Source organism: Desulfosediminicola flagellatus, assembly GCF_005116655.2.
Lineage (GTDB): Bacteria > Desulfobacterota > Desulfobulbia > Desulfobulbales > Desulfocapsaceae > Desulfopila > Desulfopila flagellata.
On the sequence record NZ_CP050698.1, the window covers coordinates 680,687 to 1,142,059 of the forward strand.

The 461,373-nt window shown below is 44.6% G+C and carries 360 protein-coding genes, 3 tRNA genes, 1 other RNA gene and 2 pseudogenes (2 of these 366 only partly in view); 217 read left to right on the top strand and 149 right to left on the bottom strand.

The genetic code is table 11. The features are described from left to right. Positions 1–1,106: the 5' end (the start) of a penicillin-binding protein 1B gene (mrcB, locus tag FCL46_RS02915; protein ID WP_136810209.1), read on the bottom strand. Its footprint begins 1,195 nt before the window's first position; 1,106 of the gene's 2,301 nt are visible here — the first part of the coding sequence; it begins with the start codon at positions 1,104–1,106; its stop codon lies beyond the left edge, outside the window. A gap of 613 nt (positions 1,107–1,719) precedes the next feature. On the opposite strand from mrcB, the gene pgl reads away from it, so the two are divergent. The 11 genes from pgl (at position 1,720) to FCL46_RS02970 (ending at position 12,385) form a co-directional block, all read left to right on the top strand. Next, positions 1,720–2,403 carry a 6-phosphogluconolactonase gene (gene pgl / locus FCL46_RS02920; protein WP_136810210.1) on the top strand — a complete coding sequence of 228 codons (684 nt, stop codon included), beginning with the start codon at positions 1,720–1,722 and terminating at the stop codon, positions 2,401–2,403. Next, positions 2,400–3,863 (top strand): glucose-6-phosphate dehydrogenase, encoded by a 1,464-nt coding sequence (gene zwf, locus FCL46_RS02925; protein ID WP_136810211.1) that lies wholly within the window; start codon positions 2,400–2,402, stop codon positions 3,861–3,863. The genes pgl and zwf overlap by 4 nt, the downstream gene beginning before the upstream one ends. An 889-nt stretch (positions 3,864–4,752) precedes the next feature. Continuing rightward, a complete protein-coding gene (gene nrfD, locus FCL46_RS02930; RefSeq protein WP_136810212.1) occupies positions 4,753–5,946 on the top strand; it encodes an NrfD/PsrC family molybdoenzyme membrane anchor subunit in 1,194 nt (397 codons plus the stop codon). Positions 5,947–6,050: 104 nt separating this feature from the next. Beyond that, on the top strand, positions 6,051–6,806 hold the full coding sequence (locus tag FCL46_RS02935) for a 4Fe-4S dicluster domain-containing protein (RefSeq protein WP_136810213.1): 756 nt from the start codon (positions 6,051–6,053) through the stop codon (positions 6,804–6,806). A 76-nt stretch (positions 6,807–6,882) separates the two neighbouring features. Further along, the gene (locus FCL46_RS02940; protein WP_136810214.1) at positions 6,883–7,308 is read left to right on the top strand and encodes a c(7)-type cytochrome triheme domain-containing protein; all 426 of its coding nucleotides are present in this window, start codon (positions 6,883–6,885) and stop codon (positions 7,306–7,308) included. Positions 7,309–7,833: 525 nt separating this feature from the next. Then, the gene (locus FCL46_RS02945; protein WP_136810215.1) at positions 7,834–8,055 is read left to right on the top strand and encodes a hypothetical protein; all 222 of its coding nucleotides are present in this window, start codon (positions 7,834–7,836) and stop codon (positions 8,053–8,055) included. Between the two features lie 75 nt (positions 8,056–8,130). Further along, positions 8,131–9,318, top strand: a complete 1,188-nt coding sequence (gene nrfD, locus FCL46_RS02950) for an NrfD/PsrC family molybdoenzyme membrane anchor subunit (RefSeq protein ID WP_167506060.1) — start codon at positions 8,131–8,133, stop codon at positions 9,316–9,318. A 2-nt stretch (positions 9,319–9,320) separates the two neighbouring features. Then, entirely contained in the window at positions 9,321–9,680 is a 360-nt protein-coding gene (locus FCL46_RS02955) for a MerR family transcriptional regulator (protein ID WP_136810217.1), read from the top strand. A 783-nt stretch (positions 9,681–10,463) separates the two neighbouring features. Then, complete coding sequence (locus tag FCL46_RS02960) at positions 10,464–10,631, top strand: hypothetical protein (protein ID WP_153307149.1); 168 nt, start codon at positions 10,464–10,466, stop codon at positions 10,629–10,631. Then, positions 10,624–11,817: an NrfD/PsrC family molybdoenzyme membrane anchor subunit gene (gene nrfD / locus FCL46_RS02965; RefSeq protein WP_136810218.1), complete on the top strand. Its 1,194-nt coding sequence runs from the start codon at positions 10,624–10,626 to the stop codon at positions 11,815–11,817. The genes FCL46_RS02960 and nrfD (FCL46_RS02965) overlap by 8 nt, the downstream gene beginning before the upstream one ends. An 88-nt stretch (positions 11,818–11,905) precedes the next feature. Further along, complete coding sequence (locus FCL46_RS02970) at positions 11,906–12,385, top strand: MerR family transcriptional regulator (protein WP_217909555.1); 480 nt, start codon at positions 11,906–11,908, stop codon at positions 12,383–12,385. A 112-nt stretch (positions 12,386–12,497) separates the two neighbouring features. Here the strand turns inward: FCL46_RS02970 and FCL46_RS02975 are convergent, their stop codons facing one another. The 5 genes from FCL46_RS02975 to FCL46_RS02995 all read right to left on the bottom strand — a co-directional run bounded on the left by FCL46_RS02975 (position 12,498) and on the right by FCL46_RS02995 (position 14,666). Beyond that, complete coding sequence (locus FCL46_RS02975) at positions 12,498–12,968, bottom strand: GNAT family N-acetyltransferase (RefSeq protein WP_136810219.1); 471 nt, start codon at positions 12,966–12,968, stop codon at positions 12,498–12,500. A 137-nt stretch (positions 12,969–13,105) separates the two neighbouring features. Continuing rightward, the gene (locus FCL46_RS02980; protein ID WP_136810220.1) at positions 13,106–13,303 is read right to left on the bottom strand and encodes a YwbE family protein; all 198 of its coding nucleotides are present in this window, start codon (positions 13,301–13,303) and stop codon (positions 13,106–13,108) included. Between the two features lie 61 nt (positions 13,304–13,364). Beyond that, the gene (locus tag FCL46_RS02985; RefSeq protein WP_136810221.1) at positions 13,365–13,970 is read right to left on the bottom strand and encodes a hypothetical protein; all 606 of its coding nucleotides are present in this window, start codon (positions 13,968–13,970) and stop codon (positions 13,365–13,367) included. A gap of 2 nt (positions 13,971–13,972) precedes the next feature. Continuing rightward, positions 13,973–14,452, bottom strand: a complete 480-nt coding sequence (locus FCL46_RS02990) for a YbjQ family protein (protein ID WP_136810222.1) — start codon at positions 14,450–14,452, stop codon at positions 13,973–13,975. A 10-nt stretch (positions 14,453–14,462) separates the two neighbouring features. After that, a complete protein-coding gene (locus FCL46_RS02995; protein ID WP_136810223.1) occupies positions 14,463–14,666 on the bottom strand; it encodes a DUF2614 family zinc ribbon-containing protein in 204 nt (67 codons plus the stop codon). Between the two features lie 1,087 nt (positions 14,667–15,753). Between FCL46_RS02995 and FCL46_RS03000 the strand changes: the two genes are divergently transcribed. From FCL46_RS03000 to FCL46_RS28685, 5 genes are all read left to right on the top strand, one after another. After that, entirely contained in the window at positions 15,754–15,960 is a 207-nt protein-coding gene (locus FCL46_RS03000) for a hypothetical protein (RefSeq protein WP_136810224.1), read from the top strand. A 512-nt stretch (positions 15,961–16,472) separates the two neighbouring features. Further along, on the top strand, positions 16,473–18,107 hold the full coding sequence (locus tag FCL46_RS03005; protein ID WP_136810225.1) for an L-lactate permease: 1,635 nt from the start codon (positions 16,473–16,475) through the stop codon (positions 18,105–18,107). Positions 18,108–18,271: 164 nt separating this feature from the next. Beyond that, positions 18,272–19,663 (top strand): FAD-binding oxidoreductase, encoded by a 1,392-nt coding sequence (locus tag FCL46_RS03010; protein ID WP_136810226.1) that lies wholly within the window; start codon positions 18,272–18,274, stop codon positions 19,661–19,663. A gap of 17 nt (positions 19,664–19,680) precedes the next feature. Further along, positions 19,681–20,985, top strand: a complete 1,305-nt coding sequence (locus FCL46_RS03015; RefSeq protein WP_136810227.1) for a (Fe-S)-binding protein — start codon at positions 19,681–19,683, stop codon at positions 20,983–20,985. Between the two features lie 197 nt (positions 20,986–21,182). Further along, positions 21,183–21,506, top strand: a complete 324-nt coding sequence (locus FCL46_RS28685; RefSeq protein ID WP_420811260.1) for an ATP-binding cassette domain-containing protein — start codon at positions 21,183–21,185, stop codon at positions 21,504–21,506. Between the two features lie 201 nt (positions 21,507–21,707). Here the strand turns inward: FCL46_RS28685 and FCL46_RS03025 are convergent, their stop codons facing one another. Both FCL46_RS03025 and FCL46_RS03030 read right to left on the bottom strand, forming a co-directional pair. Continuing rightward, positions 21,708–22,511 (bottom strand): substrate-binding periplasmic protein, encoded by an 804-nt coding sequence (locus FCL46_RS03025; RefSeq protein WP_136810228.1) that lies wholly within the window; start codon positions 22,509–22,511, stop codon positions 21,708–21,710. A 272-nt stretch (positions 22,512–22,783) separates the two neighbouring features. Continuing rightward, positions 22,784–23,170: a helix-turn-helix domain-containing protein gene (locus FCL46_RS03030; RefSeq protein WP_167506061.1), complete on the bottom strand. Its 387-nt coding sequence runs from the start codon at positions 23,168–23,170 to the stop codon at positions 22,784–22,786. Between the two features lie 555 nt (positions 23,171–23,725). On the opposite strand from FCL46_RS03030, the gene FCL46_RS03035 reads away from it, so the two are divergent. Further along, positions 23,726–24,622, top strand: a complete 897-nt coding sequence (locus tag FCL46_RS03035) for an SGNH/GDSL hydrolase family protein (RefSeq protein ID WP_167506062.1) — start codon at positions 23,726–23,728, stop codon at positions 24,620–24,622. 933 nt (positions 24,623–25,555) lie between these two features. After that, positions 25,556–27,484, top strand: coding sequence for a putative bifunctional diguanylate cyclase/phosphodiesterase (locus tag FCL46_RS03040; RefSeq protein WP_167506063.1), 1,929 nt, complete (start codon positions 25,556–25,558; stop codon positions 27,482–27,484). Between the two features lie 170 nt (positions 27,485–27,654). On the opposite strand, the gene katG is transcribed toward FCL46_RS03040, so the two are convergent. Then, positions 27,655–29,850, bottom strand: a complete 2,196-nt coding sequence (katG, locus tag FCL46_RS03045; protein WP_136810232.1) for a catalase/peroxidase HPI — start codon at positions 29,848–29,850, stop codon at positions 27,655–27,657. A 1,197-nt stretch (positions 29,851–31,047) separates the two neighbouring features. Between katG and FCL46_RS03050 the strand changes: the two genes are divergently transcribed. Beyond that, positions 31,048–31,677: a DUF2799 domain-containing protein gene (locus FCL46_RS03050; protein ID WP_136810233.1), complete on the top strand. Its 630-nt coding sequence runs from the start codon at positions 31,048–31,050 to the stop codon at positions 31,675–31,677. A gap of 248 nt (positions 31,678–31,925) precedes the next feature. On the opposite strand, the gene FCL46_RS03055 is transcribed toward FCL46_RS03050, so the two are convergent. Both FCL46_RS03055 and FCL46_RS03060 read right to left on the bottom strand, forming a co-directional pair. Beyond that, entirely contained in the window at positions 31,926–34,622 is a 2,697-nt protein-coding gene (locus FCL46_RS03055) for a hybrid sensor histidine kinase/response regulator (RefSeq protein WP_136810234.1), read from the bottom strand. A gap of 4 nt (positions 34,623–34,626) precedes the next feature. Then, positions 34,627–35,445: a substrate-binding domain-containing protein gene (locus tag FCL46_RS03060; RefSeq protein ID WP_167506064.1), complete on the bottom strand. Its 819-nt coding sequence runs from the start codon at positions 35,443–35,445 to the stop codon at positions 34,627–34,629. A 675-nt stretch (positions 35,446–36,120) separates the two neighbouring features. On the opposite strand from FCL46_RS03060, the gene FCL46_RS03065 reads away from it, so the two are divergent. Together FCL46_RS03065 and FCL46_RS03070 are read left to right on the top strand one after the other, a co-directional pair. After that, positions 36,121–36,492: a helix-turn-helix domain-containing protein gene (locus FCL46_RS03065; protein ID WP_136810236.1), complete on the top strand. Its 372-nt coding sequence runs from the start codon at positions 36,121–36,123 to the stop codon at positions 36,490–36,492. Between the two features lie 527 nt (positions 36,493–37,019). Then, on the top strand, positions 37,020–37,376 hold the full coding sequence (locus tag FCL46_RS03070) for a YkgJ family cysteine cluster protein (RefSeq protein ID WP_167506065.1): 357 nt from the start codon (positions 37,020–37,022) through the stop codon (positions 37,374–37,376). Positions 37,377–37,667: 291 nt separating this feature from the next. On the opposite strand, the gene FCL46_RS03075 is transcribed toward FCL46_RS03070, so the two are convergent. From FCL46_RS03075 to FCL46_RS03085, 3 genes are all read right to left on the bottom strand, one after another. Continuing rightward, positions 37,668–38,003, bottom strand: a complete 336-nt coding sequence (locus FCL46_RS03075) for a YajD family HNH nuclease (protein ID WP_136810238.1) — start codon at positions 38,001–38,003, stop codon at positions 37,668–37,670. Between the two features lie 55 nt (positions 38,004–38,058). Beyond that, the gene (gene truA / locus FCL46_RS03080) at positions 38,059–38,919 is read right to left on the bottom strand and encodes a tRNA pseudouridine(38-40) synthase TruA (RefSeq protein WP_228723317.1); all 861 of its coding nucleotides are present in this window, start codon (positions 38,917–38,919) and stop codon (positions 38,059–38,061) included. Positions 38,920–39,285: 366 nt separating this feature from the next. After that, positions 39,286–40,701 carry a radical SAM protein gene (locus FCL46_RS03085; RefSeq protein WP_136810239.1) on the bottom strand — a complete coding sequence of 472 codons (1,416 nt, stop codon included), beginning with the start codon at positions 40,699–40,701 and terminating at the stop codon, positions 39,286–39,288. Between the two features lie 612 nt (positions 40,702–41,313). On the opposite strand from FCL46_RS03085, the gene FCL46_RS03090 reads away from it, so the two are divergent. Next, entirely contained in the window at positions 41,314–43,122 is a 1,809-nt protein-coding gene (locus FCL46_RS03090) for a hybrid sensor histidine kinase/response regulator (protein WP_136810240.1), read from the top strand. Between the two features lie 59 nt (positions 43,123–43,181). On the opposite strand, the gene FCL46_RS03095 is transcribed toward FCL46_RS03090, so the two are convergent. Next, the gene (locus FCL46_RS03095; protein ID WP_167506066.1) at positions 43,182–45,563 is read right to left on the bottom strand and encodes a sigma 54-interacting transcriptional regulator; all 2,382 of its coding nucleotides are present in this window, start codon (positions 45,561–45,563) and stop codon (positions 43,182–43,184) included. A 294-nt stretch (positions 45,564–45,857) separates the two neighbouring features. Between FCL46_RS03095 and FCL46_RS03100 the strand changes: the two genes are divergently transcribed. From FCL46_RS03100 to FCL46_RS03135, 8 genes are all read left to right on the top strand, one after another. After that, the gene (locus FCL46_RS03100; protein ID WP_136810242.1) at positions 45,858–47,012 is read left to right on the top strand and encodes a PAS domain-containing sensor histidine kinase; all 1,155 of its coding nucleotides are present in this window, start codon (positions 45,858–45,860) and stop codon (positions 47,010–47,012) included. Beyond that, complete coding sequence (locus FCL46_RS03105; protein ID WP_136810243.1) at positions 47,012–48,802, top strand: sigma-54 dependent transcriptional regulator; 1,791 nt, start codon at positions 47,012–47,014, stop codon at positions 48,800–48,802. The genes FCL46_RS03100 and FCL46_RS03105 overlap by 1 nt, the downstream gene beginning before the upstream one ends. Before the next feature lie 152 nt (positions 48,803–48,954). Continuing rightward, on the top strand, positions 48,955–49,956 hold the full coding sequence (locus FCL46_RS03110) for an RDD family protein (protein ID WP_136810244.1): 1,002 nt from the start codon (positions 48,955–48,957) through the stop codon (positions 49,954–49,956). A 206-nt stretch (positions 49,957–50,162) separates the two neighbouring features. After that, on the top strand, positions 50,163–51,068 hold the full coding sequence (locus FCL46_RS03115; protein ID WP_176371634.1) for a PhzF family isomerase: 906 nt from the start codon (positions 50,163–50,165) through the stop codon (positions 51,066–51,068). A gap of 245 nt (positions 51,069–51,313) precedes the next feature. Next, positions 51,314–51,892, top strand: coding sequence for a TetR/AcrR family transcriptional regulator (locus FCL46_RS03120; RefSeq protein WP_136810246.1), 579 nt, complete (start codon positions 51,314–51,316; stop codon positions 51,890–51,892). Positions 51,893–51,944: 52 nt separating this feature from the next. Continuing rightward, positions 51,945–52,448 carry a DsrE family protein gene (locus FCL46_RS03125; protein ID WP_136810247.1) on the top strand — a complete coding sequence of 168 codons (504 nt, stop codon included), beginning with the start codon at positions 51,945–51,947 and terminating at the stop codon, positions 52,446–52,448. 93 nt (positions 52,449–52,541) lie between these two features. Beyond that, complete coding sequence (locus FCL46_RS03130; protein ID WP_136810248.1) at positions 52,542–53,003, top strand: Lcl domain-containing protein; 462 nt, start codon at positions 52,542–52,544, stop codon at positions 53,001–53,003. A 294-nt stretch (positions 53,004–53,297) separates the two neighbouring features. Then, positions 53,298–53,786, top strand: coding sequence for a GNAT family N-acetyltransferase (locus FCL46_RS03135; protein WP_136810249.1), 489 nt, complete (start codon positions 53,298–53,300; stop codon positions 53,784–53,786). A 52-nt stretch (positions 53,787–53,838) separates the two neighbouring features. On the opposite strand, the gene FCL46_RS03140 is transcribed toward FCL46_RS03135, so the two are convergent. From FCL46_RS03140 to FCL46_RS03155, 4 genes are all read right to left on the bottom strand, one after another. Beyond that, positions 53,839–54,933, bottom strand: a complete 1,095-nt coding sequence (locus tag FCL46_RS03140) for a response regulator (RefSeq protein WP_136810250.1) — start codon at positions 54,931–54,933, stop codon at positions 53,839–53,841. Then, positions 54,930–57,500 (bottom strand): PAS domain S-box protein, encoded by a 2,571-nt coding sequence (locus FCL46_RS03145; protein ID WP_136810251.1) that lies wholly within the window; start codon positions 57,498–57,500, stop codon positions 54,930–54,932. The genes FCL46_RS03140 and FCL46_RS03145 overlap by 4 nt, the downstream gene beginning before the upstream one ends. Next, complete coding sequence (locus FCL46_RS03150; RefSeq protein WP_136810252.1) at positions 57,501–58,358, bottom strand: phosphate/phosphite/phosphonate ABC transporter substrate-binding protein; 858 nt, start codon at positions 58,356–58,358, stop codon at positions 57,501–57,503. A gap of 449 nt (positions 58,359–58,807) precedes the next feature. Next, positions 58,808–59,701, bottom strand: coding sequence for a DUF808 domain-containing protein (locus FCL46_RS03155; RefSeq protein WP_136810253.1), 894 nt, complete (start codon positions 59,699–59,701; stop codon positions 58,808–58,810). 630 nt (positions 59,702–60,331) lie between these two features. Here FCL46_RS03155 and FCL46_RS03160 point away from each other — a divergent pair. From FCL46_RS03160 to FCL46_RS03175, 4 genes are all read left to right on the top strand, one after another. Continuing rightward, a complete protein-coding gene (locus FCL46_RS03160) occupies positions 60,332–60,547 on the top strand; it encodes a hypothetical protein (protein WP_136810254.1) in 216 nt (71 codons plus the stop codon). Positions 60,548–60,583: 36 nt separating this feature from the next. Continuing rightward, positions 60,584–60,802 carry a hypothetical protein gene (locus FCL46_RS03165; RefSeq protein ID WP_136810255.1) on the top strand — a complete coding sequence of 73 codons (219 nt, stop codon included), beginning with the start codon at positions 60,584–60,586 and terminating at the stop codon, positions 60,800–60,802. Between the two features lie 546 nt (positions 60,803–61,348). After that, entirely contained in the window at positions 61,349–63,205 is a 1,857-nt protein-coding gene (ftsH, locus tag FCL46_RS03170; protein WP_136810256.1) for an ATP-dependent zinc metalloprotease FtsH, read from the top strand. 267 nt (positions 63,206–63,472) lie between these two features. Further along, on the top strand, positions 63,473–64,384 hold the full coding sequence (locus FCL46_RS03175) for a hypothetical protein (RefSeq protein WP_136810257.1): 912 nt from the start codon (positions 63,473–63,475) through the stop codon (positions 64,382–64,384). A 65-nt stretch (positions 64,385–64,449) separates the two neighbouring features. Here the strand turns inward: FCL46_RS03175 and FCL46_RS03180 are convergent, their stop codons facing one another. The 7 genes from FCL46_RS03180 to FCL46_RS03210 form a co-directional block, all read right to left on the bottom strand. Continuing rightward, complete coding sequence (locus FCL46_RS03180; protein WP_136810258.1) at positions 64,450–65,124, bottom strand: sensor histidine kinase; 675 nt, start codon at positions 65,122–65,124, stop codon at positions 64,450–64,452. 85 nt (positions 65,125–65,209) lie between these two features. Continuing rightward, positions 65,210–65,593, bottom strand: coding sequence for a response regulator (locus FCL46_RS03185; protein ID WP_217909556.1), 384 nt, complete (start codon positions 65,591–65,593; stop codon positions 65,210–65,212). Then, positions 65,580–67,307, bottom strand: a complete 1,728-nt coding sequence (locus FCL46_RS03190) for a sensor histidine kinase (RefSeq protein WP_136810259.1) — start codon at positions 67,305–67,307, stop codon at positions 65,580–65,582. The genes FCL46_RS03185 and FCL46_RS03190 overlap by 14 nt, the downstream gene beginning before the upstream one ends. Then, on the bottom strand, positions 67,304–67,660 hold the full coding sequence (locus FCL46_RS03195; protein ID WP_136810260.1) for a NifB/NifX family molybdenum-iron cluster-binding protein: 357 nt from the start codon (positions 67,658–67,660) through the stop codon (positions 67,304–67,306). The genes FCL46_RS03190 and FCL46_RS03195 overlap by 4 nt, the downstream gene beginning before the upstream one ends. A gap of 13 nt (positions 67,661–67,673) precedes the next feature. Further along, the gene (locus FCL46_RS03200) at positions 67,674–69,068 is read right to left on the bottom strand and encodes a sigma-54 interaction domain-containing protein (protein ID WP_136810261.1); all 1,395 of its coding nucleotides are present in this window, start codon (positions 69,066–69,068) and stop codon (positions 67,674–67,676) included. 127 nt (positions 69,069–69,195) lie between these two features. Next, the gene (locus FCL46_RS03205) at positions 69,196–69,636 is read right to left on the bottom strand and encodes a response regulator (protein WP_136810262.1); all 441 of its coding nucleotides are present in this window, start codon (positions 69,634–69,636) and stop codon (positions 69,196–69,198) included. 27 nt (positions 69,637–69,663) lie between these two features. Next, positions 69,664–70,881 (bottom strand): response regulator, encoded by a 1,218-nt coding sequence (locus FCL46_RS03210; RefSeq protein WP_167506067.1) that lies wholly within the window; start codon positions 70,879–70,881, stop codon positions 69,664–69,666. Positions 70,882–71,586: 705 nt separating this feature from the next. On the opposite strand from FCL46_RS03210, the gene FCL46_RS03215 reads away from it, so the two are divergent. From FCL46_RS03215 to FCL46_RS03235, 5 genes are all read left to right on the top strand, one after another. After that, on the top strand, positions 71,587–72,027 hold the full coding sequence (locus FCL46_RS03215; protein WP_136810264.1) for a response regulator: 441 nt from the start codon (positions 71,587–71,589) through the stop codon (positions 72,025–72,027). Between the two features lie 289 nt (positions 72,028–72,316). Then, the gene (locus FCL46_RS03220; protein WP_136810265.1) at positions 72,317–73,804 is read left to right on the top strand and encodes an SLC13 family permease; all 1,488 of its coding nucleotides are present in this window, start codon (positions 72,317–72,319) and stop codon (positions 73,802–73,804) included. Between the two features lie 77 nt (positions 73,805–73,881). Next, positions 73,882–75,312, top strand: a complete 1,431-nt coding sequence (gene nhaD, locus FCL46_RS03225) for a sodium:proton antiporter NhaD (protein WP_136810266.1) — start codon at positions 73,882–73,884, stop codon at positions 75,310–75,312. 175 nt (positions 75,313–75,487) lie between these two features. Then, a complete protein-coding gene (gene htpX / locus FCL46_RS03230; RefSeq protein ID WP_136810267.1) occupies positions 75,488–76,348 on the top strand; it encodes a protease HtpX in 861 nt (286 codons plus the stop codon). Between the two features lie 394 nt (positions 76,349–76,742). Further along, a complete protein-coding gene (locus FCL46_RS03235; protein ID WP_136810268.1) occupies positions 76,743–78,548 on the top strand; it encodes a methyl-accepting chemotaxis protein in 1,806 nt (601 codons plus the stop codon). 191 nt (positions 78,549–78,739) lie between these two features. Here FCL46_RS03235 and FCL46_RS03240 read toward each other — a convergent pair whose 3' ends face one another. After that, on the bottom strand, positions 78,740–79,000 hold the full coding sequence (locus tag FCL46_RS03240) for a hypothetical protein (RefSeq protein WP_136810269.1): 261 nt from the start codon (positions 78,998–79,000) through the stop codon (positions 78,740–78,742). Positions 79,001–79,493: 493 nt separating this feature from the next. Between FCL46_RS03240 and FCL46_RS03245 the strand changes: the two genes are divergently transcribed. Then, positions 79,494–80,210: a DUF4388 domain-containing protein gene (locus FCL46_RS03245; RefSeq protein WP_136810270.1), complete on the top strand. Its 717-nt coding sequence runs from the start codon at positions 79,494–79,496 to the stop codon at positions 80,208–80,210. Next, positions 80,211–80,570, top strand: a complete 360-nt coding sequence (locus FCL46_RS03250) for a hypothetical protein (protein WP_136810271.1) — start codon at positions 80,211–80,213, stop codon at positions 80,568–80,570. A 192-nt stretch (positions 80,571–80,762) separates the two neighbouring features. Here the strand turns inward: FCL46_RS03250 and FCL46_RS03255 are convergent, their stop codons facing one another. Then, positions 80,763–83,633 carry a putative bifunctional diguanylate cyclase/phosphodiesterase gene (locus FCL46_RS03255; RefSeq protein WP_136810272.1) on the bottom strand — a complete coding sequence of 957 codons (2,871 nt, stop codon included), beginning with the start codon at positions 83,631–83,633 and terminating at the stop codon, positions 80,763–80,765. A gap of 495 nt (positions 83,634–84,128) precedes the next feature. Between FCL46_RS03255 and FCL46_RS03260 the strand changes: the two genes are divergently transcribed. Then, positions 84,129–84,503, top strand: coding sequence for a diacylglycerol kinase (locus tag FCL46_RS03260; protein WP_136810273.1), 375 nt, complete (start codon positions 84,129–84,131; stop codon positions 84,501–84,503). A gap of 1,883 nt (positions 84,504–86,386) precedes the next feature. After that, complete coding sequence (locus tag FCL46_RS03265; RefSeq protein ID WP_176371582.1) at positions 86,387–87,157, top strand: DUF2279 domain-containing protein; 771 nt, start codon at positions 86,387–86,389, stop codon at positions 87,155–87,157. Between the two features lie 135 nt (positions 87,158–87,292). Here FCL46_RS03265 and FCL46_RS03270 read toward each other — a convergent pair whose 3' ends face one another. The 3 genes from FCL46_RS03270 to FCL46_RS03280 all read right to left on the bottom strand — a co-directional run bounded on the left by FCL46_RS03270 (position 87,293) and on the right by FCL46_RS03280 (position 91,722). Then, entirely contained in the window at positions 87,293–87,847 is a 555-nt protein-coding gene (locus FCL46_RS03270) for an acyloxyacyl hydrolase (protein WP_136810275.1), read from the bottom strand. A 230-nt stretch (positions 87,848–88,077) separates the two neighbouring features. Continuing rightward, a complete protein-coding gene (locus FCL46_RS03275; RefSeq protein ID WP_136810276.1) occupies positions 88,078–88,482 on the bottom strand; it encodes an IS3 family transposase in 405 nt (134 codons plus the stop codon). Positions 88,483–89,355: 873 nt separating this feature from the next. Then, positions 89,356–91,722, bottom strand: a complete 2,367-nt coding sequence (locus FCL46_RS03280; RefSeq protein WP_136810277.1) for a hypothetical protein — start codon at positions 91,720–91,722, stop codon at positions 89,356–89,358. Between the two features lie 279 nt (positions 91,723–92,001). On the opposite strand from FCL46_RS03280, the gene FCL46_RS03285 reads away from it, so the two are divergent. Further along, positions 92,002–93,051, top strand: a complete 1,050-nt coding sequence (locus FCL46_RS03285; protein ID WP_136810871.1) for an IS630 family transposase — start codon at positions 92,002–92,004, stop codon at positions 93,049–93,051. Positions 93,052–93,478: 427 nt separating this feature from the next. On the opposite strand, the gene FCL46_RS03290 is transcribed toward FCL46_RS03285, so the two are convergent. The 7 genes from FCL46_RS03290 to FCL46_RS03320 all read right to left on the bottom strand — a co-directional run bounded on the left by FCL46_RS03290 (position 93,479) and on the right by FCL46_RS03320 (position 102,254). Beyond that, positions 93,479–95,341: a Clp1/GlmU family protein gene (locus tag FCL46_RS03290; RefSeq protein WP_136810128.1), complete on the bottom strand. Its 1,863-nt coding sequence runs from the start codon at positions 95,339–95,341 to the stop codon at positions 93,479–93,481. A gap of 130 nt (positions 95,342–95,471) precedes the next feature. Next, the gene (locus tag FCL46_RS03295) at positions 95,472–96,242 is read right to left on the bottom strand and encodes a hypothetical protein (protein ID WP_136810127.1); all 771 of its coding nucleotides are present in this window, start codon (positions 96,240–96,242) and stop codon (positions 95,472–95,474) included. 62 nt (positions 96,243–96,304) lie between these two features. Continuing rightward, the gene (locus tag FCL46_RS03300; RefSeq protein WP_136810126.1) at positions 96,305–96,754 is read right to left on the bottom strand and encodes a CBS domain-containing protein; all 450 of its coding nucleotides are present in this window, start codon (positions 96,752–96,754) and stop codon (positions 96,305–96,307) included. Between the two features lie 341 nt (positions 96,755–97,095). Continuing rightward, positions 97,096–98,127: a M28 family peptidase gene (locus FCL46_RS03305; protein WP_217909557.1), complete on the bottom strand. Its 1,032-nt coding sequence runs from the start codon at positions 98,125–98,127 to the stop codon at positions 97,096–97,098. Positions 98,128–98,377: 250 nt separating this feature from the next. Beyond that, a complete protein-coding gene (locus FCL46_RS03310; RefSeq protein WP_136810125.1) occupies positions 98,378–100,777 on the bottom strand; it encodes a spermidine synthase family protein in 2,400 nt (799 codons plus the stop codon). Next, entirely contained in the window at positions 100,774–101,532 is a 759-nt protein-coding gene (locus tag FCL46_RS03315; protein ID WP_136810124.1) for a protein-L-isoaspartate(D-aspartate) O-methyltransferase, read from the bottom strand. The genes FCL46_RS03310 and FCL46_RS03315 overlap by 4 nt, the downstream gene beginning before the upstream one ends. Before the next feature lie 290 nt (positions 101,533–101,822). After that, positions 101,823–102,254, bottom strand: coding sequence for a universal stress protein (locus FCL46_RS03320; protein ID WP_167506055.1), 432 nt, complete (start codon positions 102,252–102,254; stop codon positions 101,823–101,825). A gap of 412 nt (positions 102,255–102,666) precedes the next feature. Between FCL46_RS03320 and FCL46_RS03325 the strand changes: the two genes are divergently transcribed. Beyond that, complete coding sequence (locus tag FCL46_RS03325) at positions 102,667–103,791, top strand: succinylglutamate desuccinylase/aspartoacylase family protein (protein WP_136810122.1); 1,125 nt, start codon at positions 102,667–102,669, stop codon at positions 103,789–103,791. 39 nt (positions 103,792–103,830) lie between these two features. Here the strand turns inward: FCL46_RS03325 and FCL46_RS03330 are convergent, their stop codons facing one another. The 3 genes from FCL46_RS03330 to FCL46_RS03340 are packed head-to-tail and all read right to left on the bottom strand — an operon-like array spanning position 103,831 to position 107,259. Beyond that, positions 103,831–105,063, bottom strand: a complete 1,233-nt coding sequence (locus FCL46_RS03330; RefSeq protein ID WP_136810121.1) for a carboxylate-amine ligase — start codon at positions 105,061–105,063, stop codon at positions 103,831–103,833. Continuing rightward, entirely contained in the window at positions 105,056–106,528 is a 1,473-nt protein-coding gene (locus FCL46_RS03335) for a RimK family protein (protein WP_136810120.1), read from the bottom strand. The genes FCL46_RS03330 and FCL46_RS03335 overlap by 8 nt, the downstream gene beginning before the upstream one ends. 11 nt (positions 106,529–106,539) lie before the next feature. Then, positions 106,540–107,259 carry a cysteine peptidase family C39 domain-containing protein gene (locus FCL46_RS03340; protein ID WP_136810119.1) on the bottom strand — a complete coding sequence of 240 codons (720 nt, stop codon included), beginning with the start codon at positions 107,257–107,259 and terminating at the stop codon, positions 106,540–106,542. 667 nt (positions 107,260–107,926) lie between these two features. On the opposite strand from FCL46_RS03340, the gene trhA reads away from it, so the two are divergent. From trhA to FCL46_RS03460, 25 genes are all read left to right on the top strand, one after another. Further along, positions 107,927–108,607 carry a PAQR family membrane homeostasis protein TrhA gene (gene trhA, locus FCL46_RS03345; RefSeq protein ID WP_136810118.1) on the top strand — a complete coding sequence of 227 codons (681 nt, stop codon included), beginning with the start codon at positions 107,927–107,929 and terminating at the stop codon, positions 108,605–108,607. A gap of 550 nt (positions 108,608–109,157) precedes the next feature. Continuing rightward, entirely contained in the window at positions 109,158–109,283 is a 126-nt protein-coding gene (locus FCL46_RS28410; RefSeq protein ID WP_267313673.1) for a hypothetical protein, read from the top strand. 125 nt (positions 109,284–109,408) lie between these two features. After that, positions 109,409–109,987, top strand: coding sequence for an HD domain-containing protein (locus FCL46_RS03350; RefSeq protein ID WP_136810117.1), 579 nt, complete (start codon positions 109,409–109,411; stop codon positions 109,985–109,987). A gap of 834 nt (positions 109,988–110,821) precedes the next feature. After that, on the top strand, positions 110,822–112,849 hold the full coding sequence (locus FCL46_RS03355) for a COG1470 family protein (protein ID WP_136810116.1): 2,028 nt from the start codon (positions 110,822–110,824) through the stop codon (positions 112,847–112,849). A 111-nt stretch (positions 112,850–112,960) separates the two neighbouring features. Next, a complete protein-coding gene (locus tag FCL46_RS03360; protein WP_136810115.1) occupies positions 112,961–114,160 on the top strand; it encodes an ankyrin repeat domain-containing protein in 1,200 nt (399 codons plus the stop codon). A gap of 430 nt (positions 114,161–114,590) precedes the next feature. Continuing rightward, positions 114,591–115,277, top strand: a complete 687-nt coding sequence (locus FCL46_RS03365) for a cytochrome c3 family protein (protein ID WP_136810114.1) — start codon at positions 114,591–114,593, stop codon at positions 115,275–115,277. A 279-nt stretch (positions 115,278–115,556) separates the two neighbouring features. Further along, a complete protein-coding gene (locus FCL46_RS03370) occupies positions 115,557–116,771 on the top strand; it encodes a cytochrome c3 family protein (protein ID WP_136810113.1) in 1,215 nt (404 codons plus the stop codon). A 360-nt stretch (positions 116,772–117,131) separates the two neighbouring features. Then, positions 117,132–117,755: a cytochrome c3 family protein gene (locus tag FCL46_RS03375; protein ID WP_228723318.1), complete on the top strand. Its 624-nt coding sequence runs from the start codon at positions 117,132–117,134 to the stop codon at positions 117,753–117,755. After that, positions 117,745–118,878: a 6-bladed beta-propeller gene (locus tag FCL46_RS03380; RefSeq protein WP_136810112.1), complete on the top strand. Its 1,134-nt coding sequence runs from the start codon at positions 117,745–117,747 to the stop codon at positions 118,876–118,878. Before FCL46_RS03375 ends, FCL46_RS03380 begins: the two co-directional genes overlap by 11 nt. Before the next feature lie 162 nt (positions 118,879–119,040). After that, the gene (locus FCL46_RS03385; RefSeq protein WP_136810111.1) at positions 119,041–120,243 is read left to right on the top strand and encodes a cytochrome C; all 1,203 of its coding nucleotides are present in this window, start codon (positions 119,041–119,043) and stop codon (positions 120,241–120,243) included. Continuing rightward, entirely contained in the window at positions 120,240–121,814 is a 1,575-nt protein-coding gene (locus FCL46_RS03390; protein ID WP_136810110.1) for a formate dehydrogenase subunit gamma, read from the top strand. Before FCL46_RS03385 ends, FCL46_RS03390 begins: the two co-directional genes overlap by 4 nt. Positions 121,815–121,820: 6 nt before the next feature. Next, positions 121,821–122,852, top strand: coding sequence for an NHL repeat-containing protein (locus tag FCL46_RS03395; RefSeq protein ID WP_136810109.1), 1,032 nt, complete (start codon positions 121,821–121,823; stop codon positions 122,850–122,852). A gap of 1 nt (position 122,853) precedes the next feature. Further along, positions 122,854–125,553, top strand: a complete 2,700-nt coding sequence (locus FCL46_RS03400) for a cytochrome c3 family protein (RefSeq protein ID WP_136810108.1) — start codon at positions 122,854–122,856, stop codon at positions 125,551–125,553. A gap of 61 nt (positions 125,554–125,614) precedes the next feature. Continuing rightward, positions 125,615–126,754 carry a hypothetical protein gene (locus tag FCL46_RS03405; protein WP_217909558.1) on the top strand — a complete coding sequence of 380 codons (1,140 nt, stop codon included), beginning with the start codon at positions 125,615–125,617 and terminating at the stop codon, positions 126,752–126,754. Positions 126,755–127,046: 292 nt separating this feature from the next. Then, a complete protein-coding gene (locus tag FCL46_RS03410; RefSeq protein WP_136810106.1) occupies positions 127,047–127,766 on the top strand; it encodes a cytochrome c3 family protein in 720 nt (239 codons plus the stop codon). Between the two features lie 351 nt (positions 127,767–128,117). After that, a complete protein-coding gene (locus FCL46_RS03415; RefSeq protein ID WP_136810105.1) occupies positions 128,118–130,232 on the top strand; it encodes a hypothetical protein in 2,115 nt (704 codons plus the stop codon). A gap of 37 nt (positions 130,233–130,269) precedes the next feature. Next, on the top strand, positions 130,270–131,328 hold the full coding sequence (locus FCL46_RS03420; protein ID WP_136810104.1) for a 6-bladed beta-propeller: 1,059 nt from the start codon (positions 130,270–130,272) through the stop codon (positions 131,326–131,328). Further along, entirely contained in the window at positions 131,325–133,031 is a 1,707-nt protein-coding gene (locus FCL46_RS03425; RefSeq protein WP_136810103.1) for a cytochrome c3 family protein, read from the top strand. Before FCL46_RS03420 ends, FCL46_RS03425 begins: the two co-directional genes overlap by 4 nt. Before the next feature lie 348 nt (positions 133,032–133,379). Continuing rightward, complete coding sequence (locus FCL46_RS03430; protein ID WP_136810102.1) at positions 133,380–134,759, top strand: cytochrome c3 family protein; 1,380 nt, start codon at positions 133,380–133,382, stop codon at positions 134,757–134,759. Continuing rightward, the gene (locus tag FCL46_RS03435) at positions 134,756–135,244 is read left to right on the top strand and encodes a tetratricopeptide repeat protein (RefSeq protein WP_136810101.1); all 489 of its coding nucleotides are present in this window, start codon (positions 134,756–134,758) and stop codon (positions 135,242–135,244) included. Before FCL46_RS03430 ends, FCL46_RS03435 begins: the two co-directional genes overlap by 4 nt. A 6-nt stretch (positions 135,245–135,250) precedes the next feature. After that, positions 135,251–136,378: a tetratricopeptide repeat protein gene (locus FCL46_RS03440; RefSeq protein ID WP_136810100.1), complete on the top strand. Its 1,128-nt coding sequence runs from the start codon at positions 135,251–135,253 to the stop codon at positions 136,376–136,378. Beyond that, on the top strand, positions 136,375–137,358 hold the full coding sequence (locus FCL46_RS03445; RefSeq protein WP_136810099.1) for a cytochrome c3 family protein: 984 nt from the start codon (positions 136,375–136,377) through the stop codon (positions 137,356–137,358). Before FCL46_RS03440 ends, FCL46_RS03445 begins: the two co-directional genes overlap by 4 nt. 262 nt (positions 137,359–137,620) lie before the next feature. Beyond that, positions 137,621–139,249, top strand: a complete 1,629-nt coding sequence (locus FCL46_RS03450; RefSeq protein ID WP_167506054.1) for an autotransporter outer membrane beta-barrel domain-containing protein — start codon at positions 137,621–137,623, stop codon at positions 139,247–139,249. Between the two features lie 483 nt (positions 139,250–139,732). Further along, complete coding sequence (locus FCL46_RS03455) at positions 139,733–141,121, top strand: FAD-binding oxidoreductase (RefSeq protein WP_136810097.1); 1,389 nt, start codon at positions 139,733–139,735, stop codon at positions 141,119–141,121. A gap of 7 nt (positions 141,122–141,128) precedes the next feature. Then, positions 141,129–142,367: a PP2C family protein-serine/threonine phosphatase gene (locus tag FCL46_RS03460; protein WP_136810096.1), complete on the top strand. Its 1,239-nt coding sequence runs from the start codon at positions 141,129–141,131 to the stop codon at positions 142,365–142,367. A 333-nt stretch (positions 142,368–142,700) separates the two neighbouring features. Here the strand turns inward: FCL46_RS03460 and FCL46_RS03465 are convergent, their stop codons facing one another. After that, positions 142,701–144,611 carry a hypothetical protein gene (locus FCL46_RS03465; protein ID WP_167506053.1) on the bottom strand — a complete coding sequence of 637 codons (1,911 nt, stop codon included), beginning with the start codon at positions 144,609–144,611 and terminating at the stop codon, positions 142,701–142,703. A gap of 353 nt (positions 144,612–144,964) precedes the next feature. Here FCL46_RS03465 and FCL46_RS03470 point away from each other — a divergent pair, with 353 nt between their 5' ends. Further along, positions 144,965–145,189 (top strand): hypothetical protein, encoded by a 225-nt coding sequence (locus tag FCL46_RS03470; protein WP_136810094.1) that lies wholly within the window; start codon positions 144,965–144,967, stop codon positions 145,187–145,189. Between the two features lie 237 nt (positions 145,190–145,426). On the opposite strand, the gene FCL46_RS03475 is transcribed toward FCL46_RS03470, so the two are convergent. Then, positions 145,427–147,475 (bottom strand): methyl-accepting chemotaxis protein, encoded by a 2,049-nt coding sequence (locus FCL46_RS03475; RefSeq protein WP_136810093.1) that lies wholly within the window; start codon positions 147,473–147,475, stop codon positions 145,427–145,429. A 418-nt stretch (positions 147,476–147,893) separates the two neighbouring features. Here FCL46_RS03475 and FCL46_RS03480 point away from each other — a divergent pair, with 418 nt between their 5' ends. Beyond that, complete coding sequence (locus FCL46_RS03480; RefSeq protein ID WP_136810139.1) at positions 147,894–149,381, top strand: sigma-54 interaction domain-containing protein; 1,488 nt, start codon at positions 147,894–147,896, stop codon at positions 149,379–149,381. Between the two features lie 238 nt (positions 149,382–149,619). Here the strand turns inward: FCL46_RS03480 and FCL46_RS03485 are convergent, their stop codons facing one another. Beyond that, positions 149,620–149,910: a sll1863 family stress response protein gene (locus FCL46_RS03485; protein WP_136810092.1), complete on the bottom strand. Its 291-nt coding sequence runs from the start codon at positions 149,908–149,910 to the stop codon at positions 149,620–149,622. Positions 149,911–149,998: 88 nt separating this feature from the next. On the opposite strand from FCL46_RS03485, the gene FCL46_RS03490 reads away from it, so the two are divergent. Next, positions 149,999–150,151 carry a hypothetical protein gene (locus tag FCL46_RS03490; RefSeq protein WP_153307148.1) on the top strand — a complete coding sequence of 51 codons (153 nt, stop codon included), beginning with the start codon at positions 149,999–150,001 and terminating at the stop codon, positions 150,149–150,151. Positions 150,152–150,315: 164 nt separating this feature from the next. Here the strand turns inward: FCL46_RS03490 and FCL46_RS03495 are convergent, their stop codons facing one another. The 5 genes from FCL46_RS03495 to clsB form a co-directional block, all read right to left on the bottom strand. Then, entirely contained in the window at positions 150,316–150,465 is a 150-nt protein-coding gene (locus tag FCL46_RS03495) for a lmo0937 family membrane protein (RefSeq protein WP_136810091.1), read from the bottom strand. A 214-nt stretch (positions 150,466–150,679) separates the two neighbouring features. Further along, the gene (locus FCL46_RS03500; protein WP_136810090.1) at positions 150,680–151,087 is read right to left on the bottom strand and encodes a sll1863 family stress response protein; all 408 of its coding nucleotides are present in this window, start codon (positions 151,085–151,087) and stop codon (positions 150,680–150,682) included. A 398-nt stretch (positions 151,088–151,485) separates the two neighbouring features. Next, positions 151,486–151,764 carry a hypothetical protein gene (locus tag FCL46_RS03505; protein ID WP_136810089.1) on the bottom strand — a complete coding sequence of 93 codons (279 nt, stop codon included), beginning with the start codon at positions 151,762–151,764 and terminating at the stop codon, positions 151,486–151,488. 123 nt (positions 151,765–151,887) lie between these two features. After that, the gene (locus FCL46_RS03510; protein WP_153307147.1) at positions 151,888–152,040 is read right to left on the bottom strand and encodes a hypothetical protein; all 153 of its coding nucleotides are present in this window, start codon (positions 152,038–152,040) and stop codon (positions 151,888–151,890) included. Between the two features lie 321 nt (positions 152,041–152,361). Further along, positions 152,362–153,531 carry a cardiolipin synthase ClsB gene (gene clsB, locus FCL46_RS03515; protein WP_228723319.1) on the bottom strand — a complete coding sequence of 390 codons (1,170 nt, stop codon included), beginning with the start codon at positions 153,529–153,531 and terminating at the stop codon, positions 152,362–152,364. 526 nt (positions 153,532–154,057) lie between these two features. Here clsB and FCL46_RS03520 point away from each other — a divergent pair. Both FCL46_RS03520 and FCL46_RS03525 read left to right on the top strand, forming a co-directional pair. Further along, a complete protein-coding gene (locus FCL46_RS03520) occupies positions 154,058–154,366 on the top strand; it encodes a hypothetical protein (protein WP_136810087.1) in 309 nt (102 codons plus the stop codon). Positions 154,367–154,422: 56 nt separating this feature from the next. Next, positions 154,423–154,746 (top strand): putative quinol monooxygenase, encoded by a 324-nt coding sequence (locus FCL46_RS03525; RefSeq protein ID WP_136810086.1) that lies wholly within the window; start codon positions 154,423–154,425, stop codon positions 154,744–154,746. 280 nt (positions 154,747–155,026) lie between these two features. Here FCL46_RS03525 and FCL46_RS03530 read toward each other — a convergent pair whose 3' ends face one another. Further along, the gene (locus FCL46_RS03530; RefSeq protein ID WP_136810085.1) at positions 155,027–155,344 is read right to left on the bottom strand and encodes a hypothetical protein; all 318 of its coding nucleotides are present in this window, start codon (positions 155,342–155,344) and stop codon (positions 155,027–155,029) included. A 516-nt stretch (positions 155,345–155,860) separates the two neighbouring features. Between FCL46_RS03530 and FCL46_RS03535 the strand changes: the two genes are divergently transcribed. After that, positions 155,861–158,104: a PAS domain-containing hybrid sensor histidine kinase/response regulator gene (locus FCL46_RS03535; RefSeq protein ID WP_176371583.1), complete on the top strand. Its 2,244-nt coding sequence runs from the start codon at positions 155,861–155,863 to the stop codon at positions 158,102–158,104. A gap of 112 nt (positions 158,105–158,216) precedes the next feature. Here the strand turns inward: FCL46_RS03535 and FCL46_RS28415 are convergent, their stop codons facing one another. After that, a complete protein-coding gene (locus FCL46_RS28415; protein WP_267313674.1) occupies positions 158,217–158,345 on the bottom strand; it encodes a hypothetical protein in 129 nt (42 codons plus the stop codon). A 248-nt stretch (positions 158,346–158,593) separates the two neighbouring features. Between FCL46_RS28415 and FCL46_RS03540 the strand changes: the two genes are divergently transcribed. The 10 genes from FCL46_RS03540 to FCL46_RS03585 all read left to right on the top strand — a co-directional run bounded on the left by FCL46_RS03540 (position 158,594) and on the right by FCL46_RS03585 (position 169,371). After that, positions 158,594–160,948 carry an arylsulfatase gene (locus FCL46_RS03540; RefSeq protein ID WP_136810083.1) on the top strand — a complete coding sequence of 785 codons (2,355 nt, stop codon included), beginning with the start codon at positions 158,594–158,596 and terminating at the stop codon, positions 160,946–160,948. Positions 160,949–161,451: 503 nt separating this feature from the next. Further along, positions 161,452–162,018 (top strand): PAS domain-containing protein, encoded by a 567-nt coding sequence (locus tag FCL46_RS03545; protein ID WP_136810082.1) that lies wholly within the window; start codon positions 161,452–161,454, stop codon positions 162,016–162,018. Between the two features lie 195 nt (positions 162,019–162,213). Beyond that, positions 162,214–162,954 carry a hypothetical protein gene (locus FCL46_RS03550; protein WP_136810081.1) on the top strand — a complete coding sequence of 247 codons (741 nt, stop codon included), beginning with the start codon at positions 162,214–162,216 and terminating at the stop codon, positions 162,952–162,954. Positions 162,955–163,086: 132 nt separating this feature from the next. Next, positions 163,087–164,088 carry a class I SAM-dependent methyltransferase gene (locus FCL46_RS03555; RefSeq protein WP_136810080.1) on the top strand — a complete coding sequence of 334 codons (1,002 nt, stop codon included), beginning with the start codon at positions 163,087–163,089 and terminating at the stop codon, positions 164,086–164,088. 113 nt (positions 164,089–164,201) lie between these two features. Then, complete coding sequence (locus tag FCL46_RS03560; protein ID WP_136810079.1) at positions 164,202–164,606, top strand: GFA family protein; 405 nt, start codon at positions 164,202–164,204, stop codon at positions 164,604–164,606. A gap of 111 nt (positions 164,607–164,717) precedes the next feature. Further along, positions 164,718–166,268: an arylsulfatase gene (locus FCL46_RS03565; protein ID WP_136810078.1), complete on the top strand. Its 1,551-nt coding sequence runs from the start codon at positions 164,718–164,720 to the stop codon at positions 166,266–166,268. Between the two features lie 744 nt (positions 166,269–167,012). Then, the gene (locus FCL46_RS03570; protein WP_136810077.1) at positions 167,013–167,519 is read left to right on the top strand and encodes an OsmC family protein; all 507 of its coding nucleotides are present in this window, start codon (positions 167,013–167,015) and stop codon (positions 167,517–167,519) included. Positions 167,520–167,677: 158 nt separating this feature from the next. After that, positions 167,678–168,130 carry a hypothetical protein gene (locus FCL46_RS03575; RefSeq protein WP_136810076.1) on the top strand — a complete coding sequence of 151 codons (453 nt, stop codon included), beginning with the start codon at positions 167,678–167,680 and terminating at the stop codon, positions 168,128–168,130. Between the two features lie 200 nt (positions 168,131–168,330). Then, complete coding sequence (locus FCL46_RS03580; protein WP_167506051.1) at positions 168,331–168,957, top strand: substrate-binding periplasmic protein; 627 nt, start codon at positions 168,331–168,333, stop codon at positions 168,955–168,957. Between the two features lie 102 nt (positions 168,958–169,059). Further along, positions 169,060–169,371, top strand: a complete 312-nt coding sequence (locus tag FCL46_RS03585; protein WP_217909559.1) for a DUF6678 family protein — start codon at positions 169,060–169,062, stop codon at positions 169,369–169,371. Positions 169,372–169,467: 96 nt separating this feature from the next. On the opposite strand, the gene FCL46_RS03590 is transcribed toward FCL46_RS03585, so the two are convergent. The 8 genes from FCL46_RS03590 to FCL46_RS03625 form a co-directional block, all read right to left on the bottom strand. Further along, positions 169,468–170,121 (bottom strand): DUF2459 domain-containing protein, encoded by a 654-nt coding sequence (locus tag FCL46_RS03590; RefSeq protein WP_136810074.1) that lies wholly within the window; start codon positions 170,119–170,121, stop codon positions 169,468–169,470. A gap of 199 nt (positions 170,122–170,320) precedes the next feature. After that, positions 170,321–172,030, bottom strand: a complete 1,710-nt coding sequence (locus tag FCL46_RS03595; protein ID WP_136810073.1) for an ATP-binding protein — start codon at positions 172,028–172,030, stop codon at positions 170,321–170,323. Positions 172,031–172,136: 106 nt separating this feature from the next. Next, positions 172,137–175,265 carry a hypothetical protein gene (locus FCL46_RS03600; protein WP_136810072.1) on the bottom strand — a complete coding sequence of 1,043 codons (3,129 nt, stop codon included), beginning with the start codon at positions 175,263–175,265 and terminating at the stop codon, positions 172,137–172,139. 305 nt (positions 175,266–175,570) lie between these two features. Continuing rightward, complete coding sequence (locus tag FCL46_RS03605) at positions 175,571–176,503, bottom strand: glycerophosphodiester phosphodiesterase (protein ID WP_136810071.1); 933 nt, start codon at positions 176,501–176,503, stop codon at positions 175,571–175,573. Positions 176,504–176,517: 14 nt separating this feature from the next. Then, complete coding sequence (locus FCL46_RS03610; protein WP_136810070.1) at positions 176,518–177,798, bottom strand: TRAP transporter large permease; 1,281 nt, start codon at positions 177,796–177,798, stop codon at positions 176,518–176,520. A gap of 114 nt (positions 177,799–177,912) precedes the next feature. After that, a complete protein-coding gene (locus FCL46_RS03615) occupies positions 177,913–178,398 on the bottom strand; it encodes a TRAP transporter small permease (protein ID WP_136810069.1) in 486 nt (161 codons plus the stop codon). A gap of 103 nt (positions 178,399–178,501) precedes the next feature. Then, on the bottom strand, positions 178,502–179,500 hold the full coding sequence (locus FCL46_RS03620; protein WP_136810068.1) for a C4-dicarboxylate TRAP transporter substrate-binding protein: 999 nt from the start codon (positions 179,498–179,500) through the stop codon (positions 178,502–178,504). A gap of 104 nt (positions 179,501–179,604) precedes the next feature. After that, a complete protein-coding gene (locus FCL46_RS03625) occupies positions 179,605–180,609 on the bottom strand; it encodes a LacI family DNA-binding transcriptional regulator (protein ID WP_136810067.1) in 1,005 nt (334 codons plus the stop codon). Between the two features lie 205 nt (positions 180,610–180,814). Between FCL46_RS03625 and FCL46_RS03630 the strand changes: the two genes are divergently transcribed. Next, positions 180,815–182,122, top strand: a complete 1,308-nt coding sequence (locus FCL46_RS03630) for an MBL fold metallo-hydrolase (RefSeq protein ID WP_136810066.1) — start codon at positions 180,815–180,817, stop codon at positions 182,120–182,122. A 448-nt stretch (positions 182,123–182,570) separates the two neighbouring features. Next, a complete protein-coding gene (locus tag FCL46_RS03635; protein ID WP_136810065.1) occupies positions 182,571–183,740 on the top strand; it encodes a GNAT family N-acetyltransferase in 1,170 nt (389 codons plus the stop codon). A 286-nt stretch (positions 183,741–184,026) separates the two neighbouring features. Here FCL46_RS03635 and FCL46_RS03640 read toward each other — a convergent pair whose 3' ends face one another. From FCL46_RS03640 to phoU, 8 genes are all read right to left on the bottom strand, one after another. Then, positions 184,027–184,260, bottom strand: coding sequence for a hypothetical protein (locus FCL46_RS03640; protein WP_136810064.1), 234 nt, complete (start codon positions 184,258–184,260; stop codon positions 184,027–184,029). A 353-nt stretch (positions 184,261–184,613) separates the two neighbouring features. Then, positions 184,614–186,362: a sigma 54-interacting transcriptional regulator gene (locus tag FCL46_RS03645; RefSeq protein ID WP_167506050.1), complete on the bottom strand. Its 1,749-nt coding sequence runs from the start codon at positions 186,360–186,362 to the stop codon at positions 184,614–184,616. Positions 186,363–186,764: 402 nt separating this feature from the next. Next, positions 186,765–187,181, bottom strand: coding sequence for a rhodanese-like domain-containing protein (locus FCL46_RS03650; protein ID WP_228723320.1), 417 nt, complete (start codon positions 187,179–187,181; stop codon positions 186,765–186,767). 409 nt (positions 187,182–187,590) lie between these two features. Beyond that, a complete protein-coding gene (gene pstB, locus FCL46_RS03655) occupies positions 187,591–188,472 on the bottom strand; it encodes a phosphate ABC transporter ATP-binding protein PstB (RefSeq protein WP_176371584.1) in 882 nt (293 codons plus the stop codon). A gap of 101 nt (positions 188,473–188,573) precedes the next feature. Further along, on the bottom strand, positions 188,574–189,620 hold the full coding sequence (locus tag FCL46_RS03660; protein WP_136810062.1) for a substrate-binding domain-containing protein: 1,047 nt from the start codon (positions 189,618–189,620) through the stop codon (positions 188,574–188,576). 98 nt (positions 189,621–189,718) lie between these two features. Continuing rightward, the gene (gene pstA / locus FCL46_RS03665) at positions 189,719–190,996 is read right to left on the bottom strand and encodes a phosphate ABC transporter permease PstA (RefSeq protein ID WP_136810061.1); all 1,278 of its coding nucleotides are present in this window, start codon (positions 190,994–190,996) and stop codon (positions 189,719–189,721) included. A 90-nt stretch (positions 190,997–191,086) separates the two neighbouring features. Further along, positions 191,087–192,475, bottom strand: coding sequence for a phosphate ABC transporter permease subunit PstC (pstC, locus tag FCL46_RS03670; protein WP_136810060.1), 1,389 nt, complete (start codon positions 192,473–192,475; stop codon positions 191,087–191,089). Positions 192,476–192,544: 69 nt separating this feature from the next. Continuing rightward, complete coding sequence (gene phoU / locus FCL46_RS03675; protein WP_136810059.1) at positions 192,545–193,219, bottom strand: phosphate signaling complex protein PhoU; 675 nt, start codon at positions 193,217–193,219, stop codon at positions 192,545–192,547. A 291-nt stretch (positions 193,220–193,510) separates the two neighbouring features. On the opposite strand from phoU, the gene FCL46_RS03680 reads away from it, so the two are divergent. After that, complete coding sequence (locus FCL46_RS03680; protein ID WP_136810058.1) at positions 193,511–194,245, top strand: response regulator transcription factor; 735 nt, start codon at positions 193,511–193,513, stop codon at positions 194,243–194,245. Further along, positions 194,242–196,077: an ATP-binding protein gene (locus FCL46_RS03685; protein WP_136810057.1), complete on the top strand. Its 1,836-nt coding sequence runs from the start codon at positions 194,242–194,244 to the stop codon at positions 196,075–196,077. The genes FCL46_RS03680 and FCL46_RS03685 overlap by 4 nt, the downstream gene beginning before the upstream one ends. A gap of 153 nt (positions 196,078–196,230) precedes the next feature. On the opposite strand, the pseudogene FCL46_RS28690 reads toward FCL46_RS03685, so the two are convergent. Then, positions 196,231–196,338 (bottom strand): annotated as a pseudogene (locus FCL46_RS28690) (helix-turn-helix domain-containing protein); the annotation flags it as partial. Positions 196,339–196,680: 342 nt separating this feature from the next. Between FCL46_RS28690 and FCL46_RS03690 the strand changes: the two are divergent. Beyond that, complete coding sequence (locus tag FCL46_RS03690; RefSeq protein WP_136810056.1) at positions 196,681–197,871, top strand: sensor histidine kinase; 1,191 nt, start codon at positions 196,681–196,683, stop codon at positions 197,869–197,871. Here the strand turns inward: FCL46_RS03690 and FCL46_RS03695 are convergent. The 4 genes from FCL46_RS03695 to FCL46_RS03710 form a co-directional block, all read right to left on the bottom strand. After that, positions 197,793–199,223, bottom strand: a complete 1,431-nt coding sequence (locus FCL46_RS03695; protein ID WP_136810055.1) for a YihY/virulence factor BrkB family protein — start codon at positions 199,221–199,223, stop codon at positions 197,793–197,795. The genes FCL46_RS03690 and FCL46_RS03695 overlap by 79 nt on opposite strands. 18 nt (positions 199,224–199,241) lie before the next feature. Then, the gene (locus FCL46_RS03700) at positions 199,242–201,386 is read right to left on the bottom strand and encodes a response regulator (protein ID WP_228723321.1); all 2,145 of its coding nucleotides are present in this window, start codon (positions 201,384–201,386) and stop codon (positions 199,242–199,244) included. After that, positions 201,383–202,234 (bottom strand): HDOD domain-containing protein, encoded by an 852-nt coding sequence (locus tag FCL46_RS03705; RefSeq protein ID WP_136810054.1) that lies wholly within the window; start codon positions 202,232–202,234, stop codon positions 201,383–201,385. The genes FCL46_RS03700 and FCL46_RS03705 overlap by 4 nt, the downstream gene beginning before the upstream one ends. A 608-nt stretch (positions 202,235–202,842) precedes the next feature. Then, entirely contained in the window at positions 202,843–204,783 is a 1,941-nt protein-coding gene (locus FCL46_RS03710; protein ID WP_136810053.1) for a LysM peptidoglycan-binding domain-containing protein, read from the bottom strand. A 110-nt stretch (positions 204,784–204,893) separates the two neighbouring features. Here FCL46_RS03710 and FCL46_RS03715 point away from each other — a divergent pair, with 110 nt between their 5' ends. The 6 genes from FCL46_RS03715 to tyrS all read left to right on the top strand — a co-directional run bounded on the left by FCL46_RS03715 (position 204,894) and on the right by tyrS (position 209,976). After that, complete coding sequence (locus FCL46_RS03715) at positions 204,894–205,379, top strand: NUDIX hydrolase (protein ID WP_136810052.1); 486 nt, start codon at positions 204,894–204,896, stop codon at positions 205,377–205,379. Between the two features lie 107 nt (positions 205,380–205,486). Next, a complete protein-coding gene (locus FCL46_RS03720; protein WP_136810051.1) occupies positions 205,487–205,855 on the top strand; it encodes a hypothetical protein in 369 nt (122 codons plus the stop codon). A 30-nt stretch (positions 205,856–205,885) separates the two neighbouring features. Next, positions 205,886–206,194 (top strand): cell division protein ZapA, encoded by a 309-nt coding sequence (locus FCL46_RS03725; protein ID WP_136810050.1) that lies wholly within the window; start codon positions 205,886–205,888, stop codon positions 206,192–206,194. Positions 206,195–206,316: 122 nt separating this feature from the next. Continuing rightward, a non-coding RNA gene (gene ssrS, locus FCL46_RS03730) (6S RNA) lies at positions 206,317–206,491 on the top strand. A gap of 668 nt (positions 206,492–207,159) precedes the next feature. Next, entirely contained in the window at positions 207,160–208,725 is a 1,566-nt protein-coding gene (gene rny / locus FCL46_RS03735; RefSeq protein ID WP_136810049.1) for a ribonuclease Y, read from the top strand. 39 nt (positions 208,726–208,764) lie between these two features. Beyond that, the gene (gene tyrS / locus FCL46_RS03740) at positions 208,765–209,976 is read left to right on the top strand and encodes a tyrosine--tRNA ligase (protein WP_176371585.1); all 1,212 of its coding nucleotides are present in this window, start codon (positions 208,765–208,767) and stop codon (positions 209,974–209,976) included. A gap of 129 nt (positions 209,977–210,105) precedes the next feature. On the opposite strand, the gene FCL46_RS03745 is transcribed toward tyrS, so the two are convergent. The 4 genes from FCL46_RS03745 to glgP all read right to left on the bottom strand — a co-directional run bounded on the left by FCL46_RS03745 (position 210,106) and on the right by glgP (position 214,670). Further along, positions 210,106–210,510 carry a Fur family transcriptional regulator gene (locus FCL46_RS03745; protein ID WP_136810048.1) on the bottom strand — a complete coding sequence of 135 codons (405 nt, stop codon included), beginning with the start codon at positions 210,508–210,510 and terminating at the stop codon, positions 210,106–210,108. A 136-nt stretch (positions 210,511–210,646) separates the two neighbouring features. Continuing rightward, positions 210,647–211,963: a radical SAM family protein gene (locus FCL46_RS03750; protein WP_136810047.1), complete on the bottom strand. Its 1,317-nt coding sequence runs from the start codon at positions 211,961–211,963 to the stop codon at positions 210,647–210,649. Continuing rightward, the gene (locus tag FCL46_RS03755; RefSeq protein ID WP_136810046.1) at positions 211,960–212,385 is read right to left on the bottom strand and encodes a hypothetical protein; all 426 of its coding nucleotides are present in this window, start codon (positions 212,383–212,385) and stop codon (positions 211,960–211,962) included. The genes FCL46_RS03750 and FCL46_RS03755 overlap by 4 nt, the downstream gene beginning before the upstream one ends. 95 nt (positions 212,386–212,480) lie before the next feature. Further along, positions 212,481–214,670, bottom strand: coding sequence for an alpha-glucan family phosphorylase (glgP, locus tag FCL46_RS03760; protein ID WP_136810045.1), 2,190 nt, complete (start codon positions 214,668–214,670; stop codon positions 212,481–212,483). A gap of 319 nt (positions 214,671–214,989) precedes the next feature. On the opposite strand from glgP, the gene pal reads away from it, so the two are divergent. From pal to rlmB, 6 genes are all read left to right on the top strand, one after another. Further along, positions 214,990–215,505 carry a peptidoglycan-associated lipoprotein Pal gene (gene pal / locus FCL46_RS03765; RefSeq protein ID WP_136810044.1) on the top strand — a complete coding sequence of 172 codons (516 nt, stop codon included), beginning with the start codon at positions 214,990–214,992 and terminating at the stop codon, positions 215,503–215,505. 62 nt (positions 215,506–215,567) lie between these two features. Then, on the top strand, positions 215,568–216,098 hold the full coding sequence (locus tag FCL46_RS03770; protein ID WP_136810043.1) for an OmpH/Skp family outer membrane protein: 531 nt from the start codon (positions 215,568–215,570) through the stop codon (positions 216,096–216,098). Between the two features lie 108 nt (positions 216,099–216,206). Further along, positions 216,207–217,088: a YicC/YloC family endoribonuclease gene (locus FCL46_RS03775; protein ID WP_136810042.1), complete on the top strand. Its 882-nt coding sequence runs from the start codon at positions 216,207–216,209 to the stop codon at positions 217,086–217,088. 200 nt (positions 217,089–217,288) lie between these two features. Then, a complete protein-coding gene (locus FCL46_RS03780) occupies positions 217,289–217,567 on the top strand; it encodes a DUF370 domain-containing protein (protein ID WP_136810041.1) in 279 nt (92 codons plus the stop codon). 17 nt (positions 217,568–217,584) lie between these two features. Beyond that, positions 217,585–218,199 carry a guanylate kinase gene (gmk, locus tag FCL46_RS03785; RefSeq protein WP_136810040.1) on the top strand — a complete coding sequence of 205 codons (615 nt, stop codon included), beginning with the start codon at positions 217,585–217,587 and terminating at the stop codon, positions 218,197–218,199. Continuing rightward, positions 218,196–219,002: a 23S rRNA (guanosine(2251)-2'-O)-methyltransferase RlmB gene (rlmB, locus tag FCL46_RS03790; RefSeq protein WP_136810039.1), complete on the top strand. Its 807-nt coding sequence runs from the start codon at positions 218,196–218,198 to the stop codon at positions 219,000–219,002. Before gmk ends, rlmB begins: the two co-directional genes overlap by 4 nt. A gap of 87 nt (positions 219,003–219,089) precedes the next feature. On the opposite strand, the gene rpsA is transcribed toward rlmB, so the two are convergent. The 5 genes from rpsA to murI are packed head-to-tail and all read right to left on the bottom strand — an operon-like array spanning position 219,090 to position 224,195. Then, positions 219,090–220,289: a 30S ribosomal protein S1 gene (gene rpsA, locus FCL46_RS03795; protein WP_136810038.1), complete on the bottom strand. Its 1,200-nt coding sequence runs from the start codon at positions 220,287–220,289 to the stop codon at positions 219,090–219,092. Between the two features lie 37 nt (positions 220,290–220,326). Further along, on the bottom strand, positions 220,327–220,899 hold the full coding sequence (locus FCL46_RS03800) for a YfcE family phosphodiesterase (protein WP_136810037.1): 573 nt from the start codon (positions 220,897–220,899) through the stop codon (positions 220,327–220,329). A gap of 30 nt (positions 220,900–220,929) precedes the next feature. Next, the gene (locus FCL46_RS03805; protein WP_167506049.1) at positions 220,930–222,732 is read right to left on the bottom strand and encodes a RiPP maturation radical SAM C-methyltransferase; all 1,803 of its coding nucleotides are present in this window, start codon (positions 222,730–222,732) and stop codon (positions 220,930–220,932) included. 3 nt (positions 222,733–222,735) lie between these two features. Beyond that, positions 222,736–223,452: a LolA family protein gene (locus tag FCL46_RS03810; protein WP_136810035.1), complete on the bottom strand. Its 717-nt coding sequence runs from the start codon at positions 223,450–223,452 to the stop codon at positions 222,736–222,738. Further along, the gene (murI, locus tag FCL46_RS03815) at positions 223,449–224,195 is read right to left on the bottom strand and encodes a glutamate racemase (protein WP_267313677.1); all 747 of its coding nucleotides are present in this window, start codon (positions 224,193–224,195) and stop codon (positions 223,449–223,451) included. The genes FCL46_RS03810 and murI overlap by 4 nt, the downstream gene beginning before the upstream one ends. A 683-nt stretch (positions 224,196–224,878) precedes the next feature. Here murI and FCL46_RS03820 point away from each other — a divergent pair. Beyond that, positions 224,879–225,151 (top strand): FmdB family zinc ribbon protein, encoded by a 273-nt coding sequence (locus FCL46_RS03820; protein WP_136810033.1) that lies wholly within the window; start codon positions 224,879–224,881, stop codon positions 225,149–225,151. A 25-nt stretch (positions 225,152–225,176) separates the two neighbouring features. On the opposite strand, the gene queA is transcribed toward FCL46_RS03820, so the two are convergent. Continuing rightward, on the bottom strand, positions 225,177–226,265 hold the full coding sequence (queA, locus tag FCL46_RS03825) for a tRNA preQ1(34) S-adenosylmethionine ribosyltransferase-isomerase QueA (protein ID WP_136810032.1): 1,089 nt from the start codon (positions 226,263–226,265) through the stop codon (positions 225,177–225,179). A gap of 141 nt (positions 226,266–226,406) precedes the next feature. Here queA and mqnB point away from each other — a divergent pair, with 141 nt between their 5' ends. The 5 genes from mqnB (at position 226,407) to FCL46_RS03850 (ending at position 231,894) form a co-directional block, all read left to right on the top strand. After that, a complete protein-coding gene (gene mqnB, locus FCL46_RS03830; RefSeq protein ID WP_136810031.1) occupies positions 226,407–227,066 on the top strand; it encodes a futalosine hydrolase in 660 nt (219 codons plus the stop codon). 1 nt (position 227,067) lies between these two features. Further along, the gene (locus tag FCL46_RS03835; protein WP_136810030.1) at positions 227,068–227,904 is read left to right on the top strand and encodes a 1,4-dihydroxy-6-naphtoate synthase; all 837 of its coding nucleotides are present in this window, start codon (positions 227,068–227,070) and stop codon (positions 227,902–227,904) included. Between the two features lie 370 nt (positions 227,905–228,274). Next, the gene (locus FCL46_RS03840) at positions 228,275–228,877 is read left to right on the top strand and encodes a molybdenum cofactor guanylyltransferase (protein ID WP_136810029.1); all 603 of its coding nucleotides are present in this window, start codon (positions 228,275–228,277) and stop codon (positions 228,875–228,877) included. A gap of 56 nt (positions 228,878–228,933) precedes the next feature. Continuing rightward, entirely contained in the window at positions 228,934–231,522 is a 2,589-nt protein-coding gene (locus tag FCL46_RS03845) for a histidine kinase dimerization/phosphoacceptor domain -containing protein (RefSeq protein WP_136810028.1), read from the top strand. A gap of 6 nt (positions 231,523–231,528) precedes the next feature. Next, positions 231,529–231,894 carry a response regulator gene (locus FCL46_RS03850; protein WP_136810027.1) on the top strand — a complete coding sequence of 122 codons (366 nt, stop codon included), beginning with the start codon at positions 231,529–231,531 and terminating at the stop codon, positions 231,892–231,894. 119 nt (positions 231,895–232,013) lie between these two features. Here the strand turns inward: FCL46_RS03850 and FCL46_RS03855 are convergent, their stop codons facing one another. Further along, complete coding sequence (locus tag FCL46_RS03855; RefSeq protein WP_136810026.1) at positions 232,014–232,388, bottom strand: helix-turn-helix domain-containing protein; 375 nt, start codon at positions 232,386–232,388, stop codon at positions 232,014–232,016. Between the two features lie 445 nt (positions 232,389–232,833). On the opposite strand from FCL46_RS03855, the gene FCL46_RS03860 reads away from it, so the two are divergent. The 11 genes from FCL46_RS03860 to amrS all read left to right on the top strand — a co-directional run bounded on the left by FCL46_RS03860 (position 232,834) and on the right by amrS (position 244,390). Beyond that, a complete protein-coding gene (locus FCL46_RS03860; protein ID WP_167506048.1) occupies positions 232,834–233,376 on the top strand; it encodes a peroxiredoxin family protein in 543 nt (180 codons plus the stop codon). Positions 233,377–233,424: 48 nt separating this feature from the next. Continuing rightward, the gene (locus tag FCL46_RS03865) at positions 233,425–233,937 is read left to right on the top strand and encodes a nitrous oxide reductase accessory protein NosL (RefSeq protein ID WP_136810024.1); all 513 of its coding nucleotides are present in this window, start codon (positions 233,425–233,427) and stop codon (positions 233,935–233,937) included. Between the two features lie 3 nt (positions 233,938–233,940). After that, positions 233,941–234,219, top strand: a complete 279-nt coding sequence (locus tag FCL46_RS03870; RefSeq protein WP_136810023.1) for a hypothetical protein — start codon at positions 233,941–233,943, stop codon at positions 234,217–234,219. A gap of 12 nt (positions 234,220–234,231) precedes the next feature. Then, positions 234,232–235,419, top strand: a complete 1,188-nt coding sequence (locus tag FCL46_RS03875) for an ABC transporter permease (RefSeq protein WP_136810022.1) — start codon at positions 234,232–234,234, stop codon at positions 235,417–235,419. Position 235,420: 1 nt separating this feature from the next. After that, positions 235,421–236,110 (top strand): ABC transporter ATP-binding protein, encoded by a 690-nt coding sequence (locus FCL46_RS03880; RefSeq protein ID WP_176371586.1) that lies wholly within the window; start codon positions 235,421–235,423, stop codon positions 236,108–236,110. 5 nt (positions 236,111–236,115) lie between these two features. After that, positions 236,116–237,141, top strand: a complete 1,026-nt coding sequence (locus FCL46_RS03885; RefSeq protein ID WP_136810021.1) for a hypothetical protein — start codon at positions 236,116–236,118, stop codon at positions 237,139–237,141. 320 nt (positions 237,142–237,461) lie between these two features. Beyond that, positions 237,462–240,491, top strand: a complete 3,030-nt coding sequence (locus tag FCL46_RS03890) for a PEP/pyruvate-binding domain-containing protein (RefSeq protein WP_136810020.1) — start codon at positions 237,462–237,464, stop codon at positions 240,489–240,491. Positions 240,492–240,679: 188 nt separating this feature from the next. Further along, positions 240,680–242,029, top strand: coding sequence for an NADP-specific glutamate dehydrogenase (gene gdhA, locus FCL46_RS03895; protein ID WP_136810019.1), 1,350 nt, complete (start codon positions 240,680–240,682; stop codon positions 242,027–242,029). A gap of 8 nt (positions 242,030–242,037) precedes the next feature. Beyond that, positions 242,038–242,820, top strand: coding sequence for an arginyltransferase (locus FCL46_RS03900; protein ID WP_228723322.1), 783 nt, complete (start codon positions 242,038–242,040; stop codon positions 242,818–242,820). A 269-nt stretch (positions 242,821–243,089) separates the two neighbouring features. Next, the gene (locus FCL46_RS03905) at positions 243,090–243,272 is read left to right on the top strand and encodes a hypothetical protein (protein ID WP_136810018.1); all 183 of its coding nucleotides are present in this window, start codon (positions 243,090–243,092) and stop codon (positions 243,270–243,272) included. Between the two features lie 107 nt (positions 243,273–243,379). Continuing rightward, positions 243,380–244,390 carry an AmmeMemoRadiSam system radical SAM enzyme gene (amrS, locus tag FCL46_RS03910; protein WP_136810017.1) on the top strand — a complete coding sequence of 337 codons (1,011 nt, stop codon included), beginning with the start codon at positions 243,380–243,382 and terminating at the stop codon, positions 244,388–244,390. Positions 244,391–244,705: 315 nt separating this feature from the next. Here the strand turns inward: amrS and FCL46_RS03915 are convergent, their stop codons facing one another. Next, positions 244,706–245,488 carry a hypothetical protein gene (locus tag FCL46_RS03915; protein WP_228723323.1) on the bottom strand — a complete coding sequence of 261 codons (783 nt, stop codon included), beginning with the start codon at positions 245,486–245,488 and terminating at the stop codon, positions 244,706–244,708. A 345-nt stretch (positions 245,489–245,833) separates the two neighbouring features. Next, entirely contained in the window at positions 245,834–246,187 is a 354-nt protein-coding gene (locus FCL46_RS03920) for a PilZ domain-containing protein (RefSeq protein ID WP_136810015.1), read from the bottom strand. Between the two features lie 715 nt (positions 246,188–246,902). Between FCL46_RS03920 and FCL46_RS03925 the strand changes: the two genes are divergently transcribed. From FCL46_RS03925 to FCL46_RS03935, 3 genes are all read left to right on the top strand, one after another. Further along, positions 246,903–247,535, top strand: coding sequence for a LysE family translocator (locus FCL46_RS03925; RefSeq protein WP_228723324.1), 633 nt, complete (start codon positions 246,903–246,905; stop codon positions 247,533–247,535). A 283-nt stretch (positions 247,536–247,818) separates the two neighbouring features. After that, on the top strand, positions 247,819–250,668 hold the full coding sequence (locus FCL46_RS03930) for an FAD-binding and (Fe-S)-binding domain-containing protein (RefSeq protein ID WP_136810014.1): 2,850 nt from the start codon (positions 247,819–247,821) through the stop codon (positions 250,666–250,668). Between the two features lie 619 nt (positions 250,669–251,287). Beyond that, positions 251,288–254,005, top strand: coding sequence for a hybrid sensor histidine kinase/response regulator (locus FCL46_RS03935; protein ID WP_136810013.1), 2,718 nt, complete (start codon positions 251,288–251,290; stop codon positions 254,003–254,005). A 264-nt stretch (positions 254,006–254,269) separates the two neighbouring features. Here FCL46_RS03935 and FCL46_RS03940 read toward each other — a convergent pair whose 3' ends face one another. Further along, entirely contained in the window at positions 254,270–255,607 is a 1,338-nt protein-coding gene (locus FCL46_RS03940; protein WP_136810012.1) for a replication-associated recombination protein A, read from the bottom strand. Between the two features lie 780 nt (positions 255,608–256,387). Here FCL46_RS03940 and FCL46_RS28695 point away from each other — a divergent pair. After that, positions 256,388–256,576 carry a transposase gene (locus tag FCL46_RS28695; protein WP_420811261.1) on the top strand — a complete coding sequence of 63 codons (189 nt, stop codon included), beginning with the start codon at positions 256,388–256,390 and terminating at the stop codon, positions 256,574–256,576. 592 nt (positions 256,577–257,168) lie between these two features. Further along, positions 257,169–257,969: a hypothetical protein gene (locus tag FCL46_RS03950; RefSeq protein ID WP_136810011.1), complete on the top strand. Its 801-nt coding sequence runs from the start codon at positions 257,169–257,171 to the stop codon at positions 257,967–257,969. Positions 257,970–258,446: 477 nt separating this feature from the next. Here the strand turns inward: FCL46_RS03950 and FCL46_RS03955 are convergent. Beyond that, positions 258,447–258,528, bottom strand: a tRNA-OTHER gene (locus tag FCL46_RS03955). Positions 258,529–258,663: 135 nt separating this feature from the next. On the opposite strand from FCL46_RS03955, the gene FCL46_RS03960 reads away from it, so the two are divergent. Next, a complete protein-coding gene (locus FCL46_RS03960; protein ID WP_136810010.1) occupies positions 258,664–259,905 on the top strand; it encodes a tyrosine-type recombinase/integrase in 1,242 nt (413 codons plus the stop codon). A 314-nt stretch (positions 259,906–260,219) separates the two neighbouring features. On the opposite strand, the gene FCL46_RS03965 is transcribed toward FCL46_RS03960, so the two are convergent. The 17 genes from FCL46_RS03965 to FCL46_RS04045 form a co-directional block, all read right to left on the bottom strand. Then, positions 260,220–263,324, bottom strand: a complete 3,105-nt coding sequence (locus tag FCL46_RS03965) for an HsdR family type I site-specific deoxyribonuclease (RefSeq protein WP_136810009.1) — start codon at positions 263,322–263,324, stop codon at positions 260,220–260,222. 6 nt (positions 263,325–263,330) lie between these two features. Further along, entirely contained in the window at positions 263,331–264,482 is a 1,152-nt protein-coding gene (locus FCL46_RS03970) for an AAA family ATPase (RefSeq protein WP_136810008.1), read from the bottom strand. A gap of 1 nt (position 264,483) precedes the next feature. Next, complete coding sequence (locus tag FCL46_RS03975; RefSeq protein WP_136810007.1) at positions 264,484–265,770, bottom strand: restriction endonuclease subunit S; 1,287 nt, start codon at positions 265,768–265,770, stop codon at positions 264,484–264,486. Beyond that, entirely contained in the window at positions 265,767–267,323 is a 1,557-nt protein-coding gene (locus FCL46_RS03980) for a type I restriction-modification system subunit M (protein ID WP_136810006.1), read from the bottom strand. The genes FCL46_RS03975 and FCL46_RS03980 overlap by 4 nt, the downstream gene beginning before the upstream one ends. Before the next feature lie 599 nt (positions 267,324–267,922). Then, a complete protein-coding gene (locus FCL46_RS03985; protein WP_228723325.1) occupies positions 267,923–268,306 on the bottom strand; it encodes a helix-turn-helix transcriptional regulator in 384 nt (127 codons plus the stop codon). A gap of 1,976 nt (positions 268,307–270,282) precedes the next feature. Continuing rightward, positions 270,283–271,230, bottom strand: a complete 948-nt coding sequence (locus FCL46_RS03990) for a hypothetical protein (protein ID WP_136810005.1) — start codon at positions 271,228–271,230, stop codon at positions 270,283–270,285. Positions 271,231–271,825: 595 nt separating this feature from the next. Then, on the bottom strand, positions 271,826–272,548 hold the full coding sequence (locus FCL46_RS03995; RefSeq protein WP_136810004.1) for a hypothetical protein: 723 nt from the start codon (positions 272,546–272,548) through the stop codon (positions 271,826–271,828). 106 nt (positions 272,549–272,654) lie between these two features. Next, complete coding sequence (locus tag FCL46_RS04000) at positions 272,655–273,266, bottom strand: hypothetical protein (protein WP_136810003.1); 612 nt, start codon at positions 273,264–273,266, stop codon at positions 272,655–272,657. Positions 273,267–273,270: 4 nt separating this feature from the next. Further along, positions 273,271–273,468 carry a hypothetical protein gene (locus tag FCL46_RS04005; RefSeq protein ID WP_136810002.1) on the bottom strand — a complete coding sequence of 66 codons (198 nt, stop codon included), beginning with the start codon at positions 273,466–273,468 and terminating at the stop codon, positions 273,271–273,273. Positions 273,469–273,479: 11 nt separating this feature from the next. Then, entirely contained in the window at positions 273,480–274,805 is a 1,326-nt protein-coding gene (dnaB, locus tag FCL46_RS04010) for a replicative DNA helicase (RefSeq protein WP_136810001.1), read from the bottom strand. 453 nt (positions 274,806–275,258) lie between these two features. After that, a complete protein-coding gene (locus tag FCL46_RS04015) occupies positions 275,259–275,468 on the bottom strand; it encodes a hypothetical protein (protein WP_136810867.1) in 210 nt (69 codons plus the stop codon). Positions 275,469–275,528: 60 nt separating this feature from the next. Continuing rightward, positions 275,529–276,290 (bottom strand): IS21-like element helper ATPase IstB, encoded by a 762-nt coding sequence (gene istB / locus FCL46_RS04020; RefSeq protein WP_136810868.1) that lies wholly within the window; start codon positions 276,288–276,290, stop codon positions 275,529–275,531. Then, positions 276,287–277,771, bottom strand: a complete 1,485-nt coding sequence (gene istA / locus FCL46_RS04025) for an IS21 family transposase (RefSeq protein WP_136810869.1) — start codon at positions 277,769–277,771, stop codon at positions 276,287–276,289. Before istA ends, istB begins: the two co-directional genes overlap by 4 nt. Positions 277,772–277,846: 75 nt before the next feature. Then, entirely contained in the window at positions 277,847–278,350 is a 504-nt protein-coding gene (locus tag FCL46_RS04030) for a hypothetical protein (protein ID WP_136805056.1), read from the bottom strand. Next, complete coding sequence (locus tag FCL46_RS04035; RefSeq protein ID WP_136805058.1) at positions 278,347–278,685, bottom strand: hypothetical protein; 339 nt, start codon at positions 278,683–278,685, stop codon at positions 278,347–278,349. Before FCL46_RS04035 ends, FCL46_RS04030 begins: the two co-directional genes overlap by 4 nt. A gap of 12 nt (positions 278,686–278,697) precedes the next feature. Next, positions 278,698–279,369, bottom strand: coding sequence for a KilA-N domain-containing protein (locus FCL46_RS04040; protein WP_136805060.1), 672 nt, complete (start codon positions 279,367–279,369; stop codon positions 278,698–278,700). A gap of 854 nt (positions 279,370–280,223) precedes the next feature. Further along, positions 280,224–280,300, bottom strand: a tRNA-Arg gene (locus FCL46_RS04045). Between the two features lie 665 nt (positions 280,301–280,965). On the opposite strand from FCL46_RS04045, the gene FCL46_RS04050 reads away from it, so the two are divergent. Next, positions 280,966–282,117, top strand: a complete 1,152-nt coding sequence (locus FCL46_RS04050; RefSeq protein WP_136805061.1) for a TRAP transporter substrate-binding protein — start codon at positions 280,966–280,968, stop codon at positions 282,115–282,117. Positions 282,118–282,446: 329 nt separating this feature from the next. On the opposite strand, the gene FCL46_RS04055 is transcribed toward FCL46_RS04050, so the two are convergent. Further along, a complete protein-coding gene (locus FCL46_RS04055; RefSeq protein ID WP_136805063.1) occupies positions 282,447–284,228 on the bottom strand; it encodes a chloride channel protein in 1,782 nt (593 codons plus the stop codon). Continuing rightward, the gene (locus tag FCL46_RS04060; RefSeq protein ID WP_136805065.1) at positions 284,225–285,427 is read right to left on the bottom strand and encodes a deoxyguanosinetriphosphate triphosphohydrolase family protein; all 1,203 of its coding nucleotides are present in this window, start codon (positions 285,425–285,427) and stop codon (positions 284,225–284,227) included. Before FCL46_RS04060 ends, FCL46_RS04055 begins: the two co-directional genes overlap by 4 nt. A gap of 241 nt (positions 285,428–285,668) precedes the next feature. On the opposite strand from FCL46_RS04060, the gene FCL46_RS28420 reads away from it, so the two are divergent. Further along, positions 285,669–285,887, top strand: coding sequence for a SelT/SelW/SelH family (seleno)protein (locus FCL46_RS28420; protein WP_275942846.1), 219 nt, complete (start codon positions 285,669–285,671; stop codon positions 285,885–285,887). A gap of 8 nt (positions 285,888–285,895) precedes the next feature. On the opposite strand, the gene FCL46_RS04070 is transcribed toward FCL46_RS28420, so the two are convergent. Then, the gene (locus tag FCL46_RS04070; protein ID WP_136805066.1) at positions 285,896–286,402 is read right to left on the bottom strand and encodes a metal-dependent transcriptional regulator; all 507 of its coding nucleotides are present in this window, start codon (positions 286,400–286,402) and stop codon (positions 285,896–285,898) included. Between the two features lie 159 nt (positions 286,403–286,561). Here FCL46_RS04070 and recN point away from each other — a divergent pair, with 159 nt between their 5' ends. The 4 genes from recN to FCL46_RS04090 all read left to right on the top strand — a co-directional run bounded on the left by recN (position 286,562) and on the right by FCL46_RS04090 (position 291,493). Then, positions 286,562–288,256: a DNA repair protein RecN gene (recN, locus tag FCL46_RS04075; RefSeq protein WP_136805067.1), complete on the top strand. Its 1,695-nt coding sequence runs from the start codon at positions 286,562–286,564 to the stop codon at positions 288,254–288,256. A gap of 1 nt (position 288,257) precedes the next feature. After that, positions 288,258–289,304 carry a thiamine biosynthesis protein gene (locus FCL46_RS04080; RefSeq protein ID WP_136805069.1) on the top strand — a complete coding sequence of 349 codons (1,047 nt, stop codon included), beginning with the start codon at positions 288,258–288,260 and terminating at the stop codon, positions 289,302–289,304. Positions 289,305–289,404: 100 nt separating this feature from the next. Further along, positions 289,405–290,190 (top strand): nitroreductase family protein, encoded by a 786-nt coding sequence (locus tag FCL46_RS04085; RefSeq protein ID WP_136805071.1) that lies wholly within the window; start codon positions 289,405–289,407, stop codon positions 290,188–290,190. 175 nt (positions 290,191–290,365) lie between these two features. Beyond that, the gene (locus FCL46_RS04090; protein ID WP_136805073.1) at positions 290,366–291,493 is read left to right on the top strand and encodes a glycosyltransferase family 4 protein; all 1,128 of its coding nucleotides are present in this window, start codon (positions 290,366–290,368) and stop codon (positions 291,491–291,493) included. A gap of 99 nt (positions 291,494–291,592) precedes the next feature. On the opposite strand, the gene FCL46_RS04095 is transcribed toward FCL46_RS04090, so the two are convergent. Together FCL46_RS04095 and FCL46_RS04100 are read right to left on the bottom strand one after the other, a co-directional pair. Beyond that, the gene (locus FCL46_RS04095; protein WP_136805074.1) at positions 291,593–292,537 is read right to left on the bottom strand and encodes a tRNA dihydrouridine synthase; all 945 of its coding nucleotides are present in this window, start codon (positions 292,535–292,537) and stop codon (positions 291,593–291,595) included. Between the two features lie 46 nt (positions 292,538–292,583). After that, entirely contained in the window at positions 292,584–293,834 is a 1,251-nt protein-coding gene (locus FCL46_RS04100; protein ID WP_136805076.1) for a mechanosensitive ion channel family protein, read from the bottom strand. 171 nt (positions 293,835–294,005) lie between these two features. Here FCL46_RS04100 and FCL46_RS04105 point away from each other — a divergent pair, with 171 nt between their 5' ends. The 25 genes from FCL46_RS04105 (at position 294,006) to FCL46_RS04225 (ending at position 324,875) form a co-directional block, all read left to right on the top strand. Continuing rightward, positions 294,006–295,502 (top strand): CCA tRNA nucleotidyltransferase, encoded by a 1,497-nt coding sequence (locus tag FCL46_RS04105; protein WP_167505717.1) that lies wholly within the window; start codon positions 294,006–294,008, stop codon positions 295,500–295,502. Positions 295,503–295,572: 70 nt separating this feature from the next. Further along, entirely contained in the window at positions 295,573–296,196 is a 624-nt protein-coding gene (locus tag FCL46_RS04110; RefSeq protein ID WP_136805080.1) for an SAM-dependent methyltransferase, read from the top strand. An 86-nt stretch (positions 296,197–296,282) separates the two neighbouring features. After that, complete coding sequence (locus tag FCL46_RS04115; protein WP_136805082.1) at positions 296,283–297,032, top strand: YebC/PmpR family DNA-binding transcriptional regulator; 750 nt, start codon at positions 296,283–296,285, stop codon at positions 297,030–297,032. Between the two features lie 66 nt (positions 297,033–297,098). Further along, positions 297,099–297,572, top strand: coding sequence for a crossover junction endodeoxyribonuclease RuvC (ruvC, locus tag FCL46_RS04120; protein WP_136805084.1), 474 nt, complete (start codon positions 297,099–297,101; stop codon positions 297,570–297,572). A 6-nt stretch (positions 297,573–297,578) separates the two neighbouring features. After that, a complete protein-coding gene (ruvA, locus tag FCL46_RS04125) occupies positions 297,579–298,199 on the top strand; it encodes a Holliday junction branch migration protein RuvA (protein ID WP_136805085.1) in 621 nt (206 codons plus the stop codon). Further along, positions 298,196–299,260 carry a Holliday junction branch migration DNA helicase RuvB gene (gene ruvB / locus FCL46_RS04130; RefSeq protein ID WP_136805087.1) on the top strand — a complete coding sequence of 355 codons (1,065 nt, stop codon included), beginning with the start codon at positions 298,196–298,198 and terminating at the stop codon, positions 299,258–299,260. Before ruvA ends, ruvB begins: the two co-directional genes overlap by 4 nt. Positions 299,261–299,305: 45 nt before the next feature. Further along, positions 299,306–300,136, top strand: a complete 831-nt coding sequence (gene panB, locus FCL46_RS04135; RefSeq protein ID WP_136805089.1) for a 3-methyl-2-oxobutanoate hydroxymethyltransferase — start codon at positions 299,306–299,308, stop codon at positions 300,134–300,136. 592 nt (positions 300,137–300,728) lie between these two features. Beyond that, on the top strand, positions 300,729–301,184 hold the full coding sequence (gene mraZ, locus FCL46_RS04140; protein ID WP_228723404.1) for a division/cell wall cluster transcriptional repressor MraZ: 456 nt from the start codon (positions 300,729–300,731) through the stop codon (positions 301,182–301,184). Continuing rightward, positions 301,184–302,083, top strand: coding sequence for a 16S rRNA (cytosine(1402)-N(4))-methyltransferase RsmH (gene rsmH / locus FCL46_RS04145; RefSeq protein WP_136805093.1), 900 nt, complete (start codon positions 301,184–301,186; stop codon positions 302,081–302,083). Before mraZ ends, rsmH begins: the two co-directional genes overlap by 1 nt. A gap of 23 nt (positions 302,084–302,106) precedes the next feature. Further along, positions 302,107–302,529: a hypothetical protein gene (locus FCL46_RS04150; protein ID WP_136805094.1), complete on the top strand. Its 423-nt coding sequence runs from the start codon at positions 302,107–302,109 to the stop codon at positions 302,527–302,529. 8 nt (positions 302,530–302,537) lie between these two features. Then, complete coding sequence (locus FCL46_RS04155; RefSeq protein ID WP_136805096.1) at positions 302,538–304,430, top strand: PASTA domain-containing protein; 1,893 nt, start codon at positions 302,538–302,540, stop codon at positions 304,428–304,430. Further along, positions 304,430–307,507, top strand: coding sequence for a UDP-N-acetylmuramoyl-L-alanyl-D-glutamate--2,6-diaminopimelate ligase (locus FCL46_RS04160; protein WP_136805098.1), 3,078 nt, complete (start codon positions 304,430–304,432; stop codon positions 307,505–307,507). Before FCL46_RS04155 ends, FCL46_RS04160 begins: the two co-directional genes overlap by 1 nt. Positions 307,508–307,586: 79 nt before the next feature. Then, entirely contained in the window at positions 307,587–308,666 is a 1,080-nt protein-coding gene (mraY, locus tag FCL46_RS04165) for a phospho-N-acetylmuramoyl-pentapeptide-transferase (RefSeq protein WP_136805100.1), read from the top strand. Next, on the top strand, positions 308,666–310,057 hold the full coding sequence (gene murD, locus FCL46_RS04170) for a UDP-N-acetylmuramoyl-L-alanine--D-glutamate ligase (protein ID WP_136805102.1): 1,392 nt from the start codon (positions 308,666–308,668) through the stop codon (positions 310,055–310,057). The genes mraY and murD overlap by 1 nt, the downstream gene beginning before the upstream one ends. Next, on the top strand, positions 310,057–311,205 hold the full coding sequence (gene murG, locus FCL46_RS04175; protein WP_136805104.1) for an undecaprenyldiphospho-muramoylpentapeptide beta-N-acetylglucosaminyltransferase: 1,149 nt from the start codon (positions 310,057–310,059) through the stop codon (positions 311,203–311,205). The genes murD and murG overlap by 1 nt, the downstream gene beginning before the upstream one ends. Positions 311,206–311,209: 4 nt before the next feature. Next, a complete protein-coding gene (murC, locus tag FCL46_RS04180; protein WP_136805617.1) occupies positions 311,210–312,586 on the top strand; it encodes a UDP-N-acetylmuramate--L-alanine ligase in 1,377 nt (458 codons plus the stop codon). Positions 312,587–312,677: 91 nt separating this feature from the next. After that, positions 312,678–313,745, top strand: a complete 1,068-nt coding sequence (locus FCL46_RS04185; protein ID WP_136805106.1) for a cell division protein FtsQ/DivIB — start codon at positions 312,678–312,680, stop codon at positions 313,743–313,745. 5 nt (positions 313,746–313,750) lie between these two features. Further along, positions 313,751–315,013: a cell division protein FtsA gene (ftsA, locus tag FCL46_RS04190; RefSeq protein ID WP_136805108.1), complete on the top strand. Its 1,263-nt coding sequence runs from the start codon at positions 313,751–313,753 to the stop codon at positions 315,011–315,013. 114 nt (positions 315,014–315,127) lie between these two features. Then, positions 315,128–316,378, top strand: a complete 1,251-nt coding sequence (ftsZ, locus tag FCL46_RS04195) for a cell division protein FtsZ (protein ID WP_136805110.1) — start codon at positions 315,128–315,130, stop codon at positions 316,376–316,378. A 156-nt stretch (positions 316,379–316,534) separates the two neighbouring features. Further along, positions 316,535–318,190, top strand: coding sequence for a radical SAM protein (locus tag FCL46_RS04200; protein WP_228723326.1), 1,656 nt, complete (start codon positions 316,535–316,537; stop codon positions 318,188–318,190). After that, positions 318,183–319,649 (top strand): two-component system sensor histidine kinase NtrB, encoded by a 1,467-nt coding sequence (locus FCL46_RS04205; RefSeq protein ID WP_136805114.1) that lies wholly within the window; start codon positions 318,183–318,185, stop codon positions 319,647–319,649. Before FCL46_RS04200 ends, FCL46_RS04205 begins: the two co-directional genes overlap by 8 nt. Further along, complete coding sequence (locus tag FCL46_RS04210; RefSeq protein WP_136805116.1) at positions 319,606–320,265, top strand: ABC transporter ATP-binding protein; 660 nt, start codon at positions 319,606–319,608, stop codon at positions 320,263–320,265. The genes FCL46_RS04205 and FCL46_RS04210 overlap by 44 nt, the downstream gene beginning before the upstream one ends. 29 nt (positions 320,266–320,294) lie before the next feature. Next, entirely contained in the window at positions 320,295–321,098 is an 804-nt protein-coding gene (locus tag FCL46_RS04215) for an ABC transporter permease (protein WP_136805118.1), read from the top strand. 232 nt (positions 321,099–321,330) lie between these two features. Then, a complete protein-coding gene (locus FCL46_RS04220; RefSeq protein ID WP_136805120.1) occupies positions 321,331–323,052 on the top strand; it encodes an FAD-dependent oxidoreductase in 1,722 nt (573 codons plus the stop codon). A 197-nt stretch (positions 323,053–323,249) separates the two neighbouring features. Next, positions 323,250–324,875, top strand: coding sequence for a HEAT repeat domain-containing protein (locus tag FCL46_RS04225; protein ID WP_136805122.1), 1,626 nt, complete (start codon positions 323,250–323,252; stop codon positions 324,873–324,875). Here FCL46_RS04225 and FCL46_RS04230 read toward each other — a convergent pair. After that, positions 324,847–325,650, bottom strand: coding sequence for a histidinol-phosphatase (locus FCL46_RS04230; protein WP_228723327.1), 804 nt, complete (start codon positions 325,648–325,650; stop codon positions 324,847–324,849). The two genes, FCL46_RS04225 and FCL46_RS04230, sit on opposite strands and share 29 nt — an antisense overlap. A gap of 99 nt (positions 325,651–325,749) precedes the next feature. Beyond that, a complete protein-coding gene (locus FCL46_RS04235; RefSeq protein ID WP_136805124.1) occupies positions 325,750–325,944 on the bottom strand; it encodes a hypothetical protein in 195 nt (64 codons plus the stop codon). Positions 325,945–326,250: 306 nt separating this feature from the next. Here FCL46_RS04235 and FCL46_RS04240 point away from each other — a divergent pair, with 306 nt between their 5' ends. Continuing rightward, positions 326,251–327,216, top strand: a complete 966-nt coding sequence (locus FCL46_RS04240; protein ID WP_136805126.1) for a YkgJ family cysteine cluster protein — start codon at positions 326,251–326,253, stop codon at positions 327,214–327,216. A gap of 191 nt (positions 327,217–327,407) precedes the next feature. On the opposite strand, the gene nifJ is transcribed toward FCL46_RS04240, so the two are convergent. Next, positions 327,408–330,944 (bottom strand): pyruvate:ferredoxin (flavodoxin) oxidoreductase, encoded by a 3,537-nt coding sequence (nifJ, locus tag FCL46_RS04245; protein WP_136805128.1) that lies wholly within the window; start codon positions 330,942–330,944, stop codon positions 327,408–327,410. A gap of 628 nt (positions 330,945–331,572) precedes the next feature. On the opposite strand from nifJ, the gene pabB reads away from it, so the two are divergent. After that, on the top strand, positions 331,573–333,480 hold the full coding sequence (gene pabB, locus FCL46_RS04250) for an aminodeoxychorismate synthase component I (RefSeq protein ID WP_136805130.1): 1,908 nt from the start codon (positions 331,573–331,575) through the stop codon (positions 333,478–333,480). 181 nt (positions 333,481–333,661) lie between these two features. Here pabB and FCL46_RS04255 read toward each other — a convergent pair whose 3' ends face one another. Both FCL46_RS04255 and FCL46_RS04260 read right to left on the bottom strand, forming a co-directional pair. Continuing rightward, positions 333,662–334,108, bottom strand: a complete 447-nt coding sequence (locus tag FCL46_RS04255; protein ID WP_136805132.1) for a hypothetical protein — start codon at positions 334,106–334,108, stop codon at positions 333,662–333,664. Positions 334,109–334,184: 76 nt separating this feature from the next. Beyond that, entirely contained in the window at positions 334,185–334,505 is a 321-nt protein-coding gene (locus FCL46_RS04260; RefSeq protein WP_136805134.1) for an HP0495 family protein, read from the bottom strand. Between the two features lie 177 nt (positions 334,506–334,682). Between FCL46_RS04260 and FCL46_RS04265 the strand changes: the two genes are divergently transcribed. Next, entirely contained in the window at positions 334,683–336,623 is a 1,941-nt protein-coding gene (locus tag FCL46_RS04265; RefSeq protein ID WP_167505718.1) for a PAS domain-containing sensor histidine kinase, read from the top strand. 40 nt (positions 336,624–336,663) lie between these two features. On the opposite strand, the gene FCL46_RS04270 is transcribed toward FCL46_RS04265, so the two are convergent. Next, on the bottom strand, positions 336,664–337,071 hold the full coding sequence (locus tag FCL46_RS04270) for an NINE protein (RefSeq protein ID WP_136805138.1): 408 nt from the start codon (positions 337,069–337,071) through the stop codon (positions 336,664–336,666). Continuing rightward, complete coding sequence (locus tag FCL46_RS04275) at positions 337,068–338,111, bottom strand: glycoside hydrolase family 3 N-terminal domain-containing protein (RefSeq protein WP_136805140.1); 1,044 nt, start codon at positions 338,109–338,111, stop codon at positions 337,068–337,070. Before FCL46_RS04275 ends, FCL46_RS04270 begins: the two co-directional genes overlap by 4 nt. Positions 338,112–338,743: 632 nt before the next feature. Between FCL46_RS04275 and FCL46_RS04280 the strand changes: the two genes are divergently transcribed. Continuing rightward, positions 338,744–339,760: a GGDEF domain-containing protein gene (locus FCL46_RS04280; protein ID WP_136805142.1), complete on the top strand. Its 1,017-nt coding sequence runs from the start codon at positions 338,744–338,746 to the stop codon at positions 339,758–339,760. Between the two features lie 115 nt (positions 339,761–339,875). Here the strand turns inward: FCL46_RS04280 and FCL46_RS04285 are convergent, their stop codons facing one another. Next, the gene (locus FCL46_RS04285) at positions 339,876–340,274 is read right to left on the bottom strand and encodes a pancreas/duodenum homeobox protein 1 (RefSeq protein WP_136805144.1); all 399 of its coding nucleotides are present in this window, start codon (positions 340,272–340,274) and stop codon (positions 339,876–339,878) included. 142 nt (positions 340,275–340,416) lie between these two features. On the opposite strand from FCL46_RS04285, the gene FCL46_RS04290 reads away from it, so the two are divergent. The 4 genes from FCL46_RS04290 to FCL46_RS04305 all read left to right on the top strand — a co-directional run bounded on the left by FCL46_RS04290 (position 340,417) and on the right by FCL46_RS04305 (position 344,866). Further along, a complete protein-coding gene (locus FCL46_RS04290) occupies positions 340,417–342,603 on the top strand; it encodes an ATP-dependent helicase (protein ID WP_136805146.1) in 2,187 nt (728 codons plus the stop codon). Positions 342,604–343,001: 398 nt separating this feature from the next. After that, complete coding sequence (locus FCL46_RS04295) at positions 343,002–344,351, top strand: bifunctional folylpolyglutamate synthase/dihydrofolate synthase (protein WP_136805148.1); 1,350 nt, start codon at positions 343,002–343,004, stop codon at positions 344,349–344,351. 7 nt (positions 344,352–344,358) lie between these two features. Beyond that, positions 344,359–344,664 (top strand): HNH endonuclease, encoded by a 306-nt coding sequence (locus FCL46_RS04300; protein WP_136805149.1) that lies wholly within the window; start codon positions 344,359–344,361, stop codon positions 344,662–344,664. Positions 344,665–344,789: 125 nt separating this feature from the next. After that, positions 344,790–344,866 (top strand) — tRNA-Arg (locus tag FCL46_RS04305). A gap of 172 nt (positions 344,867–345,038) precedes the next feature. Here the strand turns inward: FCL46_RS04305 and FCL46_RS28700 are convergent. Next, positions 345,039–345,104, bottom strand: a pseudogene (locus FCL46_RS28700) (hypothetical protein); the annotation flags it as partial. Between the two features lie 586 nt (positions 345,105–345,690). Here FCL46_RS28700 and FCL46_RS04315 point away from each other — a divergent pair. From FCL46_RS04315 to FCL46_RS04325, 3 genes are read left to right on the top strand one after another with little or no spacing between them, the layout of a single operon-like run. Then, the gene (locus FCL46_RS04315; RefSeq protein WP_136805150.1) at positions 345,691–346,488 is read left to right on the top strand and encodes a hypothetical protein; all 798 of its coding nucleotides are present in this window, start codon (positions 345,691–345,693) and stop codon (positions 346,486–346,488) included. After that, positions 346,485–347,180, top strand: a complete 696-nt coding sequence (locus FCL46_RS04320; protein WP_136805151.1) for a hypothetical protein — start codon at positions 346,485–346,487, stop codon at positions 347,178–347,180. The genes FCL46_RS04315 and FCL46_RS04320 overlap by 4 nt, the downstream gene beginning before the upstream one ends. 8 nt (positions 347,181–347,188) lie before the next feature. Beyond that, a complete protein-coding gene (locus FCL46_RS04325) occupies positions 347,189–347,929 on the top strand; it encodes a PP2C family protein-serine/threonine phosphatase (RefSeq protein WP_136805152.1) in 741 nt (246 codons plus the stop codon). A 670-nt stretch (positions 347,930–348,599) separates the two neighbouring features. On the opposite strand, the gene FCL46_RS04330 is transcribed toward FCL46_RS04325, so the two are convergent. Beyond that, entirely contained in the window at positions 348,600–348,866 is a 267-nt protein-coding gene (locus FCL46_RS04330; protein WP_136805153.1) for a hypothetical protein, read from the bottom strand. A gap of 422 nt (positions 348,867–349,288) precedes the next feature. Here FCL46_RS04330 and FCL46_RS04335 point away from each other — a divergent pair, with 422 nt between their 5' ends. After that, positions 349,289–351,274, top strand: a complete 1,986-nt coding sequence (locus FCL46_RS04335; protein ID WP_136805154.1) for a methyl-accepting chemotaxis protein — start codon at positions 349,289–349,291, stop codon at positions 351,272–351,274. A gap of 329 nt (positions 351,275–351,603) precedes the next feature. Here FCL46_RS04335 and FCL46_RS04340 read toward each other — a convergent pair whose 3' ends face one another. Together FCL46_RS04340 and FCL46_RS04345 are read right to left on the bottom strand one after the other, a co-directional pair. Next, positions 351,604–351,954, bottom strand: a complete 351-nt coding sequence (locus FCL46_RS04340) for a hypothetical protein (protein ID WP_136805155.1) — start codon at positions 351,952–351,954, stop codon at positions 351,604–351,606. Positions 351,955–352,460: 506 nt separating this feature from the next. Continuing rightward, positions 352,461–353,204, bottom strand: a complete 744-nt coding sequence (locus tag FCL46_RS04345; RefSeq protein WP_136805156.1) for a PilZ domain-containing protein — start codon at positions 353,202–353,204, stop codon at positions 352,461–352,463. 431 nt (positions 353,205–353,635) lie between these two features. On the opposite strand from FCL46_RS04345, the gene FCL46_RS04350 reads away from it, so the two are divergent. Continuing rightward, positions 353,636–353,926, top strand: coding sequence for a hypothetical protein (locus FCL46_RS04350; RefSeq protein WP_136805157.1), 291 nt, complete (start codon positions 353,636–353,638; stop codon positions 353,924–353,926). 58 nt (positions 353,927–353,984) lie between these two features. Here FCL46_RS04350 and FCL46_RS04355 read toward each other — a convergent pair whose 3' ends face one another. Both FCL46_RS04355 and FCL46_RS04360 read right to left on the bottom strand, forming a co-directional pair. Further along, positions 353,985–355,166, bottom strand: coding sequence for an amidohydrolase family protein (locus tag FCL46_RS04355; protein ID WP_136805158.1), 1,182 nt, complete (start codon positions 355,164–355,166; stop codon positions 353,985–353,987). Between the two features lie 171 nt (positions 355,167–355,337). Next, positions 355,338–355,886, bottom strand: a complete 549-nt coding sequence (locus tag FCL46_RS04360) for a hypothetical protein (RefSeq protein WP_136805159.1) — start codon at positions 355,884–355,886, stop codon at positions 355,338–355,340. A 434-nt stretch (positions 355,887–356,320) separates the two neighbouring features. Here FCL46_RS04360 and FCL46_RS04365 point away from each other — a divergent pair, with 434 nt between their 5' ends. Beyond that, positions 356,321–356,998, top strand: coding sequence for a PEP-CTERM sorting domain-containing protein (locus tag FCL46_RS04365; protein WP_136805160.1), 678 nt, complete (start codon positions 356,321–356,323; stop codon positions 356,996–356,998). 551 nt (positions 356,999–357,549) lie between these two features. Further along, positions 357,550–358,104 (top strand): hypothetical protein, encoded by a 555-nt coding sequence (locus FCL46_RS04370; RefSeq protein WP_136805161.1) that lies wholly within the window; start codon positions 357,550–357,552, stop codon positions 358,102–358,104. A gap of 147 nt (positions 358,105–358,251) precedes the next feature. On the opposite strand, the gene leuD is transcribed toward FCL46_RS04370, so the two are convergent. Together leuD and leuC are read right to left on the bottom strand one after the other, a co-directional pair. After that, a complete protein-coding gene (leuD, locus tag FCL46_RS04375; protein WP_136805162.1) occupies positions 358,252–358,887 on the bottom strand; it encodes a 3-isopropylmalate dehydratase small subunit in 636 nt (211 codons plus the stop codon). Positions 358,888–358,955: 68 nt separating this feature from the next. Then, positions 358,956–360,359, bottom strand: a complete 1,404-nt coding sequence (leuC, locus tag FCL46_RS04380; protein WP_136805163.1) for a 3-isopropylmalate dehydratase large subunit — start codon at positions 360,357–360,359, stop codon at positions 358,956–358,958. 97 nt (positions 360,360–360,456) lie between these two features. On the opposite strand from leuC, the gene FCL46_RS04385 reads away from it, so the two are divergent. The 5 genes from FCL46_RS04385 to FCL46_RS04405 all read left to right on the top strand — a co-directional run bounded on the left by FCL46_RS04385 (position 360,457) and on the right by FCL46_RS04405 (position 365,876). Then, positions 360,457–361,359: a LysR family transcriptional regulator gene (locus tag FCL46_RS04385; protein ID WP_136805164.1), complete on the top strand. Its 903-nt coding sequence runs from the start codon at positions 360,457–360,459 to the stop codon at positions 361,357–361,359. A 510-nt stretch (positions 361,360–361,869) separates the two neighbouring features. Beyond that, positions 361,870–362,337: a flavodoxin family protein gene (locus FCL46_RS04390; RefSeq protein ID WP_217909560.1), complete on the top strand. Its 468-nt coding sequence runs from the start codon at positions 361,870–361,872 to the stop codon at positions 362,335–362,337. A 47-nt stretch (positions 362,338–362,384) separates the two neighbouring features. Beyond that, positions 362,385–363,005, top strand: a complete 621-nt coding sequence (locus FCL46_RS04395) for an alpha/beta hydrolase (protein WP_136805165.1) — start codon at positions 362,385–362,387, stop codon at positions 363,003–363,005. A gap of 255 nt (positions 363,006–363,260) precedes the next feature. Then, positions 363,261–364,799 (top strand): NAD(P)/FAD-dependent oxidoreductase, encoded by a 1,539-nt coding sequence (locus FCL46_RS04400; protein WP_136805166.1) that lies wholly within the window; start codon positions 363,261–363,263, stop codon positions 364,797–364,799. A gap of 399 nt (positions 364,800–365,198) precedes the next feature. Beyond that, the gene (locus FCL46_RS04405) at positions 365,199–365,876 is read left to right on the top strand and encodes a hypothetical protein (RefSeq protein ID WP_136805167.1); all 678 of its coding nucleotides are present in this window, start codon (positions 365,199–365,201) and stop codon (positions 365,874–365,876) included. Between the two features lie 114 nt (positions 365,877–365,990). On the opposite strand, the gene FCL46_RS04410 is transcribed toward FCL46_RS04405, so the two are convergent. Further along, positions 365,991–368,675, bottom strand: a complete 2,685-nt coding sequence (locus FCL46_RS04410) for a hybrid sensor histidine kinase/response regulator (protein ID WP_136805168.1) — start codon at positions 368,673–368,675, stop codon at positions 365,991–365,993. Positions 368,676–369,258: 583 nt separating this feature from the next. On the opposite strand from FCL46_RS04410, the gene FCL46_RS04415 reads away from it, so the two are divergent. Beyond that, on the top strand, positions 369,259–370,269 hold the full coding sequence (locus FCL46_RS04415) for a DctP family TRAP transporter solute-binding subunit (protein WP_136805169.1): 1,011 nt from the start codon (positions 369,259–369,261) through the stop codon (positions 370,267–370,269). 59 nt (positions 370,270–370,328) lie between these two features. On the opposite strand, the gene FCL46_RS04420 is transcribed toward FCL46_RS04415, so the two are convergent. Then, entirely contained in the window at positions 370,329–371,210 is an 882-nt protein-coding gene (locus FCL46_RS04420) for a DMT family transporter (protein ID WP_217909561.1), read from the bottom strand. Positions 371,211–372,019: 809 nt separating this feature from the next. Between FCL46_RS04420 and FCL46_RS04425 the strand changes: the two genes are divergently transcribed. The 4 genes from FCL46_RS04425 to FCL46_RS04440 all read left to right on the top strand — a co-directional run bounded on the left by FCL46_RS04425 (position 372,020) and on the right by FCL46_RS04440 (position 375,458). After that, on the top strand, positions 372,020–372,523 hold the full coding sequence (locus FCL46_RS04425) for a hypothetical protein (RefSeq protein ID WP_176371587.1): 504 nt from the start codon (positions 372,020–372,022) through the stop codon (positions 372,521–372,523). Between the two features lie 173 nt (positions 372,524–372,696). Further along, on the top strand, positions 372,697–373,221 hold the full coding sequence (locus FCL46_RS04430; protein WP_136805171.1) for a (Fe-S)-binding protein: 525 nt from the start codon (positions 372,697–372,699) through the stop codon (positions 373,219–373,221). Between the two features lie 523 nt (positions 373,222–373,744). After that, positions 373,745–374,275: a hypothetical protein gene (locus tag FCL46_RS04435; RefSeq protein ID WP_136805172.1), complete on the top strand. Its 531-nt coding sequence runs from the start codon at positions 373,745–373,747 to the stop codon at positions 374,273–374,275. A gap of 94 nt (positions 374,276–374,369) precedes the next feature. Next, the gene (locus FCL46_RS04440) at positions 374,370–375,458 is read left to right on the top strand and encodes a lytic transglycosylase domain-containing protein (protein WP_136805173.1); all 1,089 of its coding nucleotides are present in this window, start codon (positions 374,370–374,372) and stop codon (positions 375,456–375,458) included. A gap of 1 nt (position 375,459) precedes the next feature. Here FCL46_RS04440 and FCL46_RS04445 read toward each other — a convergent pair whose 3' ends face one another. Together FCL46_RS04445 and FCL46_RS04450 are read right to left on the bottom strand one after the other, a co-directional pair. Beyond that, positions 375,460–379,467: a translocation/assembly module TamB domain-containing protein gene (locus FCL46_RS04445; protein ID WP_136805174.1), complete on the bottom strand. Its 4,008-nt coding sequence runs from the start codon at positions 379,465–379,467 to the stop codon at positions 375,460–375,462. Beyond that, positions 379,464–381,275: an autotransporter assembly complex protein TamA gene (locus FCL46_RS04450; protein ID WP_136805175.1), complete on the bottom strand. Its 1,812-nt coding sequence runs from the start codon at positions 381,273–381,275 to the stop codon at positions 379,464–379,466. The genes FCL46_RS04445 and FCL46_RS04450 overlap by 4 nt, the downstream gene beginning before the upstream one ends. A 425-nt stretch (positions 381,276–381,700) precedes the next feature. Here FCL46_RS04450 and FCL46_RS04455 point away from each other — a divergent pair, with 425 nt between their 5' ends. The 3 genes from FCL46_RS04455 (at position 381,701) to FCL46_RS04465 (ending at position 384,869) form a co-directional block, all read left to right on the top strand. After that, positions 381,701–382,825 (top strand): substrate-binding domain-containing protein, encoded by a 1,125-nt coding sequence (locus tag FCL46_RS04455; RefSeq protein WP_136805176.1) that lies wholly within the window; start codon positions 381,701–381,703, stop codon positions 382,823–382,825. Then, positions 382,822–384,480: a diguanylate cyclase gene (locus FCL46_RS04460; protein WP_136805177.1), complete on the top strand. Its 1,659-nt coding sequence runs from the start codon at positions 382,822–382,824 to the stop codon at positions 384,478–384,480. Before FCL46_RS04455 ends, FCL46_RS04460 begins: the two co-directional genes overlap by 4 nt. A 146-nt stretch (positions 384,481–384,626) precedes the next feature. Further along, positions 384,627–384,869 carry an acyl carrier protein gene (locus tag FCL46_RS04465; RefSeq protein ID WP_136805178.1) on the top strand — a complete coding sequence of 81 codons (243 nt, stop codon included), beginning with the start codon at positions 384,627–384,629 and terminating at the stop codon, positions 384,867–384,869. Here FCL46_RS04465 and FCL46_RS04470 read toward each other — a convergent pair. The 3 genes from FCL46_RS04470 to FCL46_RS04480 form a co-directional block, all read right to left on the bottom strand. Beyond that, entirely contained in the window at positions 384,866–387,559 is a 2,694-nt protein-coding gene (locus tag FCL46_RS04470) for a bifunctional acetate--CoA ligase family protein/GNAT family N-acetyltransferase (RefSeq protein WP_136805179.1), read from the bottom strand. The genes FCL46_RS04465 and FCL46_RS04470 overlap by 4 nt on opposite strands. Before the next feature lie 49 nt (positions 387,560–387,608). Beyond that, positions 387,609–389,363: an acetate--CoA ligase gene (gene acsA, locus FCL46_RS04475; protein ID WP_136805180.1), complete on the bottom strand. Its 1,755-nt coding sequence runs from the start codon at positions 389,361–389,363 to the stop codon at positions 387,609–387,611. Positions 389,364–389,615: 252 nt separating this feature from the next. Further along, complete coding sequence (locus FCL46_RS04480; protein ID WP_176371588.1) at positions 389,616–390,125, bottom strand: hypothetical protein; 510 nt, start codon at positions 390,123–390,125, stop codon at positions 389,616–389,618. Between the two features lie 556 nt (positions 390,126–390,681). On the opposite strand from FCL46_RS04480, the gene FCL46_RS04485 reads away from it, so the two are divergent. Then, positions 390,682–391,203 carry a hypothetical protein gene (locus tag FCL46_RS04485; RefSeq protein WP_136805181.1) on the top strand — a complete coding sequence of 174 codons (522 nt, stop codon included), beginning with the start codon at positions 390,682–390,684 and terminating at the stop codon, positions 391,201–391,203. Between the two features lie 173 nt (positions 391,204–391,376). Here FCL46_RS04485 and FCL46_RS04490 read toward each other — a convergent pair whose 3' ends face one another. The 6 genes from FCL46_RS04490 to FCL46_RS04515 form a co-directional block, all read right to left on the bottom strand. Next, on the bottom strand, positions 391,377–392,489 hold the full coding sequence (locus FCL46_RS04490; RefSeq protein ID WP_136805182.1) for a mechanosensitive ion channel family protein: 1,113 nt from the start codon (positions 392,487–392,489) through the stop codon (positions 391,377–391,379). Between the two features lie 737 nt (positions 392,490–393,226). Then, positions 393,227–394,549 (bottom strand): TRAP transporter large permease, encoded by a 1,323-nt coding sequence (locus FCL46_RS04495; RefSeq protein ID WP_136805183.1) that lies wholly within the window; start codon positions 394,547–394,549, stop codon positions 393,227–393,229. Beyond that, a complete protein-coding gene (locus FCL46_RS04500; protein ID WP_136805184.1) occupies positions 394,549–395,082 on the bottom strand; it encodes a TRAP transporter small permease subunit in 534 nt (177 codons plus the stop codon). The genes FCL46_RS04495 and FCL46_RS04500 overlap by 1 nt, the downstream gene beginning before the upstream one ends. An 82-nt stretch (positions 395,083–395,164) precedes the next feature. Continuing rightward, the gene (locus FCL46_RS04505; protein WP_136805185.1) at positions 395,165–396,190 is read right to left on the bottom strand and encodes a TRAP transporter substrate-binding protein; all 1,026 of its coding nucleotides are present in this window, start codon (positions 396,188–396,190) and stop codon (positions 395,165–395,167) included. 736 nt (positions 396,191–396,926) lie between these two features. After that, on the bottom strand, positions 396,927–398,357 hold the full coding sequence (locus tag FCL46_RS04510; RefSeq protein ID WP_136805186.1) for a sigma-54-dependent transcriptional regulator: 1,431 nt from the start codon (positions 398,355–398,357) through the stop codon (positions 396,927–396,929). Next, positions 398,354–400,486 (bottom strand): cache domain-containing protein, encoded by a 2,133-nt coding sequence (locus tag FCL46_RS04515; protein WP_167505719.1) that lies wholly within the window; start codon positions 400,484–400,486, stop codon positions 398,354–398,356. The genes FCL46_RS04510 and FCL46_RS04515 overlap by 4 nt, the downstream gene beginning before the upstream one ends. Before the next feature lie 231 nt (positions 400,487–400,717). Here FCL46_RS04515 and FCL46_RS04520 point away from each other — a divergent pair, with 231 nt between their 5' ends. From FCL46_RS04520 to FCL46_RS04535, 4 genes are all read left to right on the top strand, one after another. Then, entirely contained in the window at positions 400,718–402,457 is a 1,740-nt protein-coding gene (locus FCL46_RS04520; RefSeq protein ID WP_167505720.1) for a sigma 54-interacting transcriptional regulator, read from the top strand. A gap of 441 nt (positions 402,458–402,898) precedes the next feature. Further along, positions 402,899–404,206 (top strand): 4-aminobutyrate--2-oxoglutarate transaminase, encoded by a 1,308-nt coding sequence (gene gabT / locus FCL46_RS04525; protein ID WP_136805189.1) that lies wholly within the window; start codon positions 402,899–402,901, stop codon positions 404,204–404,206. A 182-nt stretch (positions 404,207–404,388) separates the two neighbouring features. Next, positions 404,389–406,146 carry an aldehyde ferredoxin oxidoreductase family protein gene (locus tag FCL46_RS04530; protein ID WP_136805190.1) on the top strand — a complete coding sequence of 586 codons (1,758 nt, stop codon included), beginning with the start codon at positions 404,389–404,391 and terminating at the stop codon, positions 406,144–406,146. A gap of 91 nt (positions 406,147–406,237) precedes the next feature. Further along, positions 406,238–406,495 carry a hypothetical protein gene (locus FCL46_RS04535; protein ID WP_136805191.1) on the top strand — a complete coding sequence of 86 codons (258 nt, stop codon included), beginning with the start codon at positions 406,238–406,240 and terminating at the stop codon, positions 406,493–406,495. A 142-nt stretch (positions 406,496–406,637) separates the two neighbouring features. Here FCL46_RS04535 and FCL46_RS04540 read toward each other — a convergent pair whose 3' ends face one another. The 7 genes from FCL46_RS04540 to FCL46_RS04570 all read right to left on the bottom strand — a co-directional run bounded on the left by FCL46_RS04540 (position 406,638) and on the right by FCL46_RS04570 (position 420,458). Then, complete coding sequence (locus FCL46_RS04540) at positions 406,638–409,091, bottom strand: hypothetical protein (protein ID WP_136805192.1); 2,454 nt, start codon at positions 409,089–409,091, stop codon at positions 406,638–406,640. A 26-nt stretch (positions 409,092–409,117) separates the two neighbouring features. Continuing rightward, entirely contained in the window at positions 409,118–409,465 is a 348-nt protein-coding gene (locus FCL46_RS04545; RefSeq protein ID WP_176371589.1) for a hypothetical protein, read from the bottom strand. Between the two features lie 1,022 nt (positions 409,466–410,487). Next, on the bottom strand, positions 410,488–413,169 hold the full coding sequence (locus tag FCL46_RS04550; RefSeq protein ID WP_167505721.1) for a hybrid sensor histidine kinase/response regulator: 2,682 nt from the start codon (positions 413,167–413,169) through the stop codon (positions 410,488–410,490). A gap of 484 nt (positions 413,170–413,653) precedes the next feature. After that, positions 413,654–414,307, bottom strand: coding sequence for a CBS domain-containing protein (locus FCL46_RS04555; RefSeq protein WP_136805195.1), 654 nt, complete (start codon positions 414,305–414,307; stop codon positions 413,654–413,656). After that, complete coding sequence (locus FCL46_RS04560; protein WP_136805196.1) at positions 414,307–415,956, bottom strand: DUF342 domain-containing protein; 1,650 nt, start codon at positions 415,954–415,956, stop codon at positions 414,307–414,309. Before FCL46_RS04560 ends, FCL46_RS04555 begins: the two co-directional genes overlap by 1 nt. A gap of 285 nt (positions 415,957–416,241) precedes the next feature. Beyond that, on the bottom strand, positions 416,242–418,542 hold the full coding sequence (locus tag FCL46_RS04565) for an ATP-binding protein (RefSeq protein WP_136805197.1): 2,301 nt from the start codon (positions 418,540–418,542) through the stop codon (positions 416,242–416,244). A 5-nt stretch (positions 418,543–418,547) separates the two neighbouring features. Continuing rightward, on the bottom strand, positions 418,548–420,458 hold the full coding sequence (locus tag FCL46_RS04570; protein WP_136805198.1) for an ABC transporter substrate-binding protein: 1,911 nt from the start codon (positions 420,456–420,458) through the stop codon (positions 418,548–418,550). Between the two features lie 423 nt (positions 420,459–420,881). Between FCL46_RS04570 and FCL46_RS04575 the strand changes: the two genes are divergently transcribed. The 8 genes from FCL46_RS04575 (at position 420,882) to FCL46_RS04610 (ending at position 432,645) form a co-directional block, all read left to right on the top strand. Continuing rightward, the gene (locus tag FCL46_RS04575; protein WP_136805199.1) at positions 420,882–423,551 is read left to right on the top strand and encodes a PAS domain-containing hybrid sensor histidine kinase/response regulator; all 2,670 of its coding nucleotides are present in this window, start codon (positions 420,882–420,884) and stop codon (positions 423,549–423,551) included. 437 nt (positions 423,552–423,988) lie between these two features. After that, positions 423,989–424,870: an epoxyqueuosine reductase gene (locus tag FCL46_RS04580; RefSeq protein ID WP_136805200.1), complete on the top strand. Its 882-nt coding sequence runs from the start codon at positions 423,989–423,991 to the stop codon at positions 424,868–424,870. Positions 424,871–425,005: 135 nt separating this feature from the next. Then, entirely contained in the window at positions 425,006–426,460 is a 1,455-nt protein-coding gene (locus tag FCL46_RS04585; protein WP_136805201.1) for a sigma-54 interaction domain-containing protein, read from the top strand. A 301-nt stretch (positions 426,461–426,761) separates the two neighbouring features. After that, positions 426,762–428,327: a sulfatase family protein gene (locus FCL46_RS04590; protein ID WP_217909562.1), complete on the top strand. Its 1,566-nt coding sequence runs from the start codon at positions 426,762–426,764 to the stop codon at positions 428,325–428,327. Positions 428,328–428,388: 61 nt separating this feature from the next. Then, the gene (locus FCL46_RS04595; protein WP_136805203.1) at positions 428,389–428,700 is read left to right on the top strand and encodes a thioredoxin family protein; all 312 of its coding nucleotides are present in this window, start codon (positions 428,389–428,391) and stop codon (positions 428,698–428,700) included. Positions 428,701–428,714: 14 nt separating this feature from the next. Next, positions 428,715–429,629 carry an NAD(P)/FAD-dependent oxidoreductase gene (locus tag FCL46_RS04600; RefSeq protein WP_136805204.1) on the top strand — a complete coding sequence of 305 codons (915 nt, stop codon included), beginning with the start codon at positions 428,715–428,717 and terminating at the stop codon, positions 429,627–429,629. Between the two features lie 123 nt (positions 429,630–429,752). Then, on the top strand, positions 429,753–431,312 hold the full coding sequence (locus tag FCL46_RS04605; protein WP_136805205.1) for a BCCT family transporter: 1,560 nt from the start codon (positions 429,753–429,755) through the stop codon (positions 431,310–431,312). 73 nt (positions 431,313–431,385) lie between these two features. Beyond that, positions 431,386–432,645: a trimethylamine methyltransferase family protein gene (locus FCL46_RS04610; RefSeq protein WP_167505722.1), complete on the top strand. Its 1,260-nt coding sequence runs from the start codon at positions 431,386–431,388 to the stop codon at positions 432,643–432,645. An 89-nt stretch (positions 432,646–432,734) separates the two neighbouring features. Here the strand turns inward: FCL46_RS04610 and FCL46_RS04615 are convergent, their stop codons facing one another. From FCL46_RS04615 to FCL46_RS04625, 3 genes are all read right to left on the bottom strand, one after another. Beyond that, complete coding sequence (locus tag FCL46_RS04615) at positions 432,735–435,179, bottom strand: PocR ligand-binding domain-containing protein (RefSeq protein ID WP_167505723.1); 2,445 nt, start codon at positions 435,177–435,179, stop codon at positions 432,735–432,737. 392 nt (positions 435,180–435,571) lie between these two features. After that, positions 435,572–436,831 (bottom strand): hypothetical protein, encoded by a 1,260-nt coding sequence (locus FCL46_RS04620; RefSeq protein WP_136805208.1) that lies wholly within the window; start codon positions 436,829–436,831, stop codon positions 435,572–435,574. Between the two features lie 182 nt (positions 436,832–437,013). After that, complete coding sequence (locus FCL46_RS04625; protein ID WP_136805209.1) at positions 437,014–437,487, bottom strand: methylglyoxal synthase; 474 nt, start codon at positions 437,485–437,487, stop codon at positions 437,014–437,016. A 443-nt stretch (positions 437,488–437,930) separates the two neighbouring features. On the opposite strand from FCL46_RS04625, the gene FCL46_RS04630 reads away from it, so the two are divergent. The 16 genes from FCL46_RS04630 to FCL46_RS04705 all read left to right on the top strand — a co-directional run bounded on the left by FCL46_RS04630 (position 437,931) and on the right by FCL46_RS04705 (position 454,961). After that, positions 437,931–438,623, top strand: a complete 693-nt coding sequence (locus FCL46_RS04630) for a TIGR04283 family arsenosugar biosynthesis glycosyltransferase (protein WP_136805210.1) — start codon at positions 437,931–437,933, stop codon at positions 438,621–438,623. Beyond that, positions 438,620–440,743, top strand: a complete 2,124-nt coding sequence (gene arsS, locus FCL46_RS04635; protein ID WP_136805211.1) for an arsenosugar biosynthesis radical SAM (seleno)protein ArsS — start codon at positions 438,620–438,622, stop codon at positions 440,741–440,743. Before FCL46_RS04630 ends, arsS begins: the two co-directional genes overlap by 4 nt. After that, positions 440,709–441,461, top strand: coding sequence for a TIGR04282 family arsenosugar biosynthesis glycosyltransferase (locus tag FCL46_RS04640; RefSeq protein WP_167505724.1), 753 nt, complete (start codon positions 440,709–440,711; stop codon positions 441,459–441,461). The genes arsS and FCL46_RS04640 overlap by 35 nt, the downstream gene beginning before the upstream one ends. Before the next feature lie 387 nt (positions 441,462–441,848). Further along, positions 441,849–443,246, top strand: coding sequence for a F0F1 ATP synthase subunit beta (gene atpD / locus FCL46_RS04645; protein WP_136805621.1), 1,398 nt, complete (start codon positions 441,849–441,851; stop codon positions 443,244–443,246). Then, entirely contained in the window at positions 443,243–443,653 is a 411-nt protein-coding gene (locus tag FCL46_RS04650) for a F0F1 ATP synthase subunit delta/epsilon (RefSeq protein ID WP_136805213.1), read from the top strand. The genes atpD and FCL46_RS04650 overlap by 4 nt, the downstream gene beginning before the upstream one ends. Beyond that, a complete protein-coding gene (locus FCL46_RS04655; RefSeq protein ID WP_136805214.1) occupies positions 443,650–443,922 on the top strand; it encodes an AtpZ/AtpI family protein in 273 nt (90 codons plus the stop codon). Before FCL46_RS04650 ends, FCL46_RS04655 begins: the two co-directional genes overlap by 4 nt. Next, complete coding sequence (locus FCL46_RS04660) at positions 443,923–444,603, top strand: F0F1 ATP synthase subunit A (RefSeq protein ID WP_136805215.1); 681 nt, start codon at positions 443,923–443,925, stop codon at positions 444,601–444,603. A 10-nt stretch (positions 444,604–444,613) separates the two neighbouring features. Further along, positions 444,614–444,883, top strand: a complete 270-nt coding sequence (locus FCL46_RS04665; protein ID WP_136805216.1) for an ATP synthase subunit c family protein — start codon at positions 444,614–444,616, stop codon at positions 444,881–444,883. 14 nt (positions 444,884–444,897) lie between these two features. Further along, complete coding sequence (locus tag FCL46_RS04670; protein WP_136805217.1) at positions 444,898–445,647, top strand: F0F1 ATP synthase subunit delta; 750 nt, start codon at positions 444,898–444,900, stop codon at positions 445,645–445,647. After that, entirely contained in the window at positions 445,604–447,157 is a 1,554-nt protein-coding gene (locus tag FCL46_RS04675; protein ID WP_420811254.1) for a F0F1 ATP synthase subunit alpha, read from the top strand. The genes FCL46_RS04670 and FCL46_RS04675 overlap by 44 nt, the downstream gene beginning before the upstream one ends. Next, positions 447,135–447,971 carry a F0F1 ATP synthase subunit gamma gene (locus tag FCL46_RS04680; protein WP_167505725.1) on the top strand — a complete coding sequence of 279 codons (837 nt, stop codon included), beginning with the start codon at positions 447,135–447,137 and terminating at the stop codon, positions 447,969–447,971. Before FCL46_RS04675 ends, FCL46_RS04680 begins: the two co-directional genes overlap by 23 nt. Before the next feature lie 309 nt (positions 447,972–448,280). Next, on the top strand, positions 448,281–448,835 hold the full coding sequence (locus tag FCL46_RS04685) for a protein N-terminal glutamine amidohydrolase (RefSeq protein ID WP_136805220.1): 555 nt from the start codon (positions 448,281–448,283) through the stop codon (positions 448,833–448,835). A gap of 665 nt (positions 448,836–449,500) precedes the next feature. Beyond that, positions 449,501–450,700: an HlyD family secretion protein gene (locus tag FCL46_RS04690; RefSeq protein WP_136805221.1), complete on the top strand. Its 1,200-nt coding sequence runs from the start codon at positions 449,501–449,503 to the stop codon at positions 450,698–450,700. A gap of 9 nt (positions 450,701–450,709) precedes the next feature. Next, positions 450,710–452,695 carry an ATP-binding cassette domain-containing protein gene (locus tag FCL46_RS04695; protein WP_136805222.1) on the top strand — a complete coding sequence of 662 codons (1,986 nt, stop codon included), beginning with the start codon at positions 450,710–450,712 and terminating at the stop codon, positions 452,693–452,695. Further along, complete coding sequence (locus FCL46_RS04700; protein ID WP_136805223.1) at positions 452,692–453,825, top strand: ABC transporter permease; 1,134 nt, start codon at positions 452,692–452,694, stop codon at positions 453,823–453,825. Before FCL46_RS04695 ends, FCL46_RS04700 begins: the two co-directional genes overlap by 4 nt. An 8-nt stretch (positions 453,826–453,833) precedes the next feature. Then, positions 453,834–454,961, top strand: a complete 1,128-nt coding sequence (locus tag FCL46_RS04705) for an ABC transporter permease (RefSeq protein ID WP_136805224.1) — start codon at positions 453,834–453,836, stop codon at positions 454,959–454,961. 311 nt (positions 454,962–455,272) lie between these two features. On the opposite strand, the gene FCL46_RS04710 is transcribed toward FCL46_RS04705, so the two are convergent. Beyond that, positions 455,273–457,909 (bottom strand): cache domain-containing protein, encoded by a 2,637-nt coding sequence (locus tag FCL46_RS04710; protein ID WP_167505727.1) that lies wholly within the window; start codon positions 457,907–457,909, stop codon positions 455,273–455,275. Between the two features lie 661 nt (positions 457,910–458,570). On the opposite strand from FCL46_RS04710, the gene FCL46_RS04715 reads away from it, so the two are divergent. From FCL46_RS04715 to ade, 3 genes are all read left to right on the top strand, one after another. Then, positions 458,571–458,954 (top strand): PA2779 family protein, encoded by a 384-nt coding sequence (locus FCL46_RS04715; protein WP_136805226.1) that lies wholly within the window; start codon positions 458,571–458,573, stop codon positions 458,952–458,954. After that, the gene (locus tag FCL46_RS04720; protein WP_136805227.1) at positions 458,955–459,818 is read left to right on the top strand and encodes a PA2778 family cysteine peptidase; all 864 of its coding nucleotides are present in this window, start codon (positions 458,955–458,957) and stop codon (positions 459,816–459,818) included. Between the two features lie 464 nt (positions 459,819–460,282). After that, positions 460,283–461,373, top strand: the 5' portion of a protein-coding gene (ade, locus tag FCL46_RS04725) for an adenine deaminase (RefSeq protein WP_136805228.1). 655 nt of this gene lie beyond the right edge of the window; only the first 1,091 of its 1,746 coding nucleotides appear in the window; the start codon lies at positions 460,283–460,285; its stop codon lies off the right edge, out of view.

Consider the following 461,373-nt stretch of genomic DNA (forward strand, 5'->3'; position numbering starts at 1 on the left):
AACTGTCTTCGAACCAGATCCAGAAAGGCAGGAAATCTGTTAAATCCGTTTCTCTGTGTTGTGACATCTGTTAAAGGCGTTTTGGTATTTACCGCATATTCAGCAGCATTAATGATATCTTCTGCGAGCATCATGCGAAGTACAACGTGTCTCCTTTGCAGGCAGTTCTCAGGATTTCTTCTGGGATCGTAATAGCTGGGGCCTTTTACCATGCCTACCAGAGTTGCAATTTGGGCAGGGGAGAGGTCAGCTACATTCCTGCGAAAGAAGAACTGGCTGGCAAGTCCGAAGCCGTGAACAGCCCTGCCGCCATCCTGGCCGAGGAATACTTCATTAATATACGCAGTAAGAATTTCCTCTTTTGAGTAATTATACTCAAGAAGAAGTGCCATGATTGCTTCCTGTATTTTTCTTGAGAGGGTCCGGTCTCTGGTAAGGAAGAAGTTTTTTACAAGTTGCTGAGTCAGTGTTGATCCACCTTGTACAAATCGGCCTGATTTTAGATTGGCAAGCATCGCGCGGATGATTCCGGTAGGTGAGACACCATAATGAGAGTAGAAATGTTTATCTTCTACTGCCATGAGACTGCGCGTGAGCAGTTCAGGAATTTCAGCAGGCTGTAAGACAAGACGGTCTTCGTGTTCAAGAGGATGAAAGCTGCCGATACGCGAAGGGGCAAGCCGTGTAAACGGAACATCTTCACCTGTTGAAGCTGAAATAATGCGGCTGATTTTCCCTCTTCTGAAGCTTATAATGAGCTTGGCAGGCTGTTCAGGACCTGAAGGAAAGGTGAATCCACGAGTTTTTAGATGTAATTCTTCACCTCTTCGAAAATAACCTCCTGTCGCCTGAATTGGATTTTCTTCTCTGAATCCTGCAAGTTGCAGTTCTTTCTCAAGGAGTTTAGGTGTGAGTTGCAGGCCTGTGTACAATTCAAGAGGACGTGCATATACAACCGCAGGCAATGACCAGCGCTGGCCATTGAATTTGGCCTGAATTTCCTGGTTGAGCCGGGTTACGAGGTTGTAGCCATATATTCCGCCGCCGAAGAGACCGACGAGGAGTGTGAGTAAAACGAACTTTTTTATAATCGAATTTTTTTTCATAAGTCAAAACGGTAAATGTATTTAATTACCACCGAAACTCAGCCTCTGAAAAAGAGGTGTAAGGAATGAGGGTGTCCTGGAATAGGGGTTTTGGCCAAAATCGAGACATTTTTAAAAAATAAACACAGCCATATTTATGATATTGCAGGAAATATTGTTTCAAAATTCCAAAGAGTTTGGGCAAGAGAGTATTTTCGGACAGCCTCCTGGCACCTCAGTATATTTGTTGAGGATTAGTGGTAATCAGTTAAATGTATAATGCATGGCCTAGTAAGTGAAAATTTGATAGCCATAAAACGCTGTTATAATACTCTGAAGATAAAGGTTATGCCTGAAAAAGTTACACACATTATTTCATCCATAAAAGTGATTTTTCAACAACAGATAGTTGCAATAAGGCCATATTAATGAGTGAATCAGGTATAGTAGCCTCGAAAAGGGCAATCCACCGACATGTTGGGTTTGGATGACATTTACAGAGCAAAAGGTATAATGATTTCATATGTAATGATTAAGGTACTCTTCAAACCAGGATTTAAAACAGTCTTCTGGGAGGCTGTCCGAGAATAGACATATCTTTTCAAATCGACGAACTCTGATGCAGAGGTGAATAATGATAATCCAGGGATCACAGGAGCGAATGATAGAAAAAGCTGCCTGGATACTGTTTAAAATGGTTGAATCTCTTCTCAAGAAACAAAAGAATGTTATAATCGCGGTTCCCGGTGGCAGGAGTGTTGCTGAAGTGTTTAAGCTGTTTTGTAAAAATAGTTTACCCTGGAATCATATACATATCTTTCTGCTTGATGAACGGATAGTTCCACCTGATCACCCTGAAAGTAATTACAGGTTAGTCAAAGAACACCTCGGAAAATGTATCCCCGAAGAACAGATTCATCAGCCTGACCTTAATGTTAAAAATCCTTTAATCGGTATTCAGAGGTATTACGAAAAATTACAGACATTAGGTGGCAGATTTGATCTGGTCCTGGCCAGTAGCGGGGAGGATGGTCATATCGGATCACTCTTCCCACACCACCCATCGATCGAAAATACAGAGAATGGATTTATTCTGGTTGATGATTCTCCTAAGCCTCCGGCACAGAGGATGTCAGCCAGTTATGCACTTATCCGTGAAGCAGAAACAGGGGTTGTTCTTTTTCTGGGTGAGTCAAAACGAAGTGCTTTACGAAATTTTTATAATATTCATCTATCACCACTTGAGTGTCCGGCAAAAATTATGACGAAATTATCACGCTATTACCTCCTTACAGACCAGGAGGTCGAGACACCATGACACTGGAATCACAGATGATCATAATTTTTGGAGCAACAGGCGACCTGACACGGCGCAAATTACTGCCGGCGTTATATCATCTGGAACGCAAACAACGATTAACAGCCTGTACGCCGGTTATCTGCATTGGTAGAAAGGCGCTGTCTAAGCAGCAATTTGTAGAAAAACTTGAGATTGAACGCTTTATCCCTGATGGGGATACTCAAGTAATTCAGAATCTTCTGAATCGTATTGAATATCTGCAGTTCGATCTTGAAGAAGGGGCGCCTGAAGATTTTAAAAAGAGCATTGATGCGTTGCAGAGGCAGCATAGCTGCACAGCCAATAAACTTATTTATCTTGCTCTTCCCACCACCGCCTTTAAACAGACAGCGAGCCTTATAGGTACGTTGGAATCAGATGCTGGCTGGCGCAGAGTTGTCTTTGAAAAACCGTTTGGTGAGGATCTGGAAAGCGCAAAGAGCCTTGATGCGAATATCAGGACCGTTCTACACGAAGAAGAGATTTACAGAGTAGATCATTATCTCGGTAAAGAACTGGTTCAGAATATTCTCACCTTGCGTTTTGCCAACGAGATTTTCACAGGTTCGTGGGGGAAGCAGGCCATTGACCATGTACAAATAACAGTCGCGGAAACGCTGGGAGTTGAAAAACGCGCCGGGTATTATGATCGTAGCGGTGCGGTAAGAGATATGATTCAAAACCATCTTCTGCAATTGTTATCATTTGTGGCCATGGAACCGCCGACCGAAGAGGGGACTGATGGGTTACGAGATGAAGCTGCAGCAGTGGTGAATACTCTGCGGGAATTACAGACGTCCGATATCGTCCTGGGACAATACGGTTCGGGTCTGGTTCAGTCAGAAACTGTTCCAGGCTATACAGATGAAGAGGGCGTTGACGATAACTCGACTACAGAGACCTATGCTGCAATCCGCGCATTTGTCGATACTGACAGGTGGCGTGATGTTCCTTTTTATCTGAGAACAGGGAAGCGGTTGAAACATCGGCATGCTGATATAAAAATTGTTTTCCGTCAGAGGCAGCATCACATCGTCGGTAAAGACAGCAAGCCGAATATGATCATTATCAGAATTCAACCCAATGAGGGTATGGCACTGGCCTTTAATGTCCAGAAGCCGGGTGAAGATGATGAAACCACCTCAGTAATGATGGATTTTTGTCATCATTGCCACTTCGGCCCAAATACGCCTGAAGCGTATGAATCCATCCTGCGTAACGTAATGGAAGGTGATCACAGCATGTTTCCGCGCCGTGACTGGATAGAGGCGAGCTGGAAATATGTTGATCGTTTGCGGGCTATTGCTGATCTGCCGGTCAGGTATAGTGCCGGTTCCGATGGTCCTGTTGAAGCTGATGATCTGATAAAGCGTGACGGTCGTGTATGGCTAAATGAAGAACCTGCCAATGAGAAAATCACCTTAGCTAGTTTTGGCTAGAGGTATCCTTCTTCCCTCATAGATAGTACCCAATCGATAACCTGCAAAATTTTTCAACTTCAAGGCGGCCGATAATTGTATGTAGAGGAATACATGCAATATCTCGGAGTCTCGTACCTCGCTTACCGGGAGTCTCGTACCTCGCTTACCGGGAGTCTCGTGCCTCGCTTACCTGAGGGTTAAAATTTGAGACCAACGAAGAATTTTCAAAATTGGCGGTTTTCGGTGGGCACCAAATGTCACCCTGACACAATGTAGTATTATGTGCGACATTGTAGTCAATCCTTACTACGCTGTCGCAGTAAGTGTCCTGCAGCGTGGTATTTTTTCCTGAAATAGTCAGAAAAAGAATAATGTAAGTATCTGGAATGGTGAAGTTAAATATTATTGATTATCCAGTTTTCACGTCGTTTTCCTGCATAACATACGGGAATGGATAGCAATCTGAAAACTGACGAAAAGTTTTTTGCTAATGCACAAAATAAAACCTTGACGACGTAGTATAAAGATGGAAGTAATGTCAGGTAAAGGGATTAATTAAATAGTTTTCTAAATTACTACTCTGTAGTGATTTCTCGTAAAAATAGGCATTTGTGGTATGTGTACTACGTATGACACATCTTGTTTGTCCTCAATATTCAATAATCGTAGGAGCAGTTTTTACAATCCGCAAAATCTAACTGTAACCGTGTTTTCAAGTAGTGAACAGGAGATGGGGTAGTCTCAGGTTCCAGATGTATACCTGTATCATATTTTCAGCATGTGGCGGCTGTGGAACAACAGTATTCCATATCTCTTTTACTCGTAAAGAGTAGAGCGATGAGGTGTTTACCATAGCTTTTTATAAGGTTGTTAAGCCGAGTAAGAATGTAACAAGGAGCAGAGAACGATGAATAATTTATTGGCAGGAGTGCTTCCCCAGGAAGGTGGTCTGGAGGTTCCCGTCTCATGGAAATACAACCTGGCAATCGGCCTTATGGGAATTTTGGCGGTGGTGGGAGTAGCAGCAGGTGTGCACTCACTCTGGGTGGGGCATGAGCATACATTCGGGGTGAGTCGTGCTGTGCCCTGGGGAATGCTTATCGCTGCGTATGTCTTTTTCGTAGTTACATCTACAGGCTTATGTATTGTTTCATCGATTGGCCATGTCTTCGGGTTTGAAAACTTCAACCCGATTGCCAAGCGCGCAGTATTCTTATCAATCTGTACAATCGTTGCCGGTTTTCTGGTAATTGCCTTTGAGATCGAGAACTCCTGGCGTATGCCGGTAGGTAACGTAATCGGTGCCAACCCAACATCTAATATATGGTGGATGGGTACCTTATATGGTGCGTATCTCTTTTTTATGATGATTGAGTTCGTCATGCTGCAGCTTAACAACCATAAAGTTGCTACAGCTTTCGGCCTTGCAGGTTTACTGACAGGTGTTGTTGCTCACTCAAACCTTGGTGCTGTATTTGGATTGCTGAATGGTCGTGAGTTCTGGCATGGACCATATATGCCGATCTACTTTATTACTTCAGCGGCAATGTCCGGTTGTGTTGCAATTATCTTTTTCACCTACCTTGCCTATAAGTTTAATGGCTGGGTAATGAGTGAACAAATGAAGAAGTCACTCGAAAGTGTTGCAAAACTCGGTGCACTGATGATGTCGATCATTGTGTTTTTCACCTGCTGGAAAATGATAACAGGTATCACCGGTCATCCTCCCGGAAAATTTGCAGCAATGGAAGCGCTTTTGACAGGTCCATACAAAACGAATTTCTGGATTGGTGAAGTTGCGCTTGGTATGATAATTCCGTTTGTCATCATCATGATGGTTAAAGGCAAAAATATGCATGCGCTGTTTGTTGCCTCACTTGCCGGAATGATTGGTATCTTTTTTATGCGCTACGATCTGGTTATTGTCGGTCAGCTTGTGCCACATTATCATGGCATGGGTCTTGTTGATTATCCTGATTTAGTGACCTATGTTCCAAGTCTTCACGAGAATCTGGTTGTGCTCGGTGGTATCGGGCTCTGCGGGCTACTTTTCCTGATGGGAGAAAAAATGTTCAGAGGTCATTTCTCAGAAGATCACTAAATAGTAGCAATAAAATTTGTGTCCTCGTAATATCGGGGAAACATTGCAGGTATTCAATTTAGAATCATCTGGTCGAGACAGGTGGAATATCATGGAGCACAACAATGAAAATTGATGAATTAGAGCAGCTTGAGAGTGAAGATCTTTCAGCTATTACTTCCGCTGAGCGGCGGAAATTCTTAAAATTAGGACTCACTGTAACCGGGCTTTACCTCGGTGGTACAGTGTTGTCGCTCACATCTGCGGGGACTGCGAGAGCATCCTCAGGTGTGGTGCCGGAGCCGGGTCAATATCCGTATAATCCCCATTATACGATGGTAATACGTGAGCGGCTTTGTATCGATTGCGAAAGATGTAAGGAGGCCTGTGTTAAAACAAACAGTGTTCCTTCCTACGGGTTCAGAACAACTATTCTTGAACGTCGCCGCAATTTAGCAGATGGTCAGTATGAGACAACCTTCATGCCGGTTCTGTGCAATCACTGCAACAGACCTCCATGTGTGCGTGTCTGCCCGACCACTGCGACCTGGAAAGATAAAGAAACCGGTATTGTCGTCATGAAGCCGAGCAGATGTATCGGCTGTAAGACCTGTATGACCGCATGTCCGTATAACGCCAGGTACTTTAAAGAGGAAACACGGGCTGTCGATAAGTGTAACTTCTGTCTGGATACACGTCTTTCTAAAGGAATGACAGATACAGCATGTGTAGAGGCCTGTCCGGCTGATGTTCGGGTATTCGGCAATCTGGCTGATCCGAAGAGCAGGGTGTATGAACTGGTTCACACTCCGGAAACAATGGTATGGGTACTCAGACCAGAGACCGGTGCTATCCCAAATATTTTCTACACTAATAGTTGATATGGTAACTGGCCCGGTGACTGAGTTCGTACGAATAATCCGGGCGTATACCGTCTGTTTTCAATAGGAGAAAGACATGAAGAAATTTCTGCTTTTTATCGTTGCAGGAGCTTTTTTGCTGGCCGGCATGACCTTACATGCTTCTGATGCGCCGGTAACTGACAACGATTATGACGAAGATGAGTATGGTCCGCTGGCTCCGGTTGTCTGGACGAAGCCGGTAAAGACCGTAGTTTTTAATCATAAAACACATACGATGGAAGCAGGACTCGACTGCGATTCCTGCCACGACGAACTGTTTGAGATGGAAGCCGGAGCGGCTGAAGAGGCCGAAGATTTTACAATGGCTTCCCTCTACGAAGGTAACTACTGCGGTGCATGCCATGATGGTGAAACCGCATTTGCCTCAAACACCCGTTGTACCACCTGTCATATCGGTGTCCGTGGACATGCCCGTCTGGTTGGCGGTTCTGCTGATAAAGAGGCCGAAAAGGCACATTGACAGGTTCCTGCCGTTTTCTTTGTACATTCTTACGATGGCAGGTCTGTTAGCAGACCTGCCATTGTTGTTTCTATCCACTGCGTTTACTTCCCTGCTTATACAATTTATCCGCTCATATGGGCGCAATATGCGCCATGCTGCGTATTTCCTCCCTTAACTGTCAAGAATTACATGATATTCTTAAGCAGTGTACTGCGGTCTGTCGCGTCACTACTCACCTTTTACACCCTTCCTTAGAACGTTCTGAAAAAATCTGTTTGATACCAGTCTATTAGCAGTTCCCGACAAGGCGCATAATGCGCCCTCTTTTTGTAGTACCTTGGGCGCAGAAAACGTCTTTGAGTAAGCCTGATCGTCAATCATTCTCTCGAATTGATCTGTTCAAATAATAAATATCCTGCAATTACAATACGATAAAATTTTGTGTATCTGGCTGTCACCCATTGACTGTAGATGGCATAGCTTTTGCTATTTAAGAAATAACAGAAATAGTTAAGCCATCATCTACAGCAAGGAGGCATCATTATGATCATAACAGCCGAATCCACAGAATTGACACTGCCATCGCGGGAACGACTCCAATCTTTAATCGCTATGTGCCCTCATCCTATGGAGATCTTCTGGTTTGTTCTCTCACTTCTGCTCTTCATGATTATGGGGCCTTTTGCAGCCCCGATTGCCTTGGTTGCAGTTTTTACAGCCAAAGCCCCTGAAGGTACGATGATTGAGCCTGAATCAATAGATTAATGCCGGGGAAACCCTTTTGACGTTATGAATCAAGGAAAGCGTCGGTACATAGCCGACACGTATGGAGGTAGTAGGATGGAAGGAAATATTGCGATAAATGATGTGCAGGAAGCGGCTTTTACTGCACCCAAATTCAATGTGTTGCTCCTTATTACACTATTATGTATCGGGGCTGGTGTTGCTGCAGGTATCTATGCGCAAGTTGTTGGTCATCACCACGCATTTGCAAACACACGCGGAATGCCCTGGGGAATGCTTATCGGCGTCTATGCCTATTTCGCCATTATATCAACAGGCTTATGCCTGATGGCGGCAATTACTCATGTGTTTCATATTCAAAGGTTAATCCCTCTGGCAAACAGGATGGTCTGGTTGTCGGTAGTATGTTTGCTCGGTGCGTTTACCGTTATCGGACTCGAGATAGAAAATCCATGGCGCATGCCGTTGAACATGATACTCAGCCCGAATCTCACCTCAAATATCTGGTGGATGGGAACGTTATACGGCCTGGCCATGGGTCTGTTAATGCTTGAACTTTTTCTTATTATTACGGGTCGGATTAAGGCCGCGGTGATTTTAGGATTATCCGGTGCTGTTGCTGAAATGCTGGCTAACTCAAATCTGGGTTCTGTATTTGCCTCGCTTGCGGCACGGCCTTTCTGGTATGGAGCACAGTTGCCGATTTTCTTTCTTGCCAGTGCACTGCTTTCCGGTGCGGCTGCGGTGATACTTTTTACCCATTATGCCCATAAGTTAAACGGACGTAAAATGAGCCCGAATACATTTCATGGTCTGCGAGTGGCTGGGAAAATAATGGGAATCATGCTGTTTCTCATTCTACTGGCAACTGCCTGGAAATTTGCCAATGACTATTGTGGAACCGAAGAATTGCGAATATCAGCCAATGCATTGATAACCGGCCCGCTTGCAACCAGCTTCTGGCTGTTTGAAATAGCAATCGGTCTGGTTCTACCGCTTATGCTCATACTTTTTACCAGAATGCGTTCGTTACAGGCACTCTCGCTTGCAGCCCTGATGATTCTTGTTGGGCAGTTCTTCTCACGATTCAACCTTGTTGTGGCGGGCGTAATTGTCCCTATCTATGCAGGGTATGACAATCTGCCAATGTACCAGTCGTATAGCCCGACGGTTTCAGAATATCTGTTAGTAGTGGCAGGGCTCGGGGTTGTAGGATTTGGTTTTCTGGTTGGTGAAAAGCGTCTTGGCTCGCTCTTTAATGGCGAAGCAGAGAAAGAGGATTAATTATGATATCGGATGACAAAGCTGTGTTTACCATTGGTATGGTGGCCGAGATGCTGAACGTGCATCCGAGAACCATCAGAAACTATGAGGCTAAAGGGCTGTTGACACCAGTTCGAAAAGGTGCCTGGCGATATTACACAATGCGGGATGTTCAGTGGATTGAGTGCCTTCGGGAGATGATTCATACCCATGGTGTGAGCATCAACGCAGTAAAGAAACTGCTCAAATTCACTCCGTGTTGGAACATTATCGATTGCCCCTTTGAAAAGAGACAACGATGTTCGGCATTTTTTTCCAACAGCCTGGTGCCGAAGAAGATAAATCGGGTTGCGAACAAGGAGCAGGATGATGTGGCCGCCTGAAGCAGAAAACTAGCCCCGAAAACTACCCTTCTACCCAATATCAGCGTTGCGATTCAGATTTTTATCCGAGGCATATTAGATATATGCCTGTGGTAAAAATCTGAATCGCGCCTCGATCTTGAACAGGTAAGCGTAGACTCCGGAATGAACAGTTTTCTGTCCGCATCTATTATATTTGGTTACCTGAATTCGTTCGATTTTTTTCTTATTCTACTTCTTCTCTTCTTGCCTTCTTATTGTATTCTTTTGACTTGCTCAGCAATCAACACTGCCTGAACCGCTAGTGCCCTGTCATGCCTCATATGTCTAATTCTGCTCGCTCTTTTCACTTCGTGACCTCGTTACTCCTTCTGTTACATAGCGCTGCTATGCTCCATCAGTCATTCCTTGTAGGAAGAGAAAAAGCTTCACATTATTACGACATCTGACAGATGATATGACACTTGTTTAATCTTTATGTGGTCGCTGCTGCGTATTTACTCATCAGTAACTCCCTCTCACATGCTCCCTCTCCCTTTAGATAGGCGCAAAATGCGTCTTTTATACATATTTCACAAATACGACGAAAAATGCGTCTGTTTTGAATGAATAAGTTTGATAGGCTTATGCGTTTGAATTACAGGGTGTTAGAACTGTTTCACCCTGTATTTGCAGTACGTTTGTCTTATTTGGCATGTGTAAATTAGTTGACAGTGCTAGTTGTCAGGTATACCGTAAAGAGTAACAGGCATGTCAGGCTTGGTTGATATGCTTCCAGGCCTGTGAGATCAAACGGAGGAAGATATGGATGCACTACTATTTTTGGCTATCTGGTTAGGCGGGGCGGCAGTCCACACCGCAATTGAATTGAAGATGAAAAATGAAGATAGTTCAGGAACAGCTGAAAACGAACTGAGTATGGGTGAACAGCAACCGGTAACTATAAAGGAAGAGGCAAATAGCTATGAATAATTTATTGGCAGAAGTGCTTCCCAAAGAAGGTGGGCTGGAGGTTCCTGCATCCGCGAAATACAACTTCGCTATCGGCTTAATGGGGTTGCTCGCGGTTGTAGGTGTTGCGGCAGGAGTTCATGCTCTCTATACAGGTCATGAGCATACTTTTGGTGTTAGCCGGGAGGTGCCGTGGGGAATCCTGATTGCAGCGTATGTGTTCTTTGTTGTTACCTCAACAGGTTTGTGTATCGTTTCTTCTATTGGCCATGTGTTTGGCTTTAAAAATTTTATGCCAATCGCAAAACGCGCTGTGTTCTTATCGATTGCCACGATTGTCGCGGGTTTTCTGGTTATTGCATTTGAGATAGAGAACTCATGGCGAATGCCGGTGGGTAATGTTATCGGTGCAAATCCAACTTCGAATATCTGGTGGATGGGTACGCTCTATGGGGCATATCTGTTTTTTATGATGATTGAGTTGATGATGCTCCAGTTAGAAAAGCATAAAATAGCCATGTCGTTTGGTTTGGCGGGTTTGTTAACCGGTATAGTTGCTCACTCTAATCTTGGTGCTGTTTTTGGCTTGCTTAATGGTCGTGAATTTTGGCACGGCCCATATATGCCGATCTATTTCATCACTTCGGCTGCTATGTCCGGCTGTATAGCTATCATCTTCTTTACCTACCTCGCCTATAAATTTAATGGCTGGAAGATGAGCGAACAGATGAAAGACTCACTTTCCAATGTTGCTAAATTCGGTGCGCTGATGATGGCAATAATCATTTTCTTCACAAGCTGGAAGATGATTACAGGCGTAACCGGCCATGCTCCAGGTAAGTACGCAGCAATGATGTCACTGCTGAACGGGCCATATTCGATAAATTTCTGGATTGGTGAAGTTGCGCTTGGCATGATCATCCCGTTTATACTCATTATGGCAGTTAAGGGTAAAAACATGCATGTACTGTTCATTGCCTCACTTGCCGGCATGATAGGGATTTTCTTTATGCGCTATGATCTGGTGATAGTAGGGCAGTTGGTACCTCATTTCCACGGTATGGGCCTTGTTGATTACCCTGAGCTTCTTACCTATATGCCGAGTCTGCATGAGAATCTCGTGGTACTTGGTGGTATTGGTTTTTGCGGCTTGCTCTTTCTGGTGGGTGAAAAGGCGTTTCGCGGCCATCTCGCTGAAGACCATTAACATTCTATAGGAAGTGTCGTATACTGGGCCGCTGTATTTCACGTACAGCGGTTCAGTACAATTAAAGAAATGACTTCCTGAGGAATATATGGCTGGCAAATCCCGAATAAAACGAGTGGAACCTTTGAAGAAAGACCTTCCCATATACCCCATCGGGGCTGCAGCTAAGCTGCTCGATGTCCATCCGAGGACCCTGCGGATTTATGAGGATGAAGGGCTGATAAAACCGCATCGTCAGGGCGGCCGCCGTATGTACTCGCAAAATGATCTGCAGTGGCTAGCCTGCCTGCGATCCGCCATCCACGATCAGGGAATCTCCATTCCCGGAGTGAAAAAACTGCTCCGCTATGCAACCTGTTATGAAATTGTTGAATGCCCTGAAAGTGTAGCCTGCACTTGTGATGCTGTTGTAGACAGAGTTATCCCGCGCAAAATGCACCTGGCAGGTGATGTGGTTACTGCAAAAAAACTTCAGGAAGAGGAGCGCGAAGAGCGGGAGAAGAATCGGAAGGGTAAAGATAAGAATAAGGATAAAGAGAAAGCTTCAAAATCAAGAAAGATTGAGTAGTTAAGCTTCTTTATGTTTTGAACATTTACAATGTGTTAAGAACGACAATGGCGATGTGGAATTACCTTCCACATCGCCATTGTTGTATTAATCGTAGGTGGAGCAATACGTATTAAAATTCCGGTTCATACCCTACAGTAAATGCTTCTGTACCCGGATTCCTGATGCTTAAGAAATTTTTGTTATTCTTAGCAAAAGGGCATATCGGCTGTTCGCATCGTTCAAACCCAAATCGTGTATAAAACTCAGGATCACCAAGCACAAAGAGTGTTTTATCTTTGATTTCCGGTTGTCTCAATGCAAACTTAATGAGTTCTGTTCCAACTCCCTGTTTCTGATATTCGGGGTTAACCGCAATCGGAGCAAGATGCAGCCCACAAACATTACCCTCGTTAAACGCTCGTGAAAAAGCAATATAGGCTATATACATATTGCGGTGGATACATACCCATTCGTGAAGAGGTCGTTTGTTCTTATGAAGCTTGGTAACGAGTCGCTCTTCGTATTTACTTCTTGGGAAAGCAGTTTCCAGGAGTGCCTGAACTTTCGGCAGATGGTCTTCAGTAAGCTTACGTATTTTCATTGTTCTACAACCTTCATGTATTAATAGTGAGGAGCTATGGGCGCCAAACTACCATGTCTATATAGTATAGAGTATCTCATATTCGATCCAAGCGGTAAGTTTGTGCAGTTTACGCCTCACCCCTCACTCCTTACACCTCACGCTTCAACAATCTCTTTAACCCGACCAACATCACCACTCGTCAGACGAACCTTTATTCCATGCGGGTGTGTCGGAGAGTTAGTCAGTATATCCTTAACCGTCCCCTCAGTGAGTACTCCGCTTCGTTGATCTTTTTTCAAAACTATTTTTACCTGAACTCCTGGCCGTATATGTGCTCGGGTTCTTCCGTCCATTGCGTGTCCTTGATGTCTATGTGATCGGATAGGGTGGTCTTTCTGTTAACAGCTGTATACGCTATTTTCTGTTGCGTAAGCTTTTAGGAACATATCCGGTTTTAAGTAAATACTCTGTTGCCTCGTCTTCATATCTGCGAATCTGTTCTGCCTGAAATGTGTATCCTGAACAGATCCGGCTATCAGAATATTCAGGACAGTTTTTGCAGAGTTCAATTTTTCTGCGGGATCGCTTTCTATAATAGTACCGCCAGAAGAAAAATGAGGTGATGATAAGTACAATGGTAAAAAGAAAGTGTCCATGAACTAATGCAGTAAAACTGAGCACGACAATAGAGCCAAGGCTACAACGAAGTATATCACGCAAAGGCCGATAGAGGGTTTTGTATATGGCAGGGTAGGAAAGCGGCAAGGTAAACACTACAAAACCGATAAGCAGAATATGCGCGTATTCCTTGAAAAAATCAGGAAAAAGAACAATCAGTATGAGGTTTACGGCTATGGCAAAATAAACACAACAGCAGCTTCTACACAGGTAGAGTGTCCCAAATTGCAGAACATCTGCTTTGTAGGGGCTGCATAGCGGCTTATGTGCCCAGTTAAATCTCCAGGTTCTGGAAATCTTGAGCAGCCAAAGGTAAAGTCGGGCAACAGGGGACACTGGCAACCCTATTTGCTCTGTTTGCTTTTTACGACAATCTGATGCTTTTCAAAATTCTCCTGCATATCTGCAAGAATATTCCCGATTGCACCGGCTGGCACATAGCCAATAATAGGCTTGATAACAACTGCCGTTCCATGAACAACAACTTCAGATGCACCTTGTGCAGCACCGCTCAGTTCAAATTCAACATTTATAATGGCATTGGCCTTTTGTCGCGCTGCCATCTGCAGCATCTTATCAATTGCTTTCTGGCGAGATTCATCGCCAAGCTGAGAATACGAAGTGAGTTCACCGCCGGTAAACTGCTTACAACCCATGGCGCAGTCCTGCCCCATATCCTTTGCCCTGACAGAAATCCCCCAGGTCATTCCCTTGTATTCAACGATTTCATAACCATCAAACCCGTCAGCTCCGGTCATGATGATTTTCTTTCTACCACCTTCAATATCCGGCCGGGTTCCGGCAACAAGGTCTTCTCTGTTCATTTGTCGACTCCTATTCGTCTGGATCAAGTAAGGAACCACACATTCCGCAACGAGCGGTGTCCATATGTTCAACCTTGGTTTTCTCCCCGCATTCAGGGCATGTGTAGCTCTTGCGCGATTTAACAGCAAAATAATAGCAGACAATCGCAATAACGATCAGCAAGCCAACGATGAGAAATAGCTCATGCGATTCAAGGCTGTAGATAAATATCATTGGATGTTCCTGGGTGTATGGTTTTGGGCAAGGGGTATAGATAGTTGGTAATCTGATCTAAATTCCATGAATTATGTAAGGGTATGATAACTCTACCATAAAGGCTTGAGTGATATCAAAGGGTAAGGTGATGGTAAGGTAGGTGTGGGGATTTGTGGGGGATAGTGCGATGGGAGTTGCAAGTGGTGAAGTTGAGGGAAGGTTGGGGAGACCATAAAGTACTATGTTTTTGATTAGTTAGGTAGACGAGGTTGAGAATGTATTGTAATAGGTATTAGTTGGTGTTTTCGATTAACATTTTGTAATGATTTGAAAAAAAGCACATTGTGGTAGTGTTTTCAGGCTGGGTTTGGCTGATGCTCCTCATTGGGCGGAAACTTGTTTGAAGGCAAGCGAGAAGAGCATAGTGGAAAATTGTAACATGTTTTCAAGTGGTCAAAATCAGCAAATGGCACAGCCATGAGGTTGAATCATTCTGTATAACATTCATTTTTACGGGTTATGCAGTTTCTATATAATTACTTGTTAATCATGCATAGATAAAATGACACTTCTCAAAGGATTTGGTTTTTCAGGATATAGAAGTTTTGGTGATGAATTGGTGATGAATTGGTGAAAATAGCACCATTAAAAAAGATCAATTTTATCATAGGCCAAAACAATTCAGGGCTGGATTCAACCGAATTGCACTGGAAAAAAACGGATTTTATCAAATAATTACGACTCATTCTGAAAACAAGTCATCATCATAGTGTTTTCTCGTCCACTACCAAGTTGGTTTACCTTCTGATAACAGACCTTTCAGGAATGTAAGATCAGAGGAAATTATTGTGATATATGATGAAGATGACTCCATGTGTAGATTATCGATAATATGTGGTGCAGACTGGTGGCAGATAATGTATTGTTTCGTCCAGCACAGCAATAGCCCGCAAAGGTATCGGTGAAATTCGATACTTGTTACAAGGCAAAATAATACAGGCAAACAAGGAATTACTGGGGCAACCCAGTTAATTATACGACAACAGCAGTATTGTAGAAAATGGAGATATTAACAATTATCGATAATAGGTAAAAGGAGGATGTTATGAACCCCACCACTCAGAACATCGACTACAGTAAGCAAAATGAAGCCCCGGAATATGTAACATTAGAGCAAATGGATGTGATCTGCCGAAAATGCAACCAATTGCATGATGAGGAAATCCTCATCGCGTTTGGTCGTGTATGGAAAAAGTTAGTAGGTATGTTTATACGTACGGAGGAAAAGCAGTTTCAGAAAGTCGTAAAGTAATAACGTAACGTTCTACGATCCAGCTGTAACTGTCGTATTTGAATTCCAGGTAGTATCGATAAAAACACGTTTGAACCGGTCATTATACTTCAGTATCATAATTACCAGATCAATCGGTTAGATCAGTCTTTACATGTTGCAGAGCAGGCAAAGCATGTATGTGCACTACATACATTATGCATTTTCTTGCTGAGGCTCAATGTTCTTGTCACGTAGCTAGTAGTAATTTCATTAAAAATTCTTCCCGCCTGGAACGGGAAAAAACTCCAAATGCCAGTCCTTGGCACAATCCTGGTTTTCTAGGGTATTAGCAGCTTAATTCATGCTGCCCCGCAGGTACGGGGAAAAACTCCACATTGACAATTTGGTGATATGCGCCGTTCAACGGGTGAATTCCGTCGTTTGAATGAACCTGTACGGATTCCAACCAGGAAACTTATCTGGTTGTTATTATGACATATCATGTGGCGAGCATTCGCTTTTTACTTAGGTTCTAAGGAACGGAGTACATTATGACGTGGACACAAATATATATCCCACTTGGGGGACTCGGCCTCTCTGCTCTTGTGGCTGCAATTCCAATTATTGTTCTTTTCTATTTACTTGCTTTCCGCCGTTGGGGTGGACATAAAGCCGGAGGCGTGGCGGCAGTACTTTCTTTTTTGCTGGCTGTCACCGTATGGCAAATGCCGGTTCAAATGGCAGTAAGTGCGACGGTCATGGGTGTGTTAGTAGGTTTATTCCCTATAATATGGATCGTGATAACAGCCATCTGGCTCTACAACATGAGTGTAGAGTCTGGTGATTTTGATATCATTAAGAGTTCGCTGGCAACACTCACGGATGACAGGAGGATACAGGCCTTATTTATCGCCTTTGCCTTCAGTTCTTTCCTTGAGGGAACAGCAGGTTTTGGTACTCCAGTGGCTATTGCAGCGGCAATGCTTACAGGACTTGGCTTTAAGCCACTCTATGCTGCCGGTATCTGCCTTATTGCAAATAGTGCCCCGGTTGCATTCGGTGCTATCGGTATTCCGGTGATTATGGCTAGCAAAGTAACTGGCCTTGATACCATGACTCTCTCACAAATTGTTGGCCGACAGTTACCGCTAATATCTCTGATCGTGCCATTCTGGATAGCTCTTACCATGAGTGGAATACGTGGCACATTGCAGGTGCTCCCTGCCCTGCTTGTTGCCGGTATCAGCTTTGGTGGTACGCAATTCATCCTGGCCAATTATCATGGACCGTACCTTCCTGATATCGCAGCGTCTATTGTGACTATCGTAAGTCTTATTGCTTTATTGAAGGTATGGAAACCACGGGAAACCTGGTATTTCCCTGATGAAATTGGCAAAGAGAAAGTTGTACATGCCAGTTTCCCTCTCATTGAAGTTCTGAGAGCCTGGGCTCCATTTCTTGTCCTGGCGGTAGTAGTTTTACTTTGGGGACTCGCGCCGGTTAAAAGCGTCCTCAACAGTATCTTTTTCACAACATTTGAGTGGCCGGCCCTGCATAACCTCGTAGTGAAAACCACCCCAATTGTGAATAGCGATACATTGTATGGTGCAGTCTACAAACTCAATCTTGTTTCCGCAGCTGGAACCGCAATTCTTCTTGCTGGTTTACTCTCAGTACCGTTGCTAAACAACTACAGCTTTGGCAAGGCAGCGGTATGCCTTGTACGCACCGGTAAACAACTTGTATACCCGATCATGACTGTTATGTGTGTATTGGCTTTGGCATATATCATGAATTATTCGGGTATGAGCAGCACGCTCGGACTTGCCTTCGCTGGGACTGGCAAATTGTTTCCATTTTTTGCTCCTGTTCTGGGCTGGCTCGGTGTGTTTCTCACCGGTTCATGCACCTCATCTAACGCATTTTTCGGTTCATTGCAGGCAACCACTGCAACACAGATTGGTGTGTCTCCTGAGCTGATGGTAGCCGCCAATGCAACCGGCGGTGTGGCCGGAAAAATGATTTCGCCTCAATCCCTTGCAGTGGCCACTTCTGCAACTGGCCTTATGGGAAGAGAAGGAGATATTTTCCGATTCACCATTATGCACTCACTCGGCATGCTATTGCTTATATGTATTCTGGTCTGGTTACAGACGAACGTACTCTCCTGGATGATGCCTTGGTAAAATAACTCTTCCGTTCGAGTTAATTATAGAAGCCCATTCCCTCTCGCAGAAAATGAGGGAGTGGGCTGTTTATGTACCAGATGTTTATAAAGTATATGCTGAAAGGTCTGTGTAACCTTACTTGTACAGCACAGTCTTCTTTAGCGAATGGGGTTCAAACTGATATGAAAAAAAGTATTATTTATGAGCTGGTCTTTATCTTTGGCAAAGAAAATGTTCTCACAGAACGCGAAGATATGATCGCTTACAGTTACGATGCAGCACCAGTAGAAATAGAGCCGGAAGCTGTTGTATTCGCATCCACGACAGAGCAAATCAGCCAGCTGATGAGACTGGCATACCGAGAAGAGATTGCTGTTACGCCACGTGGACAAGGAAGTGGGCTTTCCGGGGGATCTATTCCTTTGAAAAGAGGAATTGTCCTTTCTATGGAACGAATGAAAAATCTGATTGAGTTTGATCCGGCCAATCGTCTTATTACAGTTGAAGCCGGTTTCACCACGGCCGATATCGATCCAATTATTGCCGAAGCAAACCTTTTTTACCCTCCAGACCCCGGTTCTGTCGCATTCTCTACCATTGGTGGAAATGTTGCCGAGAATGCGGGAGGACTGCGAGGTCTAAAGTATGGTGTTACCAAAAACTACGTCAAAATGTTGAAAGTAGTGCTGCCACAGGGCGATATCGTTACCCTTGGCTCTAAATGTGTTAAACACGTTGCCGGATTCAATTCTGAACTCATATTGGTAGGTAGTGAGGGACTTCTTGGCATTATGACCGAAGTTACCCTTGCACTCCTTCCTGTACCACAACATCGTGAATCTGCACTGGTGATCTTCAATAGTCTGGACGGTGCTGCCCAGGCAGTTTCAGATATTATCGCCGCAGGTGTTACTCCTGCCACTATGGAATTTATGGATAACGCAACTATCAATGCAATCCAGAACTTCAAAGATTGTGGCTTACCTCGTGATGCGGAAGCGGTCCTTTTGATTGAGACCGATGGTGAAGAAAATTCGGCAAAAGCTGAGATGGAAGTGATAGAAGAGCAGGTGAAAAAAAATGACTGCCGTAAGTTTGTGCGGGCCAACGATACCGCTGAACGTGATGCTCTGTTTGCTGGTCGCCGAGTTGCCCTGAACGCACTTGCATCTGTCAGGCCCAATGTAATCCTTGAGGATGCAACCGTGAAGCGCTCTGTTCTTCCAGATATGGTTCGAGGTATTATAGCTATCGCCAAAAAACATGGTATTCAGGTTGGCATTTTCGGCCATGCTGGAGACGGCAACCTTCACCCCACTTTTCTTATCGATCAGAACGATAAAGAAGAAATGAGTCGCTGTCATAAAGCTGTCGACGAACTGTTTCAACTCGCAATCGATCTTGACGGAACCATTTCAGGTGAACATGGAATCGGCCTGGAGAAAAAACCGTACCTACAGAACCAGATCGGTGCAACAGGCATAACCATGTTACAAGATATGAAGCGTATGTTTGATCCGAAAAATCTCCTTAACCCCGGTAAGATGTTTGATATGCCGGGTGAATCATCCTGAGGAGCGAGAGACTATACATGAATGCTCATATATCACACAAACAACTCGCTGAAGAGCATCTGCTCGAAGCTGCAAAAGAATTTCAGAAATGTATGCAATGCGGTAAATGCCGTAGTGTGTGTCCAGTCTTTAAAGAGTTCGGCAATGAACTCTATGTCGCGAGAGGTAAAAATAAACTTGCTGAAAAGATCGTCTCCGGGGACCTGCAGATTACCAAAAGAGTGGAAGATGCAATCAACGAGTGCCTTAACTGCAAAACCTGTTCTGCCAATTGCCCTGCAGGCGTCAAGCCGGAGCATGTCGTTCTTCGTCTTCGCTGGTATATTACAACCCAGAAAGGTCTTCACTTTTTTAAGGCATTAATTTTCAGACAACTCTTATGGAGGAAATGGCCAATCACTCTCGGCTGTGCAGCTGTAGGTATTGCCCAGAAAATGTTTTTCGGCATCGGCCCTAAAAATCCTGTACGTCACCTCTACCCTTTGTTTGGTTTCTCTAAACGAAGAAACTTTCCACAGTTAGCTATTCGTAGCGCCCAATCCCAATTACCTGAAGTAAACCCTGCAAAGAACGGTCCTCGCAAGGCACGAATTGGCTACTTCACCGGCTGTGCCGGCAACCTGATCTACACAAATGTTGCCAGGTCTGTTGTTGATGTCCTTACCGGATACGGCTATGAAGTTGTTATACCTAAAAAACAGAAGTGTAATGGCACTCCGGTACTCGTCAACGGAGATTATGAAGGTGCCAGAAAACTGATGCAACACAACTTTGACCTCTTCCAGAAGTATGATCTCGACGCAATCATTGTAGCCTGTTCTTCATGCGGTTTATCGTTGAAAAAAGAGATCAAAGTCTTTGTAGATGCGAGCGAGGAACTCGAAGCGTTCACCAGCAAGGTTTTTGATATTAATGAATTTATCGAAAAAAATATCGATATACGACCTGAACATCTTGGAAATCTACCCTATACGATAACGTACCATGATCCGTGTCACATGGTTCGCGGACAAGGAATCAAAGATCAACCTCGTGATATTTTGCAAAAGATTCCGGGTGTAGAGTTTAAAGAGATGAAAAACGCCGACACCTGCTGTGGCTCCGCAGGAAGTTACTGTATCACCCACTATGACACATCCATCAAGATCAACGATCATAAGGTCAAAGATATTCAGGATGCCAAGGTAGATATGGTTGCAACTGGTTGCCCGACCTGCGTTATGCACATCGCCGACAACCTTGCTCAGCACGAAAGTAAAGAGAACGTACGGTTTGTCGTAGAGATTTTAGCCGACTCATTGAGATCTGCAAAAACTATATAGTATATATTATTTCACAGTTGCTCGAGTCCCATTTGGGGACTCGAGCACTTCCCTCACAGAATCCTTTCAAAAATAATTTTAATGCCTACAGCGTCGGATCGCTGCTGGTAATTCTGCATATCGACATTCGAAAAAAACGAGTGAATTTTACTTTAGACGTAGCTTTTTCCTGTTATTAAAGCACGCTTTCGGCCATTATCGGTCCCTCGGGTGCTGGCAAAAGCACCCCGATACGTATCATTTCCAGCCTGGAGCGTCCCGATGAAGGCATTGTATCTCTTCGTGGTGAAGTATGGGATGACTCTTCAAAAAATATCTATATATCACCACAGAAAGGTAGGCTTGGCTTAGTTTTTCAAGAGTATGCATTGTTTGCCCATCTCTCGGTTCGAAAAAATGTGAGCTTTGCCGCTGTGGATAGAAACTGTATTCAGGACCTGCTGGACAGATTCGGAATAGAGTCATTTTCGATTGGGGTCGGACCACGCCAACACACTAAGAATTATGACTTGATTAGATGAGAATAGGTGGTTTTGAAGCTTAGAAGGCCCTTTTGACTATCAAAAAGAGCACTCTAAGTCCTGAAACAACAATTATTGGAATATTCGGGACAGACCCCGAATACATTTACAGAAACTCTCTCAGTATCAGCAATTAGCTTGGTTTGGTTAGCCAGAGAAACCATACTTTGGTGCCGTGTAAAACAACCTGACAACAAGGTTTTACTTTATGTAATTGTTGAATATTATATCGTAAGTACCATCGTTCTTCATTGACAAAAGGGCTTTGTTGAAATCACGAATAATGTTTGTGAAATTTCTTTTCTTGGTAAAAGCCAGATAACTCGGGATTGCCTCTATTTCTGGAGACAATTCTTTAATTTGATTTACGGCTCCCAAAGACTTCGCTGTACTAAGAACAACATGCCGATAAGAGGGGATGATCTCAACCCGGCCTTCCAAAAGCTTTTTCACGTTTAAAGGTGCAGAAGTTGTTTGATCAACTTTCACAAAGGTTCCATTCTTTAATGCCAAATCCAAGCGTGGGCCATAACTCGTTTGAATGATAATCCCTATAGACTTGTCGGACAGTTTTGTGAGGTCACCGTCAAAAGTTATTGTGGAATCTTTCAGCACAAAAAAAGCTTGGACTTGAGTGATCAGGACTTCTGTTGCATACGTCAAAAAAGCGTGACGTTCCTTGATGTCATAGGCCGAAAAAATACCATCCACATTACCATCTTTGACTTCCTTAAGACAACGTGCCCAAGGCATGATTTTTATTTCTACAGGATAATCAGCCCGTTTAAAGGCCTCATTAATCACATCTACTAAAATACCTGATTGTTTGCCATTTTCAGTGTATGCCGTCGGAGTACTATCAGCGGCAGCTAGGACAATTGTTTCAGCGAAAACTGTTTGCGGAATTGTTGCGGTAAATAATGCTGCTAATACAGCACATACGTACAATGACTGACTGAGTTTCTGAACGTACCGTGTAACGGAAAGTGATAAACGATAAGTCATGCTCATTTTCATCGGCCTCAATAGTATCTCAAGGGAAACGCAGTCTTTTGTAAAAATATGATAATGGAAGGCAGTCTGTCAAATTTGTATGTATTCTATAGATTAACTTAGTTTGCCTTATGTTTGATTAGATGGCAAATTTTCCACCTAAACACACCCTTTCTACTTTTGATAAAGATCCCAATTCAATTGGATTGTGGGTAATTGTGGCTGAATCAAGTTAAGTGATCAGAATGGTTAGGTAAATGCATCTGAAGTTGATCTTTTTCGCGCTAAGAAGTCCCTTTTATTCGCTGAAAAATGAAAGCGTTAAGACCAGGACATGCTGGGCCAGACATGCTGGGTCGGGCCATGGTAAATTGCTGAAGTTCCGTTTGAGGAGTGGTTTGGTGGGCGTTGGAACATGGAAATAATGCGATTTTTAAGCTTAAAAACGTTGAGACTATGTTTTCAACCTGCTTTTGCATATGTTTATTGGCAGAGAGTTGCTTTTTAGTCCTGACAATAATGCTACTAACCGAACTGTATTTATTGATCCCAAACTCTTTGCCAATATCCTCAAGGCGTAATCCAGATCGTTTACGGGCAAGATAAAGAGCGACATTACGAGGCTCATTTATCTGACCTCGTTTTGCTGTCTGTAAGATACTTTCTGGCACTCCATAACATTCGCACACAACCTTCTTTATCTCGTTGATTGTCGGGGCGAACTGTCTGAATTGATGAGATTCACGGTGTTCTTTAGCTTGACGATATGTAGTAAGAAGGGGGCAAGTCTTTGCATGACTCTTGCAATTTCAATTGGGGGCGAAATTAATCGGGGACAGCCCTTCCAGATAAAGTTGCAATAATCGTCTTCGTCGAAACGATCATCTTCTCCAGAACCAAAACTCACAATTATTGAATAACGACCGTTATCATCTGAATAGCGTCTCTTTGATTCACCGCAGGATTGACGCTGCGGGAAAAGAGTTGTCGAGCTTGAAGACTATCTGGACAATACCGGTTTTTAAGGCGCTTCAGGTTGGTTGGTTTGTGAACTTTTGCTTACAAATAAATTGTCTTGATGGATGCTCTTTTGTTGGTTAGGCTGTTCTGGTAATTATCCAGAATCATTTTTATAATAAAACGTTCAGTTTTGTTTTCTCTATTCAGAAGTTGCTGTTGCAATGTACACATTACTATCCTACGAATCTTTTATGAAAAGGAAATTGATGATGAAAAATTATCTGCTTTCAGTATTTGTATGTGTATTACTGTTGACTGTTATTCCCCAGCAAAGTGGTGCCGCAGTTTTTTCAAATATCGTTTCTTTTGGCGATAGCCTTACTGATAATGGAAACATTATGAGATATACAGATGGTGATATATGGGTTGAGTCTCTGGCGAATCATCTGGGTGTCTCACTATTGGATTATGCCTATGGTGGTGCAACAACAGGTGCATATAACGCCAATACTATTTCGGGTCAAACAACAGGCTTGTTATGGCAGGTAGACGAGACAAAAAACTACAAATACGATCCCTCTAGTATTACGGATACCAGCCTTGTAACTTTGTGGGCTGGTGCAAATGACTTTTTGCAGAGTATAGCTCAACCCACTCAAGATTTCAGTATCCCAACGGCCATGGGTAACATGACTGATGCCCTTGAAACTCTTTATGGGGATGGTGCTCGTAATTTTTTAGTTCCTAATCTTCCAAATATTGGGGGAAGTCCGGCTTTACTAGCTCAGGGAGGAGTTGCCAGTGGAGGTGCTACCGCCTGGACAGAGGCGTTTAATAGTGCATTGGCCGCCACCTTGTCAATTTTTGAAATACAGCATGATGTAAACCTCTATGGTGTAGATATTTTTAAAGTTTTTGATGCATGCCCCGTAGGAGATCTTTCAGCTTGGGAAGTTACCTCGGATAGGCCTATTTGGACTGGAACGGATACTTGGGGAGAGCTTTTTTGGTTTGATGGTTTTCATCCATCCTCTATCGGACATCAGTTGATTTACCAAGAGGCTGCGATGGCAATAGTTCCTGAACCAGCTACTGCATTGCTTTTTGGAGTAGGTATTCTAGGCCTTGCCGGAACTCAACGAAGAAAACGGTTGGCAAGTTGATCATATTTATCCACATGTTATTGAATTCTTGAACTTGTGAAGAGAGAGAAGGGCAAGTCTCTGCATGACCTTTGGAGATCTTAAAGGTGCTCCAATTGGAGCAGCCCAAATTAATATTTTGAAATAACAGTGGATATACGATTGGAAGGATGGGCATTTTTGTGTTAGGGCTCCTTCTTGTCAAATTATAAGTAATCTTAAGACAAAAAAATGGGGGGCGGACCAAGTTGATTCACTAGAATGCGCTCTCAAATTGCAACTGAACATTCAGTTTATATTGATATTTCAGTCTCCCTGGCCAATTATTTGAAATGTAAGCAAATGTGGGAAAACCTCATTAAAGTATCTTTCGTATCGGTTGCAAAAGGTTGCTGAACCTGCTAGATGAGTGCGTTGTGCCAAGAGACTATCGGTAAAATATTCAAGCCAGGGCGAATCGAAAGATACAGGTTTGGTTAGCGTATTGCTGCTGATAGGTTGAGTTAGTAATAGCTGTGTATACACAGCAGTCTAATATTTCAAAATAGTAGTAACTATTCAGCAGCACGACCCGGAGTCTTGGCTTACTTAACCCCGATCGGGCCGCTACGCATAGGCATACTATAGCGAATCGTACCGTTTGAGGCCATGTGGAGCACTGCTAAACAGTTACAGCTTCCAGGAAAGGGTAAGCATGAGATCTTGGCTGAATAGTTACAAAATTTATACAAATTGATACGTATTTCAGATTTATACAGATAATCAATATTGCTGCCTGGTTCCTTGAGTTGATCTTTTGAAACAGGTACGTTTCTCATCTTTTTTCAAGTGGCTGAATATCTATTTCATTATCCGCCTTTCGCGAAGGACTTACACATAAAATTTCTGGAATGTTGTCAAACAATATTATGCGTAAGCCCCTGACAAGCAATGCTATCCAAAGAGAGTTACCCAGTGTCACCAATCCTTGAATTACCAAAAAAATCTACCTCAACGTTCATAACAGAGTTTAACAGGCTTGCTGAAACGGCTCAGGACTACCGGCAGAAAATGATACATCACCTTACTCTTGTAGGAGTGTTCTTTCTGCTGATATTCTCATACAAGAATTTAAGCAATGGTCTTTGGGGTCTTGGGTTAGTACTTCTTGCGTGTAGTGTGACAGGCACGCTCAATTTACTCTATTATCGATTAAGAAAAAGAGATACATACACACTGTTCGTATTGAATTGTATTCTCATTATTCTTTGCCTGACACTACTAATCACGGGGGGGATTGAGAGTACGGGGATTCTCTGGATTTATCCGATTATGGCGATATGTCTTCTGGTTAATCGCTTTGCGGTTGGGCTGGTACTCGCCAGCATGCTTCTGCTCCTGAGTGCGCTGATATTGTACTTACCTAATCTTCACCCGCTTATAGCAAGCTATACAAACGTTGAATCCTCACGTTTTCTCTTTACCCTCACGGCTATGTCATGCATCTCATCACTGGGTGTGTATCACAAGGAAAAGGCGCTGGACTGTATTGTCAGTCTCCATGAACAGGATATGCAGAGACTCGCCTTCTTTGACAGCCTGACCGGGCTTGCGAATCGATCAAGTTTTAATCACTGGCTGCAAAAAATGATCGATCGTTTCGATCATGAAAAGAAGATCCTGGCACTACTGTATGTTGACCTGGATAATTTCAAACAGGTCAATGATGTCCATGGTCACCATGTTGGCGACGAACTTCTTGTAGAGTTTGGTAACAGGTTGTTCAACTGTGTGCGGCCTACCGACAGGACTTCGATGATAATTAACGATGAGGGGATAGCCCGGCTGGCAGGTGATGAGTTTGCTGTGACCATTGCAGGAGCGAGCTGCGCCGAAGAAATCGTCGTTGTTGCTGAACGTATTCTCGGTATCTGTAAGGACGGCTTTACCCTTGACGGTCTGGATCTGCAGGTCACCGTTTCTATTGGCATTGCTATATCGCAAGATGAACCTGTCAGTGCTGAGGTTTTGCTTAAGCAGGCAGATACAGCCATGTACCAATCGAAACGAAACGGGAAAAACAGTTATCAATTTTATACCGAGGATATCGCACGTTCAATATCAGAGCGTCAGGCAATAGAGGTCGGTCTGCAGCAAGCTCTTGCCGAAGATCGCTTTACGTTGATGTACCAGCCGATATATGCCAGCTCAAATCTGGCAATAACGTCAGTTGAAGTCCTTTTGAGATGTCAAGCTGAAGCGCTTCGCGGGATAGGCCCGGATACGTTTATACCGATTGCAGAATCTAGCGGTCTGATCAAAAAACTTGATCTTTGGGTTATCGAACATGCACTTGGCAGTTTTGGGAAGTTGCAGCAGGAGACCGGGTATACAGGAAAAATTTCCATAAATATTTCAACTGTCGAATTACACAATCCTACGTTTCCAGATCAGGTCGGTCAATTGCTCAGTAAGTATAATGTTGATCCGAGTCGGGTAGTTCTTGAAGTGACAGAAACAAGTCTGATGGAAAGCGATCAGCAGAGTTCTGCAACGTTGCACAGCCTAAAGGCTCTGGGGGTAACCCTCTCACTGGATGACTTTGGTACTGGCTATACAGCATTCAATCAGTTAATTCACTATCCGGTTGATTGTTTAAAAATTGATAAAAGTTTTGTTCAGGGCCTTTTCTCCGAGTCTGACCACCTTCACAAAATGGTAGATATTATACGAAAGCTAGCAAAGATTTATAACCTGAATGTTATTGCGGAAGGTGTGGAGACCGAAGAACAGATGAACTACCTGCAACAAATTGGATGCGATAGTCTACAAGGATACTATCTCTCTAAGCCGCTGGTCTATGATAACCTATTGAGCGTAATAAAAGAGAATACAACGGAGTGATGTTTTCTCTGAAAGTAAGAAACTAAATGGGTTTTGAGTGAAATTAAGCCCTATATATCGATACAATATGTAATTTTATACTGACCCCATTTGTTCATTAATTTGCCGGATTATTAAAAAAGCCCCTCCTGATTAGGAGGGGCTTGATTCTATTGGTGAGTAAACTATCTTCAAATCTCGAAGCGGTCGTTGTTCATCACCTTGGTCCAGGCCTTGACGAAGTCGTCGATGAACTTCTTCTCGCCATCCTCAGAGGCATAGGCTTCAGCGACTGCCCTGAGTTCTGAGTTGGAACCGAATACCAGGTCGACAGGTGTCGCAGTCCATTTCAGCTTGCCGCTGATACGATCATGCCCCTCGTACACGCCTTCTTCCTTCGATGGTGCCCACGTGGTAGACATGTCGAGAAGGTTGGCGAAGAAATCGTTGCTCAGCTGTCCCGGCTTGTCGGTGAATACACCATGCTTCAAGCCGCCGGCATTAGCGCCTAATGCCCGCATACCACCGACCAGTGCGGTCATCTCCGGTACTGTCAGGGCCAACAAGTCGGCCTTCTCGATCAGCATGTCAGCAGGAGAACCATAAGCACCGTCGTTGTAGTAGTTACGGAAGGCATCTGCCTTCGGCTCCAGTACATCGAACGAATGCACGTCGGTCATTTCCTGTGTCGCGTCACCACGACCCGGTTTGAATGGAACCTTGATCTCGTAACCAGCATCTTTTGCCGCCTTCTCGATAGCTGCAGCACCACCGAGCACGATCAGGTCTGCGATGGAGACTTTGCTGCCGGAGTTTTTTTGGACTTTTTCAAGTGTCTTCAGCACGCTGGCCAGTTCTTTCGGGTCGTTGGCTTCCCAGTCCTTCTGCGGAGCAAGTCTGACACGCGCACCGTTGGCGCCACCGCGCATATCTGAGCCGCGATAGGTAGAAGCTGATGCCCATGCCGCTCTGACCAATGCAGGTACTGTCAAGCCGGATTTCAGGATCTTCGCTTTCAGATCTTCCGCCTCTGTGGTGCTTATCGTATAATCGGAAGCCGGAACCGGATCCTGCCAGATGAATACTTCTTCTGGAATCTCACTGCCCACGTAACGGGCCCGCGGACCCAGGTCACGATGTGTCAGCTTGAACCATGCCTTGGCAAAAGCCTGGTCGAACTCTTCCGGGTTCTTCAGGAAACGCTCGGCGATCTTGCGGAAGCCTGGGTCTTCCTTCAGAGCGAGGTCAGTCGTAAGCATGACAGGCGGGTTATATTTACCTTTGACATGGGCGTCAGGTACGATTGTATGTGCACTTTCATCTGTTGGTATCCACACCGTAGCGCCGGCAGGAGTAACATGCTTCTGCCACTCGAACGAGAAGAGATTACTGAGGAACAAGCTGGACCATGTGGTAGGCGTTTCGGTCCAGGCACCTTCCAGGCCGCTGGTTATGGTGTCTTCAGCATTGCCTTTACCACACCTATTCTTCCAGCCCAGTCCCTGCTCTTCGATAGCAGCACCGGCAGGCTCTGGGCCTACACAGTCAGCTTTCACTGCACCGTGGTTCTTGCCCAGGGTGTGCCCACCGGCGATCAACGCTACAGTCTCTTCATCATTCATCGCCATTCTGCCGAATGATTCTCGTATGTCGTTGGCAGCAGAGACCGGATCGAGATTACCACTTGGGCCTTCCGGGTTCACATAGATCAGACCCATCTGCAATGCCGCCAAAGGCTTTTCGAGTTCGCCTTCCTTATTGTAACGTTTGTCGTTGCCAAGCATTTTGGTCTCGGGGCCCCAGTACACGAGGTCAGATTCCCAGTCGTCCACTCGGCCACCGGCGAAGCCCAGAGTTTCGAAACCCATCGATTCCAGCGCGACGTTACCGGTAAGTATCATCAGATCTGCCCAGGATACATTACGCCCGTATTTCTGTTTGATCGGCCACAACAGGCGCCGCGCTTTGTCCAGGCTGGCATTATCAGGCCAACTGTTAAGTGGTTCGAAGCGTTGCTGGCCGCCATCGGCACCGCCGCGTCCGTCATGTACGCGGTAGGTTCCTGCGCTATGCCAGGCCATCCTGATCATCAAGCCACCATAGTGGCCCCAGTCTGCCGGCCACCAGTCTTGTGACGTGGTGAGTACTTTTTCGATGTCCGCTTTCAGTGCCTTGAGATCGACGCTATTGAACGCCTTGGCGTAGTCGAAGTCATCACCGTACGGATTGGATTTGCTATCGTGGTCACGTAGAGGGCTAATGTCCACCTGATTCGGCCACCAGAAGCTGTTTGGCTTGGCTTTTCCACTGAACAGATTCTCCGATTGTGCCGCTGGCGCAATCGCGATCGCTAGGGCTGCGACCAGTAGTATGGTTTTCTTGCGCATTACTTCCTCCTAAGTTGTGTTGGTTGAGTATATTGTTGTTACTAAAGGTTTCAATCCTTTAGCATTTCAATACGTCAAGCCTATCTCCTGATCCTTGATAAAAAGCGACAATAGTCCCGATATAGAGCGAGTGAAAATGCCCGATTTTGAAAGCAATCAGGCGTTTTTCATTATCTATTTCTCTAAAAAAAGTATGACAATCTGGACCAGCGTGGACATTTGAACGAAAACCTACGGGTATGATTTATCTTCCCGCTCAACCTCTGATGTATTTTGGGGTCATAGTATTGAATGTATTCCCTATATTGCATGTGGTTTGACAGTCTGTTTCTAGTCATTTTACAAACCTATCGGCGGTAAAATGAAATCATGACAGATTCTCTTTGAGAATATAATGAGATAATAACAGTCTGTTATGAAGAGCAGACGCCGAAACCGTACCTTTTCGTTCCTGCCTTACAGCTGGTTTGGTTTTGTCGGTTGGCAGCTTAAGACTATCTGTGAAATTGTAGCATGAGGCCTAACAACAAACAATGTGACGGAGTAATACTAAATGTACTATTTGCAGCATCTATGAAAGTATTACACCGTATTTCTACTGAGAAGGATTTTAAATAATAAATAGAGTGGCTTACGCGGATTTTCTGAGAACCTCAACTTCTGACATTATTGTACCTCATCTCGTTTTAAAACACCCGTTACCACCAGCTTTTCCCACACTTTTTTCAGGTCATCCCTACTGAAAAGAGGTAGTAACAATCTGTTCGCCTATCATCAATCCTTACGAAGAAGACTTTAAGTGCAGAGCACTCAATGATGAAGGCAAATGCGTCGATACACTTAACAGCGTGTCAGAAAGCCCGAAACTCTCAGGAGGATACTTGGGGACGCTATATGTTTGTCAGGGCGTAACGGGGAAGTGAGTGAAAAAATCCCAGTTTCTTATTCAGAAATTCAGGATGTCAATTGCCATGCTTTGACCGAACCTTTGCAAGATTAGACAACTAGAAATACTTAAGTCTCCAACGTTATTTCTCTAATTTGACTATAAAGGAAGTTTTACCTGTCATTAGCTGTGATATTCAATATATTGCTTCCGTTTGGGAGGTTCCTACCCGAAAATGAGATAGAAGAATCTGGCCATTCTATCTACTACTAATGCAAGAATTACGATTTTGACATTTTAAGGAGTTTGTCTTGAAAGTATTACCCGTACTGATTTCAGCTAGTTTGTTGCTCTCTGGTTGCGCAAGCCTGAGTAAAAACGAATGTCTTAATGCCGATTGGATGATGATTGGCTATGAAGATGCACTGCATGGTCAATCATTGGATAGAATAGGTTTGCATCGTAAAGCGTGTGCCGATCATGGAATCACCCCCAATCTTCAGTCATATAAACACGGCTATGCTGAAGGGCTTTCAGGCTTCTGTACTTCCCGGAACGGATATAATAAAGGCTTGACGGGATACACATACAACGGCATCTGCCAAGGGGAAATGGAGCATCAATTTCTCAGCGGATATGATGCTGGACGGGACATATACCTGGCAACCTCGGAACTCAACTCAGCCAAACGCGAGATAGAGACAATTAACCGTAAGCTCAATTCACTCGAATCTCAGATAACATCACAGGAAAAGAAACTTTTTTCCACATCAGCTTCTCAAAATAAACGCCGTGAACTGTATGAAAATATACAGGATCTCAAATCAGAATTGGAGAGCCTGGAACTGAAAAGAGAACAGCTTTATGATGAGAAGTATCAACTCCAAGATCATCTGATTTTTCTTCAAAATAAATATCATGATTACAATTCCCAGTACTAATCGGAAGAATTGTAGTGGGCCAGGAGATAATCAGATAGATCATTTTTTTTCTGAAATCAGGGGCTTGTCGGAAAATTACGTATAGCCATATAGCTGATATCGGAGTCTACGCTACCTGCGAGCATTAATTTTTCGACAATAAAATCGAGTTGAGGGGAAGGGGGGCAGTCCGGACAGCGTTGAATGTATTTTGACTCCATTTACTCAATTCGTTACACATTGCTGATGAGTTGAGGTGTAGATCTATCTCATACTTCCCGGCCTGCTGTCCATTTTTCGATCTTCTTAAGTAACGTTTTAGGATCAATAGGTTTCACGGTATAGTCATCCATACCAGCATTGATACATTTTTCCAGGTCTCCCTTCATGGCATGAGCGGTGAGAGCGATAATCGGAACCTTAGAATTAATTATTGAAGATTCGGAATTTCGTATAATACCGGTGGCCTCTACTCCATCCATTTCCGGCATCTGGACATCCATAAGGACCAGATCGTAGGGAATCCTTTTTAAGGCATTGACCGCTTCCCGGCCGTTTGCCACCGCGCTAGCCTGATAGCCTAATTTCTTAAGTATTGTTAGTACGACCTTCTGGTTGGTCGTGTTGTCTTCGGCAACGAGTATGTGAACCAGACTTCTCCGCGCCTTAATCGCCGGGTCATCTAATCCTAGCGTAGGTAGGGGGGCAGTTTTTGCTTCAACCCTTTTTTCGGTGATCATTGCAAGGCAGTCAAAAAGTGCTTTTCGCTTTAACGGCTTCGTCAGATACGCAGCAAAACCGATCTCCTTTTTCCAGGAAGTGTCCACCAGTTGACCAAGAGGCGTAAGCATGACAAGAATGGTTTGCCTGAGGTCCGGATTACTCTTGATTCTTCGGCCGAGATCCTCCCCGCCCATCTGTGGCATGTGCATATCCAGGAGGGCAATATCAAAGGGATCATCATCTCTTACCGCCTGACGCAGTTTATCAAGAGCTTGTTGACCATCGGTTGCATCTTCCAGGCGACAATTGCAGGATTGGAGATGTTCTTTTATTACCTGCCGGCTCGTAGCATTGTCATCGACCATCATGATACGTTTTGTACCGATATCCTGAGGCATAAACGTCTTGAGGGGTTGATCTCCCGACTGTTTTTCAAGAGGAACCGTAAACCAAAATGTTGACCCTTTGCCAGATTCACTTAACACCCCAATCTCACCAGCCATCAACTCGATGAGTTCTTTGGAAATGGCAAGTCCCAGCCCTGTACCACCATATTGGCGGGTAGTAGAGGCGTCCACCTGCGAAAATGATTGGAATAAACCATTAAGGCGGTCTTGAGGAATCCCGATACCGGTATCCGTTACACTGCAGCGCACCGTTGCATGAGTGTCATCTTCTGTTTCAAGAGAAGTTCGAATTACCACTTCGCCCTTTTGTGTAAACTTGATGGCATTGTTAGCCAGGTTCGTCAGGATCTGGCGAAGCCGTCCGGAATCACCTCGAACAAAGGCAGGAATCTCATTACCCATCATAACAGCCAATTCAAGTCCTTTTGCGTGAGCACTGACAGCCAGGACATCAGTTACATCTTCTATTGTGCTTCTGAGGTCAAAGTCCTGACTATCAAGATCCAGCTTGCCGGCCTCGACTTTGGAGTAATCCAGGATGTCGTTAATCACTGTGAGAAGCGAATCTGCGCTGCTCTTTGCAGTTAACGCATACTGTAGCTGTTCTGGAGTCAACTCGCTTTCAAGTAAAAGACCAGTCATGCCAACCACTCCGTTCATAGGTGTACGGATTTCATGACTCATATTGGCAAGGAATACACTTTTAGCTCTGGTGGCTTCCTGAACCTTGGCAATAGATTCCTGCAGGGCGATTTCTGCCTGGTTGCGTTTAGCAATGTGACCATCAACAGATTTGACCATTACATCAAATGTCTTCACCAAAGTCTGAATCTCATTGCCCTCAAACGTGGTAATTGGCTCAGCCGAATAGCGTTTAGCCAATGTCTCGGCTTTTAAGCGTAAGCGCCTTAACGGTTTTGTGAAACTGTAAGCAAATATAGATCCAATGAGAGCGGCGATGGCAAAAAGGATAAACGAAGAGTTCACCATTCTCTTCTTTTCATTGTGCATGAGGCTATACATCGAACTGATATCGCTACGCACCACCAGAAAGAAGGATTCATCAGTTATCCGTAACGGGGCAAACATGAACATGCATTCGTTATCGCTGTCTTCGAAGAAGAAAACCTTATCCTGCTCCAGTGAATCATCCCATTGGGACAAAAACGTTTCGAGAGAGGATTTTGCTTCAGCTGGAAGTGGTACTCGAGCACCAACTGCGGCCCCGCTCAATTCCAGAAAAGAAATCTGGGTGTGCGTTGCAGCGCCGATTTTGTCGGCAAACTCAGTGTTGACCCGAATCGTCAAAATAATGGCGCCAATGATTTCATTTGCTGATGTTATGGGGCCTAATACCCTGACGACCCAATTGTCGCGTGTTTTCGAGGTTACTACTATTTGTTCCCCATCAAGAGCCTCATCCAGACCCCATATATTTTTCAGTTCTGCCGGATCGTGTATTGACTCGCTTGAATATATACGGGTTCCCTCCCTGTTCGTAACGGTTACACGGTCGGCGACCAAATCGAGATTCGTTCGTTCCATTACTTCTGACAAGGATACATTTTGGCTGCCGGAAACTGTGTCATGGGTCAGCAGATCAATAATATCACGATGGGTTTCCAGCATCTTCGATAGCATCAGAAGTTTATCAAGCTTTTCCGCGATAATCGATTTGACAAGGAGTCGTATCTGCTTGCTTTTTTCATACTCTCGCACGATGAGACTCTGCTCAAGAGCTCTGCTGCCGATATGATATGTCGCGAATATTGTACCTAAACTGACAAATGCAAGCAGGATGATGATTGGGTAAGCCAAAGAATATGTGCGCTTCATAGTATTAATGTCGTCCTACCGGGACGAGTCCATTTCGCACGAGTTCCCGCTTGCCTTCATCAGAAAAGAGATAATCAAGAAAACTTCTGGCAAGATCCGTGAGTCGTGTTTCTTTGTAGATAATGGCGTAATCTCCCACAAAAGGATACTTGCCTGACAGAACGTTGTTTTTACTGGGCATTATGCTATCGATACCTACTGGTTTTATCTGACTACCTGCCGGTATGGAAGATTGGGCGAGCCAGCCAATAGCTCTTTTGTATTTCAACAACGCATCTACCATTTCATACTCGTGATATAGAACCTTTCCTTTATCTGTGAACGTAATGGTTCTAAATGGCTCAATATGATTTTGTATGATTGTAAGAGATGAGTCATTCGCTTCTCTTAGCAATACACGTATGTTGGCGATATTGGCTCCAACGTCCTGCCAATTGTCTATTTCTCCTGAAAAAATTCCTATTAACTGGGTACTGGAAAGGGTGTCTACATTGACTTTACTACCCACAGCAAACACGATGCTATCTTTTGCAAAAACTTGGTACGTGAGTCCCTGGCCGACCTCTGTATCATTTAGCGGCCTTGCAACCCTGGCCAGCACAGAATCATTGCTCAGTAAGCTATTAATACCTCCGCCTGATCCTACGCTTGAGGGAATTACCACGCTATGCTCCGGATGGTGTTTATTATAGGATGCTGCTATTTTTTTTAATATTGATTCGGATGCTCCGGTACCTGGAATCACAAGGGTTTCGGCCACTATTGATTGAGCCCATAGAAAGGGGCCTAGCACAAGCAGGGCAGCGAGAGTCAATTTGTTCATAGTCATAACGTTAACGCATTGTGTTTTCTGAGAAATAATAATTATTTCAGGGGGTTAACCAGAGAGGCCGTCCGGGAATGGCTTTTTGTCCAAAATCTTCGGAATTTTCAAAAAATAAGCGCAGCCATAGGTATATAACATTGCGAGCATTAATATTCCAATATAACGACGATATGGGCGGAAGGACATCGGCGGACAGCCTCCTGGAAGAATGATACCAGAAGCTATCCCCGCATACCCGTATCAGTCATTCTCTTTTGAGACTGCGTAATGCAGACTGTAAGGTGATATTGATGAATTCTATTGTCAATGACTGAAGGAATCAAGTGTTCACCTGCATACTTGCCCGGCCAATGCTTGAACCATCAGGCATATGTCTCCGCTTGTTATTATCAAATTTCTTCGATTTGAGAAGAACTGCCTAATCGCGGATGGCCTCCTAGTTTTCACATCCGGAAGGCGGGCAGTGAGCGTAAGTGTCCAGCTGGCAGCACCACTAATGGGCCTTTGTGCAAGATTTTCGATCGAATTAGATTCCACCACATACTTTTAAGACGTATCGTAACGACGTACAATGTGATGATAGGTACTGGTCTTAAATTGATACAACTTGCCCTGTCAGCACTTCAGTATTATATTGAATGGTAAAATAGAATTCAATATAAGGAGGTTGGTGTGGAATCTGAAAATTTTGTTAAGTACAGGAACAGACTGGGTAAAACGCAAAAAGAAATAGCCGAACTTCTTGGAGTATCTATAAAGACTATTCACAGTTACGAACAGGGATGGAGAAAAATCCCGAATTATATTGAGCGACAGGTATTTTTTCTGCTGAGCAATCGCCGGAAACACGTGGAGAGCGCTCCCCCATGTTGGGAAGTGAAGCAATGCGGGTTGAAGGAGCAATGCCCTGCCTGGGAGTATAACTGTGGACATCTTTGCTGGTTTATTTCGGGGACTAAGTGCTGCTGCACGAAGGGCTGTTCTCTCGAGGAAAAAACTGCCAAATGTCTGTCGTGTGATATCCTGAAGTCTCGACTTGAATAATGGATAAGTGTAATGACGGATGAGTCGGCTCGGATGTCGCAGGAATACTAAGTTTTTAAAATGTAATTTCAGGCGTCTGATTGCTCAAGTGTGTCAGTTGGGGTCGGACTGATTTCACCTTCTTAAATCAATGCAGATGTGTGCTTTACAAAGATCGACCCTGCGCTTAGAAATCTCTTTTTTCGCTGGAAACTCCCTTTTAAAATTACAACTCCTCCAAACCAGATTGTCAGTATGAAAAGCACGAAGTCATGTTTACCCTTGACTCTTGTTCGTTTGGATGGTTCAAGGCAGTGCAGCCCCCCATTTTACAACCATTAAGTGCTGCTTATTGGCTTGTAACATTTCCTTTACCATTCATTCTGTGATATTCACATCATGAGAGACCACGTGTTTGTAATGTGGAAATGTCAAAATAGACATCTTCTACAAGCTCGTTAGCAGGTTGGCCCCGTACGAATTGGGGAAGCATGACGGGAAAATCTTTATTCGTAACAATACGATATACTTATAGGATATATTTGTCAGTGGAGAACAAAATAAGCAGTGAGATATGTATAAAATGTGCTGAGTGCTGTAAAAACTATCCTTTTGTCGTATTATCTCAACATGATATTTTCGAGTTAGAAAAGAAAACAGCCTTGCCCTTTGATGCTTTTACGAACCAAAAAGGTGGGGCAGTTGAAGTATATTTTTTAGATTTTAAAAAAAACGGAGAGTGTATTTTCTTAAATGAGAATAATGGCGATTATTCTTGTAATGTATATGAAGCACGACCAGCGATTTGTAGAAAGTATCCTGGAAAAAAAAGTCAGGATGAAGTCTGTGATTCAAATAGGAAAAGGATTCAGCAATCGGGAGTCGGACTAACCCAACTTGCTTGAATCGCCATAGATATGTGACTGGAAGTGATCGTTGTATCCCAGGAATCCCCGTTTTCCCGTTAAAACTCTCTTTTAAGAATTACTACCTTTCTCATCATTACATTATTTCTTGCGGTGAAGCACACGTGCTTCAAGAGCCAACAGCACCTTACGGTGCTGTTTTTAAGAAGCACATCGTTAACTTGGTCCAACCCCCCTCAAAAAAAAATTCTAAAATTTCCAGGGGCGTTATCAACAATGAGTTACTCATGGGTATACTGAACACCGGAAGTCGTCACGGTTGTTCGACACTCATTTGGATGTATCGCCGCCGCCTTTCCCGCCTTTAGCCTTCATCTTGTCCAGGAGATTGGCAAAAGGGGTATGTGTGGAAAGTGGTTGTTTATCACCATCTGAATTATGCGTGGGTAGTAATTCAGCATCAATTAACCGGGAGTGCTCGTTGTCGTGGCAGTAAATGCACAACATCTCCCAGTTGCTGCCATCGGGAGGATTGTTCTTATAATTATGATCTTTATGATGAACGGTCAGCTCCCGCAGCTTCTTGCCTGTAAAATCACGGCCGCAGCTGGCACAGACCCAGGGCAGGATTTTCAGCGCCTGTTCGCGGTATTCAATTTTTTTCATTAGCGTCTACGTGTAAATATAGAAAAATCACATTATGCTGAAAGCATTACCGCTTTCAGTCCCTCACAAAATCATCCAGAAGTTGTTTGTCATAACAGGCCTTTTCAAAAAAGAGCCCTGCTGCCGGAGCAGTATGATGTGATGGAATCTCCGATGCACTTCCGCTGCACAGCCCCCGAATATCATCTTCTGTCAGCCGGTGACAACCGACTTCAACCAGTACACCAACTATTCGACGCACCATGTGCCAGAGAAAATGAGAGCCAACTACACGAATACGGATTGCATCCTGATCCTCAACGACATCTACCTTGTGGATAAGCACTTTTGTAGATTTTTTAAGCTCTTTTTTTTCAGCAAATGCTGCAAAATCATGCATTCCTTCCATGAGAAGAGCTGCGCTTCGCATTGCATCGATATCCAGCTTCTCGCGTACCCACCAGCTGTATCGTTTGCCGAAAGCTGATTTGCTACTGCGCAGCTGATAGATATAGCTTCTGGCGACACAGTTATGCCGGGCATGAAACAGTGGATCGGCCGGCTCAACCGCCATAACGGCAATATCCTTCGGCAAGGTCTCATTCAGCATTTGCTCCACAACGTGTGGCTTCAGCTTACTTGCCACTTGAAGATGAGCAACATATTCGAGGGCGTGTACACCGGCGTCGGTACGACCGCATCCTTGAATATCGATGGTAGCATCCTCACCAAAAACACGCGCTGCCCCTTTGAGTAGATCGCCCTGCACAGTTCTGGCGTCTTTCTGTTTCTGCCATCCGCTGAAATTTTTACCGTCATACTCCAGAGTGAGCTTGTAACGACGGGTGGTTGGTTTTCTGGTCATGATGCAATCCTTATAGTAATTCAGCAGATGTCTACCGATAGGTAGTTCCTGTCCGAAAACGATGCTTTTCATATAACTCTTGGAGTCTACGCTTAGTTCGTTGCTTTCAAGATTTTATCCTCGAAGGTAGGCGTAGACTCCGATATCAGGTATATAGCTGTGTTCAAAATCTGATCTGCGCCTTGATCTTGAGCAAAATACTGAGTTTTCGGATGGAAACTATTTAATTATACACGGTACAATGTATACACGGTGCAACGTAAAGAAACGACCCCGGGTTCTCCCCGCCCAGTTATCAGTTCAATCGAAACGAACCTCTGTATATTCTTACTATAATTGGCAATTGGAGTCGGACCAGGTTAATCTGCTCGAATAACATCAAATATCTGCCCATCCTATTACTCCGGCGGTCTTCCTTTTGCAGGCAGACCTTCCGGATTAAAAATATTCCAGTAAACCTTCCTGTGTTTTTTCAAAACCTTTGAGTTCATCCCACATATCCTGTTGCGGCAGTTCGCTGGCGGATTGCGTTTGCATTATGAAAACAGCGGCAAAAAGCTCTGCCTGGTCTTGATTAAGCTCAAAGTCTGCGTGGTGCTTTACCCGTTCAACCACGATGTTTTTAGTCGGGCTGAGTTCAATGGTGGAAAAAGGGTTGCGGTAGCTTACCGACGATTTTTGATACGCGCCGCTATGGGCAACGAGGAGTCGCAGTCCATCGGTTTGTACCAGTGGCCAGAGGCTCGGGTGTAGCGTCAGTTGATTTTTGGCACCATTGATTTTCCATAGGGTTTCTGCATTACTCTGCTTGCCAAAAGAACTGATAATGTTGTGGAGTTTGGCCGGTTTGCCCAGCAGGGTCAACGTACGGATAAAGCCGCTCTCTGTCAGGCTTTCGAAGCCATGGAGGAGAAAAGATGCATTACGCCGCCGCGAAGCACCACCCTGAAACCGGTTTTTATAAGGGAACGAGCAGTAATTAATCGGTAGATCGATGCCCTCCCGAATACCATGTTGCAGTATCTCCAAAGCCGCCAGTTCGGAATCGAGGACAGTGATCTTCTCGCCATGAATATACCGATAGTTGCGGGCCTGCAGTTGGTCATAATTAAAAGGAGTCAGGCGCAGCTGGTGTAGATTGAGATGCTGTACGCCGGTATCCCGCAATTCGCTTAGCAAACATTTCATCCTTTCCTTTTCTTCAGGAATGGCAGGAATCTCAACCGTCACTGTCGGTATCAGCCCGACAGCCCGTGACAATGGCTGCAGGTTATAGTCGATGGCGCCAATATCAAAACGGATCTCATCAAGCCCTGCGTCCCGCAATTTGGATAAGGTTTCAACCGTAGCCAGGGTGCCGTTGGTGTAAAGCCAGACATGTATGCCCGAGCCGAAACGTCGTTTGATCGCGCGGATGAAGGCTAGTGAGCGCTCCAGAGTTAAGAGAGGCTCCCCGCCACTGATACTTGCCCCAGCAAAACCGAATCGTTCGAGGTAGGCTACATAATCGGCGGGATGGTCAAACTCAACCGAGTTTGTGGTCGGCTTTCCGATCTCGTCCTGGGAGGTCGGACAATAGAAACACCTACAATTACATTTACCGCTGATGAAAAGACACGACCAATTCCCTTCCGTGCAGATCTTGCATCCAGGAGAGAGTTTGCGCATATCGAGTTTGGTGCCGAGCAAGTCGGTAACCACTGTGCCATGCAGTTCCGCCAGATATTCAGACCGCTGCTGCTCCGCGATCTGCAGAGCATGATTGTCAGGGAATTTGAGGCTCTGGTAACGCTCGCCAAATTCCCGCTGATTGGTGGCGACTATCTTGTCGCGTTGTCGTACTGATAATGTCATGATCCCCTCGCATGGGAAATAAGCCTTTCGCACAAGAACGTCGATTGGCCAAAATAAACGTAGAAAAACGTAATATTAATCAACTCTCAGGAAAGAGTTTTGAAGGCTTTTCCAAGATAATCCGAGGGGCAACAAGGATCTCTGGAAGGTACTGGCGGCCGATGTCCGCGAAAAGAGTTTGTGAGGTAACAGGTAGCAGACCACTGCTGTTTACTGTTCCCTGGCTGCCCAAAAAAATATGACTGAAACGCTGCATGTCCCTGACATGGTCATTCCCAAAGATGGCGAGTATTGATGTTCTGCACATATACGTGACCGGTGCGCAATCTGCAATATCTCATTTAACAATTACACTCTCACCTGATCACATAAAAGTGCAAGCGTTTCAATAGCCAGCAGGACCCTGCATTGCTGTTTTTTATGAGCAAATGAGACTTTGCGGTAAGAATAATGTTTTTTGAGGGCAATTGTTATATGATATCAGTGCGTTAATGTGGTTCGGCTTGAATTTTATACCATTTTATACAGCTATTTCTTTTCATCAATTCCATGTAATGATTAATTCTATACAGAACACTTCATTCCAACGTATACACCAAAGGTCGGCTGACATTGATATTCCATCGTTTTCAAAATCATCTTAAAGTCCTGCTTCTTGGGAAAAAGCATAATTTGCCGGCTGAGGAGAATCGCCGTTACCTGCTTGTAATGATAATAGGTCTCCTGGCCGTCTTTGTTCTGACAAGTGTTGCCACTGCATCCTTGATTCAGGGAAACACGAAAACAGCCTTAGTGGATTATCTTGCCAGTCTGGTTCTCTGTGCTCTGCTTGCGGTTTATCGCTGGACTGACTACCAAAAACAATGTCGCTATGCGGGCGTAGTGTTTATGTACTCGCTATATCTTTATCTCTTTGCGAGTCAGGCAGCTCAAGGCACCACGTATATGTGGCATTACACATATCCATTTTTTGCAATATTCCTGCTTGGTCCTGCACACGGCACAATTGCCACTATCCTGCTGTTCATTCCTGCGTATTCTTTGACAATTCTGGATGCTGTCACCCCCGACTCCGGAATCTACTCAATGGGTTTTGTTGTTCGCTACATACCTTCTACAATCGTGGCACTTATATTCGCTTATCTGTTTGAGATAGAAAGACTGCGTTTTAAAGCTCAGACAATGAAGGCGTATCAGGAACAGGAAGCAATTATCGCACAGCGAACTGAGCAACTTCAGCAGGAGATAGCTGACAAAGAAAAAATTGCAGAACAGCTCAGACAATCTCAAAAGATGGAAATGATCGGCACACTGGCAAGTGGTGTTGCTCATGATTTAAATAACATCCTTTCAGGAGTGGTCACATACCCACAACTTATTCGAACGGAGCTTCCCGACGATAGCCCTATCACCAAAAAACTGGTGTTAATAGAGCAGGCTGGCAAAAGGGCTGCAGATGTGGTCAGCGACCTGCTTACTCTGGCACGTGATGTTGCTTCAGTGAAGGAACCAACGGATGTCAATCGGGTCATAACAGAGTTTATTGATTCTCCTGAGTGGAGAACGATGGTTACACCGTACCCTGGGGTACAGATCAAAACCGAGCTCAATGCGGAACAGGCCGTTGTTCTTTTTTCTCCGGTTCATTTAAGAAAATGTATCATGAATCTATTGCTCAATGCAGTCGAGGCAAGCCGACATGAGGGGCTTGTGACAATATCCACATCTATAGATACCGAAAATGAAGTCGACGAGCACTCTGGCACTGAGAATAAATATCTTATTATAACGATCTCCGATCAGGGAGCGGGTATTGCACCTGAGCATCTTGAGCGTATTTTTGAACCGTTTTATACAACTAAGAAAATGGGGAGAAGCGGTTCGGGGCTCGGTCTCTCGGTAGTCTGGAACACCATTAAAGAGCATAAAGGTACCATCACCGCCCAAAATACGGCCACAGGTGCACAATTTACTCTTCGTCTTAAGCTCTTACCGGAGAATTCCATTTTAGCTATAAGTGCCTCTCCCTCCTTAAAGAATATGCGTGGTACAGGTACTGTCCTGATTGTCGATGACGAACCCAGTCTTGCAGAAATTGCACTTAACGCTATAGAAGCACTTGGCTATTCAGGTGTGGCTGTAAGCTCCGGTGAAGAAGCTGTACAGCATCTCAAGGTTGAAAATTTTGATATTGTTCTCCTTGATATGGTACTCAACACAGGTATGAGCGGATGCGAGACCTATCAGGAGATAATTTCATTTAAACCAGAGCAGAGAGCTATCATTGTCAGTGGTTATTCCACCAGCGATGATGTGGATAAAACGCTTGAACTTGGCGCGTGTACTATTGTCAGAAAGCCGTATTCACTCGAGGAACTGGCAGGAGCAATTAAAAAATGTCTGGCGAGTGAGTACGATTAGCTGGGAAAGGGGACAAATGTGTTCGGGCTACTTTTCGGATGGTCTGCTCACCCCTGATTTCACCCAATCATTTCCTCAAGCCCATAACCACGAATCTTCCTCCGTAGTGTATCCTTTGAGATTCCCAATTCCCGACAGGTTTTCATCTTCTTCCACTGATTGCGTTCAAGTGATTGTAGTATTGCCAACTTCTCTATATCTTCAAGTGACTTACCAGTTGAATCGTTGATTGAAAGCCCGGAGTTTATAGTGTTCTCGCTGGAAAGACTTTCTGGCAGGTGAGATGGCAGGATATAGCCGCCGGGGCAGAGGATAAATCCATATTCGATGATATTTTCAAGCTCTCGGATATTGCCCGGGTAGTTAAAGCGCATGAGGATATTCATGACCTCATCACTGACCCCAACAATGTCTTTTTGCTTTTCTGCTCTGAATTTATCGACAAAATGGTCTATAAGCAGCGGGATATCTTCAATCCGGTCTCTGAGTGGTGGAAGCTGTATTTTAACGACGTTTAAGCGGTAGAAAAGATCATCGCGAAAGTCGCCTTCTTTTACGAGTTGTGAGAGGTTGCGGTTGGTGGCGGCGAGTATTCTGACATTGGCCTTGACCGGAACGTTGCTGCCAAGCGGTTCGTACTCTTTGTTCTGAAGTACACGAAGGAGTTTAACCTGAATGGACTGTGGAATATCGCCAATCTCATCAAGAAAGAGGGTGCCGCCTTCTGCTGCGGCAAAGCGGCCTTCTTTATCTTTTTTAGCATCGGTGAATGCCCCGGCTTTATAGCCGAAAAGTTCAGATTCGAGCAGTGTTTCGGGCAGTGCTCCGCAGTTGACAACCACGAATGGATTTTCGCTTTTTACTGAACTGTTATAGATGGCTCTGGCAATGAGCTCTTTACCTGTGCCGCTTTCTCCAAGAATAAGCACATTGCTCTCACTTCGGGCAATATCCGGCAATATCTGGAAGAGGCGTTGCATAGGTGGACTTTTACTGATTATTGCGTCGAAGGTGAAATTCTTCATCAACTGCTGTCTGAGACTTATTTCTACACTGAGATCCCGAAAGGTCTCAACACCTCCAACAACATTTCCGTCCTGATCCAGAAGCGGGGCGGCGCAAATACTTACTGACGCGCATTCTCCATCTTTTGTCTGGATATTGATCGATCGGTTGGAAATGGGTGCCCCGGTATAGAGGCTTTCTGCAATTGCACAGTTCTTTCCACAAATAGAGGAGTGAAAGACATCGCTGCAGAATTCGCCGATCGCCTCTTCACGTTTCCAGCCGGTGATAAGTTCTGCTGCCATATTAAACGAGGTTATTCGCCAATCCCTGTCTACGGTAAAAACTCCATCCGCGACAGAATCCAGAATCAGGGTGGTCTGCTGGCGACTTGTGCTGTCTCTAAACGATTGAACGCCGCCAAGCGCATTGCCCTGCGGATCGAGAAATGGTGCCGCACTGGCACTCACCGGGATTGAAGCACCGCTTTTTCCGCGAATAAAGATTTCTTTATCGACGATTGTTGTTTTCTCATTCATGCAGGTCGTCAGTGTGCACTTATCCAAAGTGTTATCGGCGAGAAGGACTTCGGCGCAAACTTTTCCCAGCACTTCCTGTGACTTCCAGCCGGTAATCTTTTCAGCGGCCTTATTAAATGATGTTATGACGGCATGTTCATCAACGGTGAATACTCCGTCTGCTACAGCATCAAGTATAATATCATGCTGAAGGGAGGCGGTAATATCACTGAATGTTTCTACTCCACCGATTATATTATTACTGAGATCAACAAGCGGCGTTGCAGATATATGAACAGGAATTTGATGGCCGCTTTTGCTGGTGATGTAAAGGATTCTCCGTGTGATTCCCAGTGAACTGTTTATCGAACTGGTAATGGGGCAATCTTTGCTGCAAAGCGAAGTGCGAAAAATTGTTCTGCACTTTTGGCCGATTGCTTCAGTTTTTGTCCAGCCTGTTATGCGCTCTGCTGCAACATTAAATGATGTGATCTTTCTATCGTGGTCTACTGTAAATACCCCTTCGGCAATCGAGTTCAGGGCCAGTCTGCTTGCAGCAAGCGGGGTATTGAAATCTGTAAAATTGATGACTGCGCCAGCGATACTTCCCTTGTCATTTGGCAGAGCAATGATCTGAACCTGAAGCGGTGAATATTTTCCGGCAAAGGTATGGTCCAGGCTGAAGTCGGCTGAGTTGCTTCCGTTTGGTTCTGCTATGCGTACCAGCTGTTTACATAATGTTGCGTAACGATTATCGGAGCCGAACAGAAGAAGGAAATTTTTACCAATGATGTCTGCAGCCTGCTTGCTGAAAAGATAGGCAGCTGAAGGACTGCAGGAGGTAATATTCAGGTCACCGTCAACAGTGATATGTCCGCTGTCTGAGAGGGGAGCCTTTTGATGAAAGAGATGAAACATGTATAACCTCTGCAGTGCCGTACGATTGCTCGTTAGGTCTGCTGCTTTTGCAATAGGTTTATAGCGCGTGGGATTCTCAGAAGCCGATATAAGAATATCATAGATATGTTGCATATGCACGTAAAATACTGGTATTATGTCGCTGTGTTGACAGTTGAATGCAGTAAAAAAGGTGAATGACGAAGTTCATCCAGTAAGATGTGTTACGGTGTGATAATAGGTTAGGTGGTTGGCCTGAAAACGTTGTTATAAAACATAGCTGGATTAACCTGGGAAATGAGGGAGCATTTCTATATGAATATTGATTGTCCACCTTTAAGCGATAAAAAGGATACTCCCGATACCGACACACAGCGACGCTCTGGCAGTGTGCCGGCAAGTGCAGCTATTGAGCTGTTTCATGCGATTCAGGATCCTGTATTGCTCGTAACTCCGGAAGGGACGATCCTGGAGGTGAACGATGCACTTTTACAGGCTGCAGGGAAAACGCGTGATGAAGTGGTTGGGGCTGGAATTTGTGAGATTATTCACGGAGGGCGCTGGCCGCATATCAAGTGCCCTTTAGAAGAGTTTCTTCTTACCTGTTCTTCACGAATGGAGGATACGAGGCTTCCAGGGCTTGGTGGTAATTTTTCGCTCACCATTAAGCCGGTGCAGAATATAGAAGACAACGAAGAGCAAAAAATACTGCTTATTGCCAGGCAACTCACTAAGGATGAGGTACGTAAGGTCGATTCGATCCGCACTGCGCAACTTGCTGCGATAGGTGAGCTGGCAGCTGGAGTTGCCCATGAGGTGAATAACCCGATAAACGGGATAATCAATTTTGCCCAGCTGTTACTCGATGATTGTCCGAAGGGAGGCGACCAGGCACTTCTTTTAGAGAAAATTGTTCAGGAAGGTGAGCGGATAGCGCAAATTATCTATAACCTGCTCTCATTCTCAAGAGAAAATGAGAATGTAAGGGGGCTGGTCGATCTTAACGAAGTAGTTAAAGATTGTATTGCGCTGGTGGAGCATCAGCTTAATCGAGATGGTATTGAGCTGGTATTCAGCCATCATGAACCATCGTGCCTTATCGTTGGCAACTATTCCCAACTTCAGCAGGTGGTGCTCAACCTGATCAGTAACAGCAGATACGCATTGAATGAACGCTATAATACGCCCGTTAAAGAGAAGCGCATAGAAATTTCCTGCCAGCCAATAGAAATCGAAGCAAAGCCATATTTCAGGTTAACGGTGAGAGATTTAGGTACAGGGATTCCGCAGGGTATTCTCGATAAAATGTTCGAACCATTTTTTACCAGCAAACCGGCGGGGCAGGGCTCGGGGCTGGGGTTAAGTATCAGTTATGGCATAGTATCGAATCATAAAGGTACTTTACGGGTCGATTCAATGCTCAACCAGTACACAGATATGATAGTAGAAATACCGGCATCGGAGAGCTAATGGCTGAAAATAGGGAAAATATCCACATCCTGATTGTGGATGACGAAGAGAGTATTCGTTACACCTTCAAAATGTTTTTGAAGCGCGAAGGGTATGGCTTCATAACAACAGCCGCAACCCTTGAAGATGCAATTGCTGCGCTTGAAAAAGAACAGTTTGATCTTGTCGTCAGTGATATCGTGCTCGAAGGCAAATCGGGAACTACCTTGCTTAAATACATTCAGGAGGCTGGTATAGAGTGTCCTGTGGTTATGATAACCGGATTTCCGAACCTGAAGACAGCGGCTGAAGCTGTTCGATATGGTGCTTTTGATTATATTTCAAAACCTGTGAATAAAGAGACACTGCTCAGGTTCGTCCGTCAGGCGCTCAAACACTGGGAGCTTGAGCAGGAGCGAAAATCCCTGCAGCAGGAAAACGAAAAGTACAGAAGGTATCTTGAGGTAATCTTCAGCTCTGTTTCAGATGCAATTATCACGGTTGATGATGAAATGAACATCATTCAGCTTAATGATACTGCACGGCGCTGGTGTTCTGAGATGCTTCCGCAGGGAGCACATAATAAAAACTTAGCAAGCCTTACAGGGAATATGGCCGTTGCCTGCTTCAACGATGCTCAGGCAGTCATCACAAAAGGTGTAACGGTTCGTGAACATCAGGTGGAATGTTCGTGTTCAGGCGGTGAGAAACGGATGGTCAGTCTGACCGCAGCACCATTACGTGATGTAACTGAAGAGCTTACAGGCGCAGTGCTGGTGGTGCGGGATATTACCCTCGGTGTTCCTGAAGAGAATACATTTACCGGTAGAGACAGGTTTCATGGTTTTGTAGGACGCAGCGCCGTGATGCAAGGCGTATATAGCCTGATAGAGAATGTGGGCAAGGTAGACACAGCAGTTCTCATAACAGGTGAATCAGGTACGGGAAAAGAGATCGCGGCAGAAGCGTTGCATACTGAGAGCAAACGAAAGCATATGCCGCTTATAAAGGTAGATTGTGCTTCAGTACAGGAAGAACTGCTTGAAAGTGAATTGTTCGGCCATAAAAAAGGATCTTTTACCGGTGCTGATAGAGATAGGCCGGGAAGGCTTCTGCAGGCCGATAAAGGTACACTCTTTCTTGATGAGATCGGCGATATTTCGCCCCGCATGCAATTGCGGCTTCTTCGCTTTCTACAGGAGCAGACCTTTACCCCGGTAGGTGAGGATATGCCTATCCAGGTAGATGTGCGGGTTATTGCTGCGACCAACGTCGATCTCCAGAAAAAAGTTCGTGAAGGACAGTTTAGAGAAGATCTCTATTATCGCCTCAAGGTGGTTGAGATTAATATGCCGCCACTCCGTGAACGAAACGATTGTATTCAACTGTTAGTTCACCATTTTCTGACCTATTTTGCCGACAAGCTTGGAAGGAATGTCTATTCAGTTTCAGACCAGGCTATGCAGATGCTGGTGAACTATTCCTGGCCTGGGAATGTACGTGAACTGCGCCATGTAATAGAGCGCGGTTGTGTAATGTGTACAGGTACAACGATGCTCATCGAACATCTGCCCCATGAGTTACACAAAAAGGAAAACACCAGAAATTATTCATCAGCACTACCGACAGACCCGTTATCAAATACTATAAGAGTACCGGAAACACCAATACGCAGTGAAAAAGAAACTATCCTGATGATATTGAGCCAGGTCGGCGGTAACAAGGCAAAAGCTGCCAGATTGCTCGGTATGGATAGATCAACATTATACCGAAAACTAAAACGGTATAACGTGAGTGTTGAAGACCTCTGAGAGCATCATGAAACGCATGGGTGCAATGGTCATACCGATGTAATATGTGGTGTGTTATTGTAGATGTTGTAAGGATTCTGTAAGCTTAGGCATATAAACTCGTGGCTTTAGTTGGTGTCACATTGAATAGAATTATTTTCATGGGAGAGGATATGTCTGAGGGCAAACAACAACGGTGGATTTCCGGCTTTTGGCGAAGGATTATCGCATTAGTTATAGATAGTATACTTCTTGGGATTGTTGGCCAATGTATTGGGTTAATTCTTGAGACTACTTTTGTAGCAATGGGCAACTGGGGGCGTTTTGTCGGATTCTTTATTGCATTAGCATATTTCGGTATTTTTAATAGCAAGCTTGTCAATGGGCAGACATTCGGCAAAAAAATTCTCAATATTCGGGTGGTAGGTTCAAATAATGAACCACTTGAAGTTCCAAAATCGATAGCCAGATATTCAGTTTTAGCAATTCCCTTTTCTCTGAATGGGATGCAGTTTCCTGATGAGTTTTTAACCTCATTTTTGATATATATACTTGCTATGATTGTTTTCGGTGGCTTGGCATCGGTAATATATCTTTATATATTTAATCGGGTAACACGGCAGTCATTGCATGATATTGCGGTTGGATCATATGTTGTAAACGTTGGTGTTGAGCAGCAATTTGTCGAAAGCGTCTGGAAACCCCACTTCGTCATTGTCGCCCTATTTTTTATTACTGCTGCTGTTGTTCCCGTATTTACACTTAATATGGCAGAACAGGAACCATTTGTTAATCTAATGGCCAGCAGGAAGGCCTTAATGGAATATCCTTCTGTACAGTTTGCTGGTGTTTCATATGGGAAAAGTATATTTACCTCAAGCGATTCCGGAACCACTGAAACCACCTACACAAGTGCCAAAGTCACCCTTTTGAAAAACGATATAGCAAATGAGGAACTTGCACGTTTACTTGCTATATCTATAGTGGATAATTATCCAGAATCTATTCAAAAAGATGTGATGCAAATACATCTGGTTTATGGGTTCGATATTGGAATCGCATCGCGATGGAACACCCATAGTCACAGGTTTAATCCACGTGAATTGCGTTCTGAACGAAGTCCAGTGGCCGTAGACTCTATCGGAACCGATGTGGATCACTCTACTCCCCAATAGACCTGAAAATATATATTCTCTGCCAATATTAGCATCTTTGCACAAGGACAATACCGTGCATATTACTTTTGTTGAGTGGTGTGTTCTTTATGCTTGATTTGGCTGGTCATCTGGATGAGAGACTAAATTCTATTGATTTCTGAACAGCATGTCGCGTTAACCGACTTTTCTGTATAACATGTCCGAGACATATCATAAAAGTGAACATTATGAAGCAATATACGCTTTACCAAATTGATGCTTTCACCAAAACGAAATTTAAGGGCAATCCGGCTGGTGTGGTTGTAAATGCAGATGGGCTATCAGAAAAACAGATGCAGGCTATTGCACGAGAATTGAATAATTCTGAAACGGCATTTTTGTTTCGCCCGGATGACGACAGTTGTGACGGAATCATACGATACTTTACGCCGACTATAGAAGTTCCTATCTGCGGTCATGCAACAATAGCTGCAATGTATGCTAAAGCGATCGAAGAAGAAACCGGGTCGTGTGTTCTTAAGATGAAGACAAACGTTGGTGTGCTTCCTTTTGAGATAGTGAGATCAGGTGAAGCTATAAAAGTGTGGATGACTCAGGGGCAAATTAAGATTGATCCACCCATGCCCGAAGATGTAGAGCAGCAAATAGTAGAGTATCTCGGTCTTGTGCCTGACGATCGTGATACACGATGCCCAGTACAAATAGTATCAGCCGGTCACTCTAAAGTGATGATTGGCATTACAAGCAGGAACAGGCTTAATGCCCTCGAACCTAATTTTCAGAAGTTGGCAGAGCTTAGCTCGATCATCCATTGCAATGGCTATTTTGTTTTTACGCTCAACTCAGATGATTCAGATATTTTAAGCTATGGCAGAATGTTTGCGCCTGCAATTGGTATCAATGAAGATCCTGTGACAGGCAATGCAAATGGACCACTTGGCGCCTATCTGGTTCACAATAAACTGGTAGACACAGAGTCTGATATCTTAACTTTCAAAGGTGCTCAGGGCGAAGCCATAGGAAGGGAAGGCTGTGTTGAAGTATCTGTATCAATAATAGATGGGGTACCCAGCCTGATAAGAATTGCCGGTGAAGCTGTAACACTCTTCAAAACATCAATTGAACTTTAATGTAGTCTCATCTTTCGTTCATCGAAGGATCTAATTTTCAGTATAACGCTCTGACCCCGTAAAGGGCCGTTTTCGAATGAGACCGAGTTTGATTTTCTTAATAATAAACTGCACATAAAATCAATAGTATATATGTGATTATTCCTGTGCCTGTGTGAGCGGTAATAAAATATAATTGACAATTGTCACAATGTATTACATGCTAGAACGAACGTTCGTTCTAATGCTCGTTCCAAGGAGAAACGATGAGTGAAATTGAAACAATAGATAGAAAAGAGCTCGTGTTATCGGTAGCTTTGAGACTGTTTTCAGAGCGAGGATATTTCAACACCTCTGTTCATGATATACAGAAACAGGCCAATGTCAGCATTGGGTCAATCTATCATCATTTTGGCAATAAAGAAGCAATCGCTAAGGCACTGTTTACGCATATAGAATCGAACATGAGTCAGGTGATATCGCAAGTCATGTCCACACACCAGACAAGCCATGATCGATGCAGAACTGTGATGGAGTATCTTTTTGAAACAACAGAAAAAGACAGAGATGCAATGCATTATATGCTTTATGCCAAACATCAGGAATTTATGCCGGAGGAAAAGCCGGTATGTTCTTCCCGTCCCTTTACTTTTATGAAACAGATGATAATTGAAGGTATTGAAGCGGGTGAAATACGCAGAATAGATCCAAACGTTGCCGCAGTTGCCATCTTCGGAGGAGCAATCCGACTCATCTTTTTACGTCTTGATGGTGTTCTCGAAAATCCACTTCCTTCCTATTTGGAAGAATGCTGGGAATGTGCCTGGAAAGGTGTTGCTGCGTGAAATATTTTCATCACAACAACAAAAAAAATCGATCCACAGAAAAGGAGGAATCATGAAATCTACTTTTTACACGGTGATAGTATCAATTCTGGTGTGTATGGGTATCGGAATGTCAACACCGGCATTTTCTGGTCAATATAATGACACCAATGCTTTAGAAGGCTTGACTAGCGCAAAAACGCTCTTCGATATCAACCTGAAAGATGCCAAATCACTCGAATTGTATTTGGGCGTTATAAAAAAGACTCACGAAGACATAATCCGGCAGGGGCTTAAACCGGAGATCGTCATTGCATTCCGTGGAGCTACTGTGAGACTTATCAACACTGAGACATGGTCTTTTTCAGATGAGGATCAGCAGAGTCTGGCCAGATCAACAATCCTTTTAAAAGAACTTCGGGACCTCGGTATACGACAGGAGGCGTGCTCAATTGCGACAAACCTGTACAAAATTGACAACAGCACAATTCTTCCTGGAATACATGTTGTGGGCAACACCTTTGTATCGCTTACCGGATATCAGGGAAAAGGATATGCTCTGGTGCCTATTCAATAACCAGGTGGTTGTCTGAGAATGGCCTTTCTTCACAACTCGTAGGTAGTGAGCTTTCGCATAGAAACTCACTACTCAATTCACTGGAAATAAAAAATGATTGATTATCGAAAATTGCAGAGCAGGCTACTCATTGCCATCTTCCCTTTACTTGTTCTTATTGCCTCTCAGGCCGTCGGGGCTGCACCTTCACTCAAAACGTTTTCAGACGATATTGTTTTGGAACAGCAGAGTGAATTGATGTGGTTGGTAAAACGTTCCGCCCGCCTTAAAATCCCTGAAGATGTAAACGAGTATCTTGCTGGTCTTAATCAGGGTGAATATTCGGATTGGAGACTGCCAACTAAACAGGAACTGTATACAATTTTTTCCCTCTTCGATTTAAAGCAGAACGGTGACGTTAAATTACGTCTTGAAGGATATTACTGGCTTGCTGATGAAAAGGGGCAACCCTATGTCGGGGCCTGGGAGATTGGGGATCAATGTGGCCCATCCCGTACCTTTTACAAAGGAAAGGCAGGCTACATACGGGCGGTTCGTCCATCAACAAATCTATAAATTTCGATTCAAACTTTGACAAGCAAAGCTAGAGAGCACACCCTTTCCTGACACAACGAATATAACCCGTAGTTGAAAGAATATCTTTTCAGTTATGGGTTGTGTAAACAGTCTCTCTGCAGGGGGCGCTGGAAGCGTATATACATGCACCTGTCTTAATAGGGGAATGGTTCAAGACTCCTTTCTATTCACGTCTATCGCATTACCATAAAAAAAACTGAGGCTTAGATGTGTTGAGATTGGTAGTATAATTTTCTCTTACTCGTAATCTTCTGGAAGGTTAAAGCAAATACAATGGAACTGGAAATTCGGCCGTTAGACGAAACTGACATTACTGCTACTGCACGCATTCATCAAGCTGCTTTTGTTCGCCAGACGATGTCGAAAGAGTGGATAGAATGTAATAGTAAGGCGTATCCACGGATTCAATATTTTGTGGCCGAAAAATCACCGAATGAAATCGTTGGCTATATCCAGTGGAGCCAGAAAAGCGGTTTTCGACCAGAAGTTGTTATAGAACTTGAGCAACTTGCTGTTCTGCCTGAATTCCACGGTAATGGTATTGGTACACGGCTTATCAATGAGTCCCTGCAGCAATTAAATAGACAACTCGCCATAAGAGGGGCAACAATTAAGCATATACTGGTTACCACACGTGCAGATAACTATGCGCAGCAATTATATACGAAGACCTTAGGTGCAGAAGTGGAGGTTACGATACGTGATCTATACTCTGCTGATGAGGTGCTTATGATCGCTCGAAACGTTTCTGTGCAATTATAACTTTTTGACTATGTCTCGATTTTAACCAAAACCCTTATTCTCGGACACCCTCCTAGTCGGTTGTATCCGTGTATTTTTGCCTGATGGCAAGTAGCTCATCTATGTTAGCGAGAAAAAGGTCGACAATATCAGGGTCGAAGTGGTTTCCTCTGCCTTCTTCAAGGATGGCGAGGGTCATTTCCAGGGAAAAAGGTTCTTTATAGGGTCTTCTGGATAGCAGTGCGTCAAAAACATCAACTATGGCGACAATCCGTCCAATTATCGGGATATCATTGCCGCTCAAACCTGTTGGGTAACCGCTGCCATCCCATTTTTCATGATGTGTCATGGCCACAGTGTGTGCCAGGTTAATGAAGTCAACATCTGAGCCGGCAAGAATTTTAGCGCCGATGGTCGTATGCTGCCGCATTATATCCCATTCATCTTTATCTAATTTTCCGGGCTTTAAAAGGATGGCATCAGGAATACCGATTTTTCCAATGTCATGCATTGGTGCTGCATTGAGAATGGTTTCCACTTCTTTGTCAGAGAGGTTCAGCAGTTTAGCGGTGGCCCCACTCAAATGGCCTATGCGCCTGGTGTGTTGTCCTGTGTCTTTGTCTTTATATTCAGCTGCCATGGTAAGTCGCAAAATAGTATCTAATGACGATGATTTGAGTAGTTTCAGAGCATCTTTAAGAAGCAACGTTCGTTTATGAACTTCACTCTCCAGATGCTTTGCACGATCAGAAAGGAGCGCGTTTTTCTCTTTGAGATCTTTCTGGAGCTGTTGAATCAGAAGGTGGTTTGAGACACGTGCCAGAACTTCATCCGCTTCAAATGGTTTGGTTATATAATCGACGGCACCCGATGAAAATCCCCTGACTTTGTTCTGGGTATCACCAAGTGCGGTCATGAATATGACAGGAATTTCAGCTGTAGCCGGATCGGCTTTAAGTCTTTTACATGTTTCGAAACCGTCTATGCCAGGCATCATTATGTCGAGCAGGATAAGGTGAGGCTGGGTCAACCTGGCACGCTCTATTGCCGATGCTCCGTCTATAGAGACCAGGATTTCGTAACCTTTGTTGAGCAAGAGGTCCGAGAGTACATCAAGATTGGTTGTGTTGTCATCAACAAGTAACAATGTGTATTCATCGTGCTTCATGTTGTCTTCTCATTATTAAAAATATCGAGTATTTCTTGAAATTTATATTTTCTTATCAGGGGGATGAGAACGTGCTGCCACTCTGTATCGATGGTGGCGGATGTTGAAATTGTGTCAGCTATTTCCTGAAGCTTTCTGACACTTCCTCGTTCTGCATGAGTTACAATTTCACGAATAATATCGTCTGGTAATTTGGATAAGGGTGTATCAGGACCCCTGAGCGTCTTATCGGCCTTTGCAGGCCGTTTCTGTTCTGTGAAAAGCCATTCCAGATTAAGCGTTTCCCCAAGTATCTTAAGAAGATTTGTTTTCTTGAAAGGTTTTGAAATGTAGTTGTTACAGCCACTTGCCATTACTTCCTTGATTTTTTTCGGACTGACACTGGCTGAGATTGCGATGACCGGAAGTTCCTGGGTAGCCGGATTGTTTCGGATTTGCTTAAGTGCTTCAAAGCCATCCATTACAGGCATGCGTAAATCCAGAAGAATGAGATCCGGAGTACGTTTTGCAATTTTCTGCAAACATTGTTCTCCATTTTCAGCTTCTTCTATTTCGAATCCGAGAGGCATAAGCATGTATCTGAGCACGTTGCGGTTGTCAGCCACATCGTCAACAACAAGAATCCTCGTAGCCGGTCCTGTGTAGCCGGTTATTTTCTTTGATTCTTTAAGCGATTTAAGACGATTGCCTTTTTGCTCTTCGAGATTGAGGTCAAACCAGAATGTGCTCCCTTCTCCCGGTGTACTTTTTAAGTATAAATCTGAACCCATCAGATTGAGCAATTGCCTGGTTATTGAGAGGCCAAGTCCGGCACCTTCACTGCTGAGTCGTATATCGGTAGCCTGATAAAATGGTTTGAAAATATGTTGTTGTTGCATTTTGGAAATGCCAATGCCGGTATCCTGTATCTCAAATCTCAAAATGTTTTGAAGAGGGACACTATTCTCTGACGAACCGGAAATATCTGGTTTAGCCCTGTCGATTTTGAACATAACCATCCCTTTGTCAGTAAATTTAAGGGCGTTAGTAAGCAGGTTCAAAATGATTTGGCTGAGTCGTTTGCTGTCGCCATAAACGTTGGTTGGGATGTCGTGGCATTTCCAGACATTGAACTGAATCCCTTTTTCAACGGCCCTGATGTTTATCATGTCTTCGATGTCTTTCAGGAGGTTCGGGAAGTTATATACCTGAGCATCCAACTCCAGATTACCAGCTTCAATCTTGGAAATGTCGAGAATGTCTATTATGAGTTGAAGCAGATGCTGACCGCTACTTTTAATAGTCTCAAGACCTTTAATCTGAATAGGTTGCAGATTTTCAAGGTCGAGGAGAATCTGAGCATAACCAAGAATTGCGTTAAGAGGGGTACGCAATTCGTGACTCATGTTGGCTAAAAATGTCGATTTTGCCTCACTTGCCTGTTCAGCTTTTTTTCTTGCGCTAAGGATTGTCTTTTCCGCTTCTTTTCTTTCAGAAATATCGCGTAGCAAGCCAATAAAATAGTGTTCGTCTCCCAATTTGACTTCGCTGACTGATAGTTCAGCTGGGAATTGTTCTCCTGTTTTTTTTCTGGCAATTACTTCCCGACCAACATTGATAATTCGGGGTTCTCCTTCGGTGAGGTACCTCTGGAGATAGGAGTCATGTTCTTTACTGTAAGGAGCCGGCATGATCATAGAGACATTTTTTCCTATAACTTCTTCCGTTGAATAACCGAATGTACGCTCTGCTGCGGGGTTGAAAATTGCTATCTTTCCAGTCGTATCTATGCTTATCAATGGATCAACGACACTATTCAGGATTGCGCGGAGGCGGCCTTCTTCGCTTTCAAGTTTTTTTCGTTTATCATTCGCATCATCTAGAGCGACAGATAATGAGTGGTAGGTCTGCTTCAGTTTTGCTGACATGTCGTTGAATACATGTGCTGTCTGACCAAGTTCATCTCTGCTCTTAACAGGGATTCTGTATTCAAAATTGCCGGAAGCTATTTGGTTCGCACCATCCACCAGGCTATTGAGTTGACGTGTCAGGAAATACCCGAGGATTGCAGAAAAAATTGCGACAAGGAGCATTTCGAGAGTTGCAAGTGCGATAAATCTTGAGCGGGCCTGGTCCATTATCTGAAGGAAAGAACGTATATCTATTCCTAATTCGACGTGACCGTATACGAAGTCAGCTTCCTCAATTTCAGCTCGGACATTAAAAACATTGTCATGTATATCTTCAAATGAATTTGATGGTATAAATGGTTGTTTTAAGGAGCTTGCAGATCCTGACTCTGCAAGAGTTCCGAGGTCAGAGCTTACAACCCTGCAGAATAATATTTTTGGGTTGGAAGATAGTTCATTGACATAACTTTCAAGCGATGCGAGATCGGTTGAGAGCACTGCATTTTTTGTTGTAGTAGCAAAGAGTGTAGCCGTAGTCTTTGCGTATTCAGTTATGTTGTCGACATTAGACTTCGCAAGAAAATTTAGGCTGGTTATCCCTATTATACCCAGGAGGATAGCCTCAATAAAAGCGATACCAAAGATTGTTTTTAATCTGAAAGACTTACGGAATTTCATTTAATTTGATGATTTCTCAAGGCTTGTATCCAGCAGTTTGATTCCTAGATCGCGGACATCGTCCCAGTCACTGTTTTCTGCGGCGGCGAATGCTTTCATGTTAAGATCCTGGAGTATCTTCCGTCCATTTTCGGTTTCAGAAACTGAAAATAGCGCCTCGGAAATTTTATTACGCATTTCTTCAGGGAAATTTGGATGAATAGCTATTGCATGAGGGGTGAATTTTTTGGTTTGCCAAAGAATTCGTAGTGTATTCTGAATATCAGGAGGCATCGCATTGAGCGTACGTACAATACCACCACCAGCTATAAAAATTCCCTTAGAAACCGAAAGGTAGACAGAGTCGTGTGACGAGACGTACACCGGGTGAATAATGATGTTCTCTCGAGCCAATGAAAATCTCGGAAGGACACTGGCTGCAAAAGCTGCAGGGGCTGGAAATGCGAGTTTTTCATCATTTAATTGCTGAATAGAGGTTACCGGGCTGTCTTTGGCAACAATAATAAATCCCTGAATCTTTTTGTCTTTCTCTTTGGCAATTGCCTCATATCCTGGATCTTCATGAAAAACGGTATAATGATAGGGGTTCATATAGGCAATGTCATATTCACCCTGCTTAAGCCGTTGTTCGAATGTTGGGATGTCCGGAGCTGTTTTGAAAATTATTTTCGCACCGGTCTTTTTATTGAGATATTGGATAAGTGGGGTCCATTGTTTGGCAAGTCGTGTTGCAGATTGCTGCGGAACAATTCCAAAAGTTAAAAATGTAATATCCTGAGTTTCTGCATCAGCACTGTTGATTCCAATCAATAATGTCGAAAAAATAACTAAAAGCAGAATATTTCGATTTCTAATCATTCGATTCACCTCGATTCGTGTCAAAGTTTGTCCTTATGACTTGAATCCTATCAAAAAACAGAATCGTCATCCAGTTGGTCTTTATCATCATGATATATTTTTGTTCTTATTGACTTTCCATCAGAAAACGATGTTTCCACTAAACGCTCAATACTCTCAGGATTAACCCTCTACATATCGGATATATGCATTCGTTCTGCTGGATTGTTTTAAAGGCAGGTCGGTCGCCAGTGAAGCAATAAGAATAGGGCTGGAGCGACATGTGCTTCGTTATTTCTAAAAATGAATGTAGGAAAGTTATCAGGGATGTAATTCTCAATGATAACTGAGCGTAAACATGGAAGGACTGAGGATGAAAAATAGTAGGATTAGCTTAAAGGTGTTCGGCCTACTGATATGTAATTGTGGAACTGAGCAATGAATTTTGTAGTAAATATTCGCCTGACTAATCAGTTTTTTGATTGAGTGACAGACTTCATAAGAAGTTGGATAGATAACTGAATTAGGAGTATTGATATACCGACAACGCTTCCTGCAAGTGTATCGGCGATAAGAGAAGGCATAAACGCCAGAGCATCGTGGATTGCATGGATGTTATGAGTAAACATTCCTCCACCGACAATAAGCATGGCAGCGGTACCAATAATACCAAGGACTCTGATTATATATGGCAATGAACTGACCAGGATTTGCCCGAAATGTGTTAGTAGAGTTGAAAGAAAGCCGGTTAATTGGTTTGCGCGTTCAATCAGGTAAAAGCCGACGTCATCCATGCGCACCAATAAGGCTACGAAACCGTATACACCGACTGTGGCAATGATTGCGATCACGCCTACCACAATAATTTGCAAGGTCAGGGATTGATCCATAACTGAACCAAGTGCAATCATCACTATCTCAATGGAAAGGATAAAATCAGTTCGAATTGCAGACTGTATTTTAGCCTTTTCAATTTTCAGTAACTCTTTCGGGTCGCTTACCGTCTCTGCAGCAGGTTTATCGTGGGTAGTATGTTTGAGCGCATGGAAAATTTTTTCAATGCCTTCATAGCTCAGGTATGCTCCACCCAAGAGTAAAATCGGCACGATTAACCATGGTGCATAAGCACTTAGTAAAAATGCCAGTGGCAGAATAATCAGTTTGTTAACAAAAGAGCCTTTGGTGATTGCCCAGAGTACCGGTAATTCACGTGAGGCACGAAATCCCGTTGCCTTTTCTGCATTTACCGCAAGATCATCTCCAAGTATGCCTGCTGTTTTCTTGGCTGCAACCTTACTCATAACCGCAGCATCATCAAGAAGCATTGCTATGTCATCAAGTATGGCAAAAACTCCACCTGTCATGGTCGTTTTCCTTATAATAGGGTTGTGACTTAAGAAGCATCTAATAATGTCCGACAATGGCTTTTTGTCCAAATTCTTCGGAATTTTCAAAAAATAATGCTGCAGGTAAGCGAAGACTCCGATATCAGATATCTGACCGCGCTTTTCTTTTTGAAAATACCTCGATTTTGACCCAGATTCCTATTCTCGGACAGGCTCCTCAGGATTTATCTGATCAACCATTCCTCCATATTACCAATAGAGTCAGTAAACGGCAAATTACCTGAATATGTATATCAGGACAGATCGAATACTCCATTTCCAAGTGTTGCAAAAGTGTTGCTGTCGCAACATGCAACAGTCTGTCGCTACACAAATGCAACACATCTCTCCATGTATTGTGAAACGATTCTAATCATTATCTACTGGTTTTGTCGGTAAAAGACTTTTCTGTTCGCACAGAGCATGCTATGCCGAATAGCTGCTAACATGTTGCATATTCAACGCAACATGCCTGCCTGTCATTCAAGCCGCCGAGGAAAGTGCTACTCTGTGGAGTGTCTTTTCGCGCATTGGTATATAATTTGCTATGTATGAAGTAACACAATGTGGTAAAAACGCCATTTCAACCTGAACAATTGAGGTACAACTATGAGAGCAAAAACAGCGGCAAGTAAGTCCGGAATAAACGCTCAGTCTGGAGTTAAAATTGAATCTCAAGTGCACAATGTCGGGTTGATTGTAATAGGGGTCTCTGCTTGTGCAATAGGGTTGTTCGCTGCTGCAAGCCTCATAGGAGGTATGATTGCCAGTGGCGGACCGCTTGCCCTCGTCGGGGATTGGTTTAAAGCAGTATTTGGCATGTAGCTGAATTTGTATACGTAAAGTCAGGAGGTGACACTGATGCCAGTAAGTACATCTGTACAAGGGAAGAAACGAGCAGCAACCGGAGAACGAACGGATGCCGCAACAGAAGTATCAAAAGTATCTATAGCTGTAGTCGGCATTTTTGCGGCAATGGTCGGTTTATGGAGTCTGGCCTGCATAGTTGGTGGAATTATGTCGAGCGGCGGAGTTTCTCAGCTTGTTTCGTCATGGTTTAAGGCTGTGTCAGGAGGCTGATGGTCGGGACGCGCGTGAAAAGATATCGCAAATTCATTCTGGTGGATTTTACACCGCGGTGAGTATGCGGTTAGAGTTATATATGGCAGGGTGATACAATCATCCTGCCATTTTTTTTGTTTTTTGTACTATTTCAATTCTGTGATTTTCCAATTTCATAACAAGCCAAACATAATTGCTACTCTTATGGAGGCGAGAAAACAGGCGTCTAAATATTAAGAGTATGACTTTGGTTATGTTTTTCACTATGCTTCAATTATTGAAAAGTCTAATTATTCGATACACACCTGATGGCAAGCGTGGTATATAATGTGCATATGATAAATTGATAATCTCATCTACTGTGAGGTCGTCCGAAAATAGACAATTTTTCTCAAATCGAGGAATTTTGACAATAACATGCGGAGACATATTTCTGATATTTCAAGCATTGTTATTGTCTAAATGACGAATAGTTGGGGATAAAGGGCATTCTCGGACAGCCTCCTTGAAAGTTGCTGTATAGTGGAGGTGTGGAAAATTTCACACCTCTACAAAGGATTACGTATGGCCGTGCTTGTCAGAAACCTCATGATTTTTTCCCTCGCAGTCTTCGCAATATTTTTAGGCTGTTTGTTCTACTACCTTGATAGCAAGCTTCCTGTTGGGAGTTATAACCAGTTTACGCAGGATCTGCGTGATGGTTCTGTTAAAGCATTGCACATCACCGGAAGCAGGATTGAGGTGATTCCCGTTATTCGTGACAGGTATCAAACACAGGTGCCTGATCCGCAATCGATTCTCAATCAGTTTGATCTCTCAGAAGTAGAGATCGTTTTTTCAGCGGATTACACGAAATACTATTATCAGGTGGGGATGGTTGTAGGGGTAGTCATTTTTGCCTTTGTTGTATTCATTTCCACATACACCAGACGCTCCAGTGGAGAAGAACAGAAATTTGCCAGTGAACGGTTAATGATGCCAGGAGATGCACTGATGAATGTGCGCTTTAGTGACGTCGCAGGCATACCCGAGGCGCGTGAGGAGCTTGAAGAGGTTGTTACTTTTTTAAAGGAGCCTGGAATCTTTAGAGCCATTGGTGCCACCATTCCACGTGGTATGTTGCTTCAGGGCCCCCCAGGTACAGGTAAAACTCTTCTTGCAAGGGCAATTGCAGGTGAGGCCGGAGTTCCTTTTTACAGTTTCAGTGGTTCAGACTTTGTTGAGATGTTTGTCGGCGTAGGTGCTTCAAGGGTACGGGATCTCTTTTCTGAGGCCAAACAGAATGCGCCATGCATAGTATTTATAGATGAAATAGACGCGGTTGGAACAATTCGGAGTGCCGGAGCAACTGATGGCAATGATGAGCGTGGCCAGACACTTAATGCTTTGCTGGTAGAGATGGATGGTTTCGGTTCAACTGACAGTATTTTAGTTCTTGGGGCGACGAACAGGCCTGATATCCTTGATCCGGCGCTTAGACGGCCAGGGCGGTTTGACAGGCAGATTACTATTCTTCCGCCTGATGTGAAGGGGCGGCTTGATATCTTAAACACTCATACACGTAAAGTGACCTTGTCAGAAGATGTTAATATTGAGGAAGTTGCCCAGATAAGTTCAGGTTTTACAGGGGCGGAACTTGCAAGCCTTGTAAATGAGGCGGCCCTTCTGGCGGCAAGAAAGGGACAGCGTGAGATAGGCCGGAGCCATTTTGATCAGGCCCGTGATCGTATTCTGCTCGGTGTGGAACGAAAGGGTATGGTGCTTACAAATAATGATAAAAAGATTCTTGCGCACCACGAAGCAGGCCATGCTATTGTTGCCAAGATGCTTCCTGAGACCGATCCTATTCACAAGATCACTATCATCCCTCGGGGAACTGCTCTAGGCCAGACTCAGCAATTACAGCTTGGTGATAGATATGCGTACGGTAAACGCTATCTGATGAATCGGATAAGTACGCTTCTCGGTGGACGTGCCGCGGAGAAAATGATCTTTAACGAATTTACCACACAGGCCGAGAGCGACCTTGTTCAGGCAACAGAGATCGCGACTAACATGGTGTGTAGGTGGGGAATGGGTGAATCTCTCGGACCTCAGGCTTACGCTGTAGAAAGCGGCGGTTTTTTGAATGAAGGTGCGAGCCGCCTGACAGTAAGTGATGAAACGGCCCATGAACTGGATCGTGAGATTAAACAGTTGTTGGTGGCATGCTATAATCAGGCTTTGGCGATTCTGGAGAGGGAAAAATACTTTTTGAAAGTGTTGTCAGAAATACTGTTGCAGGTAGAGACGCTTGATAGTGAAGAATTTGAGATCATCTACCAGTGCTCCCTTACCAAAAAAGCACAGAAATATGGTCCGAAAATCGATGAGTCGGAGTGCGCAGTATGCCCTGCTAAAGGCCAGTGTCTGCATAGCTGATAGTTTGAGGGTGACACGCTGCGTGAGGACTTAGGACTGAGAATTACGGACTAAGCGCTGAGGTCTGAGGACCAAGGACTAAGAGGTAAACTACGGTGTATAGCAAGTTGTCAGCAGGATGATATGAACTGGTATTGCAATTATGGCTCATCTGTTTCAGTTTAGTGTACGCCTCACACCGTTCTCCTAACGCTTCACATTTCATAGTTGAGAATTAGGAGTAATTAGAAAAATATTAATTACCTGATTTGTAATACAAAAAATCTTATGAACTCATTACGTAAACTTGTCTGGCTGGCATATATTGTCGTGGGAGTGTTGTTAGCAATAATACTACTCCTGGGAGCAAATCAGTATCTGCTGTCCGGAAGATATTCTCAGATTATTGAACAGAGCGAGCGGGCGATTTTTCAGTTTGCGACAATACGAGAGGAGGTGACGGAATCGCTTATCGATCGACGCTGGGATCGACTGAAAAGTACCGTACCTGAAATTGAAAAACTGAATTCAGAGATCAGCAGATTACAGGAAAATCCACTTATTCCTAACGAGTTGAAACTGGCTATGGTCGAGAAAGTAGATCTTGCCGGAATAATCATCTCTGTGAGGCGCCTGGGGAACGGGACTGAAGATCAGACAGAGAGTAAACGGCTCCAGGAGCAAATGCGTTCCATTGCAGATCATTTACTTCAATATGACAGGATTATTGTCAGTCAGTCACGTGGACGATTGTTGAATTTTCAGTTGGTGATAATTGGCGCTATGGGCCTCATAATAAGCCTTGCGAGTTTTTCCTTAAATAGACTGTATAAAAATACCGTGGTGCCTCTGCTGCAGATTTCAAATCAGTTACAAGCTGACGGGCATCTCACTGAAGATATCCCGTGTGGTCCTGAGGTCTGTCGAGAGGTTGCAGATATCATAGATAAACTCAAAAATATTGAGAGCGGAATATTTACAGGTGACCAGCAATCGGATGGTGGTGGACGAGCTATGGAGTTGTCTCTGATCGCAGAAACGGTCAACGAAACTACGAATCAGCTTAACGGAATTATTAACTACGCCCAGTTACTCGCTGATGAAGAGAACCGTGACCTATCCTCAGAGGAGAGAGAAATCCTGCAGAAAATAATAGATAGCGGGGTGAGTATTGCGGCAAAATGGCAGAAACTCAGCTAGGAGTTTATCCGTAATCTTTACCCTCACTATCGTTATCTGCCTGCTGTTGAACCGAACTCATATTGTTAAGAAGTCCGGTCTACAACTGAATCCACAGGCAAGGATTCGAGATGTACCTGAATTGTTCGTAATCCACCCTCAAAGTCGGCCCGAAGAGCCTTAAGCAGCGCGTCACTCTTGCTATCCTGAAGTTTATCTACCAGCAATTCCTCATCACCTTCCAGAGTAAACTTCAGTGAGATACGTTGTTCTCCGTTTTGCGTAGCCGAAATATGTATCCGGCTTTTCTGGGGGACCGATTCGTATATGCCAATGAGATAGAGATAGATGAGTGCCTCAATAGCAAAAGCGTGGGTTGTTATGTGAAGATTGTCGGGGCTTTCAAGTGATACAGTAACTTGACGTGCAGCGGCCTTTCTTTTGGTGAGAGCTGTCATCAGTTCAAGCGTTTCTTTGATGTCGAGGCGAGAAACAGGAACATCACCACTGTGCGCGAACGTATTTAAATTTTTCATTAAGCGATTGGCGCGATCAACCTGTGCGCAAACTGAAGTCGCCATTTGCTTCACTCTGCCAGAGGGAACCTCGCCGTCTTCACCGGACATCTGGGCCAGATCATCTAAAAAACCGGCACTTTCGTTGATAATTGCCAGCGCATTGCGAATTTCATGCGTGACTATTGCCGAGACTCCGGCAAAGACCTCAAGACAGATTTCATGAATAGAGGATGGTGCGTTCATTTCAGGCCCTTTGTGTGTTATCCACGTAAAACATCAATATCAGATTGAGCTGGAGCTATCATAGGATGGATATGAGGCCCGATGGTTATTTGGCCTCATATGCCGCCTGTACAATTTCGATGAGTCGGCTGAGATCGACCGGTTTCATGATATAGTCGTATGCTCCGAGTTCCATTCCTTCTTTTCCTGCTTCAAACGAGCCATGTCCGGTTAGTATAATTACCTGGAGTTTTGGATACTTCACCCTGAGTCTCGCAAGCACTTCAAGCCCGTCAAGATCAGGCATTTTCAAATCAAGCAACATTACATCCGGCAGGTCTTTTTCCAGAGCTTCAAGGGCCTCCATCCCTGAGGTAACCATGGAAACTTTGAAATTTCTAAGCTCCAGACGTGCAACAAGTGTTGATGCAAATTCCTGTTCGTCATCAGCAATAAGAAGTTTGATCATATCATGGTTATTTTGAGTCATGTGTATTTCCGTGTTGAGGTATTGTTATTGTAAATGCTGTCCCAACTCCAGGCTGGGAGCGGACAGTAATATCTCCACCCAGTTTTTTAATCAACCCATAGGTGATTGACAGTCCGAGCCCGGTACCTTTGCCTAGCTCTTTAGTTGTGTAAAACGGTTCGAAAATATTAGGGAGAACTGCCGGGTCAATGCCAGGACCGTTATCCTGCATAACGACGCGTACATCGCCTGCAACCAGATAGGTGGTAATAGTAATTTCCCCATCTTTACCAATTGCATCAATGGCATTGTTGAGAATGTTAAGGAACGCCTGTTGGAGTTGCAACCTGTCGCTTGTCACATCGGGCATAACTTCCTGCAGTTGCAAGTTCAAGCTGATTCTGTTGTAGACCATGGCGTTCTCAAGGAACTGCAGAACTTCTGTGATGACTTCATTAATCTGCATCTGCTCGGAATGGACATCGTTGCGTCGTGCGAAACCGAGTAAGCGGTGGGTGATAGCTTTGCATCGATCAACACTTTTGTAGATTCCTACCAGGTTATCCTGAATAACTTTCTTATGGTTAAATTCATCTGAAAGTAGCAACAGATCTTCTATCAATCCTGCCTTCTGGCTGATGATGGCCAGTGGATTGTTGATTTCGTGACCCACTCCGGCTGCAAGTCTGCCGATTGAAGCGAGCTTATCGGTATGTTCAGCTTCCTGCAGCATGGCCAATTGCATATCGTCGGTCTTGCGGATCAGTCCTATGATGACTTTCACCAGAGAGTAAACAACAAGTACCCCGGTAAGTATGCAGCCAAAGAGCATTAAATACAGTTTGCCCTTAAAGTCTTTCCAGTCATTTTGATGAATATACTTCTTTTTAATAATAACGAGTGACCACGGTGTATTTTCGATATTGCCAACTGCCTGAAAGATGTTCTCGCCGTCTGCAGATATGTCATGGCGGATGCCTTCTACTATCTCAGAACTGAATTGTGAGAGAGTGGCACCGAATAAGCCGGAAGATGTTTGCAGTTTGCCAGTATTATCCACCAAAAAAACATCATGAGCGGCATTTGTTTTGATTGTATTTATAAGTTGCTGCAAGCTGGTAGCATCGATTGTTGCGCGTAACACCCAAACCTTTCGGGAGGCCGGGTCAATGTTACTCACAGCAACTGCAAAATGGGGGATCTGTCTATATCCTGTATAGACTCTGCTGATATAGACTCCACGTTCAAAAACTTCCTTGAACCATTCTTCCTGTGAGTAGTCGGCACCAGCAAGATCGTATGGGCCGAAGTAGGCCTGTTGGATGCCTGATTGGTCAACTACTCCAAGATCGGCAAAAAAACCGTACTGCCGCTGAATACGAATCAGCAGGTGTTCAAGGTTGTTGCCAGTGATCAGTTCGTTATACCGGCCCCGGTGACCTGCAAACTGGACAACAGATTTCAGACTGTCGACCATATGCTGGATTGACTTGATTGATCCGTCCAGCTGCCACTCAAGTTGTTCACGTTCTGAATTTTGCAACAAATCTTTGTAATAATAATATCCAAGGCCAGCCATCATCAACAGCGGCCCCAGTGCTATGCTGAGCATGGCTGATAAAAGAATGAAGCGGAGTTGTCCGTACTTTCTTCTGGAGGTTGTGAGAGTGATGGCATTTTTGACAGAGCTTGGTATCACTCTGTCAAAGATGGTTAATGGTTTTGTGGTGTTCATAGTTTCATCTCGGCATCTTCGCTACTGAGGAGAATGTCTCCCTGTCGTAATTTACCGGCAAGAGCCTTATCAAGGGCGGTCTGCCAGTCGGCGATGATGCCGTCAAGTACGCAAACCTTTTTCCAGGAGAGGAAGTTGTAGTGCAGCTCTTCAATGCCGCCGCAGACAACGTCTGTAATGTTTTCTTCAACAATCATCTGGCACAGCCCTTCATCGGAGGGACGTTCCATGATAATTGTCCTGGGTTCGCCAATAATTTTTCCCCGCTCAATACGTGCAACAAGCACCTCTGTTGCGAGGTCAAATCGCGGTGCTACATAGCTTCCCTGAATGGGTATCAATAGTTTCTGCATAGAGTGTTTTCTCTCACAACAACCCATATTTTTTCATTTTGCGCCAAAGCTTCATTCTGCCCCATCCAAGCTGTTCTGCGCTCCCTTTCCTGTTTCCGCCATGCCTCTTCAATGCATCAACAATGATTTCCCTTTCGATTTCTCCCCAGCTATCTCCGTTCCCTTTTCGCGTGACCTGTTCCGGTTCGCGGGAGGGCTGTATCACGGGAGGAGTGTAATCAGGTTCCTGTTCTTCTTCCCAATCGGCAACATCGTGCTTTTCCATGATATACGGTGGAAGCTGTTGCTCACTGATTTTTTTACGTTTACATATGTTGGCTGCATATTCGACAATATTGCTCAGTTCCCGAATGTTACCGGGGTAGTTATAGTCGAGGAGAATTTGCATCGCTGCAGGGGTGAAGCCGACGATGGTCCTACCAAGTGCCCGAGTGAACTTCTCGAGAAAATGGTCGAGCAGATAGCGCATATCGCTCTCGCGCTCCCGTAAAGGCGGCAGGTGAACGTGCAGCACATTGAGCCTGTAAAAGAGATCTTCCCTGAACTGGTTCTTTTTTACCTGTGTACGCAGAGGGCGGTGGGTGGCTGCAATGATTCGCACGTCAACATCAATAGACTGTTCACCGCCAACTGGAATAAATCGTCGATCATCAAGTACAGAGAGCAGTTTTACCTGCAGGGGCATGGGCATATCGCCTATCTCTGTGAGAAAAAGCGTACCGCGATCAGCGAGACTGAACATGCCTTTTTTGTTTCGCGAGGCACCGGTAAAGGCTCCTTTGACATGACCGAAGAGTTCAGATTCCAGTAGGTCGAGTGGTAGCGCCCCGCAATTTATTTTGATAAAAGGGAAGCGCGCCCGTTCGGATTCCCTGTGGATAATTTCAGCTACTTTATCTTTGCCGGTACCGGTTTCGCCGGTGATCAGCACGGAGGCATCGGTGTGCGCCATAAGCGGAATCATGTCGAACACTTTTTGCATTTTCGGGCTGTAGCCGATAAGTTCCTCAGATGTGAAATCCCGTATGCTGCTTTTGGTTTCATTGCTGCGGGCAGAGATATCTTCGGCAATTACCAGCAGACCGCGACTATCCTCATTCCCTGCAATCAGTGACATGTTGTAAATAATTGGGATTTTCCTGCGATAGCAATTCAGGATGTCACCTGTCACTGAAAGTGCTTCACCAGACTTGAGTACCTGGGCATAGTTCTGCCCTCGTGTGTTGCCGGTATTGCTCCGGACAACAAGTTCACCATGGATACCTCTTACCTTGTCGACAGGGTAGCCGGTCATTGCTTCCATCAATCGGTTCATGGCAACGATTCGGAACATGTTGTCCAGGATCATGGCTGGGGAAGGAATGCCCTCCAGCATTGTCAGTCCATCAGGTATAAATGGTTTTCTCATAGTTCCACTGTTGATTTAGCATGAATACTTATGAATACTTGCCATGTTTTTCACCCTTCACATTCGTGAAATACTCAGGTTAAGGCCAGTTGTAATCACGGGCCGAACTGATTGGCTACTGAGTCCGCTACCAGGATTTACTCTTAAGAATTTTCTCTATCTCTTCTTTTGACTGCTTTTGTAAAACCAGTATCCGTTTCTGTTTGGCATCCTTGATTTTTTCCATCAGTTCCTGAATATCCACCGGTTTCTCTATAAAATCCTCGGCACCCAGCTTCATAGCCTCTATTCCGGCTTGAATAGTGCCGTGACCTGTGAGCATAATAATCTCGGCGTCAGGATGCCCAAGCTTGATTCGTTTCAATGTCTCGAGTCCGTCAATGCCGGGCATTGACATATCGAGAATGATGACGTCAAAGTCCTTTTTTTCGACGATATCTACAGCATCTTCACCGCAGGTCGCTTTGCTCACCGTAAGGTTACGAGCCTCAAGGCGTTGGGCCAGAACTGCCAGGAAATCTTCTTCGTCATCAACCAGCAGTACTCGTGTATTCAATCCATTTTCCATAAGATAACCTCGTTTAAAACCAGAGTGTTAATTATCCTCAGATACTTCACTGACTTTCTTGTAAGCAGCTTTGATGGTTGCCGATAACTCTTCAATATCCACAGGCTTATTCATGTACGCGAATGCACCCAGTTCCATGCATTCAAGCATGTCTTGACTTGACCCATGACCGGTGAGGATGATAACCTCAACTTCCGGTGCTACCCTCTTGGTTTGACGAAGAACTTCAACTCCGTGCAATCCGGGCATTTTGAGGTCAAGTACCATGACATCAGGACGATCTTCCTCTATAACGCTCAGGGCCTGCTCGCCGTTAAAAACACCATAAGTACCAACATCTCTACTGATAAGGCGCTCTGAGACGGTCTGCACAAAATCCTTTTCATCATCAACAAAGAGCACTTTCGAAGGTAGGTCGAAATTTTGCTGTCTGTAGATTGAGTCGTTATAGTCTTTACTCTTTTTAACATCTACCCCAGTTACACCATCGACCTGGCTGACGATAGAGGTTAAACCTGACACCAGTTTATCGAAATTTAGTACACTTTTTTGCACTTTTAAAACAATTTCTCCAGTATGGGCGCTCACCGCAATTTTATGACCGGCGAGCAGTAACGATGACTCTACCATGGTCTCAAGTTTCATATCCTGTACAGCCTGCTGAGACTGTGCGGTTCGCAATATAGAGATTTTGTGAAAATACTGGAAAACAATATCCACAAGATCATCGTCGGATTTCAGTTCTACAGGTACGACCAGGTCGTAGAGAGAGCTGTCATACGCTTCTTTTTTATAGAGAAAATCTGTAAGGCCATACGCCTTCACATCGTCTGATCGCACTGCCTTTTTAGCCTCTTTTTCAGTTAGACCAGTCGTAATGGCTGCAGCAATCCGTGTTTGCCTGGTGCCAACCAGAAGTACCTTAAGTACATGAGAAACCTCCTGAGATATAAGTGCGGTCATAAAGCCATAGAACATATATCGATCAGGTTGTTCGAGTTTTTCTGCGAGCACCGACCTGAGGTGATTCAACATTTTCTCTTTTTCAAGAGTAAACTGATTGAAAACAGACGTCTTGCCGTGCATGGCCTGCTGCAACTTCTCTATACTGGTGCCGTATTTTTGCGAAGTTTCAGCAAGCAGATCGCTGTCTTCATACAGTTTAATGTCAAGAGCCTTTGCGAGCGCATTGGCCACGGTGTGTGCCGGGGTGAATGTACATGGGAAAATTGCAATTGATGACATATGGAACCTCATGAAATTTAAGTTAGGGTGTAAATGTTGCCTCAGTGAACTCCCTCTTGTTGCCTCTGTGAGCTCTCTTTTCCTATTGCATTTCTCATGCCATGTTGCAAATGTAGTGATTTGTTACTGTATAGCAACTACCTACATGTAATTGTGTGGATAGGTTGTAGTAATGTATCAATAAGTAACATTGTCTCGAAAAGATTCTAAATATAACGTTTTGCTGCGTATATTCAGGTTTTTTATTGATTGAATGAACGTTAGCGGATTGGTTCATCTTGTTTCTGTTCTCTTTAAAATATGCTGTCAAATCAATACGTAGGCTATTTCTCACCTTTGCCGCTTCAAAGCATACACAGTGCTTTTTCTACAATCACATTCGCTTAAAGGGGATGTGAGCGCCTCTTTCTATATATATCTGGCCAAAGTTCTGCATGAACGAAAAGTAACAAAATGTAACGAAATAATACGATACGGCACGAATTGTATTTGTTTGAAGTTGTGGGCGCATTTATGGCTGGTGGTCGTTGAGAATGGAGCGAATTGAGTTAACATAGTAATTGTAAACGGTTTTATTCGTGTTTGTTCTAACTGGCATGCCGGTTGCTATAGAAGTTGTCAATCTGAAACATCCTTATTCGGAGTTCAGTGAATTTGAAACTACGCAGGTTCGCCTGCTCAAAATTCTATATCAACGGTGAACGAATGACTGAACATGCTACAGCCCGGGTGTTACTGGTGGATGATGAAGAAGGTTTTTTGCACAGCCTTTCTGGACGATTGAAGGTGCGCGGTTTACGAGTGAATACCTCACTATGCGGAGAAGACGCTCTCAATAAACTCGAAGAGCAGGAGTTCGATGCAATTGTTGTCGATCTCTTTATGCCGGGAATGGACGGAATCGAGACGCTGAAAAGAATAAAAGAGAGCCATCCCGGAGCAGAGGTCATCATGCTTACAGGACATGGTTCGATAAAATCAGGGATAGCCACAATGAAAGAGGGTGCCTGTGATTTTCTCGAAAAACCAGTCGAAATCAGCTTGCTGTTGGAAAAGATCGAAGAGGCCAGGAGCAGACGCATGTTGACCCTGCGGAAAAGGTCACAGGACAAACTGCAAAAGATACTGAAAAGCCATAGCTGGTAATCGCAGCATTTTACGACAGGTAACAGGGAGCGCTCTCTTGAATATCGAGATTTCAGTAGTTTGCCAAACAGTGGTTCAAGTGTCGGACTTCCAACATATCACTGCATACTCGCCGCTAAGCGACCCCAGCGCTTGGCATGATGCTGAACAATGGCAAAAAACTGTTACGCGTGATCGAAGACAACGTGAAGCGGGGGGTTGTACGCATAGAGGGCATCTTCAGAGTTCTCGCCAGCTGCACTCCTCCGTTCAGCACAACGAATAGACTTTATACTGAAGGAAAATCATCATGAGTGAATTAACTGTACAGCAACCAGACGTCGAGAAACACTCGCTCGACCTGAAGCGCATATTTTTTATGTGCATGGGACTTGGCCTTTTCGCGCTGATTTACTGGTGTCCACCTTTGCCGGATGCTGTTGATCCGCTTGGTAAACATTTTGAGCTAACCAGAGAAGCAAAAGGAGCGTTAGCGATTTTTGCGTTGGCAGCAACCTGGTGGGTATTTGAAGTTGTGCCTATAGGTGTAACCAGTCTTGCCATTGGTACCATGCAGGCGCTCTTCCTTATACGAACTCCCAGCGCAGCTTTTAAAGATTTTATGGATCCGTCTGTTCTCTTTATTTTCGGTTCCATCGTGATCGGTATGGTTTTTACCAAGACCGGCCTGACTAAGCGACTGGCTTATAAGATGCTGGCAATTGTCGGCGAGAAAACTTCCATGATTTATCTGGGCTGCTTTGTGATGACAGCACTGCTCACCCACCTTATGGCACACACTGCAGTGGCAGCAACAATGTTCCCTTTGTTGATGACCATTCACGCACTCTATTCCGATAGTGAAAATCCTACCAGATTTGGCAAAGGGTTGTTTATCGGTATGGCATATGTGGCTGGTGCGGGAAGTATTATTACTCTGCTTGGAGCAGCCCGTGGTGCGGTAGCTCTTGGGTTCTACAAAGACATCATGGATGTGGACATCAGTTTCTTTGAGTTGACCTGGTATATGTTCCCGATCGGCTGGTTAATGGTCTTCCTGCTCTGGGGTTTTACCATGCTCTTTTTTCGTCCGGAAAAGAGCAGTATAGAAGGTCTGCAGGAGCGCTCAAAGCGCATGTATAAGGAGCTTGGTCGCTGGAGTCGTAATGAGATAGCTACCGTTGTTCTGGTGCTGGCCACTATTTTGCTGATCGCTTTGAAAAATTTCATCCCGGCTCTCGGGGCCCTGGACAAGACCGGCATCATGCTGTGTTCAACAATCGGGTTCTTTATGTTGAACATTCTTGACCTCAATGATCTTGAGGAGATACCATGGAATATAATCCTGCTCTTTGCCGGAGCCATGTCAATCGGTTTCTGTCTCTGGGAGACCGGTGCCGCCAAGTGGCTGGCAGTTAACTGGTTGTTGTTGTTTCAGGACGCACCCGGGATTGTCTTTATTCTGGGAATGGCATTTTTCGTTATGATGATGACCAACTTTATCATGAATGTGGCGGCGATCGCCATCTCCCTGCCGGTGGCACTGGTTATTGCACCATACCTCGGGGTGACCGGTGAAGTTATCCTCTTTTCCTCGCTTGTTGTGGCCGGTATGCCGTTTCTGCTGCTGGTTGGTGCTGCACCGAACGCCATTGCCTACAACTCAAAACAATTTACGACCGGAGAGTTTGTTAAATACGGAATTCCCGCATCTGTCCTGCTGATGTTAGTTACCTGGCTTGCGGTGGCTGTGATCTGGCCTATGATGGGAATGACTACAATGATTCCGGTTACCTAGTTGATACCTTTACCAGCAGCAGCCATATCATGTGGCTGCTGCACTAACAGTACATTTAAAAACACAGGAGTATCGTAATGCAGAGATTTGGCATCGTTTGCCTGGCATTTCTGACCGCCCTTTTGGGGTTTGGCGGAGCGGCGTATGCAGCGTCATCAGGCGGAGTCTTAGAGACCCTTGATCTGACCAGTCACTGGGTCGGATATGTTGGAATCATAACGTTTGTAGTCGCATATGCTTTTGTAATGCTTGAAGAAGTCACGCACATGCGCAAATCAAAACCGGTTCTGCTGGCTGCAGGTATTATCTGGGGTCTGATCGGGCTGATTTACTCTATGAATGGTATCGATCACGCTGCAGAAATAGCGATCAGGCACAATATTCTTGAATATGCCGAGCTGTTTCTCTTTCTGCTGGTAGCGATGACGTTTATCAACGCCATGGAAGAGCGTATGATCTTTGAAGTGTTGAGGGTCAAGCTTGTTAATGCCGGGTACTCATATAGAAAATTGTTCTGGATCACAGGCCTGCTTGCCTTCTTTATCTCCCCGGTGGCGGATAACCTGACCACCGCGCTGCTGATGTGTGCAGTGGTAATGGCAATCGGTAAAGAAGACGCAAAGTTTGTCAGTCTGGCCTGTATCAATATTGTAGTCGCTGCTAATGCAGGTGGTGCTTTCAGTCCTTTTGGCGATATCACTACGCTTATGGTATGGCAGAAAGGCATTATACAGTTTCAGGAATTTCTTGTTCTTTTCATTCCTTCAGTTGTCAACTGGCTTGTTCCTGCAGCTATCATGCATTTCGCGATACGCAAAGCCCAGCCCGACGCGTCTGTGGAGAATATTCAGCTTAAGCGCGGTTCGTTTATTATCATCGGTCTTTTTCTCTGGACCATTGCAACGGCAGTCAGCTTCCATAACTTCCTTAAGCTGCCGCCTATGGTCGGCATGATGGCGGGCCTCTCGCTCCTGAAGATTTTTGGCTTTTATCTGAACAAGACCCATAAGAGAAATGCAGCTACCTATGATCCCCAAAAGGCAGAGGAGCGCATTGGGCAGATTGTACCCTTTGATGTGTTCACCAAGGTTGCACGGGCCGAGTGGGATACTCTGCTCTTTTTCTACGGTATCATTCTTTGTGTCGGCGGCCTTGGTTTCATGGGATATCTGGGGCTTGTATCACAGTTGATGTACCTTGATCTCGGTCCCACAGTTGCCAATATCATGGTGGGCTTCCTCTCCGCGATTGTAGATAATATTCCGGTGATGTTTGCGGTGCTTACCATGATGCCGGATATGTCGCATGGTCAATGGCTGCTCGTAACGCTTACTGCAGGTGTCGGTGGCTCCATGCTCTCTATCGGTTCTGCGGCAGGTGTTGCATTGATGGGCCAGGCACGTGGGAAATACACTTTCCTTGGCCATCTGAAGTGGACACCGGTTATCGCTCTTGGTTATGCAGCAAGTATTATAGCTCATTTTATCGTTAATGGATCGCTGATGTAAATGATCGAATACGCATAGCAGTTTGAAAAGTACAACTCATAGAAGAAACACACCTCCCTCCCGGTGGGGAGGAGAGCCACCCCCTGGACCTGTCCCCCAGGAAAACTCTCCTCTCTGCCGGGTTTTTACCTTAAACGTCTGTTAACGCAGAACTGACACCTGTGGAGATTAGTATATGTTACGAATAGCTTTATTTCTGATCACAAACCTGGCAATCCTGATCCTGCTCGGAATTGTGATGAGCCTCTTTGGTATAGATTCACGTTCTACCACCGGTCTGCTGCTGCTGGCCGCGGCATTTGGTATGGGTGGTTCGTTGATTTCACTTGCAATCTCAAAGTGGATCGCCAAAAAAACCACAGGAGCCAGGGTGATTACAAACCCATCAACTCCTGCAGAAAAATGGTTGTATGACACAGTTAGTAGGCTTGCTCAAGAGGCCGAAATCGGTATGCCGGAAGTGGCGATCTACGAATCTCCGGATATGAATGCCTTTGCAACCGGTATGAAAAAGAATGATGCTCTTGTTGCTGTATCGACTGGGTTACTTGAAAATATGTCAAAAGATGAGATTGAAGCGGTACTCGCCCATGAAATCACCCATGTGGCATGCGGTGATATGGTGACGCTTTCGCTCATTCAAGGTGTTCTCAATACCTTTGTGATCTTCATTGCCAGGCTTGTTGCTAATGCTATTAACACATTTTTGAGTGATGAAGAGGGCGAGGGGCTCGGCTTTTTCGGTTATATGGCTGTGACTATAGTGCTGGAACTCTTCCTCGGTCTGTTCGCTTCCATGATCGTTATGTGGTTTTCCAGGAAACGTGAATTTGTCGCAGATAAAGGCGCAGCCTACCTGATAGGAAAAGATAAGATGATTGCAGCCTTGCAGCGGCTTCAGACCAGTCAGCTGCCATCAAGCCTGCCTGACCAGGTTTCGGCCTTCGGAATCCGGCCGAAAGAGGGCGGACTTGCAATGCTTATGAAAAGTCACCCAAGTTTAGAAGATCGTATTGCCGCTTTGCAAAAGCTGTAAGTTTATGTTGATGCACTCATCTATTCACGACAAGCAGATTATAGTCGGTCACAGGGGTGATTCTTGAAAGCACATTTAGTGGGGCTTTATTCGTTATGTGACGCATAGAATTCATCAACGATTAATGATACGAACAGGTTCATGAGTAGGAGCCTGTTCGTATCTGTTATTTGCTAAAGTAGCATTCATATGAGGAAGCAAGTGATAAACGAAGGATTGTACTTGAATGACTTGATGCTAAATGCCTTGGAGGACATGAAAAAACAATAACTAATTATTTGCTAACTCAATTCTAATCCGTGTCATATACGATTGCTGACTAATCAATTTGAGCTGCATAGATGTACTGTGTAGTTTGCAAATTGCATATTTTCAATCAGCGTGTGGCAGTGAAATGAAACGACAGAACAAACCTGGCAAAACGGGTGGCATAACGGTAGGCGTAAAAATTCTTATCGGAGTCAGCCTGATTTCAAATCTATTTATCGGACTTTTGCTTTATGTGAATATATCATCAAACGAAATCGTAGAGCGAAAAGTTAATGATGTGTTGGTGGTACGTGATCAATTGAGCGCCAATTTACGGTCGGCGATAGTAGAGTTACAGGATGAATTTCTTGCATTACCGACCTTTTTCAAAATAGATGCTAATGCGCTTATCATTCAAGACCTGCAAGCGAAATATACACTTCGTGATCGAAAAATATATACAGGTCGAACAAGCTATTCCAAACTGTTTACACGAATAGAACGTCGTGATATTTCGAAAAATAAAATTGTCCTTCAGTTGCAGGAGGGTTCTGTCAGGGTAGCTCAGGGGGTGTTTGATGAATCGGGTATCTTTAAAGATTCGGTAGAAATACTGACACTGGGCAGTAATGACGTAAATACTGATTTTACAGAGATTCAGCAGTTAATTACAGAACTTTCTGAAAAGGCACAGGGGGCTGCCGCATATAAAAAGAAAGTCTATCAGCTAAGCGAAAAAGTTGCTGATTCGGGGCTGAAAGCCGAGATAACGAGAAATCAGATTCTAGATAAGGTTGAAGACATTGCAGCCATGGAGAATGAACTTGAAGCGGGTAGGGCAAGCCAAAGAAGGCTTACCTGGCTGGTTGCAGGATCGGCTATTCTTGCAAATATGATTATGCTTTTTCTCCTGGTTCGTTGGATAGTTGAAAATCCCCTTCAGCGTTTGACTGGTACAATCGAGGCAATCCGCTCAGGTGAGACTCCGGATGTCCCGTTTAAGCAGCGTAAAGATCAGATTGGTGTTCTTGCAGGCGCAATTGAACATTTTAAGGCCTCACTCGTTGAGATACGGCAGGAAAACGCAAGAAAGGAGCAGGAAAAAATCATTATTGATGAGATGTTTGAGAATATAACTTCAGTTGTTAATGGACTTGAAAGCAGAGCCAAAGATTTAGTTGAGACTGCAAACACACTTGAACGCCTGGCTTCTTCTACGGAGGAGCAGTCTGAAAGTGTTACTCTACGTGCATCTGAAACTGCTGAGCATACAGGTGAGGTTACAGATTCCACACGTCAGCTCCAAACATCATTTCACAGTATTAATTCCGAGATTCAGAAACAGGTAATATCAGTAGAGAAAATTTTGAAACGAAACGAAAAATCCCGTGCTCATGTCGATTTGCTGAAGAGTTCGATAACAGATGTTAATGCAATAATTACTATGGTATCGGAGATCACAGATCAGACAAAGCTGCTGGCCCTTAACGCTACTATTGAGGCAGCAAGAGCGGGAGATGCAGGAAGAGGGTTTGGTGTTGTAGCCAGCGAGGTGAAAGATCTTTCATCACGAACCGAAAATGCTGCAAAGTCTGTTATGGACAAAGTGGCCGGGATTGAACAGGCAAGTATGATACTTGTTGAAAACCTGCAGGAAATTGATCATCAGGTGCAGGAACTTAATCAGCTTACTGATGTAATAAATGTATCAATAGATAAACAGTTGGGAATTACAGATAATATCACAGGATTTGCAGGACAGACTTCCGGAAATATGCAGAATGTCAGTAACAGTATTGGCCTTGTTAACTCAGCAGCAACGGAAACCCGATGCCTGGCTGTGCAGGTACATGGCGTTTCAAATGAGATTGCTGAACAACTGAGCGCTCTCTTGTCTGACACGACCAAACGACTTGAGAGACTTACTCCTGCTTGCCCGCAGCTCTCTTGATAAGTGAGTACATTGATATACCTGCTTACCTGCTGTAATCCTCAGCTATGAAGTGTGAAATGTAGGGGAGAAGGGGGAAGGTGTGAGGAGGAGGGCATTGGTGCAGGTTATTCGGAGAATGAAAATGATCATACAACTCATACAAATCATATAATAATGAATGATTGTGTTCTGTTGTAATTGACTGCCAGTTACGTCTCTGGAGAGTAGCCTGAGCATTTTGAACATAATTTTTTTTCAGGACTGGTTCGTAATAGATCAATTGCTATCGGAGAATCACAGATAAAACATTCTCCGAAATTCTCGGCATCAATTCTATTCATCGCTGAGCAAAGTAGTTCAAGTCTGAGAAGGTGCGCAGGGTCTGGATCAATATCCGATGTCTGCTTTGTAAGCATATCGATTTGTGATGACAGCACATTCTTTATCTCGTTTTTTTCGTGTTTATTCATCGGTTTTACGTAGATCCTGTTGTGTAGATGTTTCATGAATACATGAATTTATCGGTTATTTAATTCAACCAGTGTGGGGCTGGATTTAATCATACAGTATATCATCATATGGGCAACTGCTTCATCCCTGTCATTACGTTACTACCCTTCTCTTTTTTGCAATCCCGCTTTTTATATTCCTTGAAAACACACAGATATTGCAGTTCGTAACGTACATCGTAATTTGAGAGATTTAGGTGAGTCTGATGTTGAACACATACGTGTGATGATCTCACCTGAAACTGATGGAAGATTTCACTGGAGCTGCTGGTTTCCGTAGAGCCATAGATTTATCGTTATGGTGTAATGGTTAGATATAAATGAGAAAATACGTTTTTGAATAAAGTATTAATTTTAACATAATGGTATTTGAAATTGGTGAGTGTATTGATTTGATCAAGAAGGATTAGTTGGAGGTTACTCCCCCATAAAAAAATCAATTACTCCCATAAACATGAAGAAAATACTTATCGTAGATCCGGATAAAAATGCCACGTTTATTCTACAACGGTTGCTTGAAGCAGAATCTTTTAACGTTTTTACTTCACCAACGGTGAGGGAGGCGACAGCTATTCTCAATGCCGACGTTTTTGATCTTGTTATTATACACCCTGGTATGCAGGTGCTGGATGATGGTGGTGATATGGTTGATTGGTTACAGCTATATGCAGCAGAGACAAAGATGATTCTTCTGACCGTAAATGAGCATTTCAGTATCATTAATAAGAATATACTCGGGATATTGCAATTCCCTGTAGATTATGTGTCGCTGGTAAACGTTGTAAAGACTCATCTCGGTGACAGAGGTTTTTCCGGCCTCCTCGATGATGTGCATCTTAAAGACTATATACAGATATTCTGCATGAACGGGACAACCAAAGCGATTCTGGTATCTCAAGGTAAAGAGAAAGGAATAATCCTTATTAAGGAAGGACGCGTCATTTATACCGTTTTAAGTGACGTGAAGGGCGAAGAAGCATTTTACAGGATTATGGCGTGGAAGAAAGGGAAGTTCAAGGAAGTTAAAGTTAAAAAGTTTCCTTCACCAAATATTGAAAAGGATTACCGTTGCCTGATTATTGAAGCCTCAAATTATGCTGATAATACACAGGTTGAAGAGAATCTGGTAGATGGACAGACGCAAAGCTTCGACTCATCGATATCCGAATAAGTGCTGAAAAACCTGCAGATCAATACCAGGTTGTCAACTGAAGATGAATCGGACGCAACTGAAAAATCCAGCATAGTAGAACAGCGCTTTGAGGGGAAAGGGCCAGTTACAACAAAACTAAAATTTAAAAGGCTTATGCTCGTAGGCGCAGCACTTCTCCCTGTAATGATTTTTTTGGTAGCTGCCAAAACATTCCTGTTTGAGCCGGATGTTGTACGTCATTTACCTGTATCAGTAGCTATAGCAGGCAATCAAAACACACCTGTTGAGAAGGAAAATCCTGTTATAGATGACAGGATTACTGAAGAGGTGAATCCCGATACTACTTTTCCTAAGAGGAAAATATCTATTGTTGATTAGGTAGAGATAATGCAAGAGACTCACGATACTTCCACCCAACTCTCAGAATCGCAATATTAAGCGAGATTCGCTAAAGTAAGCGATAAAGAAGCCAGGAGTCAGGCTCCAGCATGTTGCGTATGTGCTGCAGCCTGACTCTTTTTTCGATCCGGTGTTATCGCTGGGTACAATCAGTCTGGTAAACTTTCTGAACTATATGGATAAAGCAGCGAACCTGTCCATTTTACCTACGGTCAAAATTTCACGAAAACCTTCATGGTAAACATTGTTGAGACACGGCAACGGAGAATAGACATCAGGAGTCATTGAATATTTACTTAAGAATTCGATAAACGATTCGAAATGCATCGGCCTTGCGTGGTAGTACCCTTGCAAGACATCACAGCCTTCATTGATAAGAAAATCATTTTGCTGGAGGGTCTCAACTCCTTCTGCGACAATAGTAAGAGAAAGTGCTTTTCCCATGGCGATTGCTGCACGGAGAATTGCCTCATCTCTGGAGTCGCCTTCAATTTCACGTATCAGGCTGCCATCGAGTTTCAAGGTATCCAGCGGGAGTCGTTTTAATGAGTTGAGCGACGAATACCCTGTGCCGAAATCATCAAGTTCGATATGAAGACCCATCTCACGCAGTGTACTCAGTATTTGACTGCCCCGTTCCATATTCTGGACCAGGCAGCTCTCTGTTAATTCCAGTTTAAGTCGTCTGGTATCAATGTTATTGCGGGCAATAATTGCCTGTACCTTGTTGAGAAAATCCTTGTCAGTAAACTGTCGTGCGCTGATATTGACAGCAAGAGCGAAGTCTGGTGGCAATTGATAGCGTGAGAGCTCTGTTATGTTTTTGCAGGCAGTCTCAAGAACCCATTCACCAATGGGAATAATAAGACCTGTCTCTTCGGCTATGGGGATAAATGTACCCGGTGAAATCGGTGCATTGCCCGGTGGCAGCCAGCGCAGAAGCCCTTCTGCTCCACATGGGAGACCGTCAGCATCCATTTGCGGCTGATAGTAGAGAGATAGTTCGTTATTATCAAGGGCGTGCTGCAGTTTGCTGCTGATTGCTGAGTGTGAGCTAATTTGTGCCAACCGTTCATTTCTAAAAAGGCATACCTGGTTTCGTCCCAGTTCTTTTGCTTCATACATTGCTACATCAACCCGTTTGAGCAGTTCACTCTCACATAATTCATTGCCGTGAAAGAGTGCAACTCCAAGCGAAGCACTGGCGTGATGCACATGCTTATGTTCACCCAATATGTATGGCTGGGCAAGGGTATTCCTGATTTTTTCTGCTATGGCAAGAGACTGTTTTAGTGCATCCTTTTCCAGGCTACCTGATCCTTCCAGAACAATAACGAACTCATCTCCGCCGAGCCGTGCGATAGTATCTGAGTCACGCACGCATTTTCTCAACCTCCTGCCGACTTCAACAAGCAGGGCGTCGCCAGTGTTATGACCCTGAGTATCGTTTAAGGTCTTGAAATTATCCATGTCGAGCATAAGTATCGAATTATAGTGTTGATTTCTTCGAGCTGAAAGTATGGCTTTTTTAAGATTGTCCTGCAGCAGTCTTCTGTTGGCCAGCCCTGTGAGCGGGTCATAGAGCGCTAGTTCGAGAATTCTGTTTTCAGAATGTTTTCTGTCGGTAATATTCCAGATATAGCCGTACCAGAGAGTTGATCCGTTGGCCAGCCTTTCGGGGGTGCCGTGACCTTCAACCCAGATGGTTTCTTCACCCGGAAGACAAATTCTGAACTGGTCTCGCCAGCTTTTGAGTTTTCGACTTGAAGCTATCGCCTTGTTGCGCACCCGGGCCAGATCATTTGAGTGAATCATGTCAAAAAGGATTTGCGGATTTTGGCGGATTGTTTCAGGGCGTATTCCCCAGAGTTCTTCAGAGCCTCTGCTGGCATATGGAAAGGAACATGAACTATCCGGGTTGAGCCGAAACTGAAATATAAAACCGGGGATGTTCTCCGACTGTTTTTCAAGCAGTGTAGAGAGTTCTTTCCGCTCAGTTATATCCTGTATTGTTCCGGCTAATCTCTTTACTGGTAAACTCATATCAGTAATAGGAGCAACCTGCTGATAGACAAGTCGCTCGTTACCATTCGGTCGCACAATTCTGTACTCAAGGCTTACTGGTTGTTTGTGACGAACTGCTCTGAATAGTGCTGAACGGACTATTTTTACATCGTCCGGATGGATTAGTTGTTGAGAGGTTTCCATGGAGACCAAAAATGTTTTTGGTGAGACTCCGCATATCTGAAAAATCTGTTCGGACCAGATAAGTTCTTTGGTGTCTAATTGAAATTGCCAGTCACCAACCGATGCAAGCTTTTGTGCTGCCAGTAGCCGTTCTCTGGTTCCGGAAAGATTTGAGATTGAGTTTTCAAGTGAGTGAAGTGTTGTGCGGATATGACCCTCGAGTGGTTTGAAGATAAATATAACTTCAAAAATCAGGGCAATAATAGTTGCAATCCAGATACCTTTCTCAAGGTGCTCAATGCGTACAATTGCACTTTTGCTTATACGTTGATATTCCTCTACCGCAGCATCAAGCAGTGGCTCAAGTACATGTGGTCCATAGGTTGACAGGAAGATTGAGGCAGGTGATCTGGGGTTTAGAGCACGTTTATCAGTTTCATAAACGATCTGAGCATATTCGAGAAATCTGGTGATTGCCAGATCAAGCCCAAACATCGGATCTTCATAAATAGAGAGGAGTTTTTCATTGGTGATTTTTGGGATGCCCTTTTCGGTATCACCGTTTCTGAGCTGAAAATGAGCGGTGTACATTTTATGTATTGTCCGGCCAACCTGCGCCTGTGCTACATTGAATTCATCTTCATCCTCAGTTGTTGCCATGAGTTTACTGAAATAGGCAATGCGGCTGACTAGGCCTGCCTGATGTCCGGCCAGATTTACCAGACTGGAGAAATTTCGCTGATCTGAAATAACGCGTTGCATAGTGAAATAGGACGCGGTGACAAGGAGCGCGATAACACTTAAGCCGACAATGTATCTCAGCCGCAGGCTTCTAACTGTTTTGGGGGGTATCATGATACTGTATCCAAAAAAACACATTTTTAAAAAGGAATATGATTGCAGAACTTTATACTGATATACAAAGAGTGTTCTTGGATATATCTTTATATATTAGGCTCTCCAGGCAATTGTTGTTGGCGGTAGTATAGAGTGCGATTGTTAGAAAAATATTAATCTTTAACGTAGGTACCGGTTAGGGAATGCGTGTTTGAGTGGTTTGAATGTAGTTTTCAAAATGCTATACTTGGGGCTAAATTGATAATAAATGAATTAAAAATTAACAGAGAAGGGGTATGGTTTAGCTGCATGGGTTGGTCAGGTAGTTGGGGTGTTATTTTTTGAAAATTACGAAGAGTTTGACAATAAGCACGTAAAGTGAGATTCCGAAGAAAGGTCATTCTCGGACTGCCTTCTGGCTGGCTATTTGTGGCTAAGTATGTTCAGTTGTTCTCTTATTCTGTCTATAACTATCTTGTATTTATAACGATACTTCCAACATGTAATCAGTATATGAAATCAAATAAGAAGGGAATCCATCGTATTGTAGCTGCATTCTTCTATTCACTTGCCGGTTTGCGAGCAGCTTTTAAACATGAAGCAGCATTCAGGCAGGAAGCGGTAGTCTATATAATATTATTACCTGTTATTCTAATACTTCCCGTATCGGATATGTATAAGTGTCTGTTATTCATCGTAAACAGCCTGGTACTTATTGTTGAGTTACTCAACTCAGGGATGGAAGCGATAGTTGATATGGTTTCACCTGACTATAATGTATATGCAAAACGGGCTAAGGATATGGGCAGTGCCGCAGTTCTGTTGAGCCTTCTGCTTGCCGGAGTTATATGGGGCATGGCTATCCTTTCCTCGTTGTGTTCAGTCTGATTGGGAATCGGATTTTCTGAACTGAATATACATAAATGTACACATTTGTGAATTTGACGTGGTCAAGAAAAAGTGGACACCTTTCTTAGGCGACTTTTTCAACACCATCATTTTTTCAAAATCATTTGGACTATCCTAACGTTCATATGTGTTGTGAACTGAGGATCCTAATAATTCCCTTCGGAGTCTTCGCTTACCTGCGACTCATACTATGAACACAACCATGTGAAGCAAATAAATTTTTAAAATCGGTACTGGCATATTGCACACCAGTATCATTTATGCCCCCAAAGGTCATTTTTCGGTCGACGGCGTCACAGAGTTTACCTAAATGCATAAAGCATTGAATGACGTTCAAGAGAATGACTTAAATCCCAGCCAGCCACAATACGGGAAAACAAATCTATAAATGCAGTTAAATACTGTCATTCCCGACCGACCTTGAGATATGTAATGTCACCTACCCAGACAGTGTTTGGTTTTGAAACTGGGAATTGTGGGTTCAAAATATTTGGAGCAACCGGTTGGTTATATTTGGAGCCTGTTGTTACAACGAATTTCATTGTTGCTTTACAGCGTAAAACCATGGCATGCATATGCTTTGTCACTCTGTTTTTACTCACTGAAGCAAATTCCCCTCATCTCGCATTTCAGCGGTAATCATGGGACTGCTTGCTTTTATGTTTTTTTAAGAGCTTTTAGATACGTTTCCTGCTTTGTTTATTCGCGCGTTTTCGTTGAGAACATGGTGCTTTCACCCATCTATAGCAGCCGTTTCCGCATGTATTGAAAGCCTGGCACATCTTCATCACCGGTAACGAGTTACGGTTATCTTTAATGAATTAGTATTTCATTTCAATGTTCTATGGAAGATGCCATAGCCTTTTATATAATATCTCTTTCCAGCTCAGCGTCTTTCAGCTTTTTCTCAAGTTCTCAAATCAGTTCCTACTATAAAGTGAGAGCCATTTTGGCATGACCGGGAAAAAACAATATTCCAATTATTGCGAAATTGTTGTCCACACCGAGAGAGAATATCTATTTTTCTTCCAAGACTCTCAGATACATCAATGACCAGTGCGCTGTTTCATTAGTGAGCAGCACAGCATTCTTTTGGAATTCAGGGTCGTATTCTCGCCTTTGTTGAATACTCATTATATCCTCTTGTTGGTTTCATGACAGTGGCTTAGTGAGTTGTCTACATTTTTAGGGAAGGACCAGCAAGCCCTAAGGGAACTGCACTGTACTAACATATGACTGACGTCGAAGAGTAAGACAGTCTGGCCGCAATGAGTGAACTTGTGCACACCTTCAGTTCGATTTAACGAAGGGGTGATTAAGGAACTGACCTTTATTGCAGTGTGTTGAGCTATTCAAATCATATTCGTCCATATTCAACAATTTCTTTTAGATACATTTCAAAGGGAATATTATATGAAAGTATATTCTGTAATTTGTTGAATTGATAAAGAATGATGTTGTATGTGCACTTTTAATCGGCTATGGTCTTTGGCGAGATTGTTGCGTTTAAATATCTACAATTTATATCCTTGATGACAGCAGCAATAACGGGGCAGGGAAAGCGCTATTGGCCAACTTGTTCTTCTTTGGGTTCAGTTGCTGTTTTTTGGTTTCATTATCTGGATTGGGATTAGAGCTGTAAATGGATCGAGGTTGAAATGAGTGGATTTCATCTACGACCAATTTTGAAAAGGCATTATTGTGAGCAAAATGATATCTCCATGATCGCCCTTCTAAACGACTAATTTTAAAAAGGGCATTTCATGTTTAAACTAAAAAAATCATTATGCTTTATGCTTGTTTGTCTAGTTCTAATCTGCAAGAGCATGCCAATCCAAGCCGAGGAAAGTTACCAATTCTCAATGTGGACAGAGGATTTACTCGCAACCAAATGGGAATCAGGAGCAATTTTTGGTGGTGTCACAGTCCTTGGATTGACCAGTTGGGATTGGGGAAGCAGTAATTCTTTTCGTATAAACTCTGAGGGGTGGTTTGACTCTGATACCGGGTCGGGAGGGGCTGATAAATTAGGTCATGCATTTACCAGTTATGCGATAACAAATTTACTTGCTGACAGGCTCATCCGAAAAGGGCGTACACCATATAGAGCTGGGTTAAACGCGGCTATAACCTCTCAAATAGTCATGTTATACGTCGAAGCGTTTGATGGTTTTTCAAATGATCATGGTTTCTCTAAAGAAGATGTTGTAATGAATATGTTGGGAACGGGGTTGGCATATGCCAGAACTGTATACCCGACTGTTCATGATTTCATTGATTTCAGATTAGAGTATGAGCCCTCTGGGTATAAAGGATTCAAACCATTTTCCGATTATGCCGGTCAAAAATACCTCTTTGCCTTTAAACTCTCTGGATTTAAAAGACTTCAGGAGACTCCATTACGTTATCTTGAGTTTCAAACAGGTTACTATTCCCGTGGGTTTTCAGATGCTGAGAAGATGGATGGAATTGATCGGACACAACATGCATTTGTTGGAGTAGGCTTAAATTTTAATGAATTACTCTTCGGCCGTCGAGACAACTTCGAATCAGAATGGAAAAATGGAGGTCGATTGTTTTTTGAACATTTTCAGATTCCCAACACTACGGTGCGGGCTGATAGTGAGATTTAGAAAAATCTGTCTTATTCTAGCTAGGTTGCATATTGGTCGTTAAAAGTAACATTTTGAAGATCAAAAGTATTTTGGCGATAGAAGTGATCCTATTCTTAGGATAACTTCTATCATTCCATGCAGTTTCTTTTCTGCTCAAAAAATATATCCCAGTTGTATTCCAACTTTTTCGAGACCGTTGTTTGAATCTGCAAGGCTGGCATTAGACATATGGTCTAAGATAACTGAAATGTTCCAGGAATCAGAAAAACGATAGCCGATGCTGCCTGCATACCTAAAGAGTGCTCTTGATCCAAGTCTTAGCTTGTCCGGATCATCACTTTCCAACTCTCCTGAGTGAATGCCTCCACCCAGCATAATTGTTAAAAAGATATTTTCGGTCGGCTTAATATTCCATGCAAGTCCAGCGTAGAGTTGGTGTGTTATCCCTTCAGAATGCAAAGAAACTCCAATGATAGGGTGAGGTGAATATATAGCTCTAAAGAAGCTATTGGAAGGAGAGGTAAAATATAAATCTGCATTCACGTCGAAACCATCTTCATGCTTTTCCTTGCTATCATGTTTAGATAATCCTACTCTAACCTCCGAAATTATAGTTGATTCATTTTGTTGGCTCACCTCTTCGGCGATAACATCAATAGGATTTAACAATATCAAGGAAACTGGGATATATAGCATGTATTTTTTCAAATGCCCCTCCGTTTTCAATTATTTAGATCGATATTCCAAGGAAATGTAGGTTCTTCACTCTGGCAAGAGATAACTCTCAAGCTTACGCAATAATCCTATCACCGCGATGGAGTGATTTCAATTTCTTTTTGATGGATAATTAGGAGGTTAAAAAACATGTAATGATATGTGCCTCTCTGTTGAATTATGTATTTTTGAATAGATACTCTGATGCAGTAGTGGACTTTTCATTAAGTAGTTTGTTTGAAAACAACATGAGGTAAGGAGGTGTGTATCCGTGAATCGAGTGTGTATGAAGTGGTCAAGTAAAAGAGGACACTTTTCTTTGGCGGACTTTTCAACGCCATAATTTTTTCAAAATCATTTGGGCTGAGATAGCCAAGATATGAATGCCGTCTCCTACTGTTGAAAATCATTGCTGCCATATTTGCCAATTGCATCAGTGTAGAAACTTTGGTTCTGCCGCAGTTCTCACCTTTATTTGTTAATTCTTCTGATAATCGCCGAGCCCCATACGCTCCTCTGACTTCTTTATGTATCATTTTTACCTTGGGAATCAGTCGCTCACGATCTTTCTCTCGCTCGGATTTATTTCTAGAGTTCCAATAGATAAGGCCACTACGACTGATGCTCATTACCTCGCATAACAGGGAAATTGGATAAACCTTCTTCTCGGTATCAATAAATTGGTACCTAACCCTTGTTTTTTGCTGGTAAGTGAGGCACGAGACTTCGAAGAAGAGGCCGCTGCCTTGTTTAAGGTCTCTAGATCCATCTTGAGTTCCTTGTTTTCCTTTTTTAGGCGTTTGAATTCAGCTTGCATGGATGCCATGATTCCGGCCGATGTTGATTCCTTCTTCGAACGACCAAGTAGATTTGCATTTACGCCTATATTTCGGTGGGACCTCAGCTACGGATTAGCCCTGACCTATGACCGCCTTTACAGTTTCTTTTTTTTGATTATTTTTTTAGTTACGTCTTTTTCGTTTGGTCAAGAATTGTTGTTTCACTCTTAAGAAAGTGTCTATCAAATTCCTACCACATTACTGCTTGAAGACAGGATTTAATCACCAGTCGAATATCTTACGAAGTCGGCTGTCTTGTATGTAGCAATGTTTAGCTTGTGATATATCAACTACCTTTGTTTGGAAAGAGATCAAACTGCGTATTCCGGTGAATTCCTCATCATGCTTATGGTCTTTATACATAGGGCATTACTCTTGCCAATACGTTCAATCTGATCTAAATGGCAGCAGAGATTCTTAAAACCCTGATCAGCAAGTCTTGTCCTTGTGACAGTTGCACCGCTTACCGCAATTGCTAGTGGATTTACTCTATTATCTTCACGAAAAAAAATGTTGGAAAACTGGGTGCTATTACGACAAATGTGGAGGGGAGTCATGAAAGGTGAAAGACTGATTGCTGGAAAGGGGGGGGGAAGCTATTGCATCCTGCGTGCTCCTGCTACTGATAAATAGAAGGTAGCACACAGGATGTTATGTCTGATTCTACTGAATGTTACTTATCTCTTTTATAATGTAAATGGCTTCACCTATACCTACTTTCGTATCACCATCCAGTAATGTCTCAGAAGTAATGACTCCAGTATCCTGGCCCGTTAGTACTTTGAGTGCAAGTATGGCATCGACGACATCTAGTTTATAGTTGCCATTAAGATCACCTTTCGGAGCACCAATGTGGAAAGGCACTTTTATTTTCGAGCTATTCCCCTGATCGTCCCAGACCTTAATTCTGTATTTATATTTGCCATTCACCAGAGAGGGGCCAGTATATACTACCAGATTACTATGGATATCCCGTGCTCTCCATATTTTTACTCCGGTATTATCATAAAGATCAACAGAGATAGTGTTATCTGCAATGGCAATATCTCTTGTCCATGATATTTCAGTTAACGCATTAATATATGTACCTGGAAGAGGAAATACTGGTACTGCTACATGTTCAATAAAATTGGTAACGGTAAAGTCTCGAGTGAAGTTTTCACCATTTTGCCAGGTAAATTTCAATGTGTAATTGAGTGGTGGGTCAGGATGAGTTGCACCGAAAACAAACAGTTCAATTCCTGTATCGCTCCATGATACCCATTGGTTGGCTTGCTCATCATGGTAGAGATTTACCGGAATTGTTACGCCTTCTTCTAGAACACTCACACTGATGAGTTTATTGTCTGGATCATTGATCTCCATCTGTATCGCGTATTGCCCGTCATAATTGTTGGACCAGACGTATGCCTCAATATCGTGGCATTCAGGTTTATTACCTTCGAGTGTAAAGGAGTAGTCTGGATGTACGATAAGTATAACTGAACTTTCCACAACTAATGTCCAGGTGCCTGTAATGTTACCTGCTGTACCAGATTCCCGTACCCACTCAAGTGGATATCCTGTAGCGCTGAGACTCATTAAAGTCATTGATGTCTCTGTGATATTGCCAGCACTGAACTGCTCGCCGGCAAGTGGTCCATCACAGAGATAATCTGAAGATTCGATTGTTAGAGTTTGAGTATTTGGGGCGTATGAACCATTAGCAAAAAGGAGCTCTACGCCGGAACCAATAGTAAATGGCACCCGGATAAAGGATCCGTTTCCATCTGGTCCATTTACCTGGAGGTTGTAACTATATGAACCAGACTCCAGGTCTGGTCCTGTATAGCTTACAGTGGTCCCTTCGATTTGATTGTTTTCCCAGATAAAGTCTCCATTATCAGAGTATATCCAGATAGAATATTGGTATCCCTGGCCGAGCCCTTCCCATGAAAAATCCTGGAGATTATCAAGGTTGGCATCAACTGCAGGTGCGACTGGCTGGGGGAACTCAGTTAAAAATCCGGTAACGTCGAGTGTTTCAACTGTATTCTCAGAACCTCTTGCGATAGTGACAGTGTAACTTGGAAGTTCTGTCGGTAGACCATTATCAAAATGCAGTTCAGAATTATAATCCTGCCAACTCACCCATCGTGTGTTTTCAGGGTTTTCAGAAGTAAGTTGTATTGGTGTTGTTATTCCGGTTCCTTCTACTGTAACTCCGGTGATAGTGCCCTGCTGATCTACAACTCTGATGTCAACCCAGTAGGAAGATTCGAAATGGTTGGTTGAGATATATGCTCCATCAGGTTCTCCCTCATTGTCACATTGATAAATTTGACCAACGATTGTAAATGTTCCGTCATTATTTATTGTAACAGTATAAATATTCCCTTTATCCTCCATTCGCCATGTACCAGTAATGATACCTGCAACACCAGATTCTCGGAATAATTCCATTTGACCTTCTCCTGGAGCCATGTCCCAGGTCATGTATGTCTCTGTCAGAGTAGCTACAGTAAAAGATTCTGTCCCAATTTCAGGACCTTCACAGGAAAAATCAGATGAGGTGAAATCCACTGTTAACTGGTCGGATGCAGCACCAGGATTATATGTGTAGGTTCCACTTGCTGTATGGGTGCCTGTTCCTTCAGGGCATTGCTCACTATCACCACCAATAATTTCAACCTGGTTTCCACTCAGGAACTTGAGTGTTTCCTGTTCGTCATTGTGAGTACGGGACCACTCACCAATGATACCACCTGTCTCAGCAGAAGTTCTTTGCCAGGTCATGATATCAGATTCGCCATCTTCAATTTCTGTCCAGGTAATATCAGACTGGGTGATGGAAACATCTATCATGGAATATTCATCGCCGGGAATGGGGCCATCGCAGATAAATGAAGATTCTAGAATGGATACTGTAAGAGTATTGTCTGATGAGTTGTAAAGGTAACTGCCTGTTGCTGTTTGCTCTGCTGCCTGAGAAATAGTAGGCAATATTAGCAGCATTAATACTACAATGAAATGAATGGCTATTCTTCGCATGTATACTCCTCTTCTTTTCCGGATAGCTAATGAATTTTTCTAATATGGCTGTGATGAATTTCGTTGAATTAATAAAATAACAAGCACATACCCGATATAGTTTATCGCGTGCAATGTATCTTAATTAATGTGCATACGCAATGATCCTGACGGCAACGTTATGTTTTTTATGAATTTATGAAGTGTAAGAAATTTTTATTTATGGAGAAGTTTTGGATGACATTGAATGCTTTTTATTAAGACGTGCATTGATTAGCCGACATTTGTTATACTCAGCGTATGAAAAATACTGACGGAAGAAAAATTGACAGAAAGGCCCTTGAAGCAATTCGCATTAGGGCTGTGCAACGCGTTGAAGCCGGTGAAAGTCCAGAAGTCGTTATTAAGGCACTCGGGTTTACTAGATCCCAGATTTACGAATGGCTTGCAAAGTACAGAGAAGGTGGCATAGATGCTCTTCGACGCCGTAAGGCACCAGGTAAAACGCCAAAGCTGAACGGTAGCCAACTTAAGAAAATTTATCGTCTTGTGGTTGGTGTTGACCCACGCCAACTCAAATTCGAATTTGCCCTGTGGACGCGGGATATGGTTCGTGAGCTTATTTGGCGTGAGTTTAAAGTCAAGTTGAGTGAGGTCTCTGTAGGTCGCCTGCTCAAGAAGATGGGATTGAGTCCTCAACGTCCCACACATAGGGCTATTCAACGAGACGAGCTTTCTGTCTATAAATGGATGGCAGAAGACTATCCTGCTATTCGCAAGCTGGCGAAAGAACAGAATGCTGAGATCTTCTTTGGGGATGAGTCCTCTGTTCGATCTGATTATCATTCTGGCACAACTTGGGCACCAGTTGGGAAGACACCAACTGTCAAAACTACTGCCTCTCGGCATAAAGTGAACCTTGTTTCTGCGATCAGCCCGAGAGGGACTATGCGATTCATGAGCACAGATGGGAATGTCACTGCTACTGTCTTTATAGAGTTTTTGAAACGTTTGCTTTATAAGGCAAATCGGCCTGTATTTTTGATTTTGGACAACCATTCAGTTCACAGATCCAAGGAAGTACGAGAGTTTGTTAAGAGTAGAGCAGGAAAGCTTCGTCTGTTCTTTTTGCCACCTTATTCTCCCGAACTCAATCCTGATGAACATGTTTGGAATTACCTTAAAAATCATAAAATTGGTCGGCAATGCACCAAGAACGGTTTTGATTTGTTTAAAAGAGTTGAGAGCATTATGCGGTCCTTGCAGAGGCTTCCTGAAAAGGTCAAATCATTCTTTAGGCACCCATGGACAAAGTACATTCTAATGTCGGGCAATCAACGACCGGCTTAATAGAGGCAACAGGTCTGGCATAGTCAGCGAGATATGAATAGCGGTTGATTGCTCAGGAAAACTCGTAATAGGACGAGATCCTTTAATTGGGCTGGCGACTTTAGTTCTGAATTTCAATGCTTCAATAGGACGTAATTTTCTTAGCAAAAGGTAAATACTCATTCAAGAAGCGATATTAGATTTTTCCATAGTGTTGACTTCGTCAATGAGCTTCTCGAATAGAAATATGAGGAATTGTTGAGAGCACTTATGTAGGCTTGTATTGCATACAGCTTCAAAGCCAGGCTTAATTTTGTACGGTTATTACTATGCCTGGATCAAAAGTCTGGATGTCGTTCTCAATTGCCAACTCAATGGGAGAATCATAGCACATGTTGATATGCAGTTATTTGACCACCTCAATGGCTTTATCTTCTTTTTTTTTCGGTTAAAATTGCGCACCGATAACACGGATGTTTCCAGCTTCTGCACAGATCTCTTCATAGAGGAGTTGTGGCTTAAGCTCATACCGTTTTGAGAAGTGAAAGGGAACAAGCTGCATGACTCCGGCAGATCGTGCAATCTGAGCGGTTGCAATGGTTGTGAGGTGTTGGGTAGCTGTAGCTTTATCCTTGTCGGCATTGGCAAAGGCCGCCTCGCAAAAGAGGGTGTGAGCACCACGGGCCAGATTGACCATTTTGTTTCGGTTCTCTTGATTATCAGCCATATCGGCTGCATAAACCAGTTTTTTACCGGGTTTGACAATAACCAGTTCCTCTGCCAGTTCTTTAGCTGGACGTGTTGATCCGTTGGGTAGAAGAATGGGGGCCGCCAGGTCTTGTGTTGCAATACACTGCTTCAGATGCCCCAGCCAGGGACCAGCTGGCAGGTTCAGCTGGTGTAATCGTTCCTTTCTGATACTGAGCCTCTGCACAAGTTCGAGTGCATAGGCTATTGAGGGGATTTTGTGATCACAGATTTCAGCCCGAACGTTGAGGGTGTCGTCTGTCATGATTATGTTGTTTTCTGACACTTTTCTTTCAAGAAATACAGACTTTCTGCCGGGTTGCAGCCGCGCCAGTACGAGTTCCCCATTGCGTATCTCCGTAATGTCAAAGATCGGTCCAAGATCAGCGATTCGATCCCAGGTGATCGCCTCGATAAAATGTTCAAGGCGCTCAATTGTACCTTCAGGGCCGAAAATCCTGCACGGACCGAAAGGGCCAAGTCGCGAACGTAGAAACCAGATGAAACCACCAATATGGTCAAGATGAGTATGGCTGAGAAATACAGCTTCAACCTGATGGGCAATCTTTGCCTGTAAGCGAGCCGGAGCACCGAGATCAAAAAGAAAGCTTCTCTTCTTGTTGCGAAAACGCACATGCAGTAACGGATCCCCGAAAACCCCACCGATCAGAGTCGCCCAGACAGCTCCTGTATGGCATGAAAGAGGCGGGCTGTGATGGTCAGTTGCCAAATACCGTATGCCCATATCGGCTGGAACATGTTTATGCCTACGGGTAGGCATAACAGGTGTGATAGTCGCGAGGTGTCCAGTTGCGTTGCGCACTGTATCACGTATCAGCAATGTTTTTGCCTGAGCTGTGCTGCTTATCACAATGTTAGCTGTTAAAATATTATCAACCAGTTCAAGTGCTTCGCCCACGCCGACCGGTTCACCTGCCGTATCCAGTAGCGCGATCTGTTTACCCCGCCACTCGTCTGGTACATCGCAGGGAGGAGGGGTGCCGATATGATTCAGTAACCGAAGGTCGTACTCCTCAACCTTTGCCTGCCGAAGAAAGTTATCCCATAACCGGGTTCTCCACTTCGCTCTCTCTGTCTTTGTCGGTCTTTTCGCTGCGAACGGGGCAGCTATAGGGATAAACGGTATTGATAGTGCAGAAAGCTCAGCTTTAAGAGGGATATCAGGAGTTTTACACAGGACGAGTATTGCATCGATTTTAAGAAATTCTGCAAGGGATGTCAGCAATTCCGCCCCGCCAACACCCCTGACTACCCCCGGAGGGTCGATCAGCAGTGTCGGTTCTTTAGAGAGGGATTGGGCCGTTAATAACAATTTCCCGGCAGCAATGATTAATGGCAGGCGAAACCGGACACTGTTTAAGGTGCAGAGCGGGAGCATATTGTCCCAGATGAGTTGCGTATTTTCTATACGTCCAATACACGGGGCACCGGGGACGCCGAACGGTGGTGTACCGATGTCCAGTTCAAGGAGTCGGCAGGCTTGACGCTGACTGCTCAACCGTTGAAGTATATCGATCGCGAGAGTTGATTTGCCAGTACCCATCTCACCCCACAACAGGATTTTCCTGTATGGCTGAAGTTGGGCTGTCAGTGCGGAAATACTGCCCTGCCAGTTGGATGTGTTTTTTGAAAATGTCTCGATTTTAACAAAATCCTTATTCTCGGACAGACTCTCAGACCAGGGTGGATGGCCTCAGGAGCCTGTGTTTTTTAAGGTACGAAAAGGTTGTATTTGTAAGCAGACTGATAAATGATCGATTATGTACAACCCGCAACGCACGTATCCCGTTCGGTTCAAACAGGGCTATGTGCTGCTGTCCAAGCGGTCCGCTTTGCAGGTATTGCAGAAACGTGGGCGGTAGCGAGGTAAAATGAATAACAGCATGCGGTTCATGGCAGTAGGGAAGAAAGATTTGCAGGTCATTCATTTCGAGTAAAGAAGAACCCTGGCAGGCAGAGGCAATTTGAACTCTCGGGACACTGGTCAGCAGCCCAAGTGTCCGGCTAAGAGCTGTTTCCTCACGTTTGGATATTCGTGCCATTTCCTTCGTGTACAGGGGGTGGTTTTCAATCTCCGTAATGTCCCTTCGCAGGATATGAAACAGTTGCTCAGACCTTTTTTCTAATTCTTGCGGGGTAAAGTCTTCATCATCGCACATGATACCGGCATTTATTTCATAGAGATGGGCGACCCTGCACCAGTGTGCGGTTTCGGTGAGACAGATTTTTCTGTAGTGTTCATTATGGGCAAATGCCCTACAGAAGTTGTCAACATGCTCTTCAGTTTGTTCATCAAAATAGAGCACTCGCCGCAATAGCGGAACCCCGTCGCCTTCATGGGAGAAAAAGACACTGATATCCACTTCGGCACCAGGAAGATCCGGACTATGCTGCTCCACAGCAAAATAGAATTTTCCTTCCTTGCGTCTTTGAGTCAGGGGCATATCTTTCAGGCTCCTCGCATTGCTATGATTAACTCGAAAAACACTCTATGACTTACGATGACTCATGGCCGTTTTTGGTATTCCTTATCCTGGCCTCCTGCGATGATTTGTGTGAGATCCATCAACTGCTCAGATAGCAGCTCTATCAGGTCGTCTACCGTGAGAATTCCTTCCAGTCCGTTATGATTGTTTACTATCGGTATACGCCGAATCCCCTTGCTGCGCATTTTCTTGATTGTGTCCAGAACATCATCCTCTTCCCTGGCGACTACCAGTTCAAAGCTCATGACGTCTCCAACAGTGACCGAGTTTAAATCGACATCCTCAGCGGTAAGCTCAAGCACGATATCACGGTCAGTCAGAATGCCGATCGGAATAAGCTCTTCCTCCTTTTTTTCTACAACCACAACATCGCCAACATGATGTTTCCGCATGAGTAGAGCTGCTTCACGAATGGAACCTTCCCGATAAATAAAAACCACGTTCCGATTGCAAATTTCTCCAACACTCATGGTTTCCTCCTTTGTGGATGATAACTCATCCCAATAACCTCTGGCTGTTGATCTGGAACTGATACTTCCGGTAACAGCAGGTAGATACGATAGTGAGGAAGAGGGTTGAGATGAACTGTCCGACAATGCCCTTTCCACCCATATCTTCGTTAAACTCGAAAAATTATCCTCGGAATATCGATTATATGCCTCCGGTAATTTTGCGAGTTTGCCTTGATCTGAGCGAAAATTGCTATTATCGAACAAGCTCCCGGTTAAAGATCTGACATACAGCTTGTCGAAAATCTCTCAGCGCCTATCAAATTATAGCACAATCAATCGCTGAGAGGCAAAAACCATACTTATGGTTCTGCTCCGGCTAAATCCAGAATGGTAGGGACAAGACCGCTTACTACACGGGCCAGTCGCTCATAGTCGAGTTTCTCAGCTGTGTCTGCTTTTGTGTGATAGGCGTTGTAGCGGAAGAAAGCGGTGTCTGTAACCATGATGGCCGGGTAGCCTTCCTGCCAGAAAGACCAGTGATCAGACCAACCCAGGCCGGTGATAAAAAATGGTCCCGCCAATCCCTCTGCCGGAAATCTGGCATGGGAGCGGAAGGCGGAGATGGCCTGCCGAACAAGATTACGGGATTTGATATTCCCGACAAAGGCAACAAAATTAGCTGAATCAGGGTAGAAATAGGAGAAAGGAAAAGGGTAATGCTGACTACCTGGTTCATCGCTGTAGGAACCCATGGTTTCTAACGTAAGCATACCTGTAATGTTCTCATGACCTTCGCGTGACCGTCTGGCATAGTGGCGACTTCCCATGGACTTGCTGAAAAAAAATGGAGGCTCTTCATTGGCAAAGGCCACCAGACGGATTGTTCTATCAGGGCGGCTTTCAACCAGCAGACGAGCCAGCTCCAGAAGAGCAGCGACACCTGAACCATTATCATTTGCTCCCGGACAGTGAGCAACTGTGTCATAATGGGCTCCTATCACCACAATTTCGTCTGGGTGAAGACTGCCGGGGATTTCTACTTCAAGGTTGAGAGAAATGACATCATACTCGTTAAACTCCTGTGTTCTTACGGCATAGCCAATATTACTCAATACTTTCTCGATATAGCTGACTGTGCTGTCCATTGAAGGAGGCGTCCAGATATTACGGGGGCCTATGTCATCTGCTAAAACGTGGACATGGGCTGACAGTCGCTCGGCGCTAAGGCGTTCCTGGGCTGTTAACTCAGGCAACGGGCCGCGGAAGGAGCTACCGGGCATTTGAGTAAAAGCAAAGAGGCTGCACATAAGAAGCACCAGTGTAAGAATAATGAGCCAACATAGGGTCATCAACCATTGCCGGTTTTTATGGGGATGCGTTCTACGTTTCATTTTTCAATCCCACACAAGGAGGCCGTCCGAGAATAGAAATTTCGTCTCAGATCTAGGCATGCAGGAAAAATAAGCACAGCCATATGTATAATATCGGAGTCTTCGCTTACCTGCAGAATTATTTTTTCAGCATAACGACGATATGAAGCGGAAGAGCAATCTCGGACAGCCTCCTTGGTAATCAGTGTAGAGAATACTTCCAATCGTACGCAATTATGAATCCGCCTATCCTATCCTATCCTATCCTATCCTATTCGATTCTATATTTATCCGGCAGTTTCAGACTGAACCACGCAGCCAGGCCGTAGCAGACAATGGCTGACCAGACAACCAGGTTGAATCCCCACTGCATGGCAATAATCGGGGCGCATAGCGTTGCCAGAACAGAAGTAAAACCGTTAGCACTCCAGGCCCATGGAATGAGCTGCGGCTGGCTGGTACCCAGCCGTTTCATGCCCAGTGGAAACGCCATTCCCATGGCCATCGCCAGAGGAGCAATGAGCAGATATGCAATAGAAATCCGCCCGGATAATCCGAACCCTTCAGTGAATACAAGAATCATATCAATTACAAGAATCAAAATACCACTTATTCCAGCAACAGCGGCGATTACTCCTAAGTGTCTCATAACCAACTGTTTGTGCAATGTCGAACTTATACTGCTGCCCAAACCTCCAAAGAGCATGAATCCTGAGATAACAGTTGCTGCAGCCCAGACTGGATGCGCAAGATACACTGTCAATCTTTGGAGCAGGCCAATCTCTAGCAGCATAAAGCCGAATCCTATTGAACTGAAAAATCCCAGAACGGTTACCTGTTCTATGCCCCTTCCGGGTAGTCCGATTACCGGGATGAGGGGCAGTACAATAAAGACCCCGGCAAGAATGAATGCCTGGACCAAGGCAGCAGCGAGCAGCACTGAACCTATTTCGGCATAGGTCCGACCATATCGGCCCAGCTGCCTGGTCTGTTGATCAACTCTTGGCCAACGGCTGAAATGACTGAAAAACGGCGTATTGTCATCGGGGATAGAGAGATCATACAGATAGTTCTCAACAAAACGGTTTCGATCCACCCCCAGAAGGGATAGGGCAGCGTGATAGTAGGCATCATGATCAAGTAAATGAAACCTGTTTGTCTCATCCGCCTTAAGATCCGGCAACCAGACAAGATCAAACCCACGTTTGAGGCAAAATGCGCGGATAGCTGCCAACTGATAATCAGCCAGGGGGGATTCGGAAGCCACAATGGTAAGCGTTGCCCAGTTTCGAATTATGGCGAGATGAGTAGCCGGCATGCGGCCGCTTTGCTGCAGAACCTCAATCAGCATATTGAGAAGACGCATGCTTTCACGGGGCGGCAGGTGAATAGTGGTGCTGACGGTCAGCAGTCCCCCCTCACTAAGATACGAAAAGCAGTGGCGCATAGTTTCAACGGTTATGCGATGGTCCGGCTCTGTAGCGGCCAGACCAGCAGTATCCGAACCGACTGTGGGCAGAACAATAAGTGGGTAATGCATTTCGTGTTTTTGCAGCTGTTCCCGTAAGGTTCCGACAGTGAGTGAAACCTGTTCAGTAGCATAGATATTTATGCCGTTTCCAGGTGAAAAGCTGTTGAGGAGATCTGATAATTGACTGTTGCCGGTAACTGCTGTGACCTCATTGACTTTATGAAAGAGTGCTAATCCAACTTGATCGGCTCCGGCATCATGGTCTATCAGGACCTGGGTAAAACTGCCAATGGCATAGGGAAGAGCCAGTGTGGTGTAATCCATGAAAGCAAAATCTCTAACAGATGTCGTTCTGTAGAGGCTACCTACAAGCTGACCATCGATGACGATTAATGTCTGGGGCGGTACAGCCCGGGAATAATTCAAGGCCAGACCTGGTGCCGTGTGGTAGGCTGGTGAATCCACCAATTCAATCAGGCCCTGTGGACTGTATTTCCTGGCTACTGTCTTGCTGTCAGCGATGCCTCTTATCTGTACTATGTCTTTTTCGTCCGAAATTCGTGGGTGATTCGGGGCAAGCAGCAACAGTATTGTCAGCAGCAGAACCGATATGCTCCAGATCGCAACCTGGATAGCCCGCCGCACAAAAAGCAGTGCCATGAGCATGGCTGTACAGCCGCCTAGCAAGATAAGCAGCCGGGGAGAGGCCAGGAACATGAGAGGCAGTGCGATAATGCCACCGGCTGCTGAACCAAGAAAACTCGCAGCATAATGGCCGCCGACTCTGTTGGGCTGATCTTCCAACGCAAGGCCGATAAACATGCCACCAAACAGAAACGGGATAGCCAGAACCATCTCCAGTGCCCCGATACTCCATATCATCGTTGGTTGCCATACCATCTGGACCAGATTTACCTCTATACAATCGGCGAGCCAGACACTGGCCGGTAGGCTCAGGCCAAGCCCTGTCAGAGCAAAGCACTGAAGCGTCTGCCTGCTCACTCGAAAGAAGTGATGCGTCAGAATCAGCACTGTGCCGCTGACACCAAATCCGAGTAAAGCTATACTTATGGCAAGCCAGGCAAGGTTTTCCCAGAACCTGAGTGCAAGTTCACGCATCAATGCCAACTCGACGACGATGATCACCATTGATGCAAAGAAAACAGCAAGCCGCAGGGGCCACTTACCAGTATCCGTCATTTTCGTACCAGAGGCACAAAACGGACAGGCAGAATATTTCTGCTGGAGATTGCTCCATCCAAGTTTTTTGTCACCAGGATGAGATACTGGGTGCCAAAACGCTTACCGACGGGAATGACCATACGTCCACCGATCGCAAGTTGTTCCAGCAACGGGGGAGGGATATGGCCTGCTGCGCAGGTGACTACAATGGCAGAAAAGGGTGCGGCTTCCGGCCAGCCATGGTAGCCGTCACCGTAGCGCAGTTTGACATCTGTGTAGCCGGCAGCGGCAAGGTTTTTCCTGGCATGCTCAAGTAAAGGTTTCACTATTTCGATACTGTACACATGTTTACTTAGTTCCGAGAGCACTGCTGCCTGATAGCCCGATCCTGTACCAATCTCAAGCACTTTGGAGTCAGGAGTAAGTTTGAGTAGGCGGGTCATCTCAGCAACAATATACGGCTGTGAAATAGTCTGGCCGAAACCGATTCCAAGAGGGGAATCGTGATAACTGAATTTCCGGTATTTTTCAGGAACAAACATATGTCTGGGTACTGAGGCCATGGCCTTGAGTACCGTTGTGTCTTTCATGCCATGGGATTCAATTGTGGCAAGCATTTTCCGCATCTCTTTATCCAAAGTACCTTTGGGGAAATCTGATGCCGAAATGCACCTTACGAAAAGCAGGTGCTGAAGAATAACAGCGATGATTATAAAAAGTAGAGTAATGAGGCCTCTGGGATGTATGATAACGATCTGCCTGATTTGGCTCATACGTACCTCCCTGTGGCAGATTTAACTTGCCTGCCAGGTGATCATGGGGCATTTGCTTGGAATTGCATTTTCTATTGAAATCGATCCAGACATCCAGATGAAATTTTCTGTTGATCCTCCCGGATCGTTTCATCTGGATTGTCTTTAGCACACGAATGCCTTACCGGAATGTCTCCTGTTTTAGTTGTCGAGAATACAGGGCCATGATACGGGCAAAGGTATAGCAACGTTCAATATTTACTGTATCGTTCTGCAGTCAAACTGGCGAATCCTGCAGTCCGTTGATCCGATTAAGGAACAACCATAACCGGGCAGTAAATAGTATTGAGCACCTTATGGGTAACGCTGCCAAGGAACAGGCCGGCAATATCAGAGTGCCCGTGTGATCCCATAATTATCAGATCATACATTTTTGATTTCGATCGATGAGCCAATACGTGACCTGGTTCTCCGGCAACAGTTTCAAGTGAATACTCAACGCCTTGATTTTCGAATATACCCTCGGCCTTTTTCAATGTGAGCTCAGCATCTCTTTTCTTGTTTGCTCTAATGTCATTAATCAATGCTTCGGGAATTTCTGACAGGTTCGAATCCCATTCTTCATAGCAATAGACAATGGTGACATGAGCCTTACAGAGTTTTGCCAATTCAAGCGCGTACTTCGTGGCGTTTACAGAGTGGACAGAGTTGTCAAAGGGGAGGAGAATTTTTGATATCTTCATGAGAGGCCTCCTTAGGTAGGAATGGAACATGCGAATGTGTTTTTTTTCGCATGACTATCTTGAATACCATTATAGCACTTTATTAGCCTAACTTGAAATATGTGCGGAGTGTATGTGGACCCTTTCGGCAACGTCTCCAATTGTAATAGTAGAAAAGCCAGATTAAAGTGATTGCATCATTCAAGAATTATTTTGTTGAGCTACCTGATAATTATTGACTAGGTGATATTGGCGAGATTGTTCGGGAACAACTCTTTTCTCCAATATTTCGGAGTGTTCAATGTGAGAGGATTGAAAAGTTAACAGTAGTCTGTCTTTCGGCAATCAGATAATCTGAAAAGTGGCAGGCAAATAATACTATTTCCAGCCACAATTACTGTCAACTGAACAACCAGTTAAATGAGATATTGTAATGAAAAGTATTGAAAATATAGACTTGCCGATAGCAAGCCCGGGGGCTGGCAGGTCATTGAGAGTAATGCGCTACGGTATGCCGGGAAAAGGTCCAAAGGTGTACATTCAAGCTGGACTGCATGCAGATGAGGCTCCCGGGTTTCTTGTCGCGCATCATCTTGAACAGCTCCTTGATTCATTAGATGTGCTTGGTGAGATAGTTCTTGTGCCTGTTGCCAATCCAATCGGATTAGGTCAATGGCGCGATGAATTCCTGCAGGGGCGATTTGATTTTGCAAATTCAGTAAATTTTAATCGTCAGCATCTTAATCTGACAGAGAAGATTGCTGCCAGAGCTGAATCTCTCCTGGGTGATGATGCCGATATAAATATTGCTATCATACGGAAATGCACAGCTGATGTTCTTAAAGAAGTGCATCCTGCAGATGAGGCGGGGGCCCTTAAGAAAATTCTCTTCAGCTTGGCTCATGATGCCGATATTGTGCTCGATCTACACTGTGATTATGATGCCATAATGCATGTATACATGGGGACGCCACTCTGGCCGGAGGGAGCGGATCTTGCTGCTCAAATGGGTGCTGAGGTGACGCTGCTTGCTGAAAAATCTGGTGGTGATCCTTTTGATGAGGCTTGCAGCCGCCTCTGGTGGGACCTTGCCAAAAGATTTCCGGCTCATTCTATTCCGAGCGCATGCCTCTCTGCAACGATCGAGTTACGTGGAATAGCGGATACTGATCATCGCGTTGCATTGCAGGATGCCAGGAATATTATCTCATTTTTACAGCGCAGAAAGGTTGTTGAAGGGGCAGCACCGCAGTTGCCACAACTTCTGAATGAGGCGACTCCGTTGACAGGGGTTGATTACATCAAGGCTGAAGCCCCTGGTGTGGTTGTATTTCTCAAAGAACCGGGTGAGTACGTTACACGTAACGATGTCGTTGCAGAAATTATCAACCCTTTACCGAAGAAAGGCGAGAGTCCTGTGCTTGCGGTCAGATGTAAGACCGATGGCGTGCTTTTTAGCCGAAATTATGACAGGTTTGCGAGACCCGGCAGGGTACTCGCAAAAATTGCAGGGAAAGAAGCGTTACGCGACCCGGAGGAAAGTCTTCTCACCGTATAACCTGGGAGGGTGTCCGAGAACACCCGCCAGGAGACTATCTCAAGGTAAGAACATCTGATGCGTTGACAGGCAGTCACATAGCCTGGAATAAACGCCTTTCAAGTGTTCCTTGCGGTAGTCGCCTGCAACAGTCTTTTCGATGCGGCGTGCTAATGGGCCGTGATTGAATATGATTTCCAGTGGTTTGTTAAAAGCACTATCCCACTGGTTTTTATCCGTGCAGCTCATTGCCAGATGCTGCCAAACCTCCATAACCCCCATCTTTTCGGAGCCAAGGCCCAATAACGAGAGATAGGCGGAATCGCTGATTACGGCCTGGTCTCCATACTTAATCACATCCTGAAAGATTGTGGATAGCGGATCAACGTCCCACTTCATCTGGCTTTTACGATCTGCTTCTCCTTTTTCTGTCAGGAGTTTAACTGCTGAAATGATCAGTTGAGTGGTGGCAAGGTCAGCCACAGGGGTTTCCTGAATATCAAGAACCCTGATTTCAATTGCACCACGATCAAAGCGTGCTATTGCCCCCCGGGCATTCAAAAATTCATGTGCCAGAATGTTTTCCGGATCGAGGCTGGAGATAGCCTCGTACATAGGTCGAAAAATCCGGTTCTCATATTCAGCATGAGAAAAAACACCTTCAGGGATGATTTTACCTGAAACCTGGGGCACCCTTGCTGAATTTGTACAGTAATACTTCATCCGGCTATCGAGATGAGTACCTGCTTTGCCGTCGAGTATGGGCGATGAAGCTGTCAGTGCAGGCATGATAGGCATAAGCAGTCGAATTGCCGAATGGAGCCTGCTAAACTCTTCGTCTCCGTCAAATGACAGATTGAGATGGGTGCTCTGCAGATTCGACCAGCCGTGTCCGCGACAATCGAAAATTCGGTTGTATGCCTGATAAATTGGACCGCATTCATGGGGCCAGAGTCGTGTTTCAAGCAACGGGTCCATCCAGGGGTGGGCCGCAGTCGGCATCAGACAGCCATTAAAATCGGCGAGAAGCGTGTTCAGTTTGTCGATATGTTCTGAAAACCGTTTATATACATCATTGAGTGAGGGCACCGGGCCATTGGTTTTAATTTCTATGACATGGAGTACAAGCTCATTAGACCAGGCGATATCTCCAAACTCGATCTCACCCTCAATAGCACCAGCCACTTTTTCTATCAGCTTATCTGCCACAGGATAGATATCAAGTGTGTCACGATGAACGATCATGTATTCGAGTTCGACGCCAATGGCATCCAGCAATTTCCAGTTACTCAATGTGTCGTCCTCCCTTGACTCTCTCTTCAATACGCTGCCGAAAGGTATCTACGATTCGAAGGTAGAGTTCTTCTCCGAGAATGCTGTCTTCAATGCCGGCGTCAAGATTGGGGTTGTCGTTTACCTCGATAACCACGACTTTGTTGCCGACCTGTTTCAGGTCAACACCGTAGAGCCCGTTTCCGATCAATTTTGCTGCTTTTACGGCTGTATTGATGACTGTTTTCGGAACATGAGCCACCGGAAATGTCTCGCACTTGCCAAAAGTATCTTTTCCCTTGCTGTCTGTGCTGATTATCTGCCAGTGCTTTTTGGCCATGTGATATTTGCACGCATACAAAGGGCGGCCGTCGAGAACACCGATACGCCAGTCGTAATCTGTGGGCATGAACTCCTGGGCAATCACAAGGTCAGATTTTTTCAACATACGTCTGGCCTCTTCCATGAGGCGATCTCTGTCTTTGACCTGTATAACCCCCTGAGAAAAAGAGGAATCGGGTTCTTTCAGAATGCATGGGAGGCTCAACTCCGCCAGCGCTTGCGAAATATTTTTACTGTGCAGAGTCAGGGTTCTAGGGATAGGGACCTTATAGCGGGATAGCAACTCAGCCAGGTAGACTTTGTTGGAACAGCGCAGAATAGATACCGGATCATCAATAACCACCAGACCTTCTGCTGCAGCTTTTCTGGCAATTCGATAGGTATGGTGGTCGACATTGGTCGTTTCCCGTATGAAAAGTCCGTCAAATTCAGATAATCGATTCGAATCATCTTTGGTTATAAGCTCTACGCCAAACCCTTGTGATTCTGCAGCTTTTATCAATAACTTTATAGCCCTGGAGTCTGATGGAGGTCGTGCTTCTGCAGGGTTTTGTAATATTGCAAGATCCCAACGGGATACAGCACGCTTAGGGATAACCAATTTTTTCCCTGCAAAGTAGGCTGATGCGACGGTGTCTGCAAAGACCAGCTCAGCTTCAGGGATATCTCGAACCGCTAGCGGCGATATGTTTTGCAACTGCCATTGATTGGCCGGTGAAAAATCTGCACGAAGAAATGGTGTAGGGAAATATTTGAATATGGCAGTGGCCAGAGTTTCATGTCGCTTTTCAGGGGTATTGCCAAAATATATATTGAATGAGACCTTCTTTTTTTCTTCTTTGGCGAATGTCTTCTGGAGAAGATCATCCAGTTCGCTGGAAATTAGTCTGACAATTCCCATGGATTTCATATCCTGAATTGTCGTAGTACTAGGAATGGATTTGTGACTTCTTGCTTCAGCAAGCAGAGAAACATAATAGCCGATACTCTGATATCGGTATGATTTACAAATGTTGAAAACCTTTACGCCTTTCATAGCTGCAAAAGAGCTGTCAGTCAGGTATGTCCTCGCTGCGACTGTCTCAACTCCGGTCAGTTGAAGAGGACACTCTTCCGGATTTTCAATAACGACAAGTATAGACACCAGAATTCCTCTTATTTATCTTTCTTTTTTGGGGTAATGACGAGCACATTAGCATCAAAGGTCAGTGTCGCGAGCATAATAGCGGGTATCAGTCTATTAAACTTCACCTCATAATGTTGGTTATCACTCATAGGGTTAGGATTTAATGGATCGGCAATGAGTGCACTTCGTGTCTTGAAATCGTAACCTGAAAGAACGACAAAATGACCGGTTGGTTCACCATTAATATCATCGTAGAATAATTCATTTCCCCTATCCACCTCTCTGGCGCAGCGATAGAGATAGGTTGATGATAAGCCTGTAATGATCGGTTTATCTTTTTTTAGAAAACCCCGAATGAATTCTGTTGACAGGTCTTTCAGCAGTATTTTTCCTTTCAGGTTTAAAAATTCTCTATAGGCTGTGGTTACCACTTCCATCTTAGCAGTATGCTTCACCTCCAACTGCAGTGCGAGTTTTTCCAGCATATCTTCCGCGGGCAATTCAAACCATGTGGGATCAAAAACCTGCATATCAAAGGTATAGAGGGTTGCATTGTATCCACGCTTAAGAGCGTGGCAGCCAAGTAAAACCGCGAGAGTTCCACCATCTTCAAGATGCTGAACTTCGTCAATAACCTGAGAGAGTGAAATGTCATCGTTATAATACGAGTAAATTGAGTGAAGACAGGTAGGGCCGCAGGTAGTGTCATCGGGTTGCGGCAGTATTTCAAAGTGCAGTCGAGTTTCCATACGATAAGTATATAGGAAGAGGTGGAGTAATAGGTTGCGAATGCAACAGAGCCTGAAAGTATATTCCGGCCCATAGATAGAATAGCATTTTATTTACTGATTATAGAGAAAATGTCATCAGAATTTTTCAAAACGCAAAACATGTTTTGGGTATCAATCTTTGAAGTTCTCGTTTTGATAAATGTAGTGACTGCAGGGGAAGAGTCTGAAGGTGTTAAGTACAGACAGAGGAGTGCTGTGGTTGAGGAGAAACTTACGTCGCTTCGGGGATGGAGATGGAGGGGGGGTAGGCATTGCGGTGTGAGCAGTGAGTTTTTGTTGCTTTACTGAATTTGAACAATGGGGCGATGGGGTAGGAATTGGAAATTATCATGAAGTATCTCCGAAAATTATCATGCAAAGATTTTCCCCTTTTAATTAATTGCCTTCTAAGAAGAAAAAACAGCCTGTTCCAAAGGGTAATTATCAACATTCTAGAATGTTGAATTGCCAATCTTCGTATTCAATGTATCGGGTCTTCAAGGAGGAGATATGTAAAAAAACTTTATCAGCCATGCGGACAGGCATTTTGCACGGTTAAGCATGTGGCCGAAACGAGTTGAAGTATGTATAATCTGTTAGGATAGAAGCAAGGTTGACATGACTGTATTACAAATGGAATAATTTCATGCATGTGCCATATCCTATTCCCGGCTTCAGTGATCCTTTTAGTTCTCTGAGCCATCTTGTGGGAGCATTTATTTTTCTCGTATTATCGATCCCTCTGTTAAGATCGGGGAAAGGTAATCTGCTGAGACTTTTTGCTCTGAGTGTCTTTTCATTTGCCAGCGTGTTTATGCTTTCCATGAGTGGAGTATATCATCTGCTGTCACCGGAAGGGGAGGCGAGAACGGTTCTGCAGCGGCTCGATCACTCGGCGATATTCGTTTTAATTGTCGGTACGATGACTCCTATTCACCTGATTCTGTTTCGTGGGTTCATGCGTTGGGGGTGGCTGATAATGGTATGGGTGATTGCCATAACCTCAATCGTTTTGAAAAATATCTTTTTCACCTCGTTTCCTGACTGGCTGGGGCTCGTTCTGTTTTTATCTTTAGGCTGGGGTGGAGCTGTAACTGCAGGTATTCTCTGGTATCAAAGAAGCTTGAAGTTTATCAGTATGCTCATTTGGGGCGGTCTGGCATATACCGCAGGTGCTGTCTTAGAATTTATTCAACAGCCTGTCATTATTCCAGGGGTGCTTGGGCCACATGAGCTGTTTCATGTAGCTGTTCTTGTGGGGTTGAGTCTGCACTGGAAATATATCTACGGTATTGTACCGTTACATCATGTCCTAAAAGAGAGGTGATGATGATAAACAACCGCATTTTGGGCAAACAGCAATAGACAAAAAAGCAGGTATTGAAGTCGCCATTAAAAGGTTCGTGTCCTACCTTAGTCATGAAATTCACAATAGAGTGTGAAACCGTGGTCTGCACTCTATCTGGGGAGCGAAGTTAAGGATCGGCTATGAAAATGGGCCACAACTGAACACTCGTCGGAGCTGTCGATTTTTGACGTAGCGTCTTAACACCTCAAGCTTGTCGGTAAAGTTATTCCGCTTCTCTGTCGTATATATGCAACGGCCTCGTGATATTGTCGTGCTATCATGCATGATGCCTATCATGTTTTTGCATTATACTTATTGGTCATCGACAATATTTTCATAGGTTGTCTATAGTGAAGTTCAGGAAGGCAGCCGACGTGATTGTCAAGGCAGGGCGTTGTTCAACGGAATAGCCTAATATCACAAAAGGGAAATTTTGCCCGAAAACACGGAGAATATCACATTTTCAAGTCAATTTATTTTGATAACAAGTGGTTAGGTGCTATAAAAGTTTATCACTGGAGATGAATTTATGATGAATGCACCAAAATTCTTATTTTCGATTCTCATATTAGGTTTTTGTTTCATGTCTGCTCTTCCTTCTTTAGCAGCAGATAAGCCAAGCGTGGTTGTAATGATGGTGGATAATCTGGATTGAGAAAACCTGGCGTCCGAGTGAAATCAAGTTGGTGAAATAAAGATTGAAAGGGCTGGTTAATATGTTGTTGCAGCACAAAGAATTGGCGCGCCGCCGCTGAACCACAGCGTTATGGATTGAGAAGGATGAATCACTCAAGGAAACTAACACGTAAAGAATCATTCAGGCTCTTAGCCGCGTACGGTCGAGAAGCTAGCTGGACTGTACACTGTTTTGCAGTCGCCGAAGCGGCGGTGAGGGTTGGTGATGTTATAGCGAGGAACCGGCCAATTGACTGTTCCTTCCTCTGGTCTACGGCTTTGCTTCATGACATAGGGAGATACATAACACACGACCCATTACTTCATGGTGTCGAGGGCTATAAACTCCTGTCGATGTTGAAGTATGAAAAAGAAGCCTACGTCTGCGCAGCACACATTCTTTTCGGTCTCAATGCCGTAGAGGCCTCTCAGTTGGGCCTGCCCGCTCGTGACTTCGTGCCACGCACTATCGAGGAGAAGCTTGTACCGCTGGTTGATTACTTGATTGAGTATGACCAGCCTACTACCTTAGATCGTAGGTTCTCGTCCTTGCGTAAACGCAATAACGGAAACTCATTCTTTTTAACTGGGCTTGATCGCGCGCAGGAATCTGCAAGACAATTCATGAAGGAAATCGAAGAGGAAATCGGCGAATCAGTAGAGAGGATTGTCGCGTATCAATAGATGAGAAAGGGGATAATCGTCTTTTGACTTTTGTCATAATTTTTAATAGCAAAATAATGCACAGGATAAACCTGTGATCATCGTGTTGCTCCATTTCCAGAGTGTCGTGGGCCGATACTGCTTTCTTATCATTCACTGTAAAGTGGCATATTAGTAGTGCAATCACTTAAAAGAGACTTCCTGGTTATCGGGATCCAACGATGTTCAGGTAGTATATATCCATTGAGTTGAGTAAAGAATTCACCCCTTTTCCCCGTATCTATAAACGTAATATATCACTTACGTCACATGGGTGAAGAAGGATACTCTTCCCTCAACATGTTAATGCAACCCCGCCTGTAAATTTTTTATTACTTAATGTTGTAATAATAACGTAAATCTACGCGTCCATTTTCTGTTTCAACAATGACTCTATTCAGTATTTCTTCACTGCCTAACTTGCTATAGGTGTCAAACGATGATACGCTTTTTTTGTGGCATATATGAGCATATGCTTACTACGTGGTATTTATCCATTCTTAATATAACCAATCGCGAATGAGCATTATCTATCAAAAAAAGATATACGAATATCGTTCGATTGATGCCGAACGTTTTATATTCAGACAATATAAAACAATCATCAGGATCATTAACTCATGCAATGAGTAGGATGAATCTTCTTCATCGAATATTTATGGAAAATGATATGGAAACACGACGAAGTAAATTCCTTTTATCAGGCCATCGGTAACAGCTGTATGTTTCTGATGGCCTGATAGCCAATTATCGAAATAGCTCATGATTTAGAACTTATCAATTTGATAAAAATTTGTGGAATCGGGGGGAGTATCCATGAAAAAATATTTTTTGAATAAGTATTTTGATTCATATTTTTCACTGTTTATCGAAATTTTAATTTTTCCTTCTTTAGTAATTCTTTTTTTCCCACATACCTCTACAGCAGAAATTGTAACGTATTCTGTAAACCACAGGTTTTCGATAGATGATGTCCAAGGCGGTTTCAATGGCAAAACCTATGCTCAGGACTCTTCGATTATTTGTGGTATTTCTGATGCCTGCCCTGCAGAGGCACAACCGTTTTCTGACACTTCAGGCACTATACTCTACCCTGTTGACAATGAATTTGGATTTTACGTAGCTGACTTTGTAGGTGCAGCCCAGAAAGTCAGAGATGATGATTATGCTGAAGGTTGGGTTGGGAATATCATCTCGAACGGAGAAGTAATCGGTCTGAAGGTATCAAATGCTGAAACTGACACGTTTAAGGTAAAAGCACCAATGGGAACGTGGTGTGCCGGGCTTGGCGGAAACATGGTAAAATGCTCAACCGAGCACTTTACGGTACTTGAGCATATTAAGACCTGCTATGAAACGATACCGTATAAGTATGCTGATCCAATATCTGGTGACCAAAGCCCTCTTTTTGATCCTGCTTCAGGGGATGCTATTGAAAACGCCACTTGCGATGAAGGTGTATTGGATAATACATTGTATGTCGTTAAAAATGGACTTCCCTCAATCGAGGAATTGGGGGTTGACTCTGACGGTTACCCTAACCTTATCCCGAACGAATCTTCAGTTCGTGAGGACATTGCTGTAAGCAGAGATTACTCAATTACTAAAAAAGATGATGGAAAGGCGTTATACCGGTTCGGTAGTTTAATAAAACGGCCCAACGATATCAGACTGTATGCACGAATACCACTCCCCCAGGAATGGAAAGATAATCCTGGCACGAATTATCCGATACTCCGGGCTGAATTGCATGTTGACCACCTCATAACCAACAACCCTAACGATCAAATACGTCCAGAAGATATGGAGAATGAGGGTGCAACAGGTCGACTGCCTGGGTATTACTCATACGGTGGTGTTTGGTTTTCTACAAGAGATTGTTATGAAGGAGATGGCGATTTCATAGGGGAAGGCACGGTATTCAAAAACCCACCATTTGCTGAGTCGATCGGAAATAAAGAAACCGACCCTGTTGCGTTTTCAGAGGATTTGCGTGAAGGTTTTACGAACGCCTGGTACACAACTACCGATCGTGACCCTTTCGAAGATTATTATGTTGGCGACAATTACGTGAGTGGTCCGCGCTGGCGTTTGAAAGCAAACAAGTTTGGCCAGGATATCCCAGGCCTCGAATTACCTTCAGTTGAATGTATGCCGACACCTTATACATCTCAATTTATAAAATATAAAGCAGGAGAAACAACAACAACTGTCATTGATTTACTCGACTTTGAAGACGAGAACTCTCCTCTTCTCTGGAGTGAGGGATGGATGAGTCCCAATGGTGTCAATGTGATTGCTTTGGATAAAGACGGAAATCAAATACGAGATGATGAAGGCAACCTCATTTCTGTAAATGGTTCTCCTCTTACAGAAGACTTTGACCTTGCTGTCTATGTCAAAGGGGATAAAAAAACTACAGCAATCTATAACGCCACCTTGATACTTGAGTATGAAGGTGAAGGTGATGGTGAAGGACCAGGTACGCCGCCTGCAGAAGAAAAGGTATATGACCTTTCTCTGGATACGTTCAAAGTACCCAGAAAAATTTCAGGGGGAACAACCAAAAAGTTTAATATATACATAACTAACTATGGCCCCGATGTTGCTGAGGGCACTCTGGTAATTGAGGCAAATCTAGCAAGTTTTGACATCGTAATTGATATGATAGCAAAAGAGGTTTCAGCCATTGCACCGGGCGAGACTGTTAAAATAATAGTTCCATGGGAAGCGCCATATTATGACAATGAGTATGTTAACTTGACAGCAACTCTCAATGCTGAAGGGGATATCAATCCAGAAAACAATACCCTCACAGGGACTTCATTTTTAAGGATGCCGTAATACATTTTACGGATCAACCTCAACAGACATTATCATCTATACCAACAAGTCGAGCCAATCCTGAAGACTGGTTCGGCTTGTGAAGCTGAATTCACATTAAGAGGCAGATAAATGTTAGAGCTCAGATATCTATCATTAATGCTATGTGTATTGCTCAGCAGCATGCCGTTGCATGAATGTTTCGCAGAAAAACAGCGTGTTTTACACAAACAACCAGAGAAATTAATTTCGGAAGACATCAATACGGAATATGGCAATATTTTTCTTGCCGCAAGTATGGGTGATAGTGCCAGGCTTAAGATCTTGCTTGAACAGGGGCATAACATACATACCCGAAATAGTCAGATGCAAACTGCTCTCATTCTTGCCGCCAAAAACAATAATCTTGAATGTATTAAGTTGCTTATAGAAAAAGGTTCAGACCCAAACGCTCAGGATGAAGATGCAAGAACTGCCCTTATTTATGCTGCCCAGCATGGACATGCCCAAAGTACTCAATTGCTGATTAACGCTGGTGCTGATACCAGCCTTAAGGATTACAGTGGGCGTAGTGCTGCATTTTGGGCAGCCAGTAGAGGACGTGAGGAAACCCTGAGAATCCTGCTTATGCATAATGCTGCAGTCAATGAGGAAGATTACTCAGGTCTGACACCTTTATTGATTGCCTTAGGAAGTGGTGATAATAAGACAATCAAACTGCTCTTAGAGTGCAATGCTGACATTAGTGCAAAAATGCCCAAGAGTGGTGACACGGTCCTTTTGTTAGCGGCAAGATTTGGATATCAAGATATTGTTCAGCTCTTATTGGAAAAGAAAGCAGACATAAACAAAGGCAATACAGGAAACGTAAAACCTTTAATGGCGGCCACAGCGCAAGGCCATACTGAATTGGTTCGTTTGCTTATAAAAAATGGCGCTGAGGTAAACGAACAGAGTTCAACCGGCAGGTCTGCTCTCTCCTACGCAGTTAATCATGAACACTATGATTTAATAGAGCTATTGATACAAAATGGAGCAGAAGTAAATATTGTTGACTCACAAGGAATATCACCACTTATCCTTGCCGCAGCACGGGGAGATTTTCGGTCTGTCCGTATCTTACTTCAAAACAGTGCAGCAATAGACAACAAAGATAATATGGGGTTCACCGCATTAATGGCGGCAGCCTCTAATGGTCATAACGATATCGTCCTGCATTTATTAAAACATCAGGCTCGAAAAGAGGTTGTGGACAGGAAGGGGTGGTCGGCAATAGACTGGGCTAAAAATAGTAATTACACAAAGACAGCAATGATTATTGAAAAATTTTAAAGCCTTCTCTGAGCATAATACTTAGTCCTACTAATTACATTTGCAGGGTGTGCATTTCCGGAAACGCTCATGGAATCTATTGTCTTTTATCCTTAACTTATGCAACAACCTCGACTCCAGTATCTTTATGTTATTACCAGTGAAGATGATATTAGAATCTCAGACCGCGGGTTTATGGAATTATTCAATAATTGAAAATAGCAAATATTCGATTCTGAATCAGGGCCTCTTTTTATGATTTTTGGGAGGAAGCGGTGTGGGACTATGGAATGTGTTTCTGCCGGCCTCTGTTCATATTGATTATGGGAACGTGCAATACTAAAAAAAAAATTGCTGAGAAGGATTTTGAGATAGAATAGGTAGTTTATGGCTGGAGTAGTACAAAATTTTTCAGGTCAGACAAACGAAGATTGGAGCATAAAAATAATCTATGAATACTTATAGAATATTATTGTTACAACTTCCTGTTATCGCCATGATGACGTTTGCCACAAGTTGTAGTGAACAAGCCAGGCATAAGACGCTAACTGTATTCTTTACCGGTGTACCTTCTAATAAAGACGAAAGGAAGGAGTCTGCAAATGATCAACTGGCGAAAAGGACACGTTCCGAAAAGGATGGACCTCTTCTTTCCTTCCATAGCTATTTTACTTCAAAACAGTGTGGCGTATGTCACAAAACATCCTTTACTCAATCCCTTAACAGAAGAGCTCCAACGGGAGTACCGGTAATGTATTTTGACAGTGAAGGTGAAAATGCAACTCCTCAGCTGCCTTTTAGGGAGATATGCGTAAATTGCCATGCAAACAGGTCTCCCACTTTTGCCTCAGAAAACAACCTATGGCTACATGCACCTGCTACCAAGGGTGGTTGCACTATCTGCCATGTTCCTCATCAGAGCAGATTTCCTGCCCTGCTTAAGGGTACACCTGCAAACCTCTGTACTATGTGTCATCCAGAAGAATTGATCAAGTTTTCAAAAAGTCACAGTGAGTCAAAAGATTGTTCTCTATGTCATACTCCTCACTTAGGTAAAGATAAATTGCTCTTAATTCAAGATTATAAGGAAGTGCGATGGTTACCAGAGCCGGTTACGTATATTTTTAAAAAAAAATGAAAACGCTTCATGCGATTTAACACAACATTTTATTACCAACATGAATGAGTATTAAATTCCGGAAAATGTGCAGGATATATCAATTTCAGGCGTCCTTACATTTTGCAATCTGCACTTCGGGTAGTGGACCTGTAATTTAAGCTATAGCTATTTGGACTACCATGGTGAAATAGACTGTTTCGAACGTGCGAGACAACGTTTTCTGTTGGAAACAGGCAGGTAATTTTTTGAAACAATTCGTAAAATACGCGAAAGTTGAAAGTATCAGGAGGGTAGAAAATGGAAAGGAATATCCTATCACTACTTTTCTTTGTCACTTTATTCAGCCTTTTTAATAGCTACACTCAATCCCAGGGAACAACGCAATCTAAACAATCTTCAAAATTTCAACATGAACCATTCGCAAATAAAAAGTGTAAAAGTTGCCATGAGTCAGGTGCACCATGCGGTAATGACCTTGTCTCTCTAGCGCCAGAACTATGTCTAAACTGCCATGAAAAGTATTCCGGAATGTATTCCCATAGCCCTAGTAGTTCAGGAGAGTGCCTTTTCTGCCATAACGCTCATGAGTCTGAATATGATTTTTTGCTTAAGGAGGATGAACCGGATATCTGCTATGCATGTCACGAACAGATAAAAGAAAAGATGAATGATGATCAGAATTCAACACACACGCCGGCAGTTGATAACTGTACTATATGCCATACGCCCCATGTATCTGACACGAGTAGTAAACTTTTAAAAAAAAACGTAAAGAGCCTTTGTACTGAGTGTCATTTCGAAGAAGATATTACCCTGCCTATTGATCTTGACCGCGTTATCCACAAACATAGGCCAGTTGAATCAGAGACAAGTTGCTTACATTGTCATGCCCCTCACGCTACATTCTTTGATAGTCACTTGTTGGCGGAACCGCTCGACCTTTGTCTCCATTGTCATGATAAAGAAGTTACCGCATATGATGGTGCTACATTAGTAAACATGAAGGAAATATTGAAAAATAATACAATCCACCATGGGCCAATTAAAGAAAAAAATTGTTCCGGTTGTCACAGTCCACACGGTAGTGATTTCTATCGTATATTATTAGCTGAGTATCCTAAGGACTTTTACACAGATACCTTTGATAAAAATGCTTATAATTTATGTTTTAACTGTCATGAATCAGCAGTATTGCAAGAAAGGGAAACAACTACATTAACAAACTTTAGAGATGGAAAAAGAAATCTTCACTATCTCCATATTAACAAATCCGAAAAAGGTAGGACGTGCAGAGCGTGTCATGAAATACATGCCAGCAATCAATTCAATCACATAAGAGAGTCTGTGCCTTATGGTAAAATCAAGTGGCCTTTAAAATTACAATATGAGGCACAGTTTGCTGATGTTGATAATGGTATTCCATGTAACATGCCGAATGCGTCTTGTGTAAAGTCGGGAGGGTCCTGTGTTGCCTGCCACAACACGAAATTTTATGAAATTTTTCAAAAATGAAGAGATAAGATATTCGAGAATTTCATAAAGGAGAGTTCCCTGACCAGGTAAGGATCGACCCAGCCGATGACAACGGGTTCGAACAATTATCTCAGTACATTATTTACGAGCGTGCCGTGATTAAGAGAATACTGAACCGTTTGAAACTTTGCTCGAAGACAGTCAAACAGTAAGTATCTCCGGCTGTGACGACCATTTTTGAAGGATGCATGAGAAAGCGATAACTTATCAACCTCAACAAATTACGATATAGGTTTTTGGAACCGGAAAAGTAGGGAATACCTACTTTCACTCTATTGTAGACCAACGTATCCTTAAATATAAGGAGTAGTAGAGGCTTTCAACCGCAGGAGGAAAAACGTGAATAATAAAATATTGGTCGCGTTAACTGTTTTGTCCGCAAGTATGAGCCTTAATCCCAATGCGAACGGGGCCATCAGTGGATCGGCACATGATTTTAGTAATAAAGCCTGGAGTGGAGGTGAAATTTGTGTGGCCTGTCATGCGCCTCATAATAATATTGATGTTGTAGATGCTCCTCTCTGGAACCATGAAGTTTCCGAAGCTGTCTATGTGTTGTATTCCAGCCCGACATTTACTGCGGACGATATCACGCAACCATCTGGCGTATCAAAACTCTGTTTGTCTTGCCATGATGGAACGGTGGCTGTAGACGCTTTCGGTGGAAGCGAAGGCGGAAATACCTATCTTCAGGGAAGAAAAAATCTTGGTGAAGATTTGAGTAATGATCACCCTGTATCTTTTGTTTACGATTCGGAGCTTGCCACAGAGGACGGTGGGTTGTTTGACCCGGAGACAACAATGTCGGGAGTTGCCGGGGGAACCATCGAGGAGGATATGCTCTATGCAGGAAGGGTAGAGTGTGCATCGTGTCATGATGTTCATAATAAATACAGTAATTTCAGATTGCTTAAGGTGGATAATAGTAGTTCGGCACTTTGCCTGACCTGCCATGATAAGTAAAATATGCATTTCTCCTATCCAGGAATCTGGAGATAGCTGGCGATTACATTTCTGCAGTATACACACGGTCATTCTTGTGGTAACCGCGGTGATGTGCCTCCTGTTAAGTAGTTGCGCACGAAAGAGTGATGAATCAGCACCTGTGATATTTTATCCCAATCCTCCGGAACAGCCTCGCTTGCAGTTTTTGACTGTCATATCCTCAGAAGATGATCTCAAGGTTAAGCAAAGTTCCTTTCAGAATTATCTGTTAGGGCCTGATATTGATATTGCAGATATCGGTCGCCCTTACGATATCAGTTCATCAGCCGGGAAACTCTATATAATAGACAGAGCGATCAACGAAATTCTCACCGTTGATCTCAATACTGGTGAATTCGATATGCTGTCAGATATCCGACGCGGTGCACTGGCAACTCCTTCAGGTATCTGGGTTACTCCCGACGATGTGAAATATATAGCGGATCTGGAGCGTCGACAGATTGTAGTTTTTGATGCCGATGATAGTTTTGTACGAGCATACGGTGATGGACAAATATTTGAGAAGCCGGTCGATGTAGCTATCTACCAGAACAGTATATATGTCTGTGATATGAAGAAAAACGCGGTCTTGGTGCTGGACAAGGTTTCGGGCAGGTTGCTCAGGCAGGTGGGAGAGATCGGTGCAGGTGAAGGACAGCTATACAAACCGACACACATTACGGTAGACGAAAATGGTAACCTTTTTGTCAATGATGCGTTTAATTATAGAGTTCAACAGTTTGACGCTGATGGCAATTTTGTGAAAACATATGGTTTCCATGGCGATTTGATCGGGGCTATGGCACGGAGTAAAGGCGTGACTATAGATCGTGAAGGGCATCTCTATGTTGCCGATGCAGCATTTGAACGTGTACAGATTTTTGATTCTAATGCTCAGTTGCTGCTGTTTTTCGGCGGTCCCGGTATTGGCCCCGGTAATATGTATCTGCCGGCAGGTATTCATATCGATTATGAAAATATCGCATATTTTCAACGGTTCGCTGATAAGGACTTTAAGCTCAAGTATATTCTGTATGTCTGCAATATGAGCGGACCGAATAGGATTAATGTGTACGGATTCGGAGACTGGCTGGGGGAATGAATTCATATACAGAATGTATCTTCCGATAGTGGATTGCTGCGACTGTGCCTGACAAGCAAAAGGTTCGAAAGTGTTTTTGAATGATGTTACTCAAGAATACCATGAGTGGATTGTTGAGGGTGCAGCCACACTACTCATATTTTGAGTGAGGAGGGATAGTGGATGGATATGAATATCGACAGAAGGATACGTCTTTTGCTTGTTCTTTTTATGCTCGTTATCCAGACTCCCTTCGGTGAGGCATCCGCAGCAGATGAGGAAGGGTGTATTATCTGTCACAAATATCCGGGGCTGGCCAGAATAGATCAGGATACAGGTCGCTTGCGTCTCTTTTATGTAGATGACGGCAAATATAAAAATTCGGTGCATGGAAAAATCTTGTGCAGAAACTGTCATCTTAAACTTGATGTTATTCCTCATGCTGATTTTACACGCGTTAACTGTTCTACAAAGTGTCACATTAAGGAGCCGTCTACCGATAGAGAATTCTCACATGGCAATATTTATGGAGAACTGAATGCCAGTGTGCATGGTATAGGGACAGCGGATAAGCCGAAAAAATTCAAAGAGGATATGCCGGAGTGCACTGATTGCCACTTAAATACAGTGCTGCAGCCGGTTACCGGGGTTCTTGATCAGGAGGCGGGAGTTTCAGCCGACGCCTTGAGACGGTGTATTGGCTGCCACACCGATAAGGAATGGTCCAATCGTTATTATCAGCATTTCACCCATCGTCTGCATCGGTCAAAAACATCACTGGAAACAGTTAAGTTGTGTCTGCTCTGCCACCAGAAGACAGATAAAATGGCGCGTCATGGTTTGATTGCAACAGAAAACTATAAAGATACATTTCATTGGAAAGGTGTACTCTACGGCGATCAGAATGCCCCCGACTGTTTGAGCTGCCATGCGCCGGTGGGGTATACAATACACTCCATGAAAACTACCGCCGATAATACCTCGTCCGTTAACCCAAAAAATCTTCAGCAGACATGCATGAATCAGGATGGGACGCAGATATGTCATCCTAATGCAATCGCGTCATTCTCTTCAGGAAAAATTCATAAAGCAGGAGTTGGTATAGACAAACACGTCATGGCCATGGCAAAGCGCGAACAATTACAGGCTGGCGATGATGGAATTCGGAAGAACAGTAGTTTCAATACCTTGATGACAGATGAAGAAAAGAAAGATCTCTCAAACCTCGATAAGAAGGAGGTGTTTCACTGGAAAGTATTGATGCTGGTAAAATACATTTACACCATGCTTATTACAGTTGTTGTTGGCGGGATGTTGATCCATCAGGTGCTGGATTTCTGGCGAGCTACCATTACCCGAAATAATTCACGAGGGGAGGGGAAATGAGCGAGGATAAGATGATGGAAGGAACTTCTCTGCCCACTGAAATTGAACGTTTAAATGTTCAGGAAAGGTTACAGCACCTATTCACATTTCTGACATTTGTTATTCTGGTGGTAACGGGATATATGCTGAGGATTCCGGAAGAAGCGATTTTAAAACTTGGTCAATATGGTGAAACGATATTTTTCTATCGCGGTGTCATTCACCGTGTAGCCGGCGTCGCCATGATACTGACCAGTGTCTACCACCTCGTATACCTCATCGTCTCACGGCACGGAAGGTCATTCTTTGTTGATATGCTGCCAACGTTCAAAGATATAAAGGACGTGATTGGGAACATTGGCTATTATCTGGGAATGCGGAAAAGCCCTCCTCTCTTTGAACGCTTTGATTATCGGGAAAAGGCTGAATACTGGGCGCTTGTTGCCGGTACTGTGATCATTTCAACAACAGGCATTTTCCTCTGGTCTGAGGCATACTGGAGCAAGTTCATACTCGATATTTCGATTCTCATTCATGGTATGGAGGCCATTCTGGCCACACTGGCCATCATCGTCTGGCATTTCTATGCGGTACATTGGAAACCGGGACAGTTCCCAATGAATTCAGCTTGGATAGATGGGAAAATGTCAGCCCATCATCTCAAAGAGGAACATGCTCTTCAGTATGAGCGACTGGTGAAGGAAGGAAAGCTGGCACCGGTTGAAGAAGACAGCAATCATAGCTCTTTTCTGCATCATCCCCGGAGAAAGACTTTCGGTCGCAGATTCATAGAGCTCACCTCATTTGCGTCAATTTTCTTTTTTGCAATTGTCTCATATCTTCTGGTGAAAATATTATATTTCCCGACAACATATAATACGGGTGAGGCTCAGGCTGCGAAAAGCATAAGTGAGTTTGAGCTATTTATGCAAAAGCCGGATGAAACTGAAACAGCAAATCATTTTCATAATATTGATACGACAGTGGAATTGGAAATTGCCAATAAACCTATTTGCCTGAATTGTCATGGGACGTATCCGCATGGAAAGGCACCGGATATCCGGTCATTTCTCAATATGCATAATTACTTTATGGCGTGTGAGACCTGTCATGTTCGTCGTGAGGATGTGGACGGCAAGGTTCAGTATACCTGGTTTGATAATCAGACAGAAGCTGTCGTGACCTCTATTAAAGGTAATAACGGCGTGTATGGTGCACGACTGGTCCCTGTTATGTCATCACCGAGCGGAACACAGCGTCTCGATCGGTCAAGCAATGAACAGTTTGCCAAAGAGTATATGGCGCGAAAGGATAAGCTGACGCCGGAAGAACAGGCCCGGGCCAAAGTTGTCCTGCATAAGGATATCTCAAAAAAGCCGCTGCAATGCACAGAATGTCACAGCATGAACGCCTATATCGATCTGGCAGCGGTGGGATATTCACGCACTAGAGCTGAGAGCCTGTACCGAACTGAGGTTGCAGATATGATAAACAGGTATCTGGAATTCTATCTGCCCACTATGTTTGATCCGGACCTTATGAAAAAAGAAAAATTAGAAAAACTGAAATCAGCTAATCGCTCTACAGATTAGGACGTTATGAACGGCCTAAATGTTTCAACAGCTGTGTTTGATCGTCTTTCCGCTATGTTGCGTAAAACACTGTTTTGTCTGTTGTTGTGCATTTGCGGAGTCAAGGGATTATGCAAAATATTACACTTGAAATGGCACTTCCTGGCCGGGATGCTTCTCTGTTTGTGGTTCAGCCCGAATTGGGTCTCTGCCTCAGAGACTCCTGCTGAGAAAATAATCTATCGCCAGGTTCTTGAAATAGCAGGAGTAATGCAACTGCCAAGCGATGTTGCTCTTGATGCAGAAGGCAAAATATATGTGCTGGATGGTACCGCTAATTGCGTCCGGGTATTTGATACCGATGGGAATGCTCTGCACACCCTTGGTGGTGAGGGGATTTTAAATCAGCCTCTGGGGATTGATGTTAATGACACAGGAGAAGTCCTTGTCGCTGATTCGGGCAATCACCGATTGGCTATCTTTCCTGCAGGTAAATTAGTACCCCGATATCTGGATCTCCCTTTTTCACCTGATGATAAACCGGCAGACCCTACAGATGGTCATTTCAGCCCGGACAACACTATCCTGTATGCTGTCGATAACGATAACCACAGGATAGTGGCGCTTACCAACGACGGAGATATGTCATGGTCCCGGGGCTATATGGGGCGTAATCAGGAAGAGTTTCGTTTTCCGTTCATGATGGATATCGACAAGGACGGGAATGTTTACGTTGTTGAAGTCATTAATACGCGAGTACAGGTTCTTAGCCCGGATGGATCTTTTAAGCGTTTTATCGGGGAGTGGGGGATTGAGCCCGGTCAATTTTATCGTCCTAAAGGGATTGTAGTCAGTAATAAGGGTGAAGTGTTTGTCTCAGATAGTTACCTGGGTGTTGTGCAGGTGTTTGATGTATCAGGAAGGTTTCTTGGAGTAGTGGGGAATGAACATGGTAATATGAGGCGGTTTATCACCCCGATGGGCATGGCAGTAAATAGTGACCGATTACTCATTGTGGAGATGTATCCTAGTCGTCTTCTTGTTCTGCAACGAGAATAGAATGAGCAGCATGCGGTTGTATAAACCATTAATGACACTATCGGCAGTCTGCTTTCTGCTGCTTCTTTCCTCCCATGCTCTTATTGGAGCAGGTAACCTTACCCAGAACTCATCGCGGGAATGTGCGATTTGTCATTTTCGCTGGATAGATCAGTTCGTTGCAGGTCATGGAACAGAGCTTTCTCCGCTGGAGACCGAAGATGTAGCCGGTGAGGAAATGATGTGTTTCAGTTGTCATGATGGTTCAACCGATGACTCACGTATAAAAATATGGCTTCGTGATCGTCATCAGACGGGTATGGTACCTTCAGATAAGGTCACTATTCCCAAAATTTTTCCGCTCTCCAGAAAAGGCGAAATGGTTTGCGCTACGTGTCACTCCGCCCATTCGGTGCCTACAGATACCAGTATAGAGCGCACAATCTTTCTCCGTATTTCAAGTCATGATTCACAAATGTGCGAGATGTGTCATACCGATCAGGCTTCAAAGGAATTGTCTAATCATCCAGTTCATAAGGGGAAAGATGTTCTGCCTCCGGAAATATTTGCAGCGGGTGGAGTGCCTTCTGATGTTGATGAGAAACACCTGATATGTGAAAGTTGCCATACTGCGCATGGTGGTCTGGAACATAAAAACCTGCTGTTTCCTGCTCGCAACTCAATCCTGTGTTCTGTTTGTCATGCCGATAAGGTTGATGATACCGCGCAACAGTCTTTGCAGCAGAAGAACCATCCCCTTTCAGTTACAATTAAGCTCGAAGGAGGAAAGCTGGCGGAAGTGTATACCGGCCTGGAAAATAGTCTGCAATGTTTAAGCTGCCATGTAGTGCATACTCATGAACCTCCGGAACAATCTATAGTTGGAGAAGGTGGGGCAAACAGAGAGGTCAATACCATGCTGCGCCACTCCGCGAGTGATTCGAGCCTTTGTCTGGTCTGCCATCCTGATAAAAATTATGAAAAGAGATCGCTGACAGCACAGCACAATCACCCACTGTATACAGAGTTTAAAAGCAATCGGATCAGCAATGACGAGATTCTGTTCGCAGGAGCTGGAGATACGCTTCAATGTCTGAGTTGTCATAAGATTCATCAACATAGCCCTGGCAGCAGAGCATTGGTTGCTGCAAGGGGAAGAATATGTACGCTCTGTCATGTGCAAAAACAGTCTATTGCCGGTACCGATCATGATCTGGCTGTTACTGCCCCTGATATACAGAATAGGCTGCAACAGAAAGTCGATCAGTCAGGTGTGTGCGGACCTTGTCATATCCCGCATAATGCGGAAGGGAAATATCTCTGGGCGAAGGAGATCAGCACCGCAAACAACTCGCCATCCACCTACTGCCTGAACTGCCATGAACCAAATGGTCCTGCCGGCAGAAAGTCGGTAGGTGTACACAGTCATCCTGTGAATATAGCAGTTGAAGGCGTGTTGGCACTGCCACTTTTCTCTACACCGGATGGAAAAGACGTAATGGAATGCGGGACCTGCCACGAGCCTCATCAATGGAGTTTTAAAGATAAACGGGAAGGGGACCATACCAATAAAGAAGGTAACGCAGAGAACAGTTTTTTACGTAAACCATCCGGAAAAGATAGTGCTCTCTGCGCCAGCTGTCACAGTGAGAAATTCCGAGTGGAAGGCACCGATCATGATCTCAGCATCACTGCACCTCTGGCAAAAAACATTGCTGATGTGACGGCTATACAGGCCGGTGTCTGCAGTTCATGCCATGTACCGCATAATGCAGCCGGTGAAAAACTATGGGCTCGCCCTGATGTAAAGGATGTCTCAGCATTGTCAGGTCTATGTTTCAGCTGTCATATGACGGGTGAAATTGCTGCCGAAAAGACCGTCGGAGACTTTTCACATCCTGTAAACGTACAGTGGCAGGGACACGTTGATCTGCCATTGGCCGAAAATACAGAGGGAAAAAAGATACTAGGCTGCCATACCTGTCATGATCCTCATCAGTGGAACTCGTTGCTCGTCGGGAAAGGCAATGGGCGCAACGAAGAGGGGAATGCCGAAAGCAGTTTCTTGAGAAAAGCAAACCTGAAAGATCCTCTGTTATGTAGAGAGTGCCATAAAGTGCAGGCTCTCGTCTCAGGATCTGATCATGATATGAGAGTTACTGCCGGCACATCCTTGAATCTGAAGAAACACCTGCCCAAAGATGGATCAGTCTGTTCATCCTGTCATGCTATCCATAACGCAGGCATTAAAAGAATCCTCTGGAATGCACCACTCGCTGATTCAGGCCGGGATTTCATGGAAAACGCCTGTTATGGGTGTCATCAGGCAAACCAGGCTGGAAAAAACAAAATAGTAACTTCCGGTTCGCATCCGACACAACCATATTTCGGTTATCGTAAATCCTACACCTCTATTATGGATTCTATCGGGATAGGGGAGAGTGAAATCCCTTTATATGATCCTGATGGTGAGAAAACGGATCGCGGGGAGATATCCTGCCCTACCTGTCATGATCCGCATGTCTGGTTTTCGAAGGAAAAAAGAGCGGGAACAGGTCAAAACAGAGAGGGAACCATTGTGGACAGTTTCCTTCGGGAGGGAGCGAGAAGTGAATTGTGTTATGCATGCCATGGCATGACAACTCTGCTGTTATACAGATTTTACCACGATGCTGAAGCAAAGAAGGATATACATGGGAAAACTCGTCCCAGAAAACAATAGAGATCTATATAATATGTTTTCGTGATGAAGCGACGACGATGATTGAGGCTGATAATGCACGATGATAAGGCACTACCCTATGTGTAATTTCAGAATTACTGTCATGGTAATCGCAGTGATTGCTTTAAGTGGGGCATTCCTGGCAATGACTGATCCGTCAAGAGGGGCTGAATCTGTACATGATGTATCTGCTTCTACCTGTGATATGTGTCACCGTTCTCTTACAGCCCTGCATTATAGCGGACTGAATCCCTATCTGGATCCGGAGGCACTCCGTACATTTGAAAGCTCTGAAAAAAAGAGGCTTGCCAGCAATCCGTCTTGTGGGGATTGTCACGTACCCCACGATACTACCAACAACAGGAATCTGCTGAGTTCGCAATATCTTCAAATCGCGGCAATTTCAAGAAGCCTGAATCCGCATTGGTGCAGTGTGTTGTGTATCTCCTGCCATGTGCAGTCGGTACCGACCAGTGATAAGTCTGTACTTGTCCGGAATGGAGATACAAACGGCACCTGCAACCGTTGTCATCATTCTGAGTTTGCCCGTACTGAAATTCATCCGGTGGGGATTATTCCATCAGAGAAAATTAACGTTCCGCCTGAAATGCCACTTGATAATGGTAAACTGACATGTAAGACATGCCATCAATGTTCCCTGCAGAAAAGCGCACTCACTGCAGATTCTGAGATGAGGAGAAATCGGAATTTTCTCAGGCACAATGCGCTGTCCCGTACAGAATTCTGTTTTCTTTGTCATGTGAGTGAATCGTATCGTCGTCTCAATCCGCATAAGCAGCTTGATGACCTGGGTGAAATCCAGGAGGAAGTCTGCCTTTTCTGCCATTCCAGTCGTCCTGACGTGACGGTGCTGGGGCCGGAACATGTAACGTTTGTTGTCGATAACCCAAATCAATACTGCACGGGATGTCATCCGGGGTTTGACACAAAGCACCCATCCGGCGGCTCGCATCTGGTAACGCCTTCCGAAAATATCTTGCGCGCTCTCAGTACGTCAATAGAGAGAATAGGGGTCGAATTACCGTTATTTAGAGGGAAAATAGTATGTACAACATGTCATAACCCGCATGAGGAAGGAGTCATTAGGATTCCTGCCGCAGCTTCGGGAGCTCAGCGGCAGCATAAATTGAGATTAATACCGGGCATGAACCTCTGTACGGGTTGTCACTGGGATAAATGACAGCACGGGCCTTATTATAAATTGAGCAGCTCTTTGTGGAAGTATTTGTTAGGATTGGGGTTGTTGTGGCTGATGGAAGAGAAAAGAACAACGCATCAGGATGAGCAGATTACTCTAGGAGGCTGTCCGACAATTAGGGTTTTGGTCAAAATCGAGAAGTTTTCAGAAAATAAGCACAGCCATATACTTAATATTGCGAGCATTATTTTTTGAAAAATCCGAAGATTTTGGGCAAAAGCCATTCTCGGACAGCCTCCTGGTGAATGTTTATCATTAACCTGAATATTATCTGATGAAATACCATAACTCCGTATGGCGGGGATGGACAACTGCGTGCCTCTTGCTCGTGTTGTTGCTGTTAATCAGCCAGGCAGGGTGCAGTCAGAAAGAGCGGCATACGATATTAACATTTTTTTTTACCGGGGTGCCGCCTCTTGAAGAGACAGCTTCGGTTGAGAAAGACAATGAACTGTTACCTATCGAAATAATAAACCCGGTAAAGTCTGAATCAACTGAGAAAACGCTGTTTTCTCACCCTGTATGGCTGGCCGGTGTTTGTGATCCATGTCATGGAAGTTCTGGGAATTTCAGCTTTCCGGGTGTTCGGGAAAAATCGACATCAGTTTTCAATACAGGGGGAGGCATGCCTGGAAAATTGACGTTGCCTAAAACTACACTCTGCATTCAGTGTCACACTGATAAAACTCCCAAAAGAGCCTTGTTTGAGAGGTTATGGTTACACAATACCACTGCGAAGGGGGAATGCCTTGCCTGCCATGATCCGCATCAGAGTGAGAACCCGAAAACTCTTCGTCAGTCGTTGTCACTCATATGTTACCCCTGTCATGAAAAGGGTGCATTCTGGCAGACACCAGCTCATCAAAAACACGAAGAATGTCTTACCTGCCATAATCCTCATATGGGAATTAACAGGAACCTGTTGAAGAAAGAATATAAAGAGCTACGGCAACCGGTAGCACATATCAATGGGCATCCGATAATTAGTAGGTAAGGTTTTGAGATACTGCAATACAATTTCTGATTACCCCTAACCCTCAGCCTGTTAAGGTGAGGAGAGAGGCGTAAGGTGTGAGGTGTGGGTAGTATACAAGTGATTTCCTGGTTAAATCACTTGTGCTTTCGATGAGTTGATATGTGCGTCTGCACTTTGTACAGTTACTCCTCACTCCTCACTCCTCACTCCTCACGCGATGCAGCTGAACTTTGGTGGTAATCAGCGTACCCCCCGGCGACCCGGGTCAATTTCTACGACTATAAAAATTGATATGAAAACAGCCCCGTACAATTTTTATAGTTAGAAGAATACAATTTATACTATGTGCGATTTTATGGGTAATCAATAATGATCGTTGGGAAGTCAACTCCCCGTAATCTTTATGGTAAATGGTTATGTCTCTGCGGAATATTGTGTATTTCAAGAGTCGTCTGGCTGGTGCCTGTATTCCTGCTGAGTGTAACGGTAGTCAAGGCTGAGGAGGCTGGAGTAACTGCAGATGTGCAGGAGGGAAGCACGGAAACTGTTGTGACTGTTCCATACCGTAGAGTTAAGACTGCGGAGAAGGAAGAAGGGCTGGAAGGTGAGTATTATTTCATTCAGAGACCTGCCATGGGAATGCAGCTGACGTATGAAAATAAGAATGAGTCACGTACATCAGATGGCAAAAAAGTCGAAGACAGTTACAACAGATTTAAAGAAAGTATACAATTGAAAACCAGGGGCTGGGTGTACCACCCGGCTTTGTTGAAATATTCACTGATGATTGAGCCTGAATGGCTTCAGACCAGAGAAAACAGAAGTTCGGGAGAAGAGGCGCGGGTTGAATCATTTGCTCCCGATTATGCAATATCAGCAACAATTCTCGAGCCTAAACCCTATACGATTAAAGTAGGCGCCAGCCGGTTGGAAAAACCTGTATGGGCGGCTTTTGCAGGCAACACCGAATCCATAGTTGAATCATACGGAGCAAAGCTGTTGCTTAAGTACAAAATGTTACCCACAACGTTTGGTTATGAACATCTGACTACTGATCAGACCGGCTTTTATACCTCGCTCAGCACTCGGGAAAATATAACTCTTTCTTCTCAACATCAAAGTCTCCGAAGTTACAGCAACCTGCTATCAACATACAGCGAAGATGAGAGAACCAGCGAGGGAATCACCACGAGTATTAAAAGCTTTAATAACACCCTGTCAAATAGCTATCGATTCTTTACTTTGAAGGATAACAGGGCAACCCTGAACTCGTCTCTGGCCTACAGAACCCAGGATACCACGTATCTCAACTCAGAGTATATACGCCTGAGAGAGCATCTTAACTGGTTACATAGGAAAAACCTCCAGTCAAACTATACATTCATTCATTCCAGGCAGGACTCTGATGATGTACGCTCCGACCAGACGTCGCTCGAAGGCAGGTTAACACACTTGCTGTATGAAAACCTGACGACCGATATTGGCGGCAAAACACAGTTCTACAATTATGAGGGAGGGAAAGAAAATGCGTATATCGGTTTTCTTGATTTTGCCTACACCCGGCCATTTCCTAAGGGTACGTTGAATCTGAATGCCGGATGGGAATATCAATACACGGATCGAAGTGGCAGCGGCGACGCCATTGCGCAGGTGACAAATGAAGTACATCTTCTGAGTACAGGAGTGGAGACATATCTTGATAACTATGGTGTTGACCGTGAATCTATAATAGTTACCAACAGTTCAGGAACAACTGTCTATATTGAAAATATTGACTATGCAATAGAGGAAATTGATAATTATATCCGCATAGAACGTCTGCCTTTCGGCTCGATAGCTGATCCCCAGGCAGTGGCAGTGAGCTATCGTTACAGTGTTGATTCTAATTATGACGATGGTCTTATGACCCAGAGTTACGGTGTTAATTTTGATATTTTCCAGAACCTGCGGTTTTCCTATAGCTATGTGAAGATTTCCCAGAACGTTTTTTCAGGACAAAGGTCCGAGCCATTAGTTGATGATACTATTCACAGAGCTCAGGTCCGTTATGATCTCGGCTGGTCAGATACCAGCCTCACCTATGAGGACAACGACCGTCAGTCGGAACGCACCTATACCCAATGGAAAGTCCAGGAAGTGCTGCGCTACAGGTTGCAACGCAGGCTGTATTTCACCCTGAAAGGGTTCTGCGGCAAGACACATTACACGACTCGTGAGGATACACGGGAGTTTTACGGTGGTGTAACCACGGTCGACTGGGGACTGAGCAGACGGAGCATGCTTCGCGTTGAAGGCTATTACGACAACACCCGAAGTGATGTTGAGGACACCGAAAATAACGGATTGAAGGCAACTGTTGAATACCGATTTCGAATATGGAAGGCGCTTCTCAGCTATGAAATGACACGGCAGGACAACAAAATTAATGATTATCTACGGGATGAACAGCTTATTCGGTTAGAGCTTATCCGCAAAATATGGTGAATCTCTTTATTCACACCTTTACAGACACATACCTTTTATGAAGAATACAACCTGCCACGGAGGATGCAGTTACCTCCTGCTTGTACTTTTTACGCTTATCGGATTATCAAGCTGTGCAGTGCAAACACGGGAACCGTTGGCTCATGAAACTGACCTGACATGGCCTGCAGGGAATGAAATACCGCGAATCCGATATAGTGGAACTATCTCCAGGCCTGAAGATCTTGGCATTACGAAAAATGTCCTGCAGCGATTATGGGGCTATATCATAGGCGCAGAAGAACAGAATATAGTAACTCCATTTGGAGTTACTCTTGATGATGAAGGCAGGATATATGTCGTTGATGCCTTTTGGCGAAATATTCATCTTTTCGATACGGTAGGCGGCAATGTTAAAATCTTTCCTGATGATGAGATTGCATTGAGTTCCCCAATCGATATCGCTGTTGATGACGAGAATGGTCGAATTTTTGTAACAGACTCCCATGATGGAGTTGTCAAAGTTTTTGAAGGGCCTGACGATCAGATGCCTCTGGTGGTTGGTGGTGAACTGCTCAACCGGCCAACCGGGATTGCAATTCATCATCTCACTGGAGAGTTGCTCGTTGTTGATACCAAGCTGTGTTCTGTCTTGAGGTTTGATCTAGAGAACCTGAACTTTAAAGGACGTTTCGGAAGCAGAGGGATGGCGGAAGGAGAGTTCAATAACCCTACTCATATCTGTGTTGCAGGAGATGGTTCGATACTCATTACCGATGCTCTGAATTTCAGGGTTCAGATATTTTCAGCAGATGGGGAATTTCTCAGAACATTCGGAAGTGCCGGTGACGCTCCCGGTTATTTTTCTCGACCTCGTGGCATAGCTACTGACAGCGATGACAATATTTACGTGGTTGATGCTCTTTTTGATAACATCCAAATATTTGATATAGCGGGTCGTTTACTTATGGCTTTTGGGAGTTCGGGGCGGGATAACCGAGAATTTTGGTTACCGGCTGGTATTAGCATTGATAAAAATGATAGAATTTATGTGACTGATTCGTATAACAAACGTATTCAGGTCTTTCAGTATCTCAAACAGGACCATTCACTGTGAAGAAGATAACAGTTATCTGCATCATGGGAATAACAGTGTTTATGTGCAATGGATTGCCTTCATATTGCGCCAGTATACTTGAAAGCAAACATAATCTTTCGATAAGTGGGACTGGCGAAATACGTGCGACCAATGAAAGCAGGGTCTGTATCTTCTGCCACACACCACACAATGGGCGCAGGGATATTCCCTTTCTGTGGAACCGCTCCGACCAGACTACCAACTACATTCCTTATAAAAGTTCAACAATGCATGCCTCGGTAGGGCAGCCTACAGGAGCCTCAAAACTTTGCCTGAGTTGCCATGACGGGACAATAGCCATGGGGGCCGTGCTCTCCAGGGCCGATGAAATAGAGTTCCTCGGAGGTATCCGGTTTCTGCCGGCTACTCGCAGCTCATATATTGGCTCAGATCTGTCCGATGATCATCCTGTTTCATTCAGTTATGAAAGCAGTCGTGATTATGGCAATCTGGAATTGGTAAATGTTGCATCTCTACCTCCGGAAATACAACTTGACGACAGCGGTCAGCTGCAGTGTACAGCGTGTCATGATCCTCATGATGACAGTTTGGGAAACTTTCTGGTGATGTCTAACCGGTTTTCGTATCTATGTATTGGCTGTCATAGCAAAAAAGGCTGGGATAGCAGTACGCACGCGCTTTCCTCGTTGAGGTGGAACGGGCAGGGATCTGACCCATGGCCGAATACTTCATATGGCACTGTAGCTGAAAACGGGTGTGAAAACTGCCATCAACCACATACTGCCGGTAACCATCAGAGACTTCTCAAAAGAGAATATGAAGAAGACAATTGTATTGTTTGTCACAATGGCAACGTTGCGGCTGAGAGTGTTGAGCTGGAACTGACCAAACCATATCTTCACCCTGTTCAGTCATACAACGGGGTGCATGATGCGGCAGAAAATTTCACCCTTAATGGTGTGGAAAACCATGTGGAGTGTGAGGATTGTCACAACCCGCATCAAGTGAACAGCAGCACGGCATCGGCTCCTGTTGTTGCAGGAGAAAACGTTGGAGTGCTGGGGATTGATGCCGGTGGACAGCAGGTGGCAGAGTCGCAGAACCTGTATGAGATCTGTTTCAAGTGCCATGCTGATAATACTGTGATCAGCGAACCCGCAATTACACGACAGATTGATCAGGTGAATACACGAATGGAGTTCGCTTCCGGGAACCCTTCGTATCATCCTGTAATTGCTTCGACAATAAACAGCTATGTTCCAAGCCTCCTGCCTCCGTATAGTTCAGGCAGTCTCATGTATTGCACAGACTGCCATGGCTCGGATGATCCTGAAGGTGCCCGCGGACCCCATGGTTCCATGAATGAATATTTGCTTGTCGAACGGTATGAAACGACAGATATGACCAGGGAAAGTGCCGAAGCATATGCACTCTGCTACAAATGTCATGACCGTGGTGTAATTCTGTCTGGCAGAAGTGGGTTTTCACTGCACAGAAAACATGTTGAGAATGCAAATACACCCTGTGCCGTCTGTCATGATCCCCATGGTATCAGTGCGACACAGGGAAATGCTGACAATAATGGCAGCCTGATCAATTTTGATGTGACGGTCGTTTCTCCAAATAGTGCGGGTGAGCTTTACTATTCTGCTATGAGCAACGCTCAATGTTCGTGTGCTCTTCTGTGTCATGAGAAAGACCATACAGCTCATGGTGACTAACCTGCCAGGAGGCTGGCCGAGAATAGGAATTTCGAAGTCTACGCTATCTGGCCAAAATCGAGAAGTTTTCTGGAAGTAAGCACGACCATTTGTTTGATATTACGCGATTTCATTTTCTGAAAGGACTGAGGTTAGAGGGTTTAGGACTGGGTGGATTGTAGTGAAAATGCAATTAGCTTCTGGAATACTCAGTCCTTTTACCTTTGGCCTAAGACCTTTGACCCGATTTTATTCTATGCAGAATGTTTGAAAAGCAAAAGCCTATGCAGAAAAAGATAAGGTGTGGGGAATAGCATACTGATCGAAATCAGGAGAAATTCCTGAAACCATCTTGAAACAGGAGGGGTTATGGATAGCAAGAGCAGAGTTATAGCTGTCCTGTCGTCGAAATGGCTTAAAGTCTGTATGGTCATCCTTATTGCAAGCCTCTGCACGCTCGAAGCATGTGCTAAAAATGCAGGAAAAAATGTAGTGATAGCGGCCGGGCAGTCCTGTGTCAGTGCAGAGTGCCATCCTGCAGTTGGAAAAGGTGCTTTTGTGCATGGCCCTGTGGCTACCGGTGACTGCTCTTTCTGCCATAGGCTGGCAGGTGAGACTCCGCACCAGTTTCTGGCTATTGAGGATGTTGAAGGTCTCTGTTTCGAATGTCATGAAAAAATGGATCTTGGTACAGTGGTTCACCAGCCTGTCGCAGACGGTAACTGTACCGGTTGTCATGATCCTCATCAGTCTGCCAACAGGTTCCAGCTGAAGGGTGGAGGATCCGCTCTGTGCTTTGAGTGTCATGATGCATCTATTGGCGGGGGAAAGGTTGTTCATAGCCCGGTTGAAGTCGATGGGTGTGGAGTGTGCCATGCCCCCCACTCATCTGATTTCCAAAAGATGTTGATGGCTGAAGGTAACGAAGTCTGTTTTACCTGCCATTCAGATAAGCAGGATGAGTTTGCAGAAAAAAAATATGTTCATGGGCCTGTGACTGATGGTTGTGTGGAGTGTCACAGCCCCCATAGCAGTGACTTTAATTTCAACCTGCCAGCCAAAAGTAATCAGGATCTCTGTTTTACCTGTCATTCAGATAAGCAGGTTGAAATTTCAAAGGCGACAGTAAAACACGGTGGTATTGAAACAGATACGGGCTGTATTGCCTGCCATAACCCGCATGTCTCCTCATTTCCTTTTCAACTCGATGCTGCACCGATGGATCTTTGTCTTTCCTGTCATGATAGAGAGTATAGTCACCCTAATGGAACCTCGGTCGCTGATATGAAAACGCTATTGGAGAACAACAGCAGTCATCATGGACCGATCATCGATAAAGATTGCTCTGCCTGCCATAACACACATGGTTCTGTTAACTTCAGAATACTGAGGGGGTATTTTCCTCAGAAATTTTACGCCCCGTACAACCCTGATAATTTCGAACTCTGTTTCATGTGCCATAACGATACATTGGTGAAAGATGCCAAAACCACCACGCTCACCGCGTTTCGTAACGGCGATCAGAATCTTCACTATGTGCATGTCAATAAAACGCCAAAGGGCAGGACCTGTAGAGCATGTCACGATGCCCATGCAACAACGAACCCGAAACATATTCGGGATGCCGTGCCGTTTGGTGCGTATCAACTGCCGATAGGATTTACCAAGAGTAAAAGTGGTGGGGGCTGCCTGCCCGGTTGTCATCAGGAATTCAAATATGACACTAACACAAGGGTGAAAAACAGATGAAATGGAAATTATTCTTCCCGATTGTGTGTGTAATTTTTGCGTTAGGCTTAAGTGAGCCTCAGGCTGCATCAACATCGTGTCTGCAAAAAGGTTCACAACTGGCAGGTGAAGGAAAGCTTGACGAAGGGATAGAAGCTCTCATGCAGTGCATCAGCAATAATGCTTCGGACGGAGCGGCACACATTGCTCTAGGTAACCTTTTTCTTCAGAAGGGCGATATGGAGCAGGCATTAAGCTCATTCGAAACCGCACTGAAATTGCACCCCGAATCAAGTAGTGCCAAAACAGGAAAGGGTATCGTTCTCTCTCGACAAGGGAATCTGCATGATGCAGAAGTAGTTTTAAACGATGCCCTGCGCTTGAATCCTGATCCTTCCCGGGTGTTGTATGAGCTTGGCCGTATCCACGAACACAATGGTAACCTGGAGCAAGCACTTCTTTGTTTCAAAAAGGGAATCTCAGCGTTTGAACAGAATGCGAGGTAGTTTCTTGTGAAAATTTTCAAGGTGTTTCCGAATAGGAAAAAATTACTCGCGGTAATTTTTCTGGTGACTGCGGTTGTCTTGCAGGCCACGGTATCCACGCCATCTCTGAAGACTCTTGGTGTAGGAGGGAAGGCACCCGATTTTGTGTTGCGGGATCTGTATGGTGTAGAACATATCTTAACAACAGGTAAGGAGCGTGAGTGTACACTGCTTCTATTTTGGGCAACCTGGAGCAAAAATTCAGCAGAGGCTCTGCGGGAGGCGGAAAGCTTCTATAAGAAGTATCGGGAACAGGGGCTATCGGTGGTTGGCATCAATGTGGAGCGATCGGGAATTGATGAGCAATCCATTAAAAACATTGGAGCATTTGTCAGCAGGATTGAAATTTCCTTTCCTCAATTGATCGACCATGGTCTTACAACATTTCAGCGCTATGGTGTTGTCGCTGTTCCGACCTTTGTAATCGTGGGGCAGGACAAAGATATAGTTTTTGAAATGTCCGGCTTGCCTTTGGCAGGGAATGAGAATATGAAAAACTATCTCACCGGAGTTTACGAAGGCAAAATGGAAGCGACAGTAATGCCAAGTGCATACGGGTATAAACCGGATGTTAAAGCAGTACGATTCTGGAATATGGGGGAAAAAGCTTTACAATCGAAACGGAATGCTCGTACTGCTGAAAACTGGTATAAAAAAGCTATCAGTGTTGATCCCGATTATATCGACCCCTATTTGAGCCTTGGCAGATGGTACAGAGAACATGGCTCAACTGCAGAAGCTCGGAAAGTTTATCAAAAAGTTATCAATCTGCAACCTGAGAACCCCTCTGCTTTGAGCGGTCTGGCTATGTTAATGATTGAGGAAGGAAACGAATCAACGGCCAGGGAATTGCTTACACAAGCCATTGCAGCCGATGAAGCATATACTCCAGCTTTGTATTATCTCGGATATGTACACGGAAGAAGTGGAGATACGCAGAAGGCCATGTCACTTTTTGCCAGAGCCCTGGAGTTGAACCCTCTGGATTACAATATTTATATCTATCAGGGGAAGATGTATGAAGAGCAGAAGCAATTGGCTCAGGCGGTAAAAAGTTATAAATCGGGTCTTCAACATCTTCTGCATCTCCAATGAAACTCAATCACTGGTTTTATGCAGTTGTCGTTCTCTGCTGTATGCCTCTCAAATGCTGGGCTTTAAGTGGTTTTACAGTTCATCTGCCTCCTGAAAACGCATATCTTGAAAGCGAACGTGTAGGCATAGTTCTCAACGTCGAAAACGTGGTGTTGAGCTCTATTCGGGTAGTTGGCGGAAAAAACGATACTACAGAAATACAGGTGTCTGCTGCAGTACCTACACTATGTTTCGCAGTGTCTCTGAACCATGGGCTCAACGTAATCGAACTTTTGGGGATAAATCAGGGAAAGGTGGTTGCGCAACGTTCTGTAAAAATTTTCTCAAAATCAGTATTGGATTCTTCCTCAAGGTTTCAGCCAACTGGTTTTGAGCCGTATGTATTTCATGTTGAGGCTAGAGAGCAGGCGTGTGTCGCCTGCCATGATATGAACCCGACGTTGAGTGATCTTCGCCCTTCCGATCCCGTTAAATCACCCTGTTTTTCCTGTCATCAGCGGAAGAGAGTTATAGCTTTTAACCACAACCCCGCTACGCAATGGAATTGCTTCGCCTGTCATGAAGTACTTGATGAACAACGGAAATATACAGTTCCAGATCCTGAACAGCAGATGTGTGATCCCTGTCATCATAAGGAAATGAAGAGTTGGAATGCATCACAGGTTGTACACGGGCCTACTGCTGTAGGACATTGCACAATCTGTCATGACCCGCATGGCTCTGATCGGCCAGGGATATTGAGAATGCAGACAACAGACTTATGTATAAATTGCCATGATGATAAGGCTTCAGGAGCACACGTCATTGCGGGATTTTATGGTCAGGGGCACCCCGTCAGAGGTGTTAAAGATCCGTTTAAGCCGGAGAGGGAATTTACCTGTGCCGGTTGTCATGACCCTCATGCCGGCGATACGCTAAATCTTTTGCGCCACGACAACGCTAATATGATGGAATATTGCACTCGCTGTCATGAAATATGATAGGGAAGGTGGCAGGAACGAGGCACATGGTAATAGGGGTAATAGGGGTAATAGGGGAGGGCAGGCTCTATGCAAACCATTATACAGAATACGCCTTGAGATAGAGAATATGCCTATCTTTTTAGTGGTGTTGGCTGGCGGTGAGAGCAGGCGGTGACCAATCCTCAGCTAAAATCGTCAGTCGGCCCATGTTTCAGTACAAATATTCTGAATATGTAGTGTTTTCGTTCTGGAAAATTTCATAGATTAGGAGATCGTATTGATGAGAACTTCAGTGCATGTTTCAACGTTGGTTTCAGCTATTACCTTGCTGTTACTGTTTCAGCATGTTGCATGGGGGAATGCTGTTGCAACTCTTGATACAATGCTGGCTGCATCAGAGGATACCTCGAGTGAAGTAGAAACAGGAAATGACAGGCCTGAAGAGTCATGTCAGGATATTATTGCCGGACAAGGGTTATCTCCGAATGATGTTGTCTGGTGGGCTGAAAATCCTGGTGGTCAGCTTGTTGCCATTAAGGCTATAGAAGCCTGTGAATTATGTTATCTCGGAAGTGGTAATTCATGGAAATGTTCGCCGACCTCTCCTATAGAACCTCCCATCGGTGTTATTCCACCGGATGGAGGTGGTTCCGGCGGGGAGTGTGGTGATCTTGAGAATGCCATTGAGGGGTGTGGCGGTTCAGGTGGTGGTTTCGGCGGTGGCACGGATAGTGGTGGTTCCGGCGGCGGTTTCGGCGGTGGCACGGATGGTGGTGGTTCCGGTGGCGGTGGGGGCACTGATGGTGGCGGTTCCGGTGGAGGTGGAGGCACGGATGGTGGCGGTTCTGGCGGAGGTGGGGGAGAGACCGACGTAATTGTTGAAGTGGCAAGAGAGGTTGACTCTACTACAAACCTGCGTTTCCCTGGAATCACGTATTCGGAAGCGGTCAGAATTGTTCGTCAGTGGTTCCTCCCGCGGAACGTTGATGCACAACCGCGTGCAATCACAGGATATGGGGTAAATCTGTTTCATGCTGTAAGCAGTGCAAACTGTTCTGATATCAAAGAGAAATCCAGCTTTTGGACAAGTGGAATTTACAATAGTGAAGGTGAGGAAGGGGGATCCATCATTTGGAACGATTATGATTCTTCGAGTTTCGGAATTGCTGCTGGAACCTGCTTCAAGACTGAGGATGATAATAAATATGGGCTGATGCTTCATATCGGTAGAACGACTGTTGAACATCAGTGGCCAACCCCGGGTGAGTACGAGTCGGATAACTTCGGTGCCGGTGTGTATTATATCGATCACAATGAGACCAGCAAGTTTACCTACAGCCTTGTGTTTTCCCAACAGGCAGGAGAGCAGGAGAGAGATTTTTCGTATCCAGGGTATCCGGTAGTGGCTTCAAAAGGTGATAGGGATGCAACCTCAGCGTTTTTAAGTATCGGTTATGAGGATACCGACATGGATCATGACCTACAGCCTTTTGCTCTCGCAACTCTCAGTTATATTCATCAGACCAGTATGACAGAAAGTGGTTTTCCGCTCTTAACGCTCGATTTCGATAGTCGTGATACCTGGTGGATAAATCTTGAAGGAGGAATGCGATGGCAGAAAACCTATGAACTGGATGATAATATTGACTACCATCTGCAACTCGCGGGGGCACTCACGTTTCTGACAAACATCTCCGACGAGAAGCAATATTTCACTTATGACTGGGGCAGAACTCTTGGTATTGCCGGCAGTGGTGACAGTGAGCCAGGAGCGGCGTTCAGAGTGAAAGTACAACGACATCCGAAAGATTTAAGCACGATGAGAATAGAGCTGGGTGGGTCAGTAGGTTATCAGTCAAATCAGGTCATTGGTTCGGCATTGCTGAGTTTTGTGTTCCCAATAGACTGATTGGCACCTGTAGAACTGACCTATATGCGACGCCTTGAGGTTAGATTGAAAAGAGGGGTAAAGGTAAGCGATATTTTCTGTTTCCGGAAGAATTTTCTTTCGTTACCGGGGAGTGACGATTACAAGGCGATGATAGAGCACTGTGCTAATGTTTTTCTGCTACGAATATTTTCAAAAAGCCACTGTCAGAATATTTGATTTCATACAGGTAAATGAAATTTATCTAGTATGCATGCTATCCCTGCATGTCTTGACAGGTGCTACAATGTGCCATAACCTAACAACTCAGGGTTGTAGAACCTGTGGCAGATGCAGGAGTTCAAATGTTGCGAAACCGCGATAGAAAGCTACGGCTTTAAAGAAAATCGGGTTGTATCAATATTTGCTGTCCGTTTTCTTAGTAATGATTCTGCGTATCTATTAATCCCTCGTAAAGTCCTGCATGTATAGTCCTATCGATTTCCTGTTCGGAAGGAGTTCAAAATGACATATATACCTTTAGAATCAATTGATGAATTCAAAAAAACTTTCAGAGGAACCGTTATCACACGTAGTGATGATGATTATGAAAATGCACGTAAAGTCTGGAATGGTATGTTTGATAAGTACCCGTCACTGATTGCCAGATGTATATGCACCAGTGATGTAATTCAGTCGGTCAATTTTGCTCGCAACCAGAGTCAACTGATTGCAGTAAGAGGCGGTGGCCATAATTCTGCCGGTAAGGCAACGTGCGACGATGGCATTATAATTGATCTCTCACTCATGCGAAGAGTAAATGTTGATGTCAAGAACAAGACAGTTCGTGTAGATGGGGGAGCTCTGCTGGGAGATGTAGATAGGGAGACGCAACTCCATGGACTAGCTGTTTCAGCAGGTATAGTGTCACACACCGGGGTTGGTGGTTTAACCTTGGGTGGTGGATTTGGCTGGATTAGTAGAAAATATGGTCTTTCAGTAGATAACCTTGTTTCGGCGGAGGTCGTTACAGCAGATGGGAAATTGCTTCAGGCAAACGTGAATGAGAATCCTGATCTTTTTTGGGCGATCCGGGGAGGCGGCGGTAATTTTGGAATTGTGACATCGTTTGTATTTAATTGTGCAGATATAGGCACTCATGTTTTTTCAGGTTTAATAGTGAAAAAATATGAGAATGCAAAACAATACATTACGTTTCATAGTGAATACGTGAGATCATTGCCTGACGAAATGTCTGTGTGGATGGTCGTCAGGAAGGCACCGCCTCTTCCTTTTCTACCGCCGGAAATTCATGGGCAGATGGTTGTCATTGTCCCCTTTGTCTGGCTTGGCGAGCAATCTAAAGGAGAAAAACTGATTAAACCTATACGTGATCAATCCGAGTCCCATGGTGAATTCATGGGTATGACACCCTGGGTTGACTGGCAGTCTGGATTTGACGGATTAGTGGAGCATGGTGCAAGAAATTATTGGAAATCACATCAGATAAAAGAGCTCAACGATAAATGCATCGACCAGATCTTACGGTTTGCTGATACGTTACCTTCGGATGAGTGCGAGATTTTTATTCCCCATATGGAAGGCGCGCCAAGCCGCGTTAAAGGAGATGCAACAGCTTTTGCTCATCGAGATCCTCCTTTTGTATTAAATATTCATACACGATGGCGAGATCAATCAGATGATGAACGCTGTATTTCCTGGGCGAAAGATTTTCACCTTTCAACAGAGCCATTTGCCCAAGGGGTTTATGTCAATTTCCTCAGTGATGAAGGGGATGCCCGGGTAAAGGATGCATATACCGAGAATGTCTGGAATCGACTGGTTCAGCTCAAGAACATGTATGATCCTCATAACCTTTTTCGCTTAAATCAGAATATTAAGCCATCTATATGAGGAGCAGATGAGTGATATTGAGAAAACTGCCGGGGTCACACGTACACTGGAAAATGAAAATACGTCCTTACGCGAAAGAGTTGATGAATTGAGTCGTCAACTTGAGTGCAAAGAGCAGGGCGTAGCTGACTTCAGTAAAATGTCGCTGGCTGAGGTTATACTTGAAAACAGCACTGCGGTTCTGTTTCGTCGCCTTGCTGCAACAGATCCTAAGAAACGGAAAATGGTTTATGTTTCACCGAATATTTCATGCTTTGGTTATCGGGCAGAAGACTTTCTCGAGGGCAAAATCATGTTTCGGGACATTGTGTATCCTGAGGATTCCCCGAGAACCCTTGCAGAAATTGAGGAGTATGTAAAACAGGGAGTTGAGACTTACTCGCAAACCTATCGTATTGTCACAAGCGACGGCGGTGTGCGCTGGATCGAAGATCGCACATCTGTTGTAGATGATAACTCGACCGGCTTACGTTATCACCAGGGTATCGTGATTGATATTCACGAGAAGAAAAAGGCGTTGCAACTCGCTGCGGAAGTGCAAAGGAGCTTACTTCCTGAGAAAGCTCCTTTGGTTGATGGACTAGATATCGCAGGGAAAACATTTCCCTGCGATGAAGTCGGAGGTGACTATTACGATTTTTTGCCAAGTACTATCGAAGGGGATAACTCCATTTCAATAGTTATTGGCGATATAGTCGGGCATGGTGTCGATGCGGCACTGCTTATGGCAAGTGCACGAGCATTTCTCAGGATGCGGGCTTCGCAGGCTGGATCGATTGAAGATATTGTTATGGCCATGAATCGACACTTGACCGGAGATATGGAAAAGACTGATCGTTTCATGACGCTGTTCTATCTTTTGATCGAGCGCTCTAGACGGAGGATTGAGTGGGTTCGTGCAGGGCATGAGCCGGTATTGCTGTATGATCCTGTTGTCGATCATTTTGAGGAACTGAAAGGACCTGGGTTATCGTTAGGTATTGATAAAGATTACAGCTACCAGCAGCAACATATTGATAGTCTGGTGAAGAATCAGCTTCTCATAATGACCACAGACGGGATTTGTGAAGCCAGTAATCTTGAAGGTGAGATGTTTGGTAGAGAACGCCTTAAAAATGTTGTCCGGGATAATGCAACAAAGAATGCAAAGAGTATTCTTGATTCTATCGTTCAAGAGCACATAGGCTTTACTTCTGGTGTCGCCAGAGAAGATGATATAACACTGGTTATAGTGAAGATCGTCTAGGACTGCCTGGCCCTGCCTTATTGCCCATAAGTCAAAAACTAAGCCTTACAGATTGTGTGGGGGCCTTGAAAACACGGCAAAAGGACTGAGTAAATTGCATTGAAAATGCAATAAGCTTCTGAAACACTCAGTCCTTATGCACGCTTCCAGTCTATCCAGAACGCTGGAAAAGCAACAGATTTGGCCAAAAATGAAAAGGCACGTGAAATATTCTGGCTGGTACCCTGAGTCGTTCAGATTCATCAGAAATGCTGACTGGAAACATTCAATCAGTTGAGGCGCAGCATCCATTGGATGACTGCGCCTCTGTTTAATTACACTGTGAGTGAATTTTTATGAAAAGGTGTGGCAGCTGACACATTTAAGGCCTTTCTCAATGTGCTTTTTATGACCTTCGCTTCTCCATGATTTTGATTCATGGCAGCTTGAGCACAAAACATTTTTAGCCTTAATAAATCCTGTTGGTTCAGGAGTATGACAGCTGTTGCACGAGATGTTCTCATTTCGATGCTCTGTATGCATTGATTCCCAGTACATACTTTCCTGCTCATGACAGAGAGTACACGACAGTACTTTCTCCGGTATCTGATGATACCCGAGTGCAGCAAATGGCAGCATTCGTGTACCGTCAGGAGTAGTACCGGTGTTATCATGGCACGATGTACAGCTCGGGGCATTCTCTTTTGGCTCAACTCCGTGAGTGATCAGCATTTCTGCATCTGCTTCCACGAAGGAATAATTGCCGCTCATTCCCTGTTCTTCCATACCTTTTTGAATGGCCATATCAAAATTGCCTGTCATAAACATCCACATAATGGCAGGTGGAATTATTTTGCCGCTTTCGTGTAACGGCATAATTGAACTGTGTCGTTTGATAGGTACAATCAAGGAGTTGCCGTCAAAAGCATTCCCGTTCGCTTTAGCCATCGGGTAAATCCCGCGCTCATCAGGAGTTATTACCTCTCCAACATTATAGACATAGGATGTCCCGTCAAACCAAACATATTCAGGTTTTACAAAAGACTCTTTTATCTCTTCACCAACAAAGCCACCCTGACCTGAACAGAACGCCTGATTCCAGACAGGCTCTCTGAAATCCCGTGACATTTCAGTCGCTCCGCCTTTGGCATACTCACGAATATGACACACCTGACAACTTACTTGTCCCTGAGCGTGTCTGTTAAGTCGTGCGTCTGAATGAGGTGCAGAGGTGTGGCAGGCCATGCAGGTTGGGGATTCCGCTTCTGTCTGGCGCAGATCAATTCCACGTCCGCCAATTTTATGGTCAGGTGCAGCATGACAGTTTACGCAACCCATGTTAGCACCATCTTTTGCAAGATGAACATCTTCGGACAACTTGGCTTCTGCCGAGTTAAGTCCCATGTCTCCGCGTTTGGTCCAGTCACCGCCTCCGGCTTTAGCATGACAGCGCAGGCATGACTTGGTAGTTGGAAGATGGACAGATCTGGCAACATCAACCATTGTTGTCCCTTCAGGCATTTTGTCGAAATCTGGAACAGTTGTGTAGTTTCCCTGGCTGTCGACTTTTCCGAAGACATAGGTTTTCTCTTCACCTAGTACATTTACAACTGTCTCTGTGTTATTTGGATCAGAAACAAATTTCCGCTGATACGTGTCATTATGGCACATCAGACAGTCAACATCTGTAACTTCAGGTGGATGGGGAGCATTTCCATCTGAGCGGACGTGGCAGGAAAAGCATGCACCTTTGGATGATACTGCATAGGTGCAGAAGGTGTTGATCCCGCCGACAGCTTTACCCAACTCTTCTCCGTTGGTGTTCGTCAGGTTCGGAGTTGGCCCGGACCATTTCATATGCAGACTGTCAAGCATTGCCTCTGCTGCCTGTTGATGACAGCCGATACATGTTGCCGGCCCATTATATTCATTGATTGCAGCGTGGGCTGTACCTGGATCATCGGGTGGTTCAATAATACCTGGTTCAAAAACTGTAAATTGAGCCGTACTTCTTTCCCGTTCTTCTCTGTCTGCAATTACACATTTGAAGCTCCAGTTTCCTGTTATGCTATTGTTAGGGATAGTGAAATTGTAACTGGCTGTATTTCCGTCAATTGCCATATTCCTACGACTGCCAACACGATTTCCCAAAACATCATATATCACTAATCGTGCTGATATAATAGGAAGTTCCCAATCACCTTCAGCTGTACATTGAAAGCGTATCTGGTCACCGGGAACCGGCTCATTCTGATTGATGGACATTTCAATATCCCTGTCAGATGCATAACAGTTGCTACTCAATAGAATGCAAAAAACTCCAAGTAAAACGGATCGTAACATTACGCTTCCCCCTGAATTGATGTTAATTGAAATCAACGGTGTGGGAGACCATGTGATTCCTGGAATGAGTGTTTACGATAATTAGTCAAGCAATTCCAATGCCACTATGTAACATGTCACTTTTGTGTCAGGCAAACAGCACATTCTACCGTTTTTTGCGGTGGAACCGCATCAGGCCGAAGGCATGGTAATTTACAATCCTGGCAATCATCAATGGGATATTCCCAGACTCAGAGAGCTACTTGAGACGAGCCTCCCCAGGAGTTCGGAATTCAATGACATTGAAATTGAACATACATGTGTTGATATTGGTTTCAAGATTATGCATCGACAGTGAAAAAGATGGATACCAGCTGATTCTTCTGGCAATTGAGGACGTGATAGAGCGGGAATATAATAAACGGTATTTTGATGAAATTGTAATGCAGAGAACAGTTGAACTACGCATTTCAAAGAAAAATGCAGAAGAATGCAGACAAATAGCCAAATCTAGACGTTGAGATATCTACTGTAAATCGAGATAAAAGATATTTATTTAAAATTAATATTTCAAGATGTTAAGAAACATCTCTTGAAGGAGTCAAGAAAAACTTGACTCCTTTTTCCTCTAGGTCACTGGCCAGAACTCGAAAAGCCCCTCAGTGGTTTTACTGGAAGGGCTTTTACATTGCTTCATTGAGGTTAAGTAAGGGTGCGTTGTTTTTCAACAAACCTTCAAGCGAAATGTTAAAGAGCTTTCATACATTGAACCTGGCTATCATTTCGTTAAGATTGTTTGCAGTGTTTGATAGCTCACCTGCGCTCCCTTTTACGGTTGAACTGGCACGACTCATCTCCTTTGCACTATTGCTTACTTCTGCAATATCTTGAGCTATACTTTCTGCAACAGTAGAACTTTGGGCCACATTCTCATTAACTTCGGTAATTCCGCTGGAGGCTTGGTTGACATTTTCCGCTATTTCCCGTGTAGTAGCAGTCTGTTCTTCGACAGCAGTGGCAATAGTCGCTACAATGAGATCTACATCTGCGATAACCGTACTAATTTCGTTAATTTCTGTTACTGCTACACCTGTTGCCTGCTGAATGCCCTCTATTTTATTCTTGATCTCAAGCGTTGCTGCGGCGGTCTGCTTTGCAAGATCTTTGATTTCATTTGCAACGACAGCAAAACCTTTACCAGCATCACCGGCCCGGGCGGCCTCAATTGTCGCATTGAGTGCCAGCAGATTAGTTTGTTCAGAGATTTCAGTTATCGCTTCAGTAACTTTGTTAATTTCATCGGCTGCACTACCAAGCTCATTGACCCGAACTGATGCCTTCTGTGACTGATTAACAGCCTGGTTTGTGATATCTTTTGCCCGAGTAGAATTCTGAGCTATTTCATTTATAGTCGCACTCATTTCCTCTGCTGCAGATGCAACCATATTAACGTTAATTGCAGCCTGCTCCATAGCTGCTGCTATAGTGTTCTGGTTCGTACTCATTTCCTCGGCAGCCGCTGCCACCTGACTTGATCGATTTGCTGTTTCATTAGAACCCGACGACATTTGGTCTGATATTGCAGCGAGTTGACTGGAGGATTCGTTAACACTGGCTACCCCTTTGCCGACATCAGAAATCATCTGGCGGAGATTAGCAGCCATTTCATTGAGTGATTGGGCCAGAACACCTATTTCATCCTTTTGGTCCACATCCATCGTTCTGGTCATGTCACCACTGGCCATTGCTTGTGAAAGCTCCACACCTTTTGATAGTGGTTTGGTTATTATAAAGGTAAGGTAGAAGCCGAGGACTAAAGCTAAGATCACCCCAAGTGCGACACCTGTTATGGTCACAATAGTACCGGTCTTTGCAATACTTTCTCCCTCCTTTACAGCATCTTCGGCACCCAAAACAGCCTTTTTAACAATCTCATCCATTGCCCGAAAAGTATCATCCTGATACGTGGCTGCCTTGTCAAGGAGCAACGTGTTCATTTCTTCAAATGAAATATAAGCAGTATCACTGATTCCCTTCATTTTTTCTACGTAGTCAAAAACCTGTTCAGAAAGGGGATATAGTTGATTGAGAGTGACATCTCTTGCTGTAAATGTCTTGTTTTCAGCTAAGTCATTTTTTATCTGAGCAACTGTCTCATGCAGCTTCAGATGGACTGGTCTAAGTTCTTTTGTCAGTGCGACAATATCGGGATTATCTGTATCCATATTGTCCAACCACTTGCCAAGTGAACAAGCCGTGCCATCCGTCCCGCCTTCGAAAGGTTGGCCGAAAGCAATGAGCTTCCCAAGTTTTGCAAGAAGCGACTGATGAGCTATCTCAAACTCGTTCATATGATTGTTCAAAAGAGTCGGGTTGATCATGTCTGATTCAACAAGTTCTTTGGAGAGTTCTACAGCCGTGTTGTTAACAGCAGCCCACTTGCCGATATGCTCTGTAAACACTTTCCATTCCGGCTCCACATCTTTAGCAAAATCAAGGGCTATGAAGTGCTCCTTTGCCTTGGCATATCTTTGGCGCCCTTCGAGTAGCCCCCGATGTACCTGCTCTCTTTGGTCCTCAGTCGCGTAAGGCGTGAGTAAAGTTCGCATTAGACTAGCTATGACCGCCGCTTCACTCTTGATTTCCAACATATGCTCTACTGCTGGCAAATGCTCTTCAGCCAAATCTTCTTCAAGTTCATGTAACTTTCCCTGCTGCATCATGCCTATTATTCCAACAACAAAAATAATGATTGCTGTCAGCATGAACCCACCGACAAGCTTTACACCCAATTTAAGATTTTTCATTCATTTGCTCCAAATGTGTTTCTTTTACAAAAGTAAACATGTCAAGGCATCTGATGTGTGAAGCATGTTTCGATTGATTTAATATCTTGAGCTGAAAAGAAATATTTAACTTTTTTGATTGTCTGGACATACAGCTTCATTGTCAAGTGAATTTCTGATTGAAAAATTTGAAGCGTGCCACTTTTGAGATATGTCGAGATTTATGATAGGGTTTTATTGGTAAATATAGTAGAGGAGGATCGGGGAGGGGGGGAAGCTGGCTCAATTGGAGCTTTTTATTGGTATTAGGCATCGTGTATGTAGATTTGTTCCCAGGATCATTCGGGAAAATCAATATCTACGATGTTTGGTGCGTATACGTAACACAACTAAAACTGTTCGTTTTCCGTTTAATTTTCACTCTGATCCGAATGTAGATATGCATATCCAGGAAAACTTTCTACTCTTTTTTGATGATGTTCTTGGGGCCGTCCGCGAGCCTCTGGTTGTCCTTGACGGTGAGCTCAGAGTCGTCAAGGCCAACAGTGCATTCTACCGTTTTTTTGCGGTGGAACCGAATCAGACCGAAGGCGTGGTAATTTACAATCTTGGAAATCATCAATGGGATATTCCCAAACTCAGAGAGCTACTAGAGACGATCCTCCCCAAGAATTCGGAATTCAATGACTTTGAAGTTGAACATACCTTTGCTGATATCGGTTTCAAGATCATGCATCTGAATGCCAGACGCATCGACAGCGAGGAAGATGAAACCCAACTGATTCTTCTGGCGATTGAGGATGTGACAGAGCGGGAATATAGTAAACGGAATCTTGATGAAATTGTGAAGCAGCGAACAGCTGAACTGCATATTTCACGAAAAAATGCAGAAGAAAGCAGGCAGATAGCCGAAGCAGCTCTTGAAGAGATCAAAAAGCTCAAGGATCAGCTAGAGGCTGAGCGAGCGTATTTGCTTGAAGAGATCAAACTCGAGTTCAATTACGATAATATTATTGGTCAAAGTAACGAAATAAAATATGTCTTTTATAAAATTGAACAGATTGCAGCCACTGACACAACTGTCTTGATTCAGGGGGAAACGGGGACAGGCAAAGAGTTGGTTGCCCGGGCTATACATGATTTGAGTGAACGCAGGGATCGTACCATGGTCAAAATGAACTGCGCCGCTCTACCTGCAAACCTCATTGAGAGCGAGCTGTTCGGGCATGAGAGAGGCGCCTTCACGGGGGCTAACACCAGACGGATAGGACGTTTTGAACTCGCTAACGGTACAACCCTTTTTCTTGACGAAATTGGGGAATTACCCTTGGAGTTACAGCCAAAGCTGCTACAGGTGATAGAGAATGGCAGATTTGAACGATTGGGCAGTTCTCAAACTCAAAGCGTAGATGTTCGAATCATAGCCGCGACCAATCGTAATCTTGAAAAAGAGGTTGAAAAAGGACGATTCCGAGAAGATCTCTGGTATAGACTGAATATTTTCCCCATAACGATGCCGCCATTGAGAGATCGCCTGGATGACATTCCGCTTCTGGTGAAATACTTCGTTCGAAAAATTTCCAAGCGATTAGGTAAGGATATCGAAACGATACCGTCCAACGTCATGACCAGCCTGCAGAATTATTCCTGGCCTGGAAATATCCGTGAACTGGAAAATGTCCTCGAGCGGGCGGTGATCAATTCGTCCGGCCCCAAGCTCAACATGTTTGATGAACTCAAGCATGTCTCACCATATGAACCGGATAAGCTGCAGACACTCGCAGCGGTCGAACGTGATTATATCACTCGGGTACTAGAGAAGACACAATGGAAAGTAAGCGGGAAAAACAGTGCAGCTGAGATCCTGGGAATTGAGCGCAGTACGTTGCGCGCCCGAATGCGTAAACTCAATATTCGAAAAGTATAACGCCTGGACAATTCGTAGAGGGTAATCCTGGTGTTTTGGAAAGCGCCGCCCTGAGATTAAACGAAACGCGGCTGAAAAGGGTGGTGCAGATTCTTCTGCCTTATCCCCTGCTGTGCGTATGTATGCTGATTTCGCAGTTGGTACGCGCTTTCCCAGTAGTTGTCGAAAAACGCAATATCGCCCAGAGGAAAATTCATCGATACGGTTGAATGGGTGGTTCGTTGTCGGCCGACTATGTTTAGTCCTTAAATGAGGTGACTGCATCTTCAAGTGTAGATTGCAGAACTTTCCTGGTGTTCTCTATTCCGGCGACAATTTGTTCCCACACGTCCTCATGAGCCTGATTCAGTTCTAGCAATTTGGCCTTTGCGTCGGCAACATGCTGCTCAATTTCTGCAACATGCCTGGCATGTCTGGATCGAGCATCTCCGTCGAGTTTATGGGCCTGGGCTTTAAACTCATTGAATTGGGCCTGTATTATTTCCAATTCGGCGTCTATCTTCTCGTGGTAGGCATCTTTCTTTTCCATAACATAGCTCCTTTGTTTATGTAGCATACCATAGCATTGTGAAGTAATAGCATAAGGTGCTGGCCATTACAAAGACGTGCCGGATCAGGTGGCAAGCAGTTGGGCATCAGTTATCAAAAAGGCCACCCCGCCAGTGTTAAACACGCCTCCGGTAATTACAGGAGTAATCCTGCTGTTGGCACTGTTTCAACTCCGTTGCCGTGACCTTGATCGAACCGAGATCGACAACCTTCTCAGTTGAGAAGTAGATGATTCCCTGTCAGGCAAAGGTTGCGATTCCATGAACAATAGGACTGACGGCTATAACTGATTATTTTTTTCAGTTAGTTTCTCTCTCTACTCAAACTTAATGAATATGAACTTGAACGAATTTGAGTCCTCCATATTACAAGCCTTCTATCCAGGCTACAAAAACCTCCGACCCTGGATTATATGCAGCAGTACAACAAGAATGGCCATGACCAGGAGGATATGAATAAACCCACCCATGGTGTAACTGCTTACCAGTCCGAGGCTCCATAAAAACAACAATACTATCGTGATTGTCCACAACATGGTTTCCTCCTTGTAAAAACGTTAAAAAAATACAGAGCATTAGGTGTATACGCTCATTGGGGATAAAAGAATAGACCATGCCTTCCTGCCCCGGACGGGTCAGATAACAAAGAGGAACTGAACGTCTATTTTAGCTTAATCAGTGAGCTGTTTCGTTACAGCTGCCATTCCTGGATGATGCATATTTTTATAATGTTTATGTTTCCAACCCTACTTATTGATTGTGGTCCTGCTTACCGCTACGTTTTGGTTGGCGGATTCTTTTTTCTGTCAGGCCTCTGACGTAAGGGTAGTGACCTTCGTCGGCTCCATGTAAACCGGCAATGGGTGGTTCATCCTTAAAGTTCTCAGCTGCATCCTTAAGAGCGGCTTCTAATAGATTCAGGGTGTTTTCCACACTATCCTTGAGTTTTTCCCATTGGTGCTCTTCCGCATCGACCAAATCTCTCAGTCTGGCTTTTGTCGCATCAAGCTTCAGTTCAAGTTCAGCAACATACGCGTCATGTCTATCTTTCGCTTCGGCGGTAAAGCCCATGCCCCTGACTCGAAAATGAGCTAATTTAGCCTGAGCGCGATCAACTTCAGTTTCTATTTTCTGTTTAAATAATTTTTTGGTATTCATTTTTTTTCCTTTGCTAAGAGGCGATTATGAGCTTCCCCGGAACATTCCGACATTTGATTCAGACACCGTGCCTCAAATCCTCGGCGACTGTCGATTCAGTCTTGATGAACTCGTACAAAGCCCGATCTACTACGCCTTGGATATCGAACTTTTTGCGAGATAATCAATCTTGATTTTGCAAGTATTGCGCCAGGAATCCTTGTCGTGAAAAGCGATTTCTATTGAGCTGATTTGATGTGAAAAAATATCAAATCGGTAATGTTGGAAGAGAACTCAAAGCCATCTGTTGCAGGTCATATTTGATCATCTGGTTGTATATGACCTGTGATGATGGACTATGATGCTTGTAGAGAGCCCGAGGTGAGGAAGGTTGAAAAAAGAGACGCGATGTCCTCGTATCAATTCTGTTGCTTATGCTTAGATGTGTTACGAACCATCATTTTCTGCTTAGGCTGAGAGCATACAACCTGTTGTTGCTCGAACAACTCCTGCCAGTTTGATGGTGGTTGAATGTATACGGCAATTGAGTTGAACTGCCTCTTGATCACAGAACCATCTGCCATTTTGATAATGACATTGCCTGATTTGGTCATTTCCTGAACAATACCGTAAGATCGGACAAAATCTCTTGATCTGCTATCAGCCTGGTTAGCGATGACGATGTCACCTTTCTCCATTGTTTGCTCCCTCCATTCACGAAAACTACTATATAATATGGTTAATATTTGGATGTATTAATGCTGCATTTTCAACCTCACTAACTGACAATGTGCTAAAAATCCAAGGTGCATTAGCACATGCTATTTTCTATTATCAGCATTTTTGGAAATGAGATCGGGTAAGGACTGTCCTCTTTGCTGCTTATCCAGTTTGTCTCTTTTCATCTGCTTGTTCTTCGCGTTATTTTGTTTTTGACTTTTTTCCTTACTTTTCCTGCCACCTTTGTCTCCCATTACCTTACTCCTTATTCATACTTTTGAATTCGTACCCACAATGCTTCCCAAGAGTTCTTTATCTATTCTTCGTCACGAAGCTGGGTCGATGGTTATTCTTATGCAAATTTAGTACCAGTTTAGGATTTTAAAAATAAGCTGGTGTATATGTTTGAAGATTAATGGGAAATGATATTGCCGGTGGGGGGGGGCAGTGGTCAGGTAAATTGAGTCTAGCGGTCATATGTGACCGCTGGTCACATATGACCATTTGGTAATCATTTTACAGTTGATTGATTAGTAATGAGAGGGAGAGATAGAATGTGAATCTATAGGTTTGACCTATTGGGATGTTTCTTTTTTTTTCTTGTTATCAGGTGCATATCCTGCTACTCCGACCATAAAGCGCACCAACCCGTAACTGAGCCAGCAGGCCAGGCGCAGTCGCAAAGGCTGTGATCTCCAGCTGTTTTCGGAGAAGCGTCTCGCACCTATCGTTATGGCCTGGTCCAGCTCATCCTTTAATGCTATGGCAAAGTTCTGATCATAAACAACGATATTCGCCTCAAGAGCAAGTAACAGACTGAAAGGGTCGAGATTCGAGGAACCAACAGTTGCCCAATAGTTATCAATTACAGCAACTTTGGCATGCAGGAAGCTTTTGTGATATTCATATATCTCAATTTCCGCATCGAGGAAACTTCCATAAAGAGCTCGCGAGGCAAACTGGAACAAACGATGATCCGCTCTACCCTGCAACAGCAAAACTACCCGGACACCGCGCCTGGCAGCGGCAGAGAGTGCATGCCGAAAATTCAGTCCGGGTAAAAAATAGGGATTTGCAATGATGATTTCGTTATGGGCTGCATCAATTGCCTGGAGATAGGCATTTTCAATGTCACGACGATGGCGAAAGTTGTCCCGCACCAGGAATGTCGCACGGATATTTCCTCTGGATTGCAGAGGGGGGATTGTTCTGTTTTTTGATCGGGACCAACCTGGGCGTAAGTTGATCCTGGCTACCAGAGACCAAACCCGACAACACGACGTATATATTGCTTTTACCAGTGGTCCTTCTACTTTCACGGCGAAATCGAAATGAGGCGATGTTCTGTCGTCACTAATATTCAAACCTCCGACAAAGGCTATCTTTGCATCAACCACCACTATTTTCCGGTGCAAGCGTCGTAATCTCCTGCGTCGGAACGTCCAAGGTGAAATTTGGGGTTGGAATTTCAGGACAAGTACCCCAGCCTCCACAAGTTCGTCAACCATGCTATTCGGCAGACGGTTCGAGCCGAAGCCATCGATCAGCAGGTGCGTTTTGACTCCACGCAAGGCAGCTCTACACAGGGATGCAGCAACATTACGGCCTGTTGTGTCGTTTTTAAATATATAGCTCTCAAGATAAATATCCTGCTGCGCTTTATCAAGTGCCCCTATCATTGTAGAAAAATATACACTGCTGGCGGTTAGGAGAGTTATCTGGTTGTCAGGTGTTGTTTTGCTCACATGTTTCCCGCTTTCCTTGGAATGTATGATTCTACAAGCAGTTTCAGGCAGAAACATTTCTCAATCTTCTTGGAATAGTATGGGAAATTTCTTTTTTCTACAAGATTGATCATATGCAACAGTACGATGACGTGAAACACTCAACTGAAGCAACCTAGAGGAAGCTTCCTGATGTTGCCGGTGAGTATTTATTGGTCACATATGACCACTTGGCCATATGTGACCCGGATTGTATCGGTTCGGTTAAATATATGGTGCAGGCAATGTTGATAAATATTCGTATAAATACCGATTGGTCGTGGGCGATGAGCACAGACACCATGTTCATGGCATGAGGCTTGCAAATTACAAGTTACTGGTGTGTTTCTCAAGTTGTCTACTAAAGATGATGTCAGTATCCCACAGTCGTGATGAACCCAAGAGAACACTTCACGGTTCAGTTATTTTGAAAACAGCGCGAGATCGTTGAGTCATGAGCAAATACCAAGTGCACAACAGATCTATTCAATCTCGCAAGGAGGATCCAATGAGCGAAAAAGAAGCCTATAGGAAAAGACTTGTAGCAGATATCAAGTTAGACGAGGCCAGACTGGCTCAATTAGAGGCAAAAATCAATAGCAACACAACTGGAATACGAGCAAGAGATACAGACCGTATTAAGGCCGTTGAGCAGAGAATCGACGAGGGAAAAACTTCCTTACGTGAGTTGAGTCGACATCAGGAGAACACCCGTGGCCGGCCTGGTCACAGGTTGAATAAGAAGGGTAGGGCAGCCTGGGGTAAATTACAGGACTCGCTTCAGGATGATATCTCCACACATGAAGGAGAACTGTAGGTTGTCATTCTTCCATCATTTTCCAGAACTGCCCAGGATAAGGAATCTCAAAAACAATGATCATCGTTAGAACAACTTTAAATACCCTGCCGGAGAAGCAGAAAGAAGTTATGCAAACGCTTCTCTCGATGATGGAGCCACCGGCAAACAGAAATGGACTTCTCAGTTACGGTATCTATCGTGATATTGAAGATAACAATATCTTTAACCTGATTTCTGAATGGAAGAGTCGGACATATCTGAATCTTCATCTGAGGTCTGACACTTTCAGTGTTTTACTTGGTATAAAAGGCCTCCTGTTAAAACCAATTGAAATCCAGATAATCAAGGTCTCTTCTGTCGAGGGTTTAGATGCTGTTGAAGCGGCCAGGTGTAGATAGTTTCCGCCCGTATATCCATGGATCGTGGTGAGAAGTTCTTAGAGTCTGATGTCGGCTATCAATATCACGCTGTTGTATCAAATCAGCGATCGGCGCAGGACGACACTCCGAGAGTAATACCATATCATGCGGATGCCTCGGTACCGATAGAGGTCAATTTCATTCTCTGGTGGGAATGATGCTTCTATAAGAACTTGACCTTGGGGTTATTCCGGGTGCAGCATGCTTGTATCGATATAACATGCATGCGAGCAGGCCACATCTAAGCACGCTATTTATTCTATACTTCTTTTTGGAGATTTTTCTTACGATGCAACAATCGTATAATTGTTAAACCAATAACCAGACAACCGAGAAATGGCATTTCATCAACCACACCGTGTATTGCCGTAGGTTCAGGAAACATATATTTCATAAATACGGGAGCACCGAAACATATTGCAGCAACAATACTGCCATATATAATTTCCTTAATTCCGCCAGCATCAAGCATTTTCATAGTCTGCTCCTCTTCTAGCCATTTATGCTTCTGTAGATCTGTCAGACTTCTCGAAATAATCCAGGTCTGCCCAACAGTTTTCTTGAGTCGGTTCGGCAACCGTAACATTCTCCAGGCAGAGAAACAATCTATCCTCTCTGATATTTGAGAAAACAGCAATCCATAGGGTGAAGATTTCCACTGACAGGCTGGCACATTCTCAGGAATCGATAGCTCGATAGAAGGGCTGTTTCAGACTTGAACAGGATATGGCTTTTTCCGCGTAGCGGTTCAGTTCTTCCGAATATCGTGAAAAGTGAATTTCAGGAAATAGCTTTCGTTCTGAACCCTAACGAGAAGTCTCCCTCGTGGGAGTATAATGCCACATTGATAAGCTTCTTTATGGCAATGTTAGATTTCAAACCGTCGATTGTTGATATTAAGCTAACAGGAAGCAGTCTAGAGTTGCTATGATGTTTAAGAGGGCTAATTTTTCAAAGCAAACCTATCCCAACTTACCCCTCACGCAATTAATAGGAATCAAGGTCACATATTTAAGAGGAGGCCACAATGGCTGACATTCTGATAGACGACATCTGGAAAGATATCATAAAGACAATACGTGAACCCCTATTAGTGCTGGATTCAGATTTGAAGGTTATCTTAGCAAGCCCTTCTTTCTATACCGTCTATAAGGTAAAACCTGAAGAAACTGTGGGTCGACTAATTTACGAACTTGGCAGTAAACAGTGGGATATCCCCCGGCTGCGAGAACTGCTTGAAGATATTTTACCAAATGAAAGCTCTTTCGATAACTTTGAAGTAGTGCACGATTTCAATATTATCGGCAGGCGTACAATGTTGTTGAATGCCCGACAGATTGAGCAGAGGACGGACAAGAAAAAACTCATCCTCCTGGCTATTGAGGACATCACCAAACGCATGCTGTTAGAAGAGTTGTTGATAGATTCTGAAGAACGCTTCAGGCGACTTTTTGAAACAGCAGATGACGGTATATTGCTTCTCAATAAGGACGATGGAAATATCTCCGATATTAATACATCTGTTGAGAGAATTTTGGGTTATTCCAAAGAGGAATGTGTCGGAAAAAATCTCCACAAAATTGGCGTAGTGCATGATGTGTTTGATATAAAGGAGATACTCAGAGCGTTGGACGATCAAAGGGTTATTCATTTCAATAATGTTATGCTTCAAACCAAGTCTGGTAAATCTGTGAATGCAGAATTGTATTTTGTCGACAAGGCAAGTGTAATTCAATGCAATATTAGAGATATTACCGTGCGCAACAAACGTGCTGAAAAAGCAATACAGTTTAGCGAGAAACGATACCAGGACCTTTTCAACAGTATCCGCGACGCAATAGTGGTGGCAGATGGTACCAGGACAATAATCGACTGTAATCAAGCATTTATAGATCTTTTTGGTTATCAGAAAGAGGAGGTACTTGGAAAACAAACGCTTGCCCTTTATGAAGATGAAGAAGAATTCCGACGTATGGGTGTATCAATCAAAGAACATAAAGATGATACTGGATTTTTACACATTACTCATTTTCAAAAAGAGGGCGGATCCGTTTTTACAGGTGAAACCAGTGTGTTTTATATGTTAGACGCTAAGGGGGCAGAGGTCGGATACATTGGTCTGATACGGGATGTCACCAAACGTCTGGAAGAGGGAGAAGATCGGAAGAAACTGCAGGCACAGCTACTCCAGGCCCAGAAAATGGAATCAATAGGTACCCTGGCCGGAGGGATTGCCCATGATTTTAACAATATTCTAACTGCTATACTGGGTTTTACTGAACTTGCGAAGAGTCAAGTTAAACCAGGATCTGGAATTGGCAGCGATTTGCAGGAAGTCTATTTGGCAGGAATTCGAGCCAAGGATCTTGTCGCGCAGATTCTTGCTTTTGCCAGGCAGTCAAATGAAGAACAAAGTCCACTTGAGGTTGCTCTTTTAGTTAAGGAAGTAATCAAGTTTCTAAGGTCTTCAATCCCCACGACCATTGAAGTAAAACACAGTCTTAAGAGCAATTCTCTCATTCTGGGTAACCCTACCATGATTCATCAGGTGGTTATGAACTTAGCAACAAATGCAATCCATGCCATGAAAGACGAGCAGGGTATCCTTGATGTAAATCTACAAGATATTGATATTACTAGTACCAATCCTGACTTAGGAGTGGATTTTGGTTTAGAGTTTGGGAGCTATATAAAATTAAAAATATCTGATAATGGCGTTGGTATTTCGCCGGAATATATCAAACAGATTTTTGAACCTTACTTCACCACTAAGGCCCAAGGGGAAGGGACTGGTCTTGGGCTTTCCCTGGTGCACGGCATTGTTGAAAAATATGGCGGTAAAATTTTCGTGGAAAGCACCCTTGGAGTGGGGACATCTTTTATTGTATATCTACCCATCGTCAGTAAACGTAACTTAGAATTCAGCCATGAATCAGAGTTGATCCCAATGGGCAACGAACGGATTTTGTTTGTCGATGATGAAGCTGCCATAGTGAAAATGGGTGCGAGGATGCTTGAAAGTTTGGGTTATGAAGTGACTTCCAGAACAAGCAGTATTGAGGCATTGGAGCTATTTCGCTTTAAAGCTGAAAGCTTTGATTTGGTGATTAGCGATATAACGATGCCGAATATGACAGGAGATAAGTTAGTAGAAAAAATACGAGCCATTGCTCCGGATGTGCCGGTTATCTTGTGTACAGGGTATAGCAATAGAATTACAAAAGAGACTGCCAGAAAATATGGTATTAATGGATTTGCCTTTAAACCAATTGTCAAAACAGAATTTGCCAATCTAGTACGAAGTGTCCTGGATAAACCTTTTGATATTATGCAATAATATTTGACACCAATACAGGACCATATGAATTGGCATAACAAAATGGACTCTACCTTTGTGTGATTAGTCTATTGTGTGCTTTGGTAAGATTAACCAAAACATAGTGCCCAGATTAAGCTTCTTCCTGTATCCCTTCAAAACCGTTTCCACCTCGGCAAACTCCGTCTATCGGTCTGCCGAAAGCGACCTTAACAGGAAGAATCTTTAACACGATGATCTTGTTATTGGTTAAGACTGCCAATTCTTATATCCATTCAGAAGTGCACCATTTTGTCATGGAATAAAATATTCTATGATAGCAGTAATGGAGTCATAACCTGTCGAACGTACACGTTAAAAAAATCACATATAATACTGATAATTAATTAATTATTATCTACTTGTAGTTGTATTATGCCAGCAGTTATAATGTTAGGGTCTGAACGCATCCAATATCTAACTGCAATACTCACTTAAAATCTGTTCATGTTTGTTTAAAGGAGGAAGCTCATGAAGTACACCAAGAGAATAAAGCTGTTACCTGCTCTCCTTGCAACCCTGCTGATTTCGCAGACTGCTGCTGCGGATAACGAGTTTGATCGAACTATCCTGCCGATACCTGAACAAATTTTCAGAGGCAAGATTGGACTAACACCAGCCGATTCGGTAAAGGATTTTCCACGCCAGATTGAAGCACCAGAGGGAGCACCAAATATAGTCATCATAATGCCGGATGACGTGGGTTTTTCAGCCTCAGAGGTGTTCGGAGGTCCGATTCCCACCCCCGCTTTTGACCGGTTGGCAGAGGCTGGGATACGCTACAACGCCTTTCACACAACAGCCCAGTGCTCGCCAACCCGTGCTGCATTACTTACCGGTCGGAACCATCACACCGCCGGGACAGGATCAATTATGGAGATGGGAGTAGGATATCCCGGTTACAACACCCTTGTTTCCAAAAAACTTGCCGGTATCGGTGAAATCCTCAAATACAACGGCTACAACACTGCCTGGTTCGGAAAGAACCACAACGTGCCTGACTGGCAGAACAGTCAGGCAGGACCCTACGATTTGTGGCCTTCCGGACTCGGTTTCGAATACTTCTACGGGTTCCTCGGTGGCGATGCCAATCAATGGGCACCTGCTATATTCGAAAATACTACCCCGATTGAACCACCCCATGATGATCCTGATTACCATTTTGACGTAGACCTCGCAGACCAGGCTATTAAGAGGCTTCGCCTTCTTCACGCAATGGCACCTCAGAAGCCTTTCTTCTTCTACTATGTTCCGGGTACCTCTCATGCACCACATCACGCGCCGAAAGAGTGGATCGATAAGTTTAAAGGCCGTTTTGACAATGGTTGGGACGCAATGCGTGAGGAAATTTTCAACCGCCAGAAGCGTTTGGGCGTTATCCCAGCTTCTGCACAATTCACGGAGCGCCCGAAGGATCTACCGGCATGGGACTCTTTAGATCCCGAGCGAAAGAAAGTGTTTGCCCGGATGATGGAAGTTTATGCTGGCGCCCTTGCGCACTGCGACCACCAAATCAATCGTTTTCTCGATGCCCTCGAAGAGACCGGTCGCATGGATAACACAATGATCATATATATTATGGGTGACAATGGCCCCAGTGGTGAGGGCGGCGCTCAAGGCATGCTCAATGAAATGACCATTTTCAATGGTGTAATTGAAGACTTTGACGATATAAAGAAGGCAGTTGACGGATTGGGTGGCCCTATGTACTTCAACCACAAACCGGCCGGTTGGGCACATGCTATGGCAACGCCGTTTCAATGGACGAAACTCGTAGCTTCGCACTTTGGGGGCACTCGTAACGGGATGGCTATATCCTGGCCTAAACGGATTAAAGACAAAGGAGGACTGCGTACACAGTTTCATCATGTCATTGACATTTTGCCGACGGTACTTGAAGCAACCGGGATTCCAGCACCTGTAAAGGTTGATGGATTCGATCAAAAGCCCATTGAGGGAGTAAGCATGGTTTATACATTCGATGATGCAGCCGCTCCATCGACGAGAACAACGCAATACTTCGAAATTTACGCTCGCCGTGCAATCTATCATGATGGCTGGATGGCGAGCACGACGCCCAAAATTGCTCCATGGCTGCCTTCTGAGCCATCCAAAAACGCGCATACAGAATACGAGTGGGAGCTCTATAATGTGGCTGAAGATTTCAGTCAATCAGTGAACCTTGCTGCAGAGTATCCTGAAAAACTCCAAGCCCTAAAAGACCAATTCCTTGTCGAAGCAACCAAATATAATGTCCTGCCACTGGACGACAGCAACATTCCACGCTTTGATGTTAGCAACCGTCCCAGCTACACTGAGGGCCGCAAAACCTTCACCTTTTATGACGGGATGATCAGAATTCCAGAGGGGAGTTCGCCCGATCTGAAAAACCAGTCGTGGCAAATTGAAGCACAAGTAGAGATCCCCAAAGAAGGTGCTGAGGGGCTTATCATAACCCAGGGAGGCCGCTTTAATGGGATCAGCCTCTTCGTCCTTGATGGAAAGCCAGCGTTCACATACAACTACCTTAACCTCAAACGTACCGACCTGCGCGGTGAGGATGCCCTGTCTCCAGGAGAACATACCTTGCTTGTGAAGTTTCACTATTCCGGTGGAGGGGCAGGAAAACCCGCCGATGTTGAATTACTGGTAGATGGTAAATCCGTGGCAACTGGCCGAGTTGAAAAAACAATCCCAATTCGCTTATCACTGGATGAAACCCTCGATATAGGCGAAGACACGGGAACACCGGTTAGTGAAGACTATAAAACCCCCTTTAAGTTCACCGGCGAAATAGAGAAAGTCACTGTTGCGTTGCAGGAATAGCTGGACGGTAAGGAGAGTCAATTACCGAACCCCAATTTGCTAAAATCCGGTTAAGCGAAAGGTGCTAATGCGTCTCTGCTTAACCGGAGTACTATAATTGCAATTGCCATTACGAAGGTTATTATTTCTCACCAGACAGTCAGTTGAGGGTTATTCCTGTACACCTACAGTCGGAGATGTGTCCTGAACATTGTAAAATTGGTGCCTAGGAGAAGTATCTTTGATTTATCCATGGTTAAAATAATGATTGAGTCATGTCAACATGTGAACGATAGTGTCGTAGTATCATATATGTTGCCTAACGTATTTTTGCATTTCTTCTGTTGGTCATCTACAATACCTTCATAGGTCATCTATAGTGAAGTTCTGAAAGACAACCTACTTGATTGTCAAGGTAGGACATTGTTCAATAGAATAGCTTAATATCACGATAGGGCAATGTGACCTGGTAATCAATGATTCAGCATTTGAATATAAAATCTATATAATTTTTGGTGAGTAGGATGAGACCAAATGAAGAAACATTGGATTTCTTATTAAATATAATGCCTGCTGTTCTATATGAGTATATTCAAAATCGGGATGGTACTAATAGAATTACTTATATATCACCAAATTCTAAAGACATCTTAGGTTATCCATCAAATCGTTTCATCAATAAAGACGTATCAAGTTTCCTTGAAATCACACATGAAGAAGATACTGATAGATTTGAAAAAGAAGATAGAGAAACAATAGATGATTCATATTTTACAACAGAGGCAAGAATCATCGTGCCAACTAAAGAGATTAGATGGATAAGGTTTCGCTCTAAACCAGCTTCAAAATCACCAGAAGGTAATGTCACTTGGGTCGGTTGCATTGTAGATATTACTCAGTTAAAACAAACTCAAGCTGAATTGAAACAGTTAAGGGGAATTTTGCCTTTGTGCTCTTTTTGTAAAAAAATACGAGATGACCAGGGGTATTGGACTCAAGTTGACCATTATATCGAAGAACACACAGAAGCCGATATTAGCCATAGCATCTGTCCTGAATGTATGGAAGAAAAATATCCAGAGGTTGACTAAAACTTAAAGCTGAACAAACCGTTCCAGCGGACTCACTGAAGCTCCCGTGTGCCAGGAAGGAAAGTGATACCAGCTTTCTGTAACTTTATGAAAGATGAAGGAGGGCCCTTCGGTCTCGGATTAAAGGATTTGGGATCAAATCACCTACTGCTGCTGTGGTAAAGAGCCATGGTGGTGAGTGAGTAGGAGAAGGCAATGATTCAGGGCTGGATTCAGTACTATGGTCGCTTCTACAAGAGGCAGTTGAAGTCATATCCCGGGCTACTCGACCGATTACCCTTCAAGTTATCCCCAAAATATAGTGGGGTTGTTATCATGATGTTTTTAGATCCTGAAAACCCAATAGCAACATGTGAATCAGATTCTTGTGATGATTGCGCTATCAATAATGATCTTCATTGCCATTTCAGTTTAAAAGATTGGATATATTTCCTTTTCATTGCATTTCCTCCTTTTCTGCTTGGTGGCGCTGGGATCTACTATATGAACAGCTGGTTATTGATACCTTGGATAATCTTCGTGGTTGCTTTTTTTGGATTGATTGAAATTCGTGTTATGTGTTCCCACTGCCCTCATTATGCCGAGTCTTTAACGTCATTAAAATGTTGGGCAAATTACGGATCTCTCAAATTATGGAAATATAGACCTGGCCCCATGTCAATTATTGAAAAAACAATTTTTTTTGCTGGTTTTGCTATTGTTTGGGGTTATCCTTTGACATTTTTAATTCTTAGCAAACAGATATTTCTGCTGCTTGTTTATTCGATTACAACCGTAGGCTTTTTTATGACATTGATATATTTCATGTGTTCACAATGTATGAATTTTGCCTGTCCACTTAATCAGGTTGATGAAAAAGTGCGAAATCAATTTTTTGATAAAAATCATATTATTGCAGAAGCCTGGGGGAAATGTGGAAATAGTGCACCTAATTGATTTTTCACTATTGAGGATAACAGCGGGCTAGACAAGGATGGGCGGGAAAAGCGCCTGCGCACCTGTCAGCCCAAGCGTTATGCTTAAGGATAAAATGTAGAATCTATCGGATGGAACAATGGCAGCCCTAAAATGATAAAATTCATACTAAAATCACCTTTGTCTCTGCTATACCATATCAACAAGACAGGTAGAGAATTTTGCAGAGCAGGATTCATTTCAACAGCTCTTTCCGAAGGGATATACGATGTTCTTGCTAAAGGGCCAGCAAGTTGTGAGGACCTTCAAAAAGCAATTGATACGGATTTCAATAAAGAAGGGCTTCTAGCATGGCTTGATTTGGGTGTGTCACTGGGAGAACTGAAAAGAAATCAAAACCGCTATAGTATTAAGGGTAAGTTTGCTAAAGAATTATTGAAACCAGCAAATGATACATGGAAAGCCTTTTTTCAAGCTCGTGTAGAGATATTTCACAATTACATCATCAACACACCATCCCAACTGAAAAGGCATGAGAAGTTTGAGTTTAGCCAATCCTATGGAGAATTGTTTGCCCGATCATCCAGAACTGTCGAACCTTTTCTGTTAGATATTGTTGATGAAATAATACCACAAACAGGAGAATGCTCTCTTTTGGAAGTCGGATGTGGCTCGGGCATTTATATCAAACGTGCCTGTGATCGCAACCCAAACTTGAATGCACTTGGATTAGAGCTACAGGAGAAAGTAGCTGATTTTGCGAGAGATAATGTAACTGTTTGGCAAATATCAGACAGAGTAGAAATTGAGACCAATGACATACGAGACTTCACCAGTGAAAACAAGTACGACATTATTACTTTTTTTAATCTTATTTACTATTTCCCTGTTAATGAAAGAATCGACGTCCTTCGCAAATTAAAAGATTTGGTAAATCCAGGTGGGCATTTGGTCTTAACAACCTTATGTCCAACAAATGAGCCGTCAATTCAATTAATGAATCTTTGGTCTTCAATGACAGAGGGATGTGGCCCATTACCAACACCAGAGCAAATTATCGACCTGTTTAAAAAAACTGGGTTTTCTGAATTTCAGCATAAAAAACTAATGCCTGGCTTCTTTTTGTTTAAAGCCAGCCTGTCAAATTCCATTTAAACATGCATAACCAGGTGTTTCACCAGACCAAGGCCACTACGCGCCTCAGGCTGGAGAACTTATCGTAATGTGAACCAACGCTATATAATTCACAATCATGAGGAGTTAGATCTATGTGTACACAATCAGGATCATGCCTTTGTGGTGAAATCACTTTCGAAATAGAAGGCGATTTTGACAATTTCTATCTTTGTCATTGTAGCCGGTGTCGAAAAGATACAGGTTCGGCTCATGGGGCCAATCTTTTTTCTTCTTCTGCCAAGTTGAAATGGATATCAGGAGAGGATAAAATAACAAATTTTACTTTGCCTTCAACACAACACAACAAATCCTTTTGCTCAATGTGTGGATCCGCACTTCCAAATATTCAAATGGGAGGTGAACTTCTGGTGGTTCCTGCTGGAAGCCTTGATTGTGATATCTACATCACTCCTACCGCCCACATTTGTATTTCCAGCAAAGCAAATTGGGATAAAGATCTTCATAAAATTCCTATGATGGAGACTTTGCCGTCATAAGCATAAAGCCACATAACAAGTGCTTCCAGCTGACGCCTAAACAGCGCGGCTGAAGCTGGTGTTAGCCCTAAGATTTCATTAGCCCCATAACTGAAAAGGAGGAGTGATACCATGAAAACAACAGCAACTATTGCAATATTATTTGCGATTTTCTGCGCACTAATTACATCGGCCATCGCACAGGACAAACCCAACATCCTCATCATCTTCCCGGATGATGTGGGCTGGGAAAATGTCAGTGCCTACAGTCATGGCACCATGGGCTACCGGACTCCCCACATCGACCGAATTGCCAAGGAGGGAGCGTTGTTTACCGATCATTACGCCCAACCCTCCTGCACCGCCGGGCGGGCGGCGTTGATCACCGGGCAATATCCGATCCGCAGCGGCATGACTACGGTCGGGCGTCCGGGCGCGGAACTTGGGCTCAAGCCGGAAACGCCGACTCTTGCCGAGGTGCTCAAGCCGCTTGGCTATGCGACCGGCCAATTCGGCAAGAATCACCTTGGCGACCGCAACGAGCACCTGCCGACGGTGCATGGCTTCGACGAGTTCTTCGGTAACCTCTATCACCTGAACACTCAGGAGGAGTTCGAGCAGCGCGACTACCCAAAGGATCCCGAATACTTTAAGAAATTCGGTACCCGCGGCGTGCTCCACACTTGGGCCACCGATACGGACGATCCCACGGTCGACCACCGCTTCGGCAAAGTTGGCAAGCAGAAGATCGAGGATACCGGTCAACTTGGAAAGAAGAGGATGGAGACTATGGACGAGGAGTTCATCGAGGCCAGCCTCGACTTCATCAAACGCGCGAAGGAGGCGGACAAGCCCTTCTTCGTCTGGTTCAACCCATGCCGGATGCACATGTACACCCGCCTCAGTGACGAGCACAAGTATCTCGCCGCTGACATTACCACCGAGCACGACGCCTACGGCAGCGGTATGATCGAACATGACATGCAGGTCGGCGAGCTGCTCGACGGCCTGGAGAAGCTCGGCGTCATGGACGACACCATAATCATCTACTCCACCGACAACGGCCCCGAGCACAGTGCCAAGCTCCACGGCGGCACCACACCCTTCCGCGGTGAAAAGATGACAACCTTTGAGGGCGGTGTACGCGTTCCGATGATGATCCGCTGGCCCGGCCATATTCCTGCTGGCAGGGAACTCGATGGCATCCAGTCCCACATGGATATTTTCACCACCCTCGCGGCGGTGGCCGGCGAGCCCAATGTCGCCGAGAAGATGAAGATCGAGCGTAAGCAGTACATTGACGGCGTCAACAACCTCGACTACTGGCTTGGCAAGACTGAAGAAAGCGCTCGAGACAATTTCATCTACTACCACGAGTCCACGGTCAGGGCGATTCGCTACAAGCAGTGGAAACTCCACTTCGAAACCAGCGAGAACTACTACGCGCCCTACGTGAAGCAGAAATTCCCGTTGATGTTCAACATCCGCATGGACCCCTTCGAGTCCTTTGACGAGATCGGCGACCGCTCGCAGGTTCTTCAAGCCAAACAGTGGGTCAACGAACCAATCCAGCACCTGCTCGGCGAACACGTGCAGTCGCTGATGGATTACCCGCCCGTGCAGAAGGCCTCCACCTTCGACTTCAGTGCCATTATGGAGCAGCTGATGTCCGGGAAGCAATAAGCCTAACAATCGCATTCACACTGGCAGCAAAAAGCGCCGCTCCTACGTCGCCATGCTTTTTGCTGCCAGTGTTGCTGCTCGTTATTTGCGATGCGAAGGCGCTTTATGTATATGTTTTCACATTAAGTTATAGTTAGAACCCTGTGTTCCACCACCGGCATCCCAGTGATTTGTAAATTTTTACCTATCTGATCTTGTTCGCCATTTTAGCAAACTGACTTCGTTTCTCATTCAGTTACATATCGCTGCTATGCTCCTTTATTCGTGCCTCGCAGTGCACTAAAATTGCGGGACAATATTTGCGACATTTAAAGATTTACAGAGCGATAGTCTGGAAACATGTGATCTGCAAGAGGGAAGCGTGAATCGAGGTTGTGGTTGATGGTTGTTAATGTATCTTCCCGGGTTACTCTGCTCTGCTGGACTAGACATCGAGATTAATGTGATCGCTAAGGCCGTTCGAGCCACCACAGAAGAATGGCTCTGGCCAGATGCTCTATTCCGGAATCATTTACCTGCTTTTGTGAAAAAAGGTTTCTTTGCTCACAGCGTATTTGAAGATTTCCTTGCAGAGTGTGAGGCGTTCCTAATCACAATTGAGTCCAAACAGTGATTATAGTGCACAGACGGAAGCTAACACGGCTTTTGCAGTGTAGAAAAATGCGAGCACCTCTGAAAAACAACGTTCGCTGAGAAAGAATCAGAAGGTTTCTTGTTCAAAGTAAATACTATTGAGAGGCCGTTATGAATGCAGAAGAACTCAAGACGCTTCAGTCCCCATTGAAGCAAAAGTATAAAGATAAACCAGAGACCGCAATCGTAACCCTTAGAGCCAAAGGACGAATCGGTGAAGGAATCACCTGCAAGGTTGAAACGGGGAAGGCCCTTGTCGAGGCTGGACTACATCCGGCTACAGGAGGGGATGGACTCTCCCTCTGTTCAGGAGATATGTTATTGGAGGCATTAGTCGCTTGTGCAGGAGTAACTTTGAGAGCAGTAGCTACCGCAATCGGGGTGGATCTCAAAGATGCCACGATTAGTGCTGAGGGGGATCTGGATTTTCGAGGTACTCTCGCAGTCACCAGGGAAGCCCCGGTGGGTTTTAAGAGTATTCGTCTTCTGTTCGATATAGAAAGTGACACAGAGCAAGAGCAGTTAAACTCCTTGATCAAACTAACAGAGCGTTATTGTGTGGTATATCAAACACTATCCCGTGCACCAGAAATGAATGTTACGTGCAGAGTAAGATGAAGGAGGAGGCACCAGTTAACCATGCGCTTCATGCGACCTGGGAACCCTGTATTTTTTTTCGAGAGTTTGTGCAAAATTGAGGCGTGCTGCCTTTTTCCCATCCTGGCAGGTTCCAGGCGTGTGAGCGTGTAGTTAGCGCAAAGGATACAACAGTTATTATGAGCAGAGTAAAACATACAACTTCGTTCGAAATTCAGGAGCCTGTTAACGTACTTTTCCCGTTATTCAGTGCCGAAGGCGAAATGCTTTGGGTTCCCGGCTGGGATTATGAAAACATAATGGGAAGCACCGAAATTCACGAAGATTATGTGTTTGTCACTAAAAGTCACGATCATGCTACGTCTGATGCTGTATGGGTGGTAAAGCGGTATGAGCCAGAAAAATATTTGATTCAATTCTACAAGGTAGAGCCAAAAGAAAAACTTGGGGTTATTGAGGTTCAATGTTCAGAGCTAAAAAAGTCTCTTACCAAGGTGCAGGTAACCTATGAATACATCGGGTTGTCAGCCACTGGCAACGAATTTATTGCTGGTTTTTCCAAGGAGAAATATGAGGCTTTCATCGGTGAATGGGAACAATTGTTGGTCAATTACTTCACAAGCAAGTGCTAACAAGGCGCTTCGCCCGACCAAGAAACATGATGCGGTGTTCGTTGTGTGAGCTTGGTCGTTAGAGTTTGAAAGAAGCATCTATGAAACGACTATTTTTTTATTTAACAGTTATTAGTGTCATAACATGTTCATTGCAATCATATGCAAATGAACAAATACGTATTTGTACCAACAGTTATGAGCCCTATTACGGTGAGAATATGGCTGATTTCGGACCCTTTATCAAGATCACTGTTCTTGCGCTCAAAGAGGCCGGATATGACGCCGAAGTAAAATTTCTTCCGTGGTTAAGATGTCTGAATGAAGGTAAGAAAGGTATCTTCGACATGATTGTGGGCGTATGGTGGTTAAATACGGAACGGGAAAGTTGGACAGCTTATACCGATGGGATACTTGAAAATGAAGTTGGATTATATAAAAGAAAGTATGATAAACTTGTTTTTAAAAATTATGCAGATTTAAAAGAAAAAAATGTTGTAGTTGGAACTGTGCATGGATATATCAATCCTGAAAGTTTTGTTCAGACTGGTATAAAGACCGAGCAAGTAACAAAAGACCTTCAAAACATGGAAAAACTTTTAGCTAATAGGATAAGATTAGTCCTTGTTGATAAAAATCTTGGCGCATACCTTCTAAAAAAACAAGGCGAGGAAAATGAAATAGAATGGCTTGTAACTTTACAAAAAATTCCTCTCCGAAACGGAATTATGAAAAATGCAAAAGGGGACTGGGTAAAGAAGCTTGATGATTTCAATAATGGATTATGGATACTTAAAGAACAGGGCGTTGTTGAAAAAATCCTGAAAGAGTACGATATTCAATTTTGATATTAAGATAAGATCAAAATATAACCTGTTATTAAGGCTGACGGCTCCATATTCCGCTGAATTCAGCGTTATTCGATGAAACCAAAAACAATGATCGGGATAATGAACAATACTAAGTGGGAAGAATTAAGAATGGGAATGTACAATCTTAATTCATTATCACCTCGATGGCGTACATGTCACACTGAAAACGAATATATCTCAGAATGGGATGGCGAATGGTTCTATCATTTTAGAATTGGTGGATATCAAACAATCAAATGGGTTGAAATAAAAATTTCATCTAAAGAGCAAGATGAAGCAGTATTGAAAATATTAAAACAGATAAATGTGCCAGGTGAAAGGACAGGGAATGGGTTTAAGATCTTTGGTTATCTGCCTGAAAATAAATCAATAAATTATATAAACCAATAACCATGCGTTCCGCCGGACTCGCTGAATCCAGCCGGTTATTTCCACGAACCCCGCAGTTAGTGTTACCTGTCTTCATGAGTAGTCCCCTGATGGGGGTCATTTTTCCAGTATTACCTTCCCGAAGCGGCGTGCCTGCGACATTAGGCTATTCACTGTAGATGCATGGGTGATTGGGCAACCTGCAGTCTGAAGGATAGTTGCTGACCACGTGTTACATGTCTTGCAAAGGTGATATGTTTCCTCAGATGCATAGAACCAACTGTAACCGTAATTTCCCGGGCCCAAACGGACTGCCGTGCCTGACTTGTCTCGCGAGAAACTTTTTGAGATTTGGTGAATCATTTGCTCGAATCCAGGCACGGAAAGCTCTATCCTGATCATCTCATTGTGTGGGAAATAACTCTTTGGTGGACCGCGAAAACCGACCAGGTGTAATACACTTGACGTGGGCAATAGCAGGGCTTTGACGGCAAGTCCCGGTCCAGGATCGGGAGAGGTGTAATAGTCTTTATCTCCCCAGCCAATCTCCAGGTAATCCATATGCGTGAATATGTTGAGGCTTGGCCATTCTGGCTGGCGGATATCGATACGTCGTATAACAATCCCTGCATGCCAGCCGTGATTTACCAGAAATATTGACCTGGTCTGCTCATCTTTTAGGGGAGGGAACAGGGGATTGGGCTGAATAGTGCAGCCGCTTGTCATTATCACCATGAGAAACAGTAACGCCTTGGTTATAAGCCACCTCATATCTTTCCTCAGCAATGGTGAGAATAACAGCCTTCACAAGCTTATAATAACCGGAATTCCAGAAGCTCAAGGTAATACTATATCGACATAGATGTTGTTCTTATCCACATATTTAACTGGAGAACACAATATGTTTTGATAGAGAGCATGAGACAGGAAAGAGTATTTTGAGGATTTCCTGAAAAGCAATTAATAAGTATCACCCAGTGTCTGAATCGTGCTGTAGGGGTGTTTGGAGGCGCACGAGTACCTCGTTGATTTCCTTCATGCTAATCGGCTTGGCAACATAATCGTTCATTCCAGCGGCAAGGAAATTTTCCCTGTCGCCAATCATGGAATAAGCGGTCATTGCAATGATGGGGATTTCCGACTTGCGCCCAAGCTCTTTAGAGGACCGTATCTTTCTGGTTGCTTCAACACCGTCCATCAGCGGCATCTGGATGTCCATGAAAATGAGGTCAAAGTCTTCTGTGGAGAGCAGCTGGATAACTTCAAGACCGTTCTGTACGCAGGTAACTGCATGACCTGATTTTTCCAGCAGCATCTTGGCAGCGAACGAACTTATCCCTTCATCTTCCGCCAGGAGGATTTTCAGGTTGCGGATTTGCTCAGTGGCAACGCTTTCGGAGGCCTGTCTTGCCTCGATATGCCCCTTGGCCGTAACCGTGAAAGGAAGGGAGATATACATGACTGTGCCGGCCTTGTTACCGTTGTCGATAGCCAGTTCGCCGTGCATCAGGTGAACAAGCTTGCGGACAATGGAAAGTCCGAGGCCGACGCCCTGGAATCGGCGGGTATATTTTTCTTCTGCCTGCACGAACGGTTCAACGACGTCATTGATCTGTTCATCGGTAATGCCGATTCCAGTATCACTGACAGCAATGTGCATATAGATGCGGGAGCTATCACTGCAAGGCCAGAACGAGACCTCGATGGTAATACGACCATCTTCGGTGAATTTGACGGCATTGCCGACCAGATTGAAGAGGATTTGCCGCAACCGGGCTTCGTCACCGATGATTATTTCCGGGAATTTCCCTGACCAGACAAACTCCAGGGTATTTCCTCTTGCTTTCGCCGCCTGGTTGAAGAGCTCGAGAATGGCCTTTTCCAGATTTTTTACCTGGAACTCTGCTGACTCAATCTTGAGCTTTCCCGCCTCAATCCTGGCGATATCGAGAATGTCGGCAAGTAGCCGGTTGAGACGATGCAGTGAGGTTTTCACAGCCTGGAGGTATTCAGACTGCTGCCCGCTCAGCGATGTGGTTTGGAGCAGTTGCAGCATGGCGAGAGCACCGTTTAGCGGGGTACGTATTTCATGGCTCATGTTGGCCAGGAATTCGGATTTAACTTTGCTGGCGGTCTCAGCCTTGTCCTTCATCTCAATTAGCTGAGCCTCTGTCCGCTTTCTGTCCGTTATATCCCTGGCGATGCCAAGAACCCCGATGAGGCGACCGTCCCGGTCGCGCATCGGCGTCTTGATGGTTTCAAAAAGACCCCGATAGCCATCTTCGGAGAAGGTTAGCCATTCTTCATTGATGCTTGGCTTGTCGGATTTCATGGCCTTCAGGTCATTGGCCCGGAAAAAATCTGCCAGTTCCTCAGAAACAAAATCGTAGTCGGTTTTTCCTACGATTTCTGATTCTTGTGCACCGAAAAATTTCTCGAATGTCGAATTGCAAGTGAGAAAAACACCGTTTGGGTCTTTCAGCCAGATCAAATCGGGAATACTGCGCAGCAGAGAGTAGAGATAATCCCCTGACCAGGACCTCTTTTCTGCATCGGCAGGTTGCTCCCCGGCCTGAGACAGCTTTGATGTTTTTATCTCATCCTCAAGTTCTGCTATACGTTTCCGCAGAGCTTTCAGCTCTGAAGCCTGGTGTGTATTGTGTGTGTTTTTTCCCGCCATATGTACCTCGCAATATTATAACTCAATCCTACTGAATTGCGGGACAATACGGAAGGTCGTCGTAAAGAAAAGTGCGAGTAAAACACACTATTCAAATATTTTCGGTCTATTTCTGACAGTCTGCTATACATTTTTCCTTCAGCTTTTTCATATCCACCAAATATTGATTTGATTGGTCGAGGTAAAAAGAAAGTGCTTTGGAAAAATGCTTACCGACCAGGCCGTCCACAAAGACCTGGCTGATTTCTCGATAGCGAGTCAGGATGAGTTGGGAACGGTAGAAAATCAGCCACTCCTCCTTGGACATCTCCTGGAGAATGATTGTTAACGCCTTGCGGGACCTCGGCTGATACATCCAGAAATACATAAGATCCAGCGCATTGACTATGATAAGCCGCTCCAGGTCCTGTGCTTCCCGGCTGAGTGTCTTCATCATTATTTTTGGAGATTGAAGTATGGCGAGGACATCTTCTTCCGGGAAGAGCAGATCTAATCGAGAAAACACTGAAAATAGCTGGGTAACCTTTGTACGATAGCCGGTCAGCCTTGCGGTAATGTTTGCCTGACGATCGGCTACACCCTCAATCACCGCAGCAACACAGTCCGATGCGAATTTTGAAATGATTGCTGCCCATTTTTGGAGAATCGTTGTCGTATCAGGGACACCTGCCATCCCCAGCAAAGTACCAATGGCTGTGTTAAGCAGGATGGCCATTGGAATGGCCAGGATGGAACGAAAGAAATTGCCAACTGTCGCACCTTTAGGTAACCCTCTAACAGCATTATGGCTGGAGATGTAGATACCATTTGCCAACCCCATTACCGCATACAACAGTACCGGGTTTGTAGAGGTCGTAACACCCAGTGTGCGATCAAGCAGCAGGGTCTTTACGATATAATCAAGAAGCGGTACTGAAAAGCCTGTATACAGCAAAGAGTCAGATATCCTGCTCCAACTGACAAGTGAGTTCCATGGTAACAGTGGAGAACGGCGCAGACCGCCTCCTCCGAGTACCGACTGGATGATATTACGCGAGCCGGTAATACCGAACCAGATAACAGCTCCCAAATATGAAAGAACCCACCAGTCCTTGGTGAGGAAGAAAGTGAGAAACGCAGGGATAAAACCAAGCAACACCTTCGCCATATTTTTAGTGTTGGTGTTAAGATATTTCCATGGTTCGCCAATTGATTCAGGTTCCTGCTTGCCGCGTACCTCAATACCGCAGCCAACCTGTTTGCTGAGTCCTCCGAGAGTGCCGATGTTGCCACGTTTACCACCATGCAGAATAAGGCTATCGAGTTTCCAATTCACCCATCGCTTTACTCCTGTCCTACGCGAAAAAAATCCACTCGCAGCTTTCCCTTGAACACGCTTCACCTGAGTTTGGCAGTTTTTTGTTATCAGGGCACTTACAGGAATAAGCGTTCTTCCTTCAGTTCCCTGTTTACTGAAAAATTTGTTTCGAGCCCGTGCTGGTAAGGTATCTATTACGACAAAGCCCATACCGTAGCAATGCTCCGCCTGGCCTGTTGAGCCTGAGCCGATACGTGACTTGAGGGTCCTTTTTCGGTAACTGTAGTGGAACGATTCCAAATGTGACAAAATGTCAATCAGCTGGAGTTTACGTTCCTGCAGAAACGAAAGTTCTGCGTTCATCGAAACAGATTTTTTTTTACCCGCAGTAGTGGTCTTTACTTGCTCTTTTATTCTGAGTTGATGCTCTTCATGATCCAGAATAATATTTCGTATCACATTCTTCAGACTGATAACATTATCGTCGTTCAATGCTTTTTGCAGTTTGCTGATCAGGTCGTAATGAGCATCAGGACTCTTCCCCTGGACTGTTCCACCCTTTAAAACAGTTGTGTCAATAGAGACTCCGTCACTCATGCCCCGGCTTGCATCTTTAAGATTATATGCCTCGATATGAGTGAACATACCGTCACCTGCATAGAGGAGTTCAAGCGTATCCTGAGCAGAAAGGTTGCTGAGATTCAGGGTGAAATTTGAACTGGGGTGCAGCGATATCAGTCTTTTGAGTATTTCGTTTAAACCGCAATGTAAAAGCTGGGGAAGTTCCGGGCTATCCTGGGGGACGGTAGGATCATGCACTTCAGGATTCCGTGAAGGAATGAGATAATCTGCGATTATCGATTCAATAGTCACTTGACGGATCTTTTCTAGCTCGACTTTTTCCAGAGTCTCTTTGTTGCTATTCTTTGAATGAGAATACAACTCAATACGATCTGAGACTGTGTTGTGAATGAACCGTGCCAGGTGAAGTATTGATGGCTGCCCTTTACCGACAAATGCGAGGAAGTCATTACATACCAGAGCGGGTAGGGAAAGGCCGAGTTCCCTGTTCAATTGTAATCTGTGTTTACTGTTGAACATCTCAAATACATCGAAGACATATTTTTGCTGGTATTGTGAGACTTCGCGCCCCTCCCTCATGAATGCTTTGACACCTTCTTTGTCGAGAAAATTGAGGAAGGTAGCGTTGTCGGGAAAGCCGTCAGGTTCCCAGGTGAACTTGATATATTTATCCCTGAACCGTGTGGAGATTTCTATACCGACTCGTACGGTGATATCAAGAATCTTACCGGCTTCGAGTAGTTCCTCAATCACATCAGGTTGAACATAATTGTAGTAAACGACAGTCAGATTACGGATACCTTTAATCCAGGCGTCCATGATAAGGTGGGTAGGAGATTTCCTTCCCTTAGTATTGGCGTCGTGTACGTGGTCGTCAAAAGCGAGCTGGTTCCACTGCTCAGGCATTTCCACCAGATGATAGCTAGCAAGTTCTTTACGTATCAATCTGGGATTTCCGGTGGAAACCATTCTGAAATCATGCGCCAATTTTAGCCTGCGCATCTCGTTGTCGCGAGTTCGCACAAGCTCCTTCATGATTTGCAACAATACTCTGGCTGTATTTTTACGATAGTACCCCGACGAGGACAGGAACACCTCATCACGCAAAGAGCGCAAAGCCTTCAGGCGGTCGCGTGCCATACCTTTCTCAAAAGAGCCAAGCAGACTCACAACTGCATATGCTATCCGTAAGCCCCTTGGTGCCGCCAACTCTTTAATTCCGTGGGGGTGCATGTATTCAATAAGCAACGAACGGAATGCTCTGGATCTGGGGCCCCTCTCAAGGACGTCATCTACAATTTGAAGAAGGTGATAGTCGTTTTTGTCAAAAAATATGCGTGAAGCGATTGTATTCATGTTTTAAGCAACAGTCATTGTGTAGTCATCCCACTGAGGCAACCTGAGAATAGATTACTCAGAACCTGGCAGGTAGTAATAATGAAATGAGATTTTTGAACCTATAAGGTCCGATTGTGAATAGATGGCTGAAAGAGTGGGCGATTCTTAGTTGTTGAGATTGCCTAAGAATAATCCACTCTTTCTACCTGTACTTTGGAAAGAGTAGTACGTGAGCATAGCAGCAAAATCGGCCAACAGAAAGACAGGTGTGACAATTCGATTCGTCAAGCCGATTGGTTATGTCGTAATGGCAGAGGATTACTCTACTGAGCAAGCGCGCGGGCAGACTCTGAATAGTAATCGGTAAAAATGCCGTCTACGCCCATACGGGCAAGCGCCTGCAATTCCTCGGGAATGTTTACAGTAAAAACCAGTACTGCAAGACCTCTTTTATGTGCTTTATCGATAAATTCCGGTGTAATTGTACGATACCATAGATTCACCGATACGGCATTCAACTCACAGGCCATATCGAGCAATTCATCAGTATAGTATCTACCGTCCAGGCATGCCTCTATTTCTTTAGTTATAATTGCGACAACCCGTGGATCTGTACACTTTTTTTCGAGCAACTTCAGGTTTTCTTCAAGAGTAATAAATCTGGGGATCATATACTGTTCAAAACCATAGGCAAAAATGTGTTCGAAATACTGCTCTGCCTCTACGCCAGCTTTTTCAATGAGCACGGCACGTCGTATGGCTCCGTCAATGAGCGCAATTTTAAGGGTGGGGCAGACCTTGCGGATATTCCTGAGTTCCTGCCAGTTGAACGAACTTGCCAGGACATCGGAATACTGCAGTCTTCCTGAGGCAACGTATTGTGCTAATAGTTCACCTGCCGGTTTACCTGTACCATCACCTTTGAGCTCAAGATGAATAGCTGGTCGTCGTTCCGGAGGCAGGGATGCAAAAAAATCCAACACATCAGCCAGGAAGGGAATGCGATCTTTGCCTCGCTTGGGATCACCAGCATAAAGACGCTTCAGCGCGTGAGAATCTGTGGTGAACACCTTTCCGTGCCCGTTTGAGACTTCCTCAAGGTTGAGGTTATGAACCACAACCAACTCGCCGTCACCACATAACTGTACATCAAATTCAATGGCAGGAACCTCTTCACTGGCAACTTTATCAAAAGCACGGATAGTGTTCTGATTGAAGCCGGGGTAGAAGCAGCCACGGTGTCCTATGAGAATCATTAGCTCCTCCTTTTTTATAAGATGTTAGGAAGAAACATAACCACTGAAGGCATATAGGTCACGATAATGAGCACTAGCAGCAATGCAGCGATAAAAGGCCATATTTCCTTAACAAACTGCCCTACAGTTACCCCGGTTATCGCACAGGTAGTGAACATCATCGAGCCAAAGGGCGGGGTTATTCCGCCGATCATAATATTGACGATCATGATTAAGCCGAAGTGAGTCAGGTCGATGCCCATCGTTTTGACCAAAGGAACCAGAAGAGGGGCGACAATAATCAATAATGCTCCGCCTTCCAGGAACATACCAAGCACAAGGAGCAGAACATTGATCACAACCAGAATAATCCACAGAGAATCTGAAATAGACAGGATGCTTTGTGTTAGCTGATGAGGGATTCGTTCCCAGCTCATATATTGGCCGAATACGGATGCCGCAATAATAATCAGCATGACTGAACTGGTAGAAAGAATGGTGTTTTTCAAAATGATAGGAACATGTTTCCACTTAAGTTCTTTATAGAGAAACACACCGATAATGATACAGAACAATACAGCCATTGCACCCGCTTCTGTAGGTGTAAATATCCCGAAGCGAATCCCAAAGATAATACCAAAGGGGAGGAGCAAGCCCCAGATTGATTCTTTAAATTGCTTGAAAATCTCAGACCCGGAGGCCATTTTTTCCCGACTTGGTTTGTAGTCTCTTTTCTTAGCAATAAAATGCACGGTCAACATCAACGCTAAACACATGAGAAGTCCCGGCGTATATCCACCGATAAACATCTTTGCCACCGATACCTGGGCAATGAGTGCGTAAATAATGAGGTTGATGCCCGGTGGAATAACCGGTGCAATGGCAGAAGACGCCGCCGTGATTGCCGTAGAAAAGGCTGCGCTGTAACCACGCTTGGTCATCTGTGGCACAAGTATCTTCGATTGCATGGCCGCATCAGCGTTTGCAGAACCGGAGATACCTCCCATCAGGGTAGAGAGCAGGACATTGACCTGAGCCAGGCCGCCACGCAAATGCCCGGTAAGCACATCCGCCATTTTCATGAGGTTTGAACTGATACCGGAATAGTTCATAATCTCACCCGCCATGATAAAAAACGGCACGGCCAGAAGCGGAAACGAGGAGGCCGAGGTGATAAACTTCTGCAATATCAGATCCGGTGGCGTACCTACATCTCCGAAGGTAAAGTAAGCCAGAGACGCAGCCAAAAGGGCAAAAGCGATCGGTATGCTGGTGAAATACAACACCATTACGATGATGACAGGGAATGTTGACATAACTTTATTTGTGGTGAGTTATAACGCCTTTTGGCAAAGTGCGGTCGGGGATAATTGGCACAATTATTTCTATTGTGAATGCAATAGAGCCCTCGTCCTGCATAAATGTAATATCTAGCCTTTAAGCGAATCGATTAATCTGCGAATATCCCGGTAGAGAAAGTTCAGGGCATAAATGATCATCAGGGCAAAACCGACAGTCAATGCCAGATTGACATAGAGAGATGGTATATTCAGAACCGGAGTTGTTTTCAGTTTATTCGCGTTAATGAAAAGAATGCTGAGATAAACGATATACCCATTGATTACAAGCATCAGGCAATCGATAACCACTGCAATAAGCGCCTTTACAGGTTCGGGACCGAACCGTGATACAAAATCGATCCCGATATGCATTTTATATCGGTACGCAGCAGCAGAACCAATAAAAACACTCCAGATAAAGGCGGTTGTGGCCACTTCCTCAGCCCAGAAAATGCCGCCGAGTGATAGATACCTGAGAGCGACATTGACGATAACGACGAGAACCGTAGTACAGAGGAAAAAACCACTGAGAACCAGATCGAAGTTACAAAGAAGTTGTTTAGGTGTAATAGACATTGTTCACAAAATTGGTGCATAGAGAGCAGGCCCTCCATGCACCTTTAATTCAGGCTACCTTGAAAAATGAATAAAGAGTTCAATTTTCAAGGTCTCCTTCAGTTTATCTCATGGAGTCGAGCTCAGAGAAAATAGCCTTGAAAACGCCTGGGGTCATACCATCCTGCTCTTTATAGAGTGGTGCCAGGGCAGCGCGGAATGCATCGCCATCAACATCATTGAACTTAACGCCGTAAGACTCAAGTTCTTTCACAACGCCACCGTGCTGGGACTTGAGAAGTTCAACCATGTCATTTGCTCCCTTGCTGAACTCGTCCTGGATAATTGCCTGGTATTCTGCAGGAATTTCGTTCCAGACCGCAATAGAGATATACACACCGCAGGTACCCAGAATATGATGGGTGTTCGCAACATTCTTGGTAGGACCTTCATAGACTTTTGTTCCGATATTGGTGAACTCGGATCCTTCAAGCCCATCCACAACACCCTGCTGAACTGCGGAAAGGGTCTCGCCCCATGGCAGTGGGGTAGCAACAGCGCCCATAGCAGTAAGGGTATCAATATAGGATTTGGAGCCTGGGGTTCTGATCTTCATACCGCTCAAGTCGGCTGGAGTGGTAATAACCTTTTGGGTAATCAGATTTCTGAAACCGTAGATATAATCAAGAGCGAGAATTTTGATTCCCTGCTCTTCGGCCTTAGCTTTCATGTCCGCAACCATCTGGGTCTTGGTGAGCGCAACGTATTCATCAAAGCTACGGTAGAGCATCGGTGCATAGAGCGCCTTGAAATCAGGTACGTAATCACCAATAAAAGAAGGATCTTCAACAGAGATGAATTTCGCACCGCGAACTACCTGCTCAACACCTTCTTTGTACGCAGGAAGCTGTGCCTGTGGGAACGTCTGAATGTTGATCGCTCCACCAGTCTTCTCTAAGATAGACGCTGATACAGCATCCATGGACTTGGTCAACTGCTCAGCAGGGCTGAAAACATGGCTGAGCTTCAGGGTTAACTTGTAATCGTCGGCTGCCATGCTCTGGGTGCCAATGGACAGGATTGCCCCTGCGCAAAGGACAGAAAGAGTTTTTTTGATGTTCATAGTGCTCTCCTTGTGATGTTGTTTTGTCTTAACGTTATGGTTGCCACTAAAATTGCAACAGCCGTATATTTCTATCTTTTCTACCTACCGTTCTCCGTTGCTCTCTACACGAGGCAACGAGTGGTCGATTCACGAACTACCAATGTTGTTTCCATCATGTCATGTATTGGCTTTAACTGTCTATCTGTCATTTGCAACAGTATCTCTGCAGCACGTTGCCCCATCTCATATGCAGGCTGGTGGATAGTTGTAAGGGCAGGCACCATATACGAGGCTGTCTGCATATCGTCAAAGCCGACGATGGATAGATCTTTGGGCAGAGTAAGCCCAGCTTCTCTCGCTCCCTTAATAGCCCCTAAAGCAATATAATCGTTGGAACAAAAAACTGCGGTGGGAGGGGAGGGCAGACTAAGCAGTTTCTTTATTGAGTCCCGGCCACCCGAGAGGGAGTAGTCTGTCTGAACAAGCAACTCCTTGTCATAAGGGATTCCATTGTCTTTGAGGCACCTCTTGTATCCGTGCCAACGATGGAAACTTCTGTCTGTCATGGAAAAATTACCAGCAACCATGCAGATACGTTTATGTCCCAGGGATATAAGGTGCTCAGTGGCCAGATAGCCGCCGCGGTAATTGTCGATTCCAACTGCAGAAAAGGGACCGTTTTTTATGGTGCTGAAAAGAAGTACGAAAGGAAATTTCTCATCGATAAGGGATTTAAGAATTTCCCCTTTGAGATTGGTGGTGGTGATTATGAGCCCATCAACCTGGCTTTCACGAAGGGCCTTTACCAGGTTTTCCTCCTGCGAATATTTATAATAGGAGTTGCCGAGAATAACTCTGATGTTCTTTTGGTCGGCATATTCCTGGACCCCCAGGGTGGATTCTGCAAAAACGGAGTTGCTGATGGTAGGGATTATGAGCCCGATAGTATTAGATCGTTTGGTAGCAAAGCCACGGGCGAGCGCATTATATTTGTAATTGCACTTTTCCATTGCCAGCAGGACCTTCTCCCTGGTCTTTTCGCGCACGGAATCCGGGGTATTGATGACTCTCGACACCGTGGCCGTAGATACTCCTGCAAGTCGTGCAACATCAAGAACAGTGCTCATAGAATTTCCCCAAAAATGTAAACGCTTACATTTCTATAACAATGTCGTTACAAAACTGTCAATATTTTTTTACGATTCATCTTACATGTTAATATATGGTTAAAATATGATGAGATTTTCATGGCTAATAATCTTGAAATGGATAATTTATGCAGCTAATATGATCACTAATGTAAACATGTACATTTCTAATAAGGACATATGAATGAGCCGCAGTCGCTTAACAACTCTGACCGAACATGTTAAACGGATCGATTATGGTGGAATGCATGTCGACCTCGTTGCTACCTCAAAAGGTACGGTACGTGTCGGCAGCATGCCGGATATTGCGAAATTTCTTTCGGAGCACGGGTTTCGAGAAGAGATTGTCGTAGTACCGGAATGGGAAGTTTCTCTTGCAGGTGATAACCGTACCGGCGAGGAATTTATCCTCTGGCAGGCACAGATTCGGGGCGGGCTTTTGAAGCGTTATGTTGGTTTAACCGACAACGTCAAACAGCTCCACCGCCATATGGAACGTATCTTTCCATACTATTTTGATGAAAACAACCTGGCTATAGTGCGAAATAGTTGGCTCGACATCTGGTTTTATCCAAATCCCGTTAAGTCGGTTTATAGTAATGACGATCTTGAGGTGAGGTGTAGCGCAGATACTCTCATCATCTCAGATGCGGGAGAGATTGTGTATGACAGATTAGCATTTACTCCTGTCGGAAATACTGATGATGATATCGAAGCGTTATTAGCAAACATTCCAAGAGATCATGTAGAAAGGGATTGTCTGGAGATTACTCCCATAGGTTGCGGCAATGGCTTGATCGGGACGGTCGCTAACACTTTGGTTCGGTACGGCAACTATGCCATCTGGATAGATCCGTGCGGTTATCCGGCACACACACTTGCGCGTCATAACATTCACTGGGACGATATCACGCATTTTCTATTCACCCACAATCATGAAGACCATGTTCAGGGTTTTACCGCATGCCTGCAGCGCGCGCGCAAGTACGGACGTAGATTAAACCTGCTGGTTGCTGATAGTGTATTCCGTATTCTCAAGGAACTGTATACTCCACTGTTTCCCGACCTGATGGATCTTGTGAGCGTCCAGCCGCTGATGCCGGAAAAGCCTCTGCATCTTGGACCTGTAACAATTGAAAGCCGCTGGAATCACCACATCCTGCCGTATGGCACAATTGGCCTCAGGATATCGGCTGGTGGTAAGTGCTTCGGTTATTCGGGTGACACCAAGTATGATGAGAAAATCAATGCGGTGCTGAAAAAGAAAGAGCTGACGGCTGAATGGTTTGCTCCCTGCGACCTGGTGTTTCACGAGATTGAGTTCGATAATCCGCACAGTGTACATAGTCACTGGAAACAGGTGGAATCATTACAGCGGGCTATTCCTGGAAAAATTCTAGGCTACCACACAGCTTTTCTCGAAAACAGCCCGTTTGACCTGGCGAAAGAAGGGTGTCGCTACCTGTTGGATGGGAACGTGAAAATTAAATAATTTGAAGTCTGCTACGTATCTGTTCAAATTCAAGTGGAATAGGATTTTTTATAACAGACGTACACTTTTCCGGTTCATTGTATACATTTTAGCATTGCCACTTCGAATACTTGATAGTTGAATGACCTCTCTAACTGTACACTGCTCCTGCTGTTTATCGTTACTCGTATATCCTGCAAGAGTATCAACATTCTTTCTTTTTATCACTTGCTCCCCCTGGATTTCATGACCACAGTGTTTTTTGACACTTACACTGGTACGTGCAATATGAATGGCAGGTGATACGGCTCAATAGTGAGTGTGAAATCTCATTTGAGGTGCTCATCGTTTTTTCGCCATATTCTGTATTACCTCAAAAAATTATGCTCCAATCTAGAATGGTGGATTTTTCCTTTCTTCACAAGAGGGAGGCGGTATCCGACTAGATATTTACTATAACTGTAGGGCTATGAATACTCCAGCAATGTTGACAGTACGATGGTTTGAATCGATAGGTGAGGTGGATCGCGAGCAGTGGGATAAACTGGCCCAGTCGTTATCAACACCTCTGTTGGAATGGCAATGGCTGCATCATTTGGAAGCTTCAGGAAGTATATCTTCCCGTTTTGGCTGGCAACCATACCATTTAACTGTCTGGGACCAGCAGGAACTGGTCGGGGCTGCACCGCTTTATCTGAAAATCCATAGCGGCGGGGAATTTGTGTTTGACCATTGGCTGGCGCAGATGGCTACGGAGTATGGTATAAAGTATTATCCCAAAATGGTGGGTATGAGCCCGGCAACACCGTCAGTTGGGTATCAGTTTCTTCTGGCAGAGGGCTGTGATCAGGCTGCTGTTATGCAGACTATGCTCTCAGCTATTGATCAGTTTTGTGAGCAGAAGCAACTCTCAGGTTGTCATTTACTTTTTGTCAACCTACCGGCATTTTCTGAATTCGCTTCACACGGCTTTACCCCGTGGCGGCATCAGTCGTATCTATGGGAAAATGTAAAATTTAGTTGCTTTGCAGACTATTTATCGACCTTTAATTCATCCCAGAGGCGGAATATTCGGCGCGAACGACGCAGCATGGAAAAGCATGGTATTGAAATTCGTGCACTCACAGGTAATGAAATTACACCTGACCTCGCTCCGCTCATGTACCGGTTTTATCTCAAGACCAATGAGCGATACGGTCAGTGGGCGGCCCGGTTTCTTAATGGTGAATTTTTCGAGCGGATTTTTCAGGATTATCGCCACCGGATGTTGATCGTCGCAGCATATGCAAGGCAATCCTCAGTCCCCCTGGCGCTTTCGATGCTGCTGGTTAAGGATCGTCATTTAATCGGCCGCTATTGGGGTTGCGAGGAGCCTGTCAAAGACCTGCATTTCAATATGTGCTTTTATGCTCCTATCCAATGGGCAATTGAGAACGGCATCCAGACGTTTGACCCGGGTGCCGGATCACCGCATAAATTGTTACGTGGTTTTAGAGCAGTCTCGAATACGAGTCTGCACCGTTTTTATGATCAGCGCCTCAAATTCATTTTCGAACATTGTATCGATGAGATAAACAGTATGGAAGGCGCTAACATCGATGCCTTGAACCTGCAGTTGCCTTTTGCCAGGAATAATTGATATCATCCCAACTTTGACCTGAGTGTAGGGCAATTATCTTTCTCGTTATATGAATTACATGCCGACAGCTTCCCTGGAGACTGTCCGGAAACACCTTTTGTGCCAAATATTTCAATTTTGGCCCAAATGCCTATTCCTGGACAGCCTCTTAGGAGCTGATAAGAAGTACTATATGATTAGAAATATAATATAATCAGGCAGATGGTTGCAGACCAGTTTCCTGCCATGTTTACATGTGCTCTACTGTGATTGTCTACCCGGACAATCATTTGTGATTCCACGTGAGTCATTGCAGAAAGACTGGCATAACTTCTTCTTTTTGAGCTCTTCGCTCCTTAAAGGCTGTGTAGCAGTCTGATATTATTCTGTTTACCAGTTCAACTGGAAGGACAATGAGGAGATACAGCCCCATAAGGATGTAATCTGTCAGTCCGAATTGTATATCAAAATCAAAATCGATATCATATTCGTTTCGTGGTGACTTCTTTCTGCTGGATGCTTCCGACGACATGGTATTCATAGCGGTTACTCCAAAATTGAATCAGAAAAAATAATCGTTCACCCATATGTTTTGAGCAATACGCATGGTGTAGGCAACGATGTTCACTGGAAATGGCTGATAGTCAGCCTTCCTTAACCATTGCATTTCTTGAGCCAGGACTCATTGTTTCTATTAACATTATGTTTTTATAGCGCAATTACTGAAGTGGTGGTTAGGGTAGCCACGCTGGCAAGGTGAGAATGGGTACCAATGGCCCCAATGTGTAGGTAGCTCTATCCTGTAACTCTTTGGGGGAGTTGCAAACGATCGGATGGGGTCACATTGCCCGTAGGGGTCGGTTTACCCCATCTTTCTAGTTATTCGAGTTTCGTTTATTTGGGCTGAGATGAGTATTTGATGAGTTTTTTATAAAGCGTTTTTCTGTTCACCTGAAGAGCTTCCGCAGTTTTATTCTTTTGCCCGTGGTGGTGAGCAAGAACCTTATGAATATAATACTGTTCGAAGCGTTCCATTGCCACAGTCAGAGGTGTGCCAGCACCGAGGAAGTCGAGCGACTCGTCGATAGGTTGGCCATTGTTTGTGTGTGTATCCAGTCTCACTTCTTTGGTAATCAGGTAGCGCTCTAATACGTTAAACAGCTCCCGAACATTGCCAGGCCAGTTGTACTCATTAAGCTGTTCAAGCAATGGTGCCGGCAAGTCGTCGATGGCATGGTTCCTTCCTGACTCGGTCTGGCGCTTGAGATAATGGATAACCAGAAGGGGTACATCTTCTTTTCTTGCCCGTAATGGTGGCAGGTCGATAGAGAGTACATGGAGCCGATAAAAAAAATCGCTTCGAAATTTACCTTGTCTCTCAAGGTCGTGCAGATTCTTGTTCGTAGCGGCAATCAACCGTACATCTGCATGTGCGGTTGTGTGACTTCCTACAGGTGTGTAGGTATGATCTTCAAGAATGCGCAGCAATTTCGCTTGCATTGGCAATGGAAGTTCTCCAACTTCATCAAGAAAAAGCGTCCCGCCCTGAGCCTGTTCAAAGTATCCCTGATAGTTATAATCAGCTCCTGTAAATGAACCTTTCCTATGGCCGAAGAATTGGCTTTCGAAAAGATGATCGGGAATTGAGGCACAGTTAACAGGAAGAAAACATTTGCGGTGGTGATCACTTTTCTCAAAAATCATACGAGCGGTCAGTTCTTTACCAGTACCTGTCTCACCATAAATTATGACAGGTGAATCGGTGATTGCAGAACGGAGTATGTTCTCGTACACCTTTTTCATAATGCGGCTTCGGCCGACGAGAGAACCGAAATGATCTTTCTCGCCCAAGACAGCAGAAAGTGTTTGTTGCTCCCGATCGATAAAGCTTTGCAGTGAGATATCCCTCACAGCTACAACCCTGATATTTGCGCCTTTCCAGTTCATGCACCGCCCTTGGATGATGATTGGAATCTCAATTCCATCACGTCTGGTGGCGAATAGCTTACAGGAATGTTCAGCGTTTGCCTTAAAATGAGTTCTGGCGCTATCGCGGGATTCCGGCGTGAGCAGGGTGATGACATCCATGCCGATTACTTCGTTGTACTCATACCCGATCATGTTCAAGAGGGCCTGGTTCACTTCGAGAATAATGCCGCAATCGTGGATTAAGATTCCTTCTGAAGTTGCTTCGGCAAGTTTTTGGAAACGTTCCTGTTGCTCAATCAACTCCTGATGTTGGATACAGAATTTCAGATGAGCGCTGATTCTGGCATGTACTTCTTCCTTGCGAAAAGGCGTGGTAATTACGTCTTGAAAACCAGCTTGAAAGGCTTCTGTTATTCTGTTGGTTTCAGTGGCCTCGCAAATGGCCAGAGCGGGTACATTGAAATGATGCTCAGATAGTTTAAGTAGTTGGTAGGGAGTAGGGGATTGAGGGTTTTGGGGGGTGCTGTAATCGAGCAGGGCAAGATCTGGTGTATGTAAAGTTATGTCGTGCTCGAATAATCCATTAATATCTGCGTGCTGCAGTTTAAGATCTGTATCTCCAAGAATTCCCTTCAATTGGCTATGATGTGCACTATCTGAACTTAAGATGAGAATAGTACCATTCTGTTTTGAATCATCGTTGTCGGTATTCATTGCTGGCTCCGCATATACTGATTCGTCCCACATTGTGATATTCAATGATATGCATTTTTTCAGCTTTTGTCCTACATCGCTGAAAACGTATGCGGATTTGTACAATCGTTTTATGATTTATAAAATCATTTCAGTGAGGTTCCAAAGGTAATTTGCTTGGGTATGCGATGTGTTGTTAACAGCGACAGGTTGGGTAAATGGATTGATATGGTATTGTTTTTGCGTCAGACGCGAGGGTAATGATTTTTGTTTCAGATCTTTTTAGGGCAAATCAATCTGTCTTTCGGTTCTTTGGGAAGTTTTGTGGCGGGGTAGAGTTGAATGAGTGGGTGCCTTTTAGAAAGGCACCCACCATCAAAGCTGTAGAAAAGGTCTGATGGCTGATAGTTTGTTGAAAGAGTATCAGTCTTTTTCAAGCATTTCAGGAAAAGGCCAGCCAGCAATTCCCTTTTCGAGGATAGTCAGCTTCTCGTCAGGTACCCCTTGTGATTTCATATAGTCGTAGCAACGCTTTGCACCGCCCTTACCACGTGGACAAACGACGACGACATCTTGACCTGTCGTATTGAATTGCTCAACGGCCTTGTCGATCATAGCGCGTTCTTTTTCAGTTTTCACAGGGTATGCATAGGTTGCAATAGAGCCTGGCAGTCGGTGCTGCTTATACTCTTTTTCTACCTGAATATCGACAATGATAAGTTCGCTACCGGCGTCGATTTTCTGCTTCATGTCTTCCGGTGAAATGAAGTTATACTCTCCGGCGACTGCCGAGCTGACAATTCCTAAAACAAGTAACATACAGATGAACAGTGATCTCACTATGATTCTCCCTTCTATTTGTGTTTACAATGCCTTTGCAGATATGTACTGCTGTAACCAGAGTGCAGTCTTACCCAAGATGTGTCAGTATGACAAATAGGAAGATTCGATGCTTAGAGCGTGTGCTATTTGTTGTTCCAATATCTAGTACATGCTCGGACAACCTCCTATATGTTCAGAAGTGATAGAAGAAATACTATACGGGGCAGGATAGAATCCGGAGAGTAGATACCTGCCAACGACTACAATGTATGATGCCGGGATAATCGTTTGAGTTGCTGACAGAAAATATCTTGATTGATTGGTTGTTAGTGCATGAAGGGAAAGCAGCGTGAGAAAAACCTCTTACTCAGTATTAAAAACAGTTTTTCAAGATAGAGTAAGAGGCCCTCTGTAATAAATATATAGATCAGCCGAATCGACCGGTAATGTAATCTTCGGTCAGTTGATGGCGCGGATTAGTGAAAATTCGCTCGGTCGGACCGACTTCTACCAGATCACCCAGATGAAAGTATGCGGTACGCTGGCTTACCCTGGCCGCCTGTTGCATGGCGTGGGTAACAATGACGATAGAGAACTGCTCACGAAGTTCAGCTATAAGCTCCTCAACTTTAGCGGTTGCGATAGGGTCAAGTGCCGAACACGGTTCGTCCATCAGGATAACTTCCGGGCTTACTGCGATCGCGCGTGCAATACACAGACGCTGCTGTTGTCCGCCTGAAAGGCCTGTACCAGGTTCGTGCAGTCTGTCTTTTACTTCATTCCATAGACCTGCTTTGGTAAGCGAGGTTTCAACGACATAAGAAAGTTCTTCTTTGGTTGAGGTGAGACCGTGAATCTTCGGGCCGTATGCGACATTATCGAAGATCGATTTCGGAAAAGGATTAGGCTTCTGGAAAACCATACCGACGCTTGCCCGTAAAGGCACAACATCAACAGATGGATCGTAGATGTTCATGCCGTCAAGTCTGATGTCGCCTTCTACACGGCAGGAAGAAACCGTATCATTCATCCTGTTGAGGCATCGCAGAAATGTCGATTTACCACAACCTGATGGGCCGATCATTGCGAGTACTTCATTGCGACCGACATCAATGCTGATGGTATTTATGGCACATTTCTCACCGTAATATACAGCGACATCCCTGCAGGTCATTCGCGGGTTCTCTACAAACGGTTCTCCAACGGTCGCGTTAGTTGATGTACTCTCGTCTGTTTCTGTCTCAAATGCATTGATATCATTGACGAGTGTCGGAAAAGCAGGGTTAGTCATATCGGCTGTAAGTTCCATCTGGCGTCTCTTTATATGTTAAAAGCGGGTAAGTATTTGTTCTACATGCAGCGCTGGCTCTATTTCAAGCCAGCGCTGCAAACTCAATTCCGTGCGGAATATTACATTCCGATAGTTTTGAGGTTCTTCACGTTGGCTGCGTACTCTTTACGCTCTGCCTCAGGCATTGGGATCATGCCTTTGTCTGCAAGGTATCCTTCTTCACCCCATGCTTTATCTGCGGTGAATTCTGCGAGGTATCCTTTCATGCCAGGAATTACATCAGCGTGCGCTTTTTTTACGTAGAAGAAGAGCGGACGGGAGACTGAGTATTTACCTTCAGCAATGTTCTCGAAGGTAGGTTGCTGGGAATCAACAAAAGAGCCCTGGATAACATCAGAGTTCTGATCAAGGAAAGAGAAACCGAAGATGCCGACTGCAGCTGGATTGGCCTGGAGTTTCTGAACGATCAGGTTGTCATTTTCGCCGGCCTCTACATAAGCGCCATCTTCACGTACGGTGTGACATACTTTTTTGTACGCTTTTTTGTCTGCTTTTTTCATCGCTTTGATGAAATCAAAACTCTTTGCTCCACCTTCCATTGCGAGCTCTACGAAAGCGTCACGGGTACCGGATGTTGGAGGAGGACCGAGAACCTCAATTTTGGTGTTGGGCAGAGCTGAATTAACTTCTTTCCAGGTTGTGTATGGATTAGGAATGAGCTTTCCAGGGTTCTTTGGATCAGGTACATCTTTTGCAAGTGCTAAGAAAATATCTTTACGGGTGAGCTTTAATGGAGCGCTGGTTTTGGAGTTGGCAAGAACGATTCCGTCATAACCGATTTTAACTTCTACGATGTCCTTAACACCATTTTCAGCGCATTTCTCAAGCTCTGAACTTTTAATAGCGCGGGAAGCATTGGTGATATCCGGGTACTCAACACCAACACCGCCACAAAACAGTTTAAAGCCACCACCGGAACCGGTAGACTCAATCTTTGGGGTTTTGAAACTTGAGGATTTACCGAACTGCTCAGCGACAACAGTAGCAAACGGGTAAACGGTTGATGAACCGACTATAGAGATATAGTCGCGTGCAGCCATTGCGGGTGCAGTGCTGATCACGGTCATGGTAAGTGCGCTTGCAAGCAAGAGGCTTTTGGTTTTCATCGTTTTTTCTCCTTGAAAAAGATACTTCATCTGTTTTTTTACGTTGTATTTAGGCTCTGTTGAGGCCTGATTGTTTTGACGATATAGGGACTATTTAATTACCACTTGGTTTCAAATTTTTTCCTGAGATATATAGCTGCACTATTCATCAGAATAAGGAATCCGAGCAGCATCATGATTGCTGCGGAAGTCTTTTCTGTGAAGGCACGCTCAGGACTGTCTGCCCAGAGATAAATCTGAACAGGAAGAACTGTTGATGGGTCGGTAATGCTACCGGGGATATCAACAATGAATGCCACCATGCCTATCATCAGTAGGGGGGCAGTTTCACCGAGCGCCTGTGCCATACCGATAATGGTACCAGTGAGCATACCTGGAAGGGCCAGAGGGAGAACGTGGTGTGTTACCATCTGGATTTTAGACGCGCCTATACCAAGAGCCGCCTCACGAATTGAGGGCGGTACGGACTTGAGTGAGGCTCGTCCTGCAATGATTATTGTCGGGAGTGTCATGAGTGCAAGCACAAGACCACCGACGATGGGGGTTGAGCGAGGCATCCCCCAGAAGTTAATGAAAATTGCCAGACCGAGCAGACCAAAAATTATAGACGGTACTGCAGCGAGATTATTGATGTTTATCTCAATGAAATCAGTCCAGGCATTGTTGGGTGCAAACTCTTCAAGATAAATTGCCGCTGCCACGCCGATAGGGAACGCAAGGGCAAGAGTGATAAGCAGGGTGTAGAAAGATCCTCGGGCAGCTCCCCAGATTCCGGCCTGTTCCGGTTCGCGGGAGTCACCAGCAGTGAAAAAGGTGGTGTTAAATCGTTTTTCGAGTTTTCCCTCTTTCTCCAGCTGATCTATCCAGAAAAGCTGATTGTCTTTAATTCGACGATCGTCTTCCGGTACGTTGCGTTCATAGTGACCTTTGACCATCATATCCACATCATCATCAGCCAGAACCCACAGAGACTGTCTGGTGCCGATAATTTTCGGATCTTCCTTCACCATATCGAGCAGTGTGAAACTGGCGGAAGGGCTGACAAGTTTATAGAGTCTTTTCTTATCTGCTCTATTTGTAACCTCAGGGAACATTTTTCTAAGCGACGATTTGACGAGGCCAGGGAAATCTGCGGCAGCAAGGTTTTCATCGGTGAACAGTTCCCGGTCAAGCTCAACATCGATCTGGATATACGTCTGTTGAAAAGCAGTGTACCCGTTAGCAATGATTGAGGTGAAGAGAAACCCAAGGAAGATAAGTGCAATAGATATTGCTGCAATACCCATTCTCTGGAAACGTTTTTCCGCACGGTAGCGGCGTTTCAGGCCACCGTTGATGCGTTCAGTTATAGGGCTTGTTCTGTCTGGCTTTTGCATGGTCTTTTCTATGTTTGGATGATCACAAAATCTATTTCTTGAAAAAATGTTCTGAGCAGAATTACGTCGATCAGTCGCGATCAGTCGCGATCAGTCATATTGTTCCCTGTACTTACGGACTACTCGTAAAGCGATAAAGTTCAGAATGAGAGTGAAGATAAAGAGAAACAGGCCGAGAGCGAATGCAGCCAGTGTTTTAGGGCTGTCAAATTCCTGATCGCCGACCAGCAGGGTGACAATTTGTACTGTTACAGTGGTAACCGCCTGAAACGGATTAGCCGTAAGGTTTGCGGAAAGTCCCGCAGCCATAACAACAATCATTGTTTCGCCAATGGCGCGTGAGACAGCGAGCAGGACTCCACCGACAATGCCCGGCAGGGCGGCGGGTATTACCACGTTTGTAATTGTTTCAAATTTAGTGGCACCAAGAGCGTACGAACCGTCCCGCAGTGTTTGCGGTACTGCATGGATTACATCATCAGAAAGAGAGGAGATAAACGGGATAATCATTATGCCCATAACAAGGCCGGCCGCCAGCGCACTCTCTGATGAAACAGGAAGGCCGAAGATGGCGCCGGAATCTCTGATAAGCGGGGCAACGGTGAGCGCTGCGAAAAAACCGTAAACAACGGTCGGTATACCTGCCAGAATCTCAAGTAAAGGTTTTACGATGGTGCGAACTGTAGAGTTGGCATACTCAGAGAGATAGATGGCTGCCATTAACCCAATCGGGATTGCCACTGTCATAGCAATAGATGCAATGAGGATTGTGCCTGCAAAGATAGGTACCGCGCCAAAGGCACCTGAAGATCCTGCCTGATCAGAGCGCATTGCCGTTTGTGGGCTCCAGTCCAGGCCGAAGAGAAAATCGGTGACAGGTACAGCCTGAAAGAATCGAAGCGCTTCAAAGAGAACAGATAGAACGATGCCGACAGTTGTCAGAATTGCCACAGCCGAACATCCGAAAAGAAACACCATGGTGACTCCTTCCACCAGGTTTCGGGCTCGCAGTTCCGTCTTAATCCAGAAATAGATGGCACCTGTGGCAAAGAGCATTGCCGCGGTAATCACCATAAATACACTATTTCTTGCAGAAGTCTGTAACTGCTGATATGTCGCAGCAGCGCTTACAATTGCAGGATTAGTATGATCTGAGACAATGTTTCCGGTTACGATATTTCTGATATCATTAAGTACCAGTGTAAATTCATTTGCACTGAGTTTCTGTACTTCTGCAGGAAGCGTTTTGACAATCATCTGCGTGATAATAGTTGTCTCAGCAAATTGCCAGATCGCATAAATAAGTATGGCAGGGATTGCACACGCCATTGCTGAAAGGACACCGTAATGGGTCGGTAAGGAGTGCAATTTACTGACGCCACCAACCTGACCTGCAATTGCAAATGCTTTGGATTTTCCGAGTATAAATGCTCCAACAGTGAGCAGCAGGATAATCGGTAGTGTATATGTATATATCATTGCGGTCTGTGGGTAAGTAGTGAGCCAGTGAACTGATTTCTTCTAATATATTTCATTATCTAATCGTGGTTACGGACAACGAACGATAGTGCCTTCAACAAGGTGGATAACTTCTTCTGCAATATTGGTGGCCCGGTCGCCGATACGCTCAAGATGCCGTGCGAGAAGATAGACGTTGATAAGGCAGCCTGGGTGTTCCGGAGTTTTTCGTATCTTTTCGCGAACCCGATCGTAGGAGTCTTTGAGGATGTTATCGACATCGTCATCCAGCAAAAAGACTTTACGCGCCAGTGCTGTATCACGGTTTACAAGTGCATCAAGGCTCATTCGCAACATCGTGATTACCTTTTCAGACATCTCGCTGTAATCGTAAATCCAGTTACCGCCTTCGACTTCACACCCATCTACACATTCAGTGATGGTCTGTACGCGTATGGCGATAGAAACAGCCATGTCAGCTATTCGTTCAATCTCGTTATTAATCTTAATAACAGTGATGATGAACCTGAGGTCGCTTGCTACCGGTTGATGCAGGGCGAGGATTTTGAGACAGTCTTCTTCAATCTCGACTTCCATTTCGTCGATTTCGTAATCGGTCAGAATAAGGTTTTGAATCGTCTCTTCATCGCGACTGCTGATAACAGATGTGGCGGTACGAACTCGCTCCTCCACCATAGTGCTGAGGTGCATGAGCTTTTTCTTAAGATTTATCAGCTCGTGGTGAAAGGTGTAATAGGGTTCCATGTATAAGGTCCTGAAAAGTATATAGTATTTGTTTGTCTGTAATGATTTTGTATCGAAACTGGTAATACAATACGGCCAAAGTATTTTTCGTCAGTTAAGAGAATGTTAGAATCACGTTAGGGTGCAGGAAATGGCTTGCGGGGCAAATGAAAATACAGAATGTATAGAGTGGCTAACAGAGGGCATATTTCTAAAACATGAAACAATCGGCAATGGGTCGTCGTAATTCGCCCTGTTCGATTCTACTGCGCAATACGCCAACACCAGCATGGGCTGGATGAAAAGAACATTATGGGAAAAGTACACATACTGATTGTAGAGGATGAGGCAGATATTCAACAGCTCGTGAGCTATAACCTCATTCGCGCCGGGTTCAACGTAACCTGTGCTGATTCAGGAGAAGAAGCGCTTGAATGTTTACGTCACGAAAATATCGACTGCATGCTGCTTGATCTTATGTTGCCTGGGCTTTCGGGGCTTGAGGTCTGCACTGAAGTCAAAAAGGGCAGGGCTAAGGAGCATAGTCATATTCCGATCATTATGCTGACAGCAAAAGGTGAAGAGGAAGATGTTATCGTCGGCCTTGAATGCGGTGCAGATGATTATCTGACTAAGCCGTTTAGTCCTAAGGTACTCATTGCGCGGATCAAGGCAGTTCTCAGGCGTACTGTTGCTAAGACGGAGAAAAAGAATGAAGAGATGGAGCCAACAATTGTTGTTGGTGATCTCGTCATAAATAAGGGCAAACATGAAGTGCTGCTGAGTGATCAGGATGTGCAATTAACAGCTACTGAGTTTGGCATTCTCGCACTTCTTGCCGGTAAGTCAGGCTGGGTATTCACTCGTCAGCAGATAATTGATGCCGTTCGCGGTTATGATTTTCTTATTACCCCGAGAGCCATTGATGTGCAGATTTTCGGATTGCGCAAAAAGCTGGGTGAGTATGGCAAAAACATAGAAACTGTACGTGGTATTGGCTACAGATTCAAAAATGTGAACGATCAGGATGAAAAAGCTGAATTATGAAACACCATAAGCTTGTATGGCAAATTTATCCGGCCACACTCATTGCGGTGATAGCAGCTATCGTGGCTGTCACCTGGTATGGCTCCGTTGTTTTTCAGAACTTTTATCTGCATGAGGCGGAGATCGATCTTGAGGCACGTGCAAATCTCATTAAGTCGAGAGTGTATGATTATCTTCAGGCGGATAATCAGAGCGAGTTACGGGAGTTCAGTAAGCGGGCAGGGCGTGAATCCGGAACCAGGATAACCATTGTTGATAAAACCGGACGTGTTCTTTCTGATTCCAATGAAAATCCTGAAATAATGGACAACCACCGTGAACGTCCTGAAATATTAACCGCATTCACCGGTAAACGTGGTAGGGCTGTGCGCTTTAGTCATACATTAGGCCAGTCGATGCTTTATATTGCCTTGCCGCTCTATGAGGGAAACTCACCACAGGGGTATAACAGCGAAACGGATAACATTACTTCTGTTATTCGCATGTCTGTGCCGATAACTTCGTTATACAAAACACTGCAGGGCCTGCTTTTTCGAGTGATTGCCGGTTGTATAATAATCAGTTTGGGTGGTGCGCTGATTACGCTGCTTATTTCAAGAAATATCAGCAGACCACTTGAGGAAATGACAAAGACCGCTGAACAGTTCGCCCGCGGTGAGTTTACCCAGCGTATGACTCCTCGACTCAACCATTCGTCGTCCCACGAAGTAACCGCTCTTGCAGTATCCATGGACAGAATGGCTGAGATGCTTGATGAAAAGATCAAGGCTATCGAGACCCAGAGAAATGAACTTGAGACAGTATTCTCAAGCATGGTTGAGTCTGTTATTGCCATAGACCTTGATGAGCGAATTATCAGCATTAACACAGCAGCTGCCCGACTGCTCGGTATTACACAGGAAAAAGCCCAGGGAAAGCTGGTGCAGGAAGTTATTCGCCACACGCATTTGCAGGACCAGATCCAGCAAATTCTTAACACACGACGATCTGTAGAAGATGAGATAGTACTTCAGGATGCTGGTGGGGATCGATATCTGCAAACAAGCGTGGTGACCCTTTCTGACGGTACCGGTTCAGCGGTTGGCGTGCTTATTGTCATGAATGATGTGACTCATATACGAAGACTTGAGCATATACGCAGGGATTTTGTTGCCAATGTCAGTCATGAATTACGTACTCCTATAACGTCAATTCGGGGTTATGTGGAAACATTGCTTGATGGAGCGTTGGATAGTCGAGAAGACAGTGAAAAATTTTTGCACATTGTACTCAGGCAGTCAAAGCGCCTGACCGCAATTATTGACGATCTGCTCGCCCTCTCGCGAATAGAGCAGGAATCAAGTGACGGCTCTGTATATATGGAGGAAGGACCACTTTGCTGTGTGCTTGAAACAGCAGTGCAGACGTGCCAGGTGAATGCTGATAATAGGGGCGTGAAGATGGAATTCAATTGCGCAGGTTCTATTGTCGCACGCATGAACGATACGCTTATAGAGCAGGCGGTAGTGAACCTTTTAGTTAATGCGATTAAATACAGTGACAGTGGAGACACCATAACTGTCAGAGCTGATGTTGAAAACGAATCTGACGAGAGCGTGGTGAAAATCCGGGTCATAGATATGGGCTGCGGAATATCACCTGAACATCTGCCACGGTTGTTTGAACGTTTTTATCGGAGTGATAAAGCTCGCAGTCGGGAACTAGGCGGCACGGGACTGGGGCTTGCCATTGTAAAGCATATAGTTCAGGCTCACGGCGGCAGAGTTGATGTGAAGAGTGAACTCGGTAAGGGATCTGAGTTTACATTGACTATTGCCGGGCGAAAAACTTGATTAAGTTGTATCGGAGAATATTGGTATTGAGATGAATAGTAAGCATCTATTTTCATTATATTTTTGCTATCGTCCGTTTTGTTATAGGGCAGGTCATTCCTTACGTAATGACCTGCCCTATATCCCGTAATGAACATTATTATACGACCCGTATTATACATTGTTCGAACGCATCTTTTTGACTCGTTTGCTCAGGGCCGGCTGAGAAATTCCAAGCAGCCTTGATGCGATGAATTGATTTCCTTCGGCTGGTGTCATCGCTTAATTTACCTGTATTTTATGCTGTACGATTACTCTTTGCCATCATGGGAAAGCATCTTTCACGATTAACTATCATGGTACGATATAAAAGTCCGGTTGGCAGTAAGTATGCCACTAAATGGTCGAGTTTTTGTTGTTTGGCGCTATTGGACTTTCATTTTTACTTTATGGTATCTTTGTGTGTGGAGGTATAATTAATACAGAAGATATTGTGTGATTGATATATCCGGAAAGATGTTCTTGTAACTAACCTGTATTGCCGGAGTCTGTGTAGCTGAGATCTTTGAGTGTTAGGTGGCAGTATGGCAGGTAACATGTTGTACAGAAGACAGGCGGTAGCGTATGGCCAAATTTGACAGATCTCCGGGAGAAAAAGATACCCCTGCAGGGATTTCGCTTACCGTGGATGTTATTCCACGAGTCCTGAATAGTCTCGACGGGATCGTTTTTATAGCAGATCTTGAGACGAATAAAATCATATTTTCAAACACATACCTTAAAAAACTGTTCGGATTTGATCCTGTAGGCAGGAACTGCAAACACCTTCTCTATTCACATCTCGACGGTGATGATAGCTTTGTAGCCGGTTCGAGTTTGTTAGACGCAGACGGTAAACCCGTAGGTGTTGTGTGCCGGGAGTACCAGAATCCCTTTAATAAAAAATGGTACAGTTCAAAGTCACAGGCGATTGAGTGGAGTGATGGCACATATGTTCGTCTTGAAGTTGCGCTGGACATTACAGACCACAAACAACTCTCAAATTTTTTAAATGAAGCAAGAGCACAGGCGGATATAGCAGAAAGCACCAAAAACCGGTTTGTGGCTCTGGTTGCCCATGATTTGAAATCTCCCTTTGTATCGATCCTCAGTATGCTCCAACGTATTCTTAAAAAAGAAACGTTTGAGCATGAGATTCATAGGACGTTTATTGAAAATATCATTAAAAACGGTAAACGAATGTTGAAAATGATCGACAACCTGCTCGATATGGACAGGTTGGAGACTGGCAACATCAAACCGGAGTATAGTTATTTTGATGTCTCGGAACTGGTTGACGAGGTTTTTGAGAATTTTTCACACCTGGCAGAGCAAAAAAAACTTCACTTCAATAATAGGGTGCCTCAATCAACAGAACTCTATGCCGATAAATACCTCTATTTTGTTGTATTGAACAATCTTGTTTCCAACGCAGTGAAGTTTAGTTTCGCTGATGGCGATATTGAAATAGCCTATGACAGATCTCATGATCAGGAACGACTGGTGGTTCGAGATCATGGGAAGGGGATTCCTGAAGGCTATAGAGATAATATATTCAGGCCTGATGTTAAAACGACGAGCACAGGTACTTGTGGAGAAACAGGATCTGGCCTCGGACTGCTTTTTTGCCAGCAAATCATGAAAGCTCACGGGGGATGTATTGGTCTTGAGTGCGCAGAGGGGGGCGGGACAGTCTTTTATGTTGAACTTTCTTCTTCCTGTAAACTGCCTGGCAATATACCTGAGCCGCCGCGATCTGAGCCAGGCCTAGATTGAGCTGCAGCCTGTAGAGCAAGCTGACTGGTTTTCCCACCTGCTGTATCCGGAATTTCATTTCCTAGAATTATCTCAATAATGAGCTCATGGCCAATTTGACCGGCTGGTGCAGCAGGAAGAAGGCGGCCGTTTTGAGCTGACACATGCAACACTTCAGCAACAATGAGATCATCAATAACACTTTGTAGCATTTGGGCGTCATAATTCACATATCGGGCAAAAATATCTGCGTCATTGATTGCCTGATTAGTATTAAATGCATTTTGAACCGTCGTCATAATATCGAAAGCCGCACTCAATCTGGTTGAGGGAGCAGTGTGTACTGGAGTCAATCTGTAGGTAGTGATGTTCTGACAGGCAAATGCAAATTGGGCTCCTCCGAGAATAAAGAGGAGGCCGAGGTACATCCAGATGAGAAAGATAGGAAGTGTGGCGAAAGATCCGTAGATAGCATTATAATTCGAGACGCCAACTTGCAGCGAAATATATACATTCTGAACACCAAACCAGAGCATGGCGGCAAGTATCGAGCCAATCACCGCGGGTGTTGTTTTCACCTTGGTATTAGGGAAAAAGATATACATAACGTAAAATGAGAGTGCTATAAAAAATACTGGTACAAGTTGTAAAATCAGAGCCTGCATCCAGGCAAACGGAATAAGGAGCTGAAATTTTTCTGCAAGGGTAGGTGTTTTTAAAAATGCACTGGCTGCAAACGCAATGATAATTGATGGGGGTAACAGTACCATCAGGGCGAGATAATCAGCTACTTTTCGGCTGATAGAGCGGCTGTCTTTTACGTGCCAGATTGTATTCATGGCCATCTCAATATTAGACAACACAAGAATAACACTAAAAAATATTCCGACCACGCCTATGGTGCCAAGGGTGGCGAAGTTAGTTTTATCCACATAATCAAAAAGTTGGTCTATTGCTGATCGTAAATGACTGGTGATACTGGATGAATTGACAGGATTTGGACCTTCTGGGGGAGCTTCCGCTGGAGTTTGAACGGCTTCGTCAGGATGCAGAAACGGGGTGGAAACATAGTTGTTGTCGAGCGTGTCTATGTACGTATAGGCAACTTCTTTGAGCTCATCGCCGTACCCGAGTCCTTTCATGACAGCAGTGCTCATGGCAAGCACAGGCACAAGAGAGAGGAGTACGGTATATGTCAGTGCGCTTGAGCGGAGCGCCAGGTCATTCTTTTTATACTCGCTGAATGTAATAAGCAAAAGGCGCAGGAGCGAGTGGAACAACCTGAAGAGAATATTCCGGTTATCAGAGGGTGTATCTGCCCAGGTGAGCACAGCTGATGACGGTGCTTGCCGCAGCACGGTTGTTGATTGCATTACCGGATAATTAACCTGTTATTGTTTGTAGAGCCACTTTTCAAGAATCTCGAAAACCAGTTCCCGTTTTATCGGTTTCGAGATGTAGTCTGTCATACCCGCGTCAAGACATATTTCACGGTCACCTTTCATGGCGTTTGCTGTCATTGCAATTATAGGGATTTCATCGAAACCATTTTTACGAATCTCACGTGTCGCTTCGAGCCCGTCCATTTCAGGCATCTGAATATCCATGAGGATAGTGTCAAACTGGTCAGGGCTGGAAGTGAATAATTCTACTGCCTTTTTTCCATTTTCGGCAATAGTAACCTGATAACCGGCTTTGGTCAGCATAATTTTGGCGAGTTTTTGATTTACCGGATTGTCTTCTGCTAATAATATCCTGAATGATTGTTTGAGTTCTTCTCGTACTGAATACTGGGTAACAAGTTCTTTGGGTTCCTTACGGGGGATTTCCCCCTTCTGCTGGTTAAAGAGGCGGAGAATGGTCTTAATCATGATCTGACCACGGCAGGGTTTTATTAAAAAAGCAGAAAATCCTGCCTCTTTGCACCGGGCTGCATTGCGTTCGATAGACGAGCTGTAGGCAAGGACTGGAAGCTCTCCTAGAGGTTTTTCGAGTTCGCGTATCTGTGTTGCAAGCTCAAACCCGGAAATAAGTGGTAAACGTAGATCACAAATAACAAGATGGTAGGGATTATTATTGTGGTGACGATCTTTGATTCGTGCAATGGCATGGGTTTCGTCCATTAGGCACTCTACATGTGCGCCAACCTGCCGAAGGATTTTTGCCAGGATTTCATTACTTACGTTATTGTCATCCACAATGAGAATGTTTTTTCCGTCAAGCCTGTCATCCTGCCGTTTTTGGTCTGCTGTTTTAGCAGATTTACGCATGGTTGCGAGGAAGTGAAATTCTGTTCCTACTCCAAGTTCACCTTCAACCCAGATTTTACCATTCATCAGTGCAACAATTGACCGGCTGATGGCAAGGCCAAGGCCGGTGCCGCCGTATTTTCGTGTTGTTGAACCGTCAGCCTGCTTGAATTTTTCGAAAATCGTTTCAAATTTTGATTTATCAAGGCCTATACCTGTATCGCGAATTTTACAATGCAGAACTATTTCTTCATCTGTCTCATTTTCAACATCAATAGTGAGTTCTATTTCTCCCTTATCAGTAAATTTAGCTGCATTACCCATCAGGTTGATGAGCACCTGGCGAAATCTTCCAGGGTCTCCCTGAACGTTGGCCGGCAGTGTATCTCCTATCCTGCATAGCACTTCTATTGGTCTATCCACAACACGTGGCCGAATAATGTCACAAACATCAAAGGCAGTGATCTCAGGGTCAAAATCGATACATTCAAGACTCATCTGGCCGGCTTCGACCTTTGAGAAGTCGAGGATGTCATTGATAAGACCAAGCAGTGCTTCTCCGCTGCGTTTAATGGTCATAGCACTATCCTGCTGCTCTTCATCAAGTTTAGTGGTCAGAAGCATATCCGTAAAACCGATGATGCCATTCATCGGTGTACGGATTTCATGGCTCATTGCAGCAAGGAACTGACTTTTAGCAACGTTGGCAGCTTCAGCCGCACTCTTGGATTTACGCAGTTCACGGGTCTGTGCCTTAATTTCTGACTTAAGGGTTTTGGAATAATTTTCCTGCTGTTCCTGAATAATCTGATAGCTGCGTTGAATTTCAAGCAGCATCTCCTGGTATTTATTGTCGAGAACGGAGAATTTCCGATTAAACTGATTCTTCTGGATATCAAGTCGTTTTTTTGTTTTTCGAAGATCCTTACTGTTAAAAAATAGCTCAGAAGTTAATGAAATCAGAGTAATGAGCGTTTCTGGGGAATCAACAAGAGTGGTGGTGAGCAATACAACTAATCCGAGATCAACTACTGGCAGAATGAATTCCCCAGGCTGTTCAAGAGCGATTGCTGTTGCCTGAGGTTGGCTCAATTTGACCGAATTCAGTAAACGCAGAGTGGTTGGTGAAGATAAGTGATCGGTGCTTTTACCGAAAAGTATTTCCCCATTTGTATCAATGGCAGAAATATCAAAATGCTTGAGACGTGAACACAGAAAGGTGTAAAAATCTTCACGATCTCTGTCAACAGTGAGGCCTGCTGAGAAAAGTCCCTGTTCAGGCATCATCCGGAGGTTCCCCCGATGTATAAATCCCGTGCATTGGCCATTTCATCAGGAAAATCCTCAATAAGGACTGTATATTCATCGATGTTGTCCTGGATATGTTCCATAAGTGGAGCAGAGATTTTTACGTTTAGGTCCTCTAGAGTTGTATATTTGTGCTGGCTTGTAAGGTATTCGGCTATTTGGAGTATTCCTGTGAGGCTTTCGGGTCTAACATCGTCAAGTAAAGTATGATGGTCCCGAATTGCTTCCTGGATGTGTGTGGGCATATTCCATTCAAGGGTCATCTGGTAGCCAATTTCACAATGGTCGGTGCCAAAATGTTTACGCTCCAGATCAAGCATGTTTAGATTAGATGAACATTCTTTGCATATTTCATGCAATTCTGCACCTTTGACCTGTTCTTCGACGATTAAACCAAAATCGTGAAGTATGCCTGTGAGGTAGGTGTCATCGCCGTTAATGCCAAAAATTCGCTCAGCAACCATTTTGCTGCAGATCGAAACAGCCGCACAATGAAGCCAGAGTTTTTGACGGGAAAAAAGTGAGGTCGTGGTTTTGTCAGTAAATATCGTTTTAAGCGCTTCTGTTACTGCGATATTATGGATATTTTTCATTCCTAGATAGGCAACTGCTCTGCTGATTGAGTCGACCTTTTGAACCAATCCGTAAAACGGACTATTGACGAGTTTTAACAGTTGAACAACTAGGATAGGGTCCATCTTTATCACATCTTCAAATTGCTTGATGGTAGACTCACTGTCTGCCATAAGTTTTGACAGATGTGTGACAACATGGGGTAGGGTCTGGATATCACTGAATTGTGATATGAGGTCTTTAGCGGCAGACATAATTCTCCCGTTAGTATTGTGTGGTGTTTATGTATGAAACTGATAGATGGTTACATATCCTGACGATGGTTGTTAATCTGGTTTTCCTGACCAACTGACGAGTCATCAAAAAAGAGATGACCGGTTTGCAAAATCGTGAAAGTTGCAATAGTGATCACTGAAAATGACCGGGCAGAATAGAAAAAATAACGTGTACCCAACTCAGTATATCAAAAAAAACAGTGTACTGAAGAGCTACCTGTAAAAAATATGTTCTTTTGGCCCGGATTTGTCATCAATACAGGTTTTCGCAGGCCGAGGTAGAAATTTCGAGGTGATTGTAAACGCCCGTAAATGTCTTGTAATACTGTATCAGCGAAAAAAAAATCGTTTGAAGCGCGGGGCGTTTGATTTCAAACGAAAGGCACTCTACTTCTTTCAGAAGTAGACTTTTATTCGTCATAAAATCAGGTCGTTGAGTTTGTGGTCAGAAAGATGATGAAAAATATGGGTTAGCTAATGTCCACAGTGAGGCGGTGAGAAAACTGATTGATGCATCACGCCGGGAGTCTGTTTGAAGTTCTTATCGGACAAGGGGCTGTGGAGTAATTGAACCCGTTGCAAGCATATTAAATTTTCCGTATTACCGGAATTGTCAGTTCTTGCTTCGGGTGAATCCTGCGTAAATCAATATCGATGTTATATTTTTTCAGCAACCAGAGTGGAATGCCGAATGTATCGTTACAGAGTTCCCAGAGGTTGTCACCTGATTTTACCTGGTAGGTTTTCTCTGAAATTATCGCATAGGCTGAGAAAAAGTCTTCTTCCGTCTCCTGGGCAAAATCATTGCGGAGATCAGCAAATTCTGCGGCGGATATCTTTTTATGTATGATGGTTAGTTCCTGCCCCGGCTCAATCAGGTCTGTATTAGACAGGCCGTTTGCCTTGCGAAGTTCGGACTCAGGGATCTGCAACCATAGAGCAAGCAATGGTAACGACTCTTCAGGGTGAACAACTATACGATCATACCGGATTCCGCCTTTGGCAACCGGAGTGGGTGCAGGGCGGGTTTTGCTTTTTGCTGTAAGTGCCGGACCAGTAGATTTTGAGATGGGTTTACCACTGGTAGCAAAAACCTTCTGGTCATCTGCTGAAATACGTCGGGGAGATGATTTCTTTTTAGGTTGTGCTGTTGTTGGTATGCGTAGTTTCTGGCCGATAAAAATTTTGGCGTTAGAATCAAGATGGTTGGAAGTAATGAGCGCTTTAAGGGTAATGCCGTGTCGGTTTGCAATTCCACTGGCTGTATCACCCCGTTTAACGCGATACGAGGAATCCTGTAACTGTGAACTGGTGAAATAGGATTTTTTCACTGTTGCTATACGTTGTCTAGTCGTGTTATCGGTCGGAAGTCTAAACGCATAACCTTTAGTAATTAGGCGTTTCCCGTCATAAATGGTATCCCGAAGGGCTGGGTTGAATGCTTTGATTGTTGCCAGGGATAATTTGAAATGACGTTTGATATCGTTAATGTGAATGTAACCGGGAAGTGAAAACACCCTGAAAGGACGTCGAGTATCCATAACGAGTGTTCGATCTTTTTCGAGTTTTTTAGCTACTCTCTTCGCTGCTAAAAACTCTGAATAGAAATTCCTTGATGCAAATCCGAAATGCCCTTCCTTGTATTCCGCATGGATTTTCACATAGGAACCTTTGGCTTTTTGGGCCCGCATCATTCCGGATGTTCCGTAATTGTATGCTGTAAGTGCCAAGGGCCAACTACCAAGAATATTATAGCTGTTTTTAAGGTATCTTGCTGCAGCATCTGCAGCAAGCAAAGGATCGCGACGTTCATCAACAGCATCGTTGATGGTCATATACTGCTTACCGGTGCTACGGGTGAACTGCCACATTCCGGCTGCCCCGAACTTAGAGTATGCACCATTGTGAAATGAGGATTCCACGTGTGGGAGGTAAGCTAAATCCGCAGGAAGACCTTTGTCTGTAAATATTTTTCGTATATCAGCCATATAAGCTCCGGAGCGGATTACTCCTTCTCTGAAGCGCTCTTTCTGGCCGGTTTGTGATCTGATATTGTCTGCAGACTTGAGCATCTGGGCTCTGAAATCCTGGCCAGAGAACAGTGCAAAAACATTTTTCTCTGTTGGAGTTTGAGGACTTTTTCCAGATCCGAGTTCTGTCAATATTTTCTGATATCTTTTAACAGTCTGCTTGAGAGCTGTAGTATTGATGCGCTCTGCCCCGGGGAGTTCTTTTTCTAGCAAGCTAATGACATCGTATACCTTGGATAAATCATCTCGGTCATGTATAACTGCTGAATTGACTGAATGGGTGGAGTATATGTCCTCCCAGAAGGAGATACTTTTCTGAAGTGAGGAGTATTCTGGGAATACATTTGCCGCAGCCCGTGCAGATTGCAGGGAGGTACACAGGCTGATAAGAGCAATGGCAAGAAGTATGAAGATACTGCTCCTGAATTGCGAACAGGGGCGGGAAGTCAACAAGAGCATGCAAAGTTTCATACGTAAATTTGAGATGTTAATTTTCATGAGATTATATCCATCTATCTATATCACAACCTGATCACCACCGGAACTCATTTCTATCTATATCAGGGCTTAGCGCAAAAATGTATGAAACTGCAAGTAAGGAGTAGGTCGTGTATACACCAATAGTAGCCACTTTGGGCTACATTCTGTCACCTGACAAAAAGAAAACATTGCTTGTTCACAGAAACAAGCGTGACGATGACCAGCATCTTGGAAAATATAATGGTCTTGGCGGTAAAATGGAGCCTGAGGAAGATATTTATCAATGTCTTGTTCGGGAGATCTATGAAGAGGCCGGTATCCACTGCACCGAGGCCGTCCTTAGGGGCACAATCAACTGGACCGGTTTCGGGCCGAATGGCGAAAACTGGTTTGGGTTTATTTATCGAATAGATGCTTTCGAAGGTGTACCGAGAACAGAAAATGAAGAAGGAAAACTTGATTGGGTCGATATTGACAAGATTATGGAGTTACCAATGTGGGAAGGGGATAAATATTTTCTACCACTGGTTTTTGACGATGATTCACGCATTTTCCATGGATATATGCCATATGAGAATGCAAAGCCTCTAGGGTGGCAGTACACACGAATATAGAGATGCCATACTCTAGAGCCTGATTGATGTTGCGGAAGATGAAGTGTTTGGTATAGTCAGCAAAAATAATCTGTATAAATCCTTATCCGAAGAGAAGGAGAAATAATATGTCAAATGATACTGAGCTGAAAAAATTAGAAGGTTTCGTAAGTAAATTACTGCAGAGTTTTCAGGATTTGAAAGAAGAAAACGGCAGACTTATTCAGGAGCTTCAAGTTCGTGATGAAACAATTGTCAACCTAAACGAACAGTTGAACGCTAAAGAGATCGAAAAGGATGAAATTGGCAGTCGTGTTAATGGAATAATCGATAAGATTGAGGAATGGGAGATTAACCTCGGAGAAGAGGTTTTCGACGTGAATCCTCCAAGCGATGCGAGTCGCCAGGGAAGTCTTTTCGGTTCTGTTGATACGCAGTCTGACGATGACACAACGGTCACTGAGGATCGGGAAGAAAGCAGAGTAAACGAATACTAACCGATAGCATGCGGGGTTGTTTCGAAATCAATGACTGTATTAATAGAAGATGAACGGCTGGTAAAATTTGAATTGCTTGGACAGGAATACAAATTTTATACCGGAGCAAGTGAGAAGGAATTGGAATCGATTCTCTCACTCGTGCGTGAACAGGTTGAAGGCGGGGCCGGTTCGCGGAGAGGGACCTTGCCCGCAAGCAAGGTGGCTGTCATGGCATGTTTGAATATTGCATCGAAGTATGTGAAACTCAAACAGGAATTTCAAGATTACAGATCAGACTCGGAAACCCGGTATGTCCGGCTTAATGAAGAGATACGCAGCAGTCTAAAGATCAGCTGAATCGCTTCTGCATATTTTGTTTTCGTTTATATGAAAGTCTGATATACTAAAAACATATTAGTATAGAGTTAAAATTGCAAAAACTTGAGTGATTCTACCGCTCGACGACGTAGAATCTGTAGTTTTCCCTGCGCTGTTGGTGATCAGCTGCGTGTGTTGAGCCAACTCTCTAAAAAAGGGTACCACCACTGTGGGTTTAAGGAAAATCTCTTGTAGAATTTCCTGAGATTGGCATGAGGATGCCCACCTATTTTAATAGGTTTAACTGACCTGCCGACACGGCAGTGCGGGGAAGTTGAGTGATCAGGATGGATAATGCAGTCGTTCATCCTGTTTATATATTCGGTCAATGCGTGGCACGATAGCCCGTGACCGAGCTGAAATATTGAAGACTGAGTGCAGCTGAGAGGCTGTGTGAAGAAATTAAAGACGATTAAGAAGCAGGGTAGCTTTTTTCAGATATCTGGTTTGAGTGCCAGGAAAAAAAAGGGCACTGAAAGAATTTATCGCCCGCTGCAGGGAAGTTGAGTTTCCGGAGGGCCTGCCTTGTACAGAACGCTGCCATTTTATGGCATTTTTGTGTGCCTGGCACAATGACATGTGTTGGTGTGATTTTAGTGTCATTTCAAGGTTATGGGTTTTACGCTTAGAGTAAATCAAAGATAATTGGAGTAGCCAGTCTATTGAAATGCTCGAATCGGACAACCTCTCAATTACCGATCTTGTAGAGATTGGGGAAACCCTGGAAGCAGCAGGGGGGATCGGGTGATGTATATCCTACCGAGGAAACTTTCACTCGGCAAGGTTCAGGTTGCCCGATAATTCATTGTATCTGTTAACATATAGAGATCACTTGGTTTACGTGTGGTTTCCCGCAAGCTGTTCTTGTCCATTCTCGTTTCATCTATTCTTCCCGCGCACTATCTTCACAGCATATTCAGTTACTGCATAACAGGAAATATTCCATGAGCGTTATGAGTCACCCATCGCTGTTCGTATTTCTAGGCCTCTCCATAGGTGCTGTTGCCGGGTACCTTTTGCGGAAGCAGTTTATAGAAGGGCATCAAAGGAACATTCAGGCCCAGAGCAAACAAATAATCGAAAATGCGATTGTTGAAGCTGACCAATTGAAAAAAGAGGCACTTCTTCAAAGCAAGGAAGAAGCCTACCATATTAAGCAGGCACACGAGAAAGAACTCAAAGCTGAAAGGGAAGAACTGAAAAGCGAGGAGAGGCAGCTTGGTCGCAAGCGGGAGACTTTGAAAAAAGAGTGGGATAGTCTGGATCGCAAAACCCGTGACCTGCAGAATGCTGAAAAAAAGCTTCGTGATAGTGAAGCTGAAATCGGTGAAAAGCACAAAGAAGTCGATAACCTGATTGGTAAACAACGCTATGAGATGGCGCGTATAGCTGGAATAAGTCAGGAAGAAGCGAAGAAGATGCTGATGGACTCATTGGAAAGTGAGGCCCGAATGGAAGCGGCGAAGCGGCTTGCTCGCATTGAGAATGAAATGAAAATGGAGGCTGACAGAAAGGCCAAAAACGTCATTGCTCTTGCTATCTCACGATATGCCGGCGATTACGTTGCCGACAAAACTGTCTCTATGGTCCCGCTTCCAAATGATGAGATGAAAGGACGGATTATTGGTCGTGAGGGCCGAAATATCCGTGCAATTGAAGCAGCTACAGGTATTGACATCATAATTGATGATACTCCTGAAGCAGTTATTCTCTCTGGATTTAATCCTGTTCGTAGAGAAATCGCGCGATTGGCACTGCTTCAGCTCATTAATGATGGACGAATTCACCCTGGCAGAATCGAAGAGGTTGTAGCAAAGGTTACCAAGGAACTTGAGGTGACCATAAGAGAAGCCGGTGAACAGGCTACTTTTGATGTTGGTGCTCACGGGGTTCATCTTGATCTCATCAAGCTTCTTGGACGACTCAGATATCGAACAAGTTACGGGCAGAATGTCTTGCAGCATTCGCTTGAAGTCGCGTTTCTATGTGGAATCATGGCTGCCGAGCTTGGTCTTGATGTCAAAATGGCAAAACGTGCTGGCTTGCTTCACGATATCGGTAAAGCTGTAGATCACGAAGTTGAAGGTTCACATGCGATTATCGGTCGGGACCTGGCCAAGAAATATGGCGAACCTGAAGAGGTGATCTACGCCATTGGTGCACACCATGAAGACCAGCCTCCGCAGAGTGTTCTTGATGTTTTGGTCCAGTCTGCCGATGCACTTTCCGGGGCACGACCTGGTGCACGTAAAGAGATGCTGCAGAGTTATGTCAAGCGACTTGAAGATCTTGAGAATATTGCCAATGCCTGTCAGGGTGTTGAAAAATCTTATGCGATCCAGGCGGGACGTGATCTGCGGATTATTGTTGATGCGAGTAAAATTAATGATGAGGCGGCTATTCTGATGAGTCAGGATATTGCTAAATCAGTTGAGGAAAAGCTCACCTACCCGGGCCAGATCAGAGTTACCGTGATCAGAGAAACCAGGGCAGTTGAATACGCCAAGTAACACAGTAGAGAAAGGTTAAGCGATAAGGCATTTAATACAATGATTTCCATAGATGAACAGTTAGAATTAATTGAACGTGGCGTTGTCGACTGTATTTCCCGTGAGGAACTGGTCAAAAAACTTACGAAATCAGCAGAGACGGGTGTGCCTCTGAAGGTAAAAGCCGGATTTGATCCGACAGCACCTGACCTGCATCTCGGACATACTGTTCTGCTTCAAAAGCTGAAGCATTTTCAGGATCTCGGTCATCAGGTCTATTTTCTTATAGGTGATTTTACCGGTATGATCGGTGATCCGACCGGTAAGTCTGAGACCCGAAAAGCGCTTACTCCCGAGGATGTTGCAAAGAACGCTGAATCCTACAAGGAGCAGGTGTTCAAAATTCTTGATCCTGAGAAAACTGAAGTTGTTTTCAACTCAACCTGGCTCGGCAAACTCAGCTCGTATGATATGATCAAGCTGGCTTCGCAACTTACTGTTGCGCGGATGCTTGAACGTGAGGATTTCAAAAACCGGTTCGAAGGCGGAAAACCTATTTCGATACATGAGTTCATGTACCCGCTCATACAAGGTTATGATTCTGTAGCTATGGAAGCGGATGTTGAACTTGGTGGTACAGATCAGCGTTTCAACGTACTGATGGGCCGTGATCTGCAGCGTGCGCATGGGCAGGCACCTCAAGTGGTGTTAACCATGCCTTTGCTTGAAGGGCTTGACGGCGTTAACAAGATGAGCAAGTCACTCGGTAATTATATCGGGATCACAGAGCCTGCAAATGATATTTACGGTAAGGTGTTGTCCGCTTCTGATGACCTTATGTTCCGTTACTATGAACTGTTGAGTGATCTGAGTAACAGCGAGATTGCAGAGCTTAAAACAGGTATAGAGAAGGGTACGCTTCATCCTAAGGATGTGAAAAAGCAGCTCGCACGTGAGCTGACAGCTCGTTACCACGGTGAAGAAGCTGCTGCTGCGGCTGAAGATAATTTTGAGCAGGTGTTCAAGAAAGGTGGTCTGCCGGATGACATTCCGGAGGTTACTATCACATCTGATGAGGACATCTGGGTTCCACAACTTATGCTTGAAGCCGATCTTGTTAAATCAACGTCTGATGGCAGAAGGATGATTAAGCAGAATGCGGTTACTATTGATGGTGAGAAAGTTACAGATATGAAGGCTACTGTTGCCCCGCAAGGCGAGTTGTTGCTGAAGGTAGGCAAACGACGTTTTTGTAAGATTATATTTGGCTGATATCGATGCGATACTCATTGTCGGGTTGACCTGATTTAGTACTGGGTAGAAAATAGAAAAGGGCCGTTTCCTGATATTCAGGAAACGGCCCTTTTCTATTTCTGTCTATTTGCTGAGTGCTGTTCTGGTTTAATCAGGTTTTCTTTCTGAACAGGTGTAACAAATACCGGAAAACTCAATATGATGACCAAGAACTTCATACTGGCTTGCATGTGATGCCGCCATGTTGATATCTTCCTGTACAGGGATATCAATGTCATCTACCTTGCCGCAACTTGCACAACGGATGTGATAATGCGGATGGACAGTTGCATCGAAACGCTTCTGAGTACCACCAACTTCAAGTTTGAGAATCACACCACTGTCAGCTAAGAGCTCAAGGTTTCTGTACACCGTGCCAAGTCCGATACGTGGCAGTCTCTTCCGCACCATGTCATAGACCTCATTGGCGGTAGGATGAGAAGTAACCTTTCCAAGTTCTTCAAGAATAATTTGGCGCTGAGTGGTCAGTCGCATGTTGGGCAATGATTCCATGGTATTTTCCATAAGTGACATTTGTGGTTAATAAATATTATTATATAGCATATAATATCAAATTGAAAATAATTCAACGGAAAATTACTTATCTGATACCAGTTTCTTTGGTCAATAGCCCACGGTTTACAACGATTCAGAACGGAAGCATGGTACGTGGTGCACTGGATGAATCGAGTGCAGGGTTGAAATATCCATAACGAAGGCTGGGGAATTCATTTTTGAGTGCAGCATACCACTTGAGAATTCCAATAGTACTCACAGTTGAATTGTGATTAATAGTCGAGAGATACCATTCAGGGTCCATGTTAAGATTACGTAGCTGAATGAAGTCTGGCGAATATTCGTGGATGAATTTACACAATGCTTCAAATTCCGGCTCAGAATCTGTAAAACCCGGCAGGATAAAATAATTGAGAGAAACGAATCGGCCTGCGTCTTTCATTACCCTGGCGGACTGTTTGACATCATTGAAGTGGTACCCTTTAGGCCGGTAATAGAAATTGTATTTCTCTTCCTGAAGGGAATTCAGGCTGATGCGTATGCTGTCGAGTCCGGCATCAGCAAGGCGTTGCACTTTATCCGGGAGACTCGCGTTGGTGTTGAGGTTGATTGTTCCGGCATTGGTCGCTTTACGCATTAACCTAATAGCTTGTTCGATGACACCAGCCTGGAGTAAAGGCTCTCCTTCACAACCCTGGCCAAAACTCACTATAGAGCGTTCGGCGGTGTTAAGGTGAGGAACAGCCATCTGGCTTATCTCTTTAGGCGATGGAACAAAATTAATACGATCCTGGGTTGATGGACAGCATCCTGATTCCTGCAAGGAAATACAACCGACACATCGAGCATTGCACTCAGGAGAAGTGGGGAGCGGGGCTTCCCATCTGCCGAGAAAGTAATTTCTGGCTGCAGGACAACCATATGTCAGACAGCATTTGCCAAGATGCTGAATCAGTCTGTTGTCAGTATGCAATTTCAATTGAGCTTTAGTCTTTCTGGCAACAGTATCCTGTGAATATTGAGCAGAATCCTGGCGGATATCCTTGTCGCTGCGAAAAGCTGGAACCCAGAACTGGTTATCGTACCAACCAACTGCTGTATATGCAAAAAGCGGTAAGGTTGGAGCGTCTGGCAAACTTTGATATGCTGTGTTGAAGATAGCGGTGTGGGCAGGTGCCATAAAAGCAGCCACTGCCTGAACTGCTGCCCCTTCCTCGTAAGGGTATTCCTCTAGCAGGAGAGGTTCACCGGTCTCTTTGTCACAGCCTATGGGCAATCGCATCGGCAGGGCGAAAAGTTCACTCCCTTCAGGTAGGGGGATCAGGTCTTCGAGCACCGGACGCGTAAAATTTCCGGCAGACATGCCGGCCATATCAAGATCAGGAAAATCGGAAATATTGCCCTGGTCATCAGCGATGACCAGGGCAGGTATTTGTGGCGGATGAATCACTGTGGTCTCAACACTCGTAATACGGAGTCAATGGCTCGGTATACATCGAGGTCATCACCAAAAACATCCAGAATATCAGGATGATTGATAAGGTCTTCTACGACATACTGAGTCAGGTACAGGCTGACAATGTTAGGATCCTGTACAAGTGTCCTGATTGGTGCGATTTTCATCTGCAGATCGAAATCTTCAAGATGTGGCAGCTTTTGAAGCTGGTCTACAATTGACTGCTTGATTTTTGTTACTGAGCTAGCCTCGATAATTTCACGATCAATTAATCTCTGCACAAGTTTAGCCGCAAGAGGTTCTGAGTGATCTTTAGCGGTGCGAAACATTTTGCGCCGTTCACGTTCACGTTTGCGGTCTATTGCGCGAATTGTTTTATCTGTAGCTCGGTTTGCGCTAATACTTACTTTAGCCATAAATTTCTCCCGGAAAATGCCTTCGTCTGTGGGAGGCGAAGACTTGGAATTCGGCTGATACCCATTGATTCAACCACGCTATATAAACCGAAAATTTAAATATCACTACTGTAAAGTTTGGCATAGCCGGCCATTTCTGCCATTTGGTGTTCCTGCAGCACAAGATCGTAGCGCTGCAGATACTCTGCGGCCATGCGATGAGTATTAAAAATTGGAACGTTCAGCGACAGATTCATTATGCTTTTGTCGATGAAATCATTTGATAATTCTGCACTGTAAAATTCCGTGAGTACATTCGGCAGTAAGGTATAAAATGAGCTTGAGTCTTCAAAATAGAGTAACTCCTCCCTGGACTCATTTAAACTTGAACTTTCTATAGGACCCTCGTGACCAAACTTCCAACCGGTACTTCCATTATGATAGCCTTCAACCCACCAACCGTCCATTATTGAAATGTTCGGCACTCCGTTCATGGCAGCTTTCATTCCGCTTGTGCCAGATGCTTCAAGGGGGCGCTTAGGACAGTTTAACCATGCATGTACACCGGAGACGAGCATTTTGGCCACTTCCATGTCGTATCCCGGAATGAAAATAAGGTTAGCTAAGCCATTACTCTTTTCATGGAGCTTCTGCTGGAGACTAAGAAGATATTTGAGTACATTTTTTCCTGGTTCATCTGCAGGATGTGCCTTGCCGGCAAAGACAAGATTGATCGGATATCCGCAGTCTACTATTATCCTGCAGAGCATATCCAGATCATGAAAAATGAGATCTGCACGTTTATACGTAGAAAATCGACGGGCAAATCCAACGGTAAACACATCGGGCTGCAATTCTGTTGCTGAATCGGAAATAGTTGAAAGAAAATTAGGCGGATCTATCCATGTTTCGGCCATCTGCAGGCGATGCTTTTTAAGCATCGTGTTAATGTACTGAATAAGGATAGCGGAATCTTTTTTCCAGGCGTTATAGAGGTCAGAACGGAATGTTGCGTTATTTTTGAGTCTGGCTGCATTTCTGAATACGCCGGGATTGCTCCGCCAGTTTTCCAGTTCAGGAAATGTGTCAAACACGCTGGAACGGTTTTCGCTGATCCAGGTCAGGTGGTGAACTCCATTGGTGATTGCGGATATCTTATGAGCAAAATCAGGGAACTGTTTATGAGTTACATCTCTGTGAAGTCGACTGACGCTATTGGCGGAACGGTTTACACGCATTGCCATGTTGGTGAAATTGTATTCCTCAGGGTGTTCATCGTCCTGAGCCAGGATATCTAGAACGTCTTTACAGGCAGAACTGCAGATCTCACTATAGAGGAGTTTGCTGAAGCGGTCGTGTCCGGCTTTAACGGGGGTATGAATAGTGTAAACCAGCATTTTTGCAACGTCATTTGCTGCTGTGAGTATTTGGTCTTTATAGGATTTGCCTGTGGTCTGTTCTATGTAATTGTTATGTAACTGCTCTGCAATGAGCTGAGTAGCAAGGACAACACCGTGCTGCTCGTTGAGATGAAATGTTTTGGGGCTGATTCCCAGCGCTCGCAAGGCCGGAAGTATACCTGCACCGAGCATTCTTCGCTGAATTGCTTTAATCATCGAAGATTCGGCATTGTATAATTGAGACACAGCTGATTTAATAAATGCTGGTGTTTCCGGAAGGTCGAAATCCAGAAGCAACTCAGGTATGAAATAATCGAGGTTATGACTGACCTCCATTTTCATCCAGATTTGAGCCGGAACAATATGTTCTTTTTGATTTCTTGTAAAAAACGGGATTTCAATTATTAGTGGGCGTTCAGGCTTTTCTGGGTCCTTGAGCAAATATAATCCAGGCACTTCTTCAGGGTGCCAGTCAACTACCTGAGAAATCTGACCAAGGTTGGAGTCGACAACCTGGGCAAAATACCCTTTACGATAAAGGAGACTTACGGCGATAACAGGAAGGTGACAGTCGGCAAAGCTCTTGAGGGTATCTCCTGCCAGAATCCCGAGTCCACCGCTATAGTTGGGGATTTTCTGTGGACCTTCTCTGAATTTACTGTCAAAGAACCTGTGTTGTTCGGATATTTGTCCTGCAAGCGGGGATACTTTAAGCAAATCAGCTATTGGGCTGTACACATCCGGGTCAGCCCCGATCTCCATAGATATGTAGGCCACACAATTACCCTCAGGATGTGTTAAGGAGTTCCAGACCTGTTCGAAGACTTTTCTGGAAACACCGAAAAAATTCCCAAGTTTATGGGTGACGAGAAGGCTTTCGGTAAGCTGTGTTGAAGTGGCTATCATTTTCCTGACAAATGAGTGGATGAGATTGGTTGTTTTGTTAAAATCTGGATAAAAATATGTACTGGTCTCAAAAGTGACATGTTACATATAGTAATTCCTCAAGTGATGCAGAGTCAATTACTCAGGTGAAATAGAGTGTCATTGACAGTGTAAATTGGTATTGACAAAAATAATTGTTGAATTTGGTGTGCTTTCCTTTATATATACCGTTTTTAAGGTAAAGTAATGAAGAGGATGTAAAAAGTCCCCTACGGACATTTTCCCAGGTGTCTGCCGGTCGAAGAAGATAACCATTTAGAAACTCTAGGAGGTTCTGGTCATGATAAGAAATTTACGTGCGGCATTACCCGCATTACTTTGTGTATCTGTTCTTGCACTTTCAAGTTGTGGTAAGCAAAAAGCCACAGATACTGAAATGAAAGTGGATAGCGGTGAAGCTATGGGTGTTGAAGAACCATTGGAGTCCAAGGCAATTGGCGGAATCATGGAAGGTCGTACCTCCGGTCCTATGCTTCCTGTATATTTTGATTTTGACTCTTCTGATATTCGTGGCGATCAGGTTTCACGTATTCAGGTGAATTCAGAATTCCTTAAAAATAATCCCGGGGTAAATATTAAAATCGAAGGTAACTGCGATTCTCGCGGCACCAACGAATATAATATGGCTCTTGGTGAGAGACGTGCCCTCAGTTCTAAAAAATATCTGATGAATCTGGGCGTGAGCGAAGCACGATTGACTACTGTCAGTTATGGTGAGGAGCGTATCCTCCTTCACGGTCACGATGAATTGAGTTGGGCACAGAATCGCCGTGACGATTTTGTAATTCAAGAATAAATTTATCACTCACCGGAAACTTCCCGTGCAGTAATTGATTTCCGGTTTACCTGGAGAAGGTAATGACTTTGAAAAAATGGATGGTAGCGCTGGCACTGCTTAGTGCCGTTACAATTGCAGGTGCTGGAACAGCTTTAGCCGAATCAAAAATCGGTGTAATAAATGGACAGAAAATCCTTAGTCTTTGCGATGCCGGCCAGACCCTGAAAGGTCAGCTCGAAACTCGCATGAAAGAGCTTCAGTCTTCATTTAAAGCAGAAGATGATACAATTGTTGCTTTACAGCAGGAGATTGAGAAGAAAAGCTCTGCATGGAGTGAGGATAAGACCAAGGAAAAAGTTGCGGAGTTACGCAAGAAACGACGCGATATGCAACTCAGAAATGAGGATGCAAAAAATGAACTCCAGCAGATGCAGGACAAAGCCGTCAAACCAATACTCGAATCGCTCCAAGATGTTGTTGCTGCGTACGGCAAGAAGAATGGGTATACCGCAATTCTTGACGTTAAAGCAGGTGTTGTTTATTTTGACAACGCAGCAGAATTAAGCGAAGCTATTGTTAAGGAATTGAACGTCGTGATGGCGAAGAAGTAATTCCAGCCACCTATGGCACGAGGGTTGCCGCTTTTTAGACTAACGATGCAGAGGGGCCCCCTTTGCATCGTTTTTTTATTTATTAGAGTACATGAGAAAAGGTTGATTATGCCTGTAAGAAGTATGACCGGTTTTGGACGAGGTGAAGCTGAAAATGCAGGGCGTGTGTGGACTGTTGAGTTGCGCTGTGTAAATAATAGGTTTCTGGATCTTAAAACCAAGCTTCCGCGAGGCTATCTAAGTATAGAGGAACGCATACGGAAAAAAGTATCTGAATTTCACCAGAGAGGTCGTGTAGATCTCGTGGTTACGGTGAGTGGTGATTTTTCCGACTTGTTGCATGTGAAGGTGAATTTAGGCCTTGCTGAAAATTATAAGGAAGCTCTGGCAAAAATTGCAAATACGTTTGATCTGGATGATACAGTTTCCGCATCATTGCTGGCCTCATACCCTGAGGTAATGGTGCGTGAGCAGGATGAAGAAGATATTGAGCAGATCTGGCCGTTTCTCGAAGATGCTCTCGATAAAGCTCTTGCAAACTGCACGGTAATGCGCGGAAAGGAGGGAGATGCCCTGGTAGCAGATCTTAGTGATCGTTTGCAATTTTTCACCGATACAATCACTACGATTGAGCAGTCGATTCCGCAGCTTCTGGAGACTCGTCAGAACAATCTTAAGGAACGTCTGGAGAAACTTCTTGGTAACACAGAAATGGACCCGATGCGGCTCGCTCAGGAAGTTGCAGTACTAGCCGACAAGACAGACGTTACAGAAGAGATTGTTCGACTGCGGAGCCACATTCAGCAGTTTGCCGCTTTTCTGAAAGAAAATGTCGCGGTTGGTAGAAAACTTGATTTTCTTATTCAGGAGTTCCTGAGAGAGGTCAACACGATGGCCTCTAAAATTAATGATGCCAGTATTGCACATCTGACTGTTGATTTAAAGAGTGAACTCGAGAAGATGAGAGAGCAGGTTCAGAATATCGAGTAATAGGATTTTCTAAACGATATTAATCTACTTCAATTGATACACTCGACATTCGACTATTCAGGCAGTGTTTTGCTATCTGAATCTTTTTATTCGCGTGACAACGAGTCAGCAAATCGCGGCTGTAGTTTTCGGTAGGAAATGAGATGTATACTATCTATTCTGCCCGTTGACTTCGTCCTGATGAGGCAGGGAAATACTGTATGAAGCTATTAAATGTCGGATTTGGAAATACTGTGATGGTTGAGCGGATAATTGCGGTTGTTAATACCGGTTCATCCCCTGCCAGAAAACTGAAAGAACTCGCAAAAAAAGAAGGCAAGCTTGTTGATGTGACTGAAGGAAGGAGGACGCGTTCGATTCTGGTGATGGATTCGAATCATATCATTCTTTCCTCGGTGCAGTCCGATACGATTACCCAAAGGATGCAGGCACTTCATCCGGAATATCATCTCGCACACACTGAGCTTGAAAAGCAATAACATAGACAAAAAATATTATGAAAAAAGGCATCTTATTCGTAATTTCGGCACCATCCGGCACCGGTAAGACAACCTTGCTGAAAAAGGTAATGAATCGGATTCCCGGATTGAATTTTTCGGTATCACACACCACCCGAAAACCGAGAAAAGGCGAGCAGCACGCGCGGGAGTATTACTTTGTTGAAACAGCAGAGTTTGAGCGCATGATTGAACAGAATCAGTTCATTGAATGGGCACGTGTTCATGATAATTATTACGGCACAAGCACAAAGGCTGTTTCAGAACAGTTGGATGAGGGGCGTGATATAGTTCTCGACATCGATGTTCAGGGTGCTGCTATCATCCGTGACTCTGACCAACTCAAAGCTGTACAGATTTTTATTGCTCCGCCTGGTATTGATGAGCTTGAGAAGCGGTTGCGCGGCAGAAACACAGAGGATGAAGAGACCCTGCAGTTACGCTTAAGCAATGCCAGTAAGGAAATGCAATCTGCAGACCTCTATGAGTACCTCATAGTCAATGATGCGCTTGATGAAGCGGCAGAGACGCTTGCATCAATTATAATCGCCGAGCGTTCAAAAAGGCGGCGGAAAATTAATGGTGAACCCTTCGGGATGGATCAGTCTGAATGAAGAATGTAAAGCACGAACAGCAACGGCAAGGTAGCGAAAAACGTATTAAGGTCAGCGATGATCTGTTGTGGGGAACGCACCCGGTAGTCGAAGCATTAGCACAGGAGCCTGATCGGATCACAGAGGTTATCCTCCTAAAAGACAGGCGTGGCAAAAAACAGGATGAAATTATTGAGTTGGCCCGCAATGCCAAAATTAAAATTTCATTTTTACCGGCGTTTCGCCTTACCGGTGAAGGTGCTTCCGAGATCCGTCATCAGGGAGTTCTGGCTAGAAAAAGTTCAAGTTCATTGATGGATTTTGATCAAATGGTTGAGAAGTTTGCGGCCAAAGTCAACGCTGGTGAAAAACCTCGCATTATCGTATGTGATACGTTGCAGGATCCTCATAATCTTGGCGCGATTGTCCGTTCAGCGCTCGCATCAGGAGTGAGCGGAGTAGTGATCACCCGTGAGCGTTCTGCACCATTAGGTGGCACAGCAGCTAAGTCATCAGCTGGGGCAATGTCACATATCGATATCTGCCAGGTGACCAATCTGGTATCTGCTCTGAAGAAATTCAAAGAAGCGGGTGCATGGATTTATGGTGCCGTAAAAGATGATACAGCTCAGTCACTCTATACTGCCGATCTTAATGCTCCTGCCTGTATCGTGGTTGGAAGTGAAGGAAAAGGGATTCGTCCACTGGTAAAGAAAGAGTGTGATGTACTGATCTCGATTCCTATGGTTGGGACATTGGATTCACTGAACAGTTCTGTGGCTGCGGCAGTAATTATGTTTGAGGCTATGCGCCAGTCACTATAAGAGTACTACTAATTGATATAAAAAAAGCCATTCAAGAATGCTTATATTCTTGAATGGCTTTTTTTATTTATACAGCCGTAAGAAAAACTATTTCTTTTTCTGTTGCATCTTGGCTTTCAAAAGGGCACCGAAACTTCCTGTATCTTCTGTTCCTTTTGATTTTTTCTCTTGTTTTACATAGTTGGTATATTCAGCTTTTTCCACATTTTCCTTGCTCTCGTCCGAAACATAATCAGTCGGTGCAAGGCTGATGCGTCTCTCTCCTATGTCGATGGATTCCACAACGACCTCAAGCTCCTGACCTTCTTCGAGAACTTCCCTTGGGTGGTTGATGCGGCGTCCGCCACCGAGCTTGGAGATGTGTACGAGGCCGTCCACACCTGGTCCGAGCGTCACGAATGCACCAAACTGTGCAAGCCTGGAAACAGTACCCTGTTGAGTAGAGCCTTCGGGAAAGCTGTTAACAGCTTCTTCCCATGGATCAGTCTGGGTCTCTTTGAAACTTAAAGAAATCCGGTCTTTTTCCCAATCAAGTTTCTTGACGATCGCCTTCACATGCTGGCCGACTGCAAAGTAATCAGATATATTTTCAACCCGTGTCCAGCCTACTTCTGAAATGGGAATTAATCCGTCAACTCCGCCAATATCGACGAAGGCACCAAAGTCACGAAGGGAAGTGATTTCACCCTCTACCAGATCCCCTTCGTTGAGGGTCTGTTTAAGTTCTTCCTTTCGGGCTTCACGTTCTTCTTCCTGGATCGCGCGGGCAGAAACTACAATATTCTTTCCATTGGATTCAAATCGAGTGATTCGAAAGATCATGCGCGTGTCAAGATATGTGGCAGCGGCATCGTCTACCCTACGCAGTCCCATCTGGGAGAACGGGCAGAAGGCACGGATATTACCACCGAGGGTGACTTCAAATCCACCTTTGGTTTCGGCTTTTACTAACCCTTCAACAGGTATTCCGCTACGCCACGCTTCTTCCAGTTGTTCAGCTCCGGAACCACCACCAAGCTTTGCAGCAAAAACGAGTCCGGACGCGCTGGACTTGAGAAAATACACGTCAATACGGTCACCGACAGCTACGGTAATTTCTCCATCCTCATTTTTAAGATCCGCGCTCTCTACAATGCCTTCACTTTTTCCGCCGACATCAAGAAAAACTGACTCACCACTCATTTCAATTATAGTGGCTGTTACTTTTTGTCCCGGTTTAAAACTGCGAAGCTTCTTGGTTGATTCCTGATTGAACAGGTCTTCAAAGCTCAGGTTGTTTTCTTCCATGGCTATTTCCTGTAAATACGATTAGCTCTTCTTGGGGTTATCGGTTGAGGGTTGGGTGTAAATGACGGGCAGGTCCGTTTGATTCTACCCTGACCTCCCGGTTGAACATACATTCGCCTACACTGATTCGCTGAACTGACATTGTGGTGCAGTCCAGTACAGTGAAGCCTCCTGATTCGTTTTCACCAAGCATATGACCCGGATTGATAAGTAAGGTCTCTTCATATTGCTCAATGTAATTCCTGTGGTTGTGACCGCAACATACTATGTCATACTCTTTTTGCCTGACAAGGCCCATCGCCATATCGGGATAATGGACAAAAGCTACCTTTAGGCCGCATACTGTTATTCTGCCGAAGATACCATGATGGGTAATGTTAGCATACTCATTTGAGCAACGGCTCGATATGAGATGCTGGTCACCTGCATTGTTACCATATATAAGGTGGGTCGGACCGTTAAATTTCGCCAGTTCTTTTAACATAAACGGTGAAATGAGGTCTCCACAATGGATAATTAGATCAACGCTCTCTGTATTGCAGTGGGAGATTGCAGCACGCAGGTTGGCTATTTGATCATGGGTATCTGAGATAATGGCTATTTTTGACATAAATAATTAAGAAATGACAGCCCGTATGTTTCAGTTGCAGCGGATTGCCAATGAGATCACTCTGCCATTCTCTCGATACATCAGACGTTTTTGACAGAGTTGGTGAATAAATGCAAGTATTGCTGATTCTTTAAGTGAACTAAAGGCTTCTGTGAGTTCAGAAATTGTACGGATCTCTTCACAGAAAAGGTAAATCTCTCTGGATAGCCCCTGCAATCTATGACGAAGAGGAGCTGCTCCTGCGATTTCCTGGCGAATCAGTAAGAAGGTGTCGCCGTCGCGATAATTTAGCGGTGATGATGTCACAGAATTGCGATTGGCATGGAACTGTTGCCATTGTGCAATTCTTTTTCTTACTGGCTGCCACCTTTTTCGTTGTTCCTGGCGGTCTCCTCGATAGTCGCGAATGAGGAGTTTAAGCGTTTTCATGTAGCTTGTTGGGAAAAGAGCCCTGTTTTTACGATGGTGAGTGATTGCTGAAATGCTGTAATCAGCAGGCTGCTTTTCCACAGGTGATCCGTGCCCAAGAAAGAATGCCGCAGGAGCAAGGGGATTATAAGGTAGAACATACTCCAGATTGCTGAGTGTCTCCTCTATTTCTTTATCTGTAGAACCGGGAAATTCAACAATCAGGTTACCTTCCAGACTGATACCGGCAGCGGCTGAAAATTTCATGATGGCGATGTTGTCGATAACATCAACCCCCTTTTTCATTTTCTTCAGCAGGCTGTTGGAAAGGGATTCGATTCCCACCTGGATTGTATCGAGCCCCCCTTGTTTATACGCGTGGAGTTTGTGGAATTTACCTATCCCCCGTATCTCTGCAAAGAAACGGTAGTCAGCTTGACCCTCCGATACCTTTTTGAAAAAAATATCAGCTTCGGCTGGAGGGAGGGCATTGTCAGTAAAGGTAAAATCAAGGCACTGATGGTTTGCTGCGAGCTGCTTCAGTTCCTGGGAGACTTTATTTGCCTTTTTATGCCTGTATCCACACCATTGCAGGTTGAGATTGCAAAAGGTGCACTTGTTCCACCAGCATCCGCGTGAAAACTCCAGTGGAAGGGTGGGTATAAACGGAGAATCAGGGAAAACACTCTTTAACTGTTGAAAATATGGGCCGTAATCGGGTACCGGAAGACTGTTTAAATCAGGTATTTCCGGTGAAGCAATTCGGTTGTCAGAGTCGATTCTAGCTAATACTCTCTCAGGAAATGGTTTGGTCTGGTCTGCAATAAAATCACATAAGCCGGCAAGAGGGGTTTCGCCTTCACCGTCAATTATATAATCAACCTGTGGAAAGTGGTCGAGGAGCGATTGACCAAGTGAGTCGCCGCATGATGAACCGCCAAAGACAATAGGCGGAACGTTCTGAACTGTCTTGACTCGTGAGCTTATATAGAGTGATGCCAGTAATTGATTAAAACACAGTGAGAAGCCTGCAAGCGAATAATCACTCCAGTTGACGTGTTCTACCCAGGTATTACAGGTTTCTTCTACAGCATTGACAAGTGTTTCAAATGCAGGGAGACCGGTAGCTTTTTTTCCAAGGCTTTGGGTAAAGAGTTGATGTGCTTTTTCAAACCGCTCGGGGAAGAGCAATGCTGAGAAAATTGCTTCACCAGCCCAGCTGTTATCGGCAATGGTGGCATAGCTATCCGTACCTATAACCCGTGCGATATGCAGATAAGGGTGTAGTGTTGTTACCCGGGTATTGGTGACCTGCTCAACATAGGCCTTGAGCGCTCCAAGTTGGATAGATGGTCGATTGAATATCGCCCAGGGCATTGAAGCGAGGATCACCTGCTGGTGGGGAACTTTGTTGATATTGGGCATCACTTATTGACGAATTATCTCTGTGCCTTCCGGCGGGGTGAACGAAAACAGTGAATCTACTTGTGCTGCCGGTTTGTCATCGAGAAAATTCACTTCAATATTACTGAGATTCAAGAGTGTGATTGTGTCAAAATGGTCCCGAATTTCAATGCGGCGAATGAGCGAGTCTTCAGTTACCCAGAGGTGAATAGACTGCATCTGCGACTGGGGTTCCCTCGGAACGAGTTTTAAAGGTTTTGGTTGCCCTTCGTTTACCTGCTCCTGAATATATTCAGGGTCTGGCGGGAGAATATGGAACGTATCGGCAATTTTTGCCCGTCCGCTAAAAAACGAGTAGGTAAGATCATTATCAAGTTGTTCAGCCGGACTAATGATCATCTGTTGCAATTGAGCAAAATACATTGAGAAGGTTTTCCCATCACTGATGAGCACCTGCCGATCGGGTTCCGCATAGTTCCAGCGCATACGGCTTGTCGTGTCCTGCTTGTGAAAATACGCCGTGCCACTGCCGGTTTTAGGCCTGCCGCTCATTTCCCCCTGACTTCTTTGCTTAAAAGAAAATGACAGACTGGTCATGTTGTCATATTTACTTTGCAGGCGTGAGATAATGTCTTCCGGAAATTCGGTTGCTTTGCCGGTTTCTGCCATGATAGCAGGCGCGAAGAGCAGCATTATGCCCAGTAGGACTGCAGGAACAGTAATTGATTTTATGAGATTCATGCGGGTATGAGCTCTATTGTTCGTTGAAAAATTGAATTAGCTGTTTTCTGCGCAGTTTCGGTAATGTCAGAGACAAAATACTGGTGGGCAGGATTTTCTTCATCAACAGTAAGCAGTTCCGGATTTTCTTGCAGGAAGTTTTTTAAGTATCCTGCCACAGCTTCTGAAGAGTCAATCAGAGTAACTCGCTTACCAATACGCGCCTGGATGAAATGCTTCAGCAGCGGGTAGTGGGTGCATCCAAGAATAAGAGTATCAATCTGCTTGTCTTTTAATGGGTGCAGATAACGGCGAATGACCATTTTGGTCTCTTGTTTGTTCATCCAGCCTTCTTCAACAAGCGGCACAAGAAGCGGGCAGGCTTGAGAAAAAACTTTATGTTCTGCATGAATGGCATGTATCTGCTTTTCATAAAGGTTGTTGCGGATTGTGGCACTGGTTCCGATTATTCCGAGTCTGCCATTTCTGGAAACTTTGATGGCTTCCTGGACTGCAGGAGTGATAACCTCAATTATCGGTACATTAAACTCTTTTCGGAGTCTTTCTGTGGCGACACTGGAGGCTGAATTACAGGCAATTACTATAACCTTTGCCCCTTGCTCAATTAAGAATGCGGTGTTTTCTATGGAGTAATCAAGAATAGCCGAGTCACTCTTGGGGCCGTAGGGAGTTCTGGCAAGATCGCCGAAATAGAGGATCTGCAAGCGGGGAAGAAGGCGTTCGATGGCTCGTGCCACAGTCATGCCGCCAATTCCAGAGTCAAAAATACCTATCATATATATGAAAAAACCGGGATAAATCGTTAATGGATGGTGTCGCCTTTCAGGCGACTTCTATAAGAAATCTATCTATACCAGAAAAGAAGATGAACAACAAGTTGCAGGCATTTCAGGTAATACGCTTTTTTATAACCAGTGCTCTATACACCTTGAAACGTCGGATCTTGTCCGAAGTCTTCGCTATGCTCCTACACCCGTGCCTCGCAGTGCACTAAAATTGCGGAACATTTTTTACGACACGTAAAGATCTTCAGAGCACGAGGCTGTTCGACAATGTCCCTTTCCACCCATATTTTCGTTATCCTCGAAAAATTATCCTCAGGTAAGCGAGGCACGAGACTCCCGGTAAGCGAGGCACGAGACTCCCGGTAAGCGAGGCACGAGACTCCGAGATACGTAGTGTATTCATCCAGTTAAAAATATCGCTCGCCTACAACTTGAATAACTTTGCAGGTTTCCGTTCAGGCACTAACTGTTCAAAGGCGAAAAACATACATTCACATGATAGTGATTGTTGACAGAGAGATGCAGGAGAATTACTTTAGTGCCTGTTTTAAGACAAGGATAGTTGTATGGACAACCATGACGTGTTGCATAATGTCGTGTTTTTCATTTGAAATAATCAGGAAATATAGATTGGAGTAGAAATGCCGGTTTACGAGTACGAATGTAATGGATGCGAGAAAGTTTTTGAGATTCAGCAAAAAATGGCAGACGATCCATTGACCACATGCCCTGAATGTGAAGGTGAATTAAAAAAATTGATGTCAAGGAGTTCGTTTCAGCTTAAGGGCGGTGGCTGGTATGCTGACGGATATGCCAGCAATTCCGGTTCCTCTGCAGCGAAACCGAGCGCTCCGGCTCCGGCATGTGCCTCAGGTGGCGGATGCGCCGGTTGCCCCGGAACATCTGCCTCCTGATCAGATCTTTGCATTAAAAACCGGTTTATTGTCCATGGCGGGGAGTGTTGATTACCGCCATGGCATCACCGTATGAATAAAACCGGTATCCTGCCTTGATTGCTTCATCGTAGCAATTCAACAGGGCTTTTCGTGTGCAGAGTGCTGAAACCAGAAACATCAGTGATGATTCGGGCAGGTGAAAGTTGGTTATAAGGTTATCTATGACCTTAAACTCAAATCCCGGATAGATATACAGGTCGCATACCCCTTCAACTGGTTTGAGTGTCCCTTCTTTTGCGGCAAATTCAAGTGCGCGTACGGTTGTTGTGCCAACTGCCCAGATACGTCCGCCACGTTTTTTGGTGGCTTCAATTTTTCTCACGGTCTCTTCAGGAACAACGATATACTCACCATGAATGGAGTGTTCTTTTATCTTTTGTGCCCGAACAGGTGCGAATGTGCCGTAGCCGACATGCAGTGTTATGGTGCCAAAGTTAACGCCTCGTGAGTCAAGTTCTGCCAGCAGTGAATCTGTGAAATGCAGACCTGCAGTGGGAGCGGCAACAGCACCTGGCTGATCTGCGTACACGGTCTGGTATCGCGCAACGTCCTCATCTGTTGTACCATTTTCGCGCGCAATATATGGAGGCAGGGGAACCTGCCCGCATGCGCTGAGTATTTCAGCGAGATCTGCGGATTGGGGGAATTGCAGAGCAAGCCGTGCTTTGCCGCCATCAAGCAGTTCAACAACCGTGCAACTGAGTTTATCAGAGATTGTTATTGTCGAATGAGGTTTGGGGCGTTTTGAGCTCTTAATCAAGGCATCAACCTGCGCAGAGCCGCGAGTGTCAGGTGAAATTTCGGGAAATCCCAGAAGAAAAACCTCTACCTTGCCACCGGTCTCTTTTTTGCCAAAGAGCCTGGCGGGAAACACTCTGGTGTTGTTAACCACAAGCATATCTTCATCTCTGATGTAATCAGTTATTTCAGAAAAGGTTTTGTGGACAAGTTCTTTATTGAGATTATCCATTACCAGAAGTCTGGAATGGTCTCTCTTATCTGCAGGCTTCTGGGCGATGTTTTCTTGTGGCAGGTTGAAATTATATGCCTCGAGGGTGAAATCCTTATGCATTTGGGTATAGTGTCACTCAGTATATGTATTTTTTCTTGTCGATTGCTACTATGTGGTACGGTCATCGATTCAAGTGTGATAGGTTAAGGCCGGTGTAAGTAATATGCAATCCGGATTTTCAATGGAGCAGATGTAGATACCATGATATTAGCAGTTGCTGCAACCCAAATGGAGTTATCACCGTTTCTTGCGGTGATGGGAGATTCTGGCGGTCGCTGGAAATCTTTGGTTTCCGGACTTGGACCCGTTGAAACCGCGGTCAGGTTGGGGCGTTTTCTTTTTGAAAACAGTACACAGATACAGGGCGTAATCCAGTTTGGTGTGGGGGGGGCATATATTCAGCCGGATCCGGTGAATCAGGTGCCGATACTTGCAGCCTGTCTGGCAAATCGCGAAGTCCTTGGAGATCTTGGTATAGCTCTACAGGATGATATTGACTATTTCCCGCAGGAACTTGGCGGTAGAGTAGAGTTTTCACTTGATAATACTTTACTTAAAAGATCACGCAAAGTGTTTGATAATAACAATGTTACCTGTTTTTCCGGGACATTTATAACGGTTAACAGCGTGAGTGGAACAGCTCGCCGTGGTGAAATCCTGCGCAGGCAGTGGGATGGCTTGTGTGAGAATATGGAGGGTGCTTCTGCCGCGCGTCTTTGTAATGAGTTGAATATACCCCTCGTGGAATTGCGTGTTATTTCCAATCTGGTAGAAGATAGAAATGTAGAAAACTGGCAACTGCAGGAGGGGTGTGCGCGGGCTGCCGAGCTTGCTGCACTTCTTGTTAAGGAACTGATATAAAATGAATAATTCACTTTCTCTTGGGTTTTCGCCTTGTCCTAATGATACGTTTATTTTCTATGCGATGATGCACGGCAAGATAGATTTGGGCGGGCTTATATTTGACACTCCATTGCTGGAGGATGTTGAAACACTCAACAATTTGGCATTACACAAAAAACTCGATGTTACCAAGCTAAGCTGTCATGCACTTGGTCACGTGCTGGATGAATATTGTGTTTTATCAGCAGGCAGCGCTCTCGGGCGTGGCTGTGGCCCGTTACTGGTATCGTCTGCACAGACTGATGTGAATTCTTTGAAGGATAAGCGCATCGCAATTCCAGGAAAATACACAACTGCCGCCTTGTTACTGCAGATGTTGCTCCCCGGTTGCACAAATCTTGTAGAGATGCGGTTCGACCAGATAATGGATGCAGTTAATAACGGAGATGTAGATGCTGGAGTAATCATTCATGAAAGCAGGTTCACCTATCAGCAGTTTGGTCTTGTCTGTTTGCAGGATCTTGGACAGTGGTGGGAGGATGTTTCTGGATTACCTATTCCGCTTGGTTCTATCGTTGCCCGAAGAAGCCTGGGAATCCAGAAAATTGCCATGATTGACAAAGCAATACAGGAAAGTGTTGGCTACGCATTTGCAAATACCGAAGCGTGTCTGCCCTATATTCGTCAGCATAGCCAGGAGATGGATGCAGAAGTCGTACAAAACCATATCGGCCTTTATGTTAATGAGTTTTCCAGCGATCTGGGGGAAGAAGGCTTCAGAGCAATTGAACAGTTTATGATTCGCGGTAGAGAAGCTGGTGTCTTGCCGAAAAGCACCATGAAATTAGGTTACTAGCAGGCTGTCCGAGAATGGGAATTTTGGTTAAAATCGAGACATTCACAAAAAATAAGCACAGCCATATAGATGATATCGGAGTCTTCGCTTACCTGCAGCATTATTTTTTGAAAATTCCGAAGAGTTTGGGCAGATAGCGTAGACTTCGAAAGGCCATTGTCGGACAGCCTCCTAGGAGGCTGTCCTGGGATGTCGATTTTGTTACGAATCCAGCATTTATACAAAGATAAGCGCAGTCATATGATTGATGTATGCGTATACGCTTACCTTCGATCATTGATTTTTCTACAATAGCCCTACGTTGAATGAAATGGGTTCAGGTCGACAGTCTCCTCGAATGTGATATTTTTTGGTTTAAGGGAGTTGGTTTATGGCAGATGCTGCCAACGAAAAAAATGATGATATAGCGGTTTGGGCATGTATTCTCATAGGTGGAAAAAGTTCCAGAATGGGGCAGCCCAAGCACCTGCTTGCCGATAAAACCGGGCTTAGTTGGCTTGAGAGAACTGTTGCGGTAGTCAAGCCGCATGTTGCTGGAATAGCCCTTTCTGGTTCCGGTGATGTTCCTGCGTCATTGGCCTCGCACACTCGGCTAGAAGATGTTTCAGGTGTATACGGGCCTCTTACCGGCATCCTGTCGGCGATGCGATTCAAGCCCAATGTTGCCTGGTTGCTACTGGCCTGCGATATGCCGTCCATCAACAAAGAGTCTATAGCCTGGTTGCTCAGCCAGCGCAAATTCGGGTCATGGGGAACTGTTCCTTCAGTCATGGGGAATCGCGTAGAACCGCTTTTTGCCCTCTATGAACCGCAAGCGAAAGAGTTGTTTGAAACTATGCGGGCTGAGAGTAATCTGCGTATAAGTAGTGTTGCGCAATCTGATAAAATTCAGATTCTATCTGTTCCGCCAGAGCTTCAATTAGCCTGGAATAACGTTAATACTCCAGGTGAACTGGATGTCCTCAATATTTAAATTCTCTTTGTGATTTGTCGTCACGCTTCTCTAGCTAATCTTATTTCGGAATATAGATGATAAAGCAGTTTCAACAGCAGCTTGGCGTAAAATTATTTGTTTTACTGGTGGTATTGATTTTCCTTGCCATTGTGCCGCTTACCTATGTCGTTTTCTCTGCAATGAGCTATTTCGGAAATTATACGACTGATATTAATCGAATTCAGATAAAAGAACAGGCTCATACATATCTTGCAAGTATAGCCCGGGAGCAGGCACATAAATATGATGAGGTCTTTTCTCATGTTGAAGTTGCATCCTCACTTGTGGCTGCCCAGGCTAGAGAGGTCTACGACAATATTGATTATTATGCAGGATTTCCCGGGGAGCGTATAGAGCTGACCAAAAAACGGGAAGATAGCGTATTTCACTCACTTCAAAGAGACGGAATTATTACAGCATATTGGGGGGGGGAAAACATAAACCCGACAACCGCCGTAGAATTGCAGGCACTTTCCCGGCTCGACCCTGTTTTTAAAGGTGCTAAAAAAGAAATACCCAAAAGCGTTGCGACACACATGATCACAGCTACAGGTATTGGCAGATACTTGATAGATGAGAACCTGTTAGATGAGGGATTTGAAAACACATTGGTGGCTCACAGGCGGGCATCAACAGAGTTGCAAGCGATCAGAGATTATACGCAAAAGTCTGGCATGCCCCCCAGCACATTATGGAGTAGAGAATACTGGGGGTATAAAGATCCGCAAGTAATGATTACTGCAACGTCTCCGGTAATTGATTCTAGAGGGAATATTCGGGCAGTTACAGGTATTGATATTCCTTTACAAAGAATCTTTGATGATATGCTTAATGCCGATCATCAAATTCTTTCAGATGTTATGAAAGATACGTTGTTCGCATTTCTTCTAGACAGTGAGGGGCGGATCATAGCCTTTCCTTCACAGTATTTGGCGTTGTTTGGAATCGATATTAATACGAGTAGTGCTGATTCTTTTGAACTCCCGGATTATCATCTCAGTCAGTCGACAGTTGAGGTTATTCCTCCGTTGGTTCCCTCTTTGCTTGGAGCAGTTGAAAATGTAATTGAGGTCAAGCTTAGTGAAGAAATGTATATCCTCAACATGCATTCTCTTCATAAGTTGAACTGGCATTTAGTATTAGTGACTAAAGAAAAACAGCTGGTATCTTCCATTTATCGTACAGAACAGGCGCTTTCGGGTACCATCGATTTGCTTATTCGGAAGTTCGCGGTAAATACTGTGTTGATGCTGATCTTCGTACTTGTCGCAGTGTTTGTAGCCGTAGGCTATTTTGTGGCACCTCTACGACGGCTTTCCGAGGCTGCACTTCGAGTAGGAAATGGTGATTTGAAGACTCGCTGTTATCTCAATCGAAAAGATGAGCTCGGAACATTGGCGGACTCTTTTAATGATATGGTCAGGCAGCTTGAGTCTGCTGCAGATATTAAAAAAGACCAGGCAAGAGAACTGGAGCAGACTGTTGCTGAGAGAACAAAAGATCTGCAGAATAAGAATTTCCTGCTACGTAATGTGATTTGTGAACTTAATCTGGAAAGTGATCGTCGGAAACGCGCTGTTCAAGCACTGAGGAAAAGTGAAGAACAGGTCAGAGTTGCAATGGATGCATCGTTAGCCGGGCATGTTATTATTCAGGATATGGCTGTAAAATATGCTAACCCAACAGTTCTTGAGATTTTTGGTTATAGCCTTGATGAGTTAATTGATGGAAATATCAGTATAAACGACTTGGTAGCCCCGGAGTATCGCGAAGATGTTCTGCATGGCCTTGATGAAAAATTCAGCGGTAAAATAAAAAAGCCCTTCGTTATTGGTTGTAACCGAAAAGATGGGGCTGGTTTTGATGCTCTTGTTGGTGGTGCTCAAACAGTGTGGAAAGGAAACCCGGCTGTCGTGGCTACTGTTATGGACATCTCCGAGCAGAAGCAGACGCAGGCTCAGCTGGAGGTGAGTAAAAAACAACTACAGGAATCACTGGCCGAAAAAGAAGTGCTTTTGCGAGAGATTTATCATCGAACAAAAAACAATATGCTGGTGATAATCTCCATGCTCAACCTTCAGGCTATGGATATCGATGATGAACGGGTAAAGACACTCTTTCTGGAAACAGAAAATCGCATCAGGGCCATGTCTCTTGTTCACGAAAAACTGTATCAATCCCAGAATCTCGTTGAAATCGACCTCGGACAATATCTGGAGGAAATGGTAACAGCACTGGTTCATTCCATGGTTATCGGAGACCGCATCAGGGTGCAAATAAAGTGTGCCAAGGTCGCGGTGTCGATAGATAATATCGTTCCTCTTGGGCTTGCGGTAAACGAGATAATCACCAATTCCCTAAAGCATGGTTTTCCCGGAGACGGGAAAGGAACAGTTTTTGTAACCTTGTCTGTTGATTCTACTGGCGTTGTCGAACTTGTTGCAGGAGATAATGGTATTGGCTTGCCTGAAGGTATTGATATTGGCTCTGTTCGCTCGTTTGGTATGCAGATTACTGTCAACCTTATAGAGAAACAACTTCGTGGCAGTCTGGAGATTGACCGAAGCAATGGAACAAGCTATCGAATCAGATTCAAAGAGTGCATGCGGCAAAAGAGGATATAAAATACGATGGAAAAAGTAGTGCTCATTGTTGAAGATGAGGTCCTGGTGGGGATGATGCTTGCCAAAAAAATTGCAGAGTACGGCTTTACTGTGTGTGATGTTGTCAGCACTGGTGAGGAGGCCGTCGAGGTGGCTTTGCAACGGAACCCGGGTGTTGTCTTGATGGATGTAAGTCTTGGTGGAAGATTGGATGGTATCGAAGCCGCCGCCATTATACGTGAGACTATGCCTCTGCCAGTCATATTCTTTACTGGCTATAATCAGGATAAAAAACTGCTGCAACGGGCTGGCAAATTGCACCCAATTGCCGTGTTGGATAAACTCGGACCGATTGAGTCTGTGATTGCTGCACTTGAACAGGCTTTTGAATGAGTAGCTATCAGGCTACAAGTAAATACTACTCCCGAGTGGTGGATGGCGTTCTTGAACTGCAGTCAGGGAGGTGTGCAGGGACCTTAACGTAAAGTTTTTGTAGGTCGTAAAAAAAGTGCCTAACTGATTCCTTTCATGACGACGCATTGTTTACAGACAATGATCTTTTCTTTCCAGTTGGTTTTGGTTGTCGAGTCGCAGATTGTGCCGTTTATAAACCAGCATAGCTGCCCTGCGTCAAACTCCCAGGCTGGACATTTTTCACGCTTTTTCTGAGGACATCGTTTGGTTTCCCAGCAGTTTCTCTGGGGCTGTTGCTGACGCAGTTTCTGGGAAAGCAGAAAGAGCAACTGACGTTCCACATGAGTGGGAATTCCACGCCATCCCTGTTCGTAACTGCTTACAGCTTTAAGAGATGTGCCTAGCAGGGCTGCGAGTTCTTTCTGGGTCTTGCCCAACCTCTTCCTGATATCAAGAAAGTCTGAATTTTCCATTGTTCTCCTCACCTGCGGACATTCGCATGGTCTGACCACGGGAGAGATGCTTTGCAGGAAATGTATTATATCTTAAGAAAAAAAGTAGAAAACTCCTGACATGCTGCACGAAATAGTATCGGTAGTCCGGGGATATGAGATATTTGGCTATACCTGCAGCATGACCTGCTGCTACCCGTTTGCAGTTGACGTTCTTTTTGAGTTATATACCCAGTGGTATATCTAACAGAAAACTCTTAAGAAATTGATTGTCAGTGTGTATACTTCTGGCATCTACATATAATACGATTAATTTTAGATGCCACAATGTACCATGGAAGCACAGTCTGCACAACAATTACAGGTTGATCCTTTCGATTGTTGTACGACAACGTGGTGTTACAGTGTGTTTTTAAGGTGGAGGGGTGCTGGGTGTGGCAGATTTCATCTTTCCAGGGGAGCGTGCATGAATAGAAGAAGAGTGTCACCTTATTTCAGGTCTGTGCGTTGTGTGCTTTTGGTTGTCGCTGTAATTATCTTTGGCTCCTTTCTGGCAGGTTGTCAGCAGGAACGAAAGGGTGGGCCGCTTTCAGCCGGAGATATTGCGCCTGATTTTGCTGCTAAAGATCTTGATGGAAATATAATCGTGTTGTCCAGTCTGAAAGGCAAACCTGTGGTGGTAAGGTTCTGGGAGACGAATTGTAAATTCTGTAAAGCGGATACGCCGATATTTAACAGCTATTTTGAAAAGTACAGAAGCAAAGGGTTGAATGTCATCTATGTAAGCAGTTTTTATGAAGACCTGGGGGCGGTCAAGCGATTTATCGATCTGCTTGAGGTGCCTTTTCCTGTGGTTATGGATGGCAATGCTAAACTTGCCGACCTCTATAATATCAAAATCTATCCCCAGACATTTATTATTGGTCCTGACAGAACGATTCTTGCAAATCTGTTTGGTGGAGTTGGCGAAGCTGAATTTAATGAATTGCTGGGTGAGTATCTACACTGACAAACGTATTTTTATACGTAACTGATTCTATGTAATAAAGGAGGAAGTATGAAGCTTTTTCGTTATATTCTCGTAGTCTCGGCTTTGTTATTTGTTGCTGAAAGTATAAGCGCCGCTGATGATGTCGAACCGCTGGCACCGGTCACTGGTACGGAGCGTTGCGCTGTCTGCGGCATGTTTGTGGCAAAATATCCGGCATGGATTTCTCAGCTAAAGTTAAATGATTCACAGGTCATGATGTTTGACGGGCCCAAAGATATGTTTGTTTTCTATTTCTCACCCAAAATGTATGGGGCGGGTGATGCTGCTCCTGAGCATCTTCTGGTTAAGGATTATTACACCAGAAAATGGATCAGTGGGCGTGAGGCGCTCTACGTGACCGGCAGTGATGTGTTCGGGCCGATGGGGCATGAATTAGTGCCTTTTGCGAGCCGGGAAGCTGCTGAGAATTTTCTGAAGGATCACCACGGCAAGAATATATTGGCATTTGAAGAGGTCACCGATGAAATTGTGCAAGCTATGCGGATGGGGCATAAAATGAAGCACAAGATGAAGAAGTAGCGCATGAGACCTGTCAGCTACCTTTTATGTCTGGTACTTTGTATTGTTGCCGTTAATGTGACTCTCGGATTGAGCTTGATGCATATGCGTGAAGCACAGAACGAGAGGTATCGTCTCGCACAACAGACAGTGAGAGTGCTAGGGTTGTCAGATCTGGCGCTTTCAACAGAGGCAAGGTATACACGTCACCTGGCCGTAAGTGATGTTGTTGTTCCAGTAATGGATCATCCAGGGGCAATAGAACATTTTCCTTCAGGATCATTTTTTCGACCGATTCAATAATTGAATACTTCAATGAATGTAATCCGACTGTTCCATAGACAGCTTAATCTGCTTGATTATGCACTTTCCTCATTACACCGGAAGAGGCTTAAAAATACAGGCATACTGGTGGTGTTTTCTGCGGTGATTTTTCTTTTTAGTTCAGTACAGCTTATGACCCGCGGGCTGAGTGAAACAGCTGAGACAGTTTTACAGCAGGCTCCCGATATTACTGTACAGCAGCTTTCTGCAGGCAGGCAGGTTGCTCTGGATATTTCAGCAGTTGAATCAGTTCGTTCTATTTTTGGCATCAGTTCTATAACTCCCAGAGTCTGGGGGTACTATTTTGATGAAAGTAACGGTGCCAATTACACTGTGCTTGGACTCAAGATTGAAGATCTGCCAGAAAATATGCTGCCAGCTTTAGAAGAAGGTACGCTTCCAGAAAAAAACAGGCATGGTGATGTGGTAATAAGCGAATCAGTACGTGAAAGTCTAGGGCTTGGCAGCAGGAAGAATTTTTCTCTATTCCGTCCTGACCTGAGTATGATGTCTTTTTCGGTTTCAGGTATGTTTTCAGAGGCTACGTCAATAGTCACGGCTGATACACTGTTTATGTCTCTTGCCGGCGCCCGTGAACTCTTTGCTATGGCTCCGGGCAAAGTTACTGATCTTTTGGTGAATGTAGGGAATCCTCGTGAGACCGATACTATAGCGGCAAAGATAGCTGGCCGAATACCCGGTTCACGAGTGATTACCCGGAACCAGATTATAAAAACATATAGCGTGGTTTTTAGTTGGCGAAGCGGTTTTGGAAGTGTCTGTTTACTTGCGGCGTTATCCGCATTCGTGATACTTGCGTACGACAAGGCTTCAGGGTTAACGAGAGAAGATCAGCGTGAAGTAGGAATATTAAAAATCCTGGGTTGGCGCGCAACAGATGTTATGGCAGTTCGCTTCTGGGAGTCTGGGATTGTCGCACTTCTCGCTTTGTCGATCGGATATTCGCTGTCCTGGGTTCATGTGGTTTGGGGGAGGGGAATCCTTTTTGAACCACTGCTTCTTGGCTGGTCTGTTTTGAGACCGAAAATTACTCTGGTGCCGTCGTTTAGTCTGAACGAATTACTGCTGATATTTTCAGTGACCGTTCTCCCTTATCTCTGTGCCACGGTAATTCCTGCATGGCGCAGTGCTGTAATCCGGCCTGATACGGTGGTGTAATATGCTGGTTGAATTATCGGCAGTAGAAAAATTATATAATAACGGTGAAGAAAACGAGGTGCATGCCCTGCATGACATAAATCTCTTTGTTCGTGAGGGGGAGATGGTCTGTTTGTGCGGCCCATCGGGGTCTGGCAAGACGACAATTCTATCAATTATCGGTTGTGTGTTTCCTCCCACAAGTGGTCGTGCAGCCATTGCAGGAAAAAAAATATCGAGATTACCTGATCACTTTCTTTGTCTCTACAGGCGGGAGAAGATCGGATTCATATTTCAGAATTTCAATCTTCTGCCGGATTTGACGGTTCTTGAAAACATCACTCTTCCTCTTTATCCGAGTGGGATGAATCCTGCAAACCGAAGGCGTCTTGCTGAGCCGCTTCTAGAGAAAATGGGTATTGCTCACAGAAAGAAATTTCCTGTTGGGAAAATTTCCGGTGGTGAGTTGCAGAGGGTTGCGATATGCCGAGCGCTTATTAATGATCCGCCTATAGTTCTTGCCGATGAACCGACTGCACATCTTGATTCACGCCTGGCCTTTCAGTTTATGGAGATAATGGAAGAACTGAAAGGAGATGGTAAAACTATTGTGCTCACCTCCCATGATCCGCGCGTTTATGAACATAAGGCTATAGATAGAGTGGTTGAAGTGGCCGATGGCCGAATCTGCAACACTGCTGAGAGGGTGTAGATAGGATGCTGATACAATCCTGGTCGGTGGCACTCAGCATCAGTTCTATAGCAATTCTGTTTCTGGGGTTTGTTGCTCTGTTTGCCGGTATAGGGATTTTACGTTATTGGGATCACGGAGCAGATACCGTAAGGCAGATCGGGCTCGAAAGCAGGACGTGGTTAACCTCTGCTCTGATGGAGTATGGACTGTTCTTTCAGTTACTTTCCTTACTCCTGCTTATAATGGCGGCAGACGGCTTCTCATCGTTACTCGTTGGGGCCATGTGTGCTACAGGCGCTTTCCTTGCCAATGAATATGGAACGTATACCCTGGCTTCTAAGATTGTTCTTTCATTCTTTTGTGGATACTGGGTGTTATTGCACCGGCTCGATCTCTGCTCTGAATACTATCCCCTGGTAAGAGTAAAGCATCTGGTGCTGTTTGTTCTTGTTCCGTTTCTGGGGATGGATCTGTTTTTTCAGTCGATGTATCTTTATCTTCTGGAACCTGATGTTATTACTTCATGCTGCGGCGTTATTTTTCGCCCATCAGATGGTGATGGTTATAATTATCTTGATCCGTTTTCGACTCCCGTCTTGTTGAGTTTCCACTACGGCATTGCTCTGCTGCTCTTGGGGTTAGGGATTTTGATTAAATCTGGCCTGAGGCGAAACCTGGATTGCAACAGCTGGTTGATGGGACTCTACTCTGCTGTCTGGGCGCTGTTTTTTATTGTGGCACTGTGGACTATAACTGTAGTGTTTTCTTCGTATATCTATGCTATGCCGTTTCACCGTTGTCCGTTTGACATACTGCAGGCGGAATTTAATTACGTAGGATTTCCAATATATTTTTTATTGATGACCTCTGTTTTTCTCGGTACAGGTTGTGGAGTTGCCCAAACGGTCAGAAGGTATCAGGGCTTAGCTAAGCCTGTTGTAACATTCCAACAGACAGCCATTTCTGCGTGTCAGTTTCTTCTGATACTTTTTTTACTGATTACCGCCTATGCCCCGGTTCGGTATATGCTTGCCGGAGGTGAATTTTGAATACTTGCATATATGGATATCGGGAAATACTATTATAATTGAGATAAGATAGTTACTGGCGATATTTTTCTACCAGTGTCATGTCATGTGTCAGATGTCGTAATAATGTGAATCTTTTTCTCTTTCTGCAAGGCATGACTGATGGAGCATATCAGCGCTATGTAACTGAAGAAGTAACGAAGTCAGGAAGTGAAAAGGGCGAGCATTATTTTTTGAAAATTCCGAAGAGTTTGAGAAAAGGCCATTCTCGGACAGCCTCCTAGTCAAATGACAGGTCGGTCAGGCCACCGCAGCACAATAGATCGCAATGAGAGGTATCCATGCTTATAGACTCAGGCAGGATTGTTTCAGATTTTGATCCGCACTTTAAGATTTTCCATGAACTTATGCCTTTTAAAGTTCAGGAAATCCTGCTTGTTTCCAGTCTCTATGATGCCTTTATTATGGAAGAGGACGGGAGCCTGGCAACCAGGCTCATAAATGAGTATCACGGTCTTAACCTGAGTAAGGCGCCGCGAATCACCAGGGTTTCCACTGCAGAGGAAGCGCTGGAAATTTTAACAAGAAAGCCGTTTGATATGGTTATGACTATGCCATATCTCGGTAGCATGGATGCTTTTGAACTTGGGTCGGAAATAAAAAAAATCCGGCCGGATATCCCCGTAGTGCTGGTAGCTCACAATATTCGCTCCACTTTCGCTGATAAAATGGACTCCCATGGGGTAGATCGAATTTTCCTCTGGTGTTGTGAGGCTGATCTGCTGCTTGCCATCATAAAAAATGTTGAAGACCATCGTAATGTCGACGCGGATATCCAAAGGGCAATGGTGCGGGTCATCATCTATGTTGAAGATTCCCCCCTATACAGATCGCTTTTTTTACCGCTCATATATCAGGAGGTAGTGCGGCAGACCCAGTCAGTTCTTGATGAAAGCCTCAATGAACGCCATCGTTTACTGAGAATGCGAGCCCGACCCAGAATACTGATGGCTACTGATTACGAAGAAGCCATGAAGTTGTACATGCGCTATAAACCCTTTGTGTTTGGCATTATATCTGATGGGCGGTATAAAAAAGATGGTGTAATAGACGCAGAAGCCGGGATAATTTTTCTTCGCAACGTGAGAAAGGAAGTTCCGGATCTGCCTCTGCTGATGATCAGTTCGGAAGCGGACAATCGCGAAAAGGCCGAGAAGTTACCAGCTATATTTATTAACAAGGATTCACCAGCAATCCGTGATGAGCTCCATGATTTTTTCCTGAACTACCTCGGTTTCGGAGATTTTGTCTTCAGGCTCCCCGATGAAACTGCTATCGGCCACGCATCAAATATTTACGAGTTTGAACAACAACTTCGTGTTATTCCAGATGAATCACTCGAATATCATGCTAAAAGGAATCATTTCTCAAACTGGGTAATGGCACGGGCTGAGGTGGCGTTGGCCAGGCGATTGCATTGCGACTATATCTCCAATATTGAAAACCTCTCAGATATGCGAGAGGATCTGATTTTTAAAGTCCATTCACTCCGTAAGCTGCGTCAGCAGGGAGTTGTAGTCAAGTTTAACCACAGCGATTATGACCCGGATATCATGGATTTTGTCAAAATTGGAAATGGCTCAATGGGCGGTAAAGCCCGTGGCCTCGCATTTATGTGGGCATGTCTGCAGCGGTCGTATACTGAAGATTCGGTACTCTCGGCACATACCGTCACCATCCCCATAACATGTGTTATTACAGCAGATGGTTTTGATGCATTTGTCGCAGAGAACAATCTCTACTATCAGCGTGATATGCCCGATGAGATGGTTGCGGACCTTTTTCTTGACGCAACCTTGCCCGCCTGGCTGAGAAAAGAACTTGCGGGCTTTCTAAAAAAAAGCTCCAAGCCGCTATCAGTACGATCATCAAGCCTCCTTGAGGATGCGCAGTTCAAACCCTATGCTGGACTTTATTCCACCTATTTTCTGCCAAATAATCATCCTGACTTTCGTGAGAGGATGAGTCAACTCGAAAGTGCAGTAAAACTTGTTTATGCTTCAACATGGTTTGAGAGCCCAAGAGCGTTTTCCCGTGCTTCAAGCCAGGGGCGTGATGATTCTATGGCTATTATCATTCAGCAGGTTGTCGGTGCGGAGTATGATGGTTTCTGGTATCCCTCGTTGGCCGGTGTTGCGCAATCCCATAATTACTATCCGGTGATGGGAATGAAAGCCGAGGAGGGGATTGCGCATATTGCACTTGGCATTGGTAAAACAGTTGTTGAAGGGGAAAAGTCGCTGAGGTTTTCTCCTGCCCATCCTAAGCGCTTACTGCAGTTTTCGTCTGTTGAAGATATCTTGCAAAACTGTCAGAGGGAGTTTTATGCGTTAGATATGTATAGCAATAGCTGTGTTCAGCGGCGTGGTTCAAATCTGGTGAAACGATTAGTGCAGGATGCCGAGAGCGAGATGCCTGTGCAAATGCTTTCATCAACCTATATTGCAGATGAACACAGGATACGTGACGCGTATTTACCTGGTTTAAAAGTGATGACTTTTGCTCAGGTGTTGAAGTATACAAATTATCCTCTGGCTGAGATTCTGACTGAACTGTTGAAGTTGGGACGGAGGGGGATGGGGTGTGAAGTCGAAATTGAATTTGCTGTGGCTTTGCATCCGCAAATAGAAAAAAGTACATTTTATTTTTTGCAGATACGACCAATGGTAACAGGCGGAGAACGTGCTGATGTAACTATCTGTGATCACGAAGTTGAGTCGTCGTTTTGCTACTCAAATCAATCTCTGGGGCATGGGACTTTTGATAAAATGGTTGATATTGTTTACGTCAATCCAACCGATTTTGACCCGGCAGCAACCAGGAAAATGGCAACTGAGATTGGTGCAATAAACCGAAAGCTGACAAACGAAAATAGATCATATCTGCTGGTTGGTCCAGGGCGTTGGGGATCGGCCGATCATTGGCTGGGTATCCCGGTCCAGTGGAGTGATATCTCAGGCGTCGGAGCCATGATAGAATTGCGAAACGCAAGTATGCGGGTCGATCCTTCGCAGGGTTCACATTTTTTTCAGAATATTACTTCGTTGGGAATTCCATATCTGACAGTTACTGAAGATCGTGATACGGTGCAATTGAACGCTCGTGATCATGATTTTTTTGACTGGGAATGGCTTAGCGCCCAACCGCATGTGGAAGAGTATTCCTATGTGAAACTGGTACGACTTGAAACACCCTTTGTTTTGAAATGCGATGGGAAAAAGTCAGAGAGCTGCTTGCTACCTGGTGAAGAGGCGGACGAGGCGTCATGTACAGTTGAAGGCGAATCGGTTTTTAATGAACGTTACAGATAGAGAAAGATACCGAATATGAATTATCCGTCGAGTTTAACATGTCGTATTAATTATTAATAGTTAAATTAGAATACAACGCTGTGTAAGCGAATAACAAAATATATATATACTATACTTTAACTACTGATAAGATCATCCATATTGAAGCTTCCGGTCAGATGAGCACCGGCTAAAAGCGGGAGAAATGCATGGAGCAGATAATGAGCCTCGTGAAGGAGCGCGATCCTGAGCAGAGGGAATTTCACCAGGCTGTGCAGGAAGTTGTTGAAACTGTCAAGCCGGTTCTTGATAGAAATATGGAGTACCGTCAGCAAGCAGTGTTAAAGCGTATCACTGAACCCGAACGGGTTATAATGTTTCGTGTTCCCTGGATGGATGACGATGGACAGGTTCACGTCAATAGAGGTTTCAGGGTTGAAATGAACAGTGCACTTGGCCCGTACAAGGGGGGCCTGCGTTTTCATCCTTCAGTTAATCTCGGAATTATAAAGTTTTTGGCCTTTGAACAGGTATTTAAAAATTCACTGACCACCCTTTCAATGGGTGGAGGTAAAGGTGGGTCTGATTTCAATCCTAAGGGGAAATCGGATGCCGAGGTTATGCGCTTTTGCCAGGCTTTTATGGCAGAACTCTACAGGCATATTGGTCCCAATACCGATGTACCCGCAGGAGATATCGGTGTGGGGGCACGCGAGATCGGATACCTTTTCGGCATGTACAAAAAACTGAGCAATGAGTTCACCGGAGTGTTGACCGGGAAAAGCCTGAACTGGGGTGGGAGCCTTATCCGACCGGAAGCTACAGGGTACGGCACGGTATATTTCGCAGCAGAGATGCTGACCACCCGTAATGAAAATTTTGAGAATAAGACGTGCCTTGTTTCGGGGTCCGGTAATGTAGCGCAGTTTACAACTGAGAAAATCCTGGAACTTGGTGGTAAGGTGCTGACGATCTCTGATTCTTCAGGGTATATCTATGATGAGCAGGGCATAGATAGAGAGAAGTTAGAATATATCCAGCAGCTAAAAAATGTGCGACGCGGGCGTATACAGGAGTTTGTTGAAAAATATCCGGGTGCTGTGTACACGGCAGTTGATCCTGCTCTGGATTATAATCCGCTTTGGGCACACAAAGCCGATTGCGCTATGCCATGTGCAACCCAGAATGAAATTAATAAGAAAGATTCCTCTAACCTTATACAAGGTGGTGTTACACTGATAAGTGAAGGGGCGAATATGCCATGCACGCCTGAAGCTGTTGATATCCTGATTGACCAGGGAGTGTTATATGCCCCCGGAAAAGCGGCAAATGCAGGCGGGGTTGCGGTATCCGGTCTTGAAATGGCTCAAAATTCGATGCGTCTTTCCTGGCCACGCGAAGAGGTTGACAACCGCTTGAAGCAGATAATGAAATCGATTCACAGAACCTGTCTTGATGCATCCTCAGAGTATGGCATGGGGCAGAATTACCTTGTGGGAGCAAATATCGCTGGATTCACAAAGGTGGTAAACGCAATGCTGGATCAAGGGCTTGTCTAATTACTACTATGAAATCTACAACTGTCGATGACGAAAGGATGAAGGAAAACGTGACGACAGATTACGACAAAATATGTGCAGCGGAATTCGCTGCCCTCCAGAACCGGGTAGACAGGTACTTCGTTGAACTTAATACCGAATGCCCTTACGGTTTGCCGTATATAGCCTGTTTTTACCAGGCGATGTTCGGGCCGATCAATGACCGTGCGATGGAACTGTTTCTGGCTGCCGGCTATAGACGTAATGGCAATTGTCTTTACTCTATGCATTGCAGACAATGCTCAGCCTGTATTCCCATCCGTATGAAACCCGCTGATTTTAAGCCCAACCGTAATCAGCGGCGTGTGCGGAGTAAAAATGCCGATATTGATGTGTGCCTCAGCAGTGTAGATATGGATAAGGAGCATATGGCCCTTTGCGATCGTTTTCTGTCAGCGCGATATCCGCAGGAGTTTAATACAGCTGACGGGTATTATGGTGGTTTCTTCTGTAATAACATTGTGGATTCTATCCGGATTGATTTTCGTATTGATGGGCGTCTTGTTGGCGGTTCTGTGATTGATATGGGAAATAACTGGATGAATGCCGTCTATTTCTATTTTGATCCTGATGAAAGTGCACGAAGTCTCGGGACCTTTAACATTCTTACCCTGATTGATATGTGTCGTGATTATGAGATCGAATATCTTTATCTTGGATATTATATCAAGGAAGTTCGGGCAATGAATTATAAGGAGAGGTTTTGTCCTCACGAGTTGTTTATTGACGGGGTTTGGCAGCAGAAAATGTGATTAATTGTCAACGCTGTAGGTGCTGATATCTAAGCATTGTGCTGTTTTTTCGATGTTGTTCACGTTGGCCCGTTGACTGGTCATGGGACCATAAAAAACATAGCAGATGATATCCATTTAAAACAATACCAAATGGATATGCGGTATAGGTTGATGAAAAAGAATGAGCCTGACTGATTGACGGATCCGTTGTTTTTGTGATAAGGTAAAATCAGGTATAGTCTTCATGCACTTTTTTCAACATCAGATTCCATTCGTGGAGGGGGGATATGAAAAGATGGCATATGGAGGGTATTGTCAGTTTTACAGGACGGACCAGTCCAAAGCTTGAAATTCCGCATCCCGGCCAACGAACACTCTGGTCGGCTGCATCTATAGCCAGAGGCAGAACGGATTCTGTTCTGGTTAAAGTATTGCGGGCAGCAAAAGAACGTATGCTGCGTCAGGCCTGAGATACCATACTCCTAAATGTGCAAGCTGTTTTGAGTTTTTTAAACCCCTTAGGGGAGGCGCTGAGTTGCGTCTGCCAACCTATGGGGATTATTATAGGTGAGAAGCTATGCGGAAAGCAAAGTTCTGTACCTCGAAAGATGGGTATGTCCAGTGCAATCTTTGTTCTCATCAATGTAAAATAACCGAGGGGAAACGTGGTCTCTGCAAAGTTCGGGAGAACATTGACGGCAGGGTTTTTTCTCGTGTTTACGGTAAAGTTGTTGCCGAGAATATAGACCCCATCGAGAAGAAACCTCTCTTTCACATCCTGCCTGGAACCCTATCCTATTCTATCTCTACACGTGGCTGTAACTTCAGGTGTCTGCATTGTCAAAATGCATCGATTTCACAAGTTGAAAGAACAGAAGATCCCGCAAGGTTTTGTAAGGATCGCAGTCCTGAGGAAATTGTTGCATCAGCTGTCTCCTCAGGTTGCAGAAGTATAAGTTATACCTATGTTGAGCCGACGATATTTTATGAGTACGCTTATGACTGCAGTGTGCTGGCTGTTGAGAATGGACTGAAAAATATATTTGTTTCAAATGGATATATGAGTGGTGCCGCTACAAGAGAACTGGCATCTGTGCTTACAGCAATTAATATCGACATCAAGTCGTTCAGCGATGATTTTTACAGAAAGATATGTGGTGCCCGCCTCCAACCGGTTCTTGATACTGTGCAACTGATGCATGAGTTGGGCGTGTGGGTAGAAGTTACTACGCTACTGATCCCGGGGAAAAATGATTCAACCGAAGAGCTTAAGGCCCTTGCAAAATTTATAGCGAATGTAGACGTTACAATCCCCTGGCATGTCACCGCATTCTACCCGACACATAAAATGCTGGAACCACCACGAACCTCTCTAGAGATCCTTGAAAGGGCATATCAGATAGGAATAGATTCAGGATTGCAGTTTGTTTATGAGGGGAACATACCGGGAAGCGGCGGCGAATCCACTTCATGCCCAGGTTGTAAGTCGGTGGTTGTGAGCAGGCGTGGCTTCTCAATTGAGAAAAACAGCTTGGCCGATGGTAAATGCCCGGAATGTTCGACTTCGATTCCGGGCGTCTGGAAGTGAATCCTACCCAGGAGGCTGTCTGAGAATAGGAGTTTTGGTCAAAATCGAGACTTTTCCCAAAAATAAGCACAGCCATATAGATGATATTGCGAGCATTATTTTTTGAAAATTCCGAAGAGTTTGGGCAAAAGGCCATTGTCGGACAGTCTCCTGGGACTGCCTATTACCCATAAATCAAAACCTCAGCTTTACAGATTATCTTCGGGATCCTTGAAAATACAATAAAAGGACTGAGGTTAAAGGCCTAAGTCCTTATGCACGCCTTGATCCTGAACCAACCGCTGACGTTTCAAGATGGAAACTACCTGAACTATTTCAACGTCTTTTCCGAAATAACGTCCCGCTTGTTTTGGTGAGCAGGATCGCAAATACGGCTGCTGTAAGACCGAGCAACACATTGTAATACGCTGGTGCAGCAAGCGCGATACGTATGATGAGAGTCGATAGAGCAAATCCCGAATTTCTAAATACAGCATAAAACGAAGGTTGAAAGCATTGTGAAATGAGAACAACCAAAATGTCTGTAAGTATCAGAACTGTATAAAATTGATGAAGAAAATCTGTATGACTTGTTCCTTGAACTGTCAAAACCAAATTGTTGATTCCCATATACGAAAATGTAGCTAAAAGAGCCAGAGCAATTCCTTTTTTGGCAGCAACGAAGGCGTAGAGATCGGTCGGCCGCATAGCATCTTCAGCATTTTTAGCCTGTACTATATAATAATAGCCAAGGAGGGCGAAAACCAATAGTGCACCAAAGCCATCTGAAATGATCCTGAGGATAGCATCCTGATTTCCTTCAAATGAGAGCGGTTCAGGAAATTTCGAAAGTTCTTTAAATGCACTCCTGAGCAGGATAAGCGAGAGAATCTCAAACTGTTTACCAACGGATTTTGAAAAAGAGCACGGCAGTGTAAAAACGAGACTTATCACCTCGAGTATCAGCACTACTGTGAATGCGTAAGAGATAGCGTAGAAATGATTTGTTGGTACAAAATTGAAAAACGCTCCAGGCAGCAGTCCCTGCCGTTTCATTTCTATAGTAATAAGACTGAGAAGGAAAAAAATAACCAGTGTTACAGATATCTTACGGTACATTTTTTCATGCTCCCAGAGATGGTGGAGCGGGTCAAAAATGTACGTTATTTTTTCATACAGATAGTTCATGTGATCATTTTGGAAGTTAGAGTAGTGGTGGGGAAAAGATGCTTTCAGTATTGATATTCATTTGCATTTACTATCATGGAATGAAGATATTGGCAAATGAAATAGTGATTTAATATACGTTAGAAGAGTATTACAAAACAGGATTGTCTCACGAGTTTTCAGCCTGGGGGAAGGCTGTATACCCTGCAGATTATCTTATTGTATTGTCCAAAAGAGAAAACCCTGTACACCCAGGGAGAAAAAAATCGAAGGTGCACAGGGTTGAGGAGATACTGTTTATGAGATGAAAATGTCTGGCCATGGATCTTCTTCGTGTTCAACAACCGGTTCTTTATCCATAACGAATTCTGTCCACTTCCAGGGGGCGTTAATGAGTTCTAAGCCGAGATTTTTAGTATAGCCTGCATTGTGAGACCATCTAATGCGGGCTGACATTTTGAAATTCGTTTCCTTGCTTGTAATAACCAGAGATAAGCGTCGAACGTTATGGTCGATCTTTCCCGGAATATCCTGAAGGCACATGCCAAACCTGGAAATGTTGTGTATGTAGCCTGAGAAAAATCCTCTACCATCTGAAATATCAACCAGATAATTAATATCCCCGAGCCGTGGATGTTTTCGATTTTCCATATTACCTCATTCGTAAATAGAACAATCACATATATAATAGTTTGGATACGCTGATTTCACAGAAGCGGGCTAGGAGACTGTCCGACAATGGCCTTTGTTACAAACTCTTCGTTATTATCAAAAAATAATGCTCGCAATATCAAATATATGTCTGCGCTTGTTTTTTGCTAATGTCTCGATTTTGAACCAAATACCTATTCTCGGACAGCCTCCAGGGACTGCCTATTACCAATATCTTTTCGTTTTTTGCCAAATCTGTCGATTTTCCAGCATCCTGCCTAGACTGGAAGTGTGCATGAGGACTCAGTCCTTTTGTTGTGTTTGCAAAAAACACCAAGTAGCAACCCTACCTGTATAAGAAAATATGCAAAATTAACGATCTATAATGAAGCTAAAGTTACGCGACATACATTACACGTAGCCATGACCATGAATGTGCAGGTATGTATATCGAGTACATCGGGGAATGTGACCGAATAATACTGGTATTTGCAAAAAACATAAAGAAAAAAAGAGTGCTAAAGTGTGTTAGGCGGTCTGGGGCAAAATAGAAATTGTGAAACGCGGGTCACACCGCGATTGTATCTGATTATCAATAGTCGGTGAGTTTTGCCCTTGCTACAATGCATGGTGTCGGATAACGTTTGTTTGCATGACGTAGTACAGATTCTACCTATTATACAAACACTTTGATCAATATTTCTGGAGACCAGACGTGGTTCATCATTTCAATATAGCCTTGTTGTCACTATTCATTCCAACGTTTCTTTTTGTTTCTGCAACACCCGGAATGTGCATGACGCTTTCGCTTACTCTCGGTATGACTATCGGTGTGCGTCGCACCATGTGGATGATGCTCGGCGAACTGGTTGGAGTGGCACTTGTTTCTATTGCCGCAGTAATCGGTGTAGCAGCTGTAATGCTGAATTATCCATTTATCTACATCGGTCTGAAGTTTGGTGGTGGTGCGTATCTTACCTTTCTCGGAATTCAACTCTGGAGATCCCTGGGTAAAATGGCGCTGCAGCAGGTCGGGGGGGAGGTTGTTGAAGTAAGCAGGTTCACCCTTATTCTTCAAGGGTTTGTTACGGCAATTGCCAACCCTAAGGGATGGGCATTTATGATTTCATTGTTGCCACCGTTCATTGACAGTGATTTGCCGCTCAAACCACAATTGTCATTATTAGTTCTGATTATCCTGGTAATCGAATTTGCTTGTCTTCTCCTGTATGCGGGTGGAGGGAAGACTTTACGCCGATTTCTAAAGCAGAGTGGAAACGTCAGAATGATGAATCGTGTTGCAGGTACCCTGATGATCGGGGTGGGCTTCTGGTTGATGGCTGGTTAAAATTCGTCAGCCTCCGTTCTTTTCTGGCAAAACTCTTTAAGAATACTTACTATTTGCAACTAAGAAATTTTGTTTTTTAGTTTCAGGCAGATATTGTGAGTTGTCGATGGTTGGGTACTCCTCAATCGTATCCCATTATTTAGCGTTAGACTGTGTAGCAGCTTACAGTATGATATCGTTTTTTTTGCCTGCATAAAAGTACCCACCACAAGATGAAAAATCTATGGCTCTGCAGTCCATTGAACTATGGAACAAGAGGAGCCCGTCCAGGAGGGAGTACCTTATGAACGCACCTGCAACACGTAGCCATTTACCTGGTGAGTATCAGCGATTTATACAAAAAATCGAGAGTTATGTAGACGAAGAGAGAATTATAACCGACCCGCTGAGAACTCTTGCTTTCGGTACTGATGCTTCCTTTTATAGATTGATTCCTCAGATTGTTATAAAGGCGCAGGATGAAGACGAAGTTGCATTGCTTCTTAGAGCTGCAAGCGAGTGTGGGGTTGCCGTAACATTTCGCGCTGCTGGCACCAGTCTTTCTGGTCAGGCTATTTCAGACTCTGTACTAATCATTGCAGGGTCATTCTGGCAGGATCGTGAAGTTAAAGAGGATGGTCGGCGGATTAGGCTGCAACCTGGAGTTATCGGCAAACATGCGAACAATTGCCTGGCACCTTTTGGCAAAAAAATTGGTCCTGATCCGGCTTCTATTAATGCTGCAATGATTGGTGGCATTGCAGCGAATAACGCCAGCGGCATGTGCTGTGGCACTTCTCAGAATAGTTATAAGACTGTCGCGTCAATGCGCATCCTGTTTCAGGATGGCACGCTTCTGGACACTGCAGATCCTGACAGCTGTAAGCAGTTTAAAGAAAAGAGAGCTGATTTATATGATGCAATTGCCAATTTGTCTTATGACGTGAAAGGTAATGCCAAACTCTCTGAACGTATTCGCAACAAGTTCAAAATCAAAAACACTACGGGCTACAGCCTGAATGCTCTTATTGATTATGATGATCCAATTGACATTATTACTCACTTGATAATTGGCTCCGAAGGAACACTCGCATTTATCTCCGAGATTACCTATGACACTGTTGAGGAATATGCCAATAAGGCGAGTGCTCTCATATTGTTTAATACGATAAAAGACGCATGTATTGCGACCGAGATTCTCAAGCGCCAGCCGGTTGCGGCAGTTGAACTGATGGATCGGGCTGCTCTGCGCTCTGTTGAAAGTAAAGCCGGAATGCCGGAATATCTCAAAAAACTCGATGAAGGGGTTGCAGCCCTGCTGGTTGAAACACGGGCAGCTGATCATGATCTGCTGGTAAATCAGATTGAGATAATCTCCAACTCACTTAGCGACATCTCACTTGTACGTCCACTTGAATTTACAGATAAGGTGAGTGAGTACACCAAACTCTGGAATATCAGAAAAGGATTATTTCCTGCAGTTGGGGCAATACGTGAGACGGGCACAACGGTCATCATTGAAGATGTAGCTTTTCCTATCGAAAAACTTGCGGATGCGACCCTGGAATTACAAAAGGTGATGGCGAATTTTCAATATCACAATGCAATTATCTTCGGCCATGCACTAGAGGGAAATCTTCACTTTGTCTTCACTCAGGATTTTGCAACAGACGAGGAAATCGATCGTTACGGTAATTTTATGCAGGAAGTCTGCACGATGGTGGTCGACAAATACGATGGCTCGCTAAAAGCAGAGCATGGTACAGGCAGGAACATGGCACCATTTGTTGAATATGAATGGGGGCATGAAGCATATGCGCTGATGCAGAACATCAAGAAATTGTTTGACCCCGAAGGCCTCCTTAACCCGGGAGTGATTCTTAACACAAATCCCCAGGCACATCTGGAGAATCTCAAACCGCTTGCGAAGACTAATCCGCTTGTTGATAAATGTATAGAATGCGGATTTTGCGAACCGATGTGCCCATCACGGGATATCACGCTGTCACCGAGACAGCGCATCACCGTACAACGTGAAATTTCACGTCTGAAAGCCACAAAAAGTAATCCGGACAGGTTGAAGGCACTGATTGATGGCTACAAATATCTTGGCGATGCAACCTGCGCAACAGATGGTTTATGTAAAACAGCGTGCCCTGTCGAGATTAATACAGCGGATCTCACCAAAGAACTCAGAAGGATGGAAGTTGCCGGGACAGCCCGTGAGACTCTCGCCCGGGTTGTTGCCAGAAATTACGGTCCTGTTACAACTATGGTACGGCTCGGATTGGAAGGAGCTGATATTGCACACAAGATACTTGGAACTTCTGCGATGACAAAGGTTGCTGAATCCGCTCGTAAAGTCAGCGGAAACCGGTTGCCGTTATGGACTCCTGAAATGCCGAAGCGAGCACCTAAACGCGCATATTCGAATGTTGCTGGATCTGGTGGACGACAGGTAGTTTATTTCCCGAGTTGTATTTCAAGGACAATGGGACCTGCACGACGTGATTCAGAGCAGCGATTGCTTTCAGAGGTTACCGAGAAGGTGCTGGAGCGTGCAGGATATGGAATTATTTATCCTGAAGGTATGGAGAAGCTCTGCTGTGGCGTTCCTTTTCAGAGTAAAGGTGCTTTCAGGCAGGCTGATGAAAAAGCTGCAGAGTTGGAACAGGTGCTTCTTGAAGCATCAGGGGGCGGTCTTGTACCGATAATCTGTGATACCAGCCCATGCCTCTACAGAATGCGTGAGGTAATGGACAAGCGGTTGAAGATGTATGAGCCGGTTGAGTTCCTTCATGATTTTGTTCTTGCTCATCTTAATATCAATCGTCTCGATGAGACAATTACAGTACACACGACATGCTCGCTTGAAAAGCTTGGACTTGCACCAAAATTAGTTGCCGTTGCTGAGAAATGTGCAACCGCTGTTGTAGTGCCTGAAAAGGTAGGTTGTTGCGGTTTTGCCGGTGACAGGGGGTTTACTTTTCCAGAACTGAACGCATCCGCTCTCAAAGATTTACGACCTGCTGTAATGAAAGGTGGAGCAACCTCAGGCTACTCAAATAGTAGAACATGTGAGATTGGTTTGTCGCTGCATTCAGGTATTCAATACAAATCTATCATGTATCTTGTAGAGCAGTGTACCCGATAGTCTGTCTTTTTCCCTCCCGCAGGTTACTATTTTCCGGCGGGGGGGCCTCTGTGTTAAAGCAAAAGCTCTTCTTTATTTGACTTCTGTTAATTACATTGTATCCGATTGCCTCTGTTTCTTAGATCGTCTATATGTATACATTTTTTTCACTACAACCTCTCACATGTGTATATGTAACCCGATGCAGGCGATGCCAATTCCGCACTAAATTGAGGTGATTATACATTTTCAGTTCTTGGTGGTTTTACGCCTCAGGCTGAACTTCTTGTACCTCATGTTTCACCTTTTATTGCTGAGAATTAGGGGTAATCAGAAAATTGTATTCCTTCTATTGCATATTTCATCATAGTCCGGTTATCTTCTGTCGCTTAATATGATTGATGCAGGGTAGGAGCGAGTCTTCTGGACAGTTGATTAAATTATTATAACTATTCCATGTGAGTTCGAATTCTTATCCTGTGTTAGGAGTTGAGGCTGCTAGGTCTAACGTTTTCAGGGCTCAATGTGGAGTATTGTGAGGCCTTAAATATGAAATGACTGGGCCTTTTAATTATACGGGTTGAGCTGTGATGTATTCATTTTTCAAGGCCCGCGAAGTTATCAACCCGGAGTATGGCTAATGAGCCGTATTTTCAATAATATCTCACTTAAAATCAGTATTTCCATTCTGGTAATACAGATCATAGTCCTGACTCTGATAGGGGTCTATTTCAGTAGCCGATTTGCTGCAGAAATCGATAATCACCTTGCCGAGAAGTTGACAACACCAGCTTCCCTCATCTCTAAAGGTGCACTTAATTTTACGTGCGTTGACGATCTTGGGACATTGTCTGATCTGCTCAAACTGGAAGTCCTCGAAACATTTATTTTTGAGAAAGACGGTACAGTTTCGCATATAGCAGATCCTGGTGCAAAGGGTAAATTATATCTCAATTTTCTCAACACTGATGAACAGCAGGCATTTTTAGGCGATCCCAGAGGCCATCATCAGGTAGAATTTACAGACTTGGAAGGGCAGTGGACTATCTCTTCAATTTCTCCTTTCACTTCAGGCGGGGAGTATAGCGGAAGCATTTATATCAGGATTAATGGCGAAGAGATAGTGCGTCTGAAAAGGCGGGTCATGCTGGCAATTCTGCTTGGAGCTCTGGTTGCGATTATTCTGATAACAGTTGGCGAAGCTATAGTGGTCAACAGGATGATAGTACCAAGGGTCACGAAAACATCAGCAGTAATGCATCGTATAGCAGAGGGAGATTTCTCTGCACGGATAGAAGACAGCGGACCGGCGGATCAAATTGGGTCTATGATGGTTCAGGTTAATGCAATGATCTCAACAATCCAGCATTATACCGGTAAACTTCAGATCCTGAACCGGGCGGCTGAAGGATTTGCTCATGCAGAAAGCCAGGAAGATATAATTACACAGGCAGCAGAACTTATTGAACAGCAACTTCCGGTGAAACGGTACGATGCGTCCTCAGCTGGTCTATCACCCAGAGTAAGGGAAACAGTATTTACATTGCCTGTGACGGATAATGAACAGAATTATCAGGTATTAGCTTTTGCCGCAGCTGCTGGGTATAAACCCCTTGGTACCGTTGATCGCGATTTTATAGCGACCATGTCACGAATGGTGAATGTTGCAATTGACAGGATTGTCACATTCCAAAATATTACCAATGCTGAGGCGCGCTACAGGCAGCTGTTCACCTCTGCACTGGAAGGTATTCTTCGCATTTCGTATGATGGAAAAATAATTGAGGCTAACCCTGCTCTGGCATCGATGACCGGGTATGAATCCGTTGAGGAAATGATTGATCAGATAAGTGATATTGGCTGCCAAATGTGTGCAGAGCCACTTGTTTTTGCCGAGTTACTATCATTGCTTGAGTATGAAGAGCAGGTACTGGATCGCGAAATAGATATTAAGCGCAAAGATGGTGGTACTTTTCCTGTTTCTATTTCAGCATATTCAGTCCGTGATGATTTGGGCCGGTTGCATGCTTTTGATATCAGATTGTTTAATATTGTTGAGCGAAAACGTAGAGAGCAGGCGGAACGTGATCACCTGGCTGCCGAGGCGCTGAGTATTACAAAATCAAAGCTGGTAGAAGATCTTGAATGGAAGAATCGTCAGCTTGTTGAGGCGCTTAATGAGCTTAAAGCCACTCAGATGCAGTTGCTGCAAAGTGAAAAGATGGCTGCAGTTGGCACAACTGCAAGTGGTGTAGCACATGACCTGAATAATATTCTTGCAGGAATTGTGAGTTACCCCGAGTTGCTGCTTGCCTCTTTACCAGAAGAGAGCGAAATGAAGGAGCCGCTCAACACTATCCTTGGTTCCGGTCGGAGAGCTGCGGCAATTGTTGATGACCTGCTGGCATTGACGCAGGGTGTGGCAAAGGACAGGAAAAGGCTGGAACTGCAATCTGTTATCGTGGACGTTTTACAATCTGCAGAATTTATCCAATTGATGGAAGCGGATGGAAATATAGAAGTAGAGTCATACTTCTCTGATGAATCTTCGTTTATTGTGTGTTCTCAAATTCATATCCACAAAGTGATCATGAATCTTGTCCGTTATTCAATGAAATCATTTGATAATGTCGGAAGAATAACCATCTCGACAGCTGTTGAAACGCGCCAGAGAGGAGTGATTGCTTCCGGCCAAAAAACGATAGATACTCTCGCTGTTATACGAGTGAAGAATACTGGACCGAAAATTCCTGAGGAAAACATCAAACATATATTTGAGCCGTTCTATACCCGTAATGTTATGAGAATGGGTGGGACCGGACTTGGCTTGACCGTTGTCTGGAATGTAGTTAATGAGCACAATGGTAGAATAGAAGTACGTAGCAGCGATGAGGGGACAGAGTTCTCCATTTACCTTCCTGTAGATGAAGGTGGTGTGGTCAATTGCCCTGAAGAACAGTCCCAGGTCGAGAACCTGGAGGGTGAAGGCAGGATTTTAGTTATTGATGATGAGCCACTGCAGCGCGATATAGCTGGAAGGATACTGCAACGTTTTGGTTACGAGGTCGAAGTCAGCAGCTCAGGAGAAGATGCAGTTCGATTCCTGGAACATAAACGTGTAGACCTTGTAATTCTCGATATGCTTATGCCGCCTGGTATTAACGGATTGGAAACGTATAAACGCATTCTAAAGATTCATCCGGATCAGAAGGCGATTGTTGTGAGCGGTTATGCAGAGAACAAAGATGTTAAGCTGACTATGCAGCTTGGAGCGGGTGCTTTCGTGAAAAAACCGTATACCATGTATCAGATAGCTCACAGCGTCAAAAATGAACTGAAGAGAGAAGGGATTACGTAATTTTTTAGTGGATGATTTTTTGATTATGACTTGAAGTAGCACGTACCGATTTTTGCTGAAAGTTAGCATCTGGCAATGAGGCAATTTTGTAGTGGAGATGTATGTGCTGATATCAGCAGGATCGACATGATAAAACTCGGCAACGTACAGAAACTTTCATGTTCAAGCCCGCTTGGTAGTTTTTTTTTACACCTCACACCTCACACCTCACACCTCACACCTCACTCCTGACACTTCATAGCTTAGGAGTGATTTCTAATCATATTACTTTTTGTCTTTTTCCTGATCCTGCTGTTTTCGTTTTAAACTATCCCACCAGTCCAGTCGTTTTTTTATCTCTTTTTCAAATCCGAAAGCTGATGGCGAGTAATAGGTCTTCTCATCCATGGAATCGGGGAAATATTTTTGGTAGCTGTAATTGTCGCTATATGCGTGGGAGTACTTATAGCCTTTATTGTAGCCGAGATCTTTCATGAGCTTTGTCGGGGCATTGCAGATATGCAGAGGCACTTTATGATGCCCTGTAGCATGCGCGTCATCGCGTGCGGCGAAGTAGGCCACCTCAGTGGTGTTGCTTTTAGGTGCGGTTGCCAGATAGATTGTGAGCTGAGTAAGCGCGGTTGAGGCCTCGGGCATCCCGAGAAAATGGACTGCGTCTTTTATTGCCATCGCCTGTGTTATTGCCTGCGGGTCGGCAAGTCCGATATCTTCTGTTGCGATACGTACGAGTCGTCTGGTTATATACATCGGGTCTTCGCCTGCTTCAAGCATCCTGGCAAGCCAGTATAATGCTGCTTGAGGATCACTGCCGCGGATAGATTTTTGAAAGGCGGATATGAGGTTAAAGTGTTCTTCGCCGCGTTTATCGTAAAACATTGAACGTTGTGAGATTGCCTGCATCACCTGCTCTGCAGAAATTTTCTCGCCCCGATTCATCCTGCGGGCAACCATTTCCAGGTTGTTTAATGCTTTCCGGCCGTCTCCACCTGATTTTTCAGCCAAAATCTGTAGGGCATCTTCATCAATAGTGAGATCCTTCGGGACTGTACTGAGTGCTCTTTTCAGAATTTCCTGTATGTTTTCTGCTGCAAGGGATTCCAGCACAAATACATGACAGCGGGAGAGCAGGGCGCTGATCACCTCAAACGAGGGATTTTCGGTTGTAGCCCCAATCAGCACAATGGCTCCTGATTCTACATATGGCAGAAATGCGTCCTGCTGAGATTTGTTGAAGCGATGAATTTCATCAACAAAAACCAGAGTTTTTTTCTGTTCTCGAAAGAGCCGGTTTTTGGCCTCTTCCATCAGCGTTTTAACTTCACCGATTTTCGTGAGAACTGCACTCAACGAGCAAAACGAATGGGTCGTCGTAAGTTCGATGAGTTTTGCAATAGTGGTTTTCCCGGTTCCAGGAGGTCCCCAGAGAATAAATGAGCTGTAATTATCGGATGATATCATCGATTCGAGCATTGAACCAGGGCGCAGGAGTTTCTCCTGGCCAACAATCTGGGTGATTTCCTGTGGGCGAACACGCTCCGCAAGTGGGATATCAATAGGCTGCTGCAAAGGCTCGGATTCAATAAATGATAACTGCTTGGACATGCAAATGACCGGTAGTTGAAATGTAATAACGAAAAATACTCCCATGCAATGAGTTGGTGCGCAGGATAAGAACCGAAATCATTTTACCATGAGGGAATTCCTATGCGAGGACTTTTCTTCGATAACGGATGTAAATCAGTTGGGAAGGTTGCTCAAGTAATCGTATGTACGACAAAGACCTCTTGGATATGAAGTCGCTCAGTCTTTAAGAAGCATCAGTTATATCTTTTGTCAGCAGAAATACATGGGACGCCAGGGCCAGCCCAAAGAGATATTGAACTATGGGGTTGATTCCGTTTCCTAAACCTTTAAGCCGGTATGGAAATCCTTGGCCTTAGGCCTAGTGCTCTGTAAATCTTTAAATGTCGTAAAGATTGTTCGGCAATTTTAGTGCACTGCGAGGCACGAATGAAGGAGCATAGCAGCGATATGTGACTGAATGAGAAACGAAGTCAGTGTGCTAAAAGGGCGAACAAGATCCGATAGGTAAAGGTTTACAGAGCACTAGGTCAGAGTTCATAGGTTTTGTGATGTGAACGACTCATTGCTACAACTTCAACGATGTTGCTCCCACGATAGTGTAGAAGGAGTAGGCAATGAGTCACTTTAAGAAGCTATCACAAACAATTTGGCACTGCCAGTATCGCATAGTGTCTCTTCCAAATTACAGATTCAAGATACTTGCCGGTGAAGTGGTCAAGGAAACAGAGCGTTGTGTAAGAGCATTGTGCTGAACAACAAGGAACTGAAATAGTACAACTACGTGTCCCGTTGGATCATGTGCATTTGCTTGGCAAAGTTCCACTAAAGGTTTCGATTTCGAATTTCGTTGACACTCTAAAAGGCCGGACTGAAATTCGAATATTCAATAAATTTCAAAATATGAAGAGTAAGCTTTGTCGGGGTAATTATTTTTGGCCCAAGGGTATGTTTTCGTTTTTTATCTCGTTGTATCAAATATATACGTGACAATTGGTGTTCATGTATAACGAAAAGGCTGCGTCAATCACGAAGGTGAAGTCTTTATCATTTCTCTAAAAAAATAAATAAAAACGGTGGGTTCATTATTTGATATTAAATGTGTGTGAACATAAATTAGCGGATGATCTATCGTACTTGATCTAGCATGTTGATTTTTTTATGATTGACATAAAATGTAGGATGAACTTAAGTGTTAGGTAATGGGCTGGACGGACATAGATCACAGGACTTGATATGGTGCTGGAAGGTCATGTAGTGCAAGGGGAATCTAAGAGTTTTTTGTGTTTCCTGATCCGCAGTAGCGAGCAGCATTTGTGATATTTCAGTATAGGAAATTTGGACTATTACATTGCAATTGATTCTGAAAGTACATCGGCAACCATATTTCCGGGGAAAAGTGGCCTGATATTAAGACGTAACATGATTAGCCGACATTGATACTATCTCAATTTACGATTGAGTGATTGTTCTGAAATTATTTAATCTCTACTAGAGTATTTGCTTTTATACGTCCCGCTTAATAAGTGGTTGTTAATGTTTGACATGATTGTAAAATGTATTTTTTGGAGGTGAAAAGTTAGTGCGACTAATTAAAACAAAAGAAGAAGTTAAGGTTTTAACCAGGCGTTCAACACTGCTCCATTTGGTTCCACTCAGTCTCGTTGAGACTCGCCGTTTAGCTTGCCGTCATGAATGGGGAGATGTAATAAGATATAAGTCTTTAATGATGTTATTATTATTGTGTTTATTGTTAAGTTTCTTCGAAATTTCATATTCAAATCCTCATCTACAAAAAAATGATTCAAGCAGAATACTGCAAAAGAAGTATGAGGATATAACAATCCAAATAGGAAAACACTATAGCTCAATTTCCGGGGAGTTTATTTTTGATTACAGTCGAAACAATTCGGGAGTAGATGATAGCGAATTTGTTGTAAAAATACCAATTTTGAAAGATAAAAATCAAACAATAAACGACTTCGCGCAATCAATCAAAATATCAGCTTCTTGTGGCGATTTGACGTTGAATGGTGCATATCTTATTGAAAATAATGAGTTAGCAGAGGTGGTTGGTGATGTTGCAAAGGATACAACCGTTTATAATGTTGAATATTATTCTATCAGAAATTGTGAGCAAGAAGACATTTTCAAAATTAATTATCAACAAGAGAATGTCATAGACAATGAGACGATCAGATTTATATATATCCCAATAGTAGAAGAAAACGTTTCATCAAATTTAACTATTAATATTACAAAACCTACACAGGGAAAACTTGTTATAAAGAATGCCGGAGAACATTTTGTTGAGTCAAATGACAATATTAAAATTACTCCTCAAAACCATGAAATGATAGTAGCTGAATATCAGGCTAACTAAATCATCAAACGTAGGCCATTCGATGTTTCACGTGGAAGTAAATATTGGACCAGCAGGGATTGCTATTACGTAGATCATTCCCTGGTGAATTTTGGAACGTTTTTACTTGCTATAAATGCTGTTGACCATACCTTTTCTGCTAATCTGAGGATTACCTTAACATCGTAGTACTTTCCGTTTCTCCTAAAATTCCATATAGCTATATTATAAGTGATATCCTTTAAAAGGATTCTTACTGATATATATGCAGGATCCTATGTCTCCCTGATTGTCATCATATTGGTTGATTAAGCTTTACTGGAAAATTTTTGAAATGACTTTTGAGGGTAAACTTAGAACAACTGAATGTGTTCAGCTTAGACGTACTGATTTGGGGAGATTTATATGGTGAAGAATGCCGAGATAAATATAGAAACCCAGAATGGTATAAACGAAACAGGCCCTTACAGAATAATTACTGTAAGGGCCTGAAATAACTGGTACACCCGGACGGATTCGAACCGCCGACACCCAGGTTCGAAGCCTGTGTTTAAGATTTCACATGACATCACTTGAATGCATATGTGTTGACAAAACAATGTGTTCTGGGTAATTCAATTCACGTGGCGTCATTTTGTTTCACGCAAAAGGTTGTACAGGGGTTGTACAAAAAGGTGCGCTTGCAATTTTCTTCTTTTAAACTCGGGTGTAATTCATGCAGTGGATTAAGGACGGTCGATACGGTTTACGTTATCGAGAGCACGCAACCAGAAAGACAGGAGTAGGGCGAAATAAACGACCGGTTAGATATTACACTGCTGTGTTCAAATTTAAGGGGAAAGTTATTACTGATGTTTATGGATATGAAGATGAATTTCCCGGTGGCCCGAATGAGATACAGGCAATTGCTCTCCGGCTAAAGATGAATCGTCAGGTTAAGATTCCACCATTTACTTATAAAGATTTACTACATGATCGTGAGCATGAGTTGCTAATCCAGGAGCAAGCTCAAATAGCTGAAGCTGAGAAGCAAGAGAAACTCAATCGTACAGTGTTTGGTAATCTTTTTAGCGAATACATCGAATCAAAGCCAGATACTCGTGCTACTCGTGAATGTGCAGGTTTTTACAGAAAGTGGCTAGAGTCTGATCTTCATTCTAAACAACTAGATGAGATTAAATTACTTGACCTGCAGCGAATTCAGAAAAGAATGGAGAAAGCTGGTCGTGCTCCGAGGACTATTAAGACCATTAAAGAGGTTGTGCGACAGATATACAACTATGCTATTGAGCACGAGCTATACGCAGGAGTCAAATGCACTGATAATTTCCTGAAGAAGTTAAAACTGAACAATCAGCGTGAAGAGTACTACACAGCAGAGCAGGCTGAGCAGTTGTTGGGGGTATTGTTTGTAATATCTCCTCAGACTTATCAGATGGCAACTCTATCATTATACACCGGGATGAGGTTTGGTGAAATTGCTGGTTTGAGGTGGCAGCATGTTCGACTTGACCGAAGGACTATTTTCGTAGCTGATCCGAAGAATAAGGAGAGCCGCACAGTTCACATGCTTGATGAGATACATGAGATGTTCAAGGAGATGGATGAGGGGGAACCCGGTGAATTGGTCTTTCCTGATAAAAGTGGAAATGGAGTAATACAAAAGATTTCCAATACCTTCCCTCGAGCTGTTGATAGTCTTGGCTTTAATGAAGGCGTTACAGATCGTCGCCTGAAATTAGGATTCCATTCACTTCGACATACTGCAGCTAGTTGGATGGCTAATTCAGGCGTTGAGAGCATGGTGATTGCTAAGGTCCTTGGTCATAAAACATTAGCTATGGCCATGCGGTATAGCCATGTGAATGACAATACCGTAAAGACTGCTATGCAGACTTTGCAAGAGACCAAGACCGAATCCAGTAATATTATTAAACTGCAACGTTCACAAAGTTGACTTTAATGGAAAGACGTTTCTCGTTACACTGTAACGGTTCAATAACATGCAAAAACCAACGTATAAAGGCAACGACGATATAGAGAAAAGGCGCTCAAAGACCCTGAAGGGCTACAAGTAATGCTTTGTCCTCAGCCTGCAGCCTACCTAGGTAGAGGATGCAAAACTTCAGGAAAAACTAAGCGCCAAATAATTGAAAAGGCACTTATAGATTCTGATAAGCGTTACAGTGTAACGTAATTTTAAGTGTAGAAATCAAGATTCTATCTGACACAGCGCCTGGACATGCCTGCTTTCCACATTCATTGCTTCGCCTATATATCTCCACCAACCCCTTTAAACTTCTCCACAAAGGCTGAAATCTTTTGGAAGACCGTTTGCTTCTTCTTTTTGTATTGCGGATTGAGCGGGCTCATTTTGGGCAGTGTGGCATTGAGTGCCGTGCCGTTTTCGGTCGCGAATTCGCGCTTTAAGGACGCCTTGATGTAACGTCTTGCCTCCTCTTGATTCAGGGCCTCGGTCTGGATTAGCTCCTCGGCTTCGCGCTTTTGTTCAGCTTGGGCAAACTTGAAGAACGCATCGATCACGTTCGCTTTGTCTCCGATGTCGTTTAGATTCGTTTCATTGATGAAGTCAACAATCAGGCTCTCTTTTGCCCGGCTCCCAATGCTGGCTCGGATCACCCTTCTCACTTCATCGATGAGGTCATCCTTGTTCTTGGTCTTCTTGTTGTGCTCAAAGATGAGTTCCAAAATGTAATCGAGATTGATCTCTTGGGATTTCAACAGATCCACCTCAAAAACCACATCATCCCAATCAACGGTCGATTTGTCTTTCTGCTCAGCATCCTTCTGCCGTCTTAACCAGTCGCGGGTGTCATTGTAGGTGGATCGATAATCTTGCACCAGTCGCTCAGACGGAACCACGATTTTCTGCATTGCCTCCAGATCGTCGTCGCTCAGGTAGTGCTTCGCTTTGAATTCCTCGACCGCTTCCCCATCCTCCAGATCAACCTCTTGCAAGGCTTTGAGGCCGGTAAACTCATCGTAGTTGCGCAACACATTCTCGACCCTAAGGTATTCTCCGAGCAGTTTCACAAAGTCTTTTTTATCCTGTTCGCTCTCGATCTTGCTCGGTTCAGGGAAGCGCACTAGCAGCTCGTTCACTACCTCCACATAACCACGCAAATTCCTTCCGGTGGCGATGTCGGTAAAACCCTCCATGTATTCCTTATAGCTCTTTTCCAACACCACGTTCTTGGTGTTCGCATTGCCAAATAGAGTGATCGAATCAACAGTGCTCTGCTCCAGATCACGGAAGGTCACGATATTGCCGAAGGTCTTGGTGGTGTCATAAATCCGGTTAGTCCGTGAAAAAGCCTGCAAGAGTCCGTGGTAACGCAGGTTCTTATCGACAAAAAGCGTGTTGAGAGTCGGTGCATCGAAGCCTGTCAGGAACATCCCTACCACAATCAGCAAGTCCACCTCCTGCTTCTTCACCCTCTGGGCCAGGTCGCGGTAGTAGTTTTGGAAACCCTTGCTATCGACCCCGTAGTTCGTCTTGAACGCTGCGTTGTAGTCGCCAATGGCAGCATCGAGGAACTCCTTGGCACTGCTATTCATAGCGACCACCTCGAAGCTCTCGTCGGGAATGTCGCCCACAGCATCCTGTTCCTCGTTGGCAGCAAAAGAGAAAATCGTGGCTACCTTGAGACGCTTCTTTTCCTCGACTTCACCTTGCAGCTCACGGAAGGTTTCATAATACGCCTTGGCTGCATCCACACTGCTCACAGCAAACATGGCATTGAAGCCCTTCGCCCCCATGTGCGCACGATGCGTCTTCAGGGGAAAATTCTTGAGGATGTAGCCTGAGATCTCACGAATACGATCTGGGTGGAGCAATGCCTGCTTATTCTCCGCAGCGGTGAGCTTCTTCTCATCCTGCTCGGTCTCGATGGTTTGGAACTGGGGACGCACGTCGTTGTAGTCCACCTTGAACTTCAACACCTTCTCATCACGAATGGCATCGGTAATCACGTAAGAATGCAGCTCCCGCCCGAAGACGCTTCCGGTCGTTTCGGCACCCAAGGCGTTCTGAGGGAAGATCGGCGTGCCCGTGAATCCAAATTGGTAATATCGCTTAAACTTCTTTTGCAGGTTCTTCTGCGCCTCACCGAATTGGCTGCGGTGGCACTCATCGAAAATGAAAACCACTTGCTTGTTGTAGATGGGAAGGTCGCCATCCCCCCGCATCAGGTTGTTGAGCTTCTGGATAGTGGTGACGATGATCTTGTTATCATCCTTCTCCATGTTCCGCTTCAGCCCCGCCGTGTTCTCGGAGCCGTTGACGCTATCGGGCGAGAATCGTTGGTATTCCTTCATCGTCTGGTAATCGAGGTCTTTGCGATCCACCACGAAGAACACCTTATCGACGAAATCCAGCTCGGTGGCCAAACGCGCCGCCTTGAAGCTGGTGAGGGTCTTTCCTGATCCGGTGGTGTGCCAGATGAAGCCGCCACCCTCAGTGTTGCTCCAATTCTTTGCATGATGCGCACTCTTGATCTTCCAGAGGATACGTTCTGTCGCAGCAATCTGGTAGGGGCGCATCACCAGCAGAGTGTTGTCCGCACCGAAGACGGAATACTTCAAGAGCACTTCCAACAAGGTGTGTTTCTGGAAAAATGTCGCGGTAAAATCCTTGAGGTCTTTGATCAGCGAGTTGTCCGCCTTCGCCCAGTTCATGGTGAAGTCGAAACTGTTCTTATCCCGCTTCGTCGTATTGGCAAAGTAGCGGCTGTCCGTGCCATTGGAGATCACGAACAGTTGCAGATATTTATAGAGGGAGTTTTCCGAATTGAAGCTCTCTTTGCTGTAGCGGTGTACCTGGTTAAAGGCTTCACGGATCGCCACCCCGCGCTTTTTCAGCTCGACCTGCACAAAGGGCAGCCCGTTGACAAGGATAGTGACATCGTACCGATTAGCATGGCTGCCAGCTTGCTCAAACTGCTTGATCACCTGCAGCTTGTTGTTGAGCACATTCTTCTTATCCAGCAGATAAATGTTTTCGATGTGTCCGTCATCAAAGACAAAGTCATGGATGTAGTCCTCATGGATTTTACGGGCCTTGTCTGTGCTGTGTTCATTGGCCGGGTCTAGATACTTCTCTACAAATCGCTTCCATTCATCCTCTGTGAATCGCACATCATTCAGCTCTTCAAGCTGGACACGGACATTGGCCAGCATCGCCTCGGGCGTACGGATATCCGTGGCGTAGGTGTAGCCCTGGTTTTCCAAATCCCGGATAAATTCCCGCTCCAAGGCATCTTCGCTCTGGTAGTCTTCTTTGAGCACAAGATCCCGATGATAGCGGTCGAGGACGATGAAGTGCTTGGTTTCGGCGATGGTGTTGTAATTGATCATGATGCGTTATCCTGCTGTTTCGGCGGGCTGGCCAGCCGCTGACTTGAAGCGGTAGGTCTCGTTGATTTTCCTGACAAGAAATCCCATCATTCGCTTATCGTCATCATCAAGCTCTGTGACTTCCTCCGCAGAATGCTTGGAATGACTGAAAAGATTAATCATCCGCGTTTCGTAAGGATTCGTTCTTCCACCCTCGGTTCTGGGCAGCAAATCGGCCCATTTTTCATACCCCAGAAAGGTAGACGTCTTCTCCAAGAGATTTCTCAGGTAATTGTAATGATACTTGCGAATCTTTCCTGTTTGGATGGCTGTCTCCAGTTCGCTTTTCAAATAAAGGTGATAGGCAAAGGGGGAATCACTCTTTTGGTCTTCGAGTGTATGACCGCCGTCTTCCTCCTTCCTGAGCAAATACTTCTTCGCACCTCTGAGCTCGTTATGCAACACGTTGTAGAAAAGTGGATTGTGCGTGGTGATGATGAACTTCAGTTCGCTTTCGCTATGTTTAATGATGCTCGCGATATTGACAGCCAGCTCAATGAGGTGGTTCTCATCAAGAGAACTCACTGGATCGTCAATGAAGACATACTTCAAGTGATTGAACTGGTCAGTATCCCGCTCTTCCACCTCGGCGATATTCAGTGTTTCTACCACCAGATCCCAAAGCGTGTAGAAAACGCTCCAGACGAAATTGCTTTCCTCTCCCTTCGATAGCTTGATGTTGTCTTCCTGCTCCTGATTCCCACGCTCAAAGGAGAAAGTGACTTCTGAAAAGTCTCCATTGAACTCCGGTGTGAGTTTGTCACTGGTATAACGCTGAAAATTGGTGATGACATTCTGATCCTGCCCCTGATCGACTAGAGTCCAGTTGGTGAAGGCATTTGGCTGAATGATAAGTTTGGGAGCCACATCCTCGGTTAAGTCGTTATCCCAATAAAAGAGATCCTCGGTGAACGCATTATAATAAAGGATTTTGAGATGCGACGGATCAGCTTCCTCCTCTCCATCACCCTCTGTGTCAGTGGTGAGTTTGGGTGAGACCAGTTCCTTGAATTCACGTGACAAACGTGTCTTGCCGCTTCCATTGAAGGCGTAGATCAGCTGCACTTTTTTATCACTCTCCTGAAGCTGCTCGGCGATTTCTCTCAAAGTCTGGCTCATCTTAGGCAACTCCCTCCGTTTGAGGTTCAGGTTTTGGGAAATCCAGCAACAAGTCGCGGTAGTACTCGTATTGCTGCTGTCGCAGCTCGATTTCCCGAGGGAGCCCCTCGCTGATGGAGTGTGTCAACGTGTCGAACTTGTCGAGAATGGCAACTATGCGGGATTGTTCTGCGAGAGATTTCTCGGGATCGTTTGGGAATGGAATAGGAATATACATTTTTGAAATGCCTTTTATTAAAAGCCTTTTCACTTTCCCCCGGCTCACGTGTTTTTCTTTTTCAGATGTGAATCGAGCCGTTTGCATATAGTGAGAGATGAATACCGGATTCATGGTGGAACGGAATGCGTAGCTGTCATCGTGAATAGCGACTTTTTCATTTCCCAACCATGCGACCGCTTTACCAACCTCTTCAACAGTTTCCCCTACGCTTGCGATGACGACATCTTTTGGCTCTGCGTATTTTAATGTTGGTGCAAGTTCAGGACGGACTTGTGAGATAGCCTCAGTGGTTGAGGTTCCATAATGAGTGTAAATTTCGCCATAGTGAATGACCTTAATGCCATTATCGGTGTAGTCAGATTTGGTGAAACGCTTTCCACGAATAAATTCACCGACTTCTTCCATTGTCTTCCACTCCACTTCACCCTCTTCGAAGGTGAGGAGCTGGTCGCGGTAGTAGTTGTATTGCTTTTTCCGGGCTGTAAGCTCGGCTGTAAGCTCGGCTGTAAGCTCGGTGAAAGTGTCCAAGATGCGGACGATTTCCGCTTGGATGGCTAGCGATTTCTCAGGGTTTTCTGGGCAGGGAATGGGGATGGGATATAAGGAGAGCCACCGCGTGCTCAAGTTTTTCTGCCCTCCACCAGTGGCGTTTGCCATTGCATCATTTTCAAATGATGTCCGGTCAAAAAAGTGAAAAAGATACCGCGTTAACACAAGGTCTTCTTGGGCTCGAATACATGCAACTCGCTGGTTTAATCCTGCTGGCAAATCAGCTTTAGACAGCATTGCAACTCGTCCAGCATTACCCGTGAGAGACATTACTAGATCTCCATTTGTTAGCAGATACTTGGAAATCTCAGATTTCGAATCAATAGGGTAGAACTTCAGATTCTTGTCAGACATTTTTCCTTTTTGGACGTCTGAAATACGAATAACCCGAATTCCCGAATCCGTGTATCTTGAGCTTTTGAATGCGTATCCATTCAATACTTGAGAGAGAGCCCTTAACGGCACCCATTCCACCTCCGCTCCATCAAGCAGCTTTTCTAAGAAGGCGCTCTCGTTCAAGCCTCACCCCCTACGATTTCCACGATGATGGTGTCGATATCCATACGAAGACCGTCGATTTTGGTGACGGTGGCTTCGATTTCCTGATTTAGCTCTGTGATGTTGACCACCTCGCGGGTGTCCTTGGTCTCTATATAGGAGCTGACAGAGAGATTGAAGTCATTCTCCGCGATTTTCCCCATGCTTACGGACTTGGTAACATTCGCCACATCCTCCTTGCGGTCGAAGAGCTTCACAATCTCCGCGACGTGGGCATCGGTCATCAGGTTGTTGTTGGTGTTTTTCTTGAAGAAATCTTCCCCCGAGGCATCGATGAACTGAACCTTGGTATCGGTCTTGTGCTTGGAGAGCACGAGGATGTTCACGGCAATGGTCGTGCCGTAGAAGAGGTTCGGAGCGAGCGAGATGACGGTCTCCACAAAATTGTTCTCAACGAGGTATTGGCGGATTTTTTGCTCGGCCCCACCCCGGTAGAAAATCCCCGGAAAGCAGACGATGGCCGCCCGCCCCTTACTGGAGAGGTAATTGAGGCAGTGCATGACAAAACCGAAGTCTGCCTTGGATTTGGGTGCCAGCACACTGGCGGGAGCGAAGCGCTCGTCGTTGATAAGGGTGGGATCATCGCTACCAATCCATTTCACCGAGTAGGGTGGATTCGAGACGATGGCGTCAAAAGGCTTATCCTCGCGGAAGTGGGGTTCGGTCAGGGTGTTACCGAGCTGCATGTTGAACTTATCGTAGTTCACATTGTGCAGAAACATGTTCATCCGAGCGAGGTTGTAAGTCGTGTGGTTGATCTCCTGACCAAAGAAACCGTCCTCAATCAAGTGATCGTCCATGTGCTTTTTCGCCTGTAGAAGAAGGGAGCCGGAACCTGCAGCTGGGTCGTAGACCTTGTTCACGCTCTTCTGCCCGTGGATGGCGAGCTGTGCAATGAGCTTGGAAACATGCTGGGGAGTGAAGAACTCACCACCCGACTTCCCTGCGTTGGCCGCGTAGTTGCCGATCAGGTATTCATAGGCATCCCCGAAGAGGTCGATCTCATTGTCCTCAAAGTGTCCGAAGTCGAGTTCATTCACTCCTTTCAGCACGGCGGCGAGACGACTGTTCTTATCCTTGACCGTCCTACCCAAGCGGTTGCTCGTGGTGTCGAAGTCAGCAAACAGCCCTTTGATGTCCTCCTCAGAGGCGTAACCCATGGCAGAGCTCTCAATAGAGGTAAAGATCGCCTTCAGATCCGTATTGAGATCTTCGTTGTCATTCGCCTTGGCGACGACGTTTTCAAAGAGCTGGCTGGGATAAATGAAATAGCCCTTGGTCTTGATGGCATCGTCTTTAATATCATCCGTGATGACATCATCCCCAAGCTTGGCGTAGTGGATGCTCTCGTCGCCGCCTTCAATGTAGCGAGCAAAATTCTCACTGATGAAGCGGTAGAAAAGTGCGCCAAGCACATATTGCTTGAAGTCCCATCCGTCCACGGTGCCGCGCACGTCATTGGCAATCTGCCAGATGCGTCGTTTCAGTTCGTCAAATTGTTGGGTGCTGGTCATATAGTTAACCTTATTTTAATCGGGTGAAAATTGACTGGTTCGGTAAGTGCATAACAAGTAATTCTCTGGTTTCCTAATAACTCCAGAGAGGAACAAAAAACTGACAACTTGAAATCAACAAGATAGGGACTATTCGGCTATAGATCACACGTTTTTTGTTGGCTATCAGGTTAACAGGTTATCACGCTTACATTGGAGTGTTTATACAGAAGAATAGTCTGTAGGGCAACAAGCAAGATACCACGACAATAGACGTTCGTACTGGATTTGAGATTTGCACTGGCTGGATGAAACTGTCTATCGCATGACAGACTTATGATGTTTCCTGTATCTGTGCACTTGGGCTGTATTATTAAATAGGGGGCCTCGGATGCTTCTCGTATGTGTAAAATGTTGTCAGGGGTGGGGGTTGATAACACGCCAGTATCAACGTCCTGTGCTGAGCGATAATCTTCGAATATCTGTTAAATGTAATCAAATCCTGTCAGCAAAAGCCGCCAGATTGAATTTCGATTTCTACCTTTAAAACATTAGATCGCAAAGAAATGAGAAGGCCCACTCACCGACCGAATAATAAACGCCGCTTACCTTGATAATGTTTATTGCCTCCCCTCAATAAGTGACAAAAGCCACTCGTCAACTTCACTCTCGATCCATCCTGTAGCCTTGACTCCAATATTGATTTGTTTTGGGAATTTGCCTGCATCGACTAAACGGTAGATTGTTGCTTTGCTCATACCTACTCTCTTCACCACGTCTCTTATTCTCAGAATATTTTCTTTCCCATCCTCCTGTGCTTCGTTTTCCTTCCTCCACGTATTAAGTGCTTTAGCCGTATCATCAAGCGACATGTTTGGAGGTTTGGGGCTTTCTCGTGCTTTGTTTTCTTTATTTTTAAATGCAGCTTGTAGAGCCAAGAGTTCGTTAAGCATTGCTTCTATTCGGCTCAACTGAGCTTTTATCTCGAAAATCTCCTGTTTCATTCTTTTTCTCCATAACGTTGTCATTGGGTAATTTAGTATGGGTTTGGTCAAATAGTCATGCTATTGGAGGAGGGACCGGTAACGCTATCATCAAAAACGAGATTCACAGACCTTACTGGTTCATAACCGACGGATTAGAAGAAACCCGTCTATTATCTTGAAGAGTACAGCCAGTAATACAACACGGTTGAGGTAGACCAGTGGTTTTGGAGCCTGTTCTCAAGTGGCAAGGTTGTTCTGTTTAAATCTGCTGCTGTTAGTGATTATGCTACCTCAGTGCCTAAAAGCGTATATTTTCTGTGAATGTACTCAACATTATCACTCTCACTCATTATTATGAGAAGGACAATGTAAGGCTGTGATCAGGTTACACTGGCCTGACGGTAAGAGGGAGGGGACACAGGCAGGGAAAGATCAAAATATTACAAGTATGGTTGGCATGGTTGCAGATTTGTAGAGTAGAGGAGTAGAGACCTACGCTTATGCTAACAATCACTTTGAGGGGTGTGCACTAAGGACAGTCGAAAAAAAACGAACAATATTTGTTACACTGTAACAATGTGCATAACTACCGGTGAAAGATCTTCTTACATGGGTCTACTTGATGTCGTAATCTTTTGATGTCGCTGGCAAAATCCAGTGACCGGGATTGGCGTCCCGAATTCCATAGGCGGACAACCCGCCATTGTTACATGTAATGCGTGGGTATTATTGTGTCCGAAATTCAGCTTGCTTCCAATTTGGACGGGTTGAGGAGGGAGCCTTAGGGCTCGCCGGACCTATGGCCGGTAACACCAACCTGCTCAGCACCATCCTTTTTTGATTGGCGTCAAAAGAGGATGGATAAAGAACCTTTCAATAGGGGCAAGAAATGAAAAACAAAATCAACTTGACCAACAACTCCAGTGTTTTGCGTCGTGTTAACGATGATTAAATAAACTCAGCCTTGGGCATAGTTGAGAAGAACAGACCTTTAGAAAATGTCGATGAGTTGTATTGTGCCACTGTAATTCTCACCGACATGATTGCCTTCATAGAACTTGCAGCAGACTCAGATGGACGTGATTATAGGGCATGGACAGGTCTTAGGGAGTTTGCAAGGATAAGCAAGTTAGTCTCTCTAAGAGTAGAAGAGTATGCGCTGACAAAAGAATAGCGTTTATTGTGCATCAGGGAGTTTGTCAGATCAAGTCGTGACTATTACAGCTAATTTTTTCTTTCCCGCATTGTTTTCAATTCTACGAATGCGGTTTCTTCGATTTCTGCTCTATAAGAAACGGTTTGCTTTCCGATTATTCATGTAGGAGGGGCTTTTTTTCGGGATGATTCTGGCATCAGGGGCCGGTTCAAGAGGTTTACGGCCTCCTCTTGCGTTGGGCCCTGCAACTGCAATCTGCAATTCCAGAGCGTAATTAACTGATGTTGCGTTGTAAGACAGGGTTGCAGGTGTTCTTTTAGATTGCCAAGGATAGTGCTAGAAATCTTGTTTGATATGAGCTGTACTACATTTTCACCTCACTCCTGCAGGCGCAGTCTTAATGCTTACGAATTCTCTAATCGTGGGGGACTCGTAAGTATTAAGATGTATAAATCCAGATTCGACATAACATAATTGGGTAGTGAGGCTAAACCTGCTCTGACACCTCCTACAACATGCACCACAAGATTTACGGGGAAAAGGTTCGTCGGTCAGTATCACTTTTGGTTCAAGGTTGCCAGTTGCAATATTGGGCCTTGCTTCCAATTCCTTCACACGCCTGGTCCTGATCGTCATGTTTGTCTTGGCGTTGGGCCCATTTTGATGGGGCGCTCTCCAGGCACAAATGCAATTCGCAGCTGGACCTTCCAACGTCCAGCATTCTCCTTATTAGTCGTCCATGTCTTGCAGCATAGGATGCTCCAATTCCGGAGTTCCGGTTCAACAAACCGGAAAAACAATCCAACACTCCCACCCTGCAAAATGCGAGAACTTTCCATTACCTTTCGGCAAATGCTTTAGCAGCAATTTCTGCATCACCAAGGTCCACGACCTGACTAGGAGTACAATCGAACAACTTTTCAAACCGCGATGGACCAATTAATTTTGCAATTTTACTAAATTTTTGCCGATTAATCTTATTCACGCTCTTTACATACGCTTTAACAGTAATTTCTTTACTAACCAGCATGGAGTGGGAACCCTCTGTTTCACGATCAGCTACTTCCATGAGCTTAATAATCGCCTCCTTTTCGTTATCGTTTACGCAATCTCCTATTCGTTCATCAATCATAAAAAGTCGCTCTTTCCTCAACATCTCCTCTTTGCTATCGCCAGCATCAATTGATTCCAACAATAATTCGTCCAACCGTTCTAGATAATTGTTATTATTCATACTGCCCTTCTTTGATGAAACTGGATTGTTGACTGATTTATTGCAATATCTGCAATATCTGACATGTAATAAAAAATCTCGTTGATTCCTTCCGTAGTGCCCAAATGATAATTGCGAAAGCCAATAACCCCTTACGCCCTCAACGATTATTCTCGGTGACGCTAAGTACAAGATCTGATTTGTAACTTGGTGACAAACGCCATCTAACAGATACACGTCAACCGTTCCAGTACCATCCTTGTTATTTGATTTACATATACAATTCAGTAATGATAAATCTCCTTTCACAAAAACTTTTTTACCCTGAGGTACCAATCGGGACTGATCGTTATGAAAGTCTCCATGGCAGTACCAAAAATTTTGATTTCGGCTGACAACATCACCAATTGAGTCATTGGCAGATAATGGAAAATAGTCAGTAACATAAGTGTGATCCATCTTGTCTATAATCTGCTCAACTTCATCAGAATAAGGATTCAGCTTATTAACTAAACGATCCAGCTTGGAACGGCCGCCAATCGGTCTTGCCCATGCAAACAATTGAACTTTCATCCTATCCTCCTTCATGCACATTTCATTCCATTTTATACCTGATGGCATAGATAAAGTAGATGAACTAATGCCACAAAAAGAAAACAATTTTCGAGGGGGTAAAGATAAAATGAATTTCCTCTAGTTCTAACGGGTATTGTGGGTGACGTTAAGCGTCATTGTTGAATCTATATTTTGTCACCTAACAAAATATGTGTGCTTAATAAGTGAATTGTATGTGCCATTCAATCGCTAGTCAATCTAAAGGATAACTCTTTCCATTCCCTACCTCCATGCCCTGAAGGGCCTAACTTTTAAAGTATAAAGATCGCAGTAAAAGATCGTGACCACCTTTTTGTCCATTTCACATCTTATTATACCTCCGTCTATGTTGATACAAGAAGCCACAATCAGAAACTTTGGATTAGGTTTCTGTTGTGTGATTGGCATGTCTTGAATTGCAGGATCTTGGCACCACTTTTTACTAAAGATACTTCCTGATAATCTTGGTGAGAGTGGGTAGCCCAACGGTGAATTGTCAGCTCAAATCGAACCTATTCGCTCGTGCATGTCAGATCGAATCCAGATTTCTACAATTAAGACTTTACTGTTCAATTTACGCAATCATGGATTCACCCATTTCCGGCCCACCAAGCATTATCTTTTTTTCATTGCTGCTCAGGTTAGTGCTTTGGGGTCTCTTGCTGTTTTTCCACCCAGCAAGGCCCATACCTGCAGCACTTGAAAGTGAAGAGCCAATAGAGCTACGAGTGTCTTGTTCACTTTGTGCGTCAGCGATTGCTTTATTGGTAGCATCACCGGCAAGTGTTGTCATATCACGCATAGCACCAGTTGACTGCCCACGTCCCATTGCAACTGCACCTTGCAACCTAAGATAGGTCTGATCATCAACAGCCTGAGAAGCGTCAGTTTTTGCCTTAGCTGCAGCTGTTCCCTTCCGATTCGAGAGTCCCGAGATAGCAGCTTTAAACCTACCGCTGCTCGGGTCCATCCCAGCAGAGAAGTTTTGAGAGGTAACCTCACGCTGCTGGTTATCGAATACAGCACCAACACCGGTATTAACCTGGCCAGCCATTTTAGCCTGATCTCCTGCATCCATTTCGGTGTTTTTGATCCACTCGTCTTCAAATGGTTTGAACCTTGTTTCGTATTCGTTCCACTGTTCCTGTGAAATTTTGGCGAGTTCTTTCTCCTGTGCCGTTTCCTCAACCTTACCGCTTCCTTTGCAAAGAGAAATAGTGCCTGCATGGTTAAATGATGTCTCACTTTCGACCTCGCCACTGGCAATGCCGATAACTACTTCTGTGTAGATTTTCATACTATGTTCCTCGAACAATAGTGGAGTTCGTTAAGCATTATCACCCGGTAATTCTCCCTGTATTTGTAGAGTTGTTCAAGAGCCAGGTGATTCTGTCGTGTATCTTTTACTCACCATCAAACACAGGCAACCCTTTTGACGTGCCATCAATGGACTCGATTATTTCCAAGAGAGGGTTACTCTTCTTTTCGTCTGAATCATCAGCGTCCTTAATATTGAACGCTTGCCTTTCTAGTTGAATTCTCCTGTGCATCACGTTTACTAGGTTATTGAGAGCTGTAGCCCTTTCCGTAATTGCTATCATCACATCCTGCTTTATGATCTGGCCTTGAAACTGTGTGATGTACGTCTTTTGTGGACAATCGCCCAAGTCACTAACCATTCTTGACTCAAGATCCCGTAAGCGGTTTATGTCTTTCCTGTGAGACTTAATAACCTCAACTCTGGTACTGGATGCACGGTCGATGGCTTCACTATCTAGCATCGTGTAGCACCCTGCAACTTGTGCATCTACCTGAACTAGTTTGGCATTTGCTGCCTGCCTGACAGCTGAAGATAAGTCCCGTGCCCATTTACCTGTTTTCGCGTGTTTTTGAATCGCAGTCCTGCTGCAACCATGGCGCCTAGCAAGTTCGGCATCTGAGTACATGTTCGTCCGGTACTCACGCTCTATCAATTCCCAATCAAATTGTTTCTTCTTCTTTTTCACCTCTGCCATGCGCTTACCCTCTCAATATTACTGATGACTCAGAAGCCATGCCGATTCTTGTCTTCGATATGCCACCTCCATAACCACAATATATTTTTGCAGTAATGACGTATCCACAGGGCTTCACACGCTGCAGGACGCTTATCACTTCCTGATTTATGTTATTCCATATCACTATGAGTCTGTTGGCTTTGCTGATTATCGTGCTCATCTCCCCTCCTGCTAGATATTCGAAAATCTAGTAAAAGCACCATCGAAACGGAGTTTGATTTCCCCCGTGGGTCCACTTCGTTGCTTACCAATTATGATTTCAGCAATCCCCTTTGCAGGATTACCTTCATCTCGATTGTAGACCTCATCCCTATAAACAAACAGTATCGTGTCTGCGTCTTGTTCAATCGCTCCAGACTCCCTCAAGTCTGACATGATAGGGCGTTTATTCTCTCTATTCTCAAGACCGCGATTAAGCTGAGAAAGTGCGATAATAGGCACATTGAGGTCCTTAGCGAGTGCCTTCAGGCCTCTAGAAATATCAGCTATTTCTTGTTCTCTGTTGCCTCCTGAACCTCTCGCAAGTTGCAGGTAGTCAACAATTACAAGGCCAAGCGTATGGCGAGCGTGCAGCATTTTGGCCTTTGCTTTTATCTGCGTGATAGATAGGGCGGGAGTGTCATCGATGATTATGGGCATTCCCCTAATATTCGAAACAGCCTTATTTACTTTAGGTCTAGTATTAATATTTAAAAGTCCATCACGTAGAGCCTTCAAGAAAACCCCTGATGATGTCGAAATTAGACGTTCTACTAATCGGTGCCTCTCCATCTCCAAGCTAAAAACCAAGCAAGGAACACCAGATTTGGCAACATTCTCAGCTATATTCATAGCCAAGGCCGTTTTGCCCATGGCGGGGCGGGCAGCTAAGATGATTAAATCTCCTGGAGGAAGTCCTGAGAGAATGCTGTCGAGAGCTGAGTAACCTGAAGGAATACCAACTAAACCCTTGTCACTCTTACATCGTTCATCTATGTCCGCCATCACCTTTTCGAGTGTGTCACCAACAAAAGATGCTGTTTCATTGTGTCCTGCTGCTATCTCAAAGAATTTTTTCCCGAAATCATCGGAGGCACATCTGGCACTCCCTTGCTCATAGCATTGATCACTTAATCTGGTACCAAGTTCGATCATTGCCCTGAGTTGAGCTTTTTCTGTGACGATATCACAATAGTCTTCGACTTTTGATACAACAGGTATCACACTGGTTAAATTTGCTAGGTACCCAGCACCACCAACTGAATCTAGCTTCTCCTCACGCTTTAGAGAATTAGTGACAGTAATAGTGTCGACGTTTGTTTCAGACTTCCATAGACCATCGATAACCCAGTATATTGTTTTATGGCTGTTACTGTAGAAATCGCCAACTTTTAACTTGGAAAGAACCACTGGAATACAATCAGCATTAAGCATCATTGTTCCAAGAATGGCCTGCTCTGCTTCAATGTTATGTGGTGGTATTCTCTTTAGTTTGCTACGGGTTTGAAATTGTTGCATGTCTTTTGCTCCTTTCTACAGTCATACCGCTGGCGGTAATCACAGATTTCACAATTGATAGTAATCCCTTGCGGATTAACACTAGGTTCATCCTCAAACCTCCGCTCAGACAACCATCCTTGTGGATATTTAGGAGTTCGCCCCTGATCCAAGAGGGATTGTCTGTTCTTTGCCTCGCGCCGCGCACCTTCTATGATAAGTTTCAAAATTTTAGGCGTGTACACAGCAAGGAAGGCATCTGCTGCAGCGGCTTTTCCTTTGCGGAGATTGAATGCTGTCCAGAACTCGTAAAAGTCTTTGAGTGTTTGACCGGTGAGTCTCTTCTTTTTTTGTGAAAGATAATATTCCTTGCCATCAGGTTCGACCTCACCCGCATTGTTAGATGCGGTATTCTTTGAATGGTTAGGTAAGGTAGGGTGTTCAACGACAATTATAACTCCGGGTTGACGACAATTATAATTCCGGACTCATCTCGCTTTTAACACTTTGTTTTAACGGTAAAATATCACTTTTCTTCTTGCTAAAACAAATTTCCATAAGTAACATTTCAATACTCATCCGGAGGATAGGGCAACGCTGAGGAGCGACCTGAGCGCCGAGATGAATGCCGTAAGGATGGAGACCGAGCGTTACTGCTCGGTCTTTGTTTTTTTCTCCATCCATATGGCCTCAATGCGTTAAACCTCGGGGGTTTGGGGGCAGAGCCCCCGGTACTGAGGAGCATTAACCTGCCTCCAAGTTCTGTTTTGCCTTTTTTAGCCTGTAACTATCGAGGTTGAGCTCCAGGATGACACTGTGATGAACCAGGCGATCTATAGCAGCAGCAGTGGTCATCGGATCTTTAAAAATCTTTTCCCATTGTGAAAAAGGTAGATTGCTGGTGAGCATGATGCTGCTTCGTTCATAGCAGTATGCCAGTAGAGTGAACAGCACCTCCATCTCTTCCCGGCTTTGCTGGACGTAACCGATATCATCGATAAGTAACGCGTCATATTTCACCATTTTTTTGAGCATTCGGGGTAGCACAAGTTCTCTTTTGGCCACCAATAAATCTTGAACAAGCAAGCTGCAGGACGTGAAGAGAATTCGCTTGTCGTTGTTAATCAGCTCTTGCGCAATCGCGCAAAGCAAATGGGTTTTGCCACTACCGGGATTTCCAAAGGCCAATATGTTTTCAGATCGTTCAAGGAAAGAACCTTCCAACAGGCTATTCACCAAGCCACGAAGTTTAGCAGGAAGGCGAGTCTGGTCAAACGAGGCCAGGCTTTTTTCCAGAGGCAGCCTGGATTCCCGTAAATATCTCGCAATGCGTTTGTGCCGACGTTCTTCGCATTCTCGAACAACCAACTCCTGGAGATACGCTTCATAGCTCAGTGATTCCTGCCTGGCTAACTCAGCCTCGCCCCGATAACAGGCTCGAACAGTTGATAGATAGAGCTGCTTTAACGACCTCTCCAGAGTAACCACATTATCTGCTTGATTCATCCGTGGACCTCCTCTAAGAGTTGATCATAACCAGCAAGGGTAACAGTCTGCACCGATACGTCAGTGACAGGTTCAGCCGGCTGTTTCAAGGAAAGAAATTTGTGTACCTCAGTAGCATTTATTGGTTCTTCTTCTGCAATCAAGTAACGCAGAGCATCATCGACAGCTGTCTCGTTTTTCTGAGCAGCAAGTTGTAAAATTGACAAGTATTCTTTGGCAGCATTGGTAACACAGTGCTGTTGAGCAAGAGTATCATAGGCCATCCGGAATCTGCTGGTTGGAAACAGATCATTCAGATACCTGTAGTTTTCAAACGCCCGAGGTTTGCGAACCAGCCAGTCAATGATATGACGGTATTGAATATAATGCTTGTTGCTGCCTCTTATCCTCGGAATATTTTCAATATGACTTTGTCCATACCAGATCTCCAGATGCCCTGAATACAGGCGAACGTTGACCTTTTCTTTTATCAGACGACTGTTAACTGAATAGACTTTGTGTTTTATTCTGATAGTGCTGCTCGGTCCGACTCTCACTTCAAAACGCGTACATGTATCAAGCTTACTCGAAGGTAAGGGTTTCAAGGCTGCCTGTTCTTCGAGAAATCGTGATTGACGATTGCGATTAAGTTGTGCAAACAGCTTCTGCAAAAACAGTTCATACTCTTGTCGCGTAGTAAAATCCCGACTACCTCGCAGCATTAGTGCTTGATCAACTGCTTTCTTAAAACGATAATGGCGCTGTTCAATGTCTCCGTTTTCATGAGGGCTGGAAGGATTTGTTTTACGCCCCTGCATATTGTAGTGGTCCAATAACCCTTGATATGCACGAGTAAACTCTTCAAGATTTTCCGGTTTATTTACCGCAGCTGACAACCTATCCGTTTGGTGTTGCTCGGGAGCACCGCCAAGTTGCCAAAGACATTGTTGCAGTCCTTCGCTTAAACTCTCAAAACTTTCTGAAAAACATATTGTCCCCGTTTCCCAGTTTGAATAGGTCAGAACAAAATGAAATACCAGGTGATCAAATGGCTGGCCTGCAATAGTAATTTGCAATTTATCCATATGGGTGAAATCTGATTGGCCTAATCTGCCAGGGTGATGCTTTTGCGGAAAATAAATTTCATTACCAGGGCCTGCTGTAGCACGCCAGTTTTTTACTCGACGTTGAAAAGTCCGAAGCTGACCATCGCTGAAACGGCCAGGGTGAAGTCGTTGCAGGTGACAGAAAAGTGTTTTGGCCTCAAGGGCGTCATTGCTTTCTAAAAATGGTGTAACCGAGGACCATACATCATCAAAAGGGTCGTCTCGAGTTCGCCAATCTCGTATTCGTTCAGCGTTAATTTCACTTGGTAACTTTTCAAGATCACGATACTTGCGGCCAGTTTTTTCATCCATGCCAGCCTTCAGTGATGCGACCTCTAATGTTTTTCCCTGACTTAAATATTTCTTCAATTTTCTCACCTGAAAGTCTGTGACCATTCATATCCCTCCTTTGAGAGATATGAATAATCGGATCACAATTTTCCGGGAAAAATAATTGTCGTTAGGGGGGAATTATAATTGTCGCTGATCAGTAGGGAGAGGAGAGGAAAGGAAAGGGGTATTACTCCCTTTTTTGTTTGGTATTACATCCTGTATACTCGTAGTATTCTCAGAGTATTGAAGTTGGTTTCTAACTCTGCTGTTTTCTTTCTCTGCCTTCTTGTCCCACCGGGCTCGTATCGCATTTTTAGCTTTTTCAGACCTTGCTTTAGCGCCTACTACCCACGCTTGATGTATATTCCAGTTGTGTAGCCGATATGTTCCGTTACCGTCATCATCTAGAAAACCTAAATTTATGAGAGAATCAACGAACTCCTGTGGTTCACCTTCCCACTCGCTTTCTAATGCAATGTCTTCTACATCCCAGCCTATCAGAATCCCGTCAGGTTTACTTGTTGCAGTGCCAATCCATAAATAAACTAGGCTAAGGACCCCTTCAGCTCCTAGCTTCCTCCGTAGTTTCTTCACCTTTCTGTGAGAGCGGATAGATACTGCAAGGCGGATATCACTCGTCATAGCTCCTCCAGTGATGCCAATGCCTGCTCTTTGTCATAATGGAGCTGGCAATTTGCTGCTACCTGATGCTTCTGCTCGAGAAACTCTAGCCCATTGATGATCAAGGCATCTTTGGCGCGGTCGATCCATATCTCAAAACCCCATTCCTTTCCGATTATGTTGAGATTCCTTGCAACTTCAAACGGATTTTCTATGAGTAAAATGCTCTGGCAATACCTTAGGGGAATGGAGCCGCCTGCAGCTGTTAGATATCTCAATAGCGTTCGGTGATTACCTTCGAGTTGATTAAGAAGGGGACGAAGATAGTCTTTAGTTGGATCTGTGAATATGTTCATGACTAATCCTATCTAAGCTACAATAGCGATTTTGCCGACATACAAATCGCACAACATGTCTTTACGGGCACTATACTCAAGCCCTAACTCAATCAGCCCGGTGTTCACTCGCTGTAATTTTTCAATCCAGAATAACTGTGCTGTAGAGAGTGAATCCCTTACAGTTTTCACCTTGTTGGTTTCTTTGAATTTTCTAGCAGGCATTCCCAATACCATACGATTTATCAGGTTTGCTTCATTGGTATAGTGATACTTTCTTAAAGGGGGGTGGGCTTCTAACACAGCTACCGTCATTGGCAGGTAACCCGTGCGTGCTTCAAAGCTAGCACACTGCCGCTTTTTCTCTTCCTCCAGACGTTTTTTAGGCCATTGGTCAAGCTGAACAGCAAAAAATGGGCTTAACCATCTGGCAAAGGCAAGCCCCAAATCATTGTGTAACCAAGTGCCGCTGTATCTTCCGCGTCTTGTTTTGACGTATGATTTCATATCACCCCCATAGAGGGTAATAAAGGCCTCTAGGTAATCTTGGTTTTGCTGTTGTTTCCAAAAGTCATCTGGGCGTTTGTTGAACTCTTTTGCCATCTGCGTAGCATTGAAGAACATCGATTCAGAATTGATTGCAGACACATCGACTGTTAAGTGTGCGCCGCCAATTTTTATGATTTCAAAATTATTCTCATTCATTGTCTCCCCCCTCCAATATCTTATTACGCTGAGATGAGGCAGAATTGTCGGGTACTTCTTGTCCCATTTGGGCTGCAACCCGGGACGAGGGCGCTTTTTTATTTGCAATCATTGATTATCCCTCCGAACGTGAGATCAGCCACTCAACCAAATTGTCTATTGGATAAACCACAGTTCTCCCGATTTTAAAGGCACCATGGACCCCAGTTCCTGCAGAATCGTGATTCGCGATAGATCTTGCTGCTATAGCCCCTCCTGTAAAGTTTGGTATCTCAGATCGTGCTACTATCCTACTGGGCCAGTGGTTTGCACACGCTCTTATTGATTCAATTACTGCAGATTTCTTATCTTCATTAGTGCAATTCTGCTTTTCCATTTTCGCTCCGTCAAAATTATGGCTTGCTGCCCAAAAAAAAGGCAAAAAAAAGGCCCGAATAGAGAATTCTCGTCTATTCGGGCCTTAGGATTTCGCTGTATAGCGATCCCTTGGTAACCTGTAACTACTTTATGATCTATTCGGGCCGTGGGAAACGCTTTGTAGCGATCCCTCAGTAACCGGTTATTCGTATGACATTAAGTAAAATATCAATCGAAGCATAAAAGTCAACATGTTTATGATCACTTGGGTCAATATGTGGTGTGTAGTGTTGGTTGCTGCTACCTTATACGGTATGGATTTGTGTGTTCATGATTGCTGCACCTATGAGTTCATAGTTATGGCTCATCAAGACCTATGGTAATCGCCGAGGAGTGAAATATAACGAGGTTGAGTGAAAAGGTTGTACAGGGGTTGTACAGGTAGGGCGAATACAAAAAAGGACTTACAGAGTTTCTCTGTAAGTCCTTTAAATAACTGGTACACCCGAAGGGATTCGAACCCCTGACACCCAGGTTCGAAGCCTGGTGCTCTATCCAGCTGAGCTACGGGTGCGTGTGTATGGCAATCTGATACCATGTCTGGGGCCAGAGGTCAATGGCTAAAAGGGTATCAGAGATATGGCTACTGCAGAATACTATTGTGTTGCAGAGCTTTAAGCTTACAGAACTCGAGCCGTCAATCTAAGGCTGTAGACTATGTGGTACACATTCTGTGGTTTTTTATGCGTATCAATAATCGAAAATTATTTGAAGGCGACCAGGCTGGGTTGAACTGTAGTGTCTGATTGTGTGTAATGAGTTAATGCCGTAGTTCACCAATGCTCTGAAACGTATCGAAATTTGATAACTACATCAGAATATAGGCGATATCTCTTAGGTCGTTGGGAGACACGAGTTATTTCTTCTATAAATAAGCAATTTTCTGGCTTGTGTTTGACCCCGTAGTTTCCCTTCATGATGAATCAATCTGGAATCTCATGAACATCATCTGGCAGTCATGATCCTCTCGCGAGATCAGGAATTTTTTAAAAACAATGCTGGCGCAATTATTGAATATGAGACGCTCAATGGAATGATGGACAGCGGTCATCTGTCTCTCGTTTCTTTCTCAGGGAGTTGCCAGGACGACACAAGGACTATACAGCCCCCTGAAGTGAAGGTGTGTTCCGGTGTATTACCGGTGTACGCGATTGAAAAAACAGCAAGGAGGAGCGTTTCATGAAAAAATTATTTGCAGGTGCGATTACCGCGTGTTTGGCAGTTGGTCTTACAGTTGCTACCGCAGATGCCGCAAAGCGCGAAAAGTTTGGTGTTGATAAGCGTCACAGTGAAGCAAAGCGCGTAAAGTTCGAAACATCTACTGAGAAAATCAAATGGAAAATGGTAATGCCATGGTCCAAAGGGTTGCTATTCTACGATATCGCTGTTCACTTTGCAGACAGCGTACGCCTTGCATCTGCAGGACGCCTTGATATCAAACCTTTCTCTGCTGGTGAACTTGTACCTGCTATGCAGTCTTTTGATGCTGTAGCCAAAGGTTCTGCTCAGGTAGGTCATGACTGGCCGGGATATTGGAAAGGTAAGAACGAAGCTTTCGTTGCGTTTGCTTCTGTTCCTTTCGGTCTTGATGGTGAAGGGTATAACATCTGGCTGCAGGAAAAGGGCGGTATCGAGATGATGCAGGAAATCTACGGTCAGTTCGGTCTGTATGCTCTCCCTGGTGGCCAACTTGGCCAGGAAATGGGCCTGTTCTCCAATAAGCGCGCAACCAAGATGGAAGACTTCAAAGGTATGCGTCTTCGTACTCCGGGCTGGTACATGGATATTATGAACAACCTTGGCGCATCAGTATCTCCGCTGCCTGGTGGAGAAGTGTATCTTGCTCTCGAGCGTGGCGTTATTGATGCTGCTGAATTTTCTTCACCCGCAATAAATTTCCCGATGGGTTTTGATGAGATCACCAAATATGCTATTCAGCCGGGTGTTCATCAGCCTGGTATCCAGTGCGCTTTGTTCTTTAATCAGGCGGCATGGGATGGCCTGCCGGATGATCTCAAGTGGATAGTGAAACTCGCGGCTGCAGAGACTCAGGCATGGTCATATAACTGGATCAACTCTCTGAATGCTGAAGCAATCAATAGGTTTGCAGAGAAGATTGAGCTTGTGAAAATGGACAAAGAGACGCTTATAGAGTTCCGTAAAGTTGCCAAGACCTATATCGACTCTGTTAAGGCGAAGCATCCTGATGTTAAAAAAGTAATGGACAGTCAGGAAGCGTTCATTCAGGAGTTTTCTGTATGGCGTGATGCACGTAGTGGTGCTGCTCCATGGCCATACGAAACATATATCTCTGGTAGGATCACCGAGTAAGCGTATCAGACATGATGCTGACGCTGTGAATCCCTGCGGCTGTTGAGTGCCAAATCTATACCCCTCTCTTTTGAATTACGGGGAGGGGTATCAGGTTTCAGCGATATTCCTCTTAACATGATTCAGAAAATGTCAGTACTCGACTGTAATTAGAAATAAAGCGAGTGTATCACATCGTCAACATGTAGCAGAAAGTAGACATAGATCAGATGGTTGGGCAGAATGACCCGTTGTCAGCGCATGTGCTTTGAAGGAGCACAATGATTCGGGAAGAATGCAGTCTGCCCGTTTATTCATAACCTGAGCGAATACACGTGCAATACTGCTGATTAATCAGGGCTTGCGACCCGAATGGAACCAACCTTTTCGCTAATACCTTTTTTCAATACCTGACGGTTGTAGGCTGAAATGACGCTGCGGCGTTTGAGCATACCGACCACCCATTTGTTTTCGAGAGATTCTACTACAGGAATTTCTTCAATACCTTTGATATCAAAAAGCTGCATGGCTGTGTAGAGCGTATCATCAGGTGTCAGCATGATAACGTCACGGTGGCAGATTGAACCAACGGTCTTGGCTTTTCGTTCACTCGTGTCGCGATGAATAATATTCTTTACATCGGTCATTGAGACTATACCGATCATTTTTCCGCTGTCATCGACTACAGGGAAGTAAAAACCGCTTTTTGTCTGGCTGAAAATAATCAGTAGTTGATTGATATTTGCACGTTCACTGATGAAGTCTACATCTTCAGTAATAGCCGAACCAACTTTGAGCGACTTCATGATTGCTACTTCACGACCCTCATGAATGTTAATACCTTCCCTGCTAAAATCGACAGTATCGATTGAGTCTTCACTGAGTTTTGTAGCAACAATAGTACCAATGATCGAGGCAAGCATTACCGGTACGATAATTCTGTAATTACCTGTCATTTCAAAGAGCAGGAAGATCGCTGTCATCGGTGCATGGGTAGAAGCTGCTAGAAAAGCACCGATACCTACGGAAGCGTATGCTCCTGAGTCAGCGGTCATCGTAGGAAAAACTCTGTGGACTATAGAGCCGAACGTGCCGCCAACCATGGTGCCGATAAAGAGCGCAGGAGCAAAAACACCACCGGCACCACCTGAGCCAAGTGTGATGGCTGTGGCTAAAATCTTTAAGAAAATGAGGGCGAACATGATCTTCATCATACCGTCGCCATAAAGCACTTCTTCTATAAAGTCATAACCATCTCCCATAACCTGCGGAAACATAATGCCTATGGAGCCGACAATAAACGCGCCAGTTATCGGTTTAAGCTGAGCAGGCATTGATAAGGCCTGATACTTGTCGCGCACGTAATAGAAGATTTTTATATGGAGAACAGCAACACACCCGACAATTACTGCGAGCACACAGTACAGTGGGATTTCGAGATAGGGATTAACCATATTATATTGAGGGATGACAAAAACACTCATCTCTCCAAAATAGGCACGGGTAACAACCGTAGAAATTGCAGAAGCGGTAACAAGGGCGGAGAACGATTTTATCTCATAGGTTCCGAGCAGGACTATCTCGGCAGCAAAGAAAATGCCAGCAATCGGAGCGTTGAACATCCCGGCGATGCCACCGGCACACCCAGCTGCGATATACACCTTCATTCTATTGCCGGAAACGCGAAAAAACTGTCCAACCTGAGAACCCATCGCACCACCTATCTGGGCGATCGGTCCCTCAACACCTGCAGAGTTTCCTGTACCGATAGTGATAGCTGTCGAGATTATTTTTAAGAAAATGGTTCTTGCGCGGATATAGCCGCCTTCAAGATTGACCTTGCGCAGAAATTTTGTAAATCCGTAGCCGTTGATCTCTCCGGGAAAGAGCAGGGAAAGCGGAATAAGCAGTACCATGCCGAACATCGGAATTAGCGGCAACAGGAACATATGCCAGTCGCCGTTGTCAACCTGAAGAAAATCCCTGCCACCCTGAAGAAAAACTGAATCGAAAAGGTGAACGACAGTACGAAATATAATATTGAGCAGGCCTGCCATCAGACCGATGAATGTTGCTATGGCCAGTAAGCGGGTATTTTCACCGGGCAGCAGTTTGCGTATGGATAACTTCATTTTTTTGTTGGCACACTGCAGCCAATTGCTGCTGCTTGTCTGAGGAAATATGCATCTGTCATTCCGGCTATAAAATCACGAACCATAGCCGCAGGTTGTTCTGCGTTATAGCGGTCGGTTACATCCGTCATAAGATCGACCTGAAAGTTTGGAGTTACCGATTTACCAGAAATATTTTTAAGATAATGGGCAAAGAGTGCGCGGTAACATTCCCGAATTCGGGGATAGTCCTTTTTCGTTGTCGGGGCGAGATAGATGTGTTCGTAATTGAATGTTTTGAGGTCACGAAGGGCCTCAGATACCTCGGAACTGAATCCGATAGAGCCGGTGTTTGCGGTGTCTGTCTTAGATGGAAAACCCGGTGGAGTGACGTTACTGTTATTGATAAGATCGGTGACCAGGCTGTAAACGATGGTGCCGTTTGTGTCGCCAAGAATTTCTTTACAGCTTTTCGGGATATCTGCCCTTGAGACGAGATTCAGAATTATTGCATCTTCAATGTCACGACCAATATAGGCAATGGTGTCCGCGAGACGCACAACACAGCCTTCAAGGGTACCGGGAAGCAGTGCATATTTTGGGTCGGTCTCTTTTGCTGCAAGTTTTGCATCAAAAGCCGTAAAATCAAGATCCCTCTGAGGCGTAAGTGCACGTGAATGAATCTCGCCATCATGACAGAGAATGCCGTCAAGTGTCTGAACGGTCAGGTTCCAGCCTCTTCCTTTTCTCTCAAGCTGGTCGAGAAAACGGACTGATTGAATATTATGCTGAAATGAAGGCAGGTCATGTTCGAGGCATAGTTCAGAGAGAAAACTTTCTCCATCGTGACCAAAGGGCGGATGCCCGATATCGTGGCCAAGGGCTATTGCTTCTATAAGGTCTTCATTGAGGTGCAGGAAGCGGCCAATGGTGCGTGCCACTCGCGAGACAAGTTGCACATGGAGAACTCGATGGGTAATATGGTCGTTGGAAACAAGGCAGAAAACCTGTGTCTTATCTATATAACGGGTATAGGCACGGGAGTGAAGGATACGGTCCGCATCAAGTGCGAAGTGCTGGCGATATCCTTTGCGGTTCTCAGGCTGTCTTCGTCTGCCGGTTGAGCTGCAGGTAGCAAGAGGGGAGAGGTTGCTGTATTCCTCTTTGTTCAGTGATTCCAGGATTGAAAATAATCCATCCTGGGAACTGCGGGCCGACATGAGCGTGTTTCCTATATGTTGCAAATCTATGAAAAGTGAATACCTTCAACGGAAAAACTGGCTATTATACAGAAGGTGAAAAAAAATGCACCCATTGTGGCCCTAAAAATCACATATTCCGTGATAAGTGGTTTGCCTGTTGTTAACCTGTGAAGGTTTTTTTAGGTTAAAAGAACCTGTAGTGATTAATCTTAATGGCTCTTTATTGAGCTGTCCACAAAGTGAGGGGAATAAGAAACGAATGAAGATATCGATTGAGTATTGCACCAGATGAAACTATAAACCCCGTGCTTCCAGGCTGGAGGCCGAACTTATCACCGATTTTGGTGCTGATGTTGAATTGATCGCATCCTCCGGAGGCGTTTTCGAAGTGGTGGCCGATGGAAATCTGCTCTTTTCAAAGAAATCCCTCAACCGCTTTCCTGAAGACGGCGAAATTGCAGGATTAATAACGGGCTGATAGGAACATCAGCCCACTTTTTTAGATTGATCCAGGCATTTTGATACGCAATCTTCACAGTCAAGAGTGGTCTTTCCCTGTGCACAATAATCGCTGAAGCCTTTTATCAGGTCGTCCCCGCCGCGTGGGCATTTCTGAATAAAATCAATGAAATTGATCATGCGATTGATGATTTCCGGAGGAGCTGCATGTTCAACTTTGCATGCACCTTCTTCTGAGATATCTTCATCCAGTGCCAGAACCTCAATGAAGAAACGTTTGAGTGTTTGATGGCGGAAGATGACATCCTCGGCAACTTTGCGGCCTTTGTCTGTTAAGGTAATCGCTTCATAAGGAGCATAATTAATAAGCCCCTTCTTGGAGAGTGCTCGTAACGCCTCTGTAACTGAAGCTCGACTGACATCGAGTTTTGCAGCTATCTCTTTACTTCTGGCGACGAGTTTTTCTTCAATTATGTGATAGATCGCCTCGATATAATCTTCAAGGCTTGCGCTGAGTGACTGTTTTTTTTTCATGATTCGCTGATGTACTCTGTAAGTGTTGGGGATTACCAGTATTAATTAATAGCGGTTGCCAGGATTATGCTCCCCTGTTATAGGGGTGTAACCTACTGCCCTTTGACAGTGTAGTCAAGCCGCAGAGAATGAATATGATTCCATGTATGGAAAAAAACAATGCTTTGTGAATTACGGATAAATAATCTGGCCTTAATCAGCTCTCTTGAGCTGAGTTTTGATGAATCTCCTGGCGGCGGATTGATAGTTATGACCGGTGAGACAGGTGCCGGTAAATCAATAATGTTGCGGGCAATTCATTTACTTACGGGGCGTAGGGCTTCCGCCGATTGGATTAGAAATGGTGCAGACAGTTGCATCATCGAAGCCTTATTCGATGTTAACCCGCAAAACCTGCCGCTTTTGCGCAGGCTTGAAGAAGCCGGTTTCGGTACGGAACCAACTGTCATTATTAAACGGGTCATCAATCGTAACGGCAGGAGTAAGCTCTATCTGAATGGGTCACTTGCCACTGTCAAGATGGTGTCAGAGTTGACTGCAGATATGTTGAGTGTCGCCAGTCAGCATGATCACCAACAACTCCTGCAGCCCGCCTTACATCTTGATTTTCTTGATACCTATGGCGAACTCTGGAGTGACCGGCAGGAGTTGGGCCAGCTATACTCACATTGGCAGGACCGCAGGCAGGCACTCTCTGATCTCAGGAAACAGGAGCAGGATAAAGAGCAGCGCCGTGATTTTCTCACCTTTCAGCTTGAGGAGATAGATCAGGCTGAAGTTCAAGTGGGGGAAGATGAAGAGCTTGCTGCCGAAAAGAAACGACTGAAAAGTGCCGATGTACTAATTAAAATCAGTCAGGAAAGCTATTATCTTCTCTCGACTGAAATTCTCGACAGTATGTCTACACTCCGTCGTAATCTCGAGCAACTTGTGGCCCTTGATCCACAAGCGGAAAAACTTGCTGAAGAGATTGGCGGGTACACATTCCAGGCCGAGGATTATGCAGCTGAACTGCGCCACTATCGAGATGGTCTTGAGTCTAATCCAATACGACTCGATCAGGTGAGCGAACGTCTGAATATAATTCACAGCCTCAAGAGAAAGTATGGTGAAAATCTTGAAGATGTCCTCGCTTTTGCAGAGAAAGCACGACAGGAGTTGACCCAGATCGACAATATGGATCGGGAAATAGAAGAGCTGGAGCATGAGGTTGCAGCCCTTGAAGAGCAACTCAGTACGGCTGCAAATAAGCTGATGAATAATCGTAAAGACGTTGCTGCCAGTATGGAAGAAGCAATGGGGCATGAACTGTCATCGCTCGCATTCAACCAGTCTGGTTTCGAAGTACATTGGCAGGATATTGAACTGACACCTGATACATTGCGGGCCACGGGATGGGATAGAGTAGAGTTTTTCTTCTCGGCTAATCCGGGCGAACCTCCTCGTCAGCTTGCAAAAGTTGCCTCGGGTGGTGAGTTGTCGCGATTAATGCTGGCTATGAAATGTCTGCTTGCTAAAAGAGACATGGTGGATACAGTAATTTTCGATGAGGTTGATTCCGGCATCGGTGGTGAGGCTGCTGAAGCTGTTGCGCGTAAAATACGAGAGCTGGCAACCCATCATCAGGTGTTTTGTATAACACATCTGCCGCAGATTGCCGCACGTGGCAACCTGCATTATCAGGTGTCTAAAGTAGTCGAAGAAGGCCGAACCCAATCTTCAGTGGTGAGGCTTTCAAATAGTCACAGGGTGCAGGAACTGGCCCGCATGCTGGCAGGAGATTCAGCAACAGATCAGACCCAGGCCTGGGCCCGGGAGTTGTTGGAGAAAGGAAGTGCAATAGAAGTTGGATAATATGTCAAAAGTTAAAGCGTTGTCCCTTTTTTCCGGGGGTCTTGATTCCATCCTTGCTACAAGGGTGGTAATGGATCAGGGAATAGAGGTTACTGCAGTTAAGTTTGTCTCCCCGTTTTTTGATTACGAAATTCTGAGTCATATAGAAGGATACTGTCAGGAGGTTAAAGATAAGTACGGAATCAATGTTGTGGTTGTGGATATCAGTAAAGGATATCTGGAGATGCTGCGCAACCCGGCTTATGGTTACGGGAAGAATTTTAACCCCTGTGTGGACTGTAAAATATTTATGGTGAACCGGGCAAAAAAGATGCTTGCTGAGTATGGCGCATCGTTTCTCATTACCGGTGAAGTTATCGGTCAGCGCCCTATGTCCCAGCGCCGCGACACACTCAACGTGATAAGTCGTGATTCAGAAAGTCGTTCTGTGTTGTTAAGGCCGCTTTGTGCAAAACTTATGAGCCCGACACAGCCTGAAGAAGACGGGCTGGTGGATCGTGAAAAGCTGCTGAATTTCAGTGGTCGTGGTCGATCCCGGCAGATTGCTCTTGCTGCAGAGTATGGTATCACCGATTTTCCATCGCCCGCAGGTGGTTGTGTGCTTGCAGACCCCATCCTCAGCAGACGTATTGAGAACTTTTACGGCGATAACTTTGTCGTAAAATATGAGGATATGACGGTCACTGATGTTTTGCTTCTGCTGGTCGGGCGACAATTTTTGCTGCCAAACGGGGGCTGGTTAATGCTGGGCCGTGATGAGCGTGATAATGATAAGCTCGAATCAATTTGCGAAGAGGGTGATGCGTTACTCGGCATGGAGGAGAGACCTGGGCCGATCGCTTTACTCCGAAGAGCATCCACCTGTTATGCTGATGATGCTGCACAGCAGGGAGATCTTAATTATGCGGCTGGACTTGTTGTCAGATATGGCAAGAAGGTAAAAGATGGTCCGCAGACTGGTGAAGTAATCTGTACCCTGAGTGGTGAAAAGAAGACGATTATAGCCGAGCCTTTGGCAGATGAAATCTCCAGGGAGTGGATGCTGTAGCGGAAAAGCCTTTGCATATTCCTCCTTGTAATAATTCAGGTAAATACTGTGCCAGGCTCATCATATGTAATGTTGGGCACATTGAAAGTGAGGATATGCAATGAACAGCACTATTGAGACAATACTTAATCGGAAGTCTCAAAGGGTATATGCGGACAGAATCATAACGGATGAAGAAAAAGAGCTGATAATCCGTTGCGCCATGCGTGCTCCGACGGCTGGCAATATGATGCTATACTCCATACTGGAGGTTGCTGATCAGAAGAAAAAAGAGCGGTTGGTGGTCACGTGTGATAATCAGCCGTTTATTGCCAAAGCACCGTTTGTATTAATTTTTCTAGCGGATATGCAACGCTGGTATGATTATTACAACATTTCAGGTGTTCCTGAACTCTGCAGTAAAAATAGTCGTGAATTTGAGCAGCCGGCAGAGGCCGATTTTATGCTTGCAAGTTGTGATGCTCTAATAGCCGCGCAGACAGCTGTCATAGCCGCAGAATCCTTAGGGGTAGGCTCCTGTTATATTGGCGACATTATGGAAAACTACGAAATTCACAGGGAGATGTTTGATCCGCCTGATCTCGTTTTTCCTGTAACTATGCTCTGCTTTGGTCATATGACAGAACATGGCCGAAATCTTTCAATCACTCCGCGTTTCCCCGAAAAATCCATATATTCTAAAGACAGTTATCAACGACTGAACGCTGAAGACTTTGAAGAAATGTTTTCCGAGCGGGCAAAGTCGCTTATCAAAAGCGGAAACTTTTTAGGAGAAGCTGAAAACGTTGGTCAGCACTTTTACTTAAAGAAAACCGGTTCTGATTTTTTTGCTGAAATGCGCCGTTCTGTAAAGGTTGCATTGAATGCATGGAAAGGCAAAAGTTGAAAGGCAGGCCGATGTGTCTTGCCGGCGTGCATAGAGTATCTGTTGAAATTGATTCAGAAATGCGATAGGTATTCTTGTTTGACAAATACTGGTTTATTGTCAGATCCAGAATATGATTGCGTGTGTATATTTCAACCTACTGTGTTGTTTTATCTTCTCTGAGTGAGCGTGAAGTATGGGAGTGAGGGTACTCATAATTGTTGATGGTATGCTTTCTGGTGGTGCAGAACGGCAGATCATTGAGTTACTCCGTGCCTTACAGCATAATGCTGAAATTACCACTGGTCTATGTACGCTATCTATTGGTGGTGAGCGTGAACGTGAGGCTAAGGAAATTGTAAATCATACGTTTTCTAATCATCCCGCCCGCAATGCCGGTTTTTCTCTACTATTGCATATGCCGAGGACAGCTTTGCAGGTTCTGAGCGAGGCAAAAAACTGGCGACCTGATATAGTTCATACATTCGGGTGTTTCTCAGATCATCTGGGTGTACTCCTGGCAAAAAAACTGGACGCAAAATTTATTAATGGTTCAGTTCGTGCGGCACGACCAAAATTATACTATCGCGACCGCATCAGCCAGCTCACCTTTAATTGTGCTGATACGATTGTTGCAAATTCCCATGCCGGGTTGAAATCTTTTGGTATTGCAGAAAAAGGCAGAGTGATTCACAACGGTGTTGATCATGGCAGGTTTAGGAATGTGCAGAAGGCCGAACTGGCAGGTTCGCCCGTGCTATGCATGGTAGGCAATTTTACGGAAAAAAAAGATCAGTTCACCTTGATAAGCTGTCTGCCTGCATTGCAAACATCCTACCCGGATATTCAACTAATATTGATTGGCCGTGGTAAACACGTTCATACCTGTCGGGACCATGCAGCGGAACTCGGCTGCGAAGAACATGTTCAGTTTATTGAAAATTGCGATAATCCGGAACCATATATCAGGAGATCGGATATCTGTCTGCTGATATCCAATATTGGTGTTCACGGCGAAGGTATTTCAAACGCCATAATTGAATATATGGCGCTTGGAAAGCCGGTTATAGCTTCAGTCTGTGGCGGCAACGGTGAGTTGGTTGTTGATAGTGTTACAGGTATCCTGATCAAGAATAACGATAAAAATGAAATCGTATCATCTGCACATGAGCTGCTGGCAAACCCTGAACGAATGGTCAGTATGGGGCTTGCCGGAAAACACCGTATAGAAGTGGAATTTTCCATAACGAAAATGGTCAACGCCTATATCGATCTCTACTGCTCAATGGTCGGTAGGGTAACTGTGAAAAAATTGAAGAACTAAATAGTTTCCATCCGAAAACTATTTGGTTCCTGTTGAACAGCCACCCTATGACTGAGTTTCAGAAGCAATTATGAGTGATTTGAAATAAACACTACGCTGTTACGCAAACATCTGATCCACAGCCTCAAGAAATTGCTGCTCAGTTCTCGCTTTTTTCAATTTTTTCATAACTTTATCCTTTCCTGGGAACGAATAGGCGAGATAGAGCCAGAGTTGCTTCATTTTTCCCATAAAGTGGCCGGGGCCAAAGAGTTTATCCTGATAGGCCTCGCATAATTCATCATGGAAATCCCGAATTCTCTTTTTTCGAATCTCTGTATCTGTTTCAACCTTTCCTTTCAATTCTTCTGCGAGAAATGGATTGGCAAGAACACCGCGGCCGATCATCCAGTGTGAGATTTGTGGAAAACGCTCAGATAGATCTTCATAGATTTTGACCGAGGTTATGTCGCCGTTGTAGACCACATGATGGTTGGTGAGTTGCAAGCACTCAGCAAAACCATCAGGATCAGTCTTGCCCTTGTACATTTGTTTACCGAGTCTTGGGTGGATAATAATCTCTTCAAGCGGGTAATCATTAAGGCGCGGTATGAGGTTGAGGCTTTCTGTTTTTTCAATAAAACCAAGCCGCATTTTTATTGAAACTTTTGCAGAAAGACGTGGGATTACAGTATCCAGCACTTCAATGATTTGATCAGGGTAGGGCAGTAAGCCGGAACCTCGACCTTTGTTGGCGACCATCGGCGCAGGACATCCGAGATTCCAGTTGATGCGGGTGTAGCCGAGATCTTCAAGTTGTAATGCGAGATGAAGAAATTCATCTCCATTATTATTGAGCAGCTGAGGGATGATTTCGAGCTGACGGTTATCTTCCGGGAAGACGTCGGCCAGCATGTTTTTCTTTTTACTTGGATTCTTCTGGGGATTGAGAAATGGAGCAATTGCTATATCAAAACCACCAAAATGGTTTGTGAAAACATTTCTAAAAAGTGCTTCAGTGATACCGCGTAAAGGAGCCAGGTATAAATAAGGTGTTGCAGTCATGCTATATACGTTTCTTTTAAAAGTGAATGAGTGAGTAAAATCCTGATCATGAACACTGTAGTGATCGGATGTCTGCACCGCTGGGGCTCTGAAATACAGATAAACCAAATTCCGGTGCGGCCGCCAGAAGGTGGTCAAAGATATCAGCCTGAATTGCTTCGTAATTAGCCCAGGCCTGATCTTTGGAGAAAACGTAGAGTTCAAGAGGAAGGCCCGTCTCTGTCGGCGGTAATTGTCGAACAAGAAAGGTCATGTCGTCATGAATTTGGGGATTGTTTTTCAGGTAGGCAATAATATACGCTCTGAAAATGCCGATATTTGTCTGTCGACGGCCATTGATGATAGTCGAATCATCGATTGTATGTTCCTGATTGTATGTTTGTATCTCTGCCTGCTTTTTCTGTACATAATCAGTGATCAGATGAAAGTGTGAAAATCTTTCAAGCATAGCGTCATCACAGAACGTAACTGATTGTATATCGATACTGATTGATCGCTTGATTCTTCTGCCGCCCGATTCGCTCATGCCGCGCCAGTTTTTAAACGATGAAGAGACGAGAGCGTAGGTGGGAATGGTTGTAACTGTCTTGTCCCAGTTTTGAACCCGTATGCAGTTGATGCTCATATCGATCACATCACCATCAGCTCCGTACTGCTCCATCTCAATCCAGTCACCCATGCGGATCATATCGGTTGACGTCAGTTGGACTGAGGCGACGAAACCCAGGATAGTATCTTTAAATACCAGCATGGTGACAGCTGTCAATCCACCGAGAACCGAAATTATGCCCCACGGCGATTTACCCGTGAAAATGGATATTATAAAAATTGCACCAAGCAAAATAGTGATAATTTTACCGGCATCAGTGTATCCGGCCAGGCTGCTGCCTTTATGTTTGCGAAGAATGCGGTGAATATCATTTATTGAAGAAAGCAGCGCAAGAAGGCTGAACACGGTGATCAGTACAAAGCCTGTCATGACCATCCGTCGTGCAAGCAGGTATGTACTGCCTGCAGGATCAAGCAAAGCATCTATTGAAACAGAGATGATGGCCAGAGGAACAAACCAGCTTATTTTAGTAAGCAGACGGTTGTTGGCAAGAGGGTCGTCCCATCGATAGGAATTTGTTTGAATCCAGTTGGTAAGGACGTGGAGTAAGGTGCGTCGCACAATCCAGGTTGCCATAGCTGCACCGATGCAGACTGCTATAAATATACAGCTGCTTGTGATGATTTCAGCGAGTGCCGGACTGAGATCAAGCGCTGTTAATCTGGCTGTCAGCCAGTCTGTTTTCATAACTGATCCTATGCTTATTAGATGCTAAATGTAGGTGGTTTCAGTAATTTGTCTGCTTTAGTGGCGACCAGTCAACATGCGTTTTTGCAGGGCTATCGAAAATATTTCAAATATGGTAAACTGCGGGGTCGAGCAGGGGTACCTGCAAAGACATCACTATAGTAAATGGCAATGGAAAAAGAAAGTAAGCTGCACGAAAGAATGGAGAGCATTGGTAATTTATCTGCCAGCTTTCCTGATATAGTTATTGAAGCGCTGATCTCCGTTGCAAGGAATCGCAGCACTGAAATCTACTGTGTAGGTGGAACTGTGCGAGATTGGCTGCTCGGTAAGCAGCCGAATGATCTGGATCTTACCGTTTCCAGGGACGCAGAACTCTTTTGCCGCGAACTGATGCGGGAGTTGCGGGGGGGCACGTATGTGCAGCTTGGCACAGAGGAGGAAGAAGCTGCTCGAGTTGTCTGGAATGGCCTTGATATAGATATCTCTTCTTTTCGTGGAAATACCATCACTATAGAAGATGATCTGGCGCTTAGGGATTTTTCAATAAACGGTTTGGCCGTTGGACTAACTGCTTTGGCTGATGGTGTTGGCGCGAAGGCGATCATTGACCCGATGCGTGGCCTTGCCGATTTACAGTCTGGATCATTGCATCATTTCCCTAAAGCATTTGAAAATGATCCATTGCGGCTTGTTCGTGCTTTCAGATTTATGGCTACTCTGGGATTTGAAATTTGTGAAGAGACTAAGAGTGCCATAGCAGAAAATGCAGAAGCAATAACCACAGTGGCCGCAGAGCGGGTGCATTACGAGCTTGATAAGATCATGCTGTCATCAGAGAGTAGTAATGTGCTCTGGGCAATGCATAAAACTGGACTGCTGAAGCATATTATTCCTGAGTTATATGAGGGAAGCGGTGTTAAGCAGCCGGGTTTTCACCATCTGGATGTGTTCCATCATAATTTTCAGGCACTGCGCGAAATGGAACGGCTACTGAAACAGCCTTCGGTCATTTACCCGCATTGTGCTAATGAGATAACACAATATCTCGAATGTGATCGGGTACGCGTTTGTCTCAAATGGGCAGCTTTACTGCATGATGTTGGCAAACCTGCAGCGCAGGGAGAAACAGCCGATGAATCACGTGTCACCTTTTATGGTCATGATGAAATCGGCAAAAAACAATTTGAAGGGTTTGCCAGAAGGCTGAAATGGAGTAATGAGGACCGCGACAGAGCTGCGGGACTGATTGCTATGCATATGCACCCATTTCATCTCTGCACAGTTCAGCGGCAAAAGAAGATATCTCCAAGAGCTGCGCTAAAATTATGCAGAAAAGCGGGTGAGGACTTGCACGGTGTGTTTTTACTGGCGATGTCAGACAGCCTGGCAAGCCTGGGGGAACTGAAACCAGAGGATATTGAGGAAGAACTGGTTCATCTCTATAGAGATGTTACTGATATATACAGAGAACATATCCTGCCTGCCTTGAGTGGGCCTCCACTTTTGGGTGGAAGCGATCTTATACGTGAATTTGGTCTGACGCCAGGGCCGATTTTTTCAGAAATTCTTGACGAATTGCAGTCGTTGCAGGTTGAGGGGCAGGTAAATACTCGAGATGATGCCTTGGCCTGGGTCGAGAAATTTCTTAGCAGGCAGCAAGGGTAGAAGAACGGGGCCACAGAGAGTAATGGCTGGCCTGTTTCGTCTTGTCAAAGAAAAGTAAATGGACTAAAAAGTGCGTAAAGTTAGAGATTATTATGCCCAAAAGGCAAAAAAAGACAAATATCCAGCTCGTTCCATCTATAAGTTGGAGGAGGCTCAGCAAAAGTACAACTTTTTGCGTCGAGGCGACAGTGTACTGGATATCGGTTGTTATCCGGGGAGCTGGTCACTCTTTGCAGCAGAAGTTGTCGGCCCAAAAGGTGTTGTAGTAGGGGTTGATCTGCAGGAGGCTGATCAGGTTCCGCGTCCGGACAGTGCGAAAATCCACTGGATGTGTCAGGATATCCGTGATGAGGATTTCGTGAAAAACGTTCGTCGGATAAGACCTTCTTTCAGAGTATTGATTTCTGATATTGCTCCTAAAACTACAGGTAGCCGTTGGACCGATGCTCAGCAGTCAATGATTCTGGTTGAGGAGACATTGAGAATAGCTGAAATGCTGTTGTTGCCCAAAGGTCACTATATCGTAAAGGTATTTCAGGGCGAAGATTTCCCCGATTTTGTTCAGGGATTAAAAAAACGTTTTGATATGGTCAAGGTCATTAAGCCCGATAGTTCCAGAGTTGAGAGCCGGGAGGTTTTTGTTTTAGGGATGGGTTTTAAGAAGCAACCGCCTGGAGCTGGCGGTACAAAATAACATGAAGAAAGAAATGGGATAAACCGGGGCAAATTGCTCCGGTTATCACTTTTTAGCAAACTAGATAACACTATATAGGAAGAAATATGGCTGGACATTCTAAATGGGCTAATATCAAGCACAAGAAAGGCGCGGTAGACGCCAAACGAGGAAAGATTTTCACCCGGCTCATTAAAGAGATCACGGTAGCTGCCCGAATGGGCGGTGGCGATATTGATGGCAATCCGCGTCTTCGAAGTGCGGTTGCAACTGCCAAGTCTGAGAACATGCCGAAGGATAACATCAACCGAGCCATCAAGAAAGGTACAGGCGAGCTTGAAGGTGAAGTGTATGATGAGATCCTCTATGAGGGATACGGTCCCGGTGGTGTTGCGGTACTTGTTGAGTGTATGACCGACAATCGTAACAGGACTGTCGCTGATATTCGTCACTACTTCTCTAAAAGTAACGGTAATCTCGGTGAGTCTGGTTGTGTTGCCTGGATGTTTGATAAAAAAGGTTTGATAATTGTCGACAAGTCAGTGATGTCTGAAGACGAGTTGATGGATATTGCACTTGATGCCGGTGCCGAGGATGTTGTCGAGGAAGAGGACGGTTTTCAGGTACTGACCGCTCCGGAGGATTTTGACGAGGTTCGTGAAGCTATGGAAAAGGCAGGTGTTGTAATGTCCAGCGCCGAGGTTACCATGGTTCCGCAGAACACCGTTGATGTCACCGAAGAGAATGTTGCTAAGTCACTTATCAAACTGCTTGATAATCTGGAAGAGCATGACGATGTTCAGAATGTTCACGCCAACTTTGATATTGATGATTCCCTGATGGAGAAAATCTCCTAAGGGGATTGTTGTAGTTTTATACTATCTCCCGCTGTTTGGGCGGGAGGTAATTACGTAGGCGGCAAGATGGAGCGTGTCATTGGCATAGACCCCGGTTCAAGGGTGACCGGCTACGGAGTAGTCGATATTTCCCCCGGTAAACTGCTATTTGTTGCTTGCGGAACAATCAGGACGAATCAGAAATATCCGTTTGCACATCGGCTCAATGAGATTTTTGAGGGAATAAACGAGGTAATTCAGCTTCACAATCCGGTTGTGGCAGCTGTAGAAGATGTGTTTCTTGCCAGTAATCCGCGATCGGCCTTAAAGCTCGGACATGCACGTGGCGCAGCGGTTGTTGCGGCTATGCAGAACGGACTTGCTGTTCACGACTATAGCCCTCGGGCGGTCAAGCAGGCGGTGGTCGGTTATGGGCAGGCTGAGAAAAGCCAGGTTCAGCATATGGTAAAGGTATTGCTTGAGCTATCCGGTTCTCCGAGCACAGACGCTGCTGATGCTCTTGGCGTGGCTATCTGCCATGCTAATCAATTTCGGTTTTAGGATTTTATGATTGCAACACTTACAGGAGTAGTACAGGCGATATACACAGATCGGGCTGTAATAGATGTGAGAGGGGTAGGGTACGAGGTGTTTCTCTCAGCCGATGGTGTGTCGCGACTTCCTGAAAAGGGGGGAGAAACCTTCCTGCATATTCATACTAATGTGCGTGAGGATGCATTTGTTTTATTCGGTTTTCCTGAAGAGGACGAGAAGGAGATGTTCCTTACCTTGAAAACAGTTTCAGGTATAGGGCCGAAACTCGCATTGGGAATGCTCTCCGGAATGCGGGTTGCTGATTTAAGCCAGGCAATCACTGAAAAAGATATTAAGCGGCTGACTACTCTTCAGGGGGTAGGTAAAAAAACAGCTGAGCGTGTTTGTGTAGAGTTGAAAGACAAGGTGTCCGGTTTTACTTCCGGTACTGTGGAATCCGCTGGTCGTCAGGCGGCTGCAGGTGTTAGTGGCTCCAATGTGATGGATGCTATTTCGGCGCTTTGCAATCTCGGCTATAATGATCCGGTTGCAAGAGAGGCGTTGACCTCTGTTAAGCGACAACTTGGTGATGATACATTTGCAACCCTGTCCGTAGAAGAGATGATCAGGGAAGGCTTGAAGGCACTCGCATGAATTTTGAGGAAGACATTCAGGCAGGCAGTGACAGGTTGGTTGATCCGGAGCCGATTAGGCGCGAGGTTACTAACGATAACGCTCTCCGTCCGAAACGATTGACAGATTATATCGGCCAGGAACCTCTGCGAAAGAGCCTGGAGATATTTATTCAAGCAGCTCTTGGGCGTAATGAACCTTTGGATCACGTCCTTTTTCATGGTTTTCCAGGCCTTGGTAAAACCACACTTTCCTATATTATTGCCAACGAGATGGGAGCAGGGATTAAAGTCACTTCCGGGCCTGTTATTGAAAAACAGGGTGATCTGGCCGCGATCCTGACCAGTCTTCAGGAAGGCGATGTTCTTTTCATAGATGAAATTCACCGTTTGAACCATGCTATTGAAGAGGTGCTGTATCCTGCAATGGAGGATTTTCAGCTGGATCTCATCATCGGCCAGGGGCCGGGAGCGCGTTCCATTAAGATGGATCTTCCTCGTTTTACGTTGATTGGTGCTACAACCCGTACGGGTCTTTTGACCCCGCCACTCAGAGATCGTTTTGGTGTTATCCTTCGGCTAGAATTCTACAGTCCTGAAGAACTGGTATCTATTGTTCAAAGGTCAGCCTCTATCTTAGGCATGACAATTGATGAATCGGGTGCGCTTGAGCTGGGCAGGAGATCGCGCGGTACTCCGCGTATTGCCAATAGGCTGCTGAGACGGGTTCGGGATTTTGCCGAAGTGGGTAAACATCCTGTGGTTAATACCGAAGTTGCTGATGATGCCTTGAATATGCTTGGTGTAGATCGTTTTGGCCTTGATGAGATGGACAGGCGAATAATGCTTACCATAATTGATAAATTTCAGGGTGGGCCAATCGGCCTTGAAACATTGGCTACCGTGGTCTGTGAAGAGAAAAACACCCTTGAAGATGTGTATGAACCATTTCTGATCCAATCTGGTTTCCTTAAGAGAACCCCGCGAGGACGAGTTGCTACGCGAATGGCTTATGAGCACTTTCATAGAAAGGTGCCACGACCTGCCGCTGTACAGCCCGGTCTGTTCGGGGATAATGATTAACCGGCTGCGTTACCTTTAAACGCAGAAATCAAAGCGAGTAAGAAAATGGGAAAAACTGTAAAAGATTTTCTGACAATGAAAAAAGCTGGTGAAAAAATCACTATGCTTACCGCCTATGACGCTGCCATGTCTCGCCTGCTGAGTAACTGTGAAGTGGATATGTTGCTGGTGGGTGATTCACTTGGAATGGTTGTGCTTGGGTATGACTCGACTGTGCCGGTAACGATGGATCAGATGATTCATCATTCGTCTGCAGTCAGGCGAGGAGCGCCGGATGCCTTTGTTGTCGGTGATATGCCTTTTGGCTCATATCAGACCGGTGTACGTGATGCGACGAAAAACGCGCTTCGACTTGTAAAAGAAGCGGGGTGCGATGCTGTAAAACTTGAAGGCGGAATTGAAGTGTGTGAGGTGGTTGAAACACTTGTTCGCTCTGGCATTTCTGTAGTTGGCCATCTGGGACTTACTCCTCAGACTGCATCTCAGCTTGGCGGTTATAAGGTACAGGGAAAAGATATTACCGGTGCCAAAAAAATGATCGAGGATGCCCGTGCGCTTCAGGCTGCCGGAGCATTCTGTTTGGTGCTGGAGTGTGTTCCTTCTGAACTTGCGACGATTATTTCAAATGCACTTGAGATTCCGACAATTGGCATTGGAGCTGGTGGTGGATGTGACGGACAAGTATTGGTTATAAATGATTTGCTTGGAATGTTTGAGAAATTTGTTCCAAAATTTGTTAAGCAATACCAAAACCTCGCTCCTGAAATGCGGGAAGGTGTCAAGCAGTATGTTGCCGAAGTGAAGGCTGGAGATTTTCCCGCAGCTGATCAGAGCTTCAGTTGCAATACCGATTACTCGGAGTTGTCTGACGATTGACCCTCACTAAAAGATATGTTGCACTTCTGGCCGCCTGGATTAAATTCCGGCGGCTTTTGTTTTTAGATCTCATTGCTGTTCAATTTTGGTGAGGACCCAAAATATTCAATATTTGAGATTTTTTTTCAATCTTCATTTCTGAAACAATGTGAATCATATCTACTTGGGAGTTACTCTCGTTTTCCAAAGTGAAGAACACGTGATTACAGCCTCTTCAGCGTTTAAAGTAGTGAAATCATTTTTCTCCCCACTTCGTACCCACTCTGTCCTGTTACTTTCTGAAATCACACAGTAAATTTTCGCTTTTGTCGTATGGGCTGAATGCATTGCAATCACTGGTGGAATGGGGTGACAGTGTGTTGGGCGATGATCGTAAAATATTCAGGTTGTGACGCTGTATATGGAGTGGTGAACTTTTAGTGTCTACAACATATTGTGTAAATTGCCGGATTTCTAGGGCTAATCTTAGGTGCTTGATCTTACGGATATTTTTCCTTGACATGGGTAGCTGTGCTGTTATAAATGAAGACAGGGTGGAGTAAAGTGGGAGAAAGGGGTGTAAAGTGGAGTATGAGGCCTGAGGGGGCTGATTATCAAAAACAGATTCCGCAGCAGTTCTGAGCACACGCTGGATGGCAAGGGGCGATTGAACTTCCCCAGCCGTTTTCGTGATGTGCTTAATCAATATGATTCCAAGGTATTAATGGTTGCTCCTTGGGGAAAGTCACACCTGCGCGCATATCCCCTTTCCGAGTGGGAATCCTTTGAAGACACATTAATGACTGAAGGTAAAAGGCAAAAGGATGTTGCCAAGTTTATGAGATATATCGTGAGCAGTGTTGTTGAATGCTCTCTTGATAAGCAGGGACGAATACTACTACCACAGCGTTTGCGGGATGTAGCTAATCTCGATCGAGAGGTAGTTCTTTTAGGTACAATCAATCGTGTAGAGATTTGGAATAGAGAAGTCTGGGAGAAAGAAAACCAGGATACCAGTGAGAATTTTGAAGCTTTTGATGATCAGTTTGCTGAGATGGGGATTTTCTAATGGAGTCTATTAAAGATATCGAGAGCATCCATCAATCTGTTCTTCTTGCAGAGGTAATGGAGTATTTGAACCCTCAGCCCGGTGGCGTCTATATGGATGGGACGATGGGGCTGGGAGGGCATACACAGGCAATTTTGAGGGCCTGTGAACCCGACGGTCGGGTCATTGGTTTTGAATGGGATGAGAATGCCATTAAGCGCAGTCGGCAACGTCTTGCTGAGCATGGTGACAGGCTGACAATAGTTCGCAGGAACTTTGCTGAGATTGCTGAGGGGCTGGACGAGATCGGTGTCGCCTCGCTTGACGGCCTGCTGATAGATATAGGGCTTTCATCATTGCAGCTTGATATGGGTGAGCGTGGTTTTAGTTTTCAGCGTGATGAACCGCTTGATATGCGTATGGACAGTCGCCGCAAGGTTACTGCTGCCTCTATAATTGCTTCCGGTTCAACCGATGAACTGGCAGATATTTTTTATTATTACGGCGAGGAACGGCAGGCGCGGCGCATAGCATCAGAAATTGTAGAACACCGAAAGACTGAAAAAATTGAAACGTCTAAGCAACTTGCGTCAGTGGTTGCGAGAGCGGTGCCGAAACGATTCCATCCGAAACGAATACATGTTGCAACGAAGATCTTTCAGGCTCTTCGTATTGCGGTTAACACCGAGCTCGAAAATCTGGCGGCAATTCTTGATACAGCAGCTGATTATCTCAAGCCCGGTGCCAGATTTTGCGTGATATCGTTTCATTCCCTCGAAGACCGGATGGTGAAGAGAAAATTTCGCGCTAATGAAGATTTTGAAGTGATAACGGCCAGGCCGGTAATGGCTGGTGAGGAAGAAGTTTCGATAAATCCACGATCCAGAAGTGCACGACTGAGAGTGGCACAAAAGAAGTAAACTGAAAACTCAGGAGGAACGAGATGAAATATATACAATCAGCGAACTCGTATACGTGCCCAATTAATAATGCAGGGATCCGCAGGCCACGCCGTCGAAGAGCTTCTCTGCCATTTCCTGGCGGTGTCGCATTCTGGAAGATTATGGGACGAATTTCTCTGGTAGTCTTTGCAGTAACAATTTCCCTGAATATGGTTTTAGGCCTTTATCAGGGACATCTTGAATCAGAAATTCAAAAGGTGGCTGCGTATCAGTCTGAATTGGTAGATGAAAGAGTCAGATTACGTATAAAAAAAGTTGAGTTGCGTTCAAAAGACGCCATTAAGGATGCAGCAGGGAAAAATCTGTCACTTTTTGCACCTGGTAGTAACCAGCACTTTAAGTATGACAGTAATCTTGGCAGGTTTGTAACGGTTAAGAAGGACCACAATGTGGCCAGTTTATAGTTGGTGAGATGTCGAGAAGAACCGGTCTAAGAAAGAGGCAGAAAAAAAAAGGTGGACTGGGGGGATTTCTCGTTCTGATCCTTGTTGGTGGAGTGCTGGGGGGATGGCAGTTAGTGGGTGATGTTACGCCGATAATGCTCGTTCGTCAGATTATTGCGACTGATTCCTCACTTTCTGGTGGGGATGAAATTGTACGAGGCACCCTTTACGACCGTAATTACAAGGAAGTTGCCGTCTCGATGGAGAGAGTGTCGGTTTTTGCACGATCCCGTGAGCTGCAGGCTGTCGATGAAACGGTTGACAGTCTTGCTACGGTTCTAGGTGTTAAAGCCGAAGCTATTCATAAAATGCTGCTGGCCGGAGAGTCAAGAATATGGCTGGGAAGGAATATTAGTCAGGAGCAGGAAGAAGAGATTAAAGCACTGAACCTTGACGGAATTTATCTTCATAGAGAACATTCCCGGTATTATCCGCAACAACTTGTGGCTGCGCATCTTGTCGGTTTCGTGCAGGATGATAGTGGTCTAACCGGGGTAGAGTTCTATTACGACAAGCTTGTCCAGAAGATGCTGACAGAGGAGCAGGAAGGTCAACGCTGGAGAAGTTCAGGTCAGCATGTATTACTTACGCTGGATCTGAAAATACAACATATTCTCGAAGACCTTGTGGAAACAATTGTTGCAGACCGACCTGACGTTAAGGTTGGTGCATACGCAATGGATGCTGGCACCGGAGCCGTAATCGCTTCAGTCCAGTTTCCATCATTTAACCCGAACACGTATCGTAAATATTCCCAGGAACTTTTGGAGAACATGCTTGTGCAGCCCATGTTGCTGCCACCCACATTCAGAGGTTTGCTACGGGATAGTGCATTTATCCAGTATCAGTTCGAAAACCGGGGGTATATCCAGCCATGGTCGATAGGTGTTGAAAAGGTGAATCTCGGCAGTCAGTTAAGGCTCTGGGAGAATTCGGGTCTGAAAAGTGGGGCGCCGCAGGATTTTGGTAATAATGATGGAAGCCTTGAGTTACCATCAGGATTTTACATTGTTGAAAGGACGAAAGGACCAGATTTTGCGACCGTTCCGGAAACGGCATCCCCTTTAGCTCTGTTGACTAGTTTAAGTTCTCTTGTAAATGGTGGAAAAAAGATACGCCCATATGTTGCACAGGCGGTAATCGACGCAGAAAGTTGGGACGAGTTTCAACTGCATAATGAAAAAAATGATTTTTCAGCTGAGACAGTGGTCTCAACTGAGGTTTCAAATGAGATTTCAAGACTGCTGGTAGCTTCAGGAAAAAAAGATGACTTTGGAGGCGTGACCTTAAAAGACAGTATTCACGTGAGCACCAGTAGCACTGATGGTTTTGGTTATCGAAACAACGAAGTGTACTTTTCGGCGGTTCCTGCCCATAAGGCGGGATTATCGTTGCTGGTAACCATACAGGGCGGTACCAGAAGTGTAAGGACCAAACAGTATAAGAAAACAGCAGACCCCGGCGAAGTAATTGCTGCAGCACTTCCTCGATTGACAGTCTTGCAGCAGGTTGGCAAATCCATCGCAGTAGTTGCTGAGCCTGAAGATGGAGAAAATGTAAATTACCCAGTCGAACTCGATAAATTGCGTCAGGCTGTAAAGGAATCTCTGGAAGAAAATCTTGCAGGCACGACGGCAGAACCCGGAGAGATGCCATCACTGGTTGGTTTGAGTCTTAGGAAGAGTTTGCGGTTGTTGCAGGATAAGCAATGTCAGTTAAGAATCTTCGGGACAGGCAGGGTGGTTGAGCAGACGCCTGCTGCTGGTACATCACTGCAGGGGATTGAGGAATGTGTGATTCGATTACAGCGTCAGGATGATGTGAGTCTTGAGACTTTGGAAGAAAAACTGTCGGATAAATAATGACCACAGCTGATACAAACAAAAACAAACACCAGCCTCCGGGCATGGGCGAGTCACTGGCAACTCTTCTTGAGGGTGTCGATTACACGCACGTCACTAGAGGTGGTGACGGTAATGTTGATGTGAAGATATCATCTGTTACCAATGACTCCCGGTCTACTCTGGCCGGAGCAGTCTTTTTTGCTGTGAGTGGGTATGCTGCTGATGGTCACGTTTATATAGAAGATGCAATGCGGTTGGGCTGTGCTGCTATCGTCGTCAACCGCAACAGTCAATGGGTAGGAATACCCGGTTGGCAGGGGTGTGTGGTTGAAGTTGATGACAGTCGGGTGGCCTACGCAGTTGCCGCTGAGAATTATTTTGGGCGTCCTGCTGATTCCTTAAAGCTCGTCGCAATTACGGGAACAAACGGCAAGACGACCATTACATATCTGCTTGAGGATGTCTTTGAAGGGCTCGGCTATCGTGCAGGTGTTATCGGAACCGTGAACTACAGATACAATAATGGTGTGGAAAAAATTATCCATCCATCGCCATTTACAACACCTGAGCCGATGCAGCTTCAGAAGTTGCTGTTTGAAATGGCAGAATCCGGAGTGGAGTATGTTGTCATGGAAGTGTCGTCGCATGCTCTTGATCAGCGACGCATAGGAAATATCCGCTTTGATGTGGCAGCATTTACAAATCTTTCAAGAGATCACCTTGATTATCACCACACTATGGAAGAGTATTTTCAGACAAAGGCAATCTTGTTTGAAAACCATCTTAAACCTGACGCAAAGGCTGTTATTTCTACTCCTCAACATCAGGATGATGGTGACTGGTCTGCCATGATGCGGGAAGCGTGCACGAGTAACTCTGTGGCGACATTATCATGCGGACTGCAGGTTGATGCTGATATACGGATAGACGGTTATGCCTCGACGTTAACCGAGACAGTTTTGAATATGTCAATTGCCGGACAAAGCTTCTCACTTACAACTCCCCTGGTAGGGCACTACAATGTCGATAATCTGGTTACAGCGTTAACACTTACTCAAGCACTTGGCCTGGATGTAAAGGATGCCATAGTGCCTCTTGCATCGTCAAAGGGGGCACCGGGACGCTTAGAGCGTGTTGAGATTGATGATCTGACTAATTTCCAGCGACCTGTAGTTTTTGTGGATTATGCCCATACTCCGGATGCACTGAAGCAGGTTTTGAAGACGGTATCAGCATTGCCGCATCGTGATCTCTTTTGTGTCTTTGGCTGTGGTGGTGACAGAGATTCCGGTAAACGTGCAGTGATGGGAGCAATTGCTGGAGAATACGCAGATGTTGCGATCATAACTGATGACAATCCGCGGACTGAGCAGCCCGAAGGCATTTTAAAGCAGATAGTCTCAGGTATTGATAATTCAGGCCTCGCCAACAAATCTGATAATTGGCTTGCAGAGCGAGGTACCGGCGAGCAAGGCTATGTCGTTATTGGTAATCGAAAAGATGCTATCGAGCGCGCAGTTAAGGCCGCTGGTCCTGATGATATTGTTCTGATTGCCGGTAAAGGGCATGAGAAGTATCAACTGGGAATTAACGGGAAGAGATTTTTTGACGATGTACTTGAAGCTCAGACATCTTTGATGTGTTGGAATCTTGAGTCACTGGCCCTGGCAACCTCAGGAAAAATTCGTAGACAAAGTGAGCCGTCAGCTAAGCTGGGTAATATTTCAACAGACAGCAGAACGATCAGTACTGGTGATATCTTTGTGGCCCTTGTGGGCGAGAAGTTTGATGCCCATGACTTTCTGGTGCAGGTTGAAAAAAAAGGTGCAGGTTGTCTTATTATCCAATCCGGAACAGAAGATAAAAATATCCCTGAACGTGTTGCCTTAATCGAAGTTGAAGATACCCTGCAGGCACTTGCTGATCTTGCGCGATTCAGAAGGCGGTTAATTAAAGGTGTGAGTGATCAGGTTGTAGTGGGGATTACCGGTAGTTGCGGTAAGACGACCGTCAAGGAAATGACAGCTTCAATTTTCAGAAGGGTATGGCCTGAGGGGCCTGATAATCCTGAAAAATGCGTCTTATTTACACAGGGTAATTTAAATAATCTTATTGGCTTACCTCTTTCGTTATTTCCGCTTACTCCGCGCCACAGAGCCGCAGTATTAGAAATGGGAATGAACTGCCCTGGTGAAATCCGTATTATGGCGCGGGCAGCTGAGCCTGCTATTTGCTGTATTACCAACGTGCATGGCGTTCACCTTGAAGGGTTGCATACTATCGAAGGTGTTGCTTCAGCAAAAGAAGAACTTTTTGCGGAGGCTGGTCCTGCTTCTGTGCTGGTAATAAATCTCGATGACGAGAATATTCGCAAGATGGCACCGAAATATTCGCAGGCAAAAGTACGCTTTTCAGCACAACTTGATGAGCGACCTGAAGAAGCTGATGTGTATGTTTCAGACATTCAGGCCGGTAACGCTGATGGTATCTCTTTCAAATTACATATCAGCGATCAGGTGGCTGATGTTCAATTGCATACAGTCGGTCTTCATAATGTGGCAAATAGTGTTGCAGCCGCGGCGATTGCTACTGCAGCAGGGGCGACAATCAGCGAAATCACTGCAGGCCTTGCGGATTTTCGTCCGGCAGACAGAAGAATGGTGCAGTTGAAGACAGATCGGGGGCTTGGAGTTTTAAATGACACGTACAATGCCAACCCGGCTTCAATGGCTGCAGGGCTCAATACGCTGGTGCAGATGGGTACAGGTAAGTCAGCGGCCCTTTTAGGCGACATGCTTGAACTTGGCGAAAGTTCTGTTGAGTCGCATCTCCAAATTGGCAGATTAGCTGCCGAACTTGGTGTGAGCTATCTGGGTGCAGTCGGAAAATTTAAAAAAGAAATTCTTGATGGGGCTCTCAGTGGAGGAATGTCACCTGAGTATGTCAGGACTTTTGAAAGTAAAGACAACGCCGCGGAATGGATTGAAAAGCTGGAAGAGGAGGGGCGGATTGGCAGTGGAGATTGGCTGTTGATCAAAGCTTCACGGGGTTTGCAGATGGAGACAATCGTTGCGAGACTGACAGGAAAGACTTGAGGAATGGCGCAAGGCAAGGTAGAAAGCCACCACAATAATGTCCTATTAAACCCGCAACAAGATTACCTGGAAATATTACATGCTGTATCACTTACTTTATCCACTGCACACATCATTTAGCGGTTTCAATGTGTTCCGCTACATTACTCTTCGCTCCATTGGCGGAGCGGTAACCGCGTTTTTAATACTCCTCGTTTTTGGGCCGATGTTCATCCGGGCTATAAAGCGAAGACAGATTGGCCAGGTTGTACGTGATGATGGTCCTGAGACCCATCTGAAGAAGCAGGGCGTGCCAACAATGGGTGGCTTACTGATACTCTGTTCGATAACCATATCTACGTTGTTATGGGCAAGGCTCGATAATCCGTTGGTATGGTTGATGTTATTTGTCACGCTGTTTTTCGGAATGATAGGAGCCTACGACGACTATCAGAAGGTAAGTAAGAAGACCACTGCAGGGTTGAGTGCAAGAGGTAAACTCATTCTTCAGATCTTAGGCGCTATGACTGTCGGTATTTTTATCCTGGTACATCCAGGGTACGATGGCCAGCTTAGCCTGCCGTTTTTGAAAAATGTTCAACCTGATCTTGGGTGGTTTTATATAGTTTTTGCTGTGATTGTCATTGTCGGGTCATCGAATGCGGTAAACCTCACTGATGGACTTGACGGATTGGCAGTTGGCCCGACGGTTGTTTCGGCAGCAGTGTATCTGGTCTTCTGCTATCTCGCGGGTCATGTGGTATTGGCTGAATATCTGCAGATTCCGTATGTAAAAGGAAGTGGTGAACTGGCAGTATTTTGCGGGGCTATTTTCGGTGGATGTCTGGGATTTCTATGGTTCAATGCGTATCCCGCCCAGATTTTTATGGGAGATACCGGTTCGCTTGCTTTGGGGGGCGCGCTCGGGGCCATTGCCATTATCATTAAACAGGAATTTCTGCTGGCGATAGTCGGCGGTATATTCGTGATGGAAGCGCTATCAGTGATTATGCAGGTTGGCTATTTCAAAATGACCAACGGAAAGCGAATATTTCTCATGGCACCTTTTCATCACCATTTTGAGAAAAAAGGCTGGCATGAACCCAAGGTTGTTGTCAGGTTCTGGATCGTTTCAATTATTCTCGGCCTTTTTGCCATAGCAACATTAAAACTACGTTGATGCAAGCTCATAAAACAATCCATAAAGGCATGTGTGTGGCGGTCATGGGACTGGGGATTACCGGTCAGGCCGCTGTGCGTTTTTGTCTGGACTGTGGTGCAGATGTGCGAGTGTCTGATAGTCGTGATCCCGAGAGATTTGAGCGTGAGGCAGCCGATTTTTTACGTGAGAACAGTGTCCTGTGGGAAGCCGGCGGTCACACTTTTGATTTTTTACGATTAGCGGACCTTGTTATTATAAGCCCTGGAATTCCCGAGGAGCATGAGGTTGTATCTCAACTTCGCGAAAGTGGGATAGAGGTCGTCGGAGAATTGGCAGTTGCTGCTCCTCTTCTGGATATGCCTGTAGTGGCTGTAACCGGTACAAATGGCAAAACAACGGTTACCTCCCTCATTGGTGAAATTTGCAAAACAGCTGGAAAGAAGGTTTTTGTCGGGGGAAATATTGGCACACCACTTTTTGATTATCTACGACAAGAAAAAAAGGCGGATGTAGCTATTCTTGAAGTCTCCAGTTTCCAGTTGATGATGGCTGGCGGGTTTGCACCTGATGTCAGCGTATTACTGAATATCACTCCTGACCACATTGACCGCCATAAAAATCTTGATGGATACGCTGCTGCAAAAATGCTGATCTTCAGCAACCAGACAGCTGAACATGTTGCGGTGGTTTGCAACGATGATCCAGAATGCATGAAACGGATTGAGTCAGTTAAGCCGGAAGTGCAGACGTTTGGAAAACGTCCGGGAAGTCTTGCGAAAATTGAGGGCTTACGGGTTACAGTTACGCGTAATAGTTCGCAGAGCACATATGATTTCAGCGGAACTTCCCTTGCAACCTCTATAGGTGTGTTAAACGGTGCTGCAGCAATTCTGGCATGTGAGAGATTAGGAATTACCCAGGAAAACATCCAGCGGGGAATAACTGCATTTCAGCCTCCGCCACATCGGATGCAGGTTGTGGGTGACCTCGACGGCGTCACCTATATAAACGATTCTAAGGCGACCAATACCGGCGCGGTGATTGCGGCTCTTGAACATCTGAACGGTAAAACTGTCCTCATTGCAGGAGGCAGAGACAAGGGTGAAGATTACTCTCTGCTTACCGGTGCAGTAGGCGCGAAAGCAAGAGAGGTTATAGTTATCGGCGAAGCGGCTGAAGCTATACGCCAGTCGCTTGAAGGATCGATAGCTGTTAAATCAGCAGATTCGATGCAGGCTGCAGTACGTTTGGCCAAAAGCATTGCTCAGCCAGGTGATACGGTTCTTCTCTCACCCGCCTGTGCAAGCTTCGATATGTTCAAATCTTACGGCCATCGTGGTGAGGTGTTTACCTCTGCCGTGAAAGAGATGATTGCTGAAAATGAATCGTTAATACAGGGGCAGGGGTAATGGCAGATAAAACGCGACCATTACGTCTGCTGATAACAGGCGGCGGAACCGGGGGACACTTGTTCCCTGCTGTAGCGTCAGCTCAGGCGCTGAAAAAACGCCAGCCGGAAAGTGATGTATTATTTATCGGTACCAGAAGGAAAATAGACACAACAAGTCTGGACAGTTATGGCTTTGCGAGCAGTTCTATTCATAGTCATGGCTTAAAAGGGAAGAACGTCATCGAGCTTATTAAGGCACTGACGATATTACCCTTTTCATTTTTCCAGGCGGTGACGAGAATACGTAAATTCAAACCTGATGTTGCCCTTGGAGTTGGTGGCTATGTGACCGGCCCGGTGATGCTGGCCGCAAAAGTTCTCGGTGTGCCGACGATTATTCACGAGCAGAATTCAATTCCCGGCATGGCGAATAGAAAACTCGGAGCCATTGTCGACAGGATTTGTGTTTCAATCCCTGGCAGTGAGACGTTTTTTCCGGATAGCAAAGTTGTAATGACTGGCAATCCGGTCAGGCAAAACATCCTGGAACTCGCAAAAATCGAGGTTGATCGAACGACCGGGAAGCCGACGTTACTCGTTCTTGGAGGAAGTCAGGGAGCAAACGCTCTTAACAGAGCAGTGACTGAAGTTCTTTGCAGTGACCTATCTGGAAAACTGGCAGAACTCTCCGTGATTCACCAGACGGGAAAGAACGATATAGACTGGGTTCGCGAAAAATATCGCGAGGCGGGAGTGGATGCAGAGGTTGAGCCATTTTTCCAGGATATGAAAAGTGTGTATGAAAAAGCGGATTTTCTTGTATCCAGAGCGGGGGCGACGACACTTACCGAACTTGCGGTATTAGGAAAACCTGCAGTTCTGATACCGTATCCCTTTGCTGCTGATAATCACCAGAAAAAGAATGCTGACTACTATGTTCAAGGTGGTGGTTCGCTACTGATTCCTGAAAATGAATTAGATGGCCAGGTACTAACGAAAATTCTCACTGGTTTGGTTGAAGATAAAGAAAAGTTGAGGAGTATGGGGGATGCAATGAGAAAAATGGCAAACCCTGATGCTGCGGAAAGAATCATCGATGTCTGCATCCAGGCTGCACACGGTCATGGCGGAATCGGTAGTAGAGAAGATTCCCGACAGGAGGGTTGAGCAGATGTATAGAAAAAGCAAACATATTCATTTTGTAGGAATTGGTGGTATCGGCATGAGCGGTATTGCTGAACTACTGCTCAATCTCGGTTATACAGTTTCCGGCTCAGATCTTTATGGGTCTGCAATCACCGACAGGCTTGCAACGCTAGGCGGTAGAATCTGTAAGGGACATCACGCGGAGAATATCACCTCTGCAGACGTTGTAGTTACATCTTCTGCAATATCAGCAGAGAATCCAGAAGTGTTGGAAGCACGCAGATTACACATTCCTGTAATTCAGCGGGCCGAGATGTTGGCAGAATTGATGCGGCTCAAAAAATTTGGGATAGCGATTGCCGGAAGTCACGGTAAAACCTCTACAACCTCAATGGTCAGCTGGGTGATGGCTCAGGCGAATCTCGATCCTACCATTGTGGTGGGTGGTAAGGTTGACAGCCTTGGTGGAAACGCTAAGCTGGGTCAGGGAGAATTTCTGGTAGCGGAGGCGGATGAGAGTGATGGTTCCTTTTTAAAGCTATCGCCAGTGGTTGAGGTTGTTACTAATATTGATCTTGAGCATCTCGATTATTATAAAGATCTGGACCATATTAAGGCGTCGTTCTTAAGCTTTATTGAAAAAATCCCATTTTATGGTGCAGCAATTCTTTGCCTTGACGACGAGAATATTGTTGATCTTCTACCGTCCATAGGAAAACGCATAATCACGTATGGTCTGACAGCTCAGGCTGATTTATACGCAGATAATATCTATTTCAAAGACGGTCGTGTCTGTTTTACTGTTCATAGCCAGGGAGAGTGTCTCGGAGAAATCAATCTTGCACCTCCAGGAAAACATAATGTGTATAATGCGCTTGCCACGATCTGTGTCGGGTTGGAACTTGAGATTCCTTTTGCAGTAATTGCCGATGCTCTTGTGAGCTTTGGTGGTGTGCAGCGCAGAATGCAGAACAAGGGTGAGGCCAGAGGGATAACTGTTGTTGATGATTACGGGCATCATCCTACAGAAATTCGAGCAACACTTTCGGCAATTAAAGCTGCATGGCCAGAAAAACGACTGGTTGTATTATTTCAACCACATCGTTACAGCCGGACCCAGGCATTATTTAAAGATTTTATTACGGCCTTTCACAAGGCGGATTTTCTCATTTTGAGTGATATCTATGCTGCAAGTGAGCAGCCTATCGAAGGGGTGAGCAGCGAAAGTCTCCTTGCTGAAATTGAAAAGCACGGTCAGCGACATACCCAATATATACCTTCGATTGAGACCATGGCCGAAGAGGTTCTGGCCATGATTGGTGAAAACGATTTGGTCTTGACTCTTGGTGCCGGAAATATAGTGCGTGTTGGTGAAGAACTTGTCGAATTACTCAATAAGTAAAAGATAGAGCTTGAATAGATTGGCCAAAATGGGGAATAACTAGCACTGTGCCTAACAAATAGGGGTTGGGTTTTCAGACTGTTCAGAAGAGATGAAAGGATTAGGGAGGAAGAAGCTGAAACTGCGGGCGCATAACTGGCGAAGGAAACTTCGCGATGTTTCTGACTTTCTGCGACAATGTTGTCGGGAACTGTCGGGTGAAAAAAAACGGCGGGTTAAGCGTAACAGCGACTTGCAGGGACACAACTTCGCCTCGATGCCTGAACCAACTCAGCGACGGAAAAAAAATTTCCTGAGCAGATTCAAAGTGAGTTTGCCAAAAAAACGCAAGGTTGAAGTTGAAAGCTATATTTCTCAATCCCAATTAGGGCTATCAAAAAAGCTGAAAGCAGTTCCTGTTATTTTTGTGGTTGTGATTGCTGTATCGATTTTTGCTCTGGATGGGCCAGGCTACTTAGGCCGGAAATGTGAAAACATTTCGACGTTTAAGGTTCGGAATATAGATATTGTCGGCTGTGAATCGACCTCGGAGAAGAGGCTGAGACCACTGGCAGGAATAACAATATACCAAACCAGCCTCATGGGTCTTGATGGCGAGTCGATTGAATCGCGAATAGAGCAGGACCCGTGGGTAAGTAAAGCAGAGGTAACACGAGACTGGCCGTCAACCATTGTCATAAAGGTTGTAGAGCATCAACCTGTTGCTCTGTTGAATAAAAGTGAAACTACTGAGCCCAAACTCTATTACATTGATAAAAAAGGCGTTCCATTTCTCGAAGTGAAGCCTGGAAATGATGTGGATTTTCCGGTTATTACAGGGCTGGACAAGATTGAAGATGTTCGGGAAAGGGAAGAAATATTTTCTGATATCTATACCTTTTTAAGGCTAGTGAGGAGAAACAATCCAAATCTGCCTGCTCAGTCAGTATCTGAGATTCATGTTAATGAAAATAGTGAAATGGTAGTCTATCTGGTCGACTATACTTTTCCGATATTTTTCGGAAGAGGCCAGATCTCTGATAAGTATACACGGCTCGTCAGGGTTCTGGATGTGCTGTACAGGGAAAAGAAGAAAGGAATGTTACTCTCCGGGGTGGAATATATCCGGATGGATTACTTGAAAGACAAGGTGCTTGTAGCACAAAGTGAATCAGGTTGACAGATATGGACGAAAACGTAGATTTAGAGCCGTTCGAAGAACTTGAAGCGATGGATCGGGAGCCGGGTGAAATTGTAGTCGGTCTCGATATTGGTACAACAAAAATATGTTGTATCGTCGGTGAAGTCTTTGAAGACAGGGTTGATGTAATAGGTACTGGAACCGTACCGTCGAACGGTCTGCGGAAAGGCGTTGTCGTTAACATCGAAAGCACGGTTAACTCAATCCGGCAGGCAATAAAGCTCGCGGAAGAGTCAGCCCGAATAGATCTGCGTTCAAATGAGGTATATGTCGGTATCGCCGGTAACCATATTAAGGGCTTTAATAGTCCTGGTATCGTTGCGGTCAACAACCGTGAAATTAAAAAGTCTGATATCGATGATGTTATCAATGCGGCGCGAACAGTAAAAATCTCTGAGAACCAGCGTGTGATCCATGTGATGCCGCAGGAATATATGGTCGATGATCATACAGGAATTCAGAATCCGCTAGGAATGACAGGCGTACGGCTCGTAACCAATGTACATATTGTTACTGCTGATATTGGTGCAGTTCATAACCTCGTAACCTGCTGCAATAAGGCTGGGCTTGAGGTTGCTGAACTTGTTCTTGAGTCCATTGCTTCTGCAAACGCAGTTTTAAGTCATGACGAGATGGAACTTGGCGTAGCACTTGTTGATATTGGTGGGGGAACAACAGATTTGGCTGTTTTCTGCGATGGTACTATTCGTCATACCCGGGAGATAGCACTCGGTGGTCATAACCTTACCAACGATCTTTCAGTTGGCCTACGTACTCCTCTCCAGGAAGCGGAAAGGCTCAAAGAAGATTTCGGTGGAGCGATTTCATCGATTATTAAACCGAATCTTGTTGTTGACGTTCCTACAGTAGGTGATAGAGAGCCACGTAAAGTAACACAAAAGGTGCTGGTTGATATCATTGAAGCGAGAATGATAGAAATTCTTGAGATGATTGACCGTGAACTTGTGGCGAGTGGTCAGAAAAACAAAATCAACGGTGGCATTGTTATAACCGGTGGAACAGCACTTCTTGCAAATATTGTTGATTTGGCGGAGCAGATCTTCGATTTACCTGTACGTATAGGATATCCGTCAGGTGTTGGTGGTAAATTGGAAGAAATTTACAGTCCCAGGTGCACAACTGCCACAGGACTGGTATTGTTTGGCAGGAACAAGAGCAAAGAAATTCAAAATCGTGAACCATCCGCTTTAGATAGGTTGAAAGGGTGGGTCAAAAAAATCATGTAGTATCGAGTTTTTTGTTTATTGGTCGGGGTGCAGATGCTATATTCGCCCTATTTAAACGTTATGTTTATCGAATCAATATAGACGATAGCTTAATATTGTAGCAGGGAGAAAAGTATGCCGTTCAGAATGGCAGAATCAGAAGGTGTTGCGGTAGTTAAAGTGTTTGGCGTCGGCGGAGGTGGTGGAAATGCCATCAATACCATGGTTGCCAATCGGTTGCAGGGAGTGGAATTTATTGCAGCTAATACCGATAAACAGGCTCTCTTGCAATCACAAGCTGATATATGTCTCCAACTTGGACCAAGCGTTACCAAGGGACTGGGGGCAGGTGCTACGCCTGAGACAGGCGAGCAGGCAGCGCTTGAGTCTCTTGAAGATATAAAAGAGGCCTTGAAGGGGAGTGACATGGTTTTTGTTACTGCCGGCCTTGGCGGTGGTACAGGAACCGGTGCTGCTCCTGTTGTTGCAAAAGCCAGTAAAGAGTTAGGAGCACTGACTGTTGCCGTGGTAACGAAGCCTTTCAGTTTTGAAGGTAAATTTCGTATGCGCAACGCAGAGCTCGGCTGGGAAGAGCTTCAGAAGTATGCTGATACCATCATTACTGTTCCAAACGACAGATTACTATCGTTAATGCAGAAGAATAGTAAACTTTCCGATATGTTGAGTATGGCAGACAATGTGCTGCTTCAGGCAGTAAAGGGTATCACCGATCTTATTAATGTACCGGGTCTTATTAATGCGGATTTCGCTGACCTTCGTACCGTAATGAGAGAAGTTGGACCAGCTATTATGGGTTCAGGTGTAGCTGTTGGTGAGAACAGGGCTTCAGAAGCTGCCCGAAAGGCAATAGACAACCAGTTACTTGAGGATTTCGGTATAGATGGAGCACGAGGACTGCTTATTAATATCTCTGCCTCAGAAGAGACCTTTGCCATGTCAGAGTTCATGGAGGCTTCCACGCTTATCCAGGAACGTGTTGATGAGGATGCAAAAGTTGTTATTGGTGCCCTGTATGATGATGCTCTTGGCGATGAGCTTCATGTAACAGTAATAGCAACCGGTGTTGGTGATGCAGCAGGTAAGAAAGAAGCCATTGCCCAGGTAAATGATCTGCATAGAAAAAAACAGGAGCTTGAGCGTGATCGCGAGCGTGAGCATTCCCGCGAGACGGAGTTGGTCAGTTCCGCGAAGCAGGCACCGGTAAACCGCCAGCCTCGTGTAACACGGTTGCCAAGTTCCAACTTTGAGACTATAGATCATTTCAGTAACGCTGCGCCGAACGAAAGTGACCGCAGAAGGGATTTACCTGCATGGCATGAGGATCATCTTGAGACTCCTGCGTACTTGCGCAAAAAAGCCAATTAGTTTGAGGGCACCGGGATCAGGAAGCATCAGAGGAAAGTAGAGGGACAAGCCAGCAAGCGCGAGAACAGGCTGGCTGGCGAGAAAGGGAGTTACCTGAAAAAATGGACAGGTCGACTACCCGTAGCCCTTATTTATCCAAACACCTACAGTGTCGGGATGTCCAGTCTCGGTTTTCAGCTGGTATACTCCATTCTCGGGGAAAAGGATGAACTCGTTTGTGAGCGGTTCTTTCTCCCTGAAAAAGGAGAACAGCTAAGGTCTGTAGAATCACAACGGCCTCTTTCACATTTCCCCATTATTTTCATTTCGATCAGTTTCGAACACGATTACCAGAATCTTGTACAGTTACTGCACATGGCTGGTATCAATCCGTTTGCAGATCAGCGTAAATCAACCATCTCTACTGAAGACCCGCTTATAATATGCGGTGGCGTAGCAACGTTCATGAATCCTGAACCTCTCGCTCCGTTTGTCGACATGTTTGTATTGGGAGAGGCAGAGGCTGTCTTTCCCGACCTTATTCCTAAAATTATCTACACAGAAGAGAGTACCGCCAACCGTGAGGAGGTACTTCTTGATATCTGCAGCTCTATTAAAGGGTGTTATGCGCCCGGCTTTTATCAGCCGCAATATGCTGATGGTGCTGATGGTGAATTTACTGGTTTTACAAACGATCCACGGTTACCTGCCCGGGTAGAAAAAGCAATTCTTACACATTCTCCTGTTGCTTCACACTCACAATTGATGACACCCGAAGCAGAATTCTCTGAGATGCACCTGACCGAACTAGGTCGAGGGTGTTCAAGAGGGTGCCGTTTTTGTGCGGCTGGTTTTATCTATCGTCCTCCACGTCTTTGGGATGGCGATGCTGTTGTGGAAGGGTTACGTGCGCGATACAGCGATATAGACAGAGTGGGTCTTCTGGGTATGGAGATGGCGGATAGTGAATCGCTTGAAAGGATAAGTGATTATCTCAAAGAGAGTGGTTGCGCCTTGTCCTTTTCCTCATTACGTGCTGATCGGTTGACCAAACCACTCATTGACCTACTCTCGGCAAGCAATTTAAAAAGTGTCGCCATTGCTCCTGATGGATCATCTGAGCGATTGCGTAGAGTAATCAACAAAGGTCTTGATGAGTCTGATTTACTTGATGCAGCCAAGCGACTTGTCGAGGCTGGTATTTTTAAGCTCAAGCTTTACCTGATGATTGGCCTGCCCACCGAAACCGACGAAGATCTTCAGGAAGCTATAGATCTGGTAGGTAAAATCAAAGCGTGTATCGATACCATTGGTAAGGAGCGTGGCAGGCTGACAGAGATCATGGTTTCTGTAAACTGTTTTGCGCCTAAACCCTGGACACCTTTCCAATATCATCCTTTTGGTATGAGTTCAGCCTTGCCGAAGGGAGAGTCTGGAGATTCCAAGAAGGTTATTGCAGAACTGAAACGTAGACAGAAACTGTTGCGTAAAGGACTTTCAGCATATGCAAATGTCCATGTGCAACTTGATAAACCTGAAAATGTTCTTTTTCAGGCTGTACTGTCGCGCGGCGACCGCCGATTGGCTGAAGTGCTTAATACTATGGCATTAACCGGTATTGGTTGGAAGCAGGCAATGAAGAAGCATCATTTACGCCCTGAACAATTTGCAGTAAGTGGCTTTGATGAAACCAGTTATTTCCCCTGGTACATCATTGATCATGGCATAGAGCATGATTATCTCTGGAACGATTATCAGCGTGCTTTTAATGAAAAACTGACCATCGCCTGCGATACATCAATTTGCCGTCGCTGCGGGGTCTGTCATGACTGAAAATGGTGCACACTCCACCGACAACGAATACAGACAGAAAGAACTTGAAGCTGGCTTACAGCCATTTAAGCTCGTTAAATATTTCTCTTTTTCCAGCCTTGCCGCCATACTTGTATTCACACTTTTTCTTTCCTGGGTAATTTCCAACAATGCCAGAAAGGTAATGCTGAAGCAGAGTGAGGAATATTCACTGGTTCTGGCAGAAAACCTCAATCAGCAGGTTTTTCGACGATTTGTTCTTCCTGCTGTTGTTCGCTACGGGAATATCAAACTCAGTAATCCTGCACAATTTCAGAATCTTGACAGAATCGTTCGCAACGTGATTCAAGGGATGAAAATTGAGTCTGTAACTATTTATGATTCATCAATAAATATCATTTCTTACTCAACCAGAAGTGAGATGGTTGGAAAAAAAGATGTTGGTGGAATCGAGTATGAATTATCCCTTGAAGGTATTGCTAATTCTCAGCTGAGATATAGTGGCTCAGTTCTCAGTCTCCTTCCGGGAACACGACCGCTTTCCTGTGAATTGCGTACATTTATCCCTTTTCGTCAGGTTCGTGAAGCTGGCGGGGGCGGTGGTGAAGCCATCATGGGAGTTATTGAGATACAGAAGGATCTATATAACGAATATTTAAACATCCTTAGACTGCAGGGATCAATTATTGCCGTTTCCGCGGCTGTGATGATGGTTCTTTTTCTGGTTTTGAGAACAATTGTTTCTCGTGCTGGCAAGATTATGGAGAATAAAGCGCTTGAACGATTACGCCTTGAGGAAAAGCTGAATCAGGCAGAACGTCTTGCACATCTCGGAACTATGGTTGCCACAGTATCTCATGAGATTAAAAGCCCTCTCGGCATTGTGCGCAGCACAGCTGAGATCCTTGAAAAAAGAATCAAAAAAGTGGCTCCTGGTAGTGAGCATCTCGCCAGAATTGTTATTGATGAGACCACAAGATTAAATGATATCGTTATTGAATTCCTTGATTTCGCCAGACCGCGTGAAACACAATTGCAACCGGGGTCTGTTAATGAGCTGATTGAAAAAGTACTTATTTTCGCAGCTCCAAAGCTTCGGGAACAGGGAATTACGCTTGAAAAGAACCTGGCAACATATCTGCCGGCGACTCCATTAGACCAGGATCAGTTTTATCGAGCTCTACTGAATATTGTAGTGAACGGTTTGCAGGCTATGGAGCAGGGCGGAGTTTTGAAGGTAAGCACTACTGTAGTCAATAATCAATTCGTCAGGATATCGATTCAAGATAGTGGTATAGGAATGGACGAGGAAAAAATTGCAAAGATTTTCACCCCATTTTTTACCGATAAAAATAAGGGTACCGGCCTGGGGCTAGCGATAACTAAAAATATTATTGATAGTCACAACGGCAAAATACATGTAGAGAGTGCTCCTAATGCAGGAACCACCTTTTCAATTACTCTCACAGCCTTTACCTGAGATTGTGCTGGAAGTCTGCAATATTTCATTTCTTGAAAATGGTCCATATAGTTTTGTCGTTGGAGCTGGAGAATGTATCGGCATAAGCGGAGCCTCCGGTATAGGTAAGACTCAGCTGTTGAGAGCTATTGCCGATCTAATTCCCTACAGCGGAACTATTCGTCTAGGTGGCAGGGACTGTGCACACTTTTCTCCTACAGAGTGGCGAAAAAAAGTCGGAATGGTGCCAGCTGATCCACACTGGTGGTACGATCGTGTTGGTGATCATTTTGTAACCCCCAAAAAACAAAAACACTTGCTCAACCATCTTAATCTGCTCGGTTTCGAAAATGATGTACTGGACTGGGAAGTAAGCCGACTCTCTACGGGAGAACGACAACGACTGGCATTAGTACGTGCCTTGATACTTGACCCTGTTGTTTTGCTGCTCGATGAACCAACTTCTGCTCTCGACCCTTATCATACCAGTGGGCTGGAAAAATTGATTTCATCACTGCAGCATAAGAATCAGATGGCGGTTATCTGGGTGAGCCATGATGCTGCACAGCTCGAACGTGTTACGCGCAGAGTCTTGATTGTCGGTAAAAAAGAACTGCGTGAGTCAGATGGTGTATAACATTGGCTGGTTGATGGAGGTCTGTTGAAATGAGTGTAATTTCGCTAAGTGCTCTGGATATCGGCCTTGCTTCTCTAATGCTTGTTGCCTTGGCAATAACAAGCATATGTATGAGCCTTGGGCTTGAAAAGAAGATCATTATTTTCAGTTGCCGAATGGTAGGCCAACTCCTGCTTATCGGGCTTGTTCTTCGTTTTCTCTTTAGCAATGCGAATGGCTTTCTGGTTTTCCTGATGTCTCTTGTCATGTTGTTTGCTGCAGGCAGAGAGGTTCAGGCTCGCCAGAAGCGCAAGGTAGTCGGTTTGGCGGGGTATCTGATAGGTACTGGAACGATGTTCATCTCATCGTTTGCTGTTGCCGGAATTACCTTAACGATAATTATCGGGGTTGATCCCTGGTACACTCCTCAATACGCCATTCCTCTCCTCGGTATGTTACTGGGAAACACCATGACAGGAATAGCCCTCTCTGTTGATAATCTCACAAGCCGCTACTACGATCAAAGAAATACAATAGAACAACGGTTAATGCTGGGACAGAGTTGGCAGGAAGCCAGCGCTGATATTCGCAGGGATAGTATGCGAACAGGTATGATGCCGATAATCAATTCAATGGCAGCAGCAGGACTTGTCAGTCTGCCTGGAATGATGACAGGGCAGATTCTTGGCGGAACACCACCTGTTGAAGCTGTAAAATACCAGATTCTGATAATGCTATTGATAGCTGCGGGCACTGGTTTTGGTGTGATCGGTGCTATCTGGATGACCAGCAGACACCTCTTTGATGATCGTCACCGTTTACGTCTTGACTGCCTATCTGCCAAGCAGCAGTGAGCTCAATCCAAAATCCCGAAAACGAATGGAATCGACTTGTGTTTTCTATATGATAGTGGTCATATGTCTATTAATTGATTTGCCAATTTTTGCCGGTTATCATCCTGGTTGCTCGAATCATTACAATTGGATGAACAACATCTCTGGATGATTTTTTTATGCCGGAATATATACGAGCCGGATTGATTTTCTATAGAATCCTCTACTTTGAACGATAGAACAGGAGGCTGAAGTGAGTAAGCGAATTGTAATTATAGGTGGAGTGGCTGCAGGTCCGAAAGCCGCTGTACGTGTTAAACGACTGATGGCGGATGCAGACGTCACTCTGGTTGATCAGGATAGCCTGATTTCCTATGGGGGCTGTGGAATTCCCTATTATGTCTCTGGAGATGTTGCGGACGAAAAGGAATTGCGTTCTACCAGTTTTCATATGGTGAGAGACGAATTTTTCTTTGAAAAAGCTAAGGGAGTCAGGACACTCACCTCCACCAGAGCAGTTTCAATAGACAGAAAGAATAAGACTGTCTCTATAGAAAATGTACAGACTGCCGAAAAGGGCAAGCTTGAGTATGACATACTTATGCTGGCTACTGGAAGCAAACCGGTTGTGCTTCCCATTCCAGGTAATGATCTTGACGGTGTGTTTACTATCAGTGACCTGCACAAGGCTATAGCAATTAAGGAGCGTATTGCTAAAGGACAGGTCGGCAAGGCCGTGGTTATCGGTGGCGGAGCCATTGGGCTGGAGATGGCTGAAGCACTCACAGATCTCTGGGGAGTTGAGACTGCTGTTGTAGAGTATGCTGATCAATTGCTGCCACGTGCTGTCGGCTGGTCAATGGCTTCAATACTCACTAAGCATCTGCGTGATAACAAGGTAGATGTTTACTTGGGTGAAGGTGCAGAAGAAATACTGGGAGTTGATGGTAAGGTGAGCGGAGTTAAGACAGCCGAGCGTACGCTCGAAGCTGATCTGGTCATTATGGCTGCCGGTGTTCGCCCGCGATCTGAACTGGCTGTTGCTGCCGGGCTGCATGTTTCGGCAAACGGCGCAATTGTGGTCAACGAGCGTATGCAGACATCGGATCCTGAGATTTATTCTGCTGGTGACTGTGTCGAAATTCCAAATCTGGTTACAGGTAAACGATTCTGTGCTCCGTTTGGTAGTCTGGCCAATAAAGAAGGCCGGATTGTCGCTGACAATATGGCTGGGATCCCTTCAGTTTTTAAAGGTGGTGTCGGTAGCTTTATCATGAAAGCTTTTGAAATGTCTATCGGTTCGGTAGGTCTTAGTCTCAATGAAGCTTTGGCTGAAGGATTTGATGCAGATACCTCACTCACATCGCCATCTGACAGGGCTCATTTTTTCCCCGGTCAGGATATTCTCTGCTTTGAGCTTGTTTTTGATAAACGTACCAGAAGAGTGCTTGGTCTTGAAGGTGTCGGGCCGATGAATGATGCGCTTTCAGCACGACTTGATGCTGCAGCTGTGGCATTGTCTAATGGGGCAACAATTGAAGATTTTTGTAATATAGAAATGTGTTATGCCCCACCGTTTTCAGCTGCAATTGATGCTATTAACGCCGCTGGATATGTTGCTGATAACCTCTGTGATGGTCGGATGCGCCAGATCACGATGGAAGATTTTTTTAGTTGGATGGCTGACTACTCTATACATCCAGACTGGCAGGTACTTGATGTTCGTCATCCTAAACAGGCGGACCAGATGGTTGCTGCTTTAGGCGAAGATATCTGGGGCTCAATGCCCTATGAGCAGATTCGTGATAGATATGAAGCATTGCCTGACGATAAAACGATGATCATTTTCTGTAATGCTGGTTCACGTTCTTATGAGATTCAGGTGTTCCTCGACTCTGTAGGCAAAAGTAATACGCTGGTATTGCCGGGCGGATTTAATGTTATCCGCAGAATCGGTGCTGAGTGGCTGCCGTAATACACGTTTTACCTAATACCGCTGCAAATCTTTCCTTTGTCAATTAACTGAAATGTTCTGACAAAGGAAAGAGTATTGTCCATCCTCTCTTCCTCATTTTCTCCGATTAGACAAACTCTCTTTTCGTGTGTTAGTATTAAATCTCAGACACAATACTGCTTTATAATACCAAGCCAAATACGTCTAAGAGGTTCAGAATGGCCAAAGTGAACTCCCATCATATGATCGAGGAAATTCAAGCAAATGTCACTACGGGAGACATTCTAAAATCAAAAATTGTTCTCGCTCACATCGGGGAGGTTGATAGTAAAATCCAAAACAGGATGATTTATGAGCTTTCAAAGGGACCTGTTGAGTTTGTTGTGCCGCTCTTAACTCATTTACTTTCAGAGCATTCGGAAGTTACCGAAAAAATGCCGATAATCAGGGAAACGCTGCTTTCAAGCCTGCTTGCGTATCCTGAAAAATTGCCAGAATTTTTAGAGGGAGATGCTGTAGCAGATAAGAGTGAGCTGATCAGAGTTGTTGGTGAGCTCAGGTACACTGATGCCACACAGTCATTATTAAATATTGCTGCAGCAACAGATAATGATGCAGAGATCCTGCTTATTATTGAAATACTTGGTCAACTGGGCGATCCCGAGGCAATAAACACACTGACAGATTATCTCTATTCTGCCAACCGCGAGTTAATTATTGCTGCGGTACAATCGCTTGGTCAATTGGGGACTCCCACGGCAATGCATCGCCTGGCTGAACGCATGGGGACTGACAACGAGATAGATTTTTTGATTCTCTCGATTTTTGCTGATGTGCAGGATCAGGTCTCGCTGGATAAACTCAATGAAACACTGCGATCACATTATGCCCACATGCGCAGTTATGCAAAAAAGGAATTAGTAAATATTGGGCCGAAGGCTGTCCCTTTCCTGATAGGGAACCTTACCCATGAAGACCCTGATTTTTTGATCCATACTCTCAATGTATTAGGAGATATAGGGGATGAATCGGCTACATCGCAAATTCGTAAGTTGATTGATGGTTTACCTAAAAGTGCAAATGTACGATTTGCAGCCTATGAGGCACTTGCATTACTGCCACTGAAAAAAGGTGCATATACCTTAACAGCAGGTTTGACCGATTCGGAAGATCATGTCTGTGTCGCAGCAGCACGAGCTATTGATCGTAACTTCTCAAAAATACTTGGTGTGGGTATACGAAATCTGCTTCGCGGTGATGAAGATGAAGCAAAGCATATTGCAAAAATAATAGTCAATGCGCAGGTGGATCAGATATTTGCAGATCTGGCTGAGGATGAGGTATTCCAAAAGCTGGCACTGGTGTATCTGCCGCACACGCATGAAGATATTCGGGAGCACTACTATAAACTGTTAATTGATAAAGGCTTGACGAAGTTTGCTGCAAAAATTGAAGGTAGAGACGAGAAGGTGGTCCGTCCGAAGGTTGTTGCAGTTGATGATTCAAGAATGATCCTGAATATCTACAAAGCAACATTGCATGAACTAGGCTACGAACCGGTACTGTTTGAATTTCCTGCATCTGCATTGGAATGGTTGAGTGAAGAGAAACCTCTTATGGTTCTAACTGACCTCAACATGCCGGATATTACAGGTGTTGAGTTAACAGAAAAGATACGGCAAAAATATTCACCTGATTTATTACCGATTATTATGGTGACCACGCAGAACGAAGCGACCGACAATGAGGCGGCTAAATCAGCAGGTGTGAATGCAATTCTTCACAAGCCGTTTAATGCTACGTCTCTTGGTGATGCTATGGACAAACAATTGAAGAGGAAATAAATTCTGGCAGAATGTCAAAGTGGTTGCCGACATCTTCGGGCTTGTGGGCATCAGAGCCTGCTACTAGCGGTATGTTATGGCTATGTGCCATATGAAGGATTTTTTGTGTTGGGAACGGCTCTTGACGAATAGCAAAACCTGAGGTGTTAACCTCAAGGGCCATTCCCTTATCCTTAACTAAAGCGAGCAGTGAATCAATCTGTTGGAAATGCGCGTTGCTGAATTGAAGGCCGGGGACAAAGCGTAACGCTGCGTCGATATGACAAAGAACTGTTCCTGGTAGTTTTTCAACTGCTTCAATGAGGGTTTTAAAATATAAAGAGAGTATAGACTCAACGCCGTATTTGATCGCTATGTCAATATTGCGTTTCTTTTTGCTCAACAGGTTGAGGTGAGCGTCAGTTCCCGGCAATTTGAGGAAATGGCATGAAATGCCGATTCTGTCCCATGTTCTGCATTCCAGTTTTGTTATAAGCTCGACAGGTGATTCAGCGTTATAACCGACCTCCACTCCTGTACCTATCCTGATCTGGCCTGAGTATTTTCCTTTTAAGCGATTACCTTCCTCAAAATAAAAATCAAAGTCGTCTTCACTCAGCCATGTTCTTTCGAGATAGTCTATTCCGGTTTCAAGGTGTTCAAGAAAGATGATTTCTTTAAGACCTCGATTAATGGCGGAGAGGACATACTCCTCCATTTCACCCTTGGCGTGATTACAAAGCCGTGTGTGTACGTGGCCGTCGCTAAGGGTGTCTATAGTATATTTCAGTGGCACTGTCGCTGTCTCATTGTATGAGAGATATGGGAGGGTTGGACAGTATGGGTGAAAAAACTACTGTCGGGCAGGATAACGTTATACGTCGTACGGGGTGGTTTAGGCATTGCCCCTTGGGAAGAAATGAACGGTACCGTCGATATCCGAAGTATCACAAACATGACCCATTTCAAGTTCGAGGTCGATGTACTCTTCGACACCATCGAGATTGACAGTAAGGGCAGGGCCCCCGGGAACATGATAAACAATTGTGCTTGCTGCAGATAAATCTACAGGCGAAAAAAATACCCTCATGAAATAACCCAACCTCTAAAGAAATCCTTGGTAGCTCCGGAAATACGGAGCAGAATATATGAATTGAAAGACCTCTCTGATATACGAATAATCGTTTAAAACTGCAATAGCAAAGACAGAAGGTCGATATAAATCCTTAGAGTGATAAGGTATTTATTTTCTATATGGGCATAATTGCGTGATATGCTTCAAATGATTACAAGGATTGGGTTTGACACATGGGATGTAGCGGTATATTATACTGGGTTGCTACCGAGATTGAAATTATCGTGGAACTGTTTAACCATTTTCTATATAGGTGATGTAATGAGTAATGAACAGAATGATGTTAAAGTGAAAGCGCTTTTTGGCAAAGAGAAAAACCCGTCCAATATCATGCCCCGGAAATTGACTCTGGACAGTACGATTAAGTTCCGTTGTCATCCTGGTGTAAGCTGTTTTACCGCCTGTTGCGGTGGTATCAAAATTGTTTTGACCCCGTATGATATCCTGATTCTTTCAAAACGTCTTGAGATCCCGGCTCATGAGTTCCTGCAGCTGTATACCACACCGACATATCTGGAGAATACTGATATGCCCGGTGTTATGATCAAGATGCGTGAAGAGGACAACAAATGTCCTTTTGTAACTCCTGACGGCTGTACCGTTTACACCGATCGCCCATCCGCATGCCGCTACTATCCAGTTGGCATGGCCGATTTCCATGAAGCCGGTCAGAAGGATGAGAACGGTAGTGAGATTTCCGGTGGTGACGATAAGTTCTTCTTTGTAGTAAAGGAAGACTACTGTAAAGGTCACGAAGAAGATAAAGAGTGGACTGTACGTGAGTGGCGTGCTGACCAGGGAGTCGATGTTCGTGACGAAATGAACCGTGACTGGCTGAGACTTGTAATGCGCCGTAAGTCGCATGGTAAGCAGGCAACATTATCAGAGCAGGGCAAGCGCATGTTCTTTATGGCTTCCACCGACCTTGCAACTTTCCGCCGGTTTATCTTTGAGAGCTCATTTCTTGATACCTACGTAGTTGATCCTGAACTCGTAGAGAAGATCAAGGAAGATGACATTGAAATGCTGCACTTCTCGTATCGGTACCTTGCATCCAGTCTCTTCGGCGTTCAGGATGAAGGATTCAAGATTAAAGACGAGAGGATCCAGGCAAAGGTTTCTACAATGAAGCAGGAGCAGGATCAGTCTGTACTTCAGGCAGTTCGTCAGTATGAAGCTCTTAAGGCTGATATCGACGATCTGACACCGGGTGGCAAAAAGAAGTAAGCAGTAAGCAGTAAGCACTAAGTATAAAGTATTTCAAACTGGTGACATCTGTAGTCAGTTTGAAATGCTAGACATGAAAAAAGGGTCTGTGGAAATTTTCCACAGACCCTTTTTTTATGCCTAAACCGTGTAGTAATACGATCCCGACTCCAGGAGCCGGGATCTGAATTACTTACAGATCAGAGAATAAATTATTCTCCATCTGTCTCCGGCTCAAGAGCATCACGACGACCTTTCAGGAACTTCCATGCTCTCATGGCATCTTTCTCTGCCAGGGCGATGAGTTCATCAGCCTCGGTAGGATTGATACGCTTCAGCATCTTGTAGCGGTTCTCGCTTAAGATGTAGTCAGAGTAGTTCATGGTAGGCTCTTTAGAGTCGATGATCAGTGGGTTCTTACCCGCCTCTTCGAGCTCTGGGTTGTAGCGGTACAGAGGCCAGTGACCGGAAGTAACAGCTTTCTTCTGCTGCTCAAGGCCGTTAGCCATGTTGATACCGTGGTTGATGCAGTGTGAGTATGCAATGATCAGAGATGGTCCGTCATATGCCTCAGCTTCAGCAATTGCTTTTGCAGTCTGACCTGGGTTTGCACCCATTGCAATGTGAGCAACGTATACGTTTCCGTAGGTAGAGAAGATCATACCGATGTCTTTCTTCGGTGACTTCTTACCGCCAAATGCGAACTGAGCGGTAGCAGCACGTGGGGTAGACTTAGACATCTGACCACCAGTGTTGGAGTAAACCTCGGTGTCAAGAAGCAGTACGTTTACGTTCTGGCCGGAAGCAAGAACGTGATCGAGACCACCATAACCGATATCGTATGCCCAACCATCACCACCGATAATCCATACAGATTTCTTCACAATGTAATCAGCCATAGGAAGAATACGTCTGGCGAGTACGTTGTTGGATCCTTTCAGGACTTCTTTCAACTCAGCAACATTAGCACGCTGTGCTTCGATGTCCATCTGGGTCTTCTGCGGAGCTGCAATAAGTTTGTCAGCAAGCTCAGAAGAAATAAGACCAGCTTCAACCAGTTTTGGAAGAATCTCAAGGCACTGCTTGCCAAGCTTGTCAGCGGTGAAACGCATACCGAGACCGAATTCAGCATTGTCCTCGAACAGTGAGTTAGCCCAGGCAGGACCACGACCGTCTTCACGCTTACAGTATGGTGTGGTAGGAAGGTTACCGCCATAAATGGAGGAACAACCGGTTGCGTTAGCAACAACCATTCTGTCACCAAACAGCTGGGAAACAAGCTTAACGTAAGGAGTCTCACCACAACCGGAACATGCGCCGGAGAACTCGAAGAGAGGACGGAGCAACTGGCTGCCTTTAACGGTAGCAGCGTTGATCATAGCAGGATCAATCTCAGGAAGGCTAAGGAAGTACTTAACCTTAGGTATCTCAGCTACGCGAAGTTCTTCGGTGTTCGGAGTCATTTCGAGAGCTTTGGTCTTGGCAGGACATGCGCTTACACAGAGTGTACAGCCACAGCAGTCCTCAGTGAAAACCTGAAGGGTGAATTTCTGACCCTTGAAGTTTTTACCAACAGCGTCAAGAGCAACAACACCTTCTTTGACCTCAGGAACGATCTTGGTACGGATAGCAGCGTGAGGACAAACAAATGAACACTGGCCACACTGGATACAGTTTTCGGACAACCACTTAGGTACGTTTACAGCGATGTTACGCTTCTCGTACTGGGTGGTAGCGGTTGGCCAGGTACCGTCATCAGGCATCTCAGATACTTTAAGCTTGTCGCCTTTGCCTTCGATGATCTTAGCGGTAACGTTCTTAACGAAGTCGGTAGCATCTTCAGGAACAGTCGGAGGAAGCTCATGACCGGTAACATCAGCACCGATATCAACTTTAACGATGTTCTTGATAGCAGCGTCAACAGCGTCGTAGTTCATCTGAACAATCTTGTCGCCTTTGGTGCCGTAGGTCTTCTTGATAGCAGTCTTGATAGCGCGGATTGCATCGTCTTCGGTAAGGATACCGGAGATCATGAAGAATGCGGTCTGCATAATCATGTTGATACGTGCGCCAAGGCCGAGTGCCTGGCCAAGAGCGATAGCGTCGATGATGTAGAACTTAGCTTTCTTATTGATCAGGTCGCGCTGTACGCGATCCGGCATCTTGTCCCAGATCTCGTCTTTGTTATAGCTGGTGGTCAGCAGGAAGGTTCCATTTTCTTCGAGGTTACAAAGCATGTCGTAACTGTCGAGGAAAGTGAAGTTATGGCAGGCGATGAAGTTTGCCTTGTTGATAAGATATGGAGCAGCAATCTTGTTGTCACCGAAACGTACGTGAGAAGTTGTAATGGAACCGGACTTCTTAGAGTCGTATACGAAGTAACCCTGAGCAGAGTTATCGGTTTCTGCACCAATGATCTTAATGGTATTCTTGTTTGCACCAACAGTACCGTCAGCACCAAGACCGTAGAACAGTGCGCGGAATACATCGTCAGCTTCGATGTTGAAATCTTCGTCGAAGTCGAGGCTGGTGAAAGTTACGTCGTCGTGGATACCAACAGTGAACTTGTTCTTTGGAGAAAGAGAAGACATGTTGTCGTAAACTGACTTAACCATTGCAGGGGTGAACTCTGCAGAACCAAGACCATAACGTCCAAAGTAAATAACTGGTGGAATTGCAGTTGGGTTAGCTTCAGCAGCTTCACCGATTGCAGCACGAACGTCGAGGTAAAGTGGCTCGCCGACTGAACCCGGCTCTTTAGTACGATCAAGAACGGTGATTCTCTCAACAGTGTTTGGCAGAGAGTTAACCATTGCACGAGCATCGAACGGACGGTAGAGACGTACGATAACCATACCTACTCGCTCGCCTTGAGCAACGAGATAGTCGATGGTTGCAGAAACAGTCTCAGCACCTGAACCCATGATAACGATTACGTCTTCAGCATCAGGAGCACCGTAGTAATCGAACAGGTTGTACTGACGACCGGTAAGTGCCGCGAACTTGTCCATGGTATCCTGAACGATCGCAGGGGTAGCGTCGTAGTACTTGTTACAGGTCTCACGGCCGGTGAAGTTAACATCCGGATTCTGTGCGGTACCGCGGATAGAAGGACAATCCGGAGTAAGAGCACGTGCGCGGTGCTCGTGTACGAGTTTCTCGTCCACGATTGCGTTCATATCTTCGTAGGTCAGCTCTTCAACTTTCTGAACCTCATGAGAGGTACGGAAACCGTCAAAAAAGTGCATGAAAGGAACTCTGGACTTAAGAGTAGACTGGGTGGCGATAAGCGCCATATCCATACATTCCTGAACGTTCTGGGCACAAAGCATAGCCCAGCCACACTGACGTGCTGCATAAACGTCACTGTGATCACCGAAAATGGAAAGACCCTGGTAAGCAAGTGCACGTGCAGATACGTGGAATACTGTAGGGGTAAGCTCACCTGCGATCTTGTACATGTTCGGGATCATCAGCAGAAGACCCTGAGATGCTGTGAAGGTGGTACACAGAGCACCTGTGGTGAGGGAACCGTGAACTGCACCGGCAACACCAGCTTCGGACTGCATCTGGGTAACAACTGGTACTGAACCCCAGAGGTTTTCCTGACCGTAAGCTGCCTTGGCATCGGAATCCGCTGCCATAGGTGATGACGGTGTAATTGGGTAAATGGTGATAATCTCACTCGTGGCATAAGCGACATGAGTACATGCCTGGCAGCCATCAATAGTAACCATTTTACGCGACATTTGCTGTTCTCCTTTAAGATGTCTTCTGGTTGTGTATGTTCTAAATGTATAGAAACAAACGTGTGACTTTTCTGTCACAAAAGCTGGACTTATAGTCGTCCGGTTGTCCGGTCAGAGAGAACCGGTTGATTGCTGAATACTACCGTTGAACCAATACCAGGTGCAGCGATTGGCATTTTTACAGTATACGGGCACCGTAAATAACGAACAGGGATGACGGAATATACAATATCGTGCTGAGATTCTTTCCTTTGCACTGTATAAACATAAGAAAAAGCCGTTGACAACTGCCAGCAAAGCAAGGTTATCTACAGGCTTATGCATCCATCATCAATTACGGCAACTACAGTTGCGGAGTCGATGATTATTTCGTTTTGAGGTTCGTGTTGCCGCTCTGTAATTATCTGACCGTATTTCCGGTCTGAGGATTACTTTGACTGCCCGCGACATTCTTCATTAAACTGACCAGATATTATATGGTATTTACGGGGTGCATGCAAGAAAGGAATTGGTCTAAAATCTGCGATTTAGCCAGTCTGGTCGCTCCCATCTATGCTTTTTCGCTGTAATTTCGCACGATAGGTATGGTGGTGGTACCAAGAAGGAAACGCGGTTTCCGGAGAGCTTTATGATTACTGTTTCAAATATGCTGTTAAATAGGCTATTGCACCATTTTGCACAAACTGAACAATTCGCCTTTTTCGATACTTCAAAACCAGGAGAGGATAACCCTAAAAGTTACCTTTTCGAGAGGCCTGTAACACGGCTACAATGTGGTGTTGATGAGGATGCTACCGCATTCTTAATGCAGGTGGAGAAGTGGTTAGGGGATGGGTTCTATGTTGCAGGCTGGTTCGGTTATGAGTTCGGCGCATTACTTTTGGGCCATCTTTCTGGTCTAACCAGTAAACCAGGAGAGGGGCAAAGAATAGTAGCAGACCTTGGTGTATATGGTGAACCTGCTATATTCGACCATCAAAATGGAAACTGCACTTTCCAAATAGGAAACCAACACTATCAGGGTGAATATTCTGTAAGCGGGTTACATCCTAATATTACTGAGAAAGAGTATCTGGAAGCTATTGATGCGGTGCAGGAATATATCAGCGCAGGCGATACGTATCAGGTTAACTACACCCTAAAGCTGCTGTTTGACTTTGCCGGGTCTCCTGAGGGAATGTATAAAGAATTACGGAGAAATCAGTCAGTAGCATATGGGTCGTATATCCGCTGGGGTGATGAACGGGTGATGTCATTTTCTCCAGAGTTGTTTTTTAGAAAACGACACACTGGTCTGACAGTACGACCGATGAAAGGAACACTTAAGCGCGGTCGTAATTCTGAAGAAGATGCACAAGCCTGCGCATTTCTGCACAACGACCAGAAGAACAGAAGTGAAAATGTCATGATTGTAGATCTTTTGAGGAATGATCTTGGACGGGTTCTTCATGAGGCAGGGGGGGGCGAAGTTAAGGTGGCATCGCTTTTTGATGTTGAAACCTATGAAAGCCTTCTGCAGATGACTTCAACTATAGATGGTGATGTCAGTATCGATAAGATGACCTCTGTTTCGCTTCCGGCACTTTTTCAGGCACTTTTTCCATGTGGTTCTATTACAGGAGCACCCAAGATCCGGACAATGGAAATTATCGACGAGCTTGAGAAAGAAGCTCGTGGTGTATATACAGGCGCAATTGGTTTTCTCACTCCTGATGGCGAAGGCGTTTTTAATGTACCAATTAGAACTGTAGTTCTTAATGGGAAGCGTGGTGAGATGGGTATAGGTTCAGGTATAACCCACGACTCAGATCCTGGTGATGAATGGCGCGAGTGTTTGCTCAAGGGCAGGTTTCTCACCGATCCCACTCCGGAATTTGAGCTTATAGAGACGCTGTTGTGGCAAGAAGGAATCGGTTACTTGTTATTCGAAGAACATGTAGACCGTCTGTGTTCTTCAGCTGAATACTTTTATTTCTCCTTTGACCGTGAAAAGGTAAAACAGTCGCTTATTAAACTGGCTGAAGAACAGAGCGGGAACCAGAGGGTTCGTCTTACGCTTGCAAAAGACGGTCATATCGAGTTGACATCAGTTGCATGCGAGTTACCACAACATATCCAGCTGCCAGCTAGCCCGGAGCCTGCTCATTCGGGTCTTCCGTACGTTGTTTTCTCTGAAATGACAATAGATTCAGCTTCACCCTGGTTCATGCACAAAACAACACGTCGGGAAGTGTATAACAGTGAGTTTGGGGCAGCCAGCAACGCTGGTGCCTTAGATTGTCTGTTTCTTAATGAAAAGTCCCAGGTAACAGAAGGCGCGATAACAAACCTGTTTATTTACAAAAGCGGCAAATATTATACTCCGCCGATTGAATGCGGTTTACTCGCAGGAACCATGCGCAGATACCTCCTGCAGGAGCAGAACGTGGATATCTCGGAAATTCCTTTGACTATAGCGGACGTTCGTAATGCAGATGCTGTGTTTGTCTGTAATTCAGTTCGCGGAGTTATTCAGGTGCGGGTTCTAAGGACTTAGGTAAAAGGACTAAGGACTAAGGACTAAGTGTTTCAGAAGTAAATTGCATTAACAATGCAATTTACTCAGTCCTAAACCCTTTAACCTCAGTCCTGGCTATGTAACACATACACCAACAGCACTGGAGCGAAAAAGGACAAGCAAGATACTGACAGATCAGCGTTGACGGGACACTCGTCTTCTAATGTACTAGTTCCTGATCTTGTTCCGGCGATATCTGCACCGGAGAAATTATCAGATTATGCTGTTCGCCGAGAATGCGAACCAGTGTCATAAATGTTGATGGGAGCGGTATTTCGCGATCTACTACCAGTATTCCAAGTTCATTGGCTTTTGCCAGAACATGGGAACTGTCTCCCCCCTCCTGATGATCGCAGAGAGACTGGATGCGCAGAGCATCAGTCAGCGGCGGAAGAATATCCGGGCAGTTATCCGGCAGGCTTAGCAGCTCCTGTTCAATTACCCCACGATTTTCTGAATAAAAATTCACAAATCGTTCTTCCTGATTCGGTGTACCGAATACGTCGTTAATGATTGCTCCTGCGAGCATGGAGAGGTAAGAAGATTCTTTGTCAGGATGATTGTCTGTAACTACTGTGCGTACTTCCTTGAAAAAGATCATCTGCACTACACTAACTCCTTCACGGAGAGAGCTAATTAGTTCGGACTGTTTCTTGTCGGGAGATTCGTTACTCATAGTTATGTTATAAAACGACCTTGATGGCCGGATGTTTTTTCAGGAGATCGTAGATTTGCAGTCGTTGTGTTTCATCCTCGACTTCGAGGGATGCATTAAGACTGTGGTATTTGCCTTTTGAGCTCGTATGGGAGTGGCTGATTATTACATCAGAAGGAGCGCAGGCGGTTAAGATTATTTCTTTGAGAGCTTCTGGATCCTGTCCAATAACCTTATAGACCCAGTTGCATGGGTAGTCTATTTCTGGTTTCTCAGGCTGTTCGCTGGAATTGCAGTTTAATATCTTCATGTCTTCTATAGCTGTTTTTTTTTGTTGCACCGTTGCCATTATCGGCAGCCGGATACGAAGTATTACAAGTTTCGCCCGGAAGAGTCAAGTAAAAGAGCTGCTTCTATACTTCGAGGATAAAGCAGTTGTAAAGCGTCGTATTTCCGTTTAGACTCCCGTCGTTCTTACTGAGGTTAACCTATTATATTAAGCATGGAAGTGTGCAGCACTAGTATCATGACAAGAGATATTGAATCGATAGAGCCGGAAGATGAAGGTAAGCAGAAAGAGACAGGGGATTTTTTTAACCTTGGCATTTCAGCTCAGGGTATCATAGAAACAATCGAAGTTCCATGTTTCCTCACTGATACCGATGGCATCTTTCAGGCGGGTAATCGTGCCTACTATAATCTGACCGCAAGTGATCGTAACCACTATTCAGGACGCGACCCGTATGAAATTCTTGCACCAGATCAAGCAAAGCGACTGCGAAGTATAGACATCAGCCTTCTCGAACATGGTGAGTCCATTTCCCATGAAGTTGAGATTGTCGGCCATTCCGGAAATTCCAAATCAGTAGTATTGAAAAAATCCGTCCTCATTGACGATGACGGGGAAAGCTACGGTATTCTTGTGGCGATAATGGAAATTTCTGAGCTGGCTGCGGTGAAAACAGCTCTCCACGCAAGTGAGTCTGAAAAGCAGGCGATACTCGATGGGTTTACAGGCATTCTCTGCCTTTTTGATGTAGATGAAAGGCTGATTTGGGCCAATGATAAAATTCTGGAACTCCATGATGATCCGGTAGGTAAGACCTGTCATCAGATATTTTGCCGAAAGGAAAAATCTTGCAACTCCTGTGCCGTCCCTTTGAGTCTTGAGAGCGGCACTGTTAAAACGACTATCAAGCAGTTTGAGATGATCACTTTTAGCGGTGAGGAACGGGTATATGAACTGACCGGCACACCGGTTAAAAATATTAAAGGTGATATCATCTCTGTCGTTGTGATTGGTCGTGATGTGACTGAACATAACAGGCTTGAACATCAGCTGCGTCACACGCAGAAGATGGAGGCCATTGGTACGCTGGCAGGCGGGATTGCGCACGACTTCAACAATATTCTCACCCCGATTATGGGGTATTCTGAAATCATCAAACTCAAACTCAGCCAGAGTGAAGGGCATGATGAAGTAATTCTGGAATACCTTGATGGTATCCTGAAGGCTGCTAAAAGAGCCAAAAGCCTTGTTGAGCAGATTCTGACCTTTTCCAGATCAAGTGAACAGAAAGAAAGTCCGCAATATATTCATCCTATTGTTAAAGAAGTGATGAAGCTCATGCGGGTAACCTTGCCGAGTACAATTACTATCAGCGAACAGGTTAATCAGAATTGCGGGAGGGTTTCGGTTGATCCGACAAAGGTACACCAGATTCTGATAAATCTTTGCACTAATAGCTCCCACGCGATGGAAGGTAAGCATGGTGACCTTACTGTGTCGCTGGCCAGTACGGGTAAAGATAGCGATGGTATCGAATGGTTGAAGTTAAGTGTAGCTGATACTGGATGCGGAATAGAGCCGGAAGTTCAGCAACGGATATTTGAACCGTATTTTACCACTAAGGAAAAAACGCGTGGTACGGGGATGGGCTTGGCAATGGTGCACGGCATTGTCAGTCGCATGGGCGGCAGGATTGACTTGCAGAGTGAAGTGGGTGAAGGTGCAACATTCAATGTGTTTTTGCCGGTATCCAATGCACCGTCCCGTCTTGACCAGATTATTGATACTTCAGACCTTTGTCGTGGGTCCGGGCGAATATTGATTGTAGATGATGAAGCGCAGGTGGTGAAGGTGACCTGTGAGTTACTGTCCAGCCTCGGCTATGATGTGACCGGAAGAACTTCACCGCGTGACGCGCTGGCACTGGTAGCTGCTGAACCGGACAATTATGATCTTGTTCTTACGGATCAGACAATGCCCGGGCTTACAGGTATTGAACTGGCGCGCGAATTAAAAAAGATACGATGTAATCTGCCTGTAGTTATGTTTACCGGGTATTCGGATAATTTTACTCCACAAGATGCTAAAGAGGCAGGTATAGATGAGTATTGTATGAAGCCTGTGTCGCTCAGAAAATTATCTTCACTCATCTACGACACACTGATAACCGGTAGTTGAGCCACGTTATTGCGGCTCAACTACACTTCTTGTGTTTCTATTACGCTCTGGATGTTTTTTTACCGTTTAACAGGCTGATCTGGTCGTTCATAGTCCAGAGGTCATAAATAACACCGAGACCGAACACACCAAGGGTCACCAGGTAAAGAATGCCGCTGAGCCACTTGCCCATGTACATGCGGTGAATCCCGAAGACACCGAGAAAAGCAAGCAGCAGCCAGGCGATGTTGTAATCGATATCGCCGTCAATAAAGCGAATATCTGCGTCTCTGTCCATGCCTGGTATCAGGAAGAGATCAACAATCCAGCCGATGAAAAAGAGGCCGAGAGTGAAGAAGTAGATCGTCCCTGAGATTGGCTTTCCATAGTAGAATCTGTGCATTCCAAGAAAACCGAAAATCCAGAGAAGATAGCCGAAAAGTGTTGAGTGTGTTTGGTTTTGGCTCATATCTCATGTGTTGTAAGAGGTTGTTTAAGTAGCTGAACACGTCGCCACCTGTCATATATCATTTCTTCGGTGAGTGTTCCGCGCTCTATTCCGCCTATGACTGCTGTAATTACCCGGGGTACAATATTCGGGTCGTAATCAAGATTGTTGCCAAAAATAAGCAGATCTACACCGGCAGCTAATGCCAGGCACACTGCCTCGTCAAGGCCGTACTTGCTGGTTATTGCCCGCATCTGCATATCATCAGAAATTACAGCACCCGAAAAGCCTATATCATTTCTTAGTAAATCTGAAATTACCTTTTTAGACAAGGTTGCAGGGTACACTGAATCTAAGGCAGTGTTATATAAATGTCCAGTCATTACGGCATCAACGGTGCCTTTTTCTGTAAGTTTTTGGTAAGGAAAAAGTTCGATTTCCTGCCAGCTGTCGCTTATGTCGACAAAACCGAGATGAGAGTCTTCGGTGGCGCTGCCATGACCCGGGAAATGTTTTAAGCAACTGCGGATACCATGGTTATGATGAGCATTGATCCATGCCTCTGCATGTCGTGTAACTTCTTCTGCTGATGTTGAAAAGCTTCGTTGATATTTGGCAATTATAGGATTGTCCGGGTTGCAGTTAATATCGGCAACCGGTGCGAGGTTGAGTGTGAAACCGAGATCTGCAAGCAGGCTGGCGGTTTGGTTGGCAGCATCAACGGTCGCTGAGAGTTGCAGGTCATTACCGAGTTCTTCTGCGGTGAGTGTTTCTGCAAACCCGCGCGACTTTTTGAATCTGCTTACCTTGCCACCTTCCTGATCTACCGTAACAATCAGAGACCCGCCCGCTTCTTCTTGAAGGCTATCTATAAGCTGTCGCGTCTGGCTGGCGGAGATGATGTTGTTGTCCGGTGATTTTTTAGCCAGAAAGCGATCGAACAGAATGACGCCTCCCAGATTGTGCTTTCGAATATCACGCACTATCGGGCTTGAAGAGGTGATCGAGGGTCCTTCCATGCCTATGATGAGTAGCTGGCCGATTATCTGTTCGAGATTCATTATGTATACGTTTTGGTGGTACTAATATTTATAGAGAACAACACCAGCGTCTGGGAAATGCGTAATGTACATACCCTGAGAGAATTACTATAGAACACACTGTCGGAAAAGCTTTTTCCCAAAGGAAGTTTCTCTGAAAATGCTCAAGGAACTATATGGCACCCGTTTCAGATAAAGCATTACTTGAGGCATGCTGGGCCCTCTTTGGCTCTGACTTACGTGTCTCACCTGAGTTTCTCTCCTATCTCCAACTCTCCAGTGTCAAGCGTGCCTTCCGACTGTGGGCCAAGGAGACATATTCTGATTATTCCTGAAATAGTGTATCTCATGAACCTATCGATATCTCATTTTTTACAGCTGTTCGGGGAAGCGTAAATACTCTTGGGGTCTGTACTCTATAGATATCATAAATGTGTTTCTATGCGTGAATGGTGGTTCCTGTGTAGCGTGTGGGTTTTTTACCTGATGACACGCTCTGGCGAAAGTTCTTAAGAAAGATAGCCTCGGATTCTGAAGGGATAGGTTCTTAACTGCGATTGATTGTAAAAAAAATAGTTAAGCTTCAGGCAGTCCCGGCCGATGAGTAACTATTAGTACAGAAATTGTTCACACGCTAAATAGGGATCGCTTCTATGAATCAATTATTAACAGTAACCTCATCAGAATCCGCTCAGCATAATCATGTTGAGATGGATAGGGTTATGTTTGAGCTCGATCACCTCAAACGACAATCCCGAAGATTGGACCTGATGAATCAGCTGCATGGAAGAATGGCGGGAATCTTAAGTATTACCGGTATGATTGAGGCATATTCAGTATGGATGATGCCTATGATCGAGCATGAGCTGATTGGTTACAACAACAATACAAAGCAAAAACAGCATCTGTTCTGCTCGGGTCATGGACCAGGCAGAAGGAAAGCTATAGCATTTGCTGAAGCAATTATTGATAACAACGAAATGTGTAATGGCTCAATGGTCTGTAGTGAAGATGGACACCATGCACATAAATGGATTTTTGAAACAGTTGATGATGCAGGTATTCTGCTCATTTTAAAACAAGGCAGGGAACTTAATGATGACGAACTCGAAATCATAAATGCTTCCCTTGAAGTTTTAGCCGACTGTCTCCAGCGCGGCCTGCAGTATGAAGATCTGTTCGAACGTGCGAGTAACGATGCGTTAACCGGCCTGCATAACCGACGAGTATTTGAAGAGCGTATTTTCGGAATCATTGATAGTTCTGTGCGTTATAATAAACCGGTTACTATGGTTGCTATGGATCTCGACAGGTTCAAGCAGATTAACGATAAACTCGGCCATCTTGCAGGTGATGAAGCGCTCAAGTCTGTAGCCAAAGTATTTAAAAAAGCTGTCCGCTCCTCAGACCTTCTGGTTCGAATGGGTGGTGATGAGTTCTTAGCTATCCTTGATAACACTGATAAAGAGAAAGCGAGACATCTTGCAGAAAGACTGTGTGCCGGAGTCGAAGCTCTTGATATCCGTGCCTGTAAAGACGTCAAACTTGGAGTGAGCATCGGCATTGCAGAGCTTCAGGAAGGTGAAAAGCTCTGTGACTGGATGGATCGTGCCGATGATATCCTTTACCACGCTAAGGCTCAGGGCCGTTCAAGAGTGGCAGTCAAATAACTGGTAGCAGCAAAAAGGTACAAAAAAGGCCGATTCCATAAGGAATCGGCCTTTTTGCATTTCTTGCCTGAGCAATTCTAACGTATCAATAATCTCGGTAGCTTTCTGTTGAAAACTAGTTGCGTACAACGTCGATTTTGATAGGAATAACATGGAGTGAGCTTCCACGTTGCTCTGTATAGCCGAGAGACCATTCAGGGCAGTTGTATTCATCCCCGAGCAGCTCGTCAATTTCTTTGACCAGGCCGTTTATATTGATAATCGGGTGGCGTGAGAAGACAGTCGGCAGTCCCTGAGTCAGGTTACAGGCGAGGCAGTGTCCTGGGCGCTCGGTCAGCAGCAGTTCCATGACGAGTTTACCCTGTTCCATTCCTCTGAAGCCAAGCGCGATATCGAAGGCTCCTTCACTTGCGTCTCCAAAGAGTGCATCAAAAAATTCGTCAGCACGATCTTTGGGAAAGAGTTTCAGCAGGGTGTCAGTCGTGAAAATTGATGCGAAATTGTCTGTTGTCATAATATTGTCCGATAGTTTCATGTAGAGGAGGGGAAACAGATATTTCTTTGATCCTGAAAACATCTGGCACGCTAATATAACTCTACCGCTCATTTTGTCAACCAGCGTTGCCAGTGCAATATCACTGTGTTAAAGTGCCGCCATGGAAAATGAATTTTTACCAGGGCACGGCCATACTCCTGGCGTCAGTGCTAAACTGGACGAACTTAACGAATCACAATACGCTGCTGTAACCACAACTGACGGGCCTGTACTGGTCATTGCCGGTGCGGGCAGCGGTAAAACCCGAACACTTGTCTATCGTGTGGCCCATCTTATGGAAAAAGGTGTGGCACCCGAGTCGATCCTTCTGCTCACATTTACCAGAAAGGCAAGTCAGGAGATGTTATGGCGAGCCGGTCATCTGCTTAATGAATCGTGTAGCAGAGTAGTTGGCGGAACCTTTCATGGTCTCGCTAACCTTCTTTTAAGACGATACGGATCGAAAATCGGTTTTGGCTCAAGCTTTACCATTATAGACAGGGCAGATGCTGAAGGAATTGTCAATCTGCTCAAATCTTCACTTGGCCTGACCGGTAAATCCAAACAGTTTCCGTCAAAAAGGGCAATCATTAACATGATTAGCGGCTCGGTTAATAAGTCGCTTAATCTTGAAGATCTTGTTTATGAGCAGTATGCCCATTTGAGTGACCATATAGAAGATATAGTTAAGCTCCGTGAGCATTATCAGAACTTTAAATATGATCATGGTTTAATGGACTATGATGATCTTCTGGTAAACTGGAAGCGGCTGCTCGAGGAGTCTACCGAGGTGCGTGAAACGATATCGAACCGCTTTTCGCACATTATGGTAGATGAGTATCAGGATACGAATCTTATCCAGGCCGATATTGTTCGCCTGGCCGCCTACACCCATAATAATGTTATGGTGGTTGGCGATGACTCACAGTCTATCTATTCTTTTCGTGGCGCTGATTTCTATAATATCATGCGCTTCCCGAAGGTGTTTCCTGAGTGTCGCATTGTAAAACTTGAAGAAAACTATCGTTCAAGCCAGCCGATTTTATCGCTTACCAACGACATTATACGAAACGCCACCGAGAAATATACCAAAACGCTCTTCACCAGAATTGAGGGTAATGAAAAGCCTAAGATTTATGGTGCTCGTGATGAGCGGGGCGAGGCTTCGTTTGTTGTACGAAAAATTAATGAGTTGCTACGCGAAGGTACGCCGATTGAAGAAATTGCCGTACTCTTCCGTTCGGGCTTCCATTCATACAGGCTTGAAATGGAGCTCAACACCGCAGGCATCGACTTTGATAAGCGCGGTGGCTTAAAACTCACAGAATCGGCACATATGAAAGATGTGCTCGCATTCTTACGACTACTCGTCAATCAGCAGGATAATCTGAGCTGGAACCGTATTCTTCTGCAATTAGACAAAGTAGGACCGAAAACAGCCCAGAAGATTACGAACGCAATCGCTGTTGCTGATGATTCGTTTGAGGCGCTGAGTCGATATCCCGGCGGTAAAACCTGGAAGCATGGATTAGATAACCTCAACCAGCTCTTTAGAGATCTGCGAGCAGCAGACCAGCGGCCATCAGCGTTGTATGAGATAGTCATGCAGTATTATCAGCCGATATTTGAACAGCTGTACGCTGATGACTATCCCAAAAGGCAGAAAGACCTCGATCAGCTTAAATCGATCATGGTCGATAAAGATGACCTGCAGTCGTTTATTGATGATACAGCCCTTGATCCGCCTGATACCCCGTCAACCGCAGATAGCGGTGGTGAGAAGATGATTCTCTCAACAATTCATTCCTCCAAAGGGCTTGAATTTGATGCGGTCTTTATGATTGGCCTCTCAGAAGGACGTTTTCCACACGGATCTGCAGGGATGGGCGAACAGTGGGAGGAGGAGCGCAGACTATTATATGTTGCCGCAACCCGCGCCAGAAAACATCTGTACCTGACCTACCCGCGAGAATTAATGACACCGGATCGTCAGTTCAGAAGAGTAGGGATTTCACCATTTCTGGCAGAGATCAACCCAGGGCTTTATGAGCGTATCGAAAGCACACATGGGCATACATATAGCCAATCGCAACCGCGCTATGAAGCACCGTCTATCCCAAAGGCACCAAAGAAACGCGAGAAAAAGCTGACATTGAATGATCTTCCGGTAGGAACGAAGGTGCAGCATCCGTTTTTCGGTATGGGCACGGTGAAAAGAACCTCTGCTCCAAGCTCGTTGGATGTGCTTTTTGACAGGCATGGGGTTAAGACGTTACACCTTGATTATGCCAAACTGAAACTAATGTAAACATCCTCCAGCACGCCATCTGCGCACGATCTGGCTGGCGCGCATAGGAGAAACTATAGCGCGCCAGCCAGCTTGTGCACATCTGACGCACTGGAAAATGTTTACTAATCCTTGGTCGTGGGGAATACTTCGCTCTTTATTTTTTGTCTGTAACTGTAGCCTGCAGCAATCTGCTTGCACGCCTATGGTGCACTGGCAAACATTTACTGGTCTAGCCTGTTGGGATTTATTGTCTTTTTAGCTATTTGTTTGTAACTATAGCCTGCCAAGCTGCTTGTACACATATGGGGCACTGGCAGCTATTTACTGGTTCAGCGCGTTGGGAATATTTTGCTTTTTAACTATTTATTTAAACGAATAATCGTCAGATCACTTTACTAAGAATTCACTCAATATATATGACTCTCAGCTATCAGGAAGCAATAACATATCTCGACAATCTTCAGCTGCATAAGATCAAACTCGGGCTTGGGGCAATGCGCTCTTTTCTGGCCGATATCGGTCAGCCGGAGCAGCGTTTAAAGATTGTTCATGTGGCAGGCACCAACGGCAAAGGTTCGGTGAGTGCTTCGCTTTTGCATGTGCTGCAAAAAGCTGGTTACACGGTTGGGTTGTACACTTCGCCGCATCTTAGTTGTGTGCGTGAGCGTTTTCGTATCAACGACACGTTTATCAGCGAAGAAGATTTTGCACGTCTCTCACAGCACATAATCGATGTGCTTGGTGAGAATACGATAACCTATTTCGAGTTTACAACAGCTCTTGCTTTTCTCTGGTTTGAGGAGTCCGGTCTTGATCTGGTTATACTCGAAACAGGTCTGGGTGGAAGGCTGGATGCAACGAATGTAACTGAGCCGCTCGTCTCGGTAATTACCAGTATCAGCATGGACCACGAAGCATATCTGGGAAATACACTCAGAGAAGTTGCTGGAGAGAAAGCTGGGATAATAAAACCCGGAATTCCTGTGGTAGCTGCAAACGGCCACGAGGATGTTGTTGCTGTATTGAAAGAGACTGTAAAAGAACAAAACGCACCACTGTATTTGCTGGGAGAAGATTTCAGCTATTCCGGCGAAAGTAATGACGACTGGAGTTGGAATGGTGGAACGGTATCTCCGGATACACTGATCTCAGGCCTGAAGTGTTCGATGCGTGGTGCGTATCAGCGAGAGAATGCATCACTGGTTATTGCTGTTTTGCAGCTTTTGAACAACAAGGGATTTACTATAACTGAAGACAATCTGCGTTCAGGATTAGCGTCAGTAATCTGGCCGGGCCGTCTTGAATATATAGTGCTTGAAAAAGCGTCACGAAAACAGATTGCAGCAAAGGATAGAGGCGAAAGTGTATGTGTTCGCTATTTACTCGATGGTGCCCATAATCCTGCTGGCTTAAAGAATCTCTCGATGACGCTGGCGGATGAATATTCGTATAAAAAACTGATCGTAGTCTGGGGGGCGATGATAGATAAAGATATCGCAGCTGGGTTATCCAGCATGTTACCTCTGGCTGATACGCTCATCCTCACAACGCCGATTGGTGAACGCTCCGCAGAGCCGGAACAACTGGCAGCATTTCTCCCTGAAGAATTACAAACAGAAGTGGTACTGGTAAGGGATGTGGCAGAGGCTCTTCGGCAAGCCGAACAAAAAGCCACCGAAGATGATATAATAGTCGTAGCGGGGTCATTATATCTCGTTGGCGCAGTACGCAAAATCTTGGTTGGTGAGTTGGTAGAGCAGGAGTAGAAGCAGAATGGAGTATTTTAGTATCGACGGAATGGATGAAGATCAGATGCGAACAGAACGTGCAAACGCACGTGATCTTCGCAAAAGCCGCTGGTGGCAACAGAAAACAGCACCGGGCCTCTGTTACTATTGCGGTAAGAAATTCAAATTCAAACAGTTAACAATGGATCATCTGGTGCCCCTTGCCAGAGGTGGACGATCCACAAAAGACAACCTCGTCCCATCATGCAAGAAGTGTAATACCAAAAAGCAGTCAATGATGCCGCTTGAATGGGAAGAGCATATAGAAAAGATTAAAAAGAATCAGGTATAAGACGAGAGGGCTGTTTATTCCGAGACCCGAACGAAAATGATACTGTCATTATTTGATTTTTCTTGCGGTACAACGCTTTTGTGGTAAATTAGTCACCTCTCAAAACACCACCTATCATACCCCACGGGCGGGTAGCTCAGCTGGATAGAGTGTCGGCCTCCGAAGCCGAAGGTCGCGGGTTCGAATCCCGCCTCGCCCACCATATATGACAGCCACTTAGCTAATTTAGCTGAGTGGCTGCTTTTGTTTGTGTAAGGAGATTCGAGTAATATATAATAGCAATACTCGAAGCAACCTCGTCTTTTACCTCTTTCAAATTCAATGGCCAGCTCGCCGGTATGCAATCGCCTGTGGCAATTCGGACATACACAGATAATGTTGTTGGGTGCGTCTAAGCCATCCTCCTGCAGCAGTCCAATCGGCTTTTCGAATCTTTTCACCGCATAGCTGCAATCTGCACATCAAACAAATTAATTCAAAATTCCAAACATTGTTTCTGCGTGAAGCTACCCATTGCTATGGGATAATTGATTTTTATCATATTCCAGCCAGTTCAACCTTGCACCACTAGATCCACATGGATAATATGCAGTAATAACGTTTTCTTATTGTAATGCTTTGTCGGATACGAATTGTCAGCCATGAAATTTGTTAGCTATCGGTATGCGCCGAGCATGGCTAGAACTCTGGTGAAAGCTTCTATTTTAAATAGTGGAAACGAGCTTGCGACAAATTGGACATACAAGATGTTAATCTCTATGATGTCCACGCCACAGTTCTGCAATCACCTTAGGGGCATTTTCATCTGAACAGTTGAAGCAGGACGCAATTTACCAGACCAATAAAGCTTTCAGAAGAGAATTTAGAGTTAGTGCTAACGATGTTCGTTCAATCAATCAAAAGGCTTCTCAAGAGGTCATGCCGACAAAAACACACAAGGTGTGTTATTTATTCTTGACATGAGCGCCATGGAACACATAGACTGTCCTTTGTCCGCGGACAAAGGACATCTTAAGGAGGGTGGAAATGGAAAGTCAAGATATTTTTATTTTACTGAAAATCGCTAGTCTAGAAGAGCAAGAGGATGAAAATAAAAAGGATTTCTCAAAAACATTATTAAGACACAAGACACATGTAGAAGAAGAAAGCGACATAGAAATATTTGCAAGAATAGGCAATGATGAAATAAGCAAAGATGCCGGTTCTTCTTCGACAAATCATGAATGGGATGAGCTAGATTTTCAGCCAAATGGATTAATCAAGAAAGAGGACAGTTGGCAGGGTTGGCTCCCAGACGATGCTGACTATGCCAATCAAGAAATATTTAGTGAATTCACTAAATCAACTAAATTCGCCAGCAAATACTCTGTCCGTGGCCTTTCTGCTGCTCTTGGAATTAGCAAAACCGCAGTAAACAACTCTTTAAAACGTAGCCTAAGTGTTGGTTTGGTATATTTAGACCGTAAAACTAAATATCCTAAAGTTAATAGAGCAATTATTTATAATTTTATTATTCATGCAATCAAATACGTATTCCCTGCTGAACTCTCTAGCATGACGAGAGGTATTCCAACATCATTTTCCTCCCCAGCACTGAACCAAATTGTTGTAACTGCAGGGGAGTTTATATATGTTTGGCCTGATCCAAGGGGGAAGAAGATGGGACAATCCGTCACCCCACTTTTTCCAACAGTACCTTTTGCTGTCAGAAAAGATAAAAGTCTTTATGAGTACTTATCACTTGTCGATGCAATACGTATAGGAAATGCACGAGAAGTAAAATTAGCAAAAGAGCAACTTCATTTGAAATTATTATTATCATGACAGCCATATCCGAAAAATTATCGTCCATGATCGAGAAAGTCGCTAAGGCACTTGGCCCGGATTTGTTAAACGAAGTTGCCTTTGTCGGTGGCTGCACCACAGGTTTTTTAATTACAGATGAATTAGTTAAGGAAGAGGTGAGGTATACTCATGATGTTGATCTTATCGTTGACGTCATGGGTTATGCTGCTTGGAATGAATTGTGTGATAAATTGAGGAGCTATGGGTTTAGGGAGTCGATGGAAAACGGACCCATTTGTAGAATGATACTTGGTGAACTCCAGGTTGATTTTATGCCAGTTGATCCCAACTTGCTTGGTTTTAGTAATAAATGGTATAGCAAAGCCCTTGCAACATCAGAACAATACAAACTTAAAGGTGACATTTATATTAACCTTTTAACACCGCCTTTATTTGTGGCTACAAAGCTAGAAGCATATCTTGGAAGGGGTAACAATGACCCTATTGAAAGCCAAGATATAGAGGATATAATAAATCTTTTTGATGGAAGGGATGAACTAGTTTCTGAAATCATGAAGTCTGATGATGAAATTAAGGCTTACATATCAGTAAAGCTAGGCATGTTACTTAAAGATCCATTATTTCAAGTTCTTATTGATTCACAAACAAGAAATTCACCTGGCAGGTCTGAGGTTCTCTACGAACGCTTAGAAGCAGTCTGCGAGCAATAGGAAGACAAATGATGCACAATTGCTTTTGGTATTCATGTTCCGGCTCTCGCACTGTCGACAATAGGGATTATTGCGGGCTAGCCTCGGGGAATGGTCTTAGCATCTATATTCTTGCTGACGGTTTCACTAACTGCCGAAATGGTGGTCCATTAGCAAAGGATTTAATTGCAGCAATAATCTACAAGTGTCAAAGAGAATCAACAGATATATCAATTGAGTTAGTAAAGAAATGGTTGAGAGAAATACACCGTGAAATACGTATAAAATATATTTCTGACTCAACTGCCTTCATCATAGCTATATTTGACTCAGAAGGTAATTTAACAACACTTCATGCAGGAGATTGTTTGATAGGTAGAGTAGTTGAAGAAAGTAATATTGAGTGGCTAGCTGTCCCGCACACACTTGCCAATGCTACATCCGATGTTACACTTGAAAAAATGGTTAATAATCCCAATCGAAACGTATTAACAAGATGTTTTAAAGGTAGACGTTTTAGGAATCCAGAAGAACAGTCTATTCTAATTCATTCCGACGATCGCATCATATTAGCGACTGATGGCTTTTGGGCCGATCTCTCGTCAAACAAGCAAATCGACCTTTTAAAAGGTAAGTATTCACCTCACAATCAATCCGATGACGTCAGTTTTCTACTGTTAGAAAAATGCCTTGAGAAGAATAGAGAAATTAAGAGCTGCTCAGGCAATTTAATTGAAGGCACAGGTGAACAGCGCAGCCAACTCACGTAATGAAAAGGTGTATAACATCGGTTGATTCACTGGATAAGAAAAGAGAAAGGAGTCACCCATTAAAAGGCCCCTGGTCAAGGAATAATATTCTCGATTAAGGAAAAAAACACTTTTCTTTTGTAAGGTAAATAGTTGCCATACAACTCCTGCCTTGCAGAATACCCGTTCTTTATTGCACCCGTTATTTCAACTTTTCGTGTCGGTAATATCTTTACCGCACCAGTCACCCATCAGGATCAAGGCGAAGGGAGAAATTAGGATTGTAGAACGAAGAGATCCTCAAAAAAATCTCGTAGTAGAACAATTTTAATCTCGGATCCATGCCCCTGTCCGCACCCGCGAACCCAGAAAATTATTGGTGCCATACTGTTTCCAAGTGTTTGTGGGTATGAAAAGGGGTCAAGTCCGCTTTTGACTTTTCCTTTCTGTAGAGCATACCAAAGATACCCCCTGACTATACGTAACTATTGATATAGATCATAATTGGCCTAGAAGAGTCAAAGGTAGACTTGATAATCATATAAAAGGCACCTCCGGGAGACCACCGTTGATCCCCCAAAATAAAAATGGGTTCAGTTTTTTGTTTGACTTATGCTTAAGATAATTCCTGAGAAATTTTCAGCACCCTGTAACTAGTTATGATGCCGTGGTAAAAAGATCATTGTACCGCTTACCCTGATAGAGAAAAATAGGGGGGAGTCTTTGCATGACTCTTTTGGAGTTGGCGTAAAGCGGTAGTCAATATTTCAGCTTCGACGGTACGTATACCTGTCCACTCAATTCCGTTCTGGAATTGATCGAGCTCTTCCGACCAATATTCTTTGTACTCTGATGAGGATTGTAAGATGATTATTGCTACCGCATCTGTTTCAGTGTTTCCGGTCTCAAAGTATTCAATGAGCAACTGAAGCACCTTGTCACTGTCATTGTTTTTCATTTTAGGACTCCTTCATTGGTTCGTGTGACAATGCTCTAAGTTTAAAACAAGAGAAAGGGGTAAAGTCTGCCTAAGACTCATTTGGCATTAGAATTTACAATAATCACTCTGAGGTGCATAAAAAAAGAAAGGGGCAAATCCGCTTTTGACCTTTGTAGTTCGGTTAGTAGTATTATTGTCAGGCTAGAAAAGCAAATCTCTGACAATAAACATGTGGAAAATCAGGGTGAAAAAATAGTTTTAAACCTCTGTAAGAGTCATGTAGAAACATGCCCCCTTCTTGTTGTATTAATGGGTGCCCCTTTCCTTTGTTATCTTCCCGTTCATTTGCATTAATTCTTAAAGGTGTGATTAAATGTAACCTAGTCTCTATGGTAATTGGAGGTGCAATGGAAATGATCAAAAGATTTTAAGGGGGGGGAATGTTTGCAAAGATGAGTATTAAGCTGAAACTGATGCTCAGCGTGGCATTGATTGTGGTGGTGATGATGAGTGTCTCTGTGACCATTAACACCCGTATATCATTTAATACAATCTATGATCGCATTCGGGCCAATGAAGCTCCTGCCACCGTCAATTACATCGCAGAGACTTTTGAGTCAAAAATCGGCAAGGCAATCAGTATCTCACAGCTTATTGCAGATAACCCTTTTCTGCTCCAGTGGCTTAGGAGTGGTGAAAGTGAGGATCAGAAGATTCCGGCCATGCAATTTTTGAAAGAAGTAAAAAAACAGGATGTCGATTTTGTGTTCATGGTGACAGCGGGTGAAAAAAACTATTATACCCACGATGGATTTTTTAAACAGCTCAGTAAGGAGAACCCAAGAGATAGTTGGTTTTTTTCCACTATAGATAAGGGCAAAAAGATTGATATCAACATTGATGTAGATGAGAAAACTGGTTTGTTGATGGCCTATATTAATATTCTCATGGGACCGGCAAATGCAGCTGTAGGCGTGGCTGGGTGTGGCATTAATCTTGAGCAGCTTTCCGAACAGCTTTCTGGTACACGTCTTACGGATAATAGCATCAGCTACCTCATCGGGGGGGATGGCGCGGTGAAGGCCCATCCCGACAAGGAACTTGTCAAAAGCGGAAAAAACATCAAGGAATTCAGTGATAATGAGTATCGGAGCAATGTTGCCGGGAAGATTCTTTCTGCCGAGGAAGGGGCATTGGATTATATCAATGATAAAGGAGAAGATATCTTTGTTATATATCGTAATATTCCAACTTCCGGGTGGAAGGTCGTTATGGAGATACCCACGAAGGAGCTTGGCAAGGGCTTGGGGAAGATTAAGCTGGTGGCCCTGGGGCTTATAGCAGGGTTTGTCGTGATTGTGGTTGTGGTTTTGAATTTTCTTCTCAATGTCGTTCTTAAATCGATACGAGAAACTGCTGCAACACTCAAGGATATTGCTGAGGGCGAGGGCGATCTCACCAAGAGGCTGAACGTTGCTTCCAAAGATGAAATTGGGGATCTCGCCAACTCCTTTAATTTGTTTATCGATAAGCTGCAGCAGATAATAAAAGAGGTCATTTCTCATAGCGGAAAGGTGGATGAGGCTTCTGCCAGTATGCTTGGGATCGCCAAAAATGTCTCTACTGAGACCGATTCGACCTCAAGGAAGACCAAGAACATAGCCGCTTCGGCTGAAGACGTGACTAGGGGGGTAAGCTCCGTCGCCATTGCTATGGAGGAGGCAAACGCAAATATCTCTATGATTGCCAGCAGTGTCGAGGAGATGACTGTAACAGTGAGTGAAATTAGCCAAAACACCTCAAAGGCCAGCACTATTTCACAAAGTGCGGTGGATACCTCCAAAACTACCTCAGACCAGATACGGGTTCTTGAAGAGTCAGCTAAGGAGATTGGGCGTGTAACAGAAGCTATTACCGAAATATCCGAACAGACTAATCTGCTCGCTCTCAATGCCACTATTGAGGCGGCAAGAGCTGGTGAGGCAGGAAAGGGATTTGCAATAGTTGCAACTGAAATTAAAGAGCTGGCAAATCAGACGGCTAAGGCTACTCTTGAAATAAAGAATAAAATATCTGGAATCCAGAATGCAACCAGCGATTCCATTGCGAATATTGAACAGATCACTACCATCATTTTTGACTTTAACGAATTGATTACCTCGGTTGCTGCGGCCATTGAGGAGCAGACCGCAACCACTCAGGAGATTTCAACGAATATATCCCAACTTTCTGATGGCGTTTCTGAGACAAACCAGAATCTCTCCAGGAGTTCTGTTTCAGTAGCTGATATTAGTACGGAGGCAGGTTCGGTTAGCGAGTCAGTATCAGGATTGGCCGAGAGCGGGATAGAGCTGTCTGAAAGTGCTGAGAAAATGGCAGACCTTGCTGCTGAATTAAAAGCCCTGATGAGATCGTTTAAAGTATAGAGCTTGGCCCTGTCTGCACTGTTCTCTTGTTTTTTGCTGGCCACAAATTTGGCACCTTTAGTCAGTCGAAGGTATATACCAAGAAGGGGTCAAGTTCGCTTTTGACTTTTGTCTTTCTGTAGTGCATAGCAAAGATCCTCCCTGACTATACGTAACTATTGATACCGATCATAATTGGCCTGGAAGAGTCAAAGGCAGACTTGACCACTTTTTTTTTCAGGATCTGCTGTTGAATACTAGCAGATCCTGAAAACTGTTATGACGATAACTGAGGTTAGTCAGCACCAATAGCTGACGGTGTATGGGGGGATGTATCTGATTGATGAAAATTATACCTGATGTAGATCGTATGTAAGCGTATATCTAGCATCTCCAACAATTCCGCGATCCCGTCGAAATGTATGAGTGAGAGTTGAGCGGTCTCCTCGAATGAGACCTCTCACATCAGATTCTCCCAATCGCAGCGTTCCAAAATGGTCATCTCGACGACGATCCGATTCTCGTAACTCAACTACAACGTCGTTTCTAAATTCAACCCTACTATTTATGTTCCTTGTCTGACCTGTACGCATACTGACCGGGCCCCATACTGTGGAGTTGTTAACCCTGAGATAAGGTTCATCTGTACGCTCCTGTGCGTCGTTACATCTGATAGATATGAGCTCAATTGTGTATGGCATATTACCCACCTCCTTGGTGCTAATTTTTTAGGTTGAAGGGAAATGCATTTCCCATCTAGCTGTGAATAGAAAGTGAATAGTTCTGTCTCTGCTTATCTGAAGAAATATGCAGGTACAATTCTCTGATATTGTTTCGTTATTGTAAGTCGACGTGTTGATGTCTGATCTTCAATGTGTATTACACAGAAAATAGGTCGTGGATATGCTGAGGTCAATGTGGTGGTTAGGTTTATCTGGGTATATTATCGTAGATTTTCATGAATTACATATGGGGGATATTCGAGAAAAATGTAATCGTTCTCTAAAGGGTATGTAGGAGGCGAATGGGGGGACACAAAGTGCGGCGGGAAGGGAGTAATGTGTAATATTTTCTCTTTTTTTATGCTGATTAATCGAGGAAATCGTGGGGGAATTTTATTTTGACACTAGCTATGTAACACATACACCAACAGCACAGGAGCGAAAAAGGACAAGCAAGATACTGACAGATCAGCGTTGACGGGACACTAGGGTAAATCGCATTTAGATTCATAAACAAGCCGTTCCCATAGCTTCTCTTTTGCCTCTTCATTTATGTTTTCAAATCTAGTACCAAAAAGTTCACCCTCGACCCAAATGACTTCTGCTTTTACCTCCAAAAAATCTATCAAATTTTCATGTTCCTTGAATTGTATTGAAATGGAAATGTTGTCATTAACCGCTGGAATTTGGCTATGTGTTTGTATCGCACAGCCACTGCTTGATATGTCGTACACAAAGCCATCGCCTTCCAGGCCATCTTTGCTGAATTTTATTGAATGTTGGTAAAGCACGAATCGCAAGCTGCCTCGCTTTTCAGAGTTTGAAAGTACCGTTTCAACCTCTTCCAGGCTTTGAAAGTGATCAGCTTTATAACCAGAAATATTTGACGTAAAATTAATCAACTGTTTGAGAATAACCTTATCTTCATCCACAACCCGAACCACTCTTCCGACCTTGTTTTCAATGAGGTAATTCGTAATTCTTCTAAATGTTGGAATCGCACTCAAAAAACCTATTGTACACTGCGAAAGGTCTGTTATTACGATGAATCCTGGGGCAAGGTCATTCACGCAAAACCTGATTTCCGTGTAGAGTTTATCAAGATTTTCTTTACTCAGCTTTCCGGCAATTGTTATATGCAGTCTGTTTTTGGCTATATTGGCAATAGCCTTTGGTGTCTTGACAGACATCCTTTTACACCTCTTTGATTTTACAGCATAAAAAGACATTCGATTATAAACAGTATAGTATCACAAGAGTTAAGAAAAGTGAAAGGGCCATAAGAAACTTCTACGATACTCTCGAATGTATCATAATGCTGGAGGGGGCTACCGCTGATCGGGGTTAGACTAAGTCAATGAATTAGATTTACGTATAAAAATGTACTTTGAAGTGGTCGTTTTGCCTTGGAAAGTTACTTTTTCACGCCGGAATCTCCCTTTTTAGGGTAGCTACTCTTTTTTGTTAGATTGTTGGTAGCCTTTATGGAATGCAAACTACCCATTATTGCTGAAAATGATAATCTGGCTGACTTCTGCTCATATGAAAAATCGTTGTTGCTTCAATAATTTTCTACTTTACTTGCAATAGCAGCAAGGCTATTGATACACTCTGTTGATTTTTCGAAATTCAAAATATCAAAAACATGAGAACAATCTCTATGAAAAATATATTTCCGTTTATTCTTGTTATATTTCTATTGTTTTCAGTTACACCATGTATGGCAGCTGAACAGAATGACGACGAATATTTCAATGAAGTTGTTAAGCTGTTTGAAAAGAATTGTAAGGAAAAGAGTAACTCCGAGTTTTTGAAATGTTTGGCTGAATACACGCCTGAAAAATGCAAAAGTCTTGTGTATGGAAGAGATAGGCTGGCATGGAAGGAGTGTATTTCATCATGTGGAAGTGCAAACATTTATAGCAAAACATTTGGTGAATGTTCCGACTAAAAGAGTGGTCACTTTTCTGTTGGATTTGTATTGCAGTATGGGGCGTTTTCTAAACCCATTATTTTCGATATTTTCCGCTGGGCACACCATCGACATAAATGCCTTCCAGATACGAGAGTTTTCTTGGCAGCTGTTTCACAGAACCCCTTGAAATAAGAAATGTTGCTTTTCGACCTACAGTTAATGCGCCAAGTTTTTCAAAACCGAAGAATCTGGCTCCGGTTTCTGAAGCACATCGGATGGTCTCTTCCAGTGAATAGCCAGCCTTGATAAACAGTTTCATCTCTTCTGCCATTGACTCGCCGTGGAGTATGCCAACACTACCCGCTCCGGTTCCTATTGCTGTTTTTACCCCCAATTGTTTTGCACGACGAAGTTGCATGAGGTGTTCGTTGAGCATTTTTTTCCAGAACGCTTCTGCTCCCGGGATTGGTTTACCCGGTGCGACATATCGCTGGGAAAATCGGCAACAGACATCTCCGCTGCTTCCTGAACTGTCCAAACCGTTCTTGGCCCGTAGCACGCTTGGAATCCATAGAACGTTCTTTTCAGCCATTTTCCTGAGATTCTCTTCACCCATCGCATAACCCTGTTCGATAGCGTCACATCCTGCGTCGAGTGCTTCTTTTACCTTTTGCTCGCCATTAGCAACAACGATTGCCTTTTTGCTGCCTTTTGTACTCAGAAGAGTATGTAGATTTGCCTGAGTAAGTACAGGTGAAGGCGCTACCTCATCTTCGATATTACTGGAGTAGTAGAGTTTAAGAAAATCACCGCTTGTGGTTTCGAGATCTACACGATCCTCATCGGTCAAGTCGGGAAGGGCGGGCGTTTGAATCTCAATGATATTTTCGTCTGCTATTCTCTTTTGAGAGAGTTTGAGCAGATCTGTTATCTCATCACAGTCAGCGACTCCCATCACTCCGTATGCATGACAGTAGCTGATGTGTTTTTCAAACAAGACTGCTTTTTGTGCTATCCCGGCTTCTTTATCAGCTAATCGCACCCGCATGTCGACTGAGGGTGACCTGGAAAGTGAAACACTACAGTCAATAAAAGCTGGCAGAAGAGTACAATGTGAGAAGTCATCGATTACTGCAGGGCTAGTGTCGGGTAAATCCGCTAAGGGACCAATAGCGGTAATGATGCCATCTTTGACAGCAATGAAGATATTTTTGTTTACGACTGTACTGCTACCGTCGATGAAGCTTCCTGCAACTATGTATCGAGTTTCGTCCATTATCTTTTGGTGTATTTATAGGTGATGGGGCTTGATTGAAGGGGATACTATGGAATGTGGAATGGTTGATCTTCGGGTCACACAATAATCTCTTCGCACACACTCACTACCGATTATTAAAAAAAATGTCTATTAGTTTGATTTTGATGCATCTGGAAAATTGTTGTCGTTTCAGTGGTTCTGCTCTTCATGTGCAATGGCAGCAAGGCTATTGATAAACTCTGTCGATTTTTCAAAATTTGAAACAAGCTTTGCTGGCGTTGCGGTAATACTTCCATACTGATCATTCAAGTACTCAGTGATAAATTGCTGGTGTAATAGAGCAGATTTGGCAAGCATCTGATGGGCATTTTGTCGATTAGACAATGGTAGCTGCCGTAGCTCGCTGCGGAATGAATTGTATTTATCTGTCGCTAGAAGCATCTTAACCATTGCTTTGAGGCCACCAGCATTTATATACGATTTAAAGCTGTTGAAGTCAGTGTCTGTTAGCTCTTCGGCACCACCCAACAGTTTAACTATCTTGAAAACTGCCGCCACGAGGCTGCTCTTTGCAATTCCTTCGAGAAATGGACGGTTGTTTTCGATTACCCTGCCTGTCAAAACCAACAGCCATTCATGATCTGTTTTTTCCTGATCAGGATGCATGGTATACAGCGGCAGTAACACATCTTGCTGCAGTTTGCTTATCTTTGAGTGAATGGTAAAGGGATTAATCATAAAGATTTTTTCTTTTAGGAGGCTGTGATGCTTCTTTATGTTGTCAGCAGGTAGTTATTATGTGTTTTTCATTTTTCACAATAAGCTGGACAGAGCAGTATATCAACAAAAGTATGCAAACGGCTCTTATACCTTGATTAAAGGTCTCGCCCGTATTTCACCATAATTCTGTAACACCGCTCCAGTAATTTCCACTCTAAAAAGTAAGATTTCGGTAATTTTATAGGAATCATTATTGACAAGTTCTGTGTAGTATATAGTTTCTCGTACATGAGGTTTTAAGCAGTGTATTTACAATCTTATCAAAAAGATGCAGTATCTACACAGCTGAGACTGTCTGGAATGACATACGACAGTATCTGATTTTGAAGATCTTTCATTTGGGTTGTTTCAATGTATACAAACCAAACGAGTTTATACTATAGGGACGATATATGAAAAGAAGAGATTGGCAAATTTCTTTGGTGCTGGTTGGGCTTTTACTGTTGCCGTTATCGGAAGTGCAGGCGCTCCCGCAGGGCGGCGACTTTTTGAAAATATTTAACGGGCCGGGAACCACGGGTGGTGGTGAATTTAATATCGACCTGAAGAACAATGGTATAGGAACAGATTATATTAGTTTTTGCCTTGAGAGAAGTGAGTATATCTCATTCGATACAGAATATGAGATCGATCATATAGTAGATTATGCAGAGTTGGGTGGTGGCGGGGCGGTCGATGGTAAAGATTATATCAGTGACGCTACCAAATGGCTTTATCACAATTATATGTTTGGTGATTATGTCTGGTCGAGAACGACAGGCGTTACAGCAGAAAAAGCCAACGCCGTCCAGAACACAATCTGGTTTCTCGAAGATGAGTTTACAGACACAGGTTGGGCAAATTTATCAATCTCAAAGCAGTCTTCGTATGATCTTTATAACATCGTTCAGGGACAAGGTGATTATTCGTTCAATGGTGTCGTTAAGGTCATTAATCTTGTAGATGCTTCTGGAAATCGTAAGCAGAGCCAGCTTATAGGTGAACCGGTTCCTGAACCTTCTACCATGTTACTGATGGGGGCTGGTATTGCAGGTCTTGCCGTGTATGCTCGCAAGAGGAAAAAGAAGTAATACTTAGTAATTAATATAGATGTTAAAAAGGCCGCTTCTCAGGAAGCGGCCTTTTTGCGTTTTTAGGAAATACTCTTCTGTGAATTCTGAGGGAGGGACTGGCTGCTGCAATTCGGGAAAGGGAAAGGGAGAAGGAGAGGAGCAGTTTGCAGTTTGACTCTTAAAGCAATTGGTCGTGCTCTCCTAAGGTTTGCCTGCAGAGTGAGGATTACTCTGTTGATAGAATCAGACAACTCATAGTTAGCATAACTTTACAGCGGGTAAAGATACAAAATAAGAGGGTATTGTTGGGGTATTCAGTTTATGATACCTCTATCTGCAGGGAGCTAAAACCACCACATAAATCCGGTGTTGTGAGGGGGGGAGCCGTGTAGGATTGATTGATGCGCTAATTAAACACAGCCTGCAAGCTACTGGTTAAAGTTTAAACCAAAAAAATTTTGTATGTGATCATGTTGAAGAGTGCACTAAATATTACCCTTTTGGCTTGTTGCTTATTGTTTTCCAATGATACTTTTGGGAACCCGACAGAACCATCCCGAACGACCTGTATGAATTGGCTCGACGAACAGGAGATGTCGTTATCTGCGGCTCAGAAGAATTTTACCATAGGCAAACGAAGTATTTGGGAAGAAAGCGAATATGCAGCTGAGAAACTCAAAGATTCTCATGATACCGCGTATTTCAACAAAGAAAACTTCACCTATATTTGGAATCGATGCAAAGATCATTTGCAGAATTTTACAAAGAAGGATGCTCAGCTCAAGGATCAACAATATGTTGACCTGGAAGACAGCACATTCTGCGCAATGGAAATAGTAGGTTTTACTCAGGAATTCAGTGGATTATCGAAGGCGATCGATGAATACAACAGAATGGTCAAGGATTTCGCCGAAACAGATAGGAGTATGGTGAGAATGACTGGAGATTATGTCCTGAGTATTTCAGACAGGGTCATGGAGAAGTTTTATACGATTGAACGTTTTTGTAGAAAGGATGCCACTGAAGTTAAAGAGATAAAGGAGCAGTTCTGGAATGCATATAATTCCAATCTCCAGGTTATAGATACATTTTTCAGTGAGAACTTCAGGGTCAAAGAAAAATAAGAGATATTTCCTTCTGACCCTGAATCACAGGTTGAATCGCTTCTTCAATATTTTTTCGGCAACTATAGCCTAAAAGTGAAATAGCCGACTACAGGTTACTGGCCGAAAGTTCGAACCTGCATTACCTGAACTGATGAAAGATCGGGGTTAAAACAGCCACGGTGCTGTCTGTTTACGATTCTGTTCATATTTTTTGATCTTGTCTGAATGCAGCAAGGTCATGCCGATGTCATCAAGCCCGTTGAGTAAACGATGACGACGATACTCCGCAATTGAAAATTCGATAGTCTTATCAGAGGGCGTGGTGATTGTTTGTGCTTCCAGATCTACTGTTAATGTGTAGCCGGATTCTTCTTTCACTTCCTCAAACAACTGATCTATTACCTCAGCATCCAGTGTAATTGCCAGCAGACCGTTATTAAGCGTGTTGCCATAAAATATATCGGCAAAGCTTGGGGCGATCACCACACGAAAACCATAATCGACCATCGCCCAGACCGCATGCTCGCGAGATGACCCACAACCATAGTTTTCACGCGCCAGCAGGATTTCAGCCCCCTGATAACGTTTTTTATTCAGGATGAAATCGCTATTAATGCGGCGTGTTGTATGATCCATGAATGGTTCACCCGGATCAAGGTAGCGCCAGTCATCAAAAAGGTTGGGGCCGAAACCTGTGCGGTTAATAGACTTAAGATATTGTTTGGGGATTATCGCATCTGTATCGACATTGGCGCGATCAAGAGGCAGGACCACACCGCATATTTTGGTAAAGGGTTGCATCGTTACTCCTTATTGTATGTTTTTTGTAAACCATAAATAAAAACATATGCTGCTCATCAACGTCTGTATCAGACAAGCTCCCGTACATCGACAAAGTGACCGGAAACTGCTGCCGCTGCAGCCATAGCCGGGCTGACCAGATGGGTGCGTCCTCCCTGCCCCTGTCGACCCTCAAAATTACGGTTGGAGGTTGAAGCGCAACGCTCGCCGGGTTCCAGTCGATCATCATTCATGGCAAGGCACATGGAGCATCCCGGCTCGCGCCATTCAAAACCGGCATCGGTGAATATGGTATCTAAACCTTCCTTTTCAGCCTGTTGTTTGACGAGGCCGGAGCCGGGAACAACAAGGGCAATCTTGATGTTGGCCGCAACCTTCTTGCCGCGTACCACATCAGCTGCAGCCCGCAGATCCTCAATTCGTCCATTAGTGCAGGAACCGATAAAGATCTTATCAAGAGGAATATCCCGAATAGCTGTGCCGGCTTTGAGACCCATATACTGTAGGGCATTGGTAATTCCATCGGCCTTGCCTTCATCAGTCTCGTCTGCCGGGTTCGGGACCACACTGTTGACTGATACAACCATCTCGGGGGAGGTTCCCCAGCTGACCTGCGGTTCAATCGCACTGGCGTCTATAGTAACTATTTCGTCAAAGCTGGCGTCTGGATCACTGTGTAACTCCTGCCATGCTGCGACGGCCTGATCCATCATTTCTCCCTTGGGAGAAAATGGGCGGTTTTGCACATAGGCAATAGTTTTATCGTCTACGCCGATGATACCTGATCGTGCTCCTGCCTCTATAGCCATGTTGCAGACAGTCATTCTGCCTTCCATGCTCAGATCGGTAACTGCATCTCCTGCAAATTCAATGACACAGCCGGTTCCACCTGCAGTGCCTATCTGACCAATGATTGCCAGGACCAGATCTTTAGCGGTTACGCCTGTACCAAGCTTACCTGTTACCGATACCAGCATGGATTTCGATTTTTTCAGCACCAGACATTGGGTGGCAAGTACGTGTTCGACTTCTGAAGTACCGATACCAAAGGCCAGCGCGCCAAATGCCCCGTGGGTTGACGTGTGCGAATCTCCACATACGACAGTCATGCCGGGCAGGGTGGCACCTTGCTCAGGCCCGATTACATGCACAACACCCTGGCGAATGTCAGTAAGTTTGAATTCTGTAATTCCAAAGGATGAGCAGTTGTCATCCAGTGTTTGCAATTGCAATTTTGATGCTGGATCTTTTATTGGCAATCCACGATTTGTGGTTGGTACGTTATGATCAGGTACTGCCAGAACTGTATCCCGTCGCCACGGTTCACGGTCTGCAAGTCGCAGACCCTCGAAGGCCTGGGGAGAAGTCACTTCATGGACAAGATGCCGATCAATATAGATCAGGCTGGTTCCGTCCTCGTTGCTATGCACCACATGTGCATCCCATAATTTGTCATACAGATTTTTAGCCATAGGTAATTCCTCCTTGTTAAAGATAGGAATAATGCTTTTTTAGATATAACTCAAATTCATTGTTTTCATGAATGCTATTCCATATTAGAATAGGCTGATGGATACGAATACTTTACAGGCATTTCTTGCCGTGGCGGATACCGGCTCTTTTTCGCTAGCAGCCGAACAGCTGTTTGTCACCCAGCCTGCAGTAAGTAAAAGGGTTGCAGCCCTTGAGGATGAACTGGCAACACGACTTTTCGAGCGACTTGGCAGGCGCGTGTTACTCACAGAGGCGGGGCAGACTCTGCTGCCGAAGGCGCGGCATATTCTTCTTGAGATGGCTGAAAGCAGACGGCTTATTGCAAATCTTTCAACAGATGTAAGCGGTAGTCTGCAGTTAGCTATCAGTCATCATGTAGGATTACACCGCTTACCGAATATTTTGCGCGAATATGGTCTTCGCTATCCAAAGGTGGAGTTTGATCTGCATTTTATGAACTCGGAAACCGGTTGTGAGGCTGTGGCAGCCGGGGATATCGAACTGGCGGTAGTAACTGTTCCTGAGACACCATTCGACAAGCTTATTGTAGATACCATTTGGGATGACCCTCTTATGTTTATGGTGAGCAGGAATCATCCGCTTGTGGATACAACAAAAGGTATTCGAAAATTTGAGGAGTATCCGGCTATCCTGCCTGAGAGGGGCACGGTTACCCGAAGAATGATAGAAAAGGTCCTTGAACCTTTTGAGCTCTCCTGGAAAATAGGAGTAGAAACCAATTATCTTGAGACAATTCGGATGCTGGTCTCGGTTGGGTTAGGCTGGAGCGTGTTGCCGCTCAGTATGCTGAGCGATGAGCTGGTTTGTATCGAAATTCAGGGTGTAAAATTTTTGCGCAAATTGGGTATGGTGACGCATCGAAATCGTAGTTTGTCGACAGCTGCCAGGGCATTTCAAGAGATGCTTTTAAGTGACTCTGAAGGACTAAGGGCTGAAGGACTAAGGACTGAGGACTAAGGACTAAGGACTAAGGACTAAGGGCTAAGGACTGAGGACTGAGGGTTAAGGACTGAGGACTGAGGACTGAGGGTTAAGGGCTAAGGGCTAAGGGCTAAGGACTGAGGACTGAGGGTTGAGGGCTGAGGGCTGAGGGTTAAGGACTGAGGGCTAAGGGCTAAGGGCTAAGGGCTGAGGGCTGAGGACTAAGGGCTGAGGACTGAGGGCTGAGGACTGAGGGCTGAGGGCTGAGGGTTGAGGGTTGAGGGCTGAGGGCTGAGGGTTGAGGGTTGAGGGCTGAGGGCTGAGGGCTGAGGGCTGAGGGCTGAGGGCTGAGGGCTAAGGGCTGAGGGCTAAGGGCTGAGGGCTGAGGACTAAGGGCTGAGGGTTGAGGGTTGAGGGCTGAGGGCTGAGGGGTAGGACTGAGGGCTGAAGGCTTAGAAGTGAGGAGTGAGGGCTGGGGCTCAGGAGTGGGGTGTTAGATGGACAACTTTTAACACCATATAATCTTGCTATTTGAAGGAGTTGCGCGTGGAGTCGAAGAGGAAAAAGCTGCTGGTCATTTATCATTCTCAGGGTGGCACCATGAAAATCATGGCCGACCGATTTGCCAAAGGGGCATCCAGAGAGGAAGACATTGAGGTTGTATATAAAAACGCAGCCGATGCCGATGTTGACGATCTCTTAGAGTGTAGTGGAATTGCTATAGGATCTCCTGAGTATTTCGGGACAATGGCCGGGATGATAAAAGATTTCTTTGATCGCACGTATGAAGCCGCAAAGGATAAGACTATAGGACTGCCGTTTGTTGTTTTTGTCTGCGCCGGTAATGACGGGCGGGGCGCTCTTGCGCAAATTGAGCGACTTGCTACCGCGTATAAATGGAAACAGGTGCAGGAGCACAGAAGGATTGTGGGGCACCCTGCAGAACAGGATCTACTTGATCTTGAGGAGTTAGGACAGACTCTTGCGGCAGGGATCGATTTTGGAATTTTCTGATTTATTTTGTTCGATCTCACTGATACGTATGTAATAGAAGGCAAGCCATGGAAAAAATGATCACCTTTCCTTCAGGGAATCTCGTTCTTGAAGGGCTCTATAATAAAGTCTCAGACACCCGAGCTGCTATAATTACCCATCCTCACCCGCTTTATGGCGGGGATATGTGCAATCCTGTGGTTGAATCGCTGATGCATAGCTTCAAACGGCAAAATTATACCACATTGAGGTTCAATTTCAGGGGGACTGGGGGAAGTGAAGGAACTTACGACGATGGCATCAGTGAGGGACAGGATGTGCTGGAGGCGATACGCTTTCTTGTTGATAGTGGTATAACGTCAATTCATCTTGCCGGGTATTCTTTTGGATCGTGGGTGCTTGCTCATATGGATGAGATTCCAGCCGTGGTTGTTGGGATGGTCTTTGTTTCGCCCCCGTTAGCATTGCTTCCATTCAAGGGAAATCGATCATTTCCGCTTCTAAAGCTCGTTATTACAGGAGAGGAGGACGAAATCGCTCCGGTCAAGCTGATCAGCGATTCTCTTGCCGGGTGGTACAGCGATGCACGCTTTGAAGTAATTGATTTTGCAGATCATTTTTATTTCGGCTGCTTTGAAGCATTAGAACAGGTAATGCATGAGTATCTGACAGGTTTTCAGTTGAGCTGAAGCTGATTTGTATTATGAATTGAACTCTTCTTGATAGTTGGTCGTTGTTTTCAAACAGAAGAGCCGTATTTCTACTGCTACACCGACTGCAGTTTTCAGTTTGTTGTGTTCTGCTTTACAACACTAGACTCTGCGGGTAAAAACAGCTGCGACGAGCATGTTGAAAGATTGTGCTTTACTACATCGCTCAATATGAAACGCATAGTTCCAGAATTTTATATATTTTCAGTACTAACCTTACTGTAGGAGATCCTCTTGGGCTTTCGGGAAATCACACTTCAACTCCCCACCGACTATAGCGACGATGTCTTGAAGGCAGACATTGCAAAACAGCTTGGCATTAGAGAATTTTCGTGGCAGATCGAAGGCAAGAGCCTCGACGCGCGAAAGAAAAGCAATATACACTGGTTGATGCGTGTTGGTGTTCTCTCTGATGAACTTAAGGGTGGCGAGCCGAATTCGTACCCTTCACTTGAGATTCCCTGGAAGCAGAGAAGTACCAAGGCTGTTGTTGTAGGGAGTGGGCCTGCTGGATTTTTTGCGGCGCTGATTTTACAAAAAGCCGGATTTCAAACCATACTCATTGAACGTGGTTCCAAGGTTGCCAGACGCATTGACAGCATCCAGAAATTTGAAAGTACGGGTGCTTTTGATCCAATAAACAACTATGCATTTGGTGAAGGCGGGGCTGGAACGTTTTCTGACGGCAAGCTCACTTCCAGAACGAAAAAGATTGCCCGCGAAAAACAGTTTATCCTCTCGAGTTATGTTCGTGCTGGAGGCCCAAAGGAGATCGAATACCTGGCTCACCCTCATCTCGGTACCGATAATCTCAGAAGAATTGTTTTGAACCTGAGAAATGAATTTGAAGACTTGGGCGGAGAAATGCGGTTTGAAACTGAACTGACAGATTTACGCATTGATTCTGGAAAGGTCGTCGCTGCAGTTACATCGGCTGGAGAGATTCCCGCAGATGTGGTTGTTATTGCCCCCGGACATTCGGCCCATGAAACATATCGGATGCTGATCAACAACAACGTTCAGTTCCGGACCAAGAATTTTGCCATAGGCTGCCGGATTGAACATCCGCAGGAACTGATCAATACAGCCCAATGGGGCAAGGCGGAGCTACCAGGAGTCAAAGCAGCTGAATATCGGCTTACTGCAAAAGGAGATGGTTGTCTGCCTGTTTACACTTTCTGTATGTGTCCTGGCGGTATCGTTGTACCGGCTGCAGCCTATGAGAATACCAATATTGTAAACGGAATGAGTCGCTACAAGCGAAACGGCCGGTTTGCCAATGCTGCCTGTGTGGCAGGGTGTAATCTAAATTCGTTACTCGGAAGAGCTGTTGAACCACTCGAAGCCCTTGACTGGCTAGGTGATCTGGAACAAAAGTTTTATGAATATTCAAACGGCTATCAAGCACCTTTCTCTACAATATCGGGCTTTATTAATAAAAGAGAGCCGTCTCAATCTGTTGAGTCCAGCTATCCTTTAGGCCTTATCTCTGCACCCTTATGGGATCTGCTGCCAGGCGAGATCAGTCGTTCAGTTTCTTTGGGCTTAGCACAGTTCAATAAAAAACTTAGAGGTTTTGGGAGCGGAACTATTCTTGGACTTGAGAGTAAGACGTCATCGCCTGTGCAGGTGCTACGAGATGACGAGAGACGCTGCCAGGGGTTTTCCAATCTGTATCTGGCCGGTGAAGGTTCCGGTTGGTCTGGCGGCATAATTTCGAGCGGTGTTGACGGAATACGGACAGCTATGGCAATTATCCAGCAGGCATCCTGAAGGAGAACCATTGTATTTTGTAAGCAAATCCAAAGAGGGAAAAAACTCTTTGGATTTGCTTTGATGTATCGTATAGCCACTTCCCATTTTCCACCTCCCACTTCTGAATCTCAATCTGAGCCAGTATAGAAGTTTGTAGCAGCCACCATTTCTTGAGTATTTGATTTACCTGAATGTGAGCTGTCAGTGTGCATTTTCACTACGAATCCTAACGTGTTGATGAATCTGTGAATTAATGGTATATGACTCTGGAAAGATGTCTGTATTGGAACATTCAGGCAGTTAGCCTATCATCTACGCATGTAGTGTAACCACGATTGCTTACTTTCAGGGCATCGCCCAAGTTTCGGTTAGGTGCGTTGATTTCATTCATCAGAAAGCTAAAGGAACTTTGCGCGTATGAAGAAAAAATATGCAGTAGCAGCTGTTGCTATGGCGAGTGTGATATTTGTGGGATTCCCACAACAGAGTAAAGCTGGTGAGACCCTTGGGGTAGGTGTTCACTTAGGAACTCTTGGCCCCGGAGCTGAGATAAGTTTTTCGGTTTTAGAAAATACACGGTTTCGTGTGGGATTAAATTACCTCGACTTCTCGCTGGACGGTGAGAGTAATGATGTCGACTATGATTTTGACACAAAACTCCGGTCGTTTTCATTACTGCTTGATTATCATCCTTTCAGCAGTGCATTCTTTTTGAGCGGTGGAGCATATATTAACAATAATGAAGTTGGTGTAGTAGGAACGTTTGACGCTGGTGAAGTTCCCGGTTCGTTGTCTCCGTATTTAGAGACAGCAAAAGTGCTTGCTGATGTAGGTTTCAATACCTTTGCCCCGTATTTCGGTATTGGATGGAGATCTAATAATGGAACTACCGGATGGGATATCGCGTGCAATTTTGGTGTCATGTTCCAGGGGGCTCCGGATGTAAAAAATATGCGTGTTGAAGGACCTATTGATGTGAATGGGATTAGTGATGTGCAGGATTATCTTGCCAACGAAGAGAAGGAAATCGAGGATGATCTGAGTTGGTTTGAATATTATCCTGTCGCTTCAGTGCAGTTCGTATACCATTTCTGATTGCCGGGAAGGGGCAATAGTATATCTGGTGCAAATTATAAAATTTGAGAGCTAACCTCATCAAGGCAGTGCATTTAAACAGACTTTGATGGCTTCAAGCATCTAAAGAGGTTTTTAAGTAGATCTATCTAATATTTCTCGAATTCGGTGCAGAAATTCATGCACATCCACAGGTTTTTGGATAAAATCTGAATATCCTTTTTCAATGAATTTTGATCTGTTCATTGCTCCGGAAAATCCAGAAACTACGATAACCGGAATGTTCCGATCAGTTGCAAGAATTTCAGCACCTAATTGTTCGCCTGTCATTCCCGGCATTGTCAGATCGGTGATAACCAGGTGGTAGCGATCCGGGGCTTCAAAAAAATTCCTTAGAGCGTCGTGGCTGTTATCGTAGGCTTCTACGGTATAACCAAAAGTTTCAAGAAGGTCCCGATGCATATGGAGTACATCTTCTTCATCGTCAATGAGCAGAATTGTTTCATTGCCGCCTTTCAGATCAGTATGGGTTGTGTTAAGGGGGAGCGATACAGGTGTATCGGTATCTGTAAATACCGGAAAGTATATATTGAAAGTGGTACCTTGGCCCGGTTCACTATAGACTCGGATGAATCCACCGCATCCGTTGACAATTCCATGAACTACCGCAAGTCCCAGGCCGGTACCTCTGCCGGCTTCTTTCGTAGTGAAGTATGGTTCGAATATCTTGGCGAGTGTCTGCTTATCCATGCCGGTACCGGTGTCACTGATCTCAAGGTGTAGATATTGTCCAGAGGGAAATTCAGAATCAGGTGTGGCGTCATCAGCGATAAATTGAAAATCCCTCATAGTAACCGAAAGAGTACCACCTGTATCCTGCATGGCATGGTAAGCATTGGTGCAGAGATTCATAATCACCTGATGAATCTCTGTCGAATCGGCGACTACCAAGGTGTTTGTCTGGATATCCTGGACAATCTCTATTGAAGACGGGATAGATGATCGTAGTAGTTTTAGTGCTTCAGAAACAATCAGGCTGATTTGCAGCGGGTGTTTTTCTGATTCTGTTCTCCGGCTGATCGCCAGGATTTGGGAGACAAGATCTTTTGCCCGCTTTGAGGCTTTTTCAACTTCAGTGAGGTAATTGTGTATCTTTTGATTTCCTTCTGATAGCAGAAGAGCCAATTGTGTGTAGCCGGTAAGAGCCGAGAGGATGTTGTTGAAATCATGGGCGATTCCACCGGCAAGAGTGCCAATTACTTCCATTTTCTGCGCTTGGCGCAGTTTTGCTTCGGTTTGTTGTTGTTTCGTGATATCTGTGAGTGACCCTTCAAGGTAGAGGCAATTCCCTGATTCATCGTGCAGTTCGTGTATATTATGAAGTACCGTAATAATAGATCCATCTTTGCAGTACATCTGTCTTTCGTGGTTTACCACCTTCCGCCCTGCCGCAAGCTCTGCCAGCAGTTGATCCCGCTCTTCAGGGTGAACATACAGCTGGTTTCGTATATCGGTGTAGTATGCAATTGTCTCTTCGGGCGTTTCGAATCCAAGCATTCGGGCAAGAGACGGGTTTACCTTAAGGAATTGACCTTCACGGGTTGTCTGGAATAAACCTTCTGTTGCATTCTCGAATATACTTCGAAAGTTTTTTTCAGAATGAAACAACTTCTTTTCGGCTACTTTTCTCCTGTAGATATTTACGATTAAAAATATAATTATTACGAGCAAAGAGACAATTGCCACCGCACTGCCTAAAAGCACTTGCTTATGTTTCTGATAAAACGATACCGGAAAGTTTAAAATCAGACTGTCTATAGGTAAAGAAGTAGGGTTAATGTTATTAGAAATCAGAATGTTGTAGTCAAAAATGTGTACATTGGGGCTGTGGTACAGGCGTTGGAGATTGGCTGAGGGACCATCTTGAATCAAGCGGATAACAATATCGCCAGCTGCTTTTCCCTGGCTATAACCATTAGTAACCATCCCACCGACCAGTCCATGACCAAAATAAAAATCCCATAGACCATATATCGGAACCGGACTTTTATCATATACTTTAGAAAACACCTCATAATACTCATACGTTTGTCCGTATTTATCGCTTAGAAACAATGAGAAGAGTATTAAGCTTTTAGGAGGTATAGCTGACACCTGCTCAAGGAGATAAGGCAGAGATACGTCATCGAGTACTATAAACTCCAACATGTGTTTATATTTATCAACTACCCTGTCTATTTCTTTGCGAACTTTTCGGCCGGTAACAGTTATGTCGTTGATGATGTAAATGCGTGTTGTGTCCGGGTGAATTTTCAGCAGGGTTGTAACATTTGTCTCAACGTCAGCTTCCTCAGTGACACCAAAGAAATTTGGATATCCCTCTAATTCGTGTTCATTGAGATAATTCGCACCACAAAAAGATACAATTGCCCCCGGGAATAGGCTTTTGCCGTATTTCTTAAGAAATATTAGGGCAGTATCGTCAGATGAGATGACATAATCAATCGGAATATATTTGTATTTATCGCTTAAGGTTCGAAAGATCATATCGTAACGATCTTCGGAATAATATCTCTTCATATCCATGTATTCGACATGAATATCAACATTGGCACCCATTGGAGTTAACGATGAGAGTATGCCGGAATTAACTTCATCGGTCCATTTGTATCCGACATGGTAGGAATGAAGAACGAGAATGTTTGCTCTCTGGTTCTTTGCAGAGCACGGAGTATGAAGTCCAACAAAGCAGACACAAAGGATAGATACTGTCAAAAGTATGTGGCTGGCAGAAGACACCTTGCGCTCTGAAAAAAGCATTTTTATGGTATTCCTATTGAAGATAATAATGCTCTGCGAAGTGATTTTTCGGGGCAAATTATTCAGAACATTGTCATACACTGTTCATTTTATCTAATCCTGAAAGACAAAACAAATCCGAGATTCAGTGTTGTTCAGTCAATGTGGTGTGAGGATCGGATACGACAATATTTTATTGAACAATTATAGGTTGATACTTGTAAGCGGTTGGTCGAAGTTACTGTTGATGTGGTGGAGGAATTTATGAAAGTGGAATTGGTTACCTAATAGTATTGTAACAGGAAAACGTTCTACTCATATGTCCTGAAAATGAATTATTACCCTTCAATATGCTGACATGTTTATCAAATAGGATCGATAGTTTTGGGCGAATTGAATTGTTAACTCAGGATGACGTATAATGAGAGATGTTAGGGAACTGGTCAAGTCTTTCATTCTCTCTTTGAGATAGTTACCTGTACGTTTATTGAAAAATGAACATGCCATGGCTATAAGACCTGCCGCGTAAACGAGTGATTTGCTTCCAGAGTAATTGGAGGAAGGTAACTCTCTTGAAAGGAACTTTCTCTGTTTTGAGACCATTATGTGTATAAAGAAATGTCATCTCCAGGTAACAATACTCTGCGCCATAACACTCTTTGTTGTGCTTTTATCAGAAGTGTATAGTAAGCCGATCTTGATACGTTTTTCTCATGTCGTGGGGGAAAATACCCCGAAAGGGAAAGGGGCCACGATGTTTCGCGAACTGGTTGAACAGCGACTGGCCGGCAAGGTAAACGTCGAAATTTACCCTGGTTCACAAAAATATACTGATGAGCAGGCGATACTGGGGATCCTGTTCGGTGATGTTGAATTGGCGGCACCGAGTTTCCCAAAATTTAGAAAATTCAGTACTGCGCTCCAGATTTTTGATTTACCCTTTCTTTTTGAAAACCTCAATCATATCCACAGATTTCAACAGAGTGATGTTGGCCGGCAATTGCTTGCAGTAATGGAAAAAAGGGGAATTAAAGGATTGCGTTACTGGGACAACGGGTTTCGAGTGATGTCTGCCAATAAACCTTTATCTAAGCCATCTGATTTGAGAGGCCTCAAATTCCGAATTGAGCCATCCTACGTTTTCCAACGGCAATATGAACGCCTTGGAGCGATTGCTACTCCGATGCCATTTAAGCATCTTCCTGATGCGCTCAGAGGTGGTGTTGTCGATGGCTATGAGAATGCCTGGTCAAATATACTTTCACTTAAACTGCATCTTCTACGTCCGTATTTCACAGAGGTAGGGCATAGTTATCTGGGGTATATGGTTGTTACAAACCATGCCTTTTGGCAAAATTTACCCGAGGATGTGCGTAGCGAACTGAATGTGATTCTCGATGAAGTGACCCAAGAGGTTAATCGGCTGGCAAAAGAAAAAGAGGAAACCGACAAAAAAACAATTATGGCGGTCGAAAACGTGCAGGTTCTGCATCTATCCGGGGAGGAAAAGAAAGCATGGGAAGATGTAATGATACCAATTTGGCAGGAGTTTGAATCAGTTATAGGTGTAGAAATTATGAAAGCTGCAATTAACTCCAGGAATCCAATAGAATAAATGTATGACTTCAGGTAGGAATACGATTGAAGGTCATCTCAAAACATATACCGGAGCACTCAATTGGCAGCCGTTTTGGCGCTTTTGCCAATCTTAGGGTTAATCGTGACGATCAGTATTCCCAGCATGGTAAGCAGTCCACCAACTATCAGTTTCCAGCCAAGTTCATCACCTAAAAAGATCACACCGAAAACTGAAGCCAGTATCGGAGCCAGTAATAGTAATGGTGTCACAACCGATACCTGGTATCTTCCGACAAGATAATAGACTGTTCCGTGTCCGATAATTGAAGCACCGACAGCAGAGTAGAGGGGCGACCACAGATCGAGCCATTGAATCTCTGTTAGTATCTCAGAGTGACCGGATTCAAAAAGATATGATAAGAGTAGAAGTGATGGAGTGGCGATGAGTGCAATCCATGCCTGGAGTCTGAAAACACCAAGATCCGGGCATTGGCGCATTAGTATGGTGGCAACAGACATCGCAAAAGCGGCGCCGGTAACCCACAAAATTGCATCAAGGTGATTAAATACTATCGGGTCAAAGCCAATCAGCATTACTCCGGATAAAGCTATAACAATTGCCAGTATTCGCAGAAATGAAATGCGTTCACGTAAAAAGAGTGTTGCCAATATCGCGGAAAAGGGCACGTACAGCTGTGTAGTGATGGCAACTGATGCGATATTTCCACCAGCATGAAGACCCATAAACATCATACTGAAATGAACTACACCGAGCAGAAACGATACCTGAAGCAGCGCAAACATTGAACCTTTGGCAGGCCTTAGCCAGGGAAACATCAGCAGCAGCAAAAAGAGGAATCGGATTGCAGTAAAGAACAGCGGTTGAAATTTTTCTGCTCCGATTTTGCCTGCAATAAAATTGAATCCCCAGGCAAAATTTACAAGTAATGTCAGTAACAGATCAGGAAAGCTCATCATAATGGGTTAGCATTTTCCAGGTTGTATGTTTTGAACTGCATGAATGCTCATTGTTGTGGCTGGAACCTGTGTGAATACGATGGTATTTACAAAAGCGACATAAGGTTTGTGTGTTTGTGTGTTTTTACGCACAAACTCGTTGTTTGTTGAAAATGGTTTAAATACTCATCATGTGTTTACTGGCAAACTACGGGATGATATCCGGTAGAACCACAATAATCAAAAGGTTGATGATTGCCAGTAGGTGCACGGGTAATACCTTTTCAAACAAAGGATAACCACATCTTTTTTGCAATAAGAATCCGATCCGGGTGTTATCACGTGGTTGCGTTAATTCAGTATGCTTGATGATATGATATTTTGAGCATTGTTCTTATCGAAATGACGAAGGGTTGAGGTAGATACGCGCAGACTTCGAGAGGGCATTCTCTGCCAGCCTCATGGATGAAATGTGAAAAAAAACATTTCAATTCTAGTAATTATCCTCAAAATATCGGTGGGTTAACCTTTTGGTAATGTCAAAGTTTAAAGAGTTCTTCATTGGTGTGTGAACTGGTGTCCTGACTAAAAAAAGGTGCACAGGTGGGCGGGGCATGGTACTGAATATACAGGATGTCTTCAAGTCGTCTCTATCGTAACTGAAGTACCAATCATCAAAGACTAATTGCTTTTCCAAACTGTAAGGGAGAACTATGAAAATTTTTGTGAATTGTAGAATTTCCGTTTTAACACTGGGATTGGTTTTGACTTTTATGCTGTTATCGTCATGTGCTAAGAATAAAATTGTTTCGTCCTGGTCTGCGCCCGAGATGAAAACAGCAGATATTAAGACGATCCTTGTTATTGGGGTCGCACATAATGCAACATATCGCAGACTTTTTGAGAACGCTTTTGTTCAGGATCTTAAGCGGGAGGGAACTGCAGCGATACCAAGTTACAATCTTAAGATTTTGGAAGGCATGCCAACTCCCGAAACAGTAATTCAGGTTGTGAAGGAAACTGGTGCAGATGCTGTATTACTGACCAGGATGAACAGTCGAAGTGAAAAGACGTACACCCGGGAAGCTGTTGGTCGAACAGATATGGCACTCGATCGTGCCCCGTATGAACCTGTCTTTATGCTGCCTGATCAGACAACTACAACGTCAATCACAATCAGGGTTGTTCTGGAATCAAAGCTCTATGAAACGGCTTCAAAAAATCTTATATGGTCAGCGACTTCAGAATTAAAAGATCCGGTAATGACCAAAAAGTATGTGGAGAAGGCGACAGTCCTTTTGGTAGAAGATCTAAAGAAGGCCAATATCCTTTAGAGGCTATATTGAGAGTCTCCTGGGGGACATAGAGCTATTCTCGTTCAGTCCCCCCCCCACTAGGGGGCGTTCGCTTTGAATTCGTAACCTGGAGCGTGTTCCTTTAATAGGTGGGAACTATCCAAAGCGGATTGGTGATTCACGGTAATCCTTATATGCTTGAGGGAAATATCATGTTGCTTAAAAATTTCACGAAAGAGATATTCAGGCCCGATTGCAATCCCCAATTTCAATCACTCCATTGTTTTGCGCACCTGAGCGAAGATATAGGTGAAGTCCTCCCATATCTCAATACCAGACTCGGTGGAACGCAGTACACGGAAGAACCACCCTCACTCATGTTGCAGGTTCAGGGGCAACTCATTGCTTTGCATCCGAAAAAGATTGCTATCAATGCCTTGAAGAGTGAAGAAGACGCAGACAAGATACTAGCATGGTTAAAAAACGAAATTAATGAGACTTGGGAAAACCGTAATTCCATTATTCCGAGTTTCAAAGCAGCAGAAAAACCGAAACTGATAGAAGTGTTAAAACTCCTGCCAAAATCTAACTGTAAAAAATGCAATCAGGCTACCTGCACAGTTTTCGCATCACTTGTGATGCAAGGAGTAAAATCGGCTGAGGATTGCCCTGAACTTACTGAAGTCAATAGAAGAAAATTGCATGAGTATCTGGGGAACTTCGTGTTTTTGGATTGAAATGATATGCTGTCAATGAATGTGGATTGATAGTGTGTTATTACTCAATTGCTCAGTTACAGAATTTAAAGTACAAGGGGAGGTTAACATTACGCCTCTTGCGCTTTCCCTCATGAATGGTTGCTTATCTCAAGCTGCTTTCGGATCAAACTCCATTTCTGATCGCACACGCGGGACCGCTCTCTGGCGATATGTTTGTAATTGTTACTACTATACGTATTTCTGAATTCCCTGGTTAGAAATTCCGGTTGCTTCCCTCCATTGATCCAAGAAAATTATTCCTGAGCTCTTTGAGATATAGTCCGGCAACGGTGCTTCACGATCAGGAAAATGTTTGCTGTATCTGTTTAATATGATTATGTATTGACAGGATTGGTGGATGGATTGCGGTGGTAGGTCTGAGGAAAAAATGACAGTCTATTACTGTCTGAAATATTGATGTTGAAAGGGTGGATGGGCCTGTTCTTCCACAATACAATCAGCTCCCAATTGTACGTTTGCCAATGGCAAAAGGAAATACCATATGCTCGTTTCTGAGTTAGCAGAATTAAAGCGACAATCAAAATTAGTATCAGTTGAAAGAAACTGTCATGATGAAGAACTTACCGGAATTATTTGCCATGTAGATGATACTGTAATTGCAATGCATCTCTACGATGATAACGGTGATTATGAAGGATTTACTGTTTTCGAAACAGAGCAGGTGACTGAGGTGTATTGGGGTAACAGGGAGCACCGGGCTATTCATTATCTAGCCTCTTACAATCTGCCCGTAGAAACACCAACTTTTCAGAGTGAGACATTTCAAGACATCATCTTAGAGTTGAATTCTACCTGTACGAGTGTGTGTTTACATACCGGTGACAGCGAGAATCGATTTGATATCGTAAAAATACTCAAATCTGATGATGACTGGTTTAAGGTTCAATCTTTCGCTATAAAAAAATCATTGTCCCCCCTTATTAAACTTGTTTTGCGGGAGAATATATCAAGGATTGTCGTTAACTCACCATATCAGATTAAAATTGTCGAGTTGCATTCTGTTCGAATGTAAACAATCCAGGGCAGGTATGGAGGTTGGCGGGGAGTATTCATAAATGGTGTATGATTGCTGTGACCCCTGGTACAACTTTTAAAGCATTTTCAGAATGGGTAGACCAGTTCCAGCTAAACAATTACAGAATAAGCGGCCGAATGGTTCAAGCCGTTTCAAGGTTCCACGTTTCGGCTCGAAGAAGAGCCGTGGCCGGAAGAAAAAGAATGATCCAGGTAAACGACTGTTACGGGATTTGTCGCTGATTTGCGTGGAGAGTCTCGGCCTGATGGTAAGCTGTCTTGCTATAATAATTGTTTTTCTAGGTCATTTTGGCAATCGTTTTTCCGGCACTGATGTTTTTAACAGCCTTTTGCCCTTTGCCGGTGGAATCCTCGGGCTGATTATCCTGTCCACACTATTTATGAGTGGTTGGAAGCGACTCCGGAGGTGGTTGCGCAGTGTCTCGCCGTGGCTGCCTTCAGCAATTGTACTTGGTATGACGCTTGTTGCAGGTACCCTCATTCCGCAAAGAGTGTTTACCCAGGCTTTCGGCTATTACCGCACTCTGGTTGGTGGCAAAGAGGAGGCCGGGCGTGTCACTCTTGTGCATCAGGTATATGCTACCTATCGTCGACAGGACACCGTGCAACTGGGTTTCTTGTTACGTCGGGCAGAACCATTTACAGAAGACATAGAAGACGCAGCAGCAGAGTACAATATAGATATCGACCTGCTCAAAGGGCTTGCTGCGACAGAATCGTCGTATCTGCCGCGGAAAAGTAAAGACGGTGGACATGGACTTTTTCAGATAACCCGGGTTCCGGCAACTGTCACGCAGAGTGTTGATCGGCTATTTCAGGCTGATAGTCGGGATATGAACAATCCGCGATATAATGCCTTTACCGGTGCGGCCACTCTGCGTTATTACCTTTCAGAGATGAACAACGATCTCTTTCTTGGTCTTCTCGCATATAATATGGGGCCAGCCAACGGTGGTCTTCGCTTTATCATGGAGCAATATGGAGCTACTGATTTTATTACTATTCAGCCTTATCTGATGAAGCTTCCCCGTGATTACCCTATCCGTGTACTCTCCTACGCACTTGCTTTCCGAATCCATCAGAAAGAAGGGAAACTACTGGCCTACGAGGAAGACGACAACGCCTTGCTTATTCAATCCTTTGGTATGCCCGGCCTATAAATCAGTTTCCCGTTTCTATAGTATAGTTCAGATCTCCACCACTGCCTGAGTCTGAAGATTCTGTAACGAATTCCCACCGTTTGTTGATGGTGTATTGCAGTCGTAACGTTGAGACTGGATCAAACACTCCTAATCCGTAACTAATGTATAATTGTGGTGAAAGGTACTTACCTATAACAAATGAAGCATTTTCCGCATTGTTCTCTGCTCCCGCTTCGGTTGAAGCAATCCCAAACTGATCAAACCCAAGCTTGCTGTTGATCTTAGCCGCCACATTACTCCCACCCTTTAAGCCCAGGGCAAGAGCTGCCCGGCTGAGGGCTGATCCTTCCTCATTGCTGGAAGATCCGCTCATAGGGCGCCCAAGTACAAGATATGAGAGTTGATTACCCTGTGTCATGGAAGGGTCAGAAAATAATGTGAAATCAGGTTGTTTGATGTTTCCTCTTACCTGAACACCAACGGTAATACCACTTGCAGGTCGACGAACAGCCCGCACATCAAGACCGGGCTGGCTGATAGGACCACCGGCAAACAGAATTCGTCCTTTTTCAATGACTAATCCCTGACCATATGCCCTGTATTCACCATCGAGAACCATCAGTTCTCCGCTGCCAGTGGTTGGCTCCCCGGGTTTCTCAACAGCAAGAATGTTACCCTTAATACGGGCATTGAGTCCGAATCCGTCAAAACTCACAGTCTCTCCAAGAATTACACGCACGCGGGCGTAGATATCTCTGCTGGTATTTTTATCAGCATTACCTGGTTCTTCAGAGCCTGCGATCACCTGATCGTCCGAAGTTTTTATAGCTGATTCCGGTAGTGTCTTGAGCTTGATCTGTGCATGGGGAATAACCACCTGACCTTCTACATTGATCTGGTTTTCACGAATGGCGATAGTCAGGTCAGGTGAAGTATCCACCTCTGCCTGCTGGGTATTGATTATTCGGAAAGTATCACCTTTTATAGTGATATCAGCTACGGGAGCATCGCCTTTCAAATCTGCTGTTCCGGTAATATTCAGTTCACCGCCTTCTGAGAGCGCATGGGCAGTAAGCTTGAGTCCACCATCGCCTTCACCGGTAACTTCGAGCCTAACTTCACTGAGGTTGAGGCCGGGACGTTCAAGTTGTGCAGCACCGTCGACCAGAGCCAACTTTCCCCTTAATACTGGTGAACCGGGGCTTCCAGAGAGCGTCATATCTCCATTGAGGCGACCGGCCAGCTGCTGAACATCAGGAATAAGATCTGCGATAAAGTCGAGGTCTTCGATATCGACCTTAACCTGCCCAGTCAATTGGCGTTCAGTCAGTGGGCGCTGGTCTGGAGCAATGGTGGCCTGCATGGCGATTCCATCGGTCTCCGATAAGGGTAATTTAATGCCTGCCCGAATGCCATCATCCTGCATATTCAGATTGATTTCACCTGGTAGAAATGTGAGTATCAGTTTCTCGTTCAGTTCCTCTTCATTTGGATCATAAGTCAGCAGACGAATTGTGCTTGTTTGGAAATCAATAGCTGCAGATGGCTCCTGGTTTCCCGATTTATGAAATGAACCTTTACCACTGATATTTCCCTGCACATCAATATCGGCAGGAAGAAAGGGAGCGAGATAGTTGAAAGGCAGCTCTGTCAGTGTAAAGTCGGCCTTGAGTTCTTCTGTTGATTGACTGCCATTCAGACACAATACAGCTTCGCTGGATTGCAGACAACTTTGGGAAAGCTGTGCTTGTCCAGACGAAATACGTCCTGTGGCAGGCATTTGCAAGGCCCAGCCTTCGAGAGCTGGATATTTAAGTTGAAGCGTATTCAGGGTGAAGTCCCAGGCCATGTCCTCTTGCCAGGGATTAAGTAATTCGCCTTGAAGAGCAATGTCAGCTTGCCCTTCGCTGGTATCAGCAGTCAGCGTGAACGAATGTCTGCCCGGATCCCCCAGGCCGTTTAAGGAAATCTTGTGGAGTTCTACGCCTGCTGCATTACCGTTCTCTATGAGAAGGATAACTTTCGACTGTTTTTCTCCAGTTAAATCGACATCGGCATCAAGATTAAGGGATTTCAGGTTATAGCCCGGATATGCCAAATTCTCAGCATTCAAACCGGCAATGAACTGCGGGCGCTGCATAGAGCCGGTCACAATGCCTTTACCATCTATCCGTCCTTCTGCTTCTGGCAGTAATGTGCCTAAATCTTTGCTATGTACCTGCCAATTGACATCGAGTGTATCACTGATTGTGCCATCAGCTGTGAGTTGTGTCGAACCGGAGGACAGTGCAAGTTGCTCCAGCACAGTGAGCTCTTCCGTATATGTTCCTTTTGCGTCCAGTGACAGTTCATAACCGCGAAGTTGCCCTTGTGCCTGTAGTTGCTGCAATTGCAGATGTGGCTTCTCGTTGTCTATGCCGCCTTGTGCCTGCAATTTTACTGTTAATTTGCCGGGCCAGTCCTGTATCAGTACTCCTGGGTTCAACCCTTGTCCGGCTAAATCAACACTCCCTTTCAGCTCAGGTTTCCAGCGAACATCAGCCTTGCCATTGATTGTACCTTCAAGTGCACTGATAGCTATTCGTGATAATGTAAGATCTTCTTCACTGCCATGGCCCTGTATCAGCAGCTGGGCATCTGTCTGCTCGGGCACAACCACTCCCGCCTGCAGATCGAGGATATAGTCGTTAATTTTCCCTGTAACAGAGACATGTCCTTTAGGGCTTTTTACTTCGGGTTGCGTCAGGGGCCATTGCAGCTCATGCCAGTTGAGGGAAATGGCAACACCTTCGTTCTCCCGTTGAGCCTTACCTGTGATATTGCCATTATCACCTACGGCTATATCCAGGCCGGCAATAAGATTTTCTATGGTTCCTGTGAGCTTTACCATGCCTGAAGGGCTGGTGATGAGAGGATTACCCGTGAGCGGCCATTGGAGCTTTAGCCAATCCATCTGAACATTCAATTTCGGCTCATCAGCAAGCTCGATTTTGCCGCTGGCCTTCAGCTGCGCAGGTTGTTCGGGAACTGTAATTGTCAGATCATCAATTGAAACTGTCTGGGGGGTATAGCCACCTGCCAGTGCAGCATTAAACCTGCCCAGCGCCTGATCTTCGGCCCAGCCGGTAAAGTGTAAAGCAATATCATCCGGCGCACCGCTCCCTTTAAGGGCAAGCTGTGCGGTTATGGCTGGTAGATCTGGATTCAGGCTCTGCAGGTTGAGTGGATGTATATTGACAGCAGCCTCAAATGAAAGATTGTTCAGAGGGTTCTTGAGGAGCACCTGAGCCTGCACATCATAGGGCTTTTCAATTGTTTGATTGATGCTAAGCTCCTGCAGACTGCCCGTTAATTGTGTAAGCCCGCTTACAGTTGGATACTGAGGTACAGGGACTTGCCAGCGTAATTCTCCAGTCAATGGATAGTCTTTTGCTGTTGTCAGGTTGGCCTTTCCCTCAAGAGAAATGACGGGTGATATGACGTTTAAAGAGAGTATGTCTATTTTTTGCTGACCTGCTGCAGCTGTTAGCTGTGCTGAATGAATAACAAATGGCTCAGCGTCCCTTTGGGAGCGAAATTCGAATTCATTAAGACTTACAAGGCCAAGTCTCACATTAAAAGGAAGCTTGATCTGTTCCGGAAGAGTAAAGGGTTGTTGTTCCTCTTCGGTTTTGGGCGTGGCTGTTTTAAGTTGAGTGAAGCGCAGACCTGTCACGATAAGACGGTCAATATCCAGAACACGTTTAAACAACCTCGAGGGCTGCCAGCCAAATTCGAATTTATCCAGTTCGAGGTCAAACGCTTCAGTCCTGACCTTGAGACCTGAAATATTCAGCGGCCCTGCAAGTCTTCCTGTGAGCAATTCTACTTTCACTGTATCAGGTAAAAACGGTTGAGCCTGTTGCCAGGCAAACTGCGTTCCACTTTGTGTGAAAACAATTAGAGAAACAGCAGCCAGCAGAGTTATGAGTAATGCTGCAATTACTGATACTGAGGCAAGGCCTACTTTGATGATTAACCGTTTCATAGATCGGCTCCAATGCTTATGTGAAGACGATACGAATCTTCACTGCTTTCAAGTGGAGTCGCCAGATCAACTCGGATCATTCCAACAGGTGAGCGGTAACGAAGACCAAGTCCGGCAGCGGTTTTAAGGCCGGGCATGAAATCTTCACTTGCGTTACCCGCATCGAAAAATGCCGCCATACCAAAATTTTTGTAGAACAGATAATCAGCCTCAATACTGAAAACGGCAAGATATTGACCACCTATCACATCGCCATCGCTGTTTTTTGGGCTTAGATCCTGATATCCGTAGCCTCGAACACTCTGGTCACCACCGGCAAAGAAGCGTTGAGAAGGTGGAAGATTGTCAAACTCGGATGATTGGATCACGCCGTACTCCCCGCGCACCAGCAATCGGCTCTGCGCAGACAAAGGCATCACCGCACGTGCATTCAGACTGGTGTGCAGGAACGTCGTTTCAGTCATAGGGCTCTCAAGCCCGCCATGTATATCAAGGGTTGCACTATACCCTTTACGAGGGAACAGCGGATCATCAAAATATTTGCGTGATAGCTGAATTCCGGGAGTCAAGAGATTTGAGGTTTGGGTGCCTTCGCCTATATCAAAATTTTCTCTTTCAAGACTCAGATAAAGCCTGCGGCGAAAGCCGTACCAGTCATCATTAATACTGGTTACAAGCTTGAATTGATCGGTATCGATATCGCCTTCCTGTTCACTTGATGCTGATGCGGTGAAAGCAAGGCTGTCTGTGGTAATCTTCTTTATGGGGATTTGATACTGACTACTGACGGTTTGTTCGATTTCTGAGGCACGAAGATCAAAACGCATCTTATGGCCAGAGCGGTTAATGCGTCGTAATTCGGCACCGGTTGTCACACGTGGCCCTGTATCGGTACCATACCCAAGGCCGAAGGTATATCGGCGTGGCTCTTTAGGTTCGGTTTTAACAATTACCGGGATCTCTGTACCGACGGCCTTTTCGCGATCAGCCATAATTTCTACTTCGCTGAAGTAATTGCTGTCCATGAGTGCAAGTTGAAAGTCAATGAGTTTGTTGGCTTCGAAATTATCTCCATGCTTGATATTGGCAAATTTTTCTACAAATTCAGGATGCAAAATGTCTTGTTCAACGGTGATTGTGCCATAAGTGAAACGCGGGCCCGAGTCTACAATCAATGTAATGTCAGCCTTGTGTTTAGACGGGTAGACCTTGATTTCACTGTGAGTGAATTTAGCATCAATAAAACCTGCGTTGTAGAGTGCATCTGAGAGTTTACTCTTGGTCTCTTCGTATTTACGATGATCAAGTTTCTGACCGGTTATAAGTTCAGTTGTGACGAGTGCATCGTTTACTGAAGGTTCATTGGCACCGTCACCGTTAACCTTGATCTCAATTCGGTCAAGCTCAGTAGCAGGTCCGGAGTCGATTTCGTAGGAGGCATACCAGGTGCCGCTGACATTTTCCAGTTTAGCATCTATATGGGGATCATAATACCCGAAGGGCTGCATCGCCTGACGAATTTCTTCCGGTGCGGCGCTGTGCAATCGCTTGATGGTTCTTTCTGATAACTCGGGCTTAGGTTCTTTTTCTCCGAGTCTGAAACTTTCCAGCAAACTGGTTTTCTGTTCGTTGGCTGCATTATTGATACTGAGAAAAACCTCAACGTTTTTAAGTACGGAGTTATGTATACCAGTAATTTCTACAGTGAGTTTTTCTTCCCCATTCGCCCAGACAGACGTTGAGCAATATAATATGCAGGAGATCGTGAGAATCAGTCTCCTGACTAATGAGTGACAATGACAAGCCATAAATATATATTTTAATGTAATACTTTAGAATTATGAGGTTTCAATATAGTTGTTTCGAGGTATCCCTAATTAACCTGAAACATATACCATATGGTATAACTATTATCTTTAGCGATATGTAGCCTGACGGTGTGGGGGAGTGATCTGTCATGTGGTTGAAACACTGTAAATATATTAATAAATACGAATTATCATCAAAAAAAATAATTGTGTAATTTTTTTGAGTAACTTCTTTGTTATATGAGAGGTCTGATTTCAGCAAATAGGTCAGCCCAAAATACCACTGATACAGATAAAGCTAATTTGATTCTTGGGTATTAAGCCCTGAATTTGATAAACTTCTGATATTCCTGAAGTGCCTTCAGGGGAGTGTGTGGCATTATAATGAGCGGGTGGGGGATAGCGGTTAATGAAGGAGCATATACATGATTGATATACGAGCAATACCTGCTGTCGTCAACCTTGTTATTCTATGTATAGTTAGCGCGGTCTCCGCCAAGGCAGAACTGACAGGTCTTGAATTGTCACGTCAAATTGCCCGAGATGCCACGAAGCCGACTGAGTCCTGGCCATTGCCTTCGGCAGGACCGGTTGCCCTTGATAATCAAACAATCGTATATATCGGTGAGGATTTGAGAAATGGGGGGATTCTCGGAGTAGGTGCAGGGGTACGTGAAGCTGCCAGGTCCATTGGTTGGAAGGTGTATTTTTTTGATATAGGAAGCAGAGACGAGTTTCGTGAGTCGGTCTTTAGTGAGGCATTTTCCAAGAGGCCGGATGGTATTATTCTCGGTGGTATGGATGGTGTAGCCAATGCAGTGTTTCTCAATCGTTTTGAAGAGGCGGGCATTCCAGTCGTCGGTTGGCATGTTGCGCCTTTTCCCGGACCGGTTGCGGGAACTCCTATCCAGGTGAACGTAACGACAGATTCTCTTGAGGTGGCAAGAACTGCTGCACATTATGTTATTGCCGATTCAGAAGGAGAAGCAAAAGTAATACTTTTCACCGACAGTCGTTTTGCCATCGCTTTGAAGAAATCGAGCACCATGCAAGAGATAATTGGTGCATGCGAAAAGTGCACTGTTCTTGAAACCCTGGATATTGAATTGGATGAGGTTGCACAACAGGTGCCGCAAGCAGTGGAAAAATTATTGAATAAATATGGTGAGCGTTGGCATTATTCTCTCGGGATAAATGATCTCTATTTTGACTATTTTGTTACTCCTCTTGTTATGAACGGTTATCAACCAGATGGTGCTCCATTGAGTATATCAGCAGGTGACGGAAGTCCGTCTGCTTTTTTGCGCATCCAAAACGACAGCTATCAGAAGGCGACGGTTCCCGAACCGCTATTGTTTCATGGCTGGCAACTCATTGATGAACTTAATCGGCTGCTACAGAAACATCCACCTAGCGGCTATATTAGTCCGCCCCATATTGTTACAAAAGACAATATCTGGCCCAAACACGATCACCTCAATCTATTTGATCCGGAAAATGGTTATCGAAACAGCTATCTCAGAAGCTGGGGAAAAGGATCTAAACAGTGATCAAGGAACGGTTGTATAGCATCCAGTCTAAGCTCTCACTGGTTTTTTTGATTGCGATCATCATTATTGGTTGTGGCGGTTTTTTGTCGTTTTATTCGTCGAATCAACTGCTTATGTCAACAAGGCTTTTTGTCGATACAACGTTGCCAAGGATTGAAACGGCTAATTCGCTACACCGGACTGCTCATGAGATACGAAATGAAACCAAAGATCTGACCCGTACAGGCAAGTGGGACGGGCTCAGACCTACCTTTGTCAAAATCGCGTCCCTTCTGGATCGTCTTGAAAAGTTGACTGCCAAAATTACCCAGCAAGACCCTGAAATTGATATACTGTCGCTAAATTTGATAAGCCAGGCTATTCGAAGTCAGGCGCAGCTGGTGTTTCAGTTGGAAGCGCAGCTTGTTAAGCTTAAAGAAACGTTGCAGGACAACAGGCAGCAGGTCCGGTTAGAACTTATACAGTTACCTACACTTGGTCATAATGAGCAGGAACTTTTTGCTCCGGCAAGACAAAAGCACGATCAGATGCATGAATATATAGGGGTGCTGCTCTCGCACCTTAATAGAATGGAAAATGTTGAAAATCTGGCTGACCTTGATGCATTGCAAAAATTGTATGAAGAAAATCGGGCTGGGTTTCAGAAAGTGGTGGAGCTGGCAGACCCACACAGCACAGAAGAAGATCCGAAGCATGAAACGAGCAGTACTCTGAAAAATATTGATCGGTTGTTTAATCTTCAACGCCAGTATTTTCGGATTAAAACTAATATCAGTGCATTTATCGATGAGTTGAATGAGCTCGTTAATCAGCTTACTTTGCAGACCAATACGTATGTGGAGAAGGTGTTTAATCAGTTTAGGGGAAATGCACTGAAAGTAATAAAAAGGGAAAAGCATAGTTTGTATCTGACATTCGGTTTATTGGTATTTTCGATTTTCTTTTTCTATATCCTCTACAGGCGTATTGTGATTGATGGATTCGGGAACAGGCTCAGTATTATCAGTCGGGCCATGGGAACAGATCCGGGAGAAGATGAGGGTGTAAATCTCCCGGTACAAGGGCGTGATGAGATAGCAAACATGGCGCGCGCTGCTGAGGAATTGCTTGATAAAGCACGAAAATTGAAAGAGCTCGCAACAATGGATAGTCTGACTCAGGTTTACAATCGTCGCTTTTTCTTTGACTTAGCTGCACAGGAAGTCAACAGGGTGAAGCGTAACACAACGCCTACTGTTCTTTTGATGCTGGATATCGACTACTTCAAATCGGTTAATGACAACTATGGTCATGCATTTGGGGATAAAGTCCTTTACGAAACGGCTCAGACCTGTCTGCATTGTGTTCGTTCAATTGATCTTTTTGCCCGTTATGGTGGCGAAGAGTTTGTTGTACTTATGCCGCAAACAAACCTTGAGAAAGGACGCATAGTCTCTGAGCGGATCAGAGCGGCAGTAGCAGGAATGGATATGCTGTCAGACGAAGGCGCCAGAGTTGAGATTACGATGAGTATTGGAATGGTTGAAACACAGTTAGCCGAGACGACTGTTGATCAGGCGCTAAAAGAAGCTGACAACGCGCTCTATAGAGCTAAACAACTGGGAAGAAATAGGGTTGAGGTGGGTGGAAAGATTGAAGTACAGGAGATAGACTGAATAGATTTGATTAGGTGAATCACAAATTACACCGCACATTGTTGAGGCCTTGAAGTTTGCTATGAAAGTGTATTAACCTAAGATCCATAAAATGTCGTATTTTTCTTATCCTATATCATGCTATATCGTATGAAAGGAGGATTGGTATGAACGAACAACAGATTAAGGAAATGGTTCTTGCTTTCCTGCAAAAGATAGCACCGGAAGCTGATCTCTCATCGTTGCAAATGGATGTCAGGTTTCGTGACCAGCTGGAATTTGATTCGATAGATTGTCTAAACCTTATTACAGCAATCTCGAAAGAACGTAAGATCACAATCCCGGAGATAGACTATCCGAAGCTTGGTACGCTGAACGGCTGTATCAATTATCTTAAGGAGAGAATTTAGAGCTCCAGTTCTACTAATCGAATACCCGGATCGTCAGCCACAGGCTTACTCGTAAACCCGAAAGCTCCGGCAAGCCTGAGCATTTGGGTATTGTCTGTCAGCACATCACCAAACAACCGGCGTATTCCGCGATTACGTGAGTAGTCGATAATTTTTCGCATCAGCATTGGACCAAGGCCGCTCCCTGTCATCTCACGGCGCAGCAGAATGGCAAATTCCGCCTCTTCATTATCCGGGTCTGCAGCAATGCGCACGCCGCCATAAAGTTCCGGCTGGTTTTCAGCGTTGCGCCCCTCAAGTACCAGAGCCATCTCACGATCATAATCAATCTGGGTAAGCCTTGCTGCCAGTTTGTGCGGTAAGCTGTTCATCGGGTGAAGAAAGCGCATGCGTATCTCTTCTGGAGAGAGTGTTGAAAATATTGCATGGAATCCGTTCTCATCCTCAGGGCGAATAGGGCGCAGCAATAACTCCCGTCCATCGGGAAGCGTCATGGACTCCTCAAGTTCTTTGGGATAGGGTCTGATAGAAAGACGATCGGCGGCGACTCCTTCGGCAGGAGCAATACGAATACGGGCATCGAGTGCTATTACGCCATTTTCGTCAGCAAGAAGCGGGTTGATATCCAACTCTTTGATTTCTGCAAAATCACATACCAGCTGTGAAATTTTAATGAGTGTTAAACCGATAGCTTCCAGATCGGCTGTTGGTGTATTTCGATATCCTTGCAGCAATTTGTAGATCCGGGTGCGAGCAATTACTTCATTGGCAAGATTCATGTTGAGCGGGGGCAGACACAGTGCCTTGTCGTGGATAACTTCAACAGCAGTTCCTCCATGTCCGAAAAGAATTACCGGCCCGAATTGGAAATCCTCAAAGGCACCGATTATCAACTCATGAGAATGTGGGCGCCTGATCATCGGCTGAACAGTAAAGCCCTCAATTTCCGATTCCGGTTGAAGCTTTTGAATCCGTTCAATCATTGTTGCAGCGGTGACCTTTACAACGCCCGGGTTCTCAAGGTTAAGTGCAACTCCGCCTATATCTGATTTGTGGGTTATAGTTTTAGAGAGAATTTTAATCGCCACCGCTCCTTCGATGCTAGCGGCCATTTCCGCAGCTTCATCAGGGGTTGTGGCTATATAGGTCTCTACAACAGGTACTGCATAGGCGGTAAGGACTTCCTTGGCTTCGTTCTCGGTTAACCACTCTCGCCCTTCACCTATGACCTTCGAAATCAAACCTTTCACACGCATAGTATCAGGGGTAAAACGCGTGGGTATATCAGGGACCGTTTCCATCAACATTTCCTGGCTATGCTGGTAGCGTACCATCTGCATAAAGCCGCGTATCGCATCGCCGGGAGTGGAGTAGCATGGAATACCATTTTTTCTGAACATACGGCGGGCTTCCCTGGCAGATCCATCCCCAAGCCAGCCTGCGAGAAGCATCGGGTGTCGATAGATGCTTTTATTAGCATGCACGGCTTCAATCACAGCCTGTGCAGCTTCGGTACAGGAAGCAATGGCGGTAGGGCAGTTCATCACAAGAATAGCATCAACACCTTTGTCTTCAAGCAGAATAGACATTGTCTGACCATAGCGATTGCCATCAGCATCACCAATTATATCGATAGGGTTGGTATGTGACCAGGTGGGGGGCAGAATCTGACTGAGTTTTTCTATCGTCTCATTGCTAAGCGTGGCTAACCTGCCGTCTTTCTCAATAAGGGTGTCGGTGGCTAGAACTCCTACACCGCCGCCGTTGGTTAATATGGCTAACCTGTCGCCCTTGATTGGTTTTGCCAAAGCCAGCGTTTCAACCGCATTAAAGAGTGCCTCCATATCCATGACTCTCAAAATACCGGCACGCCTGAATGCAGCATCATAAACGGCATCGACACCAGCGAGAGCGCCTGTGTGGGACGCGGCTGCCTGCGCACTTTCTGCAAAACGCCCGCTCTTTACAACAATAACAGGTTTCAGACGGGCTGCCGCTCTGGCAGCCGACATGAACTTTCTGGTATGCGTGATAGATTCGACATAAAGAAGGATTGCCTTCGTCGCCGGATCAGCAGCCAGGTAATCAAGCATGTCACCAAAATCCACATCAACCATATCACCAAGAGAGACGAAATGGCTGAATCCTATCTCACGTGAGGTTGCCCAGTCGAGCACAGAGGTGAGTACAGCACCTGATTGCGCGACAAAGGCCAGGGTGCCGGTAAGTGGAGGAACCTGGCCAAAGCTCGCGTTGAGACAGTGGCCGGGGGCCATGATGCCGAGACAGTTGGGGCCGGTTATACGCAGTAGATGTGGTCGAGCTGCTTCCTGCATCGCCTTTTTCCAGAGTTTCCCCTGTTGTTTGTTCTCTCCGCCAAAACCCGCTGTGATAATGACCGCTGCCCGTGTTCCGCCAGCACCCAGTTCACCTATCATTTCGGGAATGGTCGACGGCGGGGTGGCTATAACCGCAAGTTCCGGAGGATAGGGCAGACTCTTAATATCAGGGTAACAATGATAGTTTTCAATTGATGTGTATCTGGAATTCACGGGGAAGATGTCACCTGTAAAACCACATGACATGAGGTTTTTAGCCAGCACTGATCCGACGCTCTTCGGGGTTTGGCTGGCACCGATCAGGGCTACCGATTTTGGTTTGAACATTGCATCGAGATTACGGACCGTCATGGGAAATCTCCTGTTGAGCTTATATGGGGGCTGTATGAAACGTCGTTTTTCAAGCTTCTATCACAGTATTTTCCAGGGTTGATACATCTCCTGTGGGGAGATTGCATTCCCGCGATTTTAAGATTCGTCTCATGATTTTTCCGGCGTTGTTTTTTGGGAGTTGTGAGGCGAATTGAATCTTTCGGGGGGCGATAGCAGGGCCGAGGTGTTTTCGACCATAGCCAATAATGTCCTGATGTAACATTTCGCTGGCGGTATAACCTGAATGTAAAACAACACTGGCAACTACCAGTTCACCGAGCATTGCATCCGGTATACCGAAAACTGCTGCCTCAGCGACGGCAGGGTGAGCGGTAAGAACGGATTCCACTTCAAATGGGCCGACCATATGGCCGGCTGTTTTGATGATATCGTCTGCCCGCCCCTTAAACCAGAAGTACCCATCGCTGTCCATGTTAGCCAGGTCGCCTGTCAGGTACCAGCCACCGAAAAAGCATTTCTCATAGCGCTCGTTATCATGAATATATTGCCTGAACATTGATGGCCAGCCGGCTTTAAGCGCCAGTATTCCTGTCTCACCAGGTGCAGCCTCGCTGGTGGTTGATGATGTAAGGATAGTAGCTGTAATGCCCGGAATCGGACGGCCCATAGAACCTGGTTTGATCGGCTGACCGGGAAAATTGGCGATCATGATTCCGCCTGTCTCGGTTTGCCACCAGCTGTCGTGGATTGGACGGTTTAGCACTCGTTTTCCCCAGAGTACCGCGTTGGGATCCAGCGGTTCACCTACGCTGTGGATCGAGCGCAGGTGCGGGAATGTATATTGGTGCCATATTGATTCGTCAATCCGTATCAGTCGGCGAATGGCAGTGGGGGAGGTGTAGAGTACAGAAATCTTTTCGTCTGAGAGAATATGGAGCCACCGTTTGGCTTCAAAATCGCTCTGATCGATTACGGTGGTTATGCCGTGTACCAGCGGTGTAATAATTGAGTAGGAGGTTCCCGTAACCCAGCCGGGATCAGCAGTGCACCAGAAAACATCGTCTGGATGGAAATCCAGCACGTATTTTCCGGTTACATAATGGGTTACCACGGCTTCATGTACATGCAATGCGCCTTTAGGTAATGATGTGGTACCGCTGGTGAAATGAAGGAGAGCCGGATCTGTGGGGGATGTAGCTGGGATATCCCAGGTTTTCGGAGCTTCATTAAGGAGTCGTGGCAGGGACCATATTCCCGGTCCCTGGTGATCTTCGACATCCACAAGCAAGATATGTTTGAGGCCTGGCAGGGTATCCCACTGATGTTCGACTTTTCGGAAAAACTGTTGCTGCGTGGTTACCAGCACAACTCCATGCCCGCGTTGTAGTCGCTGGGCAACCGGTTCGGGCCCAAAGGATTCAAACAGCGGGCAGAATACATTCAAATGCTTAAAGCTTCCTATTACAACAGAGTAGAGCAGAGGAATCCGTCCCGTGAGGGAGAAGACTGTTTCTCCTTTTTTCAGGCCGAGTAACGCCAGGACATTGGCAAATCGGTTTGACTGCTCTTTTAGCGTTCTGTATGAGATTTCTTCTCTGGCATCGTCTGTTCCCAGCCAGCGGATTGCTATCCGGTTTCCAGCCGTAGCTGCATGACAATCAACAGCTTCATGGGCAATATTCAAGCCACGATCACCTGGCAGTCCCTCCAACTCGGAACGTGCCGATTGCCAGGTAAATTGACTGCAAATTTCTTCATACTTTTGTAAGTGCGGAGTGATATTAGGTGGTACAGGCGATTCTTCGATAATCCTGTAGGGCATAATGTTCCCTCCTGAATATGTCGAACTCTGATGAGAACTGGAAAGAGGTGTTCCAATTAAAATGGTATCTGTAGAGTTGCTGTCTGGCAAGGAAAATGGAGCAGGTCGAGGGGTGTTTTGTTTGTTAGGGAGAGGCGGGCATGACCCGAATAATTCATTCGGGTCATGCCCGCATTCATTTACACAGAGTATTTATGCATATGGATAGAGTCGGTGCTTGAAATGGTTGTGTGACGGGGAATTTGTCCCTTGTTATCGTTTTCCACCGCCACCACCACCTCCACCACCACCTTTACCTCCGTTGCCACCTCCACCTCCCCCTCCACCATTACCACTACCTCCGTTGCCTCCGCCATTACCGCTGCCATTGCTCTGGCCACCATTACCACCACCTGTTTGCCCTGTGGCACCCGCTACAGCTTGTCTGTTTCTACCTTGGTTTTGTGGAGTAGGGTCGGGGATAGGGAGTCCCTGAGCTTCTGCTCTAAGTCTCATCCTTTCTTCGTGCCTGTGCCTGAACGTGTTTCTAGCTTGTTCATTCTGCAGGGCCTGGTACTGACTCCTGTATTCTGCGATCTCGGTCGGAGTCATGAGATGCTGGCAGTAAATTTGAAGCCTGTCCCTGTCTTGTGTTTGAAGATAGAGTGGGTCATCCTGATGAATTCTCAATTGATCCTGCTGCTGATTAATAGCCAGTGAGGACGATGCTGATAATAGACATGTGGTTAGTATTGTAAGATGTACAATGTTCGATTTCTTCATAGTACCCTCCTGATAAAGTATGAAGTCCCGGCAGAACAGGTAATTCCTTCTCCTCAGTTTCCTCACCATACGAAACGTTTCAGAACGCATAAGGATACAAAAAAAAGCAGCATACAATAAAATCGTACGACTGAATCTCATCCTTAGAAATCAGGTCTAAAAATTCCGTCATAAAAAAAGGAAAAAACGTGATGTCTTTCAGGCAGTATTCCTGGATACATAAAACAAGTTTTGATCAATCAAAATCGTAGGGTGTATGTTCAAAACCTCATAAAGTTCATCTGAGCTGAAGTCATGATTTCCAAACTGAGAATGCAATTTTTGATCGACAAGTACCGCGGAGTAGTATTGGAAAATATTATCCAATACTACCCTGGAACTAGGTAACAATTACGCACTCAGCGCCTTCCGGATTTTCTTGAGATTCTTTTTAAATGCTATGAGTATCACATAAAAACAGTGTGATAATTTCAGATGTGCTAATGGCACTCAATTTGCTGTTATCTTATGGGAATAGGCATTGAAGTAAAACTTTAAATAAAAATGGGTGAATAGCATGGGGATAACGAAGAATAATTCGATTTACAAATGGGTTCGCACTTTGCACCGGGATATCGGTTTTTTTCTCATTGGTTTAACTGTCATATACTGTGTAAGCGGGATATTACTAACATTACGAGATACCGATTTCTTAAAAAGTGACAGATTGATTGAAAAGACCATTGATTCGGGATTGACAGGAAATAAAGTTTTAGAGACCTTGCATCTGAGAAGAGAGAAGATAGTTAGTGAAAATCAAAATGAGATTACGTTTACCACTGGAACGTATAACAAAGTAAGCGGGGATGTTTCATACAGAAGTCAGGAATTGCCCTCTATGCTTCAGGGGCTTAATGCATTGCACGTTGTGTCCAGCAAAGACTCAAAACACTGGATTACACTAACGTATGGAGTCACATTACTCTTCCTGGCGCTGTCTTCCTTGTTGATGTATAGGCCGGGTACTAAGCGTTTTAAACGAGGTGCTTTGACAGCTGTTTCTGGTGGAATTGCTTCCGTGATTTTGCTCATCCTATGATAGTTAGAGTGTAGCTCATGAGTTACCGCTTTTGTCTTTGGTATTGGGGGGATTGATAGTTGAGGAGAGATGATACCTGAACGTACCCCGGTCAGCCCTGTAGGGGGGGGGAAGTAAACATTCATGCATATTTACGTTAATTTTCATGGCGAAAAATTAAGTAAATGGTTGCATCAGGAGTAGCTGTGGTTTGTTGTCTGTGGTGCCTGCGTTTCTATTCTTTGTTCACCCGAAAGTTCAATTTTCTGTGTCGGGAGGGCGAATTCGATACCATGCTGTTTGAAATGGTTCAGGATCTCCAGATTAATTATCTGTTGAATGTCCATGTAATAGAGATAGTCAGGCGTATCGATCCAGTAGACGACTTCGAAATTCAGGCTATAGGAGCCATATTCCATAAAGTGAGCACGTTCAAAACGTATTTTCTTCAATTTTTCAATTATGTTACGAGTAATTGAGGGGATAACTTCCAATTTTTCCGAAGGAGTTTGATAGATCACCCGTAATATGAAAACAACACGACGCTCATACATACGTTTGTAGTTTCGGATTCTGCTGCTGAGCAGGTCAGCATTAGAAAAGATCAGCTGTTCGCCTGAGAGGCTGCGCAGGCGGGTAGTTTTTAAGCCGATGTATTCAACAGTGCCCATGAATTCGCCGACAATAATGAAGTCTCCTATGACGAACGGCTTATCGAGTACAATAGAAAATGAGGCGAAAAGATCGCTCAGAATATTCTGCACTGAGAGCGCAACTGCGATACCGCCGACCCCGAGGCCAGCGATCAGGGTCGTTACGTTTACACCAAAATTGTCAAGAGCAACAAGCAACAAACTTACCCAAAGAACAACACGCAGTATAAATGTCACTGAACTGAGGGTGGTAACAGCCTCGGCATTACGTTCAAGTTTTTTTTGCCGATATTTGTCCATAAGTGACCGCAGCACGTGGGTGACCAGGATGCCTGTTTGCAGTAAGGCGGCAAGTGTAAACGTTTTATCTAGAATGTTAGTTAGCAGGATGGGCAATGTGAGAGTAAGGGTGCCGATATAGATAGAGGCAATCAGAAGGAATGCAGGATGAATGCGTTCGATAAGTTCAGCCAGCAGATCATCCCAGCCAGCTGCAGTCACTTGGGTCGGACCCTTTACTTTGCGAACAAGAATATATTTCAGCAACCGTGTGAGAATATATAAGAGCAGCAATGTGAAGGTTGCATACAGCCAGCATTGAATCGAATTACCAAAAATGACTAAGCCCAAATCAGGCAGAAAAATATCCATCATGATTCAGATCCTCCGCATAACTGTAGAAAACGTCAGAAAGAGATACTTGAGCTATCGATTTTTTCTTTAATTTGTAGCCTGAACTCAAAATAATTCTATTATGTGCAGGCATATTATTCCACTCGCGTTTCGCGGGACAGTGATCCTGAGCAACTCTGAAGACTACGGGAAGAGAATAGTATTGAAGGGTTATCCCAACTCGCATCCTGTGATATTTTTATATCTGTAACTGGGCGGCAACGGCCACAGGCATTCCAAAGAAGATACTGAGAGTAACTTTCAAGAATGAATAGGTTGCTGTCACGATTGAATCCTGTAGCTGGCCGCTACAGGCAGTATGATGCTACCAACTTCCGAAGTGACATCATTGCCCCTCGGAGACTGTCCGACAATGGCAGTTGTTCCAAACTCTTCGTTATTGTCAAAAAACAATGCTCGCAGGTAGCGTAGACTCCGATATCATATATATGGTTGCGCGTGTTTTTTGAAAATGCCTCGAGTTTGAGCCAAATTCCTATTCTCAATTTTTCATGAGATTTTTTTAAGTGCCTAAATGTTATGGAAGAGAAGTAGAATCAGCACACGTCATTGTGACAGACTGTTTGCTTGCAGGTTAAACAAAAAAAATCACCTCAAAACAGATGTAATTGTCTTAAGGTGATTGCATTTTCAATGTGCCGGGTATGCCTCGGAAATCTTTGGCCAAGATGTGTTAAAATACCCTGAAGATTTTATACTTACCCTAAAATCATAGTAGGTAACCACAAAACTATTTGTGGAAAGATCATGCATGTAATCAGCACAGTCAGATTGATAAGTACAAACGGGGTAACTGATCGATAAATATCGGCCATTCCAACATTTGGAGGTGCAATACCTTTCAGGTAGAATAATGCGAACCCGTACGGAGGAGTCTGTACCGCAATCAAAATGTTGAGGATCATGAGAACGCCAAACCAGATAGGGTCATACCCCATTGACACTGCGATAGGTGTAAAGAGGGGCGCACACATCAAGACAATAATAAATTCGTCAATGACGAAACCTAACAGTAACATTATTACTTGAAACATAATGATGATCATGATTGGGGGCAGATCAAGATTAGTCGTAAAGTCTGATACCATTGATTGAACACCCATCAATAGATGGAAATTGCTAAATACTGAAGCACCGAAAATGATCCACATTGCCACACTTACGAGTAGAGACGTCTGTAGACCTACCTCAAGGAACATTTTTACTTTAAATCGCTTAAATACTATCGAAAGGATTACGGCTCCAACAACGCCAATGGCTCCGGATTCTGTCGGTGTAGCGATGCCTGAAATAATACTGCCCAGCACGGCTACAATAAGCAGCATTGCAAGAAAGCCATCGCGGGCAATACTCAGTTTCTGGCCTAGAGGTTTATTCTGATTGTCGGTATCGGCAACGGTTATAGGAGCCTTTTTCGGGTTCATCTTACAGCTGATAATGACGTACGTTATCATTAAGAGGACTGTTAACAGGGCAGGCATCATAGCCCCGATAAACATGCGCCCAATGGAGTTATGCGTTGATGCCGCAAACATGATCATTGGTATACTTGGAGGAATGAGAATACCCAATCCGCCACCAGCCATGATGACACCCATGGCAAGATTTTTGTTGTAGCCCCTTTCAAGCATTGGTTTTAAGGCAATGGAACCCGATGTCATTATACCTGCACCAATGATCCCCACCATTGCTCCAATCATGGAGCAGACAATGATAACACTTATAGCCAATGATCCGCGTATCTTGCCGATAAGCAACTGACTTGTGTCAAACATTGCATCGCCAATACCGGACTTAGTGAAAAACTGGCCCATATAAATGTATAAAGGAATGGCCAGCAGTATGAAACTGAAGTAGGTGCTTTCGATTGTAGTTGGAATAATATTAAAAACAGCATCTCCCCAGGTGAGATAACCGACGCCCATAGCTATGCCACCTAAAGCTAGGCCAACCGGTGCACCCAGTGCGAAAAAAATACAAATACCTAAGAGAAGAACGCCAGTAAGTGCTTCAATTCCCATTATCGTTCTCCCTTCTTAATCAAATTATTCCCGGTTATTACATAAAATACATCGACGATTATATCTCTGAACAGTTGGGCGATAAAAAGAACGCTGCCAATGATGGTCATGATCCAAAAATGGTGCATAAAAGGAGCCCATTCACTTTGCCTGCGTGTACCAAACTTGAGAGCATCTATGAACTTCTCGTGACACACATATATAATCAATATTAAAAAGAAAATACCGAGAGTGTATGAGATTAGATTAAATATCCGCTTTGTTTTCGGCGACACTCGTACGTAGAGGATATCCACAGCAATATGCGCTCTTTTCTGATGTGCATAAGCACCACCTAAAGCTGCAATATAGCCAAAGAGGAAAAGAGAAAGATCAAAAGCCCAGACGGTTGGCTTATTGAGAAAATACCGGGAGAAAACTTCAAAAGCGACAATCAGGGCGAGGATCGGCATCAGGTACGATGCTGCATAACCCATCATTTTGACAATGAAATCTACTTTTTTGCAGAATCCGCGCAGAATTGCTAAAAACATATAACACCTACTAGAGTTATGGAGAATGAGACCTTGCAGGCAAGGTCTCATTCTTCGAGCATTTCACACTGCTAACGCGTTATTATCCCTTGTTATTCTTCAATACATCAATCAACTGCTTGCTGTACTTATTCTCAGCGGCATACTCGCCCCACAAAGATTCACCAGCTTCAGCCCAGATTTTTTTGTCAGTTTCATTTGGAGTTGCACTCCAGAGCAGGCCTTTGCTTTCCATCTCTGTGACTGCCTCAGATTCCCACTTTTTGGACATTGCAAGTTGTGATTTGGCGTGAATTTCAGTCGCTTCCATAACTACTTTTTTGAGGTCATCAGGAAGCTTATTCCAGGCTTTTTGATTAACAAGAATAGGAAGGACCTGTGCTCCGGCAAGAGGCAGGGGATACATGTATTGGGCAACTTCAACATGATTACCATCACGATGATCAATCATGTTGCTGCCAATTGATCCATCAATAACTCCAGTCGCTAAACTGGTGTAGATCTCACTCCAGGCAAGAGAAACAGGTGAAGCACCTAATTTACGTAAGAATTTACCATAAGCTCCAGGAGCACGAATTTTGAGCCCTTTGAAGTCCTCAACGGAATTAATTTTGTTTTTGGTCAGAATGTATACCGGTGGCTGAATATACGGTTCGAGCCATTCCAAACCATGCTCGCCATATGCTTCCTTAAGAATAGGAGACCAGCCTTTATCGTGAAAGAGTGAATACAGTTCACTCGTGTCGCTTGTACCGCCTGGCAGACCAATTTCGACAACTCCGGCAGGGAGTTCACCCGCATGCATTGACTGAAAAGGAGCAACCATTGTCAGCAAGCCGGTCTTTGCTGCGCTGAGCATTCCACTCGTGCCTACGCCTTCTCCTGAATAGAGCACCTGAACCTTAATTCTGCCGCCGGACATCTCGCCGATGTTCTTGCCGAGATCCTCATAAAGAGCACCAAAAGCGGTTCCACGACCATAGAGATTTCCAAAACGCCAGTTATGTTCTGCTGAAGCAGCGTTTGTAGCACAGACGGCTAATCCTAAGCCTACCAGCATTGTTGACTTGAGAATTGTACTTTTCATACCTTGTAGAATCGGTAACATGTTTTCTCCCTTGTGATGTATTGGTTTATTGATCGGCAAAAGTATTTTCACATATCCTTCAAAGACATTGATATGACAAAGACTCTTTAAACGAAGAACATCTCTTGCCTGTTTCAAAAAAAATATGAGAAATTAGGTCTGGTAGAAGGTGTATTCAGCAAGTACCTGCCCCTGACGTATCTTTATTCAGCAAATACCGAGCCAGGAGTTAATTTTTTCAGGAAGAGTGGTGAGTTGTGTTTTTAGCCATGAAATCAAACATTCAGGATTCGGTGGAAAGGTTTGTGTCAACCAGGTCGTCAACCAGGGTTGACGTTGTAAGCCATGGTTGACACGGGGTGTGAAGTACAGTTTTGACGAAATTACAGGGAGGAGATTTGCTTGAGGCAGGCGTTCAGGCAGGAAACGGGGCAGTTGGTAGTCGTTGCCTGTGTAATCCTGTCCTGAGATTATGAGTTAATGGAGTTACACCTGCAATCTCGTAGGTGATTCAGGAGTAATAGGTGTGTAAAACATGGTTGACACACGAAAAAGGACTGAGGTTAAAGGGTTTAGGGCTGAGTGAAATGCATTGAAAATGCAATACGCTTTTTAAATACTCTGTCCTTTTACCTTTGGCCTAAGTCCTTATGCATGCGTCCAGTTTATACAGTGTGCTGAAATGACATAAAATTTGGTAAAAATGAAAGGATATGGGTAATAGGCTGTCCCAGTTGGGTATGAGATATGATAAAAATCAGATACTTTCTGAAGGATCCTCAGATGTTCGTTTTTTTAAACGTTTATTAAGTGCCTGTCTTGAAACGCCAAGTAACTGTGATGCTTGACTCTGATTGTTTTCGGTGACGTGAAGAGCCGTATCGATTGCAAATTCAGCAAGCTCTTCAAGTGTCGGGAAGTGACCGAAAATTTCCTCCAGCGGATTTGTTAAGCCGGGTTCCTGAGTTTTCACAGAGACAGAACCAGCAAGCCTTTCGGAGAGGTGATTAACGTCAATGCGTCCATGATTGCATCTGGCTACAGCATCTGAGATATAGGCTTTCAGTTCCCTGATGTTTCCCCAGAAGGGATGCTTCATTAAAAGGCTTAACGCCTTTTCGCCTATAACAGGAATCTCTTTATTCATTGCTGTTGCAGTAGATGCAATTAAATGCTCAACGAGTAACGGAATATCCTCTCTACGGTCTCGTAATGGTGGTAATTTTGCGAGGTGAGTGCTGAGTCGATAGTAGAGATCCATTCTAAATTCCCCATCTCTTCCAGCAAGTTTGCTCAGGTCTTTATTTGTCGCTGTGATAATGCGTGCATGACACTCTTTAGGTTGATCTGAGCCAAGAGGATAATAGATTTTTTCCTGGAGCAGCCTAAGAAGCTTCACCTGTGAGGCTTCACTGAGGTCTCCTATTTCATCAAGAAAAACTGTGCCATTGGCTGCTTTTTCGAGCATGCCGCTTCGTACAAAATCAGCACCTGTATACGCCCCTTTGGTATGTCCAAACAGGGTGTCTGAGAGCAACGTGTCATCCAGGCCGGATATGTCGAGTGCAACAAACTCTCCCTGCAGCCCACTAATATCATGTATTGCCTTTGCAATAAGTTCTTTGCCGGAACCGGTTTCACCAAGTATCAATACTGGCAGGCCGCTTGTTGCAATCGATTCTATATATTGAAAGAGTCCGAGCATTATCGGGCTTCGTGATATTATTGGTTCAAATGCCTGGTTTTTAGTTGGATTGTCGTTGAATGAGATGCCTTTAAGGGACAGAACCTCCTCACGAAGAAAATTTATTTCCAGCGCGTTCCGTAGAGCGGAACTGAACATTTCGAGATTTATCGGTTTAACAAGGTAGTCATGGGCACCGAGCTTCAAACATTCAACAGCCGTCTCAATTTCAGAGTCTGCAGTGATGATAATGACGGGAACCTGTGGCTTCTTGATTTTCAGTTCTTTCAGTACTTCCTGTCCTGTTTTGTTGGGCATATTGAGATCGAGAAACACTACAGGAGACTGCATTTTTTCCACTGTAGATAACACGTTGCGGCTATCACTGAGTGTTTTGATATTTGCCATACCCATTGATGAAAGCAAAAGGCTGTAGGCCTCAAGCTCATCACATTCATCGTCTACCAGAAGTATCTGGCAGTTTGTCATCTTTGAACTAATCATTGACTGCTATCCGCTAGTATTTTATTGAGTTTGATTGTGAATTTTGCCCCGGAATCTGTGTTTGCTGCTGTAAGCGATCCACTCATCTGTTTTTCCACTATCATTTTCGACATATAGAGTCCCAGCCCTGAGCCTGAAGTTGATCCTTTCGTGGTAAAATACGGGTTGAAAATTCTCAGCATCAAATCCTCGGGTATGCCGCAACCACTGTCGCAGATTTCTATTTGAACAATATGTTCATCGTGGCTGACAACTACTTTAATGGTTTTTGCCAGTGTTGCATCTCCCGCCTCGAGTGTGCGCTGCAGGATTGCGTCTTTCGCGTTTACGAGAAGATTTACAAGGACATGCACAAATTCACGGCGGTAACCAAAAACCATGAGAGAATGTGTGCTTGTTTTGTTAATAACGCTGAGAGCAATGTCTGCGTGTTTAACTTGTGCTTCCAGCAGTTTGACCGCACTTATAACTACCTTGAGAGCATCGACAGGCCCTTTTGATTTTGAAGGCTTGGAGAAATTCCTGAAATCATCAATCGTTTTTGACATGAAGTGGATTTGCCGGTTGGCGCCTGTGACTAATTTTTCAACAAACGATTTCTCCAGCTTATTATTATAATGAGCGGCCTGTAGACTCGAGATATATGTAGAAAGGGTATTGAGAGGTTGTCGCCATTGATGGGCGATTGCTCCTAGCATTTCACCTGCAGCCGCCAGTTTGTGAGCCTGAATAAGCTGCATTTCGGCATCAACCCGTTTGGAAATATCCCTGATACTATATAAGGTGAGTTCTTCATCTTTAAGTTTGAAAATTTTCCAACTGACAGATGTTGGGAATTCCATTCCATCAGACTTGATAAATGACCACCTGAAGACCTGTTGCTCGTCATGAAGGGCCGCTGATAAGATTTTCTCTAATTTGTGTGCACTGGAAGAGCCGTCAGGTTGATTGACAGGTGATAACTCAAGGATACCTTTCCCGATGATATCGTTTTTTGGGAAGCCGAACAGTTCAATTGCTTTATGATTACACTCAGCACACTTGCTGCCATTGGTGATCATGAACGCATCGTTTGCAACATTAAACAGTGTTTTATAGTACGTTTCAACTTCCTTTCTCTTGATAATATTCCATTGAAGATCTTTGTTGATTCCGGTTAATTCAAGCTGGTGCTGCTCTATGGCAGAACTGTAGCTTTTTCTATAGAAATAAAGACCTAAGCCACTTAATCCCACGACAAACAGTGCAACAAGAGCCAAAAATCCAAGCACCCTGAGAGCCATTTCCGTTGCAAATATCATCGTTGTTTTACGTGTGATAGAATATGCTTCTATTCGTGGCACTGTCACACACATAAACCAGTCGGAGTTGTCAATCTGGCTGAATGAGAGTACGTGATCACGCATATCCTTTGAATGATACGTGACTGTCCCGACGTCCTTATTTTTAAAGTGATTAAGCCTGTTAGCAAGGTCGCTTTCGATGTCCTGTAATTTTTGTTGCATAACATAATTCTGATTACGATGGACCAGAATGGTACCATCTTTTTGAACAATGAATGCATGGCCGGTTTCTCCTACCTTCAGGTTCATCACATTATCGACAAGGGTATCGAGTACTGTGTCTGCCGACATCACCCCGATTATTTTCCCGTTAACGATCAGTGGTTTAACAAGTGCGATAACAAATTTATTGGTAACAAGATCTATATAAGGAGTAGTAAAACTGATCTCTCCAACTGTAATTGCCCGTTGATACCAGGGGCGCAATCGAGGATCATAATTGGTTGGTGGTGTCCAGTCTGCGCCATCGATCAACAGGCCGTCACTTCTGCCAATATACACATCGGAAAAGTGGCCGGCTTTCATTGCCATTTTTAATGGTTTGAGTGTTTCATCATTTGGTGCAAGGGCAGGTAACGGTACTGAATCGGCAGTAGCTGTGAGGATTTTCATTTGTTGAGCGAGCCATATTTCAACTGTATCTGCCGCTTTAACCGCGATTTCTTCTTGTTGATCAGCAATGGTTTTATTAACGATATGTTGAGTAATGCGGTGATTGATGCCGGTGGCAACCAGAATCACCACGGACAGTGCAGCGACCGTTATAATGTATTTTTTATTAGGCATATTCACATTTGGCATGTCGTGGAGTAATCACTTTGTAATTCGTTAAAATTTGTCTATAACAAAACGCCGCTATGAATGAGATGGCAAGCTTTTGTTCGATTATTTTCAGAAAACGTGAAGGTAAATCCATTAATATGAAGTAAACCCTAGCAATATTTGATCCAACGTTGCGGGCAGATCCAACTCCTTGGCCGAAAGCGCTTCAGGAAGAGAATAAAACAGGTGACTGTATTGAACACAGCAATAAACGAAAAGCAGATTGTTAACTGTATCGGCAGTGCGGTTTTCGCGACCGACAGTCAGGCTGTAATTACTCATGTTAATTGTCAAAGTGAAAAGAAACTCGGCATGAGTGCGGAGGACCTGATCGGAAGACGTATTGCAGACGCTCTCCCTCTTTTTAAAGCTGTCATTATGGAGAGTTTACAGAGCGGTAGGTCGCTGCTGAACCAACCACTGGAGGTTGGGGAGGAACATCTCATAATGCACGTAACTCCGATATATTATGAGCAGCAGGTTGTCGGCGCAGTCTGTAATTTACAGGAACTTGATGCGTGTGAAGTCTCTGTAATGCAATCGGATTCTTACAGGGAGTTGAATCGTCAGCTTAAAACGATTATCGCCGCTTCATCAGATGGTATATGGGTCTGTGATGGTGAGGGGAATGTTGTATCCATCAATAGCGCATCTGAAGCACTTAACGGTATAAAATCCAGAGATATAATTGGTAAAAACATTATACATCTTCTTGAAAACAAGAGTTTCGATCAATCTGTTACCACCAAGGTTCTTGAGAGCGGGAAACAGGAAACAATTGTCCAGAATATTAAGAAAACCAACCGAATCCTACTCTGTACAGGAACGCCCGCTCGAGATGAAAATGGTAACATTGCCATGATCGTCGTAAATGAAAGGGACCTGACAGAACTTGAGACCTTGCGCAACAGGTTCAAAGAAAACAAGAAACTCACTGAGAAATTTAAAGAAGAGTTGTCTGAATTCACCCTACGGGAGTTAGTGCACAATACAATCATTGCCGACAGTAATATCATGAAGCAGATTCTTCAAAAATCCTTGAAGCTTGCTCATATAGGTGCTTCGAATATTTTGATTCTTGGTGCTTCTGGTACCGGCAAAGGGTTACTTGCCAAATCTATTCATAAAAACAGTAATCGGCGTGATAATCCTTTCGTAGAAATAAACTGTGCAGCTCTTCCTGAAAACCTGCTGGAGGCAGAGCTTTTCGGTTATGAAAAGGGTGCCTTTACCGGAGCTGCCAATACCGGCAAAGTGGGTTTATTTGAGTTGGCTCAGGGAGGAACTCTTTTTCTTGATGAAATTGGTGATATGCCATTGAATCTGCAGACAAAACTTCTGAAATATCTCGACGATAAGAAATTCAGGCGGCTTGGAGGCACCAAATCAATACATGTGGATTGTGCAACAATTTCTGCCACCAATAGGAATCTGCAGGATAGAGTCAAAAGCAATGAATTTCGGGAAGATTTGTATTACCGGCTCAGCAGTTTTACTCTGGAGATACCATCATTGCGTGACCGCAGGGAAGACATTCCCGGCCTGGTAAGATTTTACCTGAAAAAGTATAATCAGAAATACGGTAGATCGACCCACATCCGCTCAAGAACAGTTAAGAGCTTGCAAAGCTACGATTTCCCCGGAAACATTCGAGAATTAAAGAATATAATTGAGAACGGGGTGGTTCTTAGTGAAGAGTCAAAGCTTGACGCGTTTCTTCTCGCTAGCATTGAGACGAATGAACTCGTGCATCCACCCGAGGATGAGCACTCAGCGTCACCACAACAGTTGGATTTACATGCAACTCTTGAACAACTTGAGAAACAACTGCTCATTAAAGCAAGAGCACATTGTACGACTACCAGGGAGATGGCTGCCCATTTAAACATCAGCCAACCTTCTGTTGTAAGAAAATGTAAAAAATATGGATTATAATTTAAATCTGTAATTCCTTCCGCTTATTTACTACATCTTTTGATACAATTGTGAATCAGTAAAAACGGATCTCATGTTTGTTGCACACGAGTGTTCCGATCCTAAAGTCTGATTAACTTGGAAATTTACTCTGTTGCTCCTGAAAATATCCTATTATATTTAATGGTTACAGGTTTTTGTCATTCTTCTTTCTTTTGCGTTAAATTTCCCTCCCTATGTTTTGATCCAGAAATGAATCATTAAAATTCGCTGTAAAAACGAATTTTTATAGTTGATTTGATCCGGTTTTGAATCAAAAAGTCATTTGCCATCACATGTAGACATCATCCGTCGCGCTGCTTTTGCACGTGTTGTTGTCCTTTCTTCAATATGGCATCCCTTTTGCTAGTGTTAGACCAGCATACGGTTCGTTTCGACAAAATCAAAGCAAGGGATATAAAAATGGAAAAGCTACAAACAAACGCAGAGCTGCATGAACTCCGAAACAAAGTGATAGCAAAAGGTAATGCCAGTGCCACTGACAGATATATAGCTCATGCCAAAGGTGCTATTATCACTGATGTGGAAGGGCAGGAGTATATTGATTTTGCAGGTGGTATTGCCGTAATGAATGTCGGACACTCTCACCCAAAGGTTGTTAAGGCCATAAAAGATCAGGCAGAGAAATTTACTCATACCTGTTTTATGGTTGCCCCGTATGCATCTCCGGTAAAGCTTGCAGAGAAATTATGTGCTGCGGCCCCGGGCGATTCCCCAAAAGCTGTGATGTTTGCCAATAGTGGTGCAGAAGCCGTAGAAAATGCAGTTAAGATCGCCAGATATTATACTCAGAAAACAGGTATTATTGCTTTTGAGAATGGTTTTCATGGTCGTACATTAATGGGTATGACACTCACCTCTAAGGTGAAGCCCTACAAGCATGGTCTCGGTCCGTTTGCACCTGAAGTATATCGTATGCCTTACGCCAACTGTTATCGCTGCCCGTTCGGCAAAGAGTATCCAAGCTGTGATGTGGCCTGTGCTGATCACCTTGAGGATTTCTTTATCAACTATGTATCTGCTGAGCAGACAGCTGCAATCGTCATCGAACCTGTTCAGGGCGAAGGTGGTTTTGTTGCTCCTCCTAAAGAGTACTTTAAGAAACTGAAAGCACTTTGTGAGAAAAATTCAATTCTTATGATAGCAGACGAAGTTCAGACCGGTATCGGCAGAACCGGCTATATGTTTGCAATGGAGTATTATGGAGTTGAGGCGGACATCACGACTGTGGCTAAAAGTCTTGCTGCCGGTATGCCTCTGAGCGCAGTTATAGGCAAAAAAGAAATCATGGATTCAGTACATCCTTCAGGAATAGGCGGAACCTACAGCGGCAATCCTCTCACCTGCGAAGCTGCACTGGCAGTTTTCGATATTTTTGAGTCTGAAGATCTTCTTGCTAAAGCCAAAACTCTTGGAGAGAGTCTTCACTCTACCTTGAAAGGGTTTCAGGAGAAACATTCACTTATTGGTGATGTCCGTGGAATTGGCCCGATGATAGCCATGGAACTCGTTTATGACAGAGACGCAAAGACTCCTGCACCTGATAAAGCAAAACAACTCGTAAAATTCTGCTTTGACAGAAACCTTATCCTTCTGGCCTGTGGTACCTATGGCAATGTTATCAGATTTTTGATGCCTCTGGTTATTACTGATGAACAGTTGGCAAAAGGTATGGAGATTATTGATGATGGATTGACCGCAATCAGCTAAATCATCATTCGTGTCGATTATGCGTTGAGGATGCAACATGATCTCCGTCTGCCCACTAATGGATAGTGGGCAGACTTCATACCGTATACGATACCTTCGACGTTTTAGCTTGAGTGAAACAGTTACGCGTGCAGCCCATTAACAGGAGTACTTTGTGATAATTACGGCCAAAGAGGAACAACATGTTTGGATATTATAACAGGATATTAACCGTCAATCTTACTGATCAATCAGTTTCCATAGAGCCGGTTGACGATCAGGTGTTAGCTGAGTGCTTTGGCGGTAAAGGATTGGCGACCCGGCTTCTTCTTGAACGCAATACGCCTGGTGTTGACCCTCTTTCGCCTGAAAATAATCTCATTTTTTCGACAGGCTCATTTTGTGGTGGACGTCTGTGGGGAGCAAGCAGGTACGGAGTGTATACAAAATCACCACTGACAGGATTTTATGCAGAATCCTACTCTGGCGGAAAAGTTCCTGAAGCGATTGATTCCGCAGGTTTTGATGCAATAATCCTGACTGGCAAAGCGAAAATTCCAACAGTGCTCACCATTACACCGGAAGGTGTTGATTTTCATGATGCCGGTGATTTGTGGGGCACCGATTCCATTGAGGCTGAAGAAGAAGCAGTTGCCCGTTTTTCAGTAAGTCATGAAGGCTATCGAAAACCGGGTGCAGTCACCATCGGTCCCGCAGGGGAAAGAATGGTCAAGTTTGCTCTCATAGCAAATGATAAATGGCGTTGTGCCGGCCGAACCGGTGCTGGTGCGGTAATGGGGTCAAAACTCGTTAAGGCCATTGTATTTCAAGGTGACAGGAAACGGCAATATGCTGATCCGGAAGGTGTTGCACAGTACGCCAAGGAATTTTCCAGTAAAAATATTACAAATCCAGGTGTAAAGGCCTATAAGGCAATGGGGACAACGATGATGGTCTCCCTGATGAACACAGTTGGTGCGTTTCCTGCAAAATATTGGAGCGAAGGATCTTGCGAGCACTGGGAGAAGATCAGCGGTGAGCAGTACCATGCCGAACATGAGGTGAAACCCCATGCCTGTGCCAAATGCTTTATGGCTTGTGGCAGGATGGCAACGATTAAAAAAGGACGCCATAAAGGTCTTAAGCTCGAAGGTCCTGAATACGAGACAATCTATTCTTTCGGCGGGCTTTGCATGGTTGATGATATGGCAGAGATTGCTCATCTTAACGATATCTGTGACCGGCTGGGTATGGACACGATTACCGCTGGTAATCTCTGCGGCCTTGCCATTGAAGCCAAAGCCCGGGGCAAGATAGATTTTGATATTGAATATGGCAACGTTGATCAGATTGCTACCCTTGTACAGATGATATCTGACCGTGACGGTATCGGAGATCTTCTGGCAGACGGAATTATACCTGCTTCAAAGGCCTGGGGCCTTGAAGATATTGCAGTACATGTAAAAGGTATGGAGCCTGCCGGTTATGATCCTCGAGCATTAAAGGGTATGGGCTTAACTTTTGCAACCTCTCCCCGAGGTGCATGTCACTTGAGAACAACGTTTTACAAACCGGAACTCTCAGGCATTATCCCCCCTGAACAAACTAAAGACAAAGCCGAGTTGCTTATTGAGTACGAAGATCGTCTGAATATTTTTGATACCCTGGTGCTCTGCCGTTTTTATCGCGATCTTTATAGCTGGGAAGAGCTTGAAACAGCGCTTGCAGCTGTTACAGGTCAACCATGCGAGAAAGCTGAATTGCAAAAGGTTGCCGGCAACATCGTTAACATGACCCGGGAGTTTAACTTGCGTGAAGGCATGCTGCCAGAGCATGAGCGATTACCTAAACGTATTCATAAAGAGGCACTTCCATCAGGTAAATCTCTTTCGGCGGAAGAGATGGAATATATGCTCAGTGATTATTATCGCCTGAGAGGATGGGGCGAGGCTGAAGCCTGAAACCAATATACGTGTTTCTGTATCTGTATCGTTTAGGCAGAAATTTGCGGTTGTTGGTCGGTCACTATTTAGACTTTTGGAGACGTACGTCATGTCTATGCTTGCAAAGAAAAAACAGATCCTTCAAATCTTAGTTGCAAACCTCAATAACTCCGAACCCCAGGTTGTTCATTCTGAAATGATTGCAGATAAACTGGAGATGAGCGTAAAAGACACCTGCCAGATGTTAAAAATCATGCATAAACTTGGGATGGTAATCAGCGATGGGGAAGGCGAGAAGTCACTTATAACCAGAGAGGGGTTGAAATGCGTGGACCAGGCGTTTGGTGGGACTGCGTGTAGTGTTTAGTCGCAAATGTCTGTTTGTAATGTGAGTATTTTCAATTGGTTCGGATTTGTCGCGTTTGTACCTGGAGCAGGATAGGTGAACTGAAAATATGGGGGGTGAACGCGTAAAGCGTTCACCCCCCATATGGTTTGAGTGTGGAATATTAGGGTTGTATCAGTTCTGCAGCATCCTGCAGGCTGTAAATTGCATCATCAATACCATATTTACCGTCATTACTGTGATCTCTGATCATTTCCAAGCCAAATGGATTTTCTCCTATAAGAATACGTAGGTTTAAGATGGAATCAGCTAACCGTTTTTGAGTCACAATTTCTTCGAAATCTATATCAATTATTACCGGGCTATCAGAAACCGTACGTGTACTATACCAGGATAAGTCTGCGGGTGTTACTGCGCCATTACCGTCATCATCAAGACGGGCAACTATAAAGACTTCACCGGCATTGAAGGGTATTCCAGAGATAGAGAATGACTGAGATGTTTCGTCTATGTAGGTACTTCCTATTTCATTGTATGGTGTGGGAGGGAAATAGTAGGCACCAACAAAGATCTTATGCCCGTCAATGAAAGCACTTGCAGGAATAATAACATTGCCGCTGATCGTTGTAGTGTTGATCCGTGTACTTGCTTCCAATTGATCACATTGTCCGTTTGCTTCAATATGGATACCATCTATAGAACCCATGGCCTGTGTTACATCGGATAACGGAATACGCATTTCTATGAATTTTTCACCTGCGGCTGCATGGTCGAATTGATATTCATTGATAATTCTATAATTGGGATCTCTAAATTTTACCCACCATGTCATTCCATTATCGTCGGTTCCTGCAGAAACTCGGTAGGAATACCATTCTTCCCATGGGTAGCGAAGGTGTATTTCAGCCATCTTATCAGAAGGTTGGGCAGAGATAAGGTCTTGGAATGTGATGGCAAAATACATATACTGTTCGTCCATTGCCATAAATACATGTGCAAGATCTTCTCCACAATAACTTGCATTATCTCCAAGCTGATCTGTAAGTATTGGTGTGTCAGGAAGCCAATCTTGGAAATTCCCATCAATCAGTTTGGTTGCGATCAGAGGATTGCGTAAAGAAGTAGGTTTTGAAAGATCAAACTTCCATGACAAATCCTGACTGGTAGTCGCTTTTGGGAAAATTCCATTGAGGACAGGTGAAGTTTCATCAGTAGGCGGGAATGTTCCGTAGAGTGGATTATTATCATCGGAAAAATTCGGTAGTACAGCTGCAAGGTTGAGAGGCGTCTGGCTGTTTGTGCCGAAGATTTGATTCAGATTTATAACATTAAAAAGATCTTCACCCAGATATTGAGAATGATAGCCTGTGAAGGTATGGTCCAGCTGAGTTAGGCACTCAGGAGAAGTTACCATGGTGCCGGTTATATCATTTGAACTATCGACAGATCCGTTAAATGCAACAGTGCAGGAGGAACCGATATGAGAAATTGTAAAGGATACTTCATTGTTGATGAGTGAAAAGAGATCTATTACTGGATAGTCTTCAAAGAAATTACCACTATATACTACTTTGTTAGTTATTTCGCCCTGGCCGTTATAGTAGATCGACATATCAATGTCATAACCACCTTCAGTAGAGCTAAGAGAGAACCAATCTTCTATTTCTGAGTAATCGGCAACCCTGTTTTCAGCAATTGAGTTTTGAACTTCCTGAAGGTATGCCAGCATTTCTCCAGCGCCATCGAGCGCGTCTTGTGAATCAAATGAGAATACGTGTGTGTCGCGATAGTCCGATACTTCATACTGTGATTTTACGAAGGCAAAAGCTTCTGCGAAGGAGTTGATAGCATTATTTAAAGTCTCCCAGGTAACAGCAAGATGATTTGCACCATCTTCTGTTCTCAGCGACAGGGCATTATCATACTTATCCAAAAGGTCTCTTTGAACTTGGAGGACGCCTGCGCTACCGAGCACAAGAAGTTCCCGAATATCGACAGAGTCTATGTCATACGCAACAATGAACTCGAAAATTGTCTTAAAGTTGAGCAGCATTGCTTTAACAATGAGGACATCGTAATAATCAAGTGATACGGGGGCGCCATTGAGTTCGACAGCAGTTAATACAGTTGAAAAAGTAGGAGCGATCGTATCTAAATTATCAATAGCTCCTGTAAATTCTTCGATAAACGGACCTGCAAGAAAGTCATGGAATTCCTCACCGCTTGGAAAAGTAGAAGGGGGAGTATATTGGTCATTCAGACTCTCCGGCAATTCCATGGGAAAGTAATCTAGGCTGTCCTGTTCTGTTCGGACGAGGCCAAAGGTTTCGTAAAGGTCTCGTATTGTTTCCAAGGATGCATTGTTGCCATTATCGAGGCTAAAAGCCACTATGCGGGTAATAGCATAAAATAGGTTTGCTTCCTGATTATCAGGATCAGTTGCTAAGACAGTTTTGAATTCATCGTTTGCAGAGATGATCCCTGAGTAGGTTGGCATTCCATTGTTAAATAGTAACTGACGCCCTTCTGTGACGCCTGCATTTACTATTGAAGTAAAACTGATAAAGCAACAGGTCATTACTATGAGTGTTGCAAAAAAAATGAGTTTACGTTGCATGTAGTCCCTTCCCCCTTTCTAGTTATTTAAATAGATGTATCGTTTGGTAGTAAAGCATCTTTGAGGTGCATATCTGGTAGGTAATAGTTTGCTGCTGTATGAACTTTAAGACCGTTGAGTTCATGTTGTCCTGAAACATGAAGTAACGATTCCTCTACATTGAAATACAGTTCTTGAGACAACAGGCGGTGTGTTTTGGAAATAAACTGAACCGTATCCCGAAAAACAATTATATCTTTCTCTATTGTGAAAGTGGCATTCTCAGCGGTTATAGAGGCAAAAAGCGATTCATCGTTGTAGAGATCCAATTTTACAGGAACTGCAATAATCGATGTCAATCTGTTTGCTGGTAGGCTCAACAATGCTTTTTCCATTGGAATGGAAGCAAACGTAATACCTTTCTCGCTCTGTATACTCGAACCAAAGAGTTGTATAGTAGCGTTCCGGAATATTCCTTCATTGAGTAACGCAAAACTTAAAAATCCAATTTTCTTTTTTTGTATACGGAAACTATCAGCGGAGATGCGTGACTGTAGTGTGCTGTTTGCAAATGTTTGAATACCAAACCCATTGATTTCGAATTTTTTTCGAAGAATTTGCAGTTCTTCTTTGCTCAGGTTGTTCTGTAGCTTTGATTCTCTGGGAGTATTTGCCAAAATGGTGCAAAACAGTACTATGCAGAAAATGAAATATAGAGGAAATCCTGGCAAACGAAATGTTGACATTGTTGGGTATGAAATTGGTATTTCTATCAAGCTGGAAAGAAGAGGGGGGCTTCTTTTTACCAAATAGTATGATAGATGATAGAAGTAATAACGGGGTGGATTAGCTCTTGATTTTATTAATTATAGGGTGAAAAAGCAATAGGTTTAATGCTTTTATAGAATATACTATTGGAGAGTATGTTCTCTGAAAAAAAAGTTATCTGATATTACACCCTACAGCTAATTAGAATTGTAGCTACCAGTGTTCAGGGGAATATCTATGAGCAATAATCTGTGTCGGTGGATCTAATGTTGTCGTATTTTTCTTTAACAAACGTAAATGAATAGCTGGAAATACATTGCATTGGATTCAAGTATGAAATTTTCAATAAAGTAAACCTTATTCGCTGGATAAGTGTTTACACGTAATATTCTTTATCTTGAGATAAAGTACCGTGTGTATCTCCGCTGAGCGCAAGATTATTTTTGTATCCCCATTCCTTGAGGTCTGACAGAATAAAGGAGGATCATGAACTGCATTAACGTTTCAGGCACGCGATGTGCGAAGGGGGCAGGTATTCTTATTGAGACGAAATATAGAGAATCTGTTAAAAGATGACGTTGATAAACAACTACGATCTGATGGAAGAGATTGATGGACCAGCATCAGTTCTTAAGAATGAATGTGCCTGCTATTTTGAAAGAACTTTATCTAATGCAGCAAGCATTTCATTGATCGAAACTGGTTTTTCCAGGTATTCACTCATTCCCATGGAGAGAGCTTTCATCCTGTTAATTTTGTCGCTGTAACCTGTACAGAGAATGACTTTAGTACTGGGACTTAATGCTGTGATTTCCTGGGCAAGTTCAACGCCTGTCAGGTTTGGCATTGTCATGTCTGTGATTACTACTGCATAGTGTTCCTCCATTTTTTTGATTTGGTCTAAAGCCTTTTGGCTGTCAGAAAAGGAGTGTACTCTATATCCGTAGTTTGTGAGATAGCTTGTTGTGAGGTTGATAAGGTCAGGCTCATCGTCCACAAGTAGAATTAACTCTCCGTTTTTCGACCCGGAGTGTACAGGCTGTTGGTTGGCTGTATTTTCAGTTTCTTCCTCGGTGTTGTCAAATTTTGGCAGATAAACATTGACTGTCGTTCCTTGTGCTTTTTCGCTCTCTACTACAATATGCCCACCGTGACTTTTTATTATGCCATGAACAACAGCAAGTCCTAATCCCGTTCCTGATTCAGGACCTTTTGTAGTAAAATAGGGATCAAAAATCCTCTCCAATAGCTCCTTGGACATCCCTTTACCGCAATCAGTAACGGTTAAATGGAGGTAAGGCCCCATAGGGAAATCTGAAAATTTTCCGTCAGAAGGATATACTTTATCATCTATCTCCTGCAGGCGTACCCTGAGTATGCCATTATTTCCCTGCATGGCTTGATAGCCATTAGTACACAGGTTCATAATAACCTGATGCATCTGCGTTGGATCAGCTAATATTTTTCCTCTGGAGTATATCTCGTGTTTGATATCTATAGTGCTTGGCAGGGTAGATTTTAATAATGTGAGACTCTCCTGCACAATATCGGCTAAGACCACTGGTTTTCTGTCCTGCTCGTTTTTTCTGCTGAAAGTCAGAATCTGACGGACCAGTTGTTTTGCTCTTTCTGCTCCTTTCAGAGTACCATCCAGGAGTTTTTTCACTCCTGGAGTAACATCGGGCTGATGTTGTGCCAGCTCGGTGTACCCTATGATTGAGCTGAGAATATTGTTGAAATCATGAGCAATGCCACCGGCAAGTGTCCCTATCGATTCCATCTTTTGTGATTGCTTGAGTTTGTTTTCAAGCTCTACTCTTTCCTGAGCGGCTATAATATCGTTGGTTATATCACGGGAAATACCAAGGAGGAATATTGGCTTGTTATTGTCATCGAGGATCGGAATTTTTTTTGTGTGAAGATGTCTTTGGCCAGAAGATGTACGTATTGGTTCTGATGGAATTTCAAAAAACTTTTTACTCGTGAGTACCTTTCTGTCAATGGACGTGAAGAAGTCAGCTTCCTGCTTGGTAAAAAAATCATAATCAGTTTTGCCGATAACATTGTCAGTGGGTTCGTTAAAAAAAGCTTCGCTCGCTTTGTTGAGGCTGACAAAGGTTAAATTTTCTGCTTCTTTTACGAAGACCATGTCGGGGAGATTATCAAGGACAGAATTTAAAAAATTTCTACTGGATTTCAAATCCTCTTCAGCTTTTTTTCGGCGTACTATACTTATCAGAAGAAAAGATATGAGTGTACAGAGTATGAGGAAGGTGAGAAACGCAGAGATGATAACATCTTTAAATTCTTCATAGATCGATAATGGTTTGTTAACAATAATAGAATCATGGGGGAGGCGGGATTCTGGGATATTTAGACGAACCAGTTCGCGGTGGTCAAATGTAGGAATGTTTTCACCGGTCACATAGTGTTTTGCATCGCTAATTGATCTGCCTTCGAGAAGTTGTGAGGCTAGTTCAGCAGCGCTCCCTCCCTGAGTTTTTCCACTGGTTGTTACTCCGCCGAGTATTCCGTCGTGCATGTACACATCTTCCATGCTGATAATCGCGTATTCACCAAGAGCTCTCAACCGCTTGAGGGTGGTGCTAATGGATAGCACCTGGTCGTGATTATCATGAAACCCTCCTATGGTTGTAAGAACAAGAACTGTATTGGATGTTGCCCTTATCAGATTCTCAACCTGATTCAGGTTTCTGTGTGCGACAAAGCTCAGATCATATTGAGGGAAATCTAATGCTGCGGCGGCCAGAATCTGGCGGTAAATGACTTCGTATGTCTGTGAGTTGTCGCCAATAAAGGTGACATTTTCAATTCCTGGAAATAGCTTTTTAACAAGCTGGAGATTCGCTGTAATATCTTTTTCTTCAAAAACCCCGTAGATATCATCTGATGAATGTTGCGTGATAAAGGAGGTGTCATTTACTCCACAGAATACAACAGGGACAGTGGGAAATATTCTACTTCTGTGGTTTGTGATGAATTCTAAAGCATTATCATCGGTTACAAAAACGATATCTGGTCGAAGTCCCGCATATTTAGTTTCCAGGTACTTTGCAAAAAACTCCTGATATTCGGTCGAAAATTGAACGCGTTTGGTATCAAGGTACTCTGTCGAAAACGTTATGTCGCTTTCAGGATTGAGGGTTTGTAGTGTTTCAACTATCCCGTTATTTTCACGTTTAGTCCAGGGGTACTCCTGATGATAGGAGTGGAGGATAAAGGCATTAGTTTCTGCAGCTTTAGCGAAATTTTGTGGACATAAAAGCACGGTGAACAGTACCAAGATATAGAGGACATGTGTTTTGAGCATAAACAGAAACTTTGTGAATAATAAATGTGGAATGAACTTCAGACTACACTTCATTTCCTGATTGTAGTTGTAAAAACTACGTCTTACTAAAACTATCAATTTCTCAACTATTGTTCAAGTTGACGGAGGGAGGTGTTGCGGTATTAATAGGTCATGACGTGTTATCAGTCAATCAAAACACGACATAGGTTCGATAACAGAGTGTTATCCGCATTCGTTTCAGGGGAGATGGTCTGAGGATATTTTGTGAGACGCCGGGGCGACACCCATTAACCGGGTACGGTCAAAGAATACTACTCCTCTTACGGAAAACTCCTTTTTGATTGTGTATTCCTGTTTTATATACCACTATCGTTGGTAGTGGTCACTTGGAAGTGGCGTGTATTTCATTTCGAATTAGCCTAACCTGCCTGAGTTCTTATGAAATTGTAAATTGCAAAAGTCAACAGAAGATTAGTCCCCCTCTCTGTCCTTCACTACGAAGTCATCTTGGGGTACCGGATATAACACTATTGATTTTACAACCAGTCTTCCAAAGTGCATCGACCAGAGGTTCAATATTCTGCCCGGTGATTCGCAAAATTATAGCTCTGCTCTGAGTGCTGTAGTTGTTGCACAGAGCGATATTCTCTATCTCGATATCATGTGTTTTGCAGATATCTATAATGCTGTAAAACGTATCTTTTCCCTGATCGGCAATAAGTTCTATTCTTGTACTATTCTCGTTCCCACCGAGAATCTCTGCAAAAGCTTTGAAGATATCTGATTCTGTTATGATGCCAATGAGGCGGTCTTCTTCAACAACCGGGATTCCGCCGATTTTGTGCTTCTGCATGGTCATGGCGACTTTCTCAAGAGTATCTGCAGGGGTTGCCTTTATGACCGTTTTGGTCATAAACGATTCGATTTTTGCCTGCCTTGCCAATGCCCTGGTAGTTTCATCAAGGGTTACGTCTACTATTGAGGGCAGACCATTCTTTACATCTTCCCTGGTAATTATTCCGAGGATTTTCATTTCCTGATCGACGACAGGAAGTCGTCTGATTCTGTTGCTGGTCATCAAATCATCTGCCTCTGCAAGAGTCTGGTCTGGTAAAACTGTTATAACCCCGCTGTGCATCCAGAGCTTTACAAACATTATCTCTCCTTCTCGGTAAACGGACGTATTATGATTTTTCCAGTTGGCCGATCTATATAGAACCTGATGGCAGAAGCATCTTCTTCAAGAGTTGTTTTCGCGTTTCCTATACGTAACCGGGTTCCTGCAGCAATTTTTCCATACACTGTAATTGTTGCACTGCTATGCATGAAAGCAGCGTCATGGCGGGAATAGTTCGGGCTGCCCTCTATCAGATTGAATTTCCTGAGGTTCTTCCTGAGCTTGTTCAGGTGACTTCGCTTTTCCTGATAGTCATCTGAACCAGCATATTCCTCCCCGTGTATAGCGAGAAGTGAAACGAGTTCGTTTTCTAATGTAACAATTTCTTTTTTGAATTTTCTTCGCTGTTCAAGACGACCTGGGTTTATACCTGCAGCAATGGAGGCTGGAGCAGCATTGCCGGACCCTATGTCACGTCCGATAAAATCGGAGCCGCAGGAAAAGTATCCTCCAATGATTTTGACATCAGGTTTGCAGAGAATTTTCTTTTGGGAACTGACTGTTGCATAATAGGCACCTTTTCTAATTACCACCGTTCCACCGGCGGTGAGTTTTCCCCTCTCAATAAATGCGATTTCTATATCACCTTCGGTTGAAAGCACTGCATTTTCACCAATTATCCCTCCGGTCAATTTTGTGTTTCCAATGCATCTGATTGTTGCACTCTCTACATTACCTCCAATCAGGAGGTCACCCCTGCATCGAACAATGAACCCGGGCTTAACATTGCCACGTATTTCAAGACCATCTTTTGATTCGATATTGCCGACGGAGAAATCAACATCACCATTAATGGTCTGCTTCGCACTCACTTTTACATCGGTTTCATTGACAATGGAGAGCACCCCCGAACGACTTGCAACCACCTGACCACTTTCTTCCCGATATTCGACATCACCGGCCACCTTGACAGTAATATCTTTTCCAGGTGTCTGAGGAATGAGCTGCCTGAAAATGTTAACTCCGGGAGTGCCTTCGGTCAGAGGTACCTTGGTGGCAATGATTTCGTCTTTTTCTATACCTATGAAAATTTTTCTTTCCCGCCAGTCCATTGATCCATCCTGGAGTATCTTGCCGGGCAGAGGTCCAATTTCCACTTCAAAGCGGAGGAAAGCATCATTGCCGTTAATAGGTAGCATTCCCCTTGCAACCGGCACATTCTTGCTTGGCCGACTCTTCAAGAGAACGGTTTGAAGGGTTTCGGCTAAAAGTGCCTCATCTATGCCGTAGCAAATATTCTGTTCTTCTATATAGCCTCTAAGTTCGTCAAGAGTCAGTGCACTCTGGCTCTGAACCGGTGGGTAGAGGTTCATCAAAGCCAACATGTTGTCTTTAGAAAGAGTGATTAGTGGGTTGAGGCTAGCCTCTATGATTATACGGCCGTTATCTATCCGGGTGGTAACTTCCGGATAACCAGCAAGGAGCGCTGTAAGTTTTTGATTATCATCGGACAGGCAGCAGTTTTCACCGGCGACGAGAATTGCAGTATCAGGTGATGTCTCAGGTGACAGGGAAATTATCACCTGGTTCTGCTTTACACGTTCATGGATGACCAATTCCCCAGAGACATCGTCAGCCTCAGTGATAATGGTCTGAGAGGTAAAGTGAGTGGTGTATGTCGTATCCATAGAGACTTTTCAATGAATTCAGCTAGCAGATGATCTCTCAGTCTGTTTGCCGGAATGGTATAGAACCGACTGCAAAAATTATTGGGAATATTCATGCTATTATCAACTATAGCATACTCCCTCAAGTTGACTTCTGTAAGAGACCGTCTGGAAGCAACGGTTACATTACTTTCCTGAGTGGTCGCCGGATATTGAACGTCCCGACTGTAAAGGGAAGCCTTAACAACTGAATCCTGATGAAAGTGATACAGTGAAGGAGGCACGTACAATTAAAAGGGGCTCGCTCTATTGCAAAACATCGGCAATCAGTTTGCTCAATTCAAGCTGATTAAATGGTTTGGTGATAAACCCAGCAAGACCTTTGTCCGTCATGTCTGCAATTCTAACATTTTTTGCATACCCTGAAGATACAATCACTTTTGCGTCAGGATCTTTTTTGATTATCGTATTAAATGTTTCACGACCATCCATAACCGGCATAACCATGTCAAGAATGACAAGGTCGATGTCATCACCTCTACGGCTGTAAATTTCCACCGCCTCTTTTCCGTTTTCTGCAAGCAGGACTGTATAGCCAAGATTCTCTATCAAAAGTGATGCGGTGGCTCTGATGATATCTTCGTCATCGACGACCAGTATAGTGCCGGAACCGTGAGCAACAGGTTCTTCTTTGCTGGTGATACTGGGAACACTCTCATCTGATATCGGTAAATATATGTGAAATACCGTTCCGGTACCAGGTTCACTATAGAGGTGTATGTTTCCTTGATGCTCCCGTACCATGCCGTAAACAGCAGCCAGGCCAAGGCCTGTTCCTTTTCCCACATCTTTGGTTGTGAAAAACGGCTCAAAAATACGGGATTGGATTTCGGGAGGGATTCCTGTGCCTGAATCCTGAATAGAAATCTGGATATGTTTACCGGGTGTAAGGCTGGTATCTATTTGACAATAATCCTCGTCAAATTCAGCGTTGACCGTTGAAATGTGAATTTCTCCACCTTCAGGCATCGCATCACGGGCATTGACGCAGATATTCAGGATACCGCTCTGGAGTTGTGAAGGGTCGCCAATTACCATGGACTGTTCGGCCTTCAGTTCAGTGTGAATGACAATCCGTTTGTCTATGCTGCGCTCAAGGATGGCAATCGCATCATGTATTATTGCATGTAGATCTACTGGCGTGGAGAGCTGCTTACCTTTTCTACTGAATGCCAGGAGTTTCCCTGTAAGTCCGGCAGCCCGTTCCGTGGCATTCTTTATGATGTCGATATACTTCAACTCTTTTTCTTTTCCGGCAAGGGATATCTCCAGCAACTCTGATGCTCCAATTATGCCACTCAACATATTGTTGAAATCATGGGCCACACCACCAGCGAGCTGGCCGATGGCGTCCATTCGCTGGCCATGCTGGACCTGCAATTGAAGCTCATACTCTTTGGTAACGTTGTCGATTCTAATGACTGCACCGGTGTCGCTGGCGGAGTGAGTTGAGAGTGGGTATATAGTAATGTCTTCATATATTGAACCACTTTCGGTCTTCCGTTCTCGCTTTGTTCGTCGTTTTATCTCATACTTTTCCAAGCTTTTTGAGATCATGGGATATATTTCATCGAGGTCGGGATATATTTCCCCCAAAGGCATGCCATGTGCTTTTGATGCAGAAACACCTGTTATCTTTTCGGCATTACTATTCCACTGGGTTATTTTTTTTTGTGAATCAATACCGATGATGACTGAAGGCATTGAGTTAATAATGTCAGTGAGATAGCTTTTAAGATCTCTCAGGTTAATTTCTATTTTTTTCCTTTCCGATACCTCTCTGCTCAGCTTGGATATCTGATTTTGAATGGCATTTCTCATGTTGTTGAAACTGTCGGAAAGTACACCGATCTCATCAGAACTGTGTATATTAATCGGATGATCCAGATTGCCTTTGGAAATTTCCAGGGCTGTCCTGGTGAGTTCTCCGATCGGACGTAACATTCGAGTTATGGCTATTGAGAGCACAATAGCAACCAACAATGTGATTGTGGACATTGTGAAAAAAAGCAACGAAGTAAATTTAATTACGTCAGCATATTTGTCATTTAACGGGACGGCATAAACGATGATCCATTTCCATGGGTCGAACACCCTGTATACGTACCACATGTCATGGTCGGCAGTTTTAGCGTAAAATTGTCCCTGTGTGGCGGTTTGTTGAGCAAGAAGTCTGCTGCCACCGCTTTCAAGAATTTGCCCTGCCGGATAGGCCGGGTGCAGTATAACCATGGAGTTTTCGTCAAGGATGATCGGTTTTAAATTTATCTTCGGCTGTCGATAATAGGTGTTCTTCAGGTTACCGATCGTAGATTTTTGAAAATCATCTTTATACGCCTCGATCAGGCCGGTTTTTTGTAAACGGTCATCAACCCTTTGTAATGTCTCCCAGATCACATCGACCTTTTCTGTAAAGATTGCCTGCTGGCTTCTGTCGATGATTTTTGTAAGTTGGATTTTTGAGAGGAGCAAAACACCGGTCATGATCAGCACAAATGAGCATACTATAAGCAGCAGGAGTTTGAATGTTATTGAACGAAGTTTCATGAATATCAATGATCGCTGGAGCCTGACTTGATAATGGTTGCCTGCTCAAGAAGGCTTACAGGAAATTTAATACCGAGACTGTTGGCAATGGGCATATTGATAAAGAGTCTGGCATTTTTGTTCGTGGTTATTGGAATGTTGGAAGGAGCGGTTCCATTAAGTATCTTCAAGGCAGTTTTTCCGGCCCACCAACCCTGTTCTTCAGCGATTTTAACATTTCCCAGAAGGGAGTAACGGACCTCGCTGTCGCCAACCGCTCCTGAAGGAATTTTGGAGTGTTTAATTATAAACTCCTCAACCTGTTCAGAACTCCACCCCTGAATGCCAACCGGATTTAAGATGATGAGCATGTCCACGCTGGTCTGCAAACGGTTGAACTCCTTTTTCCACTCTTCAAGTGTCGACACCAGATTTCCGTCTGCGTATTCGATACCCAGCAATACTTTATGAAAGATCAAAGATTTTCGGTTGGACATATCGTCAGCGCCTATGTAGCCAACCCTGTCCCCTTCGGCGTATTCCCGAAGCATAATAACGGTTTCAGGAATGTGTTCAATCTCAAGTATCCCTGTCATGTTCTCAGTAGGGAGGTTGTACACGCTTGCATCATAGTTGATGCCGCAGAAGACAATAGGTATGGAAGATTCGAGAAGATACGGTTGTATAAGAAATTTAGCAGCATTGTCGTCGCATGCGACAACAATGGCCGGTTGCCAGGTGTCTATCAGTCGTTTTGCTTCCAGAGCTGCCTGCTTAATCTGATCCTCCCGGTTATGCAGCTTTGTATTCATTCTGAACATTTTTAAATCGATTGTGTTTTCACTGCTCTCAAGTGTCTGGCTAGTGCCGTTTTTGATACCCAGCGCTTTTAACAACCCTTTTTCAATATCATCACTCCATTTGTAACCTTTGTGATATGAGTTGATAAAAAGTACCTTCTGTTTCGCTCCACTGACCAAATGTGAACTCTCTAGAATATCAAGTGGAAACCTGATGCCAAGTTTGCGGGCGAGTTTCATATTGAGGATACGTTTTGCTTTTTTATTCTGCACAATCGGTATATCGGATGGGGCGACTCCATTCAGTATATTGAGCGCTTGTTCCGCAGCCCATTGACCTTGTTCTTCCGGGATAGTCGAAAGTGTTACCAGGGCAATAGATTGCATGAATTCATCGTAAGCAGCGGTTGGTACCGTAGTGTTTTCAAATACATATTCTGATATTTCATCTAATGGTACATCCTGGGTGTCAAGAGCCCTGATGGAACCCAGCACGAGCATGTCCACTTCCTGCTGAAGTTCCAGAAAGTGGGTTTTCCACTCCGAAAGATTGTTGGCGTATCGTGTATGCATTGAAACGCCGAGCTGATTTTCAAAATGTTGCTGTTCCTTTCTGTTTGAAAGGGTGTTGCCTCGTAATGTTCCGATCCTTTTTCCCTGTGCAAAAGGCACAAGGTGGTCGACAATCTCCTTGATCAATTGGACCTCCACCATGCCTGTAGTGTTTCTATACGGAAGTCCGTATACCGAGGCATCCCAATTCAGCCCGCAGAAAACGAACGGTATGTCAGCATTTTGGTAGTATGGTTTCAGGAGGTATTTGGCAGCGTTGTCATCAGAGGTAATAACAATATCGGGTTGCCATGTTTCGATTTCTTTTTTTGCCAGAAGGGCGGCGCTCATTTTGTTTTCTTCAGATTTTTCGAGCCTCGTATCCATATTGTGTATTTTTAGGAGGATATCTTTTCTACCGCCCAGAACCGAAGTAATCCCGGCCTTGATACCTGCACTCCATTCCTCTTTATCTGAATGATAGGAAGCGATATAGAGGAGTTTTTTAGGTTGAGCCAAGGTCGTAAGTGGAAAGGTCAATAACAGTAATACTAAAAGTGTTAGGACTGTTGCCATCCATCTCATCTTAAACCTCCGAGAAATGTTATCATTACTCTTATAGTATAGTCTGTAAAAATAGAAGTCGAGGGTGTTATACGCAAGGAGTTGACCACTACTGTATATGCTTTGGTACTAACAGGAGTGTGGGGTGGCTCATTTTCACTGGATAGTTTTTTAGACTGCTTTCTTTTGTTGGTTCCGTTTTTCTTAATGAATCAGAGGTATCTTGTCTAAATAATAGATATTAAAACCTAGGGAAGTTCCCTCCGGATTCCTATTATATCAACGTTGCATGTCCGGCCTATGCTGGACAGCAGTGAAAAAAGAGTAATTGTCTTTCGATATATTGGTTGGAAACATTAATCCTGCCTTTCTAATTTATGCCTGTTTAATGCCTGAAACCTGTCAGCTTTGTGATAATATAATGGGAAAGGGAGCAAAGCCGTAATGCCAATTCAACACAATTCCACGTCACAGATTGAGAATAACGTGTCGTTTCCACAATCGAAAGAACTATGCAGAGCTGTTTTCGAACACACTTCCGACGGTATATTTGTTGCTAACGGACAGGGGGAGATTGTTCAAGTTAGCCAGCAATTATGTAACATGCTTGGCTACACGACTGATGAAATGCTGAGTCTCTCTGCAGGCGACATAGTCCTCAACAGCAACACAAACATCCCTCTGCATTGTATTGAAAACATCGGTAATACTGATAACCAGTCGGAACAATATTCTTTACGTCATAAAGACGGAACAATACTGGAGGCAGAACTCTGCTTACAGAGTTTGTCAGAGGGCAGCGTAGTTGGTCTGGTGCGCGGTTTCGGGAAGCAAAACAGGATTGAAGAACAGTTTCATGAAAGCGAGCAACGTTTTCGTTTGCTTGCTGAATCTTCCCTAACCGGTATTTATCTTATTATGGAAGGGCAATTTGACTATGTTAATACAGCATTTGCCCACATGTTTGGCTACGAGGTTGAAGAAGTTATTAACAATCTCAAAATGACAGACTTGATTTTTCCGGAAGACCGCCCTCTGGTCCTCGAAAATATCCGTCGTCGTGTTGAAGGTAAAGAGGACTCCGTTCGCTACGTATTTCGAGGTTGGCATAAAAATGGTTCGATCATCTATGTTGAAGTTCACGGTCGCCGCATTAATCACAAAGGTAAAGTCGGTGTTATCGGTACGCTGATCGATATTACTGACACAAAGAAAGCTGAAGTTTCTCTCAGAGCAAGCGAAGAACGTTACCGCAGCCTTTACAATGAAAATCCTTCTATGTTCTTCACGTTAGATACTGATGGTGTCATTTCCGCGGTAAATGATTTCGGTGCAAATCAGCTTGGTTATTCCAGAGAAGAATTAGAGGGGCAATCTTTCCTCAATCTATTAAAAAAAGACGACACTGCAGTTGCACTGGAGAGGTTTAAAGGGTGTCTGCATACTCACGGGCAGGTGCACCACTGGCAACTTAGAAAAATACGAAAAGATGGCAGTATCTTATGGGTTGATGAGTATATGCGGTCGACTACAGGACCGGACGGAAATGTAAATGTCCTCGCCGTCTGTCAGGATATAACCGAGCGCATAAAATTAGAAGAGTCACTCAAAGTTTCCCAGTTCATCTTCGACCAGGCTGCTATCGGTATATTTCTTGTCCAGGACGATAACCAGATCATTGACGTCAATGAGCATGCCTGCCGCAACCTCGGCTACTCAAAAGAGGAACTTTGCAATCGCTCTGTAATGGATATTGACCCGGCAATCAGCAAAGACCAATTAGAAGAGCTCAGGTCTCAGTTGGATATGATGAAATCGGCTACAATCAAAACAACTCATCGGAGAAAAAACGGTGATATCTTCCCTGTGCAGGTATTCATTAGTACTTTACCCCATAAGGACAAAGTATTCAGGGTATGCTTCGTTCAGGATATTTCTGAAGTTGAACAGGCAAGAATAGAACAGGACAAACTCGAAAAGCAACTCAAACAGGTCCAGAAACTTGAGGCAGTGGGCAGGCTGGCCGGAGGTGTTGCTCATGATTTGAATAATTTGCTTACTCCGATTCTTGGTTATTCAGACCTGCTTGGCATAGACAAGAACATCTCTGGCCATGCAAAAGCGAAACTTGCACAGATAAGCAAGGCTGCAATGGGAGCAAGGGATCTGGTAAAACAGCTCCTCGCTTTCAGCCGTAAGCAGGTTTTGGAATATCAGCCAATGTATCTCAATACGATTGTTGAAAATTTTGATAGCCTCATTCGGCGCACCATTCGGGAGAATATTGAAATACGCGTATCAACGTCTTCCGACTTGAAACCTGTTATGGCCGACTGTGGACAGATTGAACAGGTCCTGATGAACCTGATTGTCAATGCATCAGATGCCATGCCGAATGGAGGTAAATTATCTATTGAAACAAAAATGACGGAGCTGGATGAAATCTATATAGCGACTCATCCTGATGTTACCCCAGGCACCTATGTTATGCTGGGAATCAGTGATACCGGTGAAGGCATTGATGAGGAGAACCTTTCAAAAATATTTGAACCATTTTTTTCAACTAAAGGAGATCAGGGGACAGGCCTGGGGCTAGCAACAGTGTATGGAATTGTAAAACAGCATAAAGGGAGTGTCTGGGTATACAGCGAACCCGGCATGGGAACAAGTTTTAAAATTTATCTGCCGGCTGCCACGCAGCTTCCGGGGCCGGATAGTCCACAGCATGAGAAAAAATCCAACACACATGGATCAGAGACCATCTTGCTGGTAGAAGATAACGAAGCAGTACGTACCACAGTATATGACATCCTTAAAGAACAGGGGTATCGGGTTATCACTGCACAGGATGGGAAATCGGCCCTCTTGAAGGTTGTCTCCGGTATGACCTTCGACATGCTCTTGACTGATGTGGTAATGCCAGATATGAACGGGAAGGAGTTGTTTACCCGGATATTAACGAAAATCCCTTTGGTTAAAGTGCTCTATATGTCTGGATATACAGACGATATAATTGTCCATCATGGTGTGTTGGAGAAAGGGATACAGTTTATTCAAAAGCCGTTTAGTTCTCTGGAAATTTTGCAAAAGGTGAGAACCGTCCTCGACTCATGACCTTTCCTGATTACAAGGAATATTGTGTTGTCCTGTAAGCTGTAATGACATCTGGACAGGACTATGAACACAACGCTATTATTTTCAACAGATCTATTTATCACTGCTCATCTTTTCGTTTATCAGAACGTTCAGGGGTGTAATGAGTTCTGGTCCTTTTAGTCTCTCATGATATCGTAAGATTTCCCGTCTCATAGCGCCGTTATACTCAATTAGTTGTAAGTTACGGGGAGTACAAAATCCCAATATGAGCATAGGCGAATTATGACATGATACTGGTGTTTGATCACAACGGGCTGCCCAGATTTTCTAAAGGAATTTAGGACGTTGAATTTTTTAGCTGATTTTGGCCAGACTCTCGGATAATGTTGCCTTGTATATACTCACAGGGTGTGCTGTGGTTGATTGAACAAAAATAGAAAAGGTTTGCAGGTAAAATGATTTCACGTCTTGAATTAACAGAGAAAATTATTGCTAAAGCGCAGTCCCTGGGAGCCTCCCTGGCGGGTGTTGCAAGTGTAGCATCTTTAAAAGCGTCTCCGTCTCATACCCTTTACCCCAGGCTTGGTAATAATCTGCATGAAAACACTGCAGAAATACGAGATGGTGATATCTTCGAAGTTGCCTGGCCTGAAGATGCTGTATCGGTGGTCGTGATCGGTGTTGAACACAGCGCCGAGAGACCGGAGCTTGACTGGTGGGATGGTAAGGGAACGTCCGGCAATCGAATTCTGATTGACATAAATAAGCACCTGTCAGCCTGGATTGAGGAAACACTTGGTGTTACAACCTATAAATTACCCTATGCTATTGAAAAAGGGGGGCTTTTTCTGAAAGATGCGGCGGTACTTGCCGGTTTAGGATGTATTGGCCGGAATAACCTGGTCATTACACCTGAATATGGTCCCCGTATCCGCTTCAGGGCCATGTTGCTAGACAGGGAAGTTGAGCCGATCGTCTCTTCCGGTTTTAATCCTTGTGAACTTTGCGACGAGCCCTGTCGCAAAGTCTGCCCGGTACAGGCCTTCCAGAGCAAAATATATAGTGCCGAGTCTCTGGCTCAATCAATATTGCCCGGTTTCGACGGCTACTATGACCGGGTTACCTGCAATTTGAAAATGGAAAAAGATATTGACGATGCGGCGAGGGACATATCTTCAGATGAGAAGAAACAGCAGGAAGCCCGGAAGATGATCAACGAGTTTGAAAAAAGTCATATCAATGCGCCAACCCGGAAACAACCGGTGAAATATTGCGTCAAATACTGCAGGAAATGTGAGCTGCGTTGTCCAGTTGGACAAAAGGCAGGGAAGATCTGAGATTGATGAACCGCCCTGTAGGTCAAGTTGAGAGTGAGAGCTGACTCCTCTCTTCACAATTTTCCTTTTATAAGATAGATTCGTCTCTCTATATAACGGCTGATATTATCATCGTAGTATTGTGGGGATTGAAAAGTGGACAACGATAGACAAGCAGATTTGCCAGAAGAAAAAGCAACAGTAGAAAAAGAGCTGCTGCAGTTGAAAAAGACTAACAGAGATCTGCTGAAGCGGCTTGAGCAAATGTCCTGTTTGTTGAACAACCTTCCTGGTATGGCATTTCGCTGTCTGTATGATACGCAATTGACTATCGAGTATGCCAGTGAAGGTTCTAAAACTATCCTGGGCTATGATCCTGATCAAATTGTAAGTGGTCTGGCATTTCGACAGATGGTCCATAAGGATGATCAGGCGCATAATAAGGAAGTGGTCAGCAGTTTGACGCCAGAAAATAATAGATACAATTTAATCTATCGAATGCAGGATGCTTTTGGTGATAATCGATGGATTCATGAGCAGGGTATTGCTATCTATTCTGATGATGGTCAACCGGTGGCTATTGAAGGTCTTCTTACCGATATTACTGAACAGAAAAACAGAGAAATCAAGCTTCATGCTGAAAATTATCGGTTACGTTCTTCAATTAAGGAACGCTATCGTCTCGGACAATTAATCGGCAAAAGTCAGGCAATGCAGAATATCTATGAGCGTATTGTCAAAGCTGCTGATACTGAAGCCAGTGTAATCATTAACGGGGAATCGGGTACAGGCAAGGAGTTGGCTGCACGGGCTATCCACGAACTGAGTGAACGTCGAAATAAACCCTTTGTGGCTGTCAACTGCGGTGCTATCTCTGAAGCTTTGCTTGAAAGTGAATTCTTCGGTCATTTGAGAGGGTCCTTTTCAGGTGCGTACTCGGATCGTGATGGTTTTCTTATGGCTGCAAATGGGGGGACACTGTTTCTCGATGAGATAGGTGAAATGCCTTTGCAACTACAGGTAAAGCTTTTGCGGGCGTTGGACGGTCGGGGCTTTACTCCAGTCGGCGACAATAAGATTTTGTCTTCGGACTTCAAACTTATTTCGGCCAGCAACCGCGATCTTGCTCAAATGGTGAGGCAGGGAAAGATGCGGGAAGATTTCTATTATCGTATTAATACTGTGCCTATTGTAATGCCTCCCTTGCACGAACGAAAGGAAGACCTGCCTCTGCTCATTGAACATTTTGTGAACAGTTACACGGTCGAAGAGGTAGAACTGTCTTCTGATTTCTACAGGCAACTCAATCAGCATAACTGGCCGGGTAATGTGAGGGAACTGCAGAATGTTATCAGACGTTACCTTACGCTTAACGAAGTCAGCTTCAGTCCGTTGACCGATCAGACCTCAGCTGAACCAAATGAAGTTCCTGCGTATATTGATTCTCTATCAACTTCTCAAGGTGTCACTGCTGAACTGGTTGAGGTTGAAAGAAAGATTGTTCTTCTGGCACTGCAGGAAAATCGATGGAATATGGGTCAAACAGCAACTGCTCTCGGAATTAGCAGACGAACCCTGCAGCGTCGGGTGAATAAGCACAACCTCAAGTAGTCCTTTAATCGGCCAAATCTGGCCACTTTTAATAAAGTACGTAACTACAGTTGTTTATGGTGGTGTGTGTCTGCTTGTCGGTCATATGTGTCCGGCATGTGCAAGATACTGCATTATCTGTGATATGATTATAACATAGTATATTCAAGTACATATACGACTATGCTCTGTTGGCATATCTTTTGCTACAACTGACACAAATATAATCGTCGCATAAATGCGGCCAGGTAAAGATTTGTATGGCCGTCATAATTGATGGCAATCAAATCTTCTAAACTATATGTGTCAGGAGAATTACGTAATGAACGTTCCAAAAAACGTCGTTTATATCATGCTCGACAGCCTTCAATGGCACTACATGGGTTGTTATGGAGGCAAAGTCTGCAAAACTCCAAACTTCGATCGATTAGCCCGCGAAGGCGTGGTTTTTGAAAATGTATATTCGGAAGGTTTGCCAACTATTCCGGTTCGGCGTGCTCTGATGACCGGACGCTTCACCCTGCCGTATCGTGGATGGTCTCCTCTCGAACTTGATGATACCACCATCGCCGACATCCTCTGGCGGCATAGTACATATAGTGGCCTGATCACCGATACAGCTGTAATGCATTTGCCGAAATATGGCTACCAGCGCGGGTTTGATTTTGTATACAACCTGCGCGGTCATGATGATGATAATCACTATTATGCCCAGGACCCTATCTACCATTTGAATATGGAAGATTATCATAAGCCTTCTTACCGCACCGACGAAAATGGTGAGCAGGTTGAAGAGATGTGGTCAGAGTTTTCACGGGATGAAATGGTCGGTTATCTTGCTCAGCGTCAATATTGGCGAACCGACGAAGACCAGAATGTGGCGGACATTGCCAAGAAATCTATCCGTTTCCTTGAAGAAATAGATCGTAATAAACCATTTTTCCTCTGGATCGACAGTTTTGACCCGCATGAGCCATGGGATGCCCCAAGTATTTATGACCCTGAAATAACCTGCCCGTATGATCCTGATTATGATGGCCAGGAAATCTGGAATCCGGTATCGACTTACGCCGACAACGTGTATACCGACAGGGAAATGGAGCATATTCGAGCTCTGTATGCAGAAAAAATCACCAACGTTGATAAATGGATCGGTAAGGTCATTGATCGTGTCCGTACTCTGGGTCTTGAGCAAAGCACCATGATAGTCTTAATGTCCGATCACGGTGAGCCGCTTGGCAATGGTGCTCATGGGCATGGAATTGTCAGAAAGTGCCGCCCATGGCCGTATGAAGAGCTTGTGCATGTACCAATGATTGTCAAAGCTCCCGGCCTTGAAGCGGGCAAGCGCATCCCCGGTCTGGTGCAGAATATTGATATATCAACCACCATGATGGAATGGCTTGAGGTTCCAAAAGAATCCTGGGCTGACATGCAGGGCAAGAGTCTCTGGCCTATTATGAAAGGCGAGACAGATAAGGTTAATGATTTTGTCATTACCGGATTCTTCGGCCAGGCCTGGTCAATTATCACTGAGGACTGGTCGTATATCCACTGGCTTAACCCGGTTGCTCTCGAGAACTCGGAAGCCGGTGGTAAGACCATGTTTGAAGTGTTTGATATAGAAGAAGGTGAGGTGTCTGAAGGCATTAAAGATGCTCAGACGATGTTCGACAAGATCAAAAATCAGCAGGAAAATCAATGGACCTGCGTCCCGGGTTCTCTCACTGAGGTTCCTGCGGTGGATGGACTGTATAACCGCCATAAAGATCCTTTTCAGCTGGAAAACGTCGCTGCACAGCATCCTGAGATAGCACGTGAACTCTTTGATAAATTGCGTGAGTTCATGATGGAGTTGAAAGCGGAGACCATCTATACCACAGCTTGATATTTAAGGCGGAGAGGCAGCCATTGCCCTCCGCCTTTTCTTATATGACAGGATACACGATATGTTTACTGAAATTTCAGATGAAAATTTTTCCGATAGCGTGGCAGGTGGCCTGAATATTGTACTTTTTTATAAAGAAAAATGCCCATTCTGCAAAGCGATGAAGAAGATCATTACTAAATTTTCTGACCGGCCTGCCGCAGCGGGAAAAGAGATAGGCTATTTTCATATTAATCGCGAAACATGCCCCAAATCTACGGAAGCGATGGAGATAGAGCGCATCCCTGCTGTTATCATTTTCCGTGACGGTCAGAAGGTTCATTCCAAGAGCGGTGATATTACTTATAAGGATCTGGAGCGGATGATCGCCTGAGGCGGGAGTTGAATATGAACAATACATACGATCTCATTATTGTAGGCGGTGGTATAACCGGCATGACCGCAGCGATCTATGCAGCACGGGCCAATCTTAAAACGCTGGTGCTTGAGAAAATGGTATGTGGAGGTCTTGTGAACTCCACCCATGTCGTGGAGAATTTTCCATCGTATCCATCAATTAACGGCATGGATCTTATGGAAAAGGTTCGCGACCATGTAGATGCCCTTGGTGTTGAGGTTATTGAAATCGTCGAAATTGAGTCGCTACATTTAACAGGCGAACGTAAATCCGTTGTTACAGACGAAGGTGATTTCTCATCTTCAGCCATCATTCTGGCTACAGGTCGCACCCCTAGAAAACTCCCTATAGAAACCGATTTTGAGCAGATTCACTACTGCGCAATATGTGACGGCACTGCCTATAAGGATAAAGATGTTGTTGTAATAGGTGGTGGCAATAGTGGTGTTGACGAGTCACTGTATATGCTTGGTTTAGGCGTGCGCTCAATTCTTGTGGTTGAAGAGTTTGACCGGCTGCTCGCCTCAGAAAGTGCATGCAGACAGCTCACAAGTTCCCCCGATGTTGAGGTGATGACCTCGACCAGAATCGAGGCTATACATGGCAATGGTCGCCTTGAGAGTATCAGCCTTCGTAAAAAAGATGATGATTCGCGCCTTACAAAAGCTGTAGATGGGATTTTTGTCTATATCGGCCAGGATCCCCAGACAGATCTTTATGTCGAGCAGCTGGAACTGGACAAGGCCGGCTACATTCCAGTGGACAGCGAAATGAAGACTGCTTTACCAGGGGTCTTCGCCGCAGGAGATGTGATTCAGAAGAAGTTCAGACAGATAACAACTGCTATGGGGGACGGGACAATCGCAGCCCTCTCCGCCATAGAATATCTGACAACCTTAAGGTAAGGCCGGAAGTTACAAAATTACTCCCCCATGAATCGTAAACGTTGTATTTCTTGCATGACATACTACATAGTAGTGGCAAGCATGCGCATCATTTAGCAGTTGGATTAGCGAGGAGAGCACGGTATGGAACACGCGGAAACTATAGCTGCACCCGCCCGGGAAAATTTCTTTAAAAAGCACATCGGTGATATTGACCCGCCACTGTTCTGGACAACTGGTGCTATTATTATGGCAACAGTTGTATACGGAGCAGTGTCACCAAAGAGTTTTGATGGGGTACTGTCAAAGTTGCAGCAGATCATTACGGTCAATCTGAATTGGTATTTTATACTTTCCATTGCCATTTATCTCGGTGTTTGCGGGACAATTGCCTTTGGAAAATACGGTGATCTTAAACTTGGTAAGGATGATGAGAAGCCGCAGTTCAGTTACTTTTCCTGGATTGCTATGCTCTTTAGCTGTGGTGTAGGTGTGGGATATGCATTCTGGGCGGTTGGCGAACCGGTAATGCACTATATGAACACCCCGTACCTTGCTGAATCGCAGACACCAGCGGCAATGCCTGTGGCTATTCAAATTGGTGTAATGCACTGGGGGTTACATGCCTGGGCTGTATTTGCCCTGGTTGGTCTGGCAATCGCCTTTCCTGCCTATCGGCTTGGCAAACCTATGAATGTATCTATTGCACTGTATGGCATTTTTGGCGATAAAATCATCGGTAGTCGCTTTGGTCGTTTTGTTGAGTTTCTTGCAGCTTTTGGCACTGTGGCAGGTGTGAGTACAGCCCTTGGGCTTGGTATTATCAGTATCAATGCAGGTGTTAAACATATTTTTGGAACTGGTCTCAGCACCTCGGGCATGGTGATGTTTATGATTTTTCTTATCGGCTGCTATATTCTGTCAGCAGTTTCCGGTATCGAAAAAGGTATTAAAAACCTCTCAACCATTAATGTCTATGTGGCGTTTATCTGGGGGGCTTTCATATTGATCATGGGGCCAACCACCGACCTTTTAAACCTTACCGTTCAAACTGCAGGAAGTTATATCAATAATTTTGTCTACATGACTTTCTGGACCGATTTTGACGCTAAATCGGGCTGGCTTGGCTGGTGGACTGTCTTTTACTGGATTTGGTGGATCTCCTGGGGACCATTCTGCGGCGGTTTTGTTGCCCGTATTTCCCGGGGACGTACCATTCGTGAGTTTATACTTGGGGTGGCGCTCGTTCCGACGCTTGTCGCTATTGTCTGGTTCTCAATAGTTGGCGGCGCCTCACAGTTTGCCCAGATAAACGAAACTGCACCAATGGCCGAAGCATTGAAAGCTGATATGGGATCAGGTATTTACGTGCTACTCTCAAGCTTTAGCTTCGGCGATTACATGGGCTATCTCGTATTTATTAATCTCTTGATTTTTCTTATAACATCGGCAGATTCAGCCTCCTTCTTCGTTGCTATGCAGATGTCACGCGGTAGTTACGAACCGACTACCCTTATGAAACTGATCTGGGGTGGATTTATTGGTTCTCTGGCATTGGTTCTGCTCGTAAGTGGTGGTTTGCAGGCCTTGCAAAAGGCTTCAATAATTGCCGGTGCACCATTTTCGATTATCATTTTTATGATGATTATCTCACTATTTAGAATGTTGCGAAAGGCGCATGAGGAATCAGGCCGCCTTGTCTAGCAGCGTATGATAATACACGACGGGAAGATGAATGTTTACTACCTCTACAATTTCCCGGAGAAGGAACTTTCAGATGCAAACAGATGCTAAAATGATGGAAAAACAGCGCTTTGGTAATGACGAGCTGTATCAGCAGATGCAGCAGGATGCGCTCTTACTTATCGAATCATATGGCGTTGCTGTCTCTCCGGAATCTGCCGAAAAACTACTTGGTGCCATGCCTGCTGATGAAGCAGCGAGAGTAATTTACAGTGCAGATACCGGACGGATATATATTACCCAGGATGTAATCGAAGATTGTCTGGACAGGGTTCGTCAGGGAATGGATTATTGGCCTACAGGCTTCGGTACCGGTGGTATGGCGGCATACATTGTGGATGGTAAGGAACCCAGGTCACCTGAAGGCGCTGACATGAAGCAGTTGGCGGAGCTCTTTGGTAAAACCGATATCCTTACCAACCTTCAGTCTTCGTTTAACATCTGCAGCAGGGTGAAGCGAAGCGATATGGCAACTCGTGCAGAAATCGAGACGAGCGCAATTGATGATATGATTGCAGGGGCTAATGGTAAGCTCATTATGCCGACGATTTTATCCGAGGGCGGTTATGATCGCTTGCAACATTATGCAGAAAAAGGTCACAGGGTAGGAGCTGCATTGAGTATCATCTCGACCTATATGACCATAAGTGATGAGATGGTCGATCCACTTTTGAAAACGGTGACTCGAGATTTACCGTATATTATGAACGCGATGCCAATCGGCGGACTAACCGGCCCCTACAGTATGACAGCACTTGCAAGTCTTGCGCAGGCGGAGGCGATATTCGGTCTCGTCCTTGGTCAGTTGATTCGACCGGGTATCAAGGCGATCAATGCTGCCATGCCGACGATTGCCGATATGACCAGCAAGGATATGCCGATGAAGTTTGGCAGTATTTCGAACACGATGATCAATATTCTGCTCGCCGAGCTGAATATGTATCTGGGGATCCCGTGCTGCCAGAGTTCATGCAGTCATCAGCGCGATACCCTCGATGATGTGGCGATAGATAAAAGTGCAGAGATCTTCAGCCTGGTTGCCCGGTATGACTACCAAATCTTACGGCATATGTTCGGTTTTTCAGCACAGTTGAATGATTTTGGTATTGATAATATGCAAAAGCAGATTGATCAGTTTCATCAGGTGATGGCAAATCCGATTGCAGTAGAATTGCCGGAACCTGCTCAATATGATGCTGAAGGACTTGATGCGATTTTCGAGGGATTTGAGCGCCGAGATTTCAGGGCACTTGATCACACTCTGAAAAACATAGGTAAATCATTTAATTCCTGATGTACGTATCGTAAAAGTATGCATTAAAAAATCCCTGTATCTCATAGATGAGTTACAGGGATTTTTTCGTTACACTGTATAGCTGGAAGTTATAGATTGTGCTTATCCAGTGCCTCCCGTATCGCAACTGCCAGTTCAGATGTGCTGACCGGCTTCGTCAGAAATATATTTGCGCCCATAGCTGCAGCATTTGTCTTTTGCATCCTTTCGCTAAAACCGGTGCACACAATGACCGGAAGATCCGGTTTAATTGCATGTAGTTCACGTATAAGCTGATCCCCCGTCATTTGCGGCATAGTCATGTCGGTAATCACCAGATCAAATGCCTCAGGATGAGCTGCAAAGACTTTAAGGGCATCAATACTGCTTGTCAGAGAGGTAATGTGGTAACCGAGACGATGAAGTATTTGTGCTTCCAGATCAACAATCGCCTGTTCATCATCTACTATCAATAGGTGTTCAGTTCCAGTAGGATACCGGGTATTTTCTATAGTAGTTTCAACACGACGCTGAGTAGTCTGAATAATCGGTAAAAATACGCTAAATCGTGTACCTTTTCCAAGCTCGCTATAGACAAGGATATCGCCTTTATGCGCCTTGACTATTCCGTAAACCACCGCCAGCCCGAGCCCTGTTCCTTTTCCTTGTTCCTTGGTCGTAAAATACGGCTCAAAAATATTACCGATGACCTCCGGTTCAATGCCGCATCCAGTATCAGAAACAGAGAGCACAGCATAAGAACCATTTTTTAGTTCATCTGGTCCTTCGCCAGAGCCTTCAAGCAGCATTTCCTTCAGCTCTATTGAGATAACACCATCATTCTGCCCGATAGACTGAAAGGCATTTGTGAGCAAATTCATAGCTACCTGATACAGCTGGGTAGGATCAGCCACAACCAGACCACAATCCTCTTCCATATTTTGAATAATTTCAATATTGGCAGGAATAGTTGGACGTCCGAGCTTAATTACCTCCTGTACTATGTTTTTCATCTGAACAGGTATCATTTCATGTTCATACTGACGGCTAAAAGCAAGGATCTGCTTGACAAGGGCACTGCCTCTTCGCCCTGCTTTCAGAATTCTTTCCGCGCTTTCATATTCCAAACTGTTATCTGGCAAAGAAGTCATGAGTAATTCAGCATAACCCATGATAGGCGATAAAATATTATTGAAATCGTGAGCTATACCGCCTGCAAGATTACCTATTGCCTCAATTTTCTGAGCATGTTGCAATTGCTCTTCCATTTTTATTCTTTCGGTGATGTCCTGCACTACACCTACAACCTTAATCGGATTGCCATCATCATCATCAACTCGTTCTGCTATCGATTTTATGCTTTTGCGTTTCCGGCTACCTATTGCTTCAATTTCATATTCAATGTTGTATGGCAGATTATGCTTGATTAAGTCGATCAGCGCCTGATGAACGCGTTCCCGCTCAATAATACATTTCTCCACCTCTTCTGTTGTTAAGCTGACACTATCCGGCTCAAAACCAAAAATCCTTCTTGCTTCGTCTGACGCCCAAAAAGATTCAGTCACAAGATCAAATTCCCAATTACCGACCTTTCCCATACGTTGCGCTTGTATGTATCGAGACTCGCTTTCCCGTAGTTTATCCTCCTTCTCCTTACGACCCCGTATGTCACGTGCAATGCCGATGGTATAGCCTTCACCAAGGGTCTGTAACAGGGTTATTTTTATTTCGACAGGATAGGTTGTTCCATCCTTTCGACGATGTTTCGATTCCAGGGTGATTGGTTCTCCGGGAGACAACGACTCAATAAATGTTTTAAATTTTACGGGATCAGTCATCTCGGCATCAATATCAGTCACCCGCAGTCTGAGCAATTCATCCTCTGTGTATCCAGTCACACGACATGCCTGTTCATTAACACGTACCAGTTGACCATCCAGACGAGAGACATAGATCGCATCAGAGGCTTTTCCAAACAAAATCGAGAGTCGTTCTGAACTCTCCTGGAGTGTGAGATTGGTACGTTTATTGGCGAGAGACTGCTCTGCTAAATCGGTAAGAAATGCGGCAAAGGCGGTGTTATACTTCAGGACATTATCTACTTGTTCATGTTTAAAAACAGGTACAGCATCAAGAGCAGCAAGATATCCCGCAAGGTCATATCCAAAAGTCTTTGCCTGATTGGAAAAGAATACTTTATCTGGAACTTCATCTTCATAAAAAAACTGCCCGAAAAACAGCGTAGCCAGATGTTTTCCTGAAACTACAATTGGTATGCCGATATCCCAAAGACCATGTGTACATTTGTATTTGCAGGCTTTACCCAGAGTAAGACGGGAATGTATATATCGATCACTTTCCTGACAGCCAGCCAGGGAATCCGGATGCGCTCGGTGAAATTTCAGGCAGATATCCTGCCAGCCGGCTGCTACCAGCACCGATCCATCGACAGCATCAATAATTCCGATGGGCATACCTGCTGACGCATAATGTGCTTCAACCATTTTTTGCACAGCCGCCACATCTATGAGCTCTGAAAGTTGCAATTTATCCATTCTTGAAACCATGCCTTACATCGAATTCAAGGACATAAAACCCTGCTGTGTCATGAAACACATCGTAATTGCATGAGTGCTGCATCCTGATATGGAAAGGTAATTATCTACATCGTTTTCAGACGTTCTGTCATTGCAGTTTATCCCAACGCTCAAACCAAAGTCAAAAGTGATGATATTCCGCATTGCTGATGCGTGGCCGGGATTTCTCTTCAGTACTGTTATGTCGAGGGTTGAGGTTCAGGCCACACCGCACGAGTAAACTACCGTAAGTGAACGGTGAGCTTGTAGTTGTCGGCAATGGTGCCAGCGTTGAGGATATGAAACATTCCCGGGGAAAGGTTCTGTGCTGTGAAGAGGGGGGCAGCTGCATCTTATGTAGCTTCTTTTACTCACTCAAAGAAGAGAATATTAGCTCCGCAGGCGAAAGCCCACATTACCACAGCATAATGCCAGTTACTGAGCAGTATCTGTCGAGGTGATACCTGGTATCTACTTGTGAGAGCGAGGCCGACGCCCGAAAGCGGACTGCTGCCGGTTGAGATCGCCCAACTCGTGAGAAATAGAAAACCAAGTTGGGAGTGGTCCGGATTGAGTGGGAGGAGCAGGGGACTCACGATTGCAATACTAACAACCGGGTGAACGCCGAAGATGCCTATGAGTATTAATATACCTGACACAATAGCAAAGAGTGCCGGTGAAAAGGTGAATCCTTCAAGGTTGAAGAGGGTGGGGTAGACATAGGTTATTGACTTTAGCCCGGAAGAGAATACTCCTGCAGCTAAAAATAGAGCAAACTGGCTACTGACGGAGGAGATTCGGTTGACTATGAAGTCCTGAAGCGTTGGGATTCGTGGTCTGCCTTTCATAAAGATGAAGGCACCGAGAGGGGCGACGAGGCAAATAAGAACGAGGATTTTCAGATCTTGCAGGAAGTGGTGAACTGTAATTACCACAGCGGCGAGCGAAAGGGGTACTATCAGACTTTCAATTTTCAGTGGATATCCTCTGAATTCTTTTTGCTTCCTGATATTTACCTCAGCGATTGAGTAGCATATTGCGATTAGACTCATCAGTGCCCCGGGTTTTAGAGTCTGTTGCCAGTGCATATCAGGTGCATAGGTGATAGCCACACCAGTGGCAATGAAAAATGGAGACCACCAGGCGGCAGCGCAAAATGAACGGGCGAGAATTGTCGACTGCGATCTGCTGAGCATACCGTTTTTTTGCATTCTGTCCCCAAAAACAAAGAGTACAGAGAGATTGATGACAGCACCGAGCAGATTAGTGCCGAAGGCTGTGGTTGCTATGGCGAGATTGCCTTTGGGGAGGTCCTGCTCTTCAGTGCTGGGGTTTGACAATGTCAGAAACGACACGGCAACAAACATGGCGAGTAGGGGCACATTAACAGAAAGCACTTGAGAAAATCCGAGAAAGACTCCGTTGAAGGTAGAAAAAAGAAGCGCCAGTGCACCAAGGGCAAAAAGCGTAACAGCCTGGTTGCGAGAACTTTTTCCGAGTCCGGTCCACATCAGAAGTGGGATCAACCAGGCAAGGAGTGTTGCAATCCACAGAATGTTTGGTGAAATAAAGACACTCAGGAGAAAAGTAATGAGTGTTCCGACTATGATCCATCCGGTAAATTTTTTCATCGAGCGTTGTAGGGAATAATAATACATATCAAATCTGTACCCGGTTCTCGCTAGATGAAAAGGAGTGCAGAAAACTCTATCATATCAGAATCAGCGTTCTGGAGTGAACATCTCTATTCGTCATTTAGATCAGCAAAAATAACACAGTACATCTTTACAGGTAATGCCGGGTGATTCGTTCACTACCCGACTGTGCGACTTAAATAGACTGAGTAATCTTTTAACTGCTGAGTATACGGTTCTTCAATCAAAGGTGAAGAAATAATAAAATCTGCAGTAGAACGATTGCATGCAACCGGAATATTGTACACTGCAGAAATACGGAGCAGCGCTTTTACATCGACGTCATGAGGCTGCGGCTCCATCGGGTCCCAGAAAAATATCAGGATATCGATCTTGTCTTCAGCGATCATCGCACCCAGTTGCTGGTCACCACCAAGCGGTCCTGATTTTAACTTGTAGATGTTTACCAGTGGTTTTCGAATGTCATCTTCAGATATTTTTTTGTTAAGCACTTCCTCCAGCATTTTTCCTGTTGTACCGGTGGCAATAATCTGGTGTTTAAGCAAAGTCTGAAAGTTGTATTCAACCCATTCGGTCAAATCTTTCTTTCTATTATCATGGGCAACGAGTGCTATTCGTTTTTTTATCTTCAAAGCGAAAGTCCTTTATATAAAGAGGCCGGCTGAAGGACGCTCAGTCCTAAGGAAACTTCTTAAGCTAACATTCTTTCATGACTGGTGATTCGCATTATCTTCGGCGTTCATTATCTGCGCAAGTGATTTATGTATTGCTGTTCATAATATATAGCCATGAAGGTATAGTAGAAATGCAGGTTGTGTACGCGTAAACGACATGTCTTTCCCTGAGTCGCCTGTCGCAATGTATTACTGCCCGGATGGCATTTATGAGTAATTCCGACCTACATAATGCGTAAGTATTTCTAGCATGCATCAATAGGAATATTCCTTGTTTATAACAGGAAAAAACGATAGGTTTGCTGTCAATTGAAACTCGGACGAGTAATGTGAGCGCTGATTAAATAAATTTTAAGATAATGATATTATTCTGATAAATGCCTACCTGAGGGTAAGATTCTGTGCGCGACAAAAATGTTCTATCAGTGGTGATCCCTACTCTCAATGAGGAAGAAAATCTGCTGCGTCTCCTGCCTGAGCTGCTCGCGCTCAAACCGGCTCCGGAGATAGTGGTAAGTGATGGTGGCAGTATAGATAAAAGCCTGGAGATAGCACAGGCATTCGGGGTTACCTTCATAGCAGAGGCACAGGGGCGTGGTCCCCAGCTTAATGCGGGTGCAGGCCGATGTACAGGTGAAATATTTCTGTTTTTACACGCTGATTGCTTACTGCCAGCTAAAAGTTATCACGGGCTTTTGCAGACAATGACAGATGAACCTCAACTGGCTGGTGGAGCATTTACATTCTCTCTGGGGCGGACGCCGGGGTTGTGGCCCCGTGTTTATGAGATGAATGTCTGGTTGCGTAGCAGAATATTCAATCTTCCATACGGGGATCAGGGTTTTTTTATTCGTCGTGATGTCTGGTTCAGAGGGTTCGATTTTCAGGAACAGCCCCTGATGGAGGACGTTGCCTGGTGGCAACAGATGAAACGACATGAGCATGTCCGGGTTCTACCGTGGCCGCTTATCACTTCAGCACGCAGATTCAAGCAACGCGGCTATCTGAAAAGTGCAATTCGAAACCTCTGGACGCTCATCCGATATAGATGTGGAGTATCTCCAGTTAGACTAGCAAAGGAGTATCATAGATGACAAGAATGACCCCGCAGGAACAGAACAAGGTGCTCGGAGAGCTGCCATTTACATTTTCAGAATCCCTCAAACCTGTTGAACTGTCAGTTTTCCAGGTAAATATGGGGCGCTGGTGCAATCAGGCATGCGCGCACTGTCATGTGGATGCTTCACCGGCACGCACTGAAACTATCGGTCCGGAAGTGGTAGACCGGTGTCTTGAGCTTATAGCTACGACCCCATCAATTGAGGTCGTTGACCTCACCGGCGGGGCACCTGAGGGACAGCAGGAATTTCGTCGATTTGCTGAAGAATGCCGAAAACTCGGGAAACGGGTCATTGACAGGTGCAACCTCACTATCCTCAGTGAGCCCGGCTTTGAGGATCTGGTATCATGGCTTGCTGACCAGGGCATAGAGATAGTTGCATCTCTTCCACATTATATTCCTGAGCAACTGGAGGGACAACGAGGGAAAGGAGTCTGTGAAAGTTCTATGGCCGGACTGCAGCAATTAAACATTCTTGGGTATGGAACACGTCACCCTCTGTATCTTGTATATAATCCGGGTGATTACTCTCTCGCTGGCAATCAGTTGAGTCTTGAGCAGGATTTTCGTCGAAGTCTCACTCCGATAGGGATCGAATTCAGTGGCTTATATGCGCTTAACAATATGCCTCTAGGTCGCTATCTGAATGCGCTGGTTGCAGAGGGCAGGCATCAGGAATATATGCAGCTGCTGGTAAATTCGTTTAACCCCAATACGTTGCCTGGTCTTATGTGCCGACGTCAGATCTCTGTAAGCTGGGATGGCAAGGTTTATGATTGCGATTTCAATCAGATGCTTGATCTTGAGCAACCCGATTGCAGGACGGTATTTGAATTTGATTATGAGACATGGCTCAATCGCCGGATTCTCACTTCTGCCCATTGCTTTGGTTGCACGGCGGGAACCGGCAGTTCATGCGGGGGGAATCTGGCCCCGGTTGATTATATGTACGGCACCTCGAAAGTTCCCGCGTCATCATCTGAATCTGTAAGCATGAAAACGATTTCACCGTCAGTTGCCCCTCCCATAACCGAATCCATGGATCTTGAGGCAATTCAAAACTACTATGGAAAAATTCTGCAGGGCAGCAGCGACCTGAAAACTGATGCCTGTTGTACTCTAGGTGACATGCCGCTTTGGCTGAAGCAGGCGTTGACTAACGTGCATACGGAGGTACTCGATCGCTATTATGGTTGTGGACTTGTAGCACCTGAGGCAATAGAGAGCTGCACCGTCGTTGATCTGGGTTGTGGATCGGGCCGTGACCTCTACGTGATTGCCCAGCTTGTTGGTGCTGAAGGTACGGTGATAGGTGTTGATATGACTCCTGAACAGCTTGAGGTTGCCCGTAAACATCAGCAATGGCATGCCCAGCGTCACGGCTATTCAAGGCCGAACACAAAGATAATTAAAGGCTTTATTGAAGACCTTTCAGCAATTGAGGATAATTCAGTCGACATTGTGGTCAGCAATTGCGTTGTGAACCTGAGCCCTGATAAGCCGCGCGTCCTGAGCGAGGTACACCGCATCCTCAAGCCTGGCGGGGAATTCTATTTCTCTGACGTTTACGCTGATCGTCGCCTCTCCTGGGATATCAGAAATAACGAAATTCTCTGGGGAGAATGCCTCGCAGGCGCTCTGTACTGGATGGATTTTCTTACTCTGGCCAAATCTACCGGTTTTCTCGATCCGCGACTTGTTACGGACCGGGTGCTGAATATTGAAAATCCCGAGCTTGAGTCAATGCTTGCCCCTGCCCGATTCTGGTCTGCGACCTGGCGGTTGTTTAAACTGGATATGCTGGAACCTATCTGTGAAGATTATGGCCAGGTAGTTCGCTATCGTGGCGGAGTGCCGCAACACGAATCAGGTTTTACTCTGGACAATCATCATTATTTTGAAAAGGGGCAGAGTGTAAAGGTCTGCACCAATACCTGGCATATGCTGAAAAGTACACGATTTGCAGAGTTTTTTGATTTTTGGGGCGATGAGTCGATTCATTTCGGTGCGTTTGCAGATTGTGGCTCGGCAGCTCCTTTTTCAAGCAGCCATGATGCTGATGAAAGCGATGATAACGCCAGCAACTGCTGCTGACAGGCTGATCGGCGATAGTATGGAAAGTGATACAACGCATCATCTCGGCATTGCCATGTTTGCGCGAACACCAGGTTCAGGCGGAAAATCCCGCCTGGCTTCGACCTGGGGGCGTGAACGCACTGATATTTTTTATGAACACTGCCTCCGCTGCGGTGCGGAGTGGCTGCAGGCAGATCAGGAAGCTGCCAAACCGTACTGGGCTGTTACCGGCGCAAGCCAGAAAATTTCAAATCCATGGGGCAGTATCAAAACCATCGAGCAGTGCGCCGGGAGCCTTGGCGCTCGCATGGCCCAAATATCTTCAGAGTTGATGCAGAACCACCAATACTGGTGTCTGGTTGGAACTGACATTCCGCAGATGCCGCCGCTAACGACTCTGCAGATATCAGTTCGATTACAGAATGCAGATATTGTTTTCGGTCCTAGTGGTGATGGCGGGTTCTGGCTCATCGCAGGCAGTTGCCTGATACCTGAAGAGGTATGGACGAAGGTCAGGTATTCACATGCTGACACGATGGATCAATTTATTTCTATTCTCAGTAAAGAGGTAGTGGGTGTTACCATCGATACGAGTTTGCCGTTGCAGTATGATGTCGACCTCGAAAAAGATCTCCTGCCTTTACGACGTGAACTGAAAGCGAACCGGCATTGCTGCAGTCCGGCTCAGCAGCAGCTGCTTCAATGGTTAGAAAGCCATGAAGCAGGCTTACGTTGAAAAATTATGAAGACTATTATTATCTTGTTGAAACCCTGCGCGACGATACGAATCCATTTCGTTACTCAACGAAAAAAAGAAATTACTCAAAGCACCCTTTAGTTTTTCACACCATAACTATACAATGGAGTGTAGACCGGTTTTCCAACGAGTTGGATTGTCGATACCTGTTGAAGCGTCTGCGAAATGAGAGAAAGGCTGAGATGTGTGTAGGATTTCAATCCCAGCCAGAAAACATATCCGGCAAAGTAGCATAAGACTCTGGCGAGTGAATAAAATAATCATCTATCACCTTTTGAGTCAGCCGGTTATGTCTGCTACCTGAGGAAATGTACGATTCGCATTTTCCCGATTTCCTTGATTGTTTAAACAGGAGTCATCGTGAAAATGAATTACTCTGAAGACAAACCGGCAGCAATTGCTGCCATAGGTACTATCTCTGAAGTGCATGGGCCGGTAGTGGAGGTCAACTGCCGATTTTTGCCACCATTGCGTCAGGCACTTACTACTCAGGTAAATAATGAAATCTACATGTTTGAGGTGCATCAACATGTAGATCAGCATCATATCCGTGCAATTACTTTACACGAGACCGGCGGACTCTATCGGGGAATGCCTGTGTATGATAGCGGCGCGCCTCTTCAGGTCCCTGTTACACCCGAATGTCTTGGGCGATTGGTAAATATCTTCGGTGAACCGCTTGATGGTGGTGCCCCTCTCTTAGCTGATTTTTTCCGTAATATCCATTCCAGCCCGCCAAGCTTGACTGACTCTCTGGGAACTCAGGGAATATTAGAAACAGGTATTAAGGTTATTGATCTGCTGTGCCCTTTTGCAGCTGGCGGAAAAACTGGTTTATTTGGTGGCGCCGGAGTAGGCAAGACAGTTCTTGTTATGGAGTTTATGCATGCAATCTCTGCGATCCATCACGGCGTTTCTGTTTTTGCAGGGGTAGGGGAGCGTATTCGCGAGGGACACGAGTTGTGGCATGAGATGCAGAAGGCAGGCGTTATGCCGCAGACACTCATGCTCTTCGGGCAGATGGATGAATCGCCGGGTGTGCGTTTTCGGGTTGGGCTGTCAGCCTTGACTTACGCTGAGTATATGCGTGACACCATGCAGAAAGATGTCCTGTTCGTTATGGACAATATCTTCCGCTTTGTTCAGGCCGGAAGTGAAATATCAAGCCTGCTTGGTAGAATGCCGGCTACTGTCGGCTATCAGCCAACTCTACATACTGAAGTCGCAGAATTGCAGGACCGAATTCTCTCAACAGAACGTGGCTCAATAACCTCAGTGCAGGCAGTATATGTGCCGGCTGATGATATGAGCGACCCAGCGGTTAACGCTATTTTAAAGCATCTCGATACTACTATTATCCTTTCCCGTGCCCAGGCTTCCAGAGGCATCTATCCAGCCGTTGATCCATTGCGTTCTACCAGTAAGTTGATGGATCGGCACACGCTTGGCGATAAACATTACTCGATTTCCGAAGGGGTACGTGAGTCTATGGCCCGATATGCAGAACTTGAAGATATTATAACCATGCTGGGAATCGAAGAACTCTCGCAGAAGGATAGGTTGACAGTTATGCGTGCGCGTAAACTGCAGCGTTATCTTACTCAGCCATTCTGGGTAACTGCAGCGTATACCGGCATGGCTGGAAAAACTGTTGTTCTGGCAGATGTCCTCGATGATTGTCAGGGCTTCCTGAATGGAGATTTCGATCATATACCTGAGGAGGAATGCTATTTTCGCGGGAGTATGAAAGAGGTCGGGAAATGAACGGGTATACCCTGAAGCTGTATGACAGCCGGAAAAAAATAACTGTCGAGGGAGTTACATCCTTTGTTGGAGAAGATGCAAGCGGTAGCTTTGGCATTCTGCCGGGTCACACGCGCATGATGACAGTACTTGTGCTTGGTCTTGCACGGTTTCGTTGCGCAGACAACCCCTGGCAGTATCTGGCAGTGCCGGGAGCGGTTCTTTATTTTACCGAAAATATTCTCAATCTGGTCAGCAGGCATTATCTGATTGATGAGGATTACGATCGCATCTCAACACGACTCATTGAAGAGTTGCTGACAGAAGAAGAGCAACTTCTTGAGGTACGACAGAGCCTGAAGCAGATGGAGGAGGCTTTGCTCAAACGAATGTGGGAATTAGGGAGGCAGGGGAGAGCGTTATCATGAATGACCGGAAACGGTTGAGTAAGGATGTCGAGCGACAGGTGAAGCGGATGAAGAAGGCAGATAAGGAACGGCACACTGTCCTCGCTCAGACTATTTTTCTCGGTACTCTCGGACTGGTATTCGTCCTGCCGGTTGTCGCAGGTGCGTACCTCGGGCGTTGGCTTGACGGCATGGTGCGGGGATATTCGATACGCTGGACCCTGAGCTTATTGTTTCTCGGAGTTATCGCTGGTGGGTTTAATGCCTACCTCATGATACGGGAGAGATAGATGAGTGATATCGGTCTGGGCGTTGAAAACATGTTTGTGCTGGGGCCATTGAGTATAAGTAGCAGCCTGGTGACCAGCATCGGCTTAACCATGGTCGTCAGCGGTATCGGCTGGTTACTGACCCGTAATCTGAGCAAGTCACCCAGTGGGTTGCAAGTGATTGTGGAGGCGATAGTCTCAGCCCTTGAAGGTGCTGTGGAAGAGGTGGCGGGTCGTCATACCCAGCGCATCATGCCCTTTATTGCAAGTTTGTGGGTGTTTCTTGTCTGTGCAAATTTGCTGGGCCTGGTCCCAGGGCTTGATTCACCGACACGCGATCTGTCAGTGACGGCTGCTCTGGCGATAGTGGTGTTTTTGTCGGTACACTGGTTTGGCATAAGCACTCAGGGGCTTCGTTGTTATCTGCGCCATTATCTGAGTCCAAGCCCGATACTTCTGCCGTTTCATCTCATCAGTGAAGTAACGAGAACCGTTGCTCTCGCAGTTCGTTTGTTCGGTAATATGATGAGCCTGGAAATGGCAGCACTGCTGATTCTCATGGTCGCTGGTTTTCTGGTGCCCATACCGATACTCATGCTGCATATCGTCGAGGCATTGGTACAGGCGTATATATTCGGGACGCTGGCTCTTATTTATGTTGCCGGAGGAATTCAATCTCAGGAAGAACGGCAGGCTGATTAAGGAGAAAAATATGTCTGATATGAATCTCATTGTACTGCTGTCTACGATGGCTGCTGTGGTCGGAATCGCCATTGGTGTGCAGCTGCCGGCTCTCGCTATGGGCAGGGCAATTGCCAGTGCCCTTGATGCCTTGGCCCGTCAGCCTGAGGCTGAGAAAGCCATAATGCGTTCATTGTTTATTGGTCTGGCGATGATCGAGTCTCTGGCAATTTATGTGTTGGTTATTGTGCTCATCGTGTTGTTCAGGAACCCATTGCTCGAATATCTCATCCGCCCATAAACAGGAGAGTTATCGTGGAGCTGAATTGGACAACATTCATACTTGAGATACTCAATTTTCTGGTTCTGGTGTGGTTGCTTAAACGCTTTTTCTACAAACCGGTGCAGGACGTTATTGCCCGGCGCAAGCAGGAAATTACAGCGCAGTTGGACCAGGCCAGCGGGATGCAGCAGGAGGCGCAGGTACTGCGTAAACAATATGAGAACCGACTGGTTGACTGGGAGGACGAACGCAGGAGTGCACGAAAGCAACTTGAGCATGAGATAGATCAGCAGCGCCTGCAAATGATTGCAGAGTTACAGCAGGAACTTGATGCAGAACGAAAAAAAAATGACGTTCTGGCGGCTCGTAAGGCTAAGGAGCAGTTGCAGCTGGCAGAGGTCCGGGCTATGGAGCTGGGGGCACGATTTTCTGCAAAGCTCCTTTGCAGCGTTGCGTCTGCGGAGCTGCAATCAAAATTGATCGAGCTGCTTATGGCAGAGCTTGAGAATCTACCGACTGCCAGAAAAGATACACTTCTGACTATGCTGGAAAATGGTAAAGACGTGCAGGTTCAGATTGTGAGTGCATATTCTCTTGATGATACACAACGTCAATCTTTCCAAAATTATTTTGATTCGGTTCTGGCTCATCAGCTCAGGTACCACTACTCCTGCGAAATAAAACTGATTGCAGGCGTACGCATTACTATAGGTCCCTGGGTTATCCATGCCAACCTGTATGACGAACTCGGGACCTTTGCCTCTATCGCCCATGAAAAGTAAGCCTTTAGACCAGAGCCTGCTCAGCAGGCAGGAAGCATGGCTCGATTCGTATAGCTATGAAATGCGCTTTACTGAGCAGGGGCTTCTTGTATCAGTTGGGGATGGTATTGCCTGGATTTCCGGACTGCCTTCTGCACCGATGGACGGCATGGTCGTTTTTGCTGATGGTAGCAGGGCCATGGTGTTTGATCTTGCCCTGGAACGGGTGGGAGCTGTACTGCTGGACGATAGTCAGAAACTGACTTCAGGTATGCCGGTGTTTCTCGCACATGAGCAGCTGCGTGTTCCTTGTGGGAATGGCATAGCTGGTCGGGTGGTTGATCCACTGGGCAGACCTTTGGATGGTAAAGGAGATCTTACCGATATTACCTATCGCTCGATTGAACAGAAGTCTCCGCCGATAATCGACCGTGATTTTGTCCATAAACCGCTCTATAGCGGAATAAAGGCGATTGACACGCTTATTCCTATCGGCAAAGGACAGAGACAGCTCCTGATTGGGGATGAAGGGCTCGGAAGAAGTGCCCTGGCAATAGACACTGTTCTGAATCAGCGGGGTAAATCTGTAAAGTGCGTCTATGTGCTTGTGGGACAAAAGCGCTCCACCGTAATAAGTACTATTAACACTCTTCGTCGTCATGCTGCGCTAGATTATACCGCTGTTGTTGTGGCTGAAGCCAGTTCACTACCGGGAATGCAGTATCTTGCACCGTTTTCAGGATGTGCAATAGCTGAGGCCTGGATGCACCGAGGCAGTGATACTCTGGTGATCTATGATGATTTGAGTACTCATGCAAAGATATACCGCGAATTATCATTATTGCTGCGCCGCCCGCCGGGTCGTGAGGCGTATCCGGGTGACATTTTTTCGATTCAGGCCCGCCTGCTTGAGCGAAGCACCACTCTCGGCAAAGAACGTGGTGGAGGATCGATGACTGCACTACCCATTGTTGAGACAGAGCAGGGAGAGATTGCCAGTTATATTCCCACTAACCTCATCTCAATAACCGATGGGCAGATCTATCTGGATCAAACCCTTTTTTCCGCGGGCTTTCGTCCAGCCATAGATATTGCCAGGTCGGTGTCCAGAATTGGTGGTCAGGCACAGCACCCAAGGATCAAGGCTGAGGCAGGGAGAATGAAGCTTGATTATCTTCAATTTCTTGAGCTTGAGGTTTTTACCAGCTTCGGGACCAGGCTCGAGGCATCAATGGAAAAGGCGATTCAACGTGGGCGGATTTTGCGTGAGATCCTGAAGCAGGAACAATTACACCCCTTGCCTGTGGAATTCCATATGGCCTGGCTGGTGGCGTATAACTCAGGACTTTTCGATACAGTTGAACTTGACCTGCTTCCTGAGATTCTTGAGTATCTGGAAAAGCACGTAGAGTCCAGTGATTTACTATTGGAAGATGACAGAGCGCACTGGCTTGAAACAATCCGACCCTGGATTGCAGCCACTTCTGCAATTAACGAGAAAGAGCCCGATGAGTCGTTATCGCAAAGTTGAATTACACCTCAGACAACTTGAGGAATTGCAGTCGATCATCACTTCGATGAAGACACTTTCGCAACTCGAATTGCATAAACTTTCAGGGTACACGGAGAGTCAGGGGGGGATGACAGAAATTCTCGAGCAAATGGCCTCAGACTTTCACATCTTTTTTCCGCGTCCTGCAGTTGAAACCGACAATGAATTATTGCTGATTATCGGTTCTGAGCGAGGTTTTTGTGGGGGCTTTAATGAATTACTAGTCAGGCATCTGTTTGAGGTATTGCCTGCATGTGCTGAACAGCCTGAGAGGGTATTGGCTGTGGGGCATAAACTCTGCTGGCGACTTGATGAGAAGTTGCCGGGGTATAAAGGGCTTGCCGGCGCCTGTGCAAGTGAAGAAATTCAGCCGATTTTATCACAGGTGGTAGGTGCAATCCGTGAACAGCTGATACTGCAGGATTCTGCCTCGCTATGGGTTCTGTACCATAGTGATGAGAGAGGCAACATGGTAAGTCGCCGTGTATTGCCTCCGGAATATGTGGCGTTGTCAAAAGAATGGTATGTTCCCCCAAAACTGTATCTTGAACCGGAACTCTTTTTCTCCGATTTTCTTCATCATTATCTCCTGCTTGGTTTGACGCGATTGTTTACTGTTTCGCTGCTGGCGGAAAACAGGCATCGGGTCCAGCATCTTAGTGGAGCTATGCATCGACTCGATGAGCGGTTGACCGTTTTAACCTCGAAAGCCAGGTCGTTGCGTCAGGAAGAAATTACTGAAGAGATCGAAATGATCCTGTTGGGTAGTGGTGCTTTTGATGCTCCCGGATAAAATTGACAAAAAGGACTGAGGCCAAAGGTAAAAGGACTGAGTCCTTATAGACGCTTTCGGCCTATACAGGATTTTTGAAAAACAACAGATTTCGCAAAAACTGAAAAGATATGGGGGATAGGCAGTTCCAGGATAGGAGTTACGTGATTGTTGAAAATAGCATGCATCATAGTTGACGTATTTGTATTTTAAACAATGTTTTGTGCTAAAATGGAGCTGATAGATTGCGTTTACAGAATACAACCCAAACAGTTACAATCGGTTGATGACACAAAGAAGTTATAGGCCATTAAATATTTATTATCCCTGATGAAGTCTACCAATACGAAATACACCACATGCTATTGTGAGGAAAATATCTGGCATTTGTGCCAAGATGCTGATCTGGTGCAGTTTCCCAAATATGTTCTTTGTATTTCAAACATCGCAAAGCAATGTCCCTTCTGGTTTCAGAAATCAGCACCAGTGCAAGAATTTACCTGCTGGGACTACCATGTTGTGTTAACGGTTTATAAGGGTGGCTGGCAGATATTTGATTTGGATACAACACTGCCTTTTCCAATTGAGCTGAAAGCGTACATGTCTTTGACCTTTAAAGGCCTCCCTGATATTCATCCGGAGTATTTTCCAAAATTCAAGATTATTGGCGCCGAAAGATATGTAAGGGAATTTCATTCTGATAGAAAGCATATGAAAGACACGGATGGCAAATGGCTTAGTCCTCCTCCAGATTGGCCCATGATTCTCAGTGGCAAACAGCTGTGCATTGGTGAGTTGTTTGATTTTTCAGGTTCAAGCAAGCAGGAAATATATAGCCTGGTTGAGATGGCTGATTATCTGAATGAGAAGGTGTTGGTATTGTGATATGTCATGAATATATAGCAGCGCTTGGGGTTGAATATCTGTTATGTCACATCCCCAAATTAGTCGCGATGTAATTCACAGTTTAACTCCTCTGTTCAGAATCTATGTGATGTATGGAGTTTTTTTAAACAGAAGGCCGGTTACGAGAAGTTGACAGCAGATTGTAATACGGGATTGAAAAGTATAAAAGCAGATGGAACGTACCCAGGAGGCTGTCCGAGAATGGCTTTCTGCGGAGTCTCGCTTTGCTTGCTTACCTGTCAAACTCTTCGGAATTTCCAAAAAATAATGCTCGCAGATAAGCGAATGAAATGAGACTTCGATATCATATATATGGCTGTGCTTATTTTTTGAAAATATCTCGATTTTGACCAAAACCCTTATTCTCGGACAGCCTCCTGGATATTCTGATTAAACACAATATCAACGACCAGCAGTAGTGTGAGGTAAGGATACCCATACGTTGCAACAGTTCGTTCTCAGATGCGCTATCAATATTAAATTGGAAAAGCAGTTGTTTGCGACAGGAATGTGATAGGATGTTAGGTGGTTCGGGTATCGTACTTCAGTGTTTTAGTACTTTTGCCTAACTAACCATAGTGTTTCGAAATTGTCTTTCGTCTGGTATTCCACTTTATTTTCATAGAGTTGGGAAAAGGTGATTTATGAAAAAACGGGTAAAGATCATTCTGCCGATTATAGCGGCTGGTATTATCATCATTTTTGTCTATCGATTTATAACACACAAGGATGACGATTCTTCATTGAAGTTTTCCGGGAATATAGAAGTTACCGAAGCTCAGATGAGTTTTAGAATTGCAGGCCGTCTGGAAAAACGATTGGTAGATGAAGGTGATAGCGTCCACGCAGGTCAAATCCTCGCACTACTCAATACAGATGATCAAACCATTGCCGTGTCACAGGCGGAAGCGAGTTTGGCCTATGCTAATGCTGTCCTGGCAGAACTCGAAGCGGGCAGCAGACAGGAGGATATTGATGAGGCCGAGGCGAAGGTGCAGCAGGCGCGTCAGTCATTGACCGAATTGCAAAACGGCAGCCGTATTCAGGAAATTGAAGCTTCAAAAGCAGAGCTTGAAAGTGCCAGAGCGGCTGAGCAGTCAGCAATTGTCCAGTTTAAACAGGCTAAAAACGATGTTACCCGCTACACCCATCTATATAGCGATAACAGCATAAGCAAAACCATTCTTGAGAGTAGTCAGACACTTTTTAAAACAGCGGAAAATCAGGTTAAAGTTGCGATGGCAAAAGCCAGAGCAGCAGAAAAACACTATGAATTGCTGAAAGCCGGTCCGCGTATTGAGCAGATACGCAGGGCTGAGGCGGTGTTACAACAGGCGAAAGCGGAATACGATCGTATAAAGGCGGGCCCGCGCAAAGAGAGTATCGATCAGGCAAGGGCAAAAGTTCAGGTGGCAATGGAGGCTGCCAGGCAGGCCAGACAACAGTTGCATTATACTAAACTGATTGCACCGACAGATGCAGTGGTACTGAGTACTTCAGCAGAAGCAGGAGAGTATCTCAACCCTGCATCACCTGTACTCACACTAGGCAGGGTTGATACGCCATGGCTGCGCGCTTACATACACGAAAAAAGTCTGGGCCGGATTCAGTTAAATCAGGAAGTGAAGGTATCAACAGATTCCTTTCCTGATAAGACCTACTCGGGGCGGGTGAGCTATATAAGCAGTCAGGCGGAATTTACCCCTAAAACTGTGCAGACTTTTGAAGAGCGGGTAAAGCTGATGTTCAGGATAAAGGTCGCTCTGGATAACCCGGATAACGAACTGAAGCCAGGCATGCCGGCTGACGGCTATATCAGTCTCGCGGCCAGTCAGGAAAACTGATAGTTCCTGATGAAGTCATCCATATCGCAAGAACAGGCAGTTGTAGAAGATAGCCCGGCAATAATCGCTAAAGGTTTGACGAAGAATTTTGCTCAGCTCACCGCAGTTGATACACTCCATTTCTCAGTATTTCCAGGAGAGATATTCGGTCTTGTGGGGCCTGACGGGGCGGGGAAAACAACCAGCCTCAGAATGCTGGCCACTATCATGGACCCGGACACAGGCTCAGCCAGAATAGCAGGTTTTGACACAGTTACCGAGGCTGCTCTGGTAAAAGATCATCTTGCCTATATGAGCCAGAAATTTGGCCTGTATCAGGATCTTACCGTAGGCGAAAATATCAGCTTTTATGCAGATCTTTACGGTATGAGTCGTAAAGGCAGAAAGGGCCGAATTGAGGAGCTGCTTGACTTCAGCAATATGCGGCCATTTATCAAACGCAGGGCGGGTGATCTCTCCGGTGGTATGAAGCAGAAACTTCAGTTGGTGTGTGCCCTTATTCATACCCCGAAGGTTCTTCTTCTTGATGAACCCACTAATGGTGTCGACCCCGTGAGCAGGCGCGATTTCTGGCGCATCCTCCATAGATTGCGCCAGCAGAAGGTTGCTATCCTCATTTCAACTGCCTATCTCGACGAGGCTGAGCGCTGTGACCGGGTTGGCCTACTGGATAAAGGTACACTATTGGGAACGGGCACTCCTGATGAAATCAAGAAGCTCATGGATGGGCGGATACTCTCAATCAGGAGTGGTTCGGCCCGTCAGGTTGTTAACCTCATGCAGGGCCAACCTTTCACTAAAAGTGCTAACCTTTTTGGTGATACAGTTCATCTTGTCTGTAAAGAGAATCTGAGCAGCGAGTCTGATATCAGCCAGATGCTTGACCGAGAGAATATCGACTATACACAGGTTCAGGAAACCCAGCCTTCCCTTGAAGATGTGTTTGTAAGTTTGCTCGGTAATACGTCAGAAAGTGCATTCCCTGTTTCACAAAAAAACTTCTCTTCAAATAGTATAAAGATTGACGATGGGCCGGCTGTTCATGTGGAACATCTGTCGCGGCGTTTCGGCAATTTTGTGGCGGTTGATGATGTCGGGTTTTCAGTACAAAGAGGGGAGATCTTCGGTTTTCTAGGGCCCAACGGTGCGGGCAAAAGTACCACCATCCGTATGCTTTGCGGTCTGCTCAGCCCGACTTCAGGTAGCGGCACAGTTGGCGGGTATGATATTGTCCGAGATTCCGAACAGATCAAACGCCATATCGGTTATATGAGTCAGAAATTTTCTCTGTATGAAGATCTGACAGTCTCCGAAAATATAAACTTTTACGGAGGAATCTACGGTTTGAGTGGCAGTCGCCTGGAAGAGCGGAGAGCATGGGCACTGAAAATTGCAGGATTGCAAGATCATAAAACCAGCCTTACCGCAATCCTCAGCGGTGGCTGGAAGCAGCGCCTTGCCCTGGCCTGTGCAATACTCCATGAACCACCAATCATCTTTCTTGATGAACCGACAAGTGGTGTCGACCCTATTAGTCGCCGCAGGTTCTGGGATCTTATCTATGATATGGCGGAGCAGGGAATAACGGTCTTTGTGACGACCCACTATATGGAAGAGGCTGAATATTGCGATCGTATTGCTCTTATTTACAATGGTCAGATGATTGCTTCGGGCTCTCCACTTGAATTGAAAACCACGTTCATGCACGACACGATTATCGACCTGCACTGTCCTGATCCTCAAACGCTTATTGAACCGTTAAAAAAGCTACCGGAAATCCGTGATGCATCACTTTTTGGTTCGGGCCTGCATCTAGTAGTTGCTGATGCACAGGCTGCGGAGGCAGAGGTCCGGCGAGTGCTCAGTTCTCGAAGTATTGGTGAAATTACCATGGAGACTATCATGCCGAGTATGGAAGATGTCTTCATCTCCCTTATTGAGGAAGTTGACCGGGGTATCGAGGCTGCCGCAGCTACCCGAGAGGCAGCAGTATGAAATTACAACGGTTAGCGGCTGTGGCCCGCAAAGAAACATTGCATCTCTTACGAGATTGGCGGAGCCTGACCCTCGCGCTTGCTATTCCGCTTCTGCTGATTCTGCTCTATGGCTACGCCCTGACACTTGATCTGCGTAATGTACCAACCGTTGTATGGGATCAGTCGCACAGCCCTGAAAGCCGGGAACTGCTCAGTCTCTTCCACAGTTCTCCCTACTTTACAGTCATCAGCTATCATGATGATTACACGGAATTGCAGCAGGCGCTGGATCGCGGCAAGGCCATGGTTGCGCTGGTTGTTCCTGGTAATTTCGCCGCTAAAGTTCAGGCGAACAAACCTGTAAAGATACAGATCATTGGAGATGGCAGTGATGCAAACACCTCACGTCTTGCCATGAATTATGCGGCCAATATAGGTTCGATTTACGCTCTGGGGGTAACTTCTGAACAGATGCAGTTGAAAGGTCGGGGAAAGCTGAAACAACCGGTCGAACTTCTTCAACGATCCTGGTACAACCCCGGTCTGAGAAGCCAGAACGTGCTCATTCCTGGCATCATCGCTCTTGTTATGATTGTCGTCGCAGCCCTGCTCACCAGCACAACCATTGCCAGAGAATGGGAGACTGGCACCATGGAACAACTCATCAGCACACCGTTGCGGGGGCCTGAACTGATTTTTGGTAAAGTTATTCCGTATTTCTGTATTGGTATGATTGATGTGGCACTCGCGGTTTTTATGGGAAGTTGGATTTTTGACGTTCATATTGTTGGCAATACAGCGCTTTTATTCGCGATGTCTGCACTTTTTCTTACAGGAGCCCTGTTTTTTGGGCTTACACTCAGCATTAAGCTTAAATCGCAGGTTTTGGCCAATCAACTTGCCATTATTGCAGGATTTCTTCCAACGCTTTTACTGAGCGGTTTTGTTTTCGCTATCGAAAATATGCCGCTGCCTCTGCAGTTCCTTACGTATATCGTTCCGGCCCGCTACTTTATCGCTATCCTGCGTGGCATCTACTTAAAAGGTATCGGCCTTGAAATCCTGTGGCTGAATGCACTATTTCTGGCGATGTATGGATTGATCCTGATGATTGTTGCTAACCGAAAATTCTCGTTCAAGTTGGAGTGACAAAAAAAATGCTGCAACGTTTGTTTCGTATGCTTGTTAAAGAATTTTTACAGATGCTGCGCGATCCGAGGATGCGGGTGGTTATTTTTGGCGTGCCGGTGATACAGATGACTGTCATGGCGTTTGCACTTACCACCGATGTTACAAACATCCGTCTGGCTGTGCTCGACATGGATAAAACCCCTGTCTCGCGGGAACTGATAAGCGCATTTACCGCCAGCAAGTATTTCCGTATTTCCTCGTATCTGTTAGCCCAGGATGAAATAGTCCCGCTTCTGGATCGAAGCGATGTCCGGGCGGTATTACACATCCCTTATGGCTTTAGTAAAGATATTGTAAAAGAAGAGACTGCGAAAGCCCAACTCATCACAGACGGGACCGACAGCAACAGTACAGCAATCGTTCTTGGCTACGCTGGCTATATAATCAATACCTTTAATGACAGGATGCGGGAAAAGAGGCTGGGAAGAAAAGGGATTACCACCTCTGCGCTACAGATAACTACCGAAAGTCGCGCCTGGTATAACGCCAATCAAGAGAGCCATTACTATTATGTGCCATCACTTATCGCCACCATGCTTTTTATCTTCAGCCTGTTACTCACAAGTATCGGGATCGTTCGAGAAAAAGAGATCGGCACCATTGAGCAGGTGATGGTGACCCCGATCCGCGGTATTGAATTCATCCTCGGCAAAACCATTCCCTATATGATAACCGGCTATATCACGATGTCATTTATGCTCTGTGTTGCCTATCTTGTTTTTGGTGTCCATGTGCGGGGGAGTATACCTCTGCTTTATGCATTGACCGGCATCTATCTTGCCGGTAATATGGGAATTGCCCTGATAATCAGTGGTAGCGCTGCCACACAGCAGCAAGCGCTACTGACAAGTTTTCTGGTTCTCATGCCGTCGGTGATGTTAAGTGGATTTATGTTTCCAATCAGCAATATGCCTGATCCGGTGCGCTACGCCACAATCTTTAACCCGATGCGATGGTATTTAGAAGTTCTGCGGGGCATTGTAATGAAGGATGTAGGTATAACCGCGCTGTGGCCTGCTATCGCTGCTCAAACGTCTCTGACCCTAAGTTTTCTCATTATCGCGATTGGGAGATTTAAGAAGACCTTATCCTGACCTGAATGGCACTGGTTTAAGAAATGTTGTAACATGTTAGCATACTGAAAATACGGGTTATGACGAGCTGGTTTTAGTATGGAAAACAGATTCAAATCATGCCGATGTTGCCCGAGTTTAACTTGCCGAAACGTGATAGAAAGCATCGGTCACCTCAACAGGTATTCCCAGCAAAACGTACTTCGATTAAAAAGAAGTTAATTAAACAGATAGGCATTAGATTTGAACCGTATATTTCAAATCTAAAACATTGGGAATTTTCTGTTTTTAGAGTGGGGGGCTTTGGCTCAAGAGAACATCAGTTGGATGACTTATAGCTTTTGGCTCATCACTTCGCGAATTTTGGCAGATAAATCGTGAATCGAAAAAGGTTTTTGGATAAAATTTATGTCTTTATCCAAGACACCTTTATGGGCAATTATGTCGGCGGTGTAGCCTGACATGAAAAGACATTTGATATTCGGCTGAATGTCTACAATACATGATGCCAGATCACGACCATTCATCTCCGGCATGACGACGTCGGTAATGAGTAAATCTATTATGGTGGAGTTATTTAATGCAATTTCTATAGCTTCGGCAGGAGAGCCCGCTGCCAGAACTTTGCATCCGAGTTCCTCAAGAATTGCTTTGCTAATCTTAAGAAGCCTGGGTTCGTCTTCCACCAATAACACCATGCCCATATTGAGAGCAATCAATTCGTCGGGCTCTTTTGGGGTTGAATCAGTTACAGCGTCCTGATTTCTGGGAAAGTATATTTTGAAGGTCGAACCCTGTCCAACTTCACTGTAGACGTTTATAAAAGCATTGTTTTGTTTGACTATCCCATAGACAGTTGACAATCCCAACCCTGTACCCTTTGAAATGTCCTTGGTGGAAAAGAACGGTTCAAAAATATTTTCCTGAGTTGCTTTGTCCATTCCTGACCCAGTATCAGCTACCGATAGACAAATATAATCTCCAGGTATAAAATCCGGATAATGAGCACAATAGGCCTCATCAAAAGATACATTTTGGGTGCCAATGGTAATTCTGCCAATTCCATGTATGGCGTCGCGGGCGTTCACACATAAATTCGTGAGTATTTGGCCAACCTGATCTGGATCAATGAAAACCGGCCAGATATTTTTATTGTGAGTAAGAACAAGTTCTATGTCTTCCGTTATGAGGCGTCGCAGCAAATTCAGCGTACTATTGATGGCTTGATTGAGATCAATAACTTTGGGAGATACGGTCTGCTCGCGGGCAAATGCCAGTAGTTGGCGAGTGAGGTTCGCGGAGTGTTCAGCGGCATTCTGAATATCCAGAAAAGTTTTATGAAATGGATCTGCAGGCGTGGTTTTCAATAATGCCAGTTGCGTCTGGCCAAGAATAACTGCGAGCATGTTGTTAAAGTCATGGGCTACGCCACCAGCCAGCTTGCCCACAGCATCAAGTTTTTGAGCCTGAACCAGTTGTTCGAACAATTTTACCTGTTCTTCTTCTGCTCGTTTTCGATCACTGATGTCACTCACTTGGCCTTCTATACGAAGTATATTTCCTTCAGAATCCCGTATCAGGACTGAACTGATAGAAACCCAGATAATCTCTTTGTCACGGCGATAATATTGTACTTCCTGATCATGAACAGTTCCTTTTTCAAGCAATATCGAAATAAGTCTCTTACGGTCATCAGGGTTAACATAGAGTTGCTGCGGGATATCAACGCAGGTTGCAATAAACGCTTCAGCTGATTCAAAACCCAACATCTTTGCCATGGCAGGATTGGCATTGAGTATTTTCCCGTCAATGGTTGATTGTAGGATTCCTTCAATGGAATTTTCAAAGATGCCTCTGTAATTATCTTCACTCTCTTTTAAACCCGAGAGCGTGTGTTTGAGGTTTTTCGCCATCGTATTAAACGATTGTGATAAGATACCTATTTCATCATCCGATGTGATTTTCAGAGCTGTTCCTTCTAGATTCCCCGCTGCAATTTCCTGTGTACGTGTTGCAAGTGTCTGTAATGGTCGTGTCAATCGTTGCATCACCAGCACAATGGTAGAGCCGATGACGAAAACGAACAACACAGTTATCACTCCGAGTGACTTCATCATTCTTATTGTCGGGGCAAACAACTCACGTGCAGGAATAACCGTTGCTACCGACCAGCCTGTGATAGCGATTGGATGATAGAAGGCAACCATTTCACGATTGCTGAATAGATCTCGATATATTCCTGAGCCACCTGCGAGCATCAACTGCCCGAGTTTCTGCTCTGCCGAAGTGTTACGTTCTGTGATTTTTTTCTTCATGACTAAATCAGGCTCAGGATGATAAATATATGTTCCATCTTTTGCGATGATAAAACCGTAACCAGTTTGCCCTGCCTTAAGCCCTTCTGCTATTTCCTGAATGTACCGTAGTGAAATGCCCGCACCAACCAGGCCTAAGGGGCGTTTTTGATCATCTTGAATGGGCGAAACCATAAATATGGTTGGGATTCCTGTCGTTCTGGATATGAGGGGTGGGGTAATCTGAGTCGGACCGCCTGCCATAATTGATCTGAAATATGGCCGGTTTGCGATATCCCCGATAAAGATTGAATAGTCAGAATCATTCTGCAGGATTGTATGGTATTCACCTTTACTGTTTGCAGCATATATGTCTTGAAAAATATCTGGGTGTTTTTCGTGAAGAATTTTATGTCTGTTGATGTTCTGAGTATCGAATGCGTTGAAATCGTCATTTATTCTTTTCGCTGCAGGAGTCGAAGCAATAGTCTCCGGCTCAAGCATTATTGTTGCGAGCCAGCGGTTTATGCTTTCAGCGCTCTTACTGACTGAAACCAACATACTGTTTGAGAGCTCGTCTTCAATAACGATGTTGATGTATTTGTAAGCCGCAAAGCTGAGAGACAACAATCCGACAATAACTATGGGCATAATCCAGAGGAGGATTTTCCCCATCAAAGAGTTGTATCTCATGAACGAAAGTATGGAGGAAGTATTGGGCATTCTCCTGAAGGATACTGTCATTGTAAAAGGTACGTGGAGGTACTACGATTATTACTTATCGTATTGGCCGGTTAGATGTTTATCTGTAATGTCCTCTACGATATTTATTATGTAATTGTATCAAATACCGATTATCCGATACTTATCATCCTATCATTCTATATTCATCCTTTCAACATGGCCTGGTGGATCAACGAGAGAAACTTTGATGTGGCAATGGTAGCGAGTAAAAAAGCAGGGGACGGGAAATTCCATTTAGTATGTTTAGGACAGATTGATGGTATCGGTTATGGGTTTGCATACATAGGATGCTACAAGGCAGTCTTTTTTTTTAAAATGGAGCAATTGTGGGCCGAGAATAGGCTTTGCCAAGGTTTAAAGTGTTGTTTGTTATGTGTTTGATGTTGCTGCTATCCATACGGTTTTTCATGGTGTATTCTGCAGGGGATAAACGAAAGTGGTTGATGTGAAAACGTGTCAGGTGTACAAGTGTTACCGTAAAGGATCCTTTTACTTGATAAAGCTACCTGTAAGTCGTTAAGCCTTTCATTCTAAGAAAATTGTATCTAAACGACGAACAAACGATCTCCGACTACATACGAGGAGGAACTCCATGAAGATGCAAACACAAAAATGTATCATAGTAATGACACTCCTGCAGTTTTTGATTCTATCCGGAGTCATGCCCGCGGCAAGAGCGGCCCTGATTCCGACCAAAGCGTTGATTGAATCAACCTATCAGGATGATACCAGAAGTCAGATAGCACATATGCTTGCCAGGGAAGATGTGCGTACAGAACTGATACATCGTGGAGTTGACCCTGATGTTGTCAGCCAACGTTTAAATGGATTAACAGCGGCTGAACTTATGAGTATTCAAAGAAATATCGATACAATGCCAGCAGGTGCGGGTGCCCTTGAAGTGATTGGAGTAGTTTTTCTGGTACTGTTAATTCTTGAGCTTGTTGGTGTTACTAATATCTTTACCAAGATATAAATGAAGACTGGAAGAATACTCATATTTGGACTCTTCCTGATATCCTGCACGTTGTCAGGTTGTAGTTTGCATCGGTCTCATCTGCAGGTTGCATTGCCTGTAACAGATGTAGAACTGATCGATACGCCGTTTTTCCCGCAGCAACAATATCAGTGCGGGCCGGCTTCACTTGCCATGGTGCTGGCTGATTCAGGTCTTTTTGTTATTCCCGATATGCTGGCACCCGAGATCTTTATTCCGGAACGCAAAGGGACGCTGCAACTCGAGCTTGTTGGAGCAATTCGACGGTATAATCGTATTCCCTACCAGATTAAACCAGACATTGAGTCAATTATTGGTGAGTTGAATGCTGGTCGACCCGTTCTGGTGATGCAGAATCTCAGGCTGAAAACATGGCCTGCTTACCATTATGCGGTAGTGGTTGGAGTTCAGGCGGATGGCAATATTATCCTTCGCTCTGGAGAATCTGAGAGGCTGGTAGTCAGTCTTGGTAAATTTCAGTCAAGCTGGGATAAGGCGGGTAACTGGGGTATTGTTGTTTTGGGCGAAGATGATATACCGGCAGATCATGATATTCAACGATATCTTAAAGCAATTGCAGATATCGAAGCAGCGGGTAACCCCGCTTTGGCGGAACAGGGATATACTGCGATACTACTGCGCCATCCGTATCAGGAGACTGCAATTTTTGGTCTAGCCAATACGCTTTACGCACAGGAGCGTTATACACCTGCAGCAACCTTTTTCGCGTATCTGCTGCGTAAAGATCCCAATCGTGCAGAGGTCGCCAATAACCTGGCAGAATCGTTGGCCGGACTTCACTGTTATACTCAGGCCATTGAATTGCTCGACGCATTTCTCTGACCGAGTAACGGGCAGTCAGGTATGACTGCTTATCTTCGAAGAACCCGGGAAGAGATTCAGCAAAAGCTGATTGAGGCAGATAATCTCAGCAATACATGCAGTGAATCGATAGCTGTAGGGGATTTATAAAAAAAATCGTCAACCTGCTCGTTGTTCTTTTTTCGCTACCCCATTGTGTTTCCTTTTTTATCGTAAGAATCAGTTTCTTTGTTGCTAAAGAATCCAGCAAAATATAGTGTATTCAGCTTTTTTGCAGAGACTCATTTGCTTGGCATTACAAAGAAAGCGATTATCTTAATTCTAGTTACTTTTCTGCATGTCCACGAACTTTCCAATCAGAAATACGTACATCCGAATTTCTCAATACGTAAATCGCTGGTATCAAAGTGGGCAATAATCTCAATACAACGTATTACCAACAGGTCTCAAGCATAGCCTTCAGGTAATTCACACAGGGTGATTCCATGTTAAAAGACAGAATTCTATCGGCTACAAAAAAGATCAAAGCTGATTTGGTGTTAGTAAACGTCAATGTTGTCGATGTGTTCTCGCAGGATGTTTTTACTGCAGATGTAGCGGTGTCAAACGGTGTTTTTACAGGAATAGGTGATTATACGGGGCATGGAAAAACTGAGATTGATTGCAGTGGTAAATATATAATTCCAGGCCTCATTGATGCACATGCTCATATCGAATCGACGTTGGTAACTCCCATTGAATACAGTAACACGTCTCTTCCGCATGGAGTTACAGGTGTTGTAGCAGACCCACATGAAATAGCCAATGTCTGCGGTGTTGATGGCATTGAGTTCATGATAGAAAACGGTAAAAATGTGCCGATGGATTTTTATTTTATGCTTCCATCATGCGTGCCCGCCACATCGTTTGAAAATGCTGGTTGTACGTTGACTGCTAAGGATCTTAAACCGCTATATACAAACCCGGGAGTATTTGGGCTTGCCGAGGTTATGGATTTTCCTGCTGTGCTTGAAGGTGATGTCGACATGATGGCAAAGCTTGAAGATGCTAACAGGGCGGGGTGCCGGATTGATGGTCATGGGGCAGGTTTTGGTGATGATCAGTTGAATGCATATGCAGTAGCAAATATACGTACAGATCATGAGTGCGATACCAGTCAGGGACTCATTGATCGGGTGCGCCGCGGAATTTATACTCTGGTGCGTGAAGGAACGGTCTGTAAAGATTTGTTAAAAATGTTGCCGGCCATTAACGAAAAGAATGCGCCGATGCTCTGTTTTTCAACCGATGATAAACATCTTGACGATCTGTATGATAATGGCGGGGTGGATGAAAATGTTCGTTTAGCAATTGCCAATGGGCTTAATCCGGCAACGGCAATCCAGATGGCATCATTAAATGCTGCAAGATGTTACAAGCTTGAAAATGTCGGGGCTATTGCTCCTGGCTATATTGCTGATTTTTCAATAGTCTCTGATTTGCATACTTTAACCATTGAAGAGGTGTATAAAAAAGGCAGGCTGGTTGCAAAAGATGGTGAAATAATAAATCGTGTTGATCCGGGCATGCATGGTGC

Bases quoted from the DNA above. Each gene is read 5' to 3' on its own strand.
- pgl (WP_136810210.1), top strand. From the start codon at position 1,720: ATGATAATCCAGGGATCACAGGAGCGAATGATAGAAAAAGCTGCCTGG.
- zwf (WP_136810211.1), top strand. From the start codon at position 2,400: ATGACACTGGAATCACAGATGATCATAATTTTTGGAGCAACAGGCGAC.
- nrfD (WP_136810212.1), top strand. From the start codon at position 4,753: ATGAATAATTTATTGGCAGGAGTGCTTCCCCAGGAAGGTGGTCTGGAG.
- FCL46_RS02935 (WP_136810213.1), top strand. From the start codon at position 6,051: ATGAAAATTGATGAATTAGAGCAGCTTGAGAGTGAAGATCTTTCAGCT.
- FCL46_RS02940 (WP_136810214.1), top strand. From the start codon at position 6,883: ATGAAGAAATTTCTGCTTTTTATCGTTGCAGGAGCTTTTTTGCTGGCC.
- FCL46_RS02945 (WP_136810215.1), top strand. From the start codon at position 7,834: ATGATCATAACAGCCGAATCCACAGAATTGACACTGCCATCGCGGGAA.
- nrfD (WP_167506060.1), top strand. From the start codon at position 8,131: ATGGAAGGAAATATTGCGATAAATGATGTGCAGGAAGCGGCTTTTACT.
- FCL46_RS02955 (WP_136810217.1), top strand. From the start codon at position 9,321: ATGATATCGGATGACAAAGCTGTGTTTACCATTGGTATGGTGGCCGAG.
- FCL46_RS02960 (WP_153307149.1), top strand. From the start codon at position 10,464: ATGGATGCACTACTATTTTTGGCTATCTGGTTAGGCGGGGCGGCAGTC.
- nrfD (WP_136810218.1), top strand. From the start codon at position 10,624: ATGAATAATTTATTGGCAGAAGTGCTTCCCAAAGAAGGTGGGCTGGAG.
- FCL46_RS02970 (WP_217909555.1), top strand. From the start codon at position 11,906: ATGGCTGGCAAATCCCGAATAAAACGAGTGGAACCTTTGAAGAAAGAC.
- FCL46_RS02975 (WP_136810219.1), bottom strand. From the start codon at position 12,968: ATGAAAATACGTAAGCTTACTGAAGACCATCTGCCGAAAGTTCAGGCA.
- FCL46_RS02980 (WP_136810220.1), bottom strand. From the start codon at position 13,303: ATGGACGGAAGAACCCGAGCACATATACGGCCAGGAGTTCAGGTAAAA.
- FCL46_RS02990 (WP_136810222.1), bottom strand. From the start codon at position 14,452: ATGAACAGAGAAGACCTTGTTGCCGGAACCCGGCCGGATATTGAAGGT.
- FCL46_RS02995 (WP_136810223.1), bottom strand. From the start codon at position 14,666: ATGATATTTATCTACAGCCTTGAATCGCATGAGCTATTTCTCATCGTT.
- FCL46_RS03000 (WP_136810224.1), top strand. From the start codon at position 15,754: ATGAACCCCACCACTCAGAACATCGACTACAGTAAGCAAAATGAAGCC.
- FCL46_RS03005 (WP_136810225.1), top strand. From the start codon at position 16,473: ATGACGTGGACACAAATATATATCCCACTTGGGGGACTCGGCCTCTCT.
- FCL46_RS03010 (WP_136810226.1), top strand. From the start codon at position 18,272: ATGAAAAAAAGTATTATTTATGAGCTGGTCTTTATCTTTGGCAAAGAA.
- FCL46_RS03015 (WP_136810227.1), top strand. From the start codon at position 19,681: ATGAATGCTCATATATCACACAAACAACTCGCTGAAGAGCATCTGCTC.
- FCL46_RS03025 (WP_136810228.1), bottom strand. From the start codon at position 22,511: ATGACTTATCGTTTATCACTTTCCGTTACACGGTACGTTCAGAAACTC.
- FCL46_RS03035 (WP_167506062.1), top strand. From the start codon at position 23,726: ATGATGAAAAATTATCTGCTTTCAGTATTTGTATGTGTATTACTGTTG.
- katG (WP_136810232.1), bottom strand. From the start codon at position 29,850: ATGCGCAAGAAAACCATACTACTGGTCGCAGCCCTAGCGATCGCGATT.
- FCL46_RS03055 (WP_136810234.1), bottom strand. From the start codon at position 34,622: ATGAAGCGCACATATTCTTTGGCTTACCCAATCATCATCCTGCTTGCA.
- FCL46_RS03060 (WP_167506064.1), bottom strand. From the start codon at position 35,445: ATGAACAAATTGACTCTCGCTGCCCTGCTTGTGCTAGGCCCCTTTCTA.
- FCL46_RS03075 (WP_136810238.1), bottom strand. From the start codon at position 38,003: ATGAAAAAAATTGAATACCGCGAACAGGCGCTGAAAATCCTGCCCTGG.
- truA (WP_228723317.1), bottom strand. From the start codon at position 38,919: ATGAAAAGCATCGTTTTCGGACAGGAACTACCTATCGGTAGACATCTG.
- FCL46_RS03085 (WP_136810239.1), bottom strand. From the start codon at position 40,701: ATGACATTATCAGTACGACAACGCGACAAGATAGTCGCCACCAATCAG.
- FCL46_RS03095 (WP_167506066.1), bottom strand. From the start codon at position 45,563: ATGTTTCATCTCTTTCATCAAAAGGCTCCCCTCTCAGACAGCGGACAT.
- FCL46_RS03100 (WP_136810242.1), top strand. From the start codon at position 45,858: ATGAATATTGATTGTCCACCTTTAAGCGATAAAAAGGATACTCCCGAT.
- FCL46_RS03105 (WP_136810243.1), top strand. From the start codon at position 47,012: ATGGCTGAAAATAGGGAAAATATCCACATCCTGATTGTGGATGACGAA.
- FCL46_RS03110 (WP_136810244.1), top strand. From the start codon at position 48,955: ATGTCTGAGGGCAAACAACAACGGTGGATTTCCGGCTTTTGGCGAAGG.
- FCL46_RS03120 (WP_136810246.1), top strand. From the start codon at position 51,314: ATGAGTGAAATTGAAACAATAGATAGAAAAGAGCTCGTGTTATCGGTA.
- FCL46_RS03125 (WP_136810247.1), top strand. From the start codon at position 51,945: ATGAAATCTACTTTTTACACGGTGATAGTATCAATTCTGGTGTGTATG.
- FCL46_RS03130 (WP_136810248.1), top strand. From the start codon at position 52,542: ATGATTGATTATCGAAAATTGCAGAGCAGGCTACTCATTGCCATCTTC.
- FCL46_RS03135 (WP_136810249.1), top strand. From the start codon at position 53,298: ATGGAACTGGAAATTCGGCCGTTAGACGAAACTGACATTACTGCTACT.
- FCL46_RS03140 (WP_136810250.1), bottom strand. From the start codon at position 54,933: ATGAAGCACGATGAATACACATTGTTACTTGTTGATGACAACACAACC.
- FCL46_RS03145 (WP_136810251.1), bottom strand. From the start codon at position 57,500: ATGAAATTCCGTAAGTCTTTCAGATTAAAAACAATCTTTGGTATCGCT.
- FCL46_RS03150 (WP_136810252.1), bottom strand. From the start codon at position 58,358: ATGATTAGAAATCGAAATATTCTGCTTTTAGTTATTTTTTCGACATTA.
- FCL46_RS03155 (WP_136810253.1), bottom strand. From the start codon at position 59,701: ATGACAGGTGGAGTTTTTGCCATACTTGATGACATAGCAATGCTTCTT.
- FCL46_RS03160 (WP_136810254.1), top strand. From the start codon at position 60,332: ATGAGAGCAAAAACAGCGGCAAGTAAGTCCGGAATAAACGCTCAGTCT.
- FCL46_RS03165 (WP_136810255.1), top strand. From the start codon at position 60,584: ATGCCAGTAAGTACATCTGTACAAGGGAAGAAACGAGCAGCAACCGGA.
- ftsH (WP_136810256.1), top strand. From the start codon at position 61,349: ATGGCCGTGCTTGTCAGAAACCTCATGATTTTTTCCCTCGCAGTCTTC.
- FCL46_RS03175 (WP_136810257.1), top strand. From the start codon at position 63,473: ATGAACTCATTACGTAAACTTGTCTGGCTGGCATATATTGTCGTGGGA.
- FCL46_RS03180 (WP_136810258.1), bottom strand. From the start codon at position 65,124: ATGAACGCACCATCCTCTATTCATGAAATCTGTCTTGAGGTCTTTGCC.
- FCL46_RS03185 (WP_217909556.1), bottom strand. From the start codon at position 65,593: ATGACTCAAAATAACCATGATATGATCAAACTTCTTATTGCTGATGAC.
- FCL46_RS03190 (WP_136810259.1), bottom strand. From the start codon at position 67,307: ATGAACACCACAAAACCATTAACCATCTTTGACAGAGTGATACCAAGC.
- FCL46_RS03195 (WP_136810260.1), bottom strand. From the start codon at position 67,660: ATGCAGAAACTATTGATACCCATTCAGGGAAGCTATGTAGCACCGCGA.
- FCL46_RS03200 (WP_136810261.1), bottom strand. From the start codon at position 69,068: ATGAGAAAACCATTTATACCTGATGGACTGACAATGCTGGAGGGCATT.
- FCL46_RS03205 (WP_136810262.1), bottom strand. From the start codon at position 69,636: ATGGAAAATGGATTGAATACACGAGTACTGCTGGTTGATGACGAAGAA.
- FCL46_RS03210 (WP_167506067.1), bottom strand. From the start codon at position 70,881: ATGTCATCAATTGCAATTTTCCCATGTACATTCACCCCGGCACACACC.
- FCL46_RS03215 (WP_136810264.1), top strand. From the start codon at position 71,587: ATGACTGAACATGCTACAGCCCGGGTGTTACTGGTGGATGATGAAGAA.
- FCL46_RS03220 (WP_136810265.1), top strand. From the start codon at position 72,317: ATGAGTGAATTAACTGTACAGCAACCAGACGTCGAGAAACACTCGCTC.
- nhaD (WP_136810266.1), top strand. From the start codon at position 73,882: ATGCAGAGATTTGGCATCGTTTGCCTGGCATTTCTGACCGCCCTTTTG.
- htpX (WP_136810267.1), top strand. From the start codon at position 75,488: ATGTTACGAATAGCTTTATTTCTGATCACAAACCTGGCAATCCTGATC.
- FCL46_RS03235 (WP_136810268.1), top strand. From the start codon at position 76,743: ATGAAACGACAGAACAAACCTGGCAAAACGGGTGGCATAACGGTAGGC.
- FCL46_RS03240 (WP_136810269.1), bottom strand. From the start codon at position 79,000: ATGAATAAACACGAAAAAAACGAGATAAAGAATGTGCTGTCATCACAA.
- FCL46_RS03245 (WP_136810270.1), top strand. From the start codon at position 79,494: ATGAAGAAAATACTTATCGTAGATCCGGATAAAAATGCCACGTTTATT.
- FCL46_RS03255 (WP_136810272.1), bottom strand. From the start codon at position 83,633: ATGATACCCCCCAAAACAGTTAGAAGCCTGCGGCTGAGATACATTGTC.
- FCL46_RS03260 (WP_136810273.1), top strand. From the start codon at position 84,129: ATGAAATCAAATAAGAAGGGAATCCATCGTATTGTAGCTGCATTCTTC.
- FCL46_RS03265 (WP_176371582.1), top strand. From the start codon at position 86,387: ATGTGGACAGAGGATTTACTCGCAACCAAATGGGAATCAGGAGCAATT.
- FCL46_RS03275 (WP_136810276.1), bottom strand. From the start codon at position 88,482: ATGAGCATCAGTCGTAGTGGCCTTATCTATTGGAACTCTAGAAATAAA.
- FCL46_RS03280 (WP_136810277.1), bottom strand. From the start codon at position 91,722: ATGCGAAGAATAGCCATTCATTTCATTGTAGTATTAATGCTGCTAATA.
- FCL46_RS03285 (WP_136810871.1), top strand. From the start codon at position 92,002: ATGAAAAATACTGACGGAAGAAAAATTGACAGAAAGGCCCTTGAAGCA.
- FCL46_RS03290 (WP_136810128.1), bottom strand. From the start codon at position 95,341: ATGGGTACTGGCAAATCAACTCTCGCGATCGATATACTTCAACGGTTG.
- FCL46_RS03295 (WP_136810127.1), bottom strand. From the start codon at position 96,242: ATGCCCCTGACTCAAAGACGCAAGGAAGGAAAATTCTATTTTGCTGTG.
- FCL46_RS03300 (WP_136810126.1), bottom strand. From the start codon at position 96,754: ATGAGTGTTGGAGAAATTTGCAATCGGAACGTGGTTTTTATTTATCGG.
- FCL46_RS03305 (WP_217909557.1), bottom strand. From the start codon at position 98,127: ATGAAACGTAGAACGCATCCCCATAAAAACCGGCAATGGTTGATGACC.
- FCL46_RS03310 (WP_136810125.1), bottom strand. From the start codon at position 100,777: ATGACGGATACTGGTAAGTGGCCCCTGCGGCTTGCTGTTTTCTTTGCA.
- FCL46_RS03315 (WP_136810124.1), bottom strand. From the start codon at position 101,532: ATGAGCCAAATCAGGCAGATCGTTATCATACATCCCAGAGGCCTCATT.
- FCL46_RS03320 (WP_167506055.1), bottom strand. From the start codon at position 102,254: ATGAAGATATCAAAAATTCTCCTCCCCTTTGACAACTCTGTCCACTCT.
- FCL46_RS03325 (WP_136810122.1), top strand. From the start codon at position 102,667: ATGAAAAGTATTGAAAATATAGACTTGCCGATAGCAAGCCCGGGGGCT.
- FCL46_RS03340 (WP_136810119.1), bottom strand. From the start codon at position 107,259: ATGGAAACTCGACTGCACTTTGAAATACTGCCGCAACCCGATGACACT.
- trhA (WP_136810118.1), top strand. From the start codon at position 107,927: ATGCATGTGCCATATCCTATTCCCGGCTTCAGTGATCCTTTTAGTTCT.
- FCL46_RS28410 (WP_267313673.1), top strand. From the start codon at position 109,158: ATGATGAATGCACCAAAATTCTTATTTTCGATTCTCATATTAGGTTTT.
- FCL46_RS03350 (WP_136810117.1), top strand. From the start codon at position 109,409: ATGAATCACTCAAGGAAACTAACACGTAAAGAATCATTCAGGCTCTTA.
- FCL46_RS03355 (WP_136810116.1), top strand. From the start codon at position 110,822: ATGAAAAAATATTTTTTGAATAAGTATTTTGATTCATATTTTTCACTG.
- FCL46_RS03360 (WP_136810115.1), top strand. From the start codon at position 112,961: ATGTTAGAGCTCAGATATCTATCATTAATGCTATGTGTATTGCTCAGC.
- FCL46_RS03365 (WP_136810114.1), top strand. From the start codon at position 114,591: ATGAATACTTATAGAATATTATTGTTACAACTTCCTGTTATCGCCATG.
- FCL46_RS03370 (WP_136810113.1), top strand. From the start codon at position 115,557: ATGGAAAGGAATATCCTATCACTACTTTTCTTTGTCACTTTATTCAGC.
- FCL46_RS03380 (WP_136810112.1), top strand. From the start codon at position 117,745: ATGATAAGTAAAATATGCATTTCTCCTATCCAGGAATCTGGAGATAGC.
- FCL46_RS03385 (WP_136810111.1), top strand. From the start codon at position 119,041: ATGGATATGAATATCGACAGAAGGATACGTCTTTTGCTTGTTCTTTTT.
- FCL46_RS03390 (WP_136810110.1), top strand. From the start codon at position 120,240: ATGAGCGAGGATAAGATGATGGAAGGAACTTCTCTGCCCACTGAAATT.
- FCL46_RS03395 (WP_136810109.1), top strand. From the start codon at position 121,821: ATGAACGGCCTAAATGTTTCAACAGCTGTGTTTGATCGTCTTTCCGCT.
- FCL46_RS03400 (WP_136810108.1), top strand. From the start codon at position 122,854: ATGAGCAGCATGCGGTTGTATAAACCATTAATGACACTATCGGCAGTC.
- FCL46_RS03405 (WP_217909558.1), top strand. From the start codon at position 125,615: ATGATAAGGCACTACCCTATGTGTAATTTCAGAATTACTGTCATGGTA.
- FCL46_RS03410 (WP_136810106.1), top strand. From the start codon at position 127,047: ATGAAATACCATAACTCCGTATGGCGGGGATGGACAACTGCGTGCCTC.
- FCL46_RS03415 (WP_136810105.1), top strand. From the start codon at position 128,118: ATGATCGTTGGGAAGTCAACTCCCCGTAATCTTTATGGTAAATGGTTA.
- FCL46_RS03420 (WP_136810104.1), top strand. From the start codon at position 130,270: ATGAAGAATACAACCTGCCACGGAGGATGCAGTTACCTCCTGCTTGTA.
- FCL46_RS03430 (WP_136810102.1), top strand. From the start codon at position 133,380: ATGGATAGCAAGAGCAGAGTTATAGCTGTCCTGTCGTCGAAATGGCTT.
- FCL46_RS03435 (WP_136810101.1), top strand. From the start codon at position 134,756: ATGAAATGGAAATTATTCTTCCCGATTGTGTGTGTAATTTTTGCGTTA.
- FCL46_RS03445 (WP_136810099.1), top strand. From the start codon at position 136,375: ATGAAACTCAATCACTGGTTTTATGCAGTTGTCGTTCTCTGCTGTATG.
- FCL46_RS03450 (WP_167506054.1), top strand. From the start codon at position 137,621: ATGAGAACTTCAGTGCATGTTTCAACGTTGGTTTCAGCTATTACCTTG.
- FCL46_RS03455 (WP_136810097.1), top strand. From the start codon at position 139,733: ATGACATATATACCTTTAGAATCAATTGATGAATTCAAAAAAACTTTC.
- FCL46_RS03460 (WP_136810096.1), top strand. From the start codon at position 141,129: ATGAGTGATATTGAGAAAACTGCCGGGGTCACACGTACACTGGAAAAT.
- FCL46_RS03465 (WP_167506053.1), bottom strand. From the start codon at position 144,611: ATGTCCATCAATCAGAATGAGCCGGTTCCCGGTGACCAGATACGCTTT.
- FCL46_RS03470 (WP_136810094.1), top strand. From the start codon at position 144,965: ATGACATTGAAATTGAACATACATGTGTTGATATTGGTTTCAAGATTA.
- FCL46_RS03475 (WP_136810093.1), bottom strand. From the start codon at position 147,475: ATGAAAAATCTTAAATTGGGTGTAAAGCTTGTCGGTGGGTTCATGCTG.
- FCL46_RS03480 (WP_136810139.1), top strand. From the start codon at position 147,894: ATGCATATCCAGGAAAACTTTCTACTCTTTTTTGATGATGTTCTTGGG.
- FCL46_RS03485 (WP_136810092.1), bottom strand. From the start codon at position 149,910: ATGGAAAAGAAAGATGCCTACCACGAGAAGATAGACGCCGAATTGGAA.
- FCL46_RS03495 (WP_136810091.1), bottom strand. From the start codon at position 150,465: ATGTTGTGGACAATCACGATAGTATTGTTGTTTTTATGGAGCCTCGGA.
- FCL46_RS03500 (WP_136810090.1), bottom strand. From the start codon at position 151,087: ATGAATACCAAAAAATTATTTAAACAGAAAATAGAAACTGAAGTTGAT.
- FCL46_RS03505 (WP_136810089.1), bottom strand. From the start codon at position 151,764: ATGGAGAAAGGTGACATCGTCATCGCTAACCAGGCTGATAGCAGATCA.
- FCL46_RS03510 (WP_153307147.1), bottom strand. From the start codon at position 152,040: ATGGGAGACAAAGGTGGCAGGAAAAGTAAGGAAAAAAGTCAAAAACAA.
- FCL46_RS03520 (WP_136810087.1), top strand. From the start codon at position 154,058: ATGAGCGAAAAAGAAGCCTATAGGAAAAGACTTGTAGCAGATATCAAG.
- FCL46_RS03525 (WP_136810086.1), top strand. From the start codon at position 154,423: ATGATCATCGTTAGAACAACTTTAAATACCCTGCCGGAGAAGCAGAAA.
- FCL46_RS03540 (WP_136810083.1), top strand. From the start codon at position 158,594: ATGAAGTACACCAAGAGAATAAAGCTGTTACCTGCTCTCCTTGCAACC.
- FCL46_RS03545 (WP_136810082.1), top strand. From the start codon at position 161,452: ATGAGACCAAATGAAGAAACATTGGATTTCTTATTAAATATAATGCCT.
- FCL46_RS03550 (WP_136810081.1), top strand. From the start codon at position 162,214: ATGATTCAGGGCTGGATTCAGTACTATGGTCGCTTCTACAAGAGGCAG.
- FCL46_RS03555 (WP_136810080.1), top strand. From the start codon at position 163,087: ATGATAAAATTCATACTAAAATCACCTTTGTCTCTGCTATACCATATC.
- FCL46_RS03560 (WP_136810079.1), top strand. From the start codon at position 164,202: ATGTGTACACAATCAGGATCATGCCTTTGTGGTGAAATCACTTTCGAA.
- FCL46_RS03565 (WP_136810078.1), top strand. From the start codon at position 164,718: ATGAAAACAACAGCAACTATTGCAATATTATTTGCGATTTTCTGCGCA.
- FCL46_RS03570 (WP_136810077.1), top strand. From the start codon at position 167,013: ATGAATGCAGAAGAACTCAAGACGCTTCAGTCCCCATTGAAGCAAAAG.
- FCL46_RS03575 (WP_136810076.1), top strand. From the start codon at position 167,678: ATGAGCAGAGTAAAACATACAACTTCGTTCGAAATTCAGGAGCCTGTT.
- FCL46_RS03580 (WP_167506051.1), top strand. From the start codon at position 168,331: ATGGCTGATTTCGGACCCTTTATCAAGATCACTGTTCTTGCGCTCAAA.
- FCL46_RS03585 (WP_217909559.1), top strand. From the start codon at position 169,060: ATGAACAATACTAAGTGGGAAGAATTAAGAATGGGAATGTACAATCTT.
- FCL46_RS03590 (WP_136810074.1), bottom strand. From the start codon at position 170,121: ATGAGGTGGCTTATAACCAAGGCGTTACTGTTTCTCATGGTGATAATG.
- FCL46_RS03595 (WP_136810073.1), bottom strand. From the start codon at position 172,030: ATGGCGGGAAAAAACACACACAATACACACCAGGCTTCAGAGCTGAAA.
- FCL46_RS03600 (WP_136810072.1), bottom strand. From the start codon at position 175,265: ATGAATACAATCGCTTCACGCATATTTTTTGACAAAAACGACTATCAC.
- FCL46_RS03605 (WP_136810071.1), bottom strand. From the start codon at position 176,503: ATGATTCTCATAGGACACCGTGGCTGCTTCTACCCCGGCTTCAATCAG.
- FCL46_RS03610 (WP_136810070.1), bottom strand. From the start codon at position 177,798: ATGTCAACATTCCCTGTCATCATCGTAATGGTGTTGTATTTCACCAGC.
- FCL46_RS03615 (WP_136810069.1), bottom strand. From the start codon at position 178,398: ATGTCTATTACACCTAAACAACTTCTTTGTAACTTCGATCTGGTTCTC.
- FCL46_RS03620 (WP_136810068.1), bottom strand. From the start codon at position 179,500: ATGAACATCAAAAAAACTCTTTCTGTCCTTTGCGCAGGGGCAATCCTG.
- FCL46_RS03625 (WP_136810067.1), bottom strand. From the start codon at position 180,609: ATGAGCACTGTTCTTGATGTTGCACGACTTGCAGGAGTATCTACGGCC.
- FCL46_RS03630 (WP_136810066.1), top strand. From the start codon at position 180,815: ATGAGCCGCAGTCGCTTAACAACTCTGACCGAACATGTTAAACGGATC.
- FCL46_RS03635 (WP_136810065.1), top strand. From the start codon at position 182,571: ATGAATACTCCAGCAATGTTGACAGTACGATGGTTTGAATCGATAGGT.
- FCL46_RS03640 (WP_136810064.1), bottom strand. From the start codon at position 184,260: ATGAATACCATGTCGTCGGAAGCATCCAGCAGAAAGAAGTCACCACGA.
- FCL46_RS03645 (WP_167506050.1), bottom strand. From the start codon at position 186,362: ATGAATACCGACAACGATGATTCAAAACAGAATGGTACTATTCTCATC.
- pstB (WP_176371584.1), bottom strand. From the start codon at position 188,472: ATGGAACTTACAGCCGATATGACTAACCCTGCTTTTCCGACACTCGTC.
- FCL46_RS03660 (WP_136810062.1), bottom strand. From the start codon at position 189,620: ATGAAAACCAAAAGCCTCTTGCTTGCAAGCGCACTTACCATGACCGTG.
- pstA (WP_136810061.1), bottom strand. From the start codon at position 190,996: ATGCAAAAGCCAGACAGAACAAGCCCTATAACTGAACGCATCAACGGT.
- pstC (WP_136810060.1), bottom strand. From the start codon at position 192,475: ATGATATATACATATACACTACCGATTATCCTGCTGCTCACTGTTGGA.
- phoU (WP_136810059.1), bottom strand. From the start codon at position 193,219: ATGGAACCCTATTACACCTTTCACCACGAGCTGATAAATCTTAAGAAA.
- FCL46_RS03680 (WP_136810058.1), top strand. From the start codon at position 193,511: ATGGGAAAAGTACACATACTGATTGTAGAGGATGAGGCAGATATTCAA.
- FCL46_RS03685 (WP_136810057.1), top strand. From the start codon at position 194,242: ATGAAACACCATAAGCTTGTATGGCAAATTTATCCGGCCACACTCATT.
- FCL46_RS03690 (WP_136810056.1), top strand. From the start codon at position 196,681: ATGGCCAAATTTGACAGATCTCCGGGAGAAAAAGATACCCCTGCAGGG.
- FCL46_RS03695 (WP_136810055.1), bottom strand. From the start codon at position 199,223: ATGCAATCAACAACCGTGCTGCGGCAAGCACCGTCATCAGCTGTGCTC.
- FCL46_RS03700 (WP_228723321.1), bottom strand. From the start codon at position 201,386: ATGATGCCTGAACAGGGACTTTTCTCAGCAGGCCTCACTGTTGACAGA.
- FCL46_RS03705 (WP_136810054.1), bottom strand. From the start codon at position 202,234: ATGTCTGCCGCTAAAGACCTCATATCACAATTCAGTGATATCCAGACC.
- FCL46_RS03710 (WP_136810053.1), bottom strand. From the start codon at position 204,783: ATGAAAATTAACATCTCAAATTTACGTATGAAACTTTGCATGCTCTTG.
- FCL46_RS03720 (WP_136810051.1), top strand. From the start codon at position 205,487: ATGTCAAATGATACTGAGCTGAAAAAATTAGAAGGTTTCGTAAGTAAA.
- FCL46_RS03725 (WP_136810050.1), top strand. From the start codon at position 205,886: ATGACTGTATTAATAGAAGATGAACGGCTGGTAAAATTTGAATTGCTT.
- rny (WP_136810049.1), top strand. From the start codon at position 207,160: ATGAGCGTTATGAGTCACCCATCGCTGTTCGTATTTCTAGGCCTCTCC.
- tyrS (WP_176371585.1), top strand. From the start codon at position 208,765: ATGATTTCCATAGATGAACAGTTAGAATTAATTGAACGTGGCGTTGTC.
- FCL46_RS03745 (WP_136810048.1), bottom strand. From the start codon at position 210,510: ATGGAATCATTGCCCAACATGCGACTGACCACTCAGCGCCAAATTATT.
- FCL46_RS03755 (WP_136810046.1), bottom strand. From the start codon at position 212,385: ATGGCTAAAGTAAGTATTAGCGCAAACCGAGCTACAGATAAAACAATT.
- glgP (WP_136810045.1), bottom strand. From the start codon at position 214,670: ATGATAGCCACTTCAACACAGCTTACCGAAAGCCTTCTCGTCACCCAT.
- pal (WP_136810044.1), top strand. From the start codon at position 214,990: ATGATAAGAAATTTACGTGCGGCATTACCCGCATTACTTTGTGTATCT.
- FCL46_RS03770 (WP_136810043.1), top strand. From the start codon at position 215,568: ATGACTTTGAAAAAATGGATGGTAGCGCTGGCACTGCTTAGTGCCGTT.
- FCL46_RS03775 (WP_136810042.1), top strand. From the start codon at position 216,207: ATGCCTGTAAGAAGTATGACCGGTTTTGGACGAGGTGAAGCTGAAAAT.
- FCL46_RS03780 (WP_136810041.1), top strand. From the start codon at position 217,289: ATGAAGCTATTAAATGTCGGATTTGGAAATACTGTGATGGTTGAGCGG.
- gmk (WP_136810040.1), top strand. From the start codon at position 217,585: ATGAAAAAAGGCATCTTATTCGTAATTTCGGCACCATCCGGCACCGGT.
- rlmB (WP_136810039.1), top strand. From the start codon at position 218,196: ATGAAGAATGTAAAGCACGAACAGCAACGGCAAGGTAGCGAAAAACGT.
- rpsA (WP_136810038.1), bottom strand. From the start codon at position 220,289: ATGGAAGAAAACAACCTGAGCTTTGAAGACCTGTTCAATCAGGAATCA.
- FCL46_RS03800 (WP_136810037.1), bottom strand. From the start codon at position 220,899: ATGTCAAAAATAGCCATTATCTCAGATACCCATGATCAAATAGCCAAC.
- FCL46_RS03805 (WP_167506049.1), bottom strand. From the start codon at position 222,732: ATGCCCAATATCAACAAAGTTCCCCACCAGCAGGTGATCCTCGCTTCA.
- FCL46_RS03810 (WP_136810035.1), bottom strand. From the start codon at position 223,452: ATGAATCTCATAAAATCAATTACTGTTCCTGCAGTCCTACTGGGCATA.
- murI (WP_267313677.1), bottom strand. From the start codon at position 224,195: ATGACTGTGGCACGAGCCATCGAACGCCTTCTTCCCCGCTTGCAGATC.
- FCL46_RS03820 (WP_136810033.1), top strand. From the start codon at position 224,879: ATGCCGGTTTACGAGTACGAATGTAATGGATGCGAGAAAGTTTTTGAG.
- queA (WP_136810032.1), bottom strand. From the start codon at position 226,265: ATGCATAAGGATTTCACCCTCGAGGCATATAATTTCAACCTGCCACAA.
- mqnB (WP_136810031.1), top strand. From the start codon at position 226,407: ATGATATTAGCAGTTGCTGCAACCCAAATGGAGTTATCACCGTTTCTT.
- FCL46_RS03835 (WP_136810030.1), top strand. From the start codon at position 227,068: ATGAATAATTCACTTTCTCTTGGGTTTTCGCCTTGTCCTAATGATACG.
- FCL46_RS03840 (WP_136810029.1), top strand. From the start codon at position 228,275: ATGGCAGATGCTGCCAACGAAAAAAATGATGATATAGCGGTTTGGGCA.
- FCL46_RS03845 (WP_136810028.1), top strand. From the start codon at position 228,934: ATGATAAAGCAGTTTCAACAGCAGCTTGGCGTAAAATTATTTGTTTTA.
- FCL46_RS03850 (WP_136810027.1), top strand. From the start codon at position 231,529: ATGGAAAAAGTAGTGCTCATTGTTGAAGATGAGGTCCTGGTGGGGATG.
- FCL46_RS03855 (WP_136810026.1), bottom strand. From the start codon at position 232,388: ATGGAAAATTCAGACTTTCTTGATATCAGGAAGAGGTTGGGCAAGACC.
- FCL46_RS03860 (WP_167506048.1), top strand. From the start codon at position 232,834: ATGAATAGAAGAAGAGTGTCACCTTATTTCAGGTCTGTGCGTTGTGTG.
- FCL46_RS03865 (WP_136810024.1), top strand. From the start codon at position 233,425: ATGAAGCTTTTTCGTTATATTCTCGTAGTCTCGGCTTTGTTATTTGTT.
- FCL46_RS03870 (WP_136810023.1), top strand. From the start codon at position 233,941: ATGAGACCTGTCAGCTACCTTTTATGTCTGGTACTTTGTATTGTTGCC.
- FCL46_RS03875 (WP_136810022.1), top strand. From the start codon at position 234,232: ATGAATGTAATCCGACTGTTCCATAGACAGCTTAATCTGCTTGATTAT.
- FCL46_RS03880 (WP_176371586.1), top strand. From the start codon at position 235,421: ATGCTGGTTGAATTATCGGCAGTAGAAAAATTATATAATAACGGTGAA.
- FCL46_RS03885 (WP_136810021.1), top strand. From the start codon at position 236,116: ATGCTGATACAATCCTGGTCGGTGGCACTCAGCATCAGTTCTATAGCA.
- FCL46_RS03890 (WP_136810020.1), top strand. From the start codon at position 237,462: ATGCTTATAGACTCAGGCAGGATTGTTTCAGATTTTGATCCGCACTTT.
- gdhA (WP_136810019.1), top strand. From the start codon at position 240,680: ATGGAGCAGATAATGAGCCTCGTGAAGGAGCGCGATCCTGAGCAGAGG.
- FCL46_RS03900 (WP_228723322.1), top strand. From the start codon at position 242,038: ATGAAATCTACAACTGTCGATGACGAAAGGATGAAGGAAAACGTGACG.
- FCL46_RS03905 (WP_136810018.1), top strand. From the start codon at position 243,090: ATGAAAAGATGGCATATGGAGGGTATTGTCAGTTTTACAGGACGGACC.
- amrS (WP_136810017.1), top strand. From the start codon at position 243,380: ATGCGGAAAGCAAAGTTCTGTACCTCGAAAGATGGGTATGTCCAGTGC.
- FCL46_RS03915 (WP_228723323.1), bottom strand. From the start codon at position 245,488: ATGTACCGTAAGATATCTGTAACACTGGTTATTTTTTTCCTTCTCAGT.
- FCL46_RS03920 (WP_136810015.1), bottom strand. From the start codon at position 246,187: ATGGAAAATCGAAAACATCCACGGCTCGGGGATATTAATTATCTGGTT.
- FCL46_RS03930 (WP_136810014.1), top strand. From the start codon at position 247,819: ATGAACGCACCTGCAACACGTAGCCATTTACCTGGTGAGTATCAGCGA.
- FCL46_RS03935 (WP_136810013.1), top strand. From the start codon at position 251,288: ATGAGCCGTATTTTCAATAATATCTCACTTAAAATCAGTATTTCCATT.
- FCL46_RS03940 (WP_136810012.1), bottom strand. From the start codon at position 255,607: ATGTCCAAGCAGTTATCATTTATTGAATCCGAGCCTTTGCAGCAGCCT.
- FCL46_RS03960 (WP_136810010.1), top strand. From the start codon at position 258,664: ATGCAGTGGATTAAGGACGGTCGATACGGTTTACGTTATCGAGAGCAC.
- FCL46_RS03965 (WP_136810009.1), bottom strand. From the start codon at position 263,324: ATGATCAATTACAACACCATCGCCGAAACCAAGCACTTCATCGTCCTC.
- FCL46_RS03970 (WP_136810008.1), bottom strand. From the start codon at position 264,482: ATGAGCCAGACTTTGAGAGAAATCGCCGAGCAGCTTCAGGAGAGTGAT.
- FCL46_RS03980 (WP_136810006.1), bottom strand. From the start codon at position 267,323: ATGACCAGCACCCAACAATTTGACGAACTGAAACGACGCATCTGGCAG.
- FCL46_RS03985 (WP_228723325.1), bottom strand. From the start codon at position 268,306: ATGAAACAGGAGATTTTCGAGATAAAAGCTCAGTTGAGCCGAATAGAA.
- FCL46_RS03990 (WP_136810005.1), bottom strand. From the start codon at position 271,230: ATGAAAGTTCAATTGTTTGCATGGGCAAGACCGATTGGCGGCCGTTCC.
- FCL46_RS03995 (WP_136810004.1), bottom strand. From the start codon at position 272,548: ATGAAAATCTACACAGAAGTAGTTATCGGCATTGCCAGTGGCGAGGTC.
- FCL46_RS04000 (WP_136810003.1), bottom strand. From the start codon at position 273,266: ATGGCAGAGGTGAAAAAGAAGAAGAAACAATTTGATTGGGAATTGATA.
- FCL46_RS04005 (WP_136810002.1), bottom strand. From the start codon at position 273,468: ATGAGCACGATAATCAGCAAAGCCAACAGACTCATAGTGATATGGAAT.
- dnaB (WP_136810001.1), bottom strand. From the start codon at position 274,805: ATGCAACAATTTCAAACCCGTAGCAAACTAAAGAGAATACCACCACAT.
- FCL46_RS04015 (WP_136810867.1), bottom strand. From the start codon at position 275,468: ATGGATGGAGAAAAAAACAAAGACCGAGCAGTAACGCTCGGTCTCCAT.
- istB (WP_136810868.1), bottom strand. From the start codon at position 276,290: ATGAATCAAGCAGATAATGTGGTTACTCTGGAGAGGTCGTTAAAGCAG.
- istA (WP_136810869.1), bottom strand. From the start codon at position 277,771: ATGGTCACAGACTTTCAGGTGAGAAAATTGAAGAAATATTTAAGTCAG.
- FCL46_RS04030 (WP_136805056.1), bottom strand. From the start codon at position 278,350: ATGACGAGTGATATCCGCCTTGCAGTATCTATCCGCTCTCACAGAAAG.
- FCL46_RS04035 (WP_136805058.1), bottom strand. From the start codon at position 278,685: ATGAACATATTCACAGATCCAACTAAAGACTATCTTCGTCCCCTTCTT.
- FCL46_RS04040 (WP_136805060.1), bottom strand. From the start codon at position 279,369: ATGAATGAGAATAATTTTGAAATCATAAAAATTGGCGGCGCACACTTA.
- FCL46_RS04050 (WP_136805061.1), top strand. From the start codon at position 280,966: ATGAAAAAATTATTTGCAGGTGCGATTACCGCGTGTTTGGCAGTTGGT.
- FCL46_RS04055 (WP_136805063.1), bottom strand. From the start codon at position 284,228: ATGAAGTTATCCATACGCAAACTGCTGCCCGGTGAAAATACCCGCTTA.
- FCL46_RS04060 (WP_136805065.1), bottom strand. From the start codon at position 285,427: ATGTCGGCCCGCAGTTCCCAGGATGGATTATTTTCAATCCTGGAATCA.
- FCL46_RS04070 (WP_136805066.1), bottom strand. From the start codon at position 286,402: ATGAAAAAAAAACAGTCACTCAGCGCAAGCCTTGAAGATTATATCGAG.
- recN (WP_136805067.1), top strand. From the start codon at position 286,562: ATGCTTTGTGAATTACGGATAAATAATCTGGCCTTAATCAGCTCTCTT.
- FCL46_RS04080 (WP_136805069.1), top strand. From the start codon at position 288,258: ATGTCAAAAGTTAAAGCGTTGTCCCTTTTTTCCGGGGGTCTTGATTCC.
- FCL46_RS04085 (WP_136805071.1), top strand. From the start codon at position 289,405: ATGAACAGCACTATTGAGACAATACTTAATCGGAAGTCTCAAAGGGTA.
- FCL46_RS04090 (WP_136805073.1), top strand. From the start codon at position 290,366: ATGGGAGTGAGGGTACTCATAATTGTTGATGGTATGCTTTCTGGTGGT.
- FCL46_RS04095 (WP_136805074.1), bottom strand. From the start codon at position 292,537: ATGACTGCAACACCTTATTTATACCTGGCTCCTTTACGCGGTATCACT.
- FCL46_RS04100 (WP_136805076.1), bottom strand. From the start codon at position 293,834: ATGAAAACAGACTGGCTGACAGCCAGATTAACAGCGCTTGATCTCAGT.
- FCL46_RS04105 (WP_167505717.1), top strand. From the start codon at position 294,006: ATGGAAAAAGAAAGTAAGCTGCACGAAAGAATGGAGAGCATTGGTAAT.
- FCL46_RS04115 (WP_136805082.1), top strand. From the start codon at position 296,283: ATGGCTGGACATTCTAAATGGGCTAATATCAAGCACAAGAAAGGCGCG.
- ruvC (WP_136805084.1), top strand. From the start codon at position 297,099: ATGGAGCGTGTCATTGGCATAGACCCCGGTTCAAGGGTGACCGGCTAC.
- ruvA (WP_136805085.1), top strand. From the start codon at position 297,579: ATGATTGCAACACTTACAGGAGTAGTACAGGCGATATACACAGATCGG.
- ruvB (WP_136805087.1), top strand. From the start codon at position 298,196: ATGAATTTTGAGGAAGACATTCAGGCAGGCAGTGACAGGTTGGTTGAT.
- panB (WP_136805089.1), top strand. From the start codon at position 299,306: ATGGGAAAAACTGTAAAAGATTTTCTGACAATGAAAAAAGCTGGTGAA.
- rsmH (WP_136805093.1), top strand. From the start codon at position 301,184: ATGGAGTCTATTAAAGATATCGAGAGCATCCATCAATCTGTTCTTCTT.
- FCL46_RS04150 (WP_136805094.1), top strand. From the start codon at position 302,107: ATGAAATATATACAATCAGCGAACTCGTATACGTGCCCAATTAATAAT.
- FCL46_RS04155 (WP_136805096.1), top strand. From the start codon at position 302,538: ATGTCGAGAAGAACCGGTCTAAGAAAGAGGCAGAAAAAAAAAGGTGGA.
- FCL46_RS04160 (WP_136805098.1), top strand. From the start codon at position 304,430: ATGACCACAGCTGATACAAACAAAAACAAACACCAGCCTCCGGGCATG.
- mraY (WP_136805100.1), top strand. From the start codon at position 307,587: ATGCTGTATCACTTACTTTATCCACTGCACACATCATTTAGCGGTTTC.
- murD (WP_136805102.1), top strand. From the start codon at position 308,666: ATGCAAGCTCATAAAACAATCCATAAAGGCATGTGTGTGGCGGTCATG.
- murG (WP_136805104.1), top strand. From the start codon at position 310,057: ATGGCAGATAAAACGCGACCATTACGTCTGCTGATAACAGGCGGCGGA.
- murC (WP_136805617.1), top strand. From the start codon at position 311,210: ATGTATAGAAAAAGCAAACATATTCATTTTGTAGGAATTGGTGGTATC.
- FCL46_RS04185 (WP_136805106.1), top strand. From the start codon at position 312,678: ATGAAAGGATTAGGGAGGAAGAAGCTGAAACTGCGGGCGCATAACTGG.
- ftsA (WP_136805108.1), top strand. From the start codon at position 313,751: ATGGACGAAAACGTAGATTTAGAGCCGTTCGAAGAACTTGAAGCGATG.
- ftsZ (WP_136805110.1), top strand. From the start codon at position 315,128: ATGCCGTTCAGAATGGCAGAATCAGAAGGTGTTGCGGTAGTTAAAGTG.
- FCL46_RS04200 (WP_228723326.1), top strand. From the start codon at position 316,535: ATGTCCAGTCTCGGTTTTCAGCTGGTATACTCCATTCTCGGGGAAAAG.
- FCL46_RS04205 (WP_136805114.1), top strand. From the start codon at position 318,183: ATGACTGAAAATGGTGCACACTCCACCGACAACGAATACAGACAGAAA.
- FCL46_RS04210 (WP_136805116.1), top strand. From the start codon at position 319,606: ATGCAGGAACCACCTTTTCAATTACTCTCACAGCCTTTACCTGAGATT.
- FCL46_RS04215 (WP_136805118.1), top strand. From the start codon at position 320,295: ATGAGTGTAATTTCGCTAAGTGCTCTGGATATCGGCCTTGCTTCTCTA.
- FCL46_RS04225 (WP_136805122.1), top strand. From the start codon at position 323,250: ATGGCCAAAGTGAACTCCCATCATATGATCGAGGAAATTCAAGCAAAT.
- FCL46_RS04235 (WP_136805124.1), bottom strand. From the start codon at position 325,944: ATGAGGGTATTTTTTTCGCCTGTAGATTTATCTGCAGCAAGCACAATT.
- FCL46_RS04240 (WP_136805126.1), top strand. From the start codon at position 326,251: ATGAGTAATGAACAGAATGATGTTAAAGTGAAAGCGCTTTTTGGCAAA.
- nifJ (WP_136805128.1), bottom strand. From the start codon at position 330,944: ATGTCGCGTAAAATGGTTACTATTGATGGCTGCCAGGCATGTACTCAT.
- pabB (WP_136805130.1), top strand. From the start codon at position 331,573: ATGATTACTGTTTCAAATATGCTGTTAAATAGGCTATTGCACCATTTT.
- FCL46_RS04260 (WP_136805134.1), bottom strand. From the start codon at position 334,505: ATGGCAACGGTGCAACAAAAAAAAACAGCTATAGAAGACATGAAGATA.
- FCL46_RS04265 (WP_167505718.1), top strand. From the start codon at position 334,683: ATGACAAGAGATATTGAATCGATAGAGCCGGAAGATGAAGGTAAGCAG.
- FCL46_RS04270 (WP_136805138.1), bottom strand. From the start codon at position 337,071: ATGAGCCAAAACCAAACACACTCAACACTTTTCGGCTATCTTCTCTGG.
- FCL46_RS04275 (WP_136805140.1), bottom strand. From the start codon at position 338,111: ATGAATCTCGAACAGATAATCGGCCAGCTACTCATCATAGGCATGGAA.
- FCL46_RS04280 (WP_136805142.1), top strand. From the start codon at position 338,744: ATGAATCAATTATTAACAGTAACCTCATCAGAATCCGCTCAGCATAAT.
- FCL46_RS04285 (WP_136805144.1), bottom strand. From the start codon at position 340,274: ATGACAACAGACAATTTCGCATCAATTTTCACGACTGACACCCTGCTG.
- FCL46_RS04290 (WP_136805146.1), top strand. From the start codon at position 340,417: ATGGAAAATGAATTTTTACCAGGGCACGGCCATACTCCTGGCGTCAGT.
- FCL46_RS04295 (WP_136805148.1), top strand. From the start codon at position 343,002: ATGACTCTCAGCTATCAGGAAGCAATAACATATCTCGACAATCTTCAG.
- FCL46_RS04300 (WP_136805149.1), top strand. From the start codon at position 344,359: ATGGAGTATTTTAGTATCGACGGAATGGATGAAGATCAGATGCGAACA.
- FCL46_RS04315 (WP_136805150.1), top strand. From the start codon at position 345,691: ATGGAAAGTCAAGATATTTTTATTTTACTGAAAATCGCTAGTCTAGAA.
- FCL46_RS04320 (WP_136805151.1), top strand. From the start codon at position 346,485: ATGACAGCCATATCCGAAAAATTATCGTCCATGATCGAGAAAGTCGCT.
- FCL46_RS04325 (WP_136805152.1), top strand. From the start codon at position 347,189: ATGATGCACAATTGCTTTTGGTATTCATGTTCCGGCTCTCGCACTGTC.
- FCL46_RS04330 (WP_136805153.1), bottom strand. From the start codon at position 348,866: ATGAAAAACAATGACAGTGACAAGGTGCTTCAGTTGCTCATTGAATAC.
- FCL46_RS04335 (WP_136805154.1), top strand. From the start codon at position 349,289: ATGTTTGCAAAGATGAGTATTAAGCTGAAACTGATGCTCAGCGTGGCA.
- FCL46_RS04340 (WP_136805155.1), bottom strand. From the start codon at position 351,954: ATGCCATACACAATTGAGCTCATATCTATCAGATGTAACGACGCACAG.
- FCL46_RS04345 (WP_136805156.1), bottom strand. From the start codon at position 353,204: ATGTCTTTTTATGCTGTAAAATCAAAGAGGTGTAAAAGGATGTCTGTC.
- FCL46_RS04350 (WP_136805157.1), top strand. From the start codon at position 353,636: ATGAAAAATATATTTCCGTTTATTCTTGTTATATTTCTATTGTTTTCA.
- FCL46_RS04355 (WP_136805158.1), bottom strand. From the start codon at position 355,166: ATGGACGAAACTCGATACATAGTTGCAGGAAGCTTCATCGACGGTAGC.
- FCL46_RS04360 (WP_136805159.1), bottom strand. From the start codon at position 355,886: ATGATTAATCCCTTTACCATTCACTCAAAGATAAGCAAACTGCAGCAA.
- FCL46_RS04365 (WP_136805160.1), top strand. From the start codon at position 356,321: ATGAAAAGAAGAGATTGGCAAATTTCTTTGGTGCTGGTTGGGCTTTTA.
- FCL46_RS04370 (WP_136805161.1), top strand. From the start codon at position 357,550: ATGAATTGGCTCGACGAACAGGAGATGTCGTTATCTGCGGCTCAGAAG.
- leuD (WP_136805162.1), bottom strand. From the start codon at position 358,887: ATGCAACCCTTTACCAAAATATGCGGTGTGGTCCTGCCTCTTGATCGC.
- leuC (WP_136805163.1), bottom strand. From the start codon at position 360,359: ATGGCTAAAAATCTGTATGACAAATTATGGGATGCACATGTGGTGCAT.
- FCL46_RS04385 (WP_136805164.1), top strand. From the start codon at position 360,457: ATGGATACGAATACTTTACAGGCATTTCTTGCCGTGGCGGATACCGGC.
- FCL46_RS04395 (WP_136805165.1), top strand. From the start codon at position 362,385: ATGGAAAAAATGATCACCTTTCCTTCAGGGAATCTCGTTCTTGAAGGG.
- FCL46_RS04405 (WP_136805167.1), top strand. From the start codon at position 365,199: ATGAAGAAAAAATATGCAGTAGCAGCTGTTGCTATGGCGAGTGTGATA.
- FCL46_RS04410 (WP_136805168.1), bottom strand. From the start codon at position 368,675: ATGCTTTTTTCAGAGCGCAAGGTGTCTTCTGCCAGCCACATACTTTTG.
- FCL46_RS04415 (WP_136805169.1), top strand. From the start codon at position 369,259: ATGTGTATAAAGAAATGTCATCTCCAGGTAACAATACTCTGCGCCATA.
- FCL46_RS04420 (WP_217909561.1), bottom strand. From the start codon at position 371,210: ATGATGAGCTTTCCTGATCTGTTACTGACATTACTTGTAAATTTTGCC.
- FCL46_RS04425 (WP_176371587.1), top strand. From the start codon at position 372,020: ATGAAAACAGCAGATATTAAGACGATCCTTGTTATTGGGGTCGCACAT.
- FCL46_RS04430 (WP_136805171.1), top strand. From the start codon at position 372,697: ATGTTGCTTAAAAATTTCACGAAAGAGATATTCAGGCCCGATTGCAAT.
- FCL46_RS04435 (WP_136805172.1), top strand. From the start codon at position 373,745: ATGCTCGTTTCTGAGTTAGCAGAATTAAAGCGACAATCAAAATTAGTA.
- FCL46_RS04440 (WP_136805173.1), top strand. From the start codon at position 374,370: ATGGGTAGACCAGTTCCAGCTAAACAATTACAGAATAAGCGGCCGAAT.
- FCL46_RS04445 (WP_136805174.1), bottom strand. From the start codon at position 379,467: ATGAAACGGTTAATCATCAAAGTAGGCCTTGCCTCAGTATCAGTAATT.
- FCL46_RS04450 (WP_136805175.1), bottom strand. From the start codon at position 381,275: ATGGCTTGTCATTGTCACTCATTAGTCAGGAGACTGATTCTCACGATC.
- FCL46_RS04455 (WP_136805176.1), top strand. From the start codon at position 381,701: ATGATTGATATACGAGCAATACCTGCTGTCGTCAACCTTGTTATTCTA.
- FCL46_RS04465 (WP_136805178.1), top strand. From the start codon at position 384,627: ATGAACGAACAACAGATTAAGGAAATGGTTCTTGCTTTCCTGCAAAAG.
- FCL46_RS04470 (WP_136805179.1), bottom strand. From the start codon at position 387,559: ATGACGGTCCGTAATCTCGATGCAATGTTCAAACCAAAATCGGTAGCC.
- acsA (WP_136805180.1), bottom strand. From the start codon at position 389,363: ATGCCCTACAGGATTATCGAAGAATCGCCTGTACCACCTAATATCACT.
- FCL46_RS04480 (WP_176371588.1), bottom strand. From the start codon at position 390,125: ATGAAGAAATCGAACATTGTACATCTTACAATACTAACCACATGTCTA.
- FCL46_RS04485 (WP_136805181.1), top strand. From the start codon at position 390,682: ATGGGGATAACGAAGAATAATTCGATTTACAAATGGGTTCGCACTTTG.
- FCL46_RS04490 (WP_136805182.1), bottom strand. From the start codon at position 392,489: ATGATGGATATTTTTCTGCCTGATTTGGGCTTAGTCATTTTTGGTAAT.
- FCL46_RS04495 (WP_136805183.1), bottom strand. From the start codon at position 394,549: ATGGGAATTGAAGCACTTACTGGCGTTCTTCTCTTAGGTATTTGTATT.
- FCL46_RS04500 (WP_136805184.1), bottom strand. From the start codon at position 395,082: ATGTTTTTAGCAATTCTGCGCGGATTCTGCAAAAAAGTAGATTTCATT.
- FCL46_RS04505 (WP_136805185.1), bottom strand. From the start codon at position 396,190: ATGTTACCGATTCTACAAGGTATGAAAAGTACAATTCTCAAGTCAACA.
- FCL46_RS04510 (WP_136805186.1), bottom strand. From the start codon at position 398,357: ATGATTAGTTCAAAGATGACAAACTGCCAGATACTTCTGGTAGACGAT.
- FCL46_RS04515 (WP_167505719.1), bottom strand. From the start codon at position 400,486: ATGCCTAATAAAAAATACATTATAACGGTCGCTGCACTGTCCGTGGTG.
- gabT (WP_136805189.1), top strand. From the start codon at position 402,899: ATGGAAAAGCTACAAACAAACGCAGAGCTGCATGAACTCCGAAACAAA.
- FCL46_RS04530 (WP_136805190.1), top strand. From the start codon at position 404,389: ATGTTTGGATATTATAACAGGATATTAACCGTCAATCTTACTGATCAA.
- FCL46_RS04535 (WP_136805191.1), top strand. From the start codon at position 406,238: ATGTCTATGCTTGCAAAGAAAAAACAGATCCTTCAAATCTTAGTTGCA.
- FCL46_RS04540 (WP_136805192.1), bottom strand. From the start codon at position 409,091: ATGCAACGTAAACTCATTTTTTTTGCAACACTCATAGTAATGACCTGT.
- FCL46_RS04545 (WP_176371589.1), bottom strand. From the start codon at position 409,465: ATGGAAAAAGCATTGTTGAGCCTACCAGCAAACAGATTGACATCGATT.
- FCL46_RS04550 (WP_167505721.1), bottom strand. From the start codon at position 413,169: ATGCTCAAAACACATGTCCTCTATATCTTGGTACTGTTCACCGTGCTT.
- FCL46_RS04555 (WP_136805195.1), bottom strand. From the start codon at position 414,307: ATGTTTGTAAAGCTCTGGATGCACAGCGGGGTTATAACAGTTTTACCA.
- FCL46_RS04560 (WP_136805196.1), bottom strand. From the start codon at position 415,956: ATGGATACGACATACACCACTCACTTTACCTCTCAGACCATTATCACT.
- FCL46_RS04565 (WP_136805197.1), bottom strand. From the start codon at position 418,542: ATGAAACTTCGTTCAATAACATTCAAACTCCTGCTGCTTATAGTATGC.
- FCL46_RS04570 (WP_136805198.1), bottom strand. From the start codon at position 420,458: ATGAGATGGATGGCAACAGTCCTAACACTTTTAGTATTACTGTTATTG.
- FCL46_RS04575 (WP_136805199.1), top strand. From the start codon at position 420,882: ATGCCAATTCAACACAATTCCACGTCACAGATTGAGAATAACGTGTCG.
- FCL46_RS04580 (WP_136805200.1), top strand. From the start codon at position 423,989: ATGATTTCACGTCTTGAATTAACAGAGAAAATTATTGCTAAAGCGCAG.
- FCL46_RS04590 (WP_217909562.1), top strand. From the start codon at position 426,762: ATGAACGTTCCAAAAAACGTCGTTTATATCATGCTCGACAGCCTTCAA.
- FCL46_RS04595 (WP_136805203.1), top strand. From the start codon at position 428,389: ATGTTTACTGAAATTTCAGATGAAAATTTTTCCGATAGCGTGGCAGGT.
- FCL46_RS04600 (WP_136805204.1), top strand. From the start codon at position 428,715: ATGAACAATACATACGATCTCATTATTGTAGGCGGTGGTATAACCGGC.
- FCL46_RS04605 (WP_136805205.1), top strand. From the start codon at position 429,753: ATGGAACACGCGGAAACTATAGCTGCACCCGCCCGGGAAAATTTCTTT.
- FCL46_RS04610 (WP_167505722.1), top strand. From the start codon at position 431,386: ATGCAAACAGATGCTAAAATGATGGAAAAACAGCGCTTTGGTAATGAC.
- FCL46_RS04615 (WP_167505723.1), bottom strand. From the start codon at position 435,179: ATGGATAAATTGCAACTTTCAGAGCTCATAGATGTGGCGGCTGTGCAA.
- FCL46_RS04620 (WP_136805208.1), bottom strand. From the start codon at position 436,831: ATGAAAAAATTTACCGGATGGATCATAGTCGGAACACTCATTACTTTT.
- arsS (WP_136805211.1), top strand. From the start codon at position 438,620: ATGACAAGAATGACCCCGCAGGAACAGAACAAGGTGCTCGGAGAGCTG.
- FCL46_RS04640 (WP_167505724.1), top strand. From the start codon at position 440,709: ATGAAAGCGATGATAACGCCAGCAACTGCTGCTGACAGGCTGATCGGC.
- atpD (WP_136805621.1), top strand. From the start codon at position 441,849: ATGAATTACTCTGAAGACAAACCGGCAGCAATTGCTGCCATAGGTACT.
- FCL46_RS04650 (WP_136805213.1), top strand. From the start codon at position 443,243: ATGAACGGGTATACCCTGAAGCTGTATGACAGCCGGAAAAAAATAACT.
- FCL46_RS04655 (WP_136805214.1), top strand. From the start codon at position 443,650: ATGAATGACCGGAAACGGTTGAGTAAGGATGTCGAGCGACAGGTGAAG.
- FCL46_RS04660 (WP_136805215.1), top strand. From the start codon at position 443,923: ATGAGTGATATCGGTCTGGGCGTTGAAAACATGTTTGTGCTGGGGCCA.
- FCL46_RS04665 (WP_136805216.1), top strand. From the start codon at position 444,614: ATGTCTGATATGAATCTCATTGTACTGCTGTCTACGATGGCTGCTGTG.
- FCL46_RS04675 (WP_420811254.1), top strand. From the start codon at position 445,604: ATGACGAACTCGGGACCTTTGCCTCTATCGCCCATGAAAAGTAAGCCT.
- FCL46_RS04680 (WP_167505725.1), top strand. From the start codon at position 447,135: ATGAGTCGTTATCGCAAAGTTGAATTACACCTCAGACAACTTGAGGAA.
- FCL46_RS04685 (WP_136805220.1), top strand. From the start codon at position 448,281: ATGAAGTCTACCAATACGAAATACACCACATGCTATTGTGAGGAAAAT.
- FCL46_RS04690 (WP_136805221.1), top strand. From the start codon at position 449,501: ATGAAAAAACGGGTAAAGATCATTCTGCCGATTATAGCGGCTGGTATT.
- FCL46_RS04695 (WP_136805222.1), top strand. From the start codon at position 450,710: ATGAAGTCATCCATATCGCAAGAACAGGCAGTTGTAGAAGATAGCCCG.
- FCL46_RS04700 (WP_136805223.1), top strand. From the start codon at position 452,692: ATGAAATTACAACGGTTAGCGGCTGTGGCCCGCAAAGAAACATTGCAT.
- FCL46_RS04705 (WP_136805224.1), top strand. From the start codon at position 453,834: ATGCTGCAACGTTTGTTTCGTATGCTTGTTAAAGAATTTTTACAGATG.
- FCL46_RS04710 (WP_167505727.1), bottom strand. From the start codon at position 457,909: ATGGGGAAAATCCTCCTCTGGATTATGCCCATAGTTATTGTCGGATTG.
- FCL46_RS04715 (WP_136805226.1), top strand. From the start codon at position 458,571: ATGAAGATGCAAACACAAAAATGTATCATAGTAATGACACTCCTGCAG.
- FCL46_RS04720 (WP_136805227.1), top strand. From the start codon at position 458,955: ATGAAGACTGGAAGAATACTCATATTTGGACTCTTCCTGATATCCTGC.